This is a genomic window from Rhodobacteraceae bacterium D3-12 (genome assembly GCA_025916135.1).
Taxonomy (GTDB): domain Bacteria; phylum Pseudomonadota; class Alphaproteobacteria; order Rhodobacterales; family Rhodobacteraceae; genus JAKGBX01.
In genome coordinates, this window is sequence record CP104793.1 from 2,173,252 (window position 1) to 2,633,048 (window position 459,797).

Below are 459,797 nucleotides of genomic sequence, written 5' to 3' on the forward strand. Positions count from 1 at the left end.
CTGGCTTGGCGAAATCCGGTAAGGAAGCCAAACGGTTGATTGCCGAGAATGGGGCAAAGATCGACGATGCGCCGCTGAGCGATGCAGGCATGATGCTGGATGCGGCGGCGCTGTCCTCGCCTATCAAGCTGTCAGCGGGCAAGAAGCGGCACGCTTTGGTAAAGCTGGCGAATTGAGCACACCAACAGGCAAGCGGATCAGAGCGGGCGCACTTTCAGCTCCTCGATCCGGTTGCCTTGGCGGGCCGTGACTTCGAAACGATAGCCGTGAAACGAGAACACCTGCCCCACCGAGGGGATCATCTGGGCTTCGTGCATCACAAGGCCGGCCACAGTGTTGGCATGTTCGTCGGGAAGGTTCCAATCGGTTGCGCGGTTTAGATCGCGAATTGTCATTACTCCGTCGACAAGGAGCTGACCATCCTCGGTTTTCCGCGCCTCATGTTCGGCATCGGGATCGAATTCGTCAGTGATTTCACCGACGATTTCCTCCAGAATATCTTCGAGCGTGATCAACCCCTGCAACACCCCGTATTCATCAACCACCAAGGCGAAATGCGTGCGGCGGCGTAAAAACTGGCGCATCTGATCGTCGAGCGTGGTGGTTTCCGGCACGAAGTAAGGCTTCATTGCCACGTCGGTAATATTGAACCCAGTCAACCCATCGGGCGAAGAGTTGGGCCCAAACATGAGCTTGTGCATCGCCCGCAACAGATCTTTTGCGTGGATCACGCCGACAATATTATCGGTATCCCCTTTGTAGACGGGCAGCCGGGTGTGGTTGCTCTCAAGACATTGGGCCAAGATCGCTTCGGCGTCGCTTTCGGCGTCGATCATCTCGATCCCGGAGCGATGGAGCATGATTTCTTCGACTGCCCGGTCACCGAGATCGAGCGCCCCGAGAATGCGGTCGCGGTCTTCTTTTTCCACCACCCCTTCGGAATGGCCCAATTGCAGCGCGCCTGCGATCTCTTCTCGCACAGCCAGGATGTGGCTGTCCGGGTCGGCCTTTACGCCAAAAATGCGCAGCATCCCGCGAACCAACCAACGCACCGCTTCGACGATCGGTGCAAACACTAGCACGACAATCTGGATCGGGCGCGACACCAGACTTGCCGCCGCTTCGGAATTGGTGATGGCGTAGGTTTTTGGCAGCACTTCGGCGAAAATCAAAACAAGCAACGTCATCACCAAAGTCGCCAATGCCACGCCGCCTTCACCAAACAAGCGCGAGAACAAAGCCGTGGCCAATGATGTGGCCAAAATGTTTACCAAGTTATTACCCAAGAGAACCGAACCGATCAGGCGCTCGTTGTCTTCGGTCACTTGCAACGCCCGCGCAGCCCCGCGCGAACCTTTGTCGGCCTGACTGCGCAATTTACCGCGAGAGGCCGCCGTGAGGGCCGTTTCGCTACCGGAAAAGAAGCCTGACAGGATCAGCAGAAAGAAGATCGCAGCAGAGGTGATCCAGAACGCGCCATCAAGCAGCGTAGAAGAAGAGTCCATTGTAAAGTCGGTATCCGTTGCAGAGGTAGTCTGGTTATGGGCATGCGCCGCGCCGCAATCAAGGGTTTGCGCTTAGGAGCGTCCGCTCTGATCCTTGGTTGTGGCCAATGGGTGATGTTCCAGCACCAGCTCCTTGAGCCGCTCATCAAGCACATGAGTGTAGATTTCGGTAGTCGCCACATCAGCGTGGCCAAGCATCACCTGGATCGAGCGGAGATCGGCCCCGCCAGCCAGAAGATGGGTGGCAAACGCGTGGCGCAGGGTATGCGGAGTCACCTTGGCAGGGCTGATGCCGCCGGTCACGGCAAGCTCTTTGAGCAGCAGATAAAAGCCGGTGCGTGTCAGGTGCCCGCTTTTGCCGCGCGAGGGGAACAGGAAGCGCGACACTGGCTTGCCGCTCTTGCGCTTGTTATCTTGGGCGGCATCCCACGCTATCAGCCATTCGGACAGCGCGCTTCGCGCGGGTGGCGAAAGCGGCACCATGCGTTCCTTGCCGCCCTTGCCATGCACCAGCAACATGCGTGGATCGCCGCGCGCCGCCATGACAGGAAGCGAGACAAGCTCGCTCACCCGCATGCCGGTGGCATAGAGCAATTCCATCAAACAGGTGTTGCGCAGGCGTTCTTGGTCGGTGCGCCCATATCTGCGAGCGGCAGCAAGCAGCGCATCAACCTCTTCGTGGCTAAGTGTTTTAGGCAGTCTTTTTGCGCGGCCCGGCCCTTTGATTTCAATGGCGGGATTGTCCTCTCGCAGGGCTTCTTCGAACGCAAAACGATAGAGTTGCTTGATCGCCGACAACTTGCGCGCACGGGTCGATTGGGCCAGCCCCTGTGCTTCGCAATCAATCAAATAGGCTTCGATATCCTCACGTCTGGCCGTTTCCAATGCACCAGCTTTGCCGGTCAACCAACCGCTGAAATCCACAAGATCGCGCCCATAGGCGAGAAGCGTATTTTCTGACGCGCCAAGCTCTGCTGATTGCGCATCAAGAAAGGGGGATATCCAGTTTGCCGACATGGTTAACCGCCCTGATTGAGCAGCATCAGCTGTAGGCCCGCACGACGCGCGGTATCTTCGAGTCCCATGGCGCGGAAGCCTTTGAGAGCGTTCTCGATATCCGTGAAATTCCCTTCCACACCACTGGAAAACAACGACATGGCTTGTAGGATCGCTTCGCCCAGCTTGCCTTGGGACACCGTCGGAGCGAGGGGTCTTGGCACCGTGTTGTCAGCGAACGCGCGCGCGATTGCACGGGCAAGAGGGTCCGATGTGGTGCCCAAGTGCGGCTCGCCCCGCGCGAGCGCCACGAGGAACCGCTCTTCGTCGTTGGCAGGCTTCATCCGGTTGGCGAATTTCTCGTATTCTGGCGAAAGCAGGCCAATGGCAAAAGCAAGCTCGCGCGCGGTTCCAGAAAGCGGCAAACGCGCAAGGCCCGCGCCGTAAAAGCGCGCGAAGGGCACTTCGAGGCTCACCGCCTGCATGGCGGCCCAGGCATCGGGCAAGGTTTTGGCGACCGCGCCCGGATCGCCCGATTGCATTGCGGTGTCGAACCTTTGAATGGCCTCGACCCGGTCCCATATGCCGCCAGACGCCGCGGGGTGGCGCTCGGTATAGATGGCAATCAACCGATTTTCCGACAATGCCCCTGTCCGGCTGAGCCGCTCTGCGGCTTTCAGTTCGGCCTTCCAACCCGCAGTGTCACGCAGATCCCCCATGGCGAAAGCACGCGGAAGAGAGGCCGTCGGAAGCGGCGTTCCGGCGGCTTCGAACAGGCGAAAAACCAGCGGTGAAACTTTGGCGGGCGGCGCGATTTCGATACCGTCTTCGATCAGTTCAGGATCGATGAACAGGCTGACAAGGTGATCTTCGACCGGCGTCATCAGCTTGAGCGCACGCGCCGTGTCAAGCATCAGAGCCGCCGCATTCCAATCGCCACCGCGCGCCGCGCAGAAAATCCGGGCTGCGGTGTCTTTTGAAAGAAACGGCTTTTTGTTCAGAATGTTACAGGCGGATTCTTCGGTGCCACTTAACAGGGTGAGATCGAACCAAAGCGCGAAAAGCGCCGGTGTTTCCGGGGACGCACGTTCCAGCATTGCCTGGGCCGGTTCGACCGCCCCCAAGTCAACCAGCTTGGAAACACGCGCTTTCAGCATCCGATGTCCCGGCCCCGCATCACCCGGCGGCTCGGCTTCGGCAAGAAGCAGCGTGTAGAGCAAAGATTGCATCGCCGGCAGGCCAAGCACGTCCTGCCGCTCCAGCGCCCGAACCAGATCCGCGCTTTGGCTGGCTTGCCAAAGCGACGCAGGCAACCCCGTGCTTGAAGACGGTAGCAGGCCCACAGCATCGCGTCCGGCCTCCTGCAGCGGTGTCACGGTGACATCCGGCACGATGGCGCTTTGGGTGACGGGAGGTTCGGGTTTGTCCGGTGTTTTAGGCACAATCCGGCTGGTCACCGGCACCGGGTTGTTCAGCCATTCGATGGCGGAAAGCGGCTGTTGCGCCGAGACAAAACCCGGCAGTATCAACGCAGCGATCAGGAAGTTAGCTCGCGTCCAGCTCAATGGTTACCCGAATCTCCTGCTGTGGCGGCGAAAAATCTGCGCCGAAAAACGGCCCTATGTAAGCATAGCCCACCAACGCGATTACCGCAAGAATCGCGAGTATAAACAGCCACTTGATGATGCGCCCCATGTTCAACCTGCCCGTTTCGTGTTTTCCTTTTGCCAACTTATAACTGGCCTTTTTGGCAAGATCACGTCATTCAGGCTCTGGCGTTTCATTTTGGCAGGGGAACGCCGACCTTGGCGCAACAAGATCGCGGTGTAAATGGGCTGGAACGTGAAGAAAACGATCGTGATGGTCGGTATGATGGGCGCTGGCAAAACAGCCGTTGGCAAGGCCCTCGCCACCCGTTTGGACGTGCCATTCATGGATTCCGATATGGCGATTCAGGAAGCGGCCAACATGAGCATCGCCGAGATATTTGAACGCGACGGCGAGGCCTTTTTTCGCGCCAAAGAACGGCAGGTTTTGCAACGTCTTTTGGGGGCCGAGAGCAAGGGGGCCCTCTCCACCGGCGGCGGCGCGTTCCTTGCTGAGGACAACCGCGACATGATTTCCCAAAAGGGGGTTTCAGTCTGTTTGAGTGCTGATTTCGACCTCCTATGGAATCGCGTAAAACATAAGACAACCAGACCCTTACTGCGCACAGGTAATCCAAAACAGACGTTGGCAGATCTTTATCAAAAGCGCGCGCCAATTTATGCAATGGCGGACCTGTCAGTGGTAGCCAAACCGCATTACGCAATCGATGACATGGCGGACAAAGTGCTTGAGGCACTGCTCAACCGCCCTGACGTTCTGGAGCCCACAGAATGAGAGAACAAGTCCATGTCGACCTTGGCGCCCGCGCCTATGACATCGAAATCGGCCCCGGCTTGATTGCGCAATCGGGTGAGCGGATTGCGCCGCTTCTTGCGCGGCCTCGTGTGGCGGTGATCACCGATGAAACGGTCGCGAGCATTCATGCAGAAGCGCTGGACAAGGGATTGAAAAGCGGTGGAATTACAGCGTCTTACCTCTCTGTTCCGCCGGGCGAAGCCAGCAAATCTTGGGTCCAGCTTACCCGTGTTGTGGATTGGCTCCTTGACCAGCAAATCGAGCGCAACGACGTGGTCATCGCCTTTGGCGGCGGCGTTGTCGGCGATCTGGTGGGCTTTGCCGCGGCTATTTTGCGCCGCGGCGTTCGCTTTGTTCAGATGCCGACCACGCTTTTGGCGCAGGTCGACAGTTCGGTGGGTGGTAAAACCGGGATTAACGCCCCTCAGGGCAAGAACCTGATCGGAGCGTTCCATCAGCCGAGCCTCGTATTGGCCGATACCGATGTTCTGGGAACGCTCAAGAAGCGCGATTTTCTGGCGGGATACGGCGAAGTGGTCAAATATGGCCTCCTTGGAGATTACGATTTTTTTCAATGGCTTGAGGCAAATGGCCCCGCCCTTGCCAATGGCGACGTCACCGCCCGCATCTCTGCGATCAAACGCTCTTGCGAGATGAAGGCAGGTATCGTCACGCGTGACGAGGAAGAGCGCGGTGAACGGGCGCTTCTTAATCTAGGGCATACGTTTTGCCATTCTCTTGAGGCAGCGACCGGTTACTCGGACCGGCTTTTGCATGGCGAGGGCGTGGCGATCGGCTGCGCGCTTGCCTTCGAAGTTTCGGCACGCATGGGGCTCTGCCCGCAAGAGGACCCAAGCCGCGTTCGCGCGCATCTGAACAACATGAAGATGAAGACCGATCTATCTGATATAGAAGGTGATTTACCCAATGCGGATGGCCTCGTCTCGCTCATGATGCAAGACAAAAAAGTGCGCGATGGGCGGATCAATTTCATCATGGCCCGCGGCATCGGCAAGGCGTTTGTGACACCAGATGTGGATCTTGAACTGGTTAAAACCGTGCTCAGCGACGCGCTCGCGGCCAAAGGTTAACGACCCAAATTCACCAAATTCAGGTGTATGACTCCCGGCTGACATCCGGCTGCCGTTTTTGCGCGACTCACCCATTCGCCAAAAGTTAACAGAGCGCCCCTTCCCCTTCATCTGACTGAAAATATCCCGGGGGGTCCGGGGGCTGGCCCCCCGGCTCTGTCCCCATATCCGACAGCGCCGCCACCGCTTGCCCCTTCCGCTGGATATACATTATCTACCGCGTCAGGGTCTGAGTGTGAGGGTGCGATGCGCGGTTTGGTTTTTGGGGTTGTTGCGATGCTGTCTTGCGCTGGCACGGCTGAGGCCGGTTGGCTGGACTGGATGGGTCAGGGAAACCAGCCAGAGAAGATCGCCTGTGCCCCGACGGAGCGCGCGTGTTTGATCACGGCTGCGCTGGAAAACCGGATCATTGCTTTTCACGACCGCGAACATGACATGCAAATCTCGCGTATTGGCGAGCAGATCGGGGAGTTGGCGGCTTTGGCCTCGCCTAAGACGCGCAAGGCGATCGAGGCTCGACTGGACGAAATCACACCATCCACGAAGATCAAGGCGGCTTACCGCGAGGCCTTGGGCAAGCGACTGAACGCAAGCGGCATTACTTTGGAGGCACTGCGCAACGCCATAGCGACGGGCAAGACGCCGGACGGTCGCAAGATGAGTGACTATACGCTTGCCGGTTTTCGACAGGCGTTGCGCCGGGGCGAAGGCGCCGCCGCGCGCCAGCTTTGGTTTGACAGCGTTCGCACGCTTTGGAAAACCAGCCCGGGCGCGCTTCAACTGATGCAGAGAGACGCGGCGCGTCACGATGTTGATCTGCTTAGGGCCTATCACGACGCGTTCTTTTTCAGCGGCACGCGGCGACAAGTGATGTGGCGCGACATGTCGCTTGTCGCCCAGACCCATTGTCTGAACGGAGACATGGACAAAGGCAGGCGCGTTCTTGGGCTTCTGCGCGACCAATTCTCGCGCCGGGCCCCCAAGGATCAGGTGATCCGCCTTTATGCAGAGACCGAATTCATGGCGCCGGTGCTGTATTGTCAGGGCGAAGATGCGGCGATGGCGTTCCTTGGCCAGCTCGAGACAAAAATGGCGCCCGCCTATGTTTACTTGCGCGAAAAATACCCGGGCGAGCGAGAACAGTCCTTTGTTCTGACTGCCGCGCGGGACACGATTGCGTTGCGCAGCTATGAGGTTCTGGCGCGGTATTTGTTGGAACAAAACCGCACAGACGAAGCGAAAACAGCCTTTGAAAAGGGCAAGCGCTCGCATCTTGTCATGGGGTTTGTGACCGGGGCGGATGGCAAAACCAAGCCTCAGACGACGAGCGAACGCACCAGTTGGGAGGACTTCCAGCGCTATTTCAAAGAAGATCGTTATCGCTATTCCTTGTCGTCCAAGCTGGCTTTGACTCATTTCCTGACAGAGTTCACCCCCGATTACACGCGCAGCTACCCGCTCAACCAAAAGCTTGAAACCTATTCAGAACACGCCGAGGCGCTTTGGCCATCCGAGATCAGCCAGAAAGCGGTGGCAATGATCATGCAGATCGAGCGTGAAATCGCCCGGCGTGATCCCAAGCGCCTTGCCTATCCCGACCATATGATGTTGGAGATCGCCGGATGGCGGCAGCCCGCCGCCTGTCGGTTAAGCGAGAGCAGCCTTGCAGGCGTGATCGCGCGGATGGCTGATTATGAGTTCAGCGATCAGCCCTTCATGGTCATCATTGCCATGCTGACATATCAGGATCGTATTGCCGCGGCCAAGTCCGACGACGGGCTGTGTGCGCTGGCGATGGTGGCCCAAGGGGACCTCTGACAGCGGCCCTGCCCTGTTGCGGCCCGGTGCTCTGCCCGTTCCCCTTATCCGCCCCCTCGTCCGCCTCCCCTGCCCGTCGCCGCAGCCTGCGCCCTCGCTTGCGCCAGCTTGCACGCTCCATGCGCATAAACGACCGATCATGTCGCAAAACGACATGCGCGGGAGCGATACGCCGGTGTTTCCTTGGAGCTATCCATGCCAAGGGAAGGACACCCCATGAAGACCACCACTCGCGTTTGCGTTATCGGCGGCGGCGTTGTCGGCTGCTCGGTGCTGTATCACCTGACCAAGCTGGGTTGGTCTGATGTCATGCTAGTTGAGCGATCCGAGCTGACCAGCGGTTCGACATGGCATGCGGCGGGCGGGTTTCACACGCTCAACGGCGACACGAATATGGCCGCGCTTCAGGGCTATACCATCCGGCTTTATCGCGAGTTGGAAGAGATCACCGGCATGTCCTGTGGGTTGCACCATGTTGGTGGCGTGACCCTTGCTGACAATCAGGACCGCATGGACATGATGTTGACCGAGCGGGCCAAGCACCGGTTCATGGGGCTTGAGACCGAGATTGTCGGCCCCGAAGAGATCAAGAGGATCGCCCCCGCCACCAACACCGAGGGGTTGATCGGCGGGCTTTATGATCCGCTTGACGGGCATCTTGACCCGTCGGGCACCACCCATGCCTATGCCAAGGCCGCGCGAATGGGCGGCGCCACGATCGAGACGCATTGCATGGTGAAAGAGACCAACCAGCGTGCCGATGGCACATGGGATGTTGTCACCGACAAGGGCACGATCCATGCCGAGCATGTGGTGAATGCCGGCGGTCTTTGGGCGCGTGAGGTCGGCGCCATGGCCGGGGTTTATTTCCCGCTGCACCCGATGGAGCACCAATACATCGTCACCGAAGAGGTGCCGATGATCCGCGAGATCATCGAGGGAGGAGGCGAGCATCCGCATGTGATTGACCCCGCCGGCGAAAGCTATTTGCGCCAAGAGGGCAAGGGGTTGTGCATCGGATTTTATGAGCAGCCCTGCCGCCCATGGGCCGTCAAAGGCACGCCGTGGACCTTTGGTCACGAGCTTTTGCCCGATGATTTCGACAAGATCGAAGCCAGCATCGAGTTCGCCTATAAGCGGTTTCCGACGCTGGCCGAAGTGGGCGTGAAATCGGTGATCCACGGTCCATTTACTTTTGCGCCCGATGGCAACCCCTTGGTCGGGCCGGTGCCGGGAATGCGCAACTATTGGTCCGCCTGTGCGGTCATGGCCGGGTTCAGCCAAGGCGGCGGTGTCGGCTTGATGCTGGCGCAGTGGATGGTCGACGGCGAATGCGAGCGCGACACATGGGCGATGGATTGCGCCCGTTTCGGCGATTGGATCACGCCGGGTTATACCCGCCCCAAGGTGGTCGAAAACTACCAGAAGCGGTTCTCGGTCTCCTACCCGAACGAGGAGCTGCCCGCCGCGCGCCCCTTCCGCCAGACGCCGATGTATGACGTGTTTGATTCTATGGGCGCGGTCTGGGGCGCGCAATACGGGCTGGAGGTGGTGAACTACTTCGCCCTACCCGGCGAGGCGCGGTTTGAAACCCCGTCCTTCCGCCGCTCCAACGCGTGGGAGGCGACCAAGCGCGAAGTCAAAGCCGTGCGCGCGGGCGTGGGCATCAACGAAGTGCAGAACTTCGGCAAATACCTTGTGACCGGTCCGGGCGCGCGCGCTTGGCTTGACCGGATCATGGCCGGGCGTGTGCCGCAGCCGGGGCGGCTGTCCCTGACGCCGATGCTGTCGCCCAAGGGGCGGTTGATCGGTGATTTCACCATCTCCTGCCTCAGCGATGACGCGTTCCAGCTTACTGCCAGCTATGGCGCGCAGGCCTATCACATGCGTTGGTTCGAGCGCCACGAGGCCGAAGGCGTCAAGGTCGAGAACATCTCGGATCGCCTGAACGGGTTCCAGATCGCTGGGCCAAAGGCGCGCGACGTCTTGCAGGCCTGCTGCCTTGAGGACGTGAGCGATATGCGCTTTCTCGACGTGCGCCACCTGACGGTCGGCATGGTCGATTGCCTTGTGCAGCGGGTCTCCTATACCGGCGATCTGGGGTTCGAGATCTACTGCGATCCGATGGCACAGCGCGCGCTTTGGGATGCGCTTTGGGGCGCGGGTGAACCGCTTGGCATGACGCCCTTCGGGATGCGGGCCATGATGTCGCTGCGGCTCGACAAGTTTTTCGGCGCTTGGCTCAGAGAGTTTTCGCCCGATTACACCGCCGCCGAAACCGGGTTGGACCGTTTTATCTCGTGGAAGAAAAACGTCGATTTCATTGGCCGCGCCGCCGCCGAGGCCGAGCGCCAAAGCGGCGCGGCGCGACAGCTTTGCGCGTTTGAGGTCGACGCCGAGGACGCCGATGTCGTCGCCTATGAGCCGATCTGGCACGCGGGCGAGGTGATCGGGTTTTGCACCTCGGGCGGCTATGCGCATCACAGCGAGAAAAGCATCGCCCTTGGGCTGATCCCGCGCGACAAGGCCAGCGATGGGCTGCAGGTCGAGATCGAGATCCTTGGTCAAATGCGCCCCGCCAGTTTGATCACCGCGCCGCTGTTTGACGCCGATGGAACGCGCATGCGTGGATAAACGCTTGCCCTGCCCCTTCATCTGACCCCAAATATCCCCGCCGGAGGCTCCCACAGATGCCACCGGCGGAGAGGCTGGATATGGCGCGCAACGTGGCAACAGATGACATTGCAATCCTGATCCCCGCCGCAGGCGCGTCTTCGCGCATGGGCGGGCGCGACAAGCTGTTGGAACAGGTGGACGGCACCCCGCTTTTGGCGCGACAGGTGGCACGGGCCTTGGCCACGGGGGCAGAGGTTTTGGTCACCGTCTCGCAGGACCACCCGGCGCGCAAGGCGGCGTTAGCTCCGCTCGCTTCTGCACGGCTGCATCTCTGCGAGATTGACGGGCGCGAGGGCATGGCCGTCTCGCTGCGCGAGGGCGCGGCTTGGGCCATCGAGCGCGGGTTGAGCGCGTTGATGGTGGTTCTGGCGGATATGCCCGAGCTTGAGACCGAGGATTTCACCGCCCTGCTTGACGCCGCCACAGAAGCGCCCGGCAGTGTGATACGCGCAGCCAGCGCGACGGGCGTGGCCGGGCATCCGGTGATTATTCCGCAGCGACTGTTTGAAGGTCTGCGATCGGTGACAGGCGACGCTGGCGCGCGCGGGGTGCTTCAGGGCGAGCAGGTTCGGCTGACCCCCCGGAGCGGCAATCGTGCTGTCACCGATCTGGACACGCCCGAAGACTGGGCGCGGTGGCGGGCGGCGCGGCGTTAAGCGGCGCCTTGAGACTGGATCATGCAGGGTGGCAGGATGATTTCCTCAACCCCTTGAAAAACAAGGCTATCGGCGCCGTCACAAATGAAACCGGCGTCCGGCCCGCTCCATTTTATTTCAACCCGGCTGGTCAGTTGAGACAGGTCGATCACGCGATATTGCCGCGCATTTGCGCCGCCGATGATCATGTCTTCGCCCAAGCCAAGCCCACGCGGTTTTACGACCAGAACATCGGGTCGCGACACCATCTCGGCCTGCGGCTCGCGCGGGAGTGACGGGAAATCAAAGGTGGAGTGATCTAGGAACATGGGAGTCTTTTGCCTGTAATTTGTCGAGATTCTCCCGACTTGCCCCAATGTCCTCCAAACTTGTGGCGAATTTGGGATCGGACCGCGGGCAAATTGAGGCGAAAGGTAAACAAACTCTTAACCGCCAACGCAAAAGGGAAGAGGCGCAAACCTCTTCCCTTGGCCCGGATGTGAGAAGGGCCCTCACGGTCCGGGCAGCTGCATATTTCGCGTAAAACATGGATCGGACGGGGCGGTTGTCCGTGAGGCATCGCCCCGTCCTTGACTATGGACGTCTACGTCCTTTTTTGTCTGTCTGGCTCCGGTTTAGCGGACCAGCAGGCGTGCTTCGTGCTTTTTGAGGGCACGGCGCGCGGCGCTGTAGTCTTCGACACCTTCCGCCGTTTTCAGGTCGGGGAAGAGGGTGAGGATTTCGTCGCGTTGCGCGTTTTCCAGACCGCTGAGCACATTGGCACCCGGTTGGAAGCTTTCTGTCCATGCGCCATTCGAGAGCACCACTTCGTGCTGATCGAACATGAAGTGCACATAGCTCACGCCCAGCGTTCCGACTTCGTCCACACCCGGCAGGTCCGTCAGGTGTTTCGCGGCGGCCAGCACTTCGCGCTCTTCAAAGTAGAGCTGTGCCTTGTCGCCGGTCATCAGCATACGGTGCTGAGGCGAGACCAGGATGTCGTGCTCTGGCAGGTTATCGCCAAGCGCGCCTTTCTGGATCAGGATCGGGCGCAGATTTGGCATCCGGGCCAGTTCATGCCCGGTCAGAGCGCGGCGTCCGATCCAGCGGATCTCTTGGATGCCGTTGTCGCGGGTGATGATCTTGTCACCTTCGTTCAGCTCTTCGACCATACGCTCGCCCTTGGGCGTCGCGATTGCGGTGCCGGGGGTAAAGCAAGGCACGACATTCTCGATCTCGGTGAAGACCAGCGATCCGGCGTCATTATCGTCGGCGTCGAAATAGTTAACGATACCGTCCTGTTGGTCGGCAGAGGTATAGGTGATTTCGAAGCGTCCGCCGGTGGGGGCCGAGCCTGCGAGGTTGAGCGTGTCGTAATCCTCGGGGCCATCGTCGACCGGACCATCGCCACCGTCGATGATGTCGCCAGCATTGACGTTCGAGAACGTATCCATGCCGTCGCCACCAAGCAGCGTGTCATCGCCGGCACCGCCATCGATCGAGTCATTGCCCTCTTCGCCTTCGATCACGTCATCGCCGTCACCGCCGAGCAGCGTATCGTCGCCGGTGCCGCCCTGAAGCGCATCGTCGTCGATGCCACCGTCGATGAGGTCATCCCCGGCACCGCCAACGAGCGTGTCGTCGTCGTCTTCGCCAAAGATCGTGTCGTTGCCCTCGCCGCCATCGACAAAGTCGAGACCGTTGGTCGGGACCGGATCGGTTTCGTCGGGTTCTTGACCCCAGAGCAGGTTGCTGTCGCCAGCATTGATCCAGTCGTCGCCGGCACCACCAAAGATGGTGTCGGAGCCGTGGCCACCAATGATCGAGTCATCGTCCTCGTTGCCTTCGACATAGTCATCGTCGATCCCGGCGTGGATGGTATCCATGCCTGTGCCGCCGAAGATGACGTCGGCATCGTCGCCGGTCATGATCGAGTCGTTGCCGGCGCCGCCGTCAACGGTGTCCATACCGTCGGTCGGGTTCGGATCGCTGGTGATGCTGCCGATCGGCAGGTTGGGATCGTCGCCAACATAGTCGGAGAAGGTGTCGACACCGACAAGGATCGTGTCGTCCCCTGCCCCGCCTTCGACATCATCCGAGCCTTGCGGGTCAGTGATGAGGTCGTCGCCATCGCCGCCCAGCACAACATCGTCGTCAATGCCGGGGTTGATTGTGTCGTCGCCTGCGCCGCCTTCGATCGTGTCGCTGTCATCGCCGGTGGAGATGTCGTCATTGCCGTCACCGCCATCGACATAGTCGAGATCGTCGCCGGGTGTGGCATCAACCGGCACACCGGGAAGGGTTGGCACGTCGATTGCCGGGGTGTTGCCGGATGTGTCGATCACATCGTCGTCGTCACCGCCAAAGGCCGTATCGTTGCCGTCACCGCCAAATAGCGTGTCGGAACCTTCGTTGCCGTAGAGCACGTCATCGCCTTCTTCGCCGATAACGATGTCGTCGCCTTCTTCGCCGTAGAGCACATCGTCGCCCTCGCCGCCGTTGACATCATCGTCGCCTTCACCGGCAAGCACGGTGTCGTCGCCGCCGTTGGCCTGAACAGTGTCCTGCTGCGGCGGGTTGCCGGGCATGTTGTCCATGTTGTCGATCATGTCGCCATCCGGGTCGCCGGTATAGTTCACGTCGATATAGTCGTCCCCTTCATCACCTTCGACGATGTAGTTGGGTGGAGTGGCATCGCCCACGGTGACAGTCACAGTCGCAGTATCGGTCGCGCCGTTGTCGTCGGTGATCGTGTAGGTGAAGGTGTCCGTGCCGGTGAAGCCCGCTTCGGGGGTGTAGACCGGGTTGCCCGAGGTCGGGTCAATTGCAACGGTGCCGTTGGTGCCATCGGTTGTGTCGGTCACGGTGAAGCCGTCGCCTTCGGGGTCGGTGTCGTTGGCGAGAACCGCCACTTCAACCGGATCGCCCGCATCGGTGCTGGCCGTGTCATCCACCGCGTCAACCGAGTTCGGCTCGCCCACGGTCACAGTCACAGTCGCGGTATCCGTCGCGCCGTTGTCGTCGGTGATCGTGTAGGTGAATGTGTCCGTGCCGGTGAAACCCGCTTCGGGGGTGTAGACCGGGTTGCCCGAGGTCGGGTCAATTGCAACGGTGCCGTTGGTGCCGTCGGTTGTATCGGTCACGGTGAAGCCGTCGCCTTCGGGGTCGGTGTCGTTGGCGAGAACCGCCACTTCAACCGGATCGCCCGCATCGGTGCTGGCCGTGTCATCCACCGCGTCAACCGAGTTCGGCTCGCCCACGGTCACAGTCACAGTCGCGGTATCCGTCGCGCCGTTGTCGTCAGTGATCGTGTAGGTGAATGTGTCCGTGCCGGTGAAACCCGCTTCGGGGGTGTAGACCGGGTTGCCCGAGGTCGGGTCAATTGCAACGGTGCCGTTGGTGCCGTCGGTTGTATCGGTCACGGTGAAGCCGTCGCCTTCGGGGTCGGTGTCGTTGGCGAGAACCGCCACTTCAACCGGATCGCCCGCATCGGTGCTGGCAGTGTCATCCACAGCGTCAACCGAGTTCGGCTCGTCCACGGTCACAGTCACGGTCGCCGTGTCAGTCGCGCCGTTGTCGTCAGTGATCGTGTAGGTGAATGTGTCCGTGCCGGTGAAGCCCGCTTCGGGGGTGTAGACCGGGTTGCCCGAGGTCGGGTCAATTGCAACGGTGCCGTTGGTGCCCTCGGTTGTGTCGGTCACGGTGAAGCCGTCGCCTTCGGGGTCGGTGTCGTTGGCGAGAACCGCCACTTCAACCGGATCGCCCGCGTCGGTGCTGGCCGTGTCATCCACTGCGTCAACCGAGTTCGGCTCGTCCACTGTTACAGTCACGGTCGCCGTGTCGGTTGCGCCGTTGTCGTCGGTGATCGTGTAAGTGAACGTGTCCGTGCCGGTGAAGCCAGCTTCGGGCGTGTAGACCGGGTTGCCCGAGGTTGGGTCAATTGCAACGGTACCGTTGGTGCCGTCGGTTGTGTCGGTCACGGTGAAGCCGTCGCCTTCGGGGTCGGTGTCGTTGGCGAGAACCGCCACTTCAACCGGATCGCCCGCGTCGGTGCTGGCCGTGTCATCCACAGCGTCAACCGAGTTCGGCTCGTCCACGGTGACAGTCACAGTCGCGGTATCGGTCGCGCCGTTGTCGTCAGTGATCGTGTAGGTGAACGTGTCCGTGCCGGTGAAGCCAGCTTCGGGCGTGTAGACCGGGTTGCCCGAGGTCGGGTCAATTGCAACGGTGCCGTTGGTGCCGTCGGTTGTGTCGGTCACGGTGAAGCCGTCGCCTTCGGGGTCGGTGTCGTTGGCGAGAACCGCCACTTCAACCGGATCGCCCGCATCGGTGCTGGCCGTGTCATCCACTGCGTCAACCGAGTTTGGCTCGTCCACTGTTACAGTCACGGTCGCCGTGTCGGTGTTTCCGTCCGGATCCGCGACCGTATAGGTGAAGGTGTCGGTGCCGGTGAAGCCTGCGTCGGGCGTGTAGAGCGGGTTACCGGTGGTCGGGTCGATGGTGACGCTGCCGTTGGTGCCGTCTGTCGTTTCCGTGATGGTCAGGGTTTGATCTTGCGGATCGGTGTCATTGGCCAGAACGTCAACCACAACAGGCGAAAGCGTGTCGGTTTCGGCTGTGTCGTCCATTGCGTCCGGGTCTTCGGGCATGGCTTCGGTGGTCGAGAAGTGGATGTCGGAGACAAGCACGCGCTGGTCGCCTTCGCCGCCGTTTTCATAGTCGATCTCGATGCGCGACACGGGGCCATCAATGCTGACCAGGACCGAGCCTGCGCCGTCTGTCGGGCTGAGGCCTGTGGAGTCGCCTTCAACGCCGTTGGGGCCGTCTGCTGTGGTGGCAGAGCCGAGGGTGAGCGAGACCGGAACTTCGTTGCCGTCGGCGTCGTAGCCACGCACGGACAGCATGTCGATGTGGTCACCGCTGACTTCGCCGGTGTCATCGGGGCCTGCGTCGATGTCATTGATGCGGAAGGTCACATTCTGGACCGCGTCGCCATATTGATCATCGGAAGCCGCAAAGTTGATCGTGGTGGTCGACGTGTCATCAACCCCGCCTTCGCCGCCTTCGCCAAAGAGCTTGAGGAAGGAGTTCGGATCGAAATCCTCACCTGCGCCGACATACCCATCGGCATTGAAGGTGAAGGCTTGGGCGCCTTCGTCTTCGACGTTGAAATCTACGGTGACTTCGACACCACCGGTGTCAACCGTCTGGGACGCACCAAAGTCGGTGCCATACGCACCAAAAAGTCCCCAATCAAGGATAAGATCAGCCATCGCTCAAGACCCTTTCAAGCTTTCCCGGTGCTACGTTCCGGGTTTTGGCCGCGTGCGCATAACAAGCGAGCACGCAAAAATACACATCAAGCGCAACGCACAAGTTCTTCTCTCGAAAAGGTAAAGCAGGTGGCAGACGCGGGGCGTCTCCGTGTGGCAGCTTTGGTGTGTCAAAGGTCCAGCAGCGGACCGGCAAACACACCCCTTTTCGCATCAAACCGATGCACTACAGTTCAGCGGCCGCCCCGTGGCCTATAGATGCGCCCCCCAGTTCGGGCACAGCTCTTCATAGCCGTGCTGCCGTCTGGGACAAACCCAAATTTGACGGGAAAAAGGCGGACAAGTTCCCCATTCGGCAATCCATCGCCACATTTCCGCCACAAACACACGCATGGGGTGTGTTATTGTTTCCTACTCGCTTAGCACGCAGATACGCACCCGGTGCTTTGTTTTCTTGATCGACGCGCAGGCAAGAGGCGGGGGCGTTAGGACAAGCGCCCTGCCCGACTGTTTCTTGGAGTGAAACAATAGAAGGCCGCTCAAAGTTGCCGAAAAAAAGGCACGAATGGTAAACAGACCCATTGAATTGATGACGCATCGAGCGCCAATCCGGGGAAAAGGTAGATATTGATTACATTTTTCGAGAAATATGGTGCGAATCGGGTACCAGATCGTGCCGAGATTAAGGCGCGAATGGGGCGGTTTGATTCGGCGGGCCGCGGCTAAGCGGCGATGACGCGACAGATAAACAGCGCCGCGCGGGTGCGCGACGCTGTTTGAGGCGTATTGTGGCGGTGGCTGTGAGAGCAAGCGCCGGCGTATCGGGTGGGCGTGTCAGGCGGGCATATCAGGCGAAGGTGATGCTGACCTCTCCGAAATCGGCGAAATCGGCATGGATGCGCGCACCGGAGGGGCATTCCACCGGGCGAATAAAGCTGCCCGAGAGGATGATCTGCCCCGGTTCGATGCTCTGCCCGTATTGCGCCATGCGCCGTGCCAGCCAGACGACGCTTTCGACCGGATCATTGAGCACGCCCGCACCGAGGCCGGTTTCTTCGACCTCGCCATTGCGGGTGGTGATCGCGCCGACCCAGCGGAGATCAACCGCGTCGGGGGCGTGTTTTGCAGCGCCGAGGACGACACCGGCGTTGGCGGCATTGTCGCTGATCGTGTCAAAGATCACGCGGGCCTGTCCGGTGGCGGGATCGACACGCTGAATGCGGGTATCGAGGATTTCGAGCGAGGGCGCGACATAATCGGTGGCGGCGAGCACATCGGCGCGGGTGACATCGGCGCCGCCGAGGGGGGCTTTCATCACAAAGGCAATTTCAGCCTCGATCCGGGGTTGGATGAAACGGCCCGCGGGCACGGTGGCGCCGTTTTCAAACAGCATGTCGTCAAACAGGATGCCGCTGTCGGGGATGTCGATGTTGAGCGCATATTGCATTGCCTTGGAGGTCAGGCCGATTTTCCAGCCGATGACCTTGCGCCCCTGCCCCGCCTTGGCGGCGGCAATGGCGTTCTGGATCGCATAGGCGTCATCCATCCCCATGTCGGGGTGGCGCAGGGTGAGCAAGCCGATTTGCGCGCCGGTCTGTTCTGCGCGCAGCAGGTCGGCGGCGGCTTGGGCGTGTTGTTCGGGGGTCATACGACTTCGTCCTCGATCGTGTTGCGCAGGGTGCCGATGCCGTTCACCTCGATTTCGACCACATCGCCGGGTTTGAGATATTGCGGCGGATCAAGGCGCGCGCCGGAGCCTGTGGGGGTGCCGGTGACGATGATGTCGCCCGGCTGTAGCGTCATGAAGGTCGAGATATATTCGATCTCGCGCCGGATGGGGTGCATCATGCGCGAGAGCACATCGTCCTGGCGGATCTCGCCGTTGACGCGGGTGATGATGCGGGCCTCGTCCAGCTGGGCCGGGTCGGTAAAGGGCACGAGCCACGGACCGATGGCGCCGGAGTTGTCCCAGTTCTTGCCTTGGGTCACGTTGAATTTCGCGTGGCGCACCCAATCGCGGATCGTGCCTTCGTTACAGAGGGTTATCGCGGCGATGTGGTCATAGGCGTCGGCTTGCGAAATGCGGCGTCCGCCCTTGCCGATGACGATCGCGACCTCGCCTTCGTAGTCGAGCGTGTGGTTTTCCGGCGGGCGGATCAGCGGGCGGTCATGGCCAGTGAAGCCGCTGGCAAAGCGCGGGAAGAGCGACATGTATTTGGGTTGCTCGGAGCCGTCTTTGTATTCGGCGTTGCGGTCGGGAAAGTTGACCCCGACGCAGAGGATACGGCGGGCGTTGGGCAGGACCATTTCGTATTGGAAATCGGTATGGGTGACGGGTTTATCCGCTGCCGCCGCGAGTTGGTCGAGGCCACCGGCCTGTACCGCATCAAGCAGCGTGGGCCATTGCGGGAAATCGGCGTTGAGGGCGATCATGCCCGCGTCGGTGACAGCGCCATAGAGAGTCTCGCCTTGCGACGAAAAGGTTGCGAAACGCATGTTCATGCCTCCTTGGGCAGTGTTGAAATCAAGGCTTAGGGTGCGATGATCGGGCTGGCTTCGATCTCGGAGTCTTTGGTGTCGACGCCGATGAATTTGCTGCCGTGTTTGAACCAGCTTTCCGGTGCGGGCGCGCCCCAGAGGGTTTGGCGTTGCGGGTCCTGAAGGTCCCATTTGATCGGTTCGAGATCGGGGTCAACGGTTTGATAATCCGAGCAATAAATCTCGATCCGGTGGCCATCAGGGTCAAGGATATAGAGGAAGAAGGCATTGGAGATGCCGTGCCGTCCGGGGCCGCGTTCGATGTTGGAGACATAGCCCGTTGTCGCCATCAGATCGAGCAGGTCGATGATGTTGAGCGGGGTCGGCACCCAGAAGGCAACGTGGTGCATTCGCGGGCCGGTGCCGTTGGTGAAGGCCATATCATGCACCCCACCCTTGCGGTGCATCCATGCGGCCCAGAGTTTCTTGCTAACTTCGTCCTCGGTGTATTCCGTCACCCGGAAGCCGAAGTCGCTGTAGAAGGCCACCGAGGCATCGACATCGTGGCTAAAGCAATTGAAGTGGTCGATCCTGAGCGGTTTCACCCCGCGATAGAGCGCGTATTTCTGATGGATCGGGTCGAGGCGGTCCATCTTGTGATAGAACTCGAGCGGGATGCCCATGTTATCGGAGGTCAGCAGCGTACGCCCCTGATACGCGCGTTCGACCCATTCTGTCGGGCGGCCCTTGGCGCGGAAATAGCTTTCGGCCTTGTCGAGATCGGCCTCGTCAAAGGTTTTGAAGCCCATGACTTCGACCGTGCCGGGGTGATCCGATTTTTGCAGGATGATGCAGTGATGGCCGCGCTCTTCCATGGCGCGCAGGTAGATGTGGCTGTCGCTTTCATCCGTTACCTGAAGGCCGAGGATGTCGGTGTAGAACGTCCGCGACGCGGCGAGATCCTTGACGTTCAGGCAAACGTGGCTGAGCCGGATGGTGTTGAAATCGGGATAGAGGTTTGGGGCGGGAATGGGCATCGCGGCCTCCTATTGAACGGGGAAAATGACGTTGGTCTGGCCGGTGCCAGAGGATGGGAAATAGTCGGTCACGACTTCGCATTTCGCATCATAGCTGTCCCAGCCGAGCGCGCCGTAAAGCATCGCCGTGTCGTGCATCGCGCCTTCGCCACAGCAATGTTCGGCGTATTCGGGCAGCATTTTGAGGAAGGTGGCGTGATCGCCGTTCTTCCACATCTCGAGCACATGCAGGTCCATTTGGCGGTTGAACTCGGAACTGATGGTGAAGGTGCCGTTGTTGGCGGCGTAATCCTTGTTCGGCCAGATTTTATGCGAGAGCGAGCCGGAGGCGACGAGCAGCACCTTGTTGTCAGACGCCTCGATCGCGGCGCGGATGGCTTCGCCGACGATGCGGCTTTCGTCGTGGTCATGCACGGTGCACCATGCGGCGACGGAGACGACCTTCATCTCGTGAGCGCGGCTCATGAAGCGCATCGGCACGAGCGAGCCATACTCAAGTTCGAGACTGTCGAGGTGATGCGCCAGCGTATAGGCCCCGCGATCGGTCGCTTCTTTGGCGATGGCATCGCCCAGCTCTGGGTTGCCCTCGTATTCATAGGGCATGTTCTGGATGAATTGCGGGAATTCATTCGAGGTGAACAGCCCCTCAAAGCGGCTGTTGGCGTTGATGTGAAAGCCCGCGTTGATGACCCAGTGGGTGTCGCAGATGACCACGGTATCGGCGCCCAGCTCCTTGGCGTGGCGGGCGATTTCGAAATGCCCGTCGATGGCGGCCTGACGTTTGCCTTTGACCGGGCCTTCCTGTTCGGACATCAGCATGGTCGGCACATGGGTGCATTTTGCGGCGAGGACGATCTCTCCCATCAGCTTGCTCCCTTGGTTGCGCTATCGCTTTGCGGCGTGAGCGCGCCCAGTTTGGTGATCTTGTGCTGACCGAGAGCGAAACCGATGTGTTTCTGCTCCATGTAGAATTCAAACGACCAATCGCCGCCGTCGCGCCCGATGCCGCTGGCTTTGACACCGCCGAAGGGGGTTGGCAGGTGGCGGACGTTTTCGGAGTTGACCCAGATCATCCCTGCTTCGAGCTTGTCCGTGAAGCGCAGGGCGCGGGTCAGATCGTTGGTCCAGACATAGCCCGTGAGCCCGTAGGGAATGTCATTGGCGATCTGAAGCGCTTCTTCTTCGGTGCTGAACGGGATCGAGGTCAGGACCGGGCCGAAGATCTCTTCCTGAGCGATGCGCATGTCGTTGGTGGCGCCGGTAAAGAGCGTGGGCCGCACGAAATAGCCCGCGTCGCCCACCGTAACGCCGCCCGCAGCGACGGTTGCGCCGTCTTCGCGGGCGATGTCGAAATAGCTGGTGACCTTGTTAAAGTGTTCTTCGGTCACAAGCGGGCCGATTTCGGTGGCCGGGTCAAGAGGGTGGCCGACCTTGATATTGTTGACCCGTTCGATGAGCTTCGCTTCAAACTCTTCGCGGATCGTGTCCTGCACCAGCAGGCGCGAAGACGAGGTGCAGCGTTCGCCGTTGATCGAGTAGATCATGAAGATCGCGGCATCGAGGGCGCGGTCGAGATCGGCGTCATCAAACACGATGACCGGGTTTTTGCCGCCAAGTTCCAGATGGTTACGCTTGAGCGTATCCGCGCCCTGTTTGGTGATCAGGCTGCCCGTGCGGCTTTCGCCGACAAAGGCGATGGCCTTGATCTTGGGGTGTTCGCAAAGCGCCTTGCCCGCGCCTTCGCCAAAGCCGTTGACGGTGTTGAGCACGCCCGGCGGCAAGCCCGCCTCTTCGGCGATTTCCACCAGCAAACGCGCCGTCAGCGGCGAGGCTTCGGCCGGTTTATGAACCACGGTGCAACCTGCGGCGAGCGCCGGGGCGATTTTCCAAGTGGAGAGCATGAACGGCGTGTTCCACGGGGTGATGACGCCAACCGGGCCAATCGGCACGCGTGTCGTGACATTCATCAGGGTCGGTGATTTCAGGTGCTGGCCATCGCGGGCCTGCACCACCTGATCGGCGAAATAACGGAAGTTTTCGGCCCCGCGCAGGGCGGCTTTGGACATGAACTTATAGGCTTGGCCCGTGTCCCAGCATTCGCAGAGCGCAATCTCTTCGGCGCGTGCTTCGATCCCTTCGGCAATGCGGATCAGGGACCTTTTTACGCGCGAGCGCGGGCATGTCGCGCCATGCGGCAAAGGCGTCATGGGCGGCATTGGCGGCGGCGTCGATGTCGCTGGCGTCGCCATGGGCCACATCGCAGATCACGCTATTGTCGACCGGGGAAGTTGATTGAAACACGCCAGCTGCGCCGGGCGTGTCCTGTCCGGCAATGCGGTTTTGGATGCCGGTTTTACGGAAGCGGCCAAGGTAGCCGTCGAGTTTTGCGATATTGTCGTCGAGCACAGTCATGTGGGGCCCTCCAAATGCACTTTTTCGGAGGCAGGCCCCGCGTGAAGCCAACACTTTCGGAGCCGCGCATTGGGTGAAAATGCGGTGGCGTCCTCTCCTCCTGATCCATAGCACAATAGCGTATGGCGATCTCGATTGCAATATACTTAACATATTAACTATCTCGATTTTGCGATGGCTGGCGGGATTGCGAGCAAACGGTTGAAATTGCCGGATTTGCCGAAGCGTGGCGCGTCACGCCTTCGTGATCATGGCGGGTGTCATCAGCACTAGACGACCGGTCTATTACTGCTTAGGTGACGCTTTATGACAGAGACAGCCAAATCAGATCTTACGCGCAAACGCATTCTTGATGCCGGACATGCCTTGGTGCTTAGGCACGGGTTTTCCGGTGTCGGCCTGTCGCGCATCCTGAGCGAAAGTGGCGTGCCGAAGGGCTCGTTCTATTACTACTTTGCATCGAAAGAGGCCTTTGGCACCGCTCTGCTTGCGGATTATGTCAAAAGCTATCTTGAGCGTGTTGACGCGCTGATTGCGGGTCCGGGACCGGCGGGTAGAAAGCTCGACCAGTTTTGGGACGCGTGGCTTGCGCATTCGGATGATGGAACGGATGCGAAAACAGCCGGGATTGCCAGCGAATGTCTGGTGGTCAAGCTGGGCGCGGAGGTTGCGGACCTGTCCGAGGACATGCGCGAGACGCTTGATCGCGGTGTTGATGCGCTTGTCGGGCGGATTGCACGATTGCTGCGTGACGGCATGCAGGAAGGGTCGGTTCGCCCGTTGGACGACCCGGACTGCACCGCGCGGATGCTTTATGCCAAGTGGCTGGGTGCTGCAATTTTGGCCAAGCTTGGGCGCAGCGATGCTGCGTTGCGCATGGCGCGTGAGGAAACCTCTGTTCAACTTTCCCCTACCGGGGATTCACTTACAACTTGAAAGGACTACAGCATGTTTGCTGCAATTCACGACACTTTCGGCGAGCCCGCCGAAGTTCTTTACACGCGCGAAATCGACGCCCCTACCCCGTCTGCGGGAGAGGCGCTGGTTCGGATGGTGCTTTCGCCGATCCACAATCACGACCTTTGGACGATCCGCGGGAATTACGGCTATAAGCCTGAACTGCCCGGCGCGATTGGTGGCACCGAGGCGCTCGGTATTGTTGAGGCTGTTGGCGAAGGTGTTGATGACGCGCTGATTGGCAAGCGCGTGGTCATTGCCGGTGTTCACGGCACATGGGCCGAGTATTTTGTCGCGCCGGCGGGTGGTTTGCTGCCCCTGCCCGATGCGATTGCCGATGAGGCCGGAGCGCAGTTGATTGCGATGCCGTTCAGCGCGCTGTCATTGCTTGAAACGCTTAAGGTTGGCGAAGGCGAATGGTTGATCCAAACGGCGGCGAATGGCGCGGTTGGCAAGATCATGGCCGGTCTGGCCAAGGCGCGTGGCATCAACATCATTAACCTTGTGCGGCGCGAAGAGGCGGCGGAAGAGTTGCGCGCGGCGGGGATGGACAATGTTCTGTCGACGTCGGACGAAGGCTGGGTCGCGGCGGCACGCGAATTGATCGGGGCTGCTGGAGCGGTTTCGGCGATTGATTCCGTTGGCGGCGAGATCGCGGGCAAGCTTGTTGAGCTGCTGGGTAAAGACGGCGAGTTGGTCGTGTTTGGCACGGCCACGGGCGCGCCGCTGAGCATGTCGTCGGGCGAGTTGATCATGAAACACATTACGGTCAAAGGTTTCTGGGGCTCGCGGGTGAGCAACGAGATGGCGCCGGACACGCGTCTGCGTTTGATCGGCGAGTTGGTCAAGCTGGCGGCGAGCGGGCAATTGCCGCTGGATTCCGGTGGCAGCTTTGCCTTGGCGGACAGTGTTGAGGCGATGAAAGCCGCCCTGACCACCGGACGGACCGGCAAGGTTATGCTGCGCCCTTAAGCGGTTATGAATGGTGGTATCGGCCGGTTTATGGCCGGTGCCACCGCTTTGGGTTGTCAGGTTTGTTTGGGTCGCCTTGGGCGGATTTGAGCCGCGCGCCGCAGGTGGCATGAGCCGTGCCGGTGGTGTGGCGGTTTGGCCTTTGTTTGGCACGTGACGATGCACAAGAATTGCAAAGCGATGGTATCCGAGGCCGGGCTCGCTCGGTAAACTATACTAGTTGAAATCCACCATATGAGAGATTTTGTCGCGGCTTCTGCCTCCCCCAACCTACGCACCAAGAAGCACGCGTTAGCTTAACGCCGCCAAGCCGTTAGATAAAATTTAGGAGGCGTTAGCTTTCAAGCTCAAATGCGTTGGGTTGGGATACTGCTGACCAATACGGTCGGGCTTTGTCGCACAGAGGCGTTTCTGAGCTGCAAGGCCCCTTAACCAGTCGTACCTACGTGACAATCTTTTCCGCAGGTTTCCGTTTGCAGTTCATGGGTATTCATCCGTTTTCTAAAGACCGCGGCGGCCCCATGCAGAAAGGCAGGATCACGACGTTCAGGCAGAATAACTGGACCGACTGCGGGCGATTTTTTAACGATCAGTCAACCGACCTTTGAGAGCGCATCCCAATTTTTGGGCGCGCCTTGCACTCTATGATCTGGTTGCAACTGGCTGACCCGCCGCAATGAAGACGGAAATCAGGGTTCGATGTGAGCGCTGGAACCGCCATAGTGTAAGAATGAATAAGCCAATAGCTGCGAAGGACCAGATATTAATCCATTCGGGAACCAGTCTTTCCGTTTTTCAAACAGATCATCCAAACTCAGCTTCATTTTGCCATCGAACGGCGCCAAAAGGTAGTACATTGCAAGAAATTCCGGTCTAATTTTTTGCTTTTGCAAATGCTCAACCGAGTCAGGCACCTGTTTTCTAGGACTAATGTACATATTAATAGAATCGTCATTAGACATCACATTCACTCTCAAAGATTTTGCAATAAGTTCTATCTCTGATTTGTCTAAGATTCCCACGCGATGCATTGCCAAAGGCAACTCTATAGTTACCGCTGCTTTGAAAAAGAGCTCCGCACCTTTCACATGGCTAAAGCTACGCTCACCGAAAGAGCACTCTGGGTGGGCTATGTTCTTGTTATCAGGTGTGGGTGCGTAAGCCCACGAAACCGTTCCGTTTTTCTCTTCGTACCAGTTGTGCCTGAAAAAGTTGTACGACTTCTCGCAAACATCCCGGTAACGTTCGTTCCGCGTTATCGCATACGCTTCCGCTGCAACTGCTGCGTATAGATGGGTGTGATTCAGCGGCTCGATGCTGGCATTCCATTTCGACACGAAATACCCGCCTTTTGATAGGGGGTGTTCAACGAACTCATCGAGGTGCGCTTCTAGCCCCTCGCAAACGGTATCAGTCAATTCCTTCTTCATTTTCTCTGGGAGCTTATCGCCAGCCCTGATTAGCAAGTCAGTGTAAGGCAAAAGCAACAGTCCAGTGCTCTCGACTTCACATGACCTCAATCCTTGGTCTTTTCGGCCGGCAAGTCGCGTGCCCCAAGAGGAAAGGGACCTTGCCACGCAAATCGTCAGTTAGCCCCAATTGATCATCGCGGAAGGCCTTGAAACTGGAGTGCACCTGATCAAACAACTCTAAAGCATGCTGCGATTCAGTTGCACAATAGTACATTGATAGCGCCCTGCCCCAATACCCCCAACGCCATGACCATTCCCGCCCTCTTTCACCAACCTTAAACTTAGACTGACGCGTGAAAATTGAATCTATGTTTTTGCAAAGCGTTTTGTAAAAATGGTTATTGGCTTCATCTTTGTTCATTTTACGTCCAAAAATTTACTTATATTTCTTAAACATACTGCGCTACGGGCATTGGTGAAAATCTGCTACATGGTTATCTAAACTTGCCCTCCTTTGTTCTATTGGCCATGCATCAACGTCTGGGCGCTCCTGTCGAAGCTGTCGAACTACCCGGTTGAGACTTGACTTGCTCCGCAGAAAAGTCCTGCGTTTATTGTTAATCCGTCTTGCACCCTTCTGTCTAACGTGTGGCGACTTCGAAAACTGCGTCTTTCGTGTGTAAAGCGGTTTGGCGCAGATCTTGAGCCTTTCAGCGACATCTTTGACCGCGCATTGACGCTCGGCCAGTTGCGCTATGGAGTACTGCTTTAACTTTTTCGTAAACCAAATTCCCTGATTTGGGATGGAGGAAATTGCCAGACATACCTCAGCAGGAATGACGGGATCGAGCCTGATGACAGGCATGCGAAGCCGTCAACCGGTTTGCTCTGCCTTGGAGGCTTGTATTGCTTGAACCACGGCTTGGGTGGTCCTTTCGATGTGTTCGCGCATGATCTGCTGACCTGCATCGACATCCTTGTCCAGAGCGGCCTCCATCAATGCGCGGTGTTCCCGGCTGATGTCGCGTGTCAGAACGGTGCGCACACGGCTTAACCTGCGATAGCGTTCGTGGTGGTTAAACATGCTGGCGCGGGTGCGCAGCAACCACACAGATGGGCAGGCCGCCACCAGCGCCTCGTGAAACGCATGATTGAGCCGCTCCCAATCAGACAAGGCCGCGGCGCTTTTGCCGGGGTCGGCTTCCAGCCGCTCAAGACGATGGAACGTCGTGATCACCTTCTCTTCCCATTCAACGTCGCCTTCAGGGAAGGAAAGCTTGAGCGCTTCCGCCTCGACCATTTTGCGAAGATCGCCGATCTCGCGCGCGTCTTGGGCCGTGAACGGTGCGACAACGAATCCTCGCTGGCCGAGAATCGTGACCAGATGATCGCCGGCCAAACGCGACATGGCCTCGCGCAGGGGGCCGGTGCCGATATCGTAGCGCTTTCGCAGCATGTCGATCTTTAGCTTCTGACCCGGAGCGAGCGCGCCCGAAACGATGTCCTCCCTAAGAAGGCGGTACGCGCGCTCTGAGGCGGTTTTTTCTGTGCCGTCGATGTCCAAGGTGCTTTGAAACTCCATTTTTCGCTCTTGCTTAGCAAATCTGACCCGTCCGGCCAAAGGCTTTACAAAAGCATACAATTTTGCGCCCTCGTCGTAAATATAGATATTTTAATTGACTTGGAAAAAATATCGGCATTAATTGCGCCCCGGAGGTGGAGATGAATCACGAAGCGAGTCCCATGTTGCAGCAGAACAGCCTGTTGCGTTTAAGCGGTGCGATTGCGCGGCTTGAGACCTTTGCGATCGGTGCGTTGATGGTGTCGATCTTTGCGCTGCTTATGTTGAACGTGGTGTCCCGCGCGGTTGGCGCGCCGGTGATCTGGGTGGATGAAGCGGCTGTGTTCCTGATGATCTGGGTCGCTTTGTTCGGGGCGTCTTTGGCGCTGGCCAAGCGCGAACACCTTGCGGTTACGCTGGTTTCCGACACGTTTGGCGTCAGAGCACGGCGGCTTCTGAGTGTTATCGTGGACGCGCTTCTTTTCGTTTTCTTCGTCCTGTTCGCGATCATTTTGTGGCGCTGGTTTGATCCCATAACGCTTTGGCAAGCCGGGTCGGTCGTGGCCTTCTCGCGAGAGACATTCAACTTTCTCTACCAAGAGCCAACAGTCACCTTGGGTGTGCACAAAGTCTGGTTCTGGCTGATCCTGCCGGTGTTTTGCCTTAGCGGATTGGTTCACTGCGCGGCGCAGCTGACCCGTTCCAAGGGGGCGATGCAATGATCGCTGCAAGCAGCTTTTTCGCCTTTCTGGCGGCCGGGGTTCCGATCTCTTTTGCGCTTATTTTCCTTGCCCTTGTTTACATCGCGGTCACGGGCAACTGGATCTTGCTGCAATCCTTTCCACAACAATTCTTCGGTGGGATGGAAAATTACGGGCTGCTGGCTTTGCCGCTCTTTATTTTGCTGGGCGAGTTCATGAATGCCGGGGGCATCGGGCGCCGGTTGATGGCGCTTGCGCTTGCCATGCTTGGGCGGCTGCCTGCCGGGCTTGCTTATGTGAACATCGTCGCGAACATGATGATGGCGTCGATTCTGGGCTCAACGGTTGCGCAGATTACCATCATGTCCCGCATCGCGGTTCCCGAGATGGTGCGCGCCGGCTATCCCAAGGATGTCAGCGTGGCGATCACCGCAGCCGGCGGTTTGCTGGCGCCGATTATCCCGCCGTCGATGATGTTCATCATCTATGGCGTGATTGCTCAGCTTCCGATCGGCAACCTTTTCATTGCAGGGATCATTCCCGGCGCAATGATGTTTGCGGGCTTTATCCTTGTCGTGATGTGGCTGGGGCGCAAGCACGGGTTTCCAGCGACCGCCCCCATGCCGATGCAAGAGCGCGGCAAAGCTGTTTGGAATGCGCTTCCGGCGGCTTTGATCCCTGTGCTGATTGTCGGGACGATCCTTGGCGGCATTGCGACACCGACAGAGGCTGCCGCGATTGCGGCTGCTGCTGCCGCCTTCATCGGCCTGTTTGTCTATCGCGAGATGACATGGCGGCAGATCCTTCCGGCATTTGTCAGCGCCGGACGGGGGGCTGCCGTGGTTTTGTTCCTTATTGCGGCCGCTCAGGTGTTTAGCTGGGTCATCACCTTTGAAAACCTGCCGGCGCTTGTGGCGGCGTGGATGCAATCGCTGACCACCTCGCCGGTCATGTTCCTGCTTATGCTGAATGTGCTGCTGCTGTTCCTTGGTATGGTGGTGGATCCGATCCCCGCCATTATCCTGATCGTGCCTGTGTTTCTTCCGGTTGCGACGGATGTTTACGGCATTGATCCCTTTCAGTTTGGCGTGATCATCTGCCTGAACCTGACGATGGGGCTGCTGACGCCGCCGGTCGGGACCGGGCTGTTTACCGCAGCTTTGATGACGGGCGAACGCGCCGAACGCATCGCCCGCCTGATCCTGCCGTTTCTTGGGTCCATCGCGCTTGTGCTGATCCTGCTCGCCTTCTTCCCTGTGTTGTCCACAGTTTTGAAGGATGCGTTCTGATGGCTCGGGTTGCGGTTCTTGGTGGCGGATTGATTGGCTGTGGTTGGGCGGCGGCTTTTGCGGGTGCCGGACACGAGGTTGTCGTGGTAGATCCAGATCCGGCAACGGCTGATCGCCTTGCCGACACTTGGACCAAGGCACAGCCCGCCATGTTGGCGCTTGAAACGCTGGCAGAACAGACCCAAGCGCCGCGCCACGAAAGCAGCGCCGACGCTCTGGCGAGCGTTGAGCTTGTGCAAGAGGCGTTGCCCGAAAATCTCGCGCTTAAACACCGGGCCTTGGGCGAGATTGAGGGGATCATCCCCGCGCATGTGCCGATCGCCTCCTCGTCTTCGGGGTTCACGCCGCAAATGATTGCGCAAGGCATGGAATTTCCCGAAAGGCTCTTTATCGCCCATCCTTGCAATCCGCCCTACCTGATGCCGACGGTCGAGTTGATCGGGCAGGAGATTACGCCCGCCTCGGCGCTTGATGCGGCACAGGCCCTGTATGAAGGGATGGGCAAAACCGTTCTTCGCATGGCCAAACCCATGCAGGGCCATCTGGTAAACCGTCTGCAATTCGCCCTTTGGCGCGAAGCTGTCAATCTGGTTGCCAGCGGTGCGGCCACCCTGCCCGATGTTGAGCGCGCCGTGACCGAGGGGCTTGCGCCGCGCTGGTGCTTGATGGGGCCGGCCGGGGTGTTCCATCTTTCCGGCGGAGCGCGTGGCATGGAGGGTTACCTCGACGCGCTCGGCCCGGCGACGAGCGCCATGTGGGACGACCTTGGTGCGCCCGATCTCGCCAAGGCAGCCGATGCGTTGATCGCCGGAATGGCCCAGTCTGACCCACGCCCGGTCGCGGAGATTGGCCAAGCGAGGGACGAAGCGTTGCCGCGTGTTTTGCGCGCGCTCAAGCCGATCAAATCAAACTATCACCAAAAGGGAGGAACGACATGAAACGTCTATTTAAGTATGCTTTGGGTTTGGCCGCATTAGCAGCCCCCCATATCGCCCAATCCGAGGAATACCGCCTTGGGCTTATCACGCCGCCGCCACACCAGTGGACCGTTTCAGCCACGCAAGCCGCAGCTGAAATCAAGGAGAAAACCGACAGGCGTGTCGACATCCTGATTTTCCCATCAGGGCAGCTGGGCAATGAATCCCAGATGCTGCAACAACTGCAAACGGGCGCGATGGACTTTGCCTTTTTCACCTTGGGTGAATTTGCCAACCGCAACCCCAACTATGGTATTTTCCTTGCGCCCTACCTTGTTGAAGACGTGGCCGGAGCGCGCAGTTTGCTGAAAGGCAAAACAGCTCAGAAGCTGCTGGACGGCATGGCCGATTTTGGGCTTGTCGGCTTTGGCTGGGGCATGGCCGGGATGCGGATCATTGTCACCGGAGAGAAAGTTGAAACCGTTGGCGACCTCGACGGCAAGAAAATCCGCACCATTCCGTTCGCGCCGGAACTCGCCTTCTGGGAAGCTCTGGGTGCAGCGCCGACGCCGATGCCATTGCCCTCGCTCTATGATGCGTTTGCCAATGGTCAGGTCGACGGAATGCAGATCGACGTCGAAGGCACATGGAACACCAAATACTATGAGCACGCTGAATCCATCATCGTGTCCAATCACATGATGTTCCCGATGGCCGCCATTGGGTCCGGGCGCAAATGGGCCGGGATTGCCGAAGCCGACCGCGCCGTTATCCAAGAGGTATTTGCCCGCAAGTTGGATGAGATGGTCGTCGGCTATGGCGAAATTGATGCAAAATACAAAGCCAGCCTAGAAACAACCGATATTCCGGTCACAACGGTCGGGCGTGAATGGTTCGGCCCGGCGATTGACGCATGGTATAGCGAATGGCGCGAGAAAGCTCCGATGCTGGTCGAGCTCGAAGCTGAAGCGAAGAAGTAAACGTCCGGGCTGGGCATGATTTCTTGCCCGGCCCCACCAACAGGAGAAAACCGCAATGTCTGCCCCTTACCGCGATCTGCGTTACTTGCGTCAGCCCGTTTTAAACCTTGAGGACGCTGAAAAATTCGGGCGTGAGGTGTTGGGCCTGCAGCTGGAAGACAGCACGGAGCAGGCGCGCTACTTTCGGTCGGACAGCCGCAACCACGCGCTTTGTTTTACAGAGGGCGGCGTGCCTTCGGTGGCGCTTACCGTGGCGGAAAAAGCGGATCTGGACAGGGTTTTTGATCAGTTGAGCGAGGCCGGATATGCGCCGCGCTGGCTATCGGATGACGAGGCAGAGCAGCGGCAGATCAAAACCGGCATCACGGTGAGCGCACCCAACGAAGTGCAGGTTGATATTGTCTGGCGCCCGCTGACCTCGGGCTGGCCATTTCACGGCGCGCGCCATACCGGTCTGACCGAACTTCAGGCCGTGCAACTGGCCTGCACCGACATTCAGGCGAACGAGACGTTTTGGACCAAGGGCATCGGTGGAACCGTGTCTGATTGGGCCGGGCGCGCCGCCTTTATCAATATCGACGGTGCGCATCACCGCATCGCGCTTTATCCGTCGGAGCGCGATGGCGTTCTGGGCATTACCTTTGGTGTGCAAGAGACCGAAGATGTCATGCGCAACTGGTATGTCATGCAAAAACTGCAGCTGCCCGTCGCCCACGGCCCCGGCCGCCAGCCGACGTCTGGTGCCTGTTTTGTGACCATGCGCGGCGTCGGTGAAATTCTCTATAGCTATGCCACAGCCATGGCCCCACCCAACGCGACCGGCCCAAGGCAGTTTCCTGATACCGCCCTGAGCCATTGTGCGTGGGGCTCGCCCTCGACACTGGCAGAATTCAACGGAGGATCGGACGCATGATCGAGCTTAAAGACGTCGTTTATTGCCGTTTGGGCACCAAGGATCTGGCGGGTGCCGAGTGGTACGCGATCAACATTCTGGGGTTGGAGGTGTCCGGGCGACGCCCGGGAGCGGTCTATTTCAAATCGGATCAGAGACAGCATACGTTGTGCTATTTTGAGGGCGACCCGGAGGATCAGACAACAGCATTCGAAATCGGCTCGGCTGATGACCTGAACAAAGCTGGGGCGACGCTCGAAAGCCTTGGCCATGATGTGCACTATGGTCGGCGCGAAGAATGCGAGTTGCGCTTTGTGCAGGCCTTCATCCGGTTCAACACCCGATGGGCAACCAGATTGAATTTGTTCTGCGCCCCGACACCACGGCCCAAGCCTATCACGGGACGCGCGATGCGGGGATCACAGGCTTTAGCCATGTTGGGCTTTGCTCCAATGATCTTGAGCGCGATGAGTTGTTCTGGACCCAAGTATGCAACGCGCGGGTGTCCGACAGGATCGGCGATGCCCCCCTCATGCGGCTTGGCACAATCCATCACTCGATCGCATTGTTCCCGTTTCACAAACCCGGCATTCAACACATCAACCATCAGGTCGGCGGCACCGATGATATTCAGCGCAGCTTTAATTTCGTGCGCGAGAACCAGGTGAATGTGACGTTCGGACCGGGGCAGCATCCGACCTCCTCTGCCGAGTTTCTCTACTTCACCGGGCCAGAGGGAATGACCTTTGAATATTCTAGCGGCGTTGTCGAAATTCACGACGAGCCGCTTTGGCGCGACCGGCAGTTCCATTTCGAGCCGAAGGGCTTCTGTAAATGGGGTTCGGCCCCGAATATCGAAGCGTTCAAGGATTGATGGTCATGGAAGAGCTTGCCAGGACCACACGTATCGCCGCGCGCGCCCTTGGTCGGGCCGGGCTTGTGCATGCCTATGGCCATTGTTCCGCGAGAATAGATCAGGATCGCTTCCTCGTCTGCCCGTCGGTTCCGATGGAGCATGTCGAAATCGGCCAACCCTGTAGCGTTGTGCCCGTTGTCGGCGATCTGCCGGAGGGGGTGTTGGGCGAAGTCCGGCTTCATCAACAGATCTATGCCCGTCGACCCGAGGCCCAAGGCGTTGTCCGCTTCATGGGCCCGCAAATGATGGCGCTGGCGGCGTTGGGGCAAGCCCCGCAAATCCGTCACGGCTTTGGCACTTATTTCGCGCCGGAAGTTGGGTTTTGGTCTGACATTCAACTGGTGCGTGATGATGCGCGGGCGCGTGGAGTGATTGATGCAATGGGCGACGGCGCCGGCGTGATGATGCGCGGGAACGGGGCGGTGGTTGCGGGGGCGTCGCTGCCCGAGGCCGTATCGCTGGCGTGGTATCTGGAAGATATGTGCCGCGTCGAATTGGCCGCGCAGGCAACTGGATTGGCCGATGCGCCAACGATCCCCCCGCCGAAGCCGAGACCCGCGCCACGCGGCAAGGGCGCATCTTTGAACGTATGTGGGACTACTTGAGCCATGGCGACCCAGAGTTGTCAGGCGGCAATTGAAAGGCAGGTTATGCAAAAAATACTTAACTTCATCGACGGTGAATTCACGGCGGGAACGGGCGGCGAGTTTGCCGATCATTTCCCGACCACAGGCGAGGTTTTTGCCGAAGTGTCGGCTGCCGGGAAATCCGATGTCGATGCCGCTGTTGGTGCCGCGCGCGCAGCACTTAACGGACCATGGGGGCGGATGAGCGTTCCCGAACGCGTGGCGTTGCTGCGCAAGCTGGCCGACGGGATCAACGCGCGTTTCGATGAGTTTCTGGCAGCAGAAATCCGCGATACGGGCAAGCCGACCAGTATTGCCAGCCACATCGACATCCCCCGCGGCGCGGCAAACTTCAATGTGTTCGCGGATCAGATCCAGACCTCGTCGACAGAGACCTTCGAGATGGCCACGCCGGATGGCGGCGGCGCTCTCAACTATGCGCTGCGCGGCCCTCGTGGTGTGATTGCCGTCGTCTGCCCTTGGAACCTGCCGCTTCTGCTGATGACTTGGAAAGTGGCCCCTGCCCTTGCCTGCGGCAATACTGTCGTGGTCAAACCCTCCGAGGAAACCCCGGCCACGGCCACCCTGCTGGGCGAGGTAATGAACGAGGTCGGCATCCCGCGCGGCGTTTATAATGTTGTGCATGGCTTTGGCCCCGGTGCTGCGGGTGAATTCCTCACCGCGCACCCGGATGTCGACGGTGTTACCTTTACCGGCGAAACCCGGACCGGCGAAGCGATCATGAAATCCGCCGCAAACGGTGTGCGCCCTGTGAGCCTTGAACTGGGCGGCAAGAACGCTGGCATCATCTTTGACGATGCCGACCTCGACGCCACGCTCGAAGGGATCGGGCGCGCCTGTTTCGCCAATACGGGCCAAGTCTGTCTGGGCACTGAACGGCTTTATGTGCAGCGTGGCATCTATGAGCGCATCTGCGAAGGTCTTGCGGAAAAGGCGCGCGGCTATCAAATGGGCGATCCGTTCGACAGCGCAACCACCATGGGCACCGTGATTTCAGCCGAGCATCGTGCCAAAGTGCTGTCTTATTACGAGAAAGCACGCGCCGGAGGTGCAGAGATTCTTGCCGGTGGCGGCACGCCCGATGTGGCGGGGTTTGACGGCGGCTATTGGGTTGAACCGACTGTTTGGACGGGATTGGCAGAAGACCATCCCGTTGTAACCGAAGAGATTTTCGGCCCCTGCACCCATATCACGCCGTTTGACAGCGAAGACGAGGGTGTCGCGCTGGCCAACGCTTCGCCCTATGGGCTGGCTACGTCGATCTGGACCAGCAATCTGGGCACCGCGCACCGTGTTGCCAAGCAGATCGAAGTTGGCATCACTTGGGTCAACTGCTGGTTCCTGCGTGATCTGCGCACGCCATTTGGGGGCTCGAAATCCAGCGGGATCGGGCGTGAAGGCGGGGTTCACTCGCTCGAATTTTACACCGAATTGCGCAACGTCTGCATCAAGCTTTGAGGAAAGAAACATGCTAAGTGAAAAAGACCGCCAGACCTGTGTTGACGGGTTGCTTGAGAGCCATCGCACCAAGGTTCAGGGCCGCCGCCCGTCGGAAATGTTTCCCGACATCGAAATCGCCGACAGCTATGCGATTTCCAGCGCCGTGGCCGCGGCCAAAGAGAAAGAGGGCATCAAGATCGTCGGCCACAAGATCGGCCTGACATCCAAGGCGATGCAGGCGGCTTCCAAGATCGACGAGCCGGATTACGGCTATCTTTTCGACGATCTTATCCTTCAGGATGGGGCCAAGGTAAACTTCGATGACTTCTGTGTGCCGCGCGTCGAACCCGAGCTGACATTTATCCTCAAAGAACGGCTTCAAGGGCCCAATGTCGGGCTGATTGACGTGATGCGTGCGACAGAGTGGGTTGTCCCCTCGATCGAGATCATTGATGCCCGCGTTACGGAACCGCGCAAGATTTTCGACACGGTCGCCGACAATGGCGCCGCTGCCGGCATCGTTTTGGGTGGGCGGCCGGTGCGGCCCGAAGACGTTGATCTTCGCTGGGTCGGCGCGGCGTTCTATCGCAACAGCCAGATCGAAGAGACCGGGTTGGCCTGTGGGGTTCTGGGGCATCCGGCAATGGCCATCGCATGGCTGGCCAACAAGCTGGCCCCGTTTGATACCGCACTGGAGCCGGGGCACATGATGCTTTCGGGCAGCTTCACGCGCCCGGTTTGGGCCGAGAAAGGCGATACACTCCACGCTGATTTCGGTCCGCTCGGCTCTGTCGCGGTGCAATTCGTATGATGCGCACACCGGAAAACGAGTTCAAGCGCCGCCTGCTGGCGGGTGAGGCGCTTGACGGGCTTTGGATGTCCCTTGCAAGCCCTGTCGCAGCCGAAGCGCTAGGCCTGTTGGGCTATGATTGGCTGATGTTTGACACGGAACATGCCCCGGTTGATCTGGCACAGGTGCAACCCCTGTTGCAGGCGGCCTCTGCTGGCACCTCAAGCCTTGTGATGCGCCCGGCGTGGAACGATAAGGTGCTGATCAAACGCGCGCTTGATATCGGTGCGCAAACGCTGCTTGTGCCATTCGTGCAAAACGCCGAGGAAGCCGCGGCAGCCGTTGCTGCGACACGCTATCCTCCGCACGGTATTCGCGGCGTTGCCGGTGGCACCCGCGCCAGCCGGTTTGGTCTGGCGAGTGATTATTTTGAGAAAGCCGACCAGAACATCGCGGTCCTTGTGCAAGTGGAAACCGTGGAGGCGATGGCGCAGTTGGAAGAGATCGCTGCTGTGCCGGGGGTGGACGGCGTATTCATCGGCCCCTCTGATCTTGCGGCAAGCTATGGCCATCTTGGCAATCCCGGCCATGCGGACGTTCAAACGGCGCTTAAAGAGGCCGCGGCCCGGCTTGGCGCTGTGGGGACGCCTGCAGGTATTCTTGCCACCAATAGCGAGGACGCCAAGCGCTATCGCACTTGGGGCTATGCCTTTGTGTCCTGCGCTGTCGACCTAGGGCTGTTGGTGCGAAGCGCCGCCGCAACTTTGAAAACCATGCGTGATTGATTGCGCCAGTACTGTTTGCCCTGCTTGCCGGGGGTAAGCCGATAAAGACCTGATCCGGTCTTTTCGTCATTCGTGCAAAAACGCGCCAACAAGCTGATTGGCCGTTTTTGCACGAAGGGCTTCACGCCAAGGTCTGCAAGCTGGTGGTTAAAAACAACGTCATCTGCTCCAAAGGCCGAAGCGATACGCGCGAGCGATCCCAAGGCGAAGATCAGCCGATCTTTGCTTTATGACACGCCGGTTGGCGTGACTGCCGAGGAATTCCGAAAATCTTGCAACATGCAATCTGCTGCAACACGCCATGGTACCCAAGGCCGGACTCGAACCGGCAAGCCTGTTAAGGCGGGGGATTTTGAATCCCCTGTGTCTACCAATTCCACCACTTGGGCACTGGCATGGCTGAACGGTGATTTAGCGAATTGTGCGCGGGTGGGAAAGTGGAAAATGGCCCCAATCGGCATAGATCGCGATGAATTCTTGTCGCGCGGCATGCGCCCTGCCCTCAGACAGCTTGGATTTTGGGTTCGCGCCCGCGCGCTCCTGTGTTAGAGGGCCTTAAAAGCAAAGGCACTTGGCAGTTTCTTCCCTACGTGAGCCGTATAGTGGCAAACGGTGACAGGGAACAGCGGCCGGGCAGCAGGCGGCAATAGGCAGGCACACAGATGATACGCGGGCTATATGACTGGACGATGCGGCTGGCGGAGCATCGCCACGCGATGTGGGCGCTGGCTTTGGTGGCGTTTATCGAGAGTTCGGTTTTTCCGATTCCGCCCGATGTGATCATGATCCCGATGATTCTGGCGCGGCCGCATCGCGCTTGGGCGATTGCCGGTGTTGCCTTGTTAGCGTCGGTTCTGGGGGGCTTGCTTGGCTATGCCATCGGGGCGTTGGCGTTTGAGACGCTGGGGCAGCCGATTCTGGAATCGATGGGCAAGGCCGATGCGATGGAGGCCTTTAACGAACGGTTCAACGATGTCGGCTTCTGGGCGGTTTTGATCGCCGGGATGACGCCGTTTCCCTATAAAGTTATCACCATCATGTCGGGTTGGACCGGGATGCCGTTGCTGACATTCATGGTCACCAGCGTATTGGCACGGGGGTTGCGGTTTTTCATCGTGGCGGCCCTTCTGGCGCGGTATGGCGCACCAATTCGTGATTTCATTGAGCGGCGTTTGGGCTTGATGTTCGCCCTGTTTATCGTGCTACTTCTGGGCGGCTTCTATGTGGTGAAATTGCTATGAACCTGTCTCGACCAAACCTTATTTTCCTTGCCTCTGCGGGCTCTGCTGCGCTGATGATTGGCGCGTTGTTGTTTCAGCATGTCGGCGGGATGGCCCCGTGCAAGCTGTGCTATTGGCAGCGTTATCCGCATTATGCGGCGATTGTGATCGGGGTGATGGCGTTGACGATTCCGGGGCGGTTTTGGCCGCTGTTGGGCGCGTTGGCAACGGCGAGCACGGCCGGGATTGGCCTGTATCACACCGGAGTCGAGCGTGGCTGGTGGCAGGGGCCGGAAAGCTGCACCGGTGGCGGTAGCGGGCTTGGCAGCCTGACGGGCAATGATCTGTTGAGTGTTGATGCGCCAGCGGGTGTGGTGATGTGCGATCAGGTGCCGTGGGAGATGTTCACCCTGTCGATGGCAAGCTGGAATGCTTTGGCCTCGCTGGTTTTGTGTGTGCTTTGGTTGATGGCGGCAAAGAGCCGGGTCTGACGGCGGTTTTGTGATTTTGTGAGCGGATCACAAACGGGCGTGTCGTGAGCGGCTGTCGGTTGCCCACTTCTCACAAGGAACGACCCCCGACACTTGGGGCTTGCCGGGGATCGCCATCAAAGCGGAACAGGTTTGAAAAGAGGCCTGTGCGGCACCGGATCTTCGAGCTGCATTCGCAACGCATTTCTTAGCGTTCAAAGCCCGGCGGCGCGCAAAGCACCCTGATCCGCCCGATAAAATGCCCCGCCCCCTTGCCAGAAAACCGGCAGGCGGCGGGACCGCGCAGCACCGGGGCGCTGCGCTTGGGACAAAAGCCTGAGCGTGCCTGAGACGCTCTGCTTTTGTCCTTTGCGGTTTGGCTTAGCCTTCGGCTTTGAGAAGGCCAGCTTCGGTTGCTGCTGTGACTTCTTCTGCGTCGAGCGCACCGTCACCGTTCAGATCCATGGTCGAGAAGGCCTCGGCGGTGACATCGGGGTGCGCCGCCTGCACTTCTTCGATGGTGAGGAGGCCGTCGCCATTGGCATCGGTTTCCGCAAGCGCCGTGAGGGCCATCGCTGGGGTCATGAGAGCGGCAAGAGCGGTGGTGCGTGTGATACGGTTAAACATAGGGTTTCTCCTGTTATTGGTTACGAAGGTCTCTGCCTTCGAGGCCTATCTGGGGGCAACAGGGGGGCTGGCGTAAGGGGGCGGCACGGTCGGGGCGGTTTCGGGCTTGTTCGCGCCGGAAACGGGCCATTTCGCCGGCAATAGATGGCTGGGCAAAATCCTGCCACCGGTGATTGGGCGGATTGGCGCGTGGGGTTCGGGCGGTTTCGGCGGTGGGCGGCGCAAAAAGAGGCGCAATGGGCCGGGTGGCGGAGGATTGCCGGATTCGAGGGCAGCTTTGGGTGAGTCGTGACGGCGTAGACACTCTGCCCGGACTGAAGGCCGCACACCGCCTTGCCTGCGCGCAAAAAAAGGGGGGACCGAGAGGGCCCCCCTATGAGTTTCGCCGTTCAGGCTCACTCTTGAATGTACCGCTCGGTTTTTGCCTGCGGCCTGAACGTCGTTCGGGGGCGAGCGCACCCGCCCCGGATCTTTTTAGCTACAGCCCGAGGTTGCCCCGCAGGTGTTGCATTTCATACAGGTGCCGTTGCGCACCAATGTGTAGTTGCCGCAGTCGCCACAGGCTTCGCCCTCGTAGCCTTGCATCTTGGCCTTGGTACGGGCGTCCATCTGGCCCGCCGAGGAGGCGACAATACCGGAGGAGACCGACGTGGTTGTCGAGACGCTGACGCTGCCCCCTGCCCCGGTTGCCGCCGCGGCGGTTTCGGGCACCAAGGTTTGCAGAGCCGTTTCAGGGTCCATGCCGCTGAGCGCGGTGGCGCCCATTGCCTGACCACCCTGCAGCACGACCAGCTCTTGCGGCAGACGCTTGCGCAGGTAGCCTGTCGAGCTGATCTGTTTCAGCACTTCGAGCGATTTGGAGGCGGCGGTTTCCGACATCTCGGAGATGTTGGAGACACCCTCTTCTTCGCCCCGGCCCAGATCGTCAAAGCTGGTGCCTTCGGGTTTGATATGGGCCAGATCGGTCCGGTCGAGATAGCTGACCGCGAGTTCGCGGAAGATATAGTCGAGGATCGAGGTGGCGTTCTTGATGCTGTCGTTGCCTTGCACCATGCCCGCAGGCTCAAACTTGGTGAAGGTGAAGGCATCGACGAACTCTTCAAGCGGCACGCCGTATTGCAGGCCCACGGAAACCGCGATGGCGAAGTTGTTCATCATCGCCCGGAAGCCCGCGCCTTCCTTGTGCATGTCGATAAAGATTTCGCCAAGGTTGCCGTCTTCGTATTCGCCGGTGCGCAGGTAAACCTTGTGCCCGCCAACAACCGCCTTTTGGGTATAGCCTTTGCGGCGTTCCGGCATCTTCTCGCGGTGCGATTTGATGATTTCCTTGACGATCACCTTTTCGACGATCTTTTCGGCCAGCACGGTGGCTTTCTCGTGGGTGGAGCCGCTTTCGAGCGTCTCTTGAGCGTCTTCGTCATCCTCGACCAGCGCGGCCGCGAGCGGCTGGCTGAGCTTGGAGCCGTCACGATAGAGCGCGTTGGCTTTGACGCCGAGCTGGTGGCTAAGCTCATAGGCGGCCTGGCAATCTTCGATCGTGGCATCGTTGGGCATGTTGATCGTTTTAGAGATCGCCCCCGAGATGAACGATTGTGCGGCGGCCATCATAGTGATGTGGCTGTCGACGCCGAGGTAACGCTTGCCTTTTTTGCCACAGGGGTTGGCACAGTCAAAGACGTTGTAGTGCTCTTCCTTGAGGTGCGGCGCACCTTCCAGCGTCATCGTGCCACAGACGTGGTCGTTGGCGGCGTCAACATCGGCGCGGTCATAGCCCAGATGCTTGAGCATATCGAAGGTCGGGTCGTTGAGTTTATCCGCCGGGATGCCGAGGACACCGGTGCAGAACTCTTCGCCCAGCGTCCACTGGTTAAAGACAAAGCGGATGTCGAAGGCGGAGCCGAGTGCGGCTTCGACTTTCTCGATCTCGTTCGGGCCGAAGCCGTTGCCGATCAGCGAGGTGTGGTTGATGCCCGGCGCATTGCCAAGCGTGCCGTGGCCGACCGCGTAGGAGATGATCTCTTCGATCTGGGCCGAGCCATAGCCGAGCTTGTCCAGAGCGGCAGGCACGGATTGGTTGATGATCTTGAAGTAACCGCCGCCGGCGAGCTTCTTGAACTTCACCAGAGCAAAGTCAGGTTCGATGCCGGTTGTGTCGCAATCCATCACAAGACCGATGGTGCCGGTGGGGGCAATCACCGAGACCTGTGCGTTGCGATAGCCGTGCTGTTCGCCCAGCTTCAGCGCCTCGTCCCAGACCGCCATGGAGAGGTCCACGAGATGCGGCTCGGGGCAGTTGGTGAGGTCAAGCGGTACGGGCTTCACTTCGAGCGCCTCGTAACCTTCGGTTGCGCCGTAGGCCGCGTTGCGGTGGTTGCGGATGACGCGCAGCATATGCTCGCGGTTGCGGGCATAGCCGTCAAAGGCGCCGAGTTCGGAGGCGATCTCAGCCGAGGTGGCATAGGCAACGCCGGTCATGATCGCTGTGAGGGCACCGCCAAGGGCGCGGCCTTCGTCGCTGTCATAGCCCAGACCCATGTTCATCAGCAGGCCACCGATATTGGCATAGCCAAGGCCCAGCGTGCGGAAGTCATAGGAGCGCTGCGCGATTTCCTTGGACGGGAATTGCGCCATCATCACCGAGATTTCGAGCGTCACAGTCCAGAGGCGCGTAACATGCATGTAGTCTTCGGCCTGAAACTTACCATCTTCAAGGAAGGTCAGCAGGTTCATCGAGGCGAGGTTACAGGCCGTATCGTCAAGGAACATGTATTCCGAGCACGGGTTGGAGCCGCGGATGGCGCCATCTTCGGGGCATGTGTGCCATGCGTTGATGGTGTCGTGATACTGGATGCCCGGATCGGCACAGGCCCATGCGGCGTGGCCGACTTGCTCCCAGAGATCGCGCGCCTTGATGATTTTGGCGACCGTGCCGTCGGTGCGGCGGATCAGCTCCCAATCGGCGTCATCTTTGACGGCCTTGAGGAACGCATCGGTCACGCGGATCGAGTTGTTGGAGTTCTGGCCCGACACGCTGGCGTAGGCTTCGGAATCCCAATCGGTGTCATAGGTTGGGAATTCGATGCTGCCATAGCCCTGCTTGGCGTAATCCAGCACGCGCTTGACGTAGGTTTCGGGGATCGCAACCTTCTTGGCGTCGCGGATCGCCTGTTTCAGCTGATCGTTCTTCTTGGGGTCGACCGCGTCTTCGATCGCGCCGTCCCAGCCGCGGATGGCGGCGAAGATCAGGTTCAGCTTTTCTTCGTGCATCTTGGAGCCGGCCACGATGGAGGCAACCTTCTGCTCTTCCTTGACCTTCCAGTTGATGTATTCCTCGATATCCGGGTGGTCGGCATCGACGATCACCATTTTGGCCGCACGGCGGGTGGTGCCGCCGGATTTGATCGCCCCTGCGGCGCGGTCGCCGATCTTGAGGAAGCCCATCAGACCCGAGGATTTGCCGCCGCCCGAGAGCGATTCACCATCGGCGCGCAGCGACGAGAAGTTGGTGCCGGTGCCGGAGCCGTATTTGAACAGGCGCGCCTCGCGCACCCAGAGGTCCATGATGCCGCCGTCGCCAACCAGATCGTCGCTGACCGACTGGATGAAGCAGGCGTGCGGTTGGGGATGTTCATAGGACGACTTCGAACGGGTCAGCTTTTTGGTTTCGTGATCGACATAATAGTGGCCCTGTGCCGGGCCATCGATGCCATAGGCCCAATGCAGGCCGGTGTTAAACCACTGCGGGCTGTTTGGGGCCGCACGTTGGGTCGCCAGCATGTGGCGCATTTCGTCATAATAGGCGCGTGCGTCTTCTTCGGTGGTGAAGTAGCCGCCCTTCCAGCCCCAGTAGGCCCAAGCCCCTGCGAGACGGTCAAACACTTGTTTAGACGAGGTTTCGCCGCCCATTTTGGCGCCGCTGGCGGGTTCGGAGCGCCACAGGAATTCGGGCACGCCGTCTTCTTTGACGGCTTTGAGTTTGGAGGGAACACCGGCCTTACGGAAGTATTTCTGGGCGATCACATCCGAGGCGACCTGGCTCCAGCTTTTGGGAATTTCGACTTCGTCGAGTTTGAACACCGTGGTGCCATCGGGATTGCGGATCTCCGATGTGGTGGTGATGAACTCAAGCTCCGCGTAAGCGTCTTGTCCTGCCTTGGTGAATTTTCTTTCGATTTTCATTGCTGCCCCATGTTTCAGCTGTCAGTCCAAACCCACGCCCCCGCCGTTCCGGAAGACGCATCGCACACCGATTTTATTCGTAAGGCACAGGCAAAAGCTCACCGGTCGCATACCGAGGCGTTACTCGGTGCGCGTCAATGCCAGCGTTTACCCCGGCTTTTATGGTGTTCTCTTCAACCTGCCCGTCCCTCGCGGTCCACTATATGTTGTGGCCCTTCAACCGGCCTCCACAATTTGGCGTATCAGGCCATATCAGGTCAACAGCTTTAATTTTGAATTGAGCGGTTTTTGGAGTTGACCGGCTGGGAACCGGGATATCGAGGTAACGGGCATGTGATTCATAGCGCTGCGTATGGGGGGCATATTGAGCTGTGCTTGACCTTGTGGATGGTTCTCGAAACAGTATGAATTCGGCATAGTTATACGCGGCCTGACCTTGTGGACGAAACCGCGCGGCCCGTGAATTTGGGGCACGACAGCAGGTCAAAGGGGCCGTGATGAAAAAACATGCAAGTCGCACGCGGTCAGACATGAAAATGTCACACAACCGGAACGCGCAGGCGGGGATGGGGCGAATCTGCCACGCTGGTAGCGTGCTTGGAGTCGGGCTTATCTTGTGTTTAAGCGGATGCGCGACCACTACGCCTACTCCGAAAGAGACCGGCTCTGGAGCGCGGGTGACGGCGGCTTATTTCACCGACGATCCCGCGGCTTTGATCGCGGCGGCCAAGGGCGCCTGTGCGGATCCGGGGGAAACCTTTGTTCAGCCGCGCGATGGCGTGACGCAATGCCGCTTGCTGCTTGATCCGCAAACAACGGCTGCGGCGATCCTGTCTTATGACGGGGACATCAAGGCATTGCCGCAATTGGTGATCAGCCTATCAACGTCGCCCGCGGGCGACGGCCATCTGGTGGCGGGCTGTGCGTTTTTAAAGGTGCCGCATAAGGATGGTCGCGTGTCCCGCATTGTTCAGAACGACCGGACGGTGCATGGGCAACTTCGTGAGATGTTTGACGCAATCGGTGGCAAGCCGGTGCGCGAAGTGCCGCAGGAGATTGCGAAGCGGTGTTATGCATTGTGAGGGGTGGCCCACGGCTCTGAGGGCGGAGGTCGCCCCTGTGCCAGTCTATGCGCCCGCTTTGCGGGCGCCCTGAGGGGGAGACTTGACCGACTCCGGCAACACGCTGTGTTGCCTCTGTCGGTCTACGCGCCCGCTTTGCGGGCGCCCTAAGGGGGAAACTTGACCGACTCCGGCAACACGTTGTGTTGCCTCTGTCAGTCTACGCGCCCGCTTTGCGGGCGCCCTAAGGGGAGACTTGACCGACTCCGGCAACACGTTGTGTTGCCTCTGTCGGTCTACGCGCCCGCTTTGCGGGCGCTTGGTCGGGGCGGAGAGATTCGAACTCCCGACCCTCTGTTCCCAAAACAGATGCGCTACCAGACTGCGCTACGCCCCGGACCGAGGCTGTGTGTAGTCCCGGCTCCGGAGCAATTCAACCGCAAAAGCGCGTTAGCTGTCCTTTTTCGGATTTGGTGATCCAATCGGGTTCGCAGGAGAGCCGAGCGGCGGGTCTTTTGGGTGTTTTGGGCGTGGCTTGGTCGGGGCCTCGCCGCCGCTATCGCGCGCGGGCGGGTCCTCTTCGCCGGTCAAGCCTTGGTTCGCCTCCCCCGGTTGAGACAGGTCGTCAGGCTGAATGCCATCGTCTTCTGGCGGCACTTGATCCTGACTGGGTCGGCTTGCGCCAACCGCGCAATTCAACACGATCGCCAGAACTGCGATGCCGACGATTGCCCCGAAAACGATCACCGCAGCCAGGATTGCCGAGGACACCGCCGCTAGCGTTATTGGCCCCAATGCAATTGTCAGCCCACCATAGGCCGCAATGACGGCGGCGATGATGGCAAACAGCGTTGCGGCGATAAGAATGGTCGCCAAGTTACGCTCAAGCCCTTGTTTGATGCAGTCCATAATCTGCTCTCCTTTGCTAAAAGTTAGTATTTGAAATGCAAAGAAGATGCGCCTTTTGCGCCCAGTTGCACAGTCAGGTATTCCCCCGGAGCGTGCAGGCGCCCGCAAAATGCAACCGGCCCCGGCGTTTCCACCGGGGCCGATCAGGTTAGATATGGCTTTGATAGCTTACTTCAGAGCCTCATCCGAAATCGCATGGCTCCACGCGCCTTCGGGTTTTTTGGTGATCACAGGATCGGACCCCGCCGAGAGGAGCGTCATTACCGTGCGATCATAATCGCCCGGTTCCAGCGCGCCGTTCGAGCCGGCGGTGAGCTTGGCAATTTCGCGCATCATCCGCTTCTGGTGCTTTTCGGTCTGTGCGCCCGAGGCGTCATTGTCGAGCACAATCATCGCCGCTTCGTCCGGGTTCATTTCGGCGTATTTCCAGCCCTTCATCGAAGCGCGGACAAATTTGACCATCTTGGCTTTAAAGGCGTCGTCCTGGAGGTTTTTGCCCAGCACATACATGCCGTCTTCGAGCGTGGCGACGCCCTGTTCCTCATATTTGAACACGACCAGCTCTTCCGGGGTGAGGCCCGCGTCGATGATCTGCCAGTACTCGTTATAGGTCATGGTCGAGACGCAATCGGCCTGACCGTTGAGGATCGGATCGACGTTGAAGCCCTGCTTGAGCACGGTAACACCGTCATCGCCGCCATCGGTCGAAAGGCCGAGTTTGCTCATCCAGCTGAGGAACGGGTATTCATTGCCGCCGAACCAGACGCCGAGGGTCTTGCCCTTGAAGTCGGCAGGCGAAGAAATACCGCTGTCCTTGCGACAGGTCAGCATCATGCCCGAGCTTTTGAACGGCTGCGCGATATTGACGAGGTCGAGCCCCTTCTCGCGGCTGGCCAGAGCCGATGGCATCCAGTCAAGCACCACATCGGCACCGCCACCGGCGATCACCTGAGCGGGGGCGACATCGGGGCCGCCGGGTTTGATGGTCACGTTCAGGCCTTCTTCCTCGTAAAAGCCTTTGTCGAGCGCCACGTAGTAGCCGGCAAATTGCGCCTGCGTTACCCATTTGAGTTGGAGCGTTACGTCATCGGCCGCTTGGGCGATCGTGCCGCCTAGTGCCATAGCCCCGGCGAGGGCCGCTGTGAACAGGTGTTTCATAAGTCTTTCTCCTTGTTGGCTGTTGGTAAGTTTGTTTGGCTTTTTGTTTGTTGTTTTTCGCTCTGAGCCTCTGGTTTATGCGGTCTGTCTCTGGTGCCTTGTTTCCTATCCTCGTTGTGACGGATGCCAGAAGGTCACCACTTTCTCAGCCAGCGCGACCGCGCCGTAGAAGGCGGACCCCACGAGGGCTGCCATGGCAATTTCCGACCATACCATGTCAAGCGCAAGCCGTCCCACTTCGGTTGAGATGCGAAAGCCCATCCCCTTGATCGGAGAGCCGAAAAATTCAGCAACAATCGCGCCGATCAGGGCCAGCGTCGAGCTGATCTTGAGGCCATTGAAGATGAACGGCATGGCCGCAGGCAGGCGCAATTTGAGCAGGTTCTGGCGGTAAGAGGCCGCGTAGGTGTGCATCAGATCGCGCTGCATCTTCTCGGAGGCTTGCAAACCTTCGACGGTGTTCACGAGCATCGGGAAAAACACCATGACCACCACGACCGCCGCCTTGGATTGCCAACCAAAGCCGAACCACATCACGAGGATCGGCGCCATGCCGACAATCGGCAGCGCGGCGACAAAATTGCCCACCGGCAGCAGCCCGCGTTGCAGGAACGGCGAGCGGTCCACCGCGATGGCCGTCAGGACCGCAGCAATGCAGCCGATCAGATAGCCCGACAAGGCGCCTTTGAAGAAGGTCTGTACCAGGTCGGTCCAGAGCGTCGCAATCTCTTGGGCAAAGGTTGCGCCAATGGCCGAGGGTGCAGGCAAAAGCACCGGGTTGATGTTGAACCCGCGCACCATGCCTTCCCACAGGATCAACAGGGTGATCCCGAAGATTGTCGGCACAAAGAAGCGCACCCACGTCTCGCTTCGCCGCGACAGATAGCTGTTGAGCGCCCATGCAGCGAGCCAGAAAGCCAGTGATCCCCAGACCCAGATCATCGCGCGAACCCCATGCGTTTGAGGGTGATGTTTTGAACGGCCCCGATGGACCAGACCAGCAGCGCCGCCAGAGCCGCCGCCGCAAGCAGGGCCGACCAGATCTGCACGGTTTGACCATAGTAACTGCCCGCCAGCAGACGCGCCCCGAGGCCGCCGTTTTGCGACAGGCTCAGCTCGGCCACCACGGCACCAATAAGTGAGGCCGCGACGCCAACCTTGAGCGAGGCAAACAGATAGGGCATCGAGCTTGGCAAGCGCAATTTCCAGAACGTCGCGGCGCGAGAGGCGTTCCATGTCATCATCTGGTCAAGCTGCATCCGACCGGGACTGCGCAGGCCCTTGACCATGCCGACGACAACGGGAAAGAAGCTGAGATACATCGAGATCACGCCTTTGGCGATGATGTCATCGACATTCAGCGCAGAGAGCACAACCACGATCATCGGCGCAATCGCAAGGATCGGCACGGTTTGGCTGGCGATGATCCACGGCATCACCGACATGTCCATGGCCCGCGAATAGACGATGGACACCGCCAGAATGATCCCCAGCAACGTGCCGAAGGCAAAGCCCAGAAGCGTTGCCGACAGGGTGATCCGGCTGTGATAGATCAGGCTACGCTTGGCCTCTGTCGCGAAGGTCGCATAAACCGCGTAAGCCTTTTTATAGAGCGAGCTGCGGTCATCAAAGCCTTCGGGTTTGGGGCCTTTCAGCCTCGGCTTCATCGCGAAAGTGGTTTTCCACAGCTCCCGACCCACCTGATGCGGCGCGGGCAGTTGCGGGCGCTCTTGCTCAAACACCTCAGACCAGAGTGACGGGTTCTTGAAGGTCAGCGCAAGCCGCCCCATTTTGCGCCGCTCGGGGGCCGAGGTCGGCGTGACCTCCTGCCCGGCCCGATCGGCCTGGATCGCGGCTTCGAGCATGTTCATCGGAATACAGGCGACATACCAAATCGCGATCAGCGTCGCCACTACCACAAGAATGGACAGGAGAGACTTCATGCGCGCCCCCTCGCCCATTTGGCGAATTTGGCTTCATCTTGCTCTAAATACTCAAATCCCAACGCGGGCAACACAGAGCAGTTTTTGGAGTGTTTTAGGAAAGATGAAACGAACCGCCTCCCTACCCAAATTGCGCTGTGCCTTCGGGCGGCGCGGTTTTGCCCCTGTCGGCCGACCCATGAGAATTGATCAGTCATCATAGGCATGCCCCGCGCGAAGCCCGTCGCGGACGCGGTGGGCGATTTCGAGGAACTCTGGCGTGTCGCGGATATCAAGCGGGCGCTCGCGCGGCAGAGGGCTTTCGATCACATCGGTGATCCGGCCCGGGCGCGGCGACATGACGACGATCTTGGTGGAAAGATACACCGCTTCGGGGATGGAATGGGTGACAAAGCCGATGGTTTTGTTGGTCTTACCCCAGAGCTTCAGGAGTTGCTCGTTCAAATGATCACGAACAATCTCGTCGAGCGCACCGAAGGGTTCGTCCATCAAGAGAATATCGGCATCAAACGCGAGCGCGCGTGCGATCGAGGCGCGTTGTTGCATGCCGCCGGATAGCTGCCAAGGGAATTTCTTGTCAAACCCTTCAAGATCAACGAGTTCGAGGACTTTTCTCACCCTTTCTGCGCGTTCAGCTTTGGAGAACCCCATGATTTCCAGCGGCAGTTTGATATTGCCGGAAATGGTGCGCCATGGGTAGAGCCCTGCCGCTTGGAATACATAGCCATAGGCACGCGCGCGGCGCGCTTCTTCCGGGCTCATGCCATTGACGGTGACGGAACCGCCTGTCGGCTCTTCCAGCGCGGCGATGACGCGCAGGAAGGTGGTTTTGCCACAGCCGGACGGGCCGATGAAGCTGACGAAATCGCCTTTGTTGATGTCGAGAGAGACATCTTTCAGAGCGTGGATCGGGCCATCGTTGGTATGGAACGTCAGGTCGAGGTTCTGTGCCTGGATGACAGTATTGGTGGTCAAGTTACACCCCCGACGCCGGAATGCCGGTCCGTTGCACAGGTTGCGGCGCGGTCAGCTCTTTCCATTGGCTGAGGGCGCGGTTCACGGTGGCGTTGGGGGCGCGTTCGACAAATTTGCCGTGGCCCTCTTGGGTTTTGACTTCGCCGTCCATCACAGCGATCTGGCCGCGGGTGAGCGTATAACGCGGCAGGCCTTTGACTTTTTGGCCTTCAAAGACGTTATAGTCGATCGCCGATTGCTGCCCATTGGCCGAGATGGTTTTCTCTTTCTCCGGGCCCCAGACCACGAGGTCGGCGTCGGCGCCAACAAGAACAGCGCCCTTTTTAGGGTAGCAATTCAATATCTTAGCGATGTTTGTTGAAGTGACTGCAACAAATTCATTCATCGTTAAGCGCCCGGTGGCAACACCGTGGGTCCAGAGCATCGGCAGACGATCTTCCAGCCCGCCTGTGCCGTTGGGGATTTTGGTGAAATCGCCAACGCCATAGCGTTTTTGTTCGGTTGTGAAGGCACAGTGATCGGTGGCAACGCAGGAGAGCGAGCCCGATTGCAGGCCGGCCCAGAGGCTGTCCTGATGTTTTTGATTACGGAACGGCGGCGACATGACGCGGCGCGCGGCGTGGTCCCAATCCTTGTTGAAGTATTCGCTTTCATCCAGCGTCAGATGTTGGATCAGCGGCTCGCCCCAGACCCGTTTGCCCTGCATGCGGGCGCGGCGGATGGCCTCGTGGCTGTCCTCGCAGGAGACATGCACCACATAGAGCGGCGCGCCCGCCATATCGGCGATCATGATGGCGCGGTTTGTCGCCTCGCCTTCAACCTGCGGCGGGCGGGAATAGGCGTGGGCTTCGGGGCCGGTGTTGCCTTCGGCCAAGAGCCGCGCAGAGAGTTCTGCGACGACATCGCCATTTTCGGCGTGGACCATCGGGGTGGCGCCGAGTTCGGCGAGGCGTTGGAAGGAGGCGTAAAGCTCATCATCATTGACCATGAGCGCGCCCTTGTAAGCGAGGAAGTGCTTAAACGTATTGATTCCACGCTCTTGCACGACGGTCTTCATGTCGTCGAACACCTGTTCGCCCCACCATGTTACGGCCATATGGAAGCTGTAATCGCAATTGGCGCGGGTCGATTTATTGTCCCAGCGTTTGAGCGCCTCTAGCAGGCTTTCGCCCGGATTGGGCAGTGCAAAATCGACCACCATCGTGGTGCCGCCGGCGAGCCCGGCGCGGGTTCCGGATTCAAAATCATCCGTTGAATAGGTCCCCATGAAAGGCATTTCGAGATGGGTGTGTGGGTCGATCCCGCCGGGCATGACATAGCAGCCGGTGGCGTCGAGTTCCTTGTCGCCTTTGAGGCCCTGTCCGATCTCGCTGATCACGCCGTCTTCGATTGCTACATCTGCCTTGTAGGTCAGATCGGCGGTGACAATGGTGCCGTTCTTGATGATTGTCGTGCTCATTGTCTTGGTCTCCCTCTTGTTCAGTGTATCGACCCGAAGACGGCCATGGCATCGCCATGCACGCCGATATCGACGGGTCCGAATTTGCTTTCCACGGCGAGCGAAAAATGCCCGGCCCATGGGATGTAAATCACCCGGTAACTGCCGTTGGAGCGGGTGACAGAATAGCAGGTTTCGACCATGCCGCCGCAGAACAGCACTTCGGTTTCCTGCGGTGCGATCAGCGCCTCGCGAAACTCGGCCAGAGTGGCGCGGTGCCAGTCGGCGGGCATCGGGGCCACCTGCCCCACGGTGCGCAGATTGCCCGCGTCGGGGTCGTAGTCGTGAAGCTCGGTCGCGATCAGGGTCGATATGGAGGCGGCTTCGCTCACCCAATGCACCCGATAAAGACAAAGGACAGGTCCTTGCGCACATAGTAGCAGTTTTCGGAGCTGACGAAGACGTCGGATTTCTTGACCGACCGCGGGATTTTGCTGGCCAAATCCGAGGGCAGTTTAAAATCAACCGTTCTGAGCGTCAGGGTTTCGGCCTGAGCGGGCGCCGCTGTGACAAGCGCCAAGCCCAGTGCGAGGGTTAAGCCCGGAACGAATGGTGCAGGCATCAGGCGCATCACACGATCTCCGCCGTTTCGACCACGGCATGCATCAGAACATCCGCCCCGGCAGTGGCCCATTCGCGCGAGATTTCTTCGGCTTCGTTATGGGACAGCCCGTCGACACAGGGGCACATGACCATCGCGGTGGGAGCGACCTGATTGATCCAGCAAGCGTCGTGACCGGCGCCCGAAATCAGGTCCATATGGGAATAGCCGAGCCGTTCAGCGGCGTTGCGAACTGCCGACACGCAGCTCTCGTCAAAGGCCACCGGATCAAAGCCGCCGACCTTTTCAAACTCGACCGTTAGCCCCATGTCGTCGGCGATTTTCTGACCTTCGACGCGCAGGCGGGCCTCCATGTCTTCGATCACCGAAAGCTCTGGCGAGCGGAAATCGACGGTGAAGACAACCTTGCCGGGGATCACGTTGCGCGAGTTGGGAAAGACGTCGATATGGCCCGCAGCGCCGACCGCGTGGGGCGCGTGAGACCATGCAATTTCATCGACCTTGTCGAGAATGCGCGCCATGCCGAGGCCCGCGTTTTTGCGCATGGGCATCGGGGTGGAACCGGTGTGGCTGTCTTTGCCGGTCACGGTCACTTGGGTCCAAGAGAGCCCCTGCCCGTGGGTGACGACGCCGATGTCTTTGCCTTCGGCCTCCAAGATCGGGCCTTGTTCGATGTGGAGTTCAAACATCGCGTGCATCTTGCGCGCGCCGACGGGTTCGTCGCCTTCCCAGCCGATGCGTTTAAGTTCGTCGCCAAAGGTTTTGCCTTCGGCGTCGACGCGGTCTTTGGCCCATTTTTCAGTATGGATACCGGCGAAAACACCGGAGGACAGCATGGCGGGAGCGTAGCGTGTCCCCTCTTCGTTCGTCCAGTTGGTGACGACGATCGGATGTTTCGTCTTGATGTCGAGATCGTTGAGAGTGCGCACGATTTCGAGCCCGCCAAGCACGCCGAGGATGCCGTCGTATTTGCCGCCTGTGGGCTGGGTATCAAGGTGAGAGCCGACATAGACCGGCAGCGCGTCTGGATCGGTGCCGTCGCGTTGCGCGAACATGTTGCCCATGCTGTCGAGCCCCATCGTGCAGCCCGCCGCCTCGCACCATTTCTGGAACAGTACGCGCCCCTCGCCGTCTTCGTCTGTCAGGGTCTGGCGGTTGTTACCGCCGGCGACGCCGGGGCCGATCTTGGCCATGTCCATGAGGCTGTCCCAAAGGCGGTCGCCATTGATCCTGAGGTTCTCTCCCGGTGCTGACTTTGCGGCTGGCATGGGTGCGTCCTTCCTGCGTAAATTTTACGCAACGGGGGTGGTTGATCGTTTGCACATCCCCCGATGCATTTATTTTGACCAACTGGTAAAAGCCACGCTAACACGGCTTTACAGGCAGTCAAGAACTTCGCATCATGAAGCCCCTGCCGCCAAGAGAAAATTTAGGCGACAGGGTGACGGGTGCCTAATTCATACGCATTTGCCATGAGGCAATCGGGAAATGCTGTGCATAATCGGGCGCGTTTGCCACGGACGGGGAAAGCAGATGCAGCAGAAATCGGAGCGCCACACCAAGGCGCCGATACGCGGGAAGACCCGGATTCAGCGCAAAAACACCTCGGCCATTCTGGATGCGGCGTTAGAGATTTTTGCAGCCAACGGATTTCGCGGGGCGACGCTGGATCAGATCGCGGGCGCGGCGGGTTTGTCCAAGCCGAACCTGCTGTATTATTTTCCATCAAAGGAAGCGATCCATGCCGCCCTTCTGGACGGGTTGATGGAAACATGGCTGGACCCGCTTTATGCGCTGGATGAGGCGGGTGATCCGTTGCAGGAAATCCTGTCTTATGTGCGCCGCAAGCTAGAGATGAGCCGGGATTTTCCGAAGGAATCGCGCTTGTTTGCCAATGAAATCCTGCAAGGCGCGCCGCGGATCGGTCCGGCCCTGTCGGGCGAGTTGAAGACGTTGGTGGATGAAAAGGCCGAGGTGATCCGCAACTGGACCCGTGATGGCAAGATTGCCGAAGTGAACCCGCATCACCTTATCTTTTCAATCTGGGCGCTGACCCAGCATTACGCCGATTTTGATGTGCAGGTGCATGCGGTGTTGGGGGGCGCGGATGTGGACCCGTTTCCCGAGGCCGAACGCTATCTTGAGGCGTTGTTTACCCGGATGCTGAGCCGGTAAATTAGGGGCCGCGCAAGCCCGGAGCCTGCGCGACCGTTGTGCTTATTCGGCAGCCTGTGCCGAAGGGTTGTTGGGGTGCGTGGTCCAGTTGGCGTAGTCGTTTTCGACCGTTTTGCCGGTGCGCGGATCGACGGTGCCCGGCTCCATTTCGACCATGGTGATGCAATCCTCGACCGGGCAGACATTGACGCAGAGGTTGCAGGCGACGCATTCGGCATCGTTGACCTCGAAGACGCGGCCCTCTTTCATCCAGATCGCCTGATGCGAGGTGTCTTCGCAAGCGGCATAGCAGCGGCCGCATTTGATGCAGGCGTTCTGATCGATCTTGGCTTTGGCGATGTAGTTGAGGTTGAGATACTGCCAATCCGAGAGGTTTGGCACGGCGTTGCCGATGAATTGGTCGGTCGAGGTGTACCCCTTTTCGTCCATCCAGTCGGAAAGGCCCGAGATCATCTCCTGAACCACTTTGAAGCCATAGGTCATGGCGGCGGTGCAGACCTGCACGTTGCCCGCGCCCATAACCATGAATTCAGCCGCATCGCGCCAAGTGGTCACGCCACCGATGGCGGAAATCGGCAGGCCACGGGTTTCCGCATCACGGGCGATTTCGGCAACCATGTTGAGCGCGATGGGTTTCACCGCCGGGCCGCAGAAGCCGCCGTGGCTACCCTTGCCATCAATCGAGGGTTCGGGGCTGAAGTTATCGAGGTTAACCGAAGTGATGGAGTTGATCGTGTTGATCAGGCTCACCGCGTCGGCCCCGCCGTTATGGGCGGCGCGCGCCGGATAGCGGATGTCGGTGATGTTGGGCGTGAGTTTGACGATCACCGGCTTGTCGTAGTTTTCCTTGCACCAGCGGGTGACCATTTCGATGTATTCGGGCACCTGCCCCACCGCCGCGCCCATGCCGCGTTCGGACATGCCATGCGGGCAGCCGAAGTTGAGCTCGACCCCGTCGGCACCGGTTTCGGCCACGCGGGGGAGGATTTTCTTCCACGCCTGTTCTTCGCAAGGCACCATCAGCGAGACGATCACGGCGCGGTCGGGGTAGTCGGCTTTGACGCGGGCGATTTCTTCGAGGTTGGTTTCAAGCGGGCGGTCGGTGATCAGCTCGATATTGTTGAGACCCAGAAGCCGCCGGTCTGCGCCGTGGATCACGCCGTAGCGCGGGCCGTTGACGTTCACCACAGGCGGGCCTTCCTCGCCCAGAGTTTTCCAGACGACCCCGCCCCAGCCAGCTTCAAACGCGCGGCGCACGTTGTATTCCTTGTCTGTGGGCGGCGCCGAGGCGAGCCAGAAGGGATTGGGGCTTGTGATGCCGAGAAAGTTGGTTGTGAGATCAGCCATGTAATGGCCTCCTTTATCGTTCACCCGTCGCAACGGGCGGTATCATGGGGGAAAAGCGCAGCCGTCACTTGCTGAGCTCTGCATGGATGCTTTCGGCAGCATCGCGGCCCTGTGCCACGGCGGTGACGGTGAGGTCTTCGCCGCGCGCGGTACAGTCGCCGCCCGCCCAGATACGGGTTTGCGGGGCGGTGCGTCCGTCCTCTGCCGTGAAGAAGGCGGAACCGTCGAGTTCGACATCCTCGGGCGGGTTTTCAAGCCATTGACCGATGGCGAGCAGCACCTGATCGGCGGGGATTGCAAAGGTTTCGCCAGTGCCGACGAGGTTGGGGCCGTCTTGGGAGGTGTATTCGAAATCGACCGCTTCGACCGCAGTGTCGCCATGGGCGGCCACGGGTTTGGCGTTGAAAACCAGCCGCACGCCTTTGGAGGCGGCGAGGTCTTGTTCGAACTGGCTGGCGGGCATTGCGGATTGGTCGCGCCGGTAAGCGATGGTGACGTTTTCCGCGCCGAGCAGCTTGGCCTGAACGGCGGCGTCGACCGCTGTCATGCCGCCGCCGATCACCACAACATTGCGCCCTACGGGCAGCGTGGCCATGTCATCCGCCTGACGAAGGCGGGCGATGAAATCGACAGCTTTTTCGATGCCGCCTTTGTCGAAACCTTTGAGGTCGTAAGCACCGGGAAGGCCCATGCCGAGGAACACCGCATCATGACCATCACGCAGCGCATCGAGCGTCACGTCACGGCCAAGCGCCGTATCGTAGCGGATCTCGATCCCGCCGATGGCGAGGAGCCAGTCAACTTCGGATTGGGCATAGCCGTTCACGGTCTTGTAGCTGGCGATGCCGAATTCGTTGAGGCCGCCGGCTTTGCTGCGGGCCTCGAAGATCACCACGTCATGACCGTGCATCGCAAGGCGGTGGGCACAGGCGAGACCTGCGGGCCCTGCCCCCACGACCGCGACCGTTTTGCCGGTCGAGGGCGCGCGCGTGTAGGGTTGCGGGCCGTGGGCCATGGCAGCGTCGGTGGCGTAGCGTTGCAGGCGGCCGATCTCGACCGGCTTGCCTTCGGCGACTTCGCGCACGCAGACTTCCTCGCAGAGGGTTTCTGTTGGACAGACCCGCGCGCACATGCCGCCGAGGATGTTCTGATCAAAGATCGTCTTGGCCGCCGCGAGCGGCGTGTCGGTTGCGATCTGGCGAATGAACAGCGGGATGTCGATGCTGGTTGGGCAGGCCTCCATACAGGGAGCATCGTGGCAGAAGTAGCAGCGATCAGCCGCAACCTGTGCTTCATGCGCGTCGTATGGGGCGTGAAGATCGGTGAAATTAGAGGCGAGTTGGTTGGGGCTGAGCCGTCCTGCGACGATACCCGGACTGCGTTGAGATGGCGGCATTAGCTTTCTCCCTGTCGTCTTGGAAACACGTTTTTTATTGCTAACAAGGTGCCACAATCCATTTTTTTATCAAATGGTAAATTTTTAAAACGCGAAAAAAATGCCTAATGCCCCGGCATGAGGGTGAAAATGCCCTCAAAACAGGCAGTCAGACGCCGAGATAGCGGTCGCTGGTTTCCGGGTCGAGATCGCTGAAAGCGCCAGTCCAGACGGTTTGGCCGCGCTGAAGAATCACGGCGCGGTCGGCGACGCTGGCAAGTTCCTTGAGCGATTTATCGACAACGATGATCGCAAGGCCGGTTTCGGATTTGAGGCGTTTGATGGCGGCCCAGATCTCTTGTCGGATCACCGGGGCGAGGCCTTCGGTTGCCTCGTCAAGGATCAGCAGACGCGGGTTGGTCATGAGAGCGCGCCCGATAGCGAGCATCTGTTGCTCGCCGCCCGAGAGCGAGGCCGACATCTGATCGTGGCGCTCTTCGAGGCGGGGGAAAAGCGTGGCCACTTTGGCGAGCGTCCATTCGCCGGGCCGCGCGGCGGCGACAAGGTTTTCGCGCACATTGAGGTTGGGAAAACAGCGCCGCCCTTCGGGCACGAGGCCAAGCCCGGCGCGCGCGGCGCGGTGCGAGGGCCAGCGTGCGATGTCGTCACCGTCAAACACGATCGAACCGCTGCGATGCTTCATCATCCGGCAGATGGTTTTGATCGTGGTGGATTTGCCCATGCCGTTGCGCCCCATCAGGGCGACAACCTGTCCCGGTTCCACCCGGAAGGTCACATCAAACAGGGCTTGTGACGGGCCATAAAAGGCCGAGACATTGGCAAGGCGCAGAAGGCTCATTGGATCGCTTCCTCTTCGTCTTCTTCACCGAGGTAGGCCTCGCGCACATCGGGGTTTGTGCGGATCTCGTCCGGGGTGCCGGTGGCAATGATGCGGCCATAAACCAGCACGCTGATCCGGTCGGCCAGTTGGAAGACCGCATCCATGTCATGTTCGACCAGTAGGATCGGCGCGCGGGTTTTGAGCTTGTGCAGGAAGGTGACCAACAGGGCCGAGCCTTCGGCACCGAGGCCCGCCATCGGCTCGTCCATCAAAAAGGCATGCGGATTGAGGGTGAGCGCGACGGCGACCTCAAGCTGGCGGCGTTGCCCATGCGACAGATCGGCGGTGCGGAAACTGGCGAACTCTTCGAGCCCGACCTCGCCAAGTGCGGCCATGGCCGTATCGCGCAGCGCCCTGTCCTGCATCACGGGTTTGAACAGGCCGAGCCGTTTTTGCCGCGCACCAAGCGCGCCGAGCACCGCGTTTTGCAGCACGGTGTCCTCCATCGCGAGCGAGCTGATCTGGAACGTGCGGCCCAGCCCGGCGCGGGCGCGGGCCACGGTGTCCTGTGCGGTCACGTCGCGGCCTTCGAGCACGACGCGGCCCGCATCGGGTTTGAGGCTTCCGGCGATCTGGGCGATCAGCGTGGATTTGCCCGCGCCGTTGGGGCCGATCAGCGCGTGGATTTCACCGGGGTAAAGATCGAGCGTCACATTGTCCGAGGCCTTGAGCGCGCCGAAGCTTTTGGTGATGCCGTCAATGTGCAGCAATGGTTCAGTCATCGCGCTTGTCCTCCCCCGCCAGCAGGCCGATCAGCCCGCCGCGTGCAAAGAGCACGACGAGCAGCAACAGAAAGCCGAGATAGATGTGCCAATAGTCGCTGACCCCGCCGAGGATCTCTTCGAGCAGAATAAACAGCGCCGCCCCGGCGACCGGACCGAACAGGCGGGCCACCCCTCCGAGGATGACAAAGACCATGATCTCGCCCGAGGTTTGCCAGCTGAACATCGCCGGGCTGACGAAACGGTTGAGATCGGCAAAGAGCGCCCCGGCCAGCCCGGTGATCGCGCCCGAGATGACAAAGGCCGCGAGGCGCAGGCGGTAGGGTTCGATGCCCACGGCGCGGCTGCGGGCTTCGTTCTGGCGTGCGGCATTGAGCGCGAGGCCGAAGCCCGAGCGGGTGATCCGCGCGACAATAAACAGCGCCAGCCCCAGCATGACATAGGTGATGGCAAAGAATTGGATCGGGTCGAGGGTATTTAGCCCCGGAAAACGGTCACGCACATAGATCGACAGCCCGTCCTCGCCGCCATAGGCCGGCCAGGAGATGGTGAAGTAATAAAACATCTGCCCAAAAGCGAGCGTGATCATGATGAAATAGACGCCGGAGGTGCGCAGACTGAGCGCGCCTGTCACGACGGCCGCGAGAGCCGCGGCGATAAGCGCCACGATCCAGATCACCGGCATGAATTGCGTGCCTTCGATCAGGAACGGGCTTTCCATCAGCGGCGTATAGCTTTGGGCATGGCTGGCGAGGATGCCAGCGGCGTAGCCTCCGATGCCAAAGAACATCGCGTGTCCGAGGCTGACCAAGCCGCCAAGCCCAAGCGCGAGGTTGAGCCCGACCCCGGCCAGAGCAAGGATCGTCACGCGGGTGGTGAGCGTGATGATATAGGGCTCGTCCGAGGCATAGGCCCAGAGCGGCACGGCCAGCAGGCCAAGCGCCAGAACGGTGTTCATAAGGAGTTCTCTGCGGCCCATGTCACGCGCTCCCGTAGAGGCCGGTGGGTTTGAACAGCAACACCCCCGCCATGAGGATATAGATCGACATCGACGCCAGCGCCGCGCCGACCGAGGTGGCGGCGGACGGGTCCATGAAGGTGCCGAAGGCGACCGGCAGAAGCACCCGGCCAAGCGTATCGGTCAGCCCGACGAGCAGCGCGCCAACGAAGGCGCCCCTGATCGAGCCGATGCCGCCGATCACGATGGTGACGAACGCAAGGATCAGCACCGGCTCGCCCATGCCGACCTGCACCGATTGGATCGCGCCGACAAGCGCACCGGCAAAGCCAGCCAGCGCGGCGCCGAGGGCAAAGACAGCCGTGTAGAGCACCGAGATATTGACGCCGAGCGCGCCAATCATCTCGCGGTCACTCTCTCCGGCGCGGATGCGCATGCCGATGCGGGTTTTGGCGATCAGCAGGAACAGCGCCGCCGCCACAGCAAAGCCGATCACGATGATCGCAAGGCGATAGGCCGGATAGGCGATGCCACCGGGGAGGTGCACCGGGCCAGAGAGCATCTTGGGCACATCAAGGTACAGCGGGAACGACCCAAAGGCCCACCGTGTGCCTTCCGAAAAGATCAGGATCAGCGCGAAGGTGGCGAGCACCTGATCGAGGTGGTCGCGGTCATAAAGCCGCCGGATCACCAGGATTTCCACCAGCACACCGGCGAGCGCCGCCGCCGCCAGCGCTGCAATCAACGCCAGCGTGAAGCTGCCTGTGGCCGAAGCAACCGCCGCCGCCGCAAAGGCCCCCACCATATAGAGCGAGCCATGTGCGAGGTTGATCAGCCCCATGACCCCGAAAATCAGCGTGAGACCGGCGGACATCAGGAACAACATCACACCCGATTGCAGACCGTTGAGGATTTGTTCAATCAGTAGAAGGACAGACATTCAGACCATTTCAATGCTTTGGCGCAGCGGAATTTGACGCAAATTCCGTGTCGTTTTCCGAGGCGGAAAACAGGTGCCCGACGGTTGCGGTGACCGGAATTCGTGACGAATTCCGAAACGTTTTTCGTGACGAAAAACGCCCCCGATCAGAAACCGGGGGCATTGGCTCACATCTTGCAGTCAGCACCATAAGAGTCGGAGTGCCCGGTCGCAGCGGTGCCGATGATCTTGTTGGTCACAACATCGCCTTCCTTGACCACTTCGCGCATATAGATGGTTTGCACAGGGTGGTGGTTGTCAGCGAAGCTGAACTCTCCACGGGTTGAGGCGAAATCGGCGGCTTTGAGGGCTGCGCGGAAAGCATCGGCGTCTTTCACGTCGGCCTTGTCCATCGCCGAGATCAACAGCAGCGCCGCATCAAACCCTTGGCTTGCATAGAGCGACGGCAGGCGACCGTATTCAGCCGTGAAGGTCTCGACGAAAGCCTTGTTGGCGGGATTGTCGATGTCTTTCGACCAATGCGAGGTGTTTTTCACACCCAATGCGGCCTCGCCAATCGCGCCAAGGATACCTTGGTCAAAGCTGAAGGCCGGACCCATGACAGGTTTCTCGGCACCCGAGCCTGCGTATTGCTTCATGAAGGAGATCCCCATGCCGCCGGGCAGGAAGTAATAGACCATGTCGGCCTCAGTCGCCTTGATCTGGGCGATTTCGGCGGCGTAGTCGGTCTGGCCGAGTTTGGTATAGACCTCGGAGGCGACCTCACCTTTGAAGAAGCGTTTGAAGCCCGCGATCATGTCTTTGCCGGCCGGGTAGTTCGGCGCCAGCAAGAAGACTTTGCCAATGCCATTTTCGCTGGCCCATGCGCCGGCGGCCTCGTTAAAGGCGTCGTTCTGCCAAGCGACGTTGAAATAGTTCTTGTTACAGCCCCGCCCCGCGAGCGCGGACGGACCGGCATTGGGCGAGATATAGAATTTGCCCTGTGCGGTCACCGACGGCACAACGGCCATGGCGAGGTTGGACCAGATGATGCCGGTCAGAACGTCAACTTTTTCCTGCTGCACCAATTTGTCGGCCAGTTGCACGGCAATATCGGGTTTGCGCTGATCATCCTCGATCACCAGTTCAATATCCGTTTTGCCAGATTGTTTGACTGCCAGCATGAAGCCGTCGCGCACGTCGATGCCAAGCCCGGCACCACCGCCAGACAGCGTGGTAATCATCCCGACTTTAAGCCCCTCGGCCTGCCCCGCCGTGGCCGTGAGCGCAGCCAGACACAGCGCGCTTGCGTATTTTCTAATACTCATTTCTCTCTCCCAGTTGACGTACCCCTCTGAAAACTTGCGAGGGTGTTTTTAATATTTTGCCGGGCCACTCCAGCACATCAATCACTGTCAAACCAGAAAAAAGTGCACTTTGATGCACAATTTATAGCAATCATAATGCAAGCAAAGGCCCGCCGTAGGGAAAGCCTAGCGGCGGGCCTATTTTATTTCAAGCTTAAAGTATTTAGCGCTTTGGGAGAGTATACGCTCGGTTTTAAGCCCTTATTACAAGGGGCTGCGCCGTTAAAAAGGCAGGCCCGTATAATTCTCAGCCAGCGAGGTGAGCGCGGCATCGGAGGAGAACAGATACTCAAGATCGGTTTGTTGCAGCCGCACATCATAGGGGATGTTGTCGGGGAAGGTGTGCAACAAGGAGGTCATCCACCAGCTGAAGCGTTGTGCTTTCCAAACCCGTGCCAGTGCCTTCTCGCTATAGCTATCGAGGCCGCTGTCGTCGCCGTTTTGGTAGTGCGCCATCAAGGCGTGGTAGAGATAGTAGATGTCAGAGGCTGCGGAGTTCAGGCCACGCGCACCGGTTGGCGGCACGATATGGGCTGCGTCCCCGGCGAGGAAGAGATTGCCATAGCGCATCGGTTCGGCCACGAAAGAGCGCAAGGGCGCGATGGATTTTTCAATTGAGGGGCCGGTTTCCAGCTTGTCCGACACCTCGTCCGGGAGGCGGGATTTAAGCTCGTCCCAGAAGGCTTCATCGGACCAATCTTCGACTTTGTCGGTGAGTGGCACCTGTATATAATAGCGGCTGAGCACTTGGCTGCGCAAGGAGCAGAGCGCAAAGCCGCGCGGGTTTTTGGCATAGACCAGTTCGGGCGAGACCGGCTTGGTGCGGCTCAGAACGCCGAGCCAGCCGAACGGGTAAACCTTCTCATATTCGGTCAGGACATCCGCGGGGATCGACTTGCGTGAGGGACCGTGGAAGCCATCGGCGCCGATGATGTAGTCACAATCAATGCGAATGATATCGTCGCCTTCGCGATAGGTCACAAAGGGCGGGGTCTCGGCCTTGATGTCGTGGAGCGTCACGTCCTCGACGTTGTGGATGACTTTGCCGTTCAATTTGTCGCGCGCTTCATAAAGGTCGCGGGTCAACTCGGTCTGACCATAGACCGTGACGGCGTTGCCGGAATATTTGTGCAGATCGACCCGGTCAAGCACGCCATCATGTGCAATATAAAACCCGTCGTGGATTTCGCCCTCACGATCCATACGCTCGCCGCATTGGGCCTCGCGCATGAGTTCGGTAAAGCCGTGTTCCAGCACCCCTGCCCTGATCCGGCCAAGCACGTATTCGCGGGAGTGTTTTTCGAGCACGACAGTGTCGATGCCTTTGAGATGCAAAAGCTGGCTCAGCATCAGGCCCGATGGGCCGCCGCCAATGATACAGACTTGGGTTTTCATGCGCTTATCCTCCGGTCGCGAATTTTAGCCAGATTAACAGTTGGGCTGTGGAAACGAATGGACCTGTCGGGCGAAAAGTTGCACTATTCGAACATGAGCCGCGCATTTGACACGATCCAGACGTTTAACCTTTTTGGGGATGATGGCGATTTGCCCGACGTGGTGCATTGCGAAACCATCGAGGCGCGTTCGCGATTGCATGATTGGGAGTTCACGCCGCACAGGCATGGTGCGTTGCATCAGGTTCTGCTGCTTGAAGACGGCGGCGGAAGGGCCAGTTTGGATGGGGTGGCGCATGTGTTGCGACCGCCACTTGTGGTCAACGTACCAAGGGGGATCGTGCATGGCTATGCGTTTGAGCCGGGGGCACGGGGGCTGGTGATTACACTGGCCGTGGAAATGCTGGACGAAAGCTTGCGCCCTGAGGAAGGGTTGGGCCAGTTGCTGGGCCGTGCGGCGGTGCTTGGGGCGGCGGATGAGATCCGGCACACGATGCATGACATCGCCGAGGTCTTTGCCACGCGTGCCTTTGCGCGGGCGCATATTTTACGAGCGCAGAGCGCGCTCCTGCTGGGACAAATCGCACAAATGATGAGCGAGAGCGAGCTTGCCGCCCAGAGCGCACCCTCTTCCGCCCTTCTGGCGCGGTTCGAGGCTTTGGTGGACAAGCAGTTCGCAGCGCATTGGAGCGTGCGCGATTACGCCGATGCCTTGGCTGTTTCGCCCACCCATCTGAGCCGGATTGCACGACAGGCCACCGGGCGACCAGCATCAAAGCTGATCGAAGAACGGTTGATGCGAGAGGCGCGGCGCAATCTAGTCTACACCAACCTGCCGGTGTCAACGATTGCCTATGCCTTGGGCTTTGACGATCCGGCCTATTTCAGCCGGGTGTTTGCGCGGGCCACGGGCCTTAGCCCGCGCAAGTTTCGGGATCGCGCCGCCTCGTGAAGCAGCGCGCCAGCCGCTTCAGGCCACGCATTCCAGAAGGAGCGTGCCGGCGGCGGTGTTCGAGATCGGGATGTGATAGTTGCGGGTGATTTCATTCACCTCATCCCCCAAGGCGCCGCGCATCATCATCCACATCAGGAATTCGGTGCCTTGCGCCCCGGCCTTTTCAACCAGTTCCATGCGGCTGATCTTGGTCAGCTCTTCCGGGTTGTTCACGATGTTCTCAAGGCAATACTGATCGAAGTCCTTGTTGATAAAGCCCGCCCGCTCTCCATCAAGTTGATGCGACAGACCACCTGTGCCGAGGATCACAATCTTGGCTTCTTCAGGGAAGCTTCGCAGCGCTTTGCCAAGGGCTTTGCCGAAATCAAGCGCACGGGCCAGCGTTGGGATTGGGTGCTGCACCGTATTGGCGCTGATCGGGACAGCGCGTGGCATGTCCGGGTTGTTCGGCGCATTGGGCCAAAAAAGCTGCATCGGGACGACAAAGCCGTGATCCACCGCGAGTTCCTGACAGGAGGTGATGTCGAAATGATCGGCCACCATGGATTCGATGATATGCCAGCTAAGCTCAGGCGCGCCGGGGAACGGATCGAGCGAAGGCAGGCCCCAGCCTTCGTCCTCGTTGCGATATTCATGCGCCGCGCCGATGGCGAAAGTCGGCATCCGGTCGAGGAAAAAGCCGAGCCCGTGATCATTGTAGATGTTGATCACATAGTCGGGCTTGTGTTCGTCGATCCAGGCGTGGACCTTGGGGTAGCCATCAAAAAAGGGTTTCCAGTAAGGATCGTCCTGCAAGTCCTGTTGAATTGCATTGCCGACCGCGGGGATATGCGAGGTGGTGATACCACCGAGAATTTTTGCCATTGCCCTACCCTCCTATGCCTGACTCTGGAGGAAGGCTTGGAATTCTTCCGTGGTGCGCCCGGTCTGCATGCCGCCGACGTCCTGTACCGAGAGTTTGAAAATCCCGGCGAGTTTGGCGAGATAGTAGATGTTGCCGCCGGTTTCGATCATTGCGAGGATATCGTTGTCGCGGATCGCCTGTTTCTGATCTTCTTTCAGGTGGTATTTGCTCATCCAGCCTTCGGGATCGGCCTTGAACGCCTCGCGGTTTTCGGCGCAATTGAAGTCATAGCACATCTTGTTCAGCTGATAGCCTTTCATGGCCTGTTTGCCGTCAAAGATGGTCGTGCCGGGAATGTCGATGTGGTAGTCGTGACTGTGATGTTCCGAAATCGCCTTCTCCTCTCGTTTTGAACGAACGTAGCTGTTTGGCGACGCCGCAACGCGGCGATCGCGATACGCTCATCGCGCCCAGTAAAGACGCATTGGGTTGTCGACTAGCAACTTGCGCTGCTGCTCAATCGTTCGCGCGATTTTCGGGATGAAATCGACCAGATTGCCATCATCAGGCATGTGGGATTTCATATTGGGATGCGGCCAATCCGTGCCCCAGAGCACGCGATCGGGGAAGCGGTCCACCACCGCTTGGGCATAGGGAATGACATCGCTATAGCCGGGTGCGCCAGAGACCGAAAGCCGCTCTGGGCAGGTTACCTTGGACCAGATGTTATCGTTGCGCTCCATGAGGTCGAGGAACCGTTGGAAATCCGGGTGGTCGACGCCTTTTTCCACGTCGGGGCGCCCCATGTGATCGACCACGAGGATGGTGGGCAGGCTTTCAAGGAATGGCACCAGCTCTTCGAGATCTGCGGCTTCAAAATAGACCACGATATGCCAGCCGAGCGGTTTGATCTTTGCTGCGATTGCGTGGAACACCTCTTTGGGCGTGTCATCGACAAGGCGTTTTACAAAGTTAAAGCGCACGCCGCGCACGCCGGCGGCATCCATCTCTTTCAACTCCGCCTCGGAGATATCCGGGGCGACGCTGGCGATGCCCCGGGCGAGGTCGCCTGCGCTTTGACAGGCATCGACCATGGCGCTGTTGTCCTTGCCATGGCATGTCGCCTGAACAATGACGTTGCGGGCAAAGCCGAGATGGTCACGCAGGGCGTAAAGCTGCTCTTTCCCGGCGTTGCAGGGGGTATATTTGCGTTCCGGCGCAAAGGGGAATTCGGGACTGGGGCCAAAGACATGGCAGTGGGCATCGACCGCGCCTTCGGGCAGTTTGAAATCAGGTGTTTTGGGATCGGGGTGAAATTCCAACCAATCAGCATCCATCACTTGTGTCTCACTCATGCGAACACCTCTCCATCCATCAGTTTGCGGGCGGTGCGCAGGATCGCGGCACTTGTCACCTCGCCAGTGTCATTCAAATCGGCCACCACGGTCATTTCGCCGGTGGGGTGCTCAACACTCAGGCTGCGCCGCGCGCCCTGCCCCCGCTGCGCCAGATCATAGGCCGGTGTCTCAGGTATAAGGCATGCAGTCGCGACCGAGACCGCGCCCAGCACGCCAATAGTTTTGTGACAGCGATGCGGAACAAAAGTCCGCGTGGCAATTGCGCCGCCATCGCGCGGGGCGCTGACCATGGTCAGCTTCGGCACCGATTTCTCGGTCACATCACCAAGGTTCATCTGCGGACCACAGGTCAGCCGGATCGCCTCAAGCCGCTGGCGCAGGTTTTGGTTCGCCTCCAGCTCCTCCGGGCTTTCCTCGCCCGTAATCCCCATATCGGCGGCCCGCATCACAACGACCGGCATGCCGTTGTCGATCATGGTCACTTCGACTCCTTCGATCACATCCACCGCGTTGCCAGTTGGCAGCAAGGCCCCGCAAGAGCTTCCCGCTGTATCTTTGAATTCAATCGAAACCGGCGCCGATGTGCCCGGAACTCCGTCAATCTGCGCCTGCCCGCCATAGCAAACTTCGCCACCCGGTGTCTGCACGGTGGCCACTGCCACTTGGCCGGTGTTTTCCATATAGATCGTGACGCGCGTTTCACGATCCTGCGCCGCGACGAGCCCACGCTCAATTGCAAATGGTCCCACCCCGGCGAGGATATTGCCGCAGTTCTGCGCATCCGTCACGATGGGCTGATCCACAAACACCTGCAAGAACAGGTAATCAACATCCACGCCGTCACGCTCCGAACGTTTCACAACCGCCACCTTCGAGGTCAGCGGATCCGCCCCGCCCATTCCATCGATTTGACGCGGATCGGGCGAGCCCATGACCCCCATCAAAAACGCGTCACGCTCTTGGGGCAAATCCTCCGCGAGAAAGTACCCCCCTTAGAGAGTCCCTCCCCGCATCCACATTGCCCTTACGCCGATTGTCATGCTTCCAGTTCCTTCATCTGACTGAAAATATCCCGGGGGGTCCGGGGGCTGGCCCCCCGGCTTTACTGCGGTCCGGGGGCTGGCCCCCGGCTTTAGTATGGTCCGGGGCGGCTGCCCGCCAGCTTTGCTATGGACCAGATGCTTGCCCCCGACCATTTGCGCTTACCTAGCCCCAGCTTCAGACGTATTTCAGCCCCTTTTCTGCAAGACGCGCGCGCATCTTGTAGATATCAAGACCCAATTCTCCCGCTTCGAATCGGGCGCGTTTCTCGCCTTCATTCGCTTCACGCGCGCGGGCTTTATCGAGCACGTCTGCCGCCTCTTCGCGGCGCACCACGACCACGCCATCATCATCGGCAACAATGATGTCGCCGGCATTGACCAATTCGTCGGCGCAGACCACTGGCACATTCACACTGCCCACTGTTTCCTTGATCGTGCCTTGGGCGCAGATCGCCTTGGACCATACGGGAAAGCCCATTTCGCCCAAATCACGGACATCGCGCACGCCGGCGTCGATGACCAATCCGCGACACCCCCGCGCCATGGCGGAGGTTGCCAGCAGATCGCCGAAATAGCCTGCGTCAGAGGGCGATGTGGTGCCGAGCACCATGATATCGCCGTCTTGCAATTGCTCGATCGCGACATGCAGCATCCAGTTGTCGTAGGGCGCGGCAAGGATCGTCACCGCCGATCCGGCCACACGCGCACCCGAATAGATCGGGCGCATGTAGGAGGCCAGCAAGCCTTTGCGCCCCTGTGCCTCGTGGACCGTGGCGACGCCACAATCTGCCAGCCCGTCGATCAGCGCCTGATCGGCGCGTTCGATCTCCTGAACGACAACGCCCATGGTTCCCGGTTGATGAGTCATGCGCGCGCCCCTTATTCGAGTTCGTCTACGGTGCGCGGGAAGACCGTTTCGAACCCTTCGGCGAATTCCGCCTTGCGCCCGCCCGCCATGCCGCCGGAGTTGCGGCGGAAGTGATTGGCACGGTTTTGCGCCACGTTCTTATAGAACTCCCAGAGGTGCTCCTGCCCCTGCATACATTGGATTGCGGCCCATTTCTTCTCCCACACCGGCGTGATGTCGAGGAACACCGAAGGCTTCCATCCCATCTGCTCGGTCTGATGCGGCTCAAACAGGTAAAGCTGTGGAGCGCCGAGCACTTTTTGACCCGGATTATGACCCCAGGCCTGAGCGATCATGCGGGTTTCCAGCGCGAATTGCGTCGTGTTCATGTGATCGGTGTTGTAGGGGTCCCAACGCGAATGCGACATCATGAAGTTGGGTTGCACATCGCGGATCACGTCGACCATGCGGTCTTGGGTTTCGCGGCCCAGATCAAGCGGGTAGTCGCCCACGTCAAAGAACTGAATATCATGTACGCCCAGTGCGGTCGCAGCGTTCTCGGCTTCTTTGCGGCGCTCGGTTTTAACCTTGTCGAGGGTCATGCCCTCTTGCTTCCAGAGCTTGGCGCTTTCGCCGCGCTCGCCATAGCTGAGGCAAACCACGGTGACATCAAAGCCGCGCTCTTGATGCAGCGCGATTGCGCCCCCGGCACGCCAGACGAAATCGGCGGAATGCGCAGAGATAACTAACGCGGTTTTCTGATCGGACATGGATGCGGGCCTCGTATTGTGTGAATTCGCGGGGTGACTACCCGTGGTAGGCATCTTGGCCGACCGCGTTGAATTTGCCTATTTCGAATTGCGGACCTAAAATAAGTAAACGCTATAGCATGGAACTTTGATGATCTCAGACTTTCCGAATATCCGCCATATGCGTGTGTTCCTCGAAGCCGCACTCTCGGGGTCTGTTTCGGTTGCTGCGGATCGCTGTGCGCTGTCGCAACCCGCAGCGACGCAGGCGATCAAGCGGCTTGAAAGCGACTTGGGCGCGCCGTTGCTGGTGCGCCGGTCGCGCGCTTTTGTGCCGACGGAATGCGGCGCGTTGTTCATGGCGCGCGCAGGCTCGGCGCTTGATTATTTGCGCAGCGGAGCCAAAGCGGCGGAGCGGGCCACCAACAAGGCGCACGCGCCGCTTGATAGGCTGGTCACGGCGGCGCAATTGCGCACCCTGATTGCGGTCGCGGCCTCGGGCAGCTTTACAGTAGCGGCCAACCGGCTTGGCCTGTCACAACCCACTGTCCACCGCGCCGCCCGCGGGTTGGAAGACGCCGCTGGCACCAGTTTTTTCAAGGCAACGCCGGCGGGTGTGGAGCTGACCCAAGCGGCGCAAGCCTTCGTTCTGGGAGCGAAACTGGCGCAATCGGAGATCGCTCAGGGGATCGACGAGATTGGCCGCGCCCTTGGCCGCGAGCGCAGTCGTTTCATTCTTGGCAGCTTGCCTTTGGCGCGCACGGCCATTGTGCCAAAGGCCGCGCATGCGATGGTGACGGACACGCCGGGCATGCAGGTGCGCGTCATTGACGGGCGCTATGACGAATTGCTGCGCAGCCTTCGAGAAGGCGATATCGACTGCATGATCGGCGCTTTGCGCGACCCGCCACCCGCCGATGACATCACACAGGAACGCCTGTTTGATGACGCTATGGCCGTGGTCACACACCCGACGCATCCGCTGGCCCAGCGGCGCGGCGTCAGTTTGCAAGACACGCTGAGCTACCCTTGGATCGCGCCGCCGATGAGCACACCGGCGGGGCAATACCTATTTGACACACTGGGTTTGCAGCAGATGGAGGAAACGCCGGTGCGGGTGGTGTCGTCTTCGCTGGTTATGTTGCGCGGGCTTTTGGCCGAGGGGCCCTATGTGTCGATCATCTCGCGAAATCAGGTTAGTGTGGACGAACGCGCCGGGCATATTGCGATACTTGACCTTGAGCTGACGGGGGATCGGCGGGCCATCGGGTTGACCACGCGCTCGGGTTGGCGGCCGACCGAAAGCCAGGCGCGGTTCATTCAGTTTCTGCGCGATACAGCCCGGAGCGAGGCCGCGTGAAAGGCTTCTGCATCGCGGCATAATAGCTTTTTTCAATACGCAAGGGTGCACAATCAATTGGGGTTCCCTGCCCCACAGATGATAGCAACGACGATGTCAGGAGAGGACAGGATCATGACCGATAAACCCTATGAGGATATTCCGGGCACTTTCGTGTTCGATGCCGACCGCAGCCGCGAGGGCTATCACCTCAACCAGTTTTGCATATCGTTGCGATTGCAAAAGAACCGCGATGCGTTCAACGCCGATGAGGCCGCATATCTTGACGCCTACCCGATGAGCGCGGAGCAGCGCGAAGCGGTGTTGACCCGTGGCTGGAACCGTCTTCTCGAACTGGGGGGCAATATATATTACACCTCAAAGCTGGCCGCGAATGACGGCATCAACTTCCAAGAACTAGCCGGAATCATGACAGGCATGGGGCGCGACGACTATCGCGATATGATGTTGCATGGCGGGCGATCCCCCGAGGGGAACCGATACAAATCCGAATGGGAGGATAAATAATGGCCCGGATTACCGCAGGTGTGGGCTGTTCCCACGTGCCCGCCATTGGCGTGGCGATGGACACTGGCATCACCGATCAGCCCTATTGGCAGCCGGTGTTCGAGGGGTTCAAGAAATCCCGCGAATGGATGAAGGCGCAGAAAGCCGATGTGATCTTTCTTGTTTACAACGATCATTGCACGGCGTTTGACGCCTCGTGCATCCCGACATTCGCGCTCGGCTGTGCGGCTGAGTTTCAGCCAGCCGATGAAGGTTGGGGCCCGCGTCCGGTGCCGGTGGTCAAGAACCACCCGGTTCTGGCCAGCCATATCGCGCAGTCGCTGGTGTTGGATGAATTCGACATCACGATCATGAACGAAATGGAGGTCGATCACGGGCTGACCGTTCCTTTGAGCGTGATGTATGGCGAGCATGGACCCGATGAGGAATGGCCCGCTCTGGTCATTCCGCTGGCGGTGAATGTGGTGCAATACCCTGCCCCGACCGGCAACCGCTGTTACAACCTTGGCAAAGCCATCCGCCGCGCGGTCGAGAGCTTTGACGAGGATCTGAATGTGGTGATCTTTGGCACCGGCGGCATGAGCCACCAGTTGCAGTACAAGCGCGCCGGGTTGATCAACCCGGAGTGGGACAAGAGTTTCCTTGACCGGTTGACCAGCGATCCCGTGGGGCTGAGCCAGATGCCGCATGTGGACTACATGCGCGAAGCGGGTAGCGAAGGCGTGGAAATGGTGATGTGGCATGTGATGCGCGGCGCGCTGGATGATGAGGTGACGGAAGTGCACCGCCATTACCATGTGCCGGCGTCGAACACGGCTGTGGGCCACATCATTCTTGAGAACAACGCGGCATAAGCCGACAACAGGAGTAGAAACATGCGAATTTGTGTGGCCGGGGCCTATGGCGCCTTTGGGATCAAACATCTGGACGCGTTGGCACAGATCGAGGGCGTTGAAGTCACCTCGGTGATGGGGCCGACCGAAGCCAAGATCAACGCGCTGGCCGCCGAGCGGGGCATCCCGCATGCGGCGACCACGCTGGAGGAATGTCTGGCGCAGGACACGGTGGATGCGGTGATCCTGTCGACGCCGACGGGGCTTCATGCCGAACAGACCATTGCCTGCATGAAAGCGGGCAAGCCGGTTCTGGTGGAAATCCCCATGGCCGACAGCCTTGCCGATAGCGAAGAGATCATCCGGGTTCAAAAGGAAACCGGTGTTCTGGCGATGGCCGGGCAAGTGCGCCGGTTCAACCCGTCGCATCAGTGGATCCACAACAAGATCCTCGCCGGTGAGTTGAAGGTTCAGCAGATGGACGTTCAGACCTATTTCTTTCGCCGCTCGAACATGAATGCCAAGGGCGAGCCGCGCTCGTGGACGGATCACTTGCTGTGGCACCATGCCTGTCACACGGTTGATTTGTTCCAGTATCAGACCGGCGAGACCGTATCCGAGGCCTATGGTCTGGAAGGCCCGCATCACCCCGAACTGGGCATTGCGATGGACATGAGCATCGGGATGAAGACCCCATCGGGCGCGCTTTGCACGCTTTCGCTCAGCTTTAACAATGACGGGCCTTTGGGCACGTTCTTTCGCTATATCTGTGACAGTGGCACTTATATCGCGCGCTATGATGATCTGTTTGATGGCAAGGAAGAGCCGATCGACCTGTCTGGTGTTGCTGTTTCAAACAATGGCATCGAACTTATTGACCGTGAGTTTATCGCCGCCATCAAGGAAGGGCGCGAGCCCAATGGTGCAGTTGTTCAGGTGATTGACGCGATGCGCACGCTCGACAAGATCGAGAAGTGTTTCTGAAATTTGCAGACGCCGTGCTGTGAGCATTGGTGAGAATGGGCCGCCTCGGGGAACCGGGGCGGCCCTTTTTGCGTGTGTCTGGTGGTGAGTCTGATGGGCGTCAACGGGCGACTCGGAAAGGTATCAACCGCAGCGTCGCGTGCGGAAAATACCATTATGTCGCAGGTTGCAATTGCTTAAAAGCTGACCCATGGTCAACTTTCAATGGGATGCAGGTTTTGGGAGGTCATGTCAAAGGCGCGGCAATTGCTTGCTTTTCATGGTAAATTTTTCGTTAGAAAAGAACTTTTCTAATTTCTGCGAAACGCCGGAAAACAAATTTACAGAATTTTCGTTTCCTTTGGCATGGTTATTCAAAACTTTGCATTTTTTGCTATGATCCGTTTGACATCGGAAAGTTGCGCTCACGCTTAGTTGAGGAGGCAGGGCGCATCAAATCCAACGGCTTGAGGGAGGAACCAAGATGCCGATTGACGCCACACAACAGAACAGCTATCCCCCGTCCGCGGAGATCGTGTCCAACGCTCATGTAGACGCGGCGAAATATGATGCCATGTATGCGGCATCCATCGCCGATCCAGACGCGTTCTGGAGGGAGCACGGCAAGCGGATTGACTGGATCAAGCCCTTTACCAAAGTGCAGAACGCCTCGTTCGAGCCCGGCAACATCGACATCAAGTGGTTCGAAGATGGCACGTTGAACGTATCGGCCAACTGTGTCGACCGTCATCTTGCCACGCGCGGAGATCAGACCGCGATCATTTTTGAGCCGGACGACCCGAGCGAAGATGCGCAGCACATCACCTATGCGCAGCTTCATACCAATGTCAGCAAATTCGCCAATGTGCTGAAGAAGCTGGGCATTGAAAAAGGCGACCGGGTTGTCATTTACCTTCCGATGATCCCCGAGGCCGCCTATGCAATGCTGGCCTGTGCGCGGATCGGTGCGATCCATTCCATCGTTTTTGCAGGCTTTTCGCCCGATGCGCTTGGCGCGCGGGTCAATGGCTGTGATGCCAAGCTGGTGATTACCGCAGACACCGCCCCGCGTGGCGGGCGGCGCACCAAGCTGAAAGACAACGTAAACCAAGCCCTGCTGAATGATTTTGACGAGGTGAAGTGCCTTGTGGTCCAGCGCACCGGCGATCAGGTGGCGTGGCGCAATGGGCTGGATTTCTGGCTGCATGAGGAGCTTGAGACCGTCTCCGCGGATTGCCCGCCAGAAGAGGTGAACGCCGAGGATCCGCTGTTTATTCTCTATACCTCTGGTTCGACCGGGCAGCCCAAGGGAGTTGTGCATTGCTCTGGCGGCTATCTCGTCTATGCGGCGATGACCCATGAGATCACGTTCGATTACCATGACGGCGATATTTACTGGTGCACCGCCGATGTTGGTTGGGTCACGGGCCACAGCTATATCGTTTATGGGCCGCTGGCCAATGGTGGCACGACGTTGATGTTTGAAGGGGTGCCGACGTATCCCGATGCCAGTCGCTTTTGGCAGGTGTGCGAGAAGCATAAGGTGAACCAGTTTTACACTGCCCCCACCGCGTTGCGCGCTTTGATGGGGCAAGGGAACGACTTTGTCGAGAAATGTGATCTGTCGTCGTTGCGCATTCTTGGCACAGTTGGAGAGCCGATCAACCCCGAGGCGTGGACTTGGTATAACGACGTGGTTGGCGGCGGGCGCTGTCCGATCGTTGACACATGGTGGCAGACCGAGACCGGCGGCCACATGATGACCCCCCTGCCCGGCGCTCATGCGACAAAGCCCGGTGCGGCGATGCGCCCGTTCTTTGGGGTGCAGCCCGTTGTGCTTGAGCCGACCAGCGGCGAGGAGATCAGTGAATCCCCGACCGAGGGCGTGCTGTGCATCAAGGCCAGCTGGCCCGGCCAGATGCGCACCGTTTGGGGCGATCATGAGCGGTTCGAGAAGACCTACTTCGCGGACTACAAGGGCTATTACTTTGCCGGTGACGGCTGTCGGCGTGACGCGGATGGCGATTATTGGATCACCGGTCGGGTTGATGACGTGATCAACGTATCCGGTCACCGGATGGGCACCGCCGAGGTCGAAAGTGCGCTGGTGGCGCATTCGGCCGTGGCCGAGGCCGCCGTTGTGGGCTACCCGCATGATATCAAAGGACAAGGCATCTATTGCTATGTCACGTTGATGAACGGGGTTGAGCCGACCGAAGATCTGCGCAAAGAGCTGCGTACATGGGTGCGCACCGAAATCGGCCCGATTGCCGCGCCGGACCTTATCCAATGGGCGCCCGGCCTGCCGAAAACCCGTTCGGGCAAAATCATGCGCCGTATCCTGCGCAAGATTGCCGAGGATGATTTCGGCGCGTTGGGCGATATCTCGACCCTTGCCGAACCGGCGGTTGTGGATGAATTGATCGACAACCGGATGAACAAGGGGTGAGCGTGATGGAAGCTGCTAACACACTCGCCGCGCCGGTGTTGATCCTTCTCGGCCCTCCGGGGGCCGGGAAAGGCACACAGGCGCGCAAGCTGGAAGAAAAATTCGGGCTTGTTCAGCTTTCCACTGGCGATCTGTTGCGGGCGGCTGTGGCCGCTGGCACCGAGGCCGGAAAGGCCGCCAAAGCCGTTATGGAGGCGGGAGAGCTTGTCAGTGACGAGATCGTCATCGCCATTCTGCGTGACCGCCTTGGCGAGGCCGATTGTGCCAAGGGCGTGATCCTTGACGGCTTCCCACGCACAACGGTTCAGGCCGAAGCGCTGGATACGCTGTTGCGTGAGACTGGCGCAAAGATCAACGCGGCGATCAGCCTTGAGGTGGAAGACGCGGCGATGGTGGCGCGGATTTCGGGCCGCTTTACCTGTGGCACCTGCGGAGAAGGCTATCACGACAGGTTCAAACCCACTGCCAAAGACGGTGTATGTGACAAATGCGGCGGCACGGACATGAAACGCCGCGCCGATGACAACGCCGAGACCGTGGCCTCGCGGCTTGCGGCCTATCACGCGCAAACCGCGCCTTTGATTTCTTATTACGACCGACAGGGCGCTTTGCACCGGATCGACGCCATGGGCGAGATCAATGCAATCGCTAACGGCCTGAAAACGATTGTCGCCAAGACGACAGCCTAAGGTCGAACTCCATAAGGAAACGCGCCGTGGATGAGCCACGGTAGCGTCGTTGCAACCTCATTTAGGAGGAGGATGAAGCTATGTCTGAAGATACATCCAACAACGCTTATTGGTCCGCCAATGTGCGCATAATTCTGGTCAGCCTCGTGATCTGGGCGCTGGTCTCTTTCGGGTTCGGCATTCTGCTGCGTCCGATGCTGAGCGGCATCGCCGTTGGCGGGTCTGACCTTGGCTTCTGGTTTGCCCAGCAAGGGTCAATCATTGTCTTTCTGGCGCTGATTTTCTTTTACGCCTGGCGGATGAACAAGCTCGACCGTGAACACGGCGTCGAAGAAGAATAAGGACAAGGGGACAGATGGATCAGTTTACAATCAACCTGCTGTTTGTGGGCGCGTCGTTCGCGCTCTACATCGGCATCGCGATCTGGGCTCGTGCCGGATCAACGTCTGAATTTTATGCTGCGGGACGCGGCATTCACCCGGTCACCAACGGGATGGCAACGGCGGCTGACTGGATGTCGGCGGCCTCGTTCATCTCGATGGCGGGTCTCATTGCCTTTACAGGTTACGACAACTCGACATACCTGATGGGCTGGACAGGCGGCTACGTCTTGCTGGCGCTTTTGCTTGCGCCTTATCTGCGCAAGTTTGGCAAATACACCGTGTCCGAGTTTATTGGCGATCGGTTTTACAGCCCCACAGCCCGGATCGTGGCCGTGATCTGTTTGATCGTGGCCTCGACCACTTATGTGATCGGGCAAATGACCGGCGTCGGCGTGGCCTTTGGCCGCTTTCTTGAGGTGTCCAACACGACCGGTCTTTTGATCGGGGCATGCGTGGTGTTTGCCTATGCGGTGTTTGGCGGCATGAAAGGTGTGACCTATACGCAGGTGGCGCAATATTGCGTTCTTATCCTCGCCTATACCATTCCCGCCGTGTTCATTTCGTTGCAGCTTACCGGCAATCCGATCCCTGCGTTGGGTCTTTTTGGTGAGCACACAGCTAGCGGCGAGCCGTTGTTGGCCAAGCTTGACGCTGTTGTCAAAGAGCTGGGCTTTAACGAATACACGACGCACCATGCCGATACGCTCAACATGGTTTTGTTCACGCTGAGCCTGATGATCGGCACCGCCGGTTTGCCGCATGTCATCATGCGCTTTTTCACCGTGCCGCGTGTGGCTGATGCACGTTGGTCGGCGGGTTGGGCGCTGGTCTTTATCGCGCTGCTTTACCTGACGGCTCCGGCTGTGGGGGGCATGGCCCGTCTCAATATCACCGAAATGATGTGGCCAAATGGCGGCGTCAACGGCGAGGCTGTGAGCGTTGAGCAGATCGAAAACGATACGCGCTATGACTGGATGGCAACGTGGCAGAAGACTGGCCTTCTCGATTGGGAAGACAAGAATGGCGACGGCAAAATCCAGTATTACAATGACAAGAATGCCGACATGCAGGCGTTGGCCGCTGAGAAGGGCTGGACCGGGAATGAGCTTACCAAGTTCAACCGCGACATCCTTGTTCTGGCCAATCCGGAGATAGCCAACCTGCCCTCTTGGGTGATCGGTCTGGTGGCTGCTGGTGGTCTTGCAGCAGCGCTTTCGACGGCTGCTGGTTTGTTGCTGGCGATTTCGTCAGCGGTGTCACACGACCTGATCAAAGGCTCGATCAACCCGCAAATCTCGGAAAAGGGAGAGTTGCTGTCGGCGCGGATCGCTATGGCCGTTGCCATCGCGGTTGCGACCTATCTTGGCCTCAACCCGCCGGGCTTTGCGGCGCAGACTGTGGCTTTGGCCTTTGGTCTTGCGGCGGCGTCGATCTTTCCGGCACTGATGATGGGGATCTTCTCGACCAAGATCAACAACACCGGTGCGGTTGCCGGGATGTTGGCGGGCCTTGGTGTGACGCTGGTCTACATCTTCCTGCACAAGGGGTGGCTGTTTATCCCCGATACCGCCAGCTTTAGCGATGCGGATCCGCTGCTTGGGACCATCAAGTCGACGTCGTTCGGCGCGGTGGGTGCTGCGGTCAACTTTATCGTGGCCTATCTGGTGTCTAGCGCGACGAAAGAGACTCCGCAGGAGATCAAGGATCTGGTGCAAAGTGTGCGCGTGCCGCGTGGTGCGAGTGCCGCGCAGGATCACTAATGCAGAACGGCGAGCGGCCATGGCATGGCCCCTCGCCCTCTGGTAATCTGATCCTGTCCGGTGCAGATCGGGCAGGGTTTTCATTTTTCCGAACAAGGCCTTCCTATGCCCCATTCGCGCGATCAAATCCTGCGGTTCCTGCAAGCGGTTCACCCCTATGACAGCCTATCATCCGAGGCGCTTGAGGCGCTGGTCGGGAAATTTGAGGTGATGCAGGTTGAACCCGGCGCGGTGATTTATGAGCTGGGTGATACCCTGCCGGGATTGTGCATCGTTTTTGACGGTTTGGTCGAAGTGCGCGACGCGAATGGAGAAATCGTGAGCCTTCTTGGCGCGCGAAACTCTTTTGGCGAGCGCGGATTGTTGCGCGACGGGACGGCCGTGACCTCGGCACATGCCAAGGCGGCTGCCACGCTTTTGGTGCTGCCCCCTGCCCCGTTTCATACGTTGATCGCAGGGCACGACGCCGTGAAGCGGTTTTTGACCGCTCCCGTGGGCCGCGGCCTGCCGGGAACGACCTTGCCACCAGCCGTGTCGAAACCCTTATGGCGGCAAACCCGATCACCTGTTCCGCGCAGACCACGGTTCGCGAGGCTGCGCGCAGCATGCGAGACAAGCGGGTCTCTTCGCTTTGTGTGACGGAGGGCGCGGACCTGTTGCGCGGGATTGTCACCACGCGCGATCTGTCGGGCAAAGTGTTGGCCGAGGCGTTGCCCGTGTCCACCCCGGTGGCCGAGGTCATGACGGCCAATCCGATCACGCTTGCGCCTTCGGCTATCGGCTCGGATGTGCTTCATTTGATGATGGAGCGGCAGGTCGGGCATGTGCCGATCGTCGAAGCCGGCAGGTTGGTCGGGATTGTGACGCAAACCGATCTGACCCGTTTTCAGGCCATAAGCTCGGCCGAATTGGTGAGCGAAATTGCCCGTGCCAAAGACGGCGACGCCATGGCCGAAGTGACCGCGCGCATTCCGCAACTTTTGGTTCAGCTGGTTGCCGGAGGCAGCCGGCACGAGGTGGTCACGCGCCTGATCACCGACATTGCCGACACCGCCACCCGGCGCCTTTTGGCGCTGGCAGAGGCGAAACTGGGCAAACCACCCGTGCCTTACCTCTGGCTCGCCTGTGGCTCGCAAGGGCGGCAGGAACAGACCGGGGTGAGCGATCAGGACAATTGCCTGTTCTTGCACGACGATGTGAGCGAAGCGGATGTCACCGGCTATTTCGCCGAGCTTGCCAAATTCGTGACCGATGGGCTGAACACATGTGGCTATGTTTACTGCCCCGGCGACATGATGGCGACCAACCCTCGGTGGTGTCAGCCCCTGCGCGTTTGGAAGGACTACTTCAACGCCTGGATCAACAAACCCGACCCCGAAGCACAGATGCTGGCCTCGGTCATGTTCGATCTGCGCCCGATTGGCGGCGATGAGGCGCTGTTTCGCAACCTTCAGGACGTGACGCTTAAAACCGCGAGCGACAATTCGATTTTCGTGGCCCATATGGTGAGCAATTCGCTAAAGCACACGCCGCCGTTGGGGTTGCTGCGGGGGTTGGCGACAATCCGGTCGGGAGAGCATAAGGATGCGCTGGACATGAAGCACAACGGGGTCGTGCCGATTGTTGATCTGGCGCGGATCTATGCGTTACGCGGGAGGCTTGCGCCGGTCAACACGCGCGCCCGTTTGCAAGAGGCGCGCGAGGCAGGAGAGTTGAGCCGATCCGGGGCGAGCGATCTGCTGGATGCCTATGACCTGATCGCCGAGACCCGGCTTTTGCATCAGGCACGGCGTGTCAAAGCGGGGCAAACGCCGGACAATTATCTGATGCCTTCCGAGCTGTCGGATTTTGAGCGCAGCCACCTGCGCGATGCGTTTGTGGTGGTGAAAACCATGCAGTCGGCCATAGGGCACGGGCGTGGTATGCTAAGTTAAATCAACCCGTTTTCCCGCCGCCATCAGAGACGTTGGCCGCGGGTGAAGCGCAAGGGAGGACGCAAATGTTCCTTGAACTGATCGCAACGATTTTCGCAGGCATTGCCGCTGCGGGTGTCGTGATGCTGCTGAACAAGCTGATGGGGGGCCGCCTGCCAAAATGGCTTGTGCCTGTTGGGGCTGGGGCGGCGATGATCGCCGTGACCATTAGCAACGAATACGGCTGGTTCCCCCGCACCAAGGCGGCGCTTCCTGAAGGGTTGATTGTGGTTGAGACGGTTGAGACCAAAGCGTTTTATCGGCCTTGGACCTATCTTTACCCTTATGTCGAACGGTTTGCCGCGCTCGACAAGGGATCAATCAAGACGCATAAATCGCGCCCCGACAACAAGCTTGCCGATATGTATTATTTCGGGCGATGGGCGCCGGTTCACAAGCTGCCCGTGTTTACCGATTGCGCCAATCCACGCCGAGCCGCGCTTACCGATGGGGTGAGCTTTGGGGAGGATGGCAAGATCGAAGGTGTCGATTGGGTCAAGGTTGCAGCGGATGACCCGACCCTTGTTGCCATTTGTGGTGCGGGCTGATGTTGACCAAGTTGGGATTGCGCCTTCGGGTCTTTCTTTTCTTTGTCTTTATCGCGGCGACGGGCGTTGCGATCATCGCCGGTGCGCTGCTTCTTGGATACCGGCGGATGGTTGTCGGCGAGGAAGCCTCGGCGTTTGTGTTTGTTGGCATCCTTGCCACCTTTGGGTTTGTCGCGGTGGCCGTCGGGGTGTGGCTGCTTTTTGATGAAAACGTCGCCAAGCCGATTGAGCGGCTGGCTGCGAATATGCGCACGCGCGCCCATGCCGATGTTGACGTCACGGTGGACACCCATCAGGCGCGGTATCTGGGCGATCTTGGACCCGCGGCGCAGGCGGTTTCAGGTCAGCTTTCGCATTCCACCATGAACGCTGCTGCCAAGGTGGCGGCCGAAACTGCGCGGCTCGCAGCGGAAAAAGACCGGCTGACCACCCTACTGACCGAAATTCCGGTGGCCATGATCGTGGTAAGCCCGACCCATCAGATCGTTCTGTATGACGGGCAGGCAGCGGCGGTTTTGGGTCAAATTCATGCGCCCCGGCTGAATGCGTCGGTCTTTGAATATTTCCGCCAAGATACGCTTTTGGAGGCCTATGAGAAGCTACAACAAGCGCAGCGTGACGTGAGTTTTGAGGTCTGTGGCGTTGAAGGCAGCCTGCGGTTTGATGCACGCTTGAAACCCTTGGGGCAAGCGCCGGGGTATATGATCGTGATTGACGACGCACATGCAATGATCGCCCCCAACGAGGCGCGTCCGCTGACCTATGATTTTGATCTGTTGGAGCATGACAGCGAAAAGGCGATTGAGGATCGCCCCATTGAGGGGTTGAACTATGTGGTGTTTGACACCGAAACCACGGGCTTGCTTCCCAATAAGGACGAGATCGTACAGATCGGCGCTGTGCGTGTGGTGAATGGCAAAATTGTCTCGGGCGAGTTGATGGACCAGTTGGTGAACCCCGGTATGAAAATACCGTCGTCGTCGATCAAGGTGCATCGGGTGACCGACGACATGGTCATTGATGCCCCCGACATTCAAACTGCCGGGCGCGCGTTTCACAGCTTTGCCCGTGGCGCGGTGATTGTTGCTCATAATGCGCCGTTTGACATGGCGTTTTTACGTCGCCATGCCAAAGTCTCGGGCTTGGTGTGGGATCATCCGATCCTTGATACCGTTTTGCTATCGGCGATTTTGTTCGGAGCAAGCGAAGAGCACACGCTTGACGCGCTATGTGATCGGCTGGGGGTGAGCATTCCGCCCCTTATGCGTCACACGGCATTGGGCGATGCACAGGCCACCGCCGAAGTGCTTTGCAAGATGTTGCCGATGCTGCGGTCGCGTGGATTTGCCAGCTTTGGGCAGGTGATTGAGCAGACCCGCCGGCATGGGCGATTGTTGCAGGACCTGAATTGAGGTGGGCAGCAACCGCGAGCCCGCCCTTGGTGCGAACATCTAACATTGCCACTGGACGACGCATCGGGTGATGGGTGTCGTCATATACCATTGCAACCCCAAGGTCGGAGGCTCGTGTTTCAGGTTACGCACCGCCCGTCGGTTCGATTTTGTTTAACTGATGCGACACGGGCGTGACGGCTTCGCTTGCGGCGCGAAAGATTGCGAACCGCTGGTCATGGTAGGGTCGTGTGCTGACATCGGGCAGGTATTCGATAAATGCCACCGGCAGTTCATCATTGCCTGTCATCGCGCGCCGCGCCACATGCGCCGCGCCGACAAGCCCGGTCTCATGGTTACAGGGCACATGAACCGGACGTTGCAGGGTATCAGCCTTGAGCTGGCACAATGCAGGTGTGCCAGACATCCCGCCAGAAAAGCTGACATGGGAGACCGGCTGACCACAGGCCTGTTCGGCGCGGTCCATCACTTCGCGCGCGAGATAATTGATCCCTTCGGCAACGCCACGCACGAAATCCGCGTTTTCGTGAACGCTTCGCACTCCGAGAAACGCACCGCTCAGATCAGGATCCCAAAGCGGCGTGCGCTCTCCATCCAGGTAAGGCAGGAACAGGGGCGCGGCTTGAGTACGCGCAAAAGCGGCGTTGAGAACCTCATCCCTCGGGGCGCCGGGGAAGAACCGCTCCATCGCCCACTGTAGGCGTGTGGCAGCCCCTTGGCTTGGTCCGCCGATCTGCCAAAGGTTCGGCCCCCATTCGACCGTTAGCAAGCCCTCTGCCGTTGTGTGCCTGTCAGACATGACGCCGAACACATCGCTGGTGCCGGAAATGCTATAGGCCGCGCCTTGCCTGAGGGCACCGGAGCCGAGCACGCCGCTCCATGTATCGAACGAACCGCAATAGACCGGCGCATTGGCCATCTCAGAGAGCGGAAATGGCAGGCCCGCTTTCACCTGTCCGACGCTGTCGAAGGGCGACTTCTGCTCTGGCAGAATGTCTGCGCCGATCCCCAGAGCCGCCAATGTGTCGTCCGGGTCGCTCCCAAGGTTGCGCGCCATCGGGGTTTGCGAAATCCGGTCCGATGCGGAATGTCCGGTGAGTTGCAGGTTCAAAAAGTCTTTGGGCTCCAGAACGCTGCGCAGCTTTTGCCATGTCTCAGGTTCGGTGGTTTTTAGCCAAAGCAAACGGGCCAAGGGGTCAAACGGGTTGAGCCTTTGCAATTGCTCTCGCACCGCTGTGTTTGCCGTGGATTTCATTGTGTCCAGTGTCGCGGCGGCGCGCGCATCCTGAAATGTGATCGCGGGTCTGAGGGGGCTGCCAGCGCCATCAAGAAACACCTGACTGCGGGTGAACCCGCATCCCGCCACGGCAGAAACCTGTGAAAAATCATGGCCAGCTTGGGCCATTTCGCCACAGGAATTAACGAATGCATCCCACCAGATGGCGGGATCTGCTTCGAATTGGCCCTGCCCTGTTTGGGTGATTTCTAAGGGCGTGCGTGAGAAGGCGGAAAAGCTTCCGTCGGGGGCGACAAGTGCAAGCCTGAGGCTGCTGCCGCCAAGATCAAACGCCAATATATGAGACATGCTCCGGCTCGCCCATCTTTTGCGCACGCGACGTCGCGCGCGCCCGTGGTTCAGTGTATGCGATTGGCTTCGCCGCTCAAGATATAGTGTGACAGGCTGTCAGCGGTCAGATCGCCGCCCTCAAGGCTTATCTGGGTCTTTCCGGTGCGCAGGATCGTTACCCTGTCGGCGAGCGCTGCAACGTCTTGCATCGCGTGGCTGATCAGGATCACGGTTTTTCCCGCGTCTTTGAGCGAGGACACAAGGCCAAGCACCTGTTCGGTTTCGCGCACGCCAAGTGCTGCTGTGGGTTCGTCAAGTATGACGACATTCGCATTCCAACGCAGCGCCCGGCAAATCGCCACCGCTTGCCGTTGCCCGCCCGAAAGGTCAGTCACCTTGGCGTTCATATCGGTGATCGACTTGTTGAGCAGCGACATGAATCCAAGCGCATCCTTGCGCATTTGCCGCTTGTCGAGCAGGCGTAGCCCAAGGACATTACGGGTCAGCTCTGCGCCCATGAAGATATTCTGATAGATCGACATATCCGCGGCCACGGCGAGATCCTGATGGATGGTCGCCAGACCGGCCCGGAGCGCGGCATTGGGCGTATCGAACTGTCGCGGCTCGCCATCAACCAGAAGCTCACCGCTATCGGGCTGTTCGACCCCGGCCAAGATTTTGATAAAGGTCGATTTACCTGCACCGTTGTCGCCACAGATCGCGTGAATTTCGCCTTCGTGAATATCGACGCTGACGCCGCGCAAAGCTTCGACAGCACCGTAGGATTTAACGATGTTTCTGGCCGAAATCTTTACCGGCATGACGCCCTCGCGTTGTGGATCAAACGATGCAGGTTATGGGTCATTTCAAGAATTCATCCACGTTGGTTTTGTCGACCAGAGTGGCGGGAATGAACAGGTATGGCCCGGGAACGAGATCGTCCTTGGCTTTGCCTTCGACAGCGATCTTGTTCATCATGTCCACCGCTTTGGCGGCCATGTCTTCGAACGGGATCGCGACGGTGGCGGTCATCATCGAACTTGGGTCTTTGATGCGACGATAGACTTCCTGACCACCATCAATCGACACAAGCGAAACGTCGCCCTTGTTCAGACCGTTTTCCTTGAGCAGATCATCAATGATCAGCGCCTGCCCATCAAACGAGGCCCAGACCCCTTGGAAGTTTCCGGCGTTTTGAAGGATCAGCGCGCTCATCCCGTTGCGCACGTCGTCCTGCCAGCTTTTGGTGCGGGCCATCGAGTGTTCGCCGACGATCTTGACCTGTGGGTTTTCTGCTAGAACCGCATCGAGGATCGAGCCGCGAATACGTGCACCGGTGTTGGATTCAAACCGCTGGGCGAGGATGTTGCCTTCGAAATTGATCGTGCCGAGGACATAGATCGCGGCTTCGGCAGCCATGATGTATTCGTTCGGTGTGACATCAAAGAGCGTGTGCGGGCTGGCGCCGCTTGAGATGGTAATGACGGGAATGCCAGCTTCTTTTGCGGCGAGGAACTGACCATCGAACTGAACAGGTTTGGACATGCAGAGGATCAGCGCGTCGACCCCTTTCAGGATTAGGTTGTCGAGCTGCGAGGCATGGGTTTCCAGCGAGCCGTTGGAGTTAAGCACCTGTGTGCTCCAGCCCAATTTCTCGGCCTCGCCGCCGACGGTGTTGGCACAACGGGCCTGCGTTTCCGCAGACATCTGGAACGCAACGACGCCAAGGTCGAAAGCAGCGGCTTGGGTCGCGACAAGCGCCGATCCGGCGAAAGTTGCTGCGACAGTTAAGCTCTTGAATATATTCATATTATAGTCTCCCTGATAGTTTGGTTACAGAGCGAAGGCCGCTCTCTTGAGGACAGAGGCAGACACCGCAACTGATGCGATGATGATAATTCCGAGCATGATGTCCTGAATGTAATATTGAGCACCGAGCAGGACCAAGCCGTTCGACAGCATGACAATGATCAGAGCGCCAACGAATGTGCCAAGGATATTGGGTTTCGCGGGGGTGAACATGGTCATGCCGAGCAACGTGGCAGCGATACCATTCAAAAGGAAGTCGCCCGCCATCTGCGGCGCCGCAGAAGACAGGTTGGCCACCAGAAACACCGCTGTGATACCGGCGGCAAGTCCGGACAGGATAAGCCCGAGCGCCTTGCAACGGCGCGTGCTGATACCGGACCGGCGCGCCGCCTCTTCGTTTTCACCTGTGGCTTGAAGATGCACGCCTGTGCGGGTCTGCGTAGACAGGATCAAGGCAACAACAAACAGAAGCAACGTCACCAGAATGATCACCGGAACCGGGCCGATTTTGCCCCGACCGAGAAACAGAAAATTCTGATCCCACCGCCCGACAAACGCCACCCCGCCCGTGATCATAAAGGCCAGCCCATTGGCGATCGAGGCCGTGCCAAGCGTCGAAATCAGCGACGGAACCTTGAGGATCGTCACGAGAAAGCCATTCAAGGCACCGGCAACGATCCCTGCGCCCAAGCCAGCGGCAACCGCTATCGGCCACGCGATGTCAGCCGAGATCAGGCTACCGATCACCACGGCTGACAGGCTACAAACATTGGCGAACGAGAGATCAAGTTCCGAGGTGATGAGCGCGAAGGTAAAGCCGAAGCCCAGCATTGACAGGAAGCTAACCTGTTTAAGCACATTCAACAGGTTAGCCGTCGACGCGAAGTTATTCGCAAACAGCATAAGGAACACGAACAAGCCGATCCCTGCGAGGAAAGTGCCGTAGGTTTCGATGATCTTCTTTGTCGTCATCCAAGACACTCCGGCGGGCATGACTTGGCCCAGAAGGGTTGTTTTGGCCGTGTGGCATCGTGATCGCGATAGCCATCCGGTGCCGGGCTAACGTCGCCCCACCAGCCATGTGAACAGACCGACCGCCAGGCCATCTGATCCTCTAGCGTGCGCGCGGGCGTGTCATGCGCTGTTTTGAGGCCCTTCCAAGCGGCGCGCACCTTTGCATCGGTGTCATCCGTTGGATCCATGCAATAGTCATAGAAGGCGCCGGTTAGCGCCTCCATCTCGGCGGCGATCTCGGGCCATTCATCGCGAGACAAATGCCACGCGCCTAGCCAGTCAGCCACAACCGCTTTGATCGCGCCATCACGGCCAAGGCCGGAAAATTTCTGGGTGGTCAGGAGCATGTGCCGGGTCAATTCGGCCGCTGCGTGATCGTGACGCGCCTGTTCGGCGGCGGTTTTCATCGCCTCGATTGATTGGTCAGCGCGTTTGTTCAATTCAGTCAACATATGTGGCATCAGACAGCTTTCCTTGTTCGTTCCGGGTCGCGATCAAGCGAATGCAAGCGTTGCGCCATACGCGCAAACATTTCGTCCGCATCAAGCGTGCCAATGACATGCGCATTCGCGGTTTCGCCACTACGGCCCCACCAGTCAATAGTGGATCGTCCAACGGCTGGGCCTTCGCCGGTTTCAATAGTGACATTGCAATCGCGCCCCTCAAACAGGTCGGGCCACATCAGCCACGCGACGACGCAGGGGTCATGCATCGGGTGCCCCCCTCGCCGCCCAATGACGCGCCGCCGGCGCGTTCGCGTCTGAGCATCGACAGCACTTGTGCCTGCACCGGCGCGCTTTGGTCGAAACCGGTGAGCCGGTCGGGCGATGCCACCGCCTGATAGGTGGCGTTGAGTGGAAAGAGCGTGATCGGGATGCCCGCGCCAAAGACCATGGCCGCCGCATGGGGATCAACGAAAAAGTTGAACTCTGCCGCTGCGGTCATGTTGCCAAGGTCGCGTGCGCCGCCCATGATGATCAGCCGCTCGATCCGGCTTGCTATTTCGGGGGCCATCCGCAGCGCCATGGCGATATTGGTGAGGGGGCCGAGGGCGCAAATGCTGACCGGCCCCGGCTTTCGCGCAGCACCCTGACAATGGCGTTGACCGCGTGTTCGGCATCGGCGTCTTGTTGCGGGTCTGCAAGCACCATCCCCGCAGACCATCGGCCCCGCAGACAAATTCAGCCGTGTGCAAAGGGCGCAGGATCGGCGCTTCGCATCCCTTATGGACCGGCAGATCAACACGACCGGCGAGAGCGCAGATTTTCAGGGCATTGTGTGTGGTTTGCTCTACCGCGACATTGCCCGCCACCGTGGTGATCGCGGCGACTTCAAACAGCTCTGGCGCGCTCAGCGCCAGCAGGATCGCAAGGGCGTCATCCTGCCCCGGATCGGTATCAATCAAAATACGCCGTTTCATGTCAGAGCCTTGTCCCCACCCGTGACGCTTGCAGCATCGGCCGAATTATCTTAGTTGCTAAGATAGTCGACATGTAAGAGACTTTCCGCCATGCCTGTCAACAACAAAACCTCCGAAGATGCCCTGCGCGAGAAAGCGCAGAAGGTCGAGCGCCTCGAGCGCACAATCAGAGCGGCAAATGCACAGCGGACGCTCTACGGCGGGGTGTTGGCGGGCAAGTTGGGCATGCATCACACCGATCTGGAATGTCTATTCATGATCACCTTGATCGACAAGGCGACACCGGGGCGGTTAGCGCAGGAAACCGGCCTGACCAGCGGCGCGATCACAGGCGTCGTTGACCGGCTTGAGCGTGCGGGATACATAAAGCGCGAGCGTGACACAGGCGACCGGCGGCGCGTGTTTCTGGTGCCGATCATGAAACGGATCGAAGAGGTCCGTGCGATCAACGCCAAAACCAATGCGGCATGGCTTGAAGAGCTTGCCGGCTATTCGGATAGCGAGTTGGATTTGCTGCTGGGATTTGCCGAACGCAGCAATGAAGCGGCGGTGAACGCCACCATCGCCCTGCGCGATATGCACATCCGCTCTGATACCTGAGCCGCCCAGTTTACCAGGCTGTCCCTGCCTTTTGCCTAAGGGTCAGCCCCCGCTCGGCCCCGATTTCATGTTGGGCGCCTTGCGGCCGCGATACCGCACGGTCAGTTCAAGCGGCGTGTCGTTCTCGTCATAGACGCCGAGCACGATGCCGCGCTTGCGCGTTTTACTGCGCATCTCGACCAATTGCTCTTCGCTGCGGGTGGTGCGTTGTGACGGACGGCGCGCCCATTCAAATAGTTTGTCATACATTTCGGCAATGATCTCGGCGTGTTCGTCGCTTGCCCCAAGATCGACAAGCTCTTGCGGATCGTTTTCCAGATCGAACAGCATCGGCAGGTGCCCACCCTCGAAATGCATCAGCTTCCAGCGTTTGTTGGCAACCATAAACATAGTCGCGTCGCGCACGTCTTTGTCCATCATCGCCGCAATCGGTGAGGCCGAATAGTCATATTCGCAAATGACATAGTCGCGCAGCGTTTCTGTTCTCTCGCCATGCAGAATGGGCAGAAGGCTCTCGCCTTCGAGAATGTGATAATCCGGCTTTCCCCCTGCCGCCTCAACAAACGTGGGTGCGAAGTCGATACATTCCACCAATGCATCACAGACGGTACCACGGGTTGCGTCGGCCTCCTCGCTCGGGTCGTAGATGATCAGCGGCACAACGGTTGAAGTGTCGTGGAAAAACGTCTTTTCCCCCATCCAGTGGTCGCCAAGAAAGTCACCATGATCCGAGGTCAGCACAATCATCGTATCTTTGTCGCGCCCCGTCTCTTCCAGCCATTTGAACAGGCGGCCCATCTGGTCATCGCATTGTTTGATCAGGCCCATATAGGCCGGGATCACCGCCTCGCGCACATCCTGTCGCGAGAAGGCCTCGCCGACCTTGCTGCCCATAAAGGCCTGAAACACCGGGTGCGGGTTTTCACGTTCAGCGTTCGACCGGATAACCGGTTTGATATGTTCCGGGCCATACATGCTGGCATAGGGCTCTGGAACGACATAGGGCCAATGCGGCTTGATAAAGCTTAGATGGCAGCACCAAGGTCCGTCATGCCCTTGGATAAACTCCATTCCGCGCCCGGTTAGATAGGGTGTTTCGCTATCTTGTTCAGCGATATTGGCCGCCTCGTGCGAGTTTTTGAGGAACCAACCGGACAGCACGTTGCCATCTTCATCCAAACCGGAATTGGCGAAGTCGTGCCAGGGGTTATCGCTTTCATAGCCTTTGGCTTTGAGCCACTTGTTGTATTCTTTGGCCCCGTCAGGATCATAAGACCCATCCGGCCCTTCGGGCAGCATGCCGTCATCACGTTCAAACACGTCAAAGCCGCATTCCGACACGCGCGCGCCAATGATGCTGTCCGGTTCAAGCCCGAGACGCGCCATGCCTTCTTCGTCGGCGCGCATATGCGTTTTACCCACCAACACGCAATCCATCCCCACCTTGCGCAGGTGGTCGCCCAATGTCATTTCCCCGACCTTGAGCGGGATGCCGTTCCAGCTTGCCCCATGGGAATGCACATAGCGCCCGGTATAGGTGCTCATCCGCGATGAACCGCAGATTGGTGACTGGATATAACACCGGTTAAACCGCACGCCGCGTTCGGCCAGTTTGTCGATGTTGGGTGTATGGAGGTGCTCATGGCCGTAACAGCTCAGGTAGTCCCAGCGGAGCTGATCAAACATGATGAACAGAATATTTTTTGCTTTGGCCATTTTTGCATTTCAGACCGGCTACGCCTTGCATCACGGTTGCTGATGCGGCGCTTGGGCCCTACCTCCCTCGTTTTCACACCGCATCTGGTAGCAATTTTTTGCCAGAGCGTTCCACAATAATTTTCGCCTACTGTCTTTCTCTTTAAGCGGTTTTCCCGGCCTCTTCGGCTTTCTCACGCGCCTCGCGCATATCCCGCTCAAGTGCTTTCTCAACCATACCGCTCGGTTTGGTGAACCGCGCCAGAAGGTCATAGAGAACCGGCGTCACAACCAGCATAAGCACGGCCGACATAGCGAGCCCGGCGATGATAACCGTGCCGATCGCATTGCGGCTTTCCGCCCCTGCCCCGGTCGCAAATAGCAACGGCAGCGCGCCCAGAACGGTGGACAGCACGGTCATGGTAATGGGTCGCAGACGCAGGACCGAGGCCAGCACTACGGCCTCGCGGACCTCCTTGCCTTCATCGCGCAGTTGGTTGGCGAATTCGACGATCAGGATGCCATTCTTGGCCACGAGTCCGATCAGTAGGATAATTCCGATCTGGCTGTAGACGTTGAGCGACAGCCCGCCAATCGCCATGGCGTAAAGCGCCCCGGCCACGCCTGCCGGCACCGTCAGCAAGATGATGATCGGGTGCACAAAGCTTTCGAATTGGGCGGCCAGCACAAGGAAAACGATCAATAGAGCCATAGCAAAAACGGCGTTAGCCCCGGCGGAAGTATCTTTGAAGGTGCGCGATTGCCCTTCAAAGCCAAGCTTGCCTTGCGGTGGGACGATCTCACCCGCGATCTGCTCCAGTTCGGTCAGCACAGTGCCGAGATCAGCGCCGGGCGCAAGCGCGCCCGAAAGCTGGATCGAGGGGAGCCGGTCAAAGCGGCGGAGCGAGGAGGACGCAGCGTTCTCGCTGATAGAAATCAAGGCGCCCAGCGGCACCAGCGTTTGCCCGTCACCGGAGCGCACATAGATGTTGTTGATGTCCGATGGCGAGCGGCGGTCGCGTTCCTCGGCCTGAAGGATAACGGGGTATTCGCGGCCACGGCTGACGAAAGTCGTGACCTCAAGCGAGGCCAGCATGGATTGCATGGTCGAGGCGATTGTCTCCACGGAGATACCGAGATCATCCGCGCGCGCGCGGTCGATGCGCACTTCGAGTTGCGGCAGGTTCTCTTCGAAATTAATTTCCGGGTTGACCAAGCCTTGGACCTGTTCGGCCCGTTCCAGAAGCGCGGTTGACCACCCTTTGACGCTGTCAAAATCCGGTCCGCTTATGACAAGACGCACAGGCGTCGAGTTGCCACGAAGGCCAAGCCCGGCAGGCGTGATCGGAAAGCCGCGCGCGCGTGTTAGCTGACCCATTTTCGGTGCGATGGAGCGGGCGACCTGTGACGCCGATCGTTCGCGCGCGTCCCAAGGTGCAAGGCGGAAGACGACGAAAGAACGCCAAGACCGGTTACCCGAGCCGGAAAAAGTAAAGACGGTCTCAATCACCCCGTCTTCGAGGTAAGGTTGTAGAATTTCTTCGACCTGCCGGGCCGCGGTATCGGTATAGGCCAAGGTGCTGCCCTGTGGCGCAGTGAGAGGGATAAAGCCCACGCCCCTGTCCTCTCTCGGGGCGAGTTCGCGCGGCAGGGATTCATAGAAAAACGCAGATCCCCCCGTAACCACAAGCGCCAGCAGGATCACCACTAGCGGCATCCGCAGGCATTGATTTAACAGACCGGCATAGGCTTTCTGAACAGCGCCCTGCGGGGTGTCGGCCTCGGTTGTTGCGCCTGCTTTGCCCTTGCTCGGGCGCAGCACTTTGGACGCCAGCGCCGGACAGGCGGTCAGCGCAACGAAGGTTGAAATTGCCACTGTCCCGGCCATGACCCAGCCGAATTCGATAAATAGCCGGCCCACCTGCCCCGGCATGAACGACAGCGGCACAAACACCGCGATTAGCGTGACGGACGTGGCCAGAACGGCAAAGGTCACCTGTCGCGCGCCATTCATGGCCGCAACCAGCGGGGTTTCCCCGTTCTCGATCCGGCGCTGGATGTTTTCCAGCACGACGATTGCGTCATCCACGACCAGCCCGATCGCCAAAAGCAGAGCCAGCAAGGTCAGCGTATTGAGCGAAAAGCCCCACGCCCCAATCAGGATGAACGCCCCCAAGAGCGAGACAGGAATGGTGATGGCCGGGATAAGGGTTGCGCGAAAACTGCGCAAAAACAGTAAGATGACCATAACCACCAGCCCAAGCGAAATCATCAACGCATTGATCACCTCGCGGATAGATGCGCCAACAAACAGCGCGTCATCCGAGCCGATCTGGATCTCCATTCCTTCGGGCAAGGTTGGGGTGATGCGCGCAATTTCTGCCCGCACCGCGTTGGAAATCTGAAGCGTGTTCGACTGGCTTTGGCGTTGCACCGCGAGGCCGATTGCGGGGCGGCCATCGCTGCGAACGACGGTTGAGTCGTCCTCCACCCCCGGTTCAATTCGCGCCACGTCGCCAAGGCGCACAGGGTAACCCGCCACCCTGTCCAAGACGACATCGCGAAAATCCTCGATGCTTTGCAATCGACTGTTGAGCCGCACGGTCAACTGCCGGTTGGTCGATGTGACCTCTCCTGCGGGGAGTTCAACATTGTTGCGCTGTAGCGCGTTGGTGACATCCGCTACGGTCAGCTTGCGCGCGGCCAGCGCGCGCCGGTCGAGCCATATGCGCACCGCAAAGGAACGATCGCCATAAATTTGCAGGCTTGCCACCCCGTCAAGCGTGGCCAGACGATCGGAAATAAAGCGATCCACGTAGTCGGTGATTTCAGCGGTGGTCATGCGGTCGGAGACCACGGCAAGCCGCATCACCGGGTCGGCATCGGCGTCGTTTTTGACCACTTCGGGCAGGTCCGCAGCGAGCGGCAGATTGGCGCGCACCCGCCCGACCGCGTCGCGCACATCATTGGCGGCCACATCAACATCGCGCCCGGCCTCAAACTCGATGGTGACGCGCGAACGCCCCTGACGGCTTTCTGAGCTGATCGAGCGAATGCCCGAGATCGACGCGACTGCGCCTTCGATTGTTTCGGTGATGTCGGTGTCGATCACCTCAGGCGCGGCACCGCGATAGTTGGTTGTTACCGTGACCACGGCGTTGTCCACATCGGGCAACTCACGCACCGAAATGCCGAGCAAAGCCGTCACCCCGAACACGATCAAAAGCAGATTGGCCACGGTCGCAAGGACCGGTCGGCGCACCGAAATGTCTGAAAGCGTCATGATCCGCTCTCCGGAGCGCCGGCTGCCACACCGGTCTTGGCCTGAACCTTGACTTCGACACCATCGCGCACGCGGTGAAGCCCGCGCACCACCACCTCGTCGCCCTCAGTCAGCCCGTCAAGGATGGCAACCAGCCCGTCCCGGCGTTGCCCTGTTTTTACGATCACCCGTTTGGCTTTGCCATCTGCCACGCGGAACACATAGGTTTCCGCCGCCTGAAAGATGATCGCCTCTTCCGGCACCACGATATGGTCGGATTGCGAGAGCGTCAGTTCGAGCGACATGAACATCCCCGCAGGCAAGGTACCGCTAGGATTGGGGATGACGGCACGGGTGCGAAACGCCCGGCTCACCGGGTCGATGCGGCTATCAACGGCTTCGATTTTGCCAATGAAGCTGTGATCGGGGAACGCGATGCTGGAAGCGGTGATTTTTTGCCCCGTTTTCACCCGCGCGAAAAGGGTTTCGGGAAGGGAAAATTCAACCTCGACCTCGGACAAGTCATCGAGCCGGGTGATAAAGGTGCCGGCGCTGACACGTGCGCCGAAATCAACCTCGGCCAAGCCGACGGTTCCGGCGAAGGGCGCATAAATGGTGCGCTCTCCGAGCCGTTGATTGGCGCGATCAAGCTCGGCGCGGGCTTCGGCCAGACGGGCGGTCGCATCTTCCAGTGTCGCCACCGCGACCGCATTGGAGCCGCGCAGTTGCGTCACCCGGTCCAAAACCCGTTCCCGCTCGGTCAGCTTGGCTTGGGCTTCGGTCTGGTTGGCGCGCTCGATGGTGTCATCGAGACGGACAAGCACCGCGCCCTGTTTGACGTGTTGACCTGCGGCAAAGAGGAGCTCTTTGATCCGCCCGCTTGCCTGCGGCACGATGTCGATAGATTGCAGCGCGCGTGTCGTTCCGACCGCTTCTACGGTTTCGCTCAACCGGCGTTTCTCGGCGTTCACCGTTTCAACCAAAGCGGGCCCGCGTCGGCGGGCTGGTGCGCTCTTTTCCGGTGGCGCATTCGCCACGACATACTGCTCATAGGCTTCAAAGCCGCCGTAGGCGAGCCCGGCCAGAACCGCAATAATAAGTAATTGTCTAAAAATCGACATTCGCGCAGCTTCCCCTTCGGTCGCCTTAAATAGGCAACCGACCCAAACCGTAGTCTAACATCGCAAAAGTGCAACGTGAACCTGTTCACAACCTTGTTGTTATATCGCGTCGCGACGGCTCTGACTTCTTGTGCAACATAGACCAGCAGATGGGGTGCGTTGCAACCACGGTTGCTGCCCTGCGCTTTCAAGGGATGAGCAGCCCCACTTGAGTGGTCCAAATTGAAAGTTAGTGCATGATTGGCCTTTGGTCCATCGGTACGATGGCCTCTGGCGCAGGTGGGCGGTAACCCAATGCACTATGTGGTCGTTTGGTGTTGTAATGTTCCCTCCATCTTTCAATGATGATCTGTGCCTCGCGGAGCGAGTAGAAGATCTCGCCGTTCAACAATTTATCACGCATTCTTCCGTTGAAGCTTTCGCAGTATCCGTTTTCCCAAGCACTGCCCGTTAGGGCATCGCAAAGCGATGTCCCGAGAGGGGCGACCCGGGCTCGATGTAGGCAGTCTTTGCCCCAACCACCTTGATCCAGTCCCTGACGGCTTCAGCGATGAACTCTGGACCATTGTCTGACCTGATGTAGGCAGGGACACCTCGCAAGATGAACAGGTCCGTAAGAGCGTCGATGACCTCAGTCGAGTTCAGCTTCCGCTTCACCCGGATCGCCAGACATTCACGGCTGTGTTCATCCAAGATGTTCAGTGTTCTGAACGCCCTGCCATCGTCGGTTCGGTGATGCACAAAGTCATAAGACCAGACATGGTTGCGATATTCAGGTCGCAAACGGACGCAAGACCCGTCATTGAGCCAGAGCCGCCCCTTCTTTGGTTGTTTCATTGGCACTTTAAGCCCCTCGCGTCGCCATAGGCGTTCAACACGCTTGTCGTTGGTCTGCCAGCCAGCATCTCTCAACAAGGCAGCAACCCGGCGGTAGCCACTCTCGGGACATTTCCTTTCAGGAAATACCCTGACGTGCAGTGCATATCGACCGTAATGGCGCGTCAGCTCGATCATGTCAGCGACCAAGCGTTCTTCGTCAGCACGCCCGCACGGTAACCGTCGCTGCGTTGATCGATGCTGGCCCAACACGCGGCACACACGACGCTCAGATACCTTCACCTGGCAGCGCACATGATTGATGCAAGCGCCCCTCTCGGCAGATTGCTTTGCAATCGCCTGCCGGGCAATGGACGACGCGAAGGGCTCAGAAGTTTCCCGATGCGGCCTCCTTCAAAATCAACTTGTCCAATGTCAGATCAGAAACTGCCCGTCGAAGGCGCTCGTTCTCTTTCTGTAGCCGCTTCAGTTCCTTGAGCTGTTCTGTGCCCATTCCACCGTACTTCTTCTTCCAGCGCTAATAGGTTTGTTCAGTCACACTGATCTGTCTGATCGCATCGATCCGGGGCATGCCTTGCCCCATCAGAACTTCAACCTGCCGTAACTTCACGACAATCTCTTCGGGCTTGGGTCTCTTGATGGCCATCTCTGGTCCTCCGCTTTCCTAACTATAGGGGCGGACCACTTCAAAGGGGGAGGCTCAAAGCTGGCGCGCTTTTCTTCTGGCGTATCTTCAGGCTTAACAAAACGGCGCGCGGTTAAAAGCGAGCTCTTCTCGGGGTGGACAAAGCGCGTATCGGTCATATTCTTATGGATTTCGTGGCTGAATTGATTGATCACCATGCACTTTGGCGTTCGCAATGGTCGGAGCTTTTCAAATTTTGATTTTATAATTAGTCAAATATTTTGACATACAAACGTCAAGCCCGTTCAACCACTTGCGCGTTCTCCTCTGTCTTCGCCTCGCGTTCCGGCAAGCGGAAGACAAAGTCGGCGGCCCCTTCCCTGAACAGCGCATCCTCTTGCATTTGCGGCACCGAGACATAGGCGCTGCGCACCCCAAGATCAGCCAGCTGCCAAGACACGCCACCGCCCCACTGCAAGTGCCCCTGACCAATAATGCCCACGACCAGCGGACCATCGGGTTTTACCTCGCGCGCCATGTGGGTGGCAAAGGCGCGGTCCCAAACCTCTTGCGCGCGCACGAAACGATAAAACTCTGGGTCCATTGGCCCAGTGGCTTTGCCTGACTTTCGCCCGCCACCTGTAAGATCGAAAATATACCGACGATAGGGTTCGGGCGATGGCAGCGCGGGTGTCAGCCCCTCGCGGTCTTTCACCGGGACGCTGTCCCAGCCCCCTTGCCAACTGCGCGCACCAACTCACGGCGCACGTTCAGACCGCGCATTGGCGTACCTGTTTCGCGACAGAAGCGGAAAATCGGCAGGTAAAGTTCGGGCGGGAACCCCCAGACATCGTCCCATTCGGCCTTGGCCAAGAAGGCATCTTCGGACAAGCCACCCGCAACCCATTCTGCAAGAACCGGATTGAGCCGCGCCGGAAACATCTCAAACCCCATAACCAGCGGGCGATGCGCCAAAAGCCCTGCTGCGACATGCAATTGCCAACGGTGAATGCCGGCTTTGTCATGTTGCTCGCCCAACAAAACCACCGGTGCTTGCGCCATTTCCGCTAGCACGTCTTTGTAAGTGACGTCGCCCTCTCGACCGGGCCGATACCAGCTTGCGCCACTCATGCCGCCTGCCCTTCGACGGTGTCGATCACAAGCCCGATTTCCACCCCGTCAGAGTTGAGCGCCACGTGCCGCCCACCGTCTTTGCGCCATGTCTCGACCGCTCCTGCTTTAAGGTGAAGATGAAAATCGGCTGTCATGACGTTGGCAAATCCCATCGCCGGGCGGACCGTTTCAATCTGGCCATGCCAGCTTTGGGTTCGCCCGCTGAGCGACAGGCGGATTGTCACGTCGCTTTCTGCCGCGCGCAACTGGTCCAGCAGGGCAAAGCCCGGATCACCGGACAAATCTTCGGGCGCTTCGCTCGCACTTGGCATTTCGCGCCGCTTGCCTTCGGCTGCGCCCTTGGGCACACCGTCAAAGGCAGCAACAAAACCTGCCGCCCCATCCATTCCGATCACGCTGAACAATGTCTCTCCGTCCGCGTCCGCAAATTCCAGCGCCGGATAAACTTTGCCGCGCATCTCGGATGTCGTGTCGAGCACCACGTTGCAGACCTGACCCGGATCAATCCGTGCCGTGTGAACATCTTGGCCCAATGCGATCAAACCGTCATCGCCACGCTTCACTGTGTCGACCGCGCCGATCCGCTCATGGGTCGCACCGCCGTTGCGCAGCACCACCATGACCTTTTCAAAGCCCGGCAAATGGCTCAGCGCTTCTCCCGCCTCTACGCCCTCAAGGGTCCATCGCCCCGTTTCGATCTCGCTCATGCCGTCCGCCTTTCCAGTTGTGTGATTTCACCAATCTGCCAAATCCCCGTCGGCTCAAGCGCGACAGGCTCGCGATGCGCCACACAGAGCACCGTCGCCTTGGGGAGTTCCCGGCGCAAAAGCGCCAGCATATGTGCTTCGCTTGCCATATCCAGCGAGGAGGTTGCCTCATCCAGAATGATCCAATCTGGCCGATGCAACAGCACCCGCGCCAGAGCGAGCCGTTGTCGTTCGCCAAGCGACAAGCCTTCCAAAGCGCCCGCGCCATCGCGATCAATCGCATCAAACCGATGCGACAACCCAATACGCTCGAACACATCGCGCAGCTTTTCAGGGTCCACCTTTGTCGGATCGGCAGGGTAACAGGCCGCTGCCGCCAGACCTTCGCTAAACAAATGCGGGCGTTGCGACAGCACCATCAATTGCGCCTCTGGCGTCTCCACCCGACCTTGACCGTATCGCCACAATCCGCTCAGCGCGCTAAGCAGCGTCGTCTTTCCCTGCCCGGACGGACCCGTGATCCAGATACGTTCGCCCGGCCTGACCACTCTGTCTGGTACAGGTTCGAGCCACCGCCCCTGTGGTGTCGACAGGTGCAAGCCGCTGACCCGCAACGCCCCGTCGCGGCTTATATCGCGCTCTATCGCGGTTACGGCTTCCTTCACCGGGGCTGGATCCGTTGTTACACGAAACAGATCGTCAAGCCGCTGCGACACCGCTGCCAACTCGGCCAGCTTTTCGTATTTGAAAATGAACCACGACAGGGTCTGTGTCACGGACCCAAAGGCGCGGCTCAGCTGCATCAGCCCGCCAAATGTGACCGACCCAGCAAAATAGGCTGGTAGCGCAAAAAACAGCGGCACCCGCAGGATCGACTGGTAATATGGCCGCGAAAACAGCCCGAGGATAAGCTCGCGGCGGATCAGGCGGAGCCAATTGCCACGAATACCCTGAAATCGCACATCAAGCCGACGGCGTTCCGCCTCTTCGCCGCGCGAGTGGGCAATCTCGTTGGCGTTATCACGCACCTGCACCAAGGCATGACGGAAATCTGCCTCGCGGCGCTCATGGCGGAAAAGGAGCGATTTGAGCTGCCACCCCATCACATGAGTGATGACACTTGACACCAAGACGTAGATAAACGCCAACCACACAAGATAGCGCGGGATCGCAAAATCAATTCCGAAAAGCGCAAAGCGCAGCACGAAGTCCGACAGGGTCCACAGGATCGCAAGGTAGGTCACCAGCCCGATCACCCGCGCGAACAGATCAACGGTCAGTTGCAACATCAGATCAATGAACCTGTCGCAATCCTCGCTGATACGTTGATCCGGGTTGTCGACGGTTTTATCCGACAGCCCCTCGCGCAGGTGCCAATACGCGCCATTCGACGTCCATGCATGCACCGCCCGTTCCGTCAGCCGCTGACGCCAATGCAGCCACAACCGCTTACGTAAATAGTCCCCGACCAAAAATATGCCTGCCGAACAACAAACCAGCACGGCAAACACACCCAGTTCGCTTATCGTGGTCGCGGCGTCCACCTGCTCGACCGCGTCAAAAAACCGACGGGTCCAGTTGATCATCAACACATCGACATAAAGGTCGATACAGATCAACGCGAGCACGATGCCAAACAGAACCAGCCCAACCCAAACCTGCGGCCCAGAGGCCGCAAGCCGGGTCAAGCGCCAGATACGTCCGAGGGAGGTGCGCATCTAGAACCTCATGTCAAAGCTGACGGTGAATGTGCGGCCCGGTCCGGTCTGAAGCTCGATCGGATTGGTCGCGGCAACACTAGACGAGGCCGTGTTGCTATAGGTGGCGGCATTGGCAGTGAAATACCGCTTGTCGAGAATGTTGTTCACGCTGAAGTTCAGGAAACCGTTGTCGATCACTTCCCATTTCGCGTGAACATCAAACACCGCAAATCCGCCGTGTTTGAAATCATTCGCGCCGGCGGTTTCGCTAACCTTTGCAGCGAACGTCCCCACCCCTTCCAACATCAGGCGTTGTTGCGGAAAGTAATGAGCAAGCGACACCGTCGCGCTCAGCGGGGCAAGGGTGTGCGGCGTCTCGGCCGCGCCGGGCGAAACCCGCTGCGTCCCGCGTTGCCAAGCGGCTGATACGCCCATCGTCGTGTCCTGAGACAACGCCCACTTCCCCGATGCCTCAATCCCCCAAACATTCACGACCGAGATATTGCGATAGGTGTAATCGCTCGTGCCGGGCGGGTTGTAAAAACTCTGGATAAAGTCCGAATAGTCGGTCTTGAACGCGTTGATCGCCACAAAGCCGCGTTCCTGCTGATAGCGCAGGCCCAACTCATAGCTTCTGTTCTGCTCCGGGCGCAGGTTTGGCGCCGGGGTCAGGTTAAAGAACGCACCGGGCAGCGAGGTGTAAAGCTGCTGCGCCGTTGGCATTTTGAAGCCTTCGCCGTATTTCGCCCAGACCGACCAATTGTCATCCAAACGATAGATCATGCCGAGGCTTTTCAGCACCGCGCTATCTTTGCGCACGGTCGGCTCCTGTCCCGGAACGGGCTGATAATCGGCATCGGGTCGCGGGTCGATGTTATAGCTCGCGAAACGCAGGCCCGGTGTGATCTCAAACCGGCCACCACCAAGGGTGATCTTGTCTTCGACATAAATATCTGCCCGACGCGTTGTCGAATTGGAAAAGTTAAAGCCACCCGCGCGCGTTTCTGTGATCGTGCCGGTGGTCAGGTTGTTCACCACATCACGCCGATAGTAGTCGGTTTTGGCAATGTCGCCGTCAAAGCCGAAAATCAGCCGGTGATCGGCTGGTCCGGTCGAAAACGTCGACGTCGCCTGAATATCCAGCTCAAAGAAATCTTCGTTATAACGCAGCTCATCATAAGTCAGGAGCGAGTCACCTGCCGCCGAAGTGGAAAGCTCGGTCCCGGTTCTGTGATACCCATGTGGCGTATAGGCGAATGTGGTTACGATCTGATCAATTGGGCCGTTGTCCGGGGTCCAAGTGTGCTCCACCCCAAGGCGATAACGATAGAGGTTCAGCTTCCGGGATTTACCGTTGATAATCTCGCCCGTCGGTGCGCCGGTAATACTGCTGTAGACCGGGCCAAGCACTGAATTCTGCGCAACTGTCGTGTCGCGGTTTAACACATCGGCGCTAAATTCGACGCGGTGGCGCGTGTCCGGCATCCAGACCAGCTTGAGCAGCCCGCGTGTCGATGTTTCGGTCGTCGGGTCAAACTCGCCACAGGGCGTCGCACCCCAAGATATGTTACGTGTGCAGCCATAAATGCCGCCATCGTTGCGGGCGTTCGACAGGGTCGGTTCGTGCCCGACAGTGCGTGAGATACCGGCGAAAACCGTCAGATCACCCGAGAACCTCTGCGCATAGGACAGCTCTGTCGTCGTGCTGCGGGTAAAGCTGTCATAGCCCAACTTCGTATGCATGGCCTTGTCGTCGCCCAAAAGAAGGTCGTCAGGGTCCATCGTCTGGAACGCGACCATGCCGCCAAGCGCATCCGCCCCCCACAAGACCGACGCCGGCCCGCGCACGATCTCGGCCTGTTTGGTAAAGCTCAGGTCGACGTAGTTGCGCGTGCCGTCGATGATGCGCTCGGCCATGCGCGACCCGTCCACCTGAATCGCCACGCGGTTACCGCCCACGCCCCGGATCGTGAACCCGCCAAAGGTGCTGAACGGATCAGCGCCCGACGTCTGCCGGTTGACCTCTACCCCCGGAAGGCGGCGCACCAACTGCTCGATATCGCCAATCTGTCGGTTGTTGATCTCCTCCCCGCCGATCACCGTGATATTTGCAGGCACATCCAGCGGGTCTTTGCCTTCGCGGTCGGTGTTCACAACGATTGGATCAAGGGTGATCGCGCCATCTCCGCCCTCTTGCGCGACGAGCGATGTTGGCCCCACGACCAAGAACAATGCGACTCCGCATTTGAGACAGGTATTAGTACGGGTGCGTTGCATCTCGCAGCCTCCATGTTTTCAGATTGGAAGCTGGCAGGGTGTCGCTGGCAGATATCAGATCGGCTAATTTTTGCCGATGTCGCATCGGTAAATGCAATAGGTTACTATAAGAGTCAAGAATTAGTTAACAAATTGTTTTATTGGGCTTCTCACCGTATTTTTCACGGCATTCTGCCCAGCACTGCTCAGAGCACTGCTCCCGAGGTTTTATTCAACCACGCTCTGCGATGAGCGCACGCAATACACTTTCCGCAGCGCGTCAGAGGTCGGCTGACAGTCCACATCCGACAATGGCTCCACGGTGAAACCACCGTCCTTCGCAAGTACGACACGGTATTTATAGACCTCTTCCTCGGCGCTGGCGCCGTGCTCAAATGGCGTGAGGTGCAGGTTGTTTTCACCACAGCGCGCGGCAACAACTTCGATCCCTGCCGAGGCCAAAATGCCGGTAACTGCCAGCTTTGAATCCTCGCAAGCAGCAAGATTCTCTGCCGGCGTAAGCGTCAAGCGATGCGCACCGTCAGAGGTCAGGCTGATCACCAACAAAGCGATTTCAATCATGACTTTCCATCCAATTTTGCAGGGACCACACTTGCGGCCCCTGCCCCACCTTAAGGCAAATCGCGACTAGAACCGCGTGGTCAGGAACACGCTCACATTCCGCCCCGCCCCGGCATATTGGCCATAAGGTCGATAGGATTTGTTCAGGATATTACCCACCTCGAACGAAACCGCCGCCTTCTTGCTCAGGTTCACCGAACCGCGCAGATTCAGCGTGGCATAGGCATTGGCCAAGCCATCCGTCGGGATTGCGCCGCTGTCGTCGCGGTAAACCGCCTTGGTCTCGCCCTTGATAAACAGATCAAGCGTGCCGTCATACTGTCCGCGCGTCCAATCCTTGCGCAAACCGATTGTCGCCGCCCATTCTGGCGTGCCGGTGTCGCGGGTCGAATAGCCATTGGCGTATGTAAAGCTGCGTTGCGTATAGGCCGCGTTGACATATGGGCGTAATTCCATCGCCGTCATCGGCGCAAACTCAGCCGTCAACTCAGCCCCCCACGTGCGGGCGGTTGCTACGTTTTGGTACTGCAGCACACCCGACGTGCCCGTAGGCAGCGAGGCAATATAGTTTTCAGCATCTGTATAAAACAGCGTCGCATCCAGAATAACACCGCGCTCATAGCGTGCGCCCAATTCGAAGGTGGTCGAGGTTTCAGGCCGCAGGTTCGGGTTGCCCAAAATCACACCGGCCCCACCCGCCGTGGTTTCAAGGAAGAGCTCGCCCAATGTGGGATAGTTATAGCCTTGGCTGATATTACCACGCAGAGTCAGATCGTCTTTGAGCTTATAGACCAAGCCAGCCGAACCGAGCAGCCGGCTGTCGGAATTAGATGACAGTGCATTCGCCACGCCGTTGACAGTTGAGTTATTGAGCACACTGTCCACCTTGTAGTAACGCGCACCGAAGGTCCCGATAAGCTTGTCGCTGAACTTGATCTCATGCTGGGCAAAAACCGACATCGTACGGATCGACGCATCCGTCACGCGAACCGTCGGACCACTTGGAGGGCCAAAGGGCGATACGGTCAGCGAATATTTATTGGCTTTCTGGCGGTCGTCTTCATATTCCAAACCAACCACGGTGCGATGCCCCGGCGAAAACTGCAGCTCGGCCGTGACGTGAAAGCCCGAGGTGATCTGCTCGTCGACGCTATCCGATTGTATGGACATCACCGCCCCCGGCCCCATCGGAATGGAAATCAGGTTGTTGAATTGCCGGTTAACGGTCTGGGTATATGCATCCGCTTTTAGACTGGTCAGCCACGGCGTTAGGTCGGTGCCTTCATAAAACAGGCCATACTTTGTCAGATCCCGTTTGGGCAGGTCGATAAAGAAATTAGGATCACCTGTGTAGACCTCGGCTGACATGTCGAAATCCTGCGCCCGGAACCCGAAGTAGTGGTTTTCCTTGCGATAACCGAGATGCACCAGCATCCCTTGGTCGCTGCGCGCCGAGCGGTCCAGCGTGCCATCCGGCGTTTTCACATTGCCTTGCTCTGTCTTGGAGTATGACAACCGGTAGTCAAAATCACCGATCTGCCCGGCGATCCCCAGCGATGCGCGCCAACCATCCGTGGCCGAAAAGTATCCGGTGCTGGTTGTGACCTCGATGGGCTTATCCGCGCCGCGCTTGGTGATGATGTTAACCACACCACCGATAGCGCGATTGCCTGACACCACCGACGACGGCCCGCGCACCACTTCGATCCGCTCGATGCTGAACGGGTCGATCAGGATCGGCGTGCCATAGCCCGTGTGATCGGTAAGCTGCTGCCCGTCGATCATGATCGCCACCCGGCGCGAGTCTTCGCCACGAATTGTAATCCGTTGGTCGCCGCTTTCGGTGACCTTAACGCCCGGAACCTCGGACAAGATCGTTGCCACCGAACTTGGCGGCACACAATTGATTTCGGCTTCGCCCAAAACGCTCACCGATGCCGGGTTATCGCGCACCTGCGTCGGCAACCCGGTGCCCACCATCACAATCTCGTCCAGCGAATAGACCGGCTCGCTGCCCTGCGCAAAAGCAGGACCGGACCAAAGCGTGGCCCCAAACGCCAGAACGGAAACAGCGGAAAGATGTCGAAAGGAAGGGTGGCGGCAAGTCATGTCTGGCTCCAGATAGCGTGCACGACCCGGATCAGCCAATTCGGCCTGATCCCGGCAAATGCATAACGATGTTGATGAATACCTGGCTTGCTCGCTGGGTGCGTCAAAGGCAGCACGGCTCTCTCGATACGCCACGACCGCTTTTGACAGCACCATATGCGATTCGGCGGGGCTTCGCTTGTCTCGCCGGCTTACATGACTGTTTTAATAAGCTATTGTGTCCACGTTGCATCGCAACGCGTGAAAAGCCACCTATCCTGTTGGAAAATCAGCACCTTCCGGGAGTTCGTCCGTGCTCATCCCGAATTTGAGAAGGTTGCCATGAGGATCATGCAAGTAGAATTCGGTCATCCCCCAAGGGCGGCTCACGATCTCGGACAACCGCTGTGCTTTTCGGGCCTTCAACGCAGCGTGCAGCGCCAGAACGCCACCGCCACGGATATAGCAACTGGTTTCGGAACAGACATCAGAGCGCGCCGTGTAAGAATAATGCAGCTCAATCCCATAACCACGCAGGATCAGATAATTACCAAAGGATTCCGTCTCAAACCCAAGATCGCTGGCATAAGCAGCCGTCACCCCGATGTCCGGTGATAGAAGAATCGGAATTGCCAGAATGTCATGCGCTTCAGTCAACTGTTCCTCCTACTCAGCCACCATACGTGCTGCGTGGGGTAGAATATAGGTGCCCTTTGCCGGCGTGGTGTTCACGTGCACGTCACAGCGATAGGCCCGGCTTAGTAAATCGTCGCGCAGCACCACTTCCGGCGCGCCCTGACAAATCACCCGCCCCTCGCCGATCAATGCGACGTTATCGGCAAACATCGCCGTCAGGTTCAGATCGTGCATCACCGTCACGACCCCGCCTCCACCATCGGCGAACTCTCGTGCGATCTGCATCACCTGAAGCTGATGGGCAATATCCAGCGCCGACACCGGCTCATCAAGGAACAGCCAGCGTGGGCTGCCGTTTTCAACCGGGGTCCAGACCTGCGCCAGAACCCGCGCCAGTTGAACGCGCTGCTGCTCACCCCCCGACAGTTCCTGATAAAACCGCCCTTCAAAGCCGGTAAGCCCCACGCGTCCGAGCGCAGCCGAGATAAGCCTATCGCTGCCCGCTGAGACGCCACGCGACAGGCCAAGGCGCACCACCTCAACCACGGTGAACGGAAATGCCAACGGCGTTGCCTGTGGCAACACGGCCCGCACCGCAGCCAACTCCCACGGCTTCGCTCCGGCAATATTGCGCCCGTTCAGGGCAACCGTGCCGCCATAGGGAACCTCGCCTGTCAGCGCCTTCAAAAGCGTCGTTTTGCCCGATCCGTTCGGCCCGACAATCGCGCTCACCTCACCGGCCAGCGCGGTGAAGGCTACGCTGTGCAAGATCTCGCGCGGACCGTAGCTGACACTGATTTTTTCTGCGTTCACCATCATCACATATCCACCAATCCGCGTTGCCGTAGCAGAATCCAAAGGAAAAAAGGCCCACCCAGCGTTGCAGTGACAATCCCAATAGGCAGTTCCGCTGGTGCGATCACAATCCGGCTGATGACATCGGCGCACAGCAATAGCGCGGCGCCAAGCAAAGCGGAATTCACCAAGAGATACTTGTGATCCGGTCCCACGATCAGGCGCAGCAGGTGCGGCACAACAATGCCGACAAAACCAATGCCACCGCTGACAGCGACCGCAGCACCGGTCGCCCCGGCAACCATCAAAATCGCGGTGTTCTTGAGACGCTGAACTGGAATGCCGATATGTGCCGCCGCCGCCTCGCCCAGAGCGAGGCCATTTAGCCCGTGCGCCAAGAATGGTGACACAGCCAACGCCAGAATAATCAGCGGTGCCGCCGTCAAGAGCTTGCCCCAAGTCGCCCCGCCAAGCGAGCCCATGCTCCAGAAAGTTAGCGTCCTGAGCTGCGCATCATCCGCGATATAGGTCAGCGCGCCCGACACCGCCCCGGCCAGCGCGCCCAATGCGATCCCCGCAAGCAGCATGGTGGCAACCGACGTGCGCCCCCGTCGGGTCGAAATCCGGTAGAGCACAAGCGTCGAACACCACGCCCCTAAAAACGCCGCTACCGGGACGACGTAATATCCCAAAGCCTCGGCCAAAGCCACCGGAAGCGTGCCACCCAGAACAATCGCCGCGATCGCGCCCAAGCCCGCTCCGGCACTCACCCCGACAAGTCCGGGGTCGGCCAGCGGATTGCGAAACACCCCCTGCATCACGGCGCCCGACACGGCCAGCGCCGCCCCTACCAGCACACCCATCGCTGTGCGCGGAAGGCGGATATCATAGAGGATTATCTTATCGCGCGCCGACAATTCTTGCGCGGTCACCATGCTCTGTGCCGCATCCCAAAGCGATACGTTCGTTGCCCCGACTCCAAGGCTCAACAAGACCGAAAAAAACAGCACGACCACAAGCCAAATTGCAAGCGCACGCGCCTTGTGCCGACGGTCACCAGCAAGGACTGCGCCAGAGATATCATGGGTCAGGCTGCTCATTACGCTGATCTCAGCTTCCCGCGTCGCGCAGTGCCTTCGACAGCGCACGCACGGCTTCGGCTGTGCGCACCGAAAAGCCCAGCAGCTTCATCCCGTCCATCCGCACCACGGCTTTGTTCTGACCTGCGGGTGTGGCCGCAATCGCCGGATGCTGGAACAACTGTTCATCGCTGGCACCGCGCGGGCCCGAGCTGGCCATCATCAGGATCACATCCGCGCCGCTTTGGGCGATGGCCTCGTCGCTCATCGGTTTGTAGCCATCAAACCCGGTGGCCGCATTGCTGGCGCCGGCCATCGCGATTATTCCGCTCGCAGACGAGTTCTGCCCACCGACCATAACGCGCCCACCCGCCATGCTCAGCACAAACAATACCTTGCGATCTTGCAAGCCACTGACATCCTGACCGGCCGCCAGAAACTCTTTTCGCAGGTCTTCGACAAGCGCCGCGCCTTTTTCAGGAACGCCCAGAGCGTTGGCCACGACAGTCACCTTGGTCAGAACCGCCTCGGCGTCATAACCTTCGGGAACTTCGACCATGGCAACCCCGGTCGCCCGCAAAAGGTCCATCGCCTCGACAGGGCCGGCACCTTCTTGCAGGATCAACAGATCGGGATTGACCGACAAGACCCCCTCCGGCGACAGCCGACGGATATAGCCAACATCAGGTAGCTCGAGCGCCGCAGGCGGGTAATTCGACGTGGTATCACGTGCCACCAGGCGGTCTTCCTGCCCCAGTGCATAGACGATCTCAGTGATCGCTCCGCCGACGGAAACGATGCGCTGCGCCTGCACATCGGCGCGGGCTGAGGTGACAATGATTGCCCCAAGAAGAAGGCACAGGCTCGCCTGAAGCCAGAAAAACGGATGAACGCGCCTCATACCGTTGCTGCCTCAACCATCGTGTCGAAACCCGCAATCATCTCGTTCCACTTCTGCGCCTGTTCCGGCTCGGCCAGCACCCCAAAGAACTGTGCGATCAAGCCGCCATCGGCGTCGAAGGCTTCGATCGAAATTGCATCGCCTCGGCGTGTGGCCTTGGTCACGGCGTAAACCTCTGCGACATGATCCATGCGCAAATGCATATCAAAACCGGGGTCCAGCACGTTGATCCATGGCCCCATCTCGACAACTTTCTTGATCGGGCCGGTGTGTATTTCGATGCACCCCGCGTTGCCGACAAACACCATGATCGCGGTTTCGCTCTCGGCCGCTTTATATAGCAACTTTTGGATCACATCGGTTTCCAGCCGCCGCGCATAGGGTTCCCCAGCAATCCGATAGGCACCAAGGCGGTTCATCTTGAGGCGCCGAACCAACATCAAAAACTGATGGGTGTCCGTGAGCTTGTCCCACTCACTACGCAACTTGTCGGCTTTGTCCGCATCCGCCTTGGCCGCTTCAACCGGCTTGCGCGGGGTCACTTCCAACGTATTCGATTGATCCTCGATCTTGAGCTCGGCAACGACTCCGGGCCACGCGTCAGCGTTCGACCTTTCGCGCAGAAACACCTTGTGCACCGCATCCCCTGCCGCATCGAACACCTGTATGGTGCGGCGCATTCCGCGTTCGGTTTCTTGCTCAATTGCGAACCCATGCACCCATTGCCCCGGAAACATTCTGAGGTCGATTTCTCCGTTAACGATCAGGCCCGCGTGCTGGCCCGGCGTGAAGTTGTCATAGACCCCCACTTTCTCGATCACGCAGCTTTCGTTGCGCGTCAGGGCCATGACTTTTCCCAGTTGCTTCAGCGCCGGCATGATCCGGTCCAGATCGCCAGTGATCCGGGTGACCGTCTCGCCGACATCTGCTGCTACAAGCTGTGCCTCAGAGATTCCCAGCTTATCGGCAAGGTCCTGTCCCGCATTTTGGGGTTCTCGGCGCGGGCAGTTTTAATTTCTTCAACGGCAAGTGCGGATGCGTCAGCCAATTCAGTTCTCCTTGCGATAAGACAATCAAGGATGCGTCTGGCGGGCGGCTCAATGGCGGCTCTTGCTGGTGCATCAGGTCCGCAGCAATTCTTCGGACCTCCCGTTCTCGACAGAAATACTAGGAATTAAGAGAGGTTGCAATGGCACAATCAGCAGCAGCGCATCTATTGCGCGTTTAAGATGGTCCGCGGTTGAAAAATGAACTCTCCGCGGCCTGCGCACTATGTAAATCCGACCTCACGGCTTAGTTGCTTTCTCGCCAACTGCGCTATTGCGCGGCGGTCGCAGACGCCTTGTTTGACGCCAATGCGTTCCATGCGTCGTATTGTGACAGGAATACGCGCCCGTTTAATTGCTCAAGAAAATGTGTGGTTTTGAGACGATCCATCACCGGCCCCTTTACCTCTGATAGATGCAGCCCAACACCTAGATCTGTCAGCCTGAGATTGATTGCCTCAAGACTTTCAAGCGCGGAATAGTCGATTTCATTCACCGCCGAACACATCAGAATCACGTGTTTCAAAGTTGGCCTCTGGGCAACGCGGTCTTGCACTAGATCTTCGAGAAACCGGGCGTTCACAAAGTAGAGGCTTTCGTCCACACGCAGGGTAAGAACCGCAGTGTCAGTCTCGACATCATGCCGGTTGATATTGCGAAAATGGTTCGTCCCCGGCACGAGCCCAACCTCGGCCACATGGGGCTTGGATGTCTTGTAGAGGTGCAGAGCGATGGACAAAACAACGCCTGACGCCACGCCAAACTCAACCCCCGCCGTCAGGGTTAGCAGGATCGTCGCGGCGACAGCGGCAAAATCGGCACGAGAATAGCCCCAGGTTTTTTTCAAGATCGAGAAATCAACAAGACTAAGCACAGCAACGACGATGGTCGCGGCCAAGGTCGCCTTGGGCAGGTAGTAAATCAGCGGAGTGAGCGCGAGGGCTGCGATGGCAAGCCCAATCGCGGTAAATGCGCCTGCCGCCGGTGTCTCGGCGCCCGCGTCAAAGTTCACAACCGAGCGCGAGAAACCGCCCGTGACCGGATAGCCGCCGGTAAAGGCCGCACCAAGGTTCGCGGCGCCCAGCCCGATAAGCTCTTGGTCGGGGTCAATGCGTTGGCGCTTTTTCGCGGCCAGCGTCTGTGCGACGGAAATAGATTCAACAAAGCCGATAATCGAGATCAGGATCGCGGGGATCGCCAACTGTTGGATCAACTCTGGCGCGCCGCCCGGCAAGGTCAACGGCGGCAAAGCTTGCGGCACCTCGCCCACAATCGCAACACCGCGCCCGCCCAATCCAAAAGCCCAGACCGCAAGTGTCGTGACAACAACCGCCGCCACCGGCCCGGCCTTGGTCACGATATCGGCTAAGAGCGGTCCGGCCCCCATGTTCACCAAAACCGGCTTCAACCCTTTTCGGACCCAAAACAAAAAAGCCGTCGCCATGATGCCGATAACCAGCGTGATGAGATTTACCTCGCCCAATCGGGCGAAAATGCTGCCGAGCATCTCAATCAGCGTGTGTCCACCCGCTTCAACCCCCAGAATGTGCTTAAGCTGGCTCGTTGCGATCAAGATTCCAGACGCGGTGATAAATCCCGCGATCACTGGATGGCTCAGGAAATTTGCCAAAAACCCCAAGCGGAAGATGCCCAACGCCAAGAGAAACCCGCCCGAAAGCCCCGCCAGCGTCAACGCCGCCACCGCATAGCCCGCCGTGCCCTGCTCGGCCACATTGCCAACCGCAGAGGCCGTCAGCAACGACACAACGGCCACTGGCCCGACGGCAAGAGCCCGTGAGGTGCCAAACACCGCATAGAGCAAAATCGGCGCGATCGACGCGTAGATCCCCGCCTCGGGCGGCAATCCGGCAAGCAAGGCGTAGGCCAATGATTGCGGAATAAGCATGATCGTCACAATCACAGCCGCAACAAGGTCATTGGTCAGGGCCGCCCGGTCATAACGGCGGCCCCAGTCGAGGATCGGAAAGTAACGGCGCAGCATCGTAGAGCCTATTGATTAATGGTAGAAGGAAACAGGGATAGGTTTGGGGTCATTCCGCCGACACTTGTATTTTTTCCGGCTTTGCCATCCATTCGTGACCACGCAACATTGCCTTCCAATAAATCGGCGGCAACAGGCGTTCCTTGAGCAGCCAAGCCGCCCGCGTTGGTTTGGTTCCGTCGATCAGCCATTTCGGAAAGCTGGGCTTTAACACTCCGCCATAGCCGAACTCGGCCAGCACGATCTTGCCGCGTTCCACAGTCAGCGGACAAGAGCCGTAACCGTCGTATTGTGCCACTGCCGAGCGTCCGGCGATGTCTGCGACAATATTCTCTGCGACTGTCGGCGCCTGAATGCGTGCCGCTGCGGCGGTCTTGGCATTGGGTGCGTTCATCACGTCGCCCAGTGACCAGATATTATCGTAGGTTTTGTGGCGCAAAGTGGCCTGATCTACGTCGACCCACCCCGCTTTGTCGGCCAAAGGCGACACGCGGATGAAATCCGGCGCGGTTTGTGGCGGGCAGACATGCATCATGTCGAAATCCACGGTCACATCACTCGGATCGCTGTCGGCTTTGTCCACCCTAAAGGTGGCAGTGCGCGCGGGTCCATCTACGGCAACGAGGGTGTGAAAGAAGTTCAATGTGGCGCTGTATTTTTCGACATATTCCATCAAGGCCGGGACGTAATCCTTGACGCCAAACAACACACCACCAGCGTTCATAAACTGAATATCAATGTTGTCTAAGACACCACTGCGCGACCAAGCGTCGCCAGACAGGTACATCGCCTTTTGCGGCGCACCGGCGCATTTGATCGGCATTGGCGGCTGTGTGAACAGCGCCCTCCCCGCCTTCATGCCCTGAACCAACTCCCATGTGTAAGGCGCTAGATCATAACGATAATTTGATGTCACACCGTTGCGGCCCAAGGTCTCGACAAGCCCTTCAACCTTGCCCCAGTCAAGCTTGAGCCCCGGGCAAACAACAAGCCGCGCGTATTTCACCACCCGGCAACCGTCGAGGATGACGGCGTTGTTTTGCGGCTCGAATGCAGCCACGGCACCCTTGATCCAGTTCACACCGCGCGGGATCAGAGACGCCATGGTTTTAGCTGTCTGCTTGGCCTCGAAGACACCGCCTCCCACCATGGTCCAGCCGGGTTGGTAATAATGGGTGTCCGCCGGGTCGATCACGGCAATCGACAGATCGGATTTGCGCGCCTTCAGGCTGGCTGCAACCGAAATACCACCAGCCCCGCCGCCGACGATCACCACGTCAAAGCTGGCATCTCCGGTGTCCGTTGGCGTCTTGCCGCCATTGGCGATCCGGCGGGCGACCCCGTTCATGTCATAGCCCGCAGCCTTGGTCATGGCGAGGATTTCAGGGATCGGGCGTTTCTTGGCCTCATGCAGCGACCACAAGGTTGCCGAGCGCATGCCCGACCGGCAATAGGCCAGCACGGGCCTCTGAACATCGGCCAGCGCTTCGCCAAAGGCGGCTACATCCTCATCTGAGACCAGCCCGGCGACGATCGGCACATAGCGGGCGTCGATCCCTACAGACTTAGCCGCAGCTTCGATTTCCTCAAAACTTGGCTGGTCGATCCCCTCCCCGTCTGGCCGGTTGCAGATGATGGCGCGTATCCCCGCCGCTTTGATCGCGTCCAAATCGCTTACCGCGATCTGTGCTGAGACCTTGGTTTTTGACGAAATTGATTTCATGTCCATCGGTAATCTCCTCCCTCAAAGGTGCGCTCAAAGGCCGTTGACCGGCACTTTCAGCATCGGGTTACCATCCTCATCCGTCGGCACTTCACCGGCACGCATGTTCACTTGGAGCGACGGAATAATGAGCTTGGGCATGGCGAGCGTCGCATCACGCTCGGTGCGGAATTTGACGAAGTCTTCCTTGGTTTTGCCGCCACCGACATGAATGTTATGCGCCTTTTCTTCGCCAACCGTTGTTTCCCACTGGATGTCGCGACCATTGGGACCGTAGTCGTGGCACATAAAGAGACGCATCTCGTCAGGCAGGCTCAGCACCTTCTGGATCGAGTCATACAGCGTTGCCGCATCTCCACCCGGAAAATCCGCGCGCGCCGAACCGCCATCAGGCATAAACAACGTGTCGCCGGTAAAGGCCGCATCGCCCATCACATGCACCATACAGGCGGGCGTGTGGCCGGGCGTATACATCGCGAACGCAGGCATGTTGCCGACCATATAGGTGTCGCCATCTTCAAACAGTCGATCAAACTGACTGCCATCCCGCTGAAACTCTGTGCCTTCGTTGAACACCTTGCCGAAGGTGTCCTGCACGACCATGATCTTGGCGCCGATACCAATCTTACCACCCAGTTTCTGTTGGATATAAGGCGCAGCCGACAGGTGGTCGGCGTGGACATGGGTCTCGATGATCCATTCCAGCTTCAGGCCTCGGGACTGCACCTCACCAATCAAATTGTCCGCATGATCATAGGTGATCCGCCCGGCGGCATAATCAATATCCATGACGCTATCAACAATGGCACAAGCGTCTGATGTCGGGTCTTTCACGATATAGCTGATCGTGTTGGTCGCTTCGTCGAAAAAAGCCTGAACTTCGGGTTTAAAGTCCATTTGGACGGGATAGTCAGTCATGTTGTATCCTCCAAGATTGAGTTAGGTCGATGCACGGTTTGCACCGGCGGCAAATGATTGCAGAGCCCGGGCCAAGAATATTCCGACCACCAGCGCGCCGGTGAAGGCAAAGACCTCCCAGCGTCCGGTTCCGAGCACAGGCAGCGCCCCGCCGGGACAAAACCCAGAGATGCCCCAGCCGATGCCGAACACTGCCGAGCCGCCTACTAGCTTTGCGTCGATCACGCGCGAGCCCGGCAGATTGAACCCCGCCTCCAAAAGCGGCGCTGGTCGGCGGAAAACCAGCCGGTAGCCGATGAAAGTCGTAACCAAAGCGCCCCCCATGACCATGATCAAGGACGGGCCCCAAGCCCCTGCTATGTCAAAGAAATTGAGAACCTTGGCCGGGTTAGCCATGCCCGAGATCGAGATGCCCACGCCAAAGACGAGGCCGGTTAGATAAGGCAAAATAAATCGCATGGGTCAGCCTCCGAAAACGTGGCGAACGAGGTAAACCGTGACAAACGTCACAGCCATAAATGTCACCGTGGCGACGATAGAACGCGGCGAAAGCCGCGCCATGCCGCAGACACCGTGACCAGAGGTGCACCCCGACCCAAAGGTCACGCCTACACCCACAATCAACCCGCCAATCAACAACAGTGGCAAACTGACGGGCACCTGCACCAGCGGCATCTCTCCAGTGATGACAGCAACCAGCAGCGGGCCGCTGACCATGCCCAGCAACAGAGCCGCGCGCCAAGCAAAGTCGCTGCTCGACTCCGGCTGGAAAATACCGGCGAGAATACCGGTCGCGCCCATGACGCGCCCGGCAATCAGCATCAACATCGTCGATGCTATTCCAATCAACACTCCGCCAGAAACCGAGGCCAGAGGGGTAAACTCTGTTACGATCATTTTGACTTTCCACAGGTGCGAACACCCAGAATGCTATAAAGTGGGCAATTGCCGACAAGCGAGGTCACGACAAAGACGACCGCAACCAAAAGGGCGAGCCAAAACAGCCACCCCGCCCCAAGCGCGTCTGTCGCCAAGGCGACATAAGCCAGCACCGCCGCAACAAGCAGGCGCAGGCCCCGATCAATATTTCCCATATTTGTGGTCATCTTCAGCTCCCTTGCAGATTCGCTTGGGAGAAAGTGACACAGGCAGGCTCACACCCTCGGTGACTTCGTCACCAAACTTTCCGACCCTATGTCAGGCAGCGGCCAATCACCTGTCAAACACCGGCAGAACGCACCAAACGCTCAAGCCCTGCCCGACCGATCAGATGCACTTCGCCGCGCGATTGCTCGACCCATCCGCGCCGCTGAAATTCACCCAGCGTGCGCGAGACAACCTCGCGCGCCGTGCCCAGCTCGACCCCAAGGGCTGCATGGGTGGCATGCACCACCTCGCCCTCATCGGCGAGTTCCAAAAGCCGATTGGCAAGCCGCACGTCCATCTTTTGAAAGACAATGTCGTCGATCAGGGTAAAAAGATCGGTGATGCGCCGGGAATAAGCCGCGAAGACAAATTGTCGAAACACCGGCGAACGGGCCACAAGCGCGTCAAAGGTCGCCCGTGGAATGGCAACTGCGCGCACATCGGTTTCGGCAATCCCGTCAGCGGAATAATCCTCAAAGGCCAACATGCAGGCGGTGGTCAAAACACAGCTTTCCCCGGCGTGCACGCGATATAGCGACACCTCGCGCCCGGTCTCTGACTTTTGCTGCACGCGGACGGTGCCATCCAGCAGCAACAGCAGGTTATCTGCGGATTGTCCCGGTGCAAAAACCGCCGTGCCGGCCGTCATCGAAACGACCTGACTTCCCGCGATCAGCTCGGCGCGAATGTCGGCCGGTAGTTTTTTGAGACCTGCAAAACGGTCAATCCAGTCGAAATCAGCGGCCATCTGTTAACTCCTTGTCGGGGCGTTTCCGGCGCGGTTTTCGCCGCGCCGGAACTTGGTAAATCACAACGCTCTGGTCGAAAAGTACCAATCCTTTGTCTCAAAGCCTTCTTGCATCCGGGCTTCGGCCGCGTCGGTTGTTTGCGGCGTTGGCACGATTACATCCTCACCGGGCTGCCAGTTTTCGGGGGTCGCGACCTTATGCTCCTCTGACGTTTGCAGGGCGCGGACAAGGCGCAGGAACTCATCCACCGAGCGACCATTGGTCATCGGGTAATAGACCATCGCCCTAAGCACGCCCTCAGGGTCAATTACAAAAGTGGCACGCACCGCTTGTGTATCCGACGCTCCGGGCTGCACCATACCATAAGCCTGTGCCACCTTCATATCGAGGTCGGCAATAATGGGGAAGTTGATATCAACTCCAAAGCTTTCCTTGATCGAACGAACCCAAGCGATGTGGGCATAATGGCTGTCGATCGACAGGCCCAAAAGCTCGGTGTCGAGCTTGGCGAAGTCTTCGGACCGTTTGGCAAAGGCGGTGAATTCCGTTGTGCAAACCGGAGTAAAGTCCGCCGGGTGCGAGAAAAGAACCAGCCATTTACCGCGGTAATCCGCCAGTGACTTGGTGCCATGGGTCGTCAGCGCCGTAAAATCCGGTGCGGCTTCGTTCAGGCGTGGCAAGCCTGCGACGGGGGTCTGAAAAGTGTCGTGAGCAGTCATCTCGTGTCTCCTTGTTTGGTGATGAGGAAGAGATACGCCGTCGAGGTTAATTGTGGGAATTGATTGATTGATGGTTTGTTATTCAATATATCAATAACCAAATGACAACGATCCGCCAACTCCGCTTTCTGGTCGCTCTCGCCGACACGCAGAATTTCTCGCGCGCGGCAGAGCTTTGCAATGTGACGCAACCTACCCTGTCCAGTGGGCTCAAAGAGTTGGAAGCACGGCTTGGCGTCCAGGTGGCGGAACGTAGCAAGCACTCGGTCCTGATGACCCCGCTCGGCGTCGATTTGGCAGAACGGGCGCGTGATATACTGGCTCAAGTGCAGGATTTTGAGGACCGCGCGGCGCGTGATGCCGTTAATGGCACCACACAATTGCGGCTGGGGACGATTCCGACGATCGGGCCATTCCTTATGCCACGGACCATGCCGCTGTTGCGTCGTTCATTTCCCGATATGGCGCTTTACCTGCGCGAAGAGTTGACCGACTCTTTGATTGCGGGGCTGGTCGATGGTCGTCTCGATGTCATTTTGATCGCGCGCCCGTTTGACTTGCCGCCACAAGTCGTGGCCGAGCCGCTCTTTTCCGACAGTTATCAATTGGCGACCCCCTCACTCACCCGTTGGCAAATCAATCGTCGGTATCGGGCAACACCTCGCCGAGCACCCCTTGCTTTTGCTTGAGCGCGGGCATTGCCTGCAACGCCATGCTCTGTCCAGCTTTCCGGGCATTGCCCTCGACGAAGACCCGAGCTTTGCCGCAACGTCCCTGCCAACTCTCATTGCGATGGTTGAAGAAGGGTTGGGCATCACGCTGTTGCCGCAACTTGCGCTTGATGCGGGGGCGATGCGGGGGCATCAGATCCATTTGAGCGATCTGCCAAAGGCTTGCCCGCGCGAAATTGTCCTTGCCTCGCGCCGATCATCGGCTCAGGGCGATCTTTATCGCGCGCTCGCAAAGGTGCTGCGCCGCGCCCGCCAAGCTCTTGAGGACACAGCACAGCTTTGACGCGGCTCTCGCACGCGCGCCCTTTGTTTTACGCTTCGACCATGACGAGGCGATGCAACACGCGGCGCACAAACGGTGCAACCACAAGGACAGTCGGAAAGGCGATGGCCCAAGACGAAACCCAGGACGACAGCCAATTCCAGATAAACCCCTCAACAAGCCCGATTGCAAAAAAGTCGAAACGCCTGAGATCAGGAACGACATGAAACACGACAGGAAAAGTCCAAAGGCGATCTGTTCGAACCGCGACGGAATAAAAGGACGCATAGCAAAACTCTCAGTTTGCGGTGGCAGGCCGCGTGGTTAAAACAACGCGGCCTGCGTGGGTATCAAAAGCTCAAAACCGTATCGGCATCCAGCAAGTCGGAGGCCATGGCACCGGGTTTGGCAACGCCGACACCCTCGATCAGCACCGAGGCATCTGCACTACGCCCCGGCAAGTAAATCGCGCAAACCTCAACGCTCGCGCCTGTCTTGGCCTGAATGGCTTTCATCAACCCTTGCGGGCTCATGCCGCGTGGCGGCTGCCCCGCGGTGGCGCTTTCCGGCGCGTTTTTCAACGCAAGGTCACCAGCGGGACCACACAACAGGATATGCGCTTTGGCCCCTTGCTGGGCGGCCTGCATGGTCAACACCATGGCCATCAATTGGGTCTGTGGTTCGGGCGAGGTTACAACCGTCACCAATTCAGTGGCGTCATCAGCTTGCGAAACCGTGGCTGCAAACCCGGCCAAAGCGGCAAGACCTGCTGCACGCAAAAACGTCTTCATGTCTGAAATCCTTTCTAGAGTTGCTTTGGCAGAGAGAATGCATGCACCCGCGCCGTCCGGCCTGAACCGGACGGCGCTCTTGACAGATTTTTTGGATCAACTATTAGGGGCTGAACGGATGCTCACGGCCCAATGCGGCCACGCCTGACTTCAGTCGGCGTCGTCTTCGTGACCGAGGGAAACCAGCTTGGCGCTATAGGTTTTCTCTCCGAGCCGCTCGATCAAATCAAGTTGCAGTTCCAGCCACCCCTTGTGGCCTTCTTCATCCAACACAACTTTTTCGAACAGAGTGCGCGAGCCGATTTCTCCTACTTCGGCGGCATGCATCGCGGCCTTGGTATAGACCGAAATCGCCTCTTCCTCGTCTGCAAGGTCGCCCTTGAACATATCCGGCAGCGTTTCAGCAGCTATTGGAGCCTTGTCAAAACCGATCTCCGGTTTGGCCTTGAGGAACATCAACCGCTCAATAAACAGATCGGAATGGCCCAGTTCTTCGGTCATTTCCTCACGCATCTGATCGGCGAGCTTGGTCAGCCCCCAATCATCCAGCGTATGTGCATGAAGCTGGTATTGATGTGCTGCGGTCATTTCCATTTTCACAGCGCGTTGCAGATATTCGATGATTTTTTCATTCGACATGGGTCTACTCCTTTTTGGCGGGCCTTCTGAACAGAACCGGCCCTGTTGTTTTTCTAATAACGGCTCAGTCGTTTTCGCCTTTGGTGCGACCACTGCCGACCAACGCCTCGGCGGTATAGACAAGGATCGCCATACCAACGGCACCAGCAACCGCCACGCCCAGTAAAACGATGATGTCAATCGGCCCGCCCATATCGGTCAGGTGTGAACTGGTCATGACCAGCAGAAACCACACGGCCCCAATGGCGCCGATGGGCATGGAAAGCTGCGCCAGCAGAAACTTTTTCCAACTAACCGAGCGGTCCCGGACGAGAACAAAGAGATAGCCCAGCGTCACGATCACTGCAGCAGCCACCATGAGCCAGAACAGCCCGCGGCCAAAAATCTCTTCAAAGACAGCAATCAAAGTGGCGAATGTCAGGTCTTTCATATCGTGCCCTCCTCAGGCGTCGCCGCGCAACATAGCGTTATAAGTGGCTTTCAGCGCGACTTCCTTCATTAGCCAACTGATCCAAAGCTCTTCCAACGGCGCAATGATGCCCGGAAAAGACGGCGTCAGGTTATTCTGGTAATCAAACTCCACTAGCATGGCGCGCCCGATCCGGGTGATCAGCGGGCAAGAGGTATAGCCGTCGTAGGTTTGGGTTCCCTCTTTGCCGTCAATGGCGGCTACAAGGTGATCCTCGACCACCGGCACCTGCCATTTCACGCTTGCCGCAGTCTTGCCCTTGGGCACTCCCGCCACATCGCCCAGCGCAAAAATTTCTGGATGGCGCAGGTGGCGCAGGGTCTTCATGTCAACCTCGACCCAGCCCTGATCCGTCCATTTGTCGGCCCAACTCAGGCCAGAGGCGCGGATAAACTCCGGTGCGCGCTGCGGCGGAATGACGTGGAGGTAGTCATAATCAACCTCCTCCGCGCCGCTGGCGGTGGTGAAGGTGGCGCGTTTCTTGTCCGCATCCACTGCCGTCAACGTGCGTTTCATTAACGTATCTACGCCGCGATCCTGAAACAGCATCCGCACTTTCTCTGCCACGATAGGCACGCCAAACAGCGATCCTTGCGGCGCGGCATAGATCATATTCATCTTGCTCGCGTTGCCTGCCCGGCGGGCAATATCGTCGATCAAAAACGTATGCTTCAGAGGCGCGCCAGCACATTTCATCTCGGTCGCAGGCCGTGTGAATATTCCGGTGCCGCCTTCTTCGGTGAATTTTTGCGCCGCTTTCCACGTGCGCGCCGCATGCTCGGGTCCGCCATAAAGCGCCCCGATACCGTTTTCCCCGATCATATCGGTCGAAAACCCTTCGATGGCGTCGTAATCAAGGATCAATCCCGGCGCGAGCACAAGCCAGTCATAGTCGATGGTCTTCCCGCTCTCGGGGCTGACGGTTTTGGCCTCGGCATCAACAGCAGCGACCTTTTCGGTCACCCAGTTAATGCCCTTTGGCAACCAGTGGCTTTCGTCAGTAGAAACGTAGCTGGCGGGCTTCAAACCCGTGGCAACCAAGGTAAGACCGGGCTGGTAAAGATGCGTTTTGCGCGGGTCGATGATGGTGATCTGCGCGCCGTCAAGCCGCTCGTTCAGGCGGTTGGCAAGGGCAGTGCCAGCAGCCCCCGCACCCACGATCACAATCCGCGCCGACGTGGTAACTTGTGTCCGGGCCGATGTGGCGCGAGCCAGTGGCACTGTTGCGGCGGCACCGCCAAGGGCGGCAATGCTCAGAAATTCTCTGCGTTTCATAGGTTTGCTCTCCTGCTCCGAAAGTGCCGCGCAATAAACGGCGAGTCGGTATAGCCAATCCTAACCCCATGGCGGCGCAAGCTTTGGTGACTTGGTCACATAAGGTTGCGAAAACGAGGAAGAATGACGTGAGGCAGCAGGACCGTTGTTTGTCGTGGACATAGGTTGAAACGGCTTAGGGTGAGCGAGCACGCGCATTCAGCGACAACATAATAAATGACCGGATAATAAATGACCGGCGCAAAGGCCGGTCATCTAAGCGTTTAGCCGGGGTGTCCGGTTTTGTTTAACGATCAGTCTCACCATCAGAGGTGGCTTTATCATCTTCCCCCGTCAGCGCCCTGTCGCGTAGCAACTCAAGCCACATCGCGTTCATCACGGCAAAGATCGCGGCCAACGGCAGACCAAGAAGCCAAGCAAAATACCACATATCTGTATCCTTTCAGTCGCTGATCAATAACTGTGGCCAGAGCCGGTGATGTCGTCTTCGGTCACCTTGCCCCAGAGCACTTTGTATACCCATGCCGTGTACAAAAGGATCAGCGGCATAAAAATCGCCGTGACCACCAGCATGATAAAGAGCGTCAGGTGCGAAGACGAGCTATCCCAGACGGTAAGCGATGAATCCGGCGAGATTGACGATGGCAGAATGAACGGAAACATCGTCAAGCCGACACTGGAAATCGCACCGAAGATCCCAAGTTTTGACCAAAGCAGGGTTGAAACCTCCCTGCCCGCCCGCAGCCCCATCACCGCCAGTACCATGCCGAGCAAGCCGAGCACCGGGGCGAGCGCGATCCACGGACGCTCGCCATAGGCCGCAAGCCACGACCCACCCCGCGAGACTTCTGAGTACAGCGGGTTCGACGGACCATCCCTAACCACCTCGCCAATAATCGCATAGCCTTCGATCCCGAAGGCGAGCCAAAGACCGGCAAGGATATAGCCAGCAATGGTAACACCTCCAGTCACGGTGCCATATGCCCGCGCGCGTTCTGCAACTGGCCCCTCTGCCTTGAGCGAAAGCCACGCCGCGCCATGTGTTACCAGCATCGCCAACGAGACAACGCCTGTCAGCAAGGCGAAGGGGTTCAATAACCCGGCGAACTTGCCAAAATAGCTGCCTTCATAGCGTGAGAAGAGATCAGGCGTCAGCTCGAATGGCACGCCCTGCATAACGTTGCCCACGGCCACACCAAAGATAAGCGCCGGTACCGCGCCACCCGCGAAAAGCGCCCAGTCCCAGCTGTTACGCCACGTGGCGCTCTCGCGTTTGGAGCGATATTTGAAGGCCACCGGCCGCACGATCAGAGCCGCAAGCACGACAAACATTGCAAGGTAAAAGCCCGAAAAGCTCACGGCATATAGCGGCGGCCAAGCGGCAAAGATCGCCCCGCCCCCAAGGATGAACCACACTTGGTTCCCCTCCCAGACCGGGCCGACCGTGTTGATGACCACCCGCCTCTCTACATCGGTTCTACCGACGAATGGCAACAGCGCCCCCACCCCCATGTCGAAACCATCGGTCAAGGCAAAGCCGATCAGCAAGACGCCAAGCAGCAGCCACCAGATAACGCGTAAAACGTCGTAGGAAATAAGTTCGAAAAGGATCATGTCAGTTACTCCGCTGGAGCGGCCGGGATCTGGCCGTCATGGGTGCGCAAACGATGCTCGTGCCGTGCCTCCCAGGCTTCAGTTTCGGCAACGTCTTCGGTCGGACCGCGGCGGATGTATTTCAACATCAACCCCATTTCGACGATGAAAAGCACTGTGTAGAAGATCATGAAGCCCGCGAGGGTCAGCAACAGGCCCTGCACGGACAGGTGGCTCACCGACAAGGCCGTCGGCAACACGCCGTCCACTGTCCACGGCTGGCGACCGTATTCGGCCACGAACCAGCCCAACTCTGCTGCGATCCAGGGTGCCGGGATGATCGCCACTCCAAGGCGCAGCGCCCAGCGCGGATAACTCTGCTGGCGGAAAGACGAGCGCCAGAAGAAATAGAGCATCACTGCGATAAAGCCAAAGCCGAGCCCCACCATGATGCGGAACGCCCAGAACAACGGCAGCACGCCGGGAATGGTATCCTCAGCCGTCATGGCAATCTGTTCGGGCGTCGCGTCGCGCGGATCTTCCATGTATCGCTTGAGCAGGAAGGCAAAGCCAAGGTTCTCCGAGTTCGCCTCAAACACCGCGCGAACCTCAGTCGGGGTAGCGTCGCGTTGTTCGCGGATGGTCATAAGCGCATCATAGGCTTTGATGCCGCTTTTGATGCGCACCTCGGCCTCCGCCACCAGATCGTTGATGCCCGGAATTTCCTTGGTCAGCGAGCGGGTGCCAATGAGCCCCATCACCCAAGGAATCTCAACCGCATAATGGGTCTCACGCGCGGCAACATCAGGAATGCCAACAAGGGTAAAGGGCGCGGGAGCGTCATGGGTCTCCCACATGCCCTCAATCGCCGCCAACTTCATGCGTTGCGTATGACTGGCCGAATAGCCGCTCTCGTCCCCCAGCACCACGACGGACAAGGCCGAGGCAAGCCCAAAGGACGCCGCAATCGTAATCGAGCGTTTTGCCAACGCGGTGTGACGCCCTTTCAACAAATACCAAGACGACACACCCAGCACAAAAACCGAGGCCGTGACATAGCCCGCCGAAACCGTGTGCACAAATTTCGCCTGCGCCACTTCGTTGAATAGCACGTCAAAGAACGAGGTCATCTCCATGCGCATGGTATCAGGGTTGAACTCTGCGCCGACCGGGTTCTGCATCCAGCCATTGGCGATCAAAATCCACAGCGCCGAGAAGTTAGAGCCAATCGCAACCAGCCATGCCACAACGAGGTGCTGCACCTTGCTTAGCTTGTCCCAGCCAAAGAAGAACAGGCCGACAAAGGTTGCCTCAAGAAAGAAGGCCATAAGCCCCTCAATCGCCAGTGGCGCACCAAAAATGTCACCGACATAATGGCTGTAATAGCTCCAGTTCATGCCGAACTGGAACTCCATGGTGATACCCGTGGCGACACCAAGTGCAAAGTTAATGCCAAACAGCATTCCCCAGAATTTCGTCATCTGACGCCAGATCGGCCGGCCAGTCATGACATAGACGGTTTCCATGATCGCAACGAGGATCGACAACCCCAGGGTCAGCGGCACGAAAAGGAAATGATACATCGCCGTCATCGCAAATTGCAGGCGTGACAGCTCGACGATATCGAGCTCCATTCTTAAATCTCCTATTATTTGGCCATGAATGCACAAGTCTTACGACTCGCGCATGCCGGCGCGCGCATGATAGCTAGCATCCGTGCCACGATCCAATCGGTGACTTTGTCACCCCGACCGTTTGAAACGGCAAACCCGGTCAAATACAGGATGATCCGCACCGCGATGCAGAGCAACAAGCAGCGATGCTTTGGGCAAAAAGCTGCGCACACCCGTCAGCACCATATCGGCGGTTTGCGGGTCGAGCCCTTCGGTCGGCTCGTCCAGAAGCAAAAGATCGGGTCGAGACAAAAGACAACGCGCAAGCGCAAGCCGTCGCGCTTGGCCGCCCGATAGGCCAGCGCCCCCTTCGCCCAGTCGCGCGTCAAGCCCGCCGCGCTCCTTGATCGTTTCGCCAAGCGCGACGGCCTTTAAAACACCCCAAAGCACTGCATCCTCATGACCAGCGGCAAGGCAGAGGTTTTCCCGGATTGTTCCGGCAAGCAGCGCGCTGCGCTGCGGCAACACAGCAACCCGTTCGCGAAGTGTGCTTTCTTCCCAAGCTGTCGGCGGCTTGTCATCCAGCGCGATGCCATCACCGGGCAACAGACCGGCAATGGCCAGCAACAGCGTGCTTTTGCCTGCGCCCGAGGGTCCACTCAACGCCACAGCCTCTCCCGGCGCTAGCGACAATGAAACATCCGGCAAGCTCACAACCAGCGTCGGCGCAGCTGCCAGCGCGGGCGCCACCCCGGTTTGTGCCGCGTGCGCTGGCGCAAGATCAATACGATTGGCCGCGCCAATCATACGGCCAAGCTCACCAAACCCGCGTCGCAGTGGCAAAACAGTCTCCGCCAATGCCAGCGCGACAAACAATCCGATAACGGCTTTTGCTGGCCCGACGCTGCCTTCTGCAAGGATCCAGCCCCCGACCAAAAAGGCACCTGCCGCTGCCAGCGTAACAATAACTGCTATCGCCAACCCTGCCCTACGCTCAACCCTATCCAGTAGTCGGGTGTCCCTGCGCACCGCCTCATCCATACGGATCAACTGGGTTTCCCGCTCGTCCATCGTGCCTGACAGAATAAGCGCCTCTCGATCACGGATCATGTCGATCATACCACGGCGCAGGCTTTGCCCGCCCTTCTCAGCCCTGTCAGAGGGGTCAAGCGTCGCGCGCGCAAGCCACCACGGCACGATAATCGTGGTTGGCAGATAAAGAGCCGCAATCGCGATCGCCACGCCCGGCCCAACAAGCCAGACCAACATCGCAAAAACCACCGCATGCGTCACGAAACCCGCGACCGCGGGCAAAACAATCCGCAATATGAGCCCGTCCAGTGCATCGACATCCGCAACCATCCGCGTCAATACCGCCTCACCGCGTAACCGCGCTAAAGCCCGTGCATCAAGGCGTCCGTGTTGCCCAAGGATGGTCACCCGCAACGCCGCGAGCGCCCGCAAGATGGCGTCATGGGTCAATAAACGCTCACCATAGCGTGCCGCCGTGCGCCCGAGCGCGAGAAATCGCACCCCGGCAGAGGGGCGAAAGACATCGAACGCAATCCCTATCCCGGCAATCCCCGCCAAGCCCGTCGCCGTGATAAACCAGCCCGACAACCCAAGCAGCGCCGCGCCCATAAGCAGCACCACAACCGAAAGCGCCGCACCGCGCGCCATCGCCCACGGGGCGGCGCTCACCAACAAGCGAATGATGCGAACCACCTGTGTCATGTCTGCATTGCCACGTTTTGGGCCATCGCCGCCGCCAAAACCGGATCGTGGGTGGCGACCAAAATAGCCCGCCCCTCTGCTCGTATACGCTCAAGCGCCGCGATGATCCGCCCAGCGGTTTCGCCATCCAGATCGGCCGTCGGCTCATCAGCAAGGATCAGATCGCCCCTGGCCATAACGGCACGCGCCAACATAAGACGCCTTGCCTCTCCCCCCGAGACACCGCCGCCGGTTTCCCCCAATCGTGTCTGCAAGCCATCAGGCAAACGGCGCACGATCTCCTCCGCATCCGCCAAATCAAGAGCCAGCCAAGGATCGCCCCCCTCTTACGCGGATCGAGCCACTTGCCGATGGTTTGGTTTGGAAAATGAAGCCGCTGCGGAACCAAAGCAACGCGGCTGCGCCAACCATCCGCAGTGTCTGCGCCCAGCACCTGACCGCACACAACGATCCGTCCGGCATCGAGCGGGATCAGCCCTGCAATCGCCGCCAAAGCCGTGCTTTTACCAACCCCGCTCGGCCCGGTAATCGCCAGTGATGCACCGGCCTCCAGCGCCACATCAGGTAGAGCCACCCGCCGTCCCGGAAGCACTGCAATCGCGCCCTCCGTTTGAAGCGAAAACGCCCCGGCTAAAGCCGCGCTGCGCGTCCCCTGCCCGACCATCTCAACACGTTCCGCCCGATCCATCGCATCAAGCTCTTCAACCACTGCATATCCCGCCGCCCGGTCGTGCCACGCTGCGGATAGATCGCGCAGCGGCTGAAAAAACTCCGGCGCGATGAGCAGCAAAAACAGCCCCTCGCCCAAGGTCAGCGGCGTGCCCCAACTGCCAAAGCCGATTTCACCCAACAGCGTGAAACCAACGAAAACTGCCACAAGTGCGACCCCAATCGCGGAAAAAAGCTCAAGCACGGTCGAAGAAAGAAACGCCACCTTCAGCACTGCCATGGTCTTGACTCGCAACGCCTCAGCACGGCTGGAAAAATCGGCGGTGGCACGCTCTGTAGCTCCCAAAAGCCGAATATCCGTCAGAGCAGAAAGCCGATCCATCAGCATATCATTCATGCTTGCGATCTCATTCATTTGCCGGCGTGACGCCTCTTCGGCAGCCATACCCACGAGGGCCATGAACACCGGGATCAACGGCCCCGCAACCAAGAGCGTCAGCCCGACGACCCATGATAGCGAAAATGCCATTGCGACCAGTACAAGCGGCAAGACAGACACACGCATCATCGCAACTTGGTAACGCGTGATCCAAGGCTGAAGCAGCGGTAGTTTTTGCACCGCCAGTGAAGCAACCGAGGCCGATCCGATCCCCGCCGTGGCCCGCCCCTCGCGCTGGATAAGTAGCGAGCGTTCGCGCGCAATGGTCTTCTCCGCCGCGTTATAAAGAAACGCACCTGCGCGATGCTCCAAAAGGGCGCGCAACACTCCGGCAATCACGAACACGGCGATGGCTGGCAACGTCCGGTCCTGCGCGACCTCGGCATGCACCCAGCCCGACACCGCCCAAGCGATCGCCGCCGCCTGAACCGGCCAGAGCAACCCGGCAATCACAGACAGCACACCCGCAGTGTTGAGTTCACGCGCGACCGGTTGAATAATTCGGTCCTTTGCCCTTTGCCGCCGCGATTTCGCGTCCGACACAGAGTGTGTCACATCAGGCATTTCTGGCACCTTGGCTTCCATCACAATCAGCGCGGCTTGCGCCGCGACCTCTTATCAGGACAGCTCCAGTTTGACGAGCCACGCGCCACCCGCGACAAAGCCCCTGCGGCCTCGATTGCAATGCATCCCCTCCGCTGCGTTATCCAGCCTTTCTCGGCAAAGCCCTTCAACCGCCGCGACACCACCTCGCGGGCGGTCACAAGGTCCGCAGCAATATCGCCGTGGGTTGCCGCAACCAGACCGCTTGCCTCATTTGCTATCAACCATGCGGCCAACCGTTGATCGTTTGAATCGATACCCTTGCCAGAAACCCGACGAAAGAAGCCGGGCAACCGCGCAGCGTGTTGTGAAAACAACGCCCTGCGAAATGCAATGTCGCGATCCACAAGATCGATGAACGCCTTAGGATCAAGCTCGATCCAACTTGTCGGCTGTAAACAAACCGCCTGAACATCAATTTCTGATCCCGACAGGATCGCCGCCGTAACCGGCAAGCAGTCTTGTCCGCCCGAAGCCCGGCACTCCGCCCACGGCAGCGTCGCACGGGTGGTCAGAAACCGCACCGAAAGCCTGCCGGAGCGAACCAGAACAAAGGACCGCGCAGTCCATTGCCAGCAAAACGCTGTTGCCCCCGTTGGCGCCATGTGAACCACGCCTCCATGATCCACAACGGCCCTATGCAGAACAGTCCGTTCACGTGTCTTGGTGGTTTCAGACTTGCGAGACATGGCCACTTCGGCGCTCCTTTCTGTCACGCATTTTATGCCACATGACCTGCGCGGCGGCGCGTGACAATGTCACCAAGAATACGGGCGTTACCAAGCACCCTGAGAGGAAGAACCGTGGAAAAAGGCCGCCACACAGCGCGAATTCTATGCCGCGCTTCAAAAAGGCTTCTTTCCTCAACCAACATGCGCTAGAAGCGACTCGCTTCGGTCCGGGCGTTTCGCCGTTCGGATAATAGGGAACGCGGTGAGGTGTAGCCATCAGGCGCCAATTCCGTGACTGCCCCCGCAACTGTAGGCGGTGAGCGAGGTCGGAACATGTCACTGTCGTGCCCTGCACGACGGGAAGACCCGGCCAAGCATCGACCCGCAAGTCAGGAGACCTGCCGAAGAGATCACCTAGTCCGGGCGCGGGGCGCACCAAGGGCGACGGACCTTCCGTTCGGTGACGTTTTCACCGCTTGCGGAGGTCAACTCTCCGTAAGCAAAACACACAGTCTTTCGCGCCCCGGCGTGAACGGAGGGACAACGATTTGAAACGTTCAGCACTTGCGAGATTTGCCGCCACCACTGCCATTACGGCTTTTATCACCACACCGCTTTACGCAGACGAGGTGATCAACCTCGACGCCATCATCATATCTGGTGGCCTTACCCCAATCGAAGCCGCCCGCTATGGCCGCGCCGCCAGCGTTTTGAGCCGCGAGGAAATCGAACAGCGTGGCATCACTTCGGTTCAGAACGCGCTGCGCGCCCTGCCCGGTGTCTCGGTCAATGGCGCTGGCAACAGCTTTACCCAAGTACGTATCCGCGGCGGCGAGGCCAACCACACGCTCATCCTGATCGACGGCGTCGAAGCCGCGGGCGGCGATAGCGATTACATCCTGAGCGGGCTTGAAACCGCCAATATCGAACGCATTGAGGTGCTGCGCGGGCCGCAATCGGTCTATTATGGCTCGAACGCCTCGGCCGGTGTGATCAACATCATCACCCGACAGGGCACGCAAACCGGCCAGACATATAGCGGCAAGCTAGAGTTCGGCGCCGCCACCACAGCGTCAGCCTTTGTCTCGACCCGCAACGCGCGTGGCGGCTTGTCGCTGGCCCTCTCCTACACTGACGACAAGGGCTATGACCTCTCTGGTGATGGCGGCGAGAAAGACAGCATTGAACGGCGCACCGCGATCCTCAAAGGCGACTATGCTCTTGGCGAGAACCTGACGCTCGGCTTTAACCTCCGCCGCTCTCGCGAAAATTACGACGCCGACAGCACCGCTTGGCTCGCCACCGATGCCGCCAGCTATGTCGTGGACGACCCGACACAGTTCAGCCAGCGTGACGAGTTCACCAGCTCGGTTTTTGCCGAATACGCCATGCTCGACGGGCGCCTCGTGCATCGTTTACAACTGGAAAACACCGACAACCGCCAGACCTATAACGGCGGTGCCGCCACTAAAACCCGTACCCAAGCGGCAAAGTACCGCTTGAGCTATGGTTTGGACGGACGCGCCGTGGCCGACGCCGACCACCTTCTCAACGCCATGCTCGAATGGGAAAAAGACAGCAGCAGCTCAAACCCCGCCTATGGCCGCGAGGCCATGTCCTATGCTCTGGAGTACCGCGGCTCATTCAACAACGGGCTCGATCTTCAGGCAGGCGTGCGATTTGACGATAACAAGGTGTTTGACGATGCGGTAACATGGACCCTCGGCATGTCTTATACTTTCGAGCAATCAGGCATCCGCCTGCATGCTTCGGCCGGGGCTGGGGTGGTAAACCCCACTTATTTTGAACTCTACGCCAACGCCTTCGGCTATTCGGGCAACCCAAACCTGACCCCCGAACGCAACCAAAGTTTTGACATCGGCGTCGAAGTGCCCGTGATGCAGGGCCGTGGCAGCATCGACCTGACCTATTTTAACGAAGCCTTGACCGATGAGATCACCTCGGTCAGCACCGGCCCCGGCACCTTTAGCTATGTTAACCAAACAGGCGAAAGCAAACGCCACGGGCTAGAGCTTTCTGGCAAGGTGCAAGCCACCGACACCCTCGCCTTCCGGCTCTCCTATACCTACCTAGAGGCGACCAACCCGGACGGCAGCGTCGAAGTCCGCCGCCCGCAGCATGAACTTGCGCTTGGCGCGACCCTGCAAACCTTTAACGGGCGCGGCAGCATAAGCGCCGACATCCGCCATGTGGCGGGCAACTACGACACCCAGTTTTGGGGAAGCTATAGCACCGTCGCGCTGCCCGCCTACACCACCGTCGACCTTGCAGCTCAATACCAGATCGACGATCGCTGGACCGTTACCGGGCGGGTAACGAACCTGTTCGACAAAGATAGCAGCGACGTCTGGGGCTATGCCAACAGGGGGCGTGCAATTTATGTCGGTCTTGGCGCGTCTTTCTAACAAGACGCGCAACGCGCTCTTGGCTTGGGCTCTGCTCTGCGCACCCGCATTTGCGGATGCGCCGGGCCCAAGCCGGGTGGTGTCGATCAACCTCTGCACCGATCAACTAGCCATGCTGCTCGCCGCGCCGGAGCAGCTTCACTCGGTTTCGTTTATTGCCCTCGACGGGCGTGTCTCGGCGATGACGAAAGAAGCCGGCAGCTATGTGATCAACCACGGTCGGGCCGAAGAAATCTACCTCCTTCGGCCCGACCTCGTTGTTGCCGGGGCCTTCACCCCGCGCTCGACCGTTGAAATGCTGCGCCGCCTCAACATTCCCGTGACCGTCTTCGCCCCGGCCAACACTTTGGACGACGTGCGCGCCCGAGTGACCCAAATGGGCGAAGTATTGCACCGCACCGAAGCGGCCCAAGCCATGCTCGATGATTTCGATGCACGACTTGAGCAGATCACGACCGATATCGCGGAAAGGCCACGCGCCATTCTCTATTACGCCAACGGCTACACCTCTGGCGACAATACGCTGGCCGGCCAAATCCTCCTTGCCGCGGGGTTTCGCAACGCTGCGAGCGAGACCGGCTGGACCGCTGGACGCAAACTGCCGCTAGAGGTGCTGGCCATGACCGACCCTGATATCGTGATAACCGCCCGTCCCTACCCCGGTGCATCGCGCTCCGAAGCCGTTCTGGATCACCCGGTCGTGCAGGCTCTCCGTGCCAACAGCGCCAGCACTGCTCTCGCCGATCAAAATTGGGTCTGCGGTACGCCCTTTGTGTTGCGTGCCATCGAAAACCTCGCTGCCGCGCGCTTAAACCTCACCGAGGCCGCGCAATGACCCGTCTGGCCGTTGCTCTCTCAGTGAGCGTGCTTGCGCTCTTCATGGCGTCGCTATTGATCGGACCGACCGCCATCGGGACCACGCAAAGCCTATCGGCGCTTGTCGCCGGAGGGGAAGATCCGCTGGCACTTGTTATGCGTGAAATCCGCCTGCCCCGGAGCCTGCTGGCCGCGATGATCGGGGCCAGCCTTGGGTTGGCGGGCGCAGCTATGCAGGGCTATCTGCGCAACCCGCTGGCCGAACCTGGCCTTATCGGCGTTTCGGGGACGGCGGCGCTTGGGGCGGTGCTGGCCATTCACACCGGGCTCAGCGCGGCTTTTGCCCTCGGCTTGCCGCTTGCGGCCTTGGGCGGCGCATTTCTGGGCGTGATGCTGGTGATGCTGCTTGCTGGGCCGCGCGGCACGTCGCTTACGCTAATCCTTGCCGGGATTGCGGTCTCGGCATTGGCGGCGGCGCTGACCTCGCTTGTCCTCAACCTTTCGCCCAACCCCTTCGCCGCGAATGAAATCATGTTCTGGATGATGGGCTCGCTTGCTGATCGCTCGATGACACATGTTTATCTCGCGCTGCCCTTCATGGCATTGGGCTGGCTGCTACTCGGCGGGCTCGGGCGCGGGCTCGATGCGCTGACATTGGGCGAGGACGCGGCGCAAGCCATGGGCATCGGCATCCCCCGTCTGCGCCTGTTGCTGACAATCGGCACCGCATGCGTCATCGGCGCAAGCACGGCCGTCGCCGGAGCGATCGGATTTGTCGGACTCGTCGTGCCACATATCTTGCGCCCATTGGTCGGGGCGCAGCCCTCGCGTCTGCTCTGGGCCTCGGCTTTGGGTGGTGCGGCAATGGTGCTTGCAGCGGACATCGCCGTACGGCTCATCTTGCCCGAGAGAGATTTAAAACTCGGCGTGCTCACCGCGCTGATCGGTGCGCCGCTCTTTTTGCACCTGATCCTCAAACTAAGACAGGAGCGCATATGACCCTGTTGTCCGTCTCCGACTTTTCGGTGCGTCTGCGTGGGCGCGACACGCTCAACTCGTTGTCGTTCGACATTGGCGCAGGCGAATTTGTCGGGCTGATCGGCCCCAATGGCGCGGGCAAAACGACCTTGATGCGTGCCGCCCTCGGCCTTCTTCCTTTCAAGGGCCAAAGCTCCCTCGCTGCGCTTCCCGAAAACCTGCGGGCAAAACAGGTCGCTTGGATGCCGCAAGCCCGCGAAATCGCTTGGCCTGTGACGGTGGAAAAGGTGGTGATGCTGGGCCGTCTGCCGCATCTTACCTCGGCGCAAAAACCAAGCGCCACAGACCACGCCAAAGTTGATGCCGCCCTCGCCCAAATGGAACTCGGTCCGATGCGCCATCGCTCCGCCACCCACCTGTCCGGTGGCGAGCAGGCCCGTGTCTTGATCGCCCGCGCTTTGGCCCAGGACACCCCGCTTCTGGTCGCAGACGAGCCGGTTGCCGGGCTGGACCCCGCCCATCAAATCGCCACGATGCAAACCTTCAAGGCCCTCGCCGACCAAGGTCGCTCCTCGCTCGTCTCATTGCATGACCTCGGTCTTGCGGCCCGCCACTGTACCCGCCTGATAATGCTCCAAGACGGCAAGCTGGTGGCCAATGGCCCGCCCGAAGAAGTGCTGAGCCCGGAGCGTTTGGCGCAAGTTTTCGGCATCACCGCTTGGTTTGAACACACCGATCAAGGCCCGGTTTATCAACCGCTCGAGGTCATCCGATGAGCCGCGTTACACTGGCCCGCCCATGGTTGGACTTTGATCTTGGAGAAGAGATGCAAGTGCTAAGCTGGGCCGTGAACCGCCCCGGCCTCGTGCTCGCCCGGCATGTTCTCTGGCGCGAAGTGCGTAACGCCGACCTACCGCCAGACCGTGATGTGAATGACTGGCTGGCGACTGAACTACAAGGGCGCAACGCAGCGCAGGCCGTGACCTTCCTCACCTCGCGCGATCTGCGCTTTTTTGCTGAAAACCATGCAGTTGCGGGCGATATCAAGGCCCACGCAGTTGCCACCGTCGGCTTCTCCAATGCCGAACGGGTCGGCCACCGGGTTGACCGTCGCGGCAAGGATTGGGGCACGATCAATGTTGCGCTGCGCCTGAATACGGGCCTGACCGAACCGGCACTGATCGAACTGATGAGCATCGCGGTCGAGGCCCGCACCGCGGCTGTAATCGACGCCCAGTGGCCACTTCCTTTGAACAACGCAGTCAATCTGGCGAGTAGCATGGCAACTGGCACTGGCACCGATTGCGTCGCTGTGGCCAGCCCAAGGGGACAAACCAAATACGCAGGCCTGCACACTGACATCGGCGAAGCCGCTGGGTGTGCTGTCTATGACGCTGTGCTTGAGGGCGCCCAAGAATGGATCGCGCAGGACAAACTGCGCGACGCCCCCTCCGTCTAGCCCAATCAGCAGCGCCCAACCTTTAAGAGGCTTTTCCCGCCTTCGAGCGCTATGATCTAGAGGGAGAGTTCGTCTCTCCCGGCTACAGTCGCATCGACCACTGGAACAACCCAAATCCGCATGCGTTTTGCCAACCCTGACTATCTCATCATGCCCGGTCAGGTCTTGCGCGTCGACGTTGGCTTGGGCACAAAAGAGGGCGTTCTGGTTCCGCAAGGTGCAACATCGCGTGCCGCGGATGGCTCTCTGACCGCCTTTGTGGTCAAAGATGGCAAAGCCGACAAACGGGTTCTGACAGAGGTCGGCGTCCATCTTAACAGCTGGATCGTAAGCAAGGGTCTGTCGCAAGGCGATGCTCTCGTCATTGATGGGCTCAGCAATCTGCGCGACGGCGCCGAGGTTGCAACAACCCCGGTGACACTACTCAACGCAGATGGCGTCGTGATCGACCTGTCGCCAACCGCCACCTCCGCGACTGAAGAGCAATAAATATGGCTGTTTCTTTATTGGCCGCCCAGTCTTTGCTTGGGTCTTGGCGCTTGTCACCATGGTGCTTGGCCTTTGGTCAATGCTTACCTTGCCGGTATCGCAATATCCCGATGTTGCCCCAACCACCGTGCGCATTTCCGCAACCTATCATGGTGCCACACCAAAGGCGGTCGAAAACTCAGGCGCGCCAGCAGATGGCTATAGCTCTGGCGCGGCCATGGCCGTGATGGAAGAACTCGTCAGCCAATTGGACGGCGGCTACGGTGTCGCATGGACCGGGCTCAGCTATGAGGAACCGCAATCGGGCACTCAAGCTCCCTATCTTTATGCCGTCTCGATGATCATCGTCTTCTTGGCGCTTGCGGCACTATATGAAAGCTGGGCCATACCATTTTCGGTCATGCTGGCCGTTCCGGTTGGGGTGCTGGATGCGCTGTTGGCCGCTTGGCTTTTCGGACAGGCCAACGATGTCTATTTCAAGGTGGGCCTGCTGACGACTATAGGACTGGCCGCACGAAATGCCATTCTGATGTTGAGTTCACAGAAGAGCTGCGCCGCGAAGGCCGCACGATCACCGAAGCCGCTGTCGAAGCTGCACGCCTGCGCCTGCGCCCCATCATGATGACTGCGCTGCCCTTTATTCTTGACGTGCTGCCTTTGGCAATCGCATCTGGCGCTGGTGCTGCTTCTCAGAATGCAATCGGGATTGGCGTCATTGGTGGCATGCTCGCCTCAACCTTCTTGGGCATCTTTCTGGTGCCTGCATTTTACGTGCTGATCATGCGCCTTGTGCCGGAAAGGAGCGCCCCTGCCTGACCCCGCGCACGGCGTTAAATCACGCAGAGTATCACGCAGTTTTTCTTGGCCGATGATTTGCCCTGCCCCGCCTTCGGTCGCCATCCCACCTCCGGACAGCATCGCACGGCTATCACACCTGCGCTGTGCGCCGGGTTCCAGGTGCTGGTGGCTGTTCTACCGGGCCTGCGAAACACTGTGCGATCGCCATCCATTCCGCCGCGACATCCCCCCGCACGCCGAGGGTTGTATCGGCAATATTACGCGTCTGTGTCACGACCTGACAGAACTCCGTGGCCGCACCCGTGATAGAGTTGCTTTGCTCGGCATCGCCCCATTCCCAGATGCCGCCCGAAGGGGCCGTCAACCGAACATACGGCATCTGATCCGGTACGGGCTTGCCGCGGTTCTGATAGGTCCAACCAAAGGTATTCACCCCTAGAACGGCGATATTTTTGATATAATCCTTGTCGTGGCGCACCACCCCCAGCGTGTCATAAACTTCTTGCCCATGCGCCCATGTTTCCATCAAGCGTGCGGTGATGCTGGAGCGGGCGCTCATGTCCGGGCCAGACCATTTCAGCCGCACCTTTGGGTCAGTCGCTGAAAACCTGTTCGCAACCTGTGGGTAATAAGCGTGCCACGTTTCCAGCAACGCCCGACCGTGCAGCCCATCAAGCCAAATATTCTCGAAATTACGCAAACTGGTCTTATGCGCTTCCTCCGTCGCGGCGGCGATGAACGCGTCAACATCTGCGCCCCCTTTCAGGGACAAATCTGCAGCATGGTTCCAAATGTGCAGATGGCCGATTACATGATCAATAGACCACCCCTTAAACTGCGTCGGTTGGGCCAGCTCTGCGTCAGATTTGTCTTTCAACAGCCCATAGAGCGCATTGCTTTCGGCTTCAAAATCACTTGGTTGGTCAAACATTTCTTATCCACTCCCCTTCGAAAACCCGACTGATCAAACGCTCTGCGAGCCTTTGTCGTCACAGGCTTGGCCTACCCGCTCGCGACCGCAACATTCTGAGCTGTTACAGCCTTAAAAACGCGCGACACCAAAGCTGTTTGAATGCGTTCCGCGCCGGTCTTTTTCAAAGTAAGTCTCGAGGCAAATCGCCAACACTTGGCGCGTATCGCGCGGATCAATCAGCCCATCATCCATCATCCGCGCGGAGGTAAAGATAGCCTCCGACGCGGCTTCCATGCCTTGCTCAATCGCTTCGCTTTGCGCATCCAATTGTGCCTTTGCTTCCGCGCTCGGCTCTTGGCCTTTCGCCTTGAACCGATCCTCGGCCACGATGGCCAATACCTTGGCGGCCTGCGCGCCCCCCATCACAGCAGTCCGCGCCGTTGGCCACGAAAACGAAAACGCCGGCTTGAGAGATTGCGACCCCATGGCATAGTTGCCCGCCCCATAAGAATTGCCCACGACGATAGTGAATTTTGGCGGGCGAAAATTGGCGACGGCCTGAACCATTTTTGAGCCATGTTTGACTTGCCCCAACTGTTCGGGTTCTTTGCCAACAAGAAACCCTGTCGTGTTGTGCAGGAAAACCATCGGTGTGCCGGACTGATCGCAAAGCTGCAAAAACTGCGCGGCTTTATTGGCACCCTGCGGTGAAATCGGCCCGTTATTGGTCAGAACCCCGATCCGCCAGCCATCCAGATACGCATGACCGCAAATTGTGTCCGCCCCAAAGTCCGCCTTGAATTCAAGAAACTTGGAGCCGTCTACAATGCGGGCAACGACTTCGCGCATGTCATAAGGGATCCGCTTGTCCTTGGGCACAATGCCCATCAATTCCTCCGCCGGGTAAAGCGGGTCTTCGGGCGCTTTGTCCCGCATCAGGTTACGATTGGCCGCCGGTGGTAACTGGTCCATTATCTCACGCGCCACGCGGATACCATCGGCGTCATTTTCGGCAATGTATTCGCCCGTGCCCGTGACCGTGGCATGCATATCCGCCCCGCCCAGTTCTTCGTGGTCAGCAATCTCACCTGTTGCCGCCTTAAGCAACGGCGGACCCGCAAGGAAAATATGCGATTGCTCGCGCACCAAAACTACATAATCCGAAAGCGCCACATGATAGGCCCCCCCGGCTGTCGCATTGCCATGTGCAACCGTGATTTGCGGAATGCCCGCTGCAGAAAGCTCGGCTTGCTGGCAATAGATCGTTCCGCCATCAATAAATGTTCGCGCGCCCCATGGGTCGCTATTACCCTCGCCCGACATGTCCGACAGGTTGCCACCGCCACTTTCACTTAGCGAAATAATTGGCAGGCCCGTTTGAAAAGCGATCTGTTGCAGCCTCAGATGTTTGCGCATCGTCGCCGAATTGATGGTCCCGCCCTTGATCGCATAATTCCACACCATAACCAGAACCCGGCGGCCTTGGACAAATCCGATGCCCATAATCAGGTTCCCGCCCGCAGTGGTGCCATCCTTATCGCCCAGCATCTTGTAGCCGGCGATGGAGTTCAGCTCCAAAAACGGCGCCCCCGGATCAAGAAGATGCGCCAATCGCTCACGCGGCAACAACTTTCCCGCTTTGCTCGCGCGCTCCCGGTAACGCTCTTCGCCATTGCGGATCTGCTGTTCGATCTTGCGGATTTTGGCAAGGCTCTCGCTCATAAACGCATGATTTTCCGCGAAGTCTTCGCTATTGGGGTCTATCCCAGTTTCGATCGGGTTCATGTCGGGCCCTCGCTCTCGCCATCCAAGTCCACTTCTACCAACAACTGGCCTTTCTTGACCTGCGCACCAACCTGCGCCGCAACCGTTGTCACCACGCCATCCCCATCGGCCAATTGTCGGTGCTCCATCTTCATGGCCTCGACCGTCAACAGGGCTTGGCCCCTCTCAACCCGCGCGCCCGGCGTGACGTCTATTGCAACGACAAGGCCCTCCATGTTGGCCGTAATGCGACCGTTTCCAACGGCATCGCTGGTCATGGCCGGGGCATAGGTCTGATTGCTGAACTGCATGGATTGCCCCTGCGCGTCTAGAAAGATGTTGTCTTCCTTGATGGCAAATCTGACCCTTTGGCGAACGCCGCCGAGTGTCACCGTGGCAACGGGGGCAACCGTTTCGTGCAACAGAATGTCAAAGCGGTCCTCGCCAATCGTGACCAAGAACACCTCTCCATCGTGGTTCACTTTCACAGACCACGCGCTGTCACCGCTAGTCAATTTCATGCTCACCGCCGTGGGCGCCGAATTGCTCCAGCCCCACGGCGCGGCCTGCACTCGTGCCCGCTCCTGTTCGCTCAGCAGCACTACAGCCGCCAACGCGACATTGCCCAACGCCGGGCTTGCCGCTTGGGTTGTTTTCGCCAGCGTTTCGTCGTCGATAAACGCTGTGGTCGCTTGCCCCGCAACAAAACGCGGATCGGTCAATATTTGGCCCAGAAAGGCCTTATTGGTCTGCACCCCAAGGATCTTGGTCTCTTGCGTTGCCCTGACAAGACGGCGGCGCGCCTCTTCTCGGGTGGCGCCATAGGCGATCACCTTGGCCAGCATCGGGTCATAATACGGGCTGACCTCCAGCCCCGTTTCGATCCCGCAATCTACTCGTACACCCGCGCCTAGGGCAGGCTCCCAATGATGAATGCGCCCGGTTTGCGGCATGAAACCATTGCTCGGGTCTTCGGCATAAAGGCGGATTTCAATCGCGTGACCACTCAGCGCGATCTCCTCCTGCGCCTTTGGCAAAGGCTCTCCTGCTGCGATTTTCAACTGCCAATCCACCAGATCGGTGCCCGTTACCAATTCGGTAACGGGATGCTCAACCTGAAGACGGGTGTTCATCTCAAGGAAATAAAACGCGCCATCTTCCTCCACCAGAAACTCGACCGTGCCAACGCCGCAATAGCCACAGGCCAAGGCCGCATTGACAGCCACCTCGCCCATACGCGCGCGCAACGCCTCGTTCACAAAGGGTGACGGAGCCTCTTCAACCACCTTTTGATGGCGGCGCTGGATCGAACAATCCCGCTCTCCCAGATACACAGTCTGCCCGCTTTGATCGGCTGCAATTTGAATTTCGATGTGGCGCCCGTTCATCACCGCTTTTTCAAGGATAAGCTCGCCGCTGCCAAACGCGCTCTCTGCTTCGCTTCTGGCGGATGCCAATGCTGCGACCACATCTTTGGTGTCAGCAACCAACCGCATCCCGCGACCGCCACCACCGGCGGCGGCCTTGATCATCAGCGGAAAACCGATCCGCTCCGCTTCGGCCAAAAGGGCGTCATCGCTCTGATCCTCGCCCTGATAGCCCGGAATACAAGGCACCCCCGCATCATGCATGTGCTGTTTTGCGACGCGCTTGTTACCCATCAACTGAATCGCCTCTGGTGAAGGGCCGATGAAAATGAGCCCCGCGTCCCTACAGGCCTGCGCAAACTCAGCATTTTCTGACAGAAAGCCATAGCCGGGATGGATCGCCTCGGCCCCTGTGCGCTTGGCAGCCTCAAGTATCCTATCTGGGCGCAGATACGAGCTGCCCGCCTGTGCCGGCCCGATGCAAACAGCCTCATCCGCCAAGCCCACATGAGGCGCGGTGCTGTCCGCCTCGCTGAAAACAACCACGGACCGATACCCGGCATCATTGATGCTTCGGATAACGCGTGCGGCAATTTCGCCGCGATTGGCGACAAGAACCTTGGTGAATGCCTGTGCGCTCATCTCTTAATCAATCCCATTTGGGTTCACGTTTTTCCAAGAACGCAGCGATGCCTTCCTTGGCATCTGCGCTTTCTAGACAGGCATCAATTTGCTTGCGCAGATAGGGCAACGCTGCGTCGAAGCTCATTTCGGACTGCTGATTATAGGCGGCCAACCCCATTTGCATCGTGCCGGGTGCCAAACGCGCCATTTGCTGCGCCAACTCGGCAACCCGCGCCTGCAAATCTTTCGCTGGCACGGCTTCATTGATAAGCCCGTAGTGCGCCGCCTGATGCGCATTCATCGCCTCTCCCCGCATGATGAAATCCAGCCCAGCTCGCTTTGGCATAACACGAAACAGCCCCGCCATGACCATGCAAGGCCAAATGCCACGCTTGATTTCAGGGGCAGAAAACTCGGCATGATCGGCGGCGATAGCATGGGTTGCATTGCACACCATCAGCAACGCCCCCGCCAGTACAGATCCTTGAATTTGGGCAATAAGCGGCTTGTTCAGATGATAAATACGCAAGCTGATGTCATCAACACCACCACGTGCTGGCACATTAGACACCTCACCGGCCTCGGGCTCTCCCCTCATGCTGCGCAGATCACCACCAGCACAGAAAACATCCCCCTCCGCGGCCAGAACCACCACCCGAATGCTGCGCCGCTGTTTGGCGTAATCCAAGGCATAGATCAGCTCATTGGTCATCTCTGCATTGATCGCATTCTTGCGCTGCACCCGGTCCAGCGTGATCGTAAAAACATGGTCGCTTTCGTGAAGCTTAACCGTCGTAAAACGCAGCCCCTCCAGCGATAGGGTATCCAGTATTTCCGTCATGAAGCGCCCCGAATTTCGATTTGGTCAATGATCTGTTTGGGCGCGTCGATCATTTTTGCACGCAAATATTCCCCCAAAGACTTTGCCTGCCCGTCGATGCGCGTTGACGAGGAAACCCCTTCTTCCAAAATGCCATGAATAAAGAAATTCAGCGCCCTGATGTTGGGCAACGCATACCGATCAATGTCAAACGCGGCAGTATCCGGCATCAACGCCTTCATCTTCTCCACGCTCAAAAAGTCATGCAGAAAACCATAGGCCTCATCCGTCTTGGCCCAGACCCCCAGATTGGCGCAGCCCCCCTTGTCGCCCGATCGCGTTCCAAACAACCGGCCAAAGGCAATTTGCGCCGTTTCGCCCCCGGCGCGGGCGCGATGGCGTGACCGCTCGGTATTTTGAGAAACCGCGGTTCAAGCCCCAGTTGGCTGGTCGGAACAACCTCCGTGACCTTGCCATTTACATGCACCCGCTCGGTGATGTATTTACTGTCAACCAACGCGGGCCAGTGGACGACATAAGCCCCCCCGCGTTCGCCCCGGTTCGTGCACAAAAGCCCGGAAAATTCGCCAAAGCCAACTCGACGATCTTGGCCGAAAATATCCGCCCCACGATTTTCGAGTCGCTTGCTTTCACGTCGATTTTCAATGACGCAAAGGCCTGTTCATTGGTTTCAGGGTTCGGCTTGTCGCTGCGGATAAGCTGTTCACTCACCTGATCAAATCTGTCGCGGCCACCGATCGCCTCGAACAAAGCGTCGGTAAAAACCTTCGCCTTTTCTTCAATATCGAGCCCGGTCAGCAAGATTTCCATGCTGTTACGATACCCGCCCAGCGTATTGATGCACACCTTGTGCGTCACTGGCGGCATAGATCCACGGCACCCCGAGACGCGCACCCGGTCTATGCCCGTTTCCTCGATCTTGAGCGTGTCAAAATGCGCCACTACATCGGGATTAAGATACGCCGGAGACGACGTCTCATACAGCAATTGAGCGGTGACGGTTCCAACCGACACCAGCCCACCAGTGCCGGGATGTTTGGTGATGGTAAAGCAGCCATCGCGTTCGATCTCGGCAATGGGATAGCCGATGTTCGCAAAACTATTTACCTCTTGGAAAAAGGCATAATTGCCCCCTGTTGCCTGTGCCCCGCACTCAATTATATGCCCCGCGGCAAGCGCACCCGCCAAGGCATCATAGTCATCTCGCGCCCAACCGAACTTCCAAGCGGCCGGACCAATAACAACGGCGGCATCTGTCACACGTGGACAAATGACGATATCCGCTCCCTGCGTTAAGGCCTCTGCAATACCCCACGCCCCGAAATAGGCGTTCGCCGTCACGGGCTGATGCCGCGACTCCGCCAATTCGCGCCCGGTATCAATGTTGACAAAACGCTCCCCAACAGCCCCCAGATCTTCCAGTCGTGGGATCAGATCATCCCCGTCGATATAGGCAACCGTCGCCTTCAAACCCAACTCGGCAACGATCGCTTCGACCTCTTCCGCCATGCCCTTGGGGTTAAGTCCGCCTGCGTTGGTCACAATTTTTATATCGCGCTCAAGTGCGGGCTCTATGACCTCGCGGATCTGCTTGAGAAAAGTTCCGACATAGCCCGCCTCCAGGTTTTTGGCCTTTTGACCATGCAGGATCGACATGGTCAGTTCCGCCAGATAATCACCGGTCAAAACGTCAATTGGCCCGCCCTCGATCATCTCGCGCGCCGCCGACAGCTTGTCTCCGTAAAAACCGCTGCAATTGGCAATCCGAATGACATCGGCAGCGTCATCATTGATGCGGTTCACAATCATACTCCCATCTGGCGTGCCGCCAGATCGCGCAGGATTTCTTCCGAACCGCCTCCAATCGCATTCACCCGGACCTCGCGGTAAATCCGCTCGATCCGACACCCGCGAAGATATCCCGCGCCGCCCAAAATCTGCATCCCCTCGCGGGCACAGAACTCCATGGTGAGCGTCGCCTGAACTTTGAGAAGCGACAGATCGGCAATCGGTTTTTCACCCGCACCAACCCGCAGCGCGCATTGCTCCAGATAGGCTTGTGTCGCGTTGATCTTGCGCGCCATCTCGGCAAGCTTGTGACGGATCACCTGATGATCCGCCAACCGTTTACCAAAAGTCTTACGGTCTCTCGCCCATGCCAACGCATCTTCAAGACAGACCCGCGCCAAAGCGTTCGCGCTGGCCGACATCCACAAACGCTCGGTGTTGAAATTCGCCATAATCCCCTTAAAGCCTTGGTTTTCCTCACCGATAAGGTTCTCTGCCGGAACACGCACATCGTCAAAATAAAGCGCCGCAGTGTCGGATGCCCACCACCCCTGCTTTTTCAAGGGCGTTCTGGTGAACCCCTCTCGCTCCCGTTCGATCAACAGCAACGAAACACCCGCCGCCCCCTCGCCGCCGGTGCGCACCGCAACCGTATAATAATCGGCGCGCATACCGCCGGTGATGAACATTTTCGATCCGTTGACGATGTAATGATCGCCATCCCGCACCGCCGTCGTGCGCAGGTTGCTCACGTCGGACCCGCCAGAAGGCTCGGTCACCGCCAATGCATGAATCTTTTCACCGGCAAGAACCTGTGGCGCAATCCTGCGCTTCATGTCTTCGGAACCGGTCGCAAGAACCGGCGGCAATCCGATGCTGTGAACCAACAAGCTGGCATTGATCCCACCCGAACTGCACCGCGCCATTTCCTCGGCCGTGACCAGTATAAAAAACGCATCCGACACCGGGATACCGCCGTAAGCTTCAGGATACCCTGCCCCCAAAAGCCCCACTTGCGCCGCCTTGGTATAGAGCGCGCGCGGGAATTCCCCCGCTTCGTCCCATTCGTCGACAAACGGCATGATCTCTTTATCGACAAAGGCACGCAATGTGGCGCGCCACGCCTGATGATCCTCGGTGTAAAATGGTCCTTGATATCGATGGTCAAAATCAAACGGGCTCTGCCCGCCATCAAACTCGATTGGCATTTTTCTTCCCCCTTGGACCGCCTCCCAACGGCCGTAGGCCAAAAACAGTCCATCTGGATTGACTTTATTCACCCCATTCAAGACCTGTCAATATTTCAAATCCATCCGGTTTGACTTTTTTCGAAAACTTAGGCCCTATCCCTCAATCCCTACCCTTGCCTCCGCACGGGCACATAGGTGTTCAACCGGTCGCTTGCTCAGGGGAACACAACCCTCCGGGGCACGGCGGTCAAAGCGGAAAGGTTACGACATGAACTCGGCTGAGGGACTTGGAAAGCAGCAAGCAAAAAGCAGGCGCGTGCGCAAGGAAATTTGCGAAGCAACAATTACTTGCCTGATAAAGCTCGGCTATGGTGAAACCTCGCTTCAGCGCGTCGCAAACGAGGCCGGCTTCTCAAAAGGTGCCCTTCAACATCACTTCCCAAGCAAGGAAGACCTGATGGTGGCGACCTCCGACATGCTGTTGGAACGTCCCTTCATGCAGCCCCGAAATTCCGAAAGCATCCCGGAAACCGTAGAAGCGGCAATCCTGTCCAACTGGAAAAAACTCACCAACACCGATGCCTATCTCGCCCTGCTTGAAATTCTGATCGCGACGCGCACGGACCTGAAATTGCAAGAGCGCATCAAAGACAAACTGGAAATGTGGAATGACGAGCTTGACCAACTGGCGTTGCGCACGTTCCGCTCCACAACAGGAACAGACGAGGACGTCATCGCCATTCAGACGATGACAAGAAGCCTCATGCGGGGGCTGGTCATTCAGGATCGCTATTCCTCAAACCCTGAAGAGACGACAAACCTGATACATCGCTGGATCGACTTCATCTCGCCCGAATTAGAGCTGCGCAAAAATGCCCCAAAAGAGAGCGGAGCCAAGGCGGGCAAGGCCTGAAAAGTCCTTTGCCCGCCCTGCCCCAATCCTTACCGGTCTTCTTTAGCTCCAATGCGCGACTGAGCGCCGCTCAAAGCTCTCACGGAACTGGCGCGTTGAGTTGACCATCAACTCCCCGGTTCCCCAATCCAAGATGACCGCATATTTGCGCACCGCATCCATCTCGTTGATCTCACCGTCGCGATACATTTTCGAAACGGCTTCGGGATCCATGCGCGCCCAGTCCACCCGGTTCTGCCGGATGTGCGCCCGCGCCCGCTCGGTGCCCTCTGTATCCACTTCATAATCCAGCAGCTCAGCGTCGTTCACCTTGATCACAACGCCATAGTCAATCTCGGCACGCCCAACCGAGACATATTCGTCGATCACATCCTGCAGCACCCGCTCCGGGTCACGCTCCATCGGATCGCCGTAACCACCGCCACCCGCCGTTGGGCGCGTGAACTTGTCACCGCTTTTGATCTTATAGTTGGAAAAGACCGATCCGAGCCAATTCTGCTCGCCTGTTTCGGCGTGTTCGATCATAAGCCCGTGCGGCATCGACGGCAGACCGCCTTCAACGCCCCAGACAACCGCGCGCTCTCGATCGCAAATATACGACATCACGGTATTGTCGGCCTCCAACAGGGTCGAGGCCTTGATGACCCCCGCACCACCGCGCCATTTTCCGGGCCCGGGGCTGTCCTGTTTGATCTGGAATTCATCCGCCCGCGTGGGGTTCACCCGCTCGTTCCCCTCTGATGGCTGAGACATCAAGCCGGTGCCGAAACAGGCGGTGGTCACATCGCTGCCATCCTTGCCGTTGCGCCCGCCCCAACCGCCGGGCAACCACTCGTAGAACATGTAAATCGGCTTTTCAGGCTTACGCAGGTCATTGCCCCCAGCAAGGAGGTACTCAAGGTTAAAGGCACAGGCGATCGCCCGTTCCGGCATGATCTGCGACCACATCTCGAAAATCGCGTTCATGATCTTCTCAAAAGGCATCAGGAACCCGGTCACGGCCACAGGCCATTCTGCGCTCACAACACTGTTCGCAGGGGCTTTGACCTCGACCATGCGATAGAATCCACTGTTCAACGGCAGATCCGGGAAAAAAGTCTTCATCCCCGCAACAACGGCCGAAAACGTCGCGCCGTGTGCGGAATTATAGATCGACGAGATCGTTGGGTGGCTGCCTTCAAAATCATAGACAATCTCATCACCCTTGATCGTCATTTTGATGTGAATCGGGATCATCCCCTCGCCCGCACCGGGATCACGGTCGATATAGTCCACCGCCTCCCATGTGCCATCCGGCAAATCGGAAATCCGCTGGCGCACGGCGCGTTCAACATAATCCTGAACCTCGTCCATGCCCCGGGTCACCTGATCGCGCCCGTATTTGCCAACAAGACGCTGAAGTTCGCGTTCTGCCACCTGCGTGGCTTGTGCCTGTGAATGGATATCACCGATGATCGAGGCAGGATCACGCGTGTTGGCCGCGATCATATTCGCAACGTCGGAACAGAACTTGCCCTTGTGGAACAACCGGATCGGCGTGATCCGCACCGCCTCACCAAACATCTCATGTGCCGTGACATTAAACGATCCCGGAACAGAGCCGCCAAGGTCCGACCAATGCCCGTTGGATTGCGAAAACCCGATCAGCGTCTCTTCGTCAAAAATCGGCCGGATCAAGCGCACATCGCTGAAATGCGTGCCCCCCGCATAGGGGTCGTTGATCGCATATACATCGCCCGGATACATGTCTCCTTCAAAGACGCGGATCACGTCCTTGCAGGTATAATGCAGCGTGCCAACATGCACGGCGATGTCCGAATTGCCCTGAGCGACGCAATTGCCTTGGGCATCGTGCAACCCATTCGAGAAATCCCGATTGTAGATCACAAAGGAATAGCAGGTTCGCAGCATCTGCTCTGCCATTTGATCCACCGAGGTGATGAAAGAGTTCTTGAGAACTTCGAAGGTGACCGGGTCAAGGTCCTGTCTGGATGTCGTGTTCATGTCTCAGTCCTTCGCTCGAATAAGAATGTTCATGTATTGATCGACGGTCGCCGTTGATTGGGGCGGCACGACGACGGTGGAATCGACCTGTTCGACGATGGCCGGACCGGTGAATTCGGCCCCCGCTTTCATCAAAGCCCGGTCGTAAACAGCGGCTTCGGTTTTTTCGCCTTTGAACCAAACCGCACGCGTGCCGATTGGGTCGGGCGTATGCGCCACCACCTCGAACGAGGGCAACTCGGCCTTTTGCACAACGCCCGTAGCCTTCACGCCAACCCGGAAAATACTGACCGGAGAGTCTTCCCTGCGGAAATTGTATTCCCGCTCGTGTTCGGCATGGAACCCGCTCACCAGATCGCTGGTGCTCGTGATTTTTGAGGGCGCCGAGACCGACAGAGACCGCCATTGGCCCTGATACATCATCTCGACCGTGCGTTGCAGCACCGTATCATCCGGCGACACACCTTCGTGGTGCAGCCGCTCAAGCGCCTCTTTTTCGATCTTGGCAAATGCCTTTTCAAGGGATTGCGGCGTCGTGTCGGCGGCATCGGCCATAAAGCTGTCGGAAAAATCATGCTGGATATCGACCAGCAAGCATCCCATGGCCGAGGTCACCCCCGGATTGGGCGGCACAATAACGATCGGAATAGCAAGCTCGCGCGCAACAGCGGCACCATGCAACGCACCCGCCCCGCCAAATGCCACCAGCGCGAAATCGCGCGGATCATGGCCCCGGCTGATGGAAAGCAACCGCACAGCATTGGCCATATTGGCATTGGCAACGTCGATAATCGCCTCCGCCGCCGCGTGTAATTCCATCCCGAATGGCTCTGCCACGGTCTCGCGCACCGCCTTTTCGGCCAAAGCAGGGTCAAGCGTAATATCCCCCCCGGCGAGGCTGTGACCCAACCGGCCAAGCACGACATTGGCGTCACTGTTGGTGGCCACTTCGTTGCCATTGGAATAACAGGCAGGCCCCGGATAGGCCCCCGCCGATTGCGGCCCGTTGCGCAGCGATCCGCCCTCGTCTTTCCATGCCAACGATCCGCCACCGGCGCCAATTGTCAGAACCTCAATGCTGGGAAAGCGGATCGGATAGCCGTATTCGATGAACCAGTCCTTGGTCACAGTCGACTCGCCCCGATACGTCAGCGACACATCGGTGCTGGTGCCGCCCATATCGAACCCGATCGAGTTCTCATAGCCGCACAGGTTGCCGATAAACCGACTGGCGATGGCACCCGCCGCAATGCCGGACCCGGCCAGCCGCGCTGCAAAATCTTTGACACTCGCAGGCGTCATCACGCCGCCGCCCGTGTGCAAAAGCAGCAGGTCTCGCTCGTATCCGCCCTCGGTCAGCTTTTCCCCAAGCCGCGAAACATAATCGACAACAACGGGCGAAACGACAGCGTTCACCATCGTGGTCGAAAACCGCTCATGTTCAAAGATCTCCGGCATAACTTCGGAAGAAATCGAAATGTGAACGTCCGGCATCTCTTCACGCAAGATTTCGCGCATGCGGACTTCGTTTTCACCATTCACATATGAATTGATGAAACACACCGCAATCGCCTTCACCCCGCGTTTGCTCAGCAACGCTGCAACCCTGCGCGCCTCTTGTTCGTCCAACTCCTGAATGACCTTGCCGGACGCATCAATGCGCTCCTTAACAGTCAAACGATCCCGCCGGGGGATATAGGGTTTGGCCACATCCTTATAGGTATCCCACAGGTCTTCCTTGTTCGAGCGCCGGATCTCCACAACATCGCGAAACCCCTCGGTACAGACCATTGCCGACCTCGGCAATTTGCGGGTGATCAGGGCATTGGTGGCAACGGTGGTGCCATGCGAAAACATACTGACATCCGCAAGGTCCACTTTTGCATCCGCCACTCCGGTCATGATCGCGCGCAACGGATCGTCAGGTGTCGAAGGCGTCTTTTCGATCCTGATCTGGCCGCTCTCCTCGTCCATGATACAAACGTCGGTGAATGTCCCCCCGACATCTACTGCCATTCTCGTCTTTGTCATCGCTCGTTCCTATCCTTTTCGGCGCTTGCCTATTGGCCAGCAGAGGTTGTTCTGCGCAAACGGCGCAGCTATTCGGTCTCATGGTTGACGTGTTGTCAGTTGGTTTTCAGAGCTTGTCGGGCATCATCACCCGATGCAGTTACCCAGGGCGAATTTCCGCCTCGGATCGGGCTTTCTTACGGGTGTCCGACGGCGTACAGCCGAACCTGACACGATAGTGTTTGCAGAACTGCGCATGGTCATAGAACCCCCACTCGTTGGCGATCTGCGCCACCGTCGAACTGTCATGAACCAACGTGAGCGTCTCGTGACAGCGGGTCAGTCGTTTGTCGCGGATATAGCTGGCAACCGAGCAATCATTCTCGGCAAACAACCCTTGAAGATACCGTAAAGAGATACCGCAGGATTCCGCCACAAGCATCGGCGTAAGGTTCCTGTTGGCAAGACTATCTCGGATGAACTGCTCTGCGCGCTGCAAATGCGCGGCACGAATGGTCGAAACCGAACTGCCCAAAATGCGATCGTCGCTTCGCATCGACAGGCACAACAGGTCCAACAAATGCTGCCCCGCCATCTCACGCGCGGCATCGTCAATAACATCAATACTGTCGATCGTGTTGCGCACGGCCCCCACAAAAAACGAACCCACGCCAGAGGTCGCATCGAAGGTCAAAGCACTAAGCCGCTCCGTCGGTCCAAGCCGGGATTGAACGCTGGACGTTGGCACCTTTAAAACCCACAGCTTGTTGCGCCGTTCATGAGAGAACTCATAAGGCATGTCCCCCTGCTCGACCAAAAAACCACCGGGCCCACAGCGGGTCTGCCGCGAGGCTTGGTGAAAATTCACATCCCCCCCATGAGGGATCGTGATCAGCAGACTGTTGTCCTTTTCTTTCTCGAAATGGCTCTTGTGACGCCGGTACATAACCCCGTCACATTGCATTTCCGAAAGCCCCACGATCCCCAATCCCCAAGACTTGAGCGAGCCGCTGAACGACTTGGGGTCACGGCATTGCACCGACAACGGAAAATAGGTCTCTGAAATCGTTCGCGACCACATCGCGTTTTTGTCGATCGAACCTTGCATCCTTTTCTCCCGTCCAGCGGTTTACCACAAACCCCGGACCTGCATTCCACCTTCAACTCTACCCCATAACAAATTTGGAAATAGGCGATTTGCGCACAAATATTTGGGTCACGCCAAAGCCGGCACAATCAACAGGCTCCAAGTCGGGTGCAGCAGGCACGGCGCACGATGTTTGAGCGAACCAAATATTCTTCACCCTCTCCCCCTCAGACCCGCATCACCCAGTCCCAGCTGACCAACACGATCCGTCGCCCATACTAGTCGCTCAAAAGGAATTCGTCGAATTATTTGGTGGATTTCACGCCGCGCAAGGTCGACCGCTTAAGAAAGCAGCGAGATAACAACAGGCAAGGTGATCGCAGAAAAAGCAGTGCCATAAAGGACAGTGCGGGCAGAAAGCGGCACGCTAATCCCCTCGGCGCGGGCCATGACATAGACATTCGCGGCTGGCGGCAACGCCCCCATAATAATGGCCGTCGCGACCCAAACGGGATCAAAGCCAGTAAAAACCATGAACGCCAAGGCGACGGCCAATGGATGCACAATCAGCTTCACAACAAGACACGCCCCAAGCCTTGTATCCAGCGCGCGACTCCGGTTTCGCGCCAGCGTCAAACCGAGCGAGAACAGAGCCGCAGGCGCAGCGGCGTTTTGAAATCCGCTCAGGGGCGTGTCCAGTGCCGCAGGCAAATCCCACCCCGTTCGCGCAAACAAAAGCCCCGCCAGCGTTGCCAAAATAAACGGATGTGTCACAACTTTGCGCAAGGATGCAGCGAGGCGCGCAAAATTGCGAATTCCGCCGTCGATCATGGCGGGCCAAATGGTAAAGATCAGCAGCACATCAGCGCAAAAGACAAAAGCCGCAGGCGCCCCTGCCGCAGGGCCAAGAACAGCAACCGTCAAAGCAGGCCCCATGTAGCCAATGTTGGAATAGCTGGCCGCAAGCCCGAACACCGCCGGATGGTCCTCGGTTTTGTTGCGACGCCCGATCAGCCAGCCGAGCACAAACATCGCCCCGGTCATCGCGGTGGTCACGGCCAAGAACCCCAGCAGGCTCGCCGCGCCCGGCGGGACGACGCGCACCGATTGAAACAACAGTGCAGGCAAGGCGATGTAAAAAATGAACGCATCCAGCCACCGCTGCTGTTCGGCCCCATGGCGCAACAGCAACTGAGCCGCAACTCCGGCAAGGATATACACAAAGAACGGCGCGATCAGTCCCAGACCAACGATCATACTATGACACTCCGCTGGCCTGTTCTGATAATCGCACCGTATTTGAGACGACTGCTGTTCATGGCGCAAGCCTATGAGCGATATGCACCGTTAGCACAAGTCTGCGCCAGTCAAAGCTGCTCATAGCCGGTCAATGCCGGACAAGGTCAGTCATAATTGCAGCTTCGGCGATAGGAACGCAGAGGTGAAATACGACCGCAAAGCTTCTATCGCCGGAGTAAGCGGCGTGGCGCGGTTCAAAGCCAGCCCCACATCCATCGTCGGAATTTCCACATCCGTCGACACCGTCTCGATCCGCCGCCCTTCAAGCGACCAAGGCCGATACACCATATCGGACAAAATCGTCACCCCCTGCCCGTTCGCCACAAGCGATCGCACCGCCTCAACAGAAGAGGTGCGCAGCTTGATATTTGGGTGAGCATTGTTGCTATTCCAATACTTCATAGTGGAATGCGCAGCCTCATCCACCGTCAGCATTACATAGGGTTCGTTGGCGATCTGCTGGAGCGAGATTTCCTTGTCTTCGCCAAAGGGGTGCCCCGCTGGCACCCACAGACGGCGCGGTGATTTCAGCAACGTCAAAGTCTCGATCCCATCGCGATGGATGTTCGAGGTCAACGCCACCGCCATGTCGATCTGGCTACGCAGCAATTGCTCCTCAATGCTCTGTCGGTTCAACTCGACGATGTTCAGTTCGATTTGCGGATAAAGCTGCGCCAGCCGCGCAATATGAAACGGCAGGAAATACCCCAGCACCGTGTAAGTCGCGGCAATAGTCAGGCTGCCACTGATGTCGGACGCTCCACGGTGGATATGATGCGCCGCCTCCACCTTATCGAGGATGTCTCGCGCCACGGGCAAGAATTCACGCCCGGCCTCGTTCAACTCCATTCCCAAGGCGCGACGCTGAAAGAGCGTTACGCCCAAGATTGCCTCTAATTCACGCACTGATGCGGTCACAGAAGACTGTGAAATCGACAACAAACGCGCAGCCCGGCTAACTTGGCCGGTCTCCGCCGTGGCAACAAAGTACTTCAGGTGCTTGAAATTCAACTCTAAATTTCCTTTTCCAAAGCCGCCGCCATACAATTATCTGATTTTTTAATAATGCATCAATAAAAAAATGAAATATCAATTTCGCTGCAAGCTGCCATCATGGATCACAACAACAAAAGGATGTGACCATGAAAGAGGTCGTCGACCTAAATTGCGACATGGGTGAAGGTTTCGGTCAGTGGGTGCTTGGCGATGCCCCTGACGAAGAGATCATGAAAATCATCAGTTCCGCCAATATCGCTGCGGGTTTTCATGCGGGCGATCCGAACTCAATGAACCGTGTTATCAAGCTCGCCCAAGCGCATGGCGTAGGGCTCGGCGCGCACCCGGGATATGCCGACTTACAAGGTTTCGGGCGCCGCTATATCAAGACCGACGCGGCAGAGCTGATCAATGACATCGTCTATCAGATCGGCGCCATCCGCGAATTCGGACGACGCCACGGTGCCCAGTTGCAGCATGTGAAACTGCATGGTGCCCTCTATATGGAGGCCGCCGCGAACGAAGACCTGTCGCAGATGCTGGTCGACACGCTTCAGGCAACCAGCCCCACGTCGCTTCTGTTCTGCATGGGAATCTCCAAAACCTATGCCGCGGCCCAACGCGCCGGCCATCCGGTGATCCGCGAATTCTATGCCGACCGGGATTACGACAATACCGGCTCCATCGTCTTCCGGCGGCAAGTGGGCCGGCCCGACCCTGAACAGATCGCTGAAAAATGCGTAAAAGCGTGCAAAACCGGCAAGGTGACCACGGTCGAAGGCGACGAGATCGAAATTCCGTTTGAATCGATTTGCTTTCACTCCGACACACCCGGCGCATTAAACATGGGTCAGGCCATCCGCGCCGGTCTGCAGGATGCAGGCATCCGGATCGCAACGGCAGCCGAAATCGCGAAAACCCTATAACAAGACCGACCAATAAAGGAGGCCATCATGGCTCATATCCTCTCCCCCGTCCCCGGCACATTCTACACCCAATCCGCTCCGGGTGAGCCGTTGTTCAAAACGCCCGGCGATGCCATCGCCGCCGGTGATGTCATCGGCCTGATCGAGGTCATGAAAACCTTTATCGAAGTCAAGGCCGAGGCCGCAGGCACCTTCAAAGAATATGTCGTGGAGAATGGCGCGGCGATTGGCGCAGGCGAATGGCTTGCTGAGTTCGAGGGCTGATCCATGCCAATCAAACGTTTGCTGATCGCCAACCGCGGCGAAATCGCGGTGCGGATCATCCGCGCAGCCAAGGCGATGGGTATTCACACCATCCAGGCCCATTCCGAAGCTGACGCCGACATGCTGGCAGTGCGGATGGCGGATGAAGCGGTCTGCATCGGCCCTGCCCAAGCGGCGCACTCCTACCTCAACGTCGACGCGATGCTAGAAGCGGTCAAGTCGACACAGGCGGATGCGGTCCACCCCGGCTATGGCTTTATGGCTGAAAACGCCGATTTTGTCCGCGCGCTCGAAAAGGCCGGTATCACCTTTGTCGGCCCCTCTGCCGACACGATCGACCGGATGGGCGACAAGGTGGCCGCCAGACAAGCTGCCGAAGCCGCCGGCGTGCCGGTTGTCCCCGGCTCAAAAGGACGGCTTGATACTGTCGACGACGCAGTCGCCGTAGCTGCCGATCTGGGCTACCCCGTGATGATCAAAGCCGCAGCAGGCGGCGGTGGCAAAGGCATTCGGATTGCCGACAGCGAAGCCGACCTGCGCAAAATGGCACCACAGGCACAGGCCGAGGCCAATGCAGCCTTCGGCGACGGCGGCCTCTACCTTGAGCGGGCCATCAACGCGCCGCGACATATCGAAGTTCAGATTATGGGCGATGGCACCGATGCGGTGCACTATTTTGAACGCGAATGCTCCATGCAGCGCCGCCGCCAGAAGGTCTGGGAAGAAGCCGGTGCCTCCTGTCTCGACGAGGCGACGCGCGCCCATCTCTGCGATACCGCCGTGGCTCTGGCCAAGGCCGTCGGCTATGTCGGTGCCGGAACGCTTGAATATCTCTATGACAGCAAAACCAAAGAGTTTTTCTTTATCGAGATGAACACCCGAATACAGGTCGAACACCCGGTCACGGAAATGCTGACCGGCAGCGATTTGGTTCAGGAAATGATCCACGTCGCAGGCGGCGGCAAACTGCGCCAGTCACAACAGGACATCACCCGAAGCGGCCACGCCATCGAAGTGCGGCTCAATGCCGAAGACCCGGCCATGCAGTTCCTGCCCTTCCCCGGCAAAGTCGACAGCCTGCGCCTTCCCGAAGGCAAGGGCATCCGCTTCGACCACTTCCTCTACGAAGGCTATCAAGTGCCGCCGTTCTACGATTCCCTGCTGGGCAAGCTTATCGTCCACGCCGAAGATCGTGCCGCCGCAATCGCGCTGTTGATCACGGCTCTGGAAAAGCTGGAAATCGGCGGCCTCAAGACCACAACACCCCTTCACCTCGCTTTGGCACATGATCCTTCCGTGCGGGCAGATGACTTTCATACGCAATGGCTCGAGCCTTGGCTGGCTGCGGGCAACCTCAACGCAACCCCTTAACGACAAGAGGCAAACCGTGAAAACACGTTATACCTACGGTGGCGACGAACATATCTACGTCGAGATCGACGATGAAATGTCGCTGGATGCATTTTTCAAATCGCTCTCGATGAGCAATGCAGTGCGCGATGCCAATATCAAAGGCGTCACAGAAATCTGCCCCGCAAACGCGTCCTTTCAAGTGCGTTTTGACCCTGATGTCATCGCGCCCGACGAGATGATGAAAAAGGTGCAGGAGCTGGAGCACAAGGCCGGAGATGCCGAGAAACGCCTGAAAACCCGGATCATCGAAATCCCGGTCTACTACCAAGACCCTTGGACCCACGAAACGCTCATGCGCTTCCGCGAGCGCCATCAGGATCCCTCGGGCACCGATCTCGACTATGCGGCGCGGATCAACGGGTTTGACTCTGTTGACGGCTTTATCGAAGCGCATCATTCGCAGCCGTGGTTCGTGTCGATGGTTGGCTTTGTGGCCGGGTTGCCCTTCCTCTACCAATTGGTCGAGCGCGAAAAACAGCTGCAAGTGCCGAAATACCTGCGCCCGCGCACCGACACCCCCAAACTCACGGTTGGCTATGGCGGCTGCTTTTCCTGTGTCTACTCCGTGCGGGGGGCTGGCGGCTATCAGATGTTCGGCGTGACCCCGATGCCAATCTTCGACCCCGAACAAAAGCAAAGCTACCTCAAAGACTTCATGGTGTTTTTCAAACCGGGCGACATCGTGAAATGGAAACCCATCGACCGCGCAGAATATGACCGCATTCTCGCAGAGGTCGAGGCCGACACCTATGTGCCGCGCATCGCCGAAGTCGATTTCGATCTCGAAGCCTTCAACGCCGATATGCCTGGCACCAACGCCAAACTGATGGAGGCACTCAATGTCGCTTAAAGTCATTCAACCGGGCCTCTCGACCTCGATTCAGGATCTGGGCCGACCGGGCTATTTCCACCTTGGCATCCCGATTGGTGGCGCGATGGACCGCTTTGCAATGCGTGTCGCCAACATGCTTGTCGGCAATCCCGAAGGTGCCGCTGGCCTCGAAGTCGTGTTCATGGGCCCCGAACTCCTGTTCGAGTCGGACGCTCTGGTCGCTGTGACCGGTGCGACCCTCCCGGCAAAGGTTGACGGCGTTGTCCAAGACGGCTGGACCGCATTTGCCGTCAAAGCGGGCCAGACCCTGAGCTTTGATTTCCTCAAATCCGGCGCGCGCGCCTATATCGCAATCAGCGGCGGGATCGACACGCCCACCGCGCTTGGCAGTCGCTCGACCTATCCCATCGGCGCGCTCGGCGGCATCGAAGGGCGCAATATCGGCGCCGGTGACGTGATCCCCTTGGGCGAAGCTGACATGATTGAACCGGGGCTAAACGTCCCTGCTGAACTGCGCAGACTACCGGGCACACCGGCCGAGTTGCGCGTGCTTCCCGGTCTTTATTGGCACCGACTCACCCCGGCTGCACAGCAAGGTTTCTTTGATGACGACTGGACCGTCGCGCTCGAAGCCGACCGCATGGGGTACCGCTTCAAAGGTGGCGAACCACTGGAATTTGTCGACCGCGAACAGCCCTTCGGTGCGGGCGCCGATCCTTCCAACATCGTCGATGGCTGCTATTCCTATGGCTCTATCCAAGTGCCGGGCGGCTTGGAGCCGATTGTCTTGCACCGCGATGCGGTGTCGGGCGGTGGCTATTTCACGCTCGGGGCGATTATCTCGGCCGACATGGATCTGATCGGGCAATTGCAACCGCATACCCCGGTGAAATTCCGCAAAGTGGACATGAACGAGGCCATTGAGGCCCGCGCCGAGCGCAAGAAAATGCTCGCTGCAGTGCGTGCCCACCTCGGCTAAACACCAAAAAAACTGCGATCCGGCGGCTTGCTTTGCCCCAATCCGCCGGATCACACCCCTTGGCGCTTCTAAAGCGCTTCCTTGAAGCCAATCTGCATTTGAGTTCTGTTGCAACAGACCAAACATCTACGCCGGGGCAATGTCCTACCCCGCAAGAAGGAGAGCAGATCCCCACATGCCAGCCCGTTCCTCAAGCGCACATAAACTTGCCTCACCGCCAAACCACAAACGCCGTGTCCTTCGGGTTCGCGGAACCGATGTGACGCTGCTGGAAGAGGTGCGCAAAATGGCCGTGGCGGACCTCGGCTTTGACATCAAGCACGAGTCGCTCGACTTTCTCACCTGTCAGCACTTGGCGGCGGTCTCTCCTCAGGACTACGACATCTACGAACAATGTTTCCACAACCTCGACATCGTTTGGTATTGGGGGGCGCTGCAACCCATCGAGACCAACAGGATCAAGCAGTGGGACAATATCGGTGACCTCTCCAAAGCCGGCGGCATCAGCAAATACACTTGGCAGGGCCACGGCGACGCCCCGGTGCTCAAGCTATACGTCCAACCCGATAGCACATTGGGCCAGCAGCCGATGCCAACCATCAGCATGTTGCCAACCGCGCATAACGTCGACAGCTTTGGCTTTGATCGCCGCCTCTTCCGCGACGAACACCCCGAAGGGGCAAGCTGGGCGATGTTGCTCGACAGGCGCGCGCGTGGCCGCATCGCTTTGGTGGATGAGCCTGCAATCGGCATCTTCGACGCCGCCCTCGCCGCCGAGGCGAACGGCGATTTGACCTTTCAGGACATCGGCAACATGACGGTGGACGAGATCGACAGCCTCATGGCGCTTCTCGAAACCCTGCGGCAACAAGGCTTCTTCGCCGGAAGCTGGGTGTCCCCGGACGAGGCCGAGGCGTTCATTCTGTCAGACCGTGTCTCGGTCCAGAGCATGTGGTCGCCCTCCTACGGCAATCTGCGCGAGATGACGGGCGTGTTCTGCGAAAGCGTGCCACGAGAAGGCTATCGCGCGTGGCATGGCGGTGCCTCCCTCGCCCGCCATCTCAGCGGCGTAAAGCTGGACATGGCTTATGAGTATCTCAACTGGTGGCTCACCGGACCGGCTGGCGCGCTTATGGCACGCCGGGGCCATTACATGACCAATGTCGAAGGCGTGCGCGAATATCTCAGCCCCGAGGAATGGGGCTATTGGTATGACGGCGATCTGGCGCCCTGCGATCTCAAAGGACCAGACGGCAAAATTGTTGTCCGCGCAGGTCAACGCCGCCCCGGCGGTGCCTATCGCGAACGGGTCGGTCGGATCGCACTGTGGAACACCGTGATGGACGAATACAACTATGCCGCCCGCGCATGGAAGCGTTTCATGGCAGCCTTGGGAACAACCACAGCATGAGCATGAAACCAACCAGCCCGGGCCAAGAACCGCTTTATGAAACCATCAGCCGCGTTTTGCGGTACAACATTCAATCAGGCCGCTTGCCGGACGGGCTCGTCCTGATTGAAGGGCCGATCGCCAAGCTGATGCAGACCAGCCGCGCCCCCGTGCAGGCCTCGTTGCGGATGCTGAACGCCGAAGGGTTGATCCACCGCTTTCGTGGCCGCGGCTATCTGGTAGGAAACGGCGCAACCCCCCTCACCCCAAACCGCCGCCCCCTCGAAGAATTCGGCTTTGCCATCCCAGACGAGTCGCGCGCAGCTCTCGCAGTTCGTGGCACCTGGCAAAGAGTCTATGACAAGGTCGAGGCCGAAATAGCCGCCTGTCAGATTTTTGGCGAATTCCGGGTGATCGAAACCGAGCTGGCCAACCACCTCGGCGTCAGCCGCACCGTGGCGCGCGATGTTCTGAGCCGCTTGAACGAACGCGGCCTGATCCGCAAAGGGGCCACGTCGCACTGGCTCGCAGGGCCCCTCACCGCGCGCACTCTGCGCGAAAAGTTCGAGTTGCGCAGCATCATGGAACCCTCGGCCTTGAAACTGGCCGCCGAACATATCGACCACACCCAGATCACACAGGTCTGCGAACAGATCGAAAGCGGCAAGGTCAAGGACGCCGCCGAGCTTGAGGATGCGCTGATGCGCCATTGCCTTGGCCGTGCACCGAACAGCGCATTGGTTGAGATCATCAGCAACAATCGCCTGCTTTTGTCGGCAACGGATAAGGCGCTCAGCGATCTGGGTTTGCCCGTCGATCCGGTCGCGCTGGATCAATACGGAACACTCTTCGCACTCATCAGGTCAAATCAGATCAATGCCTCGACCGAGTTTCTAAAAGAGCACCTGCGCACCCTCGCCTTCAAGAGCCTCGCCCGACTCAAACTCGTCGCTCTAATCCCCGAGAGTGAGTCGCTCCCCCTACCTCATCCGCGTATAAAACGGATACCGAATTCAATATCCATTTTTGATTTGGCAAATATTAGAAAATTTCGCTGAAATTTGCGCTAATAGCGGATTTTCTCCTGAAAATTTTGCCAAAGATGACTATTGCCACGCAAGGCAATTAGCTATTTCATACTTTATACATTTTTAGACCGAGAACCGAAAATGCAACCTTTCGCGAACCGCGCGGCTGTTCGTTGACTGACTTCGCGACAAAAAAGAGGGCTCTATGACGCAAACCGACCCCATATTCCGACTGGAAGATGTGACGCGAAGCTATGGTGATCTGACCGCGCTGAACGGCATTGATTTCGTTGCGGAGGATAACAGCTACATCGCGCTCCTCGGGCCTTCAGGATCGGGAAAAACCAGCCTCCTGCGCGTGATCGCCGGTTTTGAAAAGCCCGACAAAGGCCGCATCTGGTTTCAAGGTCGTGACATCACCGACCTCCCCGCCCATGAGCGCGGCATCGGCTTTGTGTTTCAAAACTTCGCCCTGTTCCCGCACCTCACAATTTTTGAAAACGTGGCCTATGGCCTGCGCAACGGCGCCACCCGCGTCGACAATAGCGAAATCACCAGCCGCGTAGAGAGCGCCATTGAAATGGTCGGCCTCCAAGGTTTGGAAGATCGCAACCCGGATATGATTTCCGGCGGTCAGAAACAGCGCGTCGCGCTGGCCCGTTCGCTGGTATTGCAGCCCAAACTTGTTCTTCTGGACGAACCTCTGGGCGCGCTCGATGCCAACCTGCGCGAAAGAATGCAAACCGAACTGCGCGCCATTCGTGAGCGGCTCGATGTGACGTTCCTGCATGTGACCGGCAGCGAAACCGAAGCCTTGGCCATGGGCGATCAAGTCGCCGTTCTGGATCAGGGCCGGATCGTTCAGTACGGCACACCCGATGCCATCTACGACAGACCCGTAATTTCGGACGTGGCGCTTTTCCTGAACCGTTTCAACCTGTTCGACGGCGTCCTTAAGAGCGAAATCTTCACGGGCCCCTTCGGCGAAGTGCAGGTTGCAACGTCGCAACCCAACACCAGCGATGTCTACGCGATCCGCTATGACCGCACGCAAATCTTTGACACCGACGCAACCAACCTGCCGGGCCCCGCCCTGCCCGTTCGCTATCTTGCCAGCGAATATCTCGGCTCGTCGATCGTCTTTTTGTTCGAAACCAAAGACCACAAATCTGTCGAAGTCGATCACCACCTCAGCCTGGGAGAGCCGCGCGATCTTCAGGTTGGCGCAAACTACCTCCTGTCATGGGATCCCGAACAGGCAATCGTATTCGGGAAGGAGACCGCATAATGACCACCGAAAGCACCAACAGGCAAAAATCAAACGCGTTCCGGCTGCTCGCCCCGGGCGTTGTTTGGATGATCCTGTTCCTCGTCGCCCCGATCATGATGATCGTCTATGTTTCCTTCTGGACCCAGACCACCTTCTCGATCAACTCCACCCTTACCTTGGAAAGCTGGAAGAACTTCTTTGGCTCCGAGGCCTATGTCGGAGCCTTGTGGACGACCATTCGCCTATGGCTCATCGTCCTCGCAATGACCTTCCTGATCGGCTATCCGGCGGCGCTCTACGTCGGACTGCTGGTCAAAAGCAAAACTGTCTCGACCATCCTTCTGGTCCTTTGCGTTATCCCCTTCTGGACCTCTTTCCTGATCCGGGTGCTGGCCTGGCGGCCAATGTTGGGCAAGGAAGGCGCGATCAACATCATTTTGCAAAAATTCGGCCTGATCGACAGCCCGATTGAGGTGCTGTTGTTCTCGGAACTTTCCGTCATCATCGGCATGACACAAATCTACGTCGTCTTCATGGTCGGCCCGATTGCCTTCATGCTGGGACGTATCGACCGCAACATCATCGAAGCCGCCCGCGACTTGGGCGCAGGCTTCGGACGCATCTTCTGGAAAATCATCTTCCCGCTCAGCCTGCCCGGCGTCGTCGTGGGCGCGATCTTTGTCAGCGTCATGGTGCTGGGGGAATTCGCCACATCCGGTGCGCTTTCAGGACGCAAGGTGAACTTGTTGGGCAACATCATCGTGACCCAGGTTGGGTCTCTCAAATGGGCAATGGCCTCGGTCGTCGGAGTGATCCTGACCATCCTTCTGGGCATTGTCGTTGCAGGCTTCCTGCGCATCGTCGACTTGAAACGGGAGATTTGAGCAATGGAATCCAAAGTTCTTAAACCAATGCTCGGCGTCTATGTCGGCCTGTTCATTCTGTTCCTTTATGGCCCGTTCATCGTGCTGGGGATCCTGTCCTTCCAACAAGGCCCCGAAGGCGGCCCACAGTTCCCGATCATCGAATGGTCGACCTACTGGTACAAACACCTCTTCGGCCTGACACCGCCCTCACGCATCGCCCCTCTCCCGGTTGGCGAAGCCCTCATCCGCTCGCTTGTGCTGGCCTTCATGACCATGGTCACCTCAACAGTGCTCGGTGTCATGGCGGCACAGGCCTTCCGCAAGCGGTTCCGCGGCGCTGGCCTCGTCTTTTACCTCATCGTGCTGGGCATGATGGTGCCGGGTGTTCTCACTGGCCTTGGCACATCGCTTCTGGCCAACAACGTGGTCGGCATCGAGCGGCACTGGTGGAGCACAGCCTTCCTTGCGCATGTGGTCTACACCTTCCCCTTCGCCTTCCTCGTGATGCTGGCGATCCTCAACCGGTTCGATGGTTCGGTCGAAGAAGCCTCATGGTCGCTCGGCGTGTCCCCCATCAGGACGTTCCGCAAGGTGACCTTCCCGCTGATCTTCCCCGGCGTGCTCTCGGCCATGCTGTTCGCCTTCACGCTCAGCTTTGATGAATTCCCGCGCACTTTGTTCGCGTCGGGTCGGGATCAAACCTTGCCGCTGGCGATCTACGGGACCTTCTCGGTCGAAATCCACCCCAACATCTTTGCCTTCGGGGTGATGACCACTCTGTTCTCCTTCGCGCTTCTCTCGGTCTACGGCATCTTGATGGCCCTGAGCGTGCGACGCGCCAAGAAAGTCGCCATGCAGGAAGACATCTCATGAGTACCGTAATCGTCACAGGTGCAGGATCGGGTATCGGTCTTGCGGTCGCCAAAAAGCTCGCAGCGCTCGACTATAATGTTGTCGTCAACGACTACAACGCCGAGGCCGCAGAGAGTGCAGCTCAGGAAATCGGTGGTCTTGCCGTGCAGGGTGATGTCTCGGACGCCGCAGACGTTGCGCGGATGGTCGAGAGTTGCACAGCCAAATATGGCGCTCCGACCCATCTGGTCAACAATGCCGGCCACGTTCACCAAGCGCGGTTTGTCGATCTTGAGCCGGCCGATTTCGACCGGATGATCGCGGTGCATTTGCGCGGCACCTTCCTGTGTACACATGCGGTGCTGCCGCAAATGCTGGAACGCAAATCGGGTTGCATCGTCAATATGGCCTCGCAACTGGGTCAGATCGGCGGCATCGAACTGGTGCATTATTCGGCCGCCAAGGCGGGTATCATCGGGATGACCAAAGCGCTGGCGCGCGAGGTCTCTACCCAAGGGGTGCGCGTCAACGCCGTGGCCCCCGGCCCGATCAACACACCGCTGGTGCGCGCGCTGTCCGACGACTGGCGCGCAGCCAAGGCTGCCGAACTCCCCTTGGGCCGCTTTGGCGAACCCGAGGACGTGGCCGAGACCGTCGGGTTCCTTTGCTCGGACGCCGCGCAGATCTACGTGGGCCAAACCTTGTCACCAAACTCCGGAGACGTAATGCTATGACTTCAATCGCACTGATCACGGGCGCCGGTATCGGCATCGGGCGCGCAACAGCCAAGGCGCTGGCGGCGCGTGGTGACCATGTCGTGGTCACCGATATGCTCGAAGACGATGGCCGCAACGTGGTCAAGGAGATCCGCAAAGCCGGCGGCGAAGCCGAATTCCAACATCTCGACGTCACCGACACGGCCCGCGCGAATGCAGTCGTCAAAGACATCGAAACCCGCTTTGGCAAGATTGACACCATCGTTGCCAATGCCGGCATCGCCCATCGTGTGCCCCTCGAACAGCTGACCGATGAGAAATGGGATCAAACCTTTGACATCGACCTCAAGGGGATGCTCCGCGTAATCCGCCCCGCCGCTGCTGGAATGAAGGCACGCGGCTCCGGTTCAATCATCTGCCTCTCTTCGATCATGGGCGTTGCCTATGGCTGGGACGAACATGTGCACTACTCCGCCGCCAAAGCAGGCGTGGTCGGGCTGGTGCGCGGCCTCGCTGTCGAACTGGGCGGCCATGGCGTGCGCGTGAACGGCGTGGCGCCCGGATACATCCGCACAGCACAGCTTTTGTCGGAAAAACACTCCCTCGGGCCTGAAGGCGCCAAGACTGTGGGCGACATCGTCCCGCTTGGCCGCATCGGACAGCCCGATGATATCGCGGATGTCGTTGGCTTCCTGTCATCAAACGCGGCGCGCTATCTGACGGGACAAGTCATTACGGTGGACGGTGGGCTTATGGTCGGGCGCTACTGAATACGTAAGGAAGCAACGCCTTCCCAATCAACAACCAAAATTAACGACCACAACAAGGAGAAGACAAGTGACACACTCAAACCTTTCAAGACGCAACTTCTTGAAAACCACCGCAGGCTCCGCTGCGCTGGCCGCCGGTGGCATGCCATTTCTCGGCGCCCAACAGGCCTTCGCGGCCGATCTAGCCAGCCAAGAGCTTCGCACCGTGGGTCTTTCGGTGACCGTGCAGGAACGCATCCTGAACGACTTCAAAGAAAAAGCCGGCGTCGGCTCGGTCAGCGGCAAGGCTGACATTTTCCCCAACACCCAGACCGAAATCCTGTCCGGTTCGGATGCCTACGATTGCTGGGAAATCATCGGCGAACGGCTCGCGGCGATGGTCGCCACAGACAAACTGGCACCGATCCCGTCAGAGAACCTGAAAAACTGGGCCGGTATCCGCGACACCTTCACCACCGCCTCGGACCGCTGGGACCTCAACCGCCAGATCGTCGGCCAAATCTGGGAAGACGAAAGCCAGAAGCGCCTCAACATGGTGCCGACAGTCTATAACTACGACTCCATCGGCTACCGCCCTGATCTGGTCGACGCCGAGGAAGCCTCCAACTGGTCGTCGCTGTTCGACCCCAAGTTCAAAGGCAAAACCGGCCTCAACGTCGACCCGCTGATCGCCTTTGGCCAAGCGGTTCTTGCGATGAACGAACTAGGCCTTCTCGAAGTGTCAAACCCCGGCAACCCGGACGCCGCCGCCATCGAAGAAGCGGCCAAGTTCCTGATCTCCAAAAAGAAAGAGGGCCAGTTCCGCGCGCTCTGGGGTGACTTTGGCGAGTTGGTTAACCTTCTGGCTTCCGGCGAGATGGTCATCGCTGACGCATGGCAGCCCGCTGTTATGGCGGTCAAGGCACAGGGCGTTGAATGCTCCTATGCCACAATGAAAAGCGGTTATCGTGGCTGGGCGATCGGGGTGGCACCTCTCAAGACTTCGCCGAACCTCGAAGCGGTCGCGGCCTACGCCGACTACTGGCTCTCCGGCCCGCCCGCCATCGCGGTTTCCGAACAAGGCTACTATTCGCCAACCACGAACGTCAAAAACGTCATGGACCCCGACAAATACGCCTTCTGGTACGAAGGCAAGCCTTGGGTCGGCGAAACCGAGCGTGGCATCAAAGAAGGCAACCTGCGCGATGGCGGCTCGCTCGAAGAGCGCGCCTCGAACGTCGCCTACTGGCACCAGTGGCCGGATGAGTACGACCTCCTCATCCGCAAGTGGGACGAGTTCCTCTCCGCTTAAAACACCAACGGTTCAGCCGGCCCACCGGCTGAACCCACCCTTCCCCCTCTCCGAATAGGACGCTTTCCCTTGGCCTACGATCTTCAACTCACAAACATCTACAAGACCTACGACAATGGAACTCCGGCCGTCATCGACTTCAATATGGATGTCGAAAAGGGGGAATTCATTGCTTTCCTTGGCCCATCAGGCTGCGGCAAATCCACAACCCTGCGCATGATCTCGGGCTTTGAAACGGTGACATCCGGCGATCTGATGATCCGCGGCAAACGCGTGAACGATCAGCTCCCCGAAAAACGCCCCACCTCGATGATCTTTCAAAACTACGCGCTCTTTCCGCATATGAACGTGCGCCAGAACGTGCTTTTCGGGCTCGAAGTCAAAAAGATGCCGCGCGCCGAAGCCAATCGCGCCGTTGACAAGATCCTTGAAAAGCTGGGCCTGACCAGCATCGCCGATATGCCCACCGCCCGCCTCTCGGGTGGACAGCGCCAGCGTATCGCGTTGGCCCGCTCGCTTGTGGTGGAGCCAGACATCCTGCTGCTGGACGAACCACTTGGCGCGCTCGATGCGAACCTGCGCAAAAGCATCCAGAACGAATTGAAACTTCTGCAGCGCGACCTTGGCATCACCTTCGTCTTCGTGACCCACGCCCAATCCGAAGCGCTCGCCCTGTCCGACCGGATCGTGGTGATGAACGCAGGCCGCGTCGAACAAGTCAGCCCCCCGCGCGAGCTTTACACCCACCCCACCAGCCAATTCGTGGCCCGCTTTATCGGCTCCAACACCATCCTGCCCGGCACGGTCCGCGCGCACAAGGATGGCATCGTGATGCTGGACACGGCGTTTGGCACACTTGGCGGCGCCAATCGCGCAAACATCGACGCGCAAGAGGGCCGGGAAATGAGCATCATTCTCCCCGCCGAGGCCGTTGACCTCGTGCCCGCCGACGTGCCCGAGGCCGAAATGCGCGCCAACTTCGGGTCCAACGCGATCCCCTGCACCATCGAGCGGCTGCAAATCGTTGGCCATATCATGCAAATGGTTGTGCGGTTCGCAGACGGCAAACAGATCAACGTCGAAGGTCATGTCGACAAATACCGCAACCGGCTCAAGGCAGGAGCAAGCGCTTTCGTTGCGTGGAAATCCGCCAATGCCACAGTCATCGACCACTAGGGGGCTGAGATGGCTCACCTCACGGCAAGCAGGATCGCGGCAGACCTGCGCTCGGGCAAGCTCGACGCAGTCACCGTGACCGAACAGGTCTATGATCAACTGGCCAAGCACGGCGACGAAGCGATCTATATCGAAACAACCCGTGCGCGTGCTCTGGCCGAGGCGCAAGCTTCGCGCCTGCGCTATAAAGCCGGCTTGCCCGCAGGCCCGCTCGACGGTGTCCCCGTCGCTTGGAAAGACCTTTTTGACCTCAAAGGGCGCACAACCACCGCCGGGTCTTTGGTGACCAAAGACGACGCCCCGGCCAAGGCCGATGCACCCGTCGTCGCTCAGGCCCATCGGGCGGGACTTATCTCGACCGGCACCGTCAACATGACCGAATTTGCCTATTCCGGCATCGGCCTCAATCCCCATTACGGCACCCCGCGCAATACCCACGCGCCCGCCGGGCAAACCCGCAGCCCAGGTGGCTCTTCCTCCGGGTCCGGCGTTGTTGTCTCGGCTGGAATCGTACCCCTTTCGATGGGGTCCGACACGGGGGGATCAGTCCGCATTCCCGCGTCCTTCAACGGCGTCGTTGGCTACAAAACCTCGGCCGGGCGTCACCCGATGACCGGTGTCTTTGCCCTGTCCAAATCGCTCGATACCATCGGACCGCTGGCGCACAGCATTGCTGATTGCGCGCTTTTTGATGCGGTGCTTCGCGGCAAGGACGCCCCAGAAGCGCGCGCCGCAGACCCGTCAACGCTCTCCTTCGTCATTCCCGACGAAATCCTGTTCGACGGCCTGTCCCCGGCCGTGGCCAAAAACTTCGACGCCACCGTGGCACGGCTAGAAGCCGCAGGCGCACGGGTGAGACGGATATCGCTCCCCGAGCTTGCTGAACTGACCGGCCTATTTGCCGAGCACGGTTTTCTCGTCGCCGCCGAGGCGCTTTCTGTGCATGCCAAACGCCTGCAAAGCCCCGCCGCACAACTGATGGACGCCCGCGTCGTCAACCGTATCAGACAGGCCGAAACCATGAGCGCGCTCGACCTGATCGCCTTGCAACAGGCCCGCGCCAGAACCATGGCCTCCTCTGCTCGCCGGATCGGAAACGCTTTGGTGCTTTGCCCCACAACGGCCGTCACTGCTTGGGACACCGCCCCCCTTGAGGCGGACCAGCAAGCCTTCTCGCGCGCCAACGCCCTGACCCTGCGCAATACGTCTCTGGGGAATTTTCTCGACTGGTGTGGCGTGTCGATACCCAATGGCACCGATCCCGACGGGATGCCCACCGGCTTCCTCATGTCAGCGCCAACAGGACAGGACACCGCCCTGCTCTCCGCAGCACTGGGCTGCGAAGAGATCATCCGCGGGTAACTCCGCACCTAAAAAAACGACGACACAACGAAGAGGAGACTACAAAATGACCAAAAAGATCTATTGCGCGTTCGGCACGGATATCGACTCCGTCGCAGGCCAGATTGGCTCATACGGCGGCGGCGACTCGCCCAACGACATTCAACGCGGTATCTTTGCAACCGAAGTCGGCGTTCCGCGCTTGCTGCGCTTGTTCAAGAAATACGACATGCGCACCTCCTTCTTCATTCCCGGTCACTCGCTTGAGACCTTTCCAAAAGAGATGGACATGATCGTCGAGGCCGGCCACGAAATCGGCGCCCACGGCTATATGCACGAAAACCCCGTCGCCATGACCCCGTCCCAAGAAGAAGACGTGCTGGTCAAATCGATTGAGCTTATCAAAGGCCTCACCGGCGAAGCGCCCAAAGGCTATGTTGCGCCGTGGTGGGAAATGTCCAACGTGACAGCCGCCCTGCTCGGCAAATATGGCTTCTCTTATGACCACAGCCAAAGCTACCGGGACTTCCTTCCTTTCTATGCCCGCGTCGGCGACGAATGGAACGTGATCGACTTTTCCAAAACCGCCGGCGAATGGATGCACCCGCTCAAGCACGGCAAGGAAATCGACCTCGTCGATATCGGTGCCAACTGGTATGTCGACGACCTGCCGCCGATGATGTTCATCAAGAACGCGCCAAACAGCCACGGCTTTGTCAGCCCGCGCGATATCGAGCAGCTGTGGAAGGACCAGTTCGACTGGGTCTACCGTGAAATGGAATACGGCGTGTTCCCGATCACCATTCACCCCGACGTCGCTGGCCGCCCACAGGTTCTGTTGATGCTTGAGCGGTTGATCGAATATATCAACGGCCATTCCGGCGTCGAATGGGTGGATTTCAACACCATCGCCGATGATTTCCGCAAGCGCTTCCCCTTTGATAGCGACAAGCGCCCCGAAACCATCTGACGCCTTCCGACCTGAAACTCACATGGGCAGCGCGCAAATGCGCTGCCCATTCCCAAACGGCGAGGACCGACCATGTGCAATGCCTGTGGATTTCCGACACGCCCCGGCCATTGGACCGATGCTGGGGCAGACAACGCCGGTGATCGGTTGCGCCTGCAAATGCAACGCGCGCAAATCCTCAACCGGTTGCTCAATGGCTACGGCTTCACCGCCCGCCCACCCGGACATGGACCGGGCTTTGCGCTATCGTCGTTTACCGGCCGCACCGCCCTGCTCCCCGATCTCGAAGCGGTCTGGGCAGAGACCGCGCGCCAACTTGGCCACCCGATCGACCCGCTGGACCCGCGCTTTACGGCGGCTGACACTCCCGCCCCATGACAGCAGACGCCGACCAAAACCGCCTGCGCCTTACGATCCTCGGTGGCTACCTTGGCTCCGGCAAAACGACGTGGCTACGCCACCAACTCTTCGAGGGTGCCTTCCAAGGGGCGCATATCCTTGTGAACGAAGCCGCCGAAACACCTGTAGATGACACGTTGCTCGCCGCTCAGGCCGACCGCCTGACGATGCTCGCCGGCGGATGTGCCTGTTGCGCTGGCAAAGAAGAATTCACCGCCGCCCTGCGCAAACTTTGTGACGAACGCAGCCGCCAACCCAAACAGGACCGCACCAACCAGCATATCGTGCTGGAAACCAGCGGCCTTGCCGACCCTGCCGCCATTCTTGAGGCGATCCAGAACGACAGCATTCTGGTGCACCATATTCGCGTCGCTGAAATCACTGTGCTGGTTGATGCCCTGCATGCCAAAGAGCAACTTAACCGCGAACACCTCAGCCGGGCACAGATCGAATCCGCCGACCGCATCATCCTGACCAAAATCGACACGGTCCCCGACCAAACGCTCGCCAAGGTCAAAGCAACGGTGCAACAGCTCAACCCCGGCGCAAAGATCGAGGCCGCCATCAAAGGCCAGCCGGTCGAGCTGAACCCGAGCACTACAGAGCCGGTTTCGGCCTATGACCTGACGCAGTTCTCCGGCGGGGCGGCGCCGATCCGCCCCACAAAGATCGACATTCCTACCGAGGTCGATTGGGCGACATTCTCCGTCTGGCTATCGGCTCTGCTTCACGCCCGCGGCGATGATCTGGTGCGGGTCAAAGGCGTCTTTGAAACGCCTGCCGGGCCACTCTTGTTGCAAGCCGTGCGCAAATCCGTCCAACCACCCGAGCTGCTCCCCCCTGAGGCCCGCGCCCGCCAGAACCAGATCGTCTTCATTGGCCGCGGTTACGAAAGCGAAGACCTGCGCCGCTCGCTCGATTACTTTACCCGAAGCTGACGCACGAACGCGGGCACATAAAGCCGACCTAAAACGCATATCACCTTAGCATGCTATGCCGCCCCCCTCTCGGCGCAGCAAAGAGAAGGGCCAGCACCCAATCCGTGCGCCACGGCCGCAGCCTTGTTCACGCGTGACCGCTCATTCCTCAAACCGCGCAAGAACAAGATCTGATCTCGCAAAAGAGGTGCACGGCAAAATAGCAGTCTTGTCATCTGTCGTTCCGGCAGAGTGACACTCCCCCTCCACAAGCCGCAGACGGCAGGTGCCACAACTGCCGACTTCACAAGAGGACGGCAGCGTTATCCCGGCAGCACGAAGCGCCCTGAGAAGGGGTATACCTCCATCAACAGCAACCGGCGCAGCCCCGTCGAGGCTCACCATGAAGGTCTGTCCAGTTTCTGCGCCTGTTTCCGGGCGGCTGAAGGTCTCGGTATGCACATGTGCATCCGGCACATTTAGCTGCGTAAGCAACGCACGCGTCTGCTCAACAAACCCCTCGGGGCCGCACAGCCAGACTTTACGCTCTGCCACACCGGGGATCGCCGCGAGCTGCGGTATGCCAAGCCGCCCGTCCTGCGCGCTCCATCGCAGAGAGAGCTTATATCCCGCTTGCGCTTTTTGCGCCGCTTGCAACTCCTCATAGCCAATCGCCCGCGCTTGATTGCGATCAACGTGAATATGAACGGTGTCGCGCATGTCCTCACGGCCAGACAGCATTGCCAGAAAGGGTGTCACCCCGCTCCCCGCAGACAGGAAGAGAGCCGCCTGTTCGCGCGTATCAAACGTAAAATCACCGTGAATACCACTTGTCCAAAGCGTATCGCCAACACAGGCCTCATTCACCAGAAAATCCGACACACCGCCGTGACCTTGTTGGCGCACCGATACGCGCAGCTCGCGATCCTCATGGCGCCGCGCCGAAATCGTGAACGAGCGGATCGCCTCGCTCCCGTCGGGTTGTGGCACCCTAAGCGTGATGAACTGCCCCGGCTGGATCGGCGCGCCCCATGTCCGGTCTTCAAAACGCAGCCAGATGTGGCGCGCCTGATCGGCTGCGCCCTCGGTTTCGACGATGCGCAATAGGTGGCGATCATCTGGCAAAGCGATCCCCGGCTTGCCAACCGCATAGTGGCGCGGCTCGGGGTGCGAGCGCGCCTTTACACCATCGCCTTGAGCAATCTCGCCGGTGGAAACGGGCCGTGCATAAACGCCAAAATGGATGCCCCCGCCGTCATCTGCGCGAAACTCTGACAGGCTGCGCAATGGCTGTTGCCCGTGATCGCGCCGTCCGGTTTCGGGGTCAATCGTCGTCAGAACACACCGCACACAAGGCTCGATCACCTCAAAAACCTGCGTCCCGATAGAAAGCTCCGCCCAACCATCCTCGGCAAAGGCTTCGGCCCCTGCGACAACGACATTCGGCCTGAACCGGCTCATTTCAACCGGCCACGCAAGCCGCGCGTTAAGCGCATCAAGGCTGGCCTGATTGACAATCAACAGCGGCGCCACATCGCCAAACCCGCCGTATGCCGCGCCGCCATAAGGGCGTTCTGTCTCCTTGCGGGTCCGCACCAGCCGCACATCGCGGCCAAGACGCTCTGACAGCGCCGTCGCGACGCCCTCTCCCGCGTCCTCCACATGCAGAGGATCGGAAAACAGACAGGCATCCCGCATGCGCCCGTCACCTGAAATGGGCACAGTCTCCCCCCCGGCAGCGCCAGCGCGAACCCATTCCCCGCCTGCATAATCCCAATTTGCAAAAGCTCTGGCGTCTCCCGCGATGTGACCTGCGCACCGGCCTCATCAACAACCATAAAGCGACGATCCCCCGCAACACCGTCAGCACCAATAGCTGCTCTTTCAAGCCGCTCGCCGCGGCCGGATTTCAGCGGATAGCGGTAGAGCCCGGAAACATGAAAATCAGCCATGATCAACCACCGAATTAGATTTGCAAGGTATTGCCAACAATATGCGCTGCCATCTTGAGAGGGGGATGATCTTGTCTTCAAGTTCCGCATCAGAATATTTCCCCTCCGGCAAAGTCACATGAACAGCGGCACCGCCCGTCTGATCGCCGTCAAAATGGATCGGCGCAGACAGGGCGACCTCCCCCATCAGGCATTCACCATCGCTACGCGCCACACCCGTTTTGCGCGCAACATCAATCAGCGCGATAATCTGCTCCAGATCGGTGATCGTCTTGTCGGTGCGCGCCACACGGTCGCTCGCCTCGATAAAGGCGCGTGCAGCCTCGGGTTGCCAAAGCGACAGCATCGCCCGCCCGCCCGACGTGCAATAAGCCGGCAACCTGCGTCCCGGAAGGCTGGCAAAGTGTTGCTGCATCCCAAGCGGCCAGCGCAGCAAATAGATGATGTCAAAATCGCTCATCCGGCTAAGATGCACACTTTCGCCCGTGCGCTCTGACAACATAGCCAGCGGCGCCAAAGCCGCCTCGACCATTCGGTCGGCCCGCAGAAACGCAAAAGACATATCCATCATCTTCTCGCTCACCCGATAGCGCCGGGTTGCGGGGTCACAGTTCAAATAGCCCATCTTGAACAACGTATAGGTCGCCCGCTGAACCGACGAGCGGTCCGCGCCCGTGGCTTTGGTCAACTGGCTGATCGTCTGTTCCGCCGGACCACCGTTGAACGATGCCAACAGGTCCATCGCCTTGCGCACCGAAGTGTTGAACAGGCGTGTGTCGATCTCCTCCAATTCGGCTTGATCCGCGGTATGCGCAATCTGGCTCATCGGGTGTTCCTTACATTTTTGCCTTGCGGAGCAACCGCGCCGCTCCATGGCGACACCGGATCAGCATAGCCGGTCGACCCGGCGCTCCCCACACTCAAGACAGATGGAATGGCATAGGTCAGTGGCCAAGGCAACGCTGGCGCAACCGCCAGATCCAAGCCCTTGGCGCCGATCTCGGCCAGATCCGCCAACTCTTGGGGCACGGTTACCTTACCCGCGATAGAGCAATCCATCCGCGGCGCTTGCAAGGCCGCCTGCCCGTCACGCCCGTGATCCACCATAAACCCGATCAATTGCGCCACCGCCGAAAGTATGCGCCGCCCACCGGCCGCGCCGATGGCGCTCCACGCCTCACCTTGGTTCAGGATCGTCGGCGCAAAGTTCATCAAACACCGCTTGCCCGGCGCAATCGAATTCGGCTTGCCCGGTTCAGGGTCAAACCACATCATCCCGTTGTTCAGGATAATGCCGGTCTTGGGCAACATCACCCCTGCACCAAAAGCTGACAGGATCGTCTGCGTGACCGAGATCAGATTGCCCTGCCCGTCGCTCACCGCGAAATGCGTGGTGCAATCTACCGGCTTGCCGGTTCCGTCGTGATCAGTCGCCTTAGGGACCGTTGCGTCATCACCCGCGCCATCGCCGTCTTCACGCCACCGTTCACTCTGCGCTTGGTGCAAAGCCTGTGCCATCTCAGCAAACCAAACACCTCCAAGGCTGTCGGTAACCGGCATCAACTCCAGCGCCCGCGCCAATGCCTTGCCAGAGGACAACCCCGGTGACAGAAACACCTTGGCGTCACGAAAAGCCGTGCTTTGCGCCGCGTTTTGATGCGCCTCATACGCCCCGAGGTCGGACAGCCCTAGGCTTCCCCCGGCATCACGAACCTCTGACGCGATACTTGTCGCGAGATCTCCGCAATAGAAATCTTCCCATCCGCAATGGGCCAATTGCTCCAGCGTGTCGGCCAGCGCGGACAACCGCCACCCCGCCTGCCCTGCGGCCAAACCCGCAGCCGCCGGTGGCAAGCCACCCGGCAAAAACGTCTGGCAAAGCGCCGGATCGTCGCGCAATTTCCCCATGCAGGTGCTGACAAAAACCTGCGCATACCAATCGCTGCGCACGCCCTCGCGCGCCAGTTCAATTGCTGGGGCCAACAAATCGCGCCACGGCATCCGCCCGCCATGCGCATGAAGCCGCCCCATCCCTGCAATCACCCCCGGCGTCGCCACTGAATGAATGCCGCTGCTGTTGCGGTTCTCCTGCACATTTCGCCACGGAAACATGTCGTTGCTGTAGCCCGGCTCAAGCCGATAGATGTCGGGATCGAGCCCCGCAGGCGCCACAAGCCCGAAATCAATGGTCTGCACGGCATCGCTCGCCCCGTCACGAAACAACAGACCGCCGCCACCGCCAATACCGCTCATCCACGGCTCAAGCACGCCAAGCGCGAAAGACACCGCCACAGCCGCATCAAAGGCAGAGCCACCATTGGCAAGGATCTCCGCGCCAATTCCGGCAGCTCTTGTATTCTGCGCAACGCAAACGCCCTGCGCAGACCGAACACCGGGTTTGGAAACCGACATATTGGTACAAAAATTCATCCGCTTCCGCCCCGATGTTTGGCTCACTTATCGCGCGTTACTTCTTCAACCGTGTCCAAACACGGTTGCGCAGATCACGCGCCGCTGGCGAACATTCACGCCCCGGACGCAACCGCTCTGCAAACTCCGCCGGCATGTTGACCGCCGGATCCGCCGCAATCTCTGGCTTCAGGAATTCTTCCGACCCCGCAATCGCATTCATATAGCCAGTGAAATTGGTGATCTCGGCCACGTTCTTGGGATCCATCAAGAAGTTGATAAAGATCTTGGCATTCTCAGGGTGCGCCGCCGATGTCGGGATCGACAGGTTATCGGCCCACTGCGTGATGCCCTCTTTGGGATAGATATAGCGCGCCGTTTCCATCTTGTTGCGCACCCGGTGCGCCGCGCCGTTCCAGATGTGATGCATCGCGACCTCACCCGCCAGAACACGGTCGATCGTGCCCGATGAGCCATAGAGCAAAAGCTCAGGTTTCTGCTTCATCAGCAAATCAAGAATTTTCTGCCCTTCCTTGGGGTCTTCGGTACATTTGTCGAACCCAAGATAGTATGCGGCGGCATTGAACACCTCGACCTCATCGTCAAGCGCTGCCACCTTGCCGCTCAAGGCACCCGGCTCAAAGAAAACCGACCAACTGTTTGGCAACTCGCCCCCGGCCTTGGCGCTGTCATAAACCAGCCCCGTCGTGCCCCACATATAGGGTGCGGTATACTGACGACCGCGATCGAACTCAGGGTCGGCAAAGGCAGGCGCAATGTTACCGCCATTCGGCAGGGTCTTCAGATCGAACTTTTGCAACAGACCCTGCTCAACCATCGTCGGAACGATGTAACCTGATGGAATGACAACATCATACCCGGCGGCGCCGGCCTGCAACTTGGCCAGCAAAGCCTCGTTGGTGTCGTAAATGTCCATAGTGATTTCAATGCCGGTTTCCTTGGTAAACCGCGCCAGCAACTCATCAGGGATGTACCCCGGCCAGAAGAACAGATTGACCTTCTTCTCTTCCTCGGCTTGGGCCGTCACCGCCCCCAGCCCCATCACAGCCGCAAGCGCAGCACAGGCAATTGTCTTGAGTTTCATGGTAGTCTCCTCTGTTGATTAACTATTATTTTCGTTGAACTTGGTTGACCCAAACGGCGATCAGAACGAAGAAAACGGATGCCACCAAAAGGATCGTCGAGACCGCATTGACCGCAGGCGTCACGCCAAGGCGCATCATTCCGTACATGTAAATGGGCAGCGTCGTAGAGCTCGGCCCGGCAAGGAACAGCGAGATCACAAAGTCATCAAGCGACACGATGAACGCGAGAATAAAGCCAGACAGGATCGCGGGCCAAAGCATCGGCAAGGTCACCGCGAAAAAGGCTTGGCGCGGGGTGGCGTAAAGGTCGTTCGCCGCTTGCTCCAATACCGTATCCATCGTATCCATCCGCGCCTTGATCGTGATAAAGGCGAACGGAATGCAAAACACCGTATGCGCCGCGATCAACCCGATCATGCCGAGCGGAATGCCCACCGAAATAAAGAAAATCAGCGTGGCGACCGCAGTAACAATCTCGGGAATGACCAGCGGAAAGGACAGGAACGGAACCAGCATCGCCTGCCCCCGCATTGGCCGTCCGCGAAAACCCAAAGCCGCCAGCGTCGCCATCACCGTGGCCAAGAACGCAGCGCTCGACGCCACGATGACAGAATTGAACGTGGCCGCCCGGAATGGCTCTGACACAATCACATCAGCATACCAGCGCAGCGAAAACCCTTCCCAGATCGTCGCCATCCGCCCGGCATTGAACGAGAAAAAGATCAGCACAATCAGCGGGATATAAAGATAGACGTAGAGCAACACCGCCGTCGCGCTCAGCCCGCGAAACCGCCACGGAAGGGATTGGAAACCTCTGGCTCTCATGTGTTCACCCTCCGGCGTTTGCGTAAAAGTAGGGCGCGCAGCACCGCGGTCAGAACCACCATCATCAGCAGGATAAAGGCCAATGCCGCTCCAAACGGCCAGTTGCGCGCCGCGGCGAATTGGGCCTCGATAAGATTGCCGATCATCAACGATTTGGACCCGCCCAGCAGCACTGGCGTCACATAAGAGCCAAGCCCCGGAATAAAGACCAACAGGCACCCGGCAATGATGCCGCCTTTAACGCCCGGAATGATGACATGAACCAAGGTCTGTAACCGCGTCGCCCCCAGATCAAACCCCGCCTCAACAAGCGAGAAATCGAACTTTTCCATCGCCGCATAGATCGGCAGAACCATCAGCGGCAAAAAGGAATACGTCAGCCCGATGAAAATCGCCGTTTGGGTATATAGAATATTCAATGGCTCCGAGGACAGGTTCAGCCCCATCACCACCTGATCCAACAGCCCGTTCGCCCTCAGCAAAAGCAACCAAGCATAGTTGCGCACCAAAAGGTTCACCCAGAATGGCAACGACAGGAAAAAGATCAGCAAGGCGCGCTTGCGCGGTTCCTGCATCGCCACATACATCGCCGTCGGAAACCCGATAGCAAAGGTTGCAACCACTGTAATTCCCGCCAAAAACGCCGAGCGTAGGTAAATCTGTAAGTAATCGGTGTTAAACGATTTTTCGCCCAGCAGGTTCTCTTCGACAAAGAACTGCTGATAGGCCAGCGTGGTGAACCGCCCCCAGACAACACCACCGTCGGGCGCCCGCTCGACCAGCGACACGAACACCATAATCAACATCGGGCCACCCATCAGGATGGCAATGAACAGGATCGCCGGCGCCGTAAGCCCGACCCTGCGGCGCATCTGCGCGCTCTGCCCCGCCGCACTCATGCTGCCAGCATCCAAAGCGCGTCCGGGTCAAATGCAACCCGCACCTCATCACCCAAGCTGATGCCGGACGCCGCGATGCTGTTTTGTTGCACATGGACGGTCTCATTGCCCCCGTCCAGCGCCACCGCAAAGCGCGTCGCGGCCCCGGAATAGACCAGATCGGTCACCCTGCCCGACAACGCGCCATCGGGCGCAATCCGTAGCGCTTCCGGGCGGATCATCACCTGCGCGGCCTGCGTGCCTTTGATCCCAAGGTCACGCCCCCCGACAGGCACAGCGTGCCCTTCGTTCCCGGCGTCACCGGCAACAGGTTAGAGTCGCCAATAAACTCAGCCACAAACGCCGATGCCGGGCGGTCATAAATGTCGCTCGGGGTGCCTACCTGCTCCAGATGCCCTTGCCGCATAACCGCGATCCGGTCCGACATGGCAAGCGCCTCTTCCTGATCATGCGTCACGAAAACAAATGTTGTTCCCGTTTCGCGCTGTATGCGTTTCAACTCGCCCTGCATTTCCTTGCGCAGCTTGTAATCCAGCGCCGAAAGCGGCTCATCCAGCAACAACAGACGCGGCTCACACGCCAACGCCCGCGCCAGCGCAACCCGCTGTTGCTGCCCGCCCGACAAATCCGAGGGCATCCGCTCGGCAAACCCGTCAAGCCGCACCAACTCCAGCGCCTTGCGCGCGGCCTCGTGGCGTTTGGCCTTGGGCATCCGGCGCATCTTCAAACCAAAGGTCACGTTGCGCAGAATCGTCAGATGCGGAAACAGAGCATAGTTCTGGAACACCGTGTTCACCGACCGCGCCCAAGGCGGCGTTTTCACGATGTCCACCCCATCCAGCAATACGCGCCCTTGGGTCGGCACCTCAAAGCCCGCGATCACCCGCAGCATCGTCGTTTTGCCACAACCCGAAGGCCCCAACAGCGTGAAAAACTCGTTTTCGCGGATCGGCAACGCCAGTTCGTCAAGAACCTTTGCCTGCGTCCCTGCGTATTGGTGAGACACGTTTTCAATGGTCAGAAATCCCAATGTAGCTCAGCCTTATAATTGCAATGCGATTAGCCTAAATTATATTGCAATTGATCCAATTCGAGTCAATAATTAATTTGATCAAATTATTATCGAGGCTGAAAATGCGAAATCTCATCACCGATGTGCCGGGCATTCGTGTGGGCAACGCACAAGACCGCGACGTGCGCACCGGTGTCACGGTTGTGCTGCCGGACGGCGGCGCCGTTTGTGCGGTGGATGTGCGCGGCGGCGCCCCCGGCACGCGCGAGACGGATCTGCTTGATCCTTCGTGCCTGTCCGAGCGGTCGGATGCGATCACCCTCGCGGGCGGCTCCCTCTTCGGTCTCGACGCAGCCAGCGGCGTGATGCACTGGCTGCGCAAGAACAAGATGGGCGGCAAATTTCTTGATGCGACCATCCCTTCAGTGCCCGCCGCGATCGTGTTCGATTTGCATAACGGGGGCGACAAATCATGGGACGACGAACACCTCTATTTCAACCTCGCCAAACAAGCCGCAGACAACGCCGATGTCGATTTTGCCCTCGGCACCGAAGGCGCCGGCACCGGCACCGCTGCGGGCCAAATCAAGGGCGGATTGGGCAGCGCCTCTTGCCGCCTCGCCAGCGGCGAGACCGTAGGCGCGCTCGTTGTGGTAAACTCATTTGGTCAGGTGCTCGTGCCCGGAAGCCGCCGTTTCTGGGCCGCCGATTTTGAATGTAACGCTGAATTCGGCGGCTGCACCGATGCGCCGCCCCCTGCTCCGGTGCAAACCGAGCTGCCGGATTTCGCTGAACCGGGCTTGAACACCACCCTTGCCGTCATCGCCACCGATCTTGCCCTAACCAAAGCACAAGCCAAGCGGATCGCCATGCTGGCCCAAGACGGGTTGGCGCGTGCGATTCACCCGGTTCACACCCCGTTCGACGGCGATGTGATCTTCTGCATCTCCACCGGCCAGCAAACGATGCGCGCGACCGAAGTGGACATCACCAAACTTGGCATGGCCGCAGTAGAATGCCTCGCCCGTGCCACCGCGCGCGGCGTCTATGAGGCGACCGAGCTTGGCCCCTTTCCCGCATATGGGACCCTTTCATGAAACACCCGCTCGACCCCGAATTGATCGCCTTCCTCGACGACTATGCCGCCAAGGCCGCCGAAACCCCCGAACCAACAGTCCAAGAGAGTCGCGCCGCCTATCGCGAAGGGTATCTCCAACGCGGCCCACAACCCGAAACCGATGTCGCAACCCGGGACATTCCGCTGCCAACCGGCGCGTCGATGCGCCTCTATACGCCCCCCAACCAAAGCAACGATGCGCTCGTGCTCTATTCCCACGGCGGCGGCTTCGCTATGGGCTGCGTTGAAACCTATGACAATCAATCCCGCTGGCTCGCCGAACAAACCGGTCAACGCGTCATCAGCCTCGATTATCGCCGCACCCCTGAGCACATCTTCCCGGCCCCGATCGAAGACGCAGAAGCCGCATTTGACCTCATCATCTCAAGCGGCCTCGCCACACCGGACCGCCTCGTTCTCGCCGGAGACAGCGCCGGAGGAAGCCTCTGCCTCGTTGGCGCCCTGATCGCTGCCAGCAAAGGTCAAGCGCCTGCCCGCGTCGTCGCGCTCTACCCGGTGACCGACATGACGGTCCCGACCCAGAATGCGCCCCTGACCGGCTCGATGAAAGACTTCGCCGAAGGGTATTACCTCGAAGCGATGGAAATGCTCTGGTACCGCGAACAATATCTGCCCGACCGCAGCCTTGGCAAAGACTGGCGCGCCTCGGTCGTCAACGCGCCAGATTTATCCATCATGCCGCCCACCACAATCATCAACGCCCGCGTTGATCCATTGTTTGATCAGGGTCGCGCCTTCGCCGAAATGCTCTCAGCGGCAGGCGTGAAAACCGAGCACCAAGTGCACGCAGGCGTCGTTCACAACTTCATGGAACACGTCAGCTTTTCTCCGTCGGCGCGCAAAGCCGCCGCATGCGTGATCAAAGCGCTCCAATTGTGACGCCCCAGACCTCATAACGCTCACAACATGGCGCGACTGCGCTCACCACCCCGCCGCGCCGCGCCGTGAGTTTCAGCGGAATCCCTTGGCGCCCACCGACCTGCCGCATCAAGCCTCCGGTGATAGCCCGATAGAATCGCCCGGAACATCACAGACGCCCCGCAAAACACATCATCGCGGAAAACACACCACAGATACGACAACAAGAAGGTTGCGGATGATCCGCTTGTGTCAAAGGTCTCTGGCAAAAACGAGCTTTCACATTCTTGGTCAGTTTATCTCAGCCTTAAGCACGACAAACGCAACCACAATACCAATGCTTATGTTCTGCAGCGCCGGATGCTGAAGGCTTCAATTTCGGCGACCGACCCGGCCAAGGTGCTGGCACACCATCTTCCCGAGACGCCGGATAGTCGGTGCATCGTCGTGGGCGCAGACTGGGCGCTGACACGCCGTAACGGGTACGGGTAACGGATATCGGCAATCTGCACACAAAAAGGGTGCCCGCCAATCAAGCGGTCACCGGCTACTTCAACCGAGTGCTGACGCGGACGAGATCGCCACGATAAAAAACCATTCCGCGATACATTATTTGACCGTCTGGATCCTCTACCAAGCGCAGCAATTCTCCGACAGGAGCGCCAACGGTCAGGTTGAGAAGGTCTGCAGTTTCAGCGTCCGCTGTGCCAATAGATATACTCTGTGTCGCAGAGCCTATTTCGACACCAGGCGTCGTGCCCAGCACTCTCAGCACCATGTCCATTTTGAACGATTCCGGTGCCAAACGATAAATCTCTTCATCAAGGTAAAGGTCCGTATAAGCATAGACTAGACCCTCCATTCGATGCCGGCGGCGCATGAAAATATAGCTTGGCGCGCAATTTTCACTTTTGACATCCCCAACATCCAAGGGCAGCGAACGACCCGGTGTTTCGATCAATACCTCGTTCTCGTTCTTGGTCTGGGTATCCGCGTAACCTGAGATGAGATCATCCCAGCTGGTGCTGATTTTAAGCCATTCACGAGCTTGCGCAGTACGGGCAACAAATGTCCCTCGGCCTTGCCGGCGCATTAGCAGCCCCTCGTTTTCGAGGATCTCAATGGCAGTGCGAATTGTTACAATCGATACGTCGAACTCAACAGCAAGCTGGTCCATCGCCGGCAAACGATCGCCGGGGCATCGCGTGCCGGAGCGTATCTGACGACGCAGCTGATCCGATACGACCGTGTAAAGCTTGTTCTCGCCTGTTCGCCTTGCCATTACTGTCTTGTCTTTCACACTTCGAGCTTGCGCGATCTTCTATATCGGGTTGGCCATCAACCTGCTTCGACATACTTGCGGCGACGCACCGACATCCATACCAGCATTACGACCGCCAAGCCCGGAAAGCTGCACTGTAAGGCCGGCTTACGAACACAGTGGCGTCCCCGCCGGAAAGCGTCAAGGCAAGGCGCAGGTTGGTCTCGGCCATCGGCCCGAGGATGAATGCAATCAAAAGGGCCGCCGGACTAATCCCCCACCGCTTGAAAAAGTAACCGACCACCCCAAAGGCAGCCATGACCTCAACATCGAAAAGGCTTTGCTGTGTGCTATAGGCGCCGACCACGCAAAAGAATGCGATTGCAGGCAATAAATAGGACCGTCGGATCGAACTGAGCCGCGCTGCGAGTGGTATGATCGGTAACGGAATAAAGAACAGCAGGATATCCGACAGGATCAGGAGCATAAACAGCGCGTAAACGAATACCGGTTCTTCCGACATCAAAAGCGGACCAGGGGCCAGGCCGTGGATCATGAAAGCGCCCATGATAATGGCCACCGAAAGCGAGCCGGGAATGCCAAGCGTAAGCATCGGAACCAGCGCCGTACCGCAGACCGCGTTGTTGGCCGCCTCTGACGCCGCGACGCCCTTAATCTCGCCCTTGCCGAAGGTTTCCGGGTGGCCCGATGTAACCTTGGCCTGATCATAGCCCATGAACGCCGCTGTAATTGACCCGACTCCGGGTAGAGCACCACAGACCGATCCAATGATGCTTGATCGAAAAATCACGCCGGCGCTGCGTTTCAGATCGGACAATTTCAACCATGCGCCTTTCAGCTGTATGGGCATTTGTCTGCTTGCGCCACCGCGACGGGCGAGTTCCTCTCGGAATTGGACGAAAACCTCGGACATAACAAGAAGCCCGATCGTGAGGGCAAGCAGATCCAGACCCTGATCCAAATGCAGGATGCCAAACGTCAGACGCCGTTCGGCCGAAATAGGATCGAGACCAATAGACCCGAGGATCAAGCCAACCGAGGTGGCAATCAAACCCTTCAGGATGGAGTTTGACCCGCTGCCGGACACAATGACCAACGACAAAAGGATTAACGACGCAAGGTCGGCAGGACCAAATTTGACCGCTATTTGTGAAATCAGGGGGGCACCCAGAATCAAGGCTGCATCCGACATCAGCGCTCCGGCAACCGACGCCACCAGCGCCATCATCAGCGCTTGCATCGCCTTGCCCTTCAGCACCATCGGATAACCATCCATCGCTGTCGGGGCCGCTTCAGGTGTACCGGGGGTATTGAGCAGGATCGCAGAAATAGATCCGCCGTAAACGCTGCCCTTCCAACATCCCATAAGGATAGAAATCGAAAACAGGGGCGTCCAATGGAATGTCAGTGGGATCATCAGAGCGATCGCCATCGTCCCCGACAGGCCCGGAATAGCCCCGAGGATAACGCCCGCAGCGACGCCCAAGGCAACCGCCAGCATGTTGCTGGGAATCATCGCGACCGACAATGCCTCTGCAATTATGGAAAACGAAAGGATATCCATTGTCAGGCCCCTATTCCAGCAAGCCCAAGGGCAGTTGAACCCCAAGTAGCAAACCAATGAACACATAAAGAACTGCGACAGAGGCCACCGAAATCAGCAAGCCGCGCAGGAGGGGCACCCCGAGCAACAAATACAAAAGAAACTGGAGCGTGACGCCGCCAATCAACACGCCCAACCAAGGCAACAGCCAAGCGTGCAACGCGACAACGGCGAATGCGGCGATGAAACGCGACATTTCTGCGCCCGAAAGATGTGAAAGCGGCTCCTCCGCTTCCACATCTGTATTCGGCTCTTTGAAGGCGGAGCCTGCCAAGCACACGCCCAGAACAAACATTGCGCCGGCCCCGATCATCGGAACGATCGTCGCGTCCTTACCCAACGGACCGAACTGGTCATTGATCGCAACAAATACCAGCACGGCAAGCAGCGAAAAGAAGAGCCCTATCCGTAGGTGCAGGACAGAATGACAGGTCAGGCGCACTTTATTTGCCATGATTATTTGGCAATTCCGAGTTCGGACAGCAGCGCACCCCAATCGGTCCGCATGGTCACCAGCAGTGCGTCATAGTCGGAGCCGGGCAAATAGGAGGGGAACAGGTCCAGCTTAGCCGCCGCCTCAAGCACTGCAGGGCTTTCTACTGCCTGTTTCACAGCCGCTTCCAACGTCTGACGGATGCCGTCATCGAGACCGGCCGGTGCGACGATGGACATGTAAGACACCTGTGCGTACCCAAAGCCTTTTTCCAATACTGTCGGCATGTCGGGGAGAGACGGAAAGCGCCGCTCGGATGTAACGATGATCGGCTTGATTTTCCCAGCTTGAACAGGGGCAAGCACAGGCCCGATGGTGTTATTGACCAAGTCAACGTGACCACCAACAAGAGCCGCAACCGCTTTTGATCCGCCCTGAAACGGCACGTGGCGCCATTCAATGCCCAGTTCTTTGGCCATTCGCTCCATCATCAGATGGTTCGTGGTGCCAGTGCCAACACTACCATAGGTCACTTTGCCGGGGTTTTCCTTGGCGTATGCGACCAGCTCTTCCCATGTGTCATAGGGAGCGCCGTTGCGCGCAAAAACGCCGTAGTCATATGGCATTACACCCGCGATCTGCACGACATCGTCGGGCGCATAGGGAAGTTCGCGCATTTGCGGCATAATAGCCAATGCCGGCATGTTAGCCGTGCCAATGGTATAACCGTCAGCCGTGCCTTCGGCCGTAGCAGCGACACCGATCGTGCCTCCCGCCCCGCCTTGGTTCGCCACGACAACACGCTCTCCGAGTATCTTTGACATTTCCGCCGCAACAAGGCGCGCGACTGTGTCAGTTGAACCACCAGCGCCAAAATTCACGATCAGCTTGACCGGTTTTGTCGGATAATCTTGTGCCGTCGCCGTTGATGCGACTGCCATAAAAGCGAGCGCACCCGCAGCCAATATCAATTTTTTCATCATTCCACCTTCCTGTTTAAGACCCAACACTCTCAGGCCTATGCTTGCCGTCTATCAATGTTGAAGCTTCTCCACTGAGATGATCGGAGCACACAGCTGATAGGTATTGCAAGCCATTTATAATATCATCATAATGATAGAATGAATTTTTCACGTCAAGGGAATAGAAAATGAGCAAATCCAACGGTCAGACCATGGCGGCGCGCCGTGATTCCCTGCCTATGTTCACCTTCGCAATCGTATCAGACACCCATATCGGACCGGTCGATGGCGTGACGCCCTCGCCGTGGTCATCGAACAGATTGGCCAATGACCGTGCGCGCGCCGTTGTCTCGCGGGTAAACGCCCTCGCGCCGGATTTCGTCATTCACCTTGGCGACATGATCCACCCAACGCCTGATCAAGCCACAGACGACCGGGATCGCTCAGTCGAGCGGTTCAATTCTATTTTCAGCCAACTTAAAGTGCCGCTGCATCTGGTGCCGGGAAATCACGACATCGGGGACAAGCCCGATCCATCGACGCCAGCTAAAAGTTGCGAGCAAGCGTTCGTCGACGCTTATCAGGACTATTTTGGCGCCGACCATCTGTCGTTTTCGCACGGCGAAAGCCACTTCATCCTGATCAACGGTCAGACCATCAACACAAATTCGACCAGCGAGGCCGAGCAGTGGGACTGGATCGAATCCGAACTTGAGACGAATTCAGACAAACGCATTTTCATGTTCGGTCATCAGCCACTACGGCTTAGCGCTGATGATGAAGCAGAGCACTACGACAACACCGCCGAACCTGGGCGGGGCCGGTTGCTCGATTTACTACGCAAACACAAGGTCGAGGCATGGTTTTCGGGTCATGTTCACACCTTCTTTTATGATCTTGTCGGCGCAACCGAGACGTATGTCTTGCCCGCAACCAGCGCATTGCGTCTCGACTATTCGGAACTCTTCAAAGCGCCACCGGGAGAGGCCGATGAGTTCGGCCGCAACGATGCGCCGAAGCTGGGGTTCGTTTTGGTTGAAGTCTATGAAGACGGGCACGTGCTGCATCATATACGCAGCAACGGTGAAACGCAGTCCGAAGGAGAAGCGCCCCCTGCGACCCCGGCCCTTCCCATGATCCATCCCAAACTGGGCTTGCCGACCCCGATCGGAGTTGAGCTGCGCGATCCGTGGGCCAAACCGATAGAAATCGCCTATTCCGGCGTTGTCGATGCGTTCGGACGTAAACCTGCCCGAAACGATTATCGCCTTCTCGGTCTTTGGGAGATGGGGCTAAGCCATCTGCGCGTCCCCTTCGAGGATGTCCGTGACCCGGAAACGCTCGCCCGGATGCGGCTTCTCAAGCGCGCAGGGCATCGTTTCTCAACTTTCTTCTACCGGATGCCCGATAGCCTTATGGAAGAGCAGATCGCGGCAGCGTCTGATGTTCTTGATCAGGTGAACATCATTCTTTCCGCAAAAAACATTGCCCAAAGCACCGGGGAATTGTCTTCCCTAAAGAAGCGGATGGGCCCCCGCTTGTTCGTTTCGTTGTTACGCTCGACCGCGGATCACGGCCAGACAATGGCTGGCACTTTCGCGCATTCAATCGCGCATGGCTTCCTTCCCGATAGCATTGACGAAATTGATGCGCTCGGACTGGTGCTGGATGGAGTAAATTGCGTAGACGGGCTGGTTTTCGAAACCGGGCATGGTTGCAAAGCGAGTGTATTTGCCGAGGATTTGATCACGGCCATGAACGACCGGAATCTATCCTTCAGCCTTACTGTCCGAATGGGCGGAGAGAATCCTGCAACGCTGACCGGCTCTCGCGATGAAACCGCAGCCATCACCTGCGATGCGCTCAATGTCGCAGCAACGCTTCCGCCGTGCAGCGAAGTGATTTTGGATACGCTGACCGATGTGGATCGCGGATACTACCCCCGCCTCGGCCTGCTGGATAGAAGAATGAACCCCACTGCTGCAAGCGAAGCATTCCAGCGTCTTCATGCGGAGATTCTGAGCCGGTAAATCTCGACGAAAACCGGCTCTTGAAACGAGGTCGTTAGCTTCCGGGAACTTCTGGTGGCTCATATGAAGGTCTTAAAGTTAATAAAAGCGAACAGGGGTCTGCTCCGGCATTCTGGAGTAAACTCACCAAATAAGGATTGTAGAAAATACAGCCTCTCGCGACACTTACTGTAAATTCCCTAATGCGGAATGAAGGAGGTAGTCATGACGAACAATGAACGTGACATTCAAGGCAAACTTCAAGCGCTCCAACACGCCGAGAGGATTGGTATTACCAAGCTCAAGAAGTTGCTCGCCGAGCAGATGATGGATGTGTCGACGCTCAAGGAGATGCTGAGAAAAAACTTTTGGGGCCTGGATCGCGACGCAATGCTGCGGCCTGGGCCATGAAAGAGAAGCGATACAATCAGAAGCGCGCCTGCGCGTTAGCTGGAATCGATCCGCGTGTTTATCGCCGGACATCCGAGCGACCGGCGGATACTGATCTGCGGGATCGCTTGAAAGAGCTGTCGTCTGAGCGACGGCGGTTTGGTTATCGCCGTCTGCACATTCTGCTCAAGCGGGAGGCCTGGCGTGTGAACCATTGCCCAGCAGGGTCATGCAAAGCATGATCCCTAGAGGGGCGATCCCACAAGAGCCGAACCAACGCCCCTCTCGGCAGATTTGCATGCAAGCAAATCGCCTGCCGGGCGACGGGATCACTCAACTTTGTGTCAGACAGCCTTTCGTGTGGTCGTCGGTTCCGCATTCTGAATGTGATCGATGACTTCAGCCGCGAATGTCTGGTTGTGGTATTCGATATGTCATTGTCAGAAGATCGGGTTGCGCGCGAGCTAGATCAAATAGCCGGGATGCGTGGTTACCCCTGCATGGTGGTCAGCAATAATGGAACCGAACTAACTTCAAATGCGATCCTGAAATGGCAGGAGGATCGCAAGGCGAATTGGCACTACATCGCCCCTGGCAAGCCAATGCAGAACGGGTTTGTCGAAAGCGCTAACGGCAGGATGCGCCCCGCTCGGCAGATTGCTCTGCAATCGCCTGCTAGGCAGTGGACGAATGCCTGAACGAACACCTGTTCGACAGCCTCAGACACGCGCGTCAACTGATCGCGCCATGGCGCACCGACTTCAACCACCACCGCCCGCACACAAGCCTCACTGGCATGACGCCGGCAGAATATGTTAACCGGTTAAAGGAAGGCCAAAACTTGAACAGAGCTAACCTAAATTAGCGGACTCTCAGGGGAGCAGGCCATCAGCTATGTGCCACTTCCACCTGATCCGGCTCGATCAAGTGCTAAGGCCGTTCCTGATTAACTCGGTTGATCTTCTTACAACGAAATATCCGTGCGAAAATCAAATCCTGTCGGATCTCAATAGCTAGTACCATCGTGTCATTATAGAAATTCTTTTCCGCAGGTTAGCGCGCCTTGTTGACCGCATCTTCGAGCAGTCCGGCATAAACATCACAAAGCTCACGACACCACTTGACCGGAGGCAACGACAGTTCTTCGGCCCTTAAACTCGCATTTTCGGACATCCGAGCAATAGCGAGATCATCATTGGCCAAGTGCGAGATCACTTCAGTTAACTCATCAATATCACCAGCCTTGAAGCTACGGCCCATTTCGCGCGAAACGATATCCTGGCTGAGTGACATTTCATCCGTTATCGCAACAGGCACGCCCGATAACAACGCTTCAACGGGCGCCAAGCCAAATGGCTCGGGCCCAAGTGTCGGTGCCACCAATAGACGCGCCTTCGATAGTACGTTGCGCAAACCATTCCGGTCTTGCCAGCCAGCATAACGATGCTCTGGATACTGCTTTTTCAACTGCGCCAATCCAAGTCCAGCCCCCGCAAAAAGGACAGGCACCCCTGCCCGCCGCCCTGCTTCGGCCAGCAAAAAAACGCCTTTGTACTCATGAATGTCGCCGACAAATACAACATCTGCATTGCGCTCGGCGGAGACTGGCGTCTCCAATAACGACACAGCGGGGTTTGCAATCGGAACGACCGGTCCACCGGCGCCCTGCGGAAACAACCGCCTCTCCATTGCTTCATGGATCAAAACGGTCACAACATCCGGCAACAGGCGATATCTGGTTTTGTTTTGAAGAAACTGCCGCGCAACTCGCCAGAGCTTATGGAAGTAGTTACGTTTGTCACAGTTGCGCGATACGCACTGAAATGACAACGGTCGACGATTGCAGGTTTTTGCAGATTGAAAGTCAAAAAAGGCCCCGTTCGGGCATGCCAAGAAGTAATCATGCGCATGCATAACCGTCCTGCTTTTTACGCGCTTCAAGGGACATAGGACTGAAGGCGAAAGGGTCTGATGAAAACCGTGGACATGGTAAATAGTGGTGCTCGTATCGTTGGCCTTGATCCAGTCGCGCAACCCCCTTTGCGCTTTGAAGTTCCAGAGCCCCGTCAACAATGCGCTCAACCTCCGTTGCTCCAGCAATTTGTTGCCGCCAAGCGCCACCGCATCCACACCCTTCGGCAATTCAGCCCCAGCATCACCAGAAAAAAGGTTACCGGGATGCCGGTTTGCGCGAGCTCCTCGGCCTGCAGCAGCGCCAGTTTCGAGGCCCCACCCTTCACCATGGCAAAATCACAAATGATAACCACTCGGTCAGGACGCCGTCTCATCATCAGAACTCGAGAATTCGTTCTGGCTTCAACCGGCCCCGTATCAAATCACCGAGCGCCTTGAAATTTCCCTTGAGGCGCCCCCAACGATCAATTTCAGGTTCAGGGTACAATGACCTGGCCAGATTGCTGAAAAGGTTGCGGCCGACAATGTTCATCGCTCGCAGCGGTGCCATCGTCCCCTTTCCGTTAAGGTAAAATGGGTTTGCGACCTGAGAATACCCGAGATTAAAGCCATTGCTGCGTCCGGTCTTGGTTCCCAGGTGGACGCCAACCAAAGACTGAGACTCAACGATACGCCCGAACTTGGCCATCTGACGGGAAAAATCCACATCCTCAAGCCACCCATACATCTTTAGTCGTTGGTCAAACCGAATCTGCTGCGCCACGACATGCTTAGCTCGCAGTGACATATTGCATCCGTAGCAATTATAGACATCCTGCAGTTTTTGCTTGTCTAGTTTCCGCGGCTTTCCTCTGGACGCAAGATCCTGACCAAATCTGTGCGTTAATCCCGGCCCATGAATACCATCCGCTAGCACAGTTCCGGTCGCCATCGCGACTTCCGGATTATCCAAGAACAACCGCTCCAGATTGGCGAGGTAGTCCGGTGCCATCACAAAGTCATCATCCAGAAACAGCAGCAAGTCATCGCTTTTGAGTGTTTCCAACGCCGCGTTACGCTGCGTGGTCAACCCACGCTCGCTCACTATGATTGAAACGGGAAAGGGCATATTCTCGATTGCGATGGGATCGATATCTTTCTCACTAGCGATGACTATGAGAAGAAGGTCTGGAAGCCGCGTCTGACGCGCGATATTCAACACCGTTGGCACAACAACTTCTGGACGATTTGTTGTGGGAATTGAGACAATCATTGACTTTAGCATTGCCCTTTTGCGCTCAACCACAAATGGTTGCTGATTTGTCGCGCCACCATACCACATATTGACAATTGAACATAATGAAGCGAAATTAACCCAAAGTTAAGAAAAAAGTTCGAGCATACCTTTATGAAAAGCCGAAGCACCGACACTGCACTGGCGTGCCAACGCATCATTCGTCGCACGTCACGTAGCAAACTCAGACTTGCTGTCGTCGCCGGTTGCAGTTTTTTCTGGGTCGCAGTGTTGGGACTTGTGGTTGTAGCGTAGTTGAGCCCAACTTCTCGCACTATTGAGCCCCATCCCCGAAGATCATCACTTTCACAGTTTTTGCAATAATTCTCAAATCTTTAGCAAAAGTTCGACCGCGCACATACGCTACATCCATCGCGACCCTTTGCTCATAGGTCGTCTTGCTGCGCCCGTTGACCTGCCACTCGCCCGTGATTCCCGGCTTCACTGATAGGTATTCGAGAATGTTATCCCCGTAGTGGTGTATTTCTGACGCGACAATGGGGCGTGGACCAACAATCGACATCTCGCCTTTCAGCACATTCCAAAACTGCGGCAACTCATCCAAACTGGTTTTGCGAAAAAATTCGCCTATGCAGGTGATACGTGGGTCGCCATCAAGTTTTTGGTTTGCCTCCCACTGCTCGCGCGCCTGATCGTCCTTCTCAAGAAGGCGTTGGAGCTGTTCTTCAGCATCCAGCGCCATCGTTCGAAACTTCAAACACAAGAAAGGCTGTCCATTTTTCCCAATGCGTTTGTGTGCAAAGAAAATCGGCCCCCCTTCAGTCACGTAAATCAAAAAGGCAATCCCGACGAAAAATGGTGCGAAGAACAGCAAAGCAAGTGCTGCAAACGCTTTTTCAAACAGCACTCTCGCCGAGCTGTCTTCCGACTTTATTTGCGTCAGAAACTGCTCTGAAACAACGTTTCGGACAGCCGAAACCTCACGTTCTCCCTCTAGCTGCATTCCAAAATCCACATTCAATCGTCGTAAAATATGTCAAAATCTTGCCGTTCTGAAAAAAAATGAACGAATCATATCCCTGTCCAACTATAGTTGAATTGTGGTCAGGTTTGACGACTTTTTTTCATACATTCTTTATGTATTGATTACCTGCCAACAATTTACGCCCCTTTGGGGTGGGTTTTTTGGCGTGCAGTTCAAGCATAAGCCCAAAGGAAAAGTGACTAAAACGTGTCGCCATCAAGCTTTTTTCCAGGCATCGAGCGATTAACATACCCAAGCATCAACCCAACCAAAATCTTGGTCAGGCATTGAATGAGATCCACACCCGCGTTGGCTTTCCGACATGATCCACCCATCTCTGCGCCGCGTTCTCCCGCGAAACAACTGCAACAGCGGCAATCCCGCTCAACAGTAGTGAAGGATCAGGCACTGTCGCAGAAATGAACATTGTTGCCAGTATGATTAACGCACACACGCGACTTGCATAATATGTTCGGAAAATCTCGGCGTCGTTCGTTTTGATTGGCCTGAAAATCGAAAAGTACACCACACCGAGAAAAGCAATAGTTCCTGGCAGCCCGACGCTTCCAAGCAATACCGATGCAAGCCCACTTCCGCGCAACGATCCCACTCCGGCGCCCAATCCCCAGCTGTTGTAGAAGGCATCTATGCCGGCGCGCGCCCACGCTGCCCGCTCCAATCCCGACAGCGTTCCTTGTTTTGACAGGATCAGGCGATCGAACAGGTCAGAGGCCATATCCATTGCTGGCGACACCAGGAAAAGGACACAAATTGCGATCATCATCCCTGCCCCCCCTATGACAAACAGGTGGCCAGCCGTCCGTGACATGGTACCGCTCAAAAATGTCCGGGCGTGCAGCAGTATGAGAATTGCTGCAATTCCGAGCCCTAAGAACGCTGTGCTCGACAGCGCGACCACTGCAACGATCAGATTTCCAAGCCCCAATGCCGCATCCCAAGCACGGCGCCCGATCAAGAAAGACATTATGAAGTAGCCAGCGAACGCCGCCGAAGCTGCTCCGAAGACCGAAGCCTCCGCAAAACCACCGATAATCCGCGCTATCCCGGCAACGGTTTGCTCGTTGGCCAGTGTATAATCCGCCGTCCGAACAAAACTTAACAGCGCATCCATTCCCAAGTAGTCCATAAAACCTAGAAACACATTCAGGCCTGCGCCCCACGACAACCCGGCCTCGACAATCCTTGTGCCTTTACGCCGCATGACAAACACAGTTGCCAAGAAGAAACCGCATGACAGCAAGATGTAAAACGATTGCGCGATGTTCGACTTAGAGGGTTGCAGCGGCAGCATTGTGGAGGGGAAGAAAACACTCACTTGTGTGGATTTATAAGTGACGTTCATTGGGAAAACCAAAAACTGTCCCTGAAAAATCCTCACCAGGACAAAGGCTGAAAACACCGAATACAATGCGAATGCGATGAAAAAGAAACCCGCAACCGGAATGTGCAGCGATGTCTGCACCTCTTTCGCGCTCAACCGTCGCAATATCAGGACGCCGATGGTCAGCGCAGCAAGCAAATTTGCCAACAACAACGACAACCCACCAATAGCGACCGCCGCAAACATGCCGAACGGCACCACGGCAATCACCAGCGGTATGCCGGCATCAGCGCTTCGCATGACCGCCCAAAGCCAAACCAACAAAAAGACTCCGGCCGCGGGGAAAAAGATCATTCTTGCATCCGCATTTGTTCGACTGCAGTCTACACAAAGAAAACCACACGCCAATAAACATTGTCGCTTACGCTAAAATTCACTGTTTCCCTTTTGGAAACGAGACATACGAAAACACCCCTTTTTTGAGTGAGGCTTCAACAATTATGTCTACAAAGCGGCTAGCAAAGTCCGGCCTCAAACGATTGCGGCGCCACATAGGCTGGCCAATTTCTGCACAATGGGCGCGCCTGATGGCGATGGGCATCCGCCCTCCTGCTTTCATCGGAGCGTATCCCACCCGGGAGCGTGCCATCTCCCATGTGAGCAACGGCACTCCGGCCAGCTATGACGACGATGACATTGCTCCGGTTAACTTCGAGGTGATGAAACAAGTTCACATCTGGGACTATCCGGTGATGTTTTGGCTAGAACGCCTCGTTGAACCCAATCTGCAAGTATTGGATGCTGGCGGTCATTTTGGCACCAAGTACATCGCATTTCATGAGCACATAGACCTCAACGCCGTGATCTGGAGCACTTACGATCTTCCGGCGACCATCCGGGCTGCACGCGATCTACAAAAAACAGGGATCGTCCCTGAAGAGATCCAGTTCTTTGATGATGTGACGCAGATCAAGGCCGCGGACGTGCTCTTGGCATCGGGCTTGTTGCAATACCTTGACATCGAATTCGCGGATTTAGTCGCCAAACTGACCCAGAAGCCAAAACATATCCTTCTGAACAAAGTCGCAACGACTCTCGGCCCGACCGTTGTTACTCTAGAGAAAATCGGCAACGGTCGCATCCCGTATCAGATCCGAAATAGAGAAGCATTCGAACAGGGTATTTCCGAAATCGGCTACGTCATCCGGGATAGTTGGCAAATTCCAAGCTTGTCACGGACGATCGCTACGCACCCGTCACTCGGCGCAAGCACCAGCATGGGGTATTTCCTTGAACGTGCAGAATGAGAACTGCTGCAAGTCACCGACCCGCACGTCTTTTTTGCGGGTATTCCTAACCTTGAAGCCAACCCAGCCATGACTGCGCAACGCTTTACATTTCTCACCCTATTCGTGCTTGTAATGGTAATCTCAGCGTTCTTCTGGCCAGTTGATACCATCGTTCGTTCCCTGCGGGATAAGCTTGCCTGGCAAGTACAAGCCGGCACCCCCAGTCTGCCGGATATCATGATCCCCATGCCAGACGGGATCAGGCTGGCAACTGATGTCTATTTGCCCGATGCCGCCTCGCCTGCACCCACGGTCTTGCTCCGCCTGCCTTATGGCAAGCGCAGCTATGGCGAGGTTCGTTTTTGGGTCCATGAACTGACGAAAAGTGGCTTCGTTGTCGTCGCCCAGGACATGCGCGGGCGCCATAACTCCCAAGGTGTGTTTACGCCCTACCCCAACGCAGGCTCGGACGGCTACGCAACACTGGACTGGATCGTCTCTCAACCTTGGTCAAACGGAAGGGTCGGCACATTGGGTTGCTCTGCGTTAGGAGAGGCGCAACTCATGCTCGCAGCGCGGATGCATCCGGCACACCGCGCAATGGTGCCAATCGCAGCGGGCGGCGCGATCGGAACAGCCGGCGGACGCAACGCCTATTTCAGCGCTTTCGAAGGCGGCATCCTGAATCTCTCGCTCGCCGCCGGCTGGTTTGGCACGCACGGCGGGAAAACCCCCGAAACCTCGGGCTATCGCCCACTTGATCCAAAATCATTGAATGTGCTGCCGGTCATCGATGTCGTGCGCCATACGCGTCCGGACTTGACCGACTATGACCCATTTTTAAGACAGTTCAGCGACGCTAGCTATTGGAAGAATTTGGGTTACATCACAGGCCATGAGCCGTTCCGCACTCCAGCCTTGTTCATCGACACATGGCACGACCCCGGCGTCAGTTCGACCTTGGAATTGGCCAAAACCTTTCGGAATGCCGGCGCCCCTGTGAGCACGATCATTGCCGCAGGCACTCATTGCGGGTATCTCGGCACCGATCAATCAACCATGGTAGGGGACTTGCCGATCAACCCCGAAACCACCTTCGGTTTTGTCGAAACGATAATCCGGTTCTTGAAACATCACCTCGCTGACGGTCCGGCCGCGACACTGCCGTATCTTAGCTTCTACGGCTTGATCGAAGATCGCTGGAACACGTCTGCAGACTGGCCCCCGGCGACCGCGATCAAGCAAAGGTACTTACTAACCAGAAGTGGCACTCTGGTAAAAAACGCTGACCAGATCAAAGTAACCAAGCGGCGCTTCACTTCTGATCCATCCAATCCGGTTCCATCAATCGGCGGGGCTGTCTGCTGCACCGGCGATCCAGAAGAACGTAGCGGTCCGGTTTTTCAAAACGCGATTGAAACCCGTCACGATGTGCTGCTTTTCACCTCCGCCCCACTCGCAAAGCCATTGCGCATCGCAGGCCCAATAAATGCAAAGCTACGCGTCTCAATTACGACCCCGGACACAGACCTTGTGCTGCGGCTCATCGATGTCGATCCGGATGGACAGGCGCTTTTGGTTCAGGAAGGCGCGCTTCGCCTTCGCTACCGCAACAGCTTCGACGAGCCGAGCCTTCTGAAACCCGGTGAGGTCTACGAAATCACCGTCAGCTTGCGCGATATCGCTTACCAATTCAATCGCGGGCATCAACTCCGACTCCATGTTGCTGGAACGAGCTTTCCGCGCCTGGAACGCAATCTCAACACGGGACGCGTCAACTTTCTTGAAACCAATCCCCGATCTGTAGAGATCACTTTGCATTCAACCCCGGAGGCCCCCTCCGCGTTGGAACTCTATGTTCTTTCGGACTGATCAGCAAACGCGCGCTCGACCACAGTGGAAAATTCTCGCCGAAAACGTTCAGCACCAAATCGCGAAGCATGAGCGCTGATTGTTTCTGGATCAAACTGCATCCGCTGCTGTTCAAAACGCATCACCGCTTGACGGATCGCCTCTATGCTCTGACTGTCAAAGAAAAGACCTGTCTTGCCGTCGACCACACTATCAAGAGCTCCCCCCGTCCATAGGCAAGCACCGGCGTGCCACACGCCATAGCCTCAAGCGGGACAATGCCGAAATCCTCTTCCGCAGGAAAGATCAACGCACGGGCATTTTGGTAAAGCCGGGTCAATTCTTTGCCTGGAACTTTACCCAGTAGGGCCACATTTGAAGGCAGATCGCGCTCCAATTCAGCGCGTTGTGAACCGTCGCCAACGACCACAAGTGATTGTTCGATCCCGCGAAAAGCTTCGACCACCAAATCCGCCCGCTTGTAAGGAACGAGCTGTGAAACAAACAGATAGGCGTCACGCTTTGAAGCGCCACTCGGCAACTGATACGCATCCAGATCGACAGGCGGGTGCACGACCACGGCGTCACGACGATAAAATCGTTTTATCCGCTCGGCAACAAAGCTCGAATTGGCAACAAAATGATCAACTCGGGCCGCGCTCGTAACGTCCCAGATCCTCAAGCGATGGGCCAAACGCGAAAAATACATACGCAGCAATGGCCCAAGCTCTTTTTTGTAGGCTGGATAGTGATCCCAAATATACCGCATAGGAGTGTGAACATAGCAAACATGCGGCGTGCCGGGAGGTACAATCACCCCCTTGGCTGGACCACTTTCCGAGGAGACGACCAAATCGTATCCTGAAAGGTCGAATTCTTCCAAAGCACGAGGCATAAGGCCGAGATATTTCTGGTAATGTTTCTTGGCCGCGGGAAGCCGCGCAACTAAGCTCTCTGTAATTGGTCGGCTCGAAATCAGATCAGAGAGGTTTTCCCTGTCTGCAACATGGGTAAATATGTCCGCATCCGGGTAAAGCCTGATCAGCTCTTCTAGCACGCGCTCGCCCCCGCGCATCCCGACAAGCCAGTAGTGAACTAATGCGACCTTCAAATCGATGCAATCCTCAATACTCGTAGCTATACATGTCGAGCTGATTATTCGCGGCATGGGAACGCCGCACCATTGTAAGAACGGTTCCCGCAACATGCGTCTTGTTTGATTTTCTAAGCCTTGCCAGAGAATCTGCCACAACCTTCGAAGGCGTTTTATCGCATTGCACAGCGAGCAACGTCACATCCGCAAGGTTGCCCAGAAGGATCGCATCCGACAGATGCAACACGGGCGGCGCGTTAATGACGATAAAATCATACTTCGGCATCAACCGAACAAGCATGCCTGAAAAATGCATCGAAGACAGTAGATCGCTCGCATTATCGGCTGGCCGTGTCGGGGCGATCACATCCGCTCCCAGTAAAGGTGAACTCACAGCAAGGTTCTGTATCTTCTTCTTTTTCTCAAGATACTCAACAAGGCAGCTCTTCTGAAGTGGCATGTCCAGCGCCGCCAGAATATCCGGCCGGCGCAAATCAGCATCAATCAACAGCACCTTTTTATCAAGCTGTGCAAACACCTTGGCGAGCGTGCAGCTCAAAGAGGTTTTGCCTTCATTCGGCACCGAAGAAGTTATCATGATCACTTTTGGTTTGTCGGCCTGCGACGCATCAAATAGGTGGGTCCTGATAGATCGCACCCGTTCAAGATAAGGCGACCCGTGTTCGCGCGCCAACTCCGTTGTCAGCCAGTTTTTCCTGCTGAACATGCCGCCAACAAACGGAAGGGTCGCAAGTGTCGGCAATCGTGTAATCGCGCGCAATTCCTCGGCGTTGGCGACAGGTGCCCGGATTAGGCTCCTTATGAACACCGCGGCGATTGCTGCAGCGAGTCCAAGCGTTGTCGCCGCAATCATCATCATGGTTTTTCTCGGCCCTGACGGCACAACCGGCACCATCGCCTTGCCGATGACTCGGGCTTGCGGCGTTTGGAAATCAGCCTGTGCACTGGTTTCCTTGTACCGGGCCAGGAAGTTCTCATAAACCAATCGTGTTGCCGCTGCCGTACGCTCCAACTGACCCAAACGGACGGAGTCTTTCGAGAGACTGTCCGCGCGAACGGACACAATATCAATCTGGCGCCGCAACGCAGCTTCTCTGTTGCGGGTCACACTAACTTCACTGCGCATTTCCTCAACGCGCCGGCGAAGCTCCGTTTCAATACTTCGATCTATGTCGTTGATTTGCGCCGTAATGCGCACCATTTGAGGGTGTTTTCGCCCAAAAGTGCTGGCCATTTGCGCTTTGGACGCCGCCATCTCTGCATGTTGTCGCTTTAGCGTTTCCAAAAGAGGGGACGTCAGAATATCAGCAACCGAAGATAACCCACCGCTGGCCATAAGCGCCTCAACCTGACTCAAGCGCACTTCGGCGTCGGCACGTTCGGTCGAACTGCCTACCAGTTTTGTGTTCAACTCGGCCAAAAGTTGGTTGATGCTCTCTTCATTACCTCCGGCATTGTCGATCATTTCAGCCTTGAACGCGACCACAGCAGCGTCAGCGACTTCGACTTGTGCGCTCAGCTCTGTCAGCCGGTCACCCAACCATGAGTTCGCCCTGAGCGTCGCTTGCATCTTGGTATCCAGCTGACTTTCGATGTAACTGTTCGCGACAGCGTTGGCGACTTCGGCTGCAAGTGCAGCGTTGCCGTGTTCGAAACTGATCCCGATCGCATAAGAGACGCCTAATTGCGAGACATTCAGCTTGCGCCTGACGGCATCAGTCACCCAGGATCGCAGGATTTCCTCTGGCAACCTGGCGGCAATAACGTGGCTCGGCTCGCCACCGCGCAGCATCCTTTTGATAAACGCCATAGGGCTCTCGCCACGCGCCACCCGCGGATCGAAATCCGGATGATTAACAAGGTTCATCTCATCAACCACCGTCCCGACCAGCACATTTGACCGGATCGTGACGATTTCCCCAGCAACCACTGAGTTTGTCACATTCAGGTTCGAAACAACTTCCTGAACCGGCGTCACCCTCTCCTCACGCGTATCGAGAATGACCTGAGCATAGGCCGTATAGATTGGCGGCAAGGTTTGCAGATACACAAACATCGCGACAATGCTCAGAAACGTAATCGTCAAAATCAGCCTGAGATTGACTCTCAAAACTGAATAAAGACCCAGCAAATCAATCGACTGTAAAGGCGAAGGCCTTTGCTCAGATGGTTGCCTTTTGGCCGAATTGTACGGGTTATCTGCTTCGGACTGAGTGTAGCGGTTCATTTCCGCTCTCCCAGCGTCTCTGGCGTTTTGACCACCACAACAAGCAGATCTCCGGGGAGGAGTTCGTCATAGGGTTTCAGGACAATATTCTTGATCCGCAGTGCCTCTCTACGCCGCACCTGATATTCCAGCAACAGCTCGGTATCGAGCCCGTTCGCCGCGTTCATCCATTGATCAAGCAACCGCATGCGATCCTCAATAGATGCACGGTTGGACTTGAGCTTATTGATTTCGCTCCAATAGTTCTGCGAGTCCGTCAGCAGTGTTTTTTCCCTGTCGGAATCGAACCGGGACAGCTGACTCTTGATATCGGCCAACTGCACACGCGCAGCAGACCTTTGTTCCAAAAGCTGCAACAACTGACTTTCCGCTTGCGAAACTTTCAGCTCGTTTGCATTGATGTTGGACTTCGCAACAAGCCCCCTTTTCACCATATCCTGCACTCTCGCCAACTCGTTGCGAGTCACTTTAAGAGCTTGCTTCAAAACGGCTTCGCGCTCTTCAAGAAGTTCAATCCGCCGCTGCGCTTCGTTCGCAGCATCGGCCAGAAGTTTTCGGCGCGTTGTCACATCCGCGGCCGCAAGGGCAATGACCTGATCTTCCTTGATTTTGTGTTCGTCAAAAAGCTCACGCTTGATATCTGGCCTTATATCAGGCGGAACATTGGTCCAATCGGCGGCATCCGCGCCCGCAATCTGGGCCTGTACGCGAGCGTATTGCGCCGCAACGCGCGCCAAATCAAACTCCAAGCTACTTAGGCTCCCGGCAAGATTGCGACGTTCCAAAACGCGCGCTTCTTCGTTGTTTGTTGAAATTGCAGGGCCACCCGCCATGCCAACTGCTTGCTCTGCTGTCATGAACGGCTGGTAGTCAAAATTTCCCGGGCGCCGCACGTCTCCCAACACCGAAATCGGCCTGAAACTTGCGACCGAAAGTTCAATTGATGGCTTCACGAAAATTTCGCGCGTGACATAAATCTTTTCAATCTGGATACGCGCTTTGCCAAGCGTCATCGATGACACTTTAAAGCTGCCGATGTAGGGCAACTGAACTGCACCATCGCGTCCAACCGTAAACCGTTGCGGTGGATCATTATCATCCAGAATATCCATTTCCAGCTCGTCACCGACGTTTATCAAATAGCCGTCAGGCGCAGCCGCCAACACATAGTTCGCCATTAACAGCAGGCAAGAAAGCGCGAAAAAAAATTCGCGGATTCCACCCGGCACCGTGCCTGGAAATGGCTGTCTAATAGCTAACATATCTAATCTTTTCGAATCGCAAAGGATCTTGAATCAAGAAATAGCATAGCAACTCTATACGCTTACGCCATAGAGTTGCTATGGCGTCAGTTTCAACCACGCCTTGGAAAACGGGTATCGGAGCCAATATCTCTTCCCATGCCATGTCATTTTGCTCATCCTTCCATCCTGTAACACACAGTGTCTAATCACCGCAGTGAACTCCCCCACCGCAATCTGGACACTGACACAAGCTGCGGGTTGCTGTCTGCGAGTCATGCAAGAAGACGGGGATCAGATATGTAAAACGGGAGAAGGCCAAAGCGGCTCCTGAAACGCTGAGAGGCACCGACGATCGGCAAGAGCGCAAGAGCAAAGAGTAGCTTAATAAACGGCAGATCCTGCCCGAGGTTTGGGGAACAGCTCAAAAACCCGTGTCGATAACTTATTCAGTTCAATCAAATGGAGGGTTTGCTTTAGCGTCTGCTCTAGGTAACGATGTTAACAAAATTACTTTTCCAACACAGACCCAATCGTCGGGTTCGCCATTGATTAAACGCGCCTCTTCGTGCGCAGATCATGCTAAGAAGCCCTTTTTATAAATTGCAAAGCCTCCGTATGACACCCCCGCCCCCCCCAGCGCAAAAGCCTGAGACAACATTGAGAGGCGGCGGTTGGACTATTGTGTCGCGCATTTATGTACAACTCATCCAGTTTGCGATATTCATCGTCGCTGCCCGGCTCATGCTCCCGGAAGAATTCGGCCTCTTTGCGTTGGTCGCGGCATTTATTGTAATTCTGAACCAACTGGCGACCGCCGGTTGGCCAGAATATATCCTTCAATGCGAGGGAGACACCGAAAAGATACGAAAATCGCTTCTCGTTGCCCTTCTAAGCGGCCTTTTGGCCACCATTATCGGCGTCGTGCTTTCGTTGCTGTCCGGGTTGGTTACTGACGCTCCCTTGGCAAGATTGGTAGGTCAGGTTCTCGCACTCAGCATCCTGTTCGCGTCACTCGGCGCCGCTTATTCAGGCGCGCTAAACCAACAAAACAGGCTATCGTCCGCCGCATTGAGCGTAGTAGCCGGCGAAACCCTCAACTTTGCAGTTGCCATTTGGGCGCTTTATCAGGGGTATGGTGTACTGGCCCTCGCCTGGGGGCGATTGGCGAACTCTTTCACATGGTGCTGCGCCGCAGCCTTCGCCACGCGATTATATCCTGCGCGGCAGATCGAACGGCCTCAATTTCTTGAGATGGCGCATTTCTCCAAACACATCATCGCAACACGTATTTTGGTCAATCTTCGCATCTATGCCGCAACCTTCCTGATTGGCGGCTTTGTCGGGGCTGCAGCTGTCGGGTTCTTCAGAGCCGGTCAAAGGATCGTTGCAGGATTTGAAGAGATTGTTAGCGAACCGACACGTGTTCTCGCCTGGAACCTTTTCCGAAAGGCTCGGGATAACAACGCAAACACCAATTCAGTCGCGCAAACTTCGCAAATTTTCTTCCGGCTCCAGATCTATGGTGCCGCCCCCTTGTTTGTCGGGATCGCCGTTCTGGCAGACGACTTGACCGAAGGATTGCTCGGCTCTGAATGGAGTTCGGCCGCACCTGTGCTGCAAATCCTTGCGCTCGCAGGTCTGATCCGAATGTCGGGTCATGCGACAATCCCGATTATCTCACTGGCAGGTCGCGCTGAAATGCTGCCGCGTTTGATGTTTGTCTATTCCGTCATTTCCATCACTTGTATTGCGATCGGCTCCCGGTACGGTATCGTCGCAACGGCGGCGGCCGAACTTTGCGCAGCATCCATCGCGTTTGTGATAAACGCCGTGGTGATGAGCCGCCATTTTAGCATCCATTGGGTACAAATCCTGAAAAGAAGCTGGCAAGTTATCCCCTCAACGATAATTGCGCTCGTATTTCCATTTATCGCTCTCCATTTTGGCTTGCTAGCGGAACTACATCCGCTCGCGCGATTTTTCGTACTCAGCCTGAGCATCCTGATCCTTTATGTCCCGTGCCTGTTGATCCTGGACACATCGCTGAAAAGGACCATTCAAGCCCAACTCCCGTCGTAACCACGCACCCCAAGCTCAAAGAACAACAAAGCACATCCTGCACTCTAACTGATCAAAGCGCCTAACGACCGCTCCCTCACCTGATGCCGTCGTGAGCCGTTTTCCGCACACTGACGCCTTATGGGGTAAGAAAAGTAGTTTTTTCTACTCATGGGCGATATCAACCCCGCATGGTCAGAAAAAACGAAACCACCATGGACACACTCCCTTCCCAGAAGGCATCCACTCGGCCGTGGTCGAAAGGGATCAGAGCGAGCGGTCGCTACTTACGCCTGGCTGTCATCCTCGCCTGTGTCGCCGTGTGGGGCTCAATTTTCTGGATGATTCTGTCCTAGGCCGAAAGAAACGGTTCAAAGATCGTTTTCGTGCCCAACCAGAGCTCATATTTTGAACAATTTAACCTCCATCAACCTCTTTGCGTCCCCCCACTACATTTTGTGGGCTGAGCGAACTTCAATACCTGCTTTGCCTATTTACGACAGGGCCTGGCCTAAATTTTGAAATTCAGGGCAAACCCTTCTTGGTAAAAATCAAACTTTACATTAACGAACTATTTACTTTTTGCCGCCCTTTCCCCTACGCTATCCCTATTAAGTTATATGCGTCGAATGTTTGCTTTTCTTGGGGGAAAACTGCGTCGCTTTTTGGCAAGACGTTGGTATAAATCGATTTTGCAGTATCGAATTTCGCCATTCCCCTGATTTTTTCTTGGGGGAAATAATGCCGGACAGCATTGTCAAAGACACTTTTTCCAATCTCGAGTACGACCCGGAACTCGATCTCTATTCATGCTTCATGCGCGCACGCGACATCGTCCCGCATGACTTGGCGTTAACGGCCGAGGGGCGACAATTCAGCTACTCCGAGATGGCGAACGCCTCTGAGCGCATCGCTTGGCACTTGATGGAAGCTGGCGTTAAAGCGGATGACAACGTTGCCCTGATCACCGACAGAACGCCGGAAGCCATCATTTCAATGGCAGGGATCATTTGTGCGGGCGGCGCGTATGTACCGCTAGACCCGGCCTATGACTCAAAGCAGCTCACCTACATCATCCAAGACTCACGCCCCTCGGTCATCCTCTGGGACGCTCCTTACGAGGACTTGGCTAACAGCCTGTCTTCAAAAGGGATTCCTTGCCTTTCGATAGCGGATTTACTGCGCGATGAACCCTCGGAAAAACCCGCGTTTCCAACCCGTAACGGCGATGACTCCTGCTACATTATGTATACATCCGGTTCGACCGGAAAACCAAAAGGGGTCATCCTACCGCACAGGGCCATCACGCGCTTGGGCTACAACCAACCAACAGGCCAGTTCCTGCCCGGTGATGTTTCATTGGCCAATTCGACCATAGCATGTGACGTTTCAACCTGGGAAATCTGGGCACCGCTCCTCAACGGTGCGGCCGTCGCGGTGGTTACCCAACCCAAACCCGCACTTGACGTTCTTGCTAAAGTGATCAGGCGAAAAAATGTAAACGTCGCGTATTTTTATACCGGACTTGCGCATCTGATGATCGAGCATCACACCAGCGCACTCGTTGGGCTCCGCCAATTTGGTGCGGGTGGCGATGTCATGTCGGTTCCGCTCACCCGGAAACTGATGGAAGCGGATCCGGGAATTGAAATCATCAACGGTTACGGGCCAACCGAAAATTCGGTCTTTACGACCATGCACCTGATAACGCCCGCAGATCTGGACGGCGGTTCCATCCCGATCGGAATTCCTACCGGGCATTGCGAGTGCTTTGTCATTGATGACAATCATGCGCTCTTGCCCGAAGGCGCGCTCGGACAGCTGGTGGCAGCCGGCCCCGGGGTTGCCCTCGGGTATCTCAACCAGCCCGAGCGCACAGCGGAGTCCTTCATACAAGATCCCCGCCCCGGATACTCCGGTTTTGTCTATCTGACCGGCGATCTCGCGCGTTGCCGCGAGGATGGTGTTTACGAGTTCCATGGCCGCGCCGACCGGCAGGTCAAGCTTGGCGGCCGTCGCATCGAACTGGACGAAGTCGAACATAACCTGCGTGCGTTGCCGATGCTGGTTGACGCCGCCGTCGTGCTGGTGACTGCCAAAACGGGGGAAAAGAGGATTGCATCTTTTCTCAAGCCAAGCGGAGAAATGCCCTCGGATATTACTGCTTTTATCCGGGATGTCATGGCCGAGCTAGGCAAGGTTCTACCAGACGGCATGCTACCCCGCGTCAATCGGGTCATCGAAAATTTCCCTCTCACCGTAAACAGCAAGGTTGATCGCAAGGCGTTGGTTCGCCGCCTTGAAGAGGAAAACAAAGCCGCAACGAACATCGCCCTTCCGGCGTTCCAGTCGAAACGCTCAACCATTAGCGAACATCAGGTAAAACAAAAAATTCTACACCTGTGGGACGAGGCACTTGGTTGCGGTCAGGTGCCAGACGACACAACTTTCTTTGAAGCTGGCGGCACCTCGCTCGAGTTGGTGAACCTTCACACCGCCTTGATGAAAGAATTGCGCACATCATTCGACATAACGGTGATGTTCGAGGTGCCTCGACTGCAAAGCCTAGCTGAAAAGCTGACGAATATCATTAACACTGATACGGCTCCCGCCAACTTCGCGGCGCCCCGCTTGGAAGACACTGTTGCGCCAACAGACAACGATGCCCCACAGGCGGACATTCCCGTAAATGCCATCGCAATCGTGGGAATGGCAGCACGCCTGCCAGGCTCGGACACCATCGACGATTTCTGGCAGCATCTGCTCAAGGGCGAAAACTTGATCCGCCGCTATGACCCCACTGAACTGGAAGATAGCTTCTCTGCGCAACAACGATCCGACAGCAACTATGTTCCTGTCCGCCCCGACTTGGCTGATGCAGGAATGTTCGACGCAAAGTTCTTTTCGATGTATCCTCGTGAAGCAGCGCTCACAGACCCCCAGGCGCGCATCTTCCTTGAAATATGTTACGAGGCATTGGAAGACAGCGGTCGCAATCCGCTTGGTATGGATGTACCGGTCGGCGTCTTTGCCGGCTCTTCCATGAATAGCTATCTCATTCACAATATTCTGGGCGACCGCAAACAGGCGGAAGACTTTACCTCGAATTACCAGACCGGAAAGTTCGCGGAACTAACGGGCAACCTCCCCGACTGCCTCGCAACGCGCGTGTCGTTCAAGCTTAACCTGAACGGGCCGGCGATGACGATTCAAACCGCCTGCTCTACCTCGCTTACGGCGATTGGACAGGCGATCCTCAACCTTCGTTCAGGCCAATGCGACACCGCTTTGGCCGGTGGCGTCTCGATCACCTTCCCGCAGCGTCGCGGCTACCTGTCTCAAGAAGGGGGCTCGCGTCGGATGACGGAACATGCCGCCCCTTTGACGCCGGGGCGTCGGGTACGGTCTTTTCTCATGGCGCGGGCGTTCTTGCCCTGCGCCGCCTTGAAGACGCAATCGCCGATGGAGACCACATCTACGCTGTTATTCGCGGTGTCGGGATCAACAACGATGGTGCAGACAAAATCTCCTACACGGCGCCTTCGGTCAATGGACAAGCCGCCGCGATCGAACTCGCCCACAAGGATGCGGGCATCACAGCAAATACGATCTCGTATGTCGAATGCCACGGCACAGCAACTCCGCTTGGCGATCCAATCGAGTTCAGCGGCCTTAGCCATGCCTTTGGCGAAGGACTTGACGAAAACAGCTGCGCCTTGGGTTCTGTGAAAGGTAACATCGGCCACCTCGATGCCGCCGCTGGGGTCGTCAGCGTCATCAAAACCGCGCTCATGATGAAGCATCGTGAATTGCCGCCGATTGCCAACTTTCAGACCCTGAACACCAACATCAGTTTTGCAAAAACACCGTTCAGGATTCCGCCCAAGCGAGAAACTTGGGACGCGCCGCATCCGCTACGCGCCGGGATAAGCTCCTTCGGCGTTGGCGGCACCAATGGCCATCTGGTTCTGGAAGAAGCCCCCGTTTTGCCTAAGGCTCCGGTGTCAGACACCGTGCAAGTCATCGTGCTTTCCGCCAAAACGCCCGAAGCTTTGGACGAAATGCAATCAAATCTCGCTGATGCGCTGGAAGCTCAAACCACTTTGAACCTCTCCGATGCCGCTTACACCCTGCAAACAGGTCGCGCTGCTTTCGATTTCCGCTGTGCAGTTGCAGGAAACAACGGCAAAGCTCTTGCAACGGCTCTGCGCAAAACACCACCAGCGCAACGGCCCGCACGGCTCGGCGATCCTTCGGTATCATTCATGTTTCCCGGTCAAGGCTCACAATATCCCGGCATGGGAAGCGGTCTTTACACGACAGAGCCAGAATTCGCGCGCTGGATCGATGAAGGCTCGGAAATCCTCCGGCCGATCCTCGGGCTGGATGTAAAAACCATGTTGTGCTTTAGCGATCCAAGTGACAAAGACACCGCCCGCGCCTTGCGCGACACGAGGCTCACGCAACCAGCGCTGTTTCTAACGCAATTCGCCTGTGCCAAGCTCTGGATGACCCGTGGGATCACTCCAACCGCAATGATCGGCCATTCGGTGGGAGAATTCAGCGCCGCAGCGCTCTCCGGCGTTATGGATTTCGAAACCGGCCTCAAAATCATAGCACGCCGTGGCGAACTCATGCAGTCACAACCAGAAGGATCAATGTTGTCGGTTCGTACCAGCATCGATGATCTGTCTCCTTTTCTCGACGGCTCAGTCGACATCGCGGCTCGGAACGCACCCAAACTTAACGTGCTTGCCGGAAGCAACGCGGCAATCGAACACGTAGAAGCGCGCCTCAAAGAGGCAAGTATTGCATGCGCACGCCTGCACACCTCGCACGCCTTCCATTCCTCTATGATGGATCCGGTTTCTGACGGACTTTCGGAAACACTCTCCAACATCCCGCTCAAATCTGCGCAAATTCCCTATGTAAGTTGCGTGACCGGTCGCTGGATTACCGACACCGACTGCAGGGATCCATCATACTGGGCCCAACAGGCGCGCGCGACTGTCAACTTTCAGGACGCGATTACATCCCTTGTCGACGGTAGCCCTTCGGTATTGCTCGAAGTGGGTGCCGGAAACACCCTTTCCGCCTTCGCCCGGCAGACGCTCGCCCGCGACGCCGAGGTGGCGATCGTGCAATCTCTCCCGGATCATAACCGCGATGAAACCGACGAAATTTCCATGGCAAAGGCCTTCGGCCAGCTTTGGTGCGCAGGCGTGCCCGTGTCTTGGAGCAAGCTGGGGCCGCGCGGCACTCGCAAAATCCCACTGCCCACCTATCCTTTCCAGCGCAAATTGCACTGGGTCGATGCCCCGGCCCCCGCTACCGAGCTCCGATTAACACCCCGCCCCCAAGACACTACGCCTGCGACGGCAACAACTCCCTTGGTTCAGCCCATGCCTCATGAGGTAACTCCTATGACTCCTCCAGCCGCCATTGAAACAGTCGACCGCAAGCCCCGACTCGTCGCCGAAATTCTTGCTATGCTAAGCGATATTTCCGGAGAAGACCTTGCCCCCGAAGACGCCAGCGCATCTTTTCTTGACCTCGGTTTTGACTCGCTTTTTCTTGGGCAGGTAAGTCAGAAACTCACAGCAGATTACAGCGTTGAACTGACATTTCGCCAGCTTCTGTCCAACTACCCGACAGCCCAAGACGTTGCTGCATTTCTTGACGACAACCTCCCCGCCGAAACAACCCCCGCCGCTGCGCCGGTTTCCACCGCGCCTGCACTTGAACCTGTTGCCGAACCTGCCCCGCTGACAGCGCCGGTCGAGAGCGATCCGGGTGGGGTTGCCTCGGCGCCACTCACCACCCCTGCCCAGCCTCAGAACGGGTCTCACACGGCACTGATGCAGGCGCAACTCGAGACAATGCAGCAGATCATCACGCAACAGCTAGCAACTCTATCAAACGGGGCCCATACCGCGCCGCAATCTCAAATCGGGGTAACGCCAACACAGCCTCACCTCCCTGCTCCGCAACCGCGCCAAGCCACCGTACCCGCTTCGACGGTAGCGCCTGCCGTTCCCTTGGAAGCTGGCACCGATGAAAAAGACAAGCAGAATGAATCTGCCAAAGTGTTCTCTATCGGACGCGCAACGAACGCAGCGGGGGGCGATCTAACGTTCGAACAGAGCACCTTTGCTCAAGACCTTGCTCGCCGCTACAGTGATAAAAGCCCCAAATCCAAAGCCTATGTCCAGAAACACCGTCAGGTCATGGCCGATCCCCGCTCGGTCGCCGGGTTTCGCCAAGAATGGAAAGAACTGGTCTTTCCTGTGGTCTGCGAGCGCTCCAAGGGTGCGCGTCTATGGGACATTGACGGCAACGAATACATCGATCTGGTAAACGGGTTCGGACAAACTGCATTCGGACACTCACCGGACTTCGTGATCGACGCCATAACTCGCCAGATGGAACGCGGCTTTGCCATAGGCCCGCAAAGCGACCTTGCCGGTCCTGTCGCCGAACGCTTCGCCAATTTTGTCGGCCATGAACGCGCCACGTTCTGCAACACTGGTTCCGAAGCCGTCATGGCAGCGATGCGCATCGCCCGTACCGTAACAGGACGCGAAAAAATTGTTGTTTTCTCAAACGATTACCACGGCCAATTCGACGAAGTGCTCGTCAAAGGCAAGAAAAGCAGCGCTATTCCGGCGGCCTTGCCAATTGCACCAGGCATTCCGCGTTCCAGCCTCGTGAATATGGTTGTGCTGCCCTACGATGACCAACAAAGCCTTGCCTGGCTTCGGGACAATATCAACGAAGTGGCGGGCGTCATCGTAGAACCGGTTCAAAGCCGCCACCCCGATTTACGCCCCCGCGATTTCGTCCTCGCGCTTCGCGAACTCACGCGTGATGGCGGTGCTGCCCTCGTCTTTGACGAAGTTGTCACCGGCTTCCGCGTTGGACCGCGTGGTATGCAAGGTGTCTGGGGAATCCAAGGCGACATGGCAACATACGGCAAAGTGGTAGGCGGTGGTATGCCCATTGGCATGCTGGCTGGTTCAGCCCAATTCATGGACGCGCTCGATGGCGGCATGTGGCAGTTTGGCGACGACTCCGCACCAGAGGCGATGCCGACTTTCTTTGCAGGAACCTTTGTTCGCCACCCTCTGGTGCTTGCTGCCGTCGATGCCACGCTTTTGCATCTCGAAAAACATGGCGACGCACTCTGGACCGAAACGGCCAATCAGACCACGGCCGCGGTAGAAAAAATGAATGCGGCGCTTGTTGCGCGTGGGCTACCGCCAATGATTGAAGCCTATGCGAGTTGGTTCGTCCCTCAGGTAACCGACTACGATGCCAACGCCGCGCTGCTTTTCCCGTTGATGCGTCTGTCCGGCATTCACGTTCAAATTGGCTACCCCTGCATTTTCACAACCGCCCACACGGAGGACGATTACCAGAGGGTCGTCGAGGTTTTCGTGCAGTCCGTAGATACCCTGCGAAGGGTCGGCATCCTTGCCTCGAACCAGCCTGCAAAAGAGCCGCTGGAAACTGCCGCCGCAGTGAGCGCAAACAACGCTGCAACTGTTCAAAGCACCCCGGCGCCGACCAAGAATATTCCACTCACAGAGGCCCAGCGCGAAATCTGGATGACAACCCAACAGGGCGCCGCCGCCTCGTGCAGCTTTAACGAAAGCGTATCGCTCGAACTAAACGGCCCGCTGGACAACAGTGCGTTACAGTGCGCGATAAACATGGTGATCGCCCGTCACGATGGCCTGCGTCAGGTTTTCAAACGCAACGGCGAAACCTTCGACATTCTGGATCCTTTTGAACTGCCGCTCGAATTGCATGATCTCAGCACGGCAAACGATCCAGGTGCCGCACTGGGAAAACTCCTCCAAGAAGACTCGTCCAAGGAAATCGACATCGTCACGGGTCCGCCTCTGCGTGCTTTCATTGTGCGCTGCTCCGCCGCAAAACATGTTTTGATAATTAATGCGCATCACATTGTCTGCGACGGCTGGTCATACAATGTGCTCCTGAATGATCTCGCCGCGTTCTACCGTCAAGAGGTCGACGGAACACCTGCAAATTTACCGCCCGCCCCGTCTTTTGCGGCGCTGGCCTTGGACGCATCCCACACCCGCCCCGACTCTGAAACGCAAGACTACTGGCGTGCGCAATTCGCCGGCCTTCCCGAACTACCGGAACTGCCAACTGACCGACAGCGTCCTGCTGTGAAATCCTACTGCGGTGCGACTTCCACCGCCTTCATTCCAGGCGAGATCGCACGCGCAGCGCGAAAAGCCGGAGCAGCGCAAGGTTGTACGCTCTTTGCGACTTTGTTCGCCAGCTTGCAACTGGTCATCGGGCGACTCAGCGGCTCGGACGACATCGTGATCGGCGTTCCCACGGCCGGGCAGACATTGCTCGGTAGCAGCGCCCTCGTCGGGCATTGCGTGAACTTTCTTCCCATTCGCGCCAAGCAGGACGTAGACGCGCCGGTATCGGACCATCTCGACCGCGTCGGCAGGCAAATCATGGATGCTTTTGATCACCAGAACTGCACCTACGGAACTCTGGTTCGCGAATTGAAAGTCGAAAGATCGCTCAACAGGTTGCCTCTGACCGAGATCCAATTCAACCTGGAAAAGCTGGGGGAAAGCGTCGCGATGGGACCGGTTGAAATGACCGTCACGCCGAATGCAAAGACATCCGTCAACTTCGATTTGTTCTTCAATATCGTTGAACGCCGTGACGGACTGCGCGTTGATGTCGATTACAATTCCGATGTGTTCGACGCTGAAACGGTCGAACGCTGGATCGGTCATTTTGAAACCGTTCTTGTTGAAATTGCGCAAGATGCCACTCGGCCAATCTCACAACTGCCAATTCAAACCGCCCAGCAGCGCGACTGGCTCACCGTAACTCTTAACCAGACGCAAGAAGCTCTGCCCGATATCGAAACGGTGCATCAATTGTTCGAAGAATGCGCCGCCAAATACCCCGACAATATCGCGTTGGAGTGCGAGGACACGTGCATAAGCTATGCTCAGCTTTCGGCTAGAAGCGACGCCGTCGCCAAAACACTTCAACAGATGAGTATCGGCACCGGTCGACGCGTCGCGGTCGCCCTGCCCCGTTCAATCGACTGCGTTGCGACACTCTTGGGGGTTATGAAATCAGGAAACGCTTACGTTCCGATTGACCCGTCTCAACCACCTGCCCGATTGCAGTTAATTCTCGAAAACGCGGACGTGTCCGGCATTGTCCACGATCAGCCCAGCCTGCCTGGTTTCGCATCCGGTCTCGATCTTGTTTCCATCAGCCTCGGCCAGACTACGGCCAATGGCGTTCCTGACTCTGTCCGATCAAGCGGCGATGCTTCGGCCTATGTCATGTTCACTTCGGGATCAACTGGTACCCCCAAAGGGGTCGAGATCAGCCACCGGTCTGTAGTTAACCTTCTCACATCGATGACACGCGAACCCGGCTTTGGAGAAAGTAACGTGCTCCTGGCCGTCACAACGACGATGTTTGACATATCCGTGCTCGAATTGTTCCTGCCCCTTATCAACGGTGGACGCACCGTGATTGCGTCGCAAGAGGATGTCCTGGACGGATTCCGCCTCGTCAACCGCCTTGCCAAGGGTAATATCACCCATCTGCAAGCCACGCCTACTCACTGGCAAATGATCCTCGAAGCCGGCTTCAAACCTTCCGCGGGATTCACAATGCTGGTCGGAGGCGAAGCTCTTTCAGACGACCTGGCGCGAAAATTACCAGCCGGTGGCGGCTCGCTCTGGAATGTGTACGGGCCGACCGAAACGACGATCTGGTCCGCTGTCGCGCACGTCACCCCCGATGCCCCCGTTTCAATTGGTCGCCCGATCGCCAACACGTCTCTCCATGTGTTGGGGCCACAGGATCAACTGCTGCCTATCGGTGCCCTCGGCGAATTAAACATCGGCGGCGTCGGCTTGGCTAAAGGGTACTTCCGTCGGCAGGATCTAACAGATCAGGCTTTCCGCGACGTGAATGTAAACGGCAAGGTCGAGCGCCTCTACAAAACCGGCGATTTGGCACGTCGGCTTCCAGACGGATCAATTCAGGTTCTCGGACGCAATGACAGTCAAATCAAACTCCGAGGATTCCGTATCGAACTCGGTGAAGTCGAAGCCGCGTTGCGCACCCTTGAGGATGTCAAAGTGGCAGCCGTTGCTCTTAAGCCAACAGCGCGCGGTGACCAACAGCTGGTGGGGTATGTGGTTGCCGAAACAGACAGTGAGCCAGAGCCGAGCACGCTCTCCCAACAGCTCAATGAACGGCTACCAGCCTACATGGTTCCGAGTGCTTGGGTTTTCCTGAGCGCCCTGCCGCAGACCTCCAATGGCAAGCTCGACCGCAAAATGCTTCCCAAACCCGAAGCGGCAGCAACGGTAACCGCCTTGCACACCCCCCCGAAAACGCCGACCGAACACCAGATGGCTAAAATCTGGCAGGACGTGCTGGGAATCGATGACATCAGCACCTCTCAAACGTTGTTTTCCATGGGTGCAGACTCTCTTACGGTGTTCCGAATTGCTGCGCGCATGATCGACGCAGACCTGAACCTCGAAGCGCGTCACCTGATGCAATACCCCTCCATTGCCCGACTCGCTGCATTTGCCGATAGCAACAAAAGCACTGACAGCAAACTCGACGGCCCGAAAAAGCCATCGCTGAAATCCTATCGCCGGGAAAGCCGGGGGCAAGCGCACTGAGAGCACTTCGATCGTTGCCGCAATCAGGCAACGCGCCAGTCGACATTTTTATTGCTGCGTCCGCACTCATTCATTTGGCAACGGACCATGCACCTTTATGCGGCGACTAACAGAACCGGCCCCGTCCGGTCCGGTCGGCGCCATTTCAAAGTCCAGAGTATCGCCAACCCCAAGCTTCACCATCAATCCGTTAACCGAATGGCCCGTCGGTGAAATCTCTGCGACCTCATAAATCGTGTCCCTATTGAGGCGCACTATCAGCCGCGAAGCTTCCGTTTTCTTTGACGCTTGCCACCAGCCCTCAATGCGATATTTGCCAGCCTTGTTCGCTGTAAAGCGTTCAACAGCGTGGTATGGCTTCCCTTGAAATCTCGCAGTTGTGATCCAGTTGTCCCCAACACGAAGCGGCGCCAAATCGGGCGCGCCACGATAGCTGGCCCATTCCCAGTCGATTATTTCCAACGGGGTCAAGCCAATGCCCGGACGCAAGGCAAAGTAGCTCCAGGGAAGCTGGTTGTATTGGTACTTTGTATCGGCAACCGGATACGCAATCTCGATCGAAACCTCCAGCCCCGCGCCAAGGATGACAACCGGCCGATCCGAAAGCTCTACCACCGGCGCGACCGGTTGCCCCCGCGCATCAACATATTCGGCCTGGCCCGACACACGCAATTTTCCCGTGCTTCCCCAGACAACGAAGGCATTTCCACCTTTTCCGAACTCATACAACCGCACCGTCGGAGAAACCCTTCGCTCAACCGTTTGCGCGAGAGGCAAAAGCCGGGTTTGAAGCAAACGAAACGCCTCTGCCGCAGGTTTGGCCGTCTTTCCGTCCTTCTCCAGCAGCCCCATGTTCGGCCACCATGGCTCATCAACAAGAGCATACCAATAGGCTTCCTGAACACCGGCGGCTGCGAATTGTGCAACCATTTTAAGCATATAGTCCGGCGCTTCTAACGGGTCATCGAACCACTTGCCAAATTCGGTGACATAGATCGGCTTTTCACCGCCGTACTCGCGCATCAGGGCCTTCAGGCGGTCCAGCTCCATCACAATCGTGTCGGGATTGTCCCGGTATGGGTGCACCGAAATCGCATCACAGGCCTGCAAACCGCCCCGTCTGAAAAACTTTCTCAAAAAACCCATCGCAATCGTATTCATCCCGCCGCAGATGATTTTTGCATCTGTTTGGGTCGTGCTCAAATGCGCCCGCACCGTGCGCGCCGACTCCGCAAGAAAGGCAGGTTTGTCGCGGAGAAATGGCCCCGAAACAAACTCGTCCGAATTGACCTCGTTGCCGATTTCGATCAGCACTTTTTCCAAAGTGTAATGATCATAAATTGCGCTGACATATGCAGCCAGCGCGGCAATGCCATCTTTTGAATGAGGTGTATGCCCATCATCATAATGCGGATTGCCGTCCGTAATCACGATCAGGGCCTTCAAACCGCGTTTCAGAACCGGCACCATATATTGGTCGGCTTTCGAGAAGTCATAAACCCCTTTCGTCGCTTCCACATCACGCCAGCTCAACTCGTCGCGCAACGCCGTAGCGCCCAACTGCAAAGCTTCATCGATCCACGAAATGGGCCATTTCTGTTCGAAATGCGTCTGAACGCCGAGAACAAAGCCCGACGTGCGATCCTGGGCTTGCGCACCCGATGCTAGCGAAAGCAGCACTCCGATCCCAAACGCAAGCGCACGCATCATTCACCACACCAATCTAGCACATACCGGTCGCCGGCCACGCTAAGGTGGTGCATGGCGATACTGCCGGGCTTGTCGTTCGGAGTGAACTCTCTGACCAGTCTTTCCTCATAGCCAGTCGCATCAAGACGCAAGATCTCCATGAGATTCAGTCCGTACCCATAGACGCCATAACTGTTGTTTTGCGCAGGCCGGAACACACGATCCTGATACCGGATGATTGCCCCTCCGTTGCGTGCCCGGTCGGCACCAAAAACGACCGGATTCCGCGGATGCGGCGTGATCGACTTCAAGTCGGGTCCGTCTACCGCAAACAGGTAAAGCTCGCTTGAATGGTCCTGAAAGGCATAGTGATCCGAGATATTGGTCAACAACCACCATTGCCCGTTCTCGTCTTGATACAGGCTTGTCTCCGCAAGCAGCTGCCCTTCAAATGCCGTCGCATGCAATTCCCATTCGAGCGGAAACGCCGTTGCGCGCCAGACTTCCAACCGGCGGGACTCTTGCGTTTCCGGTATCATGAAAATATCGGCGCCCACAGAAAACACAAAAGGATAGGACAAATGATAGGGCCGCTTAAGCGCAACAGCAGACGGTTCCACGCCATCATCTTTCAAACCGGCGACCTCGATCCAGCCCTTCCCGCCCCCGGCATGCATTGCCTCATAGAAAAGCCAGGTATTCTCACCGCTGCGAAAAAGAAACGGGTCCGCCATGACATGCGCCTGAACCGGCAAGTCCCTTGCATTTCTCGGTTCAAAATCAAGCACCGATCCCACGCCCTCTGAGACACGCCAATATTGTCGCATTCGGTTCCTGCGCGTGCGCACCTGCTCGGCGAGCTTATGAGACGCCGTTTTCAAAAAGGACCGTGCATAAGACACTGTCTCCAACGTGCCCGGTAGCCTTGGCCAAACGACAGGAGACGTCTCTTCAAGTGGGACATCTCTCTCCGTCACTAGGTCGCGCAGTGCACGGTGCATGAACAATACCGATTTTTCGGCCACAAACGCTCCGGTTAACACCGCCCCGGGTTTCGGGTTATAGCTGGTAGAACGAATAACAGCCGGATCGGGATTGGTTGCATTTCTGCCCAATATCTCCAGTTCGATACGTGGCTTCGCTCGAACCTCTGGTGCTGCTCCAATCCAGCGCGGATCATCCGAGCCGGCGAACGACAATGCCCACTCCCCGTATCTGAGCAATCCAAGCTCGTTGTCGGCCAACCGGCGCGCGCCCAGAGCGATGGCAAGATCGCAAACGATTGCACTGCCTTGGCCATCACCTTCTGGCAATTGCGCCAGAATTTCGCGGGCCGCAGAGGTGTCATAGGACTGAACCCGACCACGCATCAGCCGTCTTTCGCAGGCCAATACCCCTCGCAACACGAGCGGCAAAACACGCCCGCCTTTCTTCCGCTCCCCAGTCAACCGACTGCTCAGTTCGATTGCGGGGTCATCATTCAACCGCTGAATTAACTGCGCTTGCGCATCACTCAGAGATTGGTCTGCATCTGCAACCAGAACAATTCGCAGAGGTTGCGAGATCGCTTCACTCATCGTTCAGGGACGGGTCGGAACCCAACCTCTTGGCCTTTGCATCCAACACCCCGACAATCCGGTCAAAACCGGAGCGCAGTAATGCATCCCCGTGCCAGCCGTTCACTGCAAAAACGGATACGTCCGGTGCAAGCAACGCCGACCAGCCCAGCATTCCATCGCGCGGCATCATTCCCTGAGACCGAGTAACGAAGAGCACAACATTTCCGTCATATTTGTCGAACGTATATCCCCGGGTTTGCGCCACCAGTCGATCAACTGTGGCATCTACAAAAATCTCGGTTTCGTTCTTGGCCATCTCGCGCTTGAATACAGACAGCACCTTGGCGGCAAAATCATTCTGCTTCAGGACATCAAGCCAACCGATCTCGCCCCTCCATCGCAGTCCTAGGTAGTACCCCAGTCGCCGCAACCGAATACGCCATTTATCACGCCAACGCTCGAACCCGGAAAACGCTTTGACCGCGCCCGGCGCCCATGTGTCGATCATCGCAACGCAAGCGATTTCCTGTCGGTTTTCGGCAAGCGCTTGTGCCAATCGAAGCGCCACCCGACCATCCACGCACAAGCCGCACAAGATTATCTGCCTGCCGCTATAGCGGGCCAATACCGGAGCAACAGCACCCTCTACTGCCTTGTCAAAACCGACCGTTTCCAACGTCTTCAAGGCATCCGCATTCGGCACGCTTACGTTTGCAACGGCGCAATCCGACTTAAATTCGCTTGCCAATGCCTGATACATGAACGGTTGGTTGACCGTGATCAAAACTGGCGCACCTTCGGAAGACTGTTTGAGTTCGACAAGTTCCCAAATCATCGCTTCTGACGCGCCTTTTGCCACGCTGGCACCGGGTTTCTCGACCGTTTGATGCAAAAGCCCCGCAAGCCCTTCCAAAGTAGGCGCTGCCAGAAATTCGAAGATCGTCGGCCGTTGCTCGAAACTCTCCTCAACCTTGGCCAACATGCGTAGCGCCAGAACAGAGTAGCCGCCAAGATCAAAGAAATTTCCCGACACCTGCTCCTCCGGCAAGGCCAGAACCTCTGCCCAGATGGATCGCAACCGGCTCAACATGTCCGATTGCACCGCCTGCTCACCCGGCTTTTCCTGCAGCTTGGGAACGATGGGTGCAGGGGAAACAACCGGTGCAAGCGTCCTATCCGATCGCGGCTGGATGCTACCAATCATAGCGTCCGGAGTGTTCATCAAGCCTTCGAACGCTTCAACAGTCAGGTCCGCAATTCGTTTGATGCTGGCTTCGTCAAACAGATGCGAATTGTAATCGATCACCATACGCCAGCCGGAATTGCGGCCAACAATGTTAACGTTGACATCATAAAGCGTCCCCGGCGAATGCGATTGCGTGGACACCATTTCAACCGACCCAAAGCTGCGCTCCTTCAAGAACGCGCGTTGCAGATTAAACATGATCGACACCAACGGTATCCGCAAAGGATCGCGCGGTGGGTTCATAACATGCACCAGCTTGTCAAAAGGCAGCGTCTGATGAGCGAGCGCACCGTTCACGACATCACGTGTCTGGCGTGCATGGTCCGAAAGCGATACCTCGGGCGCCACGTCAAACCGCAACACCAGCGGGTTAGTGAAAATGCCGATCAAAGGTTCAAGATCAACCTCGTTACGCCCAGCCACCTGAATCGCGAAACTGACATCGGATCGCCCGGAGAAACGCTCCAGAGCAATGCCGAATGCGGCGGTTCCCAAAGCGAAAACAGACGTTTCCAGCGCCTTTGCCTGCCTGGCCAGCTTTTCTTCGAAATCATCCGGAAGATCGACTGCAACACTCCTGCTTGCGGGCGCCTTGTTTGTCCGGGGCCGATCAGGAGGCAGTTCGAAATATTCCATGCCGTCGAGCGTGCGTTTCCAATATTCTTCTTCCTCGAAAAATGCACCGCTTGCCTCATAGTCGGCTTGCCACCTTGCAAAATCTCCGTATTGCAACGCCAGTTCAGGAAGATCAGCTTCCTTATCGTTCTCAAGCGCCTCAATGAACGACCCCAGTTCATGTCCGAGAACGCCAATCGAAAACCCGTCAAAAACGCTGTTATGCACCGAAATCAGCAATGCGGCGCGTTGGCTTTCGATCTGCACCATAGCGACACGCATCAGACACGGGGCGCTCATGTCAAACAGTTCTTCGGCATGTTCGATGGCAATCTGCCTGACCTTCTCGTCTCTATCGGCCTCCGGCACATTCTGAATATCCAGCCGATTAAGCTTGAATTCGAAGCGTTTGACGACTTCCTGTACCGGTTCACCGTCACGCTCGACAAAACGCGTGCGAAAAATTTCATGCCGATCGATGATCTTCTGAAAGGCGCGTTCCACCCTGTCACTCGTGACTGGCCCTCTAAGCTCCCATCGGACAGCAATATTCAAGCCTCGGCTTCCGGCATGGATTTGTTCCATAAACCAAGCGCGTTTCTGAGTGATTGAAGTTGGAAAAACCTCAACAATATCTTCAGACTTTACAGTAAATGTCTTGACCATAACTTTCCTTTTGCCCGCCAAAAAGTAACTGTAAAATTCAAAACTTTAGCTATAGAATTATATTTAGCGCACAAACGCCCCATCTGTTGCATACCACAAAATTTCTTTCCCGCATAATTAATACGTTTCACCCCAAATTGGCGCCTTCGCTTTGGCTCCACTAACGCTTGCCTCAGACAGGACTAAACACTCCGAATCGCGCCAATTACGCCAATCCGGACTGGACTTCACTTCCTAAAAGAGCGTCACTGCTCCCATGCTCGGCCAGCCTCCCAGGTGTATCCCAGTACAAGGGCCAGCATTTCACTGGCGCGGCACTGACGTTGAAGTGCGCAACCACGCCTAGATAAAAGCCATGCTTTGTCAGGCCCTTACAATCCAGTCACCAAAACAGCGCAATCACCAGGTCCGGAGAGAACACTTGTGGGCTTCCTAACTCAAGCGTGATGAACAGCCCCTCCCGCATAACCCTAGAGATAACTGGAAAAACCAGCCGCAGCCGGATCGGGAGAACGCTTCCTCAAGGGCAAGTGGCGGTGCTGCCAGACCAATTCGAACTCGTCTCTGCAAGGACAATATGACTGAACCTTATGCAGCGCCGAGATTGCGCCACTCGGCGAGAGCGGCGGCGCGGTTGAGTTTGAAATTGAGTCGCGTTGAGAGGCTGCGTTCCTGATTGAAGTGATTGTAGACGGAAGCGTGAACAGAGGCGAATTTCTGCAAACTTCGCATGCGCCGGAAGCGGAGCATCACCCGTTCTCGTCGTCGGAAAGGCAGATGTGAATTCTCCGCCGTGTTGTTCAGCCAGCGGCCGATTTCTTGGCGGTGTTCCGCACCGATTTTTTCAGCGCAGCGCCGTAGGATGCCAACCCGTCCGTCACAATCACTTCTGGGCTACCGTGCTTACGCATTGCTTTCTTTAAGAATTTCAACGCGGCCTTTTTGTCGCGCGTCTTTGTCACAAAGCTTTCCAGGACCTCGCCTTCATGATCGACAGCTCGCCATAGATAATGCTGCCCACCGTTGATTTTCACGAACATCTCATCCAAATGCCATTGCCAGCGACTGGATTTCATACCCTCAATCCGGCGCTTTCTTATCTCGGCAGCGAACAGCGGGCCAAACCGATGCCACCAATATCTCACCGATTCATGACTAACATCGATGCCCCGTTCATGCAGCAAATCTTCCACGTTGCGAAGGGAAAGAGGGAAACGGACATACAGCATTACTGCCAGACGGATTATCTCACGGCTCGTTTTAAAGTAGCGAAATGGATCAGGTTTGGTCATCCATAGACGCTACGTAACCTCCCTGCCCGCCTCAAGCGATTTTGCTCTGACAGAACCCTTCAACGCGCTTAATTTGTGCCGCCCCACGCAGCGCTCAAGCCAAGTTAGTTTGGTATGACCAATTCACTTAGCTTCCAATCCGCCGCGAGGATTTGCGCATAAACGCCTCTCGCGCAACCGTGTGCTCGTGAGAGTTCAGCAACGTGATGTAAGAGTTCATCTCACGCTCCAACAAGGCATCAAGATCACCGACAGCGGCAGTAATCAACTGCTTAACTTCACCCTTGGACTGCTGGGTAAACGCCGCAAGCTCCCGTGCAACCCCTCTCGCCGTGGCAAGAACGTTGTCCTCCGGCGCAACAGTTGTGTCAATTATCCCGATATGGGCAGCCTCTGCTGCAGAGAGGATGGCAGAGGAAAGCAAAATCCTCCGCGCTGTTGCATCGCCTACCTTGCGCGGTAGCGTAAAGGATAACGCCAGATCCGGCGGAAGGCCCACCCGACCAAAGGACGCCGAGAACCGCGATGTTTCGTCCGCGACGATCTGGTCACAGCACATGGCAAGAGAAAACCCCGCGCCAAAAGCGGCCCCACTCACCGCCGCGACAACCGGCTTAGTCCCGGCCAGTAAAAGTTTAACCGTGTCGTGCAAAACCTGCATTCGTTTGCGCGCAGTATCCGGATCACCCGTCATCGCGGAAATGTCCCCGCCAGAGCAAAAATCGCCCGCAGCACCCGAGATCATAATCGCGCGCACGTCTGCGTTTGTCTGCGAGCGCTGCACAGCGTCTCGTAGCGCCGAGCGAAGCTCATCCGTCAACGCATTCTTCTTTTCCGGAACATTAAGAACCAGATGCAGGATTCCTTCTTCTTCCAGTGTCTCAACAAAACTCATTCGAGGATCTCCATTCATTCAGGACAGCGGGCAAGGATAGCTCTGGCACGAGCCAGAACCGGTGCGTCAATCATTGCGCCATCAACAGTAGCCGCCTCCCCCCCGAGGCCGTCAGGACCTTGTGCGCCCATGCAACATCTTGGTCACTTGGCGCAAACCCAGCCCGCGCGGGAGAAATCTGCGCCGGATGGATCACCAACTTTCCGCCAAATCCCAGCTTCGCCGCGTGGGCGGCATCGCTTTTGATCGCCTCATCATCTCTCAAAGCGGTGGTAACGCCGTCAATTGGAGCAGGCAAACCGGCAATACGCGACGCGATAACCATATCCTGCCGCGGACGCAAAAGCGCCAATCGCTCATGGGCACATCCGACATCCGCACAAAAATCAATAGACCCGAAAACAAGCCTATCCGCCTCTGCTGCTATTTCTTGCAAGGCAAGCAGCCCCGCCGCCGTTTCAACCAAAGCAATTGAGAGCGCATCGCCCCGCAAACCCGCTGCAAGAGCGGACAGATCATCCCCGCTTTCTACTTTCGGCAACACTACCCCGACAATCGGAATTTCTGCGCAAAGCGCAAGATCATTCTCGTGCCATGGTGTGTCACGCGCATTGATACGAATAAAAACGGCTTGCTCGGCGCGCGCTATCACCGCCGCATGATCGGCTATCGCGTCTCGAGCGCCACCCTTTTGGTTAGACGCAACCGCGTCTTCAAGGTCAATGATGACAGCATCATGAGCAGCAGCAAGAGCCTTCGCAAAACGCTCGGGCTTGTCCCCCGGCACGAACAACGGAAAATCGTATGCTTGCCTGCTGGCAGTTTTCCCAATTGCCTGCCCCATCACCGACAATCTCCAATCGCCATGGTCCCGCGCAATACGTCGGAACCATCGTCCTTGCGGACCCAAACGGCAAATGCCTCTTCGCTGACCTCACCCCCGGCCGTTATCCGGTCCCCGATCTTTACCGGGGCGGTAAAACGGATATCGATCCGCACCTGATGATCCTGTCCAAAGGTGTCGTCGACGGCGTTCAACAACAGATCCAACGCCATCGCGCCATGTGCAATCCTTGCGCCAAACGGCGTCGTCGCGGCGAACTCGGCATCGATATGCAAAGGATTGTAGTCATAGGAAAGCTCGGCATAGGCACCGATTACATCCGAAGTCGCTCGCAAGCTCTGCTCATTCAGCTTCTTGATCATGCCCCGCCCTCACGCGGCCCAAATCGAGTGGATCGTTCCAGTCATCACCACCCGCTCGCCAACCCTGGCAACAACGGCGAACCGCACCCAGAACCGCCCCTTTTTCACTGCCTTGTCATCGCAAGAAACCGCGATAGAGACGGTATCGTTCCAACAGACCCGCTCACCTTTAAACGCCAGTTCCTGAGAGGCATGAACATTTCCATCGGGGCGAGGCTGGATCGCTTCGATGTAGGCCTCCATCATGGCGGTTACGAGCATCCCGCGCGGCAACCTGTCGGATACAGAGCCAAACACACGCCCCCAGCTTTCCTGCCGCTCAGCGTCCATTTCTATGTCCACGCTGCCAAAATCCTGCCCCGGATTGAACCGCGCAAAGGTCCAAAGCTCATCGCCACCGCTCGCCTTCATGACACCTCCCAGGCGCTTGAAACTCGCTCACCTATAATTAGGCCAGTCGTTTTGTTTATGTAGCTTTGTTTTTCTTTTCTGCCAAGTGCAAAGATAATCCTCACAAAACGCCGAACAGTGCCGGCAAGTCAAAAAATCTCTCAAAACTGCAGTAAACATTGCACAATACAGCCCACCACTTCCCACGAAACGATCACCCCCTACGTTTGCAAAACAGTTATCGCCCGAATTGATGCGTATTGAATATTCCGACTGTCCGTCTTAAGAATTGAAAAATCAGAGGAGAATCTCATGCTCAATAACAAGGTTGTTATCGTAACAGGTGCTGGTGGCGGTATCGGTCGTGCGCTCGCCGTTGAATGCGCCAAAGCTGGTGCGTCAGTCGTGGTAAACGATATTGGCGTCTCCTTGGCTGGCGACGCTGACGATCTTGGCGCAGCTGACAAAGTGGTCTCCGAGATCACTGCCGCCGGAGGCAGAGCGGTTGCCTCAACGCACAGCGTGTCCGAACCCGGGGACGCCCAAGGCATCGTTCAGGCAGCAATCGATGCCTTCGGTCGGCTTGATGGCGTCATCAACAACGCCGGCATTTTACGCGACGGCTTCTTTCACAAGATGAGCTACGAGAACTTCGACTCCGTCCTGAAAGTACACCTCTACGGCACCTACAATGTAAGCCGTGCAGCCGCCGCCCGTTTCAAGGAGCAAGGCTCCGGTGCTTTTGTCCACATGACTTCGACCTCTGCATTGATCGGGAACTACGGTCAGGCGAACTACATGGCCGCCAAAATGGGCATTGCCGCGCTCTCTAAATCCATCGCCCTCGACATGGAACGGGTCGGCGTCAAATCCAACTGTATCGCCCCTTTTGCGTGGAGCCGTATGACAAGCTCCTTGCCGACCGATACACCGGAACAGATCGCGCGAGTAGAGAAATTCAAACAGATGGTGCCCGAGAAAATTGCACCATTGGCGATTTCTCTGCTCTCGGATGACGCCCGCGCGCCATCGGGGCAGGTATTCACCGTGCGCAACAACGAAATCATGTTGATGAGCCAACCCCGCCCGCTACGGTCCGTGCATCGCTCGGAAGGATGGACCCCACAATCCGTGCTCGACCATGCACTGCCTTCCATGGCCTCGCAATTCTACCCGCTTGATAGGTCGGAACACGTTTTCACGTGGGATCCCATCTAAGCCCCAGAACGAAGCCGCCACATTGGCCACCCCTTTCCCGAAAGCGATAGAAAGACGAAAGCATGAGCGCCCCTGATGACTACGACATGATCCGCGACGAAGTACGCAAACTCTGTGCCAACTACCCGGATGAATACTGGCGCAAGCTGGACAGCGAACGCGCCTACCCTTCGGCCTTTGTCGATGCGTTGACCAAAGCAGGCTACCTTTCGGTTTTGATCCCGGAAGAATTCGGCGGCACCGGCTTGGGCCTCAGCGCCGCAGCTGCAATCCTGCAAACGGTTCAGGAAATGGGCTGCAACGGCGCCGCCTGTCATGCCCAGCTCTACGTTATGGGCACGATCCTGCGCCACGGGTCCGAAGAGCAAAAGCAAAAGTATCTGCCGGGCATCGCCGCTGGTGACCTGCGGCTTCAGGCTTTTGGTGTTACCGAACCAACCAGCGGCACCGACACTACCTCGATCCGGACCTTTGCGGCCTTGGATGGTGATGAATACGTCGTCAACGGTCAGAAAGTCTGGACCAGCCGCGCAGAGCATTCCGACCTGATGATCCTGCTTGCCCGGACAACCAAGAAAGACGACGCCGCGAAAAAAACCGACGGCATTTCCACTTTCATCGTCGACATGCGCGAAATTCCCAAGGATCAGCTGGAAATACGGCCGATCCGCACGATGATGAACCACAACTCCACCGAGATTTTCTTCAAAGACATGCGTATCCCGGCCAGCGCTCTGATCGGCGAGGAAGGGAAAGGCTTCAAATACATCCTAACCGGTATGAATGCAGAACGGCTCCTGATCGCCTCCGAATGCGTCGGTGACGCAAAATGGTTTATCCGACGCGGCGTCGACTACGCAAAGGATCGTCATGTTTTCGGCCGAGCAATCGGGCAAAATCAGGGCATTCAGTTCCCAATTGCCAAATCCTATGCCGCCATGCGCGCAGCGGACTTAATGGTTCAGGAAGGGGTGCGTAAATACGAAGCCGGTGAAAATTGCGGCGCCGAGGCGAACATGGCCAAGATGCTGGCGGCCGACGCGTCTTGGGAAGCGGCCAACGCCTGCATCCAGACACACGGCGGCTTTGGCTTTGCAGAAGAATACGACATCGAACGTAAATTCCGCGAGACACGACTCTATCAGGTAGCACCGATTTCGACAAATCTGATCCTGTCGTTTCTTGCGGAACACGTGCTCGGCCTGCCGCGCAGCTATTGAGGAGAAAACCATGACCCGTCGCGCAGCTATCGTTGCCCCTCTAAGAACGCCCATCGGGAAATTCGGCGGAGCTTTCCGCGATCTCCCGGTCGAGGCACCTCGGCGCTACGGTTGTAAAGGCCGTTGTGGAACGCACCGGCATCGACCCGATGCTGATCGAGGATCTCGTCTTCGCGCAATCTTATGCCAACGGAGAGACCCCCTGCATCGGCCGCTGGTTGGCGCTGTCTGCAGGTCTGCCGCTTGAGGTTCCGGGCATGCAACTGGACAGGCGCTGTGGCGGCGGCCTGCAATCCATCGCCACGGCGGCCATGATGGTCGAAACCGGAGTTTGCGATGTCGTGCTGGCCGGCGGCGTCGAAAGCATGAGCCGCGTAGAATTCTATACCAACGATATGCGCTGGGGCAAACGGGCCGGGTCGACCAAATTCCACGACCGTCTCGAACGCGGGCGCGAACGCTCTCAACCGGTCGAGCGGTTTGGCAAGATTTCCGGCATGGTCGAAACCGCCGAAAATCTGGCGCGTGACTACGGCATCAGCCGCGAAGAGGCGGACAGTTTTTCTGTGTCAAGCCACCACAAAGCCGCCACCGCCTGGGCCGACGGGCGCTTCGCCGAAGAGGTCGTTCCCGTGTCGGTTCCCCAACGCAAGGGCGAAGCCCGTCGAGTGAGCGAGGATGAGGGAATCCGCCCCGAAACCTCCGTCGAAAGCCTGGGGAAACTGCGCCCGATTATGCAGGACGGCATTGTGACTGCGGGCAATTCCAGTCAGCAAAACGACGCCGCTGCCGCCTGTCTCGTAGTGGCCGAAGACAAGCTCCACGAACTCTCCCTCACGCCATCTGCGTTTCTGGCGGGCTGGGCCGCAGCCGGATGCGAGCCGTCGCACATGGGGATCGGTCCTGTTCCCGCGACCACCCGCGTGATGGCCAAATCCGGAATGACACTCGACCAAATGGACCTGATTGAAGTTAACGAAGCCTTCGCCTGTCAGGTGCTGTCCGTCTTGCGGGAATGGGGCGTTGATGCCGACGACACACGTTTGAACGTCAACGGCTCGGGCATTTCACTCGGCCATCCGATCGGCGCCACCGGTAGCCGGATCATGACATCAATGCTCCATGAAATGCCGCGCCGCAAAGCGCGGTTTGCCCTTGAAACCATGTGCATTGGCGGCGGTCAGGGGATGGCCGCAATCTTTGAAAACGCCTGATGCCACAAACCATCGCACCGGAAAAACTTGACCTTGCCGCGCTCATCCGGCCTGGCGAAACCATTGCCTGGGGTCAAGCGGCGAGCGAACCGTTGACCCTGACCGAAACCCTGATGGCACAGCGTCACGCTCTTGGCGGGGTCAAGGCTTTTATCGGCGTAAGCTGGCACGACACAGTTGATCCCGCGCATACCGATCGCATCGACTTTACCTCCTATTGCGGCACCGGTCGCAACCGATTGCTGCATAAGGCTGGCAAGCTCGATATTATGCCGGTGCATTACTCAAGGTTCGAAGCCACCCTTCCTCCCATGGTCGACATCCTGTTTCTGCAACTAGCACCGGGGCGCAAAGCAGGGCATTACAGCTTCGGACTATCTTGCGAATATCTCTGGCCGTTGATCCGAAACGCGCGGTTGGTGGTGGCGGAGGTGAACGACCGCGTTCCGGCAACATCCGCTCTGGCTGAAATCGGCGAATCCGACATCGACATCATCGTGCCCACCTCACGCGAGCTACCGACCCCGCCGCTGGTAACGGTCACGGATGTGCACCGTGATATTGCCGCGGCGATCGCCGGGCTTGTTCCGGACGGCGCAACCTTGCAAGTCGGCCTAGGCGCGATACCCGCCGCCATTCTCGACGCCCTTGATGGCCATCGTAACCTTGGCGTCCACACCGGCTTGTTCGTCGACGGGTTCACCCCCCTGATCGAAAGCGGTGTGATTGACAACAGCCGCAAGGGCATCGACCAAGGCTACAGCGTCGCCGGTCTTATCTCTGGCGGTGACGAAACCTTGCGGCTGTGCCAAATGACCAATCTTATCCGGCTTGCCCCTGCCGGCTATACCCACAATTTGAACCGGCTTGCCGCGCTGAACACCTTTACCTCGGTAAACTCCGCAATCGAAGTCGATTTGACCGGGCAAATCAACGCCGAAAAAGCAGGCCCGGCGTATGTCGGAGCAATCGGCGGCGGCCCCGATTTCGCCCGAGGTGCAGCCCTGTCAAAAGGCGGCCTGCCGATCTGCGCTTTGCCCGCCGCGCGCAAGCTGCGCGACGGCTCCCTACACTCCAGCATTGTCACAACTCTCTCCGGCCCGACGAGCATTTCGCGAGCGGACGCCGGGATCATCGTTACCGAGTATGGCGTCGCAGATCTCCGCCACAAATCGCTAGAGCAACGTCGGCAAGCGATGCTGAACATCACCCACCCTGACCTTCGAGAAGAGCTAGAGCGCGCGTCCTGACTTTTTCGCAAACACGGAGACGCCTCTAAGGTCCGCGTCTCGGGACCACAGCCTTAGAACGCTGCTTCAGCCGTCATTGCCATGCCGCCTTTCTGCTGCGCCACCCAAAGCTTGTCAGCCACGGGGCCTGATCTGGAATGCAATGTGAATGGCTCACTATCAAAAAGCGGACTCGTTCCGCGAAAGGAAAAAGCCCTCATCGGCGCATCACTGCGGGTCGATCGCGAAAACTGGGCGAGCAATGACGCCGTCAGCGGCCCATGGACAACCAGCGCCCTATACCCTTCTTCACCGGTCGCATATTCACGGTCATAATGGATACGGTGGGCGTTATACGTCAGTGCCGAATACCGGAAGAGTGTCACCGGATCGGCGGTAAAACTCGTCGAATACTCCGCCCCTTCAGGACATTCGAGGGCCGTCACAGGCCCCTTCGTCCCGCGCGCGCTCTCACGATAAATAATGTCCTGCTCTTCCCTACGGCACAGCGTGTCACCCTGTTGAATCAAGTGCTCCACCGTCACAAGCCCTAGCATCCCGCTCTTGCCTGTCTTTAACTTCACGGACATCACCCGCGAAGTTTTGACCGCCGCCTCACCTGCTTTCAGTGGAGCATGAAAGCTTAATCGGCTACCTCCCCACATCCGCCGAGGAAGGTCAAACGGCGGCAGAAAACCCCCGGTCCGCGTATGACCATCGGTGCTAAGCTCTGCGGCAGAAACAGAAGGGTGAAAGAAGCACCAGTGCCACGTCTCATCAATCGGCGCACCCCTGGTGGCATCATTGGATTTACCAAAGAACGATCCGATCTTTGCAAGCACGGACAGATCCAGATGGTCCTTGATCGTCTCGGTCCGCCCTTCCCATGTTCTAAGCGTGTCGATGTCCAACATCTTACATGTATTTGCCATGGGTATTGCCGCCTTTCTATTGCTCGCAATTATTAAGACGTCCGTCCGGTAAATGCAATGTTTCAGACGAAACAAAGCCCGCCATCTGCCAACCCACCCGCGCAATCGTGGCGCAACTTCATCTGCGGCCTGGCGCCTTAGCCCAATCGACGCGTCACAATGTTGCTATTGCTGTTCAGAAGCGACAAAATAAGTGTCACTGTGCTTGAGGTCATGCGCGAGCGCTGTTATCTGCTATTACAGTCCGCCCAACCGGTTGGAGAATTCATGGCACGCACCCAATCCAAGCTCTATCCCGAAATCAGACAAGGCATTCTTAAATCGGCTGCCGAACTGTTTGCCAAAAAGGGATTTTCCACGACGACGATCGTCGATCTTGCCAAAGGTTGCAATTCCTCACGCGGAGCGCTCTATCACTACTTTTCCTCCAAGGAAGAAATCCTCACCCAGATACTGGAAGAGCATGTTGCAACCATGCTTAGCGTCCTCGTTCAGGTTGGTGAAGAACGCCTCACGCCAGAGGAGCACCTGAGCTCTATTGCCCGCACGATTATGCGGATAAATTCGGAAAGTCAGGCCGAACAGATCGTTCTGCTAAACGACTGGAACCAGTTGGACGAAAAGAAACGCCACGAGATCGGGTCCATGCAGCGGCGCATCATCTCGATCATCCGCGACGTTCTTGCTCGGCTCGACAATCAGCACCGCATGACGCCTCGCTTTGCCACCAGCTACGCGATGTCCCTGCTGGGTTCCCTGAACTACACCTATGCCTGGTTCGACCCAAAAGGACCGGTATCCCCTGAAGAATACGCCGACCATGTTGTAGAGGTGTTTCTGCGCGGCTTCCTCTCCGAACCAAGTTGATCGGAATACGTCAATGAACCTTCAGCAGATGGACGCAGTGCGCACCCGGATCGCGACGATCTTTGATGGCTGGAACCAGTCCACCACATTGGACGATATGCGCAATGGCTTTGCGGAACTCGTCTCGGCCGGCCGCACAACCGACTTGACCCCTGCGGATGCCAATGGTGTCCCCGCCGCTTGGTTTGGCCAAGGCGACGGCGTCCTCTTTTACTGTCATGGCGGTGGCTATCAGATGGGGTCAATTGCTTCACATGGCCCCTTGATGGCCGATCTCGCCTCTGCCTCGGGCTGTCGCGTATTGGGCTTTGACTACCGATTGGCCCCGGAACACAGATATCCCGCAGCTCTCGAAGACAGCATACACGCTTATCGCTGGCTGCTCGATCAGGGCGTTACAGCCGATCGTATCGCGATCGCAGGTGACAGCGCCGGTGCCGGCCTTGCGCTCGCGACGATGCTGAAAAGCAAGCAACACGACCTGCCGCTTCCTGCAACGGCTGTGTTTCTGTCCCCATGGGTTGATATGCTGGCCCGCTCCGACACCTACCAAACCCGCGCGGAACGCGATCCGCTCACGCAGCGCGACAAAGTCATGGCGATGGTCAAAACCTACTTAGGCAAAGACGGCGATGCCTCTGACCCCTTCGCATCTCCAATCGAAGGCGACCTGTCGGGGCTGCCCCCAATCCTCGTGCATGTCGGCGGCGACGAAACGGTGCTTGGCGACGCCCGGCTACTGTCCGAACGTGCGCAAGCGGTCGGAACAGAAGTCGAAACTGTCGTCTGGGACAACATGATCCACCACTTCCAAGTGTTTCCGGAACTCGACGAAGCGCGTCAATCGCTGGCAGCAATCGGTGACTATCTAAGAAACAAGATCGGCTGACGCACCAATGCGCCGCCAGTTAACTGGCGGCAACACCCATCCCGCCAGAAACGCCAAGCGTTTCGCCGGTAATGAACCCCGCCTCACGCGACGCCAGAAATGCAACGGCTGCGGCAACCTCTTCCGGCGTCCCGAGCCGGCCAAGCAACGTCGCTTGCTCCATCGCCTGCAACAAGGCCGCGCCCCCCTGATCAACCGCGTCACGCAACAGCGGCGTATCAATAGGCCCCGGCAAAACGCTGTTTGCCGTGATCCCGAACCGCGCATTCTCAATCGCGATGGATTTGGTAAAGGCAACAACGCCCCCCTTAGCCGCCGAGTAAATAGATCCCCCTTTCGAGCCAAGCCGCCCCGCCTCCGATCCGATGTTGATGATTCGGCCGAACCCGGCAGCCTGCATCGACGGCAGCACCGCGTGCGTCACAGCAAACACGGCCTCAAGGTTGATCGCCAAAAGGCGGCTCCAATCCTCCGGGGAGGTTTTGGTGAAATAGGCGTGCTGATCCACACCGGCATTATTGATGGCAATGTCAAACGGGCCATGTGCCGCGATCTCCGCGCTCACACTGTCAAACCGGGTCAAATCGACAATCGCAATCCGCGCCTTTGGAACGCATTCTTTGGCAAGCGCCTCGCTGGCGGCGCGATCAACGTCCAAAATAACGACATGTGCACCTTCGGCTGACAACCGGCGAACGATGCCGGCACCAATCCCCTTGGCGCCTCCTGTCACAAGTGCCGTAAGTCCTTGCAACCGTTTGTGCAAACCACTCATTCGCCCGAAAATACCGGTTTGCGTTTTTCAACAACCGCTGTCATGCCCTCCATGGCGTCCCGCGTCCCGGAAAGAGCCGAGGTTTCGCGCGCTTCATCAGGCAAGGCCGCCTCAAAACCACGGCTAAGCCCGTTCCACATCAACCGTTTTGCAGCTGATTGTGCCTTGGGCGCACCTTGCCCAAGCATGCGCGCATATTCCAGCACCTCTGCATCCAGTGCATCATCCGGCACCGCACGGGTTACAAGCCCAATACGCTCGGCCTCCGGCGCTTCGACAATCCGATTGGTCAGCACCAGATCCATCGCCCGACGAAACCCGATGATCTTTGACAAAGTCGCCGTCGCCCCACCATCAGGGGCCATGCCCACGCGCGTCGCCCCAGCCAGAAAGCGGGTGGAGTCACCGCAGACGACAATATCAGACGCACAGACAAGGCCCATCCCCGCCCCGCCTGCTGCAAAACCGTGAACTCGCGTAACAACCGGAACCTCAAGGTTTACCAAGGCCGAAACACAAGTTTGAAGATAAGCCGTCGCCATCCGCAAATAGTGAGGGAGCGCATCCCCCTTGGACATGAAATCCTTTACGTTTCCCCCACCGGTAAATATCTTCCCATTCCCCGACAAGATCACAACCCGCACGCGGCTGTCGCCGTGTACTTGCATGATGACGTCATGAAGAACCCTCATCAACGGCACATCAAAACCATTGCCCGTAGAAGGGTTGTTCAACTGGATGTTTGCAATGCCCTCGCCAAAAGTAAGCAGCACCGGCCCATCACCTACAATCGTTTCGTCGCCTTGATACATATCGGCCTCTCTTCCCTTCCTCAGACGAGGAACGATAGTGTATAAATCGCCTTGTTGTTGTTGATCAGAACGACCTTCTTATAGGCCATCTTCAATTCGCCATCGACCCTGCGCAACAGGTATTCATTGCGCGACGCCCACATCGTGTCGCCCCGCAAATTGGTCTCGAAAATCTGCGAATTACACATGACCTTCAGGTCATCATTGTCGGACTTCAGGAACTCGAAATTCGAGATCACTCGCGCCAGTTGCGACGGCGGTGTCTGTGAATGCCTACGCCCGGTCTTGAGCTGGCGTATGCGCAACGCGATCCGTGAACGGTTGTCATAGATAAGAGACATCTGCCGCTCGGGATCGGTGTCCGTCCCGTTGGCCGGCACCCAATAAAGAGCATCATCGGTCCAAAGTACCCTCCCATCCGTCATAGTCGTGGATGTCCTGCAAGCGTGCTTCGCGAAACACGAACTGTTGCACCTCCTGCTGGAGTCCGGCGTCAATAGCGCGGTCATAGACTCGGCTCTTGCCGACCCATTCCTTAAGGATGTCTGGTCCTGCGATTTCTTCGGCGTCCATATTCATTTGTCTTCCATAATCTCACGGTAATGCTTCCAGATTTCACGCGACGGAAGATCGTCGGTGGAATGACCAATCAAAAAGCCGTCTTCGTCCCTGCGCTCCCGGTGTTCCCCCCGCTTGAGAAACAGGTATTCCGGCTGGCGGATTTCCAAACCACGCTGGTTGCGCTCATACATTTCCGTATCGTCAGCCAACAGAAAACCCGCTGGCCCGACAGAGCCCATGGTTTGTTGTCTTAAACGTCTGTTGATGTCGGGCGCGCCCTTGAACTGGATCGCCGTCGAGTGCTGGATTGATTCATTAGCGGCAACCGGCTGGATCACAAATATCTGGATTTCAGCGATGAACAGATTCGGAAAGATCATCGTATGGGGCGTCCCATCAATCATGATCTGGCGCGCATGATCCTCGCCATAGGCCTCGTTCATCTGGCCAACGTATTCCGGCAATCGTTCCGGTTTCGTCCCGAACCAGCTCAGCGGTTTGTCGCGGCGGCGAAACTCCGGGCGCGGATCCACTTCGACATGACCATTGCCAAAGCTGCGCGTCACCGCCACGGCATCATTGCCATAAAGATCGCCAATCGCACTGTCAGAGACCGAGAAAATAGACGAATGCACAAAGGCCGGATGATACCCGTCACATTCATTTTCAAGGATAAATTTCCAATTGGCCTTGGTGCGATGCTGAAGAAAACCTGCCGTGATCTCGATTTCTCCAGTCGGAGAATTGTCGCAAAGCTGGTCAATGCAGCGCTTGGCACCGCCAAGGTGCTCTTCAATAGTCAGCCCCTCTGCGGCCATCGAGCCAAAGATAAAGCCACGATAGTTGGCGATCCGTGTCACCTTACCCAACCCCAGCTTCGACTTGTCCGTCCCCTCGTACCCCTCGGGAAAGGCATAGTTGATAAGGTCGCCGCTATTTGAGAACGTCCATGAATGATACGGGCAGGTAAAACGCGCACGGTTGCCCTTCTCCTGCACGCAAACTGCATTTCCACGATGCGGGCAACGGTTCAACAGCAACTGGATTTCGCCCATCCGGTCACGCACCATCAAGACGGGCATCGGGCCGATAGACTTGGATACGAAATCATTGTCTTCGGGAATCTCGCTCTCATGCCCGATATAGACCCAAGTTTTGAACCAGATTTTTTCGACTTCTTCTTTAAAGATCGCCTCATCGTAATAAAGCGATCCATGCACCCGACCCGGCTGGATCAGTTTGTCCCAATTCGATTTGAAATCGCCGTCCATGGCATCCTCTTCCTGTCTGGGTTCCGTGAACCGGTCAGCCATGGTAGCACACCACAATTCTAAAACCGGACAACCATCTTTTTAATTACTCTCAAAACACAAGTCAAACGGAACGACCAAGAAATCCAAAACTCAACGGCCCGAAAACTGCGGTTTTCGCTGTTCAAGAAAGGCAGCAACGCCTTCACGCGCGTCCGATGTACGGAATACCTCCCCCTGAAGCCGCGCCTCCTGATCCAGTGCTGCATCCACAGACATATCCGAGCGCAGCATCTTTTTGGACCGAATCATCGCCTGCGTCGGCCCGGAACCAAGGCTCCCGGCGAGGTTCTCAAGCCTCTCCTCAAACGCCGCTTCGCAGGAGACTTCCGCGCATAGTCCCATCGCCAATGCCTCCTCTGCAGCAATCTGTCTGCCGCAAAAAACAAGGTAAGCCGCGCGCTGATAGCCGACAGTCTCTCGCAGGAAAACATGTAGACCGGCATCGGCCATAATGCCAATTTTTACATAAGGCGCAGAAAAAACTGCGGTTTCACAAGCCAAAATGATGTCACAGGCCGCCGCAATTCCAAGTCCCCCGCCGACACACGCGCCCTCTACGGCGGCGACAACAGGTTGCGGAAGATTCCTTATGGCTCGCAGAGCGAAATTCACGTTCTCGTCAATCAACGCAACGGCATCAATCTGATCTGGCACGATTCCGGCAATATCGAAACCGGACGAGAAACAGCCCCCCTACCGCGCACTACCACAGCCCGGACATCGCCCGCCGCCGCCCTAAGCCCGGCCCGACCAAGCGCCTGCCAATCTTCCGCCCGTAGCGCATTGCGTTTTTCGGGGCGATTTATCGTAATCCACGCAAGCCCCCCATCCTCTTTGTACTCGATGCCTGACATGTTCACTTCCCAAAATTAACCGGTCGTCCGTCTGTTTTTTCTACCACCCCCTGCTCATCCGTGCAATCATTGCGGCGCAAACAGCTACAATCGGGAGGAGACCGATATGAACAAGGCAAAAGACGGATGGACCAACGCAGCGGAAACAGAATTCTGGCTGACCGACCCAGAGTTCGTCACCGAAGATCTCATCATGCTGCGTGAACAGGTGCGCCGCTTTGTCGACAAAGAGATTATTCCAAACGCTGACCGCTGGGAAAACGATGGCAAAATCCCCCGCGAGGTGTTTCGCAAACTTGGATCCATTGGCCTACTCGGCATGCAACACGAAGAAAAATTCGGCGGCACGCAAATGGGCGCCCTCGCATCCGTCGTCTTTGGTGAAGAGCTTTCGCGCTCTTCATACGGCGGCGTCACCGCAGCCGTCACCGTTCACACCGACATGTCAGCCAGCCACATTACCCGCGTCGGCACCGAAGAACAAAAGGCCAAGTGGCTGCCCGATCTTATCGCCGGCAAAGCGGTCTGCGCCATTGGCGTCACCGAAGCGGGCGCCGGATCGGACGTGGCGGGCATCCGGACCAAAGCGGTTAGGGACGGTGATGACTGGATCATCAACGGCACAAAAATGTTCATCACAAACGCCGTTTACGGCGATGTAGTCATCCTCGCTGCGCGCACAGATGCCCCAGACAGCGGCTCGCGCGGGATTTCGCTTTTCATCGTTCCGATCGACACGCCGGGCTTCACAGTGGCATCAAAGCTCGACAAGCACGGCTGGCTTTGTTCCGACACAGCAGAACTCGCATTCCAGGACATGCGCGTGCCGAACGCCAACCTGCTCGGAGCGGAAAACCGTGGTTTTCACGCGATCATGCAGGGTTTCGAGCAAGAGCGTTTGATGATCGGAGCGTTCTGCGCCGGCGAAGGCGCAAAGGCAATCGAATTGACGCTAGACTACGTGCGCACCCGGCGCGCTTTTGGCAAATCGTTGTGGGAACAACAGGCAACCCGCCAACGCTTGGCGGATCTTGCTTCAAAAGTTGCCATGATCCGGGCGCTCACCTATCAGACCGCCGCCTCTAAGGACGCCGGCCGCCCGGTCAGCCGCGAAACCGCGATGATCAAATCGGTCGGCCCCGAAATCCTTCATGACGTGGTTCACGGCTGCCTCCAGCTTCACGGTGGCACCGGCTACATGCGCGGCACTCCGATCGAACGCATGGCCCGCGATGCGCGGATACTGCGCATTGGCGGCGGCGCCACCGAGGTGATGCTGGAAGAAGTCGCAAAACGAATGTGACAACGGCGGGTTAGGCCGTCGGCTCACGATGGTCTAACCGCTCCAACGCCTGCCCAACGGCGACTTTGGCCGAGACAGCACAGGCTTGCGTGCCGCCATTGCCATAATCCTTGACCGCATCGCCGACACACCACAATCCGGCCACTGGTGTCGACACATCCATGTCGTATCCGGCGCCCGTCCTTTGCGCGGGCCAGTCATCACGCATCACGCGTGTTGAAAGCATCTTTACCTTATCGTCGAAACCTGGAAACTGTTCACGCAGGTCGTCAAGGCCAAGCGCAAGCTCGGCCTCGCTATCAAAATCGGCTACGGCAGGCCGGGGGACCGCATAGGCCACATATTGATGCCACCCTTCCGGAGCCAACTCGGGGCAGGTCGCGGTCAGATTGGCGATATTGCACAACCGTCCATTCCTAGTTTTCCCGAATGTCATAATGCCCGGACAGCCCTGCATCAAATCTTCGCGCGCGGCAAAATTATATACTATGTTCGCCGCCGGCTTCAGGACATCCTGCGTCTTGCCAACATACTCCGCGCCAAGCTCGCCCTCGCCAACCAACCCGACAAGAGCCCTCGGACCGCCATTGAAAATGATTGTTTGCGCCTCGACCCGAACCTTCGTTCCGTCCTCGCGCTCGATCAACACGGCACGCACGCGACCGTCCGTCACTTCGATCTTTTCAGCAGGACTGGATAGCCAGACCTCACCGCCCAACCGCTCGACCGCATCGGCCAATGCCTGCCACGCGCCGCCGGTGCCCTCGGGGTGGAACCCGAACTTCTTGAACGCGCCCTTCTGGGTGAAATATGTCAAAAACGCCCGCGCCGGAATTTCATTGGCATTCATCGCAAAAATCGCCGCACAGAGATTGCGAAAAACGGCATGAACCGTTTCGTTCTTGGTGTAACGCCGCAGCCAGTCCTCTGTTGATTCCCGCCCATCAGGAAGGTTCCCACCACGCGCCTTTGCAAATTGGTCCAACACGCGCGATGCCTGTTTGGTCAACCCATTCAACAAAAATCCCAGTCCGCCTCTCCGCACGTCAACGACCTTGCGGTCGATAAAGAACACAGTTGCAGGCTCCGGCTCGCGAATATCCAGCGTTGCACCGCAAAGCTCGTAGGTCTCCTCGAACTCCGCCCCCGGCTCCAGAGCGATCGCACCAATGTTAACCTTGTGACCTTCAATGATTTCGGTGCCGGCCCGACCTCCAAGATAGTCGTGATCATCAATCAACAACGTCCGCTGCCCCGCAGCGGCAAGCCGCGCCGCCGCATGACACCCGCCTGCCCCGGCCCCGATCACCACTGCGTCAAAATTCAAAGTCTCGATCATTGCGTTCTCTCCTATATGTATTTGGCTTTATTATGTATTTAGGTCAGCGTGCCATCTGCCCGCATCTTCGCGATGTCTTCTTCCGAATAACCGGCAGCCATCAAAACCTCGCGGCTGTCCGACCCCGGAGCCGAAGGGCCGCTCACCGGCCCCGCCGGCGTGCGGTCAAACCGGGGCGCGGGTCGCGGCTGCAAAACACCGTCTTGACGGAAGAAGATGCCCCGCGCACGATTGTGCGGGTGCGCTTCGACCTCATCCAGCGTCAAAACCGGCGCAACACATGCGTCGCTGTCGGCAAAAACCTCAACCCATTCGTCGCGCGTTCGACTCTTGAAAACCGTGGCATATCCCGCCGCAAGACTCGGCCACATGGCCTTGTCGTTCTGCTCTTTCGGGCCGACATGCTCCAACCCCGCCCTCTCGCAAAGCTCAGCAAAAAACTGCGGCTCGATCGGCCCCACCGACAGCCACTTGCCGTCCGAAGTTTCATAGCAACGGTAATAGGGCGCGCCACCGTCCAACATGTTGTGTTCGCGCTGCGTATCCCAGATGCCGTGCTCTAAAAGCTGGAAGAACACCCCCATCATAGCGGGGAACCCCGTCAACAATGGCAGCATCCACAACCTGCCCTTTGCCGGAGTGCTGTCGTTCCAATAAAGCAGACAGCACACCAAAAATCAGAAACATCGTCCCGCCGCCATAGTCCGCTACCAGATTGAGCGGAGGCATCGGCACCCCGTCCTTCGGCCCCATCGCGGCAAGGGCACCGGATAGCGACATATAGTTAATGTCATGTCCCGCCCGCATCGCCAACGGCCCGGTTTGCCCCCACCCTGTCATCCGGCCAAAGACAAGTCCGGGATTGCGCGCATGACAGACCTCGGCCCCAACCCCAGCTTCTCCATCACTCCGGGCCGGAACCCTTCTATGACCACGTCCGCACTCTCGATCAAACGAAGCGCCGCTTCACGCCCCGCTTCCGCTTTGAGGTTAAGAGCGACCGAACGCTTGTTGCGTCGGTTTACCGCCGCCTGGTCTTCGGCCCCGATGCACGATCAATCACAACCACCTGCGCCCCAAGGTCGGCCATCAATTGCCCTGCAAGCGGACATGGCCCAAGGCCCGCCATCTCGACGATTCTCAGGTGCGAAAGCGGTCCAGTCGCGGTCATTTGCTTCTCCATGCGGTTTGCCAGCTCATTGACTGGGATTAATTTATTAAGACGGCTGTCCGGTTTTAATACACGTTGCAATTCAATGCAATCCGAATCGCCACTTGCGCCCCTACCCTGCGCCCCACACAGGAAATCCGTCGCTTGGCAGCCTCGCCTCACAACCAACTTCAGGCAGGCACTCATGCACAAATAATTTGCTTCTTTTGCAGTTTTTCTTACGTAAACCCGATGCACGCGGCGTTGCAACGCCACGAAAATCCAACAAAGATTCATTTCACGCAAATCATTGTGCGGCGTCACTTGCCAAGACGGCCTCAGTCGGCTTATAAAAAATAAACCGGTCACACGGACTGCAATTGAACGTGCCTAGATCACGCCATCACATGCAATCCCGCCCGGGAGGGACGAGAGGAGAACACATATGCACCAAGCGACCAAAGCCAGGGCTGATCGAACAATGGGGCGACGCATCTGATGCCCGCCGCCGTTGCCGACAATCCCCCCTTGCCATCCAAACCGCTGCTAGAACTTCGGAACGTGCAGATCGTTTACGACAGCGCAATCGAGGCCGTGCGCGACGTGTCCCTGTCCGTTCCAGAAGGCAGCGTCATTGCCCTGCTCGGCTCAAACGGCGCGGGCAAATCCTCACTTCTCAAGGCCGCGACCGGATCGCTACACCGCGAAGAAGGTGAAATCGAAAAAGGCTCGGTCTACTACGATGGTCGCGATATCGGATCTGCGCGCACAGAAGACATCGTGCGCGGCGGCCTCGTGCTTGTGCCCGAAGGCCGCATGCTGTTCGCCAATCTCACCGTTGACGAAAACCTGACAATGGGCGCGCATCTTCAAAGTACGTCGCGCATGAAAACGCTACGCGAAGCCGTCTTTGACCTTTTCCCCAAACTACGCGACCGACGTTCACAGATCTCGGGCTACCTGTCCGGCGGAGAGCAGCAAATGGTCGCGGTCGGGCGCGCCTTAATGGCCGAACCCCGGCTGCTGGTGCTTGACGAACCTTCGCTCGGGCTCGCGCCACTCATTATCGACGGGATCTACGAAACCATTGCCCGAATGCGGCGGGAACTTAACATGACAATTCTGCTGGTCGAACAAAATGCGACCCAGGCAATGGAAATCGCAGACTACGTTTACATCATGGAAAACGGGCGCATCGTGCTTGACGGTCCATCCGAAAAGATGCGCTCCAACCTTGATGTGCAGGAATACTATCTCGGCTTCTCTGGCACTGACGGAGACCGGAAGAGCTTTCGAGACATAAAGCACTACAAGCGCCGCAAACGGTGGCTGTCATGAGCAAGGGCTTGCTTCAACTGACGAATGTCACCCGGCGGTTCGGCGGAATTACCGCTGTCAACGACGTCACTCTCCACGTCAACGAGAAAGAGATCGTTTCGATCATCGGTCCCAATGGCGCGGGCAAAACGACGCTGTTTAACCTGATCTCGGGCGTACTGCCTGTTTCATCCGGCCGGATCGAGGTCCAGGGGCAAAACCTGGCTCGCGTTCCCGGTCACAAGTATGCTCAGAAGGGGATCGGCCGCACGTTCCAGAACCTTGCGCTGTTCAAACATGGCACCGTTGTCGAAAACCTGCTGGTCGGTTGCCATTGGCAGATGAAAACCTCAGTTCTGGAAGCCACCTTGCACTTCGGTCGCGCACGTCGCGAGGAAATCCGCTTTCGCGAAAAGGTTGAGCAAATTGTTGATTTCCTTGAAATCGAACACATTCGCGACGCCACCGTTGGCACCCTTCCCTATGGCCTTCAGAAACGTGTCGAATTGGGACGCGCTCTGGCGACCTCTCCCAAGGTGTTGCTGCTCGATGAAATCGTCGCAGGCATGAACCAGGAAGAAACCGAAGACATCGCGCGCTTCATTCTGGACACGCGCGACGAACTGGGCATGGCTATCCTGCTGATCGAACACGACATGCATCTGGTCATGGACATATCAGATCGCGTTCACGTGCTGAATTTCGGCAGCACCATCACCGAAGGGTTGCCCGACGAGGTTCGCAACCATCCCGGCGTGATCGAAGCCTACCTCGGTCATCAAGACGCCAACGCCCCGGCCACCCAGCCTCGCGGAGCCCTAGCATGAACGATTTGACTTCTGTCCCCAAGCAAGACCTCGCAGAGCTGTTCAACCCCTCCGCGCAACGGTTGCCCAAAGATCTGGACCCTTTCAAGGTCGAAAACCTCAAGACTGGAACCGGCACACTGCCGCGACTGCTGCGTGAACACGCGAAACGCCACGGCGATCAACTGGCCTTGCGCGAAAAGGATCTCGGTGTCTGGCGGCGCTATGACTGGGCCCACTACTACAGCCAAGCGCGCCGCTTCGCTTTTGCACTGTTGTCGATCGGAGTCAAACGGGGTGATCGCATCATCATCGCTTCGGAAAACACACCCGAGTGGTATTACTCAGACCTTGGCGCCGAATTGATCGGTGCAATTCCGGTCGGCATCTACCCGACGAACCCCTGGCCGGAACTGCAGTACATTGTCCGCCACTCTGCCGCCCGGCTTGCCGTTTGCGGAGATCAGGAACAAACCGACAAGGTGTTCGACGCCCAAGCAAACGAGGGCGGATTGCCAGAGCTCGAGCATGTGCTCTGCGTCGATATGAAAGGAATGCGGGACTACGTAGAGCCCCACCTGTCATCCTTTGAAGACTTCCTCGAAAAGGGCGATTCCTACGCGGCAAGTCTGCCCGACGCCGAAGCCCTGTTAAGCGAAATGATCAACGAAACGTCGCCCGACGATGTCGCGCTGATGGTTTACACCTCCGGCACGACCGGACCGCCCAAAGGGGCGATGCTCACCCACCGCAACATCATCTACGCCACGTATAACTATGCGCGCGCAGTTGGTGCGGACAAGCACCAGATCAACGCCGTTGGTTACCTGCCACTCTGCCATGCCGCCGAGCGATGCTATTCTATGGCGATGCTGCTTTGTGTCGGCGGCACGGTCAGCTTCGCAGAGAGCATCGACACCGTGAACGAAAACGTGCGCGAGATTGCACCGTCTTTTATGGTCGGTGTCCCCCGGATTTGGGAAAAGATGAAGGAAGGGTTTGAATTCCGGCTCAAGGAATCCGGCCCGATCCAAAAGCGTCTGGCGGGCTGGCTGTTCAAGAAAGGGCGCGCCCTTGACGACCGCCGACAAGCCGCAGATGGCAAACTATCGGCAGGCGGACGCCTCCAGGCGTTCCTCCTCCACTGGCTTTTGTTCCGCAACATCCAACGCTTCATGGGGCTGGACCGGACTTACCATCGGCTCTGCGCCGGTGCGGCGGTATCGCCCGAAACGATCCGCTTTTTCTCCGTCATCGGAATGCCACTCAGCCAAGGGTATGGCATGACCGAAGTCGCGGGCTGCGTCTTCATCCAGAGCGACGAATTCTTTCGTTTGGGGGGTGCGGTCTGGCGATTGACGGAACCACTTATGACATTGCCGAAGACGGCGAGATAAGCATCGGTGGTCCCGCAGTCTTCAAAGGTTACTTCCGCGACCGTGACGCAACCGAGAAGACAATGCTTAACGGCATGCTCTTGTCCGGTGATATCGTCGACGTCTTCGACAATGGCGAAATCTCCGTCATTGACCGTAAAAAGGCGATCATCATCACCTCCGGCGGCAAAAACATCGCGCCCTCCGAGATAGAGAACTCGCTCAAGGACAGCCCCTATATCAAGGAAGTCATCGTAACAGGAGACGGGCGCAAATACCTCGGTGCTCTTATTGTGATCGATTTCGACAATGTCGGGCTTTGGGCCTCGGATATGGACCTATCCTATACAACCTACAAATCCCTGTCGGCCCTGCCCCAAGTCCGCGACCTCGTGCAGGGGATCGTCGACGAAACCAACTCACGTTTTGCGCGGGTCGAGAATATTCGCAAATTTGTCATCCTGGACAAGGAACTAGATCACGACGACGGCGAATTGACGGCAACCCAAAAGGTCCGCCGATCGGTTATCGACACTAAATTTGCCCGTGAACTGGAAATCATCTACGGAAAGGCGCCGGAATGAGCTATCTTCTTGACCTGCTAGCATCGGGGCTGGCCGTTGGCGCGGTCTATGGCCTGATCGCAATGAGCTTTGCGATCATATACAAATCCACCGGGCTGTTGAACTTTTCACAGGGTGAAATGGGCATGATCATTGCCTATGTCGCCTGGTCTATTTCGACCTCGGTTGACGGCAATCCCTTCATTGTGGCGATCGGGTCCATCTCATTTGCAATCGTATTCGCCCTCGCGGTGGAACGTATCGCGATCCGGCCAATGATGGATGAACCGATCCTGTCGCAAATCATGGTAACTATCGGACTTTCCGTGATTTTCCGCTCGCTTGTCATCCTGATCTGGGACGGGCTACCGCATGGTATGGACATCCCTTCCGGCGATGCGTTGGTCGACTTTGGCGGCGTTCGCGTCCGGGTTGCACAGATCGCCGTGATCATCGCGCTGTTTGTCGCTATCGCCGCAATGTGGACCTTTTTCCGCTATTCTCGCTTCGGCGTGGCTATGCGCGCGGTGGCTTCCGACGACGCCACAGCACAGCTTATGGGCGTCAACAGCGGCAAGGTCCAAATGGCAGCATGGGCCGCCGCAGCCGTCATGTCCGGGACCGCAGGCGTGCTTTTCGCCATCGGCGCCGAACTGTCTCCCAGCCTCTATGCCCTTGGCCTGAAAGCCTTCCCGGCAACTATCCTCGGCGGGCTGGATTCAATCATTGGCTCCGCCTTTGGCGGGTTGATCATCGGCGTGACCGAAAATCTGGTCGGTGGCTACTTCAGCTCCGGACTGAAAGAAGTCGCAGGCTTCGTCATCATCATCCTGATCCTGATGATCCGCCCTTATGGCCTGTTTGGCGAAAAACGAATTGAGAGGCTCTAAGATGCGTAGCGGTTACTTTAAAGAAACCATCGTCGAACACATTAACCTGACCGATGCTCGGCTGCAACGGATCTGGATCGTCATCGCCCTCGCGATACTGCTTCTGGCGCCGCTCTATTTCGACTTCTACGGCTTGTCTCTGATTACGTTGATGATCATCACAGCCATCGGCGCGATGGGGCTCAATGTTCTCACCGGCTGGACAGGTCTCATTTCCCTCGGACAAACCGCCTTCATGGTTCTCGGGGCCTATGCCTACGCAATCACTACCGAAAGCTGGGGATGGTCGCCACTTGCGGGTTTTGCCTTGGCCGGCATCGTGCCGGCATTCGCCAGTGTTCTGGTGGGGGTGCCGTCGCTGCGCCTGACCGGGCTATACCTTGCCGTTACGACGTTGGCATCGGCCTTCATCGTCAATCATCTGGTGCTGGAATTTGACGGGCTTACGAACGGATCCTCCGGCATCTTTGTGAACCGGCCAACGATCATGGGGTTCTCCTTTGATTCCGATCAGAAGTTCTATTACCTCTGCGCCGCGTTCGGCATCTTTACCATCCTCGCCTGTCTAAATCTGCGCCGCTCGCGCATTGGCCGCGCATGGATCGCCATCCGTGACAATGACAACGCTGCACGGGTCATGGGCATTGACTTACGCACATACAAGCTCTTCGCCTTTATCACGAGCTCCTTCATTGTCGGCATCTCGGGCGCGCTCTACGGCATTTTTCTAAGCTTCGTGACCGTCGACGGCTTCCCGTTCCTTCTGGCGATCGAAGCTTTGGCGATCCTGATCGTCGGCGGCATCGGAAGCATTGCAGGTGCAATTCTAGGAGCGATTTTTCTGGTCGCCCTGCCCGAAGTCTCATCAATGGTCTTTTCGCTGCTGGGCGACAGCACCCAAGGCATGTTCTCGACCAGCGCCCACGAGATCAAAGGGCTGCTCTACGGACTTGTCATCATCTTGTTTCTCAGGCTCCAGCCCCACGGGCTGATGGGTCTGTGGCAGGACGCCAAACGTGTCTGGACACTTTGGCCCCTGCGCTACTGACGAACCACATCAACTAGGGAGAGGAAAAAATGAAACTTATAAAAACTCTTGCAGCGGTCTCGCTGCTAGCCACACCGGCCACGGTTATGGCCCACGATCAGGGCGTAACCGATACGGAAATCCTGCTGGGCGAGGTCGAACCATTGACCGGCCCCCCCGCGCTCCTGGGCGTGGCGCATAATCTTGGTGTCCGCCTTGCCTTGGCCGAAGTTAACGCCAACGGCGGCATTGGTGGCCGTCAGGTCAAACTCGTCGCCGAGGATGACGGCTATGTTACCTCGCGCACGATACAGTCTGTTCGCAAGCTGATCGGCGTGAACAAGGTCTTCGCCCTAACCGCTCTCTCCGGCTCAGGTCAGGCCCTCGCGGCCATGCCTGTGGTCAAACGCTCGGGTATTCCCACCATGGTGCCAATCGGCCCCCTGCCCCCGCTCTACGAGCCGCCCAATGACAATATCTTCGTCGTTGGACAGTCCTACACAGAAGGTATGCGCCAGCTCGCCGAACACCTTGCCAAAGAATACCCCGGCAAAAAATGGGGGATAATTCTTCAAGATGACGACTACGGCAAATCGCTGGGCGAAGGTATCGAACAGGCCAAGAAAGCCGTCGACATCAACGTCGTCTATGAAACAAAATACGCGCGCGGCCAGAAAGACTTTGCTTCCGAAATGCTGCGCGTCAAGGATGCTGGCGTCGAAGTTCTGATCGCCGGCGGTATCATCTCCGAAAACATCGCCATGGTGAAAGAAGCCGAAAAGGTCGGGATTGACCCGGTCATCGCGACCTTCTGGCCGGGGCGCGTCCCCGAGGTGCTCAAGGCAATCGGGCCGGCAAGCGATGGCATTTACGGGGTCGATTACGTTGTCCCCATGCAATCCGAGGCAGGAAAGGCGTTTCTCGAACTGGCCGCGAAGTATCTCAGCGGAGACGACGTGAAGCGGGTCAACCGGTATACCATGACCGGTTATTCCTCTACCGTCACTTTGCTCGCGGCAATGAAAGGTTGCGCCGACGACCTGACCTGGACCTGCACCATTGACAAGCTGCAAACCAATCCGCCTGTCGATACCGGCGTGATGTCTCCGATCGGCTTCGGTGCAGACAACCGGTTCTCGAACTCCAAAGTCACGATCATGCGTGCCAACTACGCAACGCTAAGCTTCGTTCCCGTAGAATGATGAGATACACGGGCGGCCCCGCTTCCGGCCGGGCCGCCCGACCCGCTTTTTCCCAAGCCCGCTTTCTCAAAAGCCCCCCACCCCAATTTAACGGAGCCGTATCATGGCCGAAGCCTTTATTGTCGATCATTGCCGTACCCCGCGCGGCATAGGCCGCATCGGCAAAGGTGCGCTGTCCACAATGCACCCCCAAGAGCTGGGCGCATCGGTTCTTCGTGCGCTCAAGGATCGCAATGACTTGCCGACAGAAAAAGTCGACGACATTATCTGGGGATGCTCGAACCAGCAAAACCTCCAAGGAAACGATCTCGGCCGCATGACTGCACTTGCCGCTGGATATGATGTCCGCGCGTCCGGAGTCACGCTCGACCGCTTTTGCGGCTCGGCGCTGACGGCCGTCAATTTTGGCGCCGCCACCATCATGTCGGGCATGGAAGAAATTGTTGTTTCGGGCGGCGCGGAAATGATGTCGTTCAACTACGGCAATCCAAAGGCCGCGCGAACAAAGCTGTTTGATTCAGAAAACTTGAACCTTCGCCAACTGCACCCGCAAGTTGCTCAGGGTATCTGCGCCGATGCCATCGCAACGCTCGAAGGTATTTCCCGCCGCGCAACTGAAGAACTCGCAGTTGAAAGCCAACGCCGCGCCGCAGCCGCGATCAGAGGCGGGCACTTCGCCGGATCGACGATCACTGTCCGCGATGCCGATGGCACAGTCTTGCTCGAACACGAGGAATACCCTCGCCCCGATACCAGCCTTGAAAAGCTGGCCGGTTTGAAACCGGTTTTCGAAGCAATCGCTCACTCCCCCGTGGATGAAAACGGCACCACACAGCTGGACCTCATCCACAAGGCATACCCCGGTCTGGATATCGACTTCATCCATCACGCCGGAACCTCGTCCGGGGTGGTCGACGGCGCGGCAGCCCTTTTGCTTGCCTCGCAAACCGCCTGTATCGAACACGGGTTGAAACCACGCGCGCGCATCGTTGCCATGGCAAATGTCGGGGACAGCCCGGAATTGATGCTGAACGGTCCTGTGCCTGCCGCACAAAAAGTGCTGGCTAAGGCCAACATGACTCTGGAACAGATCGACTTGATCGAGATTAACGAAGCCTTTGCCGTTGTGGCTGAGAAATTCATCCGCGACCTCCGCCTCGACCGCGACAAGGTCAACGTCAACGGGGGCGCCATCGCGCTTGGCCATCCAATCGGGGCAACAGGCGCCATGTTGATAGGAACTCTTTTGGACGAACTGGAACGTCGCGATCTGAAAACCGGTCTGGTCACCATGTGCGCCGCCGGCGGCATGGCACCTGCGATTATCATAGAACGGGTCTGACGCGCTGGTCCATTCCCCCTTAGGATAAAGTCGTCCGCCGGTTGACCAACATGCCACCCATTGCTACCGTCTCAATCTCTCCGCGTCGAACCAGACGGTTCACATGCGCCAGCGTCTCGGTGAACGCAAAACTCATCTGATGCGGGTCCAACTCGCGCGGGAACAAAATCGGCACCAGATCAGCAACTGTATGCGGGCGCTCTGCGCAGGCGTCCCGCACCATATCGCAACGCTCCTCATGGTGGCCTTCCAGCTCCGCACACCGCTCATGCAGCCCGTAAAACGGCCGCCGATGACCGGGCAGAACGAGCACATCATTCGAAATCTCGGCCGCCATAAACCTTAGCGACCGCAAGAAATGCCCAAGCGGGTCACCGTTTCTCTCATTGGCAAAAACGCTGATGTTGGGTGAAATCCTCTCAAGCACCTGATCGGCAGCGAAAAGCAAATTTTCTTCCTCGCAATGCAACATGACCTGTTCATGGCCGTGGCCATCACCAGTGATAACCCGCAATGTCCGCTGGCCGATCACCACAACATCCGGCATCAACAGTCGCACAAATGAGTCCGGAAGTTCCGCAACCCGGCGCAAATAGTCATTGCCCTGGATCGCCACCAACCCGGCTCCCTCCCGCGTCATGCCATGGCTGACATAGAAGTCGAAATTGTCGCGCGTCTGGCGTTCATTTTCGCCCAGCGATATCACCTTGCTTCCCATGTAGGCCGAATAGCTGGTTAACAGCGGCGCGCCAAACCGGTTGCACATCCATCCAGCAAGGCCGATGTGGTCGGGATGATGATGGGTCACAATGACTTTCGAAATAACATATCCCGCTAGGGGACCTCTAAAAACACTTCCCAGGCTGCAATCGCGTCGTCGGTCTTGATCCCCGTATCAATCACGGCCCAACCATCGTGATCGCGAAGCAAATAGATATTCACGTGATCCAGCCGGTAGGGCAACGGTATGCGCAACCACTTGATACCGTCAGCGATGTCAACGACCTCTCCAAAGTCGGGCATGTTATCAAAGGGAAAGCGAAGGACTGAACCAGCGTTCATTGTGAATTCCTTTTTATGCAAAGTGCGCACTCTCGTGCCATTAGTATAGCCGTCCGTCTAGCCGGATTAACGCCTTCTCGACCGGCCTGCAATCCAAGCCAGAGAAAATTTGAATCTCAACTGAGATCTGAATTCCCAATATTTGTTAGATACATTTCCTCATCTATGAGCTCCGTCACCTCACAAATCGTAACTATTTCGCCAGCATTCTCCTCATTTCTATTTACCGGACATGCATCCGGATATTATAGTGGCACCCGAAAACAGGAGATCCAGAATATGCGCAAAATAGTCGTCGTCGGAGCAGGGCAAGCAGGGTTCTCCTTAGTGTCGCGGCTCCGCACAAAGGGGTTCACCGGCACCATAACCCTCCTCGGAGAAGAAGCAGATGCCCCCTACCAGCGCCCGCCCCTGTCCAAGAAGTACCTTTCGGGAGAGGTCGATCGCGAGCGGCTCTATTTTCGTCCCGAAGGCTACTATGCCGACAACTCAATCGACTTTCGCCCCTCGACCCGCGTTCTCGACATCGACCGACAGAACCGGCGTGTGACCCTGCCGGACGAAACACTCAACTTCGACGCACTTGTCCTCGCCACCGGTTCCAGACCGCGAAAACTGCCCGCCGAGATGGGCGGCGCGCTCGAAAACCTTTTTTATGTCCGGACCCTTGCGGACATAGACGCCATGCAGCCCAATTTTCAACAAGGCGCCCGTTTGCTGATCATCGGTGGCGGGTATATTGGTCTCGAAACCGCTGCGGTTGCGGTGCAACTGGGGCTGGACGTCACCCTGCTTGAAGCGGCCCCCCGCATCCTCGATCGGGTCACAGGCCCTCAAACCGCCGACTTCTACCGCCGCGTCCACAGCGAAAACGGTGTCCGCTTGATCGAAGGCGTCGGGCTCGACCGCCTTACAGGCACTACAAAAGTTGACGGCGCAATCCTGAGCGATGGAACCACTATCGCGGCGGATTTCGCTATTGCAGGCGTCGGTGCCCTCCCAAACACCGACCTCGCCGAAGCAGCCGCTTTGGACATCGAAAACGGTATAAAGGTGAACGAATTCTGCTATACCTCCGACCCTGCCATTTTCGCCATCGGTGACTGCGCCTCTTTCCCGCAAGACGGCCTGCGACTGCGCCTGGAAAGCGTCCCCAACGCCATTGATCAAGCCAACGTCGCCGCCGATGTCATTCTGGGCGAACCGACAGAATACCGCGTCAAACCATGGTTCTGGTCCGATCAATTCAACATCAAACTTCAAATCGCAGGCCTGAACATCGGCTACGACCAGACGATTCAACGCGTCGGCCCCAAGCCCGAGAGCATGTCGGTTTGGTATTTCCGTAACGCACGCCTGATCGCGGTCGACGCCGCAAACGACCCCGCCGCATACTTAACAGGTAAACGCTGGATAGAAGCCCGCGTATCACCAGAACCGACGGACATAGCGGATCAAAGCAAGCCGCTGAAAAAACTAGTGGCCAAATGAAACCCCGCCAGCAAAAAGCAATGCACCGTCCCCCTATGTCATTCAAATACAGGCACGTGTTGTGAACAAAGACACTCCGAGTCGCGCCAATTGCGCCAATCCGGACTGGACTTCGCTTCCTAATAGAGCGTCACTGTTCCCAAGCCCGGCCGCACCCCGGGCGCGTCTCGGTACCAGGGCCAGCATCCCGCCGGCCCGGCACACCCGAGGAGCAAACATGCCCAAATCCCAATCGACACCGCCGCGCGAAACCAAGACCGCAATCCTGCGCAAACTTCTGAGCCGCAAGTCTGGCGCCGATCTTGCGGCGCTGCAGTCTGCCTCCGGCTGGCAGCCTCATTCGGTCCGGGCTGCGCTAAGCGGGTTCAGGAAGGCGGGTTACACCATCGACCGCGCCGTTCCTGCCAAAACAGACAATGGACCCGTGTACCGCATCACCAGCGGTCCGGAGGGCGCCCGGTGAGGCCCACCGTGGCTGCGATCGAAGCCATGGACCGGGCGGCGCTGATCGCCGCCTGGGACGAGGTTTTCGGCACACCCGTCCCGAAACGCCTCAGCAGCCCGTTCCTGCGCCGGTTTCTGGCTTTTGAAGTGCAGACCCGGGAGAGCACCGGGCTGCCAAAGGGATTTGTCACGAAGCTCGCCAGGACGGCCCGGGATGACCCGTCTCCCGCGATTCCCGCGCTCAAGCCCGGTGGCCGTCTGATCCGGGAATGGAATGGTGTTACCTATGTGGTCGATGCCGTCGAGGGCGGGTTCCTTTGGAAGGGGCAGCGCTATGCCTCGCTGTCGCCGATCGCCCGCGCCATCACCGGGGCCCGATGGTCGGGGCCGCGGTTCTTCGGTCTGAAACGGTCGGCGTGACCATGAGCAAAGCCCGGATCCGCTGCGCCATTTACACTCGAAAATCCTCTGACGAGGGGCTCGACCAGGGCTTCAACTCGCTGGATGCCCAGAACGAGGCCTGTGCGGCTTTTATCGCCAGTCAGCGGCACGAGGGTTGGGTTGCGGGCAAGAGCCGATATGACGATGGCGGCATCTCGGGCGGCACGCTCGACCGGCCCGGCCTTCAGCGCCTGCTGGCCGACATAGACGCGGGGCTCGTTCAGATGGTTGTGGTCTACAAGATCGACCGCCTGACACGATCCCTTGCCGACTTCGCCAAGCTGGTCGAGCGCTTCGATGCTGCGGGCTGTTCCTTTGTATCAGTCACCCAAGCCTTTAACACCGCCTCATCGATGGGCCGGCTGACGCTGAACGTCCTGTTGTCCTTTGCCCAGTTCGAACGGGAAGTCACAGCCGAGCGGATCCGTGACAAGATCGCAGCATCGAAGAAGAAGGGGCTTTGGATGGGCGGGGTACCCCCGCTGGGATACGATCCGCATCCCGATACGGAGACCCGCAGTCTCGTAGTCAATGCCAAAGAAGCGGAAACGGTGCGGATGATCTTCGGTCTCTACGATGATCTAGGCTGCCTGAACGCGGTCATGCGCCGTGCAAACGAGACGGACCTGCGCTCCAAGCTGCATCGCTTCAAATCCGGCCGCGTCCAAGGCGGCAAACCGTTCTCGCGCGGTCAGATCTACGCGTTGCTGCGCAACCCGATCTACATCGGCAAGATCCGACACAAGACCAAGATCTGGGACGGTCAGCATGAGCCTATCATCGGCATTGAGCATTGGGATCGGATCGTGGCAAACTACAATCTGCCAGCGCACGGCCGAGATCAAAAGCTGGATCCCAGAACAATCGCACCAGAAACGAGACGGCACCACTAATGGGCAAACTTCGGGACGAGACCGGCGATCGATTGACTCCAACACACACACGACGCCTTGGACGGCACATTCGCTACTACATCTCCAATCGGTTGATCACTGGCGGCACCGACCCGAGTGGCTGGCGATTACCCGCAGGCCAATTGGAACAGGCCGTTTTCGACATTATTGCAAAGCACATTGGTAGTCTCGCTCGCGTGCATCGGATCCTTGTAAATGCAGACCTCCAGACTGGCGATGCAATCCGCAACAAGGCATCGGGCTTGGCGATGCGGCTGTCGGCGGGTGCGCCAGACCTAATTCGAAACCTTGTGTCTGAAGGCAGCATCGGAAATGGGCGCATCACGTTGATTTTGGAAGCAACTGAATTGGCAAACGAACTGAACCTGAAGCCGAATGAGATCGATGTGACAGCGCTCCAGATCGAAGCCCCGTTTGCGCTGCGTCGGCGGGGCGTCGAGGGGAAGATTGTTGTCGGGGATCGCGAGTCAGAACCAGACCAAACCCTTCTGCGTGCCTTGGTCCGGGCGCATGCCGGACAGCAGATCTGCGCAACGGCAAACCCTTGAGCGAGATCGCCGAAGCAACCAGCCATTCCGAATCCTACATTCGAACCCGGGCCCAGATCGCCTTTCTTTCGCCTGCGATCCAGAAAGCGATCTTTGAGGGTCGCCAGCCACCAGACCTCACCCTCGAACGGATCGTCCGCAAACCGGTTCCACTAGATTGGGACAGCCAAGCCAAATTATACGGTTTTGATTAAAGTTTTGGACTTCCCTGATCTTCATCTGCACTTCCCTGTTTCTGCAGAAAAGTTCCCTGTTAATTGCGAAAAAGTTCCCTGTTAATTTGCGCAGGGAAATCTCTCGCAACCCATTGATAAAACTACTTTATTTGCGAGGAAATTTGGCCAAAACGACCAGAATATGTGAAATTTCCCTGTTAATTCCCTGTTAACAAGGAATTTTGGTCCTAACCGAAGCGCCTGATGCTGCCTCCGGAGACAACCCTGGGAAATCGCCCTGAACAATGACGCAACGGTCGTCTCTCTGGGAAATGCCACAGTCCAAGCCCCCGGAAGAACGGGGGAAAGCAGGGAAAAAGGCAGATTGCTGACAGAGACTGGGGTGGGTGGCGGAGGGGGCGGGCCTGATATCCAACCTGCTCCAATTTTCACTCGGCTGATGATGACAGCCGGGACAACGATGGCTGCTAGAGACGGTGCCAAAGCTACGCTTTTTGGCGGCTCGCTTCAATGGTCAGTCAGCCGTCGTTCGCTGTGGGTTCTCGTTTAAGTTTCACGCGTGCCTCCTCTGTGACAAGCGCGTCGAGTATCGGCTCCCCGTTGACCGCGGAATCGTTCCTGTCACTAGTCTATCTACCTCAACCGCCCTTCCCGCATCCGGCCATCATCGTTTGGCGGCTCATCTTACTGTTTCCAATGGACCGCACTGGCAAACACGAGCCTACCTACGTCCTTCGACCCCAAATTCTTGCTAATCCACCGGGTGCGAAGCGCAGGATGAGGATCATACCTATGGCAACGACGATGAATCGCGCTTCCTCCATGCCGCGGATTCCTGCCATGGCCTCTGTAGCGAATGTCAGCACCAGGGCGGCGACAATCGGGCCAACGATGGTCGCGGTACCTCCGATAAGCACCATCGACAGCGCGAGACTAAGCGTGCTGAAGCTTAGCACTTCGGGAGCAGCGACGCGCAGATAGATGGCAAAGAAGCCGCCCGCGATCCCCGGGAAGATCGCACTGGCAACGAGAGCCAGCACGCGCTGTCGGGCAACTGAGATGCCACGAGCTTGCGCATAGCCTTCATTGTCGCGCACCGCCAACAAGGATTTTCCGAAGTGCGAATTTGAGAGCAACAGCAAGTATATGGTCGAAATCACCAAAAGACCAAGCGCCACGTAATAGTACCCGAATTTGAAGTCGCGGATGAAGCGATAGTCGCCAATTTCAAGTCCCGGGATACGCACCATGCCGCTCGCACCGCCGGTGATCTGGCTTTGGCTGAGGATTAGTTGCAGGACCAGTTGGCTGAACCCGAAGGTAACCAGAACCACGTAGATTCCTTTCAGTCTTGCCACAGGCAGTGACACGATCAAAGCGGTGATAGCTGCCGTCACGCCGCCCATGGGAATGGCAATCCACGGATCTATGCCCCAGGTCTTGGCGGCGACTGCCGAAGTGTAAACACCGACTGCGAAGAATGTGAGATGACCAAAATTGAACAGGCCCGCATAGCCCAGCGACAGGTCCCAATTCGAGGCAATAACGGCATAGACGAAGGCCAGGATGAACAGGTGGCGCGTGTAGCTATCGGTCACATAGACCGGCAGGATGGCGAAAACCGCAAGAGCAATCAGCAGGACAATCGGATGGCGCATCTCAGGCCCTCCCAAACAGGCCGTTAGGCCGGACGATCAAAACAATGATTAGGCCAAGGAACAGCATGAAAGGCGTCCAATAAAGGCCAAGGACAAGGATCAGAAACGCCTCGGCCAGACCGATGACGAAAGCCGCACCCACGGTAGCCCCCAGTGAACCGAGTCCACCAAAGATGACCACGATCATAGCCTTGACCAGCGGCTCGGCTCCCAAAGTCGGCGTGATGAACCGGATGCCCCCTAAAAGAATGCCGGTCAGCCCGGCGAGTGCTGCGCCCAACCCAAATGCGAGTGCGAACGTCAGCGGCACGTTGATGCCCAGAAGCGCGGCGGCGTCTTGGTTCTGCCCTACCGCTCGCAGCGACCGACCGGTAGAGGTCTTGGTCGCAAAGATCCAAAGCGCGACCAGAATGGCGGGCGCGATAACCACGATAAGAGCTTCATGAACCGAGACAACCGCGCCAAACACCGACACATCGCCCTCGATCAGTCGCGGTAGCTGTTTCAGGCGGGCACCCCAGATGATCTGGGCGGATTTCTCCAAGATGATCATCGCGGCAAGCGTCGTCATCACCGTAATAAGCAACATGTTGGGGCGTCCGTAATAGGGGCGCACAAGAAAGTACTCGATAAGGACGCCGAGGATCGCCGTTGCGCCGACACCCGCGACCAGCCCAGCCCATAGGCCAAGGCCCAGCCCCTCCGACACGGTCCAGGCGATGAAGGCACCCATCATCATCAATGCGCCATGGGCGAAATTGAAAACGCCTAGCGTCGTCCAGATTAGGCTGAGGCCGCTAGCCATCAGTGCGTAGAGCGAGCCGAGGACGATGCCTGAAACAAGGGTGGTCATAAGATAGTCCATCTCAAGCGTGCTCCCCGAAATACATGTTCATGATTTCCTGATGGTCTGGAGCGTTTTCCTTTGCGATTTCCCGCACGACTTCTCCATGTTCGATCAGATAAAGCCGGTCCGCCAAAGCCAACAAAAGCTCAACGTCCTGTTCAACTACGATTACTGGGACTTCGGCCGAGATTTCCTTAAGAGCAAGCGCCAACTCCTCTTTGAGTTTCGGGGAGAGCCCGAGAGTAGGTTCATCGAGCAAAAGCAGCTTTGGCGCGCACATCAAGGCTGCGCCGATGGAAAGCATTTGGCGTTCGCCCCCCGACAGAGTTTTCGCTTTCTGAGGACCACGTTCGGCGAGACGGGGAAACAAATCATAGACCCTCTCCAAAGATGACCGCGCGACCGCGCGGGCGGGCTTGGAAAAGGCAGCCATCTCCAGCGTCTCTGCCACGCCCATGTCGCCAAAAAGCGCGTTGCCTTGCTGGGAGTGCACAAGCCCTTTTGCGACAATAGCAGACGGACGTGTTGCCGTGATGTCTTCGCCGTTCAAGCTGACCCGGCCAGCGGTCGGTTTCATCAGCCCCGAGATCACCCGCAACAGCGTCGTCTTGCCATGTCCGTTTGGGCCGAACAGACCGATATTTTCCCCCGGCGACATATGCAGGCTAAGCCCGCGCAGCACTGTGACGGAGCCATAGGCGGCCTCGACGCCTGAAGCTTCCAGAACATGGGTCATGCGGCACGGCTCCCCAGATAAGCTTCGATAACAGCCGGGTTTTGCATCACGCTATTGGGGTCTCCTTCCGCGAGCAGAACACCTTGGTTCAGGACGATCAAACGTTCAGACAGCGCCATCAACAGGCCCAGCACATGTTCGATCAGAATGACCGTGACGCCAGTTTGGTTGATCTTTCGCAAGAGCGCTTCCAGAGCGGCGATCTCTGGCCGGGTAAGGCCTGAGGCCGGCTCATCCAGCATCAGTGCTTTGGGGCTCGTGACAAGCGCAGAGGCGATCATCAATTGCTTACGCTCATACACCGAAAGATCGGTCGTCGGCATATCCCGCCGTTCAGACGCAAACTCGACAGTATCAAGCGGGGTTTCGGCATCGCTTGCTACCCCGCCATACGTCGCGGCGATGGCCACTGTCTCTGTTGCGGTCAGGTCGGGAAATTCCACGTCCTTCTGAAACGTGCGGGCCAGTCCAAGACGGGCGATTTTGTGTGGGGCCATTTTATCGATGCGCGTGCCATCAAATTGAACCACACCCGAGGTTGGCCCAAAGGGGATACGCGTCATCACATTAAAAAGAGTGCTTTTGCCCGAGCCATTTGGCCCGGCGATGCCCAAAAACTCTCCCGGAGCTACGTCAAAGCTGACATCGTTTACAGCCGTGAGGCCGCCAAAGCGTTTGGTCACGCCCGTAAGGGACAGGATGGGTTTAAGCATTTGCATTCCTGTGGTGGCCTTGTCTGTGGTGTCCTGGGTCGCGCAAGAAACGCGACCCAGGCAGCGAGATTACTTCATCCAAGCTGGTTCGACGAACTCGCCCGTCGCGTACACCGGTGGGTAGAAGAGCACTCGCTCGCCATTTTGAATCTGATAGAACTGAAGCGGGATACCTTCGTTTGACTGCACCGCCAGATGGGTCGCCGGATCGAAGGAGACCTTGCCCATGGCCGTCTGTGTGCTAGAGGCTCCGATGGCCTTGCCAATTGCGACGCGGTCGGTAGGGTCACCAACCTTTTTCAAGGCGGCGGCGTATATCATCACTTGCTCATAGAGCGCAGCACCATAAGTGCCAGGCGCATTGCCATGAGCTTTTTTGTACTTCTCCACGACCTCAGCCGCCCTCGGGTTGGTCGGCGTGTTCAGAATGCCGCCCAAGAGGTTGTAGACGATGCCCGAAGATTGCTCTTTTGTCAGCTCAATGAACTCTGGCACCGAAGGCGCGTACTGGATGAACACCAAACTGTCGGTTGGATTTTCGTTGAACTGTGACACAAACAAAGCTGCGTTAGACGACAAGTAGTCTGTGTTGATGATCACTGCAGGTTCCGCTTCGCGCACAGTGCCCAAGAAGCCACGCCAGTCATTGATCTCACCAAAGGGGAGAAGATCGTTGGTGACAACTTCCCAACCCGCACCTTCAAAGGCCTTGACCATGCCGTCGGCGATGCCCTTGGAATAGGGGTTATCCGAGGCAATCAAAGCAACTTTTTTGTTCGGTAGGTCCAGCTTGCCATCGGCAGCAAGACTTTCAATCACTGGTACGATTTCGGTGTTGTAACCCGCAAATGACGGTGTCACCGACCAGACCGTCGGAAAGGCATCCGGAGCGGGTGCGATGATTGCTTCGGTCTGCGACGAATTGCCCGAAATCATATAGATCATCTCCATCTCGCCCATTAGCTCGATTTCGAAGTTTGATCCCGAGGCATAGCCGGTCATGATTGCGCCCATGGCACGGTCACCCAGCAGACGTTCGGCGGCGGTTGTTACCTTGTCGGCGGCCCCGTCGACCACGTCACCGACGACGAGCTCGAATGTATAACCGCCGATGCCGCCAGCGGCGTTCAATTCGTCAATGGCAAGTTGCGCGCCTTTGACCATTTCCTGACCGTCGGCAGCTTGTCCGCCTGAGACAGGTGCAAGCACCCCGATCTTGACGACCTCGGCGGCGGCAACGCCGGCGCTTGCGATCAGCCCAAGCGCCGTGGCGGTGGCAAGTAGTGTTCTGCGTTTCATAATTTGGCTCCCTGTTTCTAGCTTATGTCGTTGAGAAATCTGCTCAGATAAGTCTCAAAGGCTTCAGGCGCCTCCCAAAAGGGTGCATGCCCAATTCCTGGCAAGTCGTGGACCTTTTTGTCCCAAAGGTTCCGGTAGGGTAGACCTGCGATGAAGTCGTTGTTGATAAAGGCGTCTTCGGCACCGTTAACGATGGCCAACGGTACGGGTGCGTTGATGGCCAGATCCTGTTGGTTCGGCCCAACGCCACAAGCAAGTTTGGCGACCATCAATGACCGTGCTCGCCCGTCGCAGCGGGCGACGGCCTCCTTCAAGAATGGATCATAGGGGGCATTTGGTCCGCATGTGGTGTGCGCGAACACATCAATTTCTGCGTCCGAGAGGATTTGCTTTGAGGCGGTAGAATGTTCGATGTCCCCGGCAAATCCCTCCGCCACCGCCCCCATGCCCTGTGTAATCGGCGGTGAACCGGTGATCATCACACCTGCGAGATCATCCGTCTGCGCCATCATATCTAGCGCGATATGTCCGCCCAGTGACCACCCCAATACAGCATAGCGGTCAATGCCCAGTTCTTGCATCAACTCGATGGCCGTCGCCCCATAGCCTTGCATGTTGTAGGTGCGATCAGGGTCATGCGCGTCATCGCTGGCCCCGTGACCCGGCAAATCGACGGCGATGCAACGATACGTCGCGCCAATCTCCCCCTCCAGTTGATTGCGGAAGACCTGATGCGAGGTCGAATTGCCGTGGAGCATCAACAGCGGCAAGCCGCTACCTCTCGTTTCTGTAAAGGCAATCCGCGCATGACTGGTGTCAGCGTACTTTACGCTCATGACTTGACCCCGCACATATCCAGAACTGTGGCGGCGATGACCTTGGTGGTCTCAATCAGGCTGTCTACTTCAACGCATTCATTGTTGCCGTGAAACCCGTCTCCTGACGGGCCATAGATGACCGGCACAACACCTTTGCCAGCGTAATGCGCGGCATCGGTGACAGCTTCGAAACCTTTCAGACGCGGCGCGTTTTTTTGGAACTGACTTGCGCGCGCCAAAGTGGCTTGGGTCAGCGGATGATCCTCGGGCGTGTTCATTGGCGGGAAGTGCAGCCCCCAGAGCGACCATTCGACCTTGGGCGGATGATCCCGCATCCATGGGTCCATCTGCGCGAAATGATGCACGAAGGCATCGAATTCGGCCTTCACTTCCGAAAAATCCTCTTGCGGCATGAACTTGTAGTCCAGCACGATGGTGCAAACGTCCGACGTCATGGCCGCATTGGTCATGATGGCCGGATTGCCATCCTCCCCCATACCTGCGCCGCCTTGAATAGTGCCCGGGTTTATGGTCGCCAAACCAGCGGGCATCAGCGGATGGTTGTTGTCACGGCAGCGGCTGGCCTCGAAGTCGCGTAAAGCGGCAATGAAGCGGGTGGCCAGTTCGATTGCGTTGACACCCGGCTCTAGCCGCCCCGGCGTGTCATGCTGTGGCCAGATCATGTTGTAGCGCCATCCCGCATGAGATTGCTTGCCGAAAATTGTGACCCTGACCCAATCCAGCCCGCCCTCAGCCGGGATCACATTGCCCCAAGTGGGCTCCGCAATCAGCGCGTGTTTCGCCAGATAACCCCTGTTCACCACGTCAATGGCGCCGAAACCACCCGCCTCTTCATCCACAACCGTGTGGAGAGACAAACGCCCCTCCAACTCGACACCCGCCGTTCGGATTGCGCGAGCAGCAGAAATGCAGGCAGCCACACCGCCCTTCATATCCACTGCGCCACGCCCCCACACTCGACCGCCATCAAGCTGACCCCCGAACGGATCCCGTTTCCACGCATTGGCGTCTCCAACGGGAACGACATCGACATGGCCACACAGGATCATGCTTTTCTCTTCTGCCCCCGGAAGAGTGGCGATGACATTCGGGCGGTCTTCGAAGCTCTCAAACCTTTCGGTGCCGAAGCCCAACGAACCCAGTTCCTTTTCGATCTTGTCCTGCACATCGGCTTCGCGGTTCAGGCCCTGTTCTATTTGAAACTTAGGGTTCACCGACGGTATACGTACGAGGTCCTGCGTCAAAGCGACGACATGATCCTTGTCGGCTTCGATTGCTTCGATGACGGCTTTCAGTGCGGTATCCATCAGGCACCCTCCAGTTCTGCAATTAGCTCTGCTGTTGTCACTTGGCGGCAATACCCCCTGATCGTACTGAGGGAATTGTCGTGGCGTTCTGGCGTGTAGGTTAGACATGCATCGGTGACTTGCGTCACGAGATAGCCCAGATCACAGGAGTCGCGGATCGCACTCTCAACGCATTGATCCGTCAGCAAGCCCGAAAGCACCAACTGCTTAACGCCGAGATTGCGCAGGATGTAGTCGATATGGGTCGAAACAAAAACCGAGGACGAAGTCTTGGGCAAAACGATCTCGTCACCTTCGGGCGCGATCTGATCGATGACCTTTCCGTCCCACGACCCTTTGGGAACGTTAAACCCGGTGATCTTATAGTCGAGCGAGCGATCGCGCCCATCCAGCGTCAGGCTTTCGATAGTGGTGTACATCACCTCAACCTTGGCTTTGCGCGCGGCAGCTTGAAGTGCCTGCATATTGGGAATGATACGGGTATTCAGCTGATCAAAGAACCAACCGAATTTGTTGTCGAACTCTGCCTTGGAATATTCGGCGAACTCTGCTCCATCCGGATGCGCAGAAAAGTTCTGTACATCGATGAACAACAGTGTGCTGTCCTGCGGCACCAGCGGCATATTGCGTGAGAGTATCATGACGGCTCCAAGATGGCGGTGATGGCGTTCGCCAACAGATCCGCCCATTGAGCGATGCCCGCGTCATCGCCAAGTTGATCATTTCTCACTTCGATCAAACAGTGCCGCACGCCGCGCGGCTCTGCATGTGCGGGAACGAACCAATCGGTGTCCGCTTCAATTTGATAGGGTTGGTTGACCGCGCAATGCAGATCAGGCCGAATGTTGGAAAGATGCGCCACAAACGCGTCGGCGCTCGCTTGATCAGCTCGGCTCAGGAATCCCGCATGCCACGGGCGCGCCTGCCCGCCCAAGTTGGGTGTGAACGAATGGACAGAAAAAGCTGCCTTGCGACCCTCCATCAATCGGCTGATCGCAGCATTCATGGGCATAAAAATCTCTTCCACCCGAGCAAAACGGTCGGCCGCGCTGGCCGACTGGTTGGATGGGATGACGACACCGTCGCTCTTAAGGGGAACAGAACGAGCGCTGTCATGAGGGCGGTTGCAGTCAATCACAAGTCGCGAGTAGCGCTGGATAACCAGAGGTGCCCCAAGAAGATCAGCAAGCCTGCGCGCCAGGTCTTCAGCACCAATATCCCAGCCACGATGGCTTTCAATGACGTCCGGCGTCACCCCAAGATCACCCAACGCAGCAGGAATCGCCTTCCCCGCATGTTCGCAAAGCAGGAAAATCGGGCTCGCGCTCTCAGCGTTAATTTTCTCCACGGGAGGAGGATCACTTGGCGCAAGCAGGGTTCTAGATTCAGCAAAGACCATACCCTTAACGTAAGGAAAGAAAATATTCAGAGTCAACAAAATTTACCTTGACTGAAAATAATTTTTCAAAGAAAGGTTAATACATGAGCATTCGCGATCAAATCGAAGCAAAATCCGGGAAGCTGACGCCTTCCGAGCGCAAACTGGCCACCGCACTCCTGTCGGACTACCCCTACTCCGGGTTGATCTCGATCCAAGAACTCGCTGAACGGGCCGAGGTTTCGGCGCCCTCCATCTCGCGCTTTGTGACCAAGATTGGCCTGTCGGGTTATCCCGATTTGCAACGCCAGCTCGTCGCTGAGATGCGTGCAGGTGCGCAATCGCCCGTTGACCTGCACGCGACGTCCGAAAAGATTGAAGGCGGGTACTTATCAGGCTTCCTGCAACGAGCCGCCACACAAATGGCATCTGCCAATGACACTGTGACAGAAGATCAGTTTAATCGCATTTGCGGTCTGCTGAATGACCGCAAGCGAGATATATACGCTGTCGGCGGTCGGATCAGCGACACGATTGCGTTGATTTTGTCTTTCCACTTACGCCAATCGCGAGAAAACGTGTTTCACGTCCCACGCGACCCAGACATATGGCCCGAGTATTTGCTGCGCATGAAACAAGGCGATGTTCTATTTGTTGTGGACTTCCGACGCTACCAGCGCAACGTCGTCAAGCTGGCAGAGCAGGCCCGCGCGCGGCGTGCCAAAGTGATCTTGATGACCGACAAGGGACTTTCTCCTGCCACGCGCCTCGCCTCAGAGGTAATCGCCGTCCCTATCGATACCGGCACCGTATGGGACAGCTATAGCACCGCGCTTGCGGTGACTGAGGCCATTGTGACGCGGATTGCGGAAGAAACTTGGGGAGAGACCAGCGCGCGCATCGAAGCGTGGGATGCGGCGCGCGATACAATGTTGGAGAACGACCGATGAGCGACCTGATTTTTGCCGCAACCTGCGATCTGGCCGGGAAGGTTCGCGGCAAGGCTTTTCCGGCAGATCAGTTGGAAAAGCGGCTTGTCCGAGGCGTAGGCTGGACCCCGACAAACGTGCAGATCAACTGTTTCGATGGCATTGCCGACAGCCCTTTTGGTGCCCTTGGTGATCTGCTGTTGATCCCCGACGAGACAACGGCTGTAAACGCAGTTTTCGGCACCCATACCGAGCGCTTCATGCTCGGAGACATTGTTTCACTTGACGGCGACCCTTGGGAATTCTGCACCCGGTCGCTGCTCAAATCAGCCCTTGCTCGTCTGGAAGCTGTTGCTGGCGTACAGCTCTTGGCTGCATTCGAGCACGAGTTCCAAATGAAGGGCGACAATCATCTTGTTGGAGAAGCCTACGATCGGTCCGGGTTCGAGATGCAGCGGGGCTTTTGTGAGACGCTGATGGCGCAGACCGCTGCCGCGGGGCTCTCACCCGACAGCATCATGAAGGAATACGGACCCAATCAGTACGAAGTCGTGATCGGCCCGGAGATGGGTGTCGCTGCTGCCGATGCTGCCGTAATTCTGCGCGAACTTGTACGCTCCACTGCGCGAGCGCACGGCGAATCCGCAACCTTTACGCCAATACGTGACCCCGCCAGCGTCGGAAATGGTGTGCATATCCACATGAGTTTTCTTAACCCTGATGGGACACCTGCCACCTATGACGAAACAGGTCCCCTGCGGGATGTCGGCCCTTACCAGCGCATTCGCGGCTGGTGTACTGAAATACCTCGACGCCATCCTCGCGCTCACAGCCCCATCGGTCGTCTCGTACCTACGCCTCACCCCGCACCGCTGGTCGGCGGCCTACAACAACCTAGGCTTTCGCGACCGCGAAGCGTCATTGCGTGTCTGCCCTGTGACGGCCAAGGACCCAGCCAGCATTTCCCAGCAATTCAATATCGAATATCGCGCCGCCGATGCCGCCGCTTGCCCACATCTGGCGCTGGCCGCCATCGTCCACGCCGGATGCCAAGGGATCGAAGACGGCCTGACCGCGCCTGCACCGACCGAAGAAGACTTGTCGCTTCTCTCTATCGAAGACTTACACGCGCGGGGTTACATCCGTCTTCCCGATTCGCTTGAGGCCGCCATTGACCGCTTTGGCACAAACGATACCGTCACCGGATGGTTCCCGGATGGTTTTTCACAAGTCTATCTAGCGCACAAACAAAGCGAGATCGCCTACGTGTCCGAGATGGACACGGCCACCCGCTGCGCCGCCTACGAAGCAACTTACTAATGCTTGACGCCTCGGTGCGGTAATACCAATTTGAGCCAGCCTCTGTAAGGACAGTTGCAGTGCCACTTCAGCCGCGAAGATTCTATGCGGGAAACCGCTCGAGGAGAAGACATCCGGAACTTCTGTATGGATCGGATTCATGAAGTGGAGATTCTGAACGAGAGCTTTCAGTTTCCCCCGTAGGCCGCTCAGGGGTCTGCTGTCTATCAGCACCGCGAACAATACGGCGAAGTCGTGTGCCGTTTCACACCGGAAGCCCCGGAACGCGCCGTCGAATTCGGGACGGCGCTGAGATCCTCGGGTTTCTGATGCCTGTGTTCATCGACATCATGATGGACAACCCGAATGAACACTGGGGCAAGCCGTTTTATCCCGTGGTCGAATAGATCGATACCTGCATGGCTTTAAGTCGCCTCAAAAGCCCCCGCACATTTGTCTGACGTCAGCACCTATGGGACAGATATGAGGATTTGAATAACGGAGGGTTTCTGGTTCATCGTAGCCTTTAAGGAGCGAAGATGAACAAGAAGCCCGGAACATCGAAAGGCGCAGCTGACAAGCTGGTCAAAAACATCCGCCGCAAGACCCGCCAGACCTACTCGGCGGAGGAGAAGATCCGCATTGTTTTGGCCGGATTGCGCGGGGAGGAAAGCATCTCGGCGTTATGTCGCCGCGAGGGTATTTCTGACAGCCTGTATTACACTTGGTCGAAGGAATTCCTTGAGGCTGGAAAGCGTCGTCTTTCCGGCGACACGGCGCGTCAAGCGACATCGCCTGAGGTGAAGGAGTTGAGATCTGAGGCCATGGCCCTGAAGGAATGCGTGGCCGACCTCACCTTGGAAAACCGTCTGCTCAAAAAAAGCATGACAGGGGCTGGGGAGTTCGAGGAATGAGGTATCCAGCAACCGAGAAGTTGGAGATCATTCGCACAGTTGAAGGGTCGCATCTGCCAACCAAGAAGACCCTTGATATGCTGGGCATCCCGCGCACCACATTTTACCGATGGTATGACCGATATGTCGAAGGTGGCTTGGATGCCTTGGCAGATCGTTCGCCACGTCCAAAGTCGGTCTGGAACCGCATCCCTGATATCCGCCGTGACGATCTGATCGAGTTTGCGTTGGAGCATGAGGCACTGACCACACGCGAGCTGGCCGTTAAATATACCGATGAGAAGCGATATTTTGTCTCTGAATCATCGGTTTACCGCATCCTGAAAGCCGCTGATCTGATTACTGCGCCGGACTACGTGGTGATCAAGGCCGCCGATGAGTTCACGGACAAGACCACCGCCATCAACCAGATGTGGCAGACTGACTTCACCTACTTCAAGATCATTGGCTGGGGCTGGTATTACCTGTCCACCATCCTCGACGACTACAGCCGCTACATCATCGCCTGGAAGCTCTGCACGAACATGCGGGCCGAGGATGTGACCAGCACGATCGAGCTGGCGCTTCAGGCATCGGGCTGCGACCAGGCCGTGGTCCGACACAAACCCCGTCTGCTCAGCGACAACGGATCCTGTTACATCTCTGGCGATCTGGCCAAATGGCTGGAGGATCAGAAGATGGACCACGTTCGCGGAGCGCCATTCCACCCGCAAACCCAAGGCAAAATAGAACGATGGCATCAGACCATGAAGAACCGTGTTCTGCTGGAGAATTACTACCTGCCCGGTGATCTCGAGCGACAGATCGGGGCCTTCGTCGACTACTACAACAACCAGCGCTACCACGAGAGCCTGAATAACGTCACACCCGCCGACGTCTACTTTGGACGGGACAAAGCCATTCTGAGAGAAAGGGAGAAGATCAAGAAACTGACGATCCGACAACGCCGCTTGCAACATCAAAAACAAGCCGCATAATCAATCACGCAACCGAACCAGAGCCTCCAATGTTCAAGCCGCTCTGATGTCCCATTTTATATGACGACTGACAGCCTTATCCTTGGAAAGAAGAACATCGGATCGTTCGTTGGCATGGTCAGCTCCCGATGACACAGCCGAAACGGCGAAGGTGGCACGATAATCACCAATCATTTCGAGGGAGGCTTCCAACCGGTTGCACAACTCTGCGTCGGTCATCTCCGTGAGAGCGCGCTCATCGACGGAATGTTCGAGCCGGCTGGTCTCCCGCCATCCCGCCTGAGTCTTGAGATAGAAGATCGACGAAGCAGTGTCCCCGCTACGCGCCTTTTGCAGAAGACCGTTGGCAACATGGGCGATGGCCTTGGCCTTGCCCCTTTTATATCGCACAGCAACCTCCTGATCGCGATCGCAGATCGCTCGGAAGGTGTTGCGGCTGATCCCAAAGTAGTCGGCAATCTGGTCCTGGTTCAGCAGGGCGGCGAGGGTCTCGACCTCCAGCGTCTGGGCCTCGTTCAATGTGATTGGAGGACGCCCCATCAGCCCAGCCTCATGAAACGCCGAAGGAAACGTCCGCCTTGTAGATGAAAGGCGATGATGAGGGCCAGGCTGTTCCAGAATTGCTGCGATAGGGTCACCTGAAGGCCCACAGCCGGGAAGATCGCCAGTTGCGTGACCAGGGCAACGAGCCAGCACAACAACACACTCGCCGCCGCTTCAAACGCAATGAAGGGTCGAGACCGGGTCATGCCGCCTCACATTCCCGGCGCTCTGCCGCTATCTCGCTGAAACTGCGCCCGTCACCATCGAGCACTGCTTCTTGCCCCGTGAACGCCTGCCAACGCAGCACAGCTACATCCACATAGCCGGCATCCAGCTCCACCGCGAAGCAATGCCGGCCGCTGCTCTCGGCGGCAATGATAGTTGTCCCTGATCCGGAGAACGGCTCATAGATCGCCTGACCGGGGCTGGAGTTGTTCAGCATCGGGCGGCGCATACATTCTACCGGCTTCTGAGTCCCATGCACGGTGGTGGCATCCTGATCGCGGTTGGGAATGGACCAAAGGGTTGATTGCGTCCTGTCCCCGCTCCAGTACCCCTTGCCCTTTACCCCATACCAGCATGGCTCGTGCTGCCAATGGTAATGCCCCCGGCTCAAAACATGGCGCTCCTTGGCCCAGATAATCTGGGACCGGATATCAAACCCGCAAGCCGCGAGGCTCTCCGCAACTGTGGTGGCGTGCAGTGCCCCGTGCCACACATAGGCCACGTCGCCCGGGAACAGCGCCCAGGCTTCACGCCAGTCGGCCCGGTGATCGTTCAGCACCTTGCCTGTGCGGTTGGTCTCCGAGGCCCCTGCCCTGTTGCGCCAGTCCGGGTCATACTCCACGCCGTATGGAGGATCTGTAATGAGCAAGTGCGGTCGCACGTCCCCCAGCAAATGTGCGACGGTTGTTGCATCGGTCGCATCCCCGCAGACCAGCCGATGGTTCCCGAGCACCCAGAGATCGTCTGCACGGGAAACAGGCACCTCGGGCACCGGTGGCGTGGCTTCCTCTTTGGGGTCGGCAGCGCCGTGGTTCAGCAACTCGTCCAGCTCCGCCCCATCGAAGCCGAGCGCGCCGAGGTCCACCTCCAACTCCGCCAGTTCTCCCAACTCCAGCCCCAATAGATCGCGGTCCCATCCCGCCTGTTCTGCCAGCCGATTGTCCGCAAGGATGTAGGCCCGCTTCTGCGCCTCGCTAAGATGGGAAAGCTCGATGACCGGCACGTTCGTCATCCCGAGCTTCAGGGCCGCCAGCACTCGGCCATGCCCTGCGATGATGCCATTCTCACCGTCCACCAGCACCGGGTTGTTGAAACCGAACTCACGGATCGAACCCGCAATCAAGGCCACCTGCGCTTCCGAATGGGTGCGTGCATTGTTTGCGTAAGGGATCAGCGTCTCCACCGCCCTCTGCTCGATCGCGCGCGCTCCACTGGATGCGCTGTTTGCCTTCACCATACCCCCGCCTCCGTTCAAAATCTGCGACTGGCCTCTTGCCTCACGGGCAGTATAGCAAACACTTAAGCCATTGTAATCATGACAATATATGACAATTTCCGACAGATGACGTCAGGGAGCCGGTCTACTCAGCGTAGGTATGGGCGCTACGATGCCCCGGGGTAGCGCAAGTTTGGGCGCGGCGATTGTCGAAATCCAATTTGGACACGCCCATGAAGGTAAGGCTCCAAGCGCAGCCATCCCAGGTGTTTGACGCGTCCGCCCGCAAGGCATGATGTCGTGCCCAGCTCAATGCAGACCTTCGCCCCGAGCGCAACAAACAGCAAGAACGAGCCCAAGCAAACCGCGTGAAGGGCGGACGTCTTTCCATATGCAGCACAAGCTGGTTCAGAAAGGACTGCCCAAAGCGGGCACTTAAGCGCCAAAGCAAAAGACCCATATTTTCTATTTACAGCAGAACCCTCTGCTCCACTTACAACCGACATAGGTTTGCAAGCTGAGCCTTACTCCAGCCGGATTGACAGTACCGTTTTGCGCGGTAGGCTTGTGGCATGGTTACGCATGAGAATCATTTTCGGTTTCTGTTGCTGAACCGCCCCCGTCCCCGGGTGGCGTGCGCTTAGGCGTTTCTACAACCCCCGGGGCCCTCTCAACTACATCCTTGAGACTGCAATCCTTTACGGGGGACCATCATGCACATCAACAATCCCATGAGTCGGCCGACTGCCGATGCTTTTCAACCTACGATCAAATGCCCTTCCATGATGGGCCGGTTCCAGCTGTCCCGCGCCGATTGGATCGGTGTTGAACGGCTATTGAGCCTCGGACTGACCGCCGAGTGCCCGAACCCGACGCTCATCGAAGGCTTTCTACGACACAAGTTACGTCTCGCACGCGCCGCACCCGAGCCGACGCCGACTGATCTCGTCACCGTCGGCAGGCACGTTACCTTCATGACCAGCGGCGGCAACGAACGCCGCGGCATGCTGACGCTCGTGTCCGATATGCAGCCGGGACGCATTCCCGTGACCTCTTTTTTGGGTGCGACGCTGCTTGGCATGCACAAGATGCAGAAAACGCCGCTCCTGCGTGAGGACGGCTGGATCGACAAGCTCGTGGTGCTCGGCGTTCAGGGCGCCTAAGCGCCCATCAATTCAACCCTCACATCCATTCAACAGCCTCAAAGGAGACCAGAATGTCCACCCAAACAAATCCGCGGCGCAGCAGGCGCCCCAAAATTGTCCTCAGCAATACAAGGCTGGCGGAGCTGGAGGTCCTTTCCGAAAGGATGATGCGCCGCAACCCCGATCTGGCCGAGCTGTTAATCGAAGAGTTAAGCCGCGCACGCGTGGTCGCACCTTCCCGTCTGCGGGGGGATGTGGTCGATCTCGGGCGGAAGTTCACCTACTGCGACGAGACCGAGGGCAAGGATCACACAATCACCCTTGTGTTGCCTGCTGAAGCCGATATCTCTGCCGGCCGCATCTCCGTCATGACACCAATCGGCGTGGCTTTGATCGGTCTTGCCGAAGGGGCGGTCTTTCACTGGGAAACACGCGACGGGCAGCGGCGGGAGCTCAAGGTCCTCAAGGTGTTCACCGATGATCAGAACACGTTGCAAAGTGCCTGAGATGCAACTCCCGAACACGGGGACCCTGCGAAGACCATGGGCATCCCGGGGGCGCGTTACCATGCTGTGATCGGCATGGCGCACCGTCCGGGATTGGAGCCGCCGAACTATCGGCACCCCTTGAATTGGTCGGAGACATGCCATGACCCTTCACCTTCTCTCCCAATGCCCCTTTTGTGCTACTGCGATCCCGCGTGCGGCGGCGGGGCGCTGCCTGAGTTGCCGTCATTCTTTCGCCCGTGCCATACCCTGCGACACGGTTTGGTGCCGCCGCTGTAATGCGCCAACCCATGATTATCAAAATCAAACCCGCAGACTCTCATTTTTTACGAGGGACCAATGGGGGCAGGTCACTCCTTCGCATCAAGCCCAGCCTGGTGCACCTTCAGGATGACAATGATCTGATCTTCGCTAAAACTGCTCTTTCTCATCGTCTGTCTCCTCAGTCGGAGAACAGGCTAACCCAAAACCAAGGTCGTTTCAGAGGAGCAGGTCAGGCCCTCTACAAATTGGGGGATTACCTCCCCAACCTGCGCAACCTATTCTGACTCGGCGCGGGCGCTCTTCTTAAGCGTGACCTTATCCACCTTGCCTATCGGCAGCATAGGAAGAGAATCCACTATAAAGAACCGCTTGGGAATCTTGTAACTTGCGAGTTTCTGGGAGCACCATTGTTTAAGGGCGGCCGCATCTACTTTCTTGTGCGGTTGTTGTATAATGTAAGCCCAACCGACTTCGTTGAACAGCGAATCCGGTACGTCAATAACAGCGCACAACCCGACATCTGGGTGCTCTTCGATCGCCAACTCCACCTCGCGCGGATAAACATTGTAACCGCCTGATTTGAACATTTCACTCATGCGGCCTACAAACTCGATACTGCCATCCGCACGCAGTCGAGCTATATCACCCGTCTTAAGCCACCCGTCGGAAAAAACCTCCTCGGTGGCTTCGGGGCGTTCGAAATATCCTTTCATGCAGTGGTTTGCCCGCACTTGGATTTCGCCATCCTCGCCAACCGCACTAGCCGTCCCATCCGCTCGTGTCACACGCACCTCCCCCAGGGGGGTCGCGTAACCGATGGAGTCCCGCATAACGTCTCGATTGCTGCCGTCTTTTTTGGCGTAGGTGACGGACCCACAGGTTTCTGTCATTCCGTAGGTCAGGCCAACCTCGCATTTGGCCGCGAACAATAGATCTACGAGATTACCCGGCATGGCCGCGCCAGAGTAGATGATCCATTGGAGGTCATCTAGCAAAGTGGCGTCGAACTCCGGATACTCAACCAACATCTGGAACATCGTGGGCAACGTGTAGAGAATGTTTATGTCCTGCGCCTGTAGGGCGTGAACAAAGTCCTCAACCCTGTGTTTGTCGGCAAGAATGACAGTGCCCGCGCCAACAAAAGTGTAAAGTGTCAGAAAATGCATGCCGCCGATATGATTGATCGGCAATGGGTTTAATACGCGCGGGTATGGAGAAACCGGAAACTGTTCGTTCTGCGTTATACTGCGACGCAGCAGTTCTCGCTGACGCAAAAGCACGCCTTTTGGTCGACCACTCGACCCCGATGTGTACACCAGTAATGCAGGTTCTTGCGCCGTCGTCTCGCCAAGTGCTGCGTCGAAGTCGGATTTGTGCTTCGTATCCACGGTTTCGCGGAGCCAATCGCAAAAGGCGACGTCATAGCCAGTTGGGCCATCGAGCCCTATCGTGCGCTCCACAACAGATTGAGTGCGTTTGATCTCAGCAAGGTCAGAAGTGTAACCACGACCGTCAAGTTCCTTGATGCCGAAGATCAACTTTGGACGCGCATCAGAAACAACGTATTCGAGTTCACCCCGAGTATATTTCGGGTTTAGGCCAAGCCACAGCGCGCCGAGTTTGGCGGCAGCGAAAAAGGTCACCATCACTTCGGTGCGCTGAACGGCCAAGACCGCGATCCGATCCCCTTTTCGAACACCATTCGCGTACAACGCTTGTGCACAACGCATGACCTCCTCATGCAGGCTGGCATAAGTAAAGGAGTTATTCCCATCGCGCAGTGCTTCACGATCGGGGTAATCCCGGGCATGCGCGTCGAGGCAATCCCCAAGTCGCGTGCCATCGCCGAATTTGTCGAGCAAAGTCATCGTTACTTCTCTCCCTTGCCCTTGATTCCAGCGATGAAGGCTTCGCGCGCGGCGTTGCCTTCAGGGTCTGTCATGCAGACCAGCATGTCATCCATGTCCGCGTAGCTGGTCGAAGCCGAGAGTGCGTTCGCCGCGGCATTGGTTGAACGCTTGATCATCTGTGCGGCAAGCCGGGGAATGCTGCAGGTTTCCTTGGCCAGAGAAATCGCCGTTTCGTCTGCAGTCAGCGTATCAGCCACGATATCTGTCAGGCCCCATTTGTCGCACTCCGAAGCGGAATGGCGACGGCAAAGGATCGAAAGCATCTTGGTCCGGGACGGGCCAATCAGGCGCGTCAATCTAGGAACGGTGTTCCAGCCGTAGATCAGTCCAAGGCGGGCCTCGGGAACATAGACCCATGAGTCTGCGCTCATGACCCGCCAATCACATGACATAGCCAACGCTAACCCGCCTCCGACTGCGCCACCGGTGATCGCGGCGATCGTCAGTTGCGGCAAGGTTTCCCATTCTGTACAAAGCCGTCCACCCTTGTGCGTCATGCGCCGCACGCTGTTCACGTCATTCTCGTTCTCTATGGTCGCGAAAGTCGAGATGTCAGCGCCTGCGCAGAAGAATCCGCCCTCACCACGTAAGATGATCACTTTGGTCGCGGCATCGTCGTGAAAGCGCCGGGCCGCGTCTGTCAGCCCATCGATTATCGCGTCGTTGATCGCGTTTTTCTGCGCCGGCCGGTTTAGAGTAACCACTGCAATTTCAGGGGCCTCGGGAAGTTTTTCGATACGAACAGGGGATGGGTTTGTCATAGTTTCGGGTCCATGATGATTTTGCCGATATGCTTGCGCTTGAGCAGTTCGGCCATTGCTTCGTTGAATTGTTCAATTGGGAAACGCGCGGAGGTATGTGGTTTGATCACGCCTTGGACATAGAGGCGGCGAAGGTCTTCGAAGAGCGCATCGGTCCGGTCAGGGAAGCGCGCTTGATAGGCGCCCCAGTAAAAACCGACGACATCGATATTCTTGACAAGCAAGTGGTTGGCCCGAAGTTCCGGGAGGTCACCACTGGCAAAGCCAGCCATCACGAACCGTCCTTCAACGCGCAACGTTCGCATCGCTTGCTGGGCCAGTTTCCCACCGACTACGTCAAAGACAATATCGACTCCTGCGCCAGCGGTCGCATCCTTGACACGCTCGTTCAGCTTAGACGCGTCCGTATCGAACACAGTGATCCCGCCAATGTCGCGCAAGCCGGAACGGCGCTGTTCACCGCTCGCTATAGCGATCACATGCCTACCACGCGCCTTGGCGAGCTCGACTGCCGCTCGACCTACCCCGCCTGCTGCCCCTGTGACGAGCACAGTTTCGTCCTCTTTCAAGCGCGCGCGCTCGTACAATCCGCACGCTGCGGTGCCATAGGGAATGAAGAAACCTGCCGCTTCATCGAACGGCATTCTGGAGGGCACGTACTGAGCGCGATGAGCGTCCAGCAAAGCAAACTCGGCATAGGCGCCTGAGTTAACTTGTCCCATGACGCGGTCACCGACGCGGAACCTTGTCACATCCGGGGCCACTTCGACGACGGTGCCAGCAAGCTCTGCCCCCGGAACAAAAGGCGGGGTCATCTTTTCTTGATAGGAGCCGCCAATCAGTAGCTGGTCGGCAAAGTTCAGACCGGCGGCGGCGACTTCGACCAACATCTGGCCCGCGCCGGGCTGCGGGACGGCGACCTCGGCGACAGGCAAAGTCGCTGGCCAGCCGAGCTTTTCACAGAGGACGGCACGCATTTTCATCGCGCCATGTTCTCGGGTAGCCACAGGACAATTTGTGGAAAGACCAGCATCAAGATGATCAGCAGCAGATGGCCTGCGACGTGCGGCCAGACACCTGCAAAGACACTCTCGACCGGCTGATTGGTGGTCCGGGCGACGACATACACATTGAGCCCAATGGGCGGAGTGACCATTCCGACCTCTGCCAGAAGGATAATGACGATACCAAACCAGACCGGATCATATCCAAGCGACAACACGACCGGGAAGACGACTGGCACCGTTAGGATCAGGATTGAAAGTTGGTCGAGGAAGCACCCTAGCACGAGGTAGAGCACAACTAAGAATATCATCACCATATAGGGTTGCAGGTCATAAGCCGCGACAAACCCGACAAGGTTTTGCGTCACCTGCGTAATGGTAATGAAGAACCCAAAGATCTGCGCAGAGATCACGATGAGACCAATCATTGAGGACGTAAGCACGGTGCTCAGCAACGCACGTTTGAACGTCGCCCATGTCATCTGGCCGACCAGAATGGTGAAAGTGAAAGCGCCTAAAGCGCCGAGCGCCGAGGCTTCGACGGGTGTCGCGATGCCAAGGTAGATGAGTCCGGTCACAAGAATAAACAGACCGAGGAAAGGTCCGGCGACACTCAGCGAATTGAACCGCTCTTTCCAGGTATAGTGGCGCTTTGTAGGGGCCAAGGATGGATTACGCCAGATCAGCAGCCAGATAGTGAGGATGATGACAAAAGTTACGAGGAGGCCAGGCACAATTCCCGCCACCAGAAGTTTGGCCACGCTGGTTCCAGTCAGAAGCCCGTAAAAAATGATGGCGACGCTTGGTGGAATGAGCATGGCAAGCGTTCCGGCGATGGAAACGATGCCACTTGCGAAGCTACGATCATACCCTTCTTCGGTCATTGCGGGGATACTGGACGAGGACAAGGTCGCAGCTGCGGCTGTGCTCGATCCAGAGATCGCGCCGAAGGCCGCACCAGTCAGCGCCGTCGCAATACCGAGCCCGCCCGGAAACCAGCTTGTCCAGCGAGCAAAAGCGAAGAAGAGAGAACTTGAGATCCGGCTCGCGATCATGAATTCGGCCATCAGCAGAAACATCGGAATGGTCAGAAATTCATAGGTACTGATCGCTGAGGCAGGTGCGGTCGAAAGGATACCAAGCAAAAGCTGCCCCCCCCCGAACATATAGAGACCGGCAGCGCCCGCAATTGCGAGGCTGAAAGCAACAGGGATGCCGACGCTAAGCGCGGCAAGAAGAATGACGACAGTAACGGCAACCAACATGACTTATTCCTTCGGGATGGCGTGAGCGTCGATGTTGATTTCGAGCGCATCGGCAATGCTGAGGTCGGAAGCCGCACAGAGATGGGCCATCATGCGGAGCATGGCGCGCAAGGCCAGTGGGGCCATGCCAAGCGGAACAATCAACTTGCTGGGCCAGATCGGCCAGATGACAGCCCCGAAAAGAACGTCACCGCTTTTCCATGAGCTATAGGCTTCGTGTGCGCCCAACCAAGCGACCAGAAAAAACACCCCACTCGTCAACAGGCAGCCAATCGCCATAGCAGCATGGTAGGCACGTGGACGCATTTTTCGGGCGAAAAAGTCTACCGTGATATGGTGATTGAGACGCAGCGTATAAGACAACCCGAGAAAGAAGCCTGCAATGAGGAGGTAATGAACCGTAAGGTCATAGACCCATTCAAGCGGGTCGTTGAACGCGTAACGCATCAACACGTCAGTCGCCGTGATCAACATCATAGAAAAAATCGCTGTCGCGGCCAAAGCGGCCAGGACAATATCGATTGCTTTCAGATATCGATCGGCCTGGATAAGTGCATTGGGCATGGAGGCATTCTCCTCTCGGCGTCGAGGCATCGTGACGTCACATGAGTTGCGAAATAAGCCCCACTCCCGGCGGCTACAGCTGGGACCGGTATGCAATATGCCGGTCTCAGCTGGCCGCCGAAGTCAGTTTAGCGGGGAGCTATGAAACCTTACTCGTCTCCGAGAGCGGCTTGGAAAGCTTTCAGGACTTCCGACCCAGGTTTCCCGAGTTGGTCCACTTTCTCGGCCCAGCCATCCTGCACGGTGGCAAGCTGCTCATTTAGCTTAGCCAACTCTCCCTCGGCCATTGTGTTAGGCTCCATGCCGAAATCAGTCAGTTCCGCAATGACTTTGGGCTCCTGCGCATCAACATAATTACAATGGTTTTGCGTCGCGAAGGCCCCCGCCTCTGTCAATGCCTGTTTCTGCGCATCAGAGAGAGAGTTCCATGCGCGATCACTGATGGCGTATACGGTGATGAAGCTACCAAGACTCACGTCGGTGGTTTGATGCTTGAGCACTGACTGCAGGTCGAACACTTTGACGCTTTGAAGGGGCGCAAAGGAACCATCAAGCGTTCCACGTGTCATGGAAGCCAAAATGTCAGGGCCAGGCATACGAACCGAAACCGCATTGAGCGCATTTGCGGTCATATCCATAGCGCCTCCAGCCGTTCGGATCTTGAGGCCCTTGAAGTCCTCAACAGTTTCAACCTTCTTCGAGACCGTGACGATTTTGTAAGGCGCGTAGGCAATCGAAACCAAAACACGCACATTATAGGGTGTGAACTCGTTCTCAGCGAGAACGCCACCGTCGGTGGCGAGTTTCTCAAACGCGTCAGACCCTTTGCATGCGGTCTCAAACATCGCGGGAAGCTCGGCCACAGAACTGAGCACGAATTTGTCGGAAATATAGGCCGGGGAAATATTCGCAATATCGGCGACACCGGTCTGCACCAAGCGCAAAGCATCCTGCCCTTTGCCAAGCTGGCCTCCCGGGAAATATTGGATGTCGATACTACCGCCCGAGAGCTCCTTGGCCTTGGCCATGAAAGGTTCCGCCGCATTTGTCACGGTATAGTGGCTAACGGGCATCCAATCGGCGAGCTTTAGCGTAATCTTCTCTTCGGCACCCGCAGGTACTGCGAATAGCCCCAAACAAGCGGCAAGTACTCCACCGCGCGTCAAGCAATCCTTCAATCTGTTGGTCATTTTCGTTTCTCCTCCACAAGAAAACTGATTTATTTTCGACTAGGCTTAGAGCCCATATTTGCCGAGTGCGCGACAAGTCTGGCCGCGGCCGTCTTTGCGGCGGCACGCACCTGCCCCGCCACATCCTCTATCGACTGTGATTTCATTCGGGCTGTCGGCCCAGTTACGCCAATGCTGTAAATCGCACCAAATGGTTCGACGAAAACGGGCGAAGCGATCGAAATCACGCCCTCATCTATTTCACCGTCACAAACCGCATAGCCCGCGTCACGGACATCCCCGAGTTCGGCCCAGAAGGTCGCGGTCGGGTACTCCAATTCCGGCGCCCCCACTTCTCCCCGCGCTTGTTCAAACCAAGCTTCCACGTCCTGCTGCTCGCAAAATGCCAAGATCGCCTTACTAGACGAGCATTTATCAAGCGGTCGATCGCCCAGACCGGGAAAGATGTAGGATTGGTGCGTGCCCGGAACGGGTAGAGCATCGACAATCTCGATCCGCCCGCAATGTCTGCGCGCGAAAAAGGATGTCTCCTGAAGTTCGTTTGCAAGGTTCAACAGCACAGGAAGGATGGTGCTGGAACGCTGCGAATTGAAGAGGCGTGGGATAAGAATGTCATCGAGCGCAGGACCAAGAACGAAGATCGACGATTCATTTTGCTGTAGATAAGCGACTTCGCATAGCGCAAGCGCTAAGCGGTGCGCGGTCGAGCGTGGCAGATCTACCGCCTCGGCAATCGCTGCTGCGCTTATTCCATTGTCAGCGCCGGCGACAGTGGACAGTACATTATGATATCGAGTGAGCAGTTTTGAAGTCATTGTCCACTTTCCGAGATTTGATCCCAAATTATGAGACATATAATACTATGTCAACAATAGTCGCATCACACCTGTCGCGGTCCTTCTGCCTCCGTAAAGTTTTGTTAGTGGTGAGGATGCCCCTCCCAACTGGATAGCAATACTCCAGATTGGACATCCCTTGAGACATATGGGCGTGCGCCGGAGGGTGAGCAGGTGGCACAACCTTCGAACATGCCCATAACGATCGTCAATTCCGCAAAAGAACGGTACGACGCGCAAAAGTGGCTATCCGACTAACAGCCAAGATGGTCCAACGTTCATCTGAGCAACTGAGTTGTGATCCTCGGCGGTCTCGTGCTGTTCAGAAGGGTGCCGACGGGCTCAATTTGCAGCCGCCATCTATTGGCTATCGGTGTTGATACTAAACCCGTTTAGAGTTGCAATGCGGGCGTCAAACACCAACCAACTAACCCAGCTCGTTTCGCCTCGCGCGCGTATCAGTAATCCGCGGCATGTTGCTCTATAAGTACTGTGTTTCGGCTGGTGAACCCTTGAGCAGAAGGCATAGGACGACCAGCCCCGGCTATGCGCCCGGACCGGTCCCACTGCCCGCTGCTAAACGTTTCGGCCGGAGCCACCCCGTCGCATCAGGCCCCCGAGATCGATTTGACCCTCGCCTCGAGGTTGGCCGCAACTTAATGACACCGGGTCTGGTGCCGGGGAGCACGCTTCGGCCTTTCGGACTGCGCTTGGCTTTTGCCCCCGCCCCATGGTGAGCCGTTTCGCAATCGGCGCCATGGTCATTCGAACCCTCCGCCAATCACGTCCAATCTGCGATTTAAGGTGTTGACTCAGAGATCGCAGCTGGCACCACAACCCTATCAAATCTCTTAAACCACTGTAAGAATGACATTTTTCGACATTTAGCGCCAAACAACGACAACGAACCTGCGAGAACACTCACACCACCTGATTTCGGTGCAGGAGCACTCCGCGAGTCGGGAGTCTGCGCGCCTAGTCTTTGCTTGGAAAAAGAGCTTTTTGACAAACCTCTCCCGTCGGGGTTGAAATGACGCCGGGAGGGCCCTTGAATGGGACACAACACACTCGGGGTGATCCCCCGAACCGTCAAATGGAAGCGGGTAATCAACCTGCTGGAAGAAGATGGCAACGCCGGCGACATTATCGCTGCGAGTGCAGAAGCTGCTGAGAAGCACCTTCTTGGCGCCTCAGATGATCCAGTTTATGTCGAAGCCGTCAGACTGCTCTTGATGATCCCAGCGGCCGCTCGGTCCTACAATTTTGCCGACGCTTTGCGCAAGAATGACCTGCCAATCGCAAAGCAACCACAATTGCTGGACCTCCTTGTCGCAGCGACGTCCCGGCTCGACGAGGTCAAACGATCGACCAACCGCCGAACCGACTTGGGTGAACTTGCAGGCCGCGCCCTCTCCGAAACACTTAACCAGATGATCGGCGAGGCTCTTCCGGGTTTGTTCGATGCGACAACAGACGACGTTCAGGCAATTGCACGCAAGCTCTCATACTCTAAAGGGATTTCTGCACTGACCCGTGCTTTCATCGCAAACATCACTCGGGCGACACTTGCGTATTACCTGGAACGTGCTCTTGCGAATTACACCGTCGACCCGGATCGATCGAGCATTGCCATCAACCGAACCGGCTTCGAAAACGAACTCGCCGCTTATACCCATGAGGCAACCCGCATCATCCAGGAGTTCTCCGGCGGCTGGTATGCCAAAACATTATATGAGCGCGGCGAAATCATCACGGCCGATGCCGCCCGCTTCGGCGCAGTTTGTCTAAAGAAGGTCGTCGAGGAGCTTCGGCTCCGGCGAGCAGAGTATGCCTGAAGCGCGCATTCTAAACGGCGCCAGTGGCGACGAACTGGTGGTCCGCATCCATGGCCGCGATCCGTCATTCCGTCTCGGCACTGATTCAATCCGTGCTGCCGCGATGACTGAACTTGATGACAGAACAATCGACTTCCTGGAAATTGCAGCAACGGTATTCGCCGCCGATAGTGGGTTCAGTCGCGGAGGCGACACGAGGCCCGGCATGGGGGAAAGCTGGAGCCGTGACTTTGAGGTCCGTATTCCGGTCCGTGATCCCATGTTTTGGAACCAGCCCGAGGTCGTCGAAGCCCTCCGAACGGCCACTGAATTCCTGACCGGGGATTACGTACAGTTCGAATTCGTTTCAGATCAATTCGGCTTGCCCGCGGAGCCATTCCTTGATCTTGACCCCGATGGACAATCTTTCAAGGCCGATGAAGTCATCATGTTCTCCGGCGGCCTGGACTCCTTTGCGGGAGCTTTGGAAAGCCTTGCAACAACAAACCGTCGGGTGGTGCTTGTTACCCACAGATCAGCCCAGAAAGCCATCCCCCGACAGGTTGAACTTGGTAAAGTCCTGGCTGATCGCTTCCCAGATCAGGTTCTGCATATACACGTTTTGGCCAGGCGCTCAGGCAAGGAGGCCGCCGACTCAACTCAGCGTTCGCGCACCCTCCTGTTCACGGCATTGGGTCACGCCGTGGCTCGCGCCTTTGGCGCCGACCGACTTAGTTTTTACGAGAATGGCATTGTCAGCCAAAACCTCCCGATCTCTGAACAGATCGCCGGAACAATGGCCACGCGCACAACGCACCCACTCTCTCTTAGACTTATGAACCGCGTGCTCGCACTCGGTTGGCCTGAAACTCCTCGTATCGAAAACCGGTTTCAATGGCTCACAAAAACCGAAGTGGTCCGTCGCATCGATGAATACGGCGAGGCAGAAAATATCCCGAAGGCCGTCAGTTGCACCAGTATCCGAGATCAGACCAAGAGATTCACACATTGCGGCGCGTGCACGCAGTGTCTTGACCGGCGGTTCGCCATCCTGGCCGCTCGGCTGGACGGCTTCGACAAGCCTGAAGACTACAAGACCGATGTCCTCTTTGGGGAACGCCCGACCAACAAGTCAATTACCATCGCTTCTGAATGGACGCGTCATTCGCTAAGGATGAAGTCACTAGACAGAACGAAGGCGATGGATAAGTTTGGTTTGGAGCTCAGTCGCATCATCTCGGGCTACCCCGACCTTACACCAAATGCGGTGCTCGACCGAACTCTGAAAATGCAACAACGCCATTCCGAGGCTGTCCGCAATGTGCTCACCAAGGCCCTTGCCGATCACGCAGCCGACATTGCGGAGCAAATATTACCTGTGAGTTGTCTCTTGGTGATGCATGCCGGCCAGAAGAATGCTGACGATATAAGCCCGCCCCTGGAGACCTTCGTCCACCGATCGGAACAAGGATTGGGTCACGGCAGACGAAATCGATACGGTGCCCAATGCAGAGACAGCGCTGACGGTCGCATTTGAAAGAGACAAGGATAGCTTTGCGGTCTCTGCCATGGGGCTCGGTCGCGTTAGCGGAATGCCCGCCAAGGTTGCTCATGGCCTCAAGCCTTTTTTCGATGAAGACAGAGCAGCAGGCAGATCGCCGGAAGACTACACGTTCCACCCAGCTCAAGACGCCATTGACTGCGGCCATATGACGAAGGAGGCGTTCCGTGCAAATGTTAAGCGCTGCCGCGAAGAGTTGGCTTCATTCTTTGAAGAAATACACGGCATTGAGCCGCGTGAAGACCTGTTGATCCAGAACCGCCCGAGGCACGGGTATCGGCTTGATCCTAGAACCCGGCTCGTCGCGGCGGACGAGCGCAAAGCCCCCCGACTCGCGAGACGAACTGAGTGCCGTCGGCGACGCCATTTCATGGCTGTCACGCCATCGGTTGATCATGTCACACTTAGTGGCGCTCATCCTATAGTTTTCAGCGACTTAGAAGGGCGCCATGTCACGCACCGTCGTTGATCCGTCACGTCAAGATTACTGCTAATGCACTGGTTTATCTGTACATTTCGAGTAGCAGCGAACCATTCGGACAGATAACATGCAGCACCTACAGACAGACGGCCGATTTGATGACCCACAAGGCTATATCAGCGAAGGAAAACTGGCGCATCGGTGGCAGATGTCCCGACGCACATTGCAACGCTGGCGCCAATACGAGACCGGCCCGACTTTTTACGAAATCGGCGGTAGCATTCGATACCGGGTAGCCGACGTCCTGGCCTTTGAAGAAGCACGCCGAAAAGGCGCCACCAGCTGATGGACGCGGTCGGCGATCACACTGTTTCGCACGTCCGATACGGTGCGAACGCGCTCCCACCAGAGCGAATGCGTCCATTGGAACGCCGCACCGAACTGTGCAGCCTTCTGGCCTACGGCCTGGTTCGCTTGCGGATGCGAGATAACTGCGAACTATCTGACGAAATTGAAGAAAGTTCCCTACACAATTCGCGTGACCAGAGCGCTCATGCAACTCCAACTCAAGAGGAGAACACATGACCAATCTAGATCCCATTCCCGCTCGCCTGGCCGCACTCAAGACCACATCCACGCCAGACCTGAAGCAGCAATGGCGTGATCTGTTCGACAGCGAGCCACCGCCGTTCAACCGTCGTTTTCTGGAGAGCCGCCTAGCCTATCGCATTCAAGAACTCGCCTACGGCGGACTGAAACCTGAAACTGTAAAACGACTGGAAGCTCTCGGCGAACAGCTAGATGGTGGCGATCGTAAGAAGAGCCGCATTCGCGCTGACCTGATGCCCGTTACCGGGACGAGGCTGATCCGTGAATGGCAAGGTGTCGAACACGTCGTCACCGTCACTGCGGACGGTTTCGAATGGCAGGGTCGCCCTTACAAATCGCTGTCGGCCATAGCCCGCGCCATCACCGGCACACGATGGAACGGCTGGGTGTTCTTCGGCCTAAAGAACCATAGGAGGCGCGCATGACCAAACCGATTATCCGGAAACTGCGCTGCGCGATCTACACGCGTAAATCCTCCGAGGAAGGGCTGGAGCAAGAGTTCAACAGCCTGCATGCCCAACGCGAGGCCTGCGAAGCCTACATCGCTAGCCAACGGTCCGAAGGATGGGTGCTGGTCCGCGATCAGTATGACGACGGCGGTATTTCCGGCGGCACATTGGACCGCCCTGCCCTGCAGCGCCTGATGGAAGACATTGAGGACGGTCTCGTTGACGTGGTCGTGGTTTACAAGATCGACCGCTTAAGTCGCGCGCTGACCGACTTCGCCAAGCTGGTGGAAGTGTTCGACCGCAACGGCGTGACCTTCGTGTCCGTCACACAGTCGTTCAACACGACCACCTCCATGGGTCGGTTGACGTTGAACATCCTGCTCAGCTTTGCACAGTTCGAGCGCGAGGTAACCGCAGAGCGCATCCGCGACAAGTTCGCCGCGAGTCGGAAGAAAGGCATGTGGATGGGCGGGGTGCCGCCCTACGGCTATCGTGTTGAGAACCGGAAATTGGTCATCGATGAAGAACGAGCGGACCATGTGCGGTGGGTTTACGAGCGGTTCATCCGGGTCGGCTCCGGCACCGAACTGGCCCGAGAAATCGCTGCCAAGGGTGTCCTGACCCCAAGAGGCAACCCCATGGACAAAAAGTTCATCTACCGCCTGCTCAACAACCGCGCCTATATCGGCGAGGCGGTCCACAAGGGCAACAGTTATCCCGGTGAGCACGACGCTATTGTCGAAAAAGATGTTTGGGACAAAGTGCATGCGATCTTGCAGAAAAGCCCCCGCACACGCGCCGCCCGAACCCGCGCGAGAACACCAGCTCTGCTGAAAGGTTTGCTCTACGGACCAGACGGCGCGGCGTTTTCGCCAACGCACACGCGCAAGGGCGGCAAGCTCTACCGTTACTATTTCAGCCAGACAGTTCTGAAGCGCGGTGCTGGAACATGCCCCATCGGCCGCGTGCCCGCGGGAGAGATCGAGGCGGCTGTCATCGATCAGCTTCGCACCGTCTTCCGCCAACCCGAGATCGTGGCCGGGACGTCGAAAGCGGCGCGCGCCAACGCCGATGACATCACCGAGACCGATGCTCGCGTGGCCCTGCAACAGCTTGACCCGCTGTGGGACGAACTCTTCCCCGCCGAACAAGCCCGCATCGTGGCGCTGCTGGTCGAGCGCGTCGACATCGACATAGGTGGGCTAAAGGTCAGGCTGCGCGTTGACGGGCTCAGTGGCCTTGCGCGCGAAATGCTTGCAGGCGGCATAGAGGCGGCGGCATGACCAGCAGGACGCCGGTCCCCGACACAGTGACGGTGCACGTGCCATTCCGCGTCGTGAAACGCGGCGGACGAAGGGAGGTCCAGCTGCCCGAATGCGCCAAGCAACCGCGCCGAACGGATAACACGCTGGTGAAGGCGCTGGCTCGCGCATTCCGATGGAAGCGCATGCTGGAATCGGGCGAGTTCGCCACCATCGCCGAAATGGCGGAACGCGAGGGCATCGCCCCGTCATACATGACCCGCGTCCTGCGTCTGACGCTACTAGCGCCCGACACCATAGAGGCGATCCTGAAGGGGAAGCAGGAGCCGGAGTTGTCACTGTCGCGGTTGCTGGAGCCGTTTCCGGTGGAGTGGGAGCGCCAACGCGTCCAAATTCGCTGTCCCCGCTCGCAGCGTTGAGCTATTCTTAGGCTTGAAACAAATACTATCCGCTGCGATAAACTACATCTAGCGGCGAGGGCGACATGAAGCACACATATTATGACTTTTTTGCTGGTGGAGGCATGGCAGGCTTCGGACTTGAAGCAGGATGGGAGTGCCTTTTCGCCAACGACATCGATGCCAAAAAAGCTGAGAGTTACCGAGCCAACCACCACGGCGGAAAGGAACTTCTGCTTAAGGATGTTGCGAGTGTCACCGTAGATGAGATTCCGGACAAGGCTGACCTTTTGTGGGCTTCATTCCCTTGCCAAGACCTATCGCTTGCAGGCAAAGGTGCAGGACTAGCTGGAAAACGCAGCGGTATGTTCAAGCCATTCTGGAAGCTGGTTAGACAGCTGCACGCGTCAGGACGCGGGCCAAAGATGATAGCTTTGGAGAACGTGTACGGTGCGATCACTAGCAATGGTGGTCGCGATTTTGCGACCTTGGCTGCTGCTTTCTCTGGACTTGGATATCGCTTTGGTGCGGTTGTCGTCGATGCTGTTCATTTTCTTCCTCAATCACGCCCTCGGTTTTTCATGATCGGCGTCCGTGGCGATCTTCAAATTCCGAATGAACTTGTGCAGAATGACCCGTCAACACTCTGGCATCCTCCTGCACTTGTGGAAGGGCATCGTTTGCTATCGAAGGCTGCAGCCGAGCGGTGGATATGGTGGAACTTACCTGTGCCTGCGTTGCGCAACACTAACCTATCAAGCCTGATCGAGGAAAAGCCAACTGGTGTGAAGTGGCACACGAAGGCAGAGACCAAATACCTTCTCGACATGATGACTGACCACAACCGAAAGAAAGTTGAAGCTGCGAAGGAACAAAAGACTAAGGTCGTAGGAACTATTTATCGTCGAACCCGACCGGATGAGGCCGGGATTAAGCGCCAACGTGCAGAAGTGAGATTTGACGAAGTCGCGGGATGCCTGCGAACACCAGCGGGTGGTTCAAGCCGTCAGACGATCATGTTGGTTGAGGGAGAAAGAGTTCGCTCTCGCCTTTTGTCACCGCGGGAAGCAGCCGCGCTCATGGGCCTGCCTGACACTTATGTTCTGCCGTCTCGCTACAACGATGCCTATAAACTCGCGGGTGATGGGGTTGCGGTGCCTGTGGTCAGGCATCTAGCCGAGAATATCTTCGAACCAGTGCTCGCAAGGATCGACTCGCCCTAGTAGCGTGATTCAGATTACAAAGTCGGCATGCCCGACAAAGACCCGTTTTCTACAAAACAGCCCGCGTTCGAAACGAAAGAACTCCGCAAAAGCCTGAAGAGGTTCATGGCTACGGAGTTCCAAGATGATGTGTCCGGTACGGCAGGTCGAATTGGTAGCTTTAGATGGGGTGTATACGCCTTCTACGACTACGATGGTGAGCCGATCTATGTTGGCCAAACCAAAGAACAAGTAAGTGGACGGGTTGGACGCCACCTGACCGGTCAACGTTCAGACGCAGTTGCGAAGTCAATTCTTGACCCATTAGAGGTTAAGGACATAGAGGTTTGGCCACTTCCTCAATATCAAGGCGTCACGAAAAAGAAGAACCCGTCGGAATTTAAAGAAGCCGCAGAGCACCTAGACGCTTTGGAATATGCCGTTCACCAAAATCTCATTGCGAAGAGTAGATTTGGTGCGATCCTCAATGAGAAAGACCCACCCAAGCCCAAGAAACCAATTGTTCCACAAAAATCGATTAGAAGTCGCATCGTGTCAGATAGCGTACTGGAAATTCGCTCCCATCCCGACTTTAGGATTTTCCGTCGTGCAACCGTTATTTCCCGTTTGAGCCAAGGTATTGCGGAGCGAGATGTGAAAGTTGGGCTGCGCCGGGTGCTCCTGGTTCAGGCAAAGCGTCTGCAGTGGCTTGCGGAACAGAGGTATCAAGCCTTGGGTGGCGACACTGGCCTCGAGGTCGGCCGGGAGGAAAACGGTGGCGACGAAGACTGACACAAAACGGTCGCAGATCAAGCGGGCGGTCAAATGCAAAGATACTACGCCTGAAATGGTCGTGCGCCGCTTGGTTCACTCACTTGGATATCGCTACCGACTGCACCGTAGTGACCTTCCTGGCCAACCCGATCTTGTCTTTGGGCCGCATCGAAAATTGATCTTCGTTCACGGCTGTTTTTGGCATGGACACACCTGCAAGCGTGGAAATCATCAGCCAAAAACCAACGCTGATTACTGGAGAAAGAATATCCAAGTGAATAAAGAGCGCGACAAATCCACACTCGAGGAATTGCATGTTGGAGGTTGGGAAACCTTGGTGATATGGGAGTGTGAAACAAGACAAGAAACACCAAAACAGCGAATTGATACCTTTCTCCGCTCCATAAAACAGATGGCAAATCTTAGCTTTCCGCCCGTTTCCAGTAAGTATTATGCCGATATAGCGAAACAGTTTTTGTAACTTGAAGGAACACTCTTTGGCTGGCGAAACCGCGACCCCCTGCAACCATCCAGGAGCCCCCCCGACGAGGTTATCGACCTCGTCGCGGAGGCTGTAAATTCCATCGCACGCGACGATGCTTTTCTACAGAAGCATGGTCTGACTGTTCAGGATTTCGAGCTCGCGCTGCCTGCTGCAATCCAACGGATTCGAGGAAGTGCAGCGGCTGGCAATGCGGATCGCCGAGAGTTTCTGACCGACCTCTTCAAATATATGACAGGCTCTGGAGCCATTAGCGAGTTTGAAAGGCCTGAGTACGGAAAGGATACGGTGTACCGCCTTCAAGTTCCTGGCGTTGGCAGTGTGGCAATTATTCAAAAAGGATGCCCTGACGGAGCACATAGCAGCGTTGCTTGGTCTACACCGGAATGGGCTCAGGAAACTTACCTTTGGTGGCTTTGCGACAGCCTACAATATGAACCGGGTGAGCACGTCTCCAAGGGCGTCAATCGCCTTCGAAAGCGCTTTTTCTCCGACGCCTATAGCGACTCTATCGATGGTATTATTTTCCACAATGCAATGTGTGGCAGCCCACTACGCCCTTGTCCCAAAATAACGAGAGCCATTGAGCTAAGGGGGCGAACGATCCCGCCCCCGTGTATATGGGTAATGCCGGAACGGAACAATCTCGAAGACTCCAACACCTCAAATTGGAACTGGTCGGGCGAGCGCAGTCGTCGGTTCCCTGTCGCTCTTCTTTCGACCTTTGGGATTGACGAGCAGGAAGCACCGCACTTCACTGGACATATTGGCTTCCTTAAGGGAGGGCGAGGAACCCGGACGACTATCTCGACCAGGTACGGCGCAGGTGCATCAACAATGTATAGGAGTGATTCACGTTGAACCCAGTAATTGACCAAGAGCGGGCGGGTTTTCTAGCCCTTCGAGCTCAGAAAGCTAGCAAACAGCTTCTGCCACAATGGGTTCGGCCGGAAAAGGAGTTGCCCGTCGTAACTTTGCCGATTGAATGGGTGCGCTTTTCAACGCTGAATCACAGAACACGCGCTGAACAGGACCGCGAAATACGCAAAAGCGGCAATGCCGCATTGTTTACTGAGGATCCACTCGGAGACCAGGCCCAAACTATTCAACTTAAAATCTTGTCGGATCAAGGCGGTTTCGAAGAGCTTAAGGGAGATCTGAAAGAGCGAGGTCAGCAAGAACCTGCGGTAGTGACGGCCGAGGGAATTCTTATAAATGGAAATCGCCGCGCAGCCGCTTTAAGAAAGCTTTGGCTCGATAATCATGTTGAAAATGCTCGTTACATCCGCGCCTTTGTTCTGCCCGCAGACGCTACAAAGGACGAATTGATTGATCTTGAGACAGAGCTTCAAGTTTCAAAGGATTATCGGGAGGAATATTCGTGGGTAAATGAAGCCCTTCTAATAGAAGAAATATTTGAATCATCAAATAAGAACTGGGAGAAAGTTGCGAAAAGAATGCGCCTTGAAAAGGATGAAGTTCAAGAGCAGTATGAAAAACTTCAGCAACTTCACCAGCTAGTCGCACTATCCAATGGGAAGAAATTTCATGCGGATTTCGTTGGCAACAACTCCGCTTTTCGAGAATTGGCAATCCACGTTCGCGGCAAGTCACCGCAAGAAGCAGCATCCGTTCGTAGCGTATATTTTCTTGGAACACTCGCAGGGACAAATTACCGTGATCTAAGACATCTTAGGAGAAGTGACGCTGTTGAATTTGTGCGGGAGGAGTTCTCTAATGACTTGTTTTTGAAGTCTCTTCTTAACAGCTCTTCTGATAGCGGCGATAATCCATCTTTTGACTTGTTGGATGATGTTCTGGGTGAAGGCAATGGGTCAAGTACACCAGACCTCAATCCTGTTCTGTCTTTTCTGGCCGCACAACAACCTGAGGAAATTGTTACTTTGCCGACTGGCGAGGAGGTCGCAGTTGAGCAACTGTTGACGTCTGTTAAGAGCGCGGTCGATGCAGCTGCAAAAGAAGCGAGTGAAAATGTAAAGGACGCGAAAGCAGTTGTCGCACCAATTAAGAAGCTAGACTTGGCAAAAGAGAACATCAACCGAGCTGGGGCCGCGCTAGCAAAGGCAAGATCTCAAAGTGAGTGGGACGAGAACGCGTTCCAAGACAAAATTGCTGAGGTCAAGGCGGCCATCGGCAGAATAGAGACACTGTAATGATCACCGCTGAGCTGTATCGCGAAGGCCGGCCTACTGTAATAATCGAACGCGATGAAGAGGCGAACCCAGGAGCTTGGGCGCGCCTTCAAGAGGCTTTGGCGCGTGGTATCGACTCTGGATCTTCTCTTCGGACGGTCGTTCACGCGGACGTCTTCCTCTCGGAATTGAGCGTCCTACGTGAACTACGTGATGTTTTCGGTGAACGTGTCCAGCCTGGCCCAACTTTGTCCGACCAACTCCGTTCCATGGCGTCAGATCGCATAGCGCGTGAAAGGGTCGTTGAAGGTGGAGCAGCAGACGATGCGACGCATGATGCTCTAGAAAACGAACTCTCGCAAGCTGGGTTCAAACGGAAGCTCAGGCGTTTCCAAACAAGAAATCTACTTAGGCTTGTGAGCCTTCCTCATGGTGCGGATTTTTCTGTGCCGGGCGCAGGAAAGACTACCGTCGCGTTAGCTGCCTACGCTGTTCTACGCGCTCGTGGCGTCGTTCGACGCCTTGCCGTAATTGGGCCGATCGCGGCCTTCGGTGCGTGGAAGGAGGAGCTTGTGGCCTGTTTTGAAAAGCCACCGCTTCTCTTGATCCATGCTGGCGCAGGAACGGTCATACCGGCAAATACCGAGGTCTTACTATCCAACTACAATCGTACGGCGAGCGACTATGATACCGTACGATCCTTCGTGGCCGCTGAACCAACACAAGTAATCCTTGATGAAGCACATAGGGTCAAGCGCGGGGCGGCAGGTGTGCACGGGAGAGCCGTTCTTGACCTTGCCTACGCGGCTCGTCGTCGGGACGTGCTCACTGGAACCCCTGCACCCCAAGGCGCATTCGACTTGGTTGCATTGGTAAGCTTCCTTTTCCCAGGACAAGATAGGCAGGTGCTTCCAGACGCCGCATACTTTGAACGCAAAGGTCGAGATGAAGACGTTCTCATTGAAACTAATAGCGCAATAAGACGATATTTTGTCCGTACGGCAAAAGCGGAGTTGGATCTGCCCCCTACCAGTTTCGAAGTGGTGCGGGAACCTATGCCGCCCATTCAAGCAGCGATTTACGACGCTCTGCTAGGTCAGTATCGATCAACGTTTTCTCTTCCTGACCGAGGTCGTCACGAGATGCAAAGATTAGGGCGGATCGTGATGTACCTTTTGGAGGCTGCAACGAACCCAATGTTGCTTACCGCTGGTTCGGACGAAAGTGATGATCCGGCGTTTCTGCATCCGCCGTTGGAACTTCAAGGCCACGAACCATTGGCCGATTTGCTAGCTCGTTACAGCAGCTTTGAACAGCCTTGGAAGTATCAGCGTGTTTGTTCGATCGTCAAACAATCTGTCGAAAAAGGCGAAAAAATTCTGATTTGGTCCAGCTTTGTAAAAAACCTCAAGGCTCTAGCCCGTCTCTTGGATCGGTATCAACCAGCTGTTGTTCATGGCGGGGTACCTTCTGACGAGATGGCTCCTCCTGGAGTCATTACACGCGAGCGGGAATTCGAACGCTTCCGACACGACCCGTCTTGCGCTGTACTCTTAGCTAACCCCGCTGCTTGTGGTGAAGGCGTCAGCCTTCATCATTGGTGCCATCATGCTGTATATTTGGATAGAACATTTAACGCTGGGCACTTTCTCCAAAGCCAGGATCGCATCCATCGGCTAGGTCTATCCCAGGAAGTAGTCACACGTTTCACTTTGCTAATTAGCGCGGGATCAATCGACGACTCAGTCGATGGAAGACTCGCGGAGAAAGTAGGCGCACTGTCATTATTGATGGACGATCCGGGACTTGTCCAAATTGCGTTGCCATCAGCGGATGAAGGCTCAGGGGGCACGCCAGCATTTGACGACGACTATCAGGCAATTGCCGCTCATATCGCAGCTGGAAATGCTTGACCTACCTACCAGAGGCAGGTGTCATGCCGTTTTCCTCTTGGCTTTTAGCGCCAGGGTAAGGAATTGCCCCGACGTTCATTCGTGGGTTATGGCAGCGCTGGACAAACCAACACATATGGCCGCTTCAGTGGATCTTGCGGGAACGGCCAATTTACTTCTGGACGTAGGTTTAGCGAGAGTTGAATCGTGTGTAATCACCGCAAGCGGTCTATCCATGTTGGATCGAGAAGCTGATCTGACCACTCTTAAAGGCATTGCTCGGCTACTCCTGCGAAACCGACCGCCGAATTGGCTCAGAGCAGTTGTCAGCAACGGTCGTTTGGCACCTGAATTGATCCCACAACGTGACTTTAACGCGATCTCATGGCTAGGAGATGATTTAGAAGAGATATTGGTCACGGCTCATCAACAGGTGTATGGCGCAGCAGATGAACATTTACGTAAGCTGCTAGGCGATGCCGGAGAACTTGCGATAATGTCTGCCTTGAGCCGCGATGGCTACAATCCGCGACATGTTTCGCTCATTTCCGATCGCTATGGATATGACATAGAGCTCAACGATGGTTTCCGAACTATAGGACTGGAAATCAAAGCCGCTGTAGACGCTACGGCTGGCCGCGCATTCATTTCCCGCAACGAATTCGACGTCGCGAAAAGGATGGGCAAACGATGGAAGCTGGTCCAAGTGACCTTTTCATCACGGGTGATAGCAAGTGGGCGAGCAACCGCAGGAGACGTGGAAAGGATACGCGAACTGGCTAGTCACTCACTCGTCGAGATGGCACCAGTCGAGAAAGAGGGATTTCGTTGGACCCGAGCAGCAGAAATTCGCCCCTCTGAAACTGAATGGAAGCCCAGCAACCTTCGAGTCGGAGAGGAGTTTGAGGCCTTACTGTCCAGTGACGAAGCATAGATTCGGGTGAGCTGACCCAGACTGGATAGGGACAACAAAATGGTTGGATCGTTCGGGCGGGCTCAATGACCGCAAGGCCCATGCATTTGCGAGATGCAGAGCGGCGTGCTACCGCTAAGATTGCACGTTTGTTCGGCGTTGGCGATCGGACAATTGGGGCGCGCGCAAGAGGCATGGAAGTAGTCGGGGGCAATACGGGAGACAGATGTGGGAACGTTCGTTGATGAAACAGCGTATCTGCCGTGATACTCAAAGCGCAAACGAGACAGGTGTCACCAAAGGTGGTGGCTCCCCTTTCTGCACGGTGAAAGCTGAACGAAAGACATACAAGTAATGGCGACATCTATTGACCACACACTTCTGCATGACCAACGGGTTAACTGCATTTCAATTATGACGGCGATGACCGTTAGAGATTATATTAATCTGGTGGATTCCGCCTATCAAAAACGTGGTGGTTTGGCTCATCAACGTGATGCATTGAAGACTACGACAGCCCGAAGAATTCGTTCTCGGATGGTCGATGACATCGTAAAAGGGGCGGTTTTGCCACCGATTGTTATCGGTGTCGTCGCCAACAATGACTTCATCAAATCTATCCAAGAAAATTCGACTTCCGACACAGTTACGGCAATCAGTAGTGATTATTATGAGGCCCTTTCAATTATTGACGGCATGCAGCGTACAACTGCGCTGTTGGAAGCTCTTGACCAGAACCGCAATAGCGTCGAAGAGCACCCTATGCGGGTCGAATTCTGGATCGCTGACACCACGGAAAGCCTCATATACAGAATGCTGGTTCTTAACACAGGGCAAGTGCCTTGGAACCTCAGCCGCCAGCTTCAAGTCGTCTATGCGCCGTTGATCGAGGAGATGAAAGGTCAGGTCGATTTTGAGCGAGTGCTAGACACAAATGCAGGCGAAAGGAGGGCGAAAGCGGGAGAGTATGCTCCAGACAATTTGGTCGAGCTTTACATCGCCTTTGGCCTTCGAAAGACCGACATAGATACGCAAGAGACGTTGGCGGACGAGTTTTCGCGGCTTGATATGACTGAAGCACTCTCGTCTCATAAGTATCGCGACTTCTTTTATCCGGTCGTTCAAATGATGGTCGATCTAGATAAGGCCTTCTCCAGCTTCGATGCCGAAATCGAAGCTGCTATAGAAGGGCAGACAGATGATACCGCTCAAAAAGTGAAAAAGGGACGTAGCATCTTTGATAGCAAACCGGCGAGGATTGGTTTTGTCGTTGCCGCAGCGACTACAATTCTTGGTCGTGTTGGCATGGAGCAAGATGACGATCCAGATGCAACGAAGGCAAAACTGGCGGCAATACAGCGCAGTCTCAGTGCTCTGATAGATAAGCTAAATGGTTACGATAGCGATGCGCTGCAGACCTTCCTAAGGCTGGATGTTCTTTCTGAACGCCTCTACGGACAAAAGCGGTCCGCAGTTGGTCGCTATGAAAGGGCTTTCTTCGACTCTGCCTTCAAAATCCTGTTTGAAGAGGACTTCAAGGTTCCAAGTATGGAGCCATGTTGGCGGGCCTAGGCATGGCCAATCGTTCACGAATTAAGATGAGCCAACAGGTTTTCGAGCGCTTAATTGCGCATGCAAGTGATGACGGCGTTGTCATACCTGACACCGACCAAAAGAGATGGATAAGCAGGCTTAGCGACGCCGACGCGACACTGATGGCTGAGGCCGACGTCTTGGGCCATCAGCAGATAACCAGACAGATCAGGGCGATCCACTTCGAGCACAACGCTGTGCGGTATTTTGCTGTCTTGGGGATCGGTGAGGCAGAAAGTGTTCCAGATGGGTTGGTGCCGACTGAACTCACTCCAGGCACTCTTTCCATGGCACTAACGCAATCGGACATCCAACCGAGTGCAAAGGGTTTAGAAATTCTGGAAGCCATTGGCGACTTACATGGAGGCGTTAAAGGCTTCAACGGATACGAGCTTTCCGCTATCACAAAACTCTTTCCAAGCATTGAGATTTTTGAGGCAGATCAGAATTACGAGTACACCGCAAATGTGGTCCGAGTACTTGGAGCGCTCACCGCACGGTCCTATGTCGATGGCCCGTTAGCGCCCTCCGATACAACGTTGAAGAAGGTCTCGGACATTTTTCAGTCAGGCTCTGAGCACGTTCCTTTTGAAAATGTTCTACAAGGCATGTTGTCGATTTCTTGGGGCGGTTTCTTTTTGGAGCTCTATCGAGCGATCGAACAGCTCTATGCAGTTCCCAGGCTCGCTGCGTTGGTCGAGGCCTGGCCAACTTCCTTGCCCTACCGCAGGCTGGCTGACTTGTTGGAGAGCCACCTTGCTTGGCGCCCAAAAGAAGACGACGCGCTAGCCAAAATCATTGCTGAATGCGATGGCAAAATAGTCGGTCCACTGAGAGAAAGTTTCTCAGGTCATCGGGAAGTCGATCAAGAGATCACCGCAGAAAAAGTCGCGGCAGACATATACAAAATCCGAAACAGCTTAGTCCATTTCCGCGCAGCCTTAGGAACAGTTCAGCGCACAAATGAAGAGTGGGACAATATGATTTCTGCAATGCTTGATCTCGTGAAAGACGTTTATCGGCGACATGGCGACCGTTTCAACTTTGAGCCGGAAGCGAAGTAAATTCTAGAACTGATTGTGATTGGTTGTTACTCCCTCCGGACCGTGCCATCTCTTACAATTTCTGTTGTCCTTGCCAAGTCGACCCCATTCATGGCGGCTTCAAAATGTGATGTTCCTTCACTGAGGTGGTCCCCCGTTATGTTTCGGAAATTCAGATCCGATCTGGAGAAGCAGCCTTGCGAGGTAGATTGGCGCATAGAGCGGCTGGTTTAGCGCGTCTTTGCTCGTTCGGGTCCGTCTTCCTAAGGTCAAGAAGTCCACAACGCAGTCGTTAGAACGTGTCGCAGCGAATGGCCGCAATGGCAAATGTTCGATTTCTGTTCCATCTCGCCGAACGCCACTCCGGTCGAAGTGTTTGGGTTGGCCTATGAAAAAAAGCCATTACTTACAGTGTATTGCAAGAAATTCACTAAATCGGCGCAGTCATCAGGTTCAGAGAATTACCGGCCGAGAGAACGGATTCTGGGACAAAAACCGACAAGGCGGTGTTCAGCCTCCACCGCAAACCCCTTTGAAAACACGGAAAAATCCGTCCGCACCCGAGCCCGGAGAAACAGTTCGCAAGGGCAAGTGGCGGAGCGGAAGGGATTCGAACCCTCGAGACGGTCTCCCGCCTACACACTTTCCAGGCGTGCGCCTTCGACCACTCGGCCACCGCTCCGCCGCCGGTCATACACAAAGGCCCCGCCCGGTTTCAACCTCTATTCGTGCCTCACGCGGTGAAAACCTGCGTGCGGCCTTAAAACACCCGAAACGACGCCACAAACGGCAGATGGTCCGACACCTGCGCGCGGAACTTTTCGCGGCCCATCTTCAACGTCCAATGCATCGGAAACAGCCGCAGGCTGCCGCTGACATAGCGGGTCGAAAACCGCCGGCTTACCGCGAAACCGTCAAGCAGGTTCGCCCGCCCGCTTTCGAGGATATGCGAATAGCGGTCCTGCAAATCCCAGCACGAGACGAAATCCATAACGTCCTCGCCGCCCAGATGGTGGAAATTGCTCACATCCTGACCGGGGATCATGTTGAAATCGCCCATCAGCAAGATCGCGTGCTGCTTGTATCCCGGCGTATCGTGCAGCGCGGTGATCCAGTCGCCAATGACCCGGCATTGGCTGTCGCGCTTGGCTTGGTCATCGGCGTCACGCCCGGATTTCAGATGCACGCCGATCACGACCGCTTTGAACCGCGTCCCGATCCGCACATCGACGGCAAACCCCTGCCGCCCCCCTACATAGGTGCCTTGCGATCCCGGAATAAACCGCGGATTGCTCACCTCGATCCCCGGCTTGTGCAGGAACCCGATGCCAAGGTGGCTGTGAGGCTGCGGTAGGTAGGTGACGTTGTAGTCCAACCCCTTCTCGGCCAACCGCTCAGCCATTAGGGCGATGTGCTCATCCGGGAACACCTCGACCAGCGTCACGAACTCGGCATCAAGCAGCGCCAGCCCCAGAACCTGATGCCATGATTTGCGCCCCTCCGGATCAATCCCGTCACCATCACCGCCGGGGAACTTGTCATTCCCGGCAAGGTTCCAAACCGCAAATCGCGCCACTGTGTGATTGAATGCAACCATCTCGCGCCTCCCTCCAGACGCGCCCATATTGCCATAAAACGCCCATTGGGGATGTGCGGGTATTCCAGACCCCCGGCATCGCAAGAACTGGCACCGCAGGAACCGGCACCGCAAACAAGTGACACCCGCGCTCAGTCCAGATGGATATAAACCCGCCGGTTCTGCTTGCCCTTGTTCTCGATCTTGCCCAGCCGCAGGCGGCCAATCTCGGCAGTGCGCGCCACATGGGTGCCGCCACAGGGTTGCAGGTCAATCACCTCGTCCCCCTCGCCAATGGCCACAAGGCGCACCCGCCCCGCTCCTCGTGGCGGCTTGACCGACAGGGTTTTGACAAGGCCGGGGTTCGCGTCAAGCTCCTGCTCGGTGATCCAGTGCTCAATCACCGGCAAATCGCGGTCGATCAACGCATTCAACTCCGCCTCGACGGCGTCGCGGTCCTCGGGCGGGTCGGGCATCGCGAAATCGAGCCGCCCCTTGTCGGCACCAATCTGCCCACCGGTCACCGGCAAGGGCAAAACGACCGACAGCAGATGCAGCGCAGTATGCACCCGCATATGATGGTGGCGGCGGTCCCAATTGAGGTTTTGGTCAACCAACGTGCCTTCGGGCGGCAAGGCAACCGGCGCGGCAGGCACCAGCACAATGTCATCGCCCTCGCCCTTGACGGTGGTGGCGATGTCGATCTGATGCCCCTGCCAGCTCAGCGTGCCACTGTCGCCCGGCTGCCCGCCGCCCGTGGGGTAAAACACCGTCTGATCCAACACGATCCCGCCCTCAGGGGTCAGCAATTTGACCCGCGCTTCGGCGTCACGCTGATACGCATTCTCGCGAAACAATGGCGCGCTCATCGCCCCTCCTCGCCCGTGCTGGGCTCTGCTTCTGAATCCGCCACATGCCCGCTCGAAGCCGTGTCCTCAACCGGCGTCTGCGACGTCACCGGCGCATCGGGCGCTTGCTTCGCCCCACCCGCCAAGGCCTCAGGGTTCCGGATCCAAATGTCACGCTGCGCAAACGGAATCTCGATCCCCTCCTCGGCAAAGCGACGGGCAATCTCGTGGTTCATGTCCGACCTGACGCTCAGCACCTTGTTCACATCGCGCAGGATCGCCCGGATCTCGAAATCCAGTGAATCCGCCCCGAACCCCTGAAACACAACATATGGCGCCGGGAAATGCATCACCACCGGGTGCTTCGCGGCTATCTCGCTCAGGATTTGCTCGATCCGCTTGGTCTCCGAGACATAGTCATAAGAGACCCCAACCGGCACGATCACCCGGCCAATGGTGTTGCCGCGGGTATAGTTGGTGACTGTCCCGGTGATCAAATCGGCGTTCGGCACAATCACATCGGTCCGGTCAAACGTCTCGATCCGGGTCGATCGCACCGAAATATCGCGCACGGTGCCGTGGGTGCCCCCGACCTCGATCCAATCGCCCTCGGATATCGGCCGCTCGATCAGCAAAATGATACCAGAGACGAAATTCGACACGATATTCTGCAGGCCGAAACCGATACCAACCGACAGCGCACCGGCCACATACCCAAGCGCAGTAAGGTCAATCCCGGCCGAGGTGATCGCCACCATCGCAGCAAGGAAAATCCCGATATACCCGATCCCCGAGACAAAGGCGTTGCGCGTGCCCATGTCCATCTTGGTCTTGGGCAAAACGGTGTTTTTCAGCGTCCCCTGCAACAGCCGCGTCAGCGTGTACCCAATGGTGAACACCACCGCGAACATCACAAACACACCGGGGCTCAGGTTGACATCCCCCACGGTGATCCCCTGCCCGGCCGAGCGCCACAGCTCGATCAACTGGTTCTCGCTCATCCCCCAGATCAGCGCGAACAAAGGCGTCGCGATCACGATCAAAACCATGCCCGTCAACACCGGGATCAACCCGTCGCGCACATCCTCCCGGCGGCGCACCAAAACATAAAGCTCGGCCAACACCCGCTGCACGATCAATACAACCGCCAGCAACAGCAACGACTCCAGCATCGGAAACAAAAGCCGCTCCGCCCCGGCCATATAGCCCAGCATCGCCAGCACCGGCGGCACAAAGGCCACAACCGCCAACAGCCGCCCGACAAGCCGGTAAAGCCGCTCGGCGTAATGCGCGCTATCTTCGCTTTCGGTCTCGGCCAGGGCCGCATCGCCATGGCGGCGCAACAACACCCCGATCCGCCACAGCAGACCACTGCCTAAAAGGATCAGCGGGAAAAAGACGACGCCGCGCACCTCCCCCGACCAATTGTCATAGATCGACACGCTGTGCAGCATCTCGTCCAGAGCCAGCACAAGCCCGATCAGCCCGGTCACAAGCCGCCCTTCGCGCATCTTCTCGGGCGGCAGCACCAAGGGGTTGCGCTCGGACTCGCCCTTGGGGAAAATCCTGACCCCGATCCACATCGCAACCAGAACAACCAGCCCCGCGCCGACGATCCCGTTCAACAACGGATCAACCCGCAACCCGACAAAATCGGTGGCATAGGCCGCCCCGACCAAGGCGATCAAACCGATCATCGGCAAAGCGATCTGCCCCAGCGACAGCACAAACGACATCAACCATCGCGCCGGCGTCAACCGCCCACGGTTCAGCTTCTGGTTCAGCCGCTGGATCATGCCGCGCGCAAATACAACGATCAGCATGCCAAGCACCGTCAGCACAAGCACCACGGGCAACTTCTTGGTAAACGTCGCGCGTTGCGTCGGGTTGTCCCACGCGGTCCTGATCTCGCCCCAGGCATCGGCCAGCGATTGATAAACCGCCGTGCCCCCCTCCTGCCACAAGGCCGGGTTCAACGGCGATGGTCCGCGCTCGATCAACGCGTCTGACTGCCGGTCGCTCAGGATGTCGTCGATCTCTGCGATCAACACGTTCACCCGCGACAATGCCACCTCGGCCACCCGTCCCGGCGCTTTCAATTCAACCAGTCGCGTGTTCAGCCGCTGGCGCTCTGCGGCGACCTCCTCGGCTTCGGTTCCACTCTCCGGCGCAGGCCCAAGCGCGGCAAGCTGCGCCTCGACCGACACAATGGTGCGGGCATTGACGGATTGCTCTTTGACAAACTGCGTGCGCCACTTGACCAACTCGGCCCGCAACGCCTGCATCGCCGTGTCCGACGCCCGCGACGCCTCAATAGCAGCCTCGGCGCGGGTTGCGGTCTGCCCCCACGCGTCATAGTCCAGCCCAGACGCCGACCCCTGCGCAAACGCCGCCCCGCCAATCAGCAGAACGACAAGCAATACCGCATGGAAAGCCGCGCGCAGTCGCATCATTATTCAACCGCCTCAAACACCGACGGAACATCCTGCGGTTCCCGGTCAAGCCACTCTGGCACCGGCAGGTCTTTCTCGCGCAGGAAGTTGGGGTTGAACAGCTTGCTCTGATAGCGCGTGCCATAGTCGCACAGCACCGTGACAATCGTATGCCCCGGCCCCATCTCGCGCGCCATGCGCACCGCACCGGCGATGTTGATGCCGCTTGATCCACCCAGACACAGCCCCTCATGCTCAAGCAGGTCGAACACATAAGGAAGCGCCTCGGAATCCTCGATCTGATAGGCCATGTCGGGCGTGAACCCCTCAAGGTTCTTGGTGATCCGCACCTGCCCGATGCCTTCCGCGATCGAGCCACCCTCCATCGCGATCTCGCCCGTGGTGTAATAGCTGTAAAGCCCCGCGCCCATCGGATCGGCAATGCCGACCTTCACGCCCTTGGGCTGCAGCACCATGCCGGTGCCAACCAGGTCCCGCCCGAGCCGACAGCACAGATAAACCCGTCCACCTTGCCGCCGGTCTGCTCCCAGATTTCCGGGCCGGTGGTCTCGATATGCGCCTGCCGGTTGGCGACATTGTCAAACTGGTTGGCCCAGATCGCGCCATTGGGTTCGGTCTTGGCCAACGCCTTGGCCAACCGCTCGGAATAGCGCACGAAATTGTTCGGGTTGCGATACGGCGCCGCCGGCACCTGCACCAACTCTGCCCCGGCAAGGCGCAGCATGTCTTTCTTTTCCTCCGATTGCGTCTCGGGGATAACGATCACGGTCTTGAACCCCATCGACGCCCCGACCAGAGCAAGCCCAATGCCGGTATTGCCCGCCGTGCCTTCGACAATCGTGCCGCCGGGTTTCAACGTGCCATCGGCAATCGCCGCCTTGATAATATAAAGCGCGGCACGGTCTTTGACCGATTGGCCGGGGTTCAGAAACTCGGCCTTGCCTAGGATGGTACAGCCCGTCTCTTCGCTGACCTTACGCAGCTTGATCAACGGGGTATTGCCCACAGCTTGGGCAAGATCTTGGGCGATCGGCAAGGAGGTCATAGGCGCGGTCCTTTGATGGCGAATTCAATCGAGACAGGTGTATTGCCTCGCCCCTCCGAACTCAAGCAACGAAGCGATCAGCCCCGCGCCTGCGCCATCAATCGCGCCCGCTCCTTGGCGAGCCACAAGAGCGACAGGATCAGCGGGCCGTTATTGGCCTCGCCGCTGTCAATCAAAGCCATCGCGTCGTTAAACGACACCACATGGCTGCGGATGTCCTCATGCTCGTCTTCGACACCGCCCATGCCCGCCGCGCTCTTTGGCAAATCGGCAATCCCGATGAAACTGTAAAACATTTCAGTGCTATAGCCCGGCGTGCCGTAATAGCTCGCGATCGGCTCCAGACGCTCAAGCCGCAAGCCCGCCTCCTCAACCGCCTCGCGCTCGGCGGTCGAGCGCGGCGTTTCAAACCCGTCGATCCGCCCCGCGATCGGCTCCAACATCCATGGTGCCTTGTCGCCCCGCTCATAGGGGCCCATGCGGAATTGCTCGATCAACAACACCCGGTCGCGCACAGGGTCATAAGGTAAAACCGTCGCCGCATCTCCGGCGACAAACACCTCGCGCTGCAACGTCTCGCTCATTGCCCCGTCAAACCGCTCATGGCTCAGGCTCAGCGTGTTGAGCAGGAAAAAGCCGCGGTGATTGGCCTCTCTCTGCTCGAGCGTTACCGCGCCCCGCCCCCGGTTGCTCCGCACCGATGCGGGCTTGGCTTCCTCTTCGGCCAACACCCGGCTCGCCGCTCGCGTCAGGATCATTTTGAACCGCTGCGCCACCTCTTCGCCGCTTAGCACGCCGAAATATCCCATCACCTCGCCCGCCGAATGGCGCGTAAGCGGCCAGCACTTTTGCACCCAGTCCTCCAGCGACCAAGGCGCCCCCGCCTGCCACAGCCCCGGTTGCGGGATATACACCTTCGCAGGCTCGCGCCCCGCCGCGCTCTCGACCTCAACCTCGACAAGGTCATACCCGAACCCAAGCTCATAGTAATTCAGCCGCTCAAGCACGTGTTGCGCCACATCACGCAGCAACAGCCCCGACGCCGCGCTGCCCTGCGCCTCAAGGATCAGCGGAAACCCGTGCCCCTCGGCCCAAACCACGCGATACCCGTGGCAAACCACCGGCTCAGGGCCTAGCACAGTCCACTCGCATCCCGCGACCAGCTCAAGCAGATCGGGATGACACAACGTGCCATACAGAAATACATTTGTCATTTTAAAGCAACGCCTTGTCTTGCGTCCTTCATCCCCAGCGACGCTTCCAGTATTCGGCGATAACCCCGATCACCATGCCGCCAACGGCCAGCGTGATAATCACTGTCCGATCCACCAGATACGCGCCATAGCCGATCCCAAGTCTAAAGATCGACACCAGCGCCTCGACCGGCCCGTCAAACCGGCGCGACAGCGACAGGCGCAGCATTTCGCTAAACGAATGCGCAAAGAGGCACCAGAACACCACCGCCATCATGCCGGTAAAGCCGATCCCCATCGCGGTCACGTAATCACTGCCCAGCCGCTTGCCCACGACGATCCAGCCGACAAGAATACCAATCGCCGCATTCACCAGCTGAAAATGCCCGAAATTGGTCCGCTGGGTCTCGGCCTCGATGATTTCCATCACCATTCCCGATACGACCCAAGCCAAAGCAGCGTAAAGCAGGGCAGAAACTAGTCTTGAAGAAGTGGGCATTAGGCGGTTCTCGGATTGCTGACCGTTATCTGGACTACGTCGCAGTTACCCCCATGAAAGGCCGCCGCGCAAGAGGTCAGATAGAAATTCCACATCCGATGGAACCTCTCGTCAAACCCCAATGCGCTCACCTGATCCCATTTTGCATTGAAGGTCTCGTGCCAACGGCGCAGCGTCTGGCTGTAACTTTCGCCAAAAGCCCGCATCGTTTCCACCGTCATCCCGGCCGCCAGAACCTCGGCCTGAAGCGCGGTTTTCGATGGCAACATGCCACCCGGAAAGATGTATTTCTGAATGAAATCCACCCCCTTGCGATAGACCTCGAACCGCTTTTCCTGAATGGTGATGATCTGCAAAACCGCTTTTGCATCGGGCTTCAGACTGTCGCGTACGCGGTCGAAATAGGTCGGCCAGTATTTCTCGCCCACGGCCTCGAACATCTCGATACTGGCAATCCCGTCATAGCGCCCGCGCTCGTCGCGATAGTCCTGCATCCGCAGGCTGACCAAATCGGAAACGCCTGCCTTTTCAATACGTTCTCGCGAAAACTTCAACTGCTCTTCGCTGATCGTCAACCCGGTCACCCGCAGCCCCCGTTCGCGCGCTGCATATTCCGCAAACCCGCCCCAGCCACAGCCGATTTCAAGCACATGATCGCCCGGTTTCACTGCCATCTGATCGACCATCGCCGCGTATTTCGCCCGCTGCGCCGCCTCAAGGCTTTCTTGCCCGGTGTCGAACAGCGCACTCGAATAGGTCATCGTGTCATCCAGCCACAGACCATAGAACTCATTGCCCAGATCATAGTGATAGGAAATGTTCTTCTTGGCCTGCTCCGGCGTGTTGGACTTCAGCCAGTGTCGCAGCCGCTCATAGGCCCGCATAAAGCCCTGACCGGGAAAGCCGCGATACAGCTCGTCGTTGCCCGCATTCAACAGATCAAGGAAAGATTGCAGGTCCGGCGTGCTCCATTGCCCCTCGATATAGGCGTCGCAAAACCCCAACTCCCCCTCACGGATCAAGCGCGAGAACACGTCCGCACTGTGCAGCTCAATCTCTGCCACAGGCCCCGCCCCGGCGCCCCCGGCGCGAAATCTGCGCCCGTCCGGCATGACGAAATCCAACCGCCCCACCGGCATACGCGCGGCGATCTCAAACACATTGCTGAAATAGCGGGGCAGCCCCGCCTGTCCATCCGTCGACGTCAGGACCATCCCTTCCCCTCCCGCGCAACATTGGGAAAAGGTTAAATTGAGCTTAATAATCTGGCAAGAAATTCCTGTATCAGCCGGATTTCAACGCCGAATACGCCTCAAGCGCCCGCTCCCGCCCCTCGCGCAGCCCTACAATCGGCTCTGGCCGCGCGTCCTTGGGCGACAATCCCCACCGTCTTGGGATCGCGTCATAAAACGCCATGGCGCGTGCGTCCGGGTTCTGCTGCCCCTCGGCCAGCCACCGCGCCCGATACCGCCCCTTAGAGTCGAACTTTTCTGCCTGCCCATCGGGGTTGAATACCCGAAAAAACGGCGAGGCATCCGGCCCCGTTCCCGCCACCCATTGCCAGCCCATAGCGTTGCACGCCGGGTCCCAGTCGCACAGGCAGTCGTCAAACCACTTCATACCTAATTTCCAGTGTATCATCAAATGCTTGGTCAGGTATGACGCCGCCACCATACGCGCCCGATTATGCATCCGGCCGGTGACATACATCTCGCGCATGGCCGCATCGACAAGCGCGATCCCCGTGCGCCCCTGCTGCCACGCCAACAGATGGGGGTGATCCGCATCGGTGATCCATGCGAAACGCCCCCAGCCGTCGCGCCAGTTCTCGCTCAACAAACCGGGCGTGTGATACATCAAATGCTGGGCAAAATCGCGCCACGCGATCTGGCGCAAGAACGCTTCGGCCCCCGCAACCCCCTCTTCGCGATGCCGCGCCACGGCCTGCCAAACCTGACGCGGCGAAATCTCGCCCAACGACAGGTAATCAGACAATCGCGAGGTGCCGTCCCCCTCCAGATCGTTGCGCCCCTCGCCATAATCGGCCAGCCCCTCGCCGATAAACGCCGCCAACCGCTCCTGCGCCGCCGCCTCTCCCGGCGCGGTGTGACGCGCCAATATCTCCGGCCCGCGCGGAAAGGACGCCCGCGCTTGCCACGCCTCAACACGCTCGCCCTCGGGCCAAGCCTCCGGTGCTTTCAACCCTTTGGGCACACCCAACGCCGCCCCCGGATCATTGCCCCGGATCGACTTCCAGAACGGCGTATATACCTTGTAATACCCGCCCGTTCCCGTGCTCACATGCCACGGCTCGTTCAACAGATGCCCGGCGTGGCTTTCCGCAATGATTTCAGCGTCTTTTAGCGTGGACTTAATCTTCTTGTCGCGTGCGATCGACTGCGGATCATAAAGCCGTTGCCAATGCACAGCTCCCGCGCCCGCCTCCGCAATGACCGCCTGCAGCACCTCTAACGCGCCGCCCTTGCGCAGGATCAACCGGCTGCCGCGCGCCTCAAGGTCGCGCGCCAATGCCGCCACCCCTTCGACAAAGCGCCACTGCGCCGCCGCGCCCAACGCCTCGACCGCCTCGTCCCAGATCACCAGCGGCAGCACCGGCCCCGCCTCTGCCGCCGCAACAAGCGCCCGGTTGTCAGACAGCCTAAGGTCTCGCCGGACCCACCAAATCTGCGGGGTTTGATCAGTCATGAGCACTCCATCTCAACAAGATACATACCCCAACGCAAAGCCCGCGGCATTGGTTCACATTTCTTGTTCCAACGCCTCGATCAACTGCGTTACCTCGGCTTGTTCGGTGTAATGCACAAAGCTCAGCCGCAAGACACCCTTCACCGGATCAACCCCTTGCGCCTTCAAGGCCCGAACAGCATAGAAATCGCCGCCCCCCGCCATGACCCCATGCTTTGCCAAACGCTCGGCCACGCCCTCGCCCGGCTCGCTCAGCTCAACCGCCACCGTTGGCGCCCGTGCGCCCGCCTCTGACGGCCCCAACAGGCGCACGCCGTTCTTGGCCCGCAAATAGTCCAGCAACGGCTGCAGCAGCGCCTCCTCATGGGCGCGCATCAAATCATGCACGCCCCCGGCCCGCGCAGCCGCACCGCCCTCAAGCCCGTGATGCGCCGCCAAGGCGTCGATGTAATCGGCCATCCCGGCGCTCGCCGCGACCTGCGCATGATCCGGCCCCGCCGGGGTGAACCGCTTATAAAGCGTCTCAGCGTTGAAAGAATGCCCCTGATTGGGCAGCGTCTCGCCCAAGGTGCGCCGGATCACCATCACGCCTTGATGCGGACCATAGGTTTTATAGGCCGAAAACAGGTAAATATCCGGCCCCAGCTCGCCCACATTGGGCAGGCCATGGGGCGCATAGGACACCCCGTCAACACACACAAACGCGCCCGCCGCATGGGCCATAGCGGTGATCTCTGTCACCGGGTTGATCTCTCCCACCACGTTGGAGCAATGCGGAAAACAGACCAAACGCACCTTCTCATCCAGCAGGTCTTCCAACGCCGCCGGGTCAAGATGCCCGGTCTCTGCGTCAATCTTCCACTCGCGGATCTCGATCCCCTCATCCGCCAAGCGCCGCCACGGGCCGGTGTTGGCCTCATGGTCCTGATTGGTGACGATGATCGCCTCGCCCGGTTGCATCCACTGCCGGAACGCCTGCGCCAGAACATAGGTGTTCTGCGTGGTCGAAGGACCAAAGGACACCTCGGCGGTCTCAACCCCCATCATCGCCGCCAAGCGCACACGCGCCTCGTCCATCTCCTCGCCGCCCAATCGCGACGCCTCATAGGGCGCATAGGGCTGCACCTTGCGTTCGGTATAAAACCGCGTCAGCCGGTCGATTACATGGCGCGAGGTATAGAACCCTCCCGCATTCTCAAAGAACGCCTGCCCGCTCAGGGAAGCCGCCTCAAACGCGGGAAACTGCGCCCGCACGAAATTGATATCCAGTGTCATGCGTGCAGGGTTAAGCGGTTTTTCTGGCGGGTCAAGACGATGCGAACAGTCCGATGCGACCAGCCCTCAGAGCACCTGACGCAAAAAAGGGCCCCACAACGGGGGCCCTTCTCCTGAACGTCGTTCTGCGTGATCGTTTGATCGCCTCAGCGTTTCTCGGCTGCCAGCCCGCGCGCGATGGCATAGCACATCAGCAGCAGAACCAGCGTAAAGATGAACCCTGTCGAGATCACCATCGCCTGCAAGCTTTCCAAGCCCGCCGTCCCGGCGGCTCCAAGCAGCAACACACCGGCCACGGCGCCTTCAAAGATGCACCAGAAAATCCGCTGCGTTACCGGCGCGTCAACCTTGCCGCCTGCGGTGATCGTGTCGATCACAAGCGAGCCAGAGTCTGACGAGGTGACAAAGAACACCACCACCAGCACAACACCGGTCACCGATGTGATGGCCGCGAACGGCAACTCGCTCAGCATCTTGAACAGCGCGATTTCCGGCTTGTAAGCCGCGATCACATTGGCAAACACGCCGCTTTCGCTACCGGCATTGATCACCTGATCAATCGCCGTGCCACCGAATGTCGCCATCCAGAACATGCAGACCACCGAAGGGATCAACAGCACACAGATCACGAATTCACGCACGGTGCGCCCACGGCTCACACGGGCGATAAACATGCCCACAAACGGGGACCAACTGATCCACCACGCCCAATAGAACGTGGTCCAACCATGCAAGAAGCCGGTGTCTTCGCGCCCGAAGGGATTCGACAACGGGATGATGTTCTTGGCATAGCCGCCCAACCCCAAAAAGAAGTCCGAGATGATCGTCATGGTCGGCCCGGCAAACAGCACAAACAAAAGCAAGAGCGCCGCCAGACCCATGTTGATCTCCGACAGCATCTTCACCCCGCCGTCCAGCCCACGGATGACCGAAACCAGCGCAATCGCCGTGATCACAGCAATGATCAACACCAGCAAAACCGAGCTGTCGTTGCTGCTGTCGGCATTGCCCCAAAGGAAGCCGAGGAAGTTGCGCGTGCCCTCTTCGGCCACGCCCGACCCGAACACCTCGGTCAGCCCCGACGCCACCTGCGTCGCACCCAAGCCGAGCGATGTCGCCAGACCAAACAGCGTCGCAAAGGCCGCCAGCGTGTCAATCGCATTGCCCCAAAAGCCCCAGATTCGCTCCCCCAGGATCGGATAGAAAGCCGAGCGAAGAGTAAGCGGCAAGCCTTTGTTATAGCTAAACAATGCCAAGGCCAGCGCAACAACTGCATAGATCGCCCAAGGGTGCAAACCCCAGTGGTAGTTGGTCGCCGCAAGCGCCATTTCCTTGGCCGCAGCCACCGTCGCCAGATCGGCCAATTGGCCCTCGACAATGCCCAGATCTCCACCAAGCGGCTGATCGCCCCACGGTGTGCCGAAATAGTACACCGGCTCCAGCACGCCAAAGAACATCAGGCCAATGCCCATGCCCGCGGCAAACAGCATCGCAAACCACGCCGGATAACTATAATCCGGCGTCGCCTCGGTCCCGCCCAACCGCACAGACCCCCAAGGCGTTACGATCAGCAGCAGCGAAAACAGCACAAAGATGTTCGCCGACAGTATAAAGAACCAGTCAAACGAGCTCTTCAAATAGTTGCGGACCGCCAGAAAGGTATCTTTCGATGCCTCCGGCCAGATCAGGGCAATCGCGACGAAAAGAACGATAATCGCGCTCGACACCACGAAAACCGGGTTGTGAAAGTCAAACTTGAACGGCCCAAGCTGTGTTTCGAAATTGTCCTGACCGATCTCGTAATCGGTCTCGATGATATCCGAATGCCCCTCTGGCTCCGGTATCCCCATGTTAGTCGTCTCTTCGGCCATAAGTGGCCTCCTGTTCGCTAGTTCTCGTTAAATTTTGCGCTCACCGCAGGGCGCAACTGCTCAGCCGCGCACCACCATGACCGTACAGGCCGCATGCGCCGCCACCTTGCCGCCGTTCGACGGCCACAGGTAATCTTTCAGAGCGGGCAAATGGCTGGCCATAACCACCAAATCAGCGCCCGTTTCCTTGGTCGCCTTAAGCAGCGCGTTGTCCAGATCGGTCGCCGGATCATGGCTGATTACTGTATGCGCTTTGGTCGTTACGCCAAATGTCGCCCCCTCTTTGTCCGCAAAAGCCGTCAGCTTCTGCTGAAACTCCTTTGGGTCATGGGCTGTTGCGCTCGGCGCCGCCGCTGTCACCCCGACAAAGGTGATTTTGGCGTCGTAATGCCGGGCAAGATCGCCGGCACAGTCAAGCGCGCGGCGCAGATCGTCGATATGTGCCAAATCCACTGGCACCATGATGTTGGAAAACATCTCTGTCCCTCTGGGTCGGCGCGGGGCTTTGGTTCTTGTCGCCCATCTGTCGCTTTGGCGATTCGCTGTGGCGATTCGTTTGGGCGCTGCACCCCTACGCGCAGTCATGAAACGGGGTCCACAGCCTGTCTGCAGAGTGCCCGATATATGGGCAGCCTAACAAGCGTGGCGCGGAACATCAAAGCGATCGCGGCGGTTTTTGCGCCAAAACCGCCACCAAAACCGCCGCCAGTCCCACCACCAGTCCCGCTGCCAGTCCCGCCCCCGCCCTTGCGCATCAACGCCAATGGCGCCCCGCGCAGCGGCTCACCGGCTCAGCCCAGCGCGGCGCGAATTTTTTCCGCCTGCGCCTTCAGCACATCGAAATCCGCCATCGTCCCCGGCGGGCGCAGGCTCTTGTCCTCATGACGCGGCAGCACATGGTAATGCAGGTGAAACACCTCCTGCCCGCCCGCCGCTTCGTTGAATTGCTGCACGGTGACGCCCTCGGCATCAAACGCCTTCATAACCGCATGGCCCATCTTCTGAACCGTGCGCAAACACGCCGTCAGCTGCGCCTCGCTCGCGTCCAGCATATTGCGGCAAGGGGTTTTCGGGATCACAAGACAATGCCCGTCCGCGCGTGGCATAATGTCCATGAAAACAAAGGTTTCGTCATCTTCATAAAGCTTCTCACTCGGGATTTCCCCGCGCAGAATCTTGGCGAAAATATTGTCATTGTCATAGCTCATCGGCATCCCTTTCCCGGAATCGGTCCTGTTTGGCCACAGCTTACAACGCCCGGACCGGGCTTACACCACCTCGGTGCAAGCCCGCCGGATTTTTCAGGCGTTCACATCAACCACAACGCGCCCTTTGACCTGCCCTTTCAGGATGTCCGCGCCCAGCTGCGGCAAATCCGACAGAACGGCCGGCTGAACCATCTCTTCAAGCTTGTCCATCGGCAGGGCCCTGGCGATCCGCTCCCATGCCCGCACCCGGTTCTCATAGGGCTGCATGACCGAGTCGATCCCCAAAAGGTTCACACCGCGCAGGATAAACGGCGTGATCAACCCGCCCTCAATCGCCGCGCCGCCCGCAAGGCCGATCGCCGCCACGGATGATCCGTATTTCATCTGCTTCAAGACCCGCCCCAGCATCACACCGGCCACCGCATCAATACAGCCCGCCCATTGCTCGCCTTCCAGCGGCTTGCGCGTCGTCTCGCTCAGCTCTTCACGCGCAATGATCTGCGTCGCGCCAAGGCTGCGCAGATACGCCTCCTGCTCCGGGCGCCCGGTCACCGCCGCCACCTCATGACCAAGCTTGGCCAAAATCGCCGTCGCAACCGAGCCGACACCGCCAGCGGCCCCCGTCACCAGAATTGGCCCCTCCTTAATTCCCTGATCCTCAAGCGCCATAACCGCCAGCATCGCGGTCAACCCGGCCGTGCCAACCGCCATCGCCGCGCGCGTATCCAATCCCTCAGGCAGCGGCACCAGCCAATCGCCCTTGACCCGCGCCTTTTGGGAATAGCCACCCCAATGGGCCTCGCCCACACGCCAGCCGGTCAAAACAACCTTGTCACCGGGTTTGTAACGCGCATCCTCGCTGGCCTCGACGGTGCCAGCAAAATCAATCCCCGGAACATGCGGGTAATTGCGCACCAATCCGCCCCCCGCGCCCATGCACAAACCATCCTTGTAGTTCACCGTTGAATACTCAACCGCAACCGTGACCTCGCCGGCTGGCAAATCATCCAACCCAAGCTGCTTCACCGCCGCGCTGGTCTTACCGCTCTCTTCGTCTTTTTCCACCACAAGTGCGTTAAACATCTTTCTCTCTTTCCTTTCTTCGGGGCTCCCGCCCCTTTTTCATCCATCAGAGCACCGCCCCGACGCTTCATCTTGCCCGAGATATCTCCTTCATCTGACTGGAAATATCCCGGGGGCGTGGGGGCTGGCCCCCACTCTAAACTGTGCGTGTCGCACCGAAGGTGCGCCATAATACTGTCTGGCCCCCACGTCCTCAGCTCAATTCGAAAACGTTTCCTTCACCGTCGGCAACAGCATGTGGTTGTAAACCGCATAGGCCCTTTCCTCTGCCACTACGACAACGCCAGGTTCGGTTGTCTCACACCCACGGCCCCTCCTCAGGCATAAAGATCAGATCGCTGGTCCAGCCCTGCGCCCCGGCGGCTGTCGCCATGGCGTGAATCTGCCCGCGATGGTGCGTTTGGTGGTTAAAGAAATGCGTCACACAGAGGGCCAGCGGCTTGGCCATCTCTTGCCCCGCCATACCGGAATACCACGTCAAATCCCCGGTCAGATCGACACTATGGCGCGTGTCCGCCCAATGCAGAATGCGCGCATCCATCTTGAACCGCTCAATCGCCCATTCCGACAGGTTCGGCGTCAAACTGTCATGGCCGCTCGCCTCAACCGGCGGGCCTTCGCCACCGTCAAACCGCGACATCCACAACCAATCCCCCCATAGCAGATGATTGATGGTCCGCATGATCGAGCCGAAGAAAGCGCCCCGCTCTTCAACCAGAGCCGCCTCCCCCAACCCTTGCAATGCATCCTTCATCTGCCGGTTCTGCCAGCCGTTATAACGCGCCATGGTGCGCACGTTTTCAGGTGCCAAAATCATCGGGCATTTCTCCTTCCGTTCATGATCCGCGCGTCCTTCACGTTCCTTACGCCCCGCGCAGGACGCGCCACCGCATTGGATCAGCGCGGACCGTGCCAATCAATCTGGCAAATCTCGGCGCTGCGGCCTTCAAAATCCCAAACCCGGCCAAAGGCACGCACGCGCCCCTTGGTGGCGGTCGCCACCGTGATGTCTGGGCCCATCCAGTATTCGGTGTTGGTCACGACCATATCCTTGCCGTCCTTGCCTTCAACCGGAATAACCGACCCTTGGATCTTCTTGCCAACCATCAGGCGGCGTTCCTTGCCTTCGGTCTCAAACGAAACCGGTGCGCGCTCCGCCCCAAGGAACTCTCCGACCAACATGCCAAACAGGCCGGTGGTGCCGCGCGCCGCGCCGGAAAAGATCGCCTCGAACGCCGCATATTGCGCATCATTCGCCCGGTCATCAATAAACACCGCCGCTTTCCAGTTGCCGCGCCCCATGTTCCCCGGAATTTCAAGGAACAGACCGATGTTCAACCCCGACAGGCTTTCCTTACCATAGCTGCCATCGTCAATCCTGATCCCGGCCCAGGCCTGGCAATGGCCCTCGGTGGGCGGGTGCTTGCCCAGGCTCACCACGCAGGGGCAGAACACTGTGCAATTACAGTTGAGAATAAGTTCGCCCTTGATCGTCCAGGGGATCGTGCCAACCTCGCCGTCCAACGCCATGAAGTCTCTCCTCTTTGTTTGTCTCTTTTCGCCCTAAACGATCGCGCTCACACCGGTCCAAACCGCGCCCAGCACAAGCGCCACCCCCACAGGCCGGGTAACCCAGCGCCCGATCTCGGGAAGCTTTTCCAACGTCATCAACACCATCGCCAGCCCCATGAAGGCGATGTTCATGACACCCCCGACAAACGCCAGCAGCATCAGCGCCCAGCAACAGCCAAGACAAACAGCCCCCAACCGTAAACCATTACTCCACGGCCCCTCATCCCAATGCTGCATGAAAAAACTCAAAGGGCGGCGGCATTTCGACAGGCACGCCTCCTTGAGGGCGGTAAACTGATAGGCCCCCGCCAGCCCCAGCAACGCCGCTGATAGCAAGCCCGAGCGGCTGTCTCCAAACGCGCTGATCAAATCGGCCTGATAAAGCGCCAACTGCAACGCCGCCGCCAGCACGGAAAAGCCCAACCAGACCGCGACATAGCCCGCCACCAGATGCGAAAACCGGGTGTTTTCGGCGCTATGGCCAAGGTCATCATAGGTGGCAAAAGCCGGCAAAGCCGTCGGCGCCATCATCGCCGCGCTCATCAACATCCACATGCCGGTGATCCGCACCGCCCCCGCCGCATCCGGCGTCAGGCTGCACAGGCTCGCCCAAAACTCGCGCCCGTAAATCTGCCCGGCAATCCGCAAATCCTGCGGCACCGCCATCAGCAAAAGCATGATCCACGCCAACAGGATCAGCCCGAAAAGCAACAGCCAATGCGCGCCGCGCATCGCTCTGATCCGTTCAGCCAGCATGGCGTCCTCCTCCAAACCCCTTGGCGACTCACATGTCTTCTGCTTAATGTCAGACAATTGCCATCACGGCGCAAGCGTAAATGTCTGACAATTGAAAATTGACCCTCAAAGCTCCGCCGACCTCTCGGCCCAAATTGCCAAGGCGATCCGCGATGCCATCGTCTCCGGCGAGCTGATCGTTGATGAGCGCCTCCCCTCCGAGGCCGAACTCTCCGAGCAATTCGACGTCTCCCGCTCGACCGTGCGCGAAGCCCTGAAACGGCTCGCCGCACAATCGCTGATCCGCACCCAGCGCGGCGCAACGGGCGGTGCCTTCGTCAACCGGCTCAGCTTCAAAGCCGCTTACCCGCAGCAGATCACCACCTCGACGCTCTTGCTGTCGATGAACGCCGTCAGCTTCGAAACCGCCTGCGAAGCCCGCTATGCGCTCGAACGCGCCTGCGCGCCCCTCTCGGCCGAACGCCGCACGCCCGACCACCTCGCCACCATGCGCGCCGAAATCCACCGTCAGGGACAGCCGGGCCTCTCGGATGAAAGCTTCTGTGACAGCGATGTGGCCTTTCACCGCGCGCTGGTCGATGGCGCAGGCAATCCAGTGCTCAGCTATCAACTCGCCGGCGCGGTCGAAGCAATGCAGCCGTTGATGAACATGATCACCTTCACGGCCCGCTCGCGGGCGGAGATCATCGCCCTGCACACGGCCATTGCCGATGCGCTCGACGCGCAAGACGGCGGCGCGGTCGAAACCCACCTCCACGCGCTCGAAGCTTATTCGCGCAAACTGGGCCAAGACGTCATGGCAGAACGGGCAAAACGGCACAGTTAACCGGCTGTTAACCGAGAGTTGGCACCCTTTCCGCATGACGTATCGAGATTCTCCTATTCTGCCGGAAAACTGGTTGCGCGATTTGTTCGCCTGCAAAGCGGTGCAACAAGGCCAGATCGTGCGCCGCAAAACCCGCGATGTTGAGCGCTATGTCGGCATGGACCGCTTCCTTGACGAATTGCAAAACCGCGGCTTTCGCGCCGTCGAAAATCGCGGCCAAATCATCGTGTTCTGTAACCACGAACCGATCCGCCGCATCGCCTAAGCCGCCATCGAAATCTTTCAAAGATTTCGACCGGTTTTCTTTCAAAGAAAACCGCGACCCGCCGCACCCCAAAAATCTTCAAAAGATTTTTGACCGTTTTCTTCAAAAGAAAACGCCCCCGCGCCCCCTTTCAAACCGGCATCTTACGCCCTATATGTGATCTGTCCTTCGGGACTATGGACATAAACGCGCTCGTAATAAGCGGATCGGACCCGGGGGCGGTACCCGGCGACTCCACCAACACCCGTTCATTTGGCGGCTTTGGGGTCGAAATAGGATCGACGAACGTCTAAAGGGGTTAGCTTTGTCTCGGCTGTCTGCCACCGTTATCGGCGAAATCAAGCTAGTTGCAAATGACAACAAAGCTCCGATGGCTCTGGCCGCGTAAGCGGTTCGATCTATCGAAATCTTAAGCCCTGTCGCCTAGCAGCGGCAGGCGGGGCCCGCCGGAGCCGGCAACAGAATCCGGCACTTTCCCTCCCCCTCCCAACCCACCTCGTGCTTGTCCCTGCTGCGCGCCCATGCTCTACCTCGCGCTATGAGCCCCAGCACCCCCGACTTCCTGCGCAGTTTCGCCCGTATCGGCCTCCTTTCCTTTGGCGGCCCGGCGGCGCAAATCTCGATCATGCACGAAGAGCTGGTCACCCGCCGCAACTGGCTCAGCGAAGACCAGTTCCTCGGCGCGCTCAGCTTCTGCATGCTCTTGCCCGGCCCCGAAGCGATGCAACTCGCCGCCTATTCCGGCTGGCGGTTGCGCGGCACATTGGGGGGCCTGATCGCCGGCCTGTTCTTTGTGCTGCCCGGCGCTCTGGTGATCGCGGCACTGGCGGCGCTCTATCTGGCTTACGGCGATCTGCCCCTCGTCATCGCCGCCTTCGCGGGGGTCAAAGCCGCCGTCGTCATCATCGTCTTCCAAGCGCTCGCCAAAGTCGCCGGCAAAGCGCTCCACGGCCCGCTCGGCTGGGCGCTTGCGCTCGCGGGGTTCGGCGCAATCTATGTGCTTGGCCTGCCCTTCCCCCTTATCATCGCCAGCGCCGCGCTCATCGGCTTGCTCGCAACCACGAACCCCGCCACAAGCCCCGTGCCCGCGATTGAGACCACCCCGGCGCAAACCCTGCGCACCGCCCTTATCTGGGGCGCGCTCTGGGCTGCACCAATCGGCTTTGCCATCGCGCTTGACGCTACATTCCTTACCGACGTCGCACTCTATTTTTCACGCCTTGCCGTGCTCACCTTCGGGGGCGCCTATGCCGTGCTCGCCTGGATGGCGCAAACCGTGGTTGAAACCTATGGCTGGATCACCACGGGCGAGGTGATCGACGCCCTCGGCCTTGCCGAAACCACCCCCGGCCCGCTGATCCTTGTGACCGAATTCGTCGCCCTGCTCGCCGGCTATCACCATGGCGGCTGGACGATGGCGGCGCTGGCCGGGCTGATGGCGCTTTGGGTGACGTTTATCCCTTGTTTTCTCTGGATATTCACCGGCGCACCCTATGTCGAATACCTGCTCGCGCAACCCCGCCTCACCGGCGCTCTCAAGGCGATTACCGCCGCCGTTGTCGGGGTCATTGCCAACCTCACGTTGTGGTTTGCAATGAATGTGCTGTTTGGCACACTTACCGAAACGGCTTTTGGCCATTGGCCCGACCTGACAAGCCTCGATCTCACCGCCGCAGCCCTGACCACGCTGGCCGCGCTCCTCGGCCTTGGGCTGCGCCTTGGCATGATCCCGCTCCTCGCGCTCATGGCCCTCGCCGGGATGCTCTTTGCCTCATTCTCAAGCGGCCTCACGCTGCTGTCATGAAAACAGACGCATATTTTGCGCCCCGCCCCTTTCTCTTTCCTTCAGATCCCGTATTGTAATGCGCAGCACTTACCACTGAGCATCTAATGAGCACCTAAAACGGGGGGCAAATGTCACGCAGTATCGACTATGGCAGCCTCATGCACCGCGCCATGCGCGGGCTGATTCAGGACGTGCTTGAAGATATCGAAGAAAACGGCCTTCCCGGCGCGCACCACTTCTTTATCACCTTCGACACCACCCACCCCGAGGCCAAGCTCGCCGATTGGCTGCGTGATCGCTACCCCTCGGAAATGACCGTGGTGATGCAGCATTGGTATGACGGGCTTGAGGTCACGGACGAAGGCTTTGCCGTCACCCTCAATTTCGGTGATGCACCCGAACCGCTCTATATCCCTTACGACGCGATCCGCACGTTTGTGGATCCTTCGGTGGAATTCGGCCTGCGCTTTGAAACCCACGAGGAAGAGGAAGACGACCTCGACGAAGAGGACGACTTCCCCCTTGAAGAGGGCGAACCAGAGCCGACCCAGCAAGACGCCGAAGTCGTCAGCCTCGACAGCTTCCGCAAATAACCGCGCCCCGGGCGGGGGCTTCACACGATCCAAACCACTGCCCCCGGCCCGGCATGACAGGCCGGAATCGGTTTTGCGAAACTTCTGCGACATCTCGGCCCCGGCCCTTGATTTTGCGCGCGCCAACCCGCCAAAACACACCCGAACAGATCTCTGAAAGGGTCACGTCATGGCGTCCGAAATCGGCACCTTCCTCACCGAAATGATCCGCCATCCGGGCGAAGTTGTGGCCATCGCGCCCTCCTCCAAAAAGGTCGCCAAGAAAATGACCGAAGGGCTGGAACACGTGCGCGGCCCCGTGGTTGAAATCGGCCCCGGCACCGGTGCGATCACCAAGGCGATCCTCAAACGCGGCGTCACCCCGGCCCAGCTTACGCTGTTTGAAACCAATCCGCGCTTTTGCGACATGCTGCGCGCCCGCTACCCCGGCGTCACCGTGCTCAACCGCCCGGCGCAGGACATCCGCAGCTCCGGCCTGCGCGGCGTCGGCGCGGTGATCTCCGGCGTGCCCGTCCTCGCCCGCCCGCAAATCCAACGCGAAGTGGTGGGCCGCGCGCTCGGTGTCATGGCCCCCGGCGGCATGTTCGTTCAGATCACCTATTCCCCCACCGCCCCGATCTCTCCCCCGATGCAAGCGGAACTCGGCATTGTCGGCCATAGGCGCGGGATCGTCTGGTCCAACCTGCCCCCGGCGCATGTCTACGTCTACACCCGCACGCGCCACTGAACTTCGCCGATTGAATTCCCCCGGCCCAACCGCCATTCTGAGGCCGAATTGAATAGCGCGCCAAAGGGGCAAATCATGAGCAACACACGCAGCGAAAGCGACAGCTTCGGCGCGATCGACGTGCCGGCAGACCGGTATTGGGGCGCCCAGACCCAGCGCTCCATCGCCAATTTCCCGATCGGTTGGGAGCGTCAGCCCGTCGCCATCATCCGCGCCCTTGGCGTCATCAAACAGGCCTGCGCCGAAGTGAACCTCACCCTCGGGCGCCTTGACGAGGCACAGGCCAACGCCATTTCCGCCGCCGCTCAGGAGGTCGCCGCAGGCAAGCTTGATGACCACTTCCCGCTGGTCGTCTGGCAAACCGGCTCCGGCACCCAATCCAACATGAACGCGAACGAGGTGATCGCCAACCGCGCCATTGAAATGCTCGGAGGCGAGATGGGCAGCAAAACCCCCGTCCATCCCAATGATCACGTCAACATGGGCCAAAGCTCGAATGACACCTTCCCGACGGCCATGCATATCGCCACCGCCACCATGGCCCGCGACGTGCTCCTGCCGGGGCTCGAGCATATCCACGCCGCCCTCGCGGAGAAATCCGAAAGCTTCGCGCATATCATCAAAATCGGGCGCACCCATACCCAAGACGCGACGCCGCTGACATTGGGTCAGGAATTCTCCGGCTACACCCACCAAGTCGCCATGGCGATCGCGCGGATCAAATCCGCCTTGCCGCGTATCTATGAACTGGCCCAAGGCGGCACCGCCGTCGGCACCGGCCTCAACACCACCCATGGCTGGGCCGAGGCCGTCGCCGGGAAAATGGCCGACATCACCGGCCTGCCCTTTGTCACCGCGCCCAACAAATTCGAAGCCCTCGCCGCCCATGACGCGATGGTCGAAATGTCGGGCGCCCTCAAAACCGTGGCCGCGTCGCTCTTCAAGATCGCCAATGACATCCGCTTCCTCGGCTCCGGCCCCCGCTCGGGGCTGGGAGAGCTGATCCTGCCCGCCAATGAACCCGGCTCCTCGATCATGCCGGGCAAGGTCAACCCGACCCAATGCGAGGCGCTGACACAGGTCTGCGCCCATGTCATGGGCAATGACGCTGCCGTCGGGTTTGCCGGCTCGCAAGGGCATTTCGAACTTAATGTGTTCAAACCAATGATGGCCTATAACGTGTTGCAATCCATGCAACTTCTCGGCGACGCCGCGCGCGCCTTCACCGACAATCTGGTGGCGGGGCTACAAGCGGATGAGGCCCGCATTGATCGGCTGATGAAATCAAGCCTGATGCTGGTCACGGCCCTCGTGCCTGAGATCGGCTATGACAACGCCACCAAGGTCGCAAAAACCGCCCACGCCAACGGCAACACCCTGCGCGAAGAGGCGGTGCGCCTTGGCTTCGTTGATGAGGACACATTCGATCGCATCGTGCGCCCCGAAAAAATGGTCGGGCCTTCGTGATGGCCGAGATTGTCAATCTCAATAAGGCCCGCAAAGCCAGATCGCGCCGCAAGACCAAGGCGCAAGCCGATGAGAATGCTGTGAAATTCGGCCGCACCAAGGCGCAGAAATCGCTTGAGAAATCCCGCGCTGACAAGGCCGATCGCGACCACGACCAAACCCGGCGCGAGGATTAAGCAGCCATGTCGCGCCCGGTCAAACACTCGCTGTCGCTACGTGGCCACCGGACCTCGGTGTCGCTTGAGGCCGAGTTCTGGCAAGCCTTCCGCGACATCGCGGCCGAGCGTGGACAGCCGATCAACGCGCTCGCCGCTGAAATCGACGAAGCCCGTGGCCTCGACAGCGGCTTGGCCTCGGCCATCCGCCTGTTTGTCCTGAAACACTACCGCGAAAACCTGTAACGCCCGTGTCGTAGGGTGGGGTTTCACCCCACCGTCGCGCGCCGCTCTGGCCCGCACCGCTCGGGGAACCCCTAGCCCGCCTTCTCTTCCACTTCCGCCGCCAGCGATTCCGCCCGTGCGGCCAATTCGGCAAGGCTCTCGGTCACGCTTTCGGGCACCACCGGCACTTCCACCCGCTCGGCCTCGGGCTTGGGCGCACTGCGCAACGCCTCAACCTCGCGTTCCAATTCCGCCACCTTGATCTGCATCGAGCTCAGCTTGTCCTCGACCCCGGCGGTCTTGTCGGCCAGCATCAAGCCCGCCATCAGCAACATCCGCGCCTCGGGCAAACGCCCGGTCTGCTGGGTCAATGTCGTCGCTTCGGTGTCCAGCATCCGTGCAGCGGTCTGAAGGTAATGCTCTTCGCCCTCCTGACAGGCCACATCAAAACTGCGCCCGCCAATGTTGATCTCGATCTCCGGCATTACGCGCCCTCCCCGGCTTGCAACAGCGGCTCAAGCGCGCTCAGGATCGCCGCACTTTCGGCCCGGTCAGCAGCCCGCGACGCGCGCAAGCCTTCCAGCTCGGCCAGCATCGCCTTGTTGATCAGATGCGGCTCGCCCACACCTTTTTCGTTGGCCTCACGCAGCGCCGCATTCGAGCTGCGAAGCTGTTCGTTCGCCGCCCTCAGCCGCTGCAATTCGCCATCAAGCCGCGCCATGCTGGCGGCCTGCTCCTCGGTCTGCGCTTCCAGCGCGGCAATCTTGTTGTCCTGCTTTTCATGAAGCGCCTTGACGCGTTCTTCCAACTGCTGTCCGGCAAGCCGTTCATCTTCCAGCTCGGCGCGCGCGCGGGCCAATTCCTCTTCCGCCTCCGGGTTGCCCGATGCAACGCCCAGCGGCTCTATTCCCTTGGCAATCCGGTCAAGCGCGGCGGTTATACGGCGCTCCAACTCTTCTACCTGGCTCATTGCCCCACTCCTTTTTGGTCATGCACTGCCTTGCGCATTCTCCGCAGCAACCGCCTCGGCCACCGCTGGCTTCCGGGCTTTTCGCGCTTGCGGCTGCCTCACCGCGAATCAAGCGTGGTTGCCGGATTGCTTCAACTTTACTGCCTTTCACCTTGTTTCCAAACAAGGAAACGCGATCCCGCGCCCCGAACCGGCGGGCCATTGCCACCAATATGGGCTTTTGCCCCTCTTGCTCCCCGGTCTCAGCCTGATAATGAAACTCCGACGCCACCAATTTCAGAGGATTCCCGCCTTGGATATCGCAGCCCTTCGCGCCGCCAACCCCGATCACTGGATGCGCGCAGCCGCCATCCGCACGCTGACCCTCGATGCGGTCGCTGCCGCCAACTCCGGTCACTCCGGCATGCCGATGGGCATGGCCGATGTTGCCACCGTGCTGTTCGCCAACCACCTGAAGTTCGACGCCGCCGCGCCCGATTGGGCCGACCGTGACCGCTTCATCCTGTCGGCGGGCCATGGCTCGATGCTGCTCTATTCGCTGCTCCACCTCACCGGCTACCCGGAAATGACGCTCGAACAGCTCAAGAATTTCCGCCAGTGGGGCGCGATCACCGCCGGCCACCCCGAATATGGCCATGCGCCGGGCATCGAAACCACCACCGGCCCCTTGGGTCAGGGCATCGCCAATTCCGTCGGCTTCGCCATGGCCGAGGAAATCCAGCGCGCCCGCTACGGCTCCAAGATCGTTGATCACTATACCTATGTCATCGCCGGTGACGGCTGCCTGATGGAAGGGATCAGCCAAGAGGCCATCGGCCTCGCCGGTCGCCACGAACTGTCAAAACTGGTGGTGTTCTGGGACAACAACGACATCACCATCGACGGCAAGGTCTCGCTCTCGGATCGCACCGACCAAGTGGCGCGCTTCAAGGCCTCCGGCTGGCACGTTCAGGAAATCGACGGCCACAACCCCGCCGAAATCGACGCCGCCATCACCGAGGCCAAGAAAGCCAAACAGCCCTCGATGATCGCCTGCAAAACCCATATCGCTCTGGGCCACGCCGCTCAGGACACCTCCAAGGGCCACGGCGCGCTGACCGATCCGGGTCAGATGCAGGACGCCAAACAGGCCTACGGCTGGACAACCGGCCCCTTCGAAATCCCTGACGAGATCAAATCGTGGTGGGAAAGCGTCGGCGCGCGCGGGGCCTCCGCCCACGCCGAGTGGGACACCCGCTTTGCCGCCCTCTCCGAGCGTCGCCAAGCCGAGTTCCTGCGCGCCTATGCAGGCGACGCGCCCAAATCCCTCGCGGGCCGCGTGCGCGCCCTGAAAAAGCAGATCTCCGACGAAGCCCCCAAAGTGGCCACCCGGAAATCCAGCGAAATGGCGCTCGAAGTCATCAACCCGATCATGACCGAAACCGTCGGCGGCTCGGCCGATCTCACCGGCTCGAACAACACCAAAACCGGTGATCTGGGCATGTTCGATGTGGACAACCGCAAGGGCCGTTACGTCTTTTGGGGCATCCGCGAACACGGCATGGCTGCGGCGATGAACGGCATGGCGCTGCACGGCGGCGTGCGCCCCTATGGCGGCACGTTCTTCTGCTTCACCGACTACGCCCGCCCGGCGATGCGTCTGGCGTCCCTGATGAAAATCCCCACCGTGTTCGTCATGACCCATGACAGCATCGGTGTCGGTGAAGACGGCCCCACCCACCAGCCCGTCGAACACCTTGCCATCTGCCGCTCGACGCCGAACTCCTACACGTTCCGCCCCTGCGACACGGTGGAAACCGCCGAAGCTTGGGAAATCGCCCTGACCAGCAAGGAGACCCCCTCCGTGCTGGCCCTCACCCGCCAAGGGCTGCCCACGCTCCGAACCGAGCATAAGGCCAAGAACCTCACCGCTCAGGGCGCTTATGTTCTGGCCGATAGCGAGGGCAAGCGTCAGGCGATCCTCATGGCCACCGGCTCCGAGGTCTCCGTCGCCATGGAGGCCCGCGATCTGCTTCAGGCCGAAGGCATCGGCACCCGCGTCGTCTCCATGCCCTGCTGGGAGCTGTTTGAGCAGCAAGACGAAGCCTACCGCCGCCGCGTCCTGCCCGGCGGTGCCGCCGTGCGCGTCGCGATCGAGGCCGGCGCCCGCCAAGGCTGGGACCGCTGGCTCGCCGGTGAGCGCGGCAAATCGCAAAAATCCGCTTTCGTCGGGATGGAAGGCTTCGGCGCCTCCGCCCCTGCCGGAACCCTGTTCGAAAAATTCGGCATCACAGCCGAGGCGGTGGCGGCGAAAGTGAAAGAGCTGCTCTGAACGCGGCCCCTTTATTGACTGACAAAAGACCCGGCCCCTGCGCCGGGTCTTTTATTGAGCAACAGAACTGCGCCGACGCCGCTTCCCTTCTCCTGCGCGATTTGCGGCCCCTTAGGCCGCCGCGCATCGCAGGCGCGCCCCTACGCGGCTGCGATTGGCTGGCGTTGTGCGCGACATTGGCTTAGCTCGGGCTTGGCAGGCATAAACCGCATCCCTATTTCGTTGCATCGCATCCGCGCGCGCCTGCAATGCGCGGCTCTTCCCTCACGCTTTCCCTTTGAACACCGCGCCCCAAACCGGCCCGATCACCTTCACGCCAAGCGGCAGCAACACCAAGCCGACAGCCACGCCAAACACCGCGTCCAGCCCGGCGGTCATCACCCATTTCAACGCGCCGACATAGCCCCCGCTGATCCCGCTCACCGCGCGGTCCACAAGGTCATGAATAACATCATAGGGCGCATGCACCCCCATCTCGTGCAGACCATGCACAATGATCGAGCCCCCAACCCAAAGCATCGCCGCCGTGCCCACCACCATCAACAGGTTCAAGAACCCCGGCATCCCGGCCACAATCCCGCGCCCCAATGCCCGCGTCGAGCGTAACCGCCCCTTCGCGCTCATCAACAAGCCCAGATCGTCCATCTTCACGATCAGCGCCACGCTGCCATACACCGCCACCGTGATCCCGATCGCCACCACGGCCAGCGTCGCCGCCTCCATCCACAGGGTGCTCGTCGGGATTGCCGCCAGCGTGATCGTCATGATCTCAGCCGAGAGCACGAAATCCGTCTTGATCGCCCCGGCCACTTTTTCTTCTTCCAAATGCGCCGGATCCCCGACCGCCTCGACCTCATGCGCGTGGTCGCGTGCAAAGAATTTGTGCCAGACCTTCTCGGCCCCCTCAAAACACAAATACGCCCCGCCCAGCATCAACAGGATCGGGATAAGCCACGGCGCAAAACTCGACAACAACAGGCCTGCAGGCAACAATATCAATAACTTGTTGCGGATCGAGCCAAGCGCGATGCGCCCGACAATGGGCAACTCCCGGCTTGCCTCGAACCCCTGAACATAGGCCGGTGAAACGGCGGCGTCGTCAATCACCGCCCCTGCCGCCTTGGCCCCGGCCTTGGCCGCCTGCCCGATCACATCATCCACGCTCGCCGCCGCCACTTTGGCAATCGCCGCCACGTCGTCCAACAATGCCAAAAGCCCGCTCATGCCTGCACCTCACTCTGGTTCATGGCCCGACCCTACCCCATCCAAGAGCGGTTGCGTAGACCGTCGAGCGCCTCCGGCCGCGCGTCGCTCAAATCATCTCCATCGCGCCGCTCGTCGCCTCCAGAACAAACCGCTCTCCGGCCTTGACCACCTCGGCAATCTCGCGCCGCTGATCTTCGCTCAGATACCCCTCCTCCGGGGCGGCACCAATCAACGCCAACGCCCGCTCCTGTGCGGCCTCAAACGCCGTGCGCCGGTCGGTCTTCTCGTAATCATCGCGCCCCTGACGCAGGAACACCCCCGGCACATGCTGCTCCCGACACAGCGCCAGCGTCTGCTTGCTATCAAGAAAATGCCCGCCAACGCGGATGCCCATCACCTCGTCCCAGTTCATCGCCTGCGCCGACACTTCCGGCGGGGTCAGCGTCTTGCGGATCATCGCCCCCACCTCATTGTCCAAAACCGCCTGCACCGGGCTGAACACGGTGGCGCATTCCAACTGCCCGACACCGCCCAGTATGTCGGCCCCCGCCGTCGCCACCGCCTGCCCCAGCATGGCGCGCTCGGCGCTCGACTGCACATCCACATCCGGCGTGTCCGACCCCGCGCCATAGGTATGCGCCAGCAATCCAAATCCCTCTTTCATCAACTGGATCGCCATCCCCGCCATCTGCACGCTCTCGGGACAACTCTGCAACGCCGACCCCGTCGCCATGTCCAGCGTGAACATCAACGGCGTCGCAACCACCGGCGTGCCCGGCGCCAACACATGCGCCAACGTCACCATCGCCACGATCTCTGCAGCGGCCATCAAAACCATCCCCGCAGGCGTCAGCGGCGCCGATCCCCCGGCCGAGGGCAGCGAACAGGCATGCAGCGGCATGCCCAACCGCCCGGCTTGAATGATGCACTCCGTGTCCATGAACTTAAACTCAAGCGGCGTGAAGGAACAGGTGATGCAACTCGCAATCGGACGCGCGCGAAACGCCGCCTCTCCACCGGCGGCAATCGCCGCGATCTTCATATCGAACTCGACGTTTTCCTTGCCATAGGGCTGCAACCAGCAATGTTTCGTGGTCCGCTGGATCATCTCGCCAAAGGCATGAATATCCGCCGTCATCTCCGGCACACCATGCACGAACGGATGCGCCACAAACCCCACCTGATCCAGCCCCTCGGCCACGGCGCCCATCTCGCGTACCGCCTGAAAATCGGTGTTGCGATAGCGCGCATCACGCGGATCAACATAGCCATGAGCGCCCGTCCCGGTGCGCATGATAAACTGCCCGTCGCCGCGCGGCAGCGCAATATCACGCGTCTTTTGCTTACCGCAAAGCCGCACCGCTTTCGGCGTCTCGCGCAGGGCCTCTTCCACCAATTCCACAGGAAGACGCAGCCGATCCGCCCCGCCCCCCTCAACCGCGCCCGCCGTCAACAACGCCGCCCGCGCGGCGGGGTGAATAACCACCACGCCATAATCCTGCAACAACGCCATGGCCTGCGCCCGGAATTGCTCCAGATCCCCTTGCGACAAAAATCGCCCCTGCGCCCGTCCGGCGCTACGGTCATTCAAATGAAACGCATCGGCCACGCGTGGCCCTTCACGCAGAACCCCGCGCCCGCGCCGCTTCGGATTTCGTTTTGGTGTTTTTGCGGTCATGTCATCCTCCATCGCAAACCAATCGAGAGATGGCACCACACCGTTTTCGCTCACTGCGGGCCCACTTGAGCTGTCAAAACGCTACGCGCCCATTTGCCCAACCGTCAAGCCAAACGCACACATAGGCCGCTCCAACAGCTCTCTACCAACCGCAAGCGCACAGCATTCAGGCCACGATCAGGCTACACACTGAGCGCAGAGCCAGCGAGCCTGCACACAAATAGATTTGTTATTGGTTTTTGCTATACGGCAATGGCTTGGCAAGGCCTGAGCGGCAAACGGTCGGTTCATTTTCAACGCGACGAGCACCGAAAAAAGAAAAAATACACGCGCAAAGTTCATGCAACACATGAGCTCTCCTCCATAATCCACTGATTGAAATAGGAAAGCTGGAAAGCCTGCCCAGACTTGGGGCAGGCTTCTGTCAGCTATAAACCGGACGCTACAACCATTACCCGGCCGCAGCGATCTTTCTGCTGTTATAAGTTTTGATTATTTCTTTTTGCTTGCTACGATCTTTGAAGGACCAGACGCCCTTCTCGGCTCCCTCGATAATCAAAGCAAAAACAGCCGCTTCAATCGCTTCACGAAGCGCAAACTGCGCAGGCTCGTTTTCCGCGATACCTGCCTCAAGCTCTAGAAGCTGGTTCAGACCGACATATTTGAACACATCCCCCTGCACAACAGTGGAATAGATTGTCTTAGTGGTCGTGACCGAAGCAAGAATGGCGCCGGATTGAACGCTAACAGCGCGCAGGTTGACCGTCACGATGTCCGTGCTGAACTTCGTATTGGCCCCAATTCCGAGGTATTTAGCGCCGATACCGCCATTGGTGATATTCGATTCATAAGCGATCACGCCGCCTTCCAGCAGAAGCCCGGCAAAATTCAACGCATCCAGTGGCGGTGCATTCGGACCAAGGAATTGCTGCCGGGTCGCGGTGATCAACTGTCGTTCGCGCAAGACATTATTAACACCGCGACGTTCAACCAGCGAGAACCACTTCCCCTGGCCAACTTCGTCCAACACATCAACAAGGATCGCATCTGCGCCTTGCGTCACGGCCCGTGAATACTCGGCAAAGTTGGTGTTCGGCTTGTTTTGCCCCGTCAGATCAGGGAATTCATAAACGGCAACATAGATAGGAGACGCCGGCGGTGACAGATTTTCCAACGCGCGCGTTTGCCGCGTCGGTTTGATTTCGGTCGCCTCTTGGGGCGTGAAAAGTTGAAAGTCTGCACAAGCCGTCAAAAGACTGCTCGCCAACAGAAAACATGCGGTTCTCAATGTTCTGGACATGATCAATCTCACTTACGGGCTTGTTGTAGGCTTAGGGATTGTCAAAACTTCGGTTTTGATACCGTCGTTGACCCTCACTACGACATTTGCTCCTACGGTTTCGTAAGTTACCGTGGCACCATCCAAAGTGAACGTACCACTTGTTGGGGAGCCGGTTTGAAAGATTGCATTCGCAATTTGCGATGCGGACCCCGCAATCACACTGCTTCGCAATGCATCGGCAAAAAGATCCGCCGCCGTTTGCTCTTCAAGCAGAAAATCGAGACTGTCATCACTAAAAGTGTTCGCGATATCCGCACCTTGATAAAGATGCCCGGAATTCAACGCATCTCCACCAAACGATGGGTTTACCGGCCTGTATACCAATTCGGCACTGGCGACGAGTTGTGGAAAACTCAACGCGACAATAGATAGGCTTAGCCTTACAAAATTCTTCACTGCTGTCCTCCCGCTTGAATGTCGGGTTACCTCACGCAACTGCGCTGCTCGTCACTTTCCCTAACCGCACTGCCGGCAAAAAGAAAGAAATCGCTCAATTTACAATGTTTTTTTCAGTTTTGTGTTGCCATTTAACCCTTCCGTTCACTTCATTTTTCGAACGTAAGCGCTTCTTCCGTTATCAATAATCATGAGCGTTTCCGGTTTCGTCGTGCGAAACGGAATCTCTTTCAGTCGGGCCGTCGGGCCAAGCTGAAGATGATAAATTGTTTTGTTTGCGCCACTTACTTCAATGTCGCTAAACGCTTTCTGGCGACGCTGCATTACGACAACCCGGTTATTGGCACCAGTCAGCTCCACATTCGAAACGTGATCCTTTCCCAATTGGAACTGCCCGACCGTGTTTTTATTGCCTATTACGGTTGCAGAGGCCGTGTGTCCCTGCCCTTGCTGCGCTTGGGTGATTCCCAGCGGTAAACTGTCGCCGAGCGACACCAATTGGCGCTCAAACCCCGAAAGCTCGGGCGAAACTGCCCCAGTAACCGGCGCTCGCGCCGTTCGTGTTCCCGTCGCGGATTGCTGCTGCGTTACGATCTGCTGAATATAGACGTCGCGCCCGCTGGAATCCTCCGCCACCGAGACAACGGGAGCGAGTGCCGCAACCAAAAAAATTGAAAAAGAATTGGTCGCGCGTCTTAAAAAAGTCAAAAACACAGAAAAACCTCCCGAAATTTATGGGGCGTCAAAGCACGAACGTATTTTTGTCCGTACACTTCGAGCCCGTCAATCTGTCAGTTGCGGTAATTTCGATTTCGTAATAGCCACCGCCACCGGCAATCGTAATTTGCGAGGAACTGGTTCTAAGAGGCCTCCCCGCTTCCAGAGCAAGCGTGCCGCCCTGACTGGCTGACCCCAAATTCCCCGAAGACATCGAAACGACTTCGATTTCATAATCAACGCTGACAGCGACATCCGACATAATCAAACCATAAAGAACGATAGTCTGACCATAGGTATCTATTTTGGCAGAACATTGAAGCCGGACAAGCGACTGACTTCGTATTGGCGCCGCAAGACAAACAAACAAAACAAAAAGCGCAACCAAACCGGAAAATACTGCGAAAAATTTCCTGGCACGAACGAACTCAAACTTTGGAAAATTGGCGTCGCCGATATGCACGAAATTGCGCTCCTGTAAGGCAGTATGCTGCCCCCGAAAATTACCCCCGGGGACAGCCCTGAACTTACAGCCTGTCAAAGGCTATAGCAATCAGTTGCTCTGGTTGGTGAACGAACGGTTACCCGAACCCATCTGAGAGACATTGGCAGTGTGTGCCGCGCCGCTCTGGGCTGCATAGGCAAAGTTGGTCGAACCTTTCTGGTTCAGCTTCACCTTGGACGAGTAGGACTTCGCGGAGTATGTGCCCTGTTCGATGTTGAACCCGTTCTTGCTACCGGTCTGATCAACATCAACCTTGTTGCCATTACCGATCTGGACCGACTTCGAGGCGCTCAGAGCGGCCATATCGGTCCCGGCAAGGAACGGCACATTGTCGAGCGCGTTCAGGTCGGAGGCGAACTGGCCGTTGTTATAGAGATTGCCAACGCCGTTCTTGGTGCCTTGCTGGTTGATATTCTGGTCGTTGCCGTTGCCGATCGAGAAGACGAACGACAGATGGTTGCCGTTGCCGGTCTGCTTCAGCGTCGACGTGTTGCCATTGCCCCGCTGACGGAACTGCTGAACGGAGTTATTCTTGCCCATCTGCTCCAGCTTCGCATCGTTGTTGTTGCCTTGCTGATAGCTGTGGTTCGAGGCCGCGTTGTTGTTGACGCCTTTTTGCTTGATCGTGTGTTTGTTGTTGTTGCCTTGCTGAACCAAGTTCGCACCATAGGTACCGGTTTGCGCCGAGTTCAACCAGGAGGCAGCCAAAACCGTTTTACCGGCGATGTTGCCGTTGCCACGCTGAGAGATGTTCAGGTTGTTGCCGTTGCCGAACTGCTCACCAACCGCGCTTTGGTTCTGGTTGCGCTGTTTGACCACGACAGAGGAATTACCCACTTGCTGCATGGACGACGAATGGCCGGTACCAACTTGGTCAATTGTTGCGAGCGAGCCTGCATGCGCAGCCCCTGTTACACCCATCATAATGGCGGTTGTGATAAAAAGTTTTTTCATAGGAACACCCCAAGTGTCTGTTAAAGCTAACTGATCAAGGGAAAAGCAATTTTGTTTCCCCCCAGAGTATTAATACACAGTTAACCAGACCTAGTCAAAATTAAGACGCGAACTTGCCCCATTTTTGCCATCTTTCAAAACAATACCGTTAACAGACTGTTATTACGTGCAGATTCACCAACAATAGCTCAAAACTGCACCCGTTAAGAGTTATTAACAATTACTTAATACAATCATTAATTGTAAAGTCGCTCTGCCAGGTAAATTATAGCTGCCCAATTTGAGAATCACGAAAAACACCCGCACGCCCTCAACGCTCCCCTCTATAAAGCTGCATAACTCCGAAAACTTGAAACTATCCCATTGAATATAAATTCATTTATTGAATAGGCCGCTCTCAAACACACGTCCGTAGCAAAAGAATTTCTACATATGTGTAATGTTCCGATTCCCGAAGTCTCCGCATTTAAAATATAGACCTCCACCCGAATCGATAAACGGCCGCCCCCAAAAAATCTCCTTCCAACGCGCGCCTCCCCGGCAAGCCCGACAACGCACGCCTTGGCCTTGCCGCGATGCGGCCCCCTCCCCGCCCAAGGCGCTGATCACCTCAACCTCGCCTTACACGCCGCCCCTTTCATCTGGCCGGAAGTATCCCGAAGGTATGGGGGCTGACCCCCACTCGAGCCCGCATGTGGGGGCTGCCCCCTCATAGCCCAGCGCGCGGAGCCTGCCCCCGCGCCAAGTCCCTTCAAACATCCAACCCCTGTCGATGTTAGCGCAACCCCCCGCAAAGTTACCGCTATCACCCTCAAAAACCGCCCCCGCGCCCCTTCCCGCGTGGCCTCAAACCCTCTAAGGCAAGCACAACATTCACCTACCCGTATTTCAATCACCCCAGAGGAGCCTTCCATGACCATCAAAGTCGGCATCAACGGATTTGGCCGCATCGGCCGCTGCACTCTTTCGCATATCGCCAGCAGCCGCGATGACATCGAAGTGGTCAAACTCAACGCCACCGGCCCGCTGGAAACCGCCGCCCACCTTATCAAATACGATAGCGTGCATGGCCGCTATCCGGGCGAAGTCACCCTCGGCGATGGCACCATGGATCTCGGACGCGGCCCGATCGAGATGTTCTCGACCTATGATCTGAACGAACTCGACTGGTCCGGCTGTGACGTGGTCCTAGAATGCACCGGCAAATTCAATGACGGCACCAAAGCCGACGTGCATATCAAGAACGGCGCGAAAAAGGTGCTGCTCTCCGCCCCCGGTAAAAACGTCGATAAAACCATCGTCTACGGCGTGAACCATGACTCGCTTACCGCGTCGGACGTGATGATCTCGAACGGCTCCTGCACCACCAACTGCCTCGCGCCGGTGGCAAAAGTGCTCAATGACACCTTCGGCATCGACTCAGGCATCATGACCACGATCCACGCCTATACCGGTGATCAGCCGACGCTCGATCGCCGCCACAAGGATCTCTACCGCGCCCGCGCTGCGGCCATGTCGATGATCCCCACCTCCACCGGTGCGGCCAAGGCCCTGGGCGAGGTGCTGCCCGCCCTCGCAGGCAAGCTCGACGGCTCGGCGATCCGCGTGCCCACGCCCAATGTCTCCGCCGTCGATCTCACCTTCACCGCCGCGCGTGACGTGACGGTCGATGAGGTCAACGCCGCCATGCAATCCGCCGCGACCGGCGCGATGAAAGGCGTCTTGGGCTATGAAGAAGCACCGCTCGTCTCGGTCGATTTCAACCACTCGCCCGAAAGCTCGATCTTTGCACCCGCGCAAACCAAAGTGATCGGCAACCGGCTGGTGCGCGTGCTGGCGTGGTATGACAACGAATGGGGCTTTTCGTGCCGCATGGCCGATGTCGCCGTCGCCATGGGCCGCCTTTAAGCCCACACAGGAAGCCCACACGCCACCCGCGACACGGGATGCGCAACAGACATAAGAAAACGGCCCTTGGTTCCCACCGAGGGCCGTTTTTCTTGGGGCGCCCCCCGCAACTGGCCTGCAACCGGCCCGCAACCGGGCTAAGCCTAGAGCTTTCCCACCGCCCGCAACGCTTCGCCCGAATCGAACACCACGGTGTCCCGCGCCGCCCCCTCACCGAACGCCGCACAAAGCCACAGCCGGTAATGCGCGATCAAACCACCGCGCAGCGTGAAGATGCTGATCACGTCGCCCGACACCGGCCCGCCGCTCGCCTTGCGGCCCAGCCAGTCGCCCTCATGACGCCCCGAAAACCGCCACGCCGCCATCACCTCCTCTGCCCCGGCATGCTGCCCGGCGGCGCATGTTCCCGCCGCAATCGTTCCGATCTCATAGCGCACATCGCCAATGGCGCGGCGAAACCCCTTCACATGGGCCAGCAAGCCGGCCCGCCCCTCCGGCCCGCCAAAGGCGCGGTTCGCCTCGTCGATCATATCGTCCTGCGCCAGTGTTTCGATCAGGTCCAGCCGCCCCGCGCCGCCCACCTCGTGCAGATAGGTTTCCATCAACTCTGTTGGCGTCATTGCGTCCTCCGCTTCTGTTTTCGCCTCATGGCTCATGCGCTCCTGCCGTTCCTGCGCGACCCTGCGGGCCAAGCGGGCTTGAACCCGCGCAACCGCTCGTGTCATACCCGCCTCCGGGGACGCCGCCCCGAAAACAGGAGCCGAACCAGATGAACAACCAGATCGCCATCGGACTTGGCCTGTTGATCATTTTCCTGCTCGGGCTGGATTATTTCGTCAATGACTGGGGCGGAACTGTGTATTTCCTGCGCAAATTCGCGGATCTGATCGAATGGGTCGCCTTCTGGCGCTAACCCGCCAAAGCGGACAAACCCCCTGCGCCCCGGCTCACCTTCGGGCGACACGCCTGCCCCAAGACCGGCGCAGACCCCTCATCCAACGGCCCTAGCGCCCCGGCTTAGCGTCCCAGCTTGCTCAGCAACTTCTCGTTCACGGCGGGGGGGACAAACTTGCTGACATCGCCGCCCAGCCGCGCGATCTCTTTCACCAGCTTGCTGGCAATCGCCTGCCTGCGCGCATCGGCCATCAAAAACACCGTCTCGATGGTGTGATCCAACGCCCGGTTCATGCCAACCATCTGGAATTCATATTCAAAATCCGCCACAGCCCGCAGGCCGCGAATGATGATCTGGGCGCCAACATCCTTGGCACAATCAATCAACAGGTTCTCGAACGGATGCGCCACGATCTCGGTGCCGGTCTCTTTGGACAGGCCGATAACCTCTTCCTCGATCATCGCAACCCGCTCTTCCAGATCGAAAAGAGGCCCCTTGTCGCGGTTGATCGCAACCCCGATGACCAGCCGGTCCACCAAAGTTGCCGAGCGCCGGATAATATCCGTATGGCCCAAGGTGATCGGATCAAACGTTCCCGGATAAAGACCAACGCGCATGCACTCCCCCCGTCTAGCTGCGGTCGCGTAATATTGTTACGCCGCATTGCAGTATCACGCAACGAATTGCAAGTTCGTATTTCTGCGTAAGTGGTAAATTGGGGCTCAATGCCCCATGATCATACCTTCCAAGGCATTCTTCTCCATGGCAAGCTCGTCCATCCGCGCTTTCACCACATCGCCGATGGTCACAATCCCGATCAGCTCTCCTGCTTCGACAACCGGCATGTGGCGGAACCGCCCGTTGGTCATCTTTTCCAGCACCTGATCGGCGCTGTCACCCTTGCCACAGCACACCGGGTTGCGGGTCATCATCTGATCCACTGTTTCTTGCAAACACACCGCCCCGCGCAGCGCGAGCGAGCGCACGATGTCGCGCTCCGAAATAATCCCCGACACGGCCTTGCCATCATCCGAGACGATCAAGCCACCAATCCGCCGCTCCGCCAGAATCTGCGCCGCATCCGCGACACTTGTTCCCGGAGTCACGGTAATCACGCCGTGATTCCCCTTGGACTTTAGAATCTGGTGAACGAGCATCGGCTATCCCTCCGGCTTTGCTGGCTTTTGCTTGGCTTCACGCGCCTTTACACCAACGTCCACCGGAAGTTGCATTCTGTCAAGTCAGCCGTTCCAGACGCGCCACTTCACGCCGCACCCCTTCACTCAACAACGCGGCAAACCGGCTCAGCCGCTCGACCCGCGCATCATCCGCATGCCGGATCAAATAAAACGCCCGGCTCAGGCTCACCTCCGCCTCCAGAACCTTCTGCACGCCGCTGTCGCTGGGCAGCGCGAAATCATGCACCACCCCCAAGCCGCCGCCCTGCCGGACCCAATTGAACTGCACCGACACCGAATTTGACGCCAGCGCCACGCGCCGCACCCCCAATTCGCCCAGATAATCCAGCTCGGCATCGAAAATCATGTCCGGGATATAGCCGATCATCCGGTGCCCCTCGAGGTCCGCCAGACTGTTCACCGGCCCATGGGCGCGCAAATATTGCTTCGACGCAGCAAGGTGCAGCCGATAATCGGTCAGCTTGGACACCACCAGCCGCCCGGCGGTGGGCGGGCTGACGCCTACAGCCATATCCGCCTCGCGCCGTGACAGGTTGAACACCCGCGGCAGCGCCACGATCTGCACATCCAGATCCGGGTTCGCCTCGACGATTGCGGCACAGACCTGCGGCAACAGGTAATTCGCCGCCCCGTCCGGCGCGCCCAGCCGGATTTGCCCCGACAAGCGTGCGCCCACCCGCGCGCCCTTTAGCGCCTCGGCCCCCTCGGTCATGGCCACCTCGGCCTGCGCCACATGCGCATGCAGCTCCTGCCCCTCAGCCGTAAGCACATAGCCCTGCGGCGAGCGGGTGAACAACAGCGCGCCCAAGTCGCGCTCCAACCGCGCAATCCGTCGCCCCACCGTTGCCGGATCCAGCCGCAACGCCGCGCCCGCCCCCGACAGGCTCTCGGCCCGCGCCACAGCCAGAAAGCATTTCAAATCATCCCACTGTGGTTCCATCCCGGCTCCGATCGCGCTCAAATCCCGTTAAGTCTTGCAAATTTGCAAGATCAACTTTGAGAACTTTCCTCTTTTCCCGACAATTCTGCAAGCCTATCGTCTGCGCGAACCCTAATCCACGAGGAGACCACCCCATGCAAGAGTTGACCCACTACATCAACGGCGAGCACGTCAAAGGCACGTCAGGCCGGTTTGCCGACGTCATGAACCCCGCCACTGGCGAAGTGCAGGCCAAATGCCCACTCGCCTCGACCGCCGAGATGGAACAGGCCGTGGCCTATGCCGAAGCCGCCCAACCCGCATGGGCCGCCACCAACCCGCAGCGCCGTGCGCGCGTGTTGATGAAATTCGTCAACCTGCTCAACCGCGACATGGACAAGCTCGCCGAAGCGCTGTCGCGTGAACACGGCAAAACCCTCCCCGATGCCGCTGGCGACGTTCAGCGTGGCCTCGAAGTGGTTGAATACTGCATCGGCGCGCCGCAAATGCTCAAAGGTGAATTCACCGACAGCGCCGGCCCCGGCATCGACATGTATTCCATGCGTCAGGCCCTCGGTGTTACCGCCGGTATCACGCCCTTCAACTTCCCCGCCATGATCCCGATGTGGATGTTCGCCCCGGCGCTGGCCTGCGGCAACGCCTTCATCCTGAAACCGTCCGAGCGTGACCCCTCGGTGCCGCTCATGCTCGCCGAACTGGCCGAAGAAGCCGGCCTGCCCAAAGGTCTGCTTCAGGTCGTCAACGGCGACAAGGAAGCGGTTGATGCGATCCTGCACAACCCGATTATCCAGTCGGTCGGCTTTGTCGGCTCGACCCCGATTGCCGAATATATCTACGGCACCGGCTGTGCCCAAGGCAAACGCGTGCAATGCTTCGGCGGCGCCAAGAACCACATGATCATCATGCCCGACGCCGACATGGACCAAGCCGCCGATGCGCTCATCGGTGCGGGCTACGGCGCGGCTGGCGAACGCTGCATGGCGATCTCGGTTGCCGTTCCTGTTGGCGATGAAACCGCTGATCGTTTGATCGAAAAGCTGGTCCCGCGGATCGAAAAGCTCAAAGTCGGCCCCTACACCGGTGGCAATGATGTCGATTACGGCCCCGTCGTAACCGCCGCCGCCAAGGCCAATATCGAACGCCTCGTGCAATCGGGCGTCGATCAGGGCGCCAAGCTGGTGGTCGATGGCCGCGGCTTCTCGCTTCAGGGCTACGAGGACGGCTTCTTTGTCGGCCCGCACCTCTTCGACAACGTCACCAAGGACATGGACATCTACAAGACCGAAATCTTCGGCCCTGTCCTGTCCACCGTGCGCGCCGAAACCTACGAAGAAGCGCTCAAGCTGGCGATGGACCACGAATACGGCAACGGCACCGCGATCTTCACCCGTGACGGCGACACCGCCCGCGATTTCGCCAGCCGGATCAACATCGGCATGGTCGGCATCAACGTGCCGATCCCCGTGCCGCTGGCCTATCACACCTTCGGCGGCTGGAAGAAATCGGTCTTTGGCGATTTGAACCAACACGGCCCGGACGCGTTCAAATTCTACACGCGCACAAAGACCATCACCTCGCGTTGGCCCTCGGGCCTCAAAGAAGGCGGCGAGTTCCACTTCAAAGCGATGGACTAAGCGCCAAAGCCCTGATCCTTCAGGGCCCCTCACACAATCTGCACGCGGCAAAAGTCGCGTGCAGATGCAAAATCGGCCTCCCCCGATCCCAAGCGCACCCCCCACATTCAGACTCCAGACTTGATCTTCGCCTGCTGACCTGCTGAACTTCCAGCACCCGGCGAAAGGCGCATCTATGGCCCAAGCAGACCCCGATTTCACCATCGGCATCGAAGAAGAATACCTTCTCGTCGATCGCGACAGCTTCGCCCTCGCCCCGGCCCCGGCCGCGTTGATAGACCGCTGCGGCGCGGTGCTCGAAGGACAATTCTCTCCCGAATTCCTTGAATGTCAGGTCGAGATCGGCTCGAAAGTCTGCAAGAATGTCGCCGAAGCCCGCGATGACCTCAAACACCTGCGCTCAACCGTTGCCCGGCTCGCAGCCGACTACAACCTCGCGCCCATTGCGGCGTCCTGCCATCCGTTTTCCGACTGGCGCGATCAACACCACACCAAGAAAGACCGCTATAACGAACTGCGCGACGATCTCGCCGGGGTGGTGCGCCGGCTGCTGATTTGCGGCATGCATGTCCACGTCGGCCTGCCCGACCCGGAGTTGCGCATCGACATCACCAATCAGCTGTCCTATTTCCTGCCCCACCTCCTCGCGCTCAGCTGCTCCTCGCCGTTCTGGCAGGGCGAAGACACGGGGCTAAGCTGTTATCGCCTTTCGGTTTTCGACAATCTCCCGCGCACGGGATTGCCGCCCAAATTCGACAGCTGGGACGAATTCAACCGCTCCGTCAATGCGCTGGTGGATCTCGGCGTTGTCGAAGACAGCTCGAAAATCTGGTGGGATCTGCGCCCCTCTTCGCGCTTTCCAACGATCGAGGCGCGGATCTGCGATGTGTCACCCCGGTTGGAAACCACGCTGACGCTCGCGGCGATGATCCAGTCGCTCACCCGGATGCTCTGGCGTCTGCGCCAAAAGAACCAGCGGTGGCGGCTCTATGACAATTTCCTCATCGCGGAAAACCGCTGGCGGGCACAGCGCTACGGTATCCGCGATGGGCTGATCGACTTTGGCGCCGGCAAGATCATCCCCATCGCCGAAGCCATCGACGACATCATCGAGCTTGTCAGCGAGGACGCCGAGGCGCTTGGCTGCCGCGCCGAACTCGAACACGCCCGAAACGTGCTCGACGCCGGCACATCCTCGGATCAACAGCGCACCACCTTCAACGATGCCGTTCAATCCGGCCGCTCGCGTGAAGAGGCCCTCGCGTCAGTGGTGCGTCACCTCGTGGACGAATTCCATGCCGATCTCTAGGCGCTCTCGAAATCTTCCAAAGATTTCGACCTGTTTTCCGTCACGGAAAACACCCGCGCTCCGCCCAAAAATCTTCAAAAGATTTTTGACCGAATTCTTCAAAAGAATTCGCCTTCTCACCCCGGTAAAACTCTTGTAACAATCCGGAATTAAACACTCGTTCAATTCATACCCATTCACGTCACGGAGGAGGAGCCACGACATGGATTTTGCACTATCCGAGGAGCAGACCCTGATTTTCGACATGGCCAAAGGCTTTGGCGAAGAGCATATCGCCCCTTTCGCCCAAGATTGGGAAATCGCGGGCACCATCCCCAAAGACCTTTGGCCAAAACTGGCCGAACTGGGCTTTGGCGGGCTTTACGTCTCCGAAGAATACGGCGGCTCCGGCCTCTCCCGCCTTGACGCCACATTGGTGTTCGAGGCGCTCGCCATGTCCTGCCCCGCCGTCGGCTCGTTCCTGTCGATCCACAACATGTGCGGCGGCATGATCGACAAATTCGGCTCTGCCGAGACCAAGGCCAAATGGCTCCCCGACCTCTGCACAATGTCCAAGGTCTTCTCCTATTGCCTGACCGAACCCGGTTCCGGCTCTGACGCCGCCGCCCTGCGCACCCGCGCCGAGCGCACGAATGACGGCTACAAGCTCAACGGCACCAAAGCCTTCATTTCCGGCGGTTCCTATTCGGACGCCTATGTCACCATGGTGCGCACTGGCGATGATGGCCCGAAAGGCATCTCCACCGTGGTCGTCGAAGAAGGCACAGCGGGCCTGTCCTTTGGCGCTTTGGAGCGCAAGATGGGCTGGCTCGCACAGCCCACCTCGCAGGTGCAATTCGACGATTGCACCGTGCCCGCTGACAATCTGATCGGCGAAGAGGGCAAAGGCTTCACCTATGCCATGGCCGGGCTTGACGGCGGGCGGCTCAACATCGCCGCCTCCGCCCTTGGCGGCGCGCAAAACGCGCTTGATCTCACGTTGGCCTATATGGGCGAGCGCAAGGCCTTCGGCAAATCCATCAACCAGTTTCAGGCCCTGCAATTCCGTCTGGCCGAGTTTGAAACCCGCCTGCAGGCCGCCCGCACCTTCCTGCGCCAAGCCGCATGGAAGCTTGATAACAAGGCCCATGACGCCACCAAATTCTGCGCCATGGCCAAGCTGATGGTGACCGACGCGGCGTTTGACGTGGCCAATGGCTGTTTGCAATTGCACGGCGGCTATGGCTACCTCGCCGATTATGGCATCGAGAAAACCGTGCGCGACCTGCGCGTGCACCAGATCCTCGAAGGCACCAACGAGATCATGCGCCTCATCATCTCTCGTCAGATGCTGGCCGATGCGGCGTAAGGCGTAAGACGTAAGACGAAACCAAGGGCAGCGCCCGACCGCGGCTGGGCGCTGAAAGCGTCCGCCCATCGGCGCGGTCGGACGCTGCCGGGCGGGACATCATTCTAAGGCACTGAAAATGACAGACATCTCGATCCGCACCGAAGGCCACGCCGGCCGCATCACCCTGCAACGCCCCAAGGCGCTGAACGCCGTCACCTACGACATGTGCAGCACCATCGAAGCCGCGCTCGCCGATTGGCGCGAGGACGATGCGGTCAAACTCATCATCCTTGATGCGGAAGGCGACAAAGCCTTCTCCGCCGGTGGCGACATTGCCGATCTCTATAAAACCGGCATGGCGGGCGACTTTGCCTTTGGCCAAAAATTCTGGCGCGATGAATACCGCATGAACGCCGTGATCCACGATTATCCCAAACCCATCGTCTCCTTCCTTCAGGGGTTTACCATGGGCGGCGGCATGGGCGTGGGCTGCCACGGCAGCCACCGCATCACCGGCGAAACCTCGCAAATCGCTATGCCCGAATGCGGCATCGGCCTCGTGCCTGATGTCGGCGGCTCGCTCATCCTTGCCAATGCCCCCGGCGCGCTCGGCGCTTACGCCGGGATCACCGGTGCGCGCATGAATGCGGGCGATGCGATCCTCGCGGGCTTCGCCGATCTCTACATCCCGCAGGACCGCTGGCCCGCCCTCATCATCGCCCTTGTGCAAACCGGCGACCCCACCTGCCTCGCCCCCCAGAGCGAGACACCACCGCAGGGCGATCTGAGCAAGAACCGCGCCGAAATCGACAGGCATTTCGCCGCGCCCTCCCTGCCTGCCCTGCTGGGCAGCCTGCGCGCCGATCCCTCCGACTTTGCGGCGAAAACGCTCAAAGCGGTGCTGCGCGCCTCGCCCCTCGCCGCCGCTTATACCATCGAAATGCTCGCCCGCCTCAAAGGTAAAACCGACATCCGCACCGCGCTCGACCTTGAATACCGCTTCACCTCGCGCGCGATGGAGCATGGCGACTTTCTCGAAGGGGTGCGCGCCGCGATCATCGACAAAGACCGCAGCCCGCGCTGGAAACACGACCACGACAGCTTGCCACAGACGGCCCTGCAAACCATGCTGGCCCCGCTCACCGGCGACACTGCACTGAATTTCCAACGCTAAAATTTCGAAAGGGAGAGAGAGATGAAAATCGGTTTTATCGGCCTCGGCAACATGGGCGGCCCGATGGCGGCCAACCTCGCAGCCGCCGGCCACGAGGTCACCGGCTTTGACATGGCGGACGTGTCAATCAAAGGCGTCACCATGGCCGCTTCGGGGGCCGAGGCCGCCACCGGTCAGGACGTTGTCATCACCATGCTGCCCAATGGCGCGATCCTGCGCTCGGTCGCGGATGAAATCATCCCCGCCATGACCGCCGGCGCGGCCCTCGTCGATTGCTCCACCGTTGATGTGGAAAGCGCGCGCGCCGTCGCCGACCAAGCCACCGCCGCAGGCCTGCTTGCCGTTGATGCGCCCGTCTCGGGCGGGGTCGGCGGCGCCTCGGCAGGCACGCTCACCTTCATGGCTGGCGGCAGCGCAGATGCCTTCGCCAAGGCCGACCCGCTGTTTGACATCATGGGCCAAAAGGCCGTCCATTGTGGCGAAGCAGGCGCCGGTCAGGCGGCCAAGATCTGTAACAACATGATCCTCGGCGTCACCATGATCGCCACCTGCGAGGCCTTCGCTCTGGCCGACAAGCTCGGCCTTGACCGGCAGAAAATGTTCGACGTGGTTTCCACCTCAAGCGGCTATAGCTGGACCATGAACGCCTATTGCCCCGCCCCCGGCGTCGGGCCGCAATCGCCTGCCGATAACGACTATAAACCCGGCTTTGCCTCGGAACTGATGCTCAAGGACCTGCGCCTGAGCCAACAAGCCGCCGAAGCCGCCGACGCCGACACCCCCATGGGCCGCGCCGCCGCCGCGCTTTATGAGCAATTTGTCGAAAACGAAGGCGGTTTGGGCAGCGATTTTTCCGCCATGCTGCCCCGGTTTGAAAAGCGCGGGCGCGGCTGACGCGGCCCCGCCTTTCGGCACGGTAACGAAAGCGTGATCTGTTTTTGCGACAGATCACGCGCCCCCATGCGTTTCATCCCTGTCCAACCCGAAACAGGAGAGAAATCATGAACCGCGCCCTTCCCCTCGCTACAATCGCCGTCTTGGCACTCAGCCCGGCAGCAATGGCCGCAGGCAAGCACGACAACACCTGCCGTGATAACGCACGTTGCACCACATCGCAGTCCGACCGTTCGGGCGGCAAAGCCCACAAGACCCGCACCCACACCAAAGTGGTTCGCCAAAAGACCAAGCGCACCACCGTGGTCAAGAATCAACGCCACGTCCACGCCAAACGCGCCCTGCCCGGCCGCGCGCTCACCCACGCCGAATTGCGTCGCATGCCGCATGCGAAGCATGGCAAAAACTACCGCGTGGTGAACAACCGCGTTGTGCAGGTTGATGGCGACACGCTCAAAGTCGTCGCCACCCTCGGCTTGCTCGCGGTGCTGTTGAACAACCGCTAACGCCCCGGCGACCGGGGGTCACACTCCGGTCGCTTACGACCCATGCCAATGGCAAAACTGAACGGGTCACCAACGGGCCGGGATCGCCGCCTCACCGGCTTGCGATCTCGCCAACCCTCCCGACAGCGCTTGGGATCTGGACAAGCTCCCCCGCCATCCCCGCCACTGCGCCCCACGTTGCAAAGCTTAACCTTTTGGAAAGCGTGCGCTCCCTTAACCTTTTCCGACCTGCAAAGTTGCAAATCACCCCGGCAGCCGGAAGTCATACGCATGTCAGCCGGATGTCACCCCCCATTTCTGAGGGGTGAAATCCCGTTAACCCGCCGGAACGCCGCGTTAGGAAAGATTTAGGTTAATCATCTATTCCGCCACCGCACGCGGCTCTGTGCGTGTCTCTGTGCGCGGCGTGCTCTTACCCGCTTCCAGCATCGGTTTCAGGTAATGCCCGGTGTGGCTCGCCTTGACCTTCGCCACCTTCTCCGGCGTCCCCTTGGCCACGATCTTGCCACCGCCATCGCCGCCCTCAGGGCCGATATCGATGATCCAATCGGCGGTCTTTACCACGTCGAGGTTGTGTTCAATCACCACCACCGTATTGCCCTGATCCACCAGCTCGTGCAGCACTTCCAAAAGCTTCCTCACGTCCTCAAAATGAAGCCCCGTCGTCGGCTCATCGAGGATATAAAGCGTCCGCCCGGTCGAGCGTTTGGCAAGCTCTTTTGACAGCTTCACCCGCTGCGCTTCGCCACCCGAAAGCGTGGTCGCCTGTTGGCCCACCTTGATATAGCCTAGCCCCACACGGGCCAGCGCATCCATCTTGTCGCGAATGCTCGGCACCGCCTTGAAGAAGGTCTGCGCATCTTCAACCGTCATATCAAGAACGTCGGCTATGCTCTTGCCTTTAAACTTAATTTCCAAAGTTTCGCGGTTGTATCTCGCGCCCTTGCAGGTCTCGCAAGTGACATAGACATCCGGCAGGAAATGCATCTCGATCTTGATCACCCCATCGCCCTGACAGGCCTCGCAACGCCCGCCTTTGACGTTGAAAGAGAACCGCCCCGGCTTGTATCCGCGCGCCTTGGCTTCGGGCAGCCCGGCAAACCAATCGCGGATCGGCGTGAACGCCCCGGTATAGGTCGCGGGGTTGCTGCGCGGCGTGCGCCCGATGGGCCGCTGGTCGATGTCGATCACCTTGTCGAGATGCTCCAACCCCTTGATCGTTTCACACGGCGCCGGCGTCTGGCGCGCGCCGTTCAACCGCATGCTCGCGGTCTTGAACAAGGTCTCAATCGTCAGGGTCGATTTCCCGCCGCCGCTGACCCCGGTCACACAGACAAACTTGCCCAGCGGAAACTCCGCCGTGACGTTCTTGAGGTTGTTGCCCGTGGCCTTCACAACGGTCAGGCTCTTGCCGTTCCCCTCCCTGCGCGCGGTGTCGTAAGGAATTGTTCGCACCCCGGACAGATACTGCCCCGTAACAGAAGCCGGATCATCCTCAACCTCTTGCGGCGTCCCCTGCGACACAACCTGCCCGCCATGCACACCGGCACCGGGTCCAATATCGAACACGTAATCCGCCTCGCGGATCGCTTCCTCGTCGTGTTCCACCACGATCACGGTGTTGCCCTGATCGCGCAGGTTTTTTAGCGTCAAAAGTAGGCGGTCATTGTCCCGCTGATGCAGGCCGATTGACGGCTCATCCAGCACATAAAGAACACCGGTCAGCCCGCTGCCAATCTGGCTCGCCAAGCGGATACGCTGGCTCTCGCCACCGCTCAGGGTTCCACTCGAACGTGACAGCGTAAGGTATTCTAATCCCACGTTATTCAGGAACCCAAGGCGCTCGCGAATTTCCTTCAAAATCGCCGCTGCAATCTCGTTCTTCTGCTTGCTCAACTGGTTCGGCACCTCTGCCGCCCACTCCAGCGCCTCGCGGATGCTCATTTGCACCAGCTGCCCGACATGCAGCCGCTCTTCCGGCTTGCCATCCACCGGCCCGATCTTCACCGCCAGCGCCTCTTCACGCAGCCGATAACCGCCACACGCCCCGCACGGGCGGTTGTTCTGATACCGCTCAAATTCTTCCCGGATCCAGTTGCTATCGGTCTCGCGATAGCGCCGCTCCATGTTCGGGATCACCCCCTCAAACACCCGCGTCACCTGATAAACCCGGCCCCCCTCGTCATAGCGAAACGGGATTTCCTCATCGCCAGACCCATAGAGGAAAACCTGCTGCACATGCTTGGGCAAGTCCTTCCACGAGGAGTTCTTGTCAAACTCGTAATGCTTGGCAATTGCCTCGATTGTCTGAAGAAAATAAGGGCTTTTGCCCTTGCGCCACGGCGCCAGCGCCCCGTCATAAACCTTGAGCGTTGCATCCGGCACCACCAGCCGCTCGTCGAAAAACAGCTCAACCCCCAACCCGTCACACTCCGGGCACGCCCCAAACGGCGCGTTGAACGAAAACAACCTCGGCTCGATCTCGGGAATGGTGAAGCCACTGACAGGACAGGCAAAATTCTCGCTAAAGGTCAGCCGCTCGGCCTCCCCCTCGACGGGCGCGGTCTCCAAAATCGCGATCCCATCGGCAAGGTCCAGCGCAGTGCGCAGGCTGTCCGCCAGCCGCGTCTCAAGCCCCTCGCGCACCACGATCCGGTCAACCACCACGTCGATGTCATGGCGGAATTTCTTGTCGAGCGTTGGCGGCTCATCCAGCTCGTGAAACGCGCCGTCAACCTTGACCCGCTGGAACCCCTGCTTGCGCAACTCGATGAATTCCTTGCGATATTCCCCTTTGCGGTCACGCACGATCGGCGCAAGAAGATAGGCCCGCGTGCCCTCCTCCAGCCGCATGATCCGGTCGACCATATCCTGCACCTGCTGCGCCTCGATGGGCTTGCCGGTTGCGGGCGAATAGGGCGTGCCTGCGCGGGCAAACAACAGCCGCAGATAGTCATAAATCTCCGTCACCGTCCCCACGGTCGAGCGCGGGTTCTTGCTCGTCGTCTTCTGCTCAATCGAAATCGCCGGGGACAGGCCGGAAATGTGGTCCACATCCGGCTTTTCCATCATATCAAGGAACTGCCGCGCATAGGCGCTCAGCGATTCCACATAGCGCCGCTGCCCTTCGGCATAGATCGTATCGAACGCGAGCGAGGATTTGCCCGAGCCGGAAAGCCCTGTAATAACAACAAGCTGATCGCGCGGAATGTCCACGTCGATGCTTTTCAGGTTGTGCTCGCGCGCGCCGCGCACCTCGATATTTTTCAACTCAGCCATAGTGCCCCCACTCTTCACCTCAGAGATAGTCGAGCCGTTCGCATCTTCCAATAGCGAATTGTGAACAAAAGCGGAACTTGATGTTCACCGCACAGAAAACCGGCCCCGCAGTTTATTACGGGGCCGGCGCGTGGACAGATCAAATAAACCTGTGTCCTTGGGGTCAAGTCAGATGTGGATCGCCCTGTCATAAGCGTCCAGCACGCTTTCATGCATCATCTCGCTCAGCGTCGGGTGCGGGAACACCGTATTCATAAGCTCTTCTTCAGTGGTCTCCAACGTGCGCCCCACGACATAGCCCTGGATCATTTCGGTCACCTCCGCACCCACCATATGCGCGCCCAAAAGCTCGCCCGTCTTGGCATCGAACACGGTTTTCACCATGCCTTCCGCCTCGCCCAGCGCGATCGCCTTGCCGTTGCCGATAAAGGGGAACCGCCCGACCTTGATGTCATAGCCCAGCTCTTTGGCCTTGGCCTCGGAATAGCCCACGCTCGCCACCTGCGGATGGCAATAGGTGCAGCCCGCAATCGCTTCGGGGCGCACGGCATGCACCTTTTTCCCGGCGATCAGCTCGGCCACCATCACCCCTTCGTGGCTCGCCTTATGGGCCAGCCACGGCGCGCCGGCGATATCGCCAATGGCAAACACGCCATCAACCCCGGTGCGGCAATAGCCATCAACAACCACATGGGTCCGGTCGGTCTTGATCCCCTGTTCCTCAAGGCCAAGCCCCTCGACATTGCCCACAATCCCGACAGCGGAAATCACCGTGTCGAAATCTTGCTTCTCGACCTTGCCACCCACTTCGATATGGGCCGTTACCTTGGTCTTGCTGCGGTCGAGCTGTTTGACCATGGCTTTTTCCATGATCTTCATGCCCTGCTTGACGAATTGCTTCTTGGCAAAGGCGGAAATCTCGGCGTCCTCCACCGGCAGCACCCGGTCCATCACCTCGACCACGGTCGTTTCCGCGCCCAGCGTGTTATAGAAGCTGGCAAACTCGATCCCAATCGCACCCGAGCCGATCACCAAGAGTTTCTTCGGCATATGCGGCGGCTGCAACGCATGCTTATAGGTCCAAACCCGCTCGCCATCGGCCTCAAGCCCCGGCAATTCCCGCGCCCGCGCGCCGGTGGCAAGGATAACGTTCTTACCTGTTAAGGTTTCTTCACCTTTATCGGTTTTAACTGTGACTGTGTTCTTCCCCGAAAGGCGCGCCTCGCCCATGATCGTGGTGACCTTGTTCTTTTTCAACAAGTGGCCGATCCCGCTGTTTAGCTGTTTCGCCACCCCGCGCGAACGCTTCACGACGGCATCAAGGTCGAATTCGATCTTTCCGGCGCTCAGGCCAAATTCTTCGGCCCGGTGCATCAGGTGGAACACCTCGGACGAGCGCAACAGCGCCTTGGTCGGGATACAGCCCCAGTTCAGGCAAATACCGCCCATGTGTTCGCGCTCAACAATAGCCACCTTCAGGCCAAGCTGCGCACCGCGGATCGCCGCCACATAGCCGCCCGGCCCCGCGCCAATCACGACCATATCGTATGAGTTGTCAGCCATAACCATCTCCAGTTCTGAATATAGTTTGATATTAAACTAGTTTGGCAATCGCCGCAACGCAGCGCATTGACCCTACGGCATCACACCGCAGGGAACACATCAAGCTCTTGGGATGCTTGCGTTAATTCGCGCTTATTGCGCGGCCTGCAGCTCGCGCACTGTGGCGCCATACCCGCCTGCGTCGACGTAATCGCGCTCGGTATCGGTCGGTTTACGGCTCAGCGCGTCATTACGATAAGGGAATCGCCCGAACTGGCGGATCACTTCGCGGTGCGCCTTGGCATGAAGCAGGTTGCCCTCTCCGCTTTGCGGCATCCGCTCCTTCATCAGCCGGACACAGCGTTCCTGATCACACAGGTTCTCGGAATGCATCATTGGAAGATAGAAAAACTGGCGTCCCGGCTCGTCGATCTTCAAATCCCAGCCTTTGCTGATTGCCACCTTCGCTGCCGCCAGCGCGGCTGGGTCACTGGCAAATGCTTTGCCCTCGCCCCGGAACATGTTGCGCGGAAACTGGTCCAGCAGAATGACATAGGCCAGCGCTCCGCTCGGATAGGTCAGCCAGAGCGAATAAGCCCCTTCGCAGGCGTTTTGCCACGCCGTCAGGAACTTCTCGCGGATCGTCTCGTCCAAACTGTCCGAGACTTCATACCACCCCTTCGGCCCAACCTCGTCGAGCCAAAATTCCAACACATCTTCCGGACGGACCATAGGGTTGCCTCCTAACCACGTTGCGTCCCCAGTATTTATAAAAATGTTACACAGCATTCTTTCGCGTTGGATAGTAAAGAATTGTGACCAATTGCGACAAGTCAGGCCTCTGTGGTTATTGTGTCATCCTCCAAGCCTTCCTCCACGGCCCATTCCACTGCAACCGGAGAGGTCGACATGCTGACCGGGGCGTAACCGCTTGTATCCTCAACAGAAGGCGCCGCACGCCGGGTCATCCGCCACGCCGCATAGGCCGCCATCGCAACCAGCATCACCCCGAGGAAATAGAAATACCCCCGCGGCCCGAACACCTCCATGCTCCACCCAGTTGCCATCGGACCGGCAATCGCGCCCAAGCCGTTGATAAACACCAACCCGCCCGAAACCGACGCCATGTCGTCGACTTCGACAAAGTCGTTGGTATAGGCAATCAGCAATGAATAAAGCGGGTTTGATGTCCCTCCGATCACAAAGGCCGAAATCAGAAGCGCGGTGAACCCGCCGCTAAAGATCGCGCCAAGCAGCGCCCCCGTGGCGCCCAATGCCGCCACAAGGAAGATCAAAACCCGCCGGTCCATCCGGTCCGATACCCAGCCAAGCGGATATTGAAACAGGGTCGCTCCGATATAAAACGACGACACGAACATCGAAATCTGCCCAAGGCTCAAATTCGCCTGCCCGCCATAAACCGCGCTCATCCCGAACTGGGCCGAGAATATCGCGCCCAGCAAGAGCATGCCGACACAACCAAGGGGAGAAATGCGGTAGAGCGCCAACAAGCTCACGGGCTTGGAGCTTTCAAAGGCGGGCGTTGGTGAAATCGACAACAAAATCGGCGCGAACGAGATCGAAACCAGCACCGAGGGAATGACAAACAGGATAAACCCGCCCGGATCGGCCACCAGAAGCAAGCCCTGTGCCACGACGATCCCGATCATCTGAACCATCATATAAAGCGACAGCGCCTTGCCGCGCGTGTCATTCGTGGCCGAGTTGTTCAGCCAGCTTTCCGCCGTGACATAGACCCCAGAAAAGCCAAAGCCGATGATCACCCGCAACAAGGCCCAGACCCACGGGTTCGCCCATGTCGCATAAAGGATCAGCACCGCCGAAATGAACGAGGCCAGCGCCGCAAACACCCGCACATGCCCCACCCGCCGGATCATCCCCGGCGCAAGGTAAGACCCGCCAAGGAAGCCAACAAAGTAAGCCGACATCACCACCGACATCTCGTAGTTGGAGAAGCCCTCCATGCCGCCGCGCACACCCAGCAACGTGCCCTGAAGACCGTTCCCGACCATCAAGAGCATCATTCCAAGCAGCAAAGCCCATGAGGATGCCAAAACTCTGAACATATCGCGGTCCCTTCTTTTGCACGACGCCTACGAGTCGCGCCTGTCGGCGTCACGCCTCACACCGACATTTGGTGACGGTTTCAGACCTGCGGCACAAGCAACGATGCATCGCCATAAGAGAAAAAGCGATACTCGCTTGCAACCGCATGCGCATAAATCCGCGCGATCCGTTCCTGCCCCATAAGGGCCGATACCAGCATAAGCAACGTCGATTTCGGCAGGTGGAAATTTGTCATCAACGCATCCGCCACGCGGAACGTGAAGCCGGGGTAGATGAAGATATCCGTCTCGCCCTGCCATGGCGCAATCTCCCCCGCGCCGGCGGTTTCGATCAGCCTGAGCGCAGTGGTGCCGACCGGAATGATCCGCCCCCCGCAGCCTTCGTCGCCGCGATGTCGGCGGCGGCCTTTTCGCTGACTTCGCCCCATTCCGCGTGCATCTTGTGGGTCGTCACGTCATCCACCTTTACTGGCAAAAACGTCCCCGCCCCGACATGCAGCGTCACATGGCTAAAGCTGACCCCCTTGGCCTTCAGCGCCCCAAGCACGTCCGCATCAAAATGCAGGCTCGCGGTTGGGGCCGCCACCGCGCCGGGCCGCTTGGCCCAAACGGTCTGGTAATCCTCGCGGTCCTGTGCGTCCGCCTTGCGCAGCGCCTCGATATAAGGCGGCAGCGGCATCGCGCCCGCTTCGTCCAACGCCTTGTCAAAGGCATCACCCTCAAGGTTGAAGGACAAAACCGCCTGCCCCTCCGCCTTCGCCTCGCACGTCGCTTTCAGACCCGCGCCGAACACGATCACCTCGCCCTCGCGGATCTTGCGCAACGGCTTCAACAGCGCCGCCCAAGTGCCATCAGCGCGCGGCTCAATCAGGGTCACTTCCATCCGCGAGCGGGTCTCGCCCACGTCGCTCTGGCGCAACCGCTCGCCGCTCAGCCGCGCGGGGATCACCTTGGTATCGTTCAGCACAAGCCGGTCCCCGGGCCTAAGCCAATCCGCAAGGTCACGCACAACGGCATCGGTGATCTGATCCCCTTCTGCCACCAAAAGCCGCGCCGAACTACGCGGTGATGCAGGGCGGGTCGCGATCAGCCCCTCGGGCAAATCGAAATCAAAATCACTCAGCTTCATGTCAGGGTGCTTTTCTATTGAGTCAGCTTCGGGGGTGGGCGGCGAAAATCTCGCGAAACATGCCCGGCGTCAACAGCGAGAGCGGGTTGACCTGCACCTTTGGCTTGGCCGATGTCCCTTTCAGCCGATAGGTAAAGCCCACCAGCCCCTCGCCCTTGCGCGTCAGGACCGAGCCGACACCGTTGATCAGGTAGAACGGCGACACCGTGCCTTGCATGTTCATCGCGCCGCTATCCAGCGTGTAATATCCATCCATCGAAATCCCCATCGACGTGCCGATCGCGCTCGACTTGGTGATAATCGCCTGCGTTGGCGTCAGGCGAAAGCGTGCCTCGACCTCGGAAAACAAAATGCCCCGCCCGCTGAGCTGCTCTAGCAATCCAATCACGCTGATCGCATTGAGAAGCGCGGCCATCGCAGGCGCATTGCGCAGCCACACGCTCTTGACGGTCATCTGCCCGTCATAGCTGCCCGGTCCACCGCCCGGCACAAGCGTCAGGTCCAGCGCGCCGCCCCGCGCACTGGGGAACAGCCCGGCAGATTGGAACACCCCACCGGCATTGTCCGACTGAATACGAAACGCGCTTCTTCCGTTACGCGGCAGAACCCGGCCCGTTACCGACGCCCCGCCGTTTACCTTGCCGACAAAGCTGCCATCCATACCGCGCGCCGTGCTGAAATCTCCGCGAAAGCCGGTAAGCGCAATTCCTTCGCTGATCTTCAACCGGTCCAGCGTCACTTTGAGCGGGCCACCGCCCTTGCTTGCGCTCGACCCGGTGCCACTGCCCACCTCCGTCTGGCTCAAATCAACCGTGCCCCCCGACACCCGCACCTCGGGAGAGCGCCCCGCACCACGCCCGATCAACGTCACTGGCGCATCCAGCCAACTCCCCGCCCGCAGGCGCGCGAACCGCGCCTCGCGAAAACTTCCGTCGGAATTGAGCGACAAGCTCCCCGACGTCCGCAACCCCGGCGCGGTCAACGCGATCTTGTTCACCTCGACCGGCGCCCCCAGCCGCCCGGCCACCTCAAGCGTGCCGCGCGTGGCCTTGCCCATCGCCCAGTCAATCTGCGGTATCCTGAGCGCAAGCCCCGACAACCGCGAGCTTAGCGCGAAAACCGGCTTCTCGCCGCGTTGCATGTCGATGGTAATGCGCCCCGTGCTGGCGCCGGAAACGCTGCCCGATGGCAGGCCAATGTTGAACTCATCAACAAAGCGTTGGGACAGCTCGATCGTGCCTTCCAACCGGCTCTTGCCCGGCGCAGCACTCCCCGCCTTCGGCTTGCCCAGAGGCGCGGTGAAAACCCCCTCCACCGGCACTTGCCCGACCCGCGCCTTGCCGGAAATCTTAAGCTCCTTGCCGTTTGCCGTTGCTTTCAAAACTGGCGCCGCCGTGACCCGTCCGGGGATCAGGGTTTCGCTGCGCACGTTCTTGAGGTCGGCAACCACGTCATAGGTCACGTCCTCGACCGGTACTTTTTTCTTTAGGGAAAAACCGATTTTCCCGCGCACCTCTGCCCGCCCATCCGCGACCGTGACGCTCTGACCGGATTTCGTGATAAACTGAAACGGCTCCCGGTCCAGCATCGAAAGAACCGCCGTGATGGTGCTGCGCGTGTTCACCAGCACTTCGGCTGGCCCCTGTTTGACTGTCACATCAGGAATCTGAAACACCGTGCCCGTAATATCAAGCGCGCCGCCTTTTTCGGGCGTCACCAAACCGCCTTCCGCGCTCACCGTGAACATATTGCGAAACAACGTCGCGTGGCCGCGTGCGCCGCGGACCGGCGGCATGGTCTTCATGAACAGGGTGTCCAACGCTTCGAACTCAAACCCCAGTTGCGTGATCGGCTTTTGCTCCGGCTCCCATTTCAGGCCAAGCTGAATGTTGCGGATCAGCCCGCCCAACACATTGCGCTCGATCCAGTCGCGCGTATTGGTGCTCAACTCCGCGGGCCACAATTCCAAAAGCCGATCCGGGCTAAGCTGGTCCATCTTCGCGGCAAGACTGACATCCCATCCCTTGGCCCCCGCCCGCAAATCGCCGCTCACCACCAGCTTGCCATCACTATCGCGCAACGTCAGTTGCCCAATAGAAAGCTGGAACGGATCAAGATTGAGCCTTGCGTCCATCAGGACGTTCGAAAATGTCACCGGCTCGTCGTAATACGCCATCGGATTGGCCTGAATATCTCTCAGCCGCATTTGGCTGACGAATTCAGTGGGCAGACCATTCTTGATTTTACCAAGCACCACCTTGCCCTCGGCCCGCGCCGACCCCCACGCGGTATCAACCGACATTTCGTTAAACTGCATCGCCTGACTGTCAGGCGCATAGGTGAAATAGCTTCTAGCCGAGCGGAACGGCACCGGCTTGGTCTGATCCGTGGGCTGCATCACCCCTTCGCCGATATGCAACGTGGCATACAATGGCCCAAGCGCCCCCGCATCATCCGTCGACGCACGCAGCGCACCCGCGATCGGCGCGCGCAAGACATTCAGCCAGACAAGAGCCGCAGATTGCGCCGCAATGTCTGCCGCGCGCAAATCCGAGAAATTCATGCCAAAGGTGGCCGCCGCAGACCCAATCCGGCTCTGATAGCTCATTTCAATCGCCGCCGCCGATGCTCCGCCGCTCAGAACCGCAAAATCTCCGCGCAGCGTCAGAATAGCCCTCAATGCGCGTCAAACTGATCCGCCCGCCATCCACGGTCCAGGCCCGCCCGGCGCGCGCGTCTTCGTAACGAATGGTTAAACCATCTGCGGTAAAACTTGTCAGGTCGGCAAAGGCTGGGCTTATCAACGCACGGTCAACTTGTTCGATCAATTGCACGAAACTCGCCGCCTGCGACGCGGCGGGCGTCGCCTGATCAAAGCTCAGGCGCACGCGGCCGGATTCGTCACGCCGCAAAACCAGCTGCGCCCCGGTCAGCCAGATCTGCGCTGGCTGCACCTGTCCCTTAATCAGCGGTGAAAGCGCCAGCGTGCTTTCCACATCGGACAGGCGCACAACATGCTCGCCCGCAGCGCCCAGCACCTCAACATCGTCCAGCTTGACGCGCGGCAACCACATGTCCTCAACAATCAGGCTCACACCGCCCAGCCGAACCTGCGCCATCTGAAACTGGTTGTTGATCTGCGTCTCGATCCTGCTCTTAAGCCATTCCGGCGCCACCAACGGGCGCCCAATCATCAAAAACGCCGCAAGCCCAACCAACACCACCAGCACAAGCATAGAGAATAGCGCTGCCAACCCCAGCTTGCGCCGAAGCGGCCTCTTCTTGCCCTTGCCCGGCTTTGCCTCCGCGTCTTCGCTCGGCAATGCAGGGTCTTCGGCAGGCATATCGGTAGGTGTGTCGCTCATTCAGGCCTTTGTTGCGCAGGATTGATCCCGTCTAGGTGACGCGTATAACTCCCCTACTATTCTCGCTGCTTACGCCCTAATATGAAACCAGAATTTCCGTGAACACCCTCCGCCAACCCCCAAGGAGCTGCCCGTGCCCGACCTTCCCTATGCCGCCCCGGATTTCACCCTGCCATTTGACAAGGGCGACACCGTCACCCTCTCGGCGGTAAAGCCCGCGCCGGTTGTCTTGTTTTTCTACCCGCGCGACAACACCTCCGGCTGCACCAAAGAAGCCATCGCCTTTTCCTTGCTCAAACCCGATTTTGATGCGCTCGGTGTCAAGGTGTACGGCCTCTCGAAAGACAGCATCGCCAGTCATGAGAAATTCGCGAGCAAGCAAGAGTTGACGATTGACCTGCTCTCGGATGAACACGGCTCCGCCTGCGAAGATTTTGGCGTCTGGCAAGAGAAAAAGATGTATGGAAAAACCTTCATGGGCATCGTGCGCTCGACGTTCCTGATTGACGCTTCTGGTCAGGTCGTACGCGAATGGCGCAAGGTAAAAGTCGACGGTCACGCCGAAGAGGTGCTGACTGCCGCCAAGGCGCTCTGAATGACGCTGAGCCTTGCAAATATGGCCGAAGAGGTGCTGCGCTGTCCGGATGGTCGCGCCAAAACGGCGCTGTCTCACGCGCACGCCGCTCGCTGGCGCGCGGCGCGCGCCGCCGGTGAACCGCTTGAAATCGGCAAGGCCATGCCGCCGCTCCACCCCGCGCGCCCGCCCCAACCCGAACTCCTCGATCCCCGCGACGTGCCGCGCCGACGCCCCGGAAGCCCGCAGGGCCGCATCGCTCTTTTGCATGCCGTGGCACATATCGAGCTTAACGCCGTTGACTTACACTGGGACATTATCGCCCGGTTTAGCGACATTGACATGCCGCTTGGCTATTACGACGACTGGGTCAAGGCCGCAGACGAAGAATCTAAACATTTCAACCTGATGTGCGACTGCCTTGAAGCGTTGGGAAGCCACTATGGCGCCCTGCCTGCGCATGCAGGCATGTGGCGCGCCGCAGAAGATACAGTGGATGACATCATGGGCCGTCTGGCCGTTGTGCCAATGGTGCTCGAGGCCCGAGGCCTTGATGTGACCCCCGGCATGATCAAGATTTTCCGCAACGCCAAAGAGACCCAGGCCGTTGACGCGCTTGAAACGATCTATGCCGAAGAGGTTAGCCATGTGGCCTATGGCTCCAAGTGGTTCCACTTCCTTTGCGGCCGCCATAACATTGACCCTACGGGGGAGTTTCACCGCCTCGTGCGCAATTATTTCCACGGCGCACTCAAGCCCCCCTTCAACGAAGAAAAGCGCGCCGAGGCCGGCATCCCCCCTGATTTCTATTGGCCCCTGACAGAGCAAGACTGAAACCGGCTTCACTGCGTCAGACAAGTGCCTAATATCGGCGGATTTTCGCCGGATACCGTACTGCCCCAGCGTCACAGCGAATCGTGCGGCCCAAAGACCTTGCCCTAGGGCAACCCACTCGCTAATCACTCTCTGGGCGGTTGTGGCCTCTGGGATACAGCGCTCTCTTTGGGATGGGACGAAGGGACAGGTTTCCGTGCGATCACGACTGGCTATCCGCTTTCACGCAGTGCTTGAGCGCTATTTCCCCGAACGCCGCCTATTCTTGCGTTCGGATGCCGATACACGCTTCATTCGCCTGCGGCCGGGCGTTCAGCTCGTCGGCTTTCTGGGAAGTGCTGCGATTGTCTCTTGGGCGATCATTGCAACCGCGATCCTGTTGATGGATCTGATTGGTTCCGGCAACTTCCGCGAACAGGCCAAGCGCGATCAACGCACTTATGAAGCCCGCCTCAATTTCCTCGCCGGACAACGTGACAGCCGCGCAGAAGAGGCGCTCGCCGCGCAGGACCGTTTCAACTCCGCATTGGCACAAATCTCGGTGATGCAATCGGAACTCCTCGCCTCCGAAACCCGCCGCCGCGAGCTTGAAACCGGGATCGAGGTTATTCAGACCACCCTGCGCAGCGCCATGAAGGAACGGGATCAAGCCCGTGTCGCCCTTGGCGAATTGAAAACTGCGCTGGCCGAAAGTGGCTCGAACGGCACCCTGCCCGGGTCCAACCCGGCCCTTGATGGGGCCATCGCCGCCCTACAAGGTGCCCTCTCTGAAACCGCCGCCGAGCGTGACAAAGTCATCGCCGACGCGCAAAACGCACTGCATCAAGCCGATGAAATGGCTCTGAAAATCAAGCTGATGCAGGATCAGAACGATCAGATTTTCCGCCAGCTCGAAGAGGCCATGACGATTTCGGTCAAACCTCTGGACAAGATGTTCCGGCAGGCCGGTATGAACACCGACTCGATCCTCAAGCAGGTGCGCCGCGGCTATTCCGGCCAAGGTGGGCCGCTGATGCCCCTCACCTTTTCTACCAAGGGCGAAGAGCCGGGCGTCGATGCCAACCGTGCCAACCGCATCCTGAACCAGATGGACCGCCTCAACCTGTATCGTATTGCGGCCACCAAAGCGCCTTTTGCTATTCCTGTTAAATCCAGCTTCCGTTTCACCTCGGGCTTTGGTTACCGCCGTGACCCCAAGACCGGCGGACGCCGCCTGCACAAGGGCGTGGACTTCGCCAGCAGCGTCGGCACCCCCCTCTATGCGACCGCCGATGGTGTGGTCACCCATGCGGGTTGGGGCTCGGGCTATGGCCGTCTGGTTAAGATCCAGCACGAGTTCGGAATCGAAACCCGCTACGCCCATCTGAACAAAATTCGCGTGAAAGTTGGACAAAGAGTCTCGCGCGGCCAGCGTATTGGTGATATGGGAGCCTCTGGACGTGTCACTGGCCCCCACCTGCATTACGAAGTGCGCGTTGGCGGGAAGGCCGTTAACCCCATGATCTACATCAAGGCTGCGAACAATGTTTTCTAAAAGCAAAATCAACGAGCCCGGCGCCAAGCCGGAGGCACCGAAACCCGCAGACGCCGCTGCCAAGCCCGCAGCGCCGCAAGCTGGGTCCGAGTTCAAATCCTCCTCGGCACCGGCCACCCCCAAGGCCAAACCGCCAGCATCCGTGCTCTCTGCCGACCTGCACATCACCGGCAATCTTAAAACCACCGGCGATATTCAGATCGAAGGCACAGTTGAGGGCGACATTCGTGCCCACCTTCTCACCGTTGGCGATGGTGCCACCGTCAAAGGCGAAGTGATTGCGGATGACGTCGTGGTCAATGGCCGCATCGTGGGTCGTGTGCGCGGCCTCAAAGTACGCCTGACCTCGACCGCACGGGTCGAAGGCGACATCATTCACAAGACCATTGCAATCGAAAGCGGCGCGCATTTCGAAGGGTCGGTTCAGCGTCAGGACGACCCGCTGTCCAAGACCCCGGCGACCCCGGCACCTAAACCGGCAAGCTAAACGCGATCTAGCTATAAGAAATAGAACGGGCGCCTGATTTAAGGCGCCCTTTTCATTTGCAGCTATGGCCGCTGCTACGCGTCCAATTCGGCGTCCCAATACAGGAAATCCATCCAGCTTTCATGCAAATGGCCCGGTGGAAACTTCCGCCCCAGATTACGCAATTCTTCGGCGGCGGGCATCCGCGGTGTCTTGAACAGGTTCATCCCCGCCCTGCGCAGGCTTTTCGAACCTTTCTTGAGGTTGCAGGGGCTGCACGCGGCCACCACATTCTCCCAGCTCGTCACCCCGCCCGATGCGCGCGGCACCACGTGGTCAAAGGTAAGATCTCCTTTCGAACCACAATACTGACAGCGGAATTCATCCCTCAAAAAAAGATTAAAGCGCGTGAAGGCCACGCGCTTTCCCAGTTTTACATAATCTTTCAGAACAACCACCGAAGGGATCCTGATCTCGGTGCTTGGAGAGCGCACCACCTGATCATATTCGGCGACGATATCCACCCTGTCGAGCCAGGCCGCCTTGACCGCCTCCTGCCAAGGCCAGAGGCTGAGCGGGTAATAGGAAAGCGGCCTGTAATCCGCATTGAGAACCAAGGCCGGGTAATGCTTCAATGCCCCCGGCTGTCTGACAAAATCCGCTCTAAAATCTCCGTCCATCGTCCGTCCTGCTCTTGCAATGCCCCGGCTTTGCCATCTGCCTTTGTGGGTCGTTGACTTGGCTCCACTATATATCGTGGCAAGCATCCGACAAGCCCCACGATATGCGCTCAGTTGATTTCGAATACTATGCGAACGCAACAAGTTGGTGACGATCAAGCTAAGGTTTCTAACCCGTTGAAACGGCTACCTGAAACCAACCGGGGCTACGCAGATCTTTCACCGCGCCGATTGCACAAAAAATAGAACTGCTTCCGTGGCCCGAGCCTAGGCGACAAGAGAATCAACGCGCCTTATAGCGCGCAGTCCCATCAATCAGAAAGACTGCAATCAAATCCCACGCGGGCTATTCGCTTGCACGCTGCTTTTCGATCTCGCGCCAACGCTTCACATTTGCGTTGTGCTCTTCCAGCGTAGTGGCAAATGCATGCCCCCCGGTCCCATCGGCAACAAAAAAGATAAACTCTGTGCTGTCCGGGTTCACCGCTGCCTCAAGACTTGCACGCCCCGGATTGGCGATCGGGGTCGGCGGCAGCCCTTCGATAACATAAGTGTTATAGGGCGTCGCCTTGCGCAGCTCGCTCTGACGCAAGCCACGGCCCAAAACACCCTGACCGTTGGTGATGCCGTAGATAACAGTAGGGTCGGTTTGCAACCGCATCCCCTTGTTCAGCCGGTTAATAAAAACGCTGGCCACCTGTCGCCGTTCTTCCGGCACGCCGGTCTCTTTCTCGATGATCGAAGCCAGAACAAGCATCTCCTCCGGGCTGGACAATGGAAGCGAACTGTCGCGTCCCTCCCATGCAGCTGCCAAAAACGCGGCTTGCGCATCCTGCATTTTCTTAATTAGCGCGGCTCTGTCGTCGCCAACGCGCACTTCGTAACTGTCCGGCGCCAACATACCCTCGGGCGGGATATCGGTGATCTCACCCTTTAGAACGTCAATGCTTTTGAGCGCTTCAACGACCTGCCAACTGGTCACGCCCTCGGCCATTGCAATGCGATACCGGGTATCGTTTTGAGCGCGCACCTTGGTGAATTCTTCAGGCGCCGCTGCTTCTTCAGGGTTGAAGTTAGCCACTTCAACAAATTGGTTTGTGGCGGGGTCAAGCGTGCGCACCTGCACCGATTGCCGCGTCACCCCGATCCGATAGACGACCTCAGTGCCACAGGTGCTTGCCCCGCCCCGCGTCACGATTTCCGCAATCTCTGACATCGACGCGCCATCAGGTACAAGAAAGGACCCTGCCTTTAGCTGGCTGGTCAAATCGCTGTAGTCCATGCCCAAGCGGAAAATCATCCCAGAAGAAACAGCGCCCTCGCTTTCCAACTGGTTAGAGACACGGCTGACATTGCTCCCGCGTTCAACCCGCAGGCAGATCGGCTCTTCCAGAGGGCCCTCGGCGGTATATTCCGACTGTCCCCAAAGGATAACCCCGCCAATCAGAAAGACGATCACGATCAACATCGTAATCGCGTTCGAGGCAAAATGTCGCCACATGTGGTTAGACCTTTTTGAAGATCACGCTGGCATTGGTGCCACCGAAACCAAAGCTATTGGAGAGCGCCACGTTGACTTCACGCTCACGCTTGACGTTGGGAGCCAGATCAAGCGGCGTTTCGACCGCAGGCGTATCAAGGTTGATGGTCGGCGGCACAACTTGATCGCGAATGGCAAGGATCGAAAAGATCGCCTCGATCGCGCCAGCAGCGCCTAGCAAATGCCCCGTCATCGACTTGGTCGATGACATGGTCACCTTGCCCGCAGCATCGCCCAACAGCTTCTCAACCGCCGCAAGCTCGATCACGTCGGCCATCGTCGAGGTGCCATGCGCATTGATGTAGTCAAGCTCAGCCGGCGCAACCCCTGCGTCCTTCAACGCCGCGTTCATCGAGCGGAATCCGCCATCACCATCCTCGCTTGGCGCCGTGATGTGATACGCATCGCCCGACAGGCCATAGCCGCCCACTTCGGCGTAAATCTTGGCGCCACGCGCCTTGGCGTGTTCGTATTCTTCCAAAACAACGACGCCAGCGCCCTCACCCATGACAAACCCGTCACGGTCCGCATCATAGGGGCGGCTTGCAGATTGCGGATCGTCACTGCGCTTGGTCGACAACGCCTTGCATGCGTTAAAGCCCGCGATCCCGATCTCGCAAATCGCCGCCTCGGCGCCACCGGCGACCATTACATCTGCATCGCCATATTTGATAAGCCGCGTCGCATCGCCAATCGCGTGAGCACCCGTCGAACAAGCCGTAACGACCGCATGGTTTGGACCTTTGAAACCATAACGAATCTGCACTTGCCCAGAGATCAGATTGATCAAAGCCCCCGGAATAAAAAATGGAGATACCCGGCGCGGGCCTTTTTCAGCCATCAAAAGCGTTGTCGCCTCAATGGATTTCAGCCCGCCAATCCCCGAACCGATCATTACGCCAGTGCGCAGCAAGCTCTCTTCGTCGTCCGGGGTCCAGTCCGCATCCTTGACCGCCTGCTCCGCAGCAGCAATGCCATAGAGGATGAAATCATCAATCTTACGACGTTCTTTGGGCTCGACCCAATCGTCTGAATTGAACGTCCCGTCGGTGCCGTCGCCGTGTTTGACCTCACAGGCGTAGTCAGTGGTCACACGTGAGGTGTCGAATTGTGCAATTTTGCCCGCGCCGGATTTGCCCGCAAGCAAACGGCTCCAGCTTTCTTCGACTCCTGTAGCCAAAGGTGTAACCAGTCCAAGCCCTGTAACTACCACTCGACGCATGAGAATGCCCCTTCCCCACGGAATTTTGTTTCAGCGTTGTTTACGCGGCTTGGGCCACTGGGGCAAGAGGCAGGGCAAATCGCGCGACCCTGCAATTCCCTGTTCAGAGAAATTCCGCCACTCGTTCTGCTGAGGGCTGCGCAATAGACAGCGCCTCAACAAGATCGACATCCTGTGCAAACAGCGCCCGGCCCACCAGCGTTCCCGCGATATTGGGCACGTGGCTGAGCCGTGCGATATCATCAACCCCGCGCACAAGCCCGCTCGCGATCACCGGATGGCGCGTCTGGGCGGCAAGGGCAGTGATCACCCCCAAGGTGCCATCGCTTTCCTCGATATCGCTATCAATATCGGTGATCAGAACCCCGGCTAACGGGTCGCCAGCATAGCTTTGCAAGAAGGCCTCTGGGGCAATTGCAGCGGGCGCTTGCCAACCATCGGTCATCAGCTGGCCCTGCCAGATATCCAGTGCCAACACGATCTGGTCCGGATAGTCACGCGCCAAGCGTTTCACGGTGTCGGGGTCACGCGCAGGCAAGGTTCCAAGCACAATGCGCCCGGCCCCCTTGTCGATCCAACCAGACACCTGCTCAGCAGAGCGAAACCCACCGGCAAGCTGCACCGAGGCTGGCACGACCCTGATAATCTCTTCGATCAAACCAGCGTTGTTGCCCGTCCCGGCAATCGCATCGAAATCTGTTACGTGAACCCAATGCGCACCCTCCGCCGCCCATTTTTGAACGGTTTCAACAGGATCGACGTGAAAAATCGACGGTTCATCAAACCGTCCGCGCCGAAGTGTTACACATTTTCCGTTTTGCAGTTCCAATGTTGGATAGATGATCATGGCAGCCCTCCAAAGAAGACCGCGCCGCACCATGCGTCGCGTCAATTCAGTCAGAGCTTAATGATACACGATTTTGCAACTTATCTCGAATCGACAGGTTGCACTTCAATTGCGGCCAAAGCCGCTGATTGCGTCGATGAGGCAAGCTGAAACGAAAAAAACGGCCCCCACCAATCGGTAGGAGCCGTTTAAAATCTCGTGATGCGTTAGGCTATCAGGCCGCTTCGGTGATGAACTTTACAGCATCGCCAAAGGTCTGGATGGTCTCGGCCGCGTCATCAGGAATCTCGATGCCGAACTCTTCTTCGAAGGCCATTACCAGTTCCACAGTGTCAAGGCTGTCTGCGCCAAGATCGTCAATGAAAGATGCGTTTTCGACAACTTTGTCTTCTTCCACACCCAAGTGCTCAACAACGATTTTCTTCACGCGGTCTGCGACGTCGCTCATGTTACAATCCTCATGTTCTTCGGACCACTTGGCCCTGTTCCTGCCCTCGCCCCTCGGGGTCAGAGGTTCTGCCCCTTGCGGGGCGCTCTCCCCTCGCACAGGCGTGGGACATCACGGCCCGTTTTAGCACGGACACAAGTGAATCTGCGCCGCCTATAGCATATGGCGCGGCCAAGGCAAACGCTTTCGCGCCGCCTTGGCCGAATTGCTCAGAGCATCGCCATGCCGCCATTTACGTGCAACGTCGATCCTGTGACATACCCGGCTTCCGGGCTCGCAAGATAGAGCACCGCTGCGGCGATTTCTTCGGCGGCGCCCATGCGGGCCGCAGGAATCTGCGCGTTGATCTTGTCTTTTTGGTCATCACTCAGCTTGTCAGTCATCGCCGTCGCAATAAAGCCTGGCGCTACAGAATTGGCCGTAATCCCGCGCGAGGCAACCTCATAAGCAATGGACTTCGTAAGCCCCACCATGCCGGCCTTTGATGCGGCATAGTTCGCCTGACCGGGATTGCCCGTCGCCCCAACAATCGAGGAGATGTTGATAATCCGGCCCCATCGCGCCTTCATCATTGGGCGCATGACGCCACGGCACAGCCGCATGGTCGAGGTTAGGTTCACATCGAGAACGCTCTGCCATTCGTCATCCGACATCCGCATAAAAATCTGATCGCGCGTGATGCCAGCGTTGTTCACCAGGATATCAACGCTGCCCATTGCCTCGATTGCCTGTTTGGGCAACGCATCAACTGCTTCCGCATCACTCAGGTTACAAGGCAAAACGAAAGCGCGCTCGCCCAACTCTGCGGCCAGTGCCTCAAGCGGCTCAACCCGCGTTCCGGACAGCGCAACACTTGCGCCTGCCGCGTGCAACGCTTTGGCAATTGCGCCGCCAATTCCGCCCGAAGCGCCCGTCACCAACGCGCATTTTCCTGTCAGATCGAACATTTTCTTCGCCTTTCAATTTCAACTATGCCGCACCGCAGGACGGCTTTAGCCGTCCAAAGCAGCCTTTACATCATCCGGCGTTCCGACCGCCTGACAGACAATTGCGCGGTTGATCCGGCGCACCATTCCCGAAAGCGCTTTTCCGGCGCCGATCTCCCAAATGCTGGTCACGCCTGCAGCGTCCATCGCCATCACGGACTCACGCCAGCGAACCGAGCCTGTCACCTGCTCGACCAGCAAATTGCGAATCTCAGCCGGATCGCTCACCGGAGCGGCGCGCACATTGGCGATCAAGGGAACCGCCGGAGCCTTAATATCTACATTTGCAAGCGCCTCGGCCATGACATCTGCGGCTGGCTGCATTAACGCGCAATGGAACGGTGCCGAAACCGGAAGCAAGACCGCGCGCTTAGCGCCGCGCTCCTTTGCCAGATCAACAGCACGCTCCACCGCCGCCTTGTGACCGGAAACAACCACCTGTCCTGGATCGTTATCGTTTGCCGCCTGACACACTTCACCCTGCGCCGCCTCTTGCGCCACTGCACGGGCTGCGTCGAAATCGAGCCCGAGAAGTGCCGCCATCGCGCCAACACCGACCGGAACAGCGTCCTGCATGGCCTTCCCACGCGTGCGCAACAACCGTGCCGTATCAGTGATAGACAGCGCACCGGCCGCTGCTAGAGCCGAATATTCGCCAAGGCTATGCCCTGCAACAAAGGCGGCCGTCTCAATCGTAAGGCCTTCGGCCTCCAAAGCACGCATCGCGGCGAGCGATGTGGCCATCAAAGCAGGCTGCGCGTTCTGGGTGAGGGTCAATTGGTCCTGCTCCCCCTCCCAGATCACACTGGAAAGCTTTTCACCCAACGCGTCATCAACTTCGTCGAAAACAGCTTTGGATGCGGGATAGGCAGCGGCCAGAGCCTGCCCCATACTGATGGTTTGGGCACCTTGCCCCGGAAAAACGAATGCGCGGCTCATTAGCCCCTCCCGAAATCATATCTTTGATCGGGATATCGTGCCGCGCGGTTCAGTGCAACGCCAAGCCAAACCGCCAAACAGGAAACCGCCCTCCTCTGGCAAGAGGCGAGCGGTGAATTTCGATAAGCCCCGCATAGTCGGGATATGAAAAGATCAGGCTGCGCGGCTAAACGCCGGGCCAAGTGCCGCGCGAATTTCATCAAGGTCACCGGCGTTCTCGACCGGGACTTCAAGAATGGACTGACCGTGGTGATCGCGTGCGATCAACATGCCATCGCGAAAATCCACTTCGCTCAGATCATCATAAGCGACTTCGAATGTATCTTCGACGCGCCCACGGTCGTTGCGTTCAATCACACGCAGAATACCGCGACGGCTATCAAGCTGCACTTCGGGGTGCGTGTCGCGACGTGCGGCGACAAGAAACATCGAACCACCGATCATAAGGAAGATAGACAAGCCAAGTTTTATCAACATCAGCGCCGGATCAAAGCTTGCGCCCGGAACTAACCAAAGACCAAGAGCTGCGACGCAAAGAACCACGCCGAAAAATGTTGCCAGCGCAGCGCTTGTGGCGTGACCTTCGATAGCCACTTCTGGGCTATCCTCGATGTTCAGAATATCGGGCATTGCAACCATGTCTCAGTCCCTTTTTCGCAACCCGGCCTTGTGTCTGGCCTTTTGTTGAGATTGAATTTCGGTGAACAAAGCGTCGCCAATTGGGTTCAATTGAGAAAAGTTTCGGACCGAATGGGGCAAAAGCAGGGCGCTTCCGCTCGACTGGTCACAATTCAGACGCAGCAGAAGCCGGAAATCGGGATCATCCGTGCTTGCGTCACCCTGCAATCCATCGTAAAGACGCGCGATCTTTCGCAATGATACACACCCGCGCAGTCTCTCGTGGAGGAGCCGCGAAAGATCTTAGTTGGCCCCTCCTATGAAATGCGCTTGAAAATGAAGGGAATGCACATGCCGCTTTATGAGCATGTATTCATCTCGCGCCAGGATCTTTCCAACACCCAGGCCGAGGGTCTTATCGAACATTTTGGCACCGTCCTCTCGGACAACGGCGGCACGCTGGTTGATCACGAGTATTGGGGCGTCAAAACGATGGCTTACAAGATCAACAAAAACCGCAAGGGCCACTATGCCTACCTGCGTTCGGACGCACCTGCGCCCGCCGTTCAGGAAATGGAACGTCTTATGCGCCTGCATGATGACGTGATGCGCATCTTGACCATCAAGGTCGATGAGCACGCCGAAGGCCCGTCGGTTCAAATGCAAAAACGTGACGAACGCGACAACCGTCGCGAGCGCCGCTGAACGCCCGGATAGAAAGGACATAAACCATGGCTGCAAAACCATTTTTCCGCCGCCGCAAGGTCTGCCCGTTCTCGGGTGAGAATGCGCCGAAAATCGACTATAAGGACACGAAACTCCTGCAACGCTATATTTCCGAGCGTGGCAAAATCGTGCCCAGCCGTATCACCGCCGTCTCGGCCAAGAAGCAACGGGAACTGGCCCGCGCCATCAAACGCGCGCGTTTCCTCGCCCTGCTTCCCTACGCCGTGAAGTAAGGAGAAAAGCAAATGCAAGTTATCCTTCTTGAACGTGTGGCCAAGCTTGGCCAGATGGGCGACGTGGTTGATGTTAAACCCGGCTTCGCTCGCAACTTCCTGCTGCCCCAAGGCAAGGCGCTGACCGCGTCAGATGCCAATGTGGCCGGTTTCGAAGCGCAAAAAGCCCAGCTTGAAGCGCGCAACCTCGAAACCAAGAAAGAAGCCGAATCCCTGGCGGCCAAACTCGACGGTCAGCAGTTCATCGTGATTCGCTCGGCTTCGGATGCAGGCGCACTTTACGGGTCGGTCACGCCCCGCGATGCCGCCGATGCCGCAACCGAAGACGGTTTCTCCGTCGATAAGAAGCAAATCGTTCTGTCGCGCCCAATCAAATATCTGGGCCTGCACGATGTGCACGTCGTTCTCCACCCCGAAGTGGAAGCAACTATTCAGCTGAACGTTGCACGTTCGGCAGAAGAAGCACAGTTGCAAGCCTCCGGCAAATCGATTCAGGAACTGGCCGCCGAAGAGGAAGCCGCTGCTGAATTCGAAATCGCTGAGCTGTTTGACGATATCGGCGCGGCCGCATCCGAAGACGACGACCTTGCCGAAGCCGCAGGTGTCGAAGTTGAGGGCGAAGGCGAACCCGTCGAAGGCGACACCAAGGGCGAAGACGAAGCCTGAGCTTTGTCAAAATCCTAATCAATGAGGCGCCGCGCGTTCTTTCGCGCGGCGTTTTTTTTGCCTGCCAACCTGATAAAGCTCCGATCGCAGCAACATCTGAGCTGCGGTGGGCGAGGTCTCGCCAGCCGCGACAAGTTACGACAAGCGCCCCTTTCACGCGTCTCGTGAAAGCTTATACTCCCGACATGGTCCAATTCACACGCCGAAACCTTCTCGTTGGCATCGCTGCCCTGCCCTGGCTTTCAGCTTGTGCAACACAGCAGAGAAAATCCACTGCCCCAAAAGCAGGCGGCTACAACCCGCCTCTCTTTCCGAACGAGACACCCGAGCTGCGCCTGCTGATCAACAAATGGGCCGATCATTATGAAGTTCCCCGCGATCTGGTCCATCGTCAAATCGTGCGCGAAAGCACCCATCGCCCTTGGGCGCGCAATGGTCCCTACTACGGCCTGATGCAGATTTTGCCCGCCACCGCGCGCGGCATGGGCCATCGGGGTCCGGCTTCGGAATTACTCGATGCCAACACCAACCTTAAGTATGCGGTCAAATACCTCCGGGGCGCATGGATGGTGTCGGGCGGAGATCGCGACAAGGCCGTGATGTGGTATGCGCGTGGCTACTATTACGAGGCCAAGCGGCTCGGCCTGCTCAAAGAGACCGGCCTCAGACCCTAAACGCGCCCTTGCGCAAGGTCGTAAGCATCCTTACCATGTTCTCACAAGTTACCTTGGGAGGGGGACCTATGTACGACGACATCAATGATTTTGACCTGATGAGCATCGACCAAGCTTTTATCAACAACCCTTACCCAACTTTACACAAACTCCGCAGTGACAGCCCAGTGCATCGAAACGGCGACGGGTCTGTCTTTCTAACCCGCCACGCCGATTGCCAAAAAGTCTATCAATCTCGGGCGATGCTTAGCGACAAAACCGATGAATTTGGCCGTAAATTTGGACAATGCCCGCTTCATACCCACCACACCACGTCGCTCATCTTCAATGATCCACCGTATCACACCACCGTGCGTAAACTGATTTCAGGGGCCTTCACCCCGCGCAAACTCGCTGAATTCGAACCTTTGATCGACGAGATCGTCGACCGTTTGCTCGATAAAGTAGAGGATATGGGCGAGTTGGACCTGATCGAGCATTTTGCCAAGGCCCTGCCAACCGAAATCATTTCCTTCATGCTTGGAATTCCAGAAAGCAATCGCTCAAAACTGCGCGATTTTTCGTTGGCAATTCTCGGGGCGCTCGACCCGGTTGTTCCCCAAGAGCGCATGCAAGCAGGCAATGACGCCGTCACCGAGTTTTCCGAGATCCTTGATGATCTGATCAACCACCGCCGCGCCAACCCGGAAGGTGCGGCACAAGGCGAAGTTTTGGATTCCTTGATTTTTGGGGAGCATGACGGGCACACTTTGACCCAAGAAGAACTGATCCAGAATTGTATCTTCCTTCTGAATGCAGGTCATGAAACCACGACCAGCCTTGTCGGCAATTCCGTGGGCATTTTGCTTGGTGCGCCTGAGCAGCATCGAAAACTGCAAGAGACCCCTCTCATATCTCGACTGCTGTCGAAGAGTTCCTGCGCGTTGAATCGCCTCTACAAATCGGCAATCGGCTTACAGGTGAAGAGATCACCCTTTCCGGCGGAGAGGTGCTGCCCAAAGGGACCTATATCCACACATCTATCGCCGCCGCCAACCGCGACCCTGCGGTGTTTGAGACGCCAGACGCTGTCGATATTACGCGCAAACCCAACCGCCATATCGCCTTCATCACCGGAATACATGTTTGCCTTGGTGCAACCCTCGCCCGGATCGAAGGGCGCATCGCACTGGGCAAATTCGTGCGTCGCTTTCCTAAATTGCAAGTCAATGGGGAAAGCGAATTGGTGCCTTTGGCGCGGTTTCGCGGCTACGCGCGCTTACCTGTGCGCGTGAACTAGGTTTCCATTACGGCTAGGGTCCCTATCCTAGCCGCCAAAATTTTCGCCCAGCGACTGAGGCTCCATTCGGATCAGCCGAGAGTCTTTGACCGCCGCTTGCCGGTGGACCATCGCTTCGCGGTATTCACTGTCCTTGATCATACTGACAAAGGCATCAACCGATGGGTATTCGGCAATAAAGCAAAGGTCCCATTCTTCGCTATCCTGAGGACCGATCAACATGGCTTCCATCTTGCCACGCCAAACAATTCGCCCCCCCAACCGCTCAAGGATATGCGCGGTTTCGTGGCCATAAGTCGCGTATGCTTCAGCCCCGCTGACCTTGCGCCCATCCTCGTACTGCGCCTCATCACGCAATGCGACACAGTTCAGCATATGGATCGGCCCGTCGCGCTCAACATTGCGAAACGCGCTGAATTCCTCGCCCGTGAAACCAAGATGCGCCATATTAGTCTCCCTTTTAGGCAAGCCTGCATCGCAGTGCGGACGCGGTCAACTTGCAAGGCCTTGTGACGCTGCGACAATCGTGACCATAGTCGCGCCAAATAAAGCAAAGAGGCCCCCATGTCCGACACGCATATCACCCGCTTTTTTGACATGCTTCATAGCCGGTCCGCCGCCCTTGAACCTGGCGCACCAGTCCCCGACCCACTGGTAATGAGCTCGGTTTTCGCCCTGCCAGAGCAGCCGGACCCGAACCGCACTTATGGTCGTGGAAATTCTCCAACGCTGGAAGCCCTTGAAACCCGCCTTGCGGCGCTCGAAGGGGCGCCATGCTTGTCGTTTCCTTCTGGCATGGGCGCATACGCCGGGTTGCTTATGGCAATGTTAAAGCACGGCAACAGGGTTCTCGCTTTGTCCGATGGCTACTACGCTGCGCGCAATCTTCTGACCGATATCCTCGCTCCCTTTGGGGTTGCGTGTGACACGTGTCCGGCCGCCGAAATCGAACATGCTGTGCTCGACGCCTTTGATGTTGTCATAGTTGAGACACCGTCGAACCCCGGCCTAGACCTGATCGACATCGCCGCCCTCGCCACGAAGTGCCACGATGCAGGGGCCAAGCTAGTGGTGGATAATACTGTCTGCACGCCACTCCTGCAAAACCCTCTGGATTTAGGCGCTGATGCGGTGGTCGTCTCGGACACCAAGGCGATGGGCGGGCACTCCGACCTCTTGATGGGTCATGTTGCAAGCGCTGACGCCGCGCTTATGGAACGTGTACTTGCGGTCCGCACCCTGATGGGGCTAAACCCCGGCCCGCAGGAGGCTTGGTTGCTTATCCGCGGGCTTGAAACCTTGGAAGTCCGCTTGGAACGCATGTGCGCCAACGCCCGTGCCGTATTGCCCCTGCTGCAAGAGACCGAGAACGCAGAAGACATCCTTTTCCCCGCGCAACATCCTCAGGCGACTGATCAAGGTTTTCTGATTGGCGCGACCTTCGCTGACGCGGCCACCGCCGATCGCTTTCTCACGCTCGCAGGGTTCGCCCCAACCACCAGCTTTGGCGGCTTGCACAGCTCTGGAGACCGCCGGGCCCGCTGGGGTGATGACGTGGCCCCCGGTTTCCTGCGCCTTTCCTTTGGCGTTGAGCCGACCGACAAGCTGGTTGATGCCGTGCGCTCCGCCCTCTCTGCCCTTTAACCCACCCGCAAAAACGAAAAAGGCCGCCCCGAAAGGCGGCCTTCTCTAACTCGAAGTACGCGAAGCGATTACTCGTCTTCCAGCTCTTCAACAGCTTTTTGCAGATCGTCCTTGGACACGTCCTTGTCCTTGACCGTGGCCAGTTCAAAGGCGTAATCGACAACCTTGTCTTCAAACAGCGGCGCGCGCAGTTGTTGCTGCATCTGTTGGTTCTGTTGCACAAATTCAAAGAACTCGCGCTCTTGGCCCGGATACTGACGCGCCTGATTCATGATCGCTTGGGTCATTTCCGCGTCGCTCACTTCCACTTCGGCCTTCTGGCCAAGCTCAGCCAGCAAAAGCCCCAGCTTCACGCGGCGCTCAGCCAGTTTCGTGTGCTCTTCTGTCGGCTCGATCGGATCATGGTTGTGATCGGTCACGTCCGGGTTTTCCTCGTGCCACAGCTGGTGCGCGATCTGTCCGGCTTCTGCCTCAACAAGGCTCGGCGGCAGATCAAAGCTAACAATCTTGTCCAAGGCGTCCAAAAGCCCGCGTTTCATCACCGCACGAGCAGCACCCGCATATTCGGCTTCCAGACGTTCCGAAACCTGCGCTTTCAGCGCATTGAGGTCTTCTGCACCGAATTTCTTGGCCATTTCGTCATCGATCGCGGCGGCTTTCGGCTCTTTCACTTCCTTGATGGTGCAAGAGAAGACCGCCTCTTTACCCGCCAGCGCTTCGGCTTGGTATTCCTCTGGGAATGTGACGGTTACGTCTTTCTCTTCGTCAGCCTTCACGCCGACAAGCTGCTCTTCGAAGCCGGGAATGAACGACGACGAGCCGAGAACGAGAGCGGATAGTCTTCCGCCGCGCCACCTTCAAATGCTTCGCCATCCACACGGCCAACGAAATCGATTACAACCTGATCGCCGTCTTTGGCTTTGGAGCCTTTCTTGCGGGCCACAAAATCCTGCGCCGACTCGGCGAGGTTTTCCAGAGCTTCCTTGACCTCATCGTCACCGGCCTTCACGACCATCTTCTCAAGTTCGACTTTCTTAAGGTCGACTTCAGGGATTTCCGGCAGCGCCTCATAAGACATTTCGACGGTGACATCATCACCCTCTTTCCATTTCTCGCCATCGACCATTTCGATCTTGGGCTGAAGCGCCGGGCGCTCACCGCTGTCGTCAAAATGCTTGCCCATTGCTTCGTCGATGCTTTCCTGCATCGCTTCGCCAAGAACCTTCTGACCAAATTGCTTTTTCAGGATCGGCATTGGCACCTTGCCCTTGCGGAAGCCCTTCATCTCGACCTCAGGCTGCGCCTCGGCCAGCTTGGCATTGACCTTGTCGTCCAGTTCCTGCGCTGTGAGCATCAGTTTATAGGCGCGCTTGAGGCCTTCGTTCAGGGTCTCGGTGACCTGCATTTTCATGTCCTTTGCATAGCGGATCGGACGCAGCGGCGCCCATATAAATCAGACGCCCTTCTAGGGTTGGCGCGTCAGCGATGCAAGGGGGAATGGAGCGAATGCGCGCTTAGAAAGCGCATAAATCAAAGGGGGTGGTGCGGGTGAAGGGACTCGAACCCCCACGCCAAAGGCGCCAGAACCTAAATCTGGTGCGTCTACCAATTCCGCCACACCCGCGTCCGAGCGGGGTGATAGCAAAGCCACGCGCCGTTGGCGAGAGCAAAAAAACAGGCGACATTAACCTAATGTTGCCATAATGTGGTGCAAAAATATAAGGCAGACAGAGCAGGTTTTGCCCATGACTAAAATGCCCTTGGGCCAGACGCGCGTCGTTTCTTCGCGCGCCACCCAAAATATGGATGTTCCCGGTTTTGCCGCGGGCTGTTCAATTCTTACACTCGACGGTGCAATCCCGGTCGAATACCTCACGCCGGGCGACCGCGTCATCACGCGTGATGTAGGCATGGCAATTCTGCGCGGTGTAGAGCCGATTGAATTCACATGCGACATGGTATCGATCAAGGCGGGCACGCTCGGGCACACGCGGCCAGAGCATGATACGCTCCTCCCCGCCATGCAGAAAATACTGCTCCGAGATTGGCGCGCCGAAGCTTTGTTTGGCCGCAAACAGGTGCTCGCCCCTGCGCACAAGTTGGTTGACGGCGAATTCATTGATGACGCAGGCTGTCACACGGTGACGCTCTTTCAACTGACCTTTGACGCGCCGCATATCTTATATGTTGATGGCCTCGAAATGGCCTGTGAGCCACAAGAGGCACTGCGCAACGCTGCGTGACTAGTCCTTTAGCACGCTGAGAACCTTGGGTAATTGCTCCGGGATATCTTCGGCAATCAAACCGGGGCCAAAGCTTAGTGCGCATTCCACGTGCAGCCATGCCGCGGTTTCCGCCGCTTTCATCGTGTCAAACCCGCGCGCCAACAGGCCGGTAACAAACCCGGCCAGCACATCTCCCGATCCAGCCGTTGCCAACCACGGAGCGCTGCGATCATCAAACGCTGAATTGATGGCACATTGCCCATCCGGCGCGGCAATCACCGTATCCGCACCCTTGAACAACACCACACAGCCTGCCCGCGCCGCCGCCTCGCGCGTTGCATCCACCTTGGAAAACGCCGGGCCGCGGATTGCCGGCGCCTCTAGTTTCGTCGCAATGTCCGGGAACAATCGCTTAAATTCACCGCCATGCGGCGTCAGCACACAGCCGGCGTGAAGCATTGCGAATAGAGCCTCCGGCTCCTCTACAAACGCACTCAAAGCATCAGCGTCCAAAACCGTAGGACGGGAGCGTTCTCCGCCAAGCGCGACTTCGACCAACGCCCGCGCACGTTCCACCCCCATGCCCGGCCCCAGACACAAGGCATTGATCCGCGCATCTTCCAATACCTTGGACAACTCCTCAGCAGTACCCGCACGCGTCAGCATCAAACCCGTGACTTGCGACGCCACCTCCAATTGCGCCGCCCCCGGCACGCCCAACGTCACCAACCCCGCTCCGATCCGCAAGGCCCCCCGCCCTGCCAACCGCGCCGCGCCGGTTTTGCCAAAGCCGCCAGTTAGAATCAGAGCATGACCATGGGAGTATTTGTGAGCGCTCGCGTGTTTTGCCAGCTCAAGACTTGGTCGCGATAACAGTCTGACCACCTCGTTCGACAACGGCAAGCCGTCCTCAACCAGTTGGTTAGGCGCGCGCGAACGTGGATCTAGACCGATGTCGCTCACTTTAACATGCGCACAGCTCAACCCGCCGTCCGCCAGCACATGGCAAAGCTTTTTGCGATGAAAACTCACCGTAAGGTCCGCAGTCACTGATACCGCTTGCGCATCTCCCGCCGGGTCGACCAACGCGCGCCCACTGTCAGAGCAAAGCCCGCTAGGGACATCCACAGCGATGACCCGAAACTCCGCTAATCTCTCACCAGACCGGAGCCGTTCGAAACGATTTTCCACCAAGGCTTTGAGCACAGGCGGCAAAGCGCGCTTTACCCCCGTGCCAAACAATGCGTCTACAATCAGTTTCGGCGCAAACTCCCGAATTTTCGAACAAGTCTCTTCGAACAGCGCAAGACGATCTGCGCAGTCGACATCGAACAATTCATGCACCTGCCCCAGTTGCGCCCATCGCTGATAGTTTACCTTCGCATCTGGCGGCAGTTTTCCGGTGTTTCCGTAAGCAAAAACCTCAACTTCCCAGCCCCACTCCTTGAGCAACCGCGCCACCACGTAACCATCGCCACCGTTGTTCCCCGGGCCACAAAACACCACCGCCCTATGCGGTGCGGCTCCCAAGTCCGGCCATTCATCAAACAACGCCGTAATCACGCCCCGCCCGGCCCGCTCCATCAACTCAAGCCCACTCTCGTTACCGGACTCAATTGCAGCGGACTCAATGGCGCGCATTTGGGCAGCAGTCAGCAATTCGTTCACGATTCAATCTTTCCGGTTTCAATTTTGCGCGATTTTCGGGCATTACGCACAAAAAATAAGCATATGCTTGGGCGACTTGGCAACGACCCCCTCATCACCACCTTACCCATTTGCACCCGGATTTGAGAAGTGGTCTCAAACCCCGGACTGCATTGGCGAGGGAGAGGCCCAACATGAAAAAGATCGAAGCCATCATCAAGCCCTTCAAGCTCGACGAGGTGAAGGAAGCACTGCAAGACGTTGGTGTTCAGGGCCTCAGCGTGATCGAGGTGAAGGGCTTTGGCCGACAGAAAGGCCACACAGAACTTTACCGCGGTGCGGAATACGTCGTGGATTTCCTGCCCAAAGTGAAGCTTGAAGTCGTGCTCGACGACGATCAGGTCGATGCTGCTATCGAAGCCATCGTAGACGCCGCCAAAACAGACAAGATCGGCGACGGCAAGATATTCGTCAGCTCGGTCGAACAAGCCATCCGCATCCGTACCGGCGAAACCGACTCCGACGCGCTCTGATCCGCGCGGCACATAATTTAGACCATTCCAAAGACGAAAAGGACCAAGGGAATGAGCATCAAAGACGTTCTCAAGCAAATCAAAGACGAAGAAATCGACTATGTTGATATCCGTTTCACTGACCCGCGCGGCAAGTTGCAGCACGTAACCGTTGTGTCGGATCTTGTTGACGAAGACTTCCTCGAAGAAGGTTTCATGTTCGACGGATCCTCCATCGCTGGTTGGAAATCCATCGAATCTTCGGACATGAAGCTCATGCCCGACACCGAAAGTGTTTATCTTGATCCGTTCTATGCGGAAAAAACACTGGCCGTGCATTGCTCTATCGTCGAGCCCGACACCGGTGAATCCTATGAGCGCGACCCGCGCGGCACAGCCGAGAAAGCCGAAGCCTACTTGAAATCTTCGGGCATTGGCGACATCTCCTATTTCGGCCCAGAAGCCGAATTCTTCCTGTTCGACGATGTGCGTTTCGAGAACAAAATCAACAAAGTATCTTACGAAGTTGATGCAATCGACGCGTCGTGGAACACCGACACCGAATATGAAATGGGCAACTCGGGTCACCGTCCGGGCATCAAGGGCGGCTACTTCCCCGTCAACCCGATCGACGATGCACAAGACATCCGTTCGGAGATGCTCTCGACCATGAAACGCATGGGCATGAAGGTCGACAAACACCACCACGAAGTGGCCTCCTGCCAGCACGAACTCGGCCTGATCTTCGGCTCGCTGACCGAACAGGCGGACGAGCTTCAGAAATACAAATACGTGATCCACAACGTGGCCGCCGCCTATGGCAAATCGGCGACGTTCATGCCCAAGCCGATCTATGGCGACAACGGCACCGGTATGCACGTCAACATGTCGATCTGGAAAGACGGCAAGCCGCTCTTTGCTGGCGACAAATATGCTGACCTCAGCCAAGAAGCCCTCTACTTCATCGGTGGCATTCTGAAGCACGCGAAGACGCTCAACGCCTTCACCAACCCGTCGACCAACTCTTACAAGCGTTTGATCCCGGGTTTCGAAGCACCTGTTCTGCGCGCCTACTCGGCTCGCAACCGTTCGGGCTGTGTTCGTATTCCTTGGACAGAATCGCCCAAAGCCAAGCGCGTTGAGGCCCGCTTCCCTGATCCGGCGGCGAACCCCTATCTCTGCTTTGCCGCCCTGCTGATGGCTGGCCTTGACGGCATCAAGTCGAAAATCGACCCCGGCGAAGCCATGGATAAAAACCTCTATGACCTGCCCGCAGAAGAGCTGGCCGACATCCCGACCGTCTGCGGCTCGCTGCGCGAAGCTCTTGACGCTTTGGCCTCGGATCACGACTTCCTGCTCGCTGGTGACGTCTTCACCAAGGATCAGATCGACGGTTACATCGACCTGAAAATGGAAGAAGTTGAGCTTTATGAGCACACGCCTCACCCGGTTGAATTCGGCATGTACTACAGCTGCTGAGGTAAAGTGGGCGAATGCCCACCCTTTGAACCAAAAACCAAAAAGGGCGCTTCGCAAAGCGCCCTTTTTTCTTTGCTATACGTGTTCCGAAGTCATTTTGAACCGAACACCTTCGCCAACGCTTCGATCTGTTCGGCGCTCAACCGTTCACGCCCCTCCCCATAGTTCTGTGCGTTCATCTCGTAGAATCGCGCATTGCCAAGGTTTGCCGCGCCGCAATCGCGGGTGCCGACCTGTTTTGCAGGAACCCCCGCAATGATCGAATTTTCGGGAAACTCGGCGTTCTCCGTTACGATGGAATGACCCGCGACAATGGAATTCGCCCCGATCTTTGCCCCATCCATGATCGTGGCGTTAATTCCGATCAGGCACCGATCACCAATTTCGCATCCATGCAACGTAACGTGATGCGTGATCGAGCAGTCCTCGCCTACTATTGTCGGCGTGAAATTGCCCACATGGATCATCACGAAATCCTGAATGTTGCTGCGCGCGCCGATGCGAATTTCATACATCTCCGCCCGCGTCACCACATTGGGCCAAACCGACGCCCCCTGCCCAATATATACCTTGCCATAAAGCTGCGCACTGTCATGCACCATCGCCGGATTATCCAGCACTACGTCCTTGCCAATATGTCCCATCGCTGCCTCCCTTGCGCGTTAAAAGCACCCTAACGTGCGCAGACACCCTCGCGTCAATTCGGTCTGATGCGTTGGAATTGGGTTGACGCAGCGTTTTTTCCCCGTGGCAAGTCATGTATTCGGGCTTGGCCTTCTGCGGCCTTCACCTGTAATCTCCTGCCTATAAAGGAATCTGATTTGTCGGGAGTATTTTTCATGCGGTTTTCCAAGCGTTTTTCACTGTCTCTGGCTGTGCCAGCTCTTGTGCTTTCCCTTACAGCCCCGCTTCAGGCCGCCAATTGCGGCAATACGGCATCGGGCTTCAACGCATGGAAAGCCGCCTTCGCCAAGGAGGCCCGAAAAGCAGGCGTGAAAAAACGCGGCCTTCAGGCCCTTGCTGCATCCCGCTATGCCAGCCGCACAATTGCTGCTGACCGCAATCAGAAAAGCTTCCGCTACAGCCTTCAGAAATTCATGAAGATCCGTGGCACCAACGCGATCATCGCCCAAGGACGCAAACGCAAAGCACGCAACGCGGGCTTTTACGCCAGCCTTGAAAAGCAATTTGGCGTGCCCGCCGGTGTGATCATCGCAATTCACGGCATGGAAACCGGGTTCGGCAATTTCATGGGCGACAGCAATGTCGTCTCCGCCATCGTGACCCTCACCTATGATTGCCGCCGCTCCGATTTCTTTCGCCCGCATGCCATTGGCGCGCTGAAGCTGGTAGATCGCGGTTCGATCTCACCCAACACAAAAGGAGCCAAGCACGGTGAGCTAGGGCACACCCAATTTCTACCCGGCAATGCCATGGCTTATGGCGTTGATGCAAATGGCGACGGGCGCGTTGATTTTTACAATCAATCCGATGCGCTTGCGTCGACAGCGAATTACCTGCGCGCAAAAGGTTGGAAGCCCGGTCAAAGCTATCAAAAAGGCTCGCACAACTACCGCGTTCTAAAAGAATGGAACGCCGCCAGCGTATATCAACAGTCTCTTGCCATCATGGGCGCCAAAATCGACGGCTAATCGGTGATACGGGCCGGTCCACTTGACAGGCCCGCATCCCATCCCTATCTGCTGCCTTCGTGGTGCAGGCCCCTGCCGTCCGCGGGCCTTTGGCCTTTGGTGAAGCCCTGTTTAAGAACTGTCCCCCTCTCTGACCCCGATGGTCACGAGCAGGCGGCAATGCGGGCCCCGTCTCTTCCCATGACCCACGGGAGCAGAAAAATGACAGACTTTATACCCTCACCTGACGGGCTAAAAACGTTGGCCAAACGCCTGCGCGAAGCCATGGCCTATGCCGGCACCCCTCTCAGCCATTCAGAGGCCCTCGAAACAGTTGCAAGACAGCACGGCTTTCGCGACTGGAACACCGCTCAAGCAAGCGCCAAGCGGCAAAACCCAGCGCCAAGGTGGCAGATCGGCCAAGCTGTGACAGGCCGCTACCTCGGCCACGCTTTCACCGCGCGCATTAAATCGGCAACCGAAAGCACCGGAGGTTTTTGGCGTTTGACGTTGGTTTTTGACCAGCCAGTTGACGTTGTGGCCTCCAAGGCGTTCTCGAACTTCCGCCGACAAGTCTCCTGCGTCATCAATGGCCAGGGTGTCACGCACGAACGAACGTCAGACGGCACACCCCATATGGTGCTGTTTGCGACTTGAACCTGATCGGGGGCGGTGCATTTTTATCCGCCTCCGATCACATCCGATCTGTGCAAAACATGGGTGTGGATGCCAAACACCACAGCATCGGTCGCCGGCAACCGGCGGATCGTCTGCAATTCTGAACGGAGATACGGCAAATCCTGCGCCTCCCGCTCTTCGCGCCGGGCATCTTGCCGACGCGGCTGGTGTAGCTCGGGGTCTTGATACCAAAGCGCGTTGAACCGCCAAAGCGGGCGTTCAGCCCGCACCCCATCAAACAAGCGCTGCACCCGCTTAGCAATATTCTCATCATAGCTATCAACGGGAATATGAATGCCAACCAACGGGCGCATGAATTTCTCGTCAAGGCTCCAACTCGCTGGAAAGCACAGCACAGCAGCCGTTAGCACATGCTCGTCTTCTCCCTCTGCTTTTTGCAGCAGACAGAAATCTTCTTGCGCCAACTGTCCAACCGTCGCCAACGGGTCGCTCCAATCGATTGCCACACTGACACCATCAGGCCTTGAAATCCGCTCACCCTCGCGCGCAAACCCCGGCTTTTCCAATTGCGCCGCAATGACCAATGAGAGCAGCTCTTCCGCCGCTGCGCGCCCGCCGTCACTCATTGCGATAACCTTGGACCGCGCGCCTTGGATCAATTCCTCGCGGCGGCGCATCTGCCCTGCAAAGGCCTCATCCACGCGCAACCAGTCCGCCCTTTCAAGCGGTGCGATACCGGGCAAGGGCTTGGGCACCAGCGGATCATACGGCAATTGCTTTTGGAGAATCTCGTCGCGTCTCATGCCCTTTGCTAAGACACCGCTTCCGGGAAATCATCCCAAAAACGCCATCCCGCGTCGTAATCGAAATAGCCAACCGGCCTGCCCTCCGCTCGACTACGCCCAAGGGAGGCTTCGCATGAACCACTATAGCGATATACGCAAGATTGATCCCACCCGCGGCCAAACATTGGGAGATGGCACTCCCAACGATAAGGACCGCATCGAAATCGGACCCACCCAACTCGCATTTGAGGAATGGGCGGCAGCGAGCCTCGAATTGCCCAACCTGCCCCGGATGCGCGAATTCCGCTGGCAACGCCTCACCAACGCAATCGTTGAACGGGGCTATGGTGGGCTCCTAATGTTTGATCCCCTCAACATCCGCTACGCCACCGACAGCACCAACATGCAGCTTTGGAACACCCACAACCCCTTTCGCGCGGTACTGCTTTGTGCCGATGGCTATATGGTCATCTGGGATTACAAGAATGCGCCCTTCCTCAGCACTTTCAACCCACTTGTGCGAGAGCAACGCGCAGGCGCTGATCTGTTTTATTTTGATCGCGGCGACAGGGCTGCGGCGCAGGCCGGTGTTTTTGCCAACGAGGTCCGCTCCCTCATCTCAGAGCACGCTGGCAGCAACACGCGCCTTGCTGTTGATAAAGTCATGTTACACGGGTTGCGCGCGCTCGAAGCCCAAGGCTTCGAGATCATGGAAGGTGAAGAAGTCACGGAAAAAACCCGCGCTATTAAAGGTCCAGACGAGATCAAAGCGATGCGATGCGCCAACCACGCTTGTGAAACATCTGTCCGGTTGATGGAGAATTTTGCTCGCGAAATGGTGCCACAGGGGCAAACCAGTGAAAACGACATCTGGGCGGTGCTACATGCCGAAAACATCCGACGCGGCGGTGAATGGATCGAAACGCGGCTGTTGTCCTCTGGCCCCCGCACCAATCCGTGGTTTCAGGAATGCGGCCCAAGAATTGTCCAAAACAACGAGATCATTGCCTTCGACACCGATCTGATTTCGTCCTACGGCATTTGCATCGACATTTCACGCACCTGGTGGGTTGGGGATAATAAACCCACCAACGCAATGGTTTACGCGATGCGCCATGCCCATGAACACATCATGACCAACATGGAAATGCTGCGTCCCGGCGTCACCATCCCCGAACTGACCGCCAATGCGCACCGGCTTGACGAGAAATTTCAAAAACAGAAATACGGCTGCCTGATGCATGGGGTCGGCCTCTGCGATGAATGGCCGCTCGTCGCCTATCCGGACAAAGCCGTCGACGGCGCTTTCGATTACGCCCTCGAACCCGGCATGGTGCTCTGTGTCGAGGCCGCCGTGGGCGAAGACGGCGGTGATTTTTCCATCAAGCTCGAAGATCAGGTGCTCATTACCGAAACCGGTTATGAAAGGCTTACAACTTACCCCTTTGACCCGGCGCTAATGGGAGAAACCTGATCTCATCGCCCCCTTACACTCCGCGTCACACCCCCGTGACCCGCTTGTCACATCCCTTGTCATTGTCTCCGCCGCCGCCCACTCTACAAGGCGAAAGGACATGTCATGAATACCCGACGCATCACCTTCCCCGGGCATAACGGGGTCGAACTGGCCGCACGCCTTGATTTGCCTTCTGGCCCGCATCTGGCCACAGCACTTTTCGCGCATTGCTTCACCTGTTCCAAGGACATCCCTGCTGCGCGACGTATCGCGGGGCGTCTCACTGCAGCAGGCATCGCTGTGCTCAGGTTCGATTTCACCGGGCTAGGCCACTCCGAAGGTGAATTCGCCAATACCACCTTCAGCACAAATCTCGAAGACCTGCGCGCCGCCTCGCGCTGGCTCGAGAGCGAGGGCATGGCACCCGACCTGCTGATCGGTCATTCCCTTGGCGGAGCCGCAATGCTGCGCGTGGCCGCTGATATCCCGTCCAGCCGGGCAGTCGCCACCATTGGTGCGCCTTTCGATCCTGCACATGTCACGCAAAACTTTTCTGACTCCATCGACACGATTTGCACGCAGGGTCACGCCAAGGTCGAACTGGGCGGGCGGCCCTTTACAATTGGCCGCGCTTTTCTTGACGATATATCAAGCCATGACATGCAGGCCGCGGTTGCCAAGCTGGGCAAAGCCCTGTTGATCATGCACGCCCCGCGTGACGCCATTGTCGGCATCGACAATGCGGCCGAAATCTTCCGTGCCGCCAAACACCCCAAAAGCTTCGTCACCTTGGATGAAGCCGACCATTTGATCAGCCGCCCGGATGATGCAGAATATGCCGCAGGTGTCATCGTTACTTGGGCGAAGCGCTATCTCGGCCTGCGCCCGCCTGCCCCGCCCCCCGGCGCGCCCGAAGACATCACCCGCGTCAGTGAAGCTGATCCTGCCGGTTTTCTTCAGGATATCATGTCCGGCCCTCACCACCACGCGCTGGCTGATGAGCCCGAAGCCTATGGCGGCACCAACCGAGGCATGTCGCCCTATGGGTTCCTGTCTGCCGGTCTCGGGGCCTGCACGTCTATGACGATCCGCATGTATGCCCGTCGCAAGGGCTGGCCGCTGGAGCATGTCAGCGTCGATGTGCATCACGCCAAAGTCCACGCACAGGACGCAAGCGCCGGAAACAGCGACAAAATCGACGAGTTTCGCCGCGAGGTTACCCTCACCGGGAGCCTGAGTGTGGATCAGCGCGCTAGACTGCTGGAAATCGCAGATCGTTGCCCGGTTCATCGCACGCTTGAACGATCCTCTGAAATCATCACCACACTGGCGGACGCATCGCAGCCGGCTTGAACCGCGAACACGCGCCCCCTCAAACAGAGAAAGCCGGTCACTGCGCCCGCGCTTTCTCTGCAAGGTGGCCGCTTTTCAAGCTTTCGATCGCGTCCACCGGCACACGGGTTTGCGCGATTTCCCGCATTCCATCCGGGCATTCTGTCCCATTGCTTCGCTCGCGCCTTGTTCATTTGGCGCCATCGCTCTAAACCGCCCCTGACAACAGGGGCCGCGCCACCCGTCCTGCCCCGCACACAACGCAACGAGGCCGCATTATGATCCCCCGCTATTCCCGCCCCGAAATGGTCGCCATCTGGTCCCCGGAAACCAAGTTCCGCATCTGGTACGAAATCGAAGCCCATGCATGCGATGCGATGGCCGATCTCGGCGTGATCCCGCGCGAGAATGCCGAAGCTGTCTGGAAAGCCAAAGATGTCGAATTCGACGTCGCCCGCATTGATGAAATCGAAGCCGTGACCAAACATGACGTCATCGCCTTCCTGACGCATCTGGCCGAACATGTCGGCTCCGAAGAGGCCCGCTTCGTGCATCAGGGCATGACCTCATCAGATGTGCTCGACACCTGCCTCAACGTGCAACTTGTGCGTGCCGCCGACATTCTCCTCGCCGATATGGAAGCGCTACTCGCCGCCCTTAAACGCCGCGCATTAGAGCATAAGATGACCCTGCGCGTTGGCCGCTCGCACGGCATTCATGCTGAACCGACGACAATGGGCCTGACCTTCGCTCGGTTTTACGCCGAAATGGACCGCAACTTGACCCGCCTGCGCACCGCCCGCGAAGAAATCGCCACCGGTGCCATTTCCGGCGCGGTTGGCACCTTCGCAAACATCGATCCGCGCGTCGAAGAGCATGTCTGCGAACAGCTCGGCCTGTCCCCCGAACCAATCAGCACCCAAGTAATCCCACGCGACCGCCATGCCGCCTTCTTCGCCTGCCTCGGCGTGATAGCCTCGTCGATCGAAAACGTGGCCATCGAAATCCGCCACATGCAACGGACCGAAGTGCTCGAAGGTGCCGAGTTTTTCTCAATGGGCCAGAAGGGCTCATCGGCAATGCCGCACAAGAAAAACCCGGTGCTGACCGAGAACCTCACCGGCCTCGCCCGCCTTGTGCGCATGGCGGTGGTTCCTGCGATGGAAAACGTGGCGCTCTGGCACGAGCGCGACATCTCGCATTCCTCCGTCGAACGCATGATCGGCCCCGACGCCACCGTAACGCTCGACTTTGCCCTCGCGCGCCTCACCGGTGTGATCGACAAGATGTTGATTTTCCCTGAAAACATGCTCGACAACATGAACAAATTCCCCGGGCTCGTGATGAGCCAACGAGTCCTTCTCGCTCTCACACAGGCAGGCGTCAGCCGCGAAGACGCCTATTCCATGGTGCAGCGCAATGCGCTCAAGGTTTGGGAACACCGCACCGACTTCAAAGAAGAGCTACTTGGCGATGCCGACGTCGTCGCAGCTCTCGGCGCGGATCAGATCGAAGCGAAATTCGATATGGATTATCACACCAAGCACGTCGATACGATCTTTAAGCGCGTGTTTGGAGACTAAACCAACCCACCCTTTCTCACGGTCTAAACACCCAACCCCTCAACGCCCGCCACAGGCATCCCACCACGCCTCTTGCGCCTTACAGCGCATCGGTGTCGGCGGGCGTTGTGCAAGAACATGCCCATGAAATGGCTGGTTCAAACGAAAAGGAAGCACCGCCAACGGTTTTGTGCTATTCTATCCTCACAATCTACGAGAGGACTCCTTATGAACCTTAAGTTGACAGTTATTGCCCTCATCTTGGCCCCGTCGTTCGCGCTGGCTTGTCCCGCGCACGACCAACACGCCATGTCCTGCGCAGAAGGCATGTCTTTTGATGCCGCCTCAAGCACATGCGAACCACAAACCAACAGCTGACACTTCGCTTTTAATCCAAGCCGTGCCGGTTGTTTTTGCACCTGCTTTCAGGTGTTCTTTACCTATTGATGGGTAACCTGACGCCAATCCAGGCCGATCAGAGGACCCTCACTTGCGACAGATCGCCAAAAGCTCCGCCCAGGGCGCGTTGCAAAAACTCGACGTGAAATCACTCGCGCCGCGGGCCAAGGCAGCCATAATCGTGCGTTTCTTGTTGCAAGAAGGCGCGGACGTCCCCCTTTCCCAACTCCCCGACGACTTGCAAACCGCGCTGACCCAGCAAATGGGCTCAATGCGCTACATTGACCGAAACACGCTGCAAACCGTGGTCGGTGAATTCGCGGATGAGCTTGAGGCGATGGGCCTGACTTTCCCGCGTGGCCTCGCCGGGGCGCTCAGCGCGCTTGACGGCAAGATTTCCCCCCAGACCACTGCCCGCCTGCGCAAAGAAGCGGGCGTGCGCCAAATCGGCGACCCGTGGGAGTTTATTCGCGACCTTCCCGCCACAAAACTCGTTCCGCTCATCGAACGTGAAAGCATCGAAGTCGCCGCCGTTCTCCTTTCCAAACTCCCGGTTCAAAAGGCTGCTGAATTGCTTGGTAAACTGCCCGGGGCCAAAGCGCGCCACATCACTTATGCCGTGTCCCTAACCAGCAAAGTCACGCCAGAAGCTGTGGACCGCATCGGTCTCTCCCTCGCCGCGCAATTCGAAATGGAGCCGTTGCGCGCCTTTGACGAAGACCCCGAAGAAAGGCTCGGCGCAATCCTCAACATCAGCCAGGCCAACACCCGCGATGACGTGCTCACCGGGCTCGATGAAGATGATGCCGAATTTTCCCAACGCGTGCGCAAGGCAATCTTTACATTCGCCCATATCCCGACCCGAATTAACCCCGTCGACGCACCCAAAATCACCCGCGACGTGGAACAACAGGTGCTCTCGACAGCACTCGCCTATGCTTTGGGTAATGCAAACGAAGACTTGAAAGACGCAGCAGAGTTCATTTTGGCGAATATTTCCAAACGGATGGCCGAAAACATGCGCGACGAGGCCAGCGAAATGGGGAAAATCAAACCAAAAGACGGTGAAGCTGCGTTTAATGAAGTCGTTGCCGCCATTCGCGCCCTTCAAGCCTCGGGCGAGATCATCATGATCGACCCTGACGAAGAGGAAGATGAGGATAGCTAGTCGTTGGTTCCGCCGGCGTCTGGGCTCTGGACACTCCGGCCACGGCCACCTAACCTTCTTGCATGGAAACTTCTGACACCACGTTTGACGGTCGCCGCTGGCATGACATGGGCGGCCAATCCGCTGGCCCCGTCCCTCTGGACGACCACGATTTTGCCCTCTGGGAAAAACGCGTCGATGCGCTCCAAGTGCTCATGAGCACCAAGGGCCATTTCACAGTTGATGGTTTGCGCCGCGCCCTCGAAGACATGGGCGAGGACGCCTATGAGAAATATTCCTACTACGAGCGCTGGATCGCTGCGGTAAATCAAAACCTGCTCGAGGCCGGCCTCTACTCCATCGAAGAGCTTGGCGCTAAAATGGAAGAGGTGTGTGCGCGCGGCGATACCTATGGTGACGCCAGTGCCTGACCTCGACCAACAAAATCCGGCGCAGCAAAAAGTCCGCGTCAAAACCATGATGCCCCCCGGTCACGTCCGCGCACCGGCCTACTTGCGTGGCAAAACCGGTCAAATCGAGCGGCCCCTCGGTGCCTTTCCCAACCCTGAGAAACTCGCCTACGGCCTCAAGGCCGAGAAACAGCCGCTCTACCGCGTCCGCTTCACAATGGCAGAAATCTGGGGCCAAGAAGCCGAGACGCCAGACGACACGCTAGATGCCGAAATCTATGCCCATTGGCTGGAGCCCGCAGAATGACCATGCACCACTGCCCTATCACCGCGACACTCCTGATCAAGGGCCACTCTGATGCCGCATGACCATCACGACCACGACCACGACGGCATGTCCCCGTCAGGCCACCCATATCGCGCTGACAATGATGCACCGCTCACATATTGGCAGACCATGGAAATCGCCGTGCGGGAGCTTTTGATCAAAAAGCGGCACACCACCGCCGCCGAGATCTCCGCCCAGATTGACACGATGGACGCGCGCTCCCCTGCGAACGGCGCCGCAGTTGTTGCCCGCGCCTGGAGCGATCCCGCATTCAAGTCCCGCTTGCTTTCTGACGCCTCCGCCGCCAGCCGTGAAATGGGTTACGACATCGGCGCGCTCAATCTCATCGCAGTCGAAAACACCGAAGACACCCACAACCTTATCGTCTGCACGCTCTGCTCTTGCTATCCGCGCAACTTGCTTGGCCTGCCGCCCGATTGGTATAAAACCCGCGCTTATCGCTCTCGCGCCGTCAAAGAACCGCGAAAAGTCCTTGAAGAGTTTGGCGTAACACTTCCGCAAGAAACGCAAATACGGGTCTACGACAGCACCGCTGATATGCGCTACATCGTCCTGCCAACCCGCCCAAACGGAACCGAAGACATGGACGAGGCAAGCCTTGCAAAGCTGGTCACCCGTGACAGCATGATCGGCACAGGACTGGCAAAAGCCCCTTGATGCGCCCGTTCTCGGTCAAGGCCACCGCGATCCTGCTGATGATCGCCACAATCTTCATGTTCTCGACAATGGATGCGCTGGCCAAGCTTCTGTCAGAGCGGATTGGGACGGTGCCAACGCTTTGGGTTCGCTACCTTGGCCAAACTCTCGTTGTCTTTGTGCTCGTCCTGCCCCGCCTGCGCACCGTTCTGCGCACCAGCTATCCCAAGCTACAACTGGCGCGTTCCATCTACCTCATGGGCGCAACGATCTTTTTCTTCGGCATTTCACATATCGGCCTCGCCGAAGCCGCCGCGATCATGTCGACCAACCCGCTCTTTATCACCCTTGGTGCGGCGGTCTTTTTGGGCGAGGTTTTGGACTGCGTCGCGCCGCCGCCATTGCCGCCGCCTGTGTTGGAGCCTTTCTCGTGATCCGCCCCGGCGCCGACGTTTTCACGCCCTATTCTCTTTTGCCCCTCGGCGCCGCGATTTGTTATTCCGCTTATACGCTCACCACCCGATTTGTGGGGCGCGACGAGGACGCATGGACGTCGCTGTTCTACACCGCACTCTTCGGAGCCGTCGCGCTCTCCATCGCTGTACCGTTCTTTTGGCACCCTATCGCTGCGGCTGACCTGCCCATCATGATCGGCATTGCGCTCTGCGGGACTCTGGGGCAACTCACTCTGATCCGCGCACTGATACTGGGCGAGGCTGGAATGCTCGCCCCCTTCGCCTATTTCGGCCTTGTCTTTTCTACCTTCTACGGCGCGTTTATCTTCGGCGATTTCCCCGACAGGCTCACAATACTCGGTGGCCTTATCATCGCCGGCGCAGGAATATATGTCTGGTATCGTGAAACCGTGACCAAACCCGAATAACGTCGGGAAACAGCAGTCGCGCCTCAAACTGTTGCTTGAAAACACCACCATAACACACTGTATTCATTAATTTTCTCCCCAGAACAGCAGCATTAACCCCAGCCCCAAACCACCTGCCACGTTTTTGCCTTATTTGCTCCCTAAGCATGACAGGAAAGGTAGGCAAAAGTCCTGCCAACGAAGAAAACAAGGCAGGAATACAACCCGTGGAAGCCAGCAATCTGGTGCCCGATCTCTTTTTGCGCAGGCTCTGCGCAGATCGGCACAACGCGCCCCTCACCTCCACCCGCATTTCCCCTTTCCAAGGCAAACGCCTGGCAATCTGCTTGTCATGCAACGGCCAGAAAAAAACCCTTTCGGTTTTTCTGGGAAAGGGCTGAACCTTGCGAAATCACCTCCTGCCTTTTTGCCTTTTGCTCGTCGGCTGTATGCCCGGCGCCATGCCTGATCAGGCCTCGCGCGCGGCACAGCCCGCCGCGATGAGCGCGCTGCCCCCGATCAAGACCTTCTCAACCCCGACGCCCGTTCGCCCCGGACGCTCGAACATCGACATTCAACGCGATTTCCTCGAACTGGCTTTCAAGCTCGAATCTGGCCGTGAATTGCCGGTTCTGACCCGCTTTGAACAGCCGATCACGATCCGCGTCACCGGCACCGCGCCCTCGACCTTGATGCCAGACCTGACACGGCTGATCTATCGACTGAACACCGAGGCCGGACTTCGCGTGTCGCTCACCCGTGCGCCGCATGCCAACATCACGGTTCAGGCCGTCACCCGCGCACAGATCCGCAAGAACCTGCCGCATGCCGCCTGCTTTGTTGTGCCGAATATCACCGATATTTCGCAATATCGCGCCGCGCGCCGCTCGTCCAAAGCCAATTGGGGTCTGCTTCGCAAACGTGAAACAATGGCCGTTTTTGTGCCCTCTGACGCCTCGCCTCAAGAGGTGCGTGATTGCCTGCACGAAGAACTCGCTCAGGCCATTGGCCCATTGAACGACCTCTACCGCCTGCCCGATTCCGTTTTCAATGATGATAACGTGCACACGGTGCTGACCGGCTTTGATATGCTGATCCTGCGCGCGTTTTATTCGCCGCAGCTGTCCAACGGCATGACCCGCCGACAGGTCGCAGCCCGTTTACCTGCCATTCTGGCCCGGCTAAACCCGGGCGGAGAACAGGCCGCCTCCTACCGCCCCGCCCCCACACCGCGCAGCTGGATTCGTGCCATCCAGACCGCCCTCGGCCCCGGCGCAACGCACAGCCAACGCCGCATTGCCGCCCGCAACGCGTTGCAAATCGCCCAGTCTCTCGGCTGGCAGGATCACCGCCGCGCCTTTGCGCATTACGCCATGGGCCGCCTGTCCGCCGCCACCGACCCCGAAGCCGCCCTCGGACACTTCAAAACAGCCGAGCGGTTCTACCGCGCCTCGCCTCATACCTCGCTGCATCAGGCCTACACCGCCTCTCAACTCGCCGCCCATGCGCTGACGCAGGGCGACGGTCCGGGCGCTCTGTCCTATGTCAACGGCGCCATCCCCGTGGCCGCCCGATATGAAAACGCCGCCCTGCTCTCAACCCTCATGCTTTTGCGCGCTGAGGCCCTCGAACTCACCGGTCGCGCCTCAGAAGCAGCCACGGTCCGACTGGACAGTCTGGGCTGGGCGCGTTACGGATTTGGCGCGGATTGGGCCGTGCGCGCGAAATTGCGTGAAATCGGCGCGCTCAACCCGCTAAAAGGCAAACGCGGGTAAGAAACATGGTCTGGATCGGAGCCGCCCTTGGGGTGCTCATCGGTATTTTCACAGCCAAGCGGCGCGGTGGTAAACCGCTCGACATGGCCCAATACGGTGCGATTTTCGGCATCCTCTTTGCGATCGTCACGCTGGTCATCAATATCCTGATCGTTCGGCAGGCGGGCGGCTAAGCGATGTTTCTGCCTTTCTTTGAAGCCCTCCGCAATCAGGGCATCCCTGTAAGCTTGCGTGAATACCTCACCTTCCTCGAAGGCATGAGCTCCGGCCTCGTCACCTATGACATTGATGGCTTCTACTATCTGTCGCGCACGGCCATGGTCAAAGATGAACGCAACCTCGACAAGTTTGACCGCGCTTTTGCCACGGCTTTCAAAGGCATCGAAGGCATCTCCCTCTCCGACGTGCTCAATGCCGTCGACATCCCCGGCGACTGGCTCGAAAAAATGGCTGAAAAACACCTCAGCCCCGAGGAGATGGAAGAAATCAAATCGCTCGGTGGCTTTGACAAGCTGATGGAAACATTGAAAGAGCGCCTCAAGGAACAAGAAGGGCGCCACCAAGGCGGCAACAAATGGATCGGCACCGCCGGCACCTCCCCTTTCGGCGCTCATGGTTACAATCCTGAAGGCGTGCGCATTGGCCAAGACAAATCGCGCCACCAACGCGCTGTGAAAGTCTGGGACAAACGTGACTTCAAAAACCTCGACGGCGACGTCGAACTCGGCACCCGCAATATCAAGGTCGCGCTAAAACGCCTGCGCCGGTGGGCCCGTGATGGCGCCCACGAAGAGCTTGATCTCGACGGAACCATCCGCGCCACCGCCGAACATGGCTATCTCGATGTGAAAACCCGCCCGGAAAAACGCAACGCTGTCAAAGTGCTGTTGTTTCTTGATGTTGGCGGCTCGATGGACCCACACATCAAGGTCGTGGAAGAGCTGTTCTCCGCTGCGCGCACCGAATTCAAACACCTCGAATATTACTACTTCCACAACTGCCTCTATGAGGGGGTATGGCGCGACAATCGCCGCCGCTGGGACGCGCAAACCCCCACTTGGGAGGTGCTGCGCACTTACGGCTCGGACTACAAATGCATTTTCGTCGGCGACGCCTCGATGAGCCCCTATGAAATCGCCTACCCCGGCGGCGCAAACGAGCATTGGAACGCCGAAAGCGGTCAGGTCTGGCTCACCCGCGCGCGCGAACAATGGCCCAGCCACATGTGGATCAACCCGGTGCCAGAAAAACACTGGGGCTACACGCATTCCATCGGCATGATGCGCGAAATATTCGAAGACCGCATGGTCCCGATGACGCTCAAAGGCATTGAACAAGGCATGCGTGAACTGACACGCTAATGCCGCGCGCTACTCTCGTCTCTCTCAAGGTTCTCATAAATTCGACGGCCACCAAAGGTCACGCCTGTTGAAACAAACGCCCCGGCCCCCAGCCCTTTGCCTCTATCCCGGCGAGCTTCAGCATATGCCAGATCAGCGCAAGATTTGACGAAATCACCGGCACCCCAGTCACCGCCTCCGCTTCTTCCAAAACGGAAAAACACCGCAAGTTGGTGCAACTGGCAAAAATGGCATCGCAATTCCCCCTGCCCCGAGTTGTTTCATTGCCGCCAGCGTATCAGCCTCCCTGATCCGCGCCACCGACCAATCGTTGCTCTCCTCGAAACTCGCACGCTTCACCACCTCCACCCCGCCCGCCTTGAGCGCTGCAACAAGCGGCTCATTCACGCTGTCTACATAAGGCGTCAGCAGGGCAATCCGCCGCGCCCCTAACGCCCCAAGCGCTGCGAGAACCGCACTCATCGGGTTGGTCACCGCCGCATCGCCCTGCTTCGCGCCGATCAACGCAGCCACCCGTTCCGGCCCGATCACCGTCGCCCCGGAGGTACAGCCAAACCCCACCGCGCTCAGCCCCTCCGGCAAGAGCGCAGCGGTGCTCTCGATATGCCCTTCCATCGTGCCAAGCGCATCCGGCGTCACTTCGGCCTGCGCCGGAATACGAGAATGAAGCAGGCTCACGGGCCGACCCGCCAACACTTGCCGCGCTTCGTTTTCCAACGTCTCATCTGTCGAAAGCACGATCAGTCCCAGCCGCGCGCCTGCGCCATAACCATCGTCCAACGCATAGTTCACCGTCATTGCCCGCCTCCTGAGTGTTCTCCGCAATCTGTCACGAAACATAAGACAGAGCAAAGCTCGCTCTTGATGCCACGCAGTATTCAGGGTCAACTCCCACTTAGGGAGACCCCTCAGATGTCTTTGTTTCGCCACCTCTGGAGCCATCACCGGCCCAGCCTTATTGTGTTTCTTGTGGCCGCTGCGGCCTCGCTGTTCTTTATTGCCCGGCTTGTGGCGTTTACGGTCTACTGGTCTGATCCGGCACACCGTAATCTTGTCCCCGAAGCATGGATGACACCCGGTTACGTCGCCCACTCTTGGGGGCGCGATCCGCGCGAGTTGGCTCTGGCAATCGGGGCCCCGCCCGATCAACGCGTTACTCTTCACGACATCGCCCGCACGCGCGGCATTTCGGCCGAACAACTCCTCACCGAACTTCAGACGCTTCTCTCCGAAGGCCCCGGCGAATGACCGATCAGCTTTTCGAGCTTTTTGCCACCTACGGCATTCCGCTTCTGACGCTCACCACCTTTGCAAGCTGCCTTGCCCTGCCCGTGCCTTCATCGCTCCTGATGATGGCCTCCGGTGCCTTTGCCGCCTCTGGGGATATCAACCTCGCCGGGGCCATGCTTGCAGCCCTGACCGGAGCAATTCTCGGCGATCAACTCGGCTTTCACCTTGGCACTGTCGGACAGGAAAGGCTGGCGCAGCTTATCGAAACCTATCCCCGCCGCGCCGCGATTCTTGCACGCGCACGCAACCTGTTACGCAAACGCGGTGCTACGGGCGTCTTTCTCAGCCGTTGGTTGTTCAGCCCGCTCGGCCCGTATGTGAATTTTTCTGCCGGGGCAGCGGGTGTGGGCTGGGCACGCTTTACACTCTGGGCCGTCTTTGGCGAAATTATCTGGGTTTCAATCTACTCCGGGTTGGGATTCGTGTTCAGCAGCAGCCTCAGCGCCGCCGCCGATGTCGCAACCAACATCAGCGGCCTGCTGGCGGGGGGCGCTTTAATGGCACTTACTGGCCGCTGGCTGTTGCACGCAATGCACGAGCATCGATTGAAGAAAAGCAAGGAACTCTGATGTCTAACGCCCCCGTCACCCATATCGACCCCGCGGTTTTCGCGGCTGATCCCTACCCGACCCTTGCCGACATGCGCAAAAACGCTCCGGTAACCTACGTGCCGGAACTCGGCGCAACCCTTTTCACGCGGCGCAACGACATATTCGAGCAGGAAAAGAGGATCGATGTGTTTTCCTCGCACCAACCCGACGGGTTGATGAGCATCCTCATGGGCGAAAACATGATGCGCAAAGACGGCGCAGACCACTCCGCCGAACGCCGCGCGCTCTTTCCCTGCCTCTCCCCCAAAACCGCACGCGACCATTGGGCCCCTCTGTTTCGCGCCAAGACCGAGAGGATTCTTGACACCCTCGCCCCGCAAGGCGCCTGTGATCTGGTGCGCGACTTCGCCATGCCCGCCTCTGCCGAGGCTCTTAAACTGGTCACCGGCCTTACCAATATGGCCGCGCCCGAGCTTGATCGCGTCAGCCAAGGCATGATCGACGGCTGCGCCAATTACAGCGGTGATGCTATGATAGAGGCGACTTGCCACGATTGCACAGCTTCGATCGACGCCCATATCACCGAGCGGATGCCCGTTTTGGCGCAAAATTCCGACAAATCAGCCCTGTCCGTGCAAATGCAAGCCGGTCTCAGCGTCGCCACCACCCGCGCTAATATCAAGCTCATCATTTCCGGCGGTCAAAACGAACCCCGCGACGCCATCGCCGGAGCCGCATGGGCGTTGCTCACCCACCCTGACCAACTTGCTCAGATCCAACGCGGTGAACACGGCTATGGGCGGGCGTTCGATGAATATGTGCGCTGGATTTCTCCCATCGGCATGTCGCCCCGCCGTGTGGCCCAAGCCGACACCACTTGCGGCGTCACGTTCGAACCTGAAGACCGCGTATTCTTCATGTTTTCCTCCGCCGGCCATGACGAGGCGCATTTCACCGACCCTGAGCGTTTCGACATCACCCGCGACACCGGCCCCGCCATCCCCTTCGGTGCAGGCCCGCATTTCTGCGGCGGCGCGGCTATCGCCCGCACCTTGATCGCCGACATCGCCCTACCGCTGCTTTTTGAACGCCTCCCCGACCTCGTTCTTGCGGGCGACCCCCGGTTTCACGGCTGGGCCTTTCGCGGTCCGCTCTCCATGCCGGTCCGTTGGCAGAGCTGACCTTGCCAGCCCGCTCTCCCTGCCCCATATCTTAGCCATGTTGCGCTTAACGCCCATCCTTCTCGCCGTCCTCTACGGTTTCGTGCTCTACCGCTTCTCCGCGTGGCGCACCGCCCGTGAGCTTGACGCCAAATCAACCGAACTGCTCGACCCGACGCTCAAACCGTTGTTTGGCCAAATGGCCAAGGCGCTCGACCTGCCGCGCATCCGCGTGCATCTCTATGAGATCGAGCCGGTAAACGGCCTCGCCGCACCGGATGGGCGCATCTTCCTCACGCGTGGTTTTTATAACAAATACCGGCAAGGCGAGGTTACAGGAGAAGAGCTCGCCTCCGTTATTGCCCATGAACTCGGTCACGTGGCGCTTGGCCATTCCCGCCGCCGGATGATCGACTTTTCCGGGCAGAACGCGCTACGCACTGCAATTGCGATGGTCATTGGCCGCTTTATTCCCGGCGTCGGCCCTTACATTGCGAATTTCCTGACCACATTGGTCGCCGCACGGCTGTCGCGCGCCGATGAATACGAAGCCGACGAATATGCAGCCGCCCTGCTCACCAAAGCCGGGATCGGCACCGCACCGCAGAAGACCCTGTTCGAAAAACTTGAGGCGTTGACCAAAACCAACATGGGCAAATCCCCTGCGTGGCTTCTGTCGCACCCGAAAACCGGCGAACGCATCAAAGCAATCGAAAAGCTTGAAACTCAATGGAGCTAAGCCGACGCGCACCCGTGGCATCTTTACGCCCCAGCCACCATTGCCTATGACAGCGCCATGAGCGACACACCCCAACACCCACAGAAATCACATGGCCGCAAATCCATTTCAACCAGCCTGCAACCGCGCAGCCTGATGGAAGAAACCCGCCTCGCCCACGCGTGGACGGCACAGGTCATCACACTTTTCCCCGATGCCTTCCCCGGCGTTCTCGGCGAAAGCCTGACTGGCAAAGCCCTCAAGGATGGGTTGTGGCAACTTGAAACCGTTGATCTGCGCCGCTTTGGGATCGGCAAGCACCGCAATGTCGACGACACGCCCTCCGGTGGCGGCGCGGGCATGGTTCTTCGTGCAGATGTGCTAGGTAACGCGATCGAACACGCCCGCAAACTCGCCAAGACCCGCCTGCCGCTCTATTACCTCTCCCCGCGCGGCACGCCGTTCACCCAATCCCATGCCCGCCAATTCGCTGCCCAACCCGGGCTTACGCTGCTGTGTGGCCGGTTCGAAGGTGTCGATCAACGCGTGCTCGACCACTACGGTATCGAAGAAATCAGTTTGGGCGATTTTGTCCTCACCGGCGGTGAAATCGCCGCGCAAGCCATTCTTGATGCGACCGTGCGCCTGCTCCCCGGTGTGCTCGGCAACGCCGCCAGCACCGAAGAGGAAAGCTTCTCCAACGGCCTGCTTGAGCATCCGCAATACACCCGCCCGGCTGACTGGCTGGGCCACAGTATCCCTGCGGTCCTGTCTTCGGGCAACCACGGTGAAATCGCCAAATGGCGCCGCGCGCAATCCCAAGAGCTGACCCGAACACGCCGTCCCGACCTCTGGGATGCACATTTGCGCCGTAACGACACTTGAGACAAGCGCGCCTGCGCTTGCTAGGCTCTCGCGAAACCTAGACCTAATCCCTGAGGAGCCCGCCCCATGCCTGTTACCCTGCAAGTCATCTATCCCTTCACCGAAGGCACATCGTTTGACATGGACTATTACCTGACCACGCATATGCAGATCGTGCAGGACCACATGGGCCAACACATCAAGGAAAGCTTTGTGACCAAAGGCATCTCCGGTGGCCCCAACACACCGCCCCCCTACCACGCGATTGCAACGATCGTGTTTCCGGATCAGGAGGCAATGAATGCCGCCGTGGCCGGCTCTGGCGCACTTCTCAAAGACATTCCAAACTTCACCGATGTCCGCCCGAAAACCCTGATTGGTGAGCTGGTCGGCTAGCCGCATTCCCCCTTGCCAGAGGCCCCCACTTGGCCTAAACACCCCCCGTTCCCCGAAGCGGTAATCCGACTCGGGCGTTTTGTTTATTGCGGCTTGCCCACCCCGTCTTCTTCGACGGACTAAGTGACAAGCACACCGCTGGGACAAGACACACATGAAAAGGAATGACGGCTGACCTCCGGCGGGCGCGACACGCGGACCCGATGAAGACCAGGAGCTCTGAGGCGCGCAAACACTTTGCGGGATAAACCGCAAGCAAATGAAGGAGTTAGGTCAATGGACCTGATCGCAGAACTCGAGGCGGAACAGATCGCCTCGCTCGGGAAAGACATTCCCGATTTCAAAGCCGGTGACACCATCCGTGTCGGCTACAAAGTAACCGAAGGCACGCGTAGCCGGGTACAGAACTACGAAGGCGTCTGCATCTCGCGCAAAAACGGCGCAGGCATTGCCGGCTCGTTCACCGTTCGCAAGATTTCCTTTGGCGAAGGCGTGGAACGTGTGTTCCCCCTGCATTCGACCAATATCGACAGCATCGAGGTTGTTCGCCGTGGCCGTGTCCGCCGCGCCAAGCTCTACTATCTGCGTTCGCGTCGCGGTAAATCCGCCCGTATCGCAGAAGACAGCACCTACAAACCCAAGAAAGCCTGAGGGTCTGATCAATGAAAAAAGATATTCATCCCGACTATCACTTCATCGACGTCAAAATGACCGATGGCACCATTTTCCAAGTGCGCTCAACCTGGGGAGCCGAAGGCGACACCCTGTCGCTCGACATTGACCCCACAGCGCACCCGGCTTGGACCGGTGGCGGCACCCGCCTGATGGATGCCGGCGGCCGCGTGTCCAAGTTCAAGAAAAAATACGAAGGTCTGGGCTTCTAATAGCCGTCACGGACTTCGAGGGACAAAGACCCGCCGCCCCCAACAGGGCGGCGGTTTTCTTTTGCCATCTCCCTTTGACAATTGCCCATCGCTTGCCCTCAATACCACTGATGCAAGCAACCAAGGGAGGCCCGTCATGGCCGTTGTCAAACTTCTCTCCGATCAAGAGGCAAGCCCCGAAGCGCGCGCCGTCTTTGACGACATTCGCGCCGCCCGCGGCACCGATTACGTCAACAACTTCTGGCGCGCCCTCGCGCATGACCCGGACCAACTTGCCGCACTCTGGGCCCGGCTCAAAACGGTCATGGCTCCCGGCGCTCTGGACCCGTTGACCAAGGAGCTAATCTATATCGCCATTTCTGCCGCCAACAGTTGTTCCTATTGCAGCCACTCCCACACCGCTGCTGCCCGCGCCAAAGGGATGGATGACGCGATGTATCGCGAGCTATTGCAGATCATCGGCGTCGCCAGCCAAACAAACGCCTTGGCCAATGCCATGCAGGTGCCGGTCGACGAGAGCTTCAAAGCCTGACGCCTCCGCACTGCTTTACACAGGAAATACTCAAATGCGCCTTCTCTTGGCTCTCGCCGTCTCAGCCGCCCTTGCCCCGCTCGGCGCTTGGGCCGAATGCCCAACTGCCACCGACCTTGAAAAAGGCATCGTCTTCAAATCTGATGTTAAATACGCCGAGCTTTTTCGCATCCTACCCTCGGGCATGATCCAAACCATCAACAGCGCAAACGGCAAGGCGACCTCACGCACCCTGATCGCCAAAGGCGTCTACCTGCTTGAACTCATTGACCTCGAAAACAACAAACCCATCCCAAGCACGCGAACAACCTATGCTTTTCCGGGTGCGCCCGCAGACTTGCCCGACCCAAAGCCAAATGCGAAATTCGAATTGACCGTGGCCGTATGGGACCGCGGCGACATACGAAAAGAACAACAGATCTACGCCGGCGGCGCACTAAACTCTGTCACGATTGGCGCGTGCACCTACGATATGTTTCCCATCAACGTCACCTATATTGATGGCTACAACACGGACAAACACTTGCTGCACTACCTGCCCGCTCTCAAAGTCGCTTATCTCGCCGCGACGACATATGACAACAGCACCGATACTTATAACTATTTCAGCATCGAGGTCGCGAAATAGGGCGAAAATACGTCAATAGACTTGTCCTAAACGCATAGCGGCTTTGCCGCGATTGGTGGTTCTCAATGTCATCTTCTGCGCCTAGGTGGGGGCATCAGGTTTTTAATCCGCCCAAGGACACAGCAAAATGACTAAAATTCGCGCACTCGCGGCATTCTTCATGCCTTCCGCCCGCCGTTTCTCCGATATCGCTATTGGCGATCTCACCGACAACCAACTGCGCCGCTCCGGCATGAACAAAGCCGAGCTGCTGCACATCCGCTTCTCCGGGTTCCACACCTGCGGCTAATGCTGCGCGGACCCCGAACCAACCTGAAGCCAAGATTGACCGGGCGGCGTTTCAGCCACAGCCCGGTCTCTTTCTGTCTGCCCCCCTGCTGCCCCCTTGCCAGAGCGTTGCCAGACGGCCCATAAACGCGTCACCACGACCCAAGGACGCGGCTATGAGCAAACATATCACCATATTGAACGGCCCAAATTTGAACCTTTTGGGCACCCGGCAGCCCGAAGTCTATGGTGCCGAAACGCTCGCCGATGTCGAAGCCCTCTGCACAGATATCGCCAAAGAGGCAGGCCACGAGCTGACCTTTCAACAATCCAATCACGAAGGCCAACTGGTCGACTGGATTCAAGCCGCCTGCAAAAGCTCCGATGCGATTGTTATCAACCCTGCGGCCTATACTCATACCTCTGTCGCCATTCTCGACGCGCTCAACGTCTTTGACGGCCCTGTGGTCGAAGTCCACATCAGCCAGATTCACAAGCGCGAGGCCTTCCGCCATCATTCCTATGTCAGTGCGCGCGCCGATTCTGTGATCGCTGGCTGCGGCGTGCATGGCTACGCGCTGGCGATGCGCCATGTCCAAACGCTCCTCACGGCCTGATCCGCCCCAACCAGCCAACCGTTCACCCGCGCCTCTCACCAGACAGCGCCATCGCCCCCACCTCACCGCTGGACGCGCCAAGCTGGGATGGTCTACTAAAGCGCAACAAAATTGGTTTCCCGGTTACACAGATCGGTCACACAAACAAACTCCACAGGGCTTACATTCATGAAAATCGCTGTCGCTGGCCTCGGATATGTCGGCCTCTCCAATTCGGTCCTTCTGGCGCAAAACCATGATGTCATCGGCGTTGACCTCGACGGCGAGCGCGTTGACGCTGTCAATCAACGCGCATGTCCGCTGCAAGACCCGGAACTGGCCGCGTTTCTCTCCCGCCCGGACCTGCGCCTCACGGCTACGACCGACGGTGCAACAGCCTTCTCGAACGCGGATTTCGTTATCGTAGCGACGCCAACCAACTACGACCCTGATACGAACTTCTTTGACACCAGCTCGATCAAAAGTGTTATCAAATCGGTCCTCGCCGTGAACGAGGATTGCGCCATCGTCATAAAGTCCACGATCCCCGTGGGCTATACTGAACGGCTGCGCGAAAAGTTTGGAACCGAGCGGATCATTTTCAGCCCCGAGTTCCTGCGCGAAGGGCGCGCGCTTTACGACAACCTCCACCCAAGCCGTATCGTGGTCGGTGATATGGGGGCACGCGGGCGTGCGTTTGCCGACTTGTTAATCGAAGGCGCGGTCGACAGCGACATTCCGGTCTTGCTCACCGGCGCGAACGAAGCCGAAGCGATCAAGCTGTTTGCCAACACCTATCTTGCCATGCGCGTCGCCTATTTCAACGAACTCGACAGCTACGCCATGATGCATGGCATGGACAGCCGCCAGATCATCAACGGCGTTGGCCTCGACCCGCGCATCGGCACACATTACAACAACCCGTCCTTTGGCTATGGCGGCTATTGCTTGCCAAAAGACACCAAACAGTTGCTTGCGAACTATTCCGAAGTGCCGCAAAACCTGATCCGCGCGATCGTCGATGCCAATCACACCCGCAAGGATTTCCTTTCCGAACAAATCATCAGGCGCAAACCGAAATGCGTCGGAATCTATCGGCTGGTCATGAAGGCCGGTTCGGACAACTTCCGCCAATCCTCGATCCAGGGCATCATGAAACGGATCAAGGCCAAGGGGATCAAAGTCATCGTCTTTGAACCTGTGCTGGAGGAAGAGCATTTCTTCCATTCGCCCGTCCTCAACGATCTCGAAGCATTCAAGGCCCAGGCCGACCTGATCGTTGCCAACCGGCTCGATGACGCCATCGACGACGTCAGCGACAAGGTGTTCACCCGCGATCTGTTTCAGGGCGACTGATCAACGTCATGGGCCACACAGCAGAGTTCCGCCGCTTCGCCGTCTATTTCACGCCCCCGCCCGGCCCGCTTGCCGACCTTGGGGCTGCTTGGCTCGGCTGGGACGCTGCGCACGCGCGAGCCGTGCCGCACCCGTCGCTACCCGCCCTGCCCCTCCCGGTGGAAAAGATCACAGCCGTGCCGCGCAAATACGGGTTCCACGCCACCTTGAAACCACCCTTCGCGCTGGCCGCAACCACCTCGCTTGACGCGCTCAAATCTGACCTTGCCGACCTTGCGGCGCGCCTCGCCCCGGTCACGCTTGAGGCGTTGAACGTCACCCGTCTGGGCAGTTTCCTTGCGCTGGTTCCTGCGGGCGACACCTCCGCATTATCCGCCCTTGCCGCAACCCTTGTGCGTGAGCTTGACCACCACCGCGCCCCGCTCCTTGACGCAGACCTCGCCAAACGGCGCGCAAACGGGCTCAGCGCCGCTCAGGATGCCAATCTGCTGCAATGGGGCTATCCTTACGTGATGCAAGAGTTTCGCTTCCACATGACCCTCACAGGCCGCTTGCCGAAATCCCAAGCACAGACCATCGCGCAGGCACTCTCACCGCTGTTTCACCCCCACCTGCCCAGCCCCTTCCCGATCGACGCAATCAGCCTCTCAGGCGAAGATCAAAACGGCCGCTTCCATACGCTCTCGCGTTACACGCTCGGTGGCTGATACCCGGCGGAAAACCACGTCTCGCCGCGCTATGGGCGATTTCTCTACTGGAATATCTAGGGGCCTCGCCAATATGTTAAGCTGCCTACCCAAGCATTGGTCCCCCGGTCCCATGCATGCCTAGACACCGCAAATCTTGATCAAACCGGACTTATTAATTCGGCTAAATCAAAAGGACACGCCAAATGGTCGACGCACCACAGCCAGTTCTCCCCACATTCGACACCGATGACGACCCGTCAATCGCATACAACCGCATCTGGGTGAACCTTCTGCGTATCCAGCGCAGCACCATGGCGCGCGTTGCCCGCGCTCTCAAAGCGCATGGCATTGACGACCCGATCTGGCACGAAATCCTCATTCAGGTTGGCCGCAAAGGCGACGATGGCATCGCCATGGCCGAGCTTGAACGCAAGCTCTATTGCCAGCAATACGCGCTCTCGCGCCATGTCAGCCGGCTGGAAAAACTCGGCTACCTTCTCAGCGTCGCAACCGCCGGTCCGGGCCGCAGCAAACGCGTGATCCTGACACCCGAAGGCGATGCGAAAAACAAGGCGATGTGGCCGATCTATGCCGAGATCATTCAATCTGAATTCGCCCACCGGCTGTCCACTGACGAAGCTTATGACATCGCCCGCCAACTAACGCGCTTCTACCCCTGAAACGCAAACGCCGCCCCGTTGGGGCGGCGTCGTCAATTTTCAACTCGGCCTCAAAACCCTTTGCTCAGAACCGCGTTACAGCAACCAAGGTAATCGTGCGCCCCGGCTCTTTCAGCGTGACCACCGACGGGTAGTCGGCACCATAAGTCGCGCGGTCGGCATAGTTTTTGTCAAACACGTTGTTGACCTCGGCGCGGATCGTCAGGTTCTTCATCGACGGCGGCACGTATTCGGCAAACACATTAACCACCTCATAGCCCGGAAGCGTCGCGGTGCTCGACGCGCCGTTCACGTCATAATTCAGCGCGATATCAAGCCCGCCGCCAATCCGAAGCCCCGGCACCCTCGTTTGCTGCTCGACCTCCAAAGCAATCACGGTGCCAAGCGGCGCACCAAAATCAAGCGTCTCATAGCTACCGTTGGTGCCTGCGGTTTGCACCTCACTATGCGACAGGGTCAGCCGTGCAAACCCGCGCTCCCAACCATAGGTGGCCCCAAGGTTGAAGCCACGGCTTTCAAAGTCGAAGTTCGCAACCCCGCTGCGCGCGTTGGCAATCTTGGTGTAGAACAACTCGCCACCCAGTTTGAAATCGCCGGCAACATAGTCAAACCCAAGCGTCGCGTTGTTGGCGCGCGACGGCGCAAGCGTGCTGTAGTCCCATGAGGCGAGATAGATATAGTTGTCTTCGATATCGATGCCGCCAAATACCGACGACACGCCGCCCCGGATCGAAAACCGGTCCGTGACCTCGAAAACAGCCGAGGCATTGCCGCTAAGGCCAGAATTGCTCAGCTTGGTGCCATTGGTGCCGGTGAATTCCTGAAAATCAAACCGCGCCCCAAAGGACAGGCGTAACCGATCCGTCGGCCGCAACCGCGCCTGTGCAAAAAACCCGATATTCTGCGAGTCTTCGCGTAGGTTTTCGGAATATGTCGGGCTCGTATAGTTCCCGAACCGGTCTTGATAATCGATCCCGACCACAACCGTATCATCCGGGCTCAGGTTAAACGTGTTCTGAAGCCGTGCCGACCATGTTCCCGACCGCCCGTTGCTGTCCCACGGGCTTGGCACAACCACGTCGCTTTCCGAATATCCCAGCTGGAATTTCGGGTCCCACATGCCATCGGCCAGCACGTTCTCATAGGTGAACGAATAACTCTGCCGCTCGGTATCATAGACACGCAGATCGTTCGTCACCCCCCCGACACCGCCGAAATTCGCCCGGAACTGACGCAGCTCACTGTCTTCAAGCCGCTGCGCCGACAACACAAACCTGTGCCCTTCCGGCCCTTCATAGGCGATCTTGCCCAGATAACTCGTAAGGGCCGCACCGGTGCCAAGGATCGTGCTGCCGTCGCCGCTGCGATAATCATCGCCCTCGGCGCGTTTGACGTAGCCCAACCAAGAGAAACCTCCCTGCTTGCCCGCAAGGGTAAGCGCGGCTTGTGCTGTGCTGCCATTATCGGAATAACTTAACCGCAGGTTGCCGCCAAAGGACCGGCCATCCATCAACACATCACCCGCGTTGATCGTTTCAAAAACGACCGAACCAGCCAAAGCATAAGGCCCCGCATCCGCCGGCGAAATCGTCGCATCCGCGCGCACTTGCCGCAGCAGGCCGGGATCAATCGCATTGGCCGTGACGTGGTGGAACGTGCGGTTATTTTGCGCCGCACCGTCAATCGTCACACCCAGGTTGAGCATATCAACACCGTTCATGAAAATCTTCTGCGTCAGCGGCAATGCGCCCCCCACCGACACCGAGGCAATCCCGGCAAATACGTCCTTAAGGTCGCCGGTCCGCGCCCGTTCAAGCTCAAAGTCAGACACATACATCGTCGTCGCGCGATCTGCCGCCTCAAACAGCCTGTCGCGTTGCTCAACCACAATCGGATCTAGCTTGTAAACAAAGTCAGCCCCCTGCGCCGATGCACTCGCCGCAACGGCTGCCATAGCGCTGCCCAATAAAACACTCCGCACACCCAGCGCGCTCACATCGTTTCGTTTCAACATGTCATCCCCATTTTTCATCCCCACACGACGCCCCTCCGGTGAGGTTTCATCGCGCAGCATCTTTTATCCGACTATTATAATCAGAATAATCATGCAAGTGCATTAATTGAAACGCCAAACGACGCAAAACCCCCTTCTCCAACGCAGTCCGCACCCCCCTCACCGCGCGCCCGACATGCGTCGGCGCGCCGACAATCCACCGCGAAATCCGGTTAATACGTCACCTCCCAAAGGTTGCGCACCATAATGATACACGGGAGAGTTCAGGCGTTGGGTCTGCCCGTTTTGCGGCTCTAACCTTTGTCGATGCCAGATGTCAGGACTCTGAAAGGCGCAGGCTCCTATTCCCGCTGCCCCCTATGATCGCCAACAGGTTAGCACCGAATAGCTGTAAGCCATCCGGCACATCTCTCGGACCTCCTATCAGACGATATCGAGACTCCAGATATCTATGATCTGATCGCTAAAGACCAAATACTCAACATTTGTGAGTAAATCTGTCCCTTCGCCTGCCCCGGCACCATTCCACGCGACGGTGGCGTCCCGCGTTCCCGAGCGCGTAATCAGAAACTCGTCCGAAGAACCATCATACAAAATGAAATCGGATCCTGCACCGCCGTCGATCGTGTCATCGCCGCGACCGCCATAAATCCTGTCGATGCCGCCATTGCCAAAGATCAAATCGTCGCCGCCAAGGCCCCTCAGGTTGTTGCGCTCGTTGTCACCTGTCAAAATGTCATCGAAACTGGTTCCTCCAAGGTTTTCGATAGAGGTGTAAAGATCGTAACGAGCATCGCCGGCCGATCCGTATCCGAGCAGCAATGAGGCCGTTACACCAGCACTTGACGCATAATAAGTGACCGTATCGGACCCCGATCCGCCGTCGTAGCGTTCGCGCCCTCCGGTCGAGCCGACAAAGGTGTCATAGCCCGCGAGCCCCCGGAAATCGTTTTCCCCCGCATCGCCATAAAACACGTCTCCAAAATTGGAACCGGTGGCGTTCTCAATCCCGAGATACACGTCCCCTTCGGCAAAACCACCAAAACCGCCGCTGCCAATTGAAATGGTCACACCGCTTTGCGAATTGACATAAGACACCGTGTCTCGGCCAGTTCCCCCATCAAGTGTATCGCTGCCAGAAGACCCAATGAACCAGTCATAATTGCCCAGCCCTCTCAATTCGTCGTCATTGGAACTTCCCTCAATATAGTCGGCATAGATGGTTCCCGTGACCCGTTCGATGGAGCTGAAGAAGACCCGTTCCGAACCGTCATGATTAACGGCTTCGCCATTTTCCATATTGATCCACAAACGGTATTCCGCCGCTCCGCGTCCAGGCGCATCAGGCAAATCGCTAAAGCTGAGCATGTCGCGCCCCGCCCCACCGTCAATCGTATCATTGCCACCGCTCGGCATAATCCAGTCTGACCCGCCAAGACCCGAGATGAAATCGCTCTCCACTGTGCCCGAGATGTTTTCGCTCGCCTCGGTGCCGACAATCCATGCGCCGAACCGCACCAGCGCTTCCTCCCGCGACAGGGTCACATCCGTAAAGGCGAAGACCTCCACATCATCCGCAATATAATCTTCACCTTCCGAAGAGCTCAGCAAGAAAGCCCCGTTTTCGACGCTGCCAGTTACCTCAGCAAGCGCCACGGAGAAGCGCACAGTGTCGGTGCCCGCTCCGCCGATCACCCGATCGTCTCCCGCCCCTCCGACAAAGCTATTGTCCGCAGCGTCACCAATAAGCACGTCATCAAAGGCCGACCCCGTTACATTGTCGATACCTTCAAGACTGAGCGTCTCCCCGCCGGACGCACCGGTCCCGGCAGCCAGATCAATCTCAACCCCCGAGGTACGTCCGGAGAAGATCGCAAGATCGTACCCCGAGCCACCGATAAGCGTGTCATTCCCCTGCGAGGAAATGAAAATGTTGTTCTTTGGATCGTTTAGCCAGCTTTGCTCATCGCCTGCGAAAAGCATATCATCCCCCGCGCCCCCGTCCAGCGTATCGACCTCTCGACCACCATAAAGCGTATCGTCGCCGTCCCCCCCATAGAGCAAGTCATTGCCCTCTTCGCCCCAAAGAATATCGTCGCCGTCATTGCCAAAAAGCGTGTCGTCTCCGAAGGCCCCGATGATCGCCTCAGACCAGCCTGTACCATCCAACGAATCGTCATTGTTCGTACCCGCGATATCCGCCGTTCGGCCAAGGCTCCGGACGTCATCATACGTCAGGGTGACATCTCCAAAGCGAAGCTCTTCGACATCTTCGTAAATTTTGATCCCATTACTGGCGGCTCCATTGGAAAGAACCTCGATGTAATCCTCTGAATCGAAAAGAAACCGCGAACTTGCAAAGTTCAGTCTGAGGCTGACCCAATCGTGCCCTTCACCCCCATGAACTTCGCCACGGCTCCATGCAACGAAGCCGTTGTCTTGCGCATTGCCGAAAAACTTATTGACGTAACTCCCACCCCAGACACGTTCTGTGGACACCGCCTCAAAGTTCTCAAACTGTTCGAGGATGCTGCCCCCTTCGCTGCGGACCACTCCAATCCCTGTATCGGTCAAGAAAATGTCGCCGCGTTGATGAATTGCAATCGTATCAAAGCCGTCACCACCGTCGACCGAGTTATCGCCCAGTCCGGGATCGATGAAATTATCCCCCGCGCTGCCAATGATCGTATCGTCACCATCGCCAGAAACAACATTCTCAATGCCGGTGATCGATACACCGGTCGCGGTTTGTGAGCCTAGATTGACCGTGACGTCTCTGGTGGACCCGTACCGGTCAGATTGATAGATCAGAGTGTCGCTCCCCGCTCCCCCGTCTATGTTCAACACACCGTTGGTGTCATTCGAGACATAAATACTGTCGTTTCCGCCGCCCAGATCAATGGTCTCGGCTTCTGCGTATACCCGGTCGTCTCCCAGCCCGGTGGACAGCACAGTGCCCACCTTAGCGCCGAAATCCCCATTTACGAGATCGTTTTCAGATGAGGTAACCACCTGCCGCCCAGAGACGTTTCCATTCATTCGCCAGGTCACAGACACATCAAGCCCGGAAAAGCTCCATCCCGAAAAATCGACATCCTGCGACATGGAATCGAGCGACACGCTCAGCTCCAGATCCTCGCGGAAATCTCCGCTGGTCGTGAAATGGATGGTTTGATCTGGCACCAAATAGACAGCGTCAGCATCGACGCTACGAAACTCCCCTTCAATGCCCACGAATTTGACGATCTGAGAATAATTCTGAACCTCGTCAAGGATGATCGTCTCAACGTTCTGGGGATCGATAAAATAGCCCACAAGAAACCGGTCGCCGTCATACCTGATGTAAGAGCCCGTCTCTTCTAGGTGGATCACATCATTCCCTGCACCACCATCTACAAGCGCTGCAATCGCTGCATAGCCATCTTGCATACCCGTGCCTTGTGGTATGAAAAGATCATCCCCACCTTCACCGCGTGCTGCTGAGAAACCGCCGCTGATCGTATCGGCGCCTTCTCCACCCCATGCGGCGTTGCTCTCAGGATCGCTGGAATAACTATTGAAGCTGGCGAAATCGATCAATCGTCACCTGCGCCACCGTAGACCTCTCCCGTCACGTCGACGAACTGGTCATCGCCCCCATCACCAAATATCTGGGCCAGAGGATCGCCATATTGGCCGATATCGGAAAAACGATCGTTCCCGTCACCGCCACGTATAATAGGTGCCCAGCTCGACGCGAGGCTGTCATCACCGCCCGCCAGATCAATCAGATCGTTGGCGCGTATCTCCGCAGGCATCTCTTGGCCATCCGACCCAAGCACCTCGTCAACGCTCAGATAAACATGCGTTCCTTGCCACAAGACAGACACTTCCTGCCCCGAGGAAACCGGATCGCCATTCACGTCAGTCCAGCGATAGCTAAGAAAAGACCGGTCAGCATCGTCAAAGACTTCGATAACCGAGAATTCACCCAGCAAAGGCTCGTCCTGATAATAGACAAAACCCGTACCTGTCACAGCGATCCGGTACCCGGCGTATTCGCCTGCATCGACCGTCATACTAAAGCTAGAGGGTGTAGGATTGAGCAGCGTGCGGCTCGTTTTCAGCAAGTCCGGCAGACCGGGGACCGGTTCACTACCAACACTGGAATATTCTGCAATTGATGGCATCACCAAACTCCTCCTAGTTAATGAATCAAAAATTAACAAAAAAGAATCTGGCACTTCAACCGGGAAGCATGCGACGCAAACCTCTGAAACCAAAAATTTTTTTACATGAACGCGTCAAAAAGCACGCCAACGAATACCACACCACCCATCGCAATTGGTCGCTACCGCAACATCCAACACGTCTTCCGCTAATTTTTCGGTTTTGCTTGATATAGCCTTGCGCTCTCTTGGGAAAGAGCCAGCGCCGGAAAACCGACCAAGCCAACCTTTCTAGCCCCCAGCGTTAAGCGCGCAGTCAGTCATCAACAATTCCCAGAATCGCGGATTTCGTTGAACTCGCCATCAGTGCAAAGGCAGACAAATGGATAGCAACACCCAACTCAAAACCCGATAGATGGAGCATTATTCGATAATGTGCTTTAAAATGGTGCCCCCACACGGACTCGAACCGCGGACCTACTGATTACAAATCAGTTGCTCTACCAGCTGAGCTATAGGGGCACTGAGCATGCGGTTTAAGAGCAGTCGCGCGGCCTTGCAAGTGGGAAATCGCGCCTTTTATCGGTTCGCCCGCGCCAAAAGGACAACCGCCACAAGACCGACCGCTATAATCAGCATCGCAGCCGGCGCAGCACCGGCCAAGTTTTCAAGGCTCGCTTCCTCATGAACCCGCGTCGCCAATGTGTCGAACCCAAACGGTGGGCGTAGCAAAAGCGTCGCCGGCAACTCCTTGACACAATCGACAAACACCAAAAGAACCGCCGAGCCGATCGACCCACGGATCAGCGGATAATAAACCTCGGCCAGCGTCTGCCCCTGCGTGCGCCCCAACGACCGCGCCGCCCAAGGAAGCGATGGCGACACCCGCCCCATCGCCGCATCCGCCGCCCCCTGTGCGATGGCAAAGAACCGCACGCCATATGCCAGCACCAGCGCAAAGCCGGTCCCGGTTAACAGCAAGCCAATGTCATGGCCCGTCAGCGCCTCGATCCCGTCCGCCATCAAATGGTCGAGCAGTGCTAGCGGAATCAATATTCCCACCGCCAGCACCGCCCCCGGTGCAGCATAGCCAATTGCAGTGATCGGCATCAAAAGCTTGGGCAAGCTCCGCCCGGACAGGCGCGCACCATAAACCATGAACACCCCTGCAAGCACGGTCACAAAGGCGGCGATGCCGCCCACGCTCACAGTGTTCCACAAGGCCTCAAGCAGCTTTGGCTCGCCCCAAGCCTCGGTTTCCCCCAGAGCATGGAACAGGATCACACCGGCCGGCAACAAGAACCCAAACGCAAACGGGATCGCGCATAACACTGTGGCACAGGCCCCTGCCCATCCCGTCAGCAGCTTGCGCTCCACCCGGCGATGCTGCCGCGCGAGGTTGAAAAACCGCACCTTCCGACGCGAGATCTTCTCAAGCGCAACCAGAAGCACAACCAACGCAAGGATCACACTGGCAATCTGCGCCGCCCCGCCCGCATTGTTGCCATCCAGCCAAACGCTGAAAATACCGGTGGTCAAGGTTTGCACGGCAAAGAAATCGACTGTGCCGAAATCATTCACGGTTTCCATCATAACAATGGCAACGCCCGCCACAATCGCAGGTCGCGCCAATGGCAACCCGACTCTGCGGAACCGCTCAAACGCCCCCGCCCCAAGCGACATCGCCACCTCTTCCGAACTGCCCGACTGCTCACGAAAGGCCGCCCGGCTCAGCAAATAGACATAAGGATAGAGCGAGGCCGACAGCACCAAAATCGCAGCCCCGATCGAACGGATCTCGGGAAACCAATAGTCCTGCGCGTTTTTCCAGCCAAACAGGGCCCGCATTGCCCCCTGCACCGGCCCGGCATACTCAAGCAATTCAACCAATGCATACGCCCCGACATAGCCGGGCACCGCCAGCGGCAAAAGCAACAGCCACTCCAACCACCGCGACATCGGAAAGCGGTAGCGCACGACAAGCCACGCAGCCCCCGTCCCGATCATCGCCGTCAACACCCCGACTGATCCCATCAAAATGAGCGTGTTGCGCATGTATCGCGGCAAGGTCGTCGACAAGAGATGCGGCCAGATGTTCTCGGTCGGGAAAAGCGCAATGCTCAACACCGCGATGATCGGCGCCAAAACGATCAAGGCAATCACCAACGCGCCGGCCGACCATGGGTCGAACCGCCACCCGGCTTTGCCTGCGCGTTGCTTTTCTGTTACCGCCTCACCGGCCATCACTGCCCCAAGCTTTCGTGTTGTAACGCCCAACGCCTTAATCAGGTTTCCCCGCCGGGAAAAGGGCTTATAGTGCATGACAGGCCATAACAAAAACGAAGCAGGACGAGAAAACATGCAGGTTGTTCTTCACGCGGGCGCTCATTGTACCGATGAAGACCGCATTCTGAAATGCCTTCTCAAAAACCGTGCAGAATTCGCCAAGATCGGCTCAATCGTGCCTCCGCCCGGACGGTATCGCCGCCTCTTGCGCCAAACGGTGCAGGCGTTGGAAAAGGCCGACCCCGCACCGGATGCCCGTGAATTGCTGGTCGAAACCATCCTTGAAGGCGACAAAGCAGACCGGCTCTTGCTGTCGGAAAAGAACCTCTTTTGCCTGTCGAAATTCGCCATGCGCGACTCGCTCTTCTATCATCGGGCCGATATGCGGATCGCCGAATTCAAACGCCTGTTCCAAGGCGACCAGATCGAGCTGTTCTTTTCCATCCGCAACCCGGCGACCTTCCTGCCTGCGCTTTACAAGAAAACCGGCGTCGATGATCTGGTCGAGCTTCTGCGCGGCACCGACCCAAATGCGCTTTATTGGTCTGAACTGATCACGCGCTGGTGCGCACCGCCCACCCGGACGTGCCGATCACCCTCTGGTGCAACGAGGATTCACCGTTGATCTGGGCACAAATCATTCGCGAGATGGCCGGCCTCGCCCCCGGAACCAAGATTAAAGGCGGATTTGATCTCCTGTCCGAGATCATGACCCGCGAAGGAATGCAGCGCTTCCGCGCCTATCTCGCCAAACATCCGGTGATGACCGAAGTGCAAAAGCGACGTGTGATGATAGCGTTTCTCGACAAATTCGCCCGCCCCGATGCCATCGAAGAAGAACTCGACGTGCCCGGATGGACCGAAGAATTGGTCGACAACTTGACCGAGGCTTATGACGCGGATGTCGACGCCATCGCGCGCATCCCCGGCGTGAATCTGATCACTCCCTAAGGGCGCGCGCGGCGTCTGTGCCGCTTACATGCCCAGCGCTTGGCGATACATTTCCAGAACCGCCTCTTCTTCGGCGATATCATCGGCGTCGCGCTTTCTCAAAGCCACCAGCTTGCGCATGACCCGCGTGTCATAGCCGCGCGCCTTGGCCTCGGCCATCACCTCTTTCTGCTGATCGGCAAGGCCCTTCTTTTCGGCCTCAAGACGCTCAAACCGTTCAACAAACTGGCGAAGTTCGCCTGCCGTCACGCGATAGGTCGCATCGCTGGATCCGGTGTCGCCTGCGCCGTCCGTGTTCTCGCTGTCCATCAGAGGGGTCTCCTTGCTGAGCCTTTTGTGCCGAAGCCCCTTGCTAGCGCCCTCCTCCGCCCCCTGCAAGAGGGTTTGCCCACGCCAATGCCGCTCTTTTCTTGCCCTTTACGGGCGAAGCCTTTAATCGGGCGGACCAAGGCCGCATTGGCGGTGGTAAATTCGGAGACAGCCATGCAATTCCTGATCTGGGGCGGCGCTCTCGTGACCCTTCTGGGCATCGCCGCACTTGTCTATGTCGGTGCCAAAGTGGCCAGCGCACGGCGTGAAAACCTCGACGATGCGGCGCTGCGCGCGCGGATTCAGCGGCTCTTGCCGGTCAACCTTGCGGCGCTGTTCATTTCGGCAATCGGGCTGATGATGGTGGTGCTTGGCATCGTTCTTGGCTGATCTGCTCGCAAACTGAAAGCCGTCAAGACCGCTTCACCACACGCCAAACCGCCCGCCGTTTTTGATCAATTCGTTCAAACGCTCTGACGGATACCAAAGCGCGGGCGCATCCCCCTGCCAGCGTTCCAACTCGCGCCGCACCACCAACAGCCCGCGCAATTCGCCCGCTTTCATCGGCCCGCCGCTGGCCCGTGGCAGGCCCAGCGCCACAAGCGCCGCCAAATCAACATCCCCTGCGTCGCACGCAACACCGCGCTCGACCAACTCCAGCCCCGCGCAGAACAAAGCCGACCAGATCCGCCGCCGAATGGCATCCTGCGACAGCCCATCGCGCGCGGCCCCGCCATTCGACAGGCCCCCACGCCAAGCCTGCACGATCCCCTGCGCGGCTGCGTCAAAATCCCCTGCCGCACCGTGCTGCGCATAGCGCAAAACGCCGCGCCCGGTTGCCCGCCCCTCACGGCCTTGCGCCATGAAGGCGGCGAATAATCCGCCAAACTGCTCCCCCATGCCCAGCGCGGCAAAACGTGGCGCTTGCCGCCCCAACCCTTCCGCATCCGCCTGCCGGAACGGTCCGCACGCCCAGCCCATCGCGCGATCAATATCATCGGGTTGCGCCCCTTGGGCCACGCACCATTCAGCCGCCGCAAACATCGCGGCCTTCAACGCGCCAACAATCAACCCGTTTTCCGCACTGGTAAGCACAACTTGCCGCCCCATCCGCCGCAACAGGTTGCGCGCCCGCTCCTGCAGCGCACCCACGGTATCCGGCGCAATCACCAACTCAGCCAGCCCCGCGCCCTGCACCGCCGCATGAAGCGCCAGCCCCATCGCACGCCCGCCCAAGTTTTCGCGCAACACCCCCGCGCCCAAACCCATCCCGGCCGTAAACACCAGCGGCACGTCCTCGCCGGTCTTGCCCGACACATGCGCCATCAGCGCAGGAAGCTTGGCCCCCGGCGCTTCGCTCGCCTCAATCACCAGTCGCGCCGCACTTAAGACTCCCGGCGACGGCCCGCCCGACAGCCGCTCAAGCCGCTCATTCGCCATTGCCGCATCAATGCGCCCGCGCTCTGCCTCGTGGCCAAACGCCGCCGTGACGCGTTCAATCAACCGCGCCGCACCACCTTCGCGCTGCTCAGCCACACGCACCTCTGCACCGCTGCCAAGGATGGTCTGAACCAAGCCAAAGGCAAGTGCGCCATCCCCCAGAATGGTCACAACCTCGGGCCGCCCGCCAGGCGCGGGCTGGCGCTGTTCCTGTGCAACGGTATGGGTCAACCCTTGCGCCCGCGCTGATCCGCGCAATTCTGCGCGCAGCGCCCCTTCCATCGCCAGCCCTGCCTCAATCGGCAACAGCTGCGCCGCCTCGACACAATCGACCAAAGCTTTGGCTTCCGCTGGCAACACGCCCAAATCGCGGCGCCGCTTTGCGATCTCATCCTGATACGCCATTGGGTCGGCAAATCCCGGCGCCGGACCTTCGGGCGCTGGCTCATCCACCATCGCCCGCGCCGCCTGAACCGCTTCGCCGACAACATTGCGGGCCACGACCTTGCGAAACAATCCGCGCAATGCCCCCGAATTGGCGGCAATCGCCCGCCCGGTCAACATCAGATCAATCGCCGTGCCCGCCCCGATCAAACGCGGCAAGCGCTGCGTTGCGCCCGCGCCGGGGATCAACCCGCGGCGCACATCACCCAGCGACAGCATCGTGCCGACGGCTGCCACCCGTGCGTGGGCTGCAAGCGCGATCTCAAACCCGGCGTCCGCCACACTCCCGCGCAACGCCGCAACCACTGGTTTTTCAGATTGCTCAATCGCCTGACAAACTTGGGCCAAATCCGGCTCGGCCTTGCCATGGGCCACCTCTTGATCCAACAGCCGCCCCGCGAACCTCTCTTCGGCCCCCGCGATCACGACCGCCAAGACCCCATCATCTGCCGCCGCAAGGCACAGCGCCTGCTCCAAGGCCAGCCGCTCGCCTACCTCGAACCTGTTCTCTGCCCCGCCGCTGGTCAACGGCAACGTCACCACAGCAACGCCATCATCAACCGAATATGGCTGTTCGCCTTTTCCCAAGCCCCGCGTGCCTCACACTATCAACAATTGCGCTATCTTTCGGCCAATCCGCTGACCCGTGCAAGCATCGGGGCCAAGGATTACACAGGCATGTTGTCGAATTGCGCCTCGATCGCATCGTCGGTCAGATCTTCATCCAAACTGCGCACCTCTTTGGGCAACGCCATGCCCGTGGCCGACGCCCGCTCAACCAACTTATGCAGGTCTTTTTGCAGCAGTTGCTGCTCCTTGGGCGCGGCCGCCTTTATCTCGTTGCACAGCGCCACGATTGCCGTCGTAAGATCCTCTTTCATCACTACGTCCTCCTTCGTTTTGATAACATCCAATCCCACACGCCCGCCGAACCGCCACGCTTATGGCGCGCTACAGCTTGGCGGCGCATCCTTTGCAAAACGGCGTCGCAGGCAGCACATCCAAACGCGCGGCAGAAATCTCTTCGCCACAGGTCATGCAATAGCCGTAGCTCCCCGACCGTATGCGCTTCAAAGCCGAACGTATCCGGGCAATCTCCTCCTGCCCCTGAAGGCCAAGCCCCTCCAGAACCTCATCGCCCTCACGTTCAACCGCCATCTCTTCCCAGTCCTTGGACTGCGGCGCATCAAGCTCGGCCTCGATATCCTTCAGCCGCACATCCAGCTCTCCAAGCCTTTTCAAAAGCTGATTACGTCGTTTTTCTAACATCATAGACACCTGATCATTCCTTGTTGATGCAAATGTCGCACAAATGCGGCGCATCGGCTTTGACCCAAGTCAACACATCGCAAAGCAACGCCCTTAAAGCGCCGGGAACAGAACTTCCGACAGGGCTTGCAACATATGCGGAAATTTTTATATGTTTTACATGCCACTTGCCCAAGGAGAGATGAACGCATGTCACCGATCGTCCAGGCTTTCTTCGACGAGGCCACGAACACCATTTCCTATGTCGTGCGTGACCCGAACGGCAGCAGCGCCGCGATTATCGATTCCGTTCTGGATTTCGACTATGCGTCCGGGCGCACCGACACGACCTCGGCTGATCGCATCATTGATTGGGTCACCTCCGAAAACCTCTCAATCGACTGGCTTCTCGAAACCCATGTCCACGCCGACCACCTCTCGGCCGCGCCTTATATCCAAGAGCGTCTGGGCGGCAAAATCGGCATTGGTGACCGCATTACGGTGGTTCAGGATACCTTCGGCAAAGTCTTCAACGAAGGCACCGAATTTCAACGCGACGGCTCGCAATTCGACCAGCTTTTTGTCGATGGCGACAGTTTGATGATCGGCCAGATGCGGGTTGATGTGATGCACACCCCCGGCCACACGCCCGCCTGCCTGACCTATGTCATCCACGACGCGGCCTTTGTTGGCGACACGCTGTTCATGCCTGATTTCGGCACTGCGCGTTGCGACTTCCCCGGTGGCTCCTCCGCAACGCTGTTTGAATCGGTTCAGAAAATCCTCGCCCTGCCGGACGAAACGCGCATTTTCGTGGGTCACGACTACAAGGCGCCGGGCCGTGATGACTACGCTTGGGAAAGCACAGTGGGCGAGCAAAAAGCGCGCAACGTCCATATCGGCGGCGGCGCGTCCAAGTCCGACTTCACCGCCATGCGCGATGCCCGTGACGCGACGCTGGCCATGCCCCGGCTGATCGTACCGTCGCTTCAGGTGAACATGCGCGCGGGCCGCATGCCCGAGCCGGATGAAAAGGGCAATGTGTTCCTCAAAGTCCCCGTTAACAAACTCTGAAACGCAATCTCGCACGCCGCGACCTGTCTCTCGCTGGACAGGCGCGCGCCCGCGCTCTAAACCTCATGGCCATGGATATCCGAAAGCTCACCCCCGACCTCTCCGTCAGCCCACAGATCACGCCCGAGGACGCGCCCGCTATTGCCGCGGCCGGGTTTCGCACTGTTATCTGCAACCGCCCTGACGCCGAAAACCCGCCCCCGCTTCACGCCGAACACCTGCGTGCCGCCGTCGAAGCAGCAGGGATGACCTTTCTCCATCTGCCCTTTGACGGAAGCACCATGACCGCCGAAGTGATTGTCGAGCTTCGCGACATGATCGCCACGGCGCAAACGCCGGTTCTGGCCTATTGCCGCACCGGAACGCGTTGCACCAACGCTTGGGCGCTTGGTCAGGCCGGAGAGACGCCAGCAAGCGACATCATGACCGCCGCCGCGCAGGCCGGTTATGACGTCAGCGGACTGGCCCCCTACCTGTCGCAGAAAATCACGCTCTGAAATTTGCAAAAAGGTCAGGGCGTCAAAGCAAATCGCTTTTGCGCGCGCTTCAAATCGTTTTAGCCAAATCGCAAAAGCCCCCCACTTCACTCATCCAACGACAGTACCGGCAAATCCGGCAATTCGCCCGCCCGTCAAACGACGGCAAATCGGGCAAACCCTCTCCCTCTCCCGCCAGCTCAGGCAAATCCGAAAGGTCACCGCCAAGATCGCCAAGCTCTGGCAGATCTCCCAATTCTCCGACATTCGGCAAATCGGCCACGGCGCTCACCACTTCCACGTCCTCCACCTGCGCAAACTCTCCCGGCATGCCGCCGGGCGATTGCATCAGGTCAAGCGCCTCCAGCGTATTTGCCTCGCCATTCAGCATGTCCGCGGATGCCCCTTGCGTCTTCAGCGCCGCATCGCGCCCCAACACAAGCCGCACCGCGCGAAACCCGTTGATTTGCCCCAAACGGCACCGTGCCACGCCCTGCCCCTGCCCGTCGGTCAACCGCGTGTTGCTCAACGCCCCGCGCGGAATAGTCAGCACATCCCCCGGCTTCAGCCCGGACACCTCCGCCAATGGCATTTTCACCTGATGCAGAACCGCGCTCATCGGCGCCTGCGCGGTCATCAACGCGCCTTGTCCCAGCTTGATCCGCCCGCCATGTGCCATCTGCGGGTTATCCATGCTGTCCTCTGCATCTTCTTCGGGCGGCAAAACGACTGGCAGAGCAATTACAATCTCCCCATCCTTCGCCCCGTCGCCCAGACTCACTTGCAAGCGAAACAGATGGAAATCCGCCGCTTCGAACAACAGCGGCAGCATCCGCATACCTTCGATCATCGCGCCAAAGCGAAAGCCCTCGGCCCAGCGCCCCTCCTCCTCGCCGTCAAGGTTCTCAACAAACCCGGCGAAACTCGCATTCAGCAATGGCGCCACAAGCGCGGCATCGGTCTGGGTCGGCGCCCGCGCCCCCGCGTCACGCGCCATCACCTGTCCCATGGTCTGCACCTCGATCAGCCCGGCCAGAAGCGGCACCGCCACCGACACCGCGCCAACCGCGCCCTCCGGCCCGTCTAACACCATAACAAGCGGCCCCTCATCGAACGCCGCAATCGCCTGTTCCTGACTGACCATGGTCAGCTGAACAGAACTCACGCTTAACGGCAGCTCAAAAAGCTCATCCGCCGCCCGTGCAAGCGCCAGTCGAAGCGCCCGCGACGGGGTCATCACCCGCGCCTGATGCTCTTCGCGACCTGTGCGTGCGATCCGCCTTAGGGTTTTCTGTCGATCTGCTTCGTCCATACCTTCCGCCACCGCCTGTTGCGGGCCTGATGGATCATTCTAGGCGCAGAGTGGTTACCATCCCCTTACACCAGCTTCGGAAATTGCCTTTGCCTGCGGCGCTATTGCGCTGCCATCGCCACCCGCTCGGGAAGGTTCACGCGAAACGCCGCGCCACCCTGCCCCGGCAGATATGAAATCGTGCCGCCCAGCCGCGCCATAATCTCCCGACTAATCGCCAGCCCAAGCCCGGCGCCCCCGGCTTTCTGCTCGCTCACCCGCGAGAATTTTTCGAAAAGCAAGTCTTGCGAATCACGCGGGATACCGCTGCCGTTGTCGGTGAAATCCACCGTCAGCCCGCGCCCGCCCTGCACCACTTGCACGCTCAACTCCGGCGCGTCGGCATCGCAATACTTATGTGCATTCGCGATCAGGTTGATGAACACCTGCGCCAAACGGTCAAGATCGGTTTCAATCATCACCGCCTCGCTCTCCCGCTCGCGCCGGATCGTCAGGCCCTGCCCCACGCCCGAGGCCGCAATCGCATGGTCGATGACCTCTCCCAGCCGCCCTCTGGCCACGTTCATGCTCACCTGACCGTTTTCCAATACGCTCAGGTCAAGAAGGTCATCCAGCAGGCGGGTCAGGCGCAGCGCCTCGTCGTGAATGATCGACGAATACTTGTCTTTCTCGGCGCCACTCAACTCTTCGGTATCGCGCAAAATCTCTGAAAACGCGCGGATCGACGTCATCGGCGTGCGCAGCTCGTGGCTGATCTGGCTCAAAAACGCGTCCTTCTGCACGCTCAACTGGGTCATCTTCTCGTTTGCCTCACGCAATTGCCGCGCGGTTCGGCTCAACTCGCTCGATTTCGCCTCAAGCTGGCTGGAATACTCCATCATCTGTGCGGTTTCATCCGCCACCGCCATCAGGTCATCAACCGTCACGCTGGCGCCGCCCACGATCTGCCCGACCATCGCATGAGCCGTCGCCGCGCCAACCGAACCGCTCAACTCGCGCTCCAACACATTGAGGAAATCGGGGCTCGGCTCTGGCAAGAAGCCCGCCAGCCCCTGTCGCGACGCCTCGCTTTGAAACAATCGCTGCGCTTCGGTCGGCCCTAATATCCGCTGCGCCATGATCAGCAGGTCTTCACTCTGCGCCATGCCCCCTGACCAGCTTTGCCGCCGCGCAGAATGTTGAAACACATCCACGAATTGCGCGCCTTGCAGTCGCTCCAGCGGTGATGGAAACGACATGAGCGAAACCGCAACAAACGCAAGTGTATTCAACATCATAGACCACAAGATCGCATGCACCAACGGGTCCAACCCGGCAACACCGAACAACGCTTGCGGTCGCAACATCCCAAGGCCAAACGGCCCCTCTGCCATGACCGCCTCGCTCAACACAGCGCCGACACCGAAACTCGGCAACAGCATGGTCCAAGCCCAGACCACAAACCCGACCGACAGCCCCGCCAGCGCCCCTGCCCGCGTCGCCCCGCGCCAATAAAGCCCGCCCAGCATCGCCGGCAAAAACTGTGCCACCCCGGCAAAAGACACCAACCCGATCGCCGCCAGCGCCGCCCCTCCGCCCGAAAACCGGAAATAGAGGTAGCCCAAAAGCAACACGCCCGCGATCGACAACCGCCGCGAGAGCAACACCAGCGAGCGCACGTCGCCCGACACCATCGCCCCGCCATGGCGCAACCTCAGCCAGATCGGCACCACGATATGGTTCGACACCATCGTCGACAGCGCAATCGCCGCCACAATCACCATCGACGTAGCCGAAGAAAAACCGCCCAGAAACGACAGCATCGCCAACCCGTTCTGCCCTTGATCCAACGGCACCGTCAGCACGAATAAATCCGGGTTCGTCCCCTCCGGCATCAATGCAAGCCCCATCACCGCAATCGGCAAAACAAACAGGCTCATCAACATCATATATGTGGGAAATAACCAACTCGCGAGGCGCAGATGCCCCTCGTCCTCGTTCTCGACCACCAGAACCTGAAACATCCGCGGCAAGGTCAGAAACGCCGCCGCCGACAGGAAGATCAACCCCGCCCAGCGCCCGCCAGCCACCTGCCATGTGCCAATCTCGCTCTGATCAATCTGCGCCAATGTTTCGGCCACGCCGCCGCCAAGCCCCCAGACCACGAAGACCCCCACGGCCAGCAGCGCGAACAGCTTCACCACCGCCTCCAGCGCAATCGCCATGACCACGCCGTTGTGCCGCTCATTCGCATCCAGATTGCGCGTGCCAAAAAGCACGGTGAACAGCGCCAGCCCACAAGCCACCCAAAGCGCGATGGATTTGTTGTCACTCAACGCGCCGCCGGGGTCTCCGGCCTCGGCAAAGGTCGCAAACGACAGGGTGACCGACTGAAGCTGAAGCGCGATGTAAGGCGTCGTGCCGATTACCGCCATCAAAGTCACCATCACAGCAAGCCATGATGATTTCCCGTAACGGCTTGAAATTAAATCAGCAATCGAGGTTACGCGCTGCGCGCGCCCGACCCGAACCATCTTGCGCAAGCCCCACCACCAGCCCACCATGACCAAGGTCGGGCCGATATAGATGGTCACATATTCCAGCCCTGATCGCGCGGCATAGCCGACCGCGCCGTAAAACGTCCACGCCGTGCAGTAAATCGACAGCGACAGGGTGTAGATCAAAGGAGAGCGCAACCAGCCCGCTTTGCCCCGCATCGCCGCCCGGTCCGCCATAAACGCCACCAGAAACAACAGCGCGACATAGCTTAGACACACGGCAATCAGAATATTCAGAACCGCCATCAGCCACCTGCCTCTCGCGGTGGCGCTTTTGCGTCCGGCTCTTCCTCACTGTCTTCGGCACCGGCCCATCCCTCGCCCGCGATCCAGCGCGACAGCATACCGGCCAGAACCACCAACCCGAACCATATGCCGAAAACATAAAGCAATGCTGACGAACTCGACGTGTCGCCCTGCGTCCACAGCAAAGGCACCGCCCAAAGCAACGCGCCCAGCACCGGCATCAGGCGGACAGCATCCACCAGCCTGCGACGTCGATAGTTCGCCTTCTCAAGGAAAACCGGGCCAATTCGCCCTGCCGGTCCCGGTCCCGAAATCGGTCCCGGCCCATCCCCCGGCCTTGCGCGACTTGCCGGTGTATCGCCCGCTTCGCCCGCCACGCCGGGCTACCCGCTGACCAATGCGCGCACGGCATCAAGCACTTCGGCATTGGAAAACGGCTTGGTCATAAATCGGTTCGCGCCGAATTTCTCGGCCATCTCGCGATCCTTGGTCTGCCCCCGCGCGGTCAACATCAGCACAGGCAAGCCCGCCATTTCGCCATCCTCGCGCACACAGCGCAGGATGTCATAGCCGCTCATCCCCGGCAGCATCACATCTAGGATCAACAGATCGGGCTGCTTGTCGCGCAGCGCATCCATCGCGGTCTGTCCGTTCGAATGCGTGTCTACTTTCCACCCGTCTCGCGACAAAATAAAACTGATTGCCTCGATGATGTTCGGCTCATCCTCAATTAACAGGACATGTTTGCCCATTCACTATCGTCCTCCCCCAAGGCACGGCTCTCCCCAGCCCACCTCGTTTCGTTATCCCCAATCAAGGGGCGTGTGTCAAAACCCATCGCTCATACGCCGCCGGTCATAATTGATGGCTCGCGCCGCGCCTGACAGTTTCGCGCGGTGCAAATCCGGCAATTCGCCCCCACGGCGATGCCATTGCCCTCGCCGCCCGTCTCACCCTCGGCGGCCTGCAACGGGCCATTCACCGGCAGGATCAGCATATGCGCCTCGTAGAGCGGATCACGGTTCAACCCCGGCGCGCTACGCGGTTGCGCCACGGCATAGGTGACAAACGCACGCTCCTGCACGCGCCCATCCCGCCGCCCCGGCTGATGCAACCGTTCAAACAACGGCACCAACGGGCGGCTCAACGCCCTGAACAGCGGCCACAACGGACAAGCAGCCCCATAGCGCGGCAAAACAAACCCCTCGACCGGCTGGCGAAATGTGATCGTGCCCGACCCGTCACAGATCACCAACCCCGCCTCCAACTCCGGCACGCTCGCGATTCGCCGCATCGCCGCGCCCAGATCAACACCAAACCGCTCCGACAGGATCAGCGGATTTGGCCCCGCCTCTTCAAGCACGCCTAATACCTCTGGTAACGGCATAAGATCGGCGTCGCGGCGATAGCGATCCAGCGCCGCACGCGCCTGAACCTGTGCGCTGGCCGACACCAACTGGCTTGCTCCGGCGACAAGCGCTTCGGGAATTTCGACGGTCTTGACCTCCTCCAGCGCCTGAAAATGCCCGCTATGCGCCGACCAGAACGCCTCCAATTCGTCTTGCGGCGACCCCGGCTCATTCTCGCCCGCATCTTCCGCATCCAGAAACCCGGCAAGCGATCGCGCCCCATCGGCAAGGCGCAACGCGTCTTCGTTGATGTTGCGATGGAACCGCTCACGCCATTCCGGCTCGATCTCCTTGGTGTCGACCAAAATCCCTGCGGTCGAGCGGATCGAGGTTGCCGTATCCAGAACCTCGTGCAAGGTCGCCGCCAAATGCGGATCATGCGTCAGGCGATCATTCAACGATGCCACCGCCCGCTCCAATGCCGCAATCCTGCGCCCCTGCGCCGCGACCAAACGCGCCCAGCCCGGAAACCGCCCGGCAAAATCCTCAACCTGCGCCAGCTCGGCCCCCTCTTCGTCGGCCTCTGCGGCAGCCCGGCGCAACCGCTCGATCAATGCCGCCTCGGCGCCTTCTGCCAACAGCGATGGCTCCACCCCCAGCACCCCGGCAATATTGATCAGCAACTTACCGCCGATTCTGCGCCGGTTATGCTCAATCAGGTTCAAGTAGCTTGGCGAAATCTCGACAAGCTTGGCCAACTGCGATTGCCGCATCCCCTGCAACAGCCGCCTTTCGCGTATCCTGTTTCCCGCCAGCCTCGTCTCGGGCATCCAATTTTCCTCTCTATTTCAACGCCTTTCTGCGCTGCGACATAAGGTTTTTTACATGACGCCGGGGAAGTTTGTATACTTTTTTACAAAAAAGTTGTTTAGCCCCAGCGCGTTGTTGCGCAATTTTCTTTTTCCACCGGATAATAGTTTTGCACATTTGTGCGCGTGGGGCGGCAAGAGGAGGTCTCCCCACATCTATACGTAACGGGAGGAACTTCATGACCAATTCTAATTTCACGCGCCGCGGCTTGCTCAAGCGAAGCGCGGTTGGCGGTGCCGGACTCGCTTTGCCGACCATCTTCACAGCAAGCTCGGCCTCTGCTTACACCAACGAACCCACAGGCGGCAGCGTCACGCTCGGCTTTAACGTGCCTCAAACCGGCCCCTATGCCGAAGAAGGCCTTGACGAACTGCGCGCCCAAGAGCTTGCCGTCGAGCACCTGAACGGTGGCGGCGATGGCGGCATGATGAGCAGCTTCTCGTCGAAAGCCCTCAAAGGGAACGGCATTCTGGGCAAGAAGGTCGAATTCGTAACTGGCGACACCCAAACTAAATCTGACGCCGCACGCGCATCGGCCAAGTCGATGATCGAAAAAGACGGTGCCATCATGATCAACGGCGGCTCGTCCTCGGGCGTGGCCGTGGCGGTTCAGGGTCTCTGCCAAGAGGCTGGCGTCATCTTCATGGCGGGTCTGACCCACTCGAATGACACCACCGGCAAAGATAAAAAAGCCAACGGTTTCCGTCACTTCTTTAACGCCTACATGTCCGGTGCCGCGCTCGCGCCCGTGCTGGCCAAGGAATACGGCAAGGAACGCCGCGCCTATCACCTCACCGCCGACTACACCTGGGGCTGGACCCAGCAAGAGTCGATCCAGGCCGCAACCGAAGCCGTCGGTTGGGAGACCGTCAACAACGTGCTGACGCCGCTCGCCTCGACCGATTTCTCGTCCTATATCGCTCCGGTTCTGAACTCCGGCGCAGACGTGCTGGTGCTCAACCACTACGGCGGCAACATGGTGAACTCGCTGACCAACGCGATTCAATTCGGCCTGCGTGACAAGATGGCGAACGGCAAGCAGTTCGAAATCGTTGTTCCGCTCTACTCCGAGCTGATGGCAGCCGGCGCCGGTGCCAACGTGCAAGGCGTGTTCGGTTCGATGAACTGGAACTGGCAGCTTCAGGATGACGGCACCAAAGCCTTCGTTAAATCCTTTGGCGAGAAATACGGCCGTCCGCCGTCGAACTCGGCACAAACCTGCTACGCTCAGATCATGCTCTATGCAGATGCCTGTGAGCGGGCCGGAACCTTCAACCCATGCGGTGTTGCCGAAGCCCTCGAAGGCTTTGAATTCGACGGCTTGGGCAATGGTCCAACGCTCTATCGCGCCGAGGATCACCAGTGCTTCAAAGACGTGCTGGTCATGAAGGGCAAAGAGAACCCGACGAACGAGTATGACACGCTGGAAATCGTCGAAGTGACGCCGCGCGCTCAGGTTGAGTATGCGGCCGACCACCCGATGTTTGCGGGCGGCGAGCTCGGTTCCTGCAACTCGGGCACCTAAACCTTCCATCAACCGGTCGGGCGGGGGCTTCCCCCTGCCCGGCTTTCGCGATGACTTGATTGACGGGCGCGCGGCTCTTCCGCGCCCCGTTCGCGCCTTAACAGGCATTCCATTTACAGGTGGGGACCAATGGACGCAATTTTCCTGCAAATCCTGAACGGGCTCGACAAGGGGTCGGCCTATGCGCTGATCGCTCTTGGGCTCACGCTGATCTTCGGCACGCTCGGCGTGGTGAACTTCGCGCATGGTGCGCTTTTCATGATCGGCGCGTTCTGCGCGGTGACACTCTCCAAACTCTTCGCCTACGAAGTGGCAACCGGAGAGGTCGAGAAAACACCATGGGGGGCTGAAAAAGCAGTCACCCGCCCGCTAATGGAAAGCTGGCTGGGCGAAAGCATAGGTGGGTCTCTGATTGACTGGGCGGTGCCATTGGCGCTGCTGTTCTCGATCCCGATAATGATTGCTGTCGGCCTCATTATGGAACGCGGGCTGATCAAACACTTCTATAACCGTCCCCACGCGGATCAGATCCTCGTCACCTTCGGGCTTGCCATCATCCTTCAGGAAATCATCCGTGGGATTTTTTCGGCCAACCCGATCCAAACACCCGAACCTCAGGCCTTCAAAGGCACCTTTGACTTCGGCGTCTGGCTGGGCATGGAAGCCAACGTGGTGGTTTATCCCTACTGGCGTATGACCTATTTCTTCTTTTCCGCGGTGGTCATCGGCGGCGTCTTTGCCTTCCTGCGCTATACGACATTTGGCATGGTGGTGCGTGCCGGCATGGCCGACCGTGAAACCGTCGGCCTGTTGGGCATCAATATCAACCGCCGCTTTACCATCATGTTTGCCCTCGCCGCGGTTGTCGCGGGTTGGGCCGGGGTGATGTATGCCCCGATCAACGCCCCCAACTACCACATGGGCATGGACTTCCTCGTGCTCAGCTTCGTGGTCGTGGTTGTCGGCGGCATGGGCTCCCTGCCCGGTGCGGTCGCGGCGGGCTTCTTGCTCGGCATCCTCGAAAGCTTCGCCTCGATGACGGCCGTGAAAGACCTTCTCGACGGCATCGACCAGATCATCATCTACTTGGTGGCAATTGTTATCCTGCTCACGCGCCCGCGCGGACTTATGGGCAAAAAAGGCGTGATGGAGGACTAATCACATGCTCGGTCTCAACAAGAAAGACACAGGCCTTCTGCTCGTCGTCATCGCATTGTCGCTGTTTGCGCCAATCATTCTCAATATCTTCCCCAAGGGGTCGGGACTGGCGTTCTTCAATGGCGGCTATCCCGACCTGATGCAGCGCTTCGTGATCTTCGGGATTTTCGCGATTGGCTTTAACATCCTGTTTGGATTGACCGGCTACCTTTCCTTTGGGCACGCCGCCTTCCTCGGCATCGGTTCCTACGCCGCCGTTTGGATGTTCAAACTGCTCAGCTACAACGTGGTGCCTGCCCTGATCCTAAGCGTCATTATGGCGGGGCTGCTTTCGGTCGTGATCGGCTACATCAGCCTGCGCCGCTCTGGCATCTACTTTTCAATCCTTACGCTGGCATTTGCCCAGATGATGTATGCCATCGCTTATTCCGACCTCTTCGGGCGCTGGCTTGGAACGTCGCTGACAAATGGCGAAACCGGGCTTCAGGTCTATACCAACGACCCACAACACCTCTTGGGCGATGGGCCAACCGTGCCGCATATCTTCGGCCTCGAAATGCGCGCGCATTACGACCTGACGGTCGGCGCTTGGGAATTCACCTTCCCCGTCGGCTATTACTTCTGCGCCATCTTCCTTGTGCTCTCGTTCTACTTGTCGATCCGCATCTTCCGCTCTCCCTTTGGGCTGATGCTGCGGGCGATCAAATCGAACCAGACCCGGATGAGCTATACAGGCCTCAACAGCAAACCCTACACCCTTGCCGCCTTTATCATCTCGGGCATGTATGCCGGGCTTGCCGGTGGTCTGCTGGCCTCAATGGACCCCCTCGCCGGAGCCGAGCGCATGTATTGGACCGAAAGCGGCGCGGTCGTCATCATGACCGTGCTGGGCGGCGCTGGCACCCTGATCGGGCCGATCCTTGGCGCAGGCACGATCAAATACATGGAAAACATCATCTCCAAGATGAACGAAAAACTGCTGCATCAGTGGTTCGATTTCCTGCCACAATCGCTTGAACACGCGATGGTCTGGATCGCATCGTGGTTCACCGGCGAAGGCTGGCACCTCACCCTCGGGGCGCTGTTCATGCTGGTCATCATCTTCCTGCCCGGTGGGCTTGTCGAAGGGGGGCAAAAAATCCTCAACCTCTTCCGCCGCAAGAAACCGGACGCCAATGATGACACGTCCAAACACTCCACCCCGGCCGAATAAGGAAACGCGACAATGGGTATTCTTGAAGTCAAGAACGTCAACAAGCGCTTCGGCGGCCTTCAGGCTCTGGGCGATGTGAACCTCTCCGTGGCGGAAAACGCCTGCCACGCGATCATCGGCCCCAACGGGGCGGGCAAATCGACACTGCTGAATTGCTTCGTGGGCAAGCTGATCCCCGACACCGGCTCGGTCATGTTTGACGGCCAATCGGTGCTGGGCCGCACCCCGTTCCAGATCAATCAGATGGGCATTTCCCGCGTGTTCCAAACGCCCGAAATTTTCGGACCTCAGCGTGATGGAAAACATGATGATCCCGATCTTTGCCAAACGCGACGGGGCCTTCCGCATGCATGCCATCGAACAGATGATGCAGGAGAAAGACATCGTCGAACGCGCCGAAGCCATGCTCGAAGACATGAACATGGTCGAAAAACGCGGCATGCAGGCCTCCTCCATGTCGCGCGGCGATAAACGGCGGCTGGAAATCGGCATGTGCCTGTCGCAAGAGCCCCGCCTCTTGCTGCTCGACGAACCCACCGCCGGCATGGCGCGGGCTGATACCAACAACACCATCGACCTTTTGAAGCAGATCAAGGAAGAGCGCGACATCACCATCGCCATCATCGAACACGATATGCACGTGGTGTTCTCACTGGCCGACCGGATCACCGTTCTGGCACAGGGCACGCCGCTGGTCGAAGATAGCCCCGAGAACATCAAGGGCCATCCAAAAGTCCGCGAAGCCTATCTCGGAGAAGCCGCATGATCCGCGAAATCTACCTCCTGACCATTTTGATCCTCACCCCTGCAGGAGAGTTGGTCTCGGCAGACACATCGGTTTTCGCCGAACGCAGCCAATGTCAGGCCGCAGCCAAAGCCGTAACGTCGCAAGCCCGCAGCGTTGGTGCCAAGGGCAAGACCAAGGTTTCAGCCAGCTGCACACCACTTTGACCTGCGAATTCTCGCCACAGAGCACGCCACAGAACACGCCACAGTGCACCCCATCAGGGAGACCGAAAGAATGAACGTCAAACCCGACTTTTCCAAAGGCCATAACTACGCCGAAACCGCCCCCGCTTACCTGTCGATCTGGAACATGGAGAGCTATTACGGCGAAAGCTATATCGTGCAGAACATCTCGTTCAACGTGCACGAAGGCGAAATCCTCGCGCTTCTCGGGCGCAACGGCGCGGGCAAAACCTCAACCCTGCGCTCCATCGCCCGGATGGACAGCCCGCAAGTGACCCATGGCGAAATCTGGCTCGACCACCAGCCGCTGCACACCATGAAAAGCTTCGAGGCGGCGCAGGCGGGTATCGGACTTGTCCCCGAAGACCGCAGCATCATCCCCGGCCTCACGGTCGAGGAAAACATCGAACTGGCCCAGATCGCCCCGCCCCTCGGCTGGTCGATCGAGCGCATTTATGAACTGTTCCCGCGACTGGGCGAACGGCGCAAGCAAGAGGGCGTGACGCTCTCGGGTGGCGAACAGCAAATGCTCGCCATTGGCCGCGCCTTGGCGCGTGACATCAAGGTTCTGTTGCTCGACGAACCCTACGAAGGCCTCGCCCCGGTGATCGTTGACGAGATCGAAAAGACCCTGCGCATCATCAAGGAACAGGGCATCACCACCGTGATCGTTGAACAAAACGCCGTGCGCGCCCTTGAGCTGGCCGACCGGGCGGTGATCCTTGATACGGGCGGCATCGTCTTTGACGGCTCCGCCGCCGAAGTGCTCGAAAACGAAGAACTGCGCGCCGAATACCTCGCAATCTAACCCATGTGCCGGGGTGGGCGCTTACCTCACCCCGGCACACCTTCAAGGGCGCACCTTCTAGGGCACCCTTTCAAGGGCGCGCGCACTCCCATAGATTGCAATAGGCGGATTCCCGCACGCCCTAAGATTGTTGGCAAGTTGACACAATTTCGCCCCACTCTGGACCGACCCTGAACACGGGTGGGACACTCGATGTCCATGCGTACCAAGCGAGACCTGTTCAGCTACGCTCGTTCCTCCAAAGGGCATGGCACTGAAGGCGGCGGCGACACAGCGAGTGTCGCCGCCGCAAGCGTCTCCCCCATAGCCCCGACCAAGCCCCCAATACCTGCCCCCCAAACGGCGAGTTTCCGCCACATTGGCCAAATCCGCTGGCCGCGCCGTCACAACCCACTATCCTTCTGGAAAACAACAGCCCGGAGGCTCATATGCTTAAATCACTTCTTCCCCTCGCCCTCGTCAGCAGCATCGCACTCAGCGGCTGTGTCGAGATGTCCTCGAACGACAAGCAAAACCTTGGCGGCGCGCTCGCAGGTGGCGCGGTTGGGCTGATCACGGCCAAGGCGCTCGGTGCGAATACCAACTGGACCATTCTGACAACCCTCGCCGGTGCCGCCGCTGGCGTCATGGTCGCGCGCAATCAAAACAACAACGAATGCGCCTATTCCAATGGTGACGGAACATATTACACCCGCCCCTGCGGCTAAGCTGTTTCAAATCCAATCTAACGGACATGCCCCTGTTAACTGCTCATTAAGATGCGGACCCCATGCTCAGACACTGGTGGGGGCTCCGACTTGAGGAGCCAGGGGCATGTCTCCAATCGATCTTCAGGGGCCGCGCTGACGCGTGGCTCACCACATAACAGCACCCAAAACGGGTTTGCCGTGCGCTCTGGCGCTGACAAGGCGCAAACTTTGCAAAGTGTGCAAACCTCCGCAGCGGCTGCGCCGGTCGAAACCGAACGCGCCATCGCACAGGCTCAGGCCGCCGCGAAATCCCGCATGCGCGCCGAGGTGTCGCGACCGGAAACGCCGCGACCTCAATTAACCCAAGCCGTGCAGCAATCCGTGCAATCCGTGCAACCCCGCGAGGCGCGAACCGCGCCTGAACAGACGGCTCGCGCGGCCTCACAGACCGCTGCGCCCAAGGCCAACACCTCTCTGTTCAAACCGATGACAGCGGTCTTGCTGCACGAATTGCGCCTGCAACAGGAACTCGCCACCGTTCAGGAAGAAAAGTCGCAGCAGCGCGCGTAATCCGCCGTCCCCACGGTGGTCCTCCGTGCGGGGCGCGCTGGTCTCCGGTGTTGGCTGATGCGTCCTTTAACCCGCTGTCAACGGGGGCGCGTCACCGCCTGCCGGACATCTTCGCGACCGGCCAGCGTGCACCGCACGGTTGCATTCAATCACCCGCGCCGCTTTCCGTTTCAAATCACCCGTCGTCCTGCGCCTCCAACAGGGCGCGCAACTCGGTCTTAAGCACTTTTCCATAGTTGTTCTTAGGCAGCGCGGGCACCTCGAAATAGGCCTTTGGCCGCTTGAAACGCGCGATATTGGCAAGGCAATGCGCATCCAGCGCCGCCGTATCCAACACGCCGCCCTCGGCCAGCACGACAAAAGCCACCACATCCTCGCCCCACTCGGCATGCGGACGGCCCACCACGCTCACCTCGGCCACCTCCGGCAGATCAAGCAACACCTCCTCCACCTCGCGCGGATAGATGTTCGTGCCCCCCGAAATGATCAAGTCTTTCGAGCGGTCACGCATTGTGATGTAGCCCTCGCCATCCATCGAGCCGACATCGCCGGTCATCAACCAGCCATCCACCAACGCCGCGTCATTGGCCGCATCATTCTTCCAATAGCCCGGCATCACCGTCGCACCGCGCACCATGATCTCGCCCGGCTCTTCCACGGCCACGGGCCGCCCCGCGCTGTCCCCGATCCGCACCTCGACCGCTGATTGCGCCCGCCCGACCGAACCCAGACGCGCCCGCCACCTCGGATGGCTCCGGTCGCTGACCTCTTCCCGGCTCAACGCAGAAATCGCCATCGGGCACTCGCCCTGCCCGTAAATCTGCACGAAAATATCGCCGAAATGCGCGACCGCCTCGACGATATCGGCCACATACATCGGCCCGCCGCCATAGATGATGCTGCGCAGCCCCTCGCCGCTCTCGCCCATGACCTTGCCCGCCTGCACCAACCGCTTCACCATGGTTGGCGCCGCAAACATATGCACCCGCCCAAAGTGTCGTGCCAAATCAAAGATTTCCGCCTCGTCAAAGCCGCCTGACGCCGGGCACACATGCCGCGCGCCCTTCAACACATGCATGACGTTATACAGGCCCGCACCGTGGCTCATCGGGGCAGCATACAGCGCGCAATCCTCACCGCTCACCGGATCAACATCGGTGAAATAGCAATAGGCCATCATCGCCATCATGCCATGGGTGATCATCACCCCCTTGGGCCGCCCCGTCGTGCCCGATGTGTAAAACAACCACGCAAGGTCTGCATCCTGTCGCGCCTCCGGGCTGTCCATGGGCTCGGAGCGCAGCAGCGCCGCATACTCGTCCGATGATGTGCAGATCACGTCGCCCCGGACCTCGGCCTCCCTCAGGGTCTCGCTCAATCCCGGCGACGACAGGGTCAAATCGGCCTCTGCGTTCTCAATAATCCACGCCGCCTCGCGCCCGTGCAGCTTGGCGTTGATCGGCACCGCCGCCGCACCAGCCAGCCATATGCCGTATTGCACAATCAGGTAATCGGGCAGGTTCTTCATGAAAATCGCCACCCGGTCTCCCGGCGCGATCCCGCGCGCGCGCAACCCTCCGGCGACCCGCATCGCGGCCCCGTAAAAACCGGCGTAATCCGCCACCAGTTCCGTGCCGGAAAACAACGCCGGCCTCTCCCCATTCGCCTGCGCGACGCGCTGCAACCAAAGCCCGATGTTCATGCCACCCTCCCCGTGACTACCTTCGACAAAGCTCTGCAATCAAACCATTGCCAACCGGCCTCGGCAATTACGCAGTAATACGCGGCCCCCCCCGATCCTGCTTTCCCCGGCCCACCGGTACCCGCCCTTTGCAAACCCTGCCAAACCACAGTATCACAACCGGCATGAGCCTTGCCGAAACCGCGTTCGATCATGCCCCAATCGGTATTGCCGTGCTGGAAAACCGCATCATCCAGCGTTGCAATCTGCAATTCGCCACCACCTTCGGCGACACTATCGAACGCCTCACAGCAACCCCCATGTCCGACCTTTATCCCAGCGTGGACGAATTTGAACGCATCGGCGCACGCGGCCTTGCCGCCATGCGTGACACCGGGCGCTACTCTGACGAGCGCATCATGCGCCGCCGCTCCGGCGCGCTGTTCTGGTGCCGCGTGCGCGGTCACTCGCTGACCCCCGATGCCCCCTTTGAACAAGGCATCTGGTCATTTGCCGATCTGTCCGAGGATCGCCCCGTTGTCCCCCTCACCCCGCGGGAGCGCGACGTTGCCATCCTCACCTGCCGTGGCCTCTCGGCCAAGGAGATCGGGCGCGAGCTCGACCTCTCCTATCGCACAATCGAAGTCTACCGCGCCCGTCTGATCGAAAAATTCGGCGCCCGCAAACTGGCCGATCTGGTCGCAAAACTCTCGGGAATGCCGCTGTGAATGCGTTTTTCCCCTCGTATTCGGGCGTAAAACACCCCACATATCCCCCACAACTTTCCCCCTGCGCCTTCCCGCTTTTCAGGCACCTTCCCTTGCCTTATAAGCGCAGCTAAGAGCGACGCACCGCGCCCGCGTGGTGCCTTCACCGGCCGAGGACGAACATGACCAAGAAGACCGATACAAACAAAGCAGACGTAGAGTTCATTCAGGCTCTGGCCGAGCTTCTGAACGAGAACGACCTCACCGAACTCAGCGTCAAACGCGACTATGGCGAAAATGACAGCCTGAATGTCCGCGTCAGCCGCAAAACCGAAGTGGTGACCCAAATAGCCGCGGCGCCCGCCCCTGTGGCCGTGGCCCCGGCTGCGACACCCGCTGCCGCCGCGCCCCCCCCCCGCCGCCGCCGCCGCCAGCGGCGAGGATCCTGCCGCCCATCCCGGCGCCGTGGCCTCCCCCATGGTTGGCACCGTCTATCTTCAAGCCGAACCCGGCGCGCCCGCCTTCATCAGCGTCGGCGCCCAAGTGGCCGAGGGCGACACCCTCCTCATCGTTGAAGCCATGAAAACCATGAACCACATCCCCGCGCCCAAAGCAGGCACGGTCAAACGCATTTTGGTGGGTGATGGTGACGCGGTCGAATTCGGCTCCCCGCTTGTGATCCTTGAATAAGCGTCGCACCCGAAGGCCAACACAACCAAGGCACTGACAATGATAAATAAAATCCTGATTGCCAACCGTGGTGAGATTGCCCTCCGCGTGATCCGCGCGGCGCGTGAAATGGGCATCGCGTCCGTCGCCGTCCACTCCACTGCCGACGCCGATGCCATGCATGTGCGTATGGCAGACGAGAGCGTCTGCATCGGCCCCGCGCCCAGTTCTGAGAGCTACCTCTCGGTGCCCGCGATCATCGCCGCTTGCGAAATCACCGGCGCTCAGGCGATTCATCCGGGCTATGGCTTCCTCTCCGAGAACGCCAGTTTCGTTCAGGTGCTCGAAGACCACGGCCTCACCTTTATCGGCCCCACCGCCGAACATATCCGCGTTATGGGCGACAAGATCACGGCCAAGGACACGATGAAGGCGCTCGGCGTGCCCTGCGTTCCCGGTTCCGAAGGCGGCGTCGCCGACCTCGCCGCAGCCAAGCGCCTTGGCGAGGAAATGGGCTACCCCGTCATCATCAAGGCCACCGCCGGTGGTGGTGGCAAAGGCATGAAGGTGGCCGAAACCGCCGCTGACATGGAAAAAGCCTTCATGACCGCCCGCGCCGAAGGCAAATCCAACTTCGGCAATGACGAAGTCTATATCGAAAAATACCTGCAAAAACCGCGCCATATCGAAATTCAGGTCTTTGGCGATGGCAAAGGCAACGCCGTTCATCTGGGCGAGCGTGACTGCTCCCTCCAGCGCCGCCACCAGAAGGTGTTCGAGGAAGCCCCCGGCCCCTCGATCACCCCCGAAGAGCGCGCCCGCATCGGCAAAATCTGCGCCGACGCCGTGGCCAACATCAACTATATCGGCGCGGGCACCATCGAATTCCTCTACGAAGATGGCGAGTTCTACTTCATCGAAATGAACACCCGCCTTCAGGTCGAACATCCCGTCACCGAAGCGATTTTCGGCGTCGACCTCGTGCGCGAACAAATCCGCGTCGCCGAAGGGCTGCCGATGTCCTTCACGCAGGACGATCTCGAAATCAACGGCCACGCCATCGAGGTGCGCATCAACGCCGAGAAACTGCCAAACTTCGCCCCCTGTCCCGGTCGCATCACCCAATATCACGCCCCCGGCGGCTTGGGCGTGCGGATGGATTCGGCGCTTTATGACGGCTACTCGATCCCGCCCTACTACGATTCGCTGATCGGCAAGCTGATCGTGCATGGCCGCGACCGCCCTGAGGCGCTCGCCCGGCTCAATCGCGCCTTGGGCGAGCTGATCGTGGACGGCGTCGATACCACCGTGCCGCTCTTCGCCGCGCTTCTGGAAGAGAGCGACATTCACGAAGGCAGCTACAATATCCACTGGCTCGAACGCTGGCTTGAGACCAACCTGGGCGCCAAATAATGCGCCCCGGCGCGACCCGCCATACCCGATGACCCTGACGCCGGAACTGTTGCTTCACGCCTATGCCTCCGGAATTTTTCCGATGGCCGAAAGCCGCGACGACCCAGAGCTTTTCTGGGTCGATCCCAAGCGGCGCGGCATATTCCCCCTCGACGGGTTCCATATCTCGCGCTCCCTCGCGCGACGGATGAAAAAACGCGGCTACAGCCCTGTGATCAATCATGATTTCAACGGCACAGTCGCCGCCTGCGCCAACCGCTCCGAGACATGGATCAACCCGGAGCTCACCACGCTCTACAGCCAACTCAACAGCATCGGGCGCGCGCATTCTTTCGAGATTCGCGGGCTTGACGGTGCGCTCTGGGGCGCGGTCTTTGGCCTTGCGATTGGCGGCGCGTTTTTTGGCGAAAGCATGGTTTCGCTCCGGGTGGATGGCTCAAAAATCGCCCTCGCCCATCTGGTCGATCACCTCAATCGCGCCGGCTTCACCCTGTTTGATACGCAGTTCATAACCCCGCATCTGGCCAGCCTCGGTGCCATTGAAATACCGCGTGCGGCGTATCGCGACCGCCTCGAAACCGCCCTCACCAAACCGGGCCGTTTCCTTGAAACCCCGCTAGAGCGTGATCCCTACTCGGTGGTGCAGCGCAGCACCCAAACGTCGTAACGCAGATGCTCCATCGCGTTCAACGCCGGCGATGACGCGATCATCCAGCCGGTAAACACCGGATCGTCCTTGCCATCCTCACCCACGGCCAGAAACGCATAGGCCTCGCCGCTCGGGTTGCCCGCCGGATAGCGGCACTCGCCGAGCGCGATCAAAATCCGGCCCATCCGCACGACTTCACCGTTTTTCAGATTAATATCAGTGACTTCGCCAGTGATCTTGTCCAACCCACGCAGCAACGCGCCGGTGCCAAGGGTCGCATCCTGCGCCGCCAATGGCCCCGCCATCACAAGAGCGATCAGGGCAAAAACCCGCCTCATTCGGTTTTACCGCCCTCCTCCGATCCGCCGCCGCCGACATACTTCAGCAGCAAGTTGATCAGAGAGACAGAGCCCTGCGTGTCGATAATCTCGTCACCGGGGCTAAAGTAAAACGGCGAACCGCCGGGGAAAATTTCAACAAAATTGCCGCCCAAAAGCCCTTCGGACGACACCACCACCGCGCTGTCATCGGGGATCTCGACCCCTTTGAGGACAGTAAACTTGGTGTCCGCGCGATAGGTTTCCGCGTTCAACGCCAATTCCGTCACCGTGCCGATCTTAACCCCGGCAAGGCGCACATCGGTGCCCACCGTCACGCCCTCGATCGAGCGGAACGATGCCGTCAGAGGGTATCCCCCCGACGTCGCGCCAAATCCGGTCGCCTGTCCGGCATAGATCACAAAGCCCAGCGCAGCCGCCAAAACGGCCCCGCCGACAAGCACTTCTGTGGTGTTTTCGCCCATTGTCCCCGTCGCGCCTTATTCCGGCGTCCACGCCTCGTAATCGCTGCGCTCCTTGGGTTGCGTCGTGCGGATCGACCCCGCGGGCGCATAGGCAAGCATCGACCCGGTCAGGTTCTCGACATGCGGCTTTTCCCAATCCTTCTTGGGCAGCGCCTTGTCGCCGGGCATTTCGTCAAACGTGTGATGCAACCAGCCATGCCAATCCGCGCTCACGCGGCTGGCCTCGGCCTCGCCGTTGAACATCACCCAACGCCGCTTGCCATCGCCTGAGCGGTAAAACGTGTTGCCTTGCTCGTCCTCGCCCACTTTCACACCCTTGCGCCAGGTGTAAAACTGAGTGTTGAGCGTGCTGCCGTTCCACCATGTCACGGCGCGTAGAATGGAGTTGAGAATGCCCATAAGGTGCCTCCGCTATTTCCTTTCCTATGCCCCATCCCGCGCCAAAGGTCCAGCATAGACAGCGGGGTTTCGCATTGCTTTGGCAAAACCTCTTGGGGCTTCGGGTTTGGCCGGTGTAACCTCGCTCTACACCATCCAAACCCTGCAAAGGTGTTAAGATGTCTGCCAAAACGGTCTTTGTTGCCTGTCTGTTTGCCATTTTCCCTGAATTTGGCACTGCTGAGCCGCCGCGCAGCGCCCTGCCGCCCAGTTGCGTGCCCCATATTGCCGGGCTGGTGGCGCCAGAAAAAGTCGATTGCCCGCCCACGCGCCCCTCGACCCCGCGCCTGTCGCTGTGCACCTTCAACTTCACCGCCATCACCCCTCAGGCCGAGCCCGAGCAATACGCCGCCCAATACCCCTATATCGCCAGTCTTCCGGGGCTTATCATCGACAAGCGGATGCGCGATTATTGCGGCAAGGGTCAGGTCATCCCCGCCTTTGCCACGCGCGAGGCCGGGGTCGCCGCGTGGTGGACATGGCTGCGCACCCGCACCAACCGGCGTGGCGGTGATTGGGGCTACAAGGAAACCGATTCCGTCAGCCTCGCCATGCTCACCGAAGACATCTGTGGGTGCGCCGCCAAACCGGGACAGGCCCTGCCCGCGTCCTTGCGCAACTACCGCGCCGGATACGCCAAATACGCGCGACAATTCTTTGGCCGCGAGGTCGATATGGACGAAAAGCACCGCCTCGCCGATCTCGACGCGCTCTGGGCCATCGCCCAGACGATGTACAGCCACGAGGCCGGCCGCCCCATCGGCCCTGAGCATCTCACCCGTGATCAATTCCTCATGGGCGTCGCCCTTGGGGAATACCACGTCAACGGGCGCAAGGTGGACATCACCGATTTCATCGCCGAATAGGCCGCCCCGGAGGTCTTCCCGCCGGGGCCGCCCGCTTGGCTTACTGCGGCAGCAGTTTCACAATCGCATTGTCGAGGTCGGTGGTGACATAGACCACCCCGTCCTTGCCCACGGCAACGCCGGTGGAATCCCCGTCGGCGGTGTGCCCGCCGCGGCTGGCATCCCGATCGACAGGCCCGACGCCAGAACCTCGGCCTTGCCCGTGGCCGGGTCAATCGCCACAACCTGCTGCTTGCCGACCTCGGCCACGATCAGCCGCCCATCGGGCGCCATGTCGATCCCTTCAGGCATGACAAGCCCCTCTGCCACAACGGTTTTCTTCCCATCAGCAAGGGTGATGCGCGCCACGCTCCCGGTTCCAGCCTCAGTGATGTAAACCGCGTCCTGCCCGTCCAGAACCATGCCCACAGGCAGCACCAGCCCGCCGGTCACCGCCTCGCGGGTCTTGCCCTCTTCGCCGGTCACGCGGGTCAGCTGCCCGGTTGCAACCTCCAACACCAGCAGGCTGCCATCCGCCAGCTCTACCGCGTCATAAGGTGCGGCAAACCCGTGCAGCATGCGCTTCGAATGGCCGGTTTTGCGGTCCATCACCTGCACCGTCCCGGTGAACCAGCTCGACAGGATCACATGCTCGTTGTTGGCGCGCGCGCTGATCGGGTATTCGATGTGATCGGCCTGCATCCGCCCATGGTCCGTCACCTTGCCACTGGCCGTATCAATGCTGCGAAAGGCGAACAGATCTCCAAGGTACAGCGTCTCCTTGCCCCCCTCTTCAACCAGAGCCAGCCCACCGGGCATCGACAATGTGCCCTTGACGATCTGGCGCACCTTACCGGTCGCCGGGTCGATCTGCTGCACGCCATTATCGGCCATGTTCGACACGAAAATCTGGTCCTTACTGTCAATCGCAAGGTTATCGAGCGAGGTCGACAGCTCTGCCACCACCTTGCGATTGCTCCCATCCGGGTCAAGCCGCACCAGATGGCCCAACGCGGTATCGACCACCCAAATGTTGTTTTTGCTATCAAGGTTCACCGCCGCGGGCACTTTGAACCCGTCGGCAATCACCTCAATCGCACCGCTGTCCACGTCCACGCGCGCCACCTGCCCTTTGAACCAAAGCGGCCCATAAAGCTTGTCGTCGGGCCCGAATTGGAACCCGTTCAACCCGCCCATGCCTTCGATGATCTTGCGCGGTGCAGCCTTGCCCGCCGTGTCGATCTCATACAGAGCATCGCCTAGGAAAACCTGCGTCGCATAAAGCCGCCCATCGGCGCGATACGCCAGCGAATTGACCCCCGGCAGCCCTTCGGCCAGCTTCACAACCTCGCCCCCCGGCGCCCGCGCGAACACCTCGCCGGTCAAAAACCCGGTCCAGGCCATCGTGCCATCGGGCGCAAAGGCAATGTCATCCGCCATGCCATGCGGCGCCGGTATCTCTACCGATACATCGCCGCTGCCCTGATCCACGCGGTAAAGCTCAAGCCCGATCACGCTCCCGGCAAACAGCGCCCCATCAGGGCCGACCCCAAGGCCATGAACCCCGTGAAAATCCGATCCCGGCACCACGGTCTCAACCTTGTAACCGTCGGCCCATGCGGCCCCGGCCATCCCGGCGCAAATCGCCACCACGGATGCCGCCCGTTTCAATACACCTGTCATTTGCAGTCTCTCCTCCCATGAATGTCAAATCTGAAAAACCTATGTCCGGCCTCCCGTCCGAACATGCCCAAGCCTACGCCCGGCACATGACCCAACCTCAGCATTACGTTACGTCAAATGCACTTTGCCGCCACGCAATGAAAAACCCGCCCGGAAGAAGGTCCGAACGGGTTGCCAAAACTGTCGATAAAACTTGCGCCGCTCAGAGCAGCGCGGTCACTTCGATCTCGATCCGGTATTTCGGGTCGATCAAACCGCACTCAAGCATTGTCGCGGCGGGCGGGTTCTCCCCGAAGGTGTCCCGCAATATCGGCCAACAGGGTTCAAACTCCGCACGGTCCGGCAGGTAATACACCACCCGCACCACCTTTTCAAAGCCGCTGCCCGCGTCCTTCAATGCCCGGCCAATGATATCAAGCGCCGCGCGGCATTGCTCTGCCGCGCCTTCGCCCTCGCCCACGGTGCCCGCAACATGCACGAACCCGCCGGCCACGACGGCGCGACAATAACCAACTTTGCCTTCAAATTCACCGCCCGAGGCGATCCTTTTGATTGCCTCGGCCATGTGCTTACCCTGCGCTCGCGCCTTCTTTGGCTTTCGCCGCATCGGCATAGATGATCAACGGCTTGGCCTCGTCGTGGTTCACGGCCTCTTCATTGACCACAACCTCTTCGACGTTCTCCATGCCCGGCAGGTCAAACATCGTGTCGAGCAGCACATCTTCAAGGATCGAGCGCAACCCGCGCGCGCCGGTCTTGCGTTCAATCGCCCGCTTGGCAATCGCGCTCAGCGCATCATCGGTAAAGGTCAGCTTGGCATCTTCCAGCTCGAACAGACGCTGGTACTGCTTGACCAGCGCGTTTTTCGGCGCGGTCAGGATGGTCACAAGCGCATCCTCGTCCAGATCTTCCAGCGTCGCAATCACCGGCAAACGGCCGACAAATTCCGGGATCAACCCGAATTTCAACAGATCTTCCGGCTCAAGGTCCTTGAACACTTCGCCCACGCCGCGCGCATCTTCGTCGCGCACATCGGCACCAAAGCCCATTGCACTGCCCTTGCCGCGCTGCGCGATGATCCGGTCAAGCCCGGCAAACGCCCCGCCACAGATGAACAGAATGTTGGTCGTATCAACCTGAAGGAATTCCTGCTGCGGATGTTTGCGCCCGCCCTGCGGCGGCACGCTGGCAACGGTGCCTTCCATCAGCTTGAGCAACGCCTGCTGCACACCCTCGCCGCTCACATCGCGGGTGATCGAGGGGTTTTCGCTCTTACGGGTGATCTTGTCGACTTCATCAATATAAACGATGCCACGCTGCGCGCGATCGACATTGTATTCGCTCGACTGCAACAGCTTGAGGATGATGTTCTCGACGTCTTCCCCGACATAGCCGGCTTCGGTCAGCGTGGTCGCATCCGCCATGGTAAACGGCACATCCAAAATCCGCGCCAGCGTCTGCGCCAGCAACGTCTTGCCGCAACCCGTCGGGCCGATCAGCAGGATGTTGGATTTCGCCAACTCGATGTCCGAGCCCTTTTGACTGTGGTTAAGCCGCTTATAGTGGTTGTGAACCGCGACCGACAAAACCCGCTTGGCCATCGCCTGCCCGATCACATAATCGTCCAGAACCTCGCAAATATCCATCGGCGTCGGCACGCCCTCGCTGGATTTCAGCCCGGCATTCTTGGTCTCTTCGCGGATGATATCCATGCAGAGTTCGACGCATTCATCACAGATGAACACAGTCGGTCCGGCAATCAACTTTCGCACCTCATGCTGGCTCTTGCCACAAAAGCTGCAATAAAGCGTATTCTTGCTGTCACCGTTGCCGGAATTCGTTGACATGATCGTCCTTTCGGGCCCGTCGTTCACTTGGTTACCACCGCTGGGCGCGGCGCATCCCCGTCTTGGGGTCCAACTCTAGGCCAAGCCTAGGCTGGTCACAATCTCAAAACGTGGCCCGCAACGCATTTCTGTCAGCGCAGTTCGCTCGCGGGCCAAATTCTTTTACTCGTCGTCGCCTTTGGCACGGCTTTCAACGATCTCGTCGATCAAACCCCAATCCTTGGCTTCTTTGGGGTCCATAAAGTTGTCCCGCTCCAGCGCGTTCTCAACTTCCTTCAACTTGCGCCCGGTGTGACGCACATAAATCTCGTTCAACCGTTTCTTAAGCTTCAGCGTCTCTTCGGCGTGGATCATGATATCCGTCGCCTGCCCCTGATAGCCGCCGCTCGGCTGGTGAACCATGATCCGGCTGTTGGGAAGCGAGAAGCGCATGCCCGCCTCGCCCGCGGTCAACAACAGCGACCCCATGCTCGCCGCTTGGCCAATCACCAGCGTCGATACCTTGGGCTTGATATATTGCATCGTGTCGTAAATCGACAGCCCGCTGGTCACCACGCCACCGGGCGAGTTGATGTACATCGAAATCTCTTTGCTCGGGTTCTCCGCCTCAAGATGAAGCAGCTGCGCCACGATCAGGCTCGACATGCCGTCATGCACTGGCCCGTTCAGGAAAATAATCCGCTCCTTCAACAAGCGCGAAAAGATGTCATAGGCCCGCTCACCGCGGCTGGTCTGCTCCACCACCATGGGCACGAGCGTGTTCATATATACGTCCAACGGGTCTTTCATCTGGTCCTGCCTCGGGTTGTCTCATGGATGATTAACTTGAAACTGCTAACGGAGTCTTAGTCATGCGCTCAAGGGGCTGCAAGGGCGCGCGAAAAATTCGCGTCTTTTGGCCAAATCAAATCCGCGTGTTGTCGCTGAAATCCGGGCTGTTCCTTCACAGATAATCTGCCATATGCGCGACGGAAAAATCACGCCGCACCGTATCACCGGTCATCACAGCAACTTATTAAACGGAGTTCCCATGCCTGCCCTTCACGACACCCCCGAGCGTTACGGTTCTGTTTCCCGCGCCCTGCACTGGGGAATGGCTGCGCTGTTTCTGGCACAATTCATTTCCGCCGCCGCCCATTTCTTCCTGCCGCGCGAAAATGCTGTGCGAGAGGTCCTCTGGGGCATCCATACGCCGCTTGGCGTGACGCTCTTTCTGCTGGTGCTGCTGCGTGGCGTCTGGGGCCTGATGAACCTCAAACGCCGCCCCTCTGCCGAAGCCGGGCTCATGGGCATGGCCGCCACCGCCGGACATATCGCGCTCTATGCGCTGATGATCATCGTGCCGGGCACGCGTCTGCTCGCGGCGGCGGGCAGCACCCGTGGGCTGAGCTATCTCGGCCTCGAAATCTTCGCGCCAAAGACGGCTGAAACTGCGTGGATGCAGGCGCCCTCGGAATGGCACGGCGAACTCGGCTGGGTGCTGGCGCTGCTCGTGGTCGGCCATATCGTTATGGCGGTCGGCTGGCACCAGATTATCAAGCGTGATTCCGTCCTGCGTCGCATGGCCGGCTGACGGCGGCGCGACGGCCCGCCCGGTGGACATCCCGCCACTTGCGTGGCACGTCACCGGGCATGACCTGTCGTGACACAACACTGCTGCATCGAATTACCCGCCCGGCCTGATCCATCAGGCCGGGACGATTGTTATTCAATGCCGCCTGTACCGTCACAAGGGACACCCCCCATGCCAACCGCCAATCACCCCCCCACGCTCCACCTGCTCTTCGGCCTGCCCGGCGCCGGGAAATCCACGCTTTCCCAAAGACTTGCCTCTGCCCCCGCCTGCCTCAGAATCAGCGAAGATCACTGGCTCTCCGCGCTGTTTGACGACCAGCTATCGGACCTCTCCGACTACCAACGCTGCGCCGCGAAACTACACAGCGTCATGGCGCCGCAAGTCGAAACCCTGCTTGGCGCGGGGCTTTCGGTGGTGCTCGACTTTCCCGCCAATACGCCCGAAACCCGCGCGGCTTGGCGCTCTGTCGCCACACGCGCCGGTGCGCGCGTTGAACTGCACCACCTCGCCACGCCGCGCGACACCTGCCTCGCCCGTCTGCGCGCCCGCAACGCCAGCGGTGCGCATCCCTTCACGCTCACCGATGCGCAATTCGACCGGCTCTGCGGCCACATCACGCCGCCCTCCGCAGACGAAGGTTTCCGCGTAACGCGCCACGCCCCCGATCCCGCTCCCAGCTAACCGCCGCACGCACCCCTCCCTCAGGCAAACAGCCCCGTCGCGCCACCCGTCGCTCCACCCGTCGCCCCCGTGGGTCGGCTCACCAAACGTCCGGGTCGATCCCCTGCGCCCTCAGCGCCTCAAACTTGCCCTGCAAATAGCGCTGGAAACTCTCACCCTCAAACGCCCCGCTCTCAACATATTCAAGCGAGCTCAGGTAATGAAACGGCTTCAAATACCCCGGCAAACGAAACGTCTCCGCCGCCGCCCGATCCTTGGCCCCGACATTTTTTTGATGGAAAATCAACGTGGTCGGGGTGAAATTCACCCCCCACTTCTCGGCCAAGGCCTTCTCCTCCAACGCCTGCCCGTCAAAATCCAACACCTCGCGAGAGCCGAACATATTCAACTGGATCACATCGAAATTCGCCTTGATCATCTCAACAATCTCGGCCCGCGCAAAATTCACGCGGTGCAGCTCGCGGCAATACGGACAGCCGTTCTGCTCAAACAGGATCATCAAATGCCGCCCCTGCCCAGCCGCCGTGGCAAGGTCATCACCCAGCTCCAGAAAACTATCGGTGAACCACGGCTGCTTGTGCATCCCGTCATCCCCCAGCTCCGCCGCCCGCCCCTCTACTGGGCCAACCACAGGTCCAAGCGACGCCAAAGCCGCGCCCATCGCCATCATCTCGCGTCGTGTCGGCATGGTCTCTCCTCCCGGTTTCTCCTGCCCCATCCTACGCCCATCTGGCGAATGCTCAAAATAACAAAACCGGGCGTGCTCTCGCGCGCCCGGCTTACTGGTTAACCACCTATGTCAAAGCCACGCAGGCTCAACCTCTCAGGGCGCTACTTCTCAATCGACTTGAGATAAGCAATCACCGCCTCGATCTCCTTGTCTTTCTTCAATCCGGCAAAACTCATCTTGGTTTTCTTGATGAATTTCCGTGGCTTGGTCAAAAACTCGGTCATATTCGCCTCGTCCCAAACCATGCCGTCCTCTGCCATCGCTTGGATCGTCTTGGAGTATTTGAACCCCTCGACCTGTGCGAATTTTGAGCCCATCACACCGTTCAAAATCGGCCCGGTGCGGTTCTTGGCACCCTCGCCCACCTGATGACAGGCCTTGCACTTCTTGAACACTTTCTTCCCGGCTGTGACCATTTCAGGGTCCAGCGCCGCCTCCTTTGGGGCCGCCGGTTCAGCCGCCGGTTCAACAGCCGGGGCCACCTTCGGTGCCTCTGCCGCTGGTTCGGGCTTTACCGCCGCCTCCTCACGCGCCTTGCGCGCCGCCGCATCATCGGGCGTTACATCAATCACCGCCGCGCGCGCCGTGATCTCAACCGCCGGTTTGCAGTTTTCCATGCAAACGTCCGGCTTGTTAAACGAGGCAAGCTCGCCGCCCACCTTGGCCCGGTCATCCATGTAAAACGCCGCCTCATTGGGCAGCTTCTGCGCCGCGAAATTGGCTTTGGACAGCTCGAAATCATCATCCACCAAGTCGTTGACATAAAGCAGATAGGCGGTGATCGCATAGACCTCGTCATTGCTCAGGCTCTGCGCCTCGCCAAAGGGCATCGCGCGATGCACGTAATCCCAAACGGTGCTCAGATACGGCCAGTATGACCCGATCGTCTTGACCGGCCGCATATCGCTCAGCGTGCCCTGCCCCCCGGCCAACACCGGCCAGCGATCAACCCCTTCGCCGAAATCACCATGACACACGGCGCATTTCTCGGCGAAAATCTCCTCGCCATCGGCGACATTGCCGCGGCCTTCGGGCAAGCCCATGCCATCCGGGCGCACATCAATATCCCACGCCGTCACCTCCTCAGGCAACGCCACACGCCCAAGCCCAAGCGTGTCGGCATCGGCTGCAGAGACGCTTGCGCCGACAATAACAACGGCGGACAGCGCCTTAAGAAATCTCGACATTTTCCGCCTCCCCATTGGCGTTGACCGCCCATGTCTGAATGCCATTGTTGTGGTAAATCGAATTGGTCCCGCGGAATTTGCGCAACTCGTTCTTGGTCGGCTGCACATAGCCGGTGCTGTCATGCGCCCGGCTTTGCAACAACAATGGTTTCCCATCCCAATCGAACTCGAAATAGAACCGATGCATGGATTTATCCAAACTCGGCCCCGACATCCGCGCCTTGTGCCAGTTCATGCCGCCGTCAATCGTCACATCCACGCGCGGGATCGTGCCCCGCCCGCTCCATGCCACGCCGGTCAAAACGGTCGGCCCCTTGCCATGGGTGATCGGAGATTGCGGGCTCGGGTTGGTGATGACCGATTTCGCGTCCATCTCCCATGTGAACCGCCGCGCTTTGCCGTCCGCCAACAGATCGGTGTATTTGCTGGTCTCTTCGCGGTGGTGCCACGGCTGGTCCCCCACTTCGAGACGGCGCAGCCATTTGACCCACATGTTGCCTTCCCAGCCCGGCACAACCAACCGCACCGGATACCCCTGTTCGGGGCGCAACGCCTCGCCGTTCATCTTCCAAGCGATCAGACAGTCATCCAACGCCTTTTCCATCGGGATCGACCGCGTCATCGCGCTCGAATCCGCGCCCTCCGCCAACAGCCACTTGCCCTCGGGCTTGACCCCGGCCTCGTTCAGCAGATCGCGCAGCTTCACGCCGGTATACATCACGTTATGGATCATACCGTGCGTAAACTGACAGCCATTCAACTGTGCCCCGCGCCATTCCATCCCGGAATTCGCCGCACATTCAAGGAAGTAGACATGGTTCTCACGCGGGAACCGCATCAGGTCCTGCATGGTGAAAACCAACTGCTTTTCCACCAGCCCGTTGATCATCAAACGGTGGTCCGCCGGATCAATATGCGCCGTGCCACCGTGGTGGCGCTCAAAACACAGGCCGTTGGGCGTGATGATCCCGTCCATCTCGTGCAGCGGGGTAAAGTTGATCGAACTCACCGGATCAGCGGTCAGCCAATCAACAGTGCGCCGCTTCACATGCGCTTCAAATTTCGACGGGCTGCCATAGGGCGAAACATCAACCCCGTCGCCCAATTCGCTGTTCCACGGCTGCACTTCAGTGATCAGCGGATCACCCGCCGCCCGTGCGCCACCTGCGCCCGCTCCTGCGCCCGCCAAGGCCACACCACCCGCCGCCGCACCCTTCAAAAAGGTCCGCCGCGAGGGTTTTTGCCCCTTAAAACTCACCGTCATTCGATTCTGCCTCCCGCCGATCGCTACAAATTCACTCTATTGAATTTGAGCGAGCGAGTGAACATATATTCACGCTTATGAATGAAAAAATTTGCCGATTTTCGCGCGCGCCGCGTTTTAATCGCCCCGCGCCGCGTCACAGGCCGACAGCTCCGCCGCATCCAGCCGGAAAACCTTGTCATCCTTGCCCGCGGTCAAAGGCTCCATCTCGGCCCCGTCCTCACCGCAAGACATCAATGCCAGCCCCCAGATCGTCGTCATATCCACCAGCACCGCCCCCGGCGTCCGGCTCTTGCGCAGCAAAATCCCGCCGCCATCGCAATCAATCTGACAGGTCACACCGTTTTCCACGTCATTGCAGATGCCGCCGTTGGTGCCGGTGCGCGGATCGCCGCGCCGCTTGACCGCAACGGAAAACCCGAAAATCGGGTCGTCAAAGCCCTCGAACTTGCGATAATCCAGATAGAGCGCCATATCCGTCACCCGCTGGTCCGGGTGCTTCTTCAGATGCGCCGTGTCATAGCTGCGCGCAAAACACCGCTCCGCGCCAAAGGTCTCGGGCAAAAGGTCGGCGCGGGTCAAAACATCCCCCGCCATCGCGGTCCTGTCGCCATCGGTCCCACCGCGACCGACCCGACCAAAAATATGCCGAAAAGCGAACGCCACATGCCGGGTATTTTGCCCTGCATATGGCGTTGCGTCAATTCTCGGCCAAAAGGCGGCGCGGCCTATCCGCCCACCACCTGAACCGAAGTGTTCGGATCAAGCGTCACAGTGCCAACCTTGCGCACATGGCTTTCCACCACGTCCCAGATCTGCGGCCCCTCGGTGCCCTCGTTCACACTGGCCCATCCCGCCACAACATAGGACTTCGCCGGATCAATCGCCTCGCCGGTCTTGAGCAGGGTCATATCGGTGATCCGCTCGCCCTGCGGCTTGGTCACATCAATGCGATAGCCCATGCCGCCGATCCGCACCATGTCCCCGCCTTGCTGGTAATACGGGTCCGGGTTGAACAGGTTGTCGGCCACATCTTCAAGGATCACATGGATAAACTCACCGGTCATTTCGGTGCGATACGCCTCGCCGTAACTCATCGAGGTGACGTTCCATATATCCTCGCGGGTGATCTCGTCACCGGGCAACAGGCTCGGCCCCCAGCGCACGCCGGGGCTCATCGCAATATCCGCCTCACGCTCGGAAATCAGCGCGTTACAGATCAGATCATCCCACGTCCCGTTGAAATTCCCGCGCCGGTAAAGCACCTCATCCGTGCTCCCGATCACCTCGCGCAGCTTCTCTTCATGCGGCGCGCGCTGAACCTCGATCACCTTTGTCATCTCCGCATCCGGCGTGATGACATCGGCAAAAACCGGGATCAGCTTGTGGCGAATGCCCATCATCTTGCCGTCGCGCACATCCAGATCAATACGGCTCACGAACTTGCCGTTCGACCCGGAGGCAATGATAAACGTCTGCCCCACCTGCACCGGCTCGGGCAGCGCATCATGGGTGTGCCCGCTCAGGATCACATCAATGCCCTTCACCCGGCTCGCCATCTTCTTGTCCACGTCAAACCCGTTATGGGACAGACACACAACAAGCTCGGCCCCCGCCGCGCGCACCTCATCCACCATCGCCTGCATGTTCGCGTCACGAATACCAAAACTGTATTCGGGGAACATCCAGCGCGGATTGGCAATCGGCATATACGGGAACGCCTGCCCGATCACGGCCACCTTCACGCCGCCACGCTCGAAAAAATTGTATGGCTTGAACAACTCAGCCGGCTCATCCCACTCGGCATCAAAAATGTTCTGCCCCAAGGCGGCAAAGGGCAACCCCTCGACAATCTCCTGAACCCGCTCCGACCCGAGCGTGAATTCCCAATGGAACGTCATCGCATCAGGCGTCAGCGCGTTCATCACATTCACCATGTCCTGCCCTTGGGTGTGATGACAGGTATATGACCCGTGCCATGTGTCGCCCCCATCCAGCAGCAACGCATCCGGCCGGTCGGCCCGAATGGCCTTCACCACCGTCGCCACCCGGTCCATGCCCCCAACCCGGCCATAGCCCTTGGCGAGCGACGCAAAATCCTCATAGCTCAGCGCATAAGCCGCCGAGCTGCCATCCTCGATCCCATAAGCGGCCCGAAACTCCGCTCCGGTCACATGCGGCATCTGCCCCTTGGCGACCCCAACCCCAAGGTTGATCTCAGGCTCGCGGAAATAAATCGGCTTAAGCTGCCCGTGAATATCGGTCACATGGATCAGCGACACATTGCCGAAGGTATCGAACTCCAGCAATTGATCCTGACTAAGGCTCTGCTGCGCCGCCAAACGCGCCCAATTGCCAAAGCCACTCGAACCCAACAACGCAGAGGCCGCCATCGACACCTGCAAAAAATCACGCCGCGAAATCATCTCTCAACTCCTGACACGGGAGGGGTCAAAGCACCGCAAATGAAACCGCGATGCCCCCAACTCTTCTTCTGTTTGAAAATACCTCGGGGGCGCGGGGGCTGCCCCCCGCCACTTTCCTCTGGTGCGGAGGGCTCTCCCCCCGCCACTTTCCTGCAATGCAAAGGGCTGCCCACCCGCTGCTGTCCAGCGCTGCGGATACTCCCTGCGCAAAGCCCCGGACCGCCCAAGCGGCCCGACGCTCAAGATCAGTTGCGCACCGACGGGCCTTCAACCGACAAACCATTGCCACGGCTCGCCACATAAAGCTCAAGCGCAATGAACTCCGGGCTACCGGGGTTGAATGTTTGCGCCCGCGTGTCGCGGATACAGCCCTTAAAGCGCGAATGCGATCCGTTCAGCTTGGTGTTCTTCAACCGATAGGTCGGAAAGCCGTTGATCTGACCCTGTGACAGGTGATCGGCGCGGATCATATTGCCATAGTTGTCTTCATGGCAGGACGCACAGCTCAGCTGCAGCTGACCGTAACGGGTATAGTAAATTTCCTTACCCTTTTCCCATGTCGCCTTGGCCGGGCCGTCGATCGCGACATTCACCGGCAATCCGCGCGACACGCTGGCCAACAGCGCCTCGATGTTCAATGAACCACCCTTGTCGGTCTTCCACGCCTCGGCGCCCATCCGGTTCACCCGGCAATCATTGACCTGCATCTGCAGCGTGCGCACCTCGCCCGCGGCTTCGACATATTTCGGGTAAACCGCTTTCACACCGGCCATCTGGTCGGGCGCGCCGTGACAATCAGCACAGGATTTCCCGGCGCTGCCCTCGGCGGTGTTCCAGATATCGGCCCCCTGCTCGGCAAAGATCATGCCGGGGTTGTCGAAATCATCGGCTTCCATCTTCTGCGTCTCTTTCGAGCGGAAATGCCAACCGGAATAGATCGTGTCCAGCGCGTCACTAAGATGCGCGGGCGCTTTGGTCGTGGTGACCATCTCGATCTCGCCGTTGATGACCAGCTTGCCATCATCCGGATCGGCGGCGCCCATGATCGGCATCGCAACGGCGATCACAGCGGCAATCGACACTGTCTTGAAATTCATTCGGTATCCTCCCTAATGCTGGCCTTATTGCTGGCACCCCCGCCCGCCCCTCTTGGGGACGGGTCAAGGTATCAGCCCGGCCTTAGCCGACCGCGACCGACTTTGTTGTATCGTAAACCGACCCGTCATCATCATACCATGTGAACTTGAAATCGCCCGCTTCCGGGACAACGGCTTCAAATTCAAAATACGGGTTGGTCGAAATCGACGGTTCCATCGTCACGTCGATCACCATCTTGCCGTTAAACTCGCATGTAAACCGGTTGATGATCGAGCGCGGGATAAGGGCCCCGTCCTTGCCCTTGCGCAGCCCCGATTCCATCTTGTGGCTGATCAGGGTTTTCAGCGTGACCGTTTCACCGGCTTCGGCTTTCTTGGGCGCTTTCACGCGGGGTTTGACACCAGCTGCCATATCTCTATCTCCTCGCTTTTCGCTCTCGCCTTAGCCGCCGCAGCCGCCAATGGTGACCTTCACGGTCTGGGTTGCTTTCTTGAAGCTGCCATCGCCCATCTTGGCCACGGCCATCACCTCTTGCGTGCCCGCCAAACGGATGCGCGTCGATGCCGACTGGCTGCCCGCCAGCTCACCGAAATTAAAGGTGGCCACATTCGGGTTCGGGTTGCCAGAGGCGATCACAAGGATCGCCGACGCCCCGGCCGCATCCACCGAAATCGGCACTGTGTTGCCGTTCTCTGCGATCTCGGGCGCGGTCAGCGTGACACCGCCCTCGCCCACATCTGCACCGCCGGTAAAGGCAGCAATCGCTTCATCCGCCGCCGAGGCGCGCGCGCCCATCGGCAAAATTGTGAGGGCAACAGCACCAGCACCCAGCGCCAGCGTATCGCGTCGTGAGAAACTCATCTCTTTCTCCTTGGTTCAAACTTTACGTGTTTCGCAAACGCGTCGCGCCGGTTGGGCGCGCGCGTCATTACTCTTCTTTCAACGTCCCTAGGAACGCGACCAAATCTTCGATCTGCTGACCTGTCAAAAGCGGGGCAAACGTGTCGTCCGCCGCTTTCCCGGTATAGGCCTTGCCCGGTCGGATAAAGCCGTCAACCTTGTAATAGGCCGGCATCACCGTGTCCTCAAAGGTCATCTTCGAATTCACCAGAATACCGCGCAGCTCCGCCTCGCTCCAGCGGTCCGCCACCCCATCAAGACTGGGTCCGACATTGCCCGGAAACGCCGCATCAACCGAGCTGATCTCGTGGCACGCCACGCAGTTTCCCAGCTTTTTCGATGCATAGACTTTCTGACCTGTGGCCGCGTCGCCCGCGACCCCGGTCAGCGATGCCTCTACCGCGCTGTCGTTGAACTTTACATCCTTGGGGGCAACCTCGGCCGCCATTGCGGCCCCGGCTCCCAACACTGTGGCCACTGCCACGAGGTGCTTTAATGTCGTCAACCTCATTTCTCCTCCCTTCGCTTCCGTTTTTGGCTACGGGTGCTTTGTCTGTTGGTTTTAGTCTGTGTTTCACGTCCGGCGCAACAACAAATTCATAAAACTGAATTTTCCGATGCTATCCCCCAACCCGCCGCGCGCGCAATTTTCTTGCTCACTCACCGGCCTTTTCCTGACGCTCCTTAATCATTCTTGCATGATAGCGTTGGAAATCCTCTCCGTTGTCAAGCGCATAGCGTTTCTCATTAACCCAGACAAACATATCAAGCGTCGTCTGCGCGCCAAAGGCTCCGGGCATCACGGCCACGGTGGCCATATTGGCGGCTTTGCCCTCTGGCACCTCCTCGGGAAAGAACATCACCGTCGGCGTGAACAGAATCCCCCATTTGCGCATCAGGTCGGATTGCGCCGCCTCCTGACCGTCAAAATCAACCGCCGTATCGTCACCATGCAGGTTCATCTGCACCACAAAGAAGTTGTCTTTGATGTATTGGCTGATCTCCGGGCGGGGATAGATCTCCTTGTGCATCTTGGTGCAATAAATACAGCCGCGCTGCTCGATGAACACCACCAGCCGCTTGCCCTCGGCATTCGCCTCGGCCAGATCGTCACGCAAATCCTTGAAGGTGTCGCGCATCCATTCGGTCTTGTGCAGCCCGTCATCCCCCAGCTCCGCCGCCTGCACAGCGCCCGTGCTGGTCGCAAGGCCAATGACCATCCCCAGAACCGTCAAAATCCGTCTCATCTCGCCTCTCCTCTTGCCTCTTCCAACCGGGTTACAGCCCGATCAAACCCAGATCACAGCGGGCCCAACCTCACCCCAACGTGGTGAAACTCGGGAACACCTCGATCATCCAATTCGAAATCACGTTCACACTCCCCGTCGCGATCAGCAACGCGAAAACGATCAACATCACGCCCATCGCCTTTTCCACATAGGCCATCTTGGCGCGATGCTTCTGCAACCACGTCAAAAACGGCCGCGCAAACACCGCCGCCACAACGAATGGCGCGGTCATGCCCAGCCCGAACACCGCCAACAACAACGCGCCCTGCACGATGTCGCCCATGCCGCTCGCCATCATCAGGATCGTCGCCAGAACCGGCCCGACACAGGCGGTCCAGCCAAATCCGAACGCCAAGCCCATGGCATAAGCGCCAAACACGGTGCTTGGGTCCGCCTTGCTCTCCATCCGGGCCTCACGCATCAAGAACCCGATGCGGATCACCCCAAGGAAATGCAGGCCAAAGACGAAAATCACCGCCGCCGCCACATAGGACAACACCTCTTTCCACTGGATAAACGTCTGGCCCAGCGCGGTCGCTCCCATGCCCATCAGCATGAAAATCGTTGTGACCCCCAAGGCGAACATGATGGCCGAAATCACCAGCCGTTTCGCCGCGCCGGGGGCGATCTCGCCATCGCCGCGCAGCTCGGCCATGCTGATTCCCGCCATGTAGCTCAGGTAAAATGGCACCATCGGCAGGATGCAGGGCGTGAAAAACGCCACAAAACCGGCTAGAAGAGCGCCCAAAAAGGTAATATCCATGATGTTTCGCGCCCCACCCCTTGCCGGGTTTCACTTGGGCCTCCCTTGAAGCATTCACATATTCAGATTATGTGAGATGATGAAATTGTCAATCGGGTGCCCGATGTTCCACCGCCTGCTCATATCTGCGTCGCTCGTGTTCTGGGCCACAATCGCGCCTTTCGCAAGCGCGGCTGAACTGGTGATGGTCGAACAACAAGGCTGCGCCTATTGCCGCGAATGGCACAAGGTGATCGGGCCGATCTATGCCAAAACGCCCGAAGGGGCCTTTGCCCCGCTCAGGGTGATCGACATCGACGACCCGGTGCCGGCCGACCTGCGCTTTGCGCGCAAAGCGGTCTATACGCCGACCTTCATCCTCGTCGAAGACGGGGTGGAACTGGGCCGGATCCAAGGCTACCCGGGCGAAGACTTCTTCTGGGGGCTGCTCGATATGCTGCTGCAGGACAAAACCGACTATGTTGCAAACGCGCCGACAAACGGATGATGCCGCAGCGCAGCACCTTCCAAAGACCGCACACAGCCGTTATAGACCTCTAAACGCCAACACCCTGCCTTAGCCAACCGCGACCCGGCATGTTTTTAACAGGACGCACACGACCATGGCCCTTCCCGTATTCAGCAAAGACCTCAGCGACGATGAAATGGATCGCTTTGTCTCCAACGCGACCGCTGCCTCGAATTTCCTGAAAACCGTGAGCCACGAAGGGCGGTTGATGATCCTCTGCCACCTCGTCTCCGGCGAAAAATCAGTGACCGAACTCGAAGACCTGCTCTCGGCGCGGCAAGCGGCGGTGTCGCAACAACTCTCGCGGCTGCGCCTCGAAGGGCTGGTGATTCCGCGCCGCGATGGCAAGGCGATCTATTACCGGCTGGCAGATGACCGGCCCAAGCGGATGCTTGAATTGGTCTACGAACTGTTCTGCGAAACTGACGACGGGGATTAACCGCCCCCGGCGCTAACGGTGGGGGAGGACCGAAACGCGCTATGCTTGACCTGATCGGCGATACCGGCCTCGTGGCGTTGTTTGGCGCTTTGGGCGGCGTGGTGCTTGGGCTCGCGGCGCGGATTGGACGGTTTTGCACCATGGGCGCAATCGAAGACCTGCTCTATGGCGGCTCTTCTGTTCGGATGCGCATGTGGGTGCTGGCCATCGGCGTGGCGGTGATCGGTGCCTTTGGCCTGACCCATATCGGCTGGCTGGACCCGCAAGACAGCTATTATCTCTCGATCCGCTGGATGCCGCTGGCCTCTATCCTCGGAGGGCTGGCGTTTGGCTATGGCATGGCGCTGTCGGGCAATTGCGGCTTCGGCGCGATTGCGCGGCTCGGCGGCGGCGATTTGCGGGCGTTTGTGATCGTGCTGGTGATGGGGGTGTCGGCCTATGTGGTGCTGAACGGGCCGCTCGCCGGCCTGCGCGCCTGGGCGTTCCCGCAACAAGGCGTCACCGATGATCTGCCCCCCGGCATTGTGCATATGCTGGCCCATTGGACGGGGGGGCCGCTCACTTGGCTTGGCATCGGCATCGGGCTGGCCCTCACGCTGGGCGCTCTGGCGTCGCGGACATTCCTGTCGCAGCCCGCCTCGGTCTTTTGGGCGGTGATGGTCGGCCTCGCGATCACGTCCGGCTGGGCGGGGTCGGCCTATGTCGCGGCGCATGGCTTTACGGCGCTGCCGGTGGTGTCGCATTCCTTCGCGGCCCCGGTGGGGGAAACGCTGCTCTATACGATGACCTCATCGGCCCGCGCGCCCAGCTTCGCGGTCGGCTCGATCGCCGGCGTCGTGCTCGGCGCCTTTGTCGGTTCCCTGATCAAAGGCCACTTCCGCTGGGAAGCCTGCGAAGACCCCCTCGAGCTGCGCCGCCAGATCCTCGGCGCGGCGCTCATGGGCGGCGGCGCAGTGCTGGCCATGGGCTGCACGGTGGGCCAAGGGCTCTCGGCGTTCTCCGTGCTCAGTTTCTCGGCCCCCATCACCTTCTTGTCGATCTTCGCCGGGGCCGCGTTGGGACTGCGTCAGTTGATCGAAGGGTTTCAACCGGCAGAATAACCGCAAAGACATCGCGCAGAGCTTCGGGCGGCGCGCAATGATTAGGTATTGCGCCGCGCTGCGCGCGTCGCCGGGAGCCTCGCTTCGCTCAGCCTTAGTGCAACCGCTAGGGATGCGCCCGGTTTCGTGGTCCGCTCAATCGCCAGCATTGTGCTTTACGCATGCGACAGCTTCCTGATCAAAGGCCACTTCCGCCGGGAAGCTTGCGACGACCCCCGCGCGCTGCGCCACCAGATCCTCAGCGCGGCGCTCATGGGAGACGGCGCAGTTCTGGCCATGGGCTGCACGGTGGGCCAAGGGCTTTCGGTATTCTCCGTGCTCAGTTTCTCGGCCCCAGTTTCTCGGCCCCCCGTCACCTTCCTGTCGATCTTCGCCGGGGCCGCCTTGGGTCTGCGCCAGTTGATCGAAAGGTTTCAACCGGCGGAATAATCGCAAAGACATCGCGCAGAGCTTTGGGCGGCACACAATGATTAGGTATTGCGCCGCGCTGCGCGCGCCGCCGGGGGGCCTCGCTTCGCTCGGCCTTTGTACAACCGCGAGGGATGCGCCCAAACCTTGCACGTGGCATTTTGGATCAGCGTTGTGAAAATGGGTATTTAGATCAAGACAGACACCTATCACTCTTTGCGTGCACGCCCCCCTTCCCTACCAGAAACACCCATGCACGGCGCCTCAACCCACGCCCCACCCAGACCAATTTTCGCCCCCCCGAAAAGCGGCAGGGGTGGGCCGCGCTAACCTTGCCTTTGCACGCCGACACTGGCTTGGGTGGGAGCCGCTTTTCGGGGGGCGTTAAACCACCTCGAAATCAATTCCACCCAAGACCTGACCATTGACCTGAATACTCACCCGATGCGGGCCGGGCACGATCTTGACCGTCGTGGCATCGCGCGGGATGCGGTAGCGTTTGGTGAACCTTAAGGGTTTGCCGGGGTCGACCACCCCCTGACCCAGCTTCATCACCTTGCGGCGCGGCGCAAGCGCTTGACCGCGGTGAAACTCAAGCAGGTAATCCACCAGCACCGGCGTGCGCTCCGCCGCGCTCAACGTCACCTCAAAGGTGATCTGCTCGCCCACCGGCACGCGGGCGCGATCAAGCGTCAGCGTCTTGAGCGTGACCGGCGCATCGGCGCGATAGCCAAGCATCGCCATCGCCCGCGCATCGCCTTGTTTGACCAGCGTGCGCAGCGCGTGTTTGCGCATCCACGCCAATTCCCGCGCGTTCTGTTTGCCCGCCGCGCCCCATGCCTCAAGCCGGTCCATCACCACGCCGGGCATCATCCGGCTCAGATCATTCATATGGTTCGCCACCGAGCGCGTTACAAACCGCGTGCCATCCGCATGCAGCACATCGAGCAGCCCCAGCGCCCGCGCCGGATCGGCGTTGATCTTCTTACCCCAAGGCAGCTTGGGCCGCGTCCCCTCGCTCACCAAACGGCGCACGTGGTAATGCGGGTGCCTGCTCCAGCCTTCCAGCCGGTCAAACACCGCATCCTCGCAAGCGTTCAAAAACGGGCGGATCGCATATTCCATCGAGAACCGCTGCGTCACCTCTTCCAACACATCAAGGCTCCGCTCCGGCGCGTCGATCCCCCGGCGCACCACCAACTCTCCCAAGGGCGCAAAGATGAAATCACCGAAATCATCATCGCTCAGCGTCGGATCACACGGCGCCGGCAACGCCGCCACGATCGCCTCGGCCAGCGGCTCAAACGCGCCCGGCAGCGCCCGATCAAGGCACTCCGCGATCCAATCAATCCGCGCCTTCAGCTCAAGTTCGCCCAGCCGCGACAGCACCTCCCGCTCGAACGCCACACGCTCGAACCCCGGCACCGCCGACGCAAAAAGCCCGGCCAAATAGCCGAGCTTTTCTGGGTTAAACAGCTGATCCGCCAGAGAAAATCCCTTGGCCATCAGAGCGTCGCGTTCACGCCGCCACCATCCAGCAACAGGTTCTGACCAACGATGAACCCGGCATGAACCGAACACAGAAACGCACAGGCCGCGCCGAACTCTTCGGCCGTGCCATAGCGCCCCGCCGGGATGTTCTTGCACCGCGCGGCAATCGCCTCCTCCATCGTGATCCCCTGTTCCTTGGTCACCTTGGTATCAAGCGAAATCGCCCGGTCCGTCGCGTGAATGCCCGGCAGCAGATTGTTGATCGTCACACCCGATCCGGCCACCTGCCGCGCCGTGCCCGCCACATAGCCGGTCAGCCCCGCACGCGCCGAATTCGACAAGCCCAAAACGCCAATCGGCGCTTTCACCGACTGCGAGGTGATGTTCACCACCCGGCCCCATCCGCGGTCCATCATGCCCGGCAAAAGCGCCTTCATCATCGCAATCGGCGCCAGCATATTGGCATCCAGCGCCTTGATGAAATCCTCGCGCTCCCAATCGTACCACATCCCCGGAGGTGGCCCGCCCGCGTTGTTGACAAGGATATCGACCGCCCCCGCCGCCTCAAGCACCGCCGCGCGGCCGTCCTCGGTGGTGATATCGGCGGCCACCGGCACCACAGTCACCCCGTGACGCTCCGCAATCTCCTCCGCCGCAGCCGCAAGCGGCCCTTCCGAGCGTGCGTTCATCACAAGGTCAACCCCCGCCCCCGCCAGCGCTTCGGCACAACCGCGCCCCAACCCCTTGGAAGACGCGCAAACCACTGCCTTTTTACCCGCAAGTCCCAGATCCATACTCAATTCTCCCGTTTTCCGAATCCCTCATGTCGGCGCGATCATCCACCAACCGCGCCCGCATTGCCAGAAAATCGCCGGGGCGTTGACCCCGCCCCGCCATATTTCTAAGTTAGGCCTGCTCTAACAGTGGATAAAACCCAAAAGAGCAGCCCCCCTTGACCCACCTCGCGAGCCCCCCCTTGACCCGACAAGACACCCGCCCGGCCCATGCGCTTCCTGTTTTCACCGCGGATTTGCTCACGGTGGTGAATGGCGCAAACTTGGGCGATTCCCTCGCCCATGCGGCCGAGCTTCAACTCGAAGACACCTATGCCCTGCGCGTCGGGGCCGAGGCGCGCCGCCTGTCGGTCATGGCCGGGGACAACGGCCACTTCACCATCGCCGCGCGCACCGCCATCGGCACCCCCGGCGCGACCGTTGTGCTTGATTGCTGCCTCACACTGATGACCCGCACAAGCGAAGTGATCGAACTTCTGGTGCTGGTCGAAACCGACGAGGCCGGGCATATCGCCGAAATCTACGGCCTGCCGCTGGCGCCGCTCGAGGCGAAAACCGATTACCTGCTGGTCGGCATTGACCGCGACGCAGGCCATTCCCGCCTTGCGCAACTGGCCTGCGTGTCGTTCACCCGTGGCACCCATATTACGCTGTCGACCGGCGAACAGCGTGCGGTCGAAACCCTTGCGGCTGGCGACAAGGGCCCTGACCCGCGATGATGGCGTGCAAGAGATTCGCTGGATCGGTCAAACCACCCAACGCGCTGTAGGAGAGTTTGCGCCCGTGCGCATCGCCGCCGGGGCGCTCCATAACGAAGGCGATCTGCTGGTCTCTCCCGATCACCGCCTGTTCATCTATCAGCGCAGCGATGCGCTTGGCGCCGGGCGCTCGGAACTGCTGATCAAAGCGCGCCATCTGGTCAATGGCGACTCCATTCAGTTTCAGAGCGGCGGCTTTGTCGATTACTTCCAACTGCTGTTTGACCGCCATCAGATCATCTTTGCCGAAGGCATCGCCGCCGAAACCCTTCTGGCCGATCAACGCACCCACGCCGCCCTGCCCCGCGACATCGCCGCGCGGCTTCTGGCGGATCGCACGCATGACGATTCGTCTCACCATGATTTCGAGGTTTCGGGCAACCTGCTCGACCGCCCCGATGCCGCCGCCCTCCTGCGCCGCGCCTCGACCCGCTAGCGCGCTCCGCTAGGCCGGGACCGGTTGCTCCAACCTCGCCCCGATCCATGTCTTATCCGGGCCTCGCCCCGATCCATGTCTTATCCAGACCTGCTCCGGGCCAGCCGCCTCAGTTCTCCTCCTGCGACGCCGCCATCTCAATCGCCTTCAGGAAATTCGGCGCCAGCTCTTCCTCGTCCCAATGCGATTTGATCCGCCCCGCCAAAAGCGCGGTCCAATAGATCCTCAGAACCCGGTTGATCCGCTGCCCATACCCCGGCCCCAGCCGCCGGAACCACCGCACCATTTCCGCGTCCAGCCGGATCGTCACCCGGTCCTTGACCACCTTCACCGGTTCGCGCGTGTCCAAGCCCGCCCAATCCTCGGGCAAGGACCGCTCCAACCAATGCGCCGCCAAATCGCTCTGCAATTCGCGCAACTCCCGGTGCATCCGTGCCCGCGCCTCTTGTTTCGTCATCGCCATGCCGGCCTCCTGTTTCGATTAACCTCATCGCAACACTTAGCGCCCAAAGGTTAACGCCTCCCGGCGCCACCGCACGGCAGCCGGGAGTCAGCCGGATGTCAGCCGGGAGTCACCCCCTCTTTTCGCGTCTTTGCCAATTTCCTTACCAAAGCGGTTTGGGCGTTAACCAATGTTAAGATTACGATGCAAATCCCCCACAACATCACAGCCTGCCGCACGTTTTGCCGCTTTTCTCGATGGAGCCTGTCGGGAAAACGATTTATACGCACCAACATGTTGGATACCGCACAAAACCGCCCCGAATTGCCGCCCGAAATCGCGCGTCGCCGCACCTTTGCGATCATCTCGCACCCGGATGCTGGCAAGACGACCCTGACCGAGAAATTTCTGCTCTTCGGCGGGGCGATCCAAATGGCCGGACAGGTCCGCGCCAAGGGTGAAGCGCGCCGCACCCGGTCCGACTTTATGCAGATGGAAAAAGACCGCGGTATCTCGGTCTCGGCCTCGGCAATGTCGTTTGATTTCAAAACCTTCCGCTTCAATCTTGTGGACACGCCCGGTCACTCGGATTTCTCCGAAGACACCTATCGCACGCTCACCGCGGTCGACGCGGCGGTGATGGTAATCGACGGCGCAAAAGGCGTGGAAAGCCAGACCCAAAAGCTGTTCGAAGTCTGCCGCCTGCGCGACCTGCCGATCCTGACGTTTTGTAACAAAATGGACCGCGAAAGCCGCGACACCTTTGACATCATTGACGAAATTCAGGAAATGCTTGCCATCGACGTGACCCCGGCAAGCTGGCCCATTGGCGTCGGGCGCGACTTTATGGGCTGTTACGACATGCTCAACGACCGCCTCGAACTGATGGATCGCGCCGACCGGAACCGCGTTGCGGAAACGATTGAAATCAAAGGCTTGGACGATCCCAAACTGGCCGAACACGTCCCTGCCGAGCTGCTTGAAAAGCTGGTGGAAGAGGTCGAAATGGCGCGCGAACTGCTGCCCGCGCTCAACCCTCAATCCGTGATCGAAGGGCATATGACGCCGATCTGGTTTGGTTCCGCGATCAACTCTTTCGGCGTCAAGGAATTGATGGAGGGGATCGCCTCTTACGGCCCCGAACCGCAAATCCAATCCGCCCAGCCGCGCCAGATTTCTCCCGAAGAAACAAAGGTTTCCGGCTTTGTCTTCAAGGTTCAGGCCAACATGGACCCCAAGCACCGCGACCGCGTGGCTTTTGTCCGTCTGGCCTCGGGCCACTTCAAACGCGGCATGAAACTCACCCATGTGCGTTCCAAGAAACCGATGGCCATTTCCAACCCCGTCCTCTTCCTCGCCTCCGACCGTGAGCTGGCCGAAGAGGCTTGGGCCGGTGACATTATCGGCATCCCCAACCACGGCCAGCTGCGGATTGGCGATACGTTAACGGAAGGGGAACTTTTGCGTGTTACAAACATCCCTTCCTTTGCGCCGGAACTCCTGCAATCCGTCCGCGCCACCGATCCGCTCAAGGCCAAGCACCTCGAAAAAGCGTTAATGCAATTCGCCGAAGAAGGGGCCGCCAAAGTGTTCAAACCGTCGATCGGCTCCGGCTTTATCGTCGGTGTCGTCGGCGCGCTGCAATTCGAAGTGCTCGCCAGCCGGATCGAAATGGAATACGGCCTGCCCGTGCGCTTTGAACAGTCGCAATTCACCTCCGCCCGCTGGGTCAGCGGAGACAAGCAACCTGTTGAAAAGTTTACGAATTCCAACAAACAACACATCGCACACGACCATGATGGCGACATCGTCTACCTGACCCGCCTGCAATGGGATATCGACCGGATCGAGCGCGACTACCCCGATGTCACCCTCTCCGCCACCAAGGAGATGATGGTCTGACGCGACGCCCCCGCACTCAGCAATTGCGCCGCCCCAAACCCTCGTGCAAACTCCCCCAATGAGTGACATGAGTGAACAGTCTCTGACCTATCCCGGCGGCGCCGAAGAACTGATCGCGCGTTGGAATTCCCGGCGCGAGCCGTTTCTTTTCTATGGTCAGGCCCTGCCGCCGCCCGACATTGACCTCGCCCCCCTAACCCGCATTCAGGTCACGAAAAATTTCACTCGCAAGCACCCTGACGAGGCCCGCGCCGAGGGCACATACTCCGAAAAACACCGCCGCGTCGCCAAGGAGTTCATCGGCAACTCGCAACTCGCCTATCTCAACGGCCTGCTCATCGCCAACCTGCGCCGCTCCGCCCAACCACCCCACGCCGCCGCGCTGTTCCAACGCCTTTGGGCCGAACACTCCGACCACCTGATCGCGGCCCTCGACAAACGCTGGCTGGTCTCCTCGGTGATGACCTTCGCCGACCACGGTCAAACCGACCGGCAACGCCAGTTGGGCCAAGCGCTGCGCATGCTCTTCGGCCTGATGAAACTCTATGAATTCGAGCGGCTTTTCTCCGGCACCCCGGCGCACAAGCCCTTCAAACAAAACAACAAGGCCCGCGGCCCCCTGCCGTTAGAGATGGAGCCGTTCTCCCTGCGCAACGGCGGTCTCGACAGCTTCCTACTCGCCCCAATCTGGGACATGGCCCGCGCCGAGCCGGTCATCGGCCCGCTCGCCTGTCACCTGCTTGATGCGCTCAACGCCGATGACCGCAACGTCTTTCGCCGCCTCGCCGCAATGCGCGACGACTACGCCCGCCGCAAAGGGGTCGAGTGATGCATTGGGGCGTTGTGTCCACCATCAAAGCGCCCCTGCGCGACATCGCGAATTTCGCCGCGCACCACCTCGACATCGGCGCGCATCGCGTGATCATCTATCTCGACGATGACAACCCCGCCGCCATCAAGGCCCTTGCCGATCACCCCAAACTCAAGCTGATCAAGGCCGACGCCGCCAACTGGCGCAACGCAAATCGTCCCGACAAGCACCAGCCCCGCCAATCCGCCAACGCCCGCCACGCGCTCAAACGCAAATCGGGCGGCCTCGACTGGCTCGCCCATATCGACGTTGACGAATTTCTCTGGCCTGCCAAGCCCTTGGCCGCACAGCTTGAAGCCCTACCTCAGGACTGTCTCTGCGCCCGGATCCGCCCAATCGAGGCGCTCTCACCCGAAGGGGTGCCCGACATTCCCGCGCATATCACCCACTTCAAGGCCACCGCTTTGAAGCGGGACAAGCGCAATGCCGAAACCGGCGCGATCTACCCAACCTTCGGGCCGCATCTCAATGGCGGCTTCCTCAGCCATGTTGCGGGCAAGATGATCTTTCGCACCGGCATCGACGGCCTCAGCCCGCGCATCCACAACGTCGTTCTCGGCGACACCCAAAATCCCGGCCAGCACGAGCTTGCGCAAACCGAGCTGTGCCACCTTCACGCGCCCAGCCTTGCGGACTGGCTCGCGCGCTTCGATTATCGCCTTGAGAAAGGTGCCTACCGCGCCGAACTCGCCCCCACCCGCGCCCGCTCGCGCGGCGGATTAACCATGCATGAACTCTTTCACACCATACTCGATGAACATGGCCGCGATGGGTTGCATGCGTTCTATGACGAGGTGTGTCGCGCCGCCCCCGATCTGCGCGCAAGGCTTGATGCGCACGGGTTGCTGCGCAGCTACGCGCTTGATCTTGACGCCAAGCGCGCGAAACATTTCCCCGGTTTGACGCTGGATTGACGCTAAACTGGCAACAATAAGCCTGCTATTTCGCCTTGATGCAGCAATAAGTTGACCACGGCGCCTATTTTGCCTATGCATCGCGCGGGTCTTTATTGTGGAGAACCACAGGACCATCCGGGTCCGACCCACCCCTTACGCTACGGGCCAGACGTGTCCGTAAACTGCGGATACACATGACAAAATTTTCTGACCTAAAGCTACACGCGAAGGTTCTTAAAGCCGTCGAAGAAACCGGCTATGAATCACCCACCCCAATCCAAGCCGGGGCCATCCCCCCAGCTCTCGAAGGCCGCGACGTGCTCGGCATTGCCCAGACGGGCACGGGCAAGACCGCCTCCTTCACCCTTCCCATGATCACGATGCTGGCCCGTGGCCGCGCCCGCGCGCGGATGCCACGCAGCCTCGTGCTTTGCCCGACGCGCGAACTCGCCGCGCAGGTGGCCGAAAATTTCGACACCTACGCCAAGAACGTCAAACTTTCCAAGGCGTTGCTCATCGGCGGCGTGTCGTTCAAGGAACAAGACCTGCTGATCGACAAGGGCGTTGACGTCCTGATCGCGACGCCGGGTCGCCTGCTCGACCATTTCGAACGGGGCAAGCTGATCCTCTCGGACGTCAAGGTGATGGTGGTCGACGAAGCCGACCGCATGCTCGACATGGGCTTTATCCCTGATATCGAACGGATTTTCGGCCTCACGCCCTTCACCCGCCAGACCCTCTTTTTCTCCGCCACCATGGCGCCTGAGATCGAGCGCATCACCAACACCTTCCTGTCCAACCCCGCCCGTATCGAAGTCGCTCGGCAGGCCACCGCCTCTGAGACGATCGAACAGGGCGTGGTCATGTTCAAAGGCTCGCGGCGCGACCGCGAGGCGACGGAAAAGCGTAAAGTGCTGCGCATGATGATCGACAGCGAGGGCGAGAAATGCACCAACGCGATCATCTTCTGCAACCGCAAGACGGATGTGGATATCGTCGCTAAGTCGTTGAAAAAATACGGCTATGACGCGGCCCCGATCCACGGCGATCTCGACCAATCGCAACGCACACGCACGCTCGAAGGTTTCCGGGGCGGCGATCTGCGCTTCCTTGTGGCCTCTGACGTGGCTGCGCGCGGGCTTGATGTGCCCTCGGTCAGCCATGTGTTCAACTTCGACGTTCCCGGCCATGCCGAGGACTACGTTCACCGCATCGGTCGCACCGGCCGCGCCGGGCGCGATGGCAAAGCGATGATGATCTGCGTGCCGCGTGATGAGAAAAACCTCGAAGACATCGAGCGTCTGATCCAAAAAGAGATCCCACGCCTCGACAACCCGCTCGGTGGCAACGCACCAGCCGCCGCCCCGTCTGGCGACACGGACTCGGAGACAGGCAAACCCCAAGGTGAGCCCAAACCCCGCAGCCGCACCCGGTCGCGCAGCCGTTCCAAGCCCGCGCCCGAGGCCGAGACCAAACCCGAAACGCAAGCTGAAACCGCCGCAGACGCCAAGGTCGACGCAGATGCCAAACCGGCAGCCGCCGCGCCAGAAGCCTCTACTGAGGCACCGCAGCAAACCGCCGAAGCCTCTGAACCAAAAGAGAAATCTCGCGGTCGCCGCGGCGGGCGGTCTGATCGTAACAATCAGGGTAATCACGGCAACCAAGGTAACCAAGGCAACAAAACTGTCGGCATGGGCGATCACATGCCCAGCTTCATTGCCAAAAGCTTTGACGACCGGCAGGCCGGATAACCCGCGCCCTAGTCGATCAACGCATCAGAGCGCAAACCTGCCCGTTCCAGATGAATGGGCAGGGCACCCGACCATAAAGCTGTTTGGTCCGCTCCGGTCGGCCCACCATGCCCGCCTCTTCCATGTAAGAGAAAATCGCGACATAGCGCGGCCGCGCCCCGGCAAGCGGTGCCACCCGATGCAATGAATATCGCCCCCGGAAAATCTGCAAATCGCCGGGCCGCAATTCCAACCGCCGCACCCGGTCGGATGAACCATCAAGCACCGCACGCACCGCGTCGAAATGCTCATCAACCGAATCGCGAATATTCGGCGCATATTCAAATGCGCCACCCCTCTCGGCGTTCTGCAAAGCCAGCGTGACGGTAAAATTGTTGGTATCAAAATGCCACGGAAAGCCATTGCCCTCCTCCGGCTCTTCCAGACGTTCGCGGATAAAGCAATCAAATCCCGGCGCGTAAAACACCGTTCTCAACGGCCCCTCAGGCCTGAAATTATCCGCCGGAATGAAGGCGTTCGAGCGGTCATAAACCCGCCTGCGCGGGTCGCCACCCGGCAGGCTCTCATCCTCGCTCGTGAAATAGGCATTGGTCTTGGAAAAGCTGCGATGCCCTTGATTTAAAACAATATCTGCCTCGGCCACCGTCGCGGCAATCCCTGCTTCAGTCAGAAAGCCGCGCAACCATCCAACCGCAAGCTCTTGCGCACTTGATCCAACACAACCACCGCCCGAGCAGGGTCATCAATCGGATAGCGTTTCAGATCTATCAACTGTCCAGCACTTGCTACCATGACCCCTCTCCTCATGCTCTACCCCAGCCAAGAACAGATCTGCGGCCCGTTCTTTTTCAAAAACAACACGCGTCACGTCGTACCCCACCCCGCCCTTGACAATTCCTGACACTGAGCTACCTTTGACCTGTGGGCGCAAAACCCACATCTTTCCCTAAAAATTGTGAGAATAATCATGCTGACAGATCGTTTTGACGATGCTCTGAGCTATGCCGCGCGGCTTCACCGCGATCAAACGCGCAAAGGCTCTGGCGTCCCTTATGTTTCCCACCTCATCGCCGTTGCCTCCCTTGTTCTGGAATATGGTGGCGACGAAGATCAGGCCATTGGCGGCCTTCTCCACGATGCCGTCGAAGACCAAGGCGGCGCGGCAGCGCTGGCCGAGATTACATCGCGATTTGGCCCCCGCGTCGCCGCTATCGTCACTGCCTGTTCCGACAGTGACGGTGACAACAAAGCCCCTTGGGAGGAACGTAAGAACGCCTATCTCGCTGGGATTGCTAAAAAATCCGACGACGCCGTGCTTGTCACCACTTGTGACAAACTGCACAACGCGACCAGCATCGTCGAAGACCTGCGCCGCGTTGGCCCCACGGTGTTTGAACGTTTCACCGCCCGGCGTGACGGCACGCTCTGGTACTACCGCGAACTCGCCCGCGCCCTTGCGCAACGCGCGCCCGGCCCCTTGACGGAGCGCCTCTCGCGCCGCGTGGATGAGCTGCACACCCTCGCCGAAAGCATGGCTTAAACGCGGCCTCTGATCCGGTGCACCGCGCTCAGGATCAACGCCGCGACGATCAGCACCATGGCCAGCGTCAGCAAAGCGAACTTCACCGCCGCCGCGCTGGAATAGGTCATGGCTAAGGTTTGGGAAATCGCGTCTGGCCGCGCCAGCATGGCGAAAGACAAAAGGTTCTCAACCGCGTCCATCGCCGCGCCCGCCATCCCGGTCACGGCCGCCCAAACGCCCACGCGCCGCCCCCAGTGTCCCGCGCCGCTCAATCGTGCAACCAGCGTGCCCAGCAATAGCGCCAACACCATCACCGTGGCGATGAAGCCAAAATCAATTATCTGCGTGCGCCAGTAGACTTCCAGCGTCCCCGCTTCCTGCATCACGCCGTAGAAGCCTTCGATTTTCTCGGCGTCAAACGCAAGCTGCCCTGTCGCATAATCCACCGGATGCCGAGACGCGGCATAGCTCGCATCAAGCCGTCCTTTAACCACCTGAAACGCACCAAAAGCGGCCAGCGTTGCACCCGCGTGAAGATAGGGGTTGATCGAAAAAAGTCGTGCAAACATGTGATTCTCCGTTTCCATTCCACGGAATTTTAATTACATTCCTCGGAATATTACTCAAGAGGCAAAATGAAAAACCTTCCCCTCCCTGCCCGCTTCGGCCAACAGATGGGCATCACGAGCCAGCTCTATATCGGTCTCATGTCACGGATCATCGAGCCGCACGGGCTCACCTATGCACAGTTTACGGTTCTCTTGCACCTCGCCCGTCGCAAGCACCCGACACGGGTGTCCGACATGGCGCGCGCGGTCGAACTCAATCAACCAGCGGTCACCAAGGTTGTGCAGAAATTTATCGCAAATGGCTGGGCCGAAACCACGCCCGACGCAAGCGATCAGCGAAGCCGCCAGATCGCCATTACTGACGCCGGTCGCACCCATATCGCAGAGGTGCAACAAAGCTTTGGGCCGATGTTTGCGCGCCTACTCGACGGTTGGAGCGAAGATCACCTCGACCGGTTTATCGCCGATCTCCAGACCCTCACCAACACTCTCGAAACGCTTAAAAACCCCTAGGTCAGGCGGCTTGTTACCACCGTCACCTCGGGCTTCTTGCCAATCTCGTCTTGCGCCACCTTGCGCACGACTCGCTTCAACTCTTGTTCCAGCTTGGCATCATCAGCCAGCGTCTTTTCCGACGCCCGGCCAAGGAACTGCCCCAAATCGGCTTCAAGGATCTCAACCAACGGCACCCGGCTTCGCCCGGTCTCGGCAATCCCCATAAGCTCGCACCACGGATCACCCAACGGCTCGTCGCGCTCATCAAGGATCAGCGTCACCACCACATGCCCGTTCAAGGCCATGCGAATCCGGTCGCGCACGATCCCGTCCAACGCCCCAATCTGCACCGCCCCATCCAGATACATGCGGCCGGTTTCGATATACTCAGCCACAGTCGGTTCATTGCCGCTCAGGTCGATCATCATCCCGTTCACCGCGACAATCCCCTGACGTCGCTTAGACTTGGCCAGCTTCACATGCTCGCGCAGGTGCCGGTGTTCGCCATGCATCGGGATCACCATCTGCGGATCGACCAGATCGTGCATCTTGGCCAAATCCGG

The 459,797-nt window shown here is 58.4% G+C and carries 426 protein-coding genes, 5 tRNA genes, 1 other RNA gene, 23 pseudogenes and 1 riboswitch (2 of these 456 only partly in view); of the genes and pseudogenes, 207 read left to right on the top strand and 248 right to left on the bottom strand.

Annotated features, from left to right (window positions below):
* On the top strand, positions 1 to 176 hold the 3' portion of the coding sequence (tyrS, locus tag N4R57_10680) for a tyrosine--tRNA ligase (protein UYV39417.1). Its footprint begins 1,078 nt before the window's first position; the window shows 176 of its 1,254 coding nt (coding positions 1,079-1,254); its start codon lies beyond the left edge, outside the window; the stop codon is at positions 174 to 176.
* 21 nt (positions 177 to 197) lie between these two features.
* On the opposite strand, the gene N4R57_10685 is transcribed toward tyrS, so the two are convergent.
* The 4 genes from N4R57_10685 to N4R57_10700 all read right to left on the bottom strand — a co-directional run bounded on the left by N4R57_10685 (position 198) and on the right by N4R57_10700 (position 4,232).
* Positions 198 to 1,505 carry an HlyC/CorC family transporter gene (locus tag N4R57_10685; protein UYV39418.1) on the bottom strand — a complete coding sequence of 436 codons (1,308 nt, stop codon included), beginning with the start codon at positions 1,503 to 1,505 and terminating at the stop codon, positions 198 to 200.
* A 72-nt stretch (positions 1,506 to 1,577) separates the two neighbouring features.
* On the bottom strand, positions 1,578 to 2,522 hold the full coding sequence (locus tag N4R57_10690) for a site-specific tyrosine recombinase XerD (GenBank protein ID UYV39419.1): 945 nt from the start codon (positions 2,520 to 2,522) through the stop codon (positions 1,578 to 1,580).
* Between the two features lie 2 nt (positions 2,523 to 2,524).
* A complete protein-coding gene (locus N4R57_10695; protein ID UYV39420.1) occupies positions 2,525 to 4,066 on the bottom strand; it encodes a hypothetical protein in 1,542 nt (513 codons plus the stop codon).
* Positions 4,047 to 4,232, bottom strand: a complete 186-nt coding sequence (locus N4R57_10700) for a hypothetical protein (GenBank protein UYV39658.1) — start codon at positions 4,230 to 4,232, stop codon at positions 4,047 to 4,049. Before N4R57_10700 ends, N4R57_10695 begins: the two co-directional genes overlap by 20 nt.
* Before the next feature lie 99 nt (positions 4,233 to 4,331).
* Here N4R57_10700 and N4R57_10705 point away from each other — a divergent pair, with 99 nt between their 5' ends.
* From N4R57_10705 to N4R57_10725, 5 genes are all read left to right on the top strand, one after another.
* Positions 4,332 to 4,883 carry a shikimate kinase gene (locus tag N4R57_10705; protein UYV39421.1) on the top strand — a complete coding sequence of 184 codons (552 nt, stop codon included), beginning with the start codon at positions 4,332 to 4,334 and terminating at the stop codon, positions 4,881 to 4,883.
* Positions 4,880 to 5,995, top strand: coding sequence for a 3-dehydroquinate synthase (gene aroB / locus N4R57_10710; GenBank protein UYV39422.1), 1,116 nt, complete (start codon positions 4,880 to 4,882; stop codon positions 5,993 to 5,995). The genes N4R57_10705 and aroB overlap by 4 nt, the downstream gene beginning before the upstream one ends.
* Positions 5,996 to 6,241: 246 nt before the next feature.
* Entirely contained in the window at positions 6,242 to 7,813 is a 1,572-nt protein-coding gene (locus N4R57_10715; GenBank protein UYV39423.1) for a hypothetical protein, read from the top strand.
* 216 nt (positions 7,814 to 8,029) lie between these two features.
* Positions 8,030 to 10,447: an FAD-dependent oxidoreductase gene (locus N4R57_10720; protein UYV39424.1), complete on the top strand. Its 2,418-nt coding sequence runs from the start codon at positions 8,030 to 8,032 to the stop codon at positions 10,445 to 10,447.
* A 56-nt stretch (positions 10,448 to 10,503) separates the two neighbouring features.
* The gene (locus tag N4R57_10725; protein UYV39425.1) at positions 10,504 to 11,145 is read left to right on the top strand and encodes a nucleotidyltransferase family protein; all 642 of its coding nucleotides are present in this window, start codon (positions 10,504 to 10,506) and stop codon (positions 11,143 to 11,145) included.
* On the opposite strand, the gene N4R57_10730 is transcribed toward N4R57_10725, so the two are convergent.
* From N4R57_10730 to hpaE, 7 genes and pseudogenes are all read right to left on the bottom strand, one after another.
* Entirely contained in the window at positions 11,142 to 11,453 is a 312-nt protein-coding gene (locus N4R57_10730; protein UYV39426.1) for a hypothetical protein, read from the bottom strand. The two genes, N4R57_10725 and N4R57_10730, sit on opposite strands and share 4 nt — an antisense overlap.
* A gap of 306 nt (positions 11,454 to 11,759) precedes the next feature.
* Positions 11,760 to 16,397 carry an Ig-like domain-containing protein gene (locus N4R57_10735; GenBank protein UYV39427.1) on the bottom strand — a complete coding sequence of 1,546 codons (4,638 nt, stop codon included), beginning with the start codon at positions 16,395 to 16,397 and terminating at the stop codon, positions 11,760 to 11,762.
* Between the two features lie 847 nt (positions 16,398 to 17,244).
* Positions 17,245 to 18,045, bottom strand: coding sequence for a 2-oxo-hepta-3-ene-1,7-dioic acid hydratase (hpaH, locus tag N4R57_10740; protein ID UYV39428.1), 801 nt, complete (start codon positions 18,043 to 18,045; stop codon positions 17,245 to 17,247).
* Positions 18,042 to 18,893, bottom strand: a complete 852-nt coding sequence (locus N4R57_10745; protein ID UYV39429.1) for a fumarylacetoacetate hydrolase family protein — start codon at positions 18,891 to 18,893, stop codon at positions 18,042 to 18,044. Before N4R57_10745 ends, hpaH begins: the two co-directional genes overlap by 4 nt.
* Before the next feature lie 35 nt (positions 18,894 to 18,928).
* Positions 18,929 to 19,912, bottom strand: a complete 984-nt coding sequence (gene hpaD / locus N4R57_10750; protein UYV39430.1) for a 3,4-dihydroxyphenylacetate 2,3-dioxygenase — start codon at positions 19,910 to 19,912, stop codon at positions 18,929 to 18,931.
* A 9-nt stretch (positions 19,913 to 19,921) separates the two neighbouring features.
* Complete coding sequence (hpaD, locus tag N4R57_10755) at positions 19,922 to 20,776, bottom strand: 3,4-dihydroxyphenylacetate 2,3-dioxygenase (GenBank protein ID UYV39431.1); 855 nt, start codon at positions 20,774 to 20,776, stop codon at positions 19,922 to 19,924.
* Positions 20,776 to 22,324: pseudogene (gene hpaE, locus N4R57_10760) on the bottom strand (5-carboxymethyl-2-hydroxymuconate semialdehyde dehydrogenase). The gene hpaD (N4R57_10755) and the pseudogene hpaE overlap by 1 nt, the downstream one beginning before the upstream one ends.
* A 306-nt stretch (positions 22,325 to 22,630) precedes the next feature.
* Between hpaE and N4R57_10765 the strand changes: the two are divergent.
* From N4R57_10765 to N4R57_10775, 3 genes are read left to right on the top strand one after another with little or no spacing between them, the layout of a single operon-like run.
* Positions 22,631 to 23,260 (top strand): TetR/AcrR family transcriptional regulator, encoded by a 630-nt coding sequence (locus tag N4R57_10765; protein ID UYV39432.1) that lies wholly within the window; start codon positions 22,631 to 22,633, stop codon positions 23,258 to 23,260.
* 12 nt (positions 23,261 to 23,272) lie between these two features.
* Complete coding sequence (locus N4R57_10770) at positions 23,273 to 24,253, top strand: zinc-binding dehydrogenase (protein UYV39433.1); 981 nt, start codon at positions 23,273 to 23,275, stop codon at positions 24,251 to 24,253.
* 10 nt (positions 24,254 to 24,263) lie between these two features.
* Positions 24,264 to 24,410: a hypothetical protein gene (locus N4R57_10775; GenBank protein ID UYV39434.1), complete on the top strand. Its 147-nt coding sequence runs from the start codon at positions 24,264 to 24,266 to the stop codon at positions 24,408 to 24,410.
* Positions 24,411 to 24,942: 532 nt separating this feature from the next.
* Here N4R57_10775 and N4R57_10780 read toward each other — a convergent pair.
* The 3 genes from N4R57_10780 to N4R57_10790 all read right to left on the bottom strand — a co-directional run bounded on the left by N4R57_10780 (position 24,943) and on the right by N4R57_10790 (position 27,247).
* The gene (locus N4R57_10780) at positions 24,943 to 25,671 is read right to left on the bottom strand and encodes a hypothetical protein (GenBank protein UYV39435.1); all 729 of its coding nucleotides are present in this window, start codon (positions 25,669 to 25,671) and stop codon (positions 24,943 to 24,945) included.
* 88 nt (positions 25,672 to 25,759) lie between these two features.
* The gene (locus N4R57_10785; GenBank protein ID UYV39436.1) at positions 25,760 to 26,086 is read right to left on the bottom strand and encodes a hypothetical protein; all 327 of its coding nucleotides are present in this window, start codon (positions 26,084 to 26,086) and stop codon (positions 25,760 to 25,762) included.
* Positions 26,087 to 26,539: 453 nt separating this feature from the next.
* Positions 26,540 to 27,247 (bottom strand): FCD domain-containing protein, encoded by a 708-nt coding sequence (locus N4R57_10790; GenBank protein UYV39437.1) that lies wholly within the window; start codon positions 27,245 to 27,247, stop codon positions 26,540 to 26,542.
* A gap of 161 nt (positions 27,248 to 27,408) precedes the next feature.
* On the opposite strand from N4R57_10790, the gene N4R57_10795 reads away from it, so the two are divergent.
* From N4R57_10795 to N4R57_10840, 10 genes are all read left to right on the top strand, one after another.
* On the top strand, positions 27,409 to 27,948 hold the full coding sequence (locus N4R57_10795) for a TRAP transporter small permease subunit (GenBank protein ID UYV39438.1): 540 nt from the start codon (positions 27,409 to 27,411) through the stop codon (positions 27,946 to 27,948).
* A complete protein-coding gene (locus N4R57_10800) occupies positions 27,945 to 29,216 on the top strand; it encodes a TRAP transporter large permease (GenBank protein UYV39439.1) in 1,272 nt (423 codons plus the stop codon). The genes N4R57_10795 and N4R57_10800 overlap by 4 nt, the downstream gene beginning before the upstream one ends.
* Entirely contained in the window at positions 29,216 to 30,154 is a 939-nt protein-coding gene (locus tag N4R57_10805; protein UYV39440.1) for a 3-hydroxyacyl-CoA dehydrogenase NAD-binding domain-containing protein, read from the top strand. The genes N4R57_10800 and N4R57_10805 overlap by 1 nt, the downstream gene beginning before the upstream one ends.
* Complete coding sequence (locus tag N4R57_10810) at positions 30,151 to 31,113, top strand: TRAP transporter substrate-binding protein (GenBank protein UYV39441.1); 963 nt, start codon at positions 30,151 to 30,153, stop codon at positions 31,111 to 31,113. The genes N4R57_10805 and N4R57_10810 overlap by 4 nt, the downstream gene beginning before the upstream one ends.
* 55 nt (positions 31,114 to 31,168) lie before the next feature.
* Positions 31,169 to 32,026, top strand: a complete 858-nt coding sequence (locus tag N4R57_10815) for a VOC family protein (protein ID UYV39442.1) — start codon at positions 31,169 to 31,171, stop codon at positions 32,024 to 32,026.
* Between the two features lie 277 nt (positions 32,027 to 32,303).
* Complete coding sequence (locus N4R57_10820; GenBank protein ID UYV39443.1) at positions 32,304 to 32,879, top strand: VOC family protein; 576 nt, start codon at positions 32,304 to 32,306, stop codon at positions 32,877 to 32,879.
* A 5-nt stretch (positions 32,880 to 32,884) separates the two neighbouring features.
* Positions 32,885 to 33,526 (top strand): class II aldolase/adducin family protein, encoded by a 642-nt coding sequence (locus tag N4R57_10825; GenBank protein UYV39444.1) that lies wholly within the window; start codon positions 32,885 to 32,887, stop codon positions 33,524 to 33,526.
* A 45-nt stretch (positions 33,527 to 33,571) separates the two neighbouring features.
* Positions 33,572 to 35,026, top strand: a complete 1,455-nt coding sequence (locus N4R57_10830; protein ID UYV39445.1) for a 2-hydroxymuconic semialdehyde dehydrogenase — start codon at positions 33,572 to 33,574, stop codon at positions 35,024 to 35,026.
* Between the two features lie 10 nt (positions 35,027 to 35,036).
* Positions 35,037 to 35,819 (top strand): 2-oxo-hepta-3-ene-1,7-dioic acid hydratase, encoded by a 783-nt coding sequence (locus tag N4R57_10835; GenBank protein UYV39446.1) that lies wholly within the window; start codon positions 35,037 to 35,039, stop codon positions 35,817 to 35,819.
* On the top strand, positions 35,816 to 36,583 hold the full coding sequence (locus N4R57_10840; GenBank protein ID UYV39447.1) for an HpcH/HpaI aldolase/citrate lyase family protein: 768 nt from the start codon (positions 35,816 to 35,818) through the stop codon (positions 36,581 to 36,583). The genes N4R57_10835 and N4R57_10840 overlap by 4 nt, the downstream gene beginning before the upstream one ends.
* 302 nt (positions 36,584 to 36,885) lie before the next feature.
* Here N4R57_10840 and N4R57_10845 read toward each other — a convergent pair.
* Positions 36,886 to 36,972, bottom strand: a tRNA-Leu gene (locus tag N4R57_10845).
* A 273-nt stretch (positions 36,973 to 37,245) separates the two neighbouring features.
* Between N4R57_10845 and N4R57_10850 the strand changes: the two genes are divergently transcribed.
* Positions 37,246 to 37,824, top strand: coding sequence for a DedA family protein (locus N4R57_10850; GenBank protein ID UYV39448.1), 579 nt, complete (start codon positions 37,246 to 37,248; stop codon positions 37,822 to 37,824).
* 2 nt (positions 37,825 to 37,826) lie between these two features.
* Positions 37,827 to 38,294 (top strand): disulfide bond formation protein B, encoded by a 468-nt coding sequence (locus tag N4R57_10855; GenBank protein ID UYV39559.1) that lies wholly within the window; start codon positions 37,827 to 37,829, stop codon positions 38,292 to 38,294.
* A gap of 360 nt (positions 38,295 to 38,654) precedes the next feature.
* Here N4R57_10855 and N4R57_10860 read toward each other — a convergent pair whose 3' ends face one another.
* Positions 38,655 to 38,900, bottom strand: a complete 246-nt coding sequence (locus N4R57_10860) for a hypothetical protein (protein UYV39449.1) — start codon at positions 38,898 to 38,900, stop codon at positions 38,655 to 38,657.
* A gap of 474 nt (positions 38,901 to 39,374) precedes the next feature.
* On the bottom strand, positions 39,375 to 43,079 hold the full coding sequence (locus N4R57_10865) for a vitamin B12-dependent ribonucleotide reductase (GenBank protein ID UYV39450.1): 3,705 nt from the start codon (positions 43,077 to 43,079) through the stop codon (positions 39,375 to 39,377).
* A gap of 497 nt (positions 43,080 to 43,576) precedes the next feature.
* Between N4R57_10865 and N4R57_10870 the strand changes: the two genes are divergently transcribed.
* A complete protein-coding gene (locus N4R57_10870) occupies positions 43,577 to 44,161 on the top strand; it encodes a hypothetical protein (GenBank protein ID UYV39451.1) in 585 nt (194 codons plus the stop codon).
* A 299-nt stretch (positions 44,162 to 44,460) separates the two neighbouring features.
* Here N4R57_10870 and N4R57_10875 read toward each other — a convergent pair.
* The 10 genes from N4R57_10875 to N4R57_10920 all read right to left on the bottom strand — a co-directional run bounded on the left by N4R57_10875 (position 44,461) and on the right by N4R57_10920 (position 52,453).
* Positions 44,461 to 44,537 (bottom strand) — tRNA-Pro (locus N4R57_10875).
* Between the two features lie 53 nt (positions 44,538 to 44,590).
* Complete coding sequence (locus tag N4R57_10880; protein UYV39452.1) at positions 44,591 to 45,049, bottom strand: hypothetical protein; 459 nt, start codon at positions 45,047 to 45,049, stop codon at positions 44,591 to 44,593.
* Positions 45,050 to 45,217: 168 nt separating this feature from the next.
* Positions 45,218 to 46,207: an ABC transporter substrate-binding protein gene (locus N4R57_10885; protein UYV39453.1), complete on the bottom strand. Its 990-nt coding sequence runs from the start codon at positions 46,205 to 46,207 to the stop codon at positions 45,218 to 45,220.
* A 105-nt stretch (positions 46,208 to 46,312) separates the two neighbouring features.
* The gene (locus N4R57_10890; GenBank protein UYV39454.1) at positions 46,313 to 47,149 is read right to left on the bottom strand and encodes an ABC transporter permease; all 837 of its coding nucleotides are present in this window, start codon (positions 47,147 to 47,149) and stop codon (positions 46,313 to 46,315) included.
* The gene (locus N4R57_10895; protein ID UYV39455.1) at positions 47,146 to 48,150 is read right to left on the bottom strand and encodes an ABC transporter permease subunit; all 1,005 of its coding nucleotides are present in this window, start codon (positions 48,148 to 48,150) and stop codon (positions 47,146 to 47,148) included. Before N4R57_10895 ends, N4R57_10890 begins: the two co-directional genes overlap by 4 nt.
* Positions 48,151 to 48,339: 189 nt before the next feature.
* On the bottom strand, positions 48,340 to 49,125 hold the full coding sequence (locus tag N4R57_10900) for an ABC transporter ATP-binding protein (GenBank protein ID UYV39456.1): 786 nt from the start codon (positions 49,123 to 49,125) through the stop codon (positions 48,340 to 48,342).
* A 1-nt stretch (position 49,126) separates the two neighbouring features.
* A complete protein-coding gene (hydA, locus tag N4R57_10905; GenBank protein ID UYV39457.1) occupies positions 49,127 to 50,584 on the bottom strand; it encodes a dihydropyrimidinase in 1,458 nt (485 codons plus the stop codon).
* A gap of 20 nt (positions 50,585 to 50,604) precedes the next feature.
* Positions 50,605 to 50,955, bottom strand: coding sequence for a hypothetical protein (locus N4R57_10910; protein UYV39458.1), 351 nt, complete (start codon positions 50,953 to 50,955; stop codon positions 50,605 to 50,607).
* Positions 50,952 to 51,194, bottom strand: a complete 243-nt coding sequence (locus N4R57_10915) for a hypothetical protein (GenBank protein ID UYV39459.1) — start codon at positions 51,192 to 51,194, stop codon at positions 50,952 to 50,954. Before N4R57_10915 ends, N4R57_10910 begins: the two co-directional genes overlap by 4 nt.
* Positions 51,194 to 52,453 (bottom strand): Zn-dependent hydrolase, encoded by a 1,260-nt coding sequence (locus N4R57_10920; protein UYV39460.1) that lies wholly within the window; start codon positions 52,451 to 52,453, stop codon positions 51,194 to 51,196. The genes N4R57_10915 and N4R57_10920 overlap by 1 nt, the downstream gene beginning before the upstream one ends.
* Before the next feature lie 265 nt (positions 52,454 to 52,718).
* Here N4R57_10920 and N4R57_10925 point away from each other — a divergent pair, with 265 nt between their 5' ends.
* Positions 52,719 to 53,360, top strand: coding sequence for a TetR family transcriptional regulator C-terminal domain-containing protein (locus tag N4R57_10925; GenBank protein ID UYV39461.1), 642 nt, complete (start codon positions 52,719 to 52,721; stop codon positions 53,358 to 53,360).
* A 42-nt stretch (positions 53,361 to 53,402) separates the two neighbouring features.
* On the opposite strand, the gene preA is transcribed toward N4R57_10925, so the two are convergent.
* The 8 genes from preA to pobA form a co-directional block, all read right to left on the bottom strand.
* A complete protein-coding gene (gene preA, locus N4R57_10930; GenBank protein ID UYV39462.1) occupies positions 53,403 to 54,707 on the bottom strand; it encodes an NAD-dependent dihydropyrimidine dehydrogenase subunit PreA in 1,305 nt (434 codons plus the stop codon).
* Between the two features lie 64 nt (positions 54,708 to 54,771).
* Complete coding sequence (locus N4R57_10935) at positions 54,772 to 56,103, bottom strand: NAD(P)-dependent oxidoreductase (protein UYV39463.1); 1,332 nt, start codon at positions 56,101 to 56,103, stop codon at positions 54,772 to 54,774.
* A 148-nt stretch (positions 56,104 to 56,251) separates the two neighbouring features.
* Positions 56,252 to 56,941, bottom strand: coding sequence for an ABC transporter ATP-binding protein (locus N4R57_10940; GenBank protein UYV39464.1), 690 nt, complete (start codon positions 56,939 to 56,941; stop codon positions 56,252 to 56,254).
* On the bottom strand, positions 56,938 to 57,705 hold the full coding sequence (locus N4R57_10945) for an ABC transporter ATP-binding protein (GenBank protein UYV39465.1): 768 nt from the start codon (positions 57,703 to 57,705) through the stop codon (positions 56,938 to 56,940). The genes N4R57_10940 and N4R57_10945 overlap by 4 nt, the downstream gene beginning before the upstream one ends.
* A complete protein-coding gene (locus N4R57_10950; protein ID UYV39466.1) occupies positions 57,698 to 58,684 on the bottom strand; it encodes a branched-chain amino acid ABC transporter permease in 987 nt (328 codons plus the stop codon). The genes N4R57_10945 and N4R57_10950 overlap by 8 nt, the downstream gene beginning before the upstream one ends.
* A gap of 1 nt (position 58,685) precedes the next feature.
* Positions 58,686 to 59,603 (bottom strand): branched-chain amino acid ABC transporter permease, encoded by a 918-nt coding sequence (locus N4R57_10955; GenBank protein ID UYV39467.1) that lies wholly within the window; start codon positions 59,601 to 59,603, stop codon positions 58,686 to 58,688.
* A 167-nt stretch (positions 59,604 to 59,770) separates the two neighbouring features.
* Positions 59,771 to 60,910 carry an ABC transporter substrate-binding protein gene (locus N4R57_10960; GenBank protein UYV39468.1) on the bottom strand — a complete coding sequence of 380 codons (1,140 nt, stop codon included), beginning with the start codon at positions 60,908 to 60,910 and terminating at the stop codon, positions 59,771 to 59,773.
* Between the two features lie 261 nt (positions 60,911 to 61,171).
* Positions 61,172 to 62,344: a 4-hydroxybenzoate 3-monooxygenase gene (gene pobA, locus N4R57_10965; GenBank protein ID UYV39469.1), complete on the bottom strand. Its 1,173-nt coding sequence runs from the start codon at positions 62,342 to 62,344 to the stop codon at positions 61,172 to 61,174.
* A gap of 93 nt (positions 62,345 to 62,437) precedes the next feature.
* Between pobA and N4R57_10970 the strand changes: the two genes are divergently transcribed.
* Entirely contained in the window at positions 62,438 to 63,295 is an 858-nt protein-coding gene (locus tag N4R57_10970; protein ID UYV39470.1) for a helix-turn-helix domain-containing protein, read from the top strand.
* Between the two features lie 18 nt (positions 63,296 to 63,313).
* Here N4R57_10970 and N4R57_10975 read toward each other — a convergent pair whose 3' ends face one another.
* The 6 genes and pseudogenes from N4R57_10975 to N4R57_11000 form a co-directional block, all read right to left on the bottom strand.
* Positions 63,314 to 64,162: a class III extradiol dioxygenase family protein gene (locus N4R57_10975; GenBank protein UYV39471.1), complete on the bottom strand. Its 849-nt coding sequence runs from the start codon at positions 64,160 to 64,162 to the stop codon at positions 63,314 to 63,316.
* A 12-nt stretch (positions 64,163 to 64,174) separates the two neighbouring features.
* A complete protein-coding gene (locus N4R57_10980; protein ID UYV39560.1) occupies positions 64,175 to 64,534 on the bottom strand; it encodes a protocatechuate 4,5-dioxygenase subunit alpha in 360 nt (119 codons plus the stop codon).
* Between the two features lie 69 nt (positions 64,535 to 64,603).
* Positions 64,604 to 65,497 (bottom strand): amidohydrolase family protein, encoded by an 894-nt coding sequence (locus N4R57_10985; protein UYV39472.1) that lies wholly within the window; start codon positions 65,495 to 65,497, stop codon positions 64,604 to 64,606.
* Positions 65,494 to 66,474, bottom strand: a pseudogene (locus N4R57_10990) (4-oxalomesaconate tautomerase). Before N4R57_10990 ends, N4R57_10985 begins: the two are co-directional and overlap by 4 nt.
* Before the next feature lie 244 nt (positions 66,475 to 66,718).
* Positions 66,719 to 67,411, bottom strand: a complete 693-nt coding sequence (locus N4R57_10995; GenBank protein ID UYV39473.1) for a 4-carboxy-4-hydroxy-2-oxoadipate aldolase/oxaloacetate decarboxylase — start codon at positions 67,409 to 67,411, stop codon at positions 66,719 to 66,721.
* Between the two features lie 11 nt (positions 67,412 to 67,422).
* A complete protein-coding gene (locus tag N4R57_11000) occupies positions 67,423 to 68,160 on the bottom strand; it encodes a PIG-L family deacetylase (protein ID UYV39474.1) in 738 nt (245 codons plus the stop codon).
* 130 nt (positions 68,161 to 68,290) lie between these two features.
* On the opposite strand from N4R57_11000, the gene N4R57_11005 reads away from it, so the two are divergent.
* The 11 genes and pseudogenes from N4R57_11005 to N4R57_11055 all read left to right on the top strand — a co-directional run bounded on the left by N4R57_11005 (position 68,291) and on the right by N4R57_11055 (position 81,016).
* A complete protein-coding gene (locus tag N4R57_11005) occupies positions 68,291 to 69,499 on the top strand; it encodes a LysR family transcriptional regulator (protein UYV39475.1) in 1,209 nt (402 codons plus the stop codon).
* A 114-nt stretch (positions 69,500 to 69,613) separates the two neighbouring features.
* A complete protein-coding gene (gene ligA / locus N4R57_11010; protein UYV39476.1) occupies positions 69,614 to 70,006 on the top strand; it encodes a protocatechuate 4,5-dioxygenase subunit alpha in 393 nt (130 codons plus the stop codon).
* Positions 70,006 to 70,860 (top strand): class III extradiol dioxygenase subunit beta, encoded by an 855-nt coding sequence (locus N4R57_11015; GenBank protein UYV39477.1) that lies wholly within the window; start codon positions 70,006 to 70,008, stop codon positions 70,858 to 70,860. Before ligA ends, N4R57_11015 begins: the two co-directional genes overlap by 1 nt.
* Positions 70,861 to 70,881: 21 nt before the next feature.
* Positions 70,882 to 71,823 carry a Gfo/Idh/MocA family oxidoreductase gene (locus N4R57_11020; GenBank protein UYV39478.1) on the top strand — a complete coding sequence of 314 codons (942 nt, stop codon included), beginning with the start codon at positions 70,882 to 70,884 and terminating at the stop codon, positions 71,821 to 71,823.
* 463 nt (positions 71,824 to 72,286) lie between these two features.
* Positions 72,287 to 74,251 carry an acetate--CoA ligase gene (gene acs, locus N4R57_11025; GenBank protein ID UYV39479.1) on the top strand — a complete coding sequence of 655 codons (1,965 nt, stop codon included), beginning with the start codon at positions 72,287 to 72,289 and terminating at the stop codon, positions 74,249 to 74,251.
* 5 nt (positions 74,252 to 74,256) lie between these two features.
* Positions 74,257 to 74,940: an adenylate kinase gene (locus N4R57_11030; GenBank protein ID UYV39480.1), complete on the top strand. Its 684-nt coding sequence runs from the start codon at positions 74,257 to 74,259 to the stop codon at positions 74,938 to 74,940.
* An 80-nt stretch (positions 74,941 to 75,020) separates the two neighbouring features.
* A complete protein-coding gene (locus tag N4R57_11035) occupies positions 75,021 to 75,281 on the top strand; it encodes a DUF4212 domain-containing protein (GenBank protein ID UYV35610.1) in 261 nt (86 codons plus the stop codon).
* Positions 75,282 to 75,295: 14 nt separating this feature from the next.
* A complete protein-coding gene (locus N4R57_11040) occupies positions 75,296 to 77,083 on the top strand; it encodes a cation acetate symporter (GenBank protein UYV35611.1) in 1,788 nt (595 codons plus the stop codon).
* Between the two features lie 105 nt (positions 77,084 to 77,188).
* Positions 77,189 to 79,017: pseudogene (locus tag N4R57_11045) on the top strand (DUF294 nucleotidyltransferase-like domain-containing protein).
* 65 nt (positions 79,018 to 79,082) lie between these two features.
* Positions 79,083 to 79,604, top strand: coding sequence for a hypothetical protein (locus N4R57_11050; protein UYV35612.1), 522 nt, complete (start codon positions 79,083 to 79,085; stop codon positions 79,602 to 79,604).
* Entirely contained in the window at positions 79,604 to 81,016 is a 1,413-nt protein-coding gene (locus N4R57_11055; protein ID UYV35613.1) for an exonuclease domain-containing protein, read from the top strand. The genes N4R57_11050 and N4R57_11055 overlap by 1 nt, the downstream gene beginning before the upstream one ends.
* Before the next feature lie 124 nt (positions 81,017 to 81,140).
* Here N4R57_11055 and N4R57_11060 read toward each other — a convergent pair whose 3' ends face one another.
* From N4R57_11060 to N4R57_11090, 7 genes are read right to left on the bottom strand one after another with little or no spacing between them, the layout of a single operon-like run.
* Positions 81,141 to 82,601 carry an FGGY-family carbohydrate kinase gene (locus tag N4R57_11060; protein ID UYV35614.1) on the bottom strand — a complete coding sequence of 487 codons (1,461 nt, stop codon included), beginning with the start codon at positions 82,599 to 82,601 and terminating at the stop codon, positions 81,141 to 81,143.
* A gap of 50 nt (positions 82,602 to 82,651) precedes the next feature.
* The gene (locus N4R57_11065) at positions 82,652 to 83,404 is read right to left on the bottom strand and encodes an ATP-binding cassette domain-containing protein (protein ID UYV35615.1); all 753 of its coding nucleotides are present in this window, start codon (positions 83,402 to 83,404) and stop codon (positions 82,652 to 82,654) included.
* 40 nt (positions 83,405 to 83,444) lie between these two features.
* Positions 83,445 to 84,392: a sugar ABC transporter substrate-binding protein gene (locus tag N4R57_11070; GenBank protein UYV35616.1), complete on the bottom strand. Its 948-nt coding sequence runs from the start codon at positions 84,390 to 84,392 to the stop codon at positions 83,445 to 83,447.
* Positions 84,393 to 84,416: 24 nt separating this feature from the next.
* Positions 84,417 to 85,364 carry an ABC transporter permease gene (locus N4R57_11075; protein ID UYV35617.1) on the bottom strand — a complete coding sequence of 316 codons (948 nt, stop codon included), beginning with the start codon at positions 85,362 to 85,364 and terminating at the stop codon, positions 84,417 to 84,419.
* Complete coding sequence (locus N4R57_11080; GenBank protein ID UYV35618.1) at positions 85,361 to 85,867, bottom strand: hypothetical protein; 507 nt, start codon at positions 85,865 to 85,867, stop codon at positions 85,361 to 85,363. Before N4R57_11080 ends, N4R57_11075 begins: the two co-directional genes overlap by 4 nt.
* Positions 85,867 to 86,118 (bottom strand): nucleoside hydrolase, encoded by a 252-nt coding sequence (locus tag N4R57_11085; GenBank protein UYV35619.1) that lies wholly within the window; start codon positions 86,116 to 86,118, stop codon positions 85,867 to 85,869. Before N4R57_11085 ends, N4R57_11080 begins: the two co-directional genes overlap by 1 nt.
* On the bottom strand, positions 86,088 to 86,570 hold the full coding sequence (locus N4R57_11090) for a nucleoside hydrolase (GenBank protein ID UYV35620.1): 483 nt from the start codon (positions 86,568 to 86,570) through the stop codon (positions 86,088 to 86,090). The genes N4R57_11085 and N4R57_11090 overlap by 31 nt, the downstream gene beginning before the upstream one ends.
* Before the next feature lie 61 nt (positions 86,571 to 86,631).
* Here N4R57_11090 and N4R57_11095 point away from each other — a divergent pair, with 61 nt between their 5' ends.
* Entirely contained in the window at positions 86,632 to 86,880 is a 249-nt protein-coding gene (locus N4R57_11095) for a hypothetical protein (protein ID UYV35621.1), read from the top strand.
* Positions 86,881 to 86,916: 36 nt separating this feature from the next.
* Entirely contained in the window at positions 86,917 to 87,426 is a 510-nt protein-coding gene (locus N4R57_11100) for a MarR family transcriptional regulator (GenBank protein ID UYV35622.1), read from the top strand.
* Between the two features lie 42 nt (positions 87,427 to 87,468).
* On the opposite strand, the gene N4R57_11105 is transcribed toward N4R57_11100, so the two are convergent.
* The 24 genes and pseudogenes from N4R57_11105 to N4R57_11220 all read right to left on the bottom strand — a co-directional run bounded on the left by N4R57_11105 (position 87,469) and on the right by N4R57_11220 (position 115,147).
* Positions 87,469 to 89,142, bottom strand: coding sequence for a sulfatase-like hydrolase/transferase (locus N4R57_11105; GenBank protein UYV35623.1), 1,674 nt, complete (start codon positions 89,140 to 89,142; stop codon positions 87,469 to 87,471).
* 142 nt (positions 89,143 to 89,284) lie between these two features.
* Positions 89,285 to 92,404 carry an efflux RND transporter permease subunit gene (locus N4R57_11110; GenBank protein ID UYV35624.1) on the bottom strand — a complete coding sequence of 1,040 codons (3,120 nt, stop codon included), beginning with the start codon at positions 92,402 to 92,404 and terminating at the stop codon, positions 89,285 to 89,287.
* Positions 92,401 to 93,504 carry an efflux RND transporter periplasmic adaptor subunit gene (locus tag N4R57_11115; protein UYV35625.1) on the bottom strand — a complete coding sequence of 368 codons (1,104 nt, stop codon included), beginning with the start codon at positions 93,502 to 93,504 and terminating at the stop codon, positions 92,401 to 92,403. The genes N4R57_11110 and N4R57_11115 overlap by 4 nt, the downstream gene beginning before the upstream one ends.
* 229 nt (positions 93,505 to 93,733) lie before the next feature.
* Positions 93,734 to 94,987: pseudogene (locus N4R57_11120) on the bottom strand (IS3 family transposase).
* 274 nt (positions 94,988 to 95,261) lie between these two features.
* The gene (locus N4R57_11125) at positions 95,262 to 95,681 is read right to left on the bottom strand and encodes a ChaN family lipoprotein (protein ID UYV35626.1); all 420 of its coding nucleotides are present in this window, start codon (positions 95,679 to 95,681) and stop codon (positions 95,262 to 95,264) included.
* Positions 95,678 to 96,097: a ChaN family lipoprotein gene (locus N4R57_11130; GenBank protein ID UYV35627.1), complete on the bottom strand. Its 420-nt coding sequence runs from the start codon at positions 96,095 to 96,097 to the stop codon at positions 95,678 to 95,680. Before N4R57_11130 ends, N4R57_11125 begins: the two co-directional genes overlap by 4 nt.
* A complete protein-coding gene (locus N4R57_11135) occupies positions 96,094 to 96,807 on the bottom strand; it encodes a hypothetical protein (GenBank protein UYV35628.1) in 714 nt (237 codons plus the stop codon). Before N4R57_11135 ends, N4R57_11130 begins: the two co-directional genes overlap by 4 nt.
* The gene (locus tag N4R57_11140; GenBank protein UYV35629.1) at positions 96,804 to 98,525 is read right to left on the bottom strand and encodes an ATP-binding cassette domain-containing protein; all 1,722 of its coding nucleotides are present in this window, start codon (positions 98,523 to 98,525) and stop codon (positions 96,804 to 96,806) included. Before N4R57_11140 ends, N4R57_11135 begins: the two co-directional genes overlap by 4 nt.
* Positions 98,526 to 100,784 (bottom strand): TonB-dependent hemoglobin/transferrin/lactoferrin family receptor, encoded by a 2,259-nt coding sequence (locus tag N4R57_11145; protein UYV35630.1) that lies wholly within the window; start codon positions 100,782 to 100,784, stop codon positions 98,526 to 98,528.
* Positions 100,785 to 100,991: 207 nt separating this feature from the next.
* Positions 100,992 to 101,345 (bottom strand): hypothetical protein, encoded by a 354-nt coding sequence (locus tag N4R57_11150; protein UYV35631.1) that lies wholly within the window; start codon positions 101,343 to 101,345, stop codon positions 100,992 to 100,994.
* Positions 101,346 to 101,411: 66 nt separating this feature from the next.
* Positions 101,412 to 103,454 (bottom strand): TonB-dependent receptor, encoded by a 2,043-nt coding sequence (locus tag N4R57_11155; GenBank protein ID UYV35632.1) that lies wholly within the window; start codon positions 103,452 to 103,454, stop codon positions 101,412 to 101,414.
* 252 nt (positions 103,455 to 103,706) lie between these two features.
* Positions 103,707 to 104,090 carry a VOC family protein gene (locus N4R57_11160; GenBank protein ID UYV35633.1) on the bottom strand — a complete coding sequence of 128 codons (384 nt, stop codon included), beginning with the start codon at positions 104,088 to 104,090 and terminating at the stop codon, positions 103,707 to 103,709.
* A gap of 9 nt (positions 104,091 to 104,099) precedes the next feature.
* Positions 104,100 to 104,888, bottom strand: coding sequence for a heme ABC transporter ATP-binding protein (locus N4R57_11165; GenBank protein UYV35634.1), 789 nt, complete (start codon positions 104,886 to 104,888; stop codon positions 104,100 to 104,102).
* Entirely contained in the window at positions 104,888 to 105,964 is a 1,077-nt protein-coding gene (locus tag N4R57_11170) for an iron ABC transporter permease (GenBank protein UYV35635.1), read from the bottom strand. Before N4R57_11170 ends, N4R57_11165 begins: the two co-directional genes overlap by 1 nt.
* Before the next feature lie 10 nt (positions 105,965 to 105,974).
* Positions 105,975 to 106,844, bottom strand: a complete 870-nt coding sequence (locus tag N4R57_11175) for an ABC transporter substrate-binding protein (protein UYV35636.1) — start codon at positions 106,842 to 106,844, stop codon at positions 105,975 to 105,977.
* On the bottom strand, positions 106,841 to 107,797 hold the full coding sequence (locus N4R57_11180) for a hemin-degrading factor (protein UYV39561.1): 957 nt from the start codon (positions 107,795 to 107,797) through the stop codon (positions 106,841 to 106,843). The genes N4R57_11175 and N4R57_11180 overlap by 4 nt, the downstream gene beginning before the upstream one ends.
* 364 nt (positions 107,798 to 108,161) lie before the next feature.
* Complete coding sequence (gene sulP / locus N4R57_11185) at positions 108,162 to 109,892, bottom strand: sulfate permease (GenBank protein UYV35637.1); 1,731 nt, start codon at positions 109,890 to 109,892, stop codon at positions 108,162 to 108,164.
* A 49-nt stretch (positions 109,893 to 109,941) separates the two neighbouring features.
* Positions 109,942 to 111,621 (bottom strand): bifunctional protein tyrosine phosphatase family protein/NAD(P)/FAD-dependent oxidoreductase, encoded by a 1,680-nt coding sequence (locus N4R57_11190; GenBank protein UYV35638.1) that lies wholly within the window; start codon positions 111,619 to 111,621, stop codon positions 109,942 to 109,944.
* Between the two features lie 27 nt (positions 111,622 to 111,648).
* A complete protein-coding gene (locus N4R57_11195; protein UYV35639.1) occupies positions 111,649 to 112,533 on the bottom strand; it encodes an MBL fold metallo-hydrolase in 885 nt (294 codons plus the stop codon).
* A 21-nt stretch (positions 112,534 to 112,554) separates the two neighbouring features.
* Complete coding sequence (locus N4R57_11200; GenBank protein ID UYV35640.1) at positions 112,555 to 112,992, bottom strand: YeeE/YedE family protein; 438 nt, start codon at positions 112,990 to 112,992, stop codon at positions 112,555 to 112,557.
* A gap of 3 nt (positions 112,993 to 112,995) precedes the next feature.
* Positions 112,996 to 113,430, bottom strand: a complete 435-nt coding sequence (locus tag N4R57_11205; GenBank protein UYV35641.1) for a YeeE/YedE thiosulfate transporter family protein — start codon at positions 113,428 to 113,430, stop codon at positions 112,996 to 112,998.
* Positions 113,427 to 113,639 (bottom strand): DUF2892 domain-containing protein, encoded by a 213-nt coding sequence (locus N4R57_11210; protein ID UYV35642.1) that lies wholly within the window; start codon positions 113,637 to 113,639, stop codon positions 113,427 to 113,429. Before N4R57_11210 ends, N4R57_11205 begins: the two co-directional genes overlap by 4 nt.
* Positions 113,640 to 113,752: 113 nt before the next feature.
* Positions 113,753 to 114,427, bottom strand: a complete 675-nt coding sequence (locus N4R57_11215; protein UYV35643.1) for a Crp/Fnr family transcriptional regulator — start codon at positions 114,425 to 114,427, stop codon at positions 113,753 to 113,755.
* A gap of 60 nt (positions 114,428 to 114,487) precedes the next feature.
* Complete coding sequence (locus N4R57_11220; GenBank protein ID UYV35644.1) at positions 114,488 to 115,147, bottom strand: peroxiredoxin; 660 nt, start codon at positions 115,145 to 115,147, stop codon at positions 114,488 to 114,490.
* Positions 115,148 to 115,248: 101 nt separating this feature from the next.
* Between N4R57_11220 and N4R57_11225 the strand changes: the two genes are divergently transcribed.
* Together N4R57_11225 and N4R57_11230 are read left to right on the top strand one after the other, a co-directional pair.
* On the top strand, positions 115,249 to 115,836 hold the full coding sequence (locus tag N4R57_11225; GenBank protein UYV35645.1) for a LysR family transcriptional regulator: 588 nt from the start codon (positions 115,249 to 115,251) through the stop codon (positions 115,834 to 115,836).
* Complete coding sequence (locus tag N4R57_11230; GenBank protein ID UYV35646.1) at positions 115,823 to 116,161, top strand: LysR substrate-binding domain-containing protein; 339 nt, start codon at positions 115,823 to 115,825, stop codon at positions 116,159 to 116,161. The genes N4R57_11225 and N4R57_11230 overlap by 14 nt, the downstream gene beginning before the upstream one ends.
* A 28-nt stretch (positions 116,162 to 116,189) precedes the next feature.
* Here N4R57_11230 and N4R57_11235 read toward each other — a convergent pair whose 3' ends face one another.
* The 12 genes from N4R57_11235 to N4R57_11290 all read right to left on the bottom strand — a co-directional run bounded on the left by N4R57_11235 (position 116,190) and on the right by N4R57_11290 (position 126,654).
* Positions 116,190 to 116,372: a DUF2798 domain-containing protein gene (locus N4R57_11235; GenBank protein UYV35647.1), complete on the bottom strand. Its 183-nt coding sequence runs from the start codon at positions 116,370 to 116,372 to the stop codon at positions 116,190 to 116,192.
* A 118-nt stretch (positions 116,373 to 116,490) separates the two neighbouring features.
* A complete protein-coding gene (locus tag N4R57_11240; GenBank protein ID UYV35648.1) occupies positions 116,491 to 116,931 on the bottom strand; it encodes a hypothetical protein in 441 nt (146 codons plus the stop codon).
* Between the two features lie 150 nt (positions 116,932 to 117,081).
* Positions 117,082 to 117,570: a bacterioferritin gene (locus tag N4R57_11245; GenBank protein ID UYV35649.1), complete on the bottom strand. Its 489-nt coding sequence runs from the start codon at positions 117,568 to 117,570 to the stop codon at positions 117,082 to 117,084.
* 64 nt (positions 117,571 to 117,634) lie between these two features.
* Positions 117,635 to 118,000 carry a DUF5368 domain-containing protein gene (locus tag N4R57_11250; protein ID UYV35650.1) on the bottom strand — a complete coding sequence of 122 codons (366 nt, stop codon included), beginning with the start codon at positions 117,998 to 118,000 and terminating at the stop codon, positions 117,635 to 117,637.
* Positions 118,001 to 118,012: 12 nt separating this feature from the next.
* Positions 118,013 to 119,314, bottom strand: a complete 1,302-nt coding sequence (locus N4R57_11255) for an NAD(P)/FAD-dependent oxidoreductase (protein UYV35651.1) — start codon at positions 119,312 to 119,314, stop codon at positions 118,013 to 118,015.
* Positions 119,315 to 119,600: 286 nt separating this feature from the next.
* Positions 119,601 to 119,744, bottom strand: a complete 144-nt coding sequence (gene cydX / locus N4R57_11260) for a cytochrome bd-I oxidase subunit CydX (GenBank protein UYV35652.1) — start codon at positions 119,742 to 119,744, stop codon at positions 119,601 to 119,603.
* A 23-nt stretch (positions 119,745 to 119,767) separates the two neighbouring features.
* On the bottom strand, positions 119,768 to 120,928 hold the full coding sequence (cydB, locus tag N4R57_11265) for a cytochrome d ubiquinol oxidase subunit II (protein UYV35653.1): 1,161 nt from the start codon (positions 120,926 to 120,928) through the stop codon (positions 119,768 to 119,770).
* Between the two features lie 5 nt (positions 120,929 to 120,933).
* Complete coding sequence (locus tag N4R57_11270) at positions 120,934 to 122,541, bottom strand: cytochrome ubiquinol oxidase subunit I (protein ID UYV35654.1); 1,608 nt, start codon at positions 122,539 to 122,541, stop codon at positions 120,934 to 120,936.
* A gap of 108 nt (positions 122,542 to 122,649) precedes the next feature.
* Positions 122,650 to 124,254 (bottom strand): ATP-binding cassette domain-containing protein, encoded by a 1,605-nt coding sequence (locus N4R57_11275; protein ID UYV35655.1) that lies wholly within the window; start codon positions 124,252 to 124,254, stop codon positions 122,650 to 122,652.
* Positions 124,251 to 124,529, bottom strand: coding sequence for an ATP-binding cassette domain-containing protein (locus tag N4R57_11280; protein UYV35656.1), 279 nt, complete (start codon positions 124,527 to 124,529; stop codon positions 124,251 to 124,253). Before N4R57_11280 ends, N4R57_11275 begins: the two co-directional genes overlap by 4 nt.
* Positions 124,412 to 125,926 (bottom strand): ABC transporter transmembrane domain-containing protein, encoded by a 1,515-nt coding sequence (locus tag N4R57_11285; protein ID UYV35657.1) that lies wholly within the window; start codon positions 125,924 to 125,926, stop codon positions 124,412 to 124,414. Before N4R57_11285 ends, N4R57_11280 begins: the two co-directional genes overlap by 118 nt.
* Before the next feature lie 26 nt (positions 125,927 to 125,952).
* Complete coding sequence (locus N4R57_11290) at positions 125,953 to 126,654, bottom strand: Crp/Fnr family transcriptional regulator (protein UYV35658.1); 702 nt, start codon at positions 126,652 to 126,654, stop codon at positions 125,953 to 125,955.
* Positions 126,655 to 126,842: 188 nt separating this feature from the next.
* Positions 126,843 to 127,057, top strand: a riboswitch (cobalamin riboswitch).
* Between the two features lie 127 nt (positions 127,058 to 127,184).
* Here N4R57_11290 and N4R57_11295 point away from each other — a divergent pair.
* From N4R57_11295 to N4R57_11330, 8 genes and pseudogenes are all read left to right on the top strand, one after another.
* A complete protein-coding gene (locus tag N4R57_11295; GenBank protein ID UYV35659.1) occupies positions 127,185 to 129,062 on the top strand; it encodes a TonB-dependent receptor in 1,878 nt (625 codons plus the stop codon).
* The gene (locus N4R57_11300) at positions 129,037 to 129,897 is read left to right on the top strand and encodes an ABC transporter substrate-binding protein (GenBank protein ID UYV35660.1); all 861 of its coding nucleotides are present in this window, start codon (positions 129,037 to 129,039) and stop codon (positions 129,895 to 129,897) included. Before N4R57_11295 ends, N4R57_11300 begins: the two co-directional genes overlap by 26 nt.
* Complete coding sequence (locus N4R57_11305; GenBank protein UYV35661.1) at positions 129,894 to 130,877, top strand: iron ABC transporter permease; 984 nt, start codon at positions 129,894 to 129,896, stop codon at positions 130,875 to 130,877. The genes N4R57_11300 and N4R57_11305 overlap by 4 nt, the downstream gene beginning before the upstream one ends.
* Positions 130,874 to 131,632 (top strand): ABC transporter ATP-binding protein, encoded by a 759-nt coding sequence (locus N4R57_11310; protein ID UYV35662.1) that lies wholly within the window; start codon positions 130,874 to 130,876, stop codon positions 131,630 to 131,632. Before N4R57_11305 ends, N4R57_11310 begins: the two co-directional genes overlap by 4 nt.
* Positions 131,629 to 132,315, top strand: a complete 687-nt coding sequence (locus N4R57_11315) for an adenosylcobinamide amidohydrolase (protein ID UYV35663.1) — start codon at positions 131,629 to 131,631, stop codon at positions 132,313 to 132,315. Before N4R57_11310 ends, N4R57_11315 begins: the two co-directional genes overlap by 4 nt.
* Before the next feature lie 120 nt (positions 132,316 to 132,435).
* Positions 132,436 to 132,804 (top strand): hypothetical protein, encoded by a 369-nt coding sequence (locus N4R57_11320; GenBank protein ID UYV35664.1) that lies wholly within the window; start codon positions 132,436 to 132,438, stop codon positions 132,802 to 132,804.
* A gap of 58 nt (positions 132,805 to 132,862) precedes the next feature.
* Positions 132,863 to 132,922 (top strand): annotated as a pseudogene (locus N4R57_11325) (hypothetical protein).
* 48 nt (positions 132,923 to 132,970) lie between these two features.
* Positions 132,971 to 133,620, top strand: a pseudogene (locus N4R57_11330) (efflux RND transporter permease subunit).
* A 112-nt stretch (positions 133,621 to 133,732) separates the two neighbouring features.
* On the opposite strand, the gene N4R57_11335 reads toward N4R57_11330, so the two are convergent.
* The 7 genes from N4R57_11335 to N4R57_11365 all read right to left on the bottom strand — a co-directional run bounded on the left by N4R57_11335 (position 133,733) and on the right by N4R57_11365 (position 142,107).
* Positions 133,733 to 134,533, bottom strand: coding sequence for a TIGR03084 family metal-binding protein (locus tag N4R57_11335; GenBank protein ID UYV35665.1), 801 nt, complete (start codon positions 134,531 to 134,533; stop codon positions 133,733 to 133,735).
* Positions 134,534 to 134,644: 111 nt separating this feature from the next.
* A complete protein-coding gene (locus N4R57_11340) occupies positions 134,645 to 136,300 on the bottom strand; it encodes a hypothetical protein (GenBank protein UYV35666.1) in 1,656 nt (551 codons plus the stop codon).
* Entirely contained in the window at positions 136,297 to 138,288 is a 1,992-nt protein-coding gene (locus N4R57_11345; GenBank protein ID UYV35667.1) for an acetyl-CoA carboxylase biotin carboxylase subunit, read from the bottom strand. The genes N4R57_11340 and N4R57_11345 overlap by 4 nt, the downstream gene beginning before the upstream one ends.
* Before the next feature lie 7 nt (positions 138,289 to 138,295).
* The gene (locus N4R57_11350; GenBank protein ID UYV35668.1) at positions 138,296 to 139,111 is read right to left on the bottom strand and encodes an enoyl-CoA hydratase-related protein; all 816 of its coding nucleotides are present in this window, start codon (positions 139,109 to 139,111) and stop codon (positions 138,296 to 138,298) included.
* Positions 139,108 to 139,440: a hypothetical protein gene (locus tag N4R57_11355; GenBank protein ID UYV35669.1), complete on the bottom strand. Its 333-nt coding sequence runs from the start codon at positions 139,438 to 139,440 to the stop codon at positions 139,108 to 139,110. Before N4R57_11355 ends, N4R57_11350 begins: the two co-directional genes overlap by 4 nt.
* Positions 139,441 to 139,567: 127 nt before the next feature.
* Positions 139,568 to 140,914, bottom strand: coding sequence for a DUF1446 domain-containing protein (locus N4R57_11360; GenBank protein ID UYV35670.1), 1,347 nt, complete (start codon positions 140,912 to 140,914; stop codon positions 139,568 to 139,570).
* 2 nt (positions 140,915 to 140,916) lie between these two features.
* Complete coding sequence (locus N4R57_11365; GenBank protein ID UYV35671.1) at positions 140,917 to 142,107, bottom strand: acyl-CoA dehydrogenase family protein; 1,191 nt, start codon at positions 142,105 to 142,107, stop codon at positions 140,917 to 140,919.
* Positions 142,108 to 142,546: 439 nt separating this feature from the next.
* On the opposite strand from N4R57_11365, the gene N4R57_11370 reads away from it, so the two are divergent.
* Positions 142,547 to 143,002 carry a hypothetical protein gene (locus tag N4R57_11370; protein ID UYV35672.1) on the top strand — a complete coding sequence of 152 codons (456 nt, stop codon included), beginning with the start codon at positions 142,547 to 142,549 and terminating at the stop codon, positions 143,000 to 143,002.
* A 42-nt stretch (positions 143,003 to 143,044) separates the two neighbouring features.
* Here the strand turns inward: N4R57_11370 and N4R57_11375 are convergent, their stop codons facing one another.
* The 5 genes from N4R57_11375 to N4R57_11395 all read right to left on the bottom strand — a co-directional run bounded on the left by N4R57_11375 (position 143,045) and on the right by N4R57_11395 (position 150,413).
* The gene (locus tag N4R57_11375) at positions 143,045 to 145,006 is read right to left on the bottom strand and encodes a hydantoinase B/oxoprolinase family protein (protein ID UYV35673.1); all 1,962 of its coding nucleotides are present in this window, start codon (positions 145,004 to 145,006) and stop codon (positions 143,045 to 143,047) included.
* 3 nt (positions 145,007 to 145,009) lie between these two features.
* Positions 145,010 to 147,037 (bottom strand): hydantoinase/oxoprolinase family protein, encoded by a 2,028-nt coding sequence (locus N4R57_11380; GenBank protein ID UYV35674.1) that lies wholly within the window; start codon positions 147,035 to 147,037, stop codon positions 145,010 to 145,012.
* Between the two features lie 139 nt (positions 147,038 to 147,176).
* Positions 147,177 to 148,124, bottom strand: coding sequence for a helix-turn-helix domain-containing protein (locus tag N4R57_11385; protein ID UYV35675.1), 948 nt, complete (start codon positions 148,122 to 148,124; stop codon positions 147,177 to 147,179).
* Positions 148,125 to 148,445: 321 nt separating this feature from the next.
* Positions 148,446 to 149,360 (bottom strand): AEC family transporter, encoded by a 915-nt coding sequence (locus tag N4R57_11390; GenBank protein ID UYV35676.1) that lies wholly within the window; start codon positions 149,358 to 149,360, stop codon positions 148,446 to 148,448.
* Positions 149,361 to 149,510: 150 nt separating this feature from the next.
* On the bottom strand, positions 149,511 to 150,413 hold the full coding sequence (locus N4R57_11395; protein UYV35677.1) for a LysR family transcriptional regulator: 903 nt from the start codon (positions 150,411 to 150,413) through the stop codon (positions 149,511 to 149,513).
* Positions 150,414 to 150,544: 131 nt separating this feature from the next.
* Here N4R57_11395 and N4R57_11400 point away from each other — a divergent pair, with 131 nt between their 5' ends.
* The 18 genes from N4R57_11400 (at position 150,545) to N4R57_11485 (ending at position 167,819) form a co-directional block, all read left to right on the top strand.
* A complete protein-coding gene (locus tag N4R57_11400; protein ID UYV35678.1) occupies positions 150,545 to 151,324 on the top strand; it encodes a 5-oxoprolinase subunit PxpA in 780 nt (259 codons plus the stop codon).
* Positions 151,325 to 151,351: 27 nt separating this feature from the next.
* On the top strand, positions 151,352 to 151,588 hold the full coding sequence (locus N4R57_11405; GenBank protein ID UYV35679.1) for an acetyl-CoA carboxylase: 237 nt from the start codon (positions 151,352 to 151,354) through the stop codon (positions 151,586 to 151,588).
* 3 nt (positions 151,589 to 151,591) lie between these two features.
* A complete protein-coding gene (locus N4R57_11410; protein UYV35680.1) occupies positions 151,592 to 152,959 on the top strand; it encodes an acetyl-CoA carboxylase biotin carboxylase subunit in 1,368 nt (455 codons plus the stop codon).
* A gap of 16 nt (positions 152,960 to 152,975) precedes the next feature.
* Positions 152,976 to 153,851, top strand: a complete 876-nt coding sequence (locus N4R57_11415; protein UYV35681.1) for an allophanate hydrolase subunit 1 — start codon at positions 152,976 to 152,978, stop codon at positions 153,849 to 153,851.
* The gene (locus N4R57_11420; protein ID UYV35682.1) at positions 153,841 to 154,812 is read left to right on the top strand and encodes a biotin-dependent carboxyltransferase family protein; all 972 of its coding nucleotides are present in this window, start codon (positions 153,841 to 153,843) and stop codon (positions 154,810 to 154,812) included. Before N4R57_11415 ends, N4R57_11420 begins: the two co-directional genes overlap by 11 nt.
* 175 nt (positions 154,813 to 154,987) lie before the next feature.
* Complete coding sequence (locus N4R57_11425; protein UYV35683.1) at positions 154,988 to 156,223, top strand: signal peptide prediction; 1,236 nt, start codon at positions 154,988 to 154,990, stop codon at positions 156,221 to 156,223.
* Complete coding sequence (locus N4R57_11430; GenBank protein UYV35684.1) at positions 156,220 to 157,260, top strand: GntR family transcriptional regulator; 1,041 nt, start codon at positions 156,220 to 156,222, stop codon at positions 157,258 to 157,260. The genes N4R57_11425 and N4R57_11430 overlap by 4 nt, the downstream gene beginning before the upstream one ends.
* Before the next feature lie 175 nt (positions 157,261 to 157,435).
* The gene (locus N4R57_11435) at positions 157,436 to 158,518 is read left to right on the top strand and encodes an ABC transporter ATP-binding protein (GenBank protein UYV35685.1); all 1,083 of its coding nucleotides are present in this window, start codon (positions 157,436 to 157,438) and stop codon (positions 158,516 to 158,518) included.
* Positions 158,518 to 159,384 (top strand): ABC transporter permease, encoded by an 867-nt coding sequence (locus tag N4R57_11440; protein ID UYV35686.1) that lies wholly within the window; start codon positions 158,518 to 158,520, stop codon positions 159,382 to 159,384. Before N4R57_11435 ends, N4R57_11440 begins: the two co-directional genes overlap by 1 nt.
* A gap of 3 nt (positions 159,385 to 159,387) precedes the next feature.
* Entirely contained in the window at positions 159,388 to 160,239 is an 852-nt protein-coding gene (locus tag N4R57_11445; protein ID UYV35687.1) for an ABC transporter permease, read from the top strand.
* A complete protein-coding gene (locus N4R57_11450; GenBank protein ID UYV35688.1) occupies positions 160,236 to 160,952 on the top strand; it encodes an SDR family oxidoreductase in 717 nt (238 codons plus the stop codon). The genes N4R57_11445 and N4R57_11450 overlap by 4 nt, the downstream gene beginning before the upstream one ends.
* Entirely contained in the window at positions 160,949 to 161,704 is a 756-nt protein-coding gene (locus N4R57_11455; protein UYV35689.1) for an SDR family oxidoreductase, read from the top strand. Before N4R57_11450 ends, N4R57_11455 begins: the two co-directional genes overlap by 4 nt.
* A gap of 67 nt (positions 161,705 to 161,771) precedes the next feature.
* Positions 161,772 to 162,995, top strand: coding sequence for an extracellular solute-binding protein (locus N4R57_11460; GenBank protein ID UYV35690.1), 1,224 nt, complete (start codon positions 161,772 to 161,774; stop codon positions 162,993 to 162,995).
* A 69-nt stretch (positions 162,996 to 163,064) separates the two neighbouring features.
* The gene (locus N4R57_11465; GenBank protein UYV35691.1) at positions 163,065 to 164,171 is read left to right on the top strand and encodes an ABC transporter ATP-binding protein; all 1,107 of its coding nucleotides are present in this window, start codon (positions 163,065 to 163,067) and stop codon (positions 164,169 to 164,171) included.
* 9 nt (positions 164,172 to 164,180) lie between these two features.
* The gene (locus N4R57_11470) at positions 164,181 to 165,533 is read left to right on the top strand and encodes an amidase (protein UYV35692.1); all 1,353 of its coding nucleotides are present in this window, start codon (positions 164,181 to 164,183) and stop codon (positions 165,531 to 165,533) included.
* A gap of 46 nt (positions 165,534 to 165,579) precedes the next feature.
* Positions 165,580 to 166,482, top strand: a complete 903-nt coding sequence (locus N4R57_11475; protein UYV35693.1) for a polysaccharide deacetylase — start codon at positions 165,580 to 165,582, stop codon at positions 166,480 to 166,482.
* Positions 166,483 to 166,554: 72 nt separating this feature from the next.
* On the top strand, positions 166,555 to 166,860 hold the full coding sequence (locus N4R57_11480) for a hypothetical protein (GenBank protein ID UYV35694.1): 306 nt from the start codon (positions 166,555 to 166,557) through the stop codon (positions 166,858 to 166,860).
* Positions 166,857 to 167,819 (top strand): GTP-binding protein, encoded by a 963-nt coding sequence (locus N4R57_11485; protein UYV35695.1) that lies wholly within the window; start codon positions 166,857 to 166,859, stop codon positions 167,817 to 167,819. The genes N4R57_11480 and N4R57_11485 overlap by 4 nt, the downstream gene beginning before the upstream one ends.
* A 141-nt stretch (positions 167,820 to 167,960) precedes the next feature.
* On the opposite strand, the gene N4R57_11490 is transcribed toward N4R57_11485, so the two are convergent.
* The 8 genes and pseudogenes from N4R57_11490 to N4R57_11525 form a co-directional block, all read right to left on the bottom strand.
* The gene (locus N4R57_11490) at positions 167,961 to 169,520 is read right to left on the bottom strand and encodes an MOSC domain-containing protein (GenBank protein UYV35696.1); all 1,560 of its coding nucleotides are present in this window, start codon (positions 169,518 to 169,520) and stop codon (positions 167,961 to 167,963) included.
* 222 nt (positions 169,521 to 169,742) lie between these two features.
* On the bottom strand, positions 169,743 to 170,576 hold the full coding sequence (locus N4R57_11495) for an IclR family transcriptional regulator (protein ID UYV35697.1): 834 nt from the start codon (positions 170,574 to 170,576) through the stop codon (positions 169,743 to 169,745).
* Positions 170,573 to 172,180, bottom strand: a complete 1,608-nt coding sequence (locus N4R57_11500; protein ID UYV35698.1) for a gamma-glutamyltransferase — start codon at positions 172,178 to 172,180, stop codon at positions 170,573 to 170,575. Before N4R57_11500 ends, N4R57_11495 begins: the two co-directional genes overlap by 4 nt.
* Positions 172,181 to 172,217: 37 nt before the next feature.
* Positions 172,218 to 173,264: an extracellular solute-binding protein gene (locus tag N4R57_11505; protein UYV35699.1), complete on the bottom strand. Its 1,047-nt coding sequence runs from the start codon at positions 173,262 to 173,264 to the stop codon at positions 172,218 to 172,220.
* 25 nt (positions 173,265 to 173,289) lie between these two features.
* On the bottom strand, positions 173,290 to 174,090 hold the full coding sequence (locus tag N4R57_11510; GenBank protein ID UYV35700.1) for an ABC transporter permease: 801 nt from the start codon (positions 174,088 to 174,090) through the stop codon (positions 173,290 to 173,292).
* Entirely contained in the window at positions 174,087 to 175,004 is a 918-nt protein-coding gene (locus N4R57_11515; GenBank protein ID UYV35701.1) for an ABC transporter permease, read from the bottom strand. Before N4R57_11515 ends, N4R57_11510 begins: the two co-directional genes overlap by 4 nt.
* Entirely contained in the window at positions 174,986 to 175,210 is a 225-nt protein-coding gene (locus N4R57_11520; protein ID UYV35702.1) for a TOBE domain-containing protein, read from the bottom strand. The genes N4R57_11515 and N4R57_11520 overlap by 19 nt, the downstream gene beginning before the upstream one ends.
* A gap of 77 nt (positions 175,211 to 175,287) precedes the next feature.
* Positions 175,288 to 176,004, bottom strand: a pseudogene (locus N4R57_11525) (ATP-binding cassette domain-containing protein).
* A gap of 119 nt (positions 176,005 to 176,123) precedes the next feature.
* Here N4R57_11525 and N4R57_11530 point away from each other — a divergent pair.
* Together N4R57_11530 and N4R57_11535 are read left to right on the top strand one after the other, a co-directional pair.
* Positions 176,124 to 177,098: a P1 family peptidase gene (locus N4R57_11530; protein UYV35703.1), complete on the top strand. Its 975-nt coding sequence runs from the start codon at positions 176,124 to 176,126 to the stop codon at positions 177,096 to 177,098.
* Complete coding sequence (locus tag N4R57_11535) at positions 177,095 to 178,018, top strand: alpha/beta hydrolase (protein ID UYV35704.1); 924 nt, start codon at positions 177,095 to 177,097, stop codon at positions 178,016 to 178,018. Before N4R57_11530 ends, N4R57_11535 begins: the two co-directional genes overlap by 4 nt.
* A gap of 526 nt (positions 178,019 to 178,544) precedes the next feature.
* On the opposite strand, the gene N4R57_11540 is transcribed toward N4R57_11535, so the two are convergent.
* The 4 genes from N4R57_11540 to N4R57_11555 form a co-directional block, all read right to left on the bottom strand.
* Entirely contained in the window at positions 178,545 to 179,297 is a 753-nt protein-coding gene (locus N4R57_11540) for a GntR family transcriptional regulator (protein UYV35705.1), read from the bottom strand.
* Positions 179,298 to 179,385: 88 nt separating this feature from the next.
* The gene (locus N4R57_11545; GenBank protein UYV35706.1) at positions 179,386 to 180,888 is read right to left on the bottom strand and encodes a tripartite tricarboxylate transporter permease; all 1,503 of its coding nucleotides are present in this window, start codon (positions 180,886 to 180,888) and stop codon (positions 179,386 to 179,388) included.
* Positions 180,854 to 181,336: a tripartite tricarboxylate transporter TctB family protein gene (locus N4R57_11550; protein ID UYV35707.1), complete on the bottom strand. Its 483-nt coding sequence runs from the start codon at positions 181,334 to 181,336 to the stop codon at positions 180,854 to 180,856. The genes N4R57_11545 and N4R57_11550 overlap by 35 nt, the downstream gene beginning before the upstream one ends.
* 2 nt (positions 181,337 to 181,338) lie before the next feature.
* Complete coding sequence (locus N4R57_11555) at positions 181,339 to 182,298, bottom strand: tripartite tricarboxylate transporter substrate binding protein (protein ID UYV35708.1); 960 nt, start codon at positions 182,296 to 182,298, stop codon at positions 181,339 to 181,341.
* A 167-nt stretch (positions 182,299 to 182,465) separates the two neighbouring features.
* On the opposite strand from N4R57_11555, the gene N4R57_11560 reads away from it, so the two are divergent.
* On the top strand, positions 182,466 to 184,307 hold the full coding sequence (locus tag N4R57_11560; GenBank protein ID UYV35709.1) for a metallophosphoesterase: 1,842 nt from the start codon (positions 182,466 to 182,468) through the stop codon (positions 184,305 to 184,307).
* Positions 184,308 to 184,580: 273 nt separating this feature from the next.
* Positions 184,581 to 185,541 (top strand): annotated as a pseudogene (locus tag N4R57_11565) (IS3 family transposase).
* 188 nt (positions 185,542 to 185,729) lie between these two features.
* Here N4R57_11565 and N4R57_11570 read toward each other — a convergent pair.
* From N4R57_11570 to N4R57_11585, 4 genes are all read right to left on the bottom strand, one after another.
* Complete coding sequence (locus N4R57_11570; GenBank protein UYV35710.1) at positions 185,730 to 186,818, bottom strand: glycosyltransferase family 4 protein; 1,089 nt, start codon at positions 186,816 to 186,818, stop codon at positions 185,730 to 185,732.
* Positions 186,819 to 186,966: 148 nt separating this feature from the next.
* Positions 186,967 to 187,842 carry a glycosyltransferase gene (locus N4R57_11575; GenBank protein UYV35711.1) on the bottom strand — a complete coding sequence of 292 codons (876 nt, stop codon included), beginning with the start codon at positions 187,840 to 187,842 and terminating at the stop codon, positions 186,967 to 186,969.
* Between the two features lie 295 nt (positions 187,843 to 188,137).
* Complete coding sequence (locus tag N4R57_11580) at positions 188,138 to 188,827, bottom strand: sugar transferase (GenBank protein ID UYV35712.1); 690 nt, start codon at positions 188,825 to 188,827, stop codon at positions 188,138 to 188,140.
* A 301-nt stretch (positions 188,828 to 189,128) separates the two neighbouring features.
* Entirely contained in the window at positions 189,129 to 190,544 is a 1,416-nt protein-coding gene (locus tag N4R57_11585; GenBank protein ID UYV35713.1) for a hypothetical protein, read from the bottom strand.
* A 233-nt stretch (positions 190,545 to 190,777) separates the two neighbouring features.
* Here N4R57_11585 and N4R57_11590 point away from each other — a divergent pair, with 233 nt between their 5' ends.
* Entirely contained in the window at positions 190,778 to 191,497 is a 720-nt protein-coding gene (locus N4R57_11590) for a methyltransferase, TIGR04325 family (GenBank protein UYV35714.1), read from the top strand.
* Positions 191,498 to 191,566: 69 nt separating this feature from the next.
* Entirely contained in the window at positions 191,567 to 193,351 is a 1,785-nt protein-coding gene (locus N4R57_11595) for a CocE/NonD family hydrolase (GenBank protein UYV35715.1), read from the top strand.
* A gap of 142 nt (positions 193,352 to 193,493) precedes the next feature.
* On the opposite strand, the gene N4R57_11600 is transcribed toward N4R57_11595, so the two are convergent.
* Genes N4R57_11600 through N4R57_11610 form a run of 3 tightly spaced genes read right to left on the bottom strand, consistent with a single transcriptional unit; the run spans position 193,494 to position 197,933 of the window.
* Positions 193,494 to 194,441, bottom strand: coding sequence for a glycosyltransferase (locus N4R57_11600; protein UYV35716.1), 948 nt, complete (start codon positions 194,439 to 194,441; stop codon positions 193,494 to 193,496).
* Between the two features lie 13 nt (positions 194,442 to 194,454).
* Positions 194,455 to 196,671, bottom strand: a complete 2,217-nt coding sequence (locus N4R57_11605) for a polysaccharide biosynthesis tyrosine autokinase (GenBank protein UYV35717.1) — start codon at positions 196,669 to 196,671, stop codon at positions 194,455 to 194,457.
* Positions 196,668 to 197,933 carry a polysaccharide biosynthesis/export family protein gene (locus N4R57_11610; protein ID UYV35718.1) on the bottom strand — a complete coding sequence of 422 codons (1,266 nt, stop codon included), beginning with the start codon at positions 197,931 to 197,933 and terminating at the stop codon, positions 196,668 to 196,670. Before N4R57_11610 ends, N4R57_11605 begins: the two co-directional genes overlap by 4 nt.
* Positions 197,934 to 198,530: 597 nt before the next feature.
* Here N4R57_11610 and N4R57_11615 point away from each other — a divergent pair.
* From N4R57_11615 to N4R57_11625, 3 genes and pseudogenes are all read left to right on the top strand, one after another.
* Positions 198,531 to 199,994 carry an oligosaccharide flippase family protein gene (locus N4R57_11615; GenBank protein ID UYV35719.1) on the top strand — a complete coding sequence of 488 codons (1,464 nt, stop codon included), beginning with the start codon at positions 198,531 to 198,533 and terminating at the stop codon, positions 199,992 to 199,994.
* 795 nt (positions 199,995 to 200,789) lie between these two features.
* Positions 200,790 to 203,237, top strand: a pseudogene (locus N4R57_11620) (amino acid adenylation domain-containing protein).
* 11 nt (positions 203,238 to 203,248) lie between these two features.
* On the top strand, positions 203,249 to 210,697 hold the full coding sequence (locus N4R57_11625) for an amino acid adenylation domain-containing protein (protein UYV35720.1): 7,449 nt from the start codon (positions 203,249 to 203,251) through the stop codon (positions 210,695 to 210,697).
* A 66-nt stretch (positions 210,698 to 210,763) separates the two neighbouring features.
* Here N4R57_11625 and N4R57_11630 read toward each other — a convergent pair whose 3' ends face one another.
* From N4R57_11630 to N4R57_11665, 8 genes and pseudogenes are all read right to left on the bottom strand, one after another.
* Positions 210,764 to 212,230 carry a glycosyl hydrolase gene (locus N4R57_11630; GenBank protein ID UYV35721.1) on the bottom strand — a complete coding sequence of 489 codons (1,467 nt, stop codon included), beginning with the start codon at positions 212,228 to 212,230 and terminating at the stop codon, positions 210,764 to 210,766.
* A 173-nt stretch (positions 212,231 to 212,403) separates the two neighbouring features.
* Positions 212,404 to 213,963, bottom strand: a complete 1,560-nt coding sequence (locus N4R57_11635; GenBank protein UYV35722.1) for a hypothetical protein — start codon at positions 213,961 to 213,963, stop codon at positions 212,404 to 212,406.
* Positions 213,956 to 216,472: a condensation domain-containing protein gene (locus N4R57_11640; GenBank protein UYV35723.1), complete on the bottom strand. Its 2,517-nt coding sequence runs from the start codon at positions 216,470 to 216,472 to the stop codon at positions 213,956 to 213,958. Before N4R57_11640 ends, N4R57_11635 begins: the two co-directional genes overlap by 8 nt.
* Positions 216,473 to 217,060: 588 nt before the next feature.
* Positions 217,061 to 217,764: pseudogene (locus tag N4R57_11645) on the bottom strand (IS6 family transposase).
* Positions 217,765 to 217,891: 127 nt separating this feature from the next.
* A complete protein-coding gene (locus N4R57_11650) occupies positions 217,892 to 218,659 on the bottom strand; it encodes an enoyl-CoA hydratase-related protein (GenBank protein UYV35724.1) in 768 nt (255 codons plus the stop codon).
* A gap of 70 nt (positions 218,660 to 218,729) precedes the next feature.
* Positions 218,730 to 219,503, bottom strand: a complete 774-nt coding sequence (locus tag N4R57_11655; GenBank protein ID UYV35725.1) for a CoA ester lyase — start codon at positions 219,501 to 219,503, stop codon at positions 218,730 to 218,732.
* On the bottom strand, positions 219,503 to 219,865 hold the full coding sequence (locus tag N4R57_11660; protein UYV35726.1) for a MaoC family dehydratase: 363 nt from the start codon (positions 219,863 to 219,865) through the stop codon (positions 219,503 to 219,505). Before N4R57_11660 ends, N4R57_11655 begins: the two co-directional genes overlap by 1 nt.
* A 9-nt stretch (positions 219,866 to 219,874) precedes the next feature.
* On the bottom strand, positions 219,875 to 220,276 hold the full coding sequence (locus tag N4R57_11665) for a hypothetical protein (GenBank protein ID UYV35727.1): 402 nt from the start codon (positions 220,274 to 220,276) through the stop codon (positions 219,875 to 219,877).
* A 291-nt stretch (positions 220,277 to 220,567) separates the two neighbouring features.
* On the opposite strand from N4R57_11665, the gene N4R57_11670 reads away from it, so the two are divergent.
* The 4 genes from N4R57_11670 (at position 220,568) to N4R57_11685 (ending at position 225,157) form a co-directional block, all read left to right on the top strand.
* Entirely contained in the window at positions 220,568 to 221,473 is a 906-nt protein-coding gene (locus tag N4R57_11670) for an SDR family oxidoreductase (protein UYV35728.1), read from the top strand.
* A 62-nt stretch (positions 221,474 to 221,535) separates the two neighbouring features.
* Positions 221,536 to 222,693, top strand: coding sequence for an acyl-CoA/acyl-ACP dehydrogenase (locus tag N4R57_11675; GenBank protein ID UYV35729.1), 1,158 nt, complete (start codon positions 221,536 to 221,538; stop codon positions 222,691 to 222,693).
* Positions 222,694 to 222,773: 80 nt separating this feature from the next.
* Complete coding sequence (locus N4R57_11680; GenBank protein UYV39562.1) at positions 222,774 to 223,907, top strand: acetyl-CoA C-acetyltransferase; 1,134 nt, start codon at positions 222,774 to 222,776, stop codon at positions 223,905 to 223,907.
* On the top strand, positions 223,907 to 225,157 hold the full coding sequence (locus N4R57_11685; protein ID UYV35730.1) for a hypothetical protein: 1,251 nt from the start codon (positions 223,907 to 223,909) through the stop codon (positions 225,155 to 225,157). The genes N4R57_11680 and N4R57_11685 overlap by 1 nt, the downstream gene beginning before the upstream one ends.
* A gap of 53 nt (positions 225,158 to 225,210) precedes the next feature.
* On the opposite strand, the gene N4R57_11690 is transcribed toward N4R57_11685, so the two are convergent.
* The gene (locus tag N4R57_11690; GenBank protein UYV35731.1) at positions 225,211 to 226,050 is read right to left on the bottom strand and encodes a MaoC family dehydratase N-terminal domain-containing protein; all 840 of its coding nucleotides are present in this window, start codon (positions 226,048 to 226,050) and stop codon (positions 225,211 to 225,213) included.
* Between the two features lie 285 nt (positions 226,051 to 226,335).
* Between N4R57_11690 and N4R57_11695 the strand changes: the two genes are divergently transcribed.
* Both N4R57_11695 and N4R57_11700 read left to right on the top strand, forming a co-directional pair.
* Positions 226,336 to 226,935 (top strand): TetR/AcrR family transcriptional regulator, encoded by a 600-nt coding sequence (locus tag N4R57_11695; protein UYV35732.1) that lies wholly within the window; start codon positions 226,336 to 226,338, stop codon positions 226,933 to 226,935.
* A gap of 13 nt (positions 226,936 to 226,948) precedes the next feature.
* A complete protein-coding gene (locus tag N4R57_11700; protein ID UYV35733.1) occupies positions 226,949 to 227,824 on the top strand; it encodes an alpha/beta hydrolase in 876 nt (291 codons plus the stop codon).
* A gap of 19 nt (positions 227,825 to 227,843) precedes the next feature.
* Here the strand turns inward: N4R57_11700 and N4R57_11705 are convergent, their stop codons facing one another.
* The 6 genes and pseudogenes from N4R57_11705 to N4R57_11730 all read right to left on the bottom strand — a co-directional run bounded on the left by N4R57_11705 (position 227,844) and on the right by N4R57_11730 (position 231,960).
* Entirely contained in the window at positions 227,844 to 228,557 is a 714-nt protein-coding gene (locus tag N4R57_11705; GenBank protein UYV35734.1) for an SDR family oxidoreductase, read from the bottom strand.
* Between the two features lie 38 nt (positions 228,558 to 228,595).
* Positions 228,596 to 229,411: an enoyl-CoA hydratase-related protein gene (locus N4R57_11710; protein UYV35735.1), complete on the bottom strand. Its 816-nt coding sequence runs from the start codon at positions 229,409 to 229,411 to the stop codon at positions 228,596 to 228,598.
* Between the two features lie 20 nt (positions 229,412 to 229,431).
* The gene (locus N4R57_11715; protein UYV35736.1) at positions 229,432 to 229,836 is read right to left on the bottom strand and encodes a hypothetical protein; all 405 of its coding nucleotides are present in this window, start codon (positions 229,834 to 229,836) and stop codon (positions 229,432 to 229,434) included.
* A complete protein-coding gene (locus tag N4R57_11720) occupies positions 229,805 to 229,990 on the bottom strand; it encodes a hypothetical protein (GenBank protein ID UYV35737.1) in 186 nt (61 codons plus the stop codon). Before N4R57_11720 ends, N4R57_11715 begins: the two co-directional genes overlap by 32 nt.
* Positions 229,987 to 231,285: an aromatic ring-hydroxylating dioxygenase subunit alpha gene (locus tag N4R57_11725; protein UYV35738.1), complete on the bottom strand. Its 1,299-nt coding sequence runs from the start codon at positions 231,283 to 231,285 to the stop codon at positions 229,987 to 229,989. Before N4R57_11725 ends, N4R57_11720 begins: the two co-directional genes overlap by 4 nt.
* 90 nt (positions 231,286 to 231,375) lie before the next feature.
* Positions 231,376 to 231,960: pseudogene (locus N4R57_11730) on the bottom strand (enoyl-CoA hydratase-related protein).
* A gap of 285 nt (positions 231,961 to 232,245) precedes the next feature.
* On the opposite strand from N4R57_11730, the gene N4R57_11735 reads away from it, so the two are divergent.
* Positions 232,246 to 233,442 (top strand): acyl-CoA dehydrogenase family protein, encoded by a 1,197-nt coding sequence (locus tag N4R57_11735; protein UYV35739.1) that lies wholly within the window; start codon positions 232,246 to 232,248, stop codon positions 233,440 to 233,442.
* A gap of 10 nt (positions 233,443 to 233,452) precedes the next feature.
* Here N4R57_11735 and N4R57_11740 read toward each other — a convergent pair whose 3' ends face one another.
* The 4 genes and pseudogenes from N4R57_11740 to N4R57_11755 form a co-directional block, all read right to left on the bottom strand.
* Entirely contained in the window at positions 233,453 to 234,781 is a 1,329-nt protein-coding gene (locus N4R57_11740; GenBank protein UYV35740.1) for an FAD-dependent oxidoreductase, read from the bottom strand.
* Between the two features lie 38 nt (positions 234,782 to 234,819).
* Positions 234,820 to 235,398, bottom strand: a complete 579-nt coding sequence (locus tag N4R57_11745) for a CoA transferase (GenBank protein UYV35741.1) — start codon at positions 235,396 to 235,398, stop codon at positions 234,820 to 234,822.
* 37 nt (positions 235,399 to 235,435) lie between these two features.
* Positions 235,436 to 235,621, bottom strand: a pseudogene (locus N4R57_11750) (CoA transferase).
* Positions 235,618 to 235,910 (bottom strand): annotated as a pseudogene (locus N4R57_11755) (CoA transferase). Before N4R57_11755 ends, N4R57_11750 begins: the two co-directional pseudogenes overlap by 4 nt.
* Before the next feature lie 519 nt (positions 235,911 to 236,429).
* On the opposite strand from N4R57_11755, the gene N4R57_11760 reads away from it, so the two are divergent.
* The 8 genes from N4R57_11760 (at position 236,430) to N4R57_11795 (ending at position 244,454) form a co-directional block, all read left to right on the top strand.
* Positions 236,430 to 237,269, top strand: a complete 840-nt coding sequence (locus N4R57_11760) for an ABC transporter ATP-binding protein (GenBank protein ID UYV35742.1) — start codon at positions 236,430 to 236,432, stop codon at positions 237,267 to 237,269.
* Entirely contained in the window at positions 237,266 to 238,075 is an 810-nt protein-coding gene (locus N4R57_11765) for an ABC transporter ATP-binding protein (protein UYV35743.1), read from the top strand. Before N4R57_11760 ends, N4R57_11765 begins: the two co-directional genes overlap by 4 nt.
* Entirely contained in the window at positions 238,072 to 239,451 is a 1,380-nt protein-coding gene (locus N4R57_11770; GenBank protein UYV35744.1) for an AMP-binding protein, read from the top strand. The genes N4R57_11765 and N4R57_11770 overlap by 4 nt, the downstream gene beginning before the upstream one ends.
* A 2-nt stretch (positions 239,452 to 239,453) precedes the next feature.
* Entirely contained in the window at positions 239,454 to 240,014 is a 561-nt protein-coding gene (locus N4R57_11775; protein ID UYV39563.1) for an AMP-binding protein, read from the top strand.
* A complete protein-coding gene (locus N4R57_11780) occupies positions 240,011 to 240,883 on the top strand; it encodes a branched-chain amino acid ABC transporter permease (GenBank protein UYV35745.1) in 873 nt (290 codons plus the stop codon). The genes N4R57_11775 and N4R57_11780 overlap by 4 nt, the downstream gene beginning before the upstream one ends.
* A 1-nt stretch (position 240,884) precedes the next feature.
* A complete protein-coding gene (locus tag N4R57_11785) occupies positions 240,885 to 241,931 on the top strand; it encodes a branched-chain amino acid ABC transporter permease (GenBank protein ID UYV35746.1) in 1,047 nt (348 codons plus the stop codon).
* 29 nt (positions 241,932 to 241,960) lie between these two features.
* Complete coding sequence (locus tag N4R57_11790) at positions 241,961 to 243,112, top strand: ABC transporter substrate-binding protein (protein UYV35747.1); 1,152 nt, start codon at positions 241,961 to 241,963, stop codon at positions 243,110 to 243,112.
* Positions 243,113 to 243,215: 103 nt separating this feature from the next.
* Positions 243,216 to 244,454 carry an acetyl-CoA C-acetyltransferase gene (locus N4R57_11795; protein UYV35748.1) on the top strand — a complete coding sequence of 413 codons (1,239 nt, stop codon included), beginning with the start codon at positions 243,216 to 243,218 and terminating at the stop codon, positions 244,452 to 244,454.
* Positions 244,455 to 244,473: 19 nt separating this feature from the next.
* Here the strand turns inward: N4R57_11795 and N4R57_11800 are convergent, their stop codons facing one another.
* Positions 244,474 to 245,262: an MBL fold metallo-hydrolase gene (locus tag N4R57_11800; protein ID UYV35749.1), complete on the bottom strand. Its 789-nt coding sequence runs from the start codon at positions 245,260 to 245,262 to the stop codon at positions 244,474 to 244,476.
* 26 nt (positions 245,263 to 245,288) lie between these two features.
* A complete protein-coding gene (locus tag N4R57_11805; protein UYV35750.1) occupies positions 245,289 to 245,516 on the bottom strand; it encodes an MBL fold metallo-hydrolase in 228 nt (75 codons plus the stop codon).
* 279 nt (positions 245,517 to 245,795) lie between these two features.
* Here N4R57_11805 and N4R57_11810 point away from each other — a divergent pair, with 279 nt between their 5' ends.
* The 6 genes from N4R57_11810 to N4R57_11835 all read left to right on the top strand — a co-directional run bounded on the left by N4R57_11810 (position 245,796) and on the right by N4R57_11835 (position 249,548).
* Positions 245,796 to 247,007: an FAD-dependent oxidoreductase gene (locus N4R57_11810; protein ID UYV39564.1), complete on the top strand. Its 1,212-nt coding sequence runs from the start codon at positions 245,796 to 245,798 to the stop codon at positions 247,005 to 247,007.
* A 217-nt stretch (positions 247,008 to 247,224) separates the two neighbouring features.
* Complete coding sequence (locus tag N4R57_11815) at positions 247,225 to 247,470, top strand: DUF3489 domain-containing protein (protein UYV35751.1); 246 nt, start codon at positions 247,225 to 247,227, stop codon at positions 247,468 to 247,470.
* An 8-nt stretch (positions 247,471 to 247,478) separates the two neighbouring features.
* Positions 247,479 to 247,871: a DUF2924 domain-containing protein gene (locus N4R57_11820; GenBank protein UYV35752.1), complete on the top strand. Its 393-nt coding sequence runs from the start codon at positions 247,479 to 247,481 to the stop codon at positions 247,869 to 247,871.
* Between the two features lie 2 nt (positions 247,872 to 247,873).
* On the top strand, positions 247,874 to 248,785 hold the full coding sequence (locus N4R57_11825) for a recombinase family protein (protein UYV35753.1): 912 nt from the start codon (positions 247,874 to 247,876) through the stop codon (positions 248,783 to 248,785).
* Complete coding sequence (locus tag N4R57_11830; GenBank protein ID UYV35754.1) at positions 248,785 to 249,354, top strand: hypothetical protein; 570 nt, start codon at positions 248,785 to 248,787, stop codon at positions 249,352 to 249,354. The genes N4R57_11825 and N4R57_11830 overlap by 1 nt, the downstream gene beginning before the upstream one ends.
* The gene (locus N4R57_11835) at positions 249,351 to 249,548 is read left to right on the top strand and encodes a hypothetical protein (GenBank protein ID UYV35755.1); all 198 of its coding nucleotides are present in this window, start codon (positions 249,351 to 249,353) and stop codon (positions 249,546 to 249,548) included. The genes N4R57_11830 and N4R57_11835 overlap by 4 nt, the downstream gene beginning before the upstream one ends.
* A 707-nt stretch (positions 249,549 to 250,255) precedes the next feature.
* Here the strand turns inward: N4R57_11835 and N4R57_11840 are convergent.
* The 9 genes from N4R57_11840 to N4R57_11880 form a co-directional block, all read right to left on the bottom strand.
* The gene (locus N4R57_11840) at positions 250,256 to 251,188 is read right to left on the bottom strand and encodes a branched-chain amino acid ABC transporter permease (protein ID UYV35756.1); all 933 of its coding nucleotides are present in this window, start codon (positions 251,186 to 251,188) and stop codon (positions 250,256 to 250,258) included.
* Position 251,189: 1 nt separating this feature from the next.
* A complete protein-coding gene (locus N4R57_11845; protein UYV35757.1) occupies positions 251,190 to 252,041 on the bottom strand; it encodes a branched-chain amino acid ABC transporter permease in 852 nt (283 codons plus the stop codon).
* Between the two features lie 13 nt (positions 252,042 to 252,054).
* Positions 252,055 to 252,771 (bottom strand): ABC transporter ATP-binding protein, encoded by a 717-nt coding sequence (locus N4R57_11850; protein ID UYV35758.1) that lies wholly within the window; start codon positions 252,769 to 252,771, stop codon positions 252,055 to 252,057.
* Positions 252,768 to 253,484 (bottom strand): ATP-binding cassette domain-containing protein, encoded by a 717-nt coding sequence (locus N4R57_11855; protein ID UYV35759.1) that lies wholly within the window; start codon positions 253,482 to 253,484, stop codon positions 252,768 to 252,770. The genes N4R57_11850 and N4R57_11855 overlap by 4 nt, the downstream gene beginning before the upstream one ends.
* 69 nt (positions 253,485 to 253,553) lie before the next feature.
* Complete coding sequence (locus N4R57_11860) at positions 253,554 to 254,783, bottom strand: ABC transporter substrate-binding protein (protein UYV35760.1); 1,230 nt, start codon at positions 254,781 to 254,783, stop codon at positions 253,554 to 253,556.
* A 17-nt stretch (positions 254,784 to 254,800) separates the two neighbouring features.
* Positions 254,801 to 255,619 carry an alpha/beta hydrolase gene (locus tag N4R57_11865; protein ID UYV35761.1) on the bottom strand — a complete coding sequence of 273 codons (819 nt, stop codon included), beginning with the start codon at positions 255,617 to 255,619 and terminating at the stop codon, positions 254,801 to 254,803.
* On the bottom strand, positions 255,616 to 256,929 hold the full coding sequence (locus tag N4R57_11870) for an ArgE/DapE family deacylase (protein UYV35762.1): 1,314 nt from the start codon (positions 256,927 to 256,929) through the stop codon (positions 255,616 to 255,618). Before N4R57_11870 ends, N4R57_11865 begins: the two co-directional genes overlap by 4 nt.
* The gene (locus tag N4R57_11875) at positions 256,929 to 257,570 is read right to left on the bottom strand and encodes a cysteine hydrolase (GenBank protein UYV35763.1); all 642 of its coding nucleotides are present in this window, start codon (positions 257,568 to 257,570) and stop codon (positions 256,929 to 256,931) included. The genes N4R57_11870 and N4R57_11875 overlap by 1 nt, the downstream gene beginning before the upstream one ends.
* Positions 257,567 to 258,364 carry an N-formylglutamate amidohydrolase gene (locus tag N4R57_11880; protein UYV35764.1) on the bottom strand — a complete coding sequence of 266 codons (798 nt, stop codon included), beginning with the start codon at positions 258,362 to 258,364 and terminating at the stop codon, positions 257,567 to 257,569. The genes N4R57_11875 and N4R57_11880 overlap by 4 nt, the downstream gene beginning before the upstream one ends.
* Positions 258,365 to 258,411: 47 nt before the next feature.
* On the opposite strand from N4R57_11880, the gene N4R57_11885 reads away from it, so the two are divergent.
* The 4 genes and pseudogenes from N4R57_11885 to N4R57_11900 all read left to right on the top strand — a co-directional run bounded on the left by N4R57_11885 (position 258,412) and on the right by N4R57_11900 (position 262,426).
* Positions 258,412 to 259,257 carry a MurR/RpiR family transcriptional regulator gene (locus tag N4R57_11885; GenBank protein UYV35765.1) on the top strand — a complete coding sequence of 282 codons (846 nt, stop codon included), beginning with the start codon at positions 258,412 to 258,414 and terminating at the stop codon, positions 259,255 to 259,257.
* Positions 259,254 to 260,556 (top strand): annotated as a pseudogene (locus N4R57_11890) (glutamine synthetase family protein). Before N4R57_11885 ends, N4R57_11890 begins: the two are co-directional and overlap by 4 nt.
* A 236-nt stretch (positions 260,557 to 260,792) precedes the next feature.
* A complete protein-coding gene (locus N4R57_11895; protein ID UYV35766.1) occupies positions 260,793 to 260,942 on the top strand; it encodes a hypothetical protein in 150 nt (49 codons plus the stop codon).
* Positions 260,943 to 261,074: 132 nt separating this feature from the next.
* Positions 261,075 to 262,426 (top strand): IS3 family transposase gene (locus N4R57_11900; protein ID UYV35767.1). Its coding sequence is split into 2 segments (ribosomal slippage): positions 261,075 to 261,411 and positions 261,411 to 262,426, totalling 1,353 coding nucleotides; the frame shifts between segments, so codons are not numbered across the junction.
* Positions 262,427 to 262,459: 33 nt separating this feature from the next.
* On the opposite strand, the gene N4R57_11905 is transcribed toward N4R57_11900, so the two are convergent.
* From N4R57_11905 to N4R57_11915, 3 genes are read right to left on the bottom strand one after another with little or no spacing between them, the layout of a single operon-like run.
* Complete coding sequence (locus N4R57_11905) at positions 262,460 to 262,966, bottom strand: hypothetical protein (GenBank protein ID UYV35768.1); 507 nt, start codon at positions 262,964 to 262,966, stop codon at positions 262,460 to 262,462.
* Positions 262,966 to 263,175, bottom strand: a complete 210-nt coding sequence (locus N4R57_11910) for a hypothetical protein (GenBank protein ID UYV35769.1) — start codon at positions 263,173 to 263,175, stop codon at positions 262,966 to 262,968. Before N4R57_11910 ends, N4R57_11905 begins: the two co-directional genes overlap by 1 nt.
* Positions 263,172 to 264,431, bottom strand: a complete 1,260-nt coding sequence (locus N4R57_11915) for a site-specific DNA-methyltransferase (protein ID UYV35770.1) — start codon at positions 264,429 to 264,431, stop codon at positions 263,172 to 263,174. The genes N4R57_11910 and N4R57_11915 overlap by 4 nt, the downstream gene beginning before the upstream one ends.
* Positions 264,432 to 265,123: 692 nt before the next feature.
* On the opposite strand from N4R57_11915, the gene N4R57_11920 reads away from it, so the two are divergent.
* The gene (locus tag N4R57_11920; GenBank protein UYV35771.1) at positions 265,124 to 265,573 is read left to right on the top strand and encodes a hypothetical protein; all 450 of its coding nucleotides are present in this window, start codon (positions 265,124 to 265,126) and stop codon (positions 265,571 to 265,573) included.
* A gap of 53 nt (positions 265,574 to 265,626) precedes the next feature.
* Positions 265,627 to 266,061, top strand: coding sequence for a nucleoside diphosphate kinase regulator (gene rnk, locus N4R57_11925; GenBank protein UYV35772.1), 435 nt, complete (start codon positions 265,627 to 265,629; stop codon positions 266,059 to 266,061).
* A gap of 539 nt (positions 266,062 to 266,600) precedes the next feature.
* Here the strand turns inward: rnk and N4R57_11930 are convergent.
* The 7 genes from N4R57_11930 to N4R57_11960 all read right to left on the bottom strand — a co-directional run bounded on the left by N4R57_11930 (position 266,601) and on the right by N4R57_11960 (position 273,834).
* Positions 266,601 to 268,193, bottom strand: coding sequence for an acyl--CoA ligase (locus N4R57_11930; GenBank protein UYV35773.1), 1,593 nt, complete (start codon positions 268,191 to 268,193; stop codon positions 266,601 to 266,603).
* Between the two features lie 2 nt (positions 268,194 to 268,195).
* Positions 268,196 to 268,996 carry an enoyl-CoA hydratase/isomerase family protein gene (locus N4R57_11935; GenBank protein ID UYV35774.1) on the bottom strand — a complete coding sequence of 267 codons (801 nt, stop codon included), beginning with the start codon at positions 268,994 to 268,996 and terminating at the stop codon, positions 268,196 to 268,198.
* Positions 268,993 to 269,979: an NADPH:quinone oxidoreductase family protein gene (locus tag N4R57_11940; GenBank protein UYV35775.1), complete on the bottom strand. Its 987-nt coding sequence runs from the start codon at positions 269,977 to 269,979 to the stop codon at positions 268,993 to 268,995. Before N4R57_11940 ends, N4R57_11935 begins: the two co-directional genes overlap by 4 nt.
* Positions 269,976 to 271,265, bottom strand: a complete 1,290-nt coding sequence (locus tag N4R57_11945) for a TRAP transporter large permease (protein UYV35776.1) — start codon at positions 271,263 to 271,265, stop codon at positions 269,976 to 269,978. The genes N4R57_11940 and N4R57_11945 overlap by 4 nt, the downstream gene beginning before the upstream one ends.
* Before the next feature lie 3 nt (positions 271,266 to 271,268).
* Positions 271,269 to 271,829: a TRAP transporter small permease subunit gene (locus tag N4R57_11950; GenBank protein ID UYV35777.1), complete on the bottom strand. Its 561-nt coding sequence runs from the start codon at positions 271,827 to 271,829 to the stop codon at positions 271,269 to 271,271.
* A 149-nt stretch (positions 271,830 to 271,978) separates the two neighbouring features.
* On the bottom strand, positions 271,979 to 273,019 hold the full coding sequence (dctP, locus tag N4R57_11955; GenBank protein UYV35778.1) for a TRAP transporter substrate-binding protein DctP: 1,041 nt from the start codon (positions 273,017 to 273,019) through the stop codon (positions 271,979 to 271,981).
* Positions 273,020 to 273,048: 29 nt separating this feature from the next.
* Complete coding sequence (locus tag N4R57_11960; protein ID UYV35779.1) at positions 273,049 to 273,834, bottom strand: helix-turn-helix domain-containing protein; 786 nt, start codon at positions 273,832 to 273,834, stop codon at positions 273,049 to 273,051.
* A 1,073-nt stretch (positions 273,835 to 274,907) separates the two neighbouring features.
* Here N4R57_11960 and N4R57_11965 point away from each other — a divergent pair.
* From N4R57_11965 to N4R57_12030, 14 genes are all read left to right on the top strand, one after another.
* The gene (locus N4R57_11965; protein UYV35780.1) at positions 274,908 to 275,690 is read left to right on the top strand and encodes a hypothetical protein; all 783 of its coding nucleotides are present in this window, start codon (positions 274,908 to 274,910) and stop codon (positions 275,688 to 275,690) included.
* Positions 275,683 to 277,206 (top strand): 7-cyano-7-deazaguanine synthase, encoded by a 1,524-nt coding sequence (locus N4R57_11970; protein UYV35781.1) that lies wholly within the window; start codon positions 275,683 to 275,685, stop codon positions 277,204 to 277,206. The genes N4R57_11965 and N4R57_11970 overlap by 8 nt, the downstream gene beginning before the upstream one ends.
* 572 nt (positions 277,207 to 277,778) lie before the next feature.
* Positions 277,779 to 277,997, top strand: a complete 219-nt coding sequence (locus N4R57_11975; GenBank protein UYV35782.1) for a helix-turn-helix domain-containing protein — start codon at positions 277,779 to 277,781, stop codon at positions 277,995 to 277,997.
* A 235-nt stretch (positions 277,998 to 278,232) separates the two neighbouring features.
* Complete coding sequence (locus N4R57_11980) at positions 278,233 to 278,685, top strand: DUF2924 domain-containing protein (GenBank protein UYV35783.1); 453 nt, start codon at positions 278,233 to 278,235, stop codon at positions 278,683 to 278,685.
* A complete protein-coding gene (locus tag N4R57_11985) occupies positions 278,682 to 279,992 on the top strand; it encodes a recombinase family protein (protein ID UYV35784.1) in 1,311 nt (436 codons plus the stop codon). The genes N4R57_11980 and N4R57_11985 overlap by 4 nt, the downstream gene beginning before the upstream one ends.
* Positions 279,989 to 280,390 (top strand): hypothetical protein, encoded by a 402-nt coding sequence (locus tag N4R57_11990; protein UYV35785.1) that lies wholly within the window; start codon positions 279,989 to 279,991, stop codon positions 280,388 to 280,390. Before N4R57_11985 ends, N4R57_11990 begins: the two co-directional genes overlap by 4 nt.
* A 65-nt stretch (positions 280,391 to 280,455) precedes the next feature.
* Positions 280,456 to 281,592 (top strand): DNA cytosine methyltransferase, encoded by a 1,137-nt coding sequence (locus N4R57_11995; protein UYV35786.1) that lies wholly within the window; start codon positions 280,456 to 280,458, stop codon positions 281,590 to 281,592.
* 27 nt (positions 281,593 to 281,619) lie between these two features.
* Entirely contained in the window at positions 281,620 to 282,363 is a 744-nt protein-coding gene (locus N4R57_12000) for a GIY-YIG nuclease family protein (GenBank protein UYV35787.1), read from the top strand.
* Entirely contained in the window at positions 282,347 to 282,826 is a 480-nt protein-coding gene (locus N4R57_12005) for a very short patch repair endonuclease (protein ID UYV35788.1), read from the top strand. Before N4R57_12000 ends, N4R57_12005 begins: the two co-directional genes overlap by 17 nt.
* Positions 282,827 to 283,704: 878 nt before the next feature.
* Positions 283,705 to 285,021, top strand: coding sequence for a ParB N-terminal domain-containing protein (locus N4R57_12010; GenBank protein UYV35789.1), 1,317 nt, complete (start codon positions 283,705 to 283,707; stop codon positions 285,019 to 285,021).
* Positions 285,021 to 286,913, top strand: coding sequence for a DEAD/DEAH box helicase (locus tag N4R57_12015; protein ID UYV35790.1), 1,893 nt, complete (start codon positions 285,021 to 285,023; stop codon positions 286,911 to 286,913). Before N4R57_12010 ends, N4R57_12015 begins: the two co-directional genes overlap by 1 nt.
* Before the next feature lie 214 nt (positions 286,914 to 287,127).
* Positions 287,128 to 287,826: a DUF3883 domain-containing protein gene (locus N4R57_12020; GenBank protein ID UYV35791.1), complete on the top strand. Its 699-nt coding sequence runs from the start codon at positions 287,128 to 287,130 to the stop codon at positions 287,824 to 287,826.
* 333 nt (positions 287,827 to 288,159) lie between these two features.
* Entirely contained in the window at positions 288,160 to 289,377 is a 1,218-nt protein-coding gene (locus N4R57_12025) for a hypothetical protein (GenBank protein ID UYV35792.1), read from the top strand.
* 2 nt (positions 289,378 to 289,379) lie between these two features.
* Positions 289,380 to 290,462, top strand: coding sequence for a hypothetical protein (locus N4R57_12030; protein ID UYV35793.1), 1,083 nt, complete (start codon positions 289,380 to 289,382; stop codon positions 290,460 to 290,462).
* Positions 290,463 to 291,033: 571 nt separating this feature from the next.
* Here the strand turns inward: N4R57_12030 and N4R57_12035 are convergent.
* The 17 genes and pseudogenes from N4R57_12035 to N4R57_12115 all read right to left on the bottom strand — a co-directional run bounded on the left by N4R57_12035 (position 291,034) and on the right by N4R57_12115 (position 308,526).
* Positions 291,034 to 291,123 (bottom strand) — tRNA-Ser (locus N4R57_12035).
* Between the two features lie 78 nt (positions 291,124 to 291,201).
* Positions 291,202 to 292,038, bottom strand: coding sequence for a GMP synthase (locus N4R57_12040; protein UYV35794.1), 837 nt, complete (start codon positions 292,036 to 292,038; stop codon positions 291,202 to 291,204).
* A 131-nt stretch (positions 292,039 to 292,169) separates the two neighbouring features.
* Positions 292,170 to 292,886 (bottom strand): alanyl-tRNA editing protein, encoded by a 717-nt coding sequence (locus tag N4R57_12045; protein ID UYV35795.1) that lies wholly within the window; start codon positions 292,884 to 292,886, stop codon positions 292,170 to 292,172.
* Positions 292,883 to 295,318 (bottom strand): DUF3772 domain-containing protein, encoded by a 2,436-nt coding sequence (locus N4R57_12050; GenBank protein UYV35796.1) that lies wholly within the window; start codon positions 295,316 to 295,318, stop codon positions 292,883 to 292,885. Before N4R57_12050 ends, N4R57_12045 begins: the two co-directional genes overlap by 4 nt.
* Positions 295,318 to 296,354 (bottom strand): annotated as a pseudogene (locus tag N4R57_12055) (cysteine synthase A). Before N4R57_12055 ends, N4R57_12050 begins: the two are co-directional and overlap by 1 nt.
* 86 nt (positions 296,355 to 296,440) lie before the next feature.
* Entirely contained in the window at positions 296,441 to 297,577 is a 1,137-nt protein-coding gene (locus tag N4R57_12060; protein UYV35797.1) for an NUDIX domain-containing protein, read from the bottom strand.
* A gap of 28 nt (positions 297,578 to 297,605) precedes the next feature.
* The gene (locus tag N4R57_12065) at positions 297,606 to 298,055 is read right to left on the bottom strand and encodes a TrgA family protein (protein UYV35798.1); all 450 of its coding nucleotides are present in this window, start codon (positions 298,053 to 298,055) and stop codon (positions 297,606 to 297,608) included.
* Positions 298,055 to 299,269: a cyclopropane-fatty-acyl-phospholipid synthase family protein gene (locus N4R57_12070; protein ID UYV35799.1), complete on the bottom strand. Its 1,215-nt coding sequence runs from the start codon at positions 299,267 to 299,269 to the stop codon at positions 298,055 to 298,057. Before N4R57_12070 ends, N4R57_12065 begins: the two co-directional genes overlap by 1 nt.
* A gap of 70 nt (positions 299,270 to 299,339) precedes the next feature.
* Complete coding sequence (locus N4R57_12075) at positions 299,340 to 300,761, bottom strand: DNA photolyase family protein (protein ID UYV35800.1); 1,422 nt, start codon at positions 300,759 to 300,761, stop codon at positions 299,340 to 299,342.
* 54 nt (positions 300,762 to 300,815) lie between these two features.
* A complete protein-coding gene (locus N4R57_12080) occupies positions 300,816 to 302,036 on the bottom strand; it encodes an aminotransferase class V-fold PLP-dependent enzyme (GenBank protein ID UYV35801.1) in 1,221 nt (406 codons plus the stop codon).
* 146 nt (positions 302,037 to 302,182) lie between these two features.
* The gene (locus N4R57_12085; GenBank protein UYV35802.1) at positions 302,183 to 303,907 is read right to left on the bottom strand and encodes a BCCT family transporter; all 1,725 of its coding nucleotides are present in this window, start codon (positions 303,905 to 303,907) and stop codon (positions 302,183 to 302,185) included.
* A 60-nt stretch (positions 303,908 to 303,967) separates the two neighbouring features.
* Positions 303,968 to 304,384, bottom strand: coding sequence for a universal stress protein (locus N4R57_12090; GenBank protein UYV35803.1), 417 nt, complete (start codon positions 304,382 to 304,384; stop codon positions 303,968 to 303,970).
* Between the two features lie 314 nt (positions 304,385 to 304,698).
* Positions 304,699 to 305,121: an HIT family protein gene (locus tag N4R57_12095; protein ID UYV35804.1), complete on the bottom strand. Its 423-nt coding sequence runs from the start codon at positions 305,119 to 305,121 to the stop codon at positions 304,699 to 304,701.
* Positions 305,122 to 305,208: 87 nt separating this feature from the next.
* Positions 305,209 to 306,198 carry an acryloyl-CoA reductase gene (acuI, locus tag N4R57_12100; protein ID UYV35805.1) on the bottom strand — a complete coding sequence of 330 codons (990 nt, stop codon included), beginning with the start codon at positions 306,196 to 306,198 and terminating at the stop codon, positions 305,209 to 305,211.
* A 298-nt stretch (positions 306,199 to 306,496) separates the two neighbouring features.
* A complete protein-coding gene (locus N4R57_12105; GenBank protein UYV35806.1) occupies positions 306,497 to 307,015 on the bottom strand; it encodes a damage-inducible protein DinB in 519 nt (172 codons plus the stop codon).
* Positions 307,016 to 307,095: 80 nt separating this feature from the next.
* On the bottom strand, positions 307,096 to 307,728 hold the full coding sequence (locus N4R57_12110) for a DUF1326 domain-containing protein (protein UYV35807.1): 633 nt from the start codon (positions 307,726 to 307,728) through the stop codon (positions 307,096 to 307,098).
* Between the two features lie 33 nt (positions 307,729 to 307,761).
* The gene (locus N4R57_12115) at positions 307,762 to 308,526 is read right to left on the bottom strand and encodes a DUF2182 domain-containing protein (protein ID UYV35808.1); all 765 of its coding nucleotides are present in this window, start codon (positions 308,524 to 308,526) and stop codon (positions 307,762 to 307,764) included.
* Positions 308,527 to 308,617: 91 nt separating this feature from the next.
* Here N4R57_12115 and N4R57_12120 point away from each other — a divergent pair, with 91 nt between their 5' ends.
* From N4R57_12120 to N4R57_12160, 9 genes are all read left to right on the top strand, one after another.
* Complete coding sequence (locus N4R57_12120) at positions 308,618 to 309,352, top strand: FadR family transcriptional regulator (GenBank protein UYV35809.1); 735 nt, start codon at positions 308,618 to 308,620, stop codon at positions 309,350 to 309,352.
* 34 nt (positions 309,353 to 309,386) lie between these two features.
* Positions 309,387 to 309,617: an aspartate aminotransferase gene (locus N4R57_12125; GenBank protein UYV35810.1), complete on the top strand. Its 231-nt coding sequence runs from the start codon at positions 309,387 to 309,389 to the stop codon at positions 309,615 to 309,617.
* Positions 309,618 to 309,741: 124 nt separating this feature from the next.
* Positions 309,742 to 310,090, top strand: a transfer-messenger RNA (tmRNA) gene (ssrA, locus tag N4R57_12130).
* A gap of 65 nt (positions 310,091 to 310,155) precedes the next feature.
* Complete coding sequence (chrA, locus tag N4R57_12135; protein UYV35811.1) at positions 310,156 to 311,421, top strand: chromate efflux transporter; 1,266 nt, start codon at positions 310,156 to 310,158, stop codon at positions 311,419 to 311,421.
* A 110-nt stretch (positions 311,422 to 311,531) separates the two neighbouring features.
* The gene (locus tag N4R57_12140; GenBank protein ID UYV35812.1) at positions 311,532 to 311,996 is read left to right on the top strand and encodes a ClpXP protease specificity-enhancing factor SspB; all 465 of its coding nucleotides are present in this window, start codon (positions 311,532 to 311,534) and stop codon (positions 311,994 to 311,996) included.
* 169 nt (positions 311,997 to 312,165) lie between these two features.
* Positions 312,166 to 312,723, top strand: a complete 558-nt coding sequence (locus N4R57_12145; GenBank protein ID UYV35813.1) for a methyltransferase type 12 — start codon at positions 312,166 to 312,168, stop codon at positions 312,721 to 312,723.
* 75 nt (positions 312,724 to 312,798) lie between these two features.
* Entirely contained in the window at positions 312,799 to 314,190 is a 1,392-nt protein-coding gene (gene fumC, locus N4R57_12150; GenBank protein UYV35814.1) for a class II fumarate hydratase, read from the top strand.
* Positions 314,190 to 314,366, top strand: a complete 177-nt coding sequence (locus N4R57_12155) for a DUF4169 family protein (GenBank protein ID UYV35815.1) — start codon at positions 314,190 to 314,192, stop codon at positions 314,364 to 314,366. The genes fumC and N4R57_12155 overlap by 1 nt, the downstream gene beginning before the upstream one ends.
* Positions 314,367 to 314,372: 6 nt before the next feature.
* A complete protein-coding gene (locus N4R57_12160) occupies positions 314,373 to 314,591 on the top strand; it encodes a ribbon-helix-helix domain-containing protein (protein UYV35816.1) in 219 nt (72 codons plus the stop codon).
* 71 nt (positions 314,592 to 314,662) lie between these two features.
* Here the strand turns inward: N4R57_12160 and N4R57_12165 are convergent, their stop codons facing one another.
* Both N4R57_12165 and N4R57_12170 read right to left on the bottom strand, forming a co-directional pair.
* Positions 314,663 to 315,055, bottom strand: a complete 393-nt coding sequence (locus N4R57_12165; GenBank protein UYV35817.1) for a cell division protein ZapA — start codon at positions 315,053 to 315,055, stop codon at positions 314,663 to 314,665.
* Positions 315,055 to 315,540 carry a hypothetical protein gene (locus N4R57_12170; GenBank protein ID UYV35818.1) on the bottom strand — a complete coding sequence of 162 codons (486 nt, stop codon included), beginning with the start codon at positions 315,538 to 315,540 and terminating at the stop codon, positions 315,055 to 315,057. The genes N4R57_12165 and N4R57_12170 overlap by 1 nt, the downstream gene beginning before the upstream one ends.
* Before the next feature lie 292 nt (positions 315,541 to 315,832).
* On the opposite strand from N4R57_12170, the gene tkt reads away from it, so the two are divergent.
* Positions 315,833 to 317,851, top strand: a complete 2,019-nt coding sequence (gene tkt, locus N4R57_12175) for a transketolase (protein UYV35819.1) — start codon at positions 315,833 to 315,835, stop codon at positions 317,849 to 317,851.
* 264 nt (positions 317,852 to 318,115) lie between these two features.
* Here tkt and N4R57_12180 read toward each other — a convergent pair whose 3' ends face one another.
* The 7 genes from N4R57_12180 to N4R57_12210 form a co-directional block, all read right to left on the bottom strand.
* Entirely contained in the window at positions 318,116 to 319,075 is a 960-nt protein-coding gene (locus N4R57_12180; GenBank protein ID UYV35820.1) for a DUF808 domain-containing protein, read from the bottom strand.
* A gap of 88 nt (positions 319,076 to 319,163) precedes the next feature.
* Entirely contained in the window at positions 319,164 to 320,735 is a 1,572-nt protein-coding gene (locus N4R57_12185; GenBank protein UYV35821.1) for a trimethylamine methyltransferase family protein, read from the bottom strand.
* 451 nt (positions 320,736 to 321,186) lie between these two features.
* Positions 321,187 to 322,047, bottom strand: a complete 861-nt coding sequence (locus N4R57_12190) for a hypothetical protein (GenBank protein UYV35822.1) — start codon at positions 322,045 to 322,047, stop codon at positions 321,187 to 321,189.
* Positions 322,048 to 322,473 carry a curli assembly protein CsgF gene (locus N4R57_12195; GenBank protein UYV35823.1) on the bottom strand — a complete coding sequence of 142 codons (426 nt, stop codon included), beginning with the start codon at positions 322,471 to 322,473 and terminating at the stop codon, positions 322,048 to 322,050.
* A gap of 144 nt (positions 322,474 to 322,617) precedes the next feature.
* A complete protein-coding gene (locus tag N4R57_12200) occupies positions 322,618 to 323,187 on the bottom strand; it encodes a hypothetical protein (GenBank protein ID UYV35824.1) in 570 nt (189 codons plus the stop codon).
* Positions 323,188 to 323,215: 28 nt separating this feature from the next.
* Positions 323,216 to 323,653: a curli-like amyloid fiber formation chaperone CsgH gene (csgH, locus tag N4R57_12205; GenBank protein UYV35825.1), complete on the bottom strand. Its 438-nt coding sequence runs from the start codon at positions 323,651 to 323,653 to the stop codon at positions 323,216 to 323,218.
* 90 nt (positions 323,654 to 323,743) lie between these two features.
* Positions 323,744 to 324,649, bottom strand: a complete 906-nt coding sequence (locus N4R57_12210) for a hypothetical protein (GenBank protein UYV35826.1) — start codon at positions 324,647 to 324,649, stop codon at positions 323,744 to 323,746.
* 912 nt (positions 324,650 to 325,561) lie between these two features.
* Between N4R57_12210 and gap the strand changes: the two genes are divergently transcribed.
* Positions 325,562 to 326,557: a type I glyceraldehyde-3-phosphate dehydrogenase gene (gap, locus tag N4R57_12215; protein UYV35827.1), complete on the top strand. Its 996-nt coding sequence runs from the start codon at positions 325,562 to 325,564 to the stop codon at positions 326,555 to 326,557.
* Between the two features lie 143 nt (positions 326,558 to 326,700).
* Here gap and N4R57_12220 read toward each other — a convergent pair whose 3' ends face one another.
* Positions 326,701 to 327,282: an ester cyclase gene (locus N4R57_12220; GenBank protein ID UYV35828.1), complete on the bottom strand. Its 582-nt coding sequence runs from the start codon at positions 327,280 to 327,282 to the stop codon at positions 326,701 to 326,703.
* 44 nt (positions 327,283 to 327,326) lie between these two features.
* Between N4R57_12220 and N4R57_12225 the strand changes: the two genes are divergently transcribed.
* On the top strand, positions 327,327 to 327,470 hold the full coding sequence (locus N4R57_12225) for a hypothetical protein (GenBank protein UYV35829.1): 144 nt from the start codon (positions 327,327 to 327,329) through the stop codon (positions 327,468 to 327,470).
* Between the two features lie 104 nt (positions 327,471 to 327,574).
* Here the strand turns inward: N4R57_12225 and coaD are convergent, their stop codons facing one another.
* The 3 genes from coaD to N4R57_12240 all read right to left on the bottom strand — a co-directional run bounded on the left by coaD (position 327,575) and on the right by N4R57_12240 (position 329,591).
* Positions 327,575 to 328,069: a pantetheine-phosphate adenylyltransferase gene (gene coaD / locus N4R57_12230; protein UYV35830.1), complete on the bottom strand. Its 495-nt coding sequence runs from the start codon at positions 328,067 to 328,069 to the stop codon at positions 327,575 to 327,577.
* Between the two features lie 105 nt (positions 328,070 to 328,174).
* A complete protein-coding gene (locus N4R57_12235) occupies positions 328,175 to 328,609 on the bottom strand; it encodes a CBS domain-containing protein (GenBank protein UYV35831.1) in 435 nt (144 codons plus the stop codon).
* A gap of 79 nt (positions 328,610 to 328,688) precedes the next feature.
* Complete coding sequence (locus N4R57_12240; GenBank protein ID UYV35832.1) at positions 328,689 to 329,591, bottom strand: LysR family transcriptional regulator; 903 nt, start codon at positions 329,589 to 329,591, stop codon at positions 328,689 to 328,691.
* Between the two features lie 134 nt (positions 329,592 to 329,725).
* Here N4R57_12240 and N4R57_12245 point away from each other — a divergent pair, with 134 nt between their 5' ends.
* The 6 genes from N4R57_12245 (at position 329,726) to N4R57_12270 (ending at position 336,438) form a co-directional block, all read left to right on the top strand.
* Positions 329,726 to 331,225, top strand: coding sequence for a CoA-acylating methylmalonate-semialdehyde dehydrogenase (locus tag N4R57_12245; protein ID UYV35833.1), 1,500 nt, complete (start codon positions 329,726 to 329,728; stop codon positions 331,223 to 331,225).
* A 175-nt stretch (positions 331,226 to 331,400) separates the two neighbouring features.
* Positions 331,401 to 332,534, top strand: coding sequence for a carboxylate-amine ligase (locus N4R57_12250; GenBank protein ID UYV35834.1), 1,134 nt, complete (start codon positions 331,401 to 331,403; stop codon positions 332,532 to 332,534).
* Positions 332,535 to 332,736: 202 nt separating this feature from the next.
* Positions 332,737 to 333,882, top strand: coding sequence for an acyl-CoA dehydrogenase family protein (locus tag N4R57_12255; protein ID UYV35835.1), 1,146 nt, complete (start codon positions 332,737 to 332,739; stop codon positions 333,880 to 333,882).
* 118 nt (positions 333,883 to 334,000) lie between these two features.
* The gene (locus tag N4R57_12260; GenBank protein ID UYV35836.1) at positions 334,001 to 335,038 is read left to right on the top strand and encodes an enoyl-CoA hydratase/isomerase family protein; all 1,038 of its coding nucleotides are present in this window, start codon (positions 334,001 to 334,003) and stop codon (positions 335,036 to 335,038) included.
* A 21-nt stretch (positions 335,039 to 335,059) separates the two neighbouring features.
* Positions 335,060 to 335,932: a 3-hydroxyisobutyrate dehydrogenase gene (mmsB, locus tag N4R57_12265; GenBank protein ID UYV35837.1), complete on the top strand. Its 873-nt coding sequence runs from the start codon at positions 335,060 to 335,062 to the stop codon at positions 335,930 to 335,932.
* 107 nt (positions 335,933 to 336,039) lie between these two features.
* Entirely contained in the window at positions 336,040 to 336,438 is a 399-nt protein-coding gene (locus N4R57_12270; protein UYV35838.1) for a hypothetical protein, read from the top strand.
* Between the two features lie 360 nt (positions 336,439 to 336,798).
* On the opposite strand, the gene uvrA is transcribed toward N4R57_12270, so the two are convergent.
* The 7 genes and pseudogenes from uvrA to N4R57_12305 all read right to left on the bottom strand — a co-directional run bounded on the left by uvrA (position 336,799) and on the right by N4R57_12305 (position 347,840).
* On the bottom strand, positions 336,799 to 339,717 hold the full coding sequence (gene uvrA, locus N4R57_12275; GenBank protein ID UYV35839.1) for an excinuclease ABC subunit UvrA: 2,919 nt from the start codon (positions 339,715 to 339,717) through the stop codon (positions 336,799 to 336,801).
* Positions 339,718 to 339,885: 168 nt separating this feature from the next.
* Positions 339,886 to 341,280 (bottom strand): dihydrolipoyl dehydrogenase, encoded by a 1,395-nt coding sequence (lpdA, locus tag N4R57_12280; protein UYV35840.1) that lies wholly within the window; start codon positions 341,278 to 341,280, stop codon positions 339,886 to 339,888.
* 132 nt (positions 341,281 to 341,412) lie between these two features.
* Complete coding sequence (locus N4R57_12285) at positions 341,413 to 341,991, bottom strand: DUF924 domain-containing protein (protein UYV35841.1); 579 nt, start codon at positions 341,989 to 341,991, stop codon at positions 341,413 to 341,415.
* 101 nt (positions 341,992 to 342,092) lie between these two features.
* Positions 342,093 to 343,346: an MFS transporter gene (locus tag N4R57_12290; GenBank protein UYV35842.1), complete on the bottom strand. Its 1,254-nt coding sequence runs from the start codon at positions 343,344 to 343,346 to the stop codon at positions 342,093 to 342,095.
* 80 nt (positions 343,347 to 343,426) lie between these two features.
* Positions 343,427 to 344,475 (bottom strand): annotated as a pseudogene (gene queA, locus N4R57_12295) (tRNA preQ1(34) S-adenosylmethionine ribosyltransferase-isomerase QueA).
* Between the two features lie 22 nt (positions 344,476 to 344,497).
* Entirely contained in the window at positions 344,498 to 347,155 is a 2,658-nt protein-coding gene (locus N4R57_12300) for an AsmA-like C-terminal region-containing protein (GenBank protein UYV35843.1), read from the bottom strand.
* Positions 347,085 to 347,840, bottom strand: a complete 756-nt coding sequence (locus N4R57_12305; GenBank protein ID UYV35844.1) for an AsmA family protein — start codon at positions 347,838 to 347,840, stop codon at positions 347,085 to 347,087. Before N4R57_12305 ends, N4R57_12300 begins: the two co-directional genes overlap by 71 nt.
* Positions 347,841 to 347,973: 133 nt before the next feature.
* Here N4R57_12305 and N4R57_12310 point away from each other — a divergent pair, with 133 nt between their 5' ends.
* From N4R57_12310 to N4R57_12325, 4 genes are all read left to right on the top strand, one after another.
* On the top strand, positions 347,974 to 348,435 hold the full coding sequence (locus tag N4R57_12310) for a peroxiredoxin (protein UYV35845.1): 462 nt from the start codon (positions 347,974 to 347,976) through the stop codon (positions 348,433 to 348,435).
* Positions 348,436 to 349,248 carry a ferritin-like domain-containing protein gene (locus tag N4R57_12315; protein UYV35846.1) on the top strand — a complete coding sequence of 271 codons (813 nt, stop codon included), beginning with the start codon at positions 348,436 to 348,438 and terminating at the stop codon, positions 349,246 to 349,248. It abuts the gene before it with no gap.
* A 196-nt stretch (positions 349,249 to 349,444) separates the two neighbouring features.
* A complete protein-coding gene (locus N4R57_12320) occupies positions 349,445 to 350,782 on the top strand; it encodes a DUF5930 domain-containing protein (protein UYV35847.1) in 1,338 nt (445 codons plus the stop codon).
* Positions 350,772 to 351,269 carry a polymer-forming cytoskeletal protein gene (locus N4R57_12325; protein ID UYV35848.1) on the top strand — a complete coding sequence of 166 codons (498 nt, stop codon included), beginning with the start codon at positions 350,772 to 350,774 and terminating at the stop codon, positions 351,267 to 351,269. Before N4R57_12320 ends, N4R57_12325 begins: the two co-directional genes overlap by 11 nt.
* 74 nt (positions 351,270 to 351,343) lie before the next feature.
* Here the strand turns inward: N4R57_12325 and N4R57_12330 are convergent, their stop codons facing one another.
* The 8 genes from N4R57_12330 to N4R57_12365 form a co-directional block, all read right to left on the bottom strand.
* Positions 351,344 to 351,928, bottom strand: coding sequence for an HNH endonuclease (locus tag N4R57_12330; protein ID UYV39565.1), 585 nt, complete (start codon positions 351,926 to 351,928; stop codon positions 351,344 to 351,346).
* A 346-nt stretch (positions 351,929 to 352,274) separates the two neighbouring features.
* The gene (gene mltG / locus N4R57_12335) at positions 352,275 to 353,429 is read right to left on the bottom strand and encodes an endolytic transglycosylase MltG (GenBank protein UYV35849.1); all 1,155 of its coding nucleotides are present in this window, start codon (positions 353,427 to 353,429) and stop codon (positions 352,275 to 352,277) included.
* Between the two features lie 4 nt (positions 353,430 to 353,433).
* Positions 353,434 to 354,690, bottom strand: coding sequence for a beta-ketoacyl-ACP synthase II (fabF, locus tag N4R57_12340; GenBank protein ID UYV35850.1), 1,257 nt, complete (start codon positions 354,688 to 354,690; stop codon positions 353,434 to 353,436).
* Between the two features lie 103 nt (positions 354,691 to 354,793).
* Positions 354,794 to 355,537 (bottom strand): 1-(5-phosphoribosyl)-5-[(5-phosphoribosylamino)methylideneamino] imidazole-4-carboxamide isomerase, encoded by a 744-nt coding sequence (locus tag N4R57_12345; GenBank protein ID UYV35851.1) that lies wholly within the window; start codon positions 355,535 to 355,537, stop codon positions 354,794 to 354,796.
* Positions 355,538 to 355,751: 214 nt separating this feature from the next.
* On the bottom strand, positions 355,752 to 355,985 hold the full coding sequence (locus tag N4R57_12350) for an acyl carrier protein (GenBank protein ID UYV35852.1): 234 nt from the start codon (positions 355,983 to 355,985) through the stop codon (positions 355,752 to 355,754).
* A 209-nt stretch (positions 355,986 to 356,194) separates the two neighbouring features.
* A complete protein-coding gene (fabG, locus tag N4R57_12355) occupies positions 356,195 to 356,932 on the bottom strand; it encodes a 3-oxoacyl-[acyl-carrier-protein] reductase (protein UYV35853.1) in 738 nt (245 codons plus the stop codon).
* Positions 356,933 to 356,977: 45 nt separating this feature from the next.
* Positions 356,978 to 357,910 (bottom strand): ACP S-malonyltransferase, encoded by a 933-nt coding sequence (fabD, locus tag N4R57_12360; GenBank protein UYV35854.1) that lies wholly within the window; start codon positions 357,908 to 357,910, stop codon positions 356,978 to 356,980.
* Positions 357,911 to 358,063: 153 nt separating this feature from the next.
* Positions 358,064 to 358,549, bottom strand: a complete 486-nt coding sequence (locus tag N4R57_12365; protein UYV35855.1) for a hypothetical protein — start codon at positions 358,547 to 358,549, stop codon at positions 358,064 to 358,066.
* Between the two features lie 330 nt (positions 358,550 to 358,879).
* Between N4R57_12365 and rpsF the strand changes: the two genes are divergently transcribed.
* The 6 genes and pseudogenes from rpsF to N4R57_12395 all read left to right on the top strand — a co-directional run bounded on the left by rpsF (position 358,880) and on the right by N4R57_12395 (position 362,106).
* Positions 358,880 to 359,233, top strand: coding sequence for a 30S ribosomal protein S6 (gene rpsF / locus N4R57_12370; GenBank protein ID UYV35856.1), 354 nt, complete (start codon positions 358,880 to 358,882; stop codon positions 359,231 to 359,233).
* 26 nt (positions 359,234 to 359,259) lie between these two features.
* Complete coding sequence (gene rpsR, locus N4R57_12375) at positions 359,260 to 359,487, top strand: 30S ribosomal protein S18 (protein UYV35857.1); 228 nt, start codon at positions 359,260 to 359,262, stop codon at positions 359,485 to 359,487.
* 12 nt (positions 359,488 to 359,499) lie between these two features.
* The gene (rplI, locus tag N4R57_12380) at positions 359,500 to 360,153 is read left to right on the top strand and encodes a 50S ribosomal protein L9 (GenBank protein ID UYV35858.1); all 654 of its coding nucleotides are present in this window, start codon (positions 359,500 to 359,502) and stop codon (positions 360,151 to 360,153) included.
* A 185-nt stretch (positions 360,154 to 360,338) separates the two neighbouring features.
* Positions 360,339 to 360,827, top strand: coding sequence for a lytic transglycosylase domain-containing protein (locus tag N4R57_12385; GenBank protein UYV35859.1), 489 nt, complete (start codon positions 360,339 to 360,341; stop codon positions 360,825 to 360,827).
* 242 nt (positions 360,828 to 361,069) lie between these two features.
* Positions 361,070 to 361,648: pseudogene (locus N4R57_12390) on the top strand (cytochrome P450).
* A gap of 119 nt (positions 361,649 to 361,767) precedes the next feature.
* Entirely contained in the window at positions 361,768 to 362,106 is a 339-nt protein-coding gene (locus N4R57_12395; GenBank protein UYV39566.1) for a cytochrome P450, read from the top strand.
* 27 nt (positions 362,107 to 362,133) lie between these two features.
* On the opposite strand, the gene N4R57_12400 is transcribed toward N4R57_12395, so the two are convergent.
* The gene (locus N4R57_12400; protein ID UYV35860.1) at positions 362,134 to 362,553 is read right to left on the bottom strand and encodes a DUF1330 domain-containing protein; all 420 of its coding nucleotides are present in this window, start codon (positions 362,551 to 362,553) and stop codon (positions 362,134 to 362,136) included.
* A 117-nt stretch (positions 362,554 to 362,670) separates the two neighbouring features.
* Here N4R57_12400 and N4R57_12405 point away from each other — a divergent pair, with 117 nt between their 5' ends.
* The gene (locus tag N4R57_12405; protein ID UYV35861.1) at positions 362,671 to 363,750 is read left to right on the top strand and encodes a PLP-dependent transferase; all 1,080 of its coding nucleotides are present in this window, start codon (positions 362,671 to 362,673) and stop codon (positions 363,748 to 363,750) included.
* A gap of 68 nt (positions 363,751 to 363,818) precedes the next feature.
* On the opposite strand, the pseudogene tig reads toward N4R57_12405, so the two are convergent.
* Both tig and N4R57_12415 read right to left on the bottom strand, forming a co-directional pair.
* Positions 363,819 to 365,155, bottom strand: a pseudogene (tig, locus tag N4R57_12410) (trigger factor).
* Between the two features lie 135 nt (positions 365,156 to 365,290).
* Positions 365,291 to 365,374 (bottom strand) — tRNA-Leu (locus N4R57_12415).
* A gap of 121 nt (positions 365,375 to 365,495) precedes the next feature.
* Between N4R57_12415 and N4R57_12420 the strand changes: the two genes are divergently transcribed.
* The gene (locus N4R57_12420) at positions 365,496 to 365,993 is read left to right on the top strand and encodes a Hint domain-containing protein (GenBank protein UYV35862.1); all 498 of its coding nucleotides are present in this window, start codon (positions 365,496 to 365,498) and stop codon (positions 365,991 to 365,993) included.
* Here the strand turns inward: N4R57_12420 and N4R57_12425 are convergent, their stop codons facing one another.
* Positions 365,994 to 367,643, bottom strand: a complete 1,650-nt coding sequence (locus N4R57_12425; GenBank protein UYV35863.1) for an NAD(P)H-hydrate dehydratase — start codon at positions 367,641 to 367,643, stop codon at positions 365,994 to 365,996.
* A 173-nt stretch (positions 367,644 to 367,816) separates the two neighbouring features.
* On the opposite strand from N4R57_12425, the gene N4R57_12430 reads away from it, so the two are divergent.
* Together N4R57_12430 and glnA are read left to right on the top strand one after the other, a co-directional pair.
* Positions 367,817 to 368,155 (top strand): P-II family nitrogen regulator, encoded by a 339-nt coding sequence (locus tag N4R57_12430; protein UYV35864.1) that lies wholly within the window; start codon positions 367,817 to 367,819, stop codon positions 368,153 to 368,155.
* Positions 368,156 to 368,206: 51 nt separating this feature from the next.
* Entirely contained in the window at positions 368,207 to 369,613 is a 1,407-nt protein-coding gene (gene glnA, locus N4R57_12435; protein UYV35865.1) for a type I glutamate--ammonia ligase, read from the top strand.
* A gap of 92 nt (positions 369,614 to 369,705) precedes the next feature.
* Here glnA and N4R57_12440 read toward each other — a convergent pair whose 3' ends face one another.
* The gene (locus N4R57_12440; protein UYV35866.1) at positions 369,706 to 370,257 is read right to left on the bottom strand and encodes a gamma carbonic anhydrase family protein; all 552 of its coding nucleotides are present in this window, start codon (positions 370,255 to 370,257) and stop codon (positions 369,706 to 369,708) included.
* A gap of 195 nt (positions 370,258 to 370,452) precedes the next feature.
* Between N4R57_12440 and N4R57_12445 the strand changes: the two genes are divergently transcribed.
* Together N4R57_12445 and N4R57_12450 are read left to right on the top strand one after the other, a co-directional pair.
* Positions 370,453 to 371,265, top strand: coding sequence for a lytic murein transglycosylase (locus N4R57_12445; protein UYV39567.1), 813 nt, complete (start codon positions 370,453 to 370,455; stop codon positions 371,263 to 371,265).
* 201 nt (positions 371,266 to 371,466) lie between these two features.
* A complete protein-coding gene (locus N4R57_12450; protein UYV35867.1) occupies positions 371,467 to 371,901 on the top strand; it encodes a glyoxalase superfamily protein in 435 nt (144 codons plus the stop codon).
* Between the two features lie 23 nt (positions 371,902 to 371,924).
* Here N4R57_12450 and N4R57_12455 read toward each other — a convergent pair whose 3' ends face one another.
* Positions 371,925 to 372,686 (bottom strand): DUF3445 domain-containing protein, encoded by a 762-nt coding sequence (locus tag N4R57_12455; protein UYV35868.1) that lies wholly within the window; start codon positions 372,684 to 372,686, stop codon positions 371,925 to 371,927.
* Between the two features lie 115 nt (positions 372,687 to 372,801).
* Between N4R57_12455 and N4R57_12460 the strand changes: the two genes are divergently transcribed.
* From N4R57_12460 to N4R57_12515, 12 genes are all read left to right on the top strand, one after another.
* Positions 372,802 to 374,142 carry a Xaa-Pro peptidase family protein gene (locus N4R57_12460; GenBank protein ID UYV35869.1) on the top strand — a complete coding sequence of 447 codons (1,341 nt, stop codon included), beginning with the start codon at positions 372,802 to 372,804 and terminating at the stop codon, positions 374,140 to 374,142.
* Positions 374,143 to 374,247: 105 nt separating this feature from the next.
* Positions 374,248 to 375,477: a bifunctional alpha/beta hydrolase/OsmC family protein gene (locus tag N4R57_12465; GenBank protein UYV35870.1), complete on the top strand. Its 1,230-nt coding sequence runs from the start codon at positions 374,248 to 374,250 to the stop codon at positions 375,475 to 375,477.
* A gap of 257 nt (positions 375,478 to 375,734) precedes the next feature.
* Complete coding sequence (gene purB, locus N4R57_12470) at positions 375,735 to 377,039, top strand: adenylosuccinate lyase (protein UYV35871.1); 1,305 nt, start codon at positions 375,735 to 375,737, stop codon at positions 377,037 to 377,039.
* A 478-nt stretch (positions 377,040 to 377,517) separates the two neighbouring features.
* Positions 377,518 to 378,585 carry a flagellar motor switch protein FliG gene (locus tag N4R57_12475; GenBank protein ID UYV39568.1) on the top strand — a complete coding sequence of 356 codons (1,068 nt, stop codon included), beginning with the start codon at positions 377,518 to 377,520 and terminating at the stop codon, positions 378,583 to 378,585.
* 107 nt (positions 378,586 to 378,692) lie between these two features.
* Positions 378,693 to 378,995 carry a nitrile hydratase subunit beta gene (locus N4R57_12480; GenBank protein UYV39569.1) on the top strand — a complete coding sequence of 101 codons (303 nt, stop codon included), beginning with the start codon at positions 378,693 to 378,695 and terminating at the stop codon, positions 378,993 to 378,995.
* A gap of 46 nt (positions 378,996 to 379,041) precedes the next feature.
* Entirely contained in the window at positions 379,042 to 379,281 is a 240-nt protein-coding gene (locus N4R57_12485) for a nitrile hydratase subunit beta (protein ID UYV39570.1), read from the top strand.
* A gap of 51 nt (positions 379,282 to 379,332) precedes the next feature.
* Positions 379,333 to 379,980 (top strand): nitrile hydratase subunit alpha, encoded by a 648-nt coding sequence (gene nthA, locus N4R57_12490; GenBank protein ID UYV35872.1) that lies wholly within the window; start codon positions 379,333 to 379,335, stop codon positions 379,978 to 379,980.
* Positions 379,980 to 380,393, top strand: coding sequence for an EamA family transporter (locus N4R57_12495; protein ID UYV35873.1), 414 nt, complete (start codon positions 379,980 to 379,982; stop codon positions 380,391 to 380,393). The genes nthA and N4R57_12495 overlap by 1 nt, the downstream gene beginning before the upstream one ends.
* A complete protein-coding gene (locus tag N4R57_12500) occupies positions 380,390 to 380,842 on the top strand; it encodes a DMT family transporter (protein ID UYV35874.1) in 453 nt (150 codons plus the stop codon). Before N4R57_12495 ends, N4R57_12500 begins: the two co-directional genes overlap by 4 nt.
* 383 nt (positions 380,843 to 381,225) lie before the next feature.
* A complete protein-coding gene (locus N4R57_12505) occupies positions 381,226 to 382,596 on the top strand; it encodes a DUF2927 domain-containing protein (protein UYV35875.1) in 1,371 nt (456 codons plus the stop codon).
* Positions 382,597 to 382,601: 5 nt separating this feature from the next.
* Complete coding sequence (locus N4R57_12510) at positions 382,602 to 382,769, top strand: hypothetical protein (GenBank protein ID UYV35876.1); 168 nt, start codon at positions 382,602 to 382,604, stop codon at positions 382,767 to 382,769.
* 3 nt (positions 382,770 to 382,772) lie between these two features.
* Positions 382,773 to 383,957, top strand: coding sequence for a VWA domain-containing protein (locus N4R57_12515; GenBank protein ID UYV35877.1), 1,185 nt, complete (start codon positions 382,773 to 382,775; stop codon positions 383,955 to 383,957).
* Between the two features lie 58 nt (positions 383,958 to 384,015).
* On the opposite strand, the gene N4R57_12520 is transcribed toward N4R57_12515, so the two are convergent.
* Together N4R57_12520 and N4R57_12525 are read right to left on the bottom strand one after the other, a co-directional pair.
* Complete coding sequence (locus tag N4R57_12520) at positions 384,016 to 384,165, bottom strand: hypothetical protein (protein UYV35878.1); 150 nt, start codon at positions 384,163 to 384,165, stop codon at positions 384,016 to 384,018.
* Positions 384,126 to 384,755, bottom strand: coding sequence for an Asp/Glu racemase (locus N4R57_12525; GenBank protein ID UYV35879.1), 630 nt, complete (start codon positions 384,753 to 384,755; stop codon positions 384,126 to 384,128). Before N4R57_12525 ends, N4R57_12520 begins: the two co-directional genes overlap by 40 nt.
* Before the next feature lie 114 nt (positions 384,756 to 384,869).
* Between N4R57_12525 and N4R57_12530 the strand changes: the two genes are divergently transcribed.
* The 15 genes from N4R57_12530 to N4R57_12600 all read left to right on the top strand — a co-directional run bounded on the left by N4R57_12530 (position 384,870) and on the right by N4R57_12600 (position 394,568).
* Positions 384,870 to 385,205, top strand: a complete 336-nt coding sequence (locus tag N4R57_12530; GenBank protein UYV35880.1) for a hypothetical protein — start codon at positions 384,870 to 384,872, stop codon at positions 385,203 to 385,205.
* Positions 385,202 to 385,816 carry a VTT domain-containing protein gene (locus tag N4R57_12535; protein ID UYV35881.1) on the top strand — a complete coding sequence of 205 codons (615 nt, stop codon included), beginning with the start codon at positions 385,202 to 385,204 and terminating at the stop codon, positions 385,814 to 385,816. The genes N4R57_12530 and N4R57_12535 overlap by 4 nt, the downstream gene beginning before the upstream one ends.
* Positions 385,816 to 386,979 (top strand): cytochrome P450, encoded by a 1,164-nt coding sequence (locus tag N4R57_12540; GenBank protein UYV35882.1) that lies wholly within the window; start codon positions 385,816 to 385,818, stop codon positions 386,977 to 386,979. Before N4R57_12535 ends, N4R57_12540 begins: the two co-directional genes overlap by 1 nt.
* A gap of 37 nt (positions 386,980 to 387,016) precedes the next feature.
* A complete protein-coding gene (locus N4R57_12545) occupies positions 387,017 to 387,697 on the top strand; it encodes a M48 family metallopeptidase (GenBank protein UYV35883.1) in 681 nt (226 codons plus the stop codon).
* 57 nt (positions 387,698 to 387,754) lie between these two features.
* Positions 387,755 to 388,561 carry a tRNA (guanosine(37)-N1)-methyltransferase TrmD gene (trmD, locus tag N4R57_12550; GenBank protein ID UYV35884.1) on the top strand — a complete coding sequence of 269 codons (807 nt, stop codon included), beginning with the start codon at positions 387,755 to 387,757 and terminating at the stop codon, positions 388,559 to 388,561.
* Between the two features lie 66 nt (positions 388,562 to 388,627).
* On the top strand, positions 388,628 to 388,936 hold the full coding sequence (locus tag N4R57_12555; GenBank protein UYV35885.1) for an EthD family reductase: 309 nt from the start codon (positions 388,628 to 388,630) through the stop codon (positions 388,934 to 388,936).
* 276 nt (positions 388,937 to 389,212) lie between these two features.
* Entirely contained in the window at positions 389,213 to 389,587 is a 375-nt protein-coding gene (gene rplS, locus N4R57_12560) for a 50S ribosomal protein L19 (GenBank protein ID UYV35886.1), read from the top strand.
* A gap of 11 nt (positions 389,588 to 389,598) precedes the next feature.
* Positions 389,599 to 389,820, top strand: a complete 222-nt coding sequence (rpmE, locus tag N4R57_12565; protein ID UYV35887.1) for a 50S ribosomal protein L31 — start codon at positions 389,599 to 389,601, stop codon at positions 389,818 to 389,820.
* 136 nt (positions 389,821 to 389,956) lie between these two features.
* Positions 389,957 to 390,352, top strand: a complete 396-nt coding sequence (locus N4R57_12570; protein ID UYV35888.1) for a carboxymuconolactone decarboxylase family protein — start codon at positions 389,957 to 389,959, stop codon at positions 390,350 to 390,352.
* 34 nt (positions 390,353 to 390,386) lie between these two features.
* Positions 390,387 to 390,980: a hypothetical protein gene (locus tag N4R57_12575; GenBank protein ID UYV35889.1), complete on the top strand. Its 594-nt coding sequence runs from the start codon at positions 390,387 to 390,389 to the stop codon at positions 390,978 to 390,980.
* Positions 390,981 to 391,107: 127 nt separating this feature from the next.
* Positions 391,108 to 391,269, top strand: a complete 162-nt coding sequence (locus tag N4R57_12580) for a hypothetical protein (GenBank protein ID UYV35890.1) — start codon at positions 391,108 to 391,110, stop codon at positions 391,267 to 391,269.
* Between the two features lie 154 nt (positions 391,270 to 391,423).
* Positions 391,424 to 391,864 carry a type II 3-dehydroquinate dehydratase gene (gene aroQ / locus N4R57_12585; GenBank protein ID UYV35891.1) on the top strand — a complete coding sequence of 147 codons (441 nt, stop codon included), beginning with the start codon at positions 391,424 to 391,426 and terminating at the stop codon, positions 391,862 to 391,864.
* A gap of 168 nt (positions 391,865 to 392,032) precedes the next feature.
* On the top strand, positions 392,033 to 393,199 hold the full coding sequence (locus N4R57_12590) for a nucleotide sugar dehydrogenase (protein UYV35892.1): 1,167 nt from the start codon (positions 392,033 to 392,035) through the stop codon (positions 393,197 to 393,199).
* Between the two features lie 8 nt (positions 393,200 to 393,207).
* Complete coding sequence (locus tag N4R57_12595) at positions 393,208 to 393,906, top strand: DUF1045 domain-containing protein (protein ID UYV35893.1); 699 nt, start codon at positions 393,208 to 393,210, stop codon at positions 393,904 to 393,906.
* A gap of 185 nt (positions 393,907 to 394,091) precedes the next feature.
* On the top strand, positions 394,092 to 394,568 hold the full coding sequence (locus N4R57_12600; protein ID UYV35894.1) for a MarR family winged helix-turn-helix transcriptional regulator: 477 nt from the start codon (positions 394,092 to 394,094) through the stop codon (positions 394,566 to 394,568).
* A gap of 64 nt (positions 394,569 to 394,632) precedes the next feature.
* Here the strand turns inward: N4R57_12600 and N4R57_12605 are convergent, their stop codons facing one another.
* From N4R57_12605 to N4R57_12625, 5 genes are all read right to left on the bottom strand, one after another.
* The gene (locus N4R57_12605; GenBank protein ID UYV39571.1) at positions 394,633 to 396,564 is read right to left on the bottom strand and encodes a TonB-dependent receptor; all 1,932 of its coding nucleotides are present in this window, start codon (positions 396,562 to 396,564) and stop codon (positions 394,633 to 394,635) included.
* Between the two features lie 441 nt (positions 396,565 to 397,005).
* The gene (locus N4R57_12610; GenBank protein ID UYV35895.1) at positions 397,006 to 400,161 is read right to left on the bottom strand and encodes a hypothetical protein; all 3,156 of its coding nucleotides are present in this window, start codon (positions 400,159 to 400,161) and stop codon (positions 397,006 to 397,008) included.
* Complete coding sequence (locus tag N4R57_12615; protein UYV35896.1) at positions 400,158 to 400,751, bottom strand: hypothetical protein; 594 nt, start codon at positions 400,749 to 400,751, stop codon at positions 400,158 to 400,160. The genes N4R57_12610 and N4R57_12615 overlap by 4 nt, the downstream gene beginning before the upstream one ends.
* A gap of 425 nt (positions 400,752 to 401,176) precedes the next feature.
* A tRNA-Thr gene (locus N4R57_12620) sits at positions 401,177 to 401,252 on the bottom strand.
* A 57-nt stretch (positions 401,253 to 401,309) separates the two neighbouring features.
* On the bottom strand, positions 401,310 to 402,974 hold the full coding sequence (locus N4R57_12625; GenBank protein ID UYV35897.1) for an iron ABC transporter permease: 1,665 nt from the start codon (positions 402,972 to 402,974) through the stop codon (positions 401,310 to 401,312).
* Between the two features lie 115 nt (positions 402,975 to 403,089).
* Here N4R57_12625 and N4R57_12630 point away from each other — a divergent pair.
* Positions 403,090 to 403,967 (top strand): annotated as a pseudogene (locus N4R57_12630) (hypothetical protein).
* A 24-nt stretch (positions 403,968 to 403,991) separates the two neighbouring features.
* Here the strand turns inward: N4R57_12630 and N4R57_12635 are convergent.
* Positions 403,992 to 404,276 carry a DUF2312 domain-containing protein gene (locus N4R57_12635; GenBank protein ID UYV35898.1) on the bottom strand — a complete coding sequence of 95 codons (285 nt, stop codon included), beginning with the start codon at positions 404,274 to 404,276 and terminating at the stop codon, positions 403,992 to 403,994.
* A 174-nt stretch (positions 404,277 to 404,450) separates the two neighbouring features.
* Here N4R57_12635 and N4R57_12640 point away from each other — a divergent pair, with 174 nt between their 5' ends.
* Positions 404,451 to 404,666, top strand: a complete 216-nt coding sequence (locus N4R57_12640; GenBank protein ID UYV35899.1) for a hypothetical protein — start codon at positions 404,451 to 404,453, stop codon at positions 404,664 to 404,666.
* Between the two features lie 33 nt (positions 404,667 to 404,699).
* On the opposite strand, the gene N4R57_12645 is transcribed toward N4R57_12640, so the two are convergent.
* The 3 genes from N4R57_12645 to N4R57_12655 all read right to left on the bottom strand — a co-directional run bounded on the left by N4R57_12645 (position 404,700) and on the right by N4R57_12655 (position 407,432).
* Positions 404,700 to 406,748, bottom strand: a complete 2,049-nt coding sequence (locus tag N4R57_12645; GenBank protein UYV35900.1) for an enoyl-CoA hydratase-related protein — start codon at positions 406,746 to 406,748, stop codon at positions 404,700 to 404,702.
* A gap of 80 nt (positions 406,749 to 406,828) precedes the next feature.
* Positions 406,829 to 407,041: a hypothetical protein gene (locus N4R57_12650; protein UYV35901.1), complete on the bottom strand. Its 213-nt coding sequence runs from the start codon at positions 407,039 to 407,041 to the stop codon at positions 406,829 to 406,831.
* A 70-nt stretch (positions 407,042 to 407,111) separates the two neighbouring features.
* Positions 407,112 to 407,432 (bottom strand): TraR/DksA family transcriptional regulator, encoded by a 321-nt coding sequence (locus tag N4R57_12655; GenBank protein UYV39572.1) that lies wholly within the window; start codon positions 407,430 to 407,432, stop codon positions 407,112 to 407,114.
* Positions 407,433 to 407,618: 186 nt separating this feature from the next.
* On the opposite strand from N4R57_12655, the gene N4R57_12660 reads away from it, so the two are divergent.
* Complete coding sequence (locus tag N4R57_12660) at positions 407,619 to 408,482, top strand: MBL fold metallo-hydrolase (GenBank protein UYV35902.1); 864 nt, start codon at positions 407,619 to 407,621, stop codon at positions 408,480 to 408,482.
* A 71-nt stretch (positions 408,483 to 408,553) separates the two neighbouring features.
* Positions 408,554 to 408,979: a TIGR01244 family sulfur transferase gene (locus tag N4R57_12665; GenBank protein ID UYV35903.1), complete on the top strand. Its 426-nt coding sequence runs from the start codon at positions 408,554 to 408,556 to the stop codon at positions 408,977 to 408,979.
* Between the two features lie 49 nt (positions 408,980 to 409,028).
* Here the strand turns inward: N4R57_12665 and N4R57_12670 are convergent, their stop codons facing one another.
* The 5 genes from N4R57_12670 to N4R57_12690 form a co-directional block, all read right to left on the bottom strand.
* Complete coding sequence (locus N4R57_12670; GenBank protein ID UYV35904.1) at positions 409,029 to 410,270, bottom strand: FliM/FliN family flagellar motor C-terminal domain-containing protein; 1,242 nt, start codon at positions 410,268 to 410,270, stop codon at positions 409,029 to 409,031.
* A 101-nt stretch (positions 410,271 to 410,371) separates the two neighbouring features.
* On the bottom strand, positions 410,372 to 413,053 hold the full coding sequence (locus tag N4R57_12675) for an ATP-binding protein (protein UYV35905.1): 2,682 nt from the start codon (positions 413,051 to 413,053) through the stop codon (positions 410,372 to 410,374).
* A complete protein-coding gene (locus tag N4R57_12680) occupies positions 413,053 to 413,367 on the bottom strand; it encodes a hypothetical protein (GenBank protein UYV39573.1) in 315 nt (104 codons plus the stop codon). Before N4R57_12680 ends, N4R57_12675 begins: the two co-directional genes overlap by 1 nt.
* A 69-nt stretch (positions 413,368 to 413,436) precedes the next feature.
* Positions 413,437 to 413,805, bottom strand: coding sequence for a response regulator (locus tag N4R57_12685; protein ID UYV35906.1), 369 nt, complete (start codon positions 413,803 to 413,805; stop codon positions 413,437 to 413,439).
* A gap of 89 nt (positions 413,806 to 413,894) precedes the next feature.
* Positions 413,895 to 415,232 (bottom strand): helix-turn-helix domain-containing protein, encoded by a 1,338-nt coding sequence (locus tag N4R57_12690; protein ID UYV35907.1) that lies wholly within the window; start codon positions 415,230 to 415,232, stop codon positions 413,895 to 413,897.
* Positions 415,233 to 415,450: 218 nt separating this feature from the next.
* Between N4R57_12690 and N4R57_12695 the strand changes: the two genes are divergently transcribed.
* From N4R57_12695 to N4R57_12730, 8 genes and pseudogenes are all read left to right on the top strand, one after another.
* Positions 415,451 to 416,797 carry a substrate-binding protein gene (locus N4R57_12695; protein ID UYV35908.1) on the top strand — a complete coding sequence of 449 codons (1,347 nt, stop codon included), beginning with the start codon at positions 415,451 to 415,453 and terminating at the stop codon, positions 416,795 to 416,797.
* A gap of 129 nt (positions 416,798 to 416,926) precedes the next feature.
* Entirely contained in the window at positions 416,927 to 417,955 is a 1,029-nt protein-coding gene (locus tag N4R57_12700) for a branched-chain amino acid ABC transporter permease (protein UYV35909.1), read from the top strand.
* A gap of 4 nt (positions 417,956 to 417,959) precedes the next feature.
* On the top strand, positions 417,960 to 419,168 hold the full coding sequence (locus N4R57_12705; GenBank protein UYV35910.1) for a branched-chain amino acid ABC transporter permease: 1,209 nt from the start codon (positions 417,960 to 417,962) through the stop codon (positions 419,166 to 419,168).
* Between the two features lie 12 nt (positions 419,169 to 419,180).
* Positions 419,181 to 419,934, top strand: a pseudogene (locus tag N4R57_12710) (ABC transporter ATP-binding protein).
* Complete coding sequence (locus tag N4R57_12715) at positions 419,931 to 420,119, top strand: hypothetical protein (GenBank protein ID UYV35911.1); 189 nt, start codon at positions 419,931 to 419,933, stop codon at positions 420,117 to 420,119. The pseudogene N4R57_12710 and the gene N4R57_12715 overlap by 4 nt, the downstream one beginning before the upstream one ends.
* 70 nt (positions 420,120 to 420,189) lie before the next feature.
* A complete protein-coding gene (locus N4R57_12720) occupies positions 420,190 to 420,945 on the top strand; it encodes an ABC transporter ATP-binding protein (protein UYV35912.1) in 756 nt (251 codons plus the stop codon).
* Between the two features lie 428 nt (positions 420,946 to 421,373).
* A complete protein-coding gene (locus tag N4R57_12725; protein ID UYV35913.1) occupies positions 421,374 to 421,652 on the top strand; it encodes a glucose-6-phosphate isomerase in 279 nt (92 codons plus the stop codon).
* A gap of 210 nt (positions 421,653 to 421,862) precedes the next feature.
* Positions 421,863 to 422,204 (top strand): hypothetical protein, encoded by a 342-nt coding sequence (locus tag N4R57_12730; protein ID UYV35914.1) that lies wholly within the window; start codon positions 421,863 to 421,865, stop codon positions 422,202 to 422,204.
* Positions 422,205 to 422,379: 175 nt separating this feature from the next.
* Here N4R57_12730 and N4R57_12735 read toward each other — a convergent pair whose 3' ends face one another.
* A complete protein-coding gene (locus N4R57_12735; GenBank protein UYV35915.1) occupies positions 422,380 to 423,906 on the bottom strand; it encodes an AMP-binding protein in 1,527 nt (508 codons plus the stop codon).
* A 164-nt stretch (positions 423,907 to 424,070) separates the two neighbouring features.
* Here N4R57_12735 and N4R57_12740 point away from each other — a divergent pair, with 164 nt between their 5' ends.
* The 4 genes and pseudogenes from N4R57_12740 (at position 424,071) to aat (ending at position 427,341) form a co-directional block, all read left to right on the top strand.
* The gene (locus N4R57_12740; GenBank protein ID UYV35916.1) at positions 424,071 to 424,613 is read left to right on the top strand and encodes a LuxR C-terminal-related transcriptional regulator; all 543 of its coding nucleotides are present in this window, start codon (positions 424,071 to 424,073) and stop codon (positions 424,611 to 424,613) included.
* A 161-nt stretch (positions 424,614 to 424,774) separates the two neighbouring features.
* Positions 424,775 to 425,282: pseudogene (accB, locus tag N4R57_12745) on the top strand (acetyl-CoA carboxylase biotin carboxyl carrier protein).
* A gap of 39 nt (positions 425,283 to 425,321) precedes the next feature.
* Positions 425,322 to 426,674 (top strand): acetyl-CoA carboxylase biotin carboxylase subunit, encoded by a 1,353-nt coding sequence (gene accC, locus N4R57_12750; GenBank protein ID UYV35917.1) that lies wholly within the window; start codon positions 425,322 to 425,324, stop codon positions 426,672 to 426,674.
* Positions 426,675 to 426,702: 28 nt separating this feature from the next.
* Positions 426,703 to 427,341 (top strand): leucyl/phenylalanyl-tRNA--protein transferase, encoded by a 639-nt coding sequence (gene aat / locus N4R57_12755; protein ID UYV35918.1) that lies wholly within the window; start codon positions 426,703 to 426,705, stop codon positions 427,339 to 427,341.
* On the opposite strand, the gene N4R57_12760 is transcribed toward aat, so the two are convergent.
* Genes N4R57_12760 through N4R57_12770 form a run of 3 tightly spaced genes read right to left on the bottom strand, consistent with a single transcriptional unit; the run spans position 427,305 to position 428,524 of the window.
* Positions 427,305 to 427,661 (bottom strand): DUF2155 domain-containing protein, encoded by a 357-nt coding sequence (locus tag N4R57_12760; GenBank protein UYV35919.1) that lies wholly within the window; start codon positions 427,659 to 427,661, stop codon positions 427,305 to 427,307. The two genes, aat and N4R57_12760, sit on opposite strands and share 37 nt — an antisense overlap.
* Positions 427,658 to 428,125 (bottom strand): outer membrane lipid asymmetry maintenance protein MlaD, encoded by a 468-nt coding sequence (gene mlaD / locus N4R57_12765; GenBank protein UYV35920.1) that lies wholly within the window; start codon positions 428,123 to 428,125, stop codon positions 427,658 to 427,660. Before mlaD ends, N4R57_12760 begins: the two co-directional genes overlap by 4 nt.
* A gap of 15 nt (positions 428,126 to 428,140) precedes the next feature.
* Positions 428,141 to 428,524 carry an NADH:ubiquinone oxidoreductase subunit NDUFA12 gene (locus N4R57_12770; GenBank protein UYV35921.1) on the bottom strand — a complete coding sequence of 128 codons (384 nt, stop codon included), beginning with the start codon at positions 428,522 to 428,524 and terminating at the stop codon, positions 428,141 to 428,143.
* A 158-nt stretch (positions 428,525 to 428,682) separates the two neighbouring features.
* Here N4R57_12770 and N4R57_12775 point away from each other — a divergent pair, with 158 nt between their 5' ends.
* Positions 428,683 to 429,429, top strand: coding sequence for a hypothetical protein (locus N4R57_12775; GenBank protein UYV35922.1), 747 nt, complete (start codon positions 428,683 to 428,685; stop codon positions 429,427 to 429,429).
* Positions 429,430 to 429,486: 57 nt separating this feature from the next.
* On the opposite strand, the gene N4R57_12780 is transcribed toward N4R57_12775, so the two are convergent.
* From N4R57_12780 to N4R57_12795, 4 genes are all read right to left on the bottom strand, one after another.
* Positions 429,487 to 431,091, bottom strand: a complete 1,605-nt coding sequence (locus tag N4R57_12780; protein UYV35923.1) for an SMP-30/gluconolactonase/LRE family protein — start codon at positions 431,089 to 431,091, stop codon at positions 429,487 to 429,489.
* Between the two features lie 202 nt (positions 431,092 to 431,293).
* On the bottom strand, positions 431,294 to 431,656 hold the full coding sequence (locus N4R57_12785) for a RidA family protein (protein UYV35924.1): 363 nt from the start codon (positions 431,654 to 431,656) through the stop codon (positions 431,294 to 431,296).
* Between the two features lie 4 nt (positions 431,657 to 431,660).
* Positions 431,661 to 432,938, bottom strand: a complete 1,278-nt coding sequence (gene clpX / locus N4R57_12790) for an ATP-dependent Clp protease ATP-binding subunit ClpX (protein UYV35925.1) — start codon at positions 432,936 to 432,938, stop codon at positions 431,661 to 431,663.
* 162 nt (positions 432,939 to 433,100) lie between these two features.
* Complete coding sequence (locus N4R57_12795) at positions 433,101 to 433,727, bottom strand: ATP-dependent Clp protease proteolytic subunit (GenBank protein UYV35926.1); 627 nt, start codon at positions 433,725 to 433,727, stop codon at positions 433,101 to 433,103.
* 241 nt (positions 433,728 to 433,968) lie between these two features.
* On the opposite strand from N4R57_12795, the gene N4R57_12800 reads away from it, so the two are divergent.
* A complete protein-coding gene (locus tag N4R57_12800; GenBank protein UYV35927.1) occupies positions 433,969 to 434,511 on the top strand; it encodes a cytochrome b in 543 nt (180 codons plus the stop codon).
* Between the two features lie 171 nt (positions 434,512 to 434,682).
* Positions 434,683 to 435,195: an ATP-binding protein gene (locus N4R57_12805; protein ID UYV35928.1), complete on the top strand. Its 513-nt coding sequence runs from the start codon at positions 434,683 to 434,685 to the stop codon at positions 435,193 to 435,195.
* A 79-nt stretch (positions 435,196 to 435,274) separates the two neighbouring features.
* Here N4R57_12805 and N4R57_12810 read toward each other — a convergent pair whose 3' ends face one another.
* From N4R57_12810 to N4R57_12860, 11 genes are all read right to left on the bottom strand, one after another.
* Entirely contained in the window at positions 435,275 to 435,883 is a 609-nt protein-coding gene (locus N4R57_12810; GenBank protein ID UYV35929.1) for a thioredoxin family protein, read from the bottom strand.
* A gap of 143 nt (positions 435,884 to 436,026) precedes the next feature.
* Positions 436,027 to 437,112 (bottom strand): c-type cytochrome, encoded by a 1,086-nt coding sequence (locus tag N4R57_12815; GenBank protein ID UYV35930.1) that lies wholly within the window; start codon positions 437,110 to 437,112, stop codon positions 436,027 to 436,029.
* Positions 437,096 to 438,376, bottom strand: a complete 1,281-nt coding sequence (gene soxC, locus N4R57_12820; GenBank protein ID UYV35931.1) for a sulfite dehydrogenase — start codon at positions 438,374 to 438,376, stop codon at positions 437,096 to 437,098. Before soxC ends, N4R57_12815 begins: the two co-directional genes overlap by 17 nt.
* A 117-nt stretch (positions 438,377 to 438,493) precedes the next feature.
* Positions 438,494 to 438,973 (bottom strand): hypothetical protein, encoded by a 480-nt coding sequence (locus tag N4R57_12825; protein ID UYV35932.1) that lies wholly within the window; start codon positions 438,971 to 438,973, stop codon positions 438,494 to 438,496.
* Between the two features lie 131 nt (positions 438,974 to 439,104).
* Positions 439,105 to 440,802 (bottom strand): thiosulfohydrolase SoxB, encoded by a 1,698-nt coding sequence (soxB, locus tag N4R57_12830; GenBank protein UYV35933.1) that lies wholly within the window; start codon positions 440,800 to 440,802, stop codon positions 439,105 to 439,107.
* 245 nt (positions 440,803 to 441,047) lie between these two features.
* A complete protein-coding gene (gene soxA, locus N4R57_12835) occupies positions 441,048 to 441,899 on the bottom strand; it encodes a sulfur oxidation c-type cytochrome SoxA (GenBank protein ID UYV35934.1) in 852 nt (283 codons plus the stop codon).
* Between the two features lie 82 nt (positions 441,900 to 441,981).
* Positions 441,982 to 442,311 (bottom strand): thiosulfate oxidation carrier complex protein SoxZ, encoded by a 330-nt coding sequence (gene soxZ, locus N4R57_12840; protein UYV35935.1) that lies wholly within the window; start codon positions 442,309 to 442,311, stop codon positions 441,982 to 441,984.
* A gap of 30 nt (positions 442,312 to 442,341) precedes the next feature.
* The gene (soxY, locus tag N4R57_12845; protein ID UYV35936.1) at positions 442,342 to 442,761 is read right to left on the bottom strand and encodes a thiosulfate oxidation carrier protein SoxY; all 420 of its coding nucleotides are present in this window, start codon (positions 442,759 to 442,761) and stop codon (positions 442,342 to 442,344) included.
* A 67-nt stretch (positions 442,762 to 442,828) separates the two neighbouring features.
* On the bottom strand, positions 442,829 to 443,311 hold the full coding sequence (gene soxX / locus N4R57_12850; protein ID UYV35937.1) for a sulfur oxidation c-type cytochrome SoxX: 483 nt from the start codon (positions 443,309 to 443,311) through the stop codon (positions 442,829 to 442,831).
* Positions 443,312 to 443,456: 145 nt separating this feature from the next.
* Complete coding sequence (locus N4R57_12855; GenBank protein UYV39574.1) at positions 443,457 to 444,020, bottom strand: thioredoxin family protein; 564 nt, start codon at positions 444,018 to 444,020, stop codon at positions 443,457 to 443,459.
* Between the two features lie 97 nt (positions 444,021 to 444,117).
* Positions 444,118 to 444,855, bottom strand: coding sequence for a cytochrome c biogenesis protein CcdA (locus N4R57_12860; GenBank protein ID UYV39575.1), 738 nt, complete (start codon positions 444,853 to 444,855; stop codon positions 444,118 to 444,120).
* A 73-nt stretch (positions 444,856 to 444,928) separates the two neighbouring features.
* On the opposite strand from N4R57_12860, the gene N4R57_12865 reads away from it, so the two are divergent.
* The 4 genes and pseudogenes from N4R57_12865 (at position 444,929) to N4R57_12880 (ending at position 447,328) form a co-directional block, all read left to right on the top strand.
* Positions 444,929 to 445,339, top strand: coding sequence for a thioredoxin family protein (locus N4R57_12865; protein ID UYV35938.1), 411 nt, complete (start codon positions 444,929 to 444,931; stop codon positions 445,337 to 445,339).
* A gap of 115 nt (positions 445,340 to 445,454) precedes the next feature.
* The gene (locus N4R57_12870; GenBank protein UYV35939.1) at positions 445,455 to 445,799 is read left to right on the top strand and encodes a metalloregulator ArsR/SmtB family transcription factor; all 345 of its coding nucleotides are present in this window, start codon (positions 445,455 to 445,457) and stop codon (positions 445,797 to 445,799) included.
* A gap of 41 nt (positions 445,800 to 445,840) precedes the next feature.
* On the top strand, positions 445,841 to 446,899 hold the full coding sequence (locus tag N4R57_12875) for a YeeE/YedE family protein (GenBank protein ID UYV35940.1): 1,059 nt from the start codon (positions 445,841 to 445,843) through the stop codon (positions 446,897 to 446,899).
* A gap of 93 nt (positions 446,900 to 446,992) precedes the next feature.
* Positions 446,993 to 447,328, top strand: a pseudogene (locus N4R57_12880) (YeeE/YedE family protein).
* A 363-nt stretch (positions 447,329 to 447,691) separates the two neighbouring features.
* On the opposite strand, the gene N4R57_12885 reads toward N4R57_12880, so the two are convergent.
* Both N4R57_12885 and N4R57_12890 read right to left on the bottom strand, forming a co-directional pair.
* A complete protein-coding gene (locus N4R57_12885; protein UYV35941.1) occupies positions 447,692 to 448,813 on the bottom strand; it encodes a hypothetical protein in 1,122 nt (373 codons plus the stop codon).
* Positions 448,813 to 449,592 carry an SDR family oxidoreductase gene (locus tag N4R57_12890; GenBank protein UYV35942.1) on the bottom strand — a complete coding sequence of 260 codons (780 nt, stop codon included), beginning with the start codon at positions 449,590 to 449,592 and terminating at the stop codon, positions 448,813 to 448,815. The genes N4R57_12885 and N4R57_12890 overlap by 1 nt, the downstream gene beginning before the upstream one ends.
* Positions 449,593 to 449,774: 182 nt before the next feature.
* Here N4R57_12890 and N4R57_12895 point away from each other — a divergent pair.
* A pseudogene (locus N4R57_12895) lies at positions 449,775 to 450,786 on the top strand (Hint domain-containing protein).
* A gap of 109 nt (positions 450,787 to 450,895) precedes the next feature.
* Here N4R57_12895 and N4R57_12900 read toward each other — a convergent pair.
* Positions 450,896 to 451,249: a BrnA antitoxin family protein gene (locus N4R57_12900; protein ID UYV35943.1), complete on the bottom strand. Its 354-nt coding sequence runs from the start codon at positions 451,247 to 451,249 to the stop codon at positions 450,896 to 450,898.
* 273 nt (positions 451,250 to 451,522) lie between these two features.
* Here N4R57_12900 and N4R57_12905 point away from each other — a divergent pair, with 273 nt between their 5' ends.
* From N4R57_12905 to N4R57_12920, 4 genes are all read left to right on the top strand, one after another.
* Positions 451,523 to 453,130, top strand: a complete 1,608-nt coding sequence (locus tag N4R57_12905; protein UYV35944.1) for a peptide chain release factor 3 — start codon at positions 451,523 to 451,525, stop codon at positions 453,128 to 453,130.
* A gap of 67 nt (positions 453,131 to 453,197) precedes the next feature.
* Complete coding sequence (locus tag N4R57_12910) at positions 453,198 to 453,959, top strand: hypothetical protein (protein ID UYV35945.1); 762 nt, start codon at positions 453,198 to 453,200, stop codon at positions 453,957 to 453,959.
* A complete protein-coding gene (locus tag N4R57_12915; GenBank protein ID UYV35946.1) occupies positions 453,959 to 454,915 on the top strand; it encodes a glycosyltransferase family 2 protein in 957 nt (318 codons plus the stop codon). The genes N4R57_12910 and N4R57_12915 overlap by 1 nt, the downstream gene beginning before the upstream one ends.
* Positions 454,916 to 455,091: 176 nt before the next feature.
* Entirely contained in the window at positions 455,092 to 456,648 is a 1,557-nt protein-coding gene (locus N4R57_12920; protein ID UYV35947.1) for a DEAD/DEAH box helicase, read from the top strand.
* Between the two features lie 16 nt (positions 456,649 to 456,664).
* Here N4R57_12920 and N4R57_12925 read toward each other — a convergent pair whose 3' ends face one another.
* On the bottom strand, positions 456,665 to 457,330 hold the full coding sequence (locus N4R57_12925; protein UYV35948.1) for a hypothetical protein: 666 nt from the start codon (positions 457,328 to 457,330) through the stop codon (positions 456,665 to 456,667).
* Entirely contained in the window at positions 457,315 to 457,440 is a 126-nt protein-coding gene (locus tag N4R57_12930; GenBank protein ID UYV35949.1) for a hypothetical protein, read from the bottom strand. The genes N4R57_12925 and N4R57_12930 overlap by 16 nt, the downstream gene beginning before the upstream one ends.
* Before the next feature lie 175 nt (positions 457,441 to 457,615).
* Between N4R57_12930 and N4R57_12935 the strand changes: the two genes are divergently transcribed.
* A complete protein-coding gene (locus N4R57_12935; GenBank protein ID UYV35950.1) occupies positions 457,616 to 458,188 on the top strand; it encodes an HD domain-containing protein in 573 nt (190 codons plus the stop codon).
* Here the strand turns inward: N4R57_12935 and N4R57_12940 are convergent.
* The gene (locus N4R57_12940) at positions 458,185 to 458,739 is read right to left on the bottom strand and encodes a hypothetical protein (protein UYV35951.1); all 555 of its coding nucleotides are present in this window, start codon (positions 458,737 to 458,739) and stop codon (positions 458,185 to 458,187) included. The two genes, N4R57_12935 and N4R57_12940, sit on opposite strands and share 4 nt — an antisense overlap.
* A 66-nt stretch (positions 458,740 to 458,805) precedes the next feature.
* On the opposite strand from N4R57_12940, the gene N4R57_12945 reads away from it, so the two are divergent.
* Entirely contained in the window at positions 458,806 to 459,252 is a 447-nt protein-coding gene (locus N4R57_12945; protein ID UYV35952.1) for a MarR family winged helix-turn-helix transcriptional regulator, read from the top strand.
* Here the strand turns inward: N4R57_12945 and N4R57_12950 are convergent.
* Positions 459,249 to 459,797, bottom strand: partial view of a ribonuclease J gene (locus N4R57_12950; protein UYV35953.1) — the 3' end only. Its footprint extends 1,119 nt past the window's final position; only the last 549 of its 1,668 coding nucleotides appear in the window; the start codon falls outside the window, past its right edge; the stop codon is at positions 459,249 to 459,251. The genes N4R57_12945 and N4R57_12950 overlap by 4 nt on opposite strands.

What these genes read in the sequence shown, in the direction of transcription:
- N4R57_11085 (UYV35619.1), bottom strand. Translation starts at nt 86,118, where the DNA reads ATGCATGACCCCTGCGTCGTCGCGTGGCTGATGTGGCCCGACCTGTTT.
- mltG (UYV35849.1), bottom strand. Translation starts at nt 353,429, where the DNA reads ATGTGGCGACATTTTGCCTCGAACGCGATTACGATGTTGATCGTGATC.
- N4R57_11975 (UYV35782.1), top strand. Translation starts at nt 277,779, where the DNA reads ATGCAGCACCTACAGACAGACGGCCGATTTGATGACCCACAAGGCTAT.
- N4R57_12540 (UYV35882.1), top strand. Translation starts at nt 385,816, where the DNA reads ATGTCTAACGCCCCCGTCACCCATATCGACCCCGCGGTTTTCGCGGCT.
- N4R57_12600 (UYV35894.1), top strand. Translation starts at nt 394,092, where the DNA reads ATGGTCGACGCACCACAGCCAGTTCTCCCCACATTCGACACCGATGAC.
- N4R57_11520 (UYV35702.1), bottom strand. Translation starts at nt 175,210, where the DNA reads ATGATCCGCCCGGAAGCGCTACGGATTGCGCCCGATGGCGCGTTGTCG.
- glnA (UYV35865.1), top strand. Translation starts at nt 368,207, where the DNA reads ATGAGCATCAAAGACGTTCTCAAGCAAATCAAAGACGAAGAAATCGAC.
- N4R57_12695 (UYV35908.1), top strand. Translation starts at nt 415,451, where the DNA reads ATGACCAATTCTAATTTCACGCGCCGCGGCTTGCTCAAGCGAAGCGCG.
- N4R57_11095 (UYV35621.1), top strand. Translation starts at nt 86,632, where the DNA reads ATGGACCGGCAGATCAACACGACCGGCGAGAGCGCAGATTTTCAGGGC.
- N4R57_12210 (UYV35826.1), bottom strand. Translation starts at nt 324,649, where the DNA reads ATGAAAAAACTTTTTATCACAACCGCCATTATGATGGGTGTAACAGGG.
- N4R57_12305 (UYV35844.1), bottom strand. Translation starts at nt 347,840, where the DNA reads ATGAGCGACACACCTACCGATATGCCTGCCGAAGACCCTGCATTGCCG.
- N4R57_11655 (UYV35725.1), bottom strand. Translation starts at nt 219,503, where the DNA reads ATGGGGCAGGCAATTGGGAAAACTGCCAGCAGGCAAGCATACGATTTT.
- N4R57_11855 (UYV35759.1), bottom strand. Translation starts at nt 253,484, where the DNA reads ATGCTTAAACCCATCCTGTCCCTTACGGGCGTGACCAAACGCTTTGGC.
- N4R57_10815 (UYV39442.1), top strand. Translation starts at nt 31,169, where the DNA reads ATGTCTGCCCCTTACCGCGATCTGCGTTACTTGCGTCAGCCCGTTTTA.
- N4R57_11640 (UYV35723.1), bottom strand. Translation starts at nt 216,472, where the DNA reads ATGGTCAAGACATTTACTGTAAAGTCTGAAGATATTGTTGAGGTTTTT.
- N4R57_12855 (UYV39574.1), bottom strand. Translation starts at nt 444,020, where the DNA reads ATGGTCATTGGCCTTGCGACCAGCACGGGCGCTGTGCAGGCGGCGGAG.
- N4R57_11675 (UYV35729.1), top strand. Translation starts at nt 221,536, where the DNA reads ATGAGCGCCCCTGATGACTACGACATGATCCGCGACGAAGTACGCAAA.
- N4R57_11605 (UYV35717.1), bottom strand. Translation starts at nt 196,671, where the DNA reads ATGAACCGCTACACTCAGTCCGAAGCAGATAACCCGTACAATTCGGCC.
- N4R57_11985 (UYV35784.1), top strand. Translation starts at nt 278,682, where the DNA reads ATGACCAAACCGATTATCCGGAAACTGCGCTGCGCGATCTACACGCGT.
- N4R57_11070 (UYV35616.1), bottom strand. Translation starts at nt 84,392, where the DNA reads ATGAATATATTCAAGAGCTTAACTGTCGCAGCAACTTTCGCCGGATCG.
- N4R57_12465 (UYV35870.1), top strand. Translation starts at nt 374,248, where the DNA reads ATGAATACCCGACGCATCACCTTCCCCGGGCATAACGGGGTCGAACTG.
- N4R57_11135 (UYV35628.1), bottom strand. Translation starts at nt 96,807, where the DNA reads ATGAGCGAGATCGAAACGGGGCGATGGACCCTTGAGGGCGTAGAGGCG.
- N4R57_11635 (UYV35722.1), bottom strand. Translation starts at nt 213,963, where the DNA reads ATGAGTGAAGCGATCTCGCAACCTCTGCGAATTGTTCTGGTTGCAGAT.
- N4R57_11770 (UYV35744.1), top strand. Translation starts at nt 238,072, where the DNA reads ATGAACGATTTGACTTCTGTCCCCAAGCAAGACCTCGCAGAGCTGTTC.
- N4R57_12070 (UYV35799.1), bottom strand. Translation starts at nt 299,269, where the DNA reads ATGGTCCTGACGTCGACGGATGGACAGGCGGGGCTGCCCCGCTATTTC.
- N4R57_12870 (UYV35939.1), top strand. Translation starts at nt 445,455, where the DNA reads ATGGCCCTTCCCGTATTCAGCAAAGACCTCAGCGACGATGAAATGGAT.
- rplI (UYV35858.1), top strand. Translation starts at nt 359,500, where the DNA reads ATGCAAGTTATCCTTCTTGAACGTGTGGCCAAGCTTGGCCAGATGGGC.
- N4R57_12825 (UYV35932.1), bottom strand. Translation starts at nt 438,973, where the DNA reads ATGGCGGGGGATGTTTTGACCCGCGCCGACCTTTTGCCCGAGACCTTT.
- N4R57_11300 (UYV35660.1), top strand. Translation starts at nt 129,037, where the DNA reads ATGTCGGTCTTGGCGCGTCTTTCTAACAAGACGCGCAACGCGCTCTTG.
- N4R57_11760 (UYV35742.1), top strand. Translation starts at nt 236,430, where the DNA reads ATGCCCGCCGCCGTTGCCGACAATCCCCCCTTGCCATCCAAACCGCTG.
- N4R57_11240 (UYV35648.1), bottom strand. Translation starts at nt 116,931, where the DNA reads ATGAAGACGTTTTTGCGTGCAGCAGGTCTTGCCGCTTTGGCCGGGTTT.
- N4R57_12345 (UYV35851.1), bottom strand. Translation starts at nt 355,537, where the DNA reads ATGATCATCTATCCAACATTGGAACTGCAAAACGGAAAATGTGTAACA.
- soxY (UYV35936.1), bottom strand. Translation starts at nt 442,761, where the DNA reads ATGAGTTTCTCACGACGCGATACGCTGGCGCTGGGTGCTGGTGCTGTT.
- N4R57_11625 (UYV35720.1), top strand. Translation starts at nt 203,249, where the DNA reads ATGCGACACCGCTTTGGCCGGTGGCGTCTCGATCACCTTCCCGCAGCG.
- N4R57_11410 (UYV35680.1), top strand. Translation starts at nt 151,592, where the DNA reads ATGCCAATCAAACGTTTGCTGATCGCCAACCGCGGCGAAATCGCGGTG.
- N4R57_11425 (UYV35683.1), top strand. Translation starts at nt 154,988, where the DNA reads ATGCCAGCCCGTTCCTCAAGCGCACATAAACTTGCCTCACCGCCAAAC.
- N4R57_12575 (UYV35889.1), top strand. Translation starts at nt 390,387, where the DNA reads ATGCGCCTTCTCTTGGCTCTCGCCGTCTCAGCCGCCCTTGCCCCGCTC.
- N4R57_11930 (UYV35773.1), bottom strand. Translation starts at nt 268,193, where the DNA reads ATGACTTTGCTCGACAAATTCGGCGATGGCACGCGACTTGGGGATTGC.
- N4R57_10850 (UYV39448.1), top strand. Translation starts at nt 37,246, where the DNA reads ATGATACGCGGGCTATATGACTGGACGATGCGGCTGGCGGAGCATCGC.
- fabG (UYV35853.1), bottom strand. Translation starts at nt 356,932, where the DNA reads ATGTTCGATCTGACAGGAAAATGCGCGTTGGTGACGGGCGCTTCGGGC.
- N4R57_12595 (UYV35893.1), top strand. Translation starts at nt 393,208, where the DNA reads ATGGGCCACACAGCAGAGTTCCGCCGCTTCGCCGTCTATTTCACGCCC.
- ligA (UYV39476.1), top strand. Translation starts at nt 69,614, where the DNA reads ATGACCGATAAACCCTATGAGGATATTCCGGGCACTTTCGTGTTCGAT.
- N4R57_11020 (UYV39478.1), top strand. Translation starts at nt 70,882, where the DNA reads ATGCGAATTTGTGTGGCCGGGGCCTATGGCGCCTTTGGGATCAAACAT.
- N4R57_11805 (UYV35750.1), bottom strand. Translation starts at nt 245,516, where the DNA reads ATGAACGCTGGTTCAGTCCTTCGCTTTCCCTTTGATAACATGCCCGAC.
- mlaD (UYV35920.1), bottom strand. Translation starts at nt 428,125, where the DNA reads ATGGGCGAAAACACCACAGAAGTGCTTGTCGGCGGGGCCGTTTTGGCG.
- N4R57_11575 (UYV35711.1), bottom strand. Translation starts at nt 187,842, where the DNA reads ATGATTGTCTCAATTCCCACAACAAATCGTCCAGAAGTTGTTGTGCCA.
- N4R57_12350 (UYV35852.1), bottom strand. Translation starts at nt 355,985, where the DNA reads ATGAGCGACGTCGCAGACCGCGTGAAGAAAATCGTTGTTGAGCACTTG.
- hpaH (UYV39428.1), bottom strand. Translation starts at nt 18,045, where the DNA reads ATGACCCCCGAACAACACGCCCAAGCCGCCGCCGACCTGCTGCGCGCA.
- N4R57_12940 (UYV35951.1), bottom strand. Translation starts at nt 458,739, where the DNA reads ATGTTTGCACGACTTTTTTCGATCAACCCCTATCTTCACGCGGGTGCA.
- N4R57_10915 (UYV39459.1), bottom strand. Translation starts at nt 51,194, where the DNA reads ATGCGCCTGATGCCTGCACCATTCGTTCCGGGCTTAACCCTCGCACTG.
- N4R57_12050 (UYV35796.1), bottom strand. Translation starts at nt 295,318, where the DNA reads ATGATGCGACTGCGCGCGGCTTTCCATGCGGTATTGCTTGTCGTTCTG.
- hpaD (UYV39431.1), bottom strand. Translation starts at nt 20,776, where the DNA reads ATGGGAGAGATCGTCCTCGCCGCAAAATGCACCCATGTGCCGACCATG.
- N4R57_11320 (UYV35664.1), top strand. Translation starts at nt 132,436, where the DNA reads ATGCGTTTTGCCAACCCTGACTATCTCATCATGCCCGGTCAGGTCTTG.
- N4R57_11915 (UYV35770.1), bottom strand. Translation starts at nt 264,431, where the DNA reads ATGGTGAAGGCAAACAGCGCATCCAGTGGAGCGCGCGCGATCGAGCAG.
- N4R57_12815 (UYV35930.1), bottom strand. Translation starts at nt 437,112, where the DNA reads ATGTCGAGATTTCTTAAGGCGCTGTCCGCCGTTGTTATTGTCGGCGCA.
- N4R57_11595 (UYV35715.1), top strand. Translation starts at nt 191,567, where the DNA reads ATGACTGCGCAACGCTTTACATTTCTCACCCTATTCGTGCTTGTAATG.
- N4R57_11815 (UYV35751.1), top strand. Translation starts at nt 247,225, where the DNA reads ATGCCCAAATCCCAATCGACACCGCCGCGCGAAACCAAGACCGCAATC.
- soxB (UYV35933.1), bottom strand. Translation starts at nt 440,802, where the DNA reads ATGATTTCGCGGCGTGATTTTTTGCAGGTGTCGATGGCGGCCTCTGCG.
- N4R57_12235 (UYV35831.1), bottom strand. Translation starts at nt 328,609, where the DNA reads ATGCTCGTTCACCAGATTCTAAAGTCCAAGGGGAATCACGGCGTGATT.
- N4R57_12160 (UYV35816.1), top strand. Translation starts at nt 314,373, where the DNA reads ATGTCGCGCCCGGTCAAACACTCGCTGTCGCTACGTGGCCACCGGACC.
- N4R57_11155 (UYV35632.1), bottom strand. Translation starts at nt 103,454, where the DNA reads ATGACTTGCCGCCACCCTTCCTTTCGACATCTTTCCGCTGTTTCCGTT.
- N4R57_11430 (UYV35684.1), top strand. Translation starts at nt 156,220, where the DNA reads ATGAGCATGAAACCAACCAGCCCGGGCCAAGAACCGCTTTATGAAACC.
- N4R57_12270 (UYV35838.1), top strand. Translation starts at nt 336,040, where the DNA reads ATGAACCGCGCCCTTCCCCTCGCTACAATCGCCGTCTTGGCACTCAGC.
- rnk (UYV35772.1), top strand. Translation starts at nt 265,627, where the DNA reads ATGTCCACCCAAACAAATCCGCGGCGCAGCAGGCGCCCCAAAATTGTC.
- N4R57_11965 (UYV35780.1), top strand. Translation starts at nt 274,908, where the DNA reads ATGGGACACAACACACTCGGGGTGATCCCCCGAACCGTCAAATGGAAG.
- N4R57_12315 (UYV35846.1), top strand. Translation starts at nt 348,436, where the DNA reads ATGACGCTGAGCCTTGCAAATATGGCCGAAGAGGTGCTGCGCTGTCCG.
- soxA (UYV35934.1), bottom strand. Translation starts at nt 441,899, where the DNA reads ATGAATTTCAAGACAGTGTCGATTGCCGCTGTGATCGCCGTTGCGATG.
- N4R57_11765 (UYV35743.1), top strand. Translation starts at nt 237,266, where the DNA reads ATGAGCAAGGGCTTGCTTCAACTGACGAATGTCACCCGGCGGTTCGGC.
- clpX (UYV35925.1), bottom strand. Translation starts at nt 432,938, where the DNA reads ATGTCAACGAATTCCGGCAACGGTGACAGCAAGAATACGCTTTATTGC.
- N4R57_12545 (UYV35883.1), top strand. Translation starts at nt 387,017, where the DNA reads ATGTTGCGCTTAACGCCCATCCTTCTCGCCGTCCTCTACGGTTTCGTG.
- N4R57_12290 (UYV35842.1), bottom strand. Translation starts at nt 343,346, where the DNA reads ATGTTCAGAGTTTTGGCATCCTCATGGGCTTTGCTGCTTGGAATGATG.
- N4R57_11315 (UYV35663.1), top strand. Translation starts at nt 131,629, where the DNA reads ATGAGCCGCGTTACACTGGCCCGCCCATGGTTGGACTTTGATCTTGGA.
- N4R57_10885 (UYV39453.1), bottom strand. Translation starts at nt 46,207, where the DNA reads ATGAAACACCTGTTCACAGCGGCCCTCGCCGGGGCTATGGCACTAGGC.
- N4R57_12720 (UYV35912.1), top strand. Translation starts at nt 420,190, where the DNA reads ATGAACGTCAAACCCGACTTTTCCAAAGGCCATAACTACGCCGAAACC.
- N4R57_12445 (UYV39567.1), top strand. Translation starts at nt 370,453, where the DNA reads ATGCGGTTTTCCAAGCGTTTTTCACTGTCTCTGGCTGTGCCAGCTCTT.
- N4R57_11650 (UYV35724.1), bottom strand. Translation starts at nt 218,659, where the DNA reads ATGAGTTTTGTTGAGACACTGGAAGAAGAAGGAATCCTGCATCTGGTT.
- trmD (UYV35884.1), top strand. Translation starts at nt 387,755, where the DNA reads ATGAGCGACACACCCCAACACCCACAGAAATCACATGGCCGCAAATCC.
- N4R57_11660 (UYV35726.1), bottom strand. Translation starts at nt 219,865, where the DNA reads ATGATCAAGAAGCTGAATGAGCAGAGCTTGCGAGCGACTTCGGATGTA.
- N4R57_11945 (UYV35776.1), bottom strand. Translation starts at nt 271,265, where the DNA reads ATGTTGGTTGCCGTTACTGTCGTCATTCTTCTTGCCGCGCTTAGCGTC.
- N4R57_11375 (UYV35673.1), bottom strand. Translation starts at nt 145,006, where the DNA reads ATGAACACGACATCCAGACAGGACCTTGACCCGGTCACCTTCGAAGTT.
- N4R57_10725 (UYV39425.1), top strand. Translation starts at nt 10,504, where the DNA reads ATGCCACCGGCGGAGAGGCTGGATATGGCGCGCAACGTGGCAACAGAT.
- N4R57_10805 (UYV39440.1), top strand. Translation starts at nt 29,216, where the DNA reads ATGGCTCGGGTTGCGGTTCTTGGTGGCGGATTGATTGGCTGTGGTTGG.
- N4R57_11560 (UYV35709.1), top strand. Translation starts at nt 182,466, where the DNA reads ATGAGCAAATCCAACGGTCAGACCATGGCGGCGCGCCGTGATTCCCTG.
- N4R57_10790 (UYV39437.1), bottom strand. Translation starts at nt 27,247, where the DNA reads ATGGAGTTTCAAAGCACCTTGGACATCGACGGCACAGAAAAAACCGCC.
- N4R57_11830 (UYV35754.1), top strand. Translation starts at nt 248,785, where the DNA reads ATGGGCAAACTTCGGGACGAGACCGGCGATCGATTGACTCCAACACAC.
- N4R57_12555 (UYV35885.1), top strand. Translation starts at nt 388,628, where the DNA reads ATGCCTGTTACCCTGCAAGTCATCTATCCCTTCACCGAAGGCACATCG.
- N4R57_11210 (UYV35642.1), bottom strand. Translation starts at nt 113,639, where the DNA reads ATGACCACAAATATGGGAAATATTGATCGGGGCCTGCGCCTGCTTGTT.
- N4R57_11510 (UYV35700.1), bottom strand. Translation starts at nt 174,090, where the DNA reads ATGAGAGCCAGAGGTTTCCAATCCCTTCCGTGGCGGTTTCGCGGGCTG.
- cydX (UYV35652.1), bottom strand. Translation starts at nt 119,744, where the DNA reads ATGTGGTATTTTGCTTGGCTTCTTGGTCTGCCGTTGGCCGCGATCTTT.
- N4R57_12440 (UYV35866.1), bottom strand. Translation starts at nt 370,257, where the DNA reads ATGGGACATATTGGCAAGGACGTAGTGCTGGATAATCCGGCGATGGTG.
- N4R57_11810 (UYV39564.1), top strand. Translation starts at nt 245,796, where the DNA reads ATGCGCAAAATAGTCGTCGTCGGAGCAGGGCAAGCAGGGTTCTCCTTA.
- N4R57_12640 (UYV35899.1), top strand. Translation starts at nt 404,451, where the DNA reads ATGCAATTCCTGATCTGGGGCGGCGCTCTCGTGACCCTTCTGGGCATC.
- N4R57_11740 (UYV35740.1), bottom strand. Translation starts at nt 234,781, where the DNA reads ATGATCGAGACTTTGAATTTTGACGCAGTGGTGATCGGGGCCGGGGCA.
- N4R57_12775 (UYV35922.1), top strand. Translation starts at nt 428,683, where the DNA reads ATGTCTGCCAAAACGGTCTTTGTTGCCTGTCTGTTTGCCATTTTCCCT.
- N4R57_11370 (UYV35672.1), top strand. Translation starts at nt 142,547, where the DNA reads ATGGTGGCGACCTCCGACATGCTGTTGGAACGTCCCTTCATGCAGCCC.
- N4R57_11005 (UYV39475.1), top strand. Translation starts at nt 68,291, where the DNA reads ATGATCTCAGACTTTCCGAATATCCGCCATATGCGTGTGTTCCTCGAA.
- N4R57_12165 (UYV35817.1), bottom strand. Translation starts at nt 315,055, where the DNA reads ATGCCGGAGATCGAGATCAACATTGGCGGGCGCAGTTTTGATGTGGCC.
- N4R57_12255 (UYV35835.1), top strand. Translation starts at nt 332,737, where the DNA reads ATGGATTTTGCACTATCCGAGGAGCAGACCCTGATTTTCGACATGGCC.
- N4R57_12140 (UYV35812.1), top strand. Translation starts at nt 311,532, where the DNA reads ATGTCACGCAGTATCGACTATGGCAGCCTCATGCACCGCGCCATGCGC.
- soxC (UYV35931.1), bottom strand. Translation starts at nt 438,376, where the DNA reads ATGACGGTGAGTTTTAAGGGGCAAAAACCCTCGCGGCGGACCTTTTTG.
- N4R57_11055 (UYV35613.1), top strand. Translation starts at nt 79,604, where the DNA reads ATGTTGACCAAGTTGGGATTGCGCCTTCGGGTCTTTCTTTTCTTTGTC.
- aroB (UYV39422.1), top strand. Translation starts at nt 4,880, where the DNA reads ATGAGAGAACAAGTCCATGTCGACCTTGGCGCCCGCGCCTATGACATC.
- N4R57_11215 (UYV35643.1), bottom strand. Translation starts at nt 114,427, where the DNA reads ATGGCCGCTGATTTCGACTGGATTGACCGTTTTGCAGGTCTCAAAAAA.
- N4R57_11250 (UYV35650.1), bottom strand. Translation starts at nt 118,000, where the DNA reads ATGAAAGACCTGACATTCGCCACTTTGATTGCTGTCTTTGAAGAGATT.
- N4R57_12510 (UYV35876.1), top strand. Translation starts at nt 382,602, where the DNA reads ATGGTCTGGATCGGAGCCGCCCTTGGGGTGCTCATCGGTATTTTCACA.
- N4R57_10935 (UYV39463.1), bottom strand. Translation starts at nt 56,103, where the DNA reads ATGCCGCCATCTCAACGCAGTCCGGGTATCGTCGCAGGACGGCTCAGC.
- N4R57_11480 (UYV35694.1), top strand. Translation starts at nt 166,555, where the DNA reads ATGTGCAATGCCTGTGGATTTCCGACACGCCCCGGCCATTGGACCGAT.
- N4R57_11825 (UYV35753.1), top strand. Translation starts at nt 247,874, where the DNA reads ATGAGCAAAGCCCGGATCCGCTGCGCCATTTACACTCGAAAATCCTCT.
- N4R57_11780 (UYV35745.1), top strand. Translation starts at nt 240,011, where the DNA reads ATGAGCTATCTTCTTGACCTGCTAGCATCGGGGCTGGCCGTTGGCGCG.
- N4R57_11485 (UYV35695.1), top strand. Translation starts at nt 166,857, where the DNA reads ATGACAGCAGACGCCGACCAAAACCGCCTGCGCCTTACGATCCTCGGT.
- N4R57_10970 (UYV39470.1), top strand. Translation starts at nt 62,438, where the DNA reads ATGAGCCGCGCATTTGACACGATCCAGACGTTTAACCTTTTTGGGGAT.
- N4R57_12110 (UYV35807.1), bottom strand. Translation starts at nt 307,728, where the DNA reads ATGGCGTTGGACGGCGAGGTTGGCACGATCCCCTGGACGATCAAGGGC.
- N4R57_11035 (UYV35610.1), top strand. Translation starts at nt 75,021, where the DNA reads ATGTCTGAAGATACATCCAACAACGCTTATTGGTCCGCCAATGTGCGC.
- N4R57_11670 (UYV35728.1), top strand. Translation starts at nt 220,568, where the DNA reads ATGCTCAATAACAAGGTTGTTATCGTAACAGGTGCTGGTGGCGGTATC.
- N4R57_11910 (UYV35769.1), bottom strand. Translation starts at nt 263,175, where the DNA reads ATGACCCGGTCTCGACCCTTCATTGCGTTTGAAGCGGCGGCGAGTGTG.
- N4R57_11970 (UYV35781.1), top strand. Translation starts at nt 275,683, where the DNA reads ATGCCTGAAGCGCGCATTCTAAACGGCGCCAGTGGCGACGAACTGGTG.
- N4R57_11050 (UYV35612.1), top strand. Translation starts at nt 79,083, where the DNA reads ATGTTCCTTGAACTGATCGCAACGATTTTCGCAGGCATTGCCGCTGCG.
- N4R57_12875 (UYV35940.1), top strand. Translation starts at nt 445,841, where the DNA reads ATGCTTGACCTGATCGGCGATACCGGCCTCGTGGCGTTGTTTGGCGCT.
- N4R57_10825 (UYV39444.1), top strand. Translation starts at nt 32,885, where the DNA reads ATGGAAGAGCTTGCCAGGACCACACGTATCGCCGCGCGCGCCCTTGGT.
- N4R57_12125 (UYV35810.1), top strand. Translation starts at nt 309,387, where the DNA reads ATGACGTATCGAGATTCTCCTATTCTGCCGGAAAACTGGTTGCGCGAT.
- N4R57_12885 (UYV35941.1), bottom strand. Translation starts at nt 448,813, where the DNA reads ATGGCCAAGGGATTTTCTCTGGCGGATCAGCTGTTTAACCCAGAAAAG.
- N4R57_12945 (UYV35952.1), top strand. Translation starts at nt 458,806, where the DNA reads ATGAAAAACCTTCCCCTCCCTGCCCGCTTCGGCCAACAGATGGGCATC.
- N4R57_10785 (UYV39436.1), bottom strand. Translation starts at nt 26,086, where the DNA reads ATGAACAAAGATGAAGCCAATAACCATTTTTACAAAACGCTTTGCAAA.
- N4R57_10800 (UYV39439.1), top strand. Translation starts at nt 27,945, where the DNA reads ATGATCGCTGCAAGCAGCTTTTTCGCCTTTCTGGCGGCCGGGGTTCCG.
- N4R57_12865 (UYV35938.1), top strand. Translation starts at nt 444,929, where the DNA reads ATGATGAAATTGTCAATCGGGTGCCCGATGTTCCACCGCCTGCTCATA.
- N4R57_11340 (UYV35666.1), bottom strand. Translation starts at nt 136,300, where the DNA reads ATGAACCCGATCGAAACTGGGATAGACCCCAATAGCGAAGACTTCGCG.
- N4R57_12660 (UYV35902.1), top strand. Translation starts at nt 407,619, where the DNA reads ATGTCACCGATCGTCCAGGCTTTCTTCGACGAGGCCACGAACACCATT.
- N4R57_10820 (UYV39443.1), top strand. Translation starts at nt 32,304, where the DNA reads ATGCGAGTTGCGCTTTGTGCAGGCCTTCATCCGGTTCAACACCCGATG.
- N4R57_11725 (UYV35738.1), bottom strand. Translation starts at nt 231,285, where the DNA reads ATGGCTGACCGGTTCACGGAACCCAGACAGGAAGAGGATGCCATGGAC.
- N4R57_10925 (UYV39461.1), top strand. Translation starts at nt 52,719, where the DNA reads ATGCAGCAGAAATCGGAGCGCCACACCAAGGCGCCGATACGCGGGAAG.
- N4R57_12330 (UYV39565.1), bottom strand. Translation starts at nt 351,928, where the DNA reads ATGGACGGAGATTTTAGAGCGGATTTTGTCAGACAGCCGGGGGCATTG.
- N4R57_10895 (UYV39455.1), bottom strand. Translation starts at nt 48,150, where the DNA reads ATGAAGTCTCTCCTGTCCATTCTTGTGGTAGTGGCGACGCTGATCGCG.
- fabF (UYV35850.1), bottom strand. Translation starts at nt 354,690, where the DNA reads ATGCGTCGAGTGGTAGTTACAGGGCTTGGACTGGTTACACCTTTGGCT.
- N4R57_12900 (UYV35943.1), bottom strand. Translation starts at nt 451,249, where the DNA reads ATGGCGATGACGAAACAAGAGGCGCGGGCACGGATGCACCGGGAGTTG.
- rpsR (UYV35857.1), top strand. Translation starts at nt 359,260, where the DNA reads ATGGCTGCAAAACCATTTTTCCGCCGCCGCAAGGTCTGCCCGTTCTCG.
- N4R57_10835 (UYV39446.1), top strand. Translation starts at nt 35,037, where the DNA reads ATGCTAAGTGAAAAAGACCGCCAGACCTGTGTTGACGGGTTGCTTGAG.
- N4R57_12245 (UYV35833.1), top strand. Translation starts at nt 329,726, where the DNA reads ATGCAAGAGTTGACCCACTACATCAACGGCGAGCACGTCAAAGGCACG.
- N4R57_12725 (UYV35913.1), top strand. Translation starts at nt 421,374, where the DNA reads ATGCTTAAATCACTTCTTCCCCTCGCCCTCGTCAGCAGCATCGCACTC.
- N4R57_11950 (UYV35777.1), bottom strand. Translation starts at nt 271,829, where the DNA reads ATGCCCAATGCACTTATCCAGGCCGATCGATATCTGAAAGCAATCGAT.
- N4R57_10735 (UYV39427.1), bottom strand. Translation starts at nt 16,397, where the DNA reads ATGGCTGATCTTATCCTTGATTGGGGACTTTTTGGTGCGTATGGCACC.
- chrA (UYV35811.1), top strand. Translation starts at nt 310,156, where the DNA reads ATGAGCCCCAGCACCCCCGACTTCCTGCGCAGTTTCGCCCGTATCGGC.
- fumC (UYV35814.1), top strand. Translation starts at nt 312,799, where the DNA reads ATGAGCAACACACGCAGCGAAAGCGACAGCTTCGGCGCGATCGACGTG.
- N4R57_11615 (UYV35719.1), top strand. Translation starts at nt 198,531, where the DNA reads ATGACACCCCCGCCCCCCCCAGCGCAAAAGCCTGAGACAACATTGAGA.
- N4R57_10985 (UYV39472.1), bottom strand. Translation starts at nt 65,497, where the DNA reads ATGAGTGAGACACAAGTGATGGATGCTGATTGGTTGGAATTTCACCCC.
- pobA (UYV39469.1), bottom strand. Translation starts at nt 62,344, where the DNA reads ATGAAAACCCAAGTCTGTATCATTGGCGGCGGCCCATCGGGCCTGATG.
- N4R57_11710 (UYV35735.1), bottom strand. Translation starts at nt 229,411, where the DNA reads ATGTATCAAGGCGACGAAACGATTGTAGGTGATGGGCCGGTGCTGCTT.
- N4R57_12095 (UYV35804.1), bottom strand. Translation starts at nt 305,121, where the DNA reads ATGCCGATGAGCTATGACAATGACAATATTTTCGCCAAGATTCTGCGC.
- N4R57_11245 (UYV35649.1), bottom strand. Translation starts at nt 117,570, where the DNA reads ATGTCGAATGAAAAAATCATCGAATATCTGCAACGCGCTGTGAAAATG.
- N4R57_12170 (UYV35818.1), bottom strand. Translation starts at nt 315,540, where the DNA reads ATGAGCCAGGTAGAAGAGTTGGAGCGCCGTATAACCGCCGCGCTTGAC.
- cydB (UYV35653.1), bottom strand. Translation starts at nt 120,928, where the DNA reads ATGATCCTTTTCGAACTTATTTCCTACGACGTTTTACGCGTTATCTGG.
- N4R57_11860 (UYV35760.1), bottom strand. Translation starts at nt 254,783, where the DNA reads ATGAAACGCAGAACACTACTTGCCACCGCCACGGCGCTTGGGCTGATC.
- N4R57_12535 (UYV35881.1), top strand. Translation starts at nt 385,202, where the DNA reads ATGACCGATCAGCTTTTCGAGCTTTTTGCCACCTACGGCATTCCGCTT.
- N4R57_11450 (UYV35688.1), top strand. Translation starts at nt 160,236, where the DNA reads ATGAGTACCGTAATCGTCACAGGTGCAGGATCGGGTATCGGTCTTGCG.
- N4R57_12625 (UYV35897.1), bottom strand. Translation starts at nt 402,974, where the DNA reads ATGGCCGGTGAGGCGGTAACAGAAAAGCAACGCGCAGGCAAAGCCGGG.
- acs (UYV39479.1), top strand. Translation starts at nt 72,287, where the DNA reads ATGCCGATTGACGCCACACAACAGAACAGCTATCCCCCGTCCGCGGAG.
- N4R57_11075 (UYV35617.1), bottom strand. Translation starts at nt 85,364, where the DNA reads ATGACGACAAAGAAGATCATCGAAACCTACGGCACTTTCCTCGCAGGG.
- N4R57_12040 (UYV35794.1), bottom strand. Translation starts at nt 292,038, where the DNA reads ATGGTTGCATTCAATCACACAGTGGCGCGATTTGCGGTTTGGAACCTT.
- N4R57_11585 (UYV35713.1), bottom strand. Translation starts at nt 190,544, where the DNA reads ATGATCTTTTTCCCCGCGGCCGGAGTCTTTTTGTTGGTTTGGCTTTGG.
- N4R57_12515 (UYV35877.1), top strand. Translation starts at nt 382,773, where the DNA reads ATGTTTCTGCCTTTCTTTGAAGCCCTCCGCAATCAGGGCATCCCTGTA.
- N4R57_11580 (UYV35712.1), bottom strand. Translation starts at nt 188,827, where the DNA reads ATGCAGCTAGAGGGAGAACGTGAGGTTTCGGCTGTCCGAAACGTTGTT.
- N4R57_11790 (UYV35747.1), top strand. Translation starts at nt 241,961, where the DNA reads ATGAAACTTATAAAAACTCTTGCAGCGGTCTCGCTGCTAGCCACACCG.
- N4R57_12915 (UYV35946.1), top strand. Translation starts at nt 453,959, where the DNA reads ATGCATTGGGGCGTTGTGTCCACCATCAAAGCGCCCCTGCGCGACATC.
- N4R57_11980 (UYV35783.1), top strand. Translation starts at nt 278,233, where the DNA reads ATGACCAATCTAGATCCCATTCCCGCTCGCCTGGCCGCACTCAAGACC.
- dctP (UYV35778.1), bottom strand. Translation starts at nt 273,019, where the DNA reads ATGACCAACAGATTGAAGGATTGCTTGACGCGCGGTGGAGTACTTGCC.
- N4R57_12220 (UYV35828.1), bottom strand. Translation starts at nt 327,282, where the DNA reads ATGACACGAGCGGTTGCGCGGGTTCAAGCCCGCTTGGCCCGCAGGGTC.
- N4R57_12795 (UYV35926.1), bottom strand. Translation starts at nt 433,727, where the DNA reads ATGAAAGACCCGTTGGACGTATATATGAACACGCTCGTGCCCATGGTG.
- N4R57_12495 (UYV35873.1), top strand. Translation starts at nt 379,980, where the DNA reads ATGCGCCCGTTCTCGGTCAAGGCCACCGCGATCCTGCTGATGATCGCC.
- N4R57_12480 (UYV39569.1), top strand. Translation starts at nt 378,693, where the DNA reads ATGGGCGGCCAATCCGCTGGCCCCGTCCCTCTGGACGACCACGATTTT.
- N4R57_12025 (UYV35792.1), top strand. Translation starts at nt 288,160, where the DNA reads ATGGCGACATCTATTGACCACACACTTCTGCATGACCAACGGGTTAAC.
- N4R57_11090 (UYV35620.1), bottom strand. Translation starts at nt 86,570, where the DNA reads ATGGTCTGCGGGGATGGTGCTTGCAGACCCGCAACAAGACGCCGATGC.
- N4R57_11940 (UYV35775.1), bottom strand. Translation starts at nt 269,979, where the DNA reads ATGAAAATGCGTGCCGTCCTCTGTGAAAAGCTCGGCTGGCCAGCGACT.
- rpmE (UYV35887.1), top strand. Translation starts at nt 389,599, where the DNA reads ATGAAAAAAGATATTCATCCCGACTATCACTTCATCGACGTCAAAATG.
- N4R57_10865 (UYV39450.1), bottom strand. Translation starts at nt 43,079, where the DNA reads ATGAAAATCGAAAGAAAATTCACCAAGGCAGGACAAGACGCTTACGCG.
- N4R57_10765 (UYV39432.1), top strand. Translation starts at nt 22,631, where the DNA reads ATGACAGAGACAGCCAAATCAGATCTTACGCGCAAACGCATTCTTGAT.
- N4R57_12670 (UYV35904.1), bottom strand. Translation starts at nt 410,270, where the DNA reads ATGGACGAAGCAGATCGACAGAAAACCCTAAGGCGGATCGCACGCACA.
- N4R57_12000 (UYV35787.1), top strand. Translation starts at nt 281,620, where the DNA reads ATGCCCGACAAAGACCCGTTTTCTACAAAACAGCCCGCGTTCGAAACG.
- N4R57_11390 (UYV35676.1), bottom strand. Translation starts at nt 149,360, where the DNA reads ATGATCGTTGGTCTGGGACTGATCGCGCCGTTCTTTGTGTATATCCTT.
- N4R57_11030 (UYV39480.1), top strand. Translation starts at nt 74,257, where the DNA reads ATGGAAGCTGCTAACACACTCGCCGCGCCGGTGTTGATCCTTCTCGGC.
- N4R57_11420 (UYV35682.1), top strand. Translation starts at nt 153,841, where the DNA reads ATGTCGCTTAAAGTCATTCAACCGGGCCTCTCGACCTCGATTCAGGAT.
- N4R57_11000 (UYV39474.1), bottom strand. Translation starts at nt 68,160, where the DNA reads ATGTCCGATCAGAAAACCGCGTTAGTTATCTCTGCGCATTCCGCCGAT.
- N4R57_12080 (UYV35801.1), bottom strand. Translation starts at nt 302,036, where the DNA reads ATGACACTGGATATCAATTTCGTGCGGGCGCAGTTTCCCGCGTTTGAG.
- N4R57_11875 (UYV35763.1), bottom strand. Translation starts at nt 257,570, where the DNA reads ATGATACTCTCACGCAATATGCCGCTGGTGCCGCAGGACAGCACACTG.
- N4R57_10770 (UYV39433.1), top strand. Translation starts at nt 23,273, where the DNA reads ATGTTTGCTGCAATTCACGACACTTTCGGCGAGCCCGCCGAAGTTCTT.
- N4R57_11305 (UYV35661.1), top strand. Translation starts at nt 129,894, where the DNA reads ATGACCCGTCTGGCCGTTGCTCTCTCAGTGAGCGTGCTTGCGCTCTTC.
- N4R57_12045 (UYV35795.1), bottom strand. Translation starts at nt 292,886, where the DNA reads ATGAGCGCGCCATTGTTTCGCGAGAATGCGTATCAGCGTGACGCCGAA.
- N4R57_12525 (UYV35879.1), bottom strand. Translation starts at nt 384,755, where the DNA reads ATGACGGTGAACTATGCGTTGGACGATGGTTATGGCGCAGGCGCGCGG.
- N4R57_12455 (UYV35868.1), bottom strand. Translation starts at nt 372,686, where the DNA reads ATGAGACGCGACGAGATTCTCCAAAAGCAATTGCCGTATGATCCGCTG.
- N4R57_10685 (UYV39418.1), bottom strand. Translation starts at nt 1,505, where the DNA reads ATGGACTCTTCTTCTACGCTGCTTGATGGCGCGTTCTGGATCACCTCT.
- N4R57_12650 (UYV35901.1), bottom strand. Translation starts at nt 407,041, where the DNA reads ATGAAAGAGGATCTTACGACGGCAATCGTGGCGCTGTGCAACGAGATA.
- N4R57_12085 (UYV35802.1), bottom strand. Translation starts at nt 303,907, where the DNA reads ATGGCCGAAGAGACGACTAACATGGGGATACCGGAGCCAGAGGGGCAT.
- N4R57_10945 (UYV39465.1), bottom strand. Translation starts at nt 57,705, where the DNA reads ATGACTGAACCATTGCTGCACATTGACGGCATCACCAAAAGCTTCGGC.
- N4R57_11170 (UYV35635.1), bottom strand. Translation starts at nt 105,964, where the DNA reads ATGAGCAGCCTGACCCATGATATCTCTGGCGCAGTCCTTGCTGGTGAC.
- N4R57_11400 (UYV35678.1), top strand. Translation starts at nt 150,545, where the DNA reads ATGAAAGAGGTCGTCGACCTAAATTGCGACATGGGTGAAGGTTTCGGT.
- N4R57_11745 (UYV35741.1), bottom strand. Translation starts at nt 235,398, where the DNA reads ATGCTGCCATTGTTGACGGGGTTCCCCGCTATGATGGGGGTGTTCTTC.
- N4R57_12675 (UYV35905.1), bottom strand. Translation starts at nt 413,053, where the DNA reads ATGGCGGTTCTGAATATTCTGATTGCCGTGTGTCTAAGCTATGTCGCG.
- rplS (UYV35886.1), top strand. Translation starts at nt 389,213, where the DNA reads ATGGACCTGATCGCAGAACTCGAGGCGGAACAGATCGCCTCGCTCGGG.
- N4R57_10810 (UYV39441.1), top strand. Translation starts at nt 30,151, where the DNA reads ATGAAACGTCTATTTAAGTATGCTTTGGGTTTGGCCGCATTAGCAGCC.
- N4R57_12075 (UYV35800.1), bottom strand. Translation starts at nt 300,761, where the DNA reads ATGACTGATCAAACCCCGCAGATTTGGTGGGTCCGGCGAGACCTTAGG.
- N4R57_11690 (UYV35731.1), bottom strand. Translation starts at nt 226,050, where the DNA reads ATGTTGGACATCGACACGCTTAGAACATGGGAAGGGCGGACCGAGACG.
- N4R57_12460 (UYV35869.1), top strand. Translation starts at nt 372,802, where the DNA reads ATGAACCACTATAGCGATATACGCAAGATTGATCCCACCCGCGGCCAA.
- N4R57_10775 (UYV39434.1), top strand. Translation starts at nt 24,264, where the DNA reads ATGGTGGTATCGGCCGGTTTATGGCCGGTGCCACCGCTTTGGGTTGTC.
- N4R57_11665 (UYV35727.1), bottom strand. Translation starts at nt 220,276, where the DNA reads ATGAAGGCGAGCGGTGGCGATGAGCTTTGGACCTTTGCGCGGTTCAAT.
- N4R57_10955 (UYV39467.1), bottom strand. Translation starts at nt 59,603, where the DNA reads ATGTCTGTCCTTCTACTGATTGAACAAATCCTCAACGGTCTGCAATCG.
- N4R57_12785 (UYV35924.1), bottom strand. Translation starts at nt 431,656, where the DNA reads ATGGCCGAGGCAATCAAAAGGATCGCCTCGGGCGGTGAATTTGAAGGC.
- N4R57_12405 (UYV35861.1), top strand. Translation starts at nt 362,671, where the DNA reads ATGTCCGACACGCATATCACCCGCTTTTTTGACATGCTTCATAGCCGG.
- N4R57_10940 (UYV39464.1), bottom strand. Translation starts at nt 56,941, where the DNA reads ATGAGCCTTCTGCGCCTTGCCAATGTCTCGGCCTTTTATGGCCCGTCA.
- N4R57_12760 (UYV35919.1), bottom strand. Translation starts at nt 427,661, where the DNA reads ATGAGGCGGGTTTTTGCCCTGATCGCTCTTGTGATGGCGGGGCCATTG.
- N4R57_11795 (UYV35748.1), top strand. Translation starts at nt 243,216, where the DNA reads ATGGCCGAAGCCTTTATTGTCGATCATTGCCGTACCCCGCGCGGCATA.
- N4R57_12805 (UYV35928.1), top strand. Translation starts at nt 434,683, where the DNA reads ATGCCAACCGCCAATCACCCCCCCACGCTCCACCTGCTCTTCGGCCTG.
- N4R57_11065 (UYV35615.1), bottom strand. Translation starts at nt 83,404, where the DNA reads ATGCCGGTAAAGATTTCGGCCAGAAACATCGTTAAATCCTACGGTGCT.
- N4R57_12015 (UYV35790.1), top strand. Translation starts at nt 285,021, where the DNA reads ATGATCACCGCTGAGCTGTATCGCGAAGGCCGGCCTACTGTAATAATC.
- N4R57_12740 (UYV35916.1), top strand. Translation starts at nt 424,071, where the DNA reads ATGAGCCTTGCCGAAACCGCGTTCGATCATGCCCCAATCGGTATTGCC.
- N4R57_11225 (UYV35645.1), top strand. Translation starts at nt 115,249, where the DNA reads ATGACAACGATCCGCCAACTCCGCTTTCTGGTCGCTCTCGCCGACACG.
- N4R57_12285 (UYV35841.1), bottom strand. Translation starts at nt 341,991, where the DNA reads ATGGTCCGTCCGGAAGATGTGTTGGAATTTTGGCTCGACGAGGTTGGG.
- N4R57_10745 (UYV39429.1), bottom strand. Translation starts at nt 18,893, where the DNA reads ATGCGTTTCGCAACCTTTTCGTCGCAAGGCGAGACTCTCTATGGCGCT.
- N4R57_10860 (UYV39449.1), bottom strand. Translation starts at nt 38,900, where the DNA reads ATGTTTAACCGTATCACACGCACCACCGCTCTTGCCGCTCTCATGACC.
- N4R57_12665 (UYV35903.1), top strand. Translation starts at nt 408,554, where the DNA reads ATGGATATCCGAAAGCTCACCCCCGACCTCTCCGTCAGCCCACAGATC.
- N4R57_11935 (UYV35774.1), bottom strand. Translation starts at nt 268,996, where the DNA reads ATGACAAACCCATCCCCTGTTCGTATCGAAAAACTTCCCGAGGCCCCT.
- N4R57_11140 (UYV35629.1), bottom strand. Translation starts at nt 98,525, where the DNA reads ATGCGCACCTCCCTCGGACGTATCTGGCGCTTGACCCGGCTTGCGGCC.
- coaD (UYV35830.1), bottom strand. Translation starts at nt 328,069, where the DNA reads ATGCGCGTTGGTCTTTATCCGGGAACGTTTGATCCGATCACCTTGGGC.
- N4R57_12185 (UYV35821.1), bottom strand. Translation starts at nt 320,735, where the DNA reads ATGACCGCAAAAACACCAAAACGAAATCCGAAGCGGCGCGGGCGCGGG.
- N4R57_11380 (UYV35674.1), bottom strand. Translation starts at nt 147,037, where the DNA reads ATGACAAAGACGAGAATGGCAGTAGATGTCGGGGGGACATTCACCGAC.
- soxZ (UYV35935.1), bottom strand. Translation starts at nt 442,311, where the DNA reads ATGGCAGCTGGTGTCAAACCCCGCGTGAAAGCGCCCAAGAAAGCCGAA.
- N4R57_11500 (UYV35698.1), bottom strand. Translation starts at nt 172,180, where the DNA reads ATGAATTTTTGTACCAATATGTCGGTTTCCAAACCCGGTGTTCGGTCT.
- N4R57_11220 (UYV35644.1), bottom strand. Translation starts at nt 115,147, where the DNA reads ATGACTGCTCACGACACTTTTCAGACCCCCGTCGCAGGCTTGCCACGC.
- N4R57_11840 (UYV35756.1), bottom strand. Translation starts at nt 251,188, where the DNA reads ATGCGCCATCCGATTGTCCTGCTGATTGCTCTTGCGGTTTTCGCCATC.
- N4R57_10840 (UYV39447.1), top strand. Translation starts at nt 35,816, where the DNA reads ATGATGCGCACACCGGAAAACGAGTTCAAGCGCCGCCTGCTGGCGGGT.
- aat (UYV35918.1), top strand. Translation starts at nt 426,703, where the DNA reads ATGACCCTGACGCCGGAACTGTTGCTTCACGCCTATGCCTCCGGAATT.
- N4R57_10690 (UYV39419.1), bottom strand. Translation starts at nt 2,522, where the DNA reads ATGTCGGCAAACTGGATATCCCCCTTTCTTGATGCGCAATCAGCAGAG.
- N4R57_12615 (UYV35896.1), bottom strand. Translation starts at nt 400,751, where the DNA reads ATGCCATCAATTGCAGAATATTCCAGTGTTGGTAGTGAACCGGTCCCC.
- N4R57_12260 (UYV35836.1), top strand. Translation starts at nt 334,001, where the DNA reads ATGACAGACATCTCGATCCGCACCGAAGGCCACGCCGGCCGCATCACC.
- N4R57_11100 (UYV35622.1), top strand. Translation starts at nt 86,917, where the DNA reads ATGCCTGTCAACAACAAAACCTCCGAAGATGCCCTGCGCGAGAAAGCG.
- N4R57_12065 (UYV35798.1), bottom strand. Translation starts at nt 298,055, where the DNA reads ATGCCCACTTCTTCAAGACTAGTTTCTGCCCTGCTTTACGCTGCTTTG.
- N4R57_10880 (UYV39452.1), bottom strand. Translation starts at nt 45,049, where the DNA reads ATGGACTGCATCAAACAAGGGCTTGAGCGTAACTTGGCGACCATTCTT.
- N4R57_11275 (UYV35655.1), bottom strand. Translation starts at nt 124,254, where the DNA reads ATGACACAGGTGGTTCGCATCATTCGCTTGTTGGTGAGCGCCGCCCCG.
- N4R57_11175 (UYV35636.1), bottom strand. Translation starts at nt 106,844, where the DNA reads ATGAGGCGCGTTCATCCGTTTTTCTGGCTTCAGGCGAGCCTGTGCCTT.
- N4R57_12430 (UYV35864.1), top strand. Translation starts at nt 367,817, where the DNA reads ATGAAAAAGATCGAAGCCATCATCAAGCCCTTCAAGCTCGACGAGGTG.
- N4R57_12060 (UYV35797.1), bottom strand. Translation starts at nt 297,577, where the DNA reads ATGACAAATGTATTTCTGTATGGCACGTTGTGTCATCCCGATCTGCTT.
- N4R57_11335 (UYV35665.1), bottom strand. Translation starts at nt 134,533, where the DNA reads ATGTTTGACCAACCAAGTGATTTTGAAGCCGAAAGCAATGCGCTCTAT.
- N4R57_12690 (UYV35907.1), bottom strand. Translation starts at nt 415,232, where the DNA reads ATGCCCGAGACGAGGCTGGCGGGAAACAGGATACGCGAAAGGCGGCTG.
- N4R57_11960 (UYV35779.1), bottom strand. Translation starts at nt 273,834, where the DNA reads ATGACTTCAAAACTGCTCACTCGATATCATAATGTACTGTCCACTGTC.
- N4R57_11990 (UYV35785.1), top strand. Translation starts at nt 279,989, where the DNA reads ATGACCAGCAGGACGCCGGTCCCCGACACAGTGACGGTGCACGTGCCA.
- N4R57_11530 (UYV35703.1), top strand. Translation starts at nt 176,124, where the DNA reads ATGCGAAATCTCATCACCGATGTGCCGGGCATTCGTGTGGGCAACGCA.
- N4R57_10720 (UYV39424.1), top strand. Translation starts at nt 8,030, where the DNA reads ATGAAGACCACCACTCGCGTTTGCGTTATCGGCGGCGGCGTTGTCGGC.
- N4R57_10995 (UYV39473.1), bottom strand. Translation starts at nt 67,411, where the DNA reads ATGACTCATCAACCGGGAACCATGGGCGTTGTCGTTCAGGAGATCGAA.
- N4R57_12155 (UYV35815.1), top strand. Translation starts at nt 314,190, where the DNA reads ATGGCCGAGATTGTCAATCTCAATAAGGCCCGCAAAGCCAGATCGCGC.
- N4R57_11115 (UYV35625.1), bottom strand. Translation starts at nt 93,504, where the DNA reads ATGTCGATTTTTAGACAATTACTTATTATTGCGGTTCTGGCCGGGCTC.
- N4R57_12115 (UYV35808.1), bottom strand. Translation starts at nt 308,526, where the DNA reads ATGCTGGCTGAACGGATCAGAGCGATGCGCGGCGCGCATTGGCTGTTG.
- N4R57_12530 (UYV35880.1), top strand. Translation starts at nt 384,870, where the DNA reads ATGTCTTTGTTTCGCCACCTCTGGAGCCATCACCGGCCCAGCCTTATT.
- hpaD (UYV39430.1), bottom strand. Translation starts at nt 19,912, where the DNA reads ATGCCCATTCCCGCCCCAAACCTCTATCCCGATTTCAACACCATCCGG.
- N4R57_11590 (UYV35714.1), top strand. Translation starts at nt 190,778, where the DNA reads ATGGCGATGGGCATCCGCCCTCCTGCTTTCATCGGAGCGTATCCCACC.
- N4R57_11350 (UYV35668.1), bottom strand. Translation starts at nt 139,111, where the DNA reads ATGACGGAAATACTGGATACCCTATCGCTGGAGGGGCTGCGTTTTACG.
- N4R57_11405 (UYV35679.1), top strand. Translation starts at nt 151,352, where the DNA reads ATGGCTCATATCCTCTCCCCCGTCCCCGGCACATTCTACACCCAATCC.
- N4R57_12890 (UYV35942.1), bottom strand. Translation starts at nt 449,592, where the DNA reads ATGGATCTGGGACTTGCGGGTAAAAAGGCAGTGGTTTGCGCGTCTTCC.
- N4R57_12225 (UYV35829.1), top strand. Translation starts at nt 327,327, where the DNA reads ATGAACAACCAGATCGCCATCGGACTTGGCCTGTTGATCATTTTCCTG.
- N4R57_11850 (UYV35758.1), bottom strand. Translation starts at nt 252,771, where the DNA reads ATGACCCATGTTCTGGAAGCTTCAGGCGTCGAGGCCGCCTATGGCTCC.
- N4R57_12635 (UYV35898.1), bottom strand. Translation starts at nt 404,276, where the DNA reads ATGGACAGCGAGAACACGGACGGCGCAGGCGACACCGGATCCAGCGAT.
- hydA (UYV39457.1), bottom strand. Translation starts at nt 50,584, where the DNA reads ATGAGCACGACAATCATCAAGAACGGCACCATTGTCACCGCCGATCTG.
- N4R57_11785 (UYV35746.1), top strand. Translation starts at nt 240,885, where the DNA reads ATGCGTAGCGGTTACTTTAAAGAAACCATCGTCGAACACATTAACCTG.
- N4R57_12450 (UYV35867.1), top strand. Translation starts at nt 371,467, where the DNA reads ATGACAGACTTTATACCCTCACCTGACGGGCTAAAAACGTTGGCCAAA.
- N4R57_12570 (UYV35888.1), top strand. Translation starts at nt 389,957, where the DNA reads ATGGCCGTTGTCAAACTTCTCTCCGATCAAGAGGCAAGCCCCGAAGCG.
- N4R57_12810 (UYV35929.1), bottom strand. Translation starts at nt 435,883, where the DNA reads ATGCCGACACGACGCGAGATGATGGCGATGGGCGCGGCTTTGGCGTCG.
- N4R57_12400 (UYV35860.1), bottom strand. Translation starts at nt 362,553, where the DNA reads ATGGCGCATCTTGGTTTCACGGGCGAGGAATTCAGCGCGTTTCGCAAT.
- N4R57_12910 (UYV35945.1), top strand. Translation starts at nt 453,198, where the DNA reads ATGAGTGAACAGTCTCTGACCTATCCCGGCGGCGCCGAAGAACTGATC.
- N4R57_10890 (UYV39454.1), bottom strand. Translation starts at nt 47,149, where the DNA reads ATGATCTGGGTCTGGGGATCACTGGCTTTCTGGCTCGCTGCATGGGCG.
- N4R57_11550 (UYV35707.1), bottom strand. Translation starts at nt 181,336, where the DNA reads ATGGCAAATAAAGTGCGCCTGACCTGTCATTCTGTCCTGCACCTACGG.
- N4R57_12240 (UYV35832.1), bottom strand. Translation starts at nt 329,591, where the DNA reads ATGGAACCACAGTGGGATGATTTGAAATGCTTTCTGGCTGTGGCGCGG.
- mmsB (UYV35837.1), top strand. Translation starts at nt 335,060, where the DNA reads ATGAAAATCGGTTTTATCGGCCTCGGCAACATGGGCGGCCCGATGGCG.
- N4R57_11130 (UYV35627.1), bottom strand. Translation starts at nt 96,097, where the DNA reads ATGAGTGGCGCAAGCTGGTATCGGCCCGGTCGAGAGGGCGACGTCACT.
- N4R57_12020 (UYV35791.1), top strand. Translation starts at nt 287,128, where the DNA reads ATGTTGGATCGAGAAGCTGATCTGACCACTCTTAAAGGCATTGCTCGG.
- N4R57_11080 (UYV35618.1), bottom strand. Translation starts at nt 85,867, where the DNA reads ATGCCACATATGTTGACTGAATTGAACAAACGCGCTGACCAATCAATC.
- N4R57_12385 (UYV35859.1), top strand. Translation starts at nt 360,339, where the DNA reads ATGGTCCAATTCACACGCCGAAACCTTCTCGTTGGCATCGCTGCCCTG.
- N4R57_11700 (UYV35733.1), top strand. Translation starts at nt 226,949, where the DNA reads ATGAACCTTCAGCAGATGGACGCAGTGCGCACCCGGATCGCGACGATC.
- N4R57_11310 (UYV35662.1), top strand. Translation starts at nt 130,874, where the DNA reads ATGACCCTGTTGTCCGTCTCCGACTTTTCGGTGCGTCTGCGTGGGCGC.
- N4R57_12250 (UYV35834.1), top strand. Translation starts at nt 331,401, where the DNA reads ATGGCCCAAGCAGACCCCGATTTCACCATCGGCATCGAAGAAGAATAC.
- N4R57_12800 (UYV35927.1), top strand. Translation starts at nt 433,969, where the DNA reads ATGCCTGCCCTTCACGACACCCCCGAGCGTTACGGTTCTGTTTCCCGC.
- preA (UYV39462.1), bottom strand. Translation starts at nt 54,707, where the DNA reads ATGGCTGATCTCACAACCAACTTTCTCGGCATCACAAGCCCCAATCCC.
- N4R57_11845 (UYV35757.1), bottom strand. Translation starts at nt 252,041, where the DNA reads ATGACCACCCTTGTTTCAGGCATCGTCCTCGGCTCGCTCTACGCACTG.
- N4R57_11885 (UYV35765.1), top strand. Translation starts at nt 258,412, where the DNA reads ATGAGCATTCGCGATCAAATCGAAGCAAAATCCGGGAAGCTGACGCCT.
- N4R57_10830 (UYV39445.1), top strand. Translation starts at nt 33,572, where the DNA reads ATGCAAAAAATACTTAACTTCATCGACGGTGAATTCACGGCGGGAACG.
- N4R57_12705 (UYV35910.1), top strand. Translation starts at nt 417,960, where the DNA reads ATGCTCGGTCTCAACAAGAAAGACACAGGCCTTCTGCTCGTCGTCATC.
- N4R57_11445 (UYV35687.1), top strand. Translation starts at nt 159,388, where the DNA reads ATGGAATCCAAAGTTCTTAAACCAATGCTCGGCGTCTATGTCGGCCTG.
- N4R57_11255 (UYV35651.1), bottom strand. Translation starts at nt 119,314, where the DNA reads ATGAAACGCAGAGAATTTCTGAGCATTGCCGCCCTTGGCGGTGCCGCC.
- N4R57_11200 (UYV35640.1), bottom strand. Translation starts at nt 112,992, where the DNA reads ATGCGATTTATTTTGCCTTATCTAACCGGCCTCGTCTTTGGCGTGGGC.
- N4R57_11455 (UYV35689.1), top strand. Translation starts at nt 160,949, where the DNA reads ATGACTTCAATCGCACTGATCACGGGCGCCGGTATCGGCATCGGGCGC.
- N4R57_12770 (UYV35921.1), bottom strand. Translation starts at nt 428,524, where the DNA reads ATGGGCATTCTCAACTCCATTCTACGCGCCGTGACATGGTGGAACGGC.
- N4R57_11165 (UYV35634.1), bottom strand. Translation starts at nt 104,888, where the DNA reads ATGATGGTGAACGCAGAAAAAATCAGTGTCAGCTACGGTCCGCGCGAG.
- N4R57_11715 (UYV35736.1), bottom strand. Translation starts at nt 229,836, where the DNA reads ATGACGGATGGGAGGGTACTTTGGACCGATGATGCTCTTTATTGGGTG.
- acuI (UYV35805.1), bottom strand. Translation starts at nt 306,198, where the DNA reads ATGTTTAACGCACTTGTGGTGGAAAAAGACGAAGAGAGCGGTAAGACC.
- N4R57_11190 (UYV35638.1), bottom strand. Translation starts at nt 111,621, where the DNA reads ATGGACATGAAATCAATTTCGTCAAAAACCAAGGTCTCAGCACAGATC.
- N4R57_12735 (UYV35915.1), bottom strand. Translation starts at nt 423,906, where the DNA reads ATGAACATCGGGCTTTGGTTGCAGCGCGTCGCGCAGGCGAATGGGGAG.
- N4R57_12145 (UYV35813.1), top strand. Translation starts at nt 312,166, where the DNA reads ATGGCGTCCGAAATCGGCACCTTCCTCACCGAAATGATCCGCCATCCG.
- aroQ (UYV35891.1), top strand. Translation starts at nt 391,424, where the DNA reads ATGAGCAAACATATCACCATATTGAACGGCCCAAATTTGAACCTTTTG.
- N4R57_11150 (UYV35631.1), bottom strand. Translation starts at nt 101,345, where the DNA reads ATGATTGAAATCGCTTTGTTGGTGATCAGCCTGACCTCTGACGGTGCG.
- N4R57_12920 (UYV35947.1), top strand. Translation starts at nt 455,092, where the DNA reads ATGACAAAATTTTCTGACCTAAAGCTACACGCGAAGGTTCTTAAAGCC.
- N4R57_12105 (UYV35806.1), bottom strand. Translation starts at nt 307,015, where the DNA reads ATGATTTTGGCACCTGAAAACGTGCGCACCATGGCGCGTTATAACGGC.
- N4R57_11470 (UYV35692.1), top strand. Translation starts at nt 164,181, where the DNA reads ATGGCTCACCTCACGGCAAGCAGGATCGCGGCAGACCTGCGCTCGGGC.
- N4R57_11290 (UYV35658.1), bottom strand. Translation starts at nt 126,654, where the DNA reads ATGTCTCGCAAGTCTGAAACCACCAAGACACGTGAACGGACTGTTCTG.
- N4R57_11475 (UYV35693.1), top strand. Translation starts at nt 165,580, where the DNA reads ATGACCAAAAAGATCTATTGCGCGTTCGGCACGGATATCGACTCCGTC.
- soxX (UYV35937.1), bottom strand. Translation starts at nt 443,311, where the DNA reads ATGAGGTTGACGACATTAAAGCACCTCGTGGCAGTGGCCACAGTGTTG.
- N4R57_11610 (UYV35718.1), bottom strand. Translation starts at nt 197,933, where the DNA reads ATGTTAGCTATTAGACAGCCATTTCCAGGCACGGTGCCGGGTGGAATC.
- uvrA (UYV35839.1), bottom strand. Translation starts at nt 339,717, where the DNA reads ATGGCTGAGTTGAAAAATATCGAGGTGCGCGGCGCGCGCGAGCACAAC.
- N4R57_11865 (UYV35761.1), bottom strand. Translation starts at nt 255,619, where the DNA reads ATGAGCGTAAAGTACGCTGACACCAGTCATGCGCGGATTGCCTTTACA.
- N4R57_11440 (UYV35686.1), top strand. Translation starts at nt 158,518, where the DNA reads ATGACCACCGAAAGCACCAACAGGCAAAAATCAAACGCGTTCCGGCTG.
- N4R57_12580 (UYV35890.1), top strand. Translation starts at nt 391,108, where the DNA reads ATGACTAAAATTCGCGCACTCGCGGCATTCTTCATGCCTTCCGCCCGC.
- N4R57_11495 (UYV35697.1), bottom strand. Translation starts at nt 170,576, where the DNA reads ATGAGCCAGATTGCGCATACCGCGGATCAAGCCGAATTGGAGGAGATC.
- N4R57_11905 (UYV35768.1), bottom strand. Translation starts at nt 262,966, where the DNA reads ATGGGGCGTCCTCCAATCACATTGAACGAGGCCCAGACGCTGGAGGTC.
- N4R57_10975 (UYV39471.1), bottom strand. Translation starts at nt 64,162, where the DNA reads ATGGCAAAAATTCTCGGTGGTATCACCACCTCGCATATCCCCGCGGTC.
- rpsF (UYV35856.1), top strand. Translation starts at nt 358,880, where the DNA reads ATGCCGCTTTATGAGCATGTATTCATCTCGCGCCAGGATCTTTCCAAC.
- N4R57_12590 (UYV35892.1), top strand. Translation starts at nt 392,033, where the DNA reads ATGAAAATCGCTGTCGCTGGCCTCGGATATGTCGGCCTCTCCAATTCG.
- purB (UYV35871.1), top strand. Translation starts at nt 375,735, where the DNA reads ATGATCCCCCGCTATTCCCGCCCCGAAATGGTCGCCATCTGGTCCCCG.
- N4R57_11720 (UYV35737.1), bottom strand. Translation starts at nt 229,990, where the DNA reads ATGAATATGGACGCCGAAGAAATCGCAGGACCAGACATCCTTAAGGAA.
- N4R57_12780 (UYV35923.1), bottom strand. Translation starts at nt 431,091, where the DNA reads ATGACAGGTGTATTGAAACGGGCGGCATCCGTGGTGGCGATTTGCGCC.
- N4R57_12030 (UYV35793.1), top strand. Translation starts at nt 289,380, where the DNA reads ATGGCCAATCGTTCACGAATTAAGATGAGCCAACAGGTTTTCGAGCGC.
- N4R57_11060 (UYV35614.1), bottom strand. Translation starts at nt 82,601, where the DNA reads ATGTCTCATATATTGGCGTTTGATCTTGGCGGCAGCAGCCTCAGGCTT.
- N4R57_12420 (UYV35862.1), top strand. Translation starts at nt 365,496, where the DNA reads ATGACTAAAATGCCCTTGGGCCAGACGCGCGTCGTTTCTTCGCGCGCC.
- N4R57_11270 (UYV35654.1), bottom strand. Translation starts at nt 122,541, where the DNA reads ATGGAGCTCGATATCGTCGAGCTGTCACGCCTGCAATTTGCGATGACG.
- N4R57_12905 (UYV35944.1), top strand. Translation starts at nt 451,523, where the DNA reads ATGTTGGATACCGCACAAAACCGCCCCGAATTGCCGCCCGAAATCGCG.
- N4R57_10715 (UYV39423.1), top strand. Translation starts at nt 6,242, where the DNA reads ATGCGCGGTTTGGTTTTTGGGGTTGTTGCGATGCTGTCTTGCGCTGGC.
- N4R57_11385 (UYV35675.1), bottom strand. Translation starts at nt 148,124, where the DNA reads ATGCAAGGTTCGATCGACAAAAACGCGATGTGGTCGCGAACGATTTCA.
- N4R57_12930 (UYV35949.1), bottom strand. Translation starts at nt 457,440, where the DNA reads ATGGTAGCAAGTGCTGGACAGTTGATAGATCTGAAACGCTATCCGATT.
- N4R57_12655 (UYV39572.1), bottom strand. Translation starts at nt 407,432, where the DNA reads ATGATGTTAGAAAAACGACGTAATCAGCTTTTGAAAAGGCTTGGAGAG.
- N4R57_12685 (UYV35906.1), bottom strand. Translation starts at nt 413,805, where the DNA reads ATGGGCAAACATGTCCTGTTAATTGAGGATGAGCCGAACATCATCGAG.
- N4R57_11435 (UYV35685.1), top strand. Translation starts at nt 157,436, where the DNA reads ATGACGCAAACCGACCCCATATTCCGACTGGAAGATGTGACGCGAAGC.
- N4R57_10960 (UYV39468.1), bottom strand. Translation starts at nt 60,910, where the DNA reads ATGAGTATTAGAAAATACGCAAGCGCGCTGTGTCTGGCTGCGCTCACG.
- N4R57_12700 (UYV35909.1), top strand. Translation starts at nt 416,927, where the DNA reads ATGGACGCAATTTTCCTGCAAATCCTGAACGGGCTCGACAAGGGGTCG.
- accC (UYV35917.1), top strand. Translation starts at nt 425,322, where the DNA reads ATGATAAATAAAATCCTGATTGCCAACCGTGGTGAGATTGCCCTCCGC.
- N4R57_10950 (UYV39466.1), bottom strand. Translation starts at nt 58,684, where the DNA reads ATGGGCCGCAGAGAACTCCTTATGAACACCGTTCTGGCGCTTGGCCTG.
- N4R57_11015 (UYV39477.1), top strand. Translation starts at nt 70,006, where the DNA reads ATGGCCCGGATTACCGCAGGTGTGGGCTGTTCCCACGTGCCCGCCATT.
- N4R57_11345 (UYV35667.1), bottom strand. Translation starts at nt 138,288, where the DNA reads ATGAGCGCACAGGCATTCACCAAGGTTCTTGTCGCCAATCGCGGCGAA.
- nthA (UYV35872.1), top strand. Translation starts at nt 379,333, where the DNA reads ATGCCGCATGACCATCACGACCACGACCACGACGGCATGTCCCCGTCA.
- N4R57_12365 (UYV35855.1), bottom strand. Translation starts at nt 358,549, where the DNA reads ATGGTTGCAATGCCCGATATTCTGAACATCGAGGATAGCCCAGAAGTG.
- N4R57_11735 (UYV35739.1), top strand. Translation starts at nt 232,246, where the DNA reads ATGAACAAGGCAAAAGACGGATGGACCAACGCAGCGGAAACAGAATTC.
- N4R57_12180 (UYV35820.1), bottom strand. Translation starts at nt 319,075, where the DNA reads ATGAGCGGGCTTTTGGCATTGTTGGACGACGTGGCGGCGATTGCCAAA.
- N4R57_11145 (UYV35630.1), bottom strand. Translation starts at nt 100,784, where the DNA reads ATGCAACGCACCCGTACTAATACCTGTCTCAAATGCGGAGTCGCATTG.
- gap (UYV35827.1), top strand. Translation starts at nt 325,562, where the DNA reads ATGACCATCAAAGTCGGCATCAACGGATTTGGCCGCATCGGCCGCTGC.
- N4R57_11695 (UYV35732.1), top strand. Translation starts at nt 226,336, where the DNA reads ATGGCACGCACCCAATCCAAGCTCTATCCCGAAATCAGACAAGGCATT.
- N4R57_11535 (UYV35704.1), top strand. Translation starts at nt 177,095, where the DNA reads ATGAAACACCCGCTCGACCCCGAATTGATCGCCTTCCTCGACGACTAT.
- N4R57_11995 (UYV35786.1), top strand. Translation starts at nt 280,456, where the DNA reads ATGAAGCACACATATTATGACTTTTTTGCTGGTGGAGGCATGGCAGGC.
- sulP (UYV35637.1), bottom strand. Translation starts at nt 109,892, where the DNA reads ATGCTGCGCCGTTACTTTCCGATCCTCGACTGGGGCCGCCGTTATGAC.
- N4R57_10730 (UYV39426.1), bottom strand. Translation starts at nt 11,453, where the DNA reads ATGTTCCTAGATCACTCCACCTTTGATTTCCCGTCACTCCCGCGCGAG.
- N4R57_12090 (UYV35803.1), bottom strand. Translation starts at nt 304,384, where the DNA reads ATGTTTTCCAACATCATGGTGCCAGTGGATTTGGCACATATCGACGAT.
- N4R57_10920 (UYV39460.1), bottom strand. Translation starts at nt 52,453, where the DNA reads ATGCCAGCCGCAAAGTCAGCACCGGGAGAGAACCTCAGGATCAATGGC.
- fabD (UYV35854.1), bottom strand. Translation starts at nt 357,910, where the DNA reads ATGAGCCGCGCATTCGTTTTTCCGGGGCAAGGTGCCCAAACCATCAGT.
- N4R57_11555 (UYV35708.1), bottom strand. Translation starts at nt 182,298, where the DNA reads ATGATGAAAAAATTGATATTGGCTGCGGGTGCGCTCGCTTTTATGGCA.
- N4R57_10870 (UYV39451.1), top strand. Translation starts at nt 43,577, where the DNA reads ATGAAAAAACATGCAAGTCGCACGCGGTCAGACATGAAAATGTCACAC.
- N4R57_11195 (UYV35639.1), bottom strand. Translation starts at nt 112,533, where the DNA reads ATGACTGACTATCCCGTCCAAATGGACTTTAAACCCGAAGTTCAGGCT.
- N4R57_11365 (UYV35671.1), bottom strand. Translation starts at nt 142,107, where the DNA reads ATGCCAATCGAGTTTGATGGCGGGCAGAGCCCGTTTGATTTTGACCAT.
- N4R57_12485 (UYV39570.1), top strand. Translation starts at nt 379,042, where the DNA reads ATGATGCCCCCCGGTCACGTCCGCGCACCGGCCTACTTGCGTGGCAAA.
- lpdA (UYV35840.1), bottom strand. Translation starts at nt 341,280, where the DNA reads ATGGCTGACAACTCATACGATATGGTCGTGATTGGCGCGGGGCCGGGC.
- N4R57_12715 (UYV35911.1), top strand. Translation starts at nt 419,931, where the DNA reads ATGATCCGCGAAATCTACCTCCTGACCATTTTGATCCTCACCCCTGCA.
- N4R57_11685 (UYV35730.1), top strand. Translation starts at nt 223,907, where the DNA reads ATGCCACAAACCATCGCACCGGAAAAACTTGACCTTGCCGCGCTCATC.
- N4R57_10705 (UYV39421.1), top strand. Translation starts at nt 4,332, where the DNA reads ATGGGCTGGAACGTGAAGAAAACGATCGTGATGGTCGGTATGATGGGC.
- N4R57_12325 (UYV35848.1), top strand. Translation starts at nt 350,772, where the DNA reads ATGTTTTCTAAAAGCAAAATCAACGAGCCCGGCGCCAAGCCGGAGGCA.
- N4R57_11505 (UYV35699.1), bottom strand. Translation starts at nt 173,264, where the DNA reads ATGAAACTCAAGACAATTGCCTGTGCTGCGCTTGCGGCTGTGATGGGG.
- N4R57_11110 (UYV35624.1), bottom strand. Translation starts at nt 92,404, where the DNA reads ATGACGCTTTCAGACATTTCGGTGCGCCGACCGGTCCTTGCGACCGTG.
- N4R57_12935 (UYV35950.1), top strand. Translation starts at nt 457,616, where the DNA reads ATGCTGACAGATCGTTTTGACGATGCTCTGAGCTATGCCGCGCGGCTT.
- N4R57_11205 (UYV35641.1), bottom strand. Translation starts at nt 113,430, where the DNA reads ATGATCGTAACAGAGTTTACCCCTCTGGCCTCGGTTTCTGGCGGAGTG.
- N4R57_11870 (UYV35762.1), bottom strand. Translation starts at nt 256,929, where the DNA reads ATGGATACCGCACTGAAAGCCGTCATCGAAGCAATCGAAGCCGACAAG.
- N4R57_11040 (UYV35611.1), top strand. Translation starts at nt 75,296, where the DNA reads ATGGATCAGTTTACAATCAACCTGCTGTTTGTGGGCGCGTCGTTCGCG.
- N4R57_11105 (UYV35623.1), bottom strand. Translation starts at nt 89,142, where the DNA reads ATGGCCAAAGCAAAAAATATTCTGTTCATCATGTTTGATCAGCTCCGC.
- N4R57_11285 (UYV35657.1), bottom strand. Translation starts at nt 125,926, where the DNA reads ATGCCTGATGTGACACACTCTGTGTCGGACGCGAAATCGCGGCGGCAA.
- N4R57_11920 (UYV35771.1), top strand. Translation starts at nt 265,124, where the DNA reads ATGCACATCAACAATCCCATGAGTCGGCCGACTGCCGATGCTTTTCAA.
- N4R57_10795 (UYV39438.1), top strand. Translation starts at nt 27,409, where the DNA reads ATGTTGCAGCAGAACAGCCTGTTGCGTTTAAGCGGTGCGATTGCGCGG.